Source organism: Rhizobium acidisoli (assembly GCF_002531755.2).
GTDB lineage: Bacteria > Pseudomonadota > Alphaproteobacteria > Rhizobiales > Rhizobiaceae > Rhizobium > Rhizobium acidisoli.
Genome location: NZ_CP034998.1, coordinates 3,825,098 through 4,217,500, shown reverse-complemented (window position 1 = coordinate 4,217,500; position 392,403 = coordinate 3,825,098). Strand labels below are relative to the sequence as shown.

Annotated in this window: 368 protein-coding genes, 2 tRNA genes, 5 pseudogenes and 2 riboswitches (1 of these 377 running past the window's edge); of the genes and pseudogenes, 225 read left to right on the top strand and 150 right to left on the bottom strand. The window is 61.6% G+C overall.

Annotation, left to right across the window (positions count from 1 at the left end; translation table 11 throughout):
* From hrpB to CO657_RS20505, 3 genes are all read left to right on the top strand, one after another.
* Nucleotides 1-2,123, top strand: partial view of an ATP-dependent helicase HrpB gene (gene hrpB / locus CO657_RS20515; RefSeq protein ID WP_054185454.1) — the 3' portion only. It extends 343 nt beyond the left edge of the window; the window shows 2,123 of its 2,466 coding nt (coding positions 344-2,466); the start codon falls outside the window, past its left edge; the stop codon is at nt 2,121-2,123.
* Nucleotides 2,124-2,146: 23 nt separating this feature from the next.
* Nucleotides 2,147-3,457: an ActS/PrrB/RegB family redox-sensitive histidine kinase gene (locus tag CO657_RS20510; protein ID WP_054185455.1), complete on the top strand. Its 1,311-nt coding sequence runs from the start codon at nt 2,147-2,149 to the stop codon at nt 3,455-3,457.
* Between the two features lie 68 nt (nt 3,458-3,525).
* Entirely contained in the window at nt 3,526-4,104 is a 579-nt protein-coding gene (locus tag CO657_RS20505; RefSeq protein WP_012559428.1) for an ActR/PrrA/RegA family redox response regulator transcription factor, read from the top strand.
* Between the two features lie 12 nt (nt 4,105-4,116).
* Here CO657_RS20505 and CO657_RS20500 read toward each other — a convergent pair whose 3' ends face one another.
* Complete coding sequence (locus tag CO657_RS20500; RefSeq protein ID WP_003589465.1) at nt 4,117-4,611, bottom strand: MmcB family DNA repair protein; 495 nt, start codon at nt 4,609-4,611, stop codon at nt 4,117-4,119.
* Nucleotides 4,612-4,791: 180 nt separating this feature from the next.
* On the opposite strand from CO657_RS20500, the gene CO657_RS20495 reads away from it, so the two are divergent.
* The gene (locus CO657_RS20495) at nt 4,792-5,475 is read left to right on the top strand and encodes a L,D-transpeptidase (RefSeq protein ID WP_003571351.1); all 684 of its coding nucleotides are present in this window, start codon (nt 4,792-4,794) and stop codon (nt 5,473-5,475) included.
* Nucleotides 5,476-5,552: 77 nt separating this feature from the next.
* On the opposite strand, the gene CO657_RS20490 is transcribed toward CO657_RS20495, so the two are convergent.
* The 5 genes from CO657_RS20490 to hslV form a co-directional block, all read right to left on the bottom strand.
* Nucleotides 5,553-7,724 carry a malate synthase G gene (locus CO657_RS20490; RefSeq protein ID WP_054185456.1) on the bottom strand — a complete coding sequence of 724 codons (2,172 nt, stop codon included), beginning with the start codon at nt 7,722-7,724 and terminating at the stop codon, nt 5,553-5,555.
* Nucleotides 7,725-7,815: 91 nt separating this feature from the next.
* Entirely contained in the window at nt 7,816-9,222 is a 1,407-nt protein-coding gene (locus CO657_RS20485; protein ID WP_054185457.1) for a cytochrome P450, read from the bottom strand.
* A 48-nt stretch (nt 9,223-9,270) separates the two neighbouring features.
* Nucleotides 9,271-10,218, bottom strand: a complete 948-nt coding sequence (locus CO657_RS20480; RefSeq protein WP_054185458.1) for a DUF1402 family protein — start codon at nt 10,216-10,218, stop codon at nt 9,271-9,273.
* A 188-nt stretch (nt 10,219-10,406) separates the two neighbouring features.
* Entirely contained in the window at nt 10,407-11,714 is a 1,308-nt protein-coding gene (hslU, locus tag CO657_RS20475) for an ATP-dependent protease ATPase subunit HslU (protein ID WP_012559424.1), read from the bottom strand.
* A 90-nt stretch (nt 11,715-11,804) separates the two neighbouring features.
* A complete protein-coding gene (gene hslV, locus CO657_RS20470; RefSeq protein ID WP_012559423.1) occupies nt 11,805-12,332 on the bottom strand; it encodes an ATP-dependent protease subunit HslV in 528 nt (175 codons plus the stop codon).
* 176 nt (nt 12,333-12,508) lie between these two features.
* Between hslV and hisB the strand changes: the two genes are divergently transcribed.
* The 9 genes from hisB to coaA are packed head-to-tail and all read left to right on the top strand — an operon-like array spanning nt 12,509 to nt 17,941.
* The gene (gene hisB / locus CO657_RS20465) at nt 12,509-13,117 is read left to right on the top strand and encodes an imidazoleglycerol-phosphate dehydratase HisB (protein ID WP_054185459.1); all 609 of its coding nucleotides are present in this window, start codon (nt 12,509-12,511) and stop codon (nt 13,115-13,117) included.
* A gap of 22 nt (nt 13,118-13,139) precedes the next feature.
* On the top strand, nt 13,140-13,625 hold the full coding sequence (locus CO657_RS20460) for a DUF2628 domain-containing protein (protein ID WP_054185460.1): 486 nt from the start codon (nt 13,140-13,142) through the stop codon (nt 13,623-13,625).
* Nucleotides 13,626-13,627: 2 nt separating this feature from the next.
* Nucleotides 13,628-14,278 carry an imidazole glycerol phosphate synthase subunit HisH gene (gene hisH / locus CO657_RS20455; RefSeq protein ID WP_054185461.1) on the top strand — a complete coding sequence of 217 codons (651 nt, stop codon included), beginning with the start codon at nt 13,628-13,630 and terminating at the stop codon, nt 14,276-14,278.
* Between the two features lie 52 nt (nt 14,279-14,330).
* Nucleotides 14,331-14,513, top strand: a complete 183-nt coding sequence (locus tag CO657_RS20450; RefSeq protein ID WP_054185462.1) for a hypothetical protein — start codon at nt 14,331-14,333, stop codon at nt 14,511-14,513.
* Nucleotides 14,510-15,067, top strand: a complete 558-nt coding sequence (locus tag CO657_RS20445; RefSeq protein WP_003589478.1) for a hypothetical protein — start codon at nt 14,510-14,512, stop codon at nt 15,065-15,067. The genes CO657_RS20450 and CO657_RS20445 overlap by 4 nt, the downstream gene beginning before the upstream one ends.
* A gap of 6 nt (nt 15,068-15,073) precedes the next feature.
* Nucleotides 15,074-15,820 carry a 1-(5-phosphoribosyl)-5-[(5-phosphoribosylamino)methylideneamino]imidazole-4-carboxamide isomerase gene (gene hisA / locus CO657_RS20440; RefSeq protein WP_012559417.1) on the top strand — a complete coding sequence of 249 codons (747 nt, stop codon included), beginning with the start codon at nt 15,074-15,076 and terminating at the stop codon, nt 15,818-15,820.
* The gene (gene hisF, locus CO657_RS20435) at nt 15,820-16,608 is read left to right on the top strand and encodes an imidazole glycerol phosphate synthase subunit HisF (protein ID WP_054185463.1); all 789 of its coding nucleotides are present in this window, start codon (nt 15,820-15,822) and stop codon (nt 16,606-16,608) included. Before hisA ends, hisF begins: the two co-directional genes overlap by 1 nt.
* Nucleotides 16,609-16,625: 17 nt before the next feature.
* Nucleotides 16,626-16,949: a phosphoribosyl-ATP diphosphatase gene (locus CO657_RS20430; RefSeq protein WP_003589483.1), complete on the top strand. Its 324-nt coding sequence runs from the start codon at nt 16,626-16,628 to the stop codon at nt 16,947-16,949.
* On the top strand, nt 16,946-17,941 hold the full coding sequence (gene coaA, locus CO657_RS20425) for a type I pantothenate kinase (protein WP_003589484.1): 996 nt from the start codon (nt 16,946-16,948) through the stop codon (nt 17,939-17,941). Before CO657_RS20430 ends, coaA begins: the two co-directional genes overlap by 4 nt.
* Before the next feature lie 20 nt (nt 17,942-17,961).
* Here coaA and CO657_RS20420 read toward each other — a convergent pair whose 3' ends face one another.
* The 4 genes from CO657_RS20420 to CO657_RS36820 form a co-directional block, all read right to left on the bottom strand.
* Complete coding sequence (locus CO657_RS20420) at nt 17,962-18,579, bottom strand: alpha-ketoglutarate-dependent dioxygenase AlkB family protein (protein WP_012559415.1); 618 nt, start codon at nt 18,577-18,579, stop codon at nt 17,962-17,964.
* Nucleotide 18,580: 1 nt separating this feature from the next.
* On the bottom strand, nt 18,581-19,021 hold the full coding sequence (arfB, locus tag CO657_RS20415; RefSeq protein WP_003589488.1) for an alternative ribosome rescue aminoacyl-tRNA hydrolase ArfB: 441 nt from the start codon (nt 19,019-19,021) through the stop codon (nt 18,581-18,583).
* A gap of 107 nt (nt 19,022-19,128) precedes the next feature.
* Complete coding sequence (locus CO657_RS20410; RefSeq protein WP_012559414.1) at nt 19,129-20,739, bottom strand: phosphoenolpyruvate carboxykinase; 1,611 nt, start codon at nt 20,737-20,739, stop codon at nt 19,129-19,131.
* A 104-nt stretch (nt 20,740-20,843) separates the two neighbouring features.
* Entirely contained in the window at nt 20,844-20,987 is a 144-nt protein-coding gene (locus tag CO657_RS36820) for a hypothetical protein (RefSeq protein ID WP_156339798.1), read from the bottom strand.
* 89 nt (nt 20,988-21,076) lie between these two features.
* Here CO657_RS36820 and CO657_RS20405 point away from each other — a divergent pair, with 89 nt between their 5' ends.
* The 12 genes from CO657_RS20405 to trxA (CO657_RS20350) all read left to right on the top strand — a co-directional run bounded on the left by CO657_RS20405 (nt 21,077) and on the right by trxA (CO657_RS20350) (nt 38,814).
* Nucleotides 21,077-21,811: a response regulator transcription factor gene (locus CO657_RS20405; protein ID WP_012559413.1), complete on the top strand. Its 735-nt coding sequence runs from the start codon at nt 21,077-21,079 to the stop codon at nt 21,809-21,811.
* A gap of 79 nt (nt 21,812-21,890) precedes the next feature.
* Nucleotides 21,891-23,681: a sensor histidine kinase gene (locus CO657_RS20400; protein ID WP_003589491.1), complete on the top strand. Its 1,791-nt coding sequence runs from the start codon at nt 21,891-21,893 to the stop codon at nt 23,679-23,681.
* A complete protein-coding gene (locus tag CO657_RS20395) occupies nt 23,678-24,127 on the top strand; it encodes an HPr kinase/phosphorylase (RefSeq protein WP_003589492.1) in 450 nt (149 codons plus the stop codon). Before CO657_RS20400 ends, CO657_RS20395 begins: the two co-directional genes overlap by 4 nt.
* 150 nt (nt 24,128-24,277) lie before the next feature.
* Nucleotides 24,278-24,679 (top strand): PTS sugar transporter subunit IIA, encoded by a 402-nt coding sequence (locus CO657_RS20390; protein ID WP_003544139.1) that lies wholly within the window; start codon nt 24,278-24,280, stop codon nt 24,677-24,679.
* A 9-nt stretch (nt 24,680-24,688) separates the two neighbouring features.
* Nucleotides 24,689-24,964 (top strand): HPr family phosphocarrier protein, encoded by a 276-nt coding sequence (locus tag CO657_RS20385; protein ID WP_012559412.1) that lies wholly within the window; start codon nt 24,689-24,691, stop codon nt 24,962-24,964.
* A gap of 273 nt (nt 24,965-25,237) precedes the next feature.
* Nucleotides 25,238-26,638, top strand: a complete 1,401-nt coding sequence (ahcY, locus tag CO657_RS20380) for an adenosylhomocysteinase (protein ID WP_003589494.1) — start codon at nt 25,238-25,240, stop codon at nt 26,636-26,638.
* A gap of 203 nt (nt 26,639-26,841) precedes the next feature.
* On the top strand, nt 26,842-29,427 hold the full coding sequence (locus CO657_RS20375) for a PAS domain-containing sensor histidine kinase (RefSeq protein WP_012559411.1): 2,586 nt from the start codon (nt 26,842-26,844) through the stop codon (nt 29,425-29,427).
* Nucleotides 29,424-30,935 carry a tRNA (adenosine(37)-N6)-threonylcarbamoyltransferase complex ATPase subunit type 1 TsaE gene (gene tsaE, locus CO657_RS20370; protein WP_054185464.1) on the top strand — a complete coding sequence of 504 codons (1,512 nt, stop codon included), beginning with the start codon at nt 29,424-29,426 and terminating at the stop codon, nt 30,933-30,935. The genes CO657_RS20375 and tsaE overlap by 4 nt, the downstream gene beginning before the upstream one ends.
* Before the next feature lie 13 nt (nt 30,936-30,948).
* On the top strand, nt 30,949-31,680 hold the full coding sequence (locus CO657_RS20365) for a nucleotidyltransferase family protein (RefSeq protein WP_054185465.1): 732 nt from the start codon (nt 30,949-30,951) through the stop codon (nt 31,678-31,680).
* Nucleotides 31,681-31,683: 3 nt separating this feature from the next.
* Entirely contained in the window at nt 31,684-34,878 is a 3,195-nt protein-coding gene (gene addB / locus CO657_RS20360) for a double-strand break repair protein AddB (RefSeq protein ID WP_054185466.1), read from the top strand.
* A complete protein-coding gene (gene addA, locus CO657_RS20355; RefSeq protein ID WP_054185467.1) occupies nt 34,871-38,422 on the top strand; it encodes a double-strand break repair helicase AddA in 3,552 nt (1,183 codons plus the stop codon). Before addB ends, addA begins: the two co-directional genes overlap by 8 nt.
* A gap of 71 nt (nt 38,423-38,493) precedes the next feature.
* A complete protein-coding gene (gene trxA, locus CO657_RS20350) occupies nt 38,494-38,814 on the top strand; it encodes a thioredoxin (protein ID WP_003589503.1) in 321 nt (106 codons plus the stop codon).
* Between the two features lie 76 nt (nt 38,815-38,890).
* Here the strand turns inward: trxA (CO657_RS20350) and CO657_RS20345 are convergent, their stop codons facing one another.
* From CO657_RS20345 to CO657_RS20305, 9 genes are all read right to left on the bottom strand, one after another.
* Complete coding sequence (locus tag CO657_RS20345) at nt 38,891-40,243, bottom strand: bifunctional folylpolyglutamate synthase/dihydrofolate synthase (RefSeq protein WP_054185468.1); 1,353 nt, start codon at nt 40,241-40,243, stop codon at nt 38,891-38,893.
* A 27-nt stretch (nt 40,244-40,270) separates the two neighbouring features.
* Nucleotides 40,271-41,176, bottom strand: coding sequence for an acetyl-CoA carboxylase, carboxyltransferase subunit beta (gene accD / locus CO657_RS20340; protein ID WP_003589507.1), 906 nt, complete (start codon nt 41,174-41,176; stop codon nt 40,271-40,273).
* Nucleotides 41,177-41,305: 129 nt separating this feature from the next.
* A complete protein-coding gene (trpA, locus tag CO657_RS20335; RefSeq protein WP_054185469.1) occupies nt 41,306-42,145 on the bottom strand; it encodes a tryptophan synthase subunit alpha in 840 nt (279 codons plus the stop codon).
* Between the two features lie 3 nt (nt 42,146-42,148).
* Nucleotides 42,149-43,369: a tryptophan synthase subunit beta gene (gene trpB, locus CO657_RS20330; protein WP_003589509.1), complete on the bottom strand. Its 1,221-nt coding sequence runs from the start codon at nt 43,367-43,369 to the stop codon at nt 42,149-42,151.
* A 2-nt stretch (nt 43,370-43,371) separates the two neighbouring features.
* A complete protein-coding gene (locus CO657_RS20325; protein WP_054185470.1) occupies nt 43,372-44,040 on the bottom strand; it encodes a phosphoribosylanthranilate isomerase in 669 nt (222 codons plus the stop codon).
* A 75-nt stretch (nt 44,041-44,115) separates the two neighbouring features.
* Nucleotides 44,116-44,874, bottom strand: a complete 759-nt coding sequence (locus CO657_RS20320) for a M48 family metallopeptidase (protein WP_003589511.1) — start codon at nt 44,872-44,874, stop codon at nt 44,116-44,118.
* Nucleotides 44,875-44,961: 87 nt separating this feature from the next.
* Entirely contained in the window at nt 44,962-45,396 is a 435-nt protein-coding gene (locus tag CO657_RS20315) for a DUF2852 domain-containing protein (protein WP_054185471.1), read from the bottom strand.
* Nucleotides 45,397-45,541: 145 nt separating this feature from the next.
* A complete protein-coding gene (locus tag CO657_RS20310; RefSeq protein ID WP_054185495.1) occupies nt 45,542-46,819 on the bottom strand; it encodes a polyhydroxyalkanoate depolymerase in 1,278 nt (425 codons plus the stop codon).
* Between the two features lie 201 nt (nt 46,820-47,020).
* A complete protein-coding gene (locus CO657_RS20305) occupies nt 47,021-47,863 on the bottom strand; it encodes a fumarylacetoacetate hydrolase family protein (RefSeq protein WP_003589513.1) in 843 nt (280 codons plus the stop codon).
* A gap of 256 nt (nt 47,864-48,119) precedes the next feature.
* Between CO657_RS20305 and CO657_RS20300 the strand changes: the two genes are divergently transcribed.
* Together CO657_RS20300 and CO657_RS20295 are read left to right on the top strand one after the other, a co-directional pair.
* On the top strand, nt 48,120-48,404 hold the full coding sequence (locus CO657_RS20300; protein WP_012559399.1) for a DUF2218 domain-containing protein: 285 nt from the start codon (nt 48,120-48,122) through the stop codon (nt 48,402-48,404).
* Between the two features lie 39 nt (nt 48,405-48,443).
* A complete protein-coding gene (locus tag CO657_RS20295) occupies nt 48,444-49,043 on the top strand; it encodes a nitroreductase family protein (protein WP_054185472.1) in 600 nt (199 codons plus the stop codon).
* Nucleotides 49,044-49,109: 66 nt separating this feature from the next.
* Here CO657_RS20295 and gyrB read toward each other — a convergent pair whose 3' ends face one another.
* The 5 genes from gyrB to CO657_RS20270 form a co-directional block, all read right to left on the bottom strand.
* Nucleotides 49,110-51,545, bottom strand: coding sequence for a DNA topoisomerase (ATP-hydrolyzing) subunit B (gene gyrB / locus CO657_RS20290; RefSeq protein ID WP_054185496.1), 2,436 nt, complete (start codon nt 51,543-51,545; stop codon nt 49,110-49,112).
* Between the two features lie 135 nt (nt 51,546-51,680).
* Nucleotides 51,681-52,058: a helix-turn-helix domain-containing protein gene (locus CO657_RS20285; RefSeq protein WP_054185473.1), complete on the bottom strand. Its 378-nt coding sequence runs from the start codon at nt 52,056-52,058 to the stop codon at nt 51,681-51,683.
* Nucleotides 52,055-52,624: a Smr/MutS family protein gene (locus CO657_RS20280; protein ID WP_054185474.1), complete on the bottom strand. Its 570-nt coding sequence runs from the start codon at nt 52,622-52,624 to the stop codon at nt 52,055-52,057. Before CO657_RS20280 ends, CO657_RS20285 begins: the two co-directional genes overlap by 4 nt.
* Nucleotides 52,624-53,742: a murein transglycosylase A gene (mltA, locus tag CO657_RS20275; RefSeq protein ID WP_054185475.1), complete on the bottom strand. Its 1,119-nt coding sequence runs from the start codon at nt 53,740-53,742 to the stop codon at nt 52,624-52,626. The genes CO657_RS20280 and mltA overlap by 1 nt, the downstream gene beginning before the upstream one ends.
* Nucleotides 53,735-54,439 (bottom strand): Tim44/TimA family putative adaptor protein, encoded by a 705-nt coding sequence (locus CO657_RS20270; protein ID WP_003589525.1) that lies wholly within the window; start codon nt 54,437-54,439, stop codon nt 53,735-53,737. Before CO657_RS20270 ends, mltA begins: the two co-directional genes overlap by 8 nt.
* A 131-nt stretch (nt 54,440-54,570) precedes the next feature.
* Here CO657_RS20270 and CO657_RS20265 point away from each other — a divergent pair, with 131 nt between their 5' ends.
* Both CO657_RS20265 and secB read left to right on the top strand, forming a co-directional pair.
* Nucleotides 54,571-55,077 (top strand): FxsA family protein, encoded by a 507-nt coding sequence (locus tag CO657_RS20265; RefSeq protein ID WP_054185476.1) that lies wholly within the window; start codon nt 54,571-54,573, stop codon nt 55,075-55,077.
* 101 nt (nt 55,078-55,178) lie between these two features.
* Nucleotides 55,179-55,661, top strand: a complete 483-nt coding sequence (gene secB, locus CO657_RS20260) for a protein-export chaperone SecB (RefSeq protein ID WP_054185477.1) — start codon at nt 55,179-55,181, stop codon at nt 55,659-55,661.
* A gap of 66 nt (nt 55,662-55,727) precedes the next feature.
* On the opposite strand, the gene dnaQ is transcribed toward secB, so the two are convergent.
* From dnaQ to CO657_RS20235, 5 genes are read right to left on the bottom strand one after another with little or no spacing between them, the layout of a single operon-like run.
* Nucleotides 55,728-56,450, bottom strand: coding sequence for a DNA polymerase III subunit epsilon (gene dnaQ, locus CO657_RS20255; RefSeq protein WP_054185478.1), 723 nt, complete (start codon nt 56,448-56,450; stop codon nt 55,728-55,730).
* Nucleotides 56,443-57,054: a dephospho-CoA kinase gene (gene coaE, locus CO657_RS20250; RefSeq protein ID WP_054185479.1), complete on the bottom strand. Its 612-nt coding sequence runs from the start codon at nt 57,052-57,054 to the stop codon at nt 56,443-56,445. The genes dnaQ and coaE overlap by 8 nt, the downstream gene beginning before the upstream one ends.
* A complete protein-coding gene (locus tag CO657_RS20245; protein ID WP_054185480.1) occupies nt 57,054-57,911 on the bottom strand; it encodes a shikimate dehydrogenase in 858 nt (285 codons plus the stop codon). Before CO657_RS20245 ends, coaE begins: the two co-directional genes overlap by 1 nt.
* Nucleotides 57,904-58,503, bottom strand: coding sequence for a Maf-like protein (locus CO657_RS20240; protein WP_054185481.1), 600 nt, complete (start codon nt 58,501-58,503; stop codon nt 57,904-57,906). Before CO657_RS20240 ends, CO657_RS20245 begins: the two co-directional genes overlap by 8 nt.
* 33 nt (nt 58,504-58,536) lie before the next feature.
* Entirely contained in the window at nt 58,537-59,358 is an 822-nt protein-coding gene (locus CO657_RS20235; RefSeq protein ID WP_003589532.1) for a pyruvate, water dikinase regulatory protein, read from the bottom strand.
* Nucleotides 59,359-59,758: 400 nt separating this feature from the next.
* Between CO657_RS20235 and hemE the strand changes: the two genes are divergently transcribed.
* From hemE to CO657_RS20190, 8 genes are all read left to right on the top strand, one after another.
* Nucleotides 59,759-60,805 carry a uroporphyrinogen decarboxylase gene (hemE, locus tag CO657_RS20225; protein WP_054185482.1) on the top strand — a complete coding sequence of 349 codons (1,047 nt, stop codon included), beginning with the start codon at nt 59,759-59,761 and terminating at the stop codon, nt 60,803-60,805.
* 2 nt (nt 60,806-60,807) lie between these two features.
* Nucleotides 60,808-61,344: a protoporphyrinogen oxidase HemJ gene (gene hemJ / locus CO657_RS20220; RefSeq protein ID WP_054185483.1), complete on the top strand. Its 537-nt coding sequence runs from the start codon at nt 60,808-60,810 to the stop codon at nt 61,342-61,344.
* Nucleotides 61,345-61,543: 199 nt separating this feature from the next.
* Nucleotides 61,544-62,809 (top strand): transcription termination factor Rho, encoded by a 1,266-nt coding sequence (gene rho / locus CO657_RS20215; RefSeq protein WP_003589536.1) that lies wholly within the window; start codon nt 61,544-61,546, stop codon nt 62,807-62,809.
* 102 nt (nt 62,810-62,911) lie between these two features.
* Entirely contained in the window at nt 62,912-64,231 is a 1,320-nt protein-coding gene (gene mnmE, locus CO657_RS20210) for a tRNA uridine-5-carboxymethylaminomethyl(34) synthesis GTPase MnmE (protein WP_054185484.1), read from the top strand.
* 66 nt (nt 64,232-64,297) lie between these two features.
* Nucleotides 64,298-66,175 (top strand): tRNA uridine-5-carboxymethylaminomethyl(34) synthesis enzyme MnmG, encoded by a 1,878-nt coding sequence (mnmG, locus tag CO657_RS20205; protein WP_054185485.1) that lies wholly within the window; start codon nt 64,298-64,300, stop codon nt 66,173-66,175.
* A 22-nt stretch (nt 66,176-66,197) separates the two neighbouring features.
* Nucleotides 66,198-66,815 carry a 16S rRNA (guanine(527)-N(7))-methyltransferase RsmG gene (rsmG, locus tag CO657_RS20200; RefSeq protein WP_054185486.1) on the top strand — a complete coding sequence of 206 codons (618 nt, stop codon included), beginning with the start codon at nt 66,198-66,200 and terminating at the stop codon, nt 66,813-66,815.
* A gap of 19 nt (nt 66,816-66,834) precedes the next feature.
* The gene (locus tag CO657_RS20195; protein ID WP_003589541.1) at nt 66,835-67,629 is read left to right on the top strand and encodes a ParA family protein; all 795 of its coding nucleotides are present in this window, start codon (nt 66,835-66,837) and stop codon (nt 67,627-67,629) included.
* 27 nt (nt 67,630-67,656) lie between these two features.
* On the top strand, nt 67,657-68,538 hold the full coding sequence (locus CO657_RS20190; protein WP_054185487.1) for a ParB/RepB/Spo0J family partition protein: 882 nt from the start codon (nt 67,657-67,659) through the stop codon (nt 68,536-68,538).
* A 60-nt stretch (nt 68,539-68,598) separates the two neighbouring features.
* On the opposite strand, the gene holA is transcribed toward CO657_RS20190, so the two are convergent.
* The 3 genes from holA to leuS are packed head-to-tail and all read right to left on the bottom strand — an operon-like array spanning nt 68,599 to nt 72,791.
* On the bottom strand, nt 68,599-69,639 hold the full coding sequence (holA, locus tag CO657_RS20185; protein WP_054185488.1) for a DNA polymerase III subunit delta: 1,041 nt from the start codon (nt 69,637-69,639) through the stop codon (nt 68,599-68,601).
* A gap of 10 nt (nt 69,640-69,649) precedes the next feature.
* Nucleotides 69,650-70,171, bottom strand: a complete 522-nt coding sequence (gene lptE, locus CO657_RS20180) for an LPS assembly lipoprotein LptE (RefSeq protein WP_054185489.1) — start codon at nt 70,169-70,171, stop codon at nt 69,650-69,652.
* Nucleotides 70,161-72,791 carry a leucine--tRNA ligase gene (gene leuS / locus CO657_RS20175; RefSeq protein WP_054185490.1) on the bottom strand — a complete coding sequence of 877 codons (2,631 nt, stop codon included), beginning with the start codon at nt 72,789-72,791 and terminating at the stop codon, nt 70,161-70,163. The genes lptE and leuS overlap by 11 nt, the downstream gene beginning before the upstream one ends.
* A gap of 202 nt (nt 72,792-72,993) precedes the next feature.
* Here leuS and CO657_RS20170 point away from each other — a divergent pair, with 202 nt between their 5' ends.
* The 3 genes from CO657_RS20170 (at nt 72,994) to CO657_RS20160 (ending at nt 76,838) form a co-directional block, all read left to right on the top strand.
* Nucleotides 72,994-73,653, top strand: a complete 660-nt coding sequence (locus CO657_RS20170) for a YggS family pyridoxal phosphate-dependent enzyme (RefSeq protein ID WP_054185491.1) — start codon at nt 72,994-72,996, stop codon at nt 73,651-73,653.
* Between the two features lie 82 nt (nt 73,654-73,735).
* Nucleotides 73,736-75,646, top strand: a complete 1,911-nt coding sequence (locus CO657_RS20165; protein WP_054185492.1) for a propionyl-CoA synthetase — start codon at nt 73,736-73,738, stop codon at nt 75,644-75,646.
* 256 nt (nt 75,647-75,902) lie between these two features.
* Nucleotides 75,903-76,838, top strand: coding sequence for a flagellin N-terminal helical domain-containing protein (locus tag CO657_RS20160; protein WP_054185493.1), 936 nt, complete (start codon nt 75,903-75,905; stop codon nt 76,836-76,838).
* Between the two features lie 64 nt (nt 76,839-76,902).
* Here the strand turns inward: CO657_RS20160 and CO657_RS20155 are convergent, their stop codons facing one another.
* A complete protein-coding gene (locus CO657_RS20155; protein WP_054185494.1) occupies nt 76,903-77,610 on the bottom strand; it encodes a DUF1013 domain-containing protein in 708 nt (235 codons plus the stop codon).
* A gap of 229 nt (nt 77,611-77,839) precedes the next feature.
* Between CO657_RS20155 and acs the strand changes: the two genes are divergently transcribed.
* Nucleotides 77,840-79,795 (top strand): acetate--CoA ligase, encoded by a 1,956-nt coding sequence (gene acs / locus CO657_RS20150; RefSeq protein ID WP_003589550.1) that lies wholly within the window; start codon nt 77,840-77,842, stop codon nt 79,793-79,795.
* 202 nt (nt 79,796-79,997) lie between these two features.
* Here the strand turns inward: acs and CO657_RS20145 are convergent, their stop codons facing one another.
* Nucleotides 79,998-80,219, bottom strand: coding sequence for a DUF1674 domain-containing protein (locus tag CO657_RS20145; RefSeq protein ID WP_054182275.1), 222 nt, complete (start codon nt 80,217-80,219; stop codon nt 79,998-80,000).
* A 110-nt stretch (nt 80,220-80,329) separates the two neighbouring features.
* Between CO657_RS20145 and htpX the strand changes: the two genes are divergently transcribed.
* The 4 genes from htpX (at nt 80,330) to purH (ending at nt 86,297) form a co-directional block, all read left to right on the top strand.
* Nucleotides 80,330-81,292 (top strand): zinc metalloprotease HtpX, encoded by a 963-nt coding sequence (gene htpX / locus CO657_RS20140; RefSeq protein WP_054182276.1) that lies wholly within the window; start codon nt 80,330-80,332, stop codon nt 81,290-81,292.
* Complete coding sequence (locus tag CO657_RS20135; RefSeq protein WP_054182277.1) at nt 81,283-82,671, top strand: RsmB/NOP family class I SAM-dependent RNA methyltransferase; 1,389 nt, start codon at nt 81,283-81,285, stop codon at nt 82,669-82,671. The genes htpX and CO657_RS20135 overlap by 10 nt, the downstream gene beginning before the upstream one ends.
* Before the next feature lie 184 nt (nt 82,672-82,855).
* Entirely contained in the window at nt 82,856-84,529 is a 1,674-nt protein-coding gene (locus CO657_RS20130) for a heparinase II/III family protein (protein ID WP_037073401.1), read from the top strand.
* A gap of 151 nt (nt 84,530-84,680) precedes the next feature.
* Entirely contained in the window at nt 84,681-86,297 is a 1,617-nt protein-coding gene (gene purH / locus CO657_RS20125) for a bifunctional phosphoribosylaminoimidazolecarboxamide formyltransferase/IMP cyclohydrolase (RefSeq protein ID WP_054182278.1), read from the top strand.
* A 44-nt stretch (nt 86,298-86,341) separates the two neighbouring features.
* Here the strand turns inward: purH and CO657_RS20120 are convergent, their stop codons facing one another.
* Both CO657_RS20120 and CO657_RS20115 read right to left on the bottom strand, forming a co-directional pair.
* Complete coding sequence (locus CO657_RS20120) at nt 86,342-87,730, bottom strand: MFS transporter (protein ID WP_054182279.1); 1,389 nt, start codon at nt 87,728-87,730, stop codon at nt 86,342-86,344.
* A gap of 24 nt (nt 87,731-87,754) precedes the next feature.
* Nucleotides 87,755-92,530, bottom strand: coding sequence for an NAD-glutamate dehydrogenase (locus CO657_RS20115; RefSeq protein WP_054182280.1), 4,776 nt, complete (start codon nt 92,528-92,530; stop codon nt 87,755-87,757).
* A gap of 275 nt (nt 92,531-92,805) precedes the next feature.
* Here CO657_RS20115 and pdxY point away from each other — a divergent pair, with 275 nt between their 5' ends.
* The 3 genes from pdxY (at nt 92,806) to CO657_RS20095 (ending at nt 96,104) form a co-directional block, all read left to right on the top strand.
* Entirely contained in the window at nt 92,806-93,681 is an 876-nt protein-coding gene (gene pdxY / locus CO657_RS20105; protein WP_054182281.1) for a pyridoxal kinase PdxY, read from the top strand.
* A gap of 71 nt (nt 93,682-93,752) precedes the next feature.
* Entirely contained in the window at nt 93,753-94,394 is a 642-nt protein-coding gene (locus CO657_RS20100; protein WP_003589561.1) for a carbonic anhydrase, read from the top strand.
* Between the two features lie 96 nt (nt 94,395-94,490).
* Nucleotides 94,491-96,104, top strand: a complete 1,614-nt coding sequence (locus CO657_RS20095; protein WP_054182282.1) for a GGDEF domain-containing protein — start codon at nt 94,491-94,493, stop codon at nt 96,102-96,104.
* Nucleotides 96,105-96,220: 116 nt separating this feature from the next.
* Here CO657_RS20095 and CO657_RS20090 read toward each other — a convergent pair whose 3' ends face one another.
* The 3 genes from CO657_RS20090 to CO657_RS20080 all read right to left on the bottom strand — a co-directional run bounded on the left by CO657_RS20090 (nt 96,221) and on the right by CO657_RS20080 (nt 98,587).
* Nucleotides 96,221-97,042: a lytic murein transglycosylase gene (locus CO657_RS20090; protein ID WP_054182283.1), complete on the bottom strand. Its 822-nt coding sequence runs from the start codon at nt 97,040-97,042 to the stop codon at nt 96,221-96,223.
* 168 nt (nt 97,043-97,210) lie between these two features.
* The gene (locus CO657_RS20085) at nt 97,211-98,245 is read right to left on the bottom strand and encodes an aspartate-semialdehyde dehydrogenase (protein WP_003589565.1); all 1,035 of its coding nucleotides are present in this window, start codon (nt 98,243-98,245) and stop codon (nt 97,211-97,213) included.
* Nucleotides 98,246-98,356: 111 nt separating this feature from the next.
* Nucleotides 98,357-98,587 carry a hypothetical protein gene (locus tag CO657_RS20080; RefSeq protein ID WP_012559370.1) on the bottom strand — a complete coding sequence of 77 codons (231 nt, stop codon included), beginning with the start codon at nt 98,585-98,587 and terminating at the stop codon, nt 98,357-98,359.
* A gap of 68 nt (nt 98,588-98,655) precedes the next feature.
* Here CO657_RS20080 and CO657_RS20075 point away from each other — a divergent pair, with 68 nt between their 5' ends.
* The 5 genes from CO657_RS20075 (at nt 98,656) to CO657_RS20055 (ending at nt 105,004) form a co-directional block, all read left to right on the top strand.
* On the top strand, nt 98,656-100,410 hold the full coding sequence (locus tag CO657_RS20075) for an alkaline phosphatase (RefSeq protein WP_054182284.1): 1,755 nt from the start codon (nt 98,656-98,658) through the stop codon (nt 100,408-100,410).
* Nucleotides 100,411-100,505: 95 nt separating this feature from the next.
* Entirely contained in the window at nt 100,506-100,973 is a 468-nt protein-coding gene (locus CO657_RS20070) for a hypothetical protein (RefSeq protein WP_054182285.1), read from the top strand.
* Nucleotides 100,974-100,979: 6 nt separating this feature from the next.
* Entirely contained in the window at nt 100,980-101,672 is a 693-nt protein-coding gene (locus CO657_RS20065) for an ABC transporter ATP-binding protein (RefSeq protein WP_054182286.1), read from the top strand.
* On the top strand, nt 101,669-102,931 hold the full coding sequence (locus CO657_RS20060) for an FtsX-like permease family protein (RefSeq protein ID WP_054182287.1): 1,263 nt from the start codon (nt 101,669-101,671) through the stop codon (nt 102,929-102,931). The genes CO657_RS20065 and CO657_RS20060 overlap by 4 nt, the downstream gene beginning before the upstream one ends.
* 186 nt (nt 102,932-103,117) lie before the next feature.
* Nucleotides 103,118-105,004, top strand: a complete 1,887-nt coding sequence (locus tag CO657_RS20055; RefSeq protein WP_054182288.1) for an MFS transporter — start codon at nt 103,118-103,120, stop codon at nt 105,002-105,004.
* A gap of 36 nt (nt 105,005-105,040) precedes the next feature.
* Here the strand turns inward: CO657_RS20055 and lpxE are convergent, their stop codons facing one another.
* Nucleotides 105,041-105,793 (bottom strand): lipid A 1-phosphatase LpxE, encoded by a 753-nt coding sequence (gene lpxE / locus CO657_RS20050; RefSeq protein ID WP_184696426.1) that lies wholly within the window; start codon nt 105,791-105,793, stop codon nt 105,041-105,043.
* Nucleotides 105,794-106,025: 232 nt separating this feature from the next.
* Nucleotides 106,026-107,138, bottom strand: a complete 1,113-nt coding sequence (leuB, locus tag CO657_RS20045) for a 3-isopropylmalate dehydrogenase (RefSeq protein ID WP_012559363.1) — start codon at nt 107,136-107,138, stop codon at nt 106,026-106,028.
* A gap of 169 nt (nt 107,139-107,307) precedes the next feature.
* Here leuB and CO657_RS20040 point away from each other — a divergent pair, with 169 nt between their 5' ends.
* Entirely contained in the window at nt 107,308-108,240 is a 933-nt protein-coding gene (locus CO657_RS20040) for a pyridoxal-phosphate dependent enzyme (protein ID WP_054182289.1), read from the top strand.
* A gap of 59 nt (nt 108,241-108,299) precedes the next feature.
* Here the strand turns inward: CO657_RS20040 and leuD are convergent, their stop codons facing one another.
* From leuD to CO657_RS20025, 3 genes are all read right to left on the bottom strand, one after another.
* Nucleotides 108,300-108,908: a 3-isopropylmalate dehydratase small subunit gene (gene leuD / locus CO657_RS20035; protein ID WP_012559361.1), complete on the bottom strand. Its 609-nt coding sequence runs from the start codon at nt 108,906-108,908 to the stop codon at nt 108,300-108,302.
* 135 nt (nt 108,909-109,043) lie between these two features.
* Nucleotides 109,044-109,463 (bottom strand): VOC family protein, encoded by a 420-nt coding sequence (locus CO657_RS20030; protein WP_003589578.1) that lies wholly within the window; start codon nt 109,461-109,463, stop codon nt 109,044-109,046.
* Between the two features lie 110 nt (nt 109,464-109,573).
* On the bottom strand, nt 109,574-109,807 hold the full coding sequence (locus CO657_RS20025; RefSeq protein ID WP_054182290.1) for a hypothetical protein: 234 nt from the start codon (nt 109,805-109,807) through the stop codon (nt 109,574-109,576).
* Nucleotides 109,808-109,920: 113 nt separating this feature from the next.
* Here CO657_RS20025 and CO657_RS20020 point away from each other — a divergent pair, with 113 nt between their 5' ends.
* On the top strand, nt 109,921-110,826 hold the full coding sequence (locus tag CO657_RS20020) for an HpcH/HpaI aldolase/citrate lyase family protein (protein WP_054182291.1): 906 nt from the start codon (nt 109,921-109,923) through the stop codon (nt 110,824-110,826).
* Complete coding sequence (locus CO657_RS20015) at nt 110,826-111,032, top strand: DUF1737 domain-containing protein (RefSeq protein WP_003589581.1); 207 nt, start codon at nt 110,826-110,828, stop codon at nt 111,030-111,032. The genes CO657_RS20020 and CO657_RS20015 overlap by 1 nt, the downstream gene beginning before the upstream one ends.
* Nucleotides 111,033-111,117: 85 nt before the next feature.
* Here CO657_RS20015 and CO657_RS20010 read toward each other — a convergent pair whose 3' ends face one another.
* A complete protein-coding gene (locus CO657_RS20010) occupies nt 111,118-111,555 on the bottom strand; it encodes a metallopeptidase family protein (protein ID WP_003589582.1) in 438 nt (145 codons plus the stop codon).
* Between the two features lie 160 nt (nt 111,556-111,715).
* On the opposite strand from CO657_RS20010, the gene CO657_RS37320 reads away from it, so the two are divergent.
* From CO657_RS37320 to bfr, 5 genes and pseudogenes are all read left to right on the top strand, one after another.
* On the top strand, nt 111,716-112,660 hold the full coding sequence (locus CO657_RS37320; RefSeq protein ID WP_054182292.1) for an ImuA family protein: 945 nt from the start codon (nt 111,716-111,718) through the stop codon (nt 112,658-112,660).
* A gap of 40 nt (nt 112,661-112,700) precedes the next feature.
* The gene (locus CO657_RS20005) at nt 112,701-114,116 is read left to right on the top strand and encodes a Y-family DNA polymerase (RefSeq protein WP_054182293.1); all 1,416 of its coding nucleotides are present in this window, start codon (nt 112,701-112,703) and stop codon (nt 114,114-114,116) included.
* Nucleotides 114,113-117,576, top strand: a pseudogene (locus CO657_RS20000) (error-prone DNA polymerase). The gene CO657_RS20005 and the pseudogene CO657_RS20000 overlap by 4 nt, the downstream one beginning before the upstream one ends.
* Before the next feature lie 122 nt (nt 117,577-117,698).
* Nucleotides 117,699-118,097 carry a (2Fe-2S)-binding protein gene (locus CO657_RS19995; protein WP_082366254.1) on the top strand — a complete coding sequence of 133 codons (399 nt, stop codon included), beginning with the start codon at nt 117,699-117,701 and terminating at the stop codon, nt 118,095-118,097.
* Nucleotides 118,063-118,548: a bacterioferritin gene (gene bfr, locus CO657_RS19990; protein ID WP_003589587.1), complete on the top strand. Its 486-nt coding sequence runs from the start codon at nt 118,063-118,065 to the stop codon at nt 118,546-118,548. Before CO657_RS19995 ends, bfr begins: the two co-directional genes overlap by 35 nt.
* A gap of 80 nt (nt 118,549-118,628) precedes the next feature.
* Here bfr and CO657_RS19985 read toward each other — a convergent pair whose 3' ends face one another.
* From CO657_RS19985 to rsfS, 6 genes are all read right to left on the bottom strand, one after another.
* Nucleotides 118,629-119,162 carry an RNA pyrophosphohydrolase gene (locus tag CO657_RS19985; protein ID WP_054182294.1) on the bottom strand — a complete coding sequence of 178 codons (534 nt, stop codon included), beginning with the start codon at nt 119,160-119,162 and terminating at the stop codon, nt 118,629-118,631.
* A 38-nt stretch (nt 119,163-119,200) separates the two neighbouring features.
* The gene (locus CO657_RS19980) at nt 119,201-120,394 is read right to left on the bottom strand and encodes a divergent polysaccharide deacetylase family protein (RefSeq protein ID WP_054182295.1); all 1,194 of its coding nucleotides are present in this window, start codon (nt 120,392-120,394) and stop codon (nt 119,201-119,203) included.
* Between the two features lie 75 nt (nt 120,395-120,469).
* On the bottom strand, nt 120,470-121,792 hold the full coding sequence (locus CO657_RS19975) for a S41 family peptidase (RefSeq protein ID WP_003543943.1): 1,323 nt from the start codon (nt 121,790-121,792) through the stop codon (nt 120,470-120,472).
* Nucleotides 121,782-123,179 (bottom strand): murein hydrolase activator EnvC family protein, encoded by a 1,398-nt coding sequence (locus CO657_RS19970; RefSeq protein WP_054182296.1) that lies wholly within the window; start codon nt 123,177-123,179, stop codon nt 121,782-121,784. The genes CO657_RS19975 and CO657_RS19970 overlap by 11 nt, the downstream gene beginning before the upstream one ends.
* Nucleotides 123,180-123,342: 163 nt before the next feature.
* Nucleotides 123,343-123,825, bottom strand: a complete 483-nt coding sequence (gene rlmH / locus CO657_RS19965; RefSeq protein ID WP_054182297.1) for a 23S rRNA (pseudouridine(1915)-N(3))-methyltransferase RlmH — start codon at nt 123,823-123,825, stop codon at nt 123,343-123,345.
* A gap of 115 nt (nt 123,826-123,940) precedes the next feature.
* Nucleotides 123,941-124,384 (bottom strand): ribosome silencing factor, encoded by a 444-nt coding sequence (gene rsfS, locus CO657_RS19960; protein WP_003589592.1) that lies wholly within the window; start codon nt 124,382-124,384, stop codon nt 123,941-123,943.
* 209 nt (nt 124,385-124,593) lie between these two features.
* On the opposite strand from rsfS, the gene CO657_RS19955 reads away from it, so the two are divergent.
* A complete protein-coding gene (locus CO657_RS19955; RefSeq protein WP_003589594.1) occupies nt 124,594-124,953 on the top strand; it encodes a winged helix-turn-helix domain-containing protein in 360 nt (119 codons plus the stop codon).
* A 6-nt stretch (nt 124,954-124,959) separates the two neighbouring features.
* Here the strand turns inward: CO657_RS19955 and modC are convergent, their stop codons facing one another.
* The 8 genes from modC to obgE form a co-directional block, all read right to left on the bottom strand.
* A complete protein-coding gene (gene modC / locus CO657_RS19950; RefSeq protein WP_003589595.1) occupies nt 124,960-126,027 on the bottom strand; it encodes a molybdenum ABC transporter ATP-binding protein in 1,068 nt (355 codons plus the stop codon).
* Nucleotides 126,024-126,725: a molybdate ABC transporter permease subunit gene (modB, locus tag CO657_RS19945; RefSeq protein ID WP_003589596.1), complete on the bottom strand. Its 702-nt coding sequence runs from the start codon at nt 126,723-126,725 to the stop codon at nt 126,024-126,026. The genes modC and modB overlap by 4 nt, the downstream gene beginning before the upstream one ends.
* 272 nt (nt 126,726-126,997) lie before the next feature.
* Complete coding sequence (modA, locus tag CO657_RS19940) at nt 126,998-127,789, bottom strand: molybdate ABC transporter substrate-binding protein (protein WP_003589597.1); 792 nt, start codon at nt 127,787-127,789, stop codon at nt 126,998-127,000.
* A gap of 106 nt (nt 127,790-127,895) precedes the next feature.
* Complete coding sequence (locus CO657_RS19935) at nt 127,896-128,129, bottom strand: hypothetical protein (RefSeq protein ID WP_128715571.1); 234 nt, start codon at nt 128,127-128,129, stop codon at nt 127,896-127,898.
* A 92-nt stretch (nt 128,130-128,221) separates the two neighbouring features.
* The gene (locus tag CO657_RS19930) at nt 128,222-128,821 is read right to left on the bottom strand and encodes a nicotinate-nucleotide adenylyltransferase (RefSeq protein WP_245279828.1); all 600 of its coding nucleotides are present in this window, start codon (nt 128,819-128,821) and stop codon (nt 128,222-128,224) included.
* A gap of 37 nt (nt 128,822-128,858) precedes the next feature.
* Nucleotides 128,859-130,142, bottom strand: a complete 1,284-nt coding sequence (locus CO657_RS19925; protein WP_054182298.1) for a glutamate-5-semialdehyde dehydrogenase — start codon at nt 130,140-130,142, stop codon at nt 128,859-128,861.
* On the bottom strand, nt 130,135-131,304 hold the full coding sequence (gene proB, locus CO657_RS19920; protein WP_003589601.1) for a glutamate 5-kinase: 1,170 nt from the start codon (nt 131,302-131,304) through the stop codon (nt 130,135-130,137). The genes CO657_RS19925 and proB overlap by 8 nt, the downstream gene beginning before the upstream one ends.
* Nucleotides 131,291-132,385 carry a GTPase ObgE gene (obgE, locus tag CO657_RS19915; RefSeq protein ID WP_054182299.1) on the bottom strand — a complete coding sequence of 365 codons (1,095 nt, stop codon included), beginning with the start codon at nt 132,383-132,385 and terminating at the stop codon, nt 131,291-131,293. Before obgE ends, proB begins: the two co-directional genes overlap by 14 nt.
* Before the next feature lie 84 nt (nt 132,386-132,469).
* Between obgE and CO657_RS19910 the strand changes: the two genes are divergently transcribed.
* Nucleotides 132,470-133,336 carry an endonuclease/exonuclease/phosphatase family protein gene (locus tag CO657_RS19910; protein ID WP_054182300.1) on the top strand — a complete coding sequence of 289 codons (867 nt, stop codon included), beginning with the start codon at nt 132,470-132,472 and terminating at the stop codon, nt 133,334-133,336.
* A gap of 92 nt (nt 133,337-133,428) precedes the next feature.
* Here the strand turns inward: CO657_RS19910 and CO657_RS19905 are convergent, their stop codons facing one another.
* From CO657_RS19905 to rplU, 4 genes are all read right to left on the bottom strand, one after another.
* Nucleotides 133,429-134,016, bottom strand: coding sequence for a GNAT family N-acetyltransferase (locus CO657_RS19905; protein ID WP_054182301.1), 588 nt, complete (start codon nt 134,014-134,016; stop codon nt 133,429-133,431).
* Nucleotides 134,013-134,669, bottom strand: a complete 657-nt coding sequence (locus CO657_RS19900; RefSeq protein ID WP_003589606.1) for a GNAT family N-acetyltransferase — start codon at nt 134,667-134,669, stop codon at nt 134,013-134,015. Before CO657_RS19900 ends, CO657_RS19905 begins: the two co-directional genes overlap by 4 nt.
* A gap of 125 nt (nt 134,670-134,794) precedes the next feature.
* Nucleotides 134,795-135,064: a 50S ribosomal protein L27 gene (gene rpmA / locus CO657_RS19895; protein WP_054182302.1), complete on the bottom strand. Its 270-nt coding sequence runs from the start codon at nt 135,062-135,064 to the stop codon at nt 134,795-134,797.
* Between the two features lie 33 nt (nt 135,065-135,097).
* Nucleotides 135,098-135,415, bottom strand: coding sequence for a 50S ribosomal protein L21 (gene rplU / locus CO657_RS19890; RefSeq protein ID WP_003543907.1), 318 nt, complete (start codon nt 135,413-135,415; stop codon nt 135,098-135,100).
* Between the two features lie 304 nt (nt 135,416-135,719).
* Between rplU and CO657_RS19885 the strand changes: the two genes are divergently transcribed.
* The 7 genes from CO657_RS19885 (at nt 135,720) to CO657_RS19855 (ending at nt 141,428) form a co-directional block, all read left to right on the top strand.
* Nucleotides 135,720-135,809, top strand: a tRNA-Ser gene (locus CO657_RS19885).
* 285 nt (nt 135,810-136,094) lie between these two features.
* Nucleotides 136,095-136,316, top strand: a complete 222-nt coding sequence (locus CO657_RS19880) for a helix-turn-helix domain-containing protein (protein ID WP_054182303.1) — start codon at nt 136,095-136,097, stop codon at nt 136,314-136,316.
* A gap of 241 nt (nt 136,317-136,557) precedes the next feature.
* Complete coding sequence (locus CO657_RS19875; protein ID WP_054182304.1) at nt 136,558-139,011, top strand: AAA family ATPase; 2,454 nt, start codon at nt 136,558-136,560, stop codon at nt 139,009-139,011.
* Nucleotides 139,008-139,382, top strand: coding sequence for a hypothetical protein (locus CO657_RS19870; protein ID WP_054182305.1), 375 nt, complete (start codon nt 139,008-139,010; stop codon nt 139,380-139,382). The genes CO657_RS19875 and CO657_RS19870 overlap by 4 nt, the downstream gene beginning before the upstream one ends.
* A complete protein-coding gene (locus tag CO657_RS19865) occupies nt 139,382-139,969 on the top strand; it encodes a hypothetical protein (protein WP_054182306.1) in 588 nt (195 codons plus the stop codon). The genes CO657_RS19870 and CO657_RS19865 overlap by 1 nt, the downstream gene beginning before the upstream one ends.
* The gene (locus CO657_RS19860) at nt 139,969-140,295 is read left to right on the top strand and encodes a hypothetical protein (protein WP_054182307.1); all 327 of its coding nucleotides are present in this window, start codon (nt 139,969-139,971) and stop codon (nt 140,293-140,295) included. Before CO657_RS19865 ends, CO657_RS19860 begins: the two co-directional genes overlap by 1 nt.
* Before the next feature lie 149 nt (nt 140,296-140,444).
* Entirely contained in the window at nt 140,445-141,428 is a 984-nt protein-coding gene (locus CO657_RS19855) for a hypothetical protein (protein ID WP_054182308.1), read from the top strand.
* Between the two features lie 22 nt (nt 141,429-141,450).
* On the opposite strand, the gene CO657_RS19850 is transcribed toward CO657_RS19855, so the two are convergent.
* The gene (locus tag CO657_RS19850) at nt 141,451-142,071 is read right to left on the bottom strand and encodes a recombinase family protein (protein ID WP_054182309.1); all 621 of its coding nucleotides are present in this window, start codon (nt 142,069-142,071) and stop codon (nt 141,451-141,453) included.
* A 110-nt stretch (nt 142,072-142,181) separates the two neighbouring features.
* Complete coding sequence (locus CO657_RS19845) at nt 142,182-142,505, bottom strand: hypothetical protein (RefSeq protein WP_054182310.1); 324 nt, start codon at nt 142,503-142,505, stop codon at nt 142,182-142,184.
* A 485-nt stretch (nt 142,506-142,990) separates the two neighbouring features.
* On the opposite strand from CO657_RS19845, the gene CO657_RS19840 reads away from it, so the two are divergent.
* The 4 genes from CO657_RS19840 to CO657_RS19825 all read left to right on the top strand — a co-directional run bounded on the left by CO657_RS19840 (nt 142,991) and on the right by CO657_RS19825 (nt 147,702).
* On the top strand, nt 142,991-143,563 hold the full coding sequence (locus CO657_RS19840; RefSeq protein ID WP_054182311.1) for a hypothetical protein: 573 nt from the start codon (nt 142,991-142,993) through the stop codon (nt 143,561-143,563).
* Nucleotides 143,560-144,015, top strand: a complete 456-nt coding sequence (locus CO657_RS19835; protein WP_054182312.1) for a hypothetical protein — start codon at nt 143,560-143,562, stop codon at nt 144,013-144,015. The genes CO657_RS19840 and CO657_RS19835 overlap by 4 nt, the downstream gene beginning before the upstream one ends.
* 7 nt (nt 144,016-144,022) lie before the next feature.
* Entirely contained in the window at nt 144,023-146,284 is a 2,262-nt protein-coding gene (locus tag CO657_RS19830; RefSeq protein ID WP_054182313.1) for a hypothetical protein, read from the top strand.
* Nucleotides 146,285-146,427: 143 nt separating this feature from the next.
* Entirely contained in the window at nt 146,428-147,702 is a 1,275-nt protein-coding gene (locus CO657_RS19825; RefSeq protein ID WP_128715570.1) for a hypothetical protein, read from the top strand.
* A 39-nt stretch (nt 147,703-147,741) separates the two neighbouring features.
* Here the strand turns inward: CO657_RS19825 and CO657_RS19820 are convergent, their stop codons facing one another.
* Nucleotides 147,742-148,074, bottom strand: coding sequence for a DUF6804 family protein (locus CO657_RS19820; RefSeq protein WP_054182315.1), 333 nt, complete (start codon nt 148,072-148,074; stop codon nt 147,742-147,744).
* Nucleotides 148,075-148,192: 118 nt separating this feature from the next.
* On the opposite strand from CO657_RS19820, the gene CO657_RS19815 reads away from it, so the two are divergent.
* The 4 genes from CO657_RS19815 (at nt 148,193) to CO657_RS19800 (ending at nt 150,619) form a co-directional block, all read left to right on the top strand.
* Nucleotides 148,193-148,693 carry a thermonuclease family protein gene (locus CO657_RS19815; protein WP_054182316.1) on the top strand — a complete coding sequence of 167 codons (501 nt, stop codon included), beginning with the start codon at nt 148,193-148,195 and terminating at the stop codon, nt 148,691-148,693.
* A 103-nt stretch (nt 148,694-148,796) separates the two neighbouring features.
* The gene (locus CO657_RS19810) at nt 148,797-149,297 is read left to right on the top strand and encodes a Panacea domain-containing protein (RefSeq protein WP_054182317.1); all 501 of its coding nucleotides are present in this window, start codon (nt 148,797-148,799) and stop codon (nt 149,295-149,297) included.
* Complete coding sequence (locus CO657_RS19805) at nt 149,294-149,644, top strand: hypothetical protein (protein WP_054182318.1); 351 nt, start codon at nt 149,294-149,296, stop codon at nt 149,642-149,644. The genes CO657_RS19810 and CO657_RS19805 overlap by 4 nt, the downstream gene beginning before the upstream one ends.
* A 36-nt stretch (nt 149,645-149,680) precedes the next feature.
* Nucleotides 149,681-150,619: a DUF4238 domain-containing protein gene (locus CO657_RS19800; protein ID WP_054182319.1), complete on the top strand. Its 939-nt coding sequence runs from the start codon at nt 149,681-149,683 to the stop codon at nt 150,617-150,619.
* A gap of 75 nt (nt 150,620-150,694) precedes the next feature.
* Here the strand turns inward: CO657_RS19800 and ligD are convergent, their stop codons facing one another.
* The gene (gene ligD / locus CO657_RS19795) at nt 150,695-151,744 is read right to left on the bottom strand and encodes a non-homologous end-joining DNA ligase (protein ID WP_054182320.1); all 1,050 of its coding nucleotides are present in this window, start codon (nt 151,742-151,744) and stop codon (nt 150,695-150,697) included.
* A gap of 265 nt (nt 151,745-152,009) precedes the next feature.
* On the opposite strand from ligD, the gene CO657_RS19790 reads away from it, so the two are divergent.
* The 4 genes from CO657_RS19790 to CO657_RS19775 all read left to right on the top strand — a co-directional run bounded on the left by CO657_RS19790 (nt 152,010) and on the right by CO657_RS19775 (nt 155,055).
* Complete coding sequence (locus tag CO657_RS19790; protein WP_054182321.1) at nt 152,010-152,330, top strand: hypothetical protein; 321 nt, start codon at nt 152,010-152,012, stop codon at nt 152,328-152,330.
* Between the two features lie 322 nt (nt 152,331-152,652).
* On the top strand, nt 152,653-153,405 hold the full coding sequence (locus tag CO657_RS19785) for an SOS response-associated peptidase family protein (RefSeq protein ID WP_054182518.1): 753 nt from the start codon (nt 152,653-152,655) through the stop codon (nt 153,403-153,405).
* A 126-nt stretch (nt 153,406-153,531) separates the two neighbouring features.
* A complete protein-coding gene (locus tag CO657_RS19780; protein WP_054182323.1) occupies nt 153,532-154,230 on the top strand; it encodes a hypothetical protein in 699 nt (232 codons plus the stop codon).
* A gap of 63 nt (nt 154,231-154,293) precedes the next feature.
* Nucleotides 154,294-155,055, top strand: a complete 762-nt coding sequence (locus CO657_RS19775; RefSeq protein WP_128715569.1) for a KIAA2012 family protein — start codon at nt 154,294-154,296, stop codon at nt 155,053-155,055.
* Nucleotides 155,056-155,061: 6 nt separating this feature from the next.
* Here CO657_RS19775 and CO657_RS19770 read toward each other — a convergent pair whose 3' ends face one another.
* The 5 genes from CO657_RS19770 to CO657_RS19750 all read right to left on the bottom strand — a co-directional run bounded on the left by CO657_RS19770 (nt 155,062) and on the right by CO657_RS19750 (nt 160,015).
* The gene (locus tag CO657_RS19770; RefSeq protein ID WP_054182325.1) at nt 155,062-156,084 is read right to left on the bottom strand and encodes a DUF2806 domain-containing protein; all 1,023 of its coding nucleotides are present in this window, start codon (nt 156,082-156,084) and stop codon (nt 155,062-155,064) included.
* Nucleotides 156,085-156,216: 132 nt separating this feature from the next.
* Nucleotides 156,217-156,597 (bottom strand): hypothetical protein, encoded by a 381-nt coding sequence (locus CO657_RS19765; protein WP_054182326.1) that lies wholly within the window; start codon nt 156,595-156,597, stop codon nt 156,217-156,219.
* Nucleotide 156,598: 1 nt separating this feature from the next.
* Nucleotides 156,599-157,807, bottom strand: coding sequence for a tyrosine-type recombinase/integrase (locus CO657_RS19760; RefSeq protein WP_054182327.1), 1,209 nt, complete (start codon nt 157,805-157,807; stop codon nt 156,599-156,601).
* A 210-nt stretch (nt 157,808-158,017) separates the two neighbouring features.
* The gene (locus CO657_RS19755; RefSeq protein ID WP_054182328.1) at nt 158,018-158,548 is read right to left on the bottom strand and encodes a DsbA family protein; all 531 of its coding nucleotides are present in this window, start codon (nt 158,546-158,548) and stop codon (nt 158,018-158,020) included.
* A 36-nt stretch (nt 158,549-158,584) separates the two neighbouring features.
* Complete coding sequence (locus CO657_RS19750; RefSeq protein WP_054182329.1) at nt 158,585-160,015, bottom strand: DUF6880 family protein; 1,431 nt, start codon at nt 160,013-160,015, stop codon at nt 158,585-158,587.
* A 243-nt stretch (nt 160,016-160,258) separates the two neighbouring features.
* Between CO657_RS19750 and CO657_RS19745 the strand changes: the two genes are divergently transcribed.
* Entirely contained in the window at nt 160,259-160,513 is a 255-nt protein-coding gene (locus CO657_RS19745; RefSeq protein WP_003589609.1) for a DUF2934 domain-containing protein, read from the top strand.
* 22 nt (nt 160,514-160,535) lie between these two features.
* Here CO657_RS19745 and CO657_RS19740 read toward each other — a convergent pair whose 3' ends face one another.
* Both CO657_RS19740 and CO657_RS19735 read right to left on the bottom strand, forming a co-directional pair.
* The gene (locus CO657_RS19740; RefSeq protein WP_054182330.1) at nt 160,536-161,102 is read right to left on the bottom strand and encodes a GNAT family N-acetyltransferase; all 567 of its coding nucleotides are present in this window, start codon (nt 161,100-161,102) and stop codon (nt 160,536-160,538) included.
* Between the two features lie 64 nt (nt 161,103-161,166).
* Nucleotides 161,167-161,811, bottom strand: a complete 645-nt coding sequence (locus CO657_RS19735; RefSeq protein ID WP_054182331.1) for a ThuA domain-containing protein — start codon at nt 161,809-161,811, stop codon at nt 161,167-161,169.
* Between the two features lie 225 nt (nt 161,812-162,036).
* Here CO657_RS19735 and galE point away from each other — a divergent pair, with 225 nt between their 5' ends.
* Both galE and CO657_RS19725 read left to right on the top strand, forming a co-directional pair.
* On the top strand, nt 162,037-163,020 hold the full coding sequence (gene galE, locus CO657_RS19730) for a UDP-glucose 4-epimerase GalE (RefSeq protein WP_054182332.1): 984 nt from the start codon (nt 162,037-162,039) through the stop codon (nt 163,018-163,020).
* On the top strand, nt 162,998-164,557 hold the full coding sequence (locus CO657_RS19725; protein WP_054182333.1) for an alkaline phosphatase family protein: 1,560 nt from the start codon (nt 162,998-163,000) through the stop codon (nt 164,555-164,557). The genes galE and CO657_RS19725 overlap by 23 nt, the downstream gene beginning before the upstream one ends.
* A 5-nt stretch (nt 164,558-164,562) precedes the next feature.
* On the opposite strand, the gene CO657_RS19720 is transcribed toward CO657_RS19725, so the two are convergent.
* Nucleotides 164,563-165,060: a DUF1993 domain-containing protein gene (locus CO657_RS19720; protein WP_054182334.1), complete on the bottom strand. Its 498-nt coding sequence runs from the start codon at nt 165,058-165,060 to the stop codon at nt 164,563-164,565.
* 373 nt (nt 165,061-165,433) lie between these two features.
* Here CO657_RS19720 and CO657_RS19715 point away from each other — a divergent pair, with 373 nt between their 5' ends.
* The 13 genes from CO657_RS19715 (at nt 165,434) to CO657_RS19660 (ending at nt 186,668) form a co-directional block, all read left to right on the top strand.
* Nucleotides 165,434-166,363, top strand: coding sequence for a sugar ABC transporter substrate-binding protein (locus CO657_RS19715; protein ID WP_054182335.1), 930 nt, complete (start codon nt 165,434-165,436; stop codon nt 166,361-166,363).
* A gap of 69 nt (nt 166,364-166,432) precedes the next feature.
* On the top strand, nt 166,433-167,974 hold the full coding sequence (locus CO657_RS19710) for a sugar ABC transporter ATP-binding protein (RefSeq protein WP_054182336.1): 1,542 nt from the start codon (nt 166,433-166,435) through the stop codon (nt 167,972-167,974).
* 34 nt (nt 167,975-168,008) lie between these two features.
* The gene (locus tag CO657_RS19705) at nt 168,009-169,034 is read left to right on the top strand and encodes an ABC transporter permease (protein ID WP_054182337.1); all 1,026 of its coding nucleotides are present in this window, start codon (nt 168,009-168,011) and stop codon (nt 169,032-169,034) included.
* 149 nt (nt 169,035-169,183) lie between these two features.
* The gene (locus CO657_RS19700) at nt 169,184-170,242 is read left to right on the top strand and encodes a dipeptidase (protein ID WP_054182338.1); all 1,059 of its coding nucleotides are present in this window, start codon (nt 169,184-169,186) and stop codon (nt 170,240-170,242) included.
* A 100-nt stretch (nt 170,243-170,342) separates the two neighbouring features.
* Nucleotides 170,343-171,986, top strand: coding sequence for an ABC transporter substrate-binding protein (locus CO657_RS19695; RefSeq protein ID WP_003589619.1), 1,644 nt, complete (start codon nt 170,343-170,345; stop codon nt 171,984-171,986).
* Nucleotides 171,987-172,004: 18 nt separating this feature from the next.
* Nucleotides 172,005-173,072: an ABC transporter permease gene (locus CO657_RS19690; RefSeq protein WP_003589620.1), complete on the top strand. Its 1,068-nt coding sequence runs from the start codon at nt 172,005-172,007 to the stop codon at nt 173,070-173,072.
* Nucleotides 173,069-174,004: a nickel transporter permease gene (nikC, locus tag CO657_RS19685; protein ID WP_012559333.1), complete on the top strand. Its 936-nt coding sequence runs from the start codon at nt 173,069-173,071 to the stop codon at nt 174,002-174,004. Before CO657_RS19690 ends, nikC begins: the two co-directional genes overlap by 4 nt.
* Nucleotides 174,001-174,834: an ABC transporter ATP-binding protein gene (locus CO657_RS19680; RefSeq protein ID WP_003589622.1), complete on the top strand. Its 834-nt coding sequence runs from the start codon at nt 174,001-174,003 to the stop codon at nt 174,832-174,834. Before nikC ends, CO657_RS19680 begins: the two co-directional genes overlap by 4 nt.
* On the top strand, nt 174,831-175,580 hold the full coding sequence (locus tag CO657_RS19675; protein WP_054182339.1) for an ABC transporter ATP-binding protein: 750 nt from the start codon (nt 174,831-174,833) through the stop codon (nt 175,578-175,580). Before CO657_RS19680 ends, CO657_RS19675 begins: the two co-directional genes overlap by 4 nt.
* A 162-nt stretch (nt 175,581-175,742) precedes the next feature.
* Nucleotides 175,743-175,931, top strand: coding sequence for a hypothetical protein (locus tag CO657_RS19670; protein WP_054182340.1), 189 nt, complete (start codon nt 175,743-175,745; stop codon nt 175,929-175,931).
* A gap of 158 nt (nt 175,932-176,089) precedes the next feature.
* Nucleotides 176,090-176,254, top strand: coding sequence for a hypothetical protein (locus tag CO657_RS36815; protein WP_164918678.1), 165 nt, complete (start codon nt 176,090-176,092; stop codon nt 176,252-176,254).
* 555 nt (nt 176,255-176,809) lie between these two features.
* A complete protein-coding gene (locus tag CO657_RS19665) occupies nt 176,810-185,329 on the top strand; it encodes a glycoside hydrolase family 94 protein (RefSeq protein WP_054182341.1) in 8,520 nt (2,839 codons plus the stop codon).
* Nucleotides 185,330-185,429: 100 nt separating this feature from the next.
* Nucleotides 185,430-186,668, top strand: a complete 1,239-nt coding sequence (locus tag CO657_RS19660) for an OpgC family protein (RefSeq protein ID WP_054182342.1) — start codon at nt 185,430-185,432, stop codon at nt 186,666-186,668.
* Between the two features lie 51 nt (nt 186,669-186,719).
* On the opposite strand, the gene CO657_RS19655 is transcribed toward CO657_RS19660, so the two are convergent.
* From CO657_RS19655 to CO657_RS19645, 3 genes are all read right to left on the bottom strand, one after another.
* Nucleotides 186,720-187,073: a VOC family protein gene (locus CO657_RS19655; RefSeq protein WP_054182343.1), complete on the bottom strand. Its 354-nt coding sequence runs from the start codon at nt 187,071-187,073 to the stop codon at nt 186,720-186,722.
* A 212-nt stretch (nt 187,074-187,285) separates the two neighbouring features.
* Nucleotides 187,286-187,849, bottom strand: a complete 564-nt coding sequence (locus CO657_RS19650; RefSeq protein ID WP_054182344.1) for a glucose-6-phosphate isomerase family protein — start codon at nt 187,847-187,849, stop codon at nt 187,286-187,288.
* A 306-nt stretch (nt 187,850-188,155) separates the two neighbouring features.
* On the bottom strand, nt 188,156-189,919 hold the full coding sequence (locus CO657_RS19645; RefSeq protein ID WP_003589633.1) for a glucan ABC transporter ATP-binding protein/ permease: 1,764 nt from the start codon (nt 189,917-189,919) through the stop codon (nt 188,156-188,158).
* A gap of 324 nt (nt 189,920-190,243) precedes the next feature.
* Here CO657_RS19645 and CO657_RS19640 point away from each other — a divergent pair, with 324 nt between their 5' ends.
* The 3 genes from CO657_RS19640 to CO657_RS19630 all read left to right on the top strand — a co-directional run bounded on the left by CO657_RS19640 (nt 190,244) and on the right by CO657_RS19630 (nt 195,438).
* Entirely contained in the window at nt 190,244-190,999 is a 756-nt protein-coding gene (locus CO657_RS19640; protein ID WP_012559328.1) for a LuxR family transcriptional regulator, read from the top strand.
* A 216-nt stretch (nt 191,000-191,215) separates the two neighbouring features.
* Nucleotides 191,216-194,680 carry a pyruvate carboxylase gene (gene pyc, locus CO657_RS19635; RefSeq protein ID WP_054182345.1) on the top strand — a complete coding sequence of 1,155 codons (3,465 nt, stop codon included), beginning with the start codon at nt 191,216-191,218 and terminating at the stop codon, nt 194,678-194,680.
* A 185-nt stretch (nt 194,681-194,865) separates the two neighbouring features.
* Nucleotides 194,866-195,438, top strand: coding sequence for an NADPH-dependent FMN reductase (locus CO657_RS19630; RefSeq protein WP_012559326.1), 573 nt, complete (start codon nt 194,866-194,868; stop codon nt 195,436-195,438).
* 44 nt (nt 195,439-195,482) lie between these two features.
* Here CO657_RS19630 and CO657_RS19625 read toward each other — a convergent pair whose 3' ends face one another.
* From CO657_RS19625 to CO657_RS19610, 4 genes are all read right to left on the bottom strand, one after another.
* Nucleotides 195,483-196,244 (bottom strand): amino acid ABC transporter ATP-binding protein, encoded by a 762-nt coding sequence (locus tag CO657_RS19625; RefSeq protein WP_012559325.1) that lies wholly within the window; start codon nt 196,242-196,244, stop codon nt 195,483-195,485.
* Nucleotides 196,241-196,921, bottom strand: coding sequence for an amino acid ABC transporter permease (locus tag CO657_RS19620; protein ID WP_003589639.1), 681 nt, complete (start codon nt 196,919-196,921; stop codon nt 196,241-196,243). The genes CO657_RS19625 and CO657_RS19620 overlap by 4 nt, the downstream gene beginning before the upstream one ends.
* 217 nt (nt 196,922-197,138) lie before the next feature.
* The gene (locus CO657_RS19615) at nt 197,139-197,912 is read right to left on the bottom strand and encodes an amino acid ABC transporter substrate-binding protein (RefSeq protein ID WP_003589640.1); all 774 of its coding nucleotides are present in this window, start codon (nt 197,910-197,912) and stop codon (nt 197,139-197,141) included.
* Between the two features lie 153 nt (nt 197,913-198,065).
* Nucleotides 198,066-198,935: a DMT family transporter gene (locus CO657_RS19610; protein ID WP_054182346.1), complete on the bottom strand. Its 870-nt coding sequence runs from the start codon at nt 198,933-198,935 to the stop codon at nt 198,066-198,068.
* Nucleotides 198,936-199,148: 213 nt separating this feature from the next.
* Between CO657_RS19610 and CO657_RS19605 the strand changes: the two genes are divergently transcribed.
* From CO657_RS19605 to hisC, 4 genes are all read left to right on the top strand, one after another.
* Nucleotides 199,149-199,925, top strand: a complete 777-nt coding sequence (locus tag CO657_RS19605) for a DeoR/GlpR family DNA-binding transcription regulator (protein WP_054182347.1) — start codon at nt 199,149-199,151, stop codon at nt 199,923-199,925.
* Nucleotides 199,926-199,989: 64 nt separating this feature from the next.
* Nucleotides 199,990-201,183 carry an MFS transporter gene (locus CO657_RS19600; protein WP_012559322.1) on the top strand — a complete coding sequence of 398 codons (1,194 nt, stop codon included), beginning with the start codon at nt 199,990-199,992 and terminating at the stop codon, nt 201,181-201,183.
* A 97-nt stretch (nt 201,184-201,280) separates the two neighbouring features.
* Complete coding sequence (ispG, locus tag CO657_RS19595) at nt 201,281-202,531, top strand: flavodoxin-dependent (E)-4-hydroxy-3-methylbut-2-enyl-diphosphate synthase (RefSeq protein ID WP_054182348.1); 1,251 nt, start codon at nt 201,281-201,283, stop codon at nt 202,529-202,531.
* Nucleotides 202,532-202,547: 16 nt separating this feature from the next.
* Nucleotides 202,548-203,609 carry a histidinol-phosphate transaminase gene (gene hisC / locus CO657_RS19590; RefSeq protein ID WP_054182349.1) on the top strand — a complete coding sequence of 354 codons (1,062 nt, stop codon included), beginning with the start codon at nt 202,548-202,550 and terminating at the stop codon, nt 203,607-203,609.
* 8 nt (nt 203,610-203,617) lie between these two features.
* Here the strand turns inward: hisC and CO657_RS19585 are convergent, their stop codons facing one another.
* A complete protein-coding gene (locus CO657_RS19585) occupies nt 203,618-204,532 on the bottom strand; it encodes a polyprenyl synthetase family protein (RefSeq protein WP_012559319.1) in 915 nt (304 codons plus the stop codon).
* Between the two features lie 134 nt (nt 204,533-204,666).
* On the opposite strand from CO657_RS19585, the gene mtgA reads away from it, so the two are divergent.
* The 5 genes from mtgA to CO657_RS19560 all read left to right on the top strand — a co-directional run bounded on the left by mtgA (nt 204,667) and on the right by CO657_RS19560 (nt 207,889).
* A complete protein-coding gene (gene mtgA, locus CO657_RS19580) occupies nt 204,667-205,404 on the top strand; it encodes a monofunctional biosynthetic peptidoglycan transglycosylase (protein ID WP_037073415.1) in 738 nt (245 codons plus the stop codon).
* A 95-nt stretch (nt 205,405-205,499) separates the two neighbouring features.
* Nucleotides 205,500-206,222 (top strand): DUF1868 domain-containing protein, encoded by a 723-nt coding sequence (locus tag CO657_RS19575; RefSeq protein WP_012559317.1) that lies wholly within the window; start codon nt 205,500-205,502, stop codon nt 206,220-206,222.
* 13 nt (nt 206,223-206,235) lie between these two features.
* Nucleotides 206,236-206,883: a glutathione S-transferase family protein gene (locus tag CO657_RS19570; protein WP_012559316.1), complete on the top strand. Its 648-nt coding sequence runs from the start codon at nt 206,236-206,238 to the stop codon at nt 206,881-206,883.
* 156 nt (nt 206,884-207,039) lie between these two features.
* Nucleotides 207,040-207,225: a 50S ribosomal protein L32 gene (gene rpmF / locus CO657_RS19565; RefSeq protein WP_003543812.1), complete on the top strand. Its 186-nt coding sequence runs from the start codon at nt 207,040-207,042 to the stop codon at nt 207,223-207,225.
* Between the two features lie 256 nt (nt 207,226-207,481).
* Entirely contained in the window at nt 207,482-207,889 is a 408-nt protein-coding gene (locus CO657_RS19560) for a hypothetical protein (protein ID WP_003589652.1), read from the top strand.
* Here the strand turns inward: CO657_RS19560 and phaR are convergent.
* On the bottom strand, nt 207,884-208,456 hold the full coding sequence (phaR, locus tag CO657_RS19555) for a polyhydroxyalkanoate synthesis repressor PhaR (RefSeq protein WP_003583046.1): 573 nt from the start codon (nt 208,454-208,456) through the stop codon (nt 207,884-207,886). The genes CO657_RS19560 and phaR overlap by 6 nt on opposite strands.
* Before the next feature lie 238 nt (nt 208,457-208,694).
* Here phaR and CO657_RS19550 point away from each other — a divergent pair, with 238 nt between their 5' ends.
* Both CO657_RS19550 and phbB read left to right on the top strand, forming a co-directional pair.
* Nucleotides 208,695-209,876 carry an acetyl-CoA C-acetyltransferase gene (locus CO657_RS19550; RefSeq protein WP_054182350.1) on the top strand — a complete coding sequence of 394 codons (1,182 nt, stop codon included), beginning with the start codon at nt 208,695-208,697 and terminating at the stop codon, nt 209,874-209,876.
* 69 nt (nt 209,877-209,945) lie between these two features.
* Nucleotides 209,946-210,671 carry a beta-ketoacyl-ACP reductase gene (phbB, locus tag CO657_RS19545; protein ID WP_012559314.1) on the top strand — a complete coding sequence of 242 codons (726 nt, stop codon included), beginning with the start codon at nt 209,946-209,948 and terminating at the stop codon, nt 210,669-210,671.
* Nucleotides 210,672-210,762: 91 nt separating this feature from the next.
* Here the strand turns inward: phbB and CO657_RS36810 are convergent, their stop codons facing one another.
* The 3 genes from CO657_RS36810 to CO657_RS19535 form a co-directional block, all read right to left on the bottom strand.
* The gene (locus CO657_RS36810; RefSeq protein ID WP_003589655.1) at nt 210,763-210,921 is read right to left on the bottom strand and encodes a hypothetical protein; all 159 of its coding nucleotides are present in this window, start codon (nt 210,919-210,921) and stop codon (nt 210,763-210,765) included.
* Between the two features lie 194 nt (nt 210,922-211,115).
* Entirely contained in the window at nt 211,116-211,373 is a 258-nt protein-coding gene (locus CO657_RS19540; protein ID WP_003589657.1) for a YMGG-like glycine zipper-containing protein, read from the bottom strand.
* 27 nt (nt 211,374-211,400) lie between these two features.
* Nucleotides 211,401-211,556, bottom strand: a complete 156-nt coding sequence (locus CO657_RS19535) for a DUF3309 family protein (protein WP_003543790.1) — start codon at nt 211,554-211,556, stop codon at nt 211,401-211,403.
* A gap of 795 nt (nt 211,557-212,351) precedes the next feature.
* On the opposite strand from CO657_RS19535, the gene CO657_RS19530 reads away from it, so the two are divergent.
* The 5 genes from CO657_RS19530 to CO657_RS19510 all read left to right on the top strand — a co-directional run bounded on the left by CO657_RS19530 (nt 212,352) and on the right by CO657_RS19510 (nt 218,763).
* Nucleotides 212,352-215,615, top strand: coding sequence for a helicase-related protein (locus CO657_RS19530; protein WP_054182519.1), 3,264 nt, complete (start codon nt 212,352-212,354; stop codon nt 215,613-215,615).
* 2 nt (nt 215,616-215,617) lie between these two features.
* Nucleotides 215,618-216,022, top strand: coding sequence for an RNA-binding S4 domain-containing protein (locus CO657_RS19525; RefSeq protein ID WP_054182351.1), 405 nt, complete (start codon nt 215,618-215,620; stop codon nt 216,020-216,022).
* Between the two features lie 194 nt (nt 216,023-216,216).
* Nucleotides 216,217-216,555, top strand: a complete 339-nt coding sequence (fdxA, locus tag CO657_RS19520; protein WP_003567552.1) for a ferredoxin FdxA — start codon at nt 216,217-216,219, stop codon at nt 216,553-216,555.
* Between the two features lie 395 nt (nt 216,556-216,950).
* The gene (locus CO657_RS19515; RefSeq protein WP_003543775.1) at nt 216,951-217,523 is read left to right on the top strand and encodes a CarD family transcriptional regulator; all 573 of its coding nucleotides are present in this window, start codon (nt 216,951-216,953) and stop codon (nt 217,521-217,523) included.
* A 376-nt stretch (nt 217,524-217,899) separates the two neighbouring features.
* Nucleotides 217,900-218,763, top strand: a complete 864-nt coding sequence (locus CO657_RS19510; RefSeq protein ID WP_054182352.1) for an RNA polymerase factor sigma-32 — start codon at nt 217,900-217,902, stop codon at nt 218,761-218,763.
* 101 nt (nt 218,764-218,864) lie between these two features.
* On the opposite strand, the gene CO657_RS19505 is transcribed toward CO657_RS19510, so the two are convergent.
* The gene (locus tag CO657_RS19505; RefSeq protein ID WP_003589661.1) at nt 218,865-220,409 is read right to left on the bottom strand and encodes a M48 family metalloprotease; all 1,545 of its coding nucleotides are present in this window, start codon (nt 220,407-220,409) and stop codon (nt 218,865-218,867) included.
* A 383-nt stretch (nt 220,410-220,792) separates the two neighbouring features.
* Nucleotides 220,793-222,331: an MDR family MFS transporter gene (locus CO657_RS19500; protein WP_054182353.1), complete on the bottom strand. Its 1,539-nt coding sequence runs from the start codon at nt 222,329-222,331 to the stop codon at nt 220,793-220,795.
* Nucleotides 222,332-222,446: 115 nt separating this feature from the next.
* Between CO657_RS19500 and CO657_RS19495 the strand changes: the two genes are divergently transcribed.
* The 4 genes from CO657_RS19495 (at nt 222,447) to CO657_RS19480 (ending at nt 226,375) form a co-directional block, all read left to right on the top strand.
* Nucleotides 222,447-222,974: a MarR family winged helix-turn-helix transcriptional regulator gene (locus CO657_RS19495; protein WP_012559309.1), complete on the top strand. Its 528-nt coding sequence runs from the start codon at nt 222,447-222,449 to the stop codon at nt 222,972-222,974.
* Between the two features lie 119 nt (nt 222,975-223,093).
* Complete coding sequence (locus CO657_RS19490; RefSeq protein ID WP_172643261.1) at nt 223,094-223,750, top strand: thiamine diphosphokinase; 657 nt, start codon at nt 223,094-223,096, stop codon at nt 223,748-223,750.
* Nucleotides 223,751-223,753: 3 nt separating this feature from the next.
* Complete coding sequence (locus CO657_RS19485; protein ID WP_054182354.1) at nt 223,754-225,574, top strand: ABC-F family ATP-binding cassette domain-containing protein; 1,821 nt, start codon at nt 223,754-223,756, stop codon at nt 225,572-225,574.
* A 171-nt stretch (nt 225,575-225,745) separates the two neighbouring features.
* A complete protein-coding gene (locus CO657_RS19480; RefSeq protein WP_054182355.1) occupies nt 225,746-226,375 on the top strand; it encodes a hypothetical protein in 630 nt (209 codons plus the stop codon).
* 46 nt (nt 226,376-226,421) lie between these two features.
* Here CO657_RS19480 and CO657_RS19475 read toward each other — a convergent pair whose 3' ends face one another.
* Nucleotides 226,422-228,287, bottom strand: coding sequence for an ABC transporter ATP-binding protein/permease (locus CO657_RS19475; protein ID WP_054182356.1), 1,866 nt, complete (start codon nt 228,285-228,287; stop codon nt 226,422-226,424).
* Between the two features lie 155 nt (nt 228,288-228,442).
* Nucleotides 228,443-228,520: riboswitch (SAM riboswitch) on the top strand.
* A 49-nt stretch (nt 228,521-228,569) separates the two neighbouring features.
* Here CO657_RS19475 and metA point away from each other — a divergent pair.
* From metA to CO657_RS19445, 6 genes are all read left to right on the top strand, one after another.
* Nucleotides 228,570-229,493, top strand: a complete 924-nt coding sequence (gene metA / locus CO657_RS19470; protein ID WP_003589668.1) for a homoserine O-acetyltransferase MetA — start codon at nt 228,570-228,572, stop codon at nt 229,491-229,493.
* Nucleotides 229,494-229,585: 92 nt separating this feature from the next.
* A complete protein-coding gene (locus CO657_RS19465; protein ID WP_054182357.1) occupies nt 229,586-230,608 on the top strand; it encodes an aldose epimerase family protein in 1,023 nt (340 codons plus the stop codon).
* A gap of 148 nt (nt 230,609-230,756) precedes the next feature.
* Entirely contained in the window at nt 230,757-231,530 is a 774-nt protein-coding gene (locus tag CO657_RS19460) for a GntR family transcriptional regulator (RefSeq protein WP_012559303.1), read from the top strand.
* Complete coding sequence (locus CO657_RS19455; protein WP_054182358.1) at nt 231,527-232,558, top strand: SIS domain-containing protein; 1,032 nt, start codon at nt 231,527-231,529, stop codon at nt 232,556-232,558. Before CO657_RS19460 ends, CO657_RS19455 begins: the two co-directional genes overlap by 4 nt.
* On the top strand, nt 232,558-233,709 hold the full coding sequence (gene nagA, locus CO657_RS19450) for an N-acetylglucosamine-6-phosphate deacetylase (RefSeq protein ID WP_054182359.1): 1,152 nt from the start codon (nt 232,558-232,560) through the stop codon (nt 233,707-233,709). Before CO657_RS19455 ends, nagA begins: the two co-directional genes overlap by 1 nt.
* Nucleotides 233,710-233,726: 17 nt before the next feature.
* Nucleotides 233,727-234,455: an SIS domain-containing protein gene (locus tag CO657_RS19445; protein ID WP_054182360.1), complete on the top strand. Its 729-nt coding sequence runs from the start codon at nt 233,727-233,729 to the stop codon at nt 234,453-234,455.
* Nucleotides 234,456-234,609: 154 nt separating this feature from the next.
* On the opposite strand, the gene efp is transcribed toward CO657_RS19445, so the two are convergent.
* Nucleotides 234,610-235,179 (bottom strand): elongation factor P, encoded by a 570-nt coding sequence (gene efp, locus CO657_RS19440; RefSeq protein WP_003589676.1) that lies wholly within the window; start codon nt 235,177-235,179, stop codon nt 234,610-234,612.
* Nucleotides 235,180-235,326: 147 nt separating this feature from the next.
* Here efp and epmA point away from each other — a divergent pair, with 147 nt between their 5' ends.
* The 9 genes from epmA (at nt 235,327) to CO657_RS19395 (ending at nt 248,212) form a co-directional block, all read left to right on the top strand.
* A complete protein-coding gene (epmA, locus tag CO657_RS19435; protein WP_054182361.1) occupies nt 235,327-236,388 on the top strand; it encodes an EF-P lysine aminoacylase EpmA in 1,062 nt (353 codons plus the stop codon).
* Complete coding sequence (locus CO657_RS19430; RefSeq protein ID WP_054182362.1) at nt 236,385-237,437, top strand: lysine-2,3-aminomutase-like protein; 1,053 nt, start codon at nt 236,385-236,387, stop codon at nt 237,435-237,437. Before epmA ends, CO657_RS19430 begins: the two co-directional genes overlap by 4 nt.
* A 262-nt stretch (nt 237,438-237,699) precedes the next feature.
* Nucleotides 237,700-237,951, top strand: coding sequence for an acyl carrier protein (locus CO657_RS19425; protein ID WP_012559298.1), 252 nt, complete (start codon nt 237,700-237,702; stop codon nt 237,949-237,951).
* Nucleotides 237,951-239,132: an acyl-CoA dehydrogenase family protein gene (locus tag CO657_RS19420; protein WP_054182363.1), complete on the top strand. Its 1,182-nt coding sequence runs from the start codon at nt 237,951-237,953 to the stop codon at nt 239,130-239,132. Before CO657_RS19425 ends, CO657_RS19420 begins: the two co-directional genes overlap by 1 nt.
* Nucleotides 239,133-239,136: 4 nt before the next feature.
* On the top strand, nt 239,137-240,045 hold the full coding sequence (locus CO657_RS19415; RefSeq protein WP_012559296.1) for an amino acid--[acyl-carrier-protein] ligase: 909 nt from the start codon (nt 239,137-239,139) through the stop codon (nt 240,043-240,045).
* Nucleotides 240,036-241,016: a DUF1839 family protein gene (locus CO657_RS19410; RefSeq protein WP_197283877.1), complete on the top strand. Its 981-nt coding sequence runs from the start codon at nt 240,036-240,038 to the stop codon at nt 241,014-241,016. Before CO657_RS19415 ends, CO657_RS19410 begins: the two co-directional genes overlap by 10 nt.
* Nucleotides 241,017-241,032: 16 nt before the next feature.
* Complete coding sequence (locus CO657_RS19405) at nt 241,033-243,513, top strand: glycoside hydrolase family 2 protein (RefSeq protein WP_054182364.1); 2,481 nt, start codon at nt 241,033-241,035, stop codon at nt 243,511-243,513.
* Nucleotides 243,514-243,558: 45 nt separating this feature from the next.
* Nucleotides 243,559-244,737 (top strand): glycosyltransferase family 4 protein, encoded by a 1,179-nt coding sequence (locus CO657_RS19400; RefSeq protein ID WP_054182365.1) that lies wholly within the window; start codon nt 243,559-243,561, stop codon nt 244,735-244,737.
* Nucleotides 244,738-244,900: 163 nt separating this feature from the next.
* The gene (locus CO657_RS19395) at nt 244,901-248,212 is read left to right on the top strand and encodes an oligosaccharide flippase family protein (protein ID WP_054182366.1); all 3,312 of its coding nucleotides are present in this window, start codon (nt 244,901-244,903) and stop codon (nt 248,210-248,212) included.
* Between the two features lie 19 nt (nt 248,213-248,231).
* Here the strand turns inward: CO657_RS19395 and CO657_RS19390 are convergent, their stop codons facing one another.
* The 3 genes from CO657_RS19390 to CO657_RS19380 form a co-directional block, all read right to left on the bottom strand.
* Nucleotides 248,232-249,410, bottom strand: coding sequence for a glycosyltransferase family 4 protein (locus tag CO657_RS19390; RefSeq protein ID WP_054182367.1), 1,179 nt, complete (start codon nt 249,408-249,410; stop codon nt 248,232-248,234).
* 144 nt (nt 249,411-249,554) lie between these two features.
* A complete protein-coding gene (locus CO657_RS19385; protein ID WP_003567502.1) occupies nt 249,555-249,791 on the bottom strand; it encodes an Lrp/AsnC ligand binding domain-containing protein in 237 nt (78 codons plus the stop codon).
* A gap of 70 nt (nt 249,792-249,861) precedes the next feature.
* A complete protein-coding gene (locus tag CO657_RS19380; RefSeq protein WP_037073418.1) occupies nt 249,862-250,770 on the bottom strand; it encodes a LysR family transcriptional regulator in 909 nt (302 codons plus the stop codon).
* Nucleotides 250,771-250,854: 84 nt separating this feature from the next.
* Between CO657_RS19380 and hglS the strand changes: the two genes are divergently transcribed.
* From hglS to CO657_RS19350, 6 genes are all read left to right on the top strand, one after another.
* On the top strand, nt 250,855-252,285 hold the full coding sequence (gene hglS, locus CO657_RS19375; RefSeq protein ID WP_054182368.1) for a 2-oxoadipate dioxygenase/decarboxylase HglS: 1,431 nt from the start codon (nt 250,855-250,857) through the stop codon (nt 252,283-252,285).
* Nucleotides 252,286-252,350: 65 nt separating this feature from the next.
* Complete coding sequence (locus CO657_RS19370; protein WP_054182369.1) at nt 252,351-253,634, top strand: NAD(P)/FAD-dependent oxidoreductase; 1,284 nt, start codon at nt 252,351-252,353, stop codon at nt 253,632-253,634.
* A 25-nt stretch (nt 253,635-253,659) separates the two neighbouring features.
* Entirely contained in the window at nt 253,660-255,198 is a 1,539-nt protein-coding gene (gene amaB, locus CO657_RS19365; protein WP_054182370.1) for an L-piperidine-6-carboxylate dehydrogenase, read from the top strand.
* A gap of 319 nt (nt 255,199-255,517) precedes the next feature.
* Entirely contained in the window at nt 255,518-256,540 is a 1,023-nt protein-coding gene (locus tag CO657_RS19360) for an iron ABC transporter substrate-binding protein (RefSeq protein ID WP_054182371.1), read from the top strand.
* 63 nt (nt 256,541-256,603) lie between these two features.
* Nucleotides 256,604-258,271, top strand: a complete 1,668-nt coding sequence (locus CO657_RS19355; RefSeq protein ID WP_054182372.1) for an ABC transporter permease — start codon at nt 256,604-256,606, stop codon at nt 258,269-258,271.
* Nucleotides 258,268-259,305, top strand: coding sequence for an ABC transporter ATP-binding protein (locus CO657_RS19350; protein WP_054182373.1), 1,038 nt, complete (start codon nt 258,268-258,270; stop codon nt 259,303-259,305). Before CO657_RS19355 ends, CO657_RS19350 begins: the two co-directional genes overlap by 4 nt.
* Nucleotides 259,306-259,307: 2 nt before the next feature.
* On the opposite strand, the gene CO657_RS19345 is transcribed toward CO657_RS19350, so the two are convergent.
* The 3 genes from CO657_RS19345 to CO657_RS19335 form a co-directional block, all read right to left on the bottom strand.
* Nucleotides 259,308-260,642, bottom strand: a complete 1,335-nt coding sequence (locus CO657_RS19345; protein WP_054182374.1) for a glucoamylase family protein — start codon at nt 260,640-260,642, stop codon at nt 259,308-259,310.
* A 266-nt stretch (nt 260,643-260,908) separates the two neighbouring features.
* Nucleotides 260,909-262,690: a gamma-glutamyltransferase family protein gene (locus CO657_RS19340; RefSeq protein WP_054182375.1), complete on the bottom strand. Its 1,782-nt coding sequence runs from the start codon at nt 262,688-262,690 to the stop codon at nt 260,909-260,911.
* Between the two features lie 71 nt (nt 262,691-262,761).
* Nucleotides 262,762-264,204, bottom strand: coding sequence for a M81 family metallopeptidase (locus CO657_RS19335; RefSeq protein WP_054182376.1), 1,443 nt, complete (start codon nt 264,202-264,204; stop codon nt 262,762-262,764).
* Between the two features lie 258 nt (nt 264,205-264,462).
* Between CO657_RS19335 and CO657_RS19330 the strand changes: the two are divergent.
* Nucleotides 264,463-265,363: pseudogene (locus CO657_RS19330) on the top strand (HNH endonuclease).
* A 129-nt stretch (nt 265,364-265,492) separates the two neighbouring features.
* Here CO657_RS19330 and CO657_RS19325 read toward each other — a convergent pair.
* Nucleotides 265,493-265,567 (bottom strand) — tRNA-Gly (locus CO657_RS19325).
* Nucleotides 265,568-265,823: 256 nt separating this feature from the next.
* On the opposite strand from CO657_RS19325, the gene CO657_RS19320 reads away from it, so the two are divergent.
* The 4 genes from CO657_RS19320 to CO657_RS19305 all read left to right on the top strand — a co-directional run bounded on the left by CO657_RS19320 (nt 265,824) and on the right by CO657_RS19305 (nt 268,427).
* Nucleotides 265,824-266,333 (top strand): prolyl-tRNA synthetase associated domain-containing protein, encoded by a 510-nt coding sequence (locus CO657_RS19320; RefSeq protein ID WP_054182521.1) that lies wholly within the window; start codon nt 265,824-265,826, stop codon nt 266,331-266,333.
* Between the two features lie 56 nt (nt 266,334-266,389).
* Nucleotides 266,390-267,364: a thioredoxin gene (gene trxA, locus CO657_RS19315; protein ID WP_003589702.1), complete on the top strand. Its 975-nt coding sequence runs from the start codon at nt 266,390-266,392 to the stop codon at nt 267,362-267,364.
* Between the two features lie 178 nt (nt 267,365-267,542).
* Nucleotides 267,543-268,229 (top strand): LON peptidase substrate-binding domain-containing protein, encoded by a 687-nt coding sequence (locus CO657_RS19310; RefSeq protein WP_172643304.1) that lies wholly within the window; start codon nt 267,543-267,545, stop codon nt 268,227-268,229.
* Between the two features lie 9 nt (nt 268,230-268,238).
* On the top strand, nt 268,239-268,427 hold the full coding sequence (locus tag CO657_RS19305; RefSeq protein WP_003567459.1) for a Trm112 family protein: 189 nt from the start codon (nt 268,239-268,241) through the stop codon (nt 268,425-268,427).
* 19 nt (nt 268,428-268,446) lie between these two features.
* On the opposite strand, the gene CO657_RS19300 is transcribed toward CO657_RS19305, so the two are convergent.
* A complete protein-coding gene (locus CO657_RS19300; RefSeq protein ID WP_054182377.1) occupies nt 268,447-269,661 on the bottom strand; it encodes a ubiquinone biosynthesis hydroxylase in 1,215 nt (404 codons plus the stop codon).
* Between the two features lie 84 nt (nt 269,662-269,745).
* On the opposite strand from CO657_RS19300, the gene tesB reads away from it, so the two are divergent.
* The 6 genes from tesB to CO657_RS19270 all read left to right on the top strand — a co-directional run bounded on the left by tesB (nt 269,746) and on the right by CO657_RS19270 (nt 277,357).
* The gene (gene tesB, locus CO657_RS19295) at nt 269,746-270,630 is read left to right on the top strand and encodes an acyl-CoA thioesterase II (RefSeq protein WP_054182378.1); all 885 of its coding nucleotides are present in this window, start codon (nt 269,746-269,748) and stop codon (nt 270,628-270,630) included.
* A 210-nt stretch (nt 270,631-270,840) separates the two neighbouring features.
* Nucleotides 270,841-271,191, top strand: a complete 351-nt coding sequence (locus tag CO657_RS19290; RefSeq protein WP_003543684.1) for a P-II family nitrogen regulator — start codon at nt 270,841-270,843, stop codon at nt 271,189-271,191.
* A 25-nt stretch (nt 271,192-271,216) separates the two neighbouring features.
* Nucleotides 271,217-272,650, top strand: a complete 1,434-nt coding sequence (locus tag CO657_RS19285; protein WP_054182379.1) for an ammonium transporter — start codon at nt 271,217-271,219, stop codon at nt 272,648-272,650.
* A gap of 281 nt (nt 272,651-272,931) precedes the next feature.
* Nucleotides 272,932-275,619 (top strand): FtsK/SpoIIIE family DNA translocase, encoded by a 2,688-nt coding sequence (locus tag CO657_RS19280; protein ID WP_054182380.1) that lies wholly within the window; start codon nt 272,932-272,934, stop codon nt 275,617-275,619.
* Between the two features lie 141 nt (nt 275,620-275,760).
* Nucleotides 275,761-276,429 carry an outer membrane lipoprotein carrier protein LolA gene (locus CO657_RS19275; protein ID WP_003589714.1) on the top strand — a complete coding sequence of 223 codons (669 nt, stop codon included), beginning with the start codon at nt 275,761-275,763 and terminating at the stop codon, nt 276,427-276,429.
* Nucleotides 276,430-276,553: 124 nt separating this feature from the next.
* Complete coding sequence (locus CO657_RS19270) at nt 276,554-277,357, top strand: exodeoxyribonuclease III (protein WP_054182381.1); 804 nt, start codon at nt 276,554-276,556, stop codon at nt 277,355-277,357.
* A gap of 35 nt (nt 277,358-277,392) precedes the next feature.
* Here the strand turns inward: CO657_RS19270 and CO657_RS19265 are convergent, their stop codons facing one another.
* Both CO657_RS19265 and CO657_RS19260 read right to left on the bottom strand, forming a co-directional pair.
* The gene (locus CO657_RS19265) at nt 277,393-277,848 is read right to left on the bottom strand and encodes a cyclic nucleotide-binding domain-containing protein (RefSeq protein WP_054182382.1); all 456 of its coding nucleotides are present in this window, start codon (nt 277,846-277,848) and stop codon (nt 277,393-277,395) included.
* 114 nt (nt 277,849-277,962) lie between these two features.
* Entirely contained in the window at nt 277,963-278,646 is a 684-nt protein-coding gene (locus CO657_RS19260; protein ID WP_003582964.1) for a response regulator transcription factor, read from the bottom strand.
* Between the two features lie 167 nt (nt 278,647-278,813).
* On the opposite strand from CO657_RS19260, the gene CO657_RS19255 reads away from it, so the two are divergent.
* Both CO657_RS19255 and CO657_RS19250 read left to right on the top strand, forming a co-directional pair.
* Entirely contained in the window at nt 278,814-279,335 is a 522-nt protein-coding gene (locus tag CO657_RS19255) for a L,D-transpeptidase family protein (RefSeq protein ID WP_054182383.1), read from the top strand.
* Between the two features lie 129 nt (nt 279,336-279,464).
* Nucleotides 279,465-280,295 (top strand): aldo/keto reductase, encoded by an 831-nt coding sequence (locus CO657_RS19250; RefSeq protein ID WP_054182384.1) that lies wholly within the window; start codon nt 279,465-279,467, stop codon nt 280,293-280,295.
* A 198-nt stretch (nt 280,296-280,493) separates the two neighbouring features.
* Here CO657_RS19250 and CO657_RS19245 read toward each other — a convergent pair whose 3' ends face one another.
* The 12 genes from CO657_RS19245 to CO657_RS37135 all read right to left on the bottom strand — a co-directional run bounded on the left by CO657_RS19245 (nt 280,494) and on the right by CO657_RS37135 (nt 289,422).
* On the bottom strand, nt 280,494-280,847 hold the full coding sequence (locus tag CO657_RS19245; protein ID WP_054182522.1) for a hypothetical protein: 354 nt from the start codon (nt 280,845-280,847) through the stop codon (nt 280,494-280,496).
* Nucleotides 280,848-281,104: 257 nt separating this feature from the next.
* Entirely contained in the window at nt 281,105-282,514 is a 1,410-nt protein-coding gene (gene leuC, locus CO657_RS19240) for a 3-isopropylmalate dehydratase large subunit (protein ID WP_003589724.1), read from the bottom strand.
* Nucleotides 282,515-282,589: 75 nt separating this feature from the next.
* On the bottom strand, nt 282,590-282,754 hold the full coding sequence (locus tag CO657_RS19235; RefSeq protein ID WP_164918664.1) for a hypothetical protein: 165 nt from the start codon (nt 282,752-282,754) through the stop codon (nt 282,590-282,592).
* 34 nt (nt 282,755-282,788) lie between these two features.
* Nucleotides 282,789-283,601 (bottom strand): amino acid ABC transporter permease, encoded by an 813-nt coding sequence (locus tag CO657_RS19230; protein ID WP_054182385.1) that lies wholly within the window; start codon nt 283,599-283,601, stop codon nt 282,789-282,791.
* Nucleotides 283,602-283,617: 16 nt separating this feature from the next.
* Complete coding sequence (locus CO657_RS19225; protein WP_054182523.1) at nt 283,618-284,415, bottom strand: basic amino acid ABC transporter substrate-binding protein; 798 nt, start codon at nt 284,413-284,415, stop codon at nt 283,618-283,620.
* Between the two features lie 181 nt (nt 284,416-284,596).
* Nucleotides 284,597-285,148: a 50S ribosomal protein L19 gene (gene rplS, locus CO657_RS19220; RefSeq protein WP_012559267.1), complete on the bottom strand. Its 552-nt coding sequence runs from the start codon at nt 285,146-285,148 to the stop codon at nt 284,597-284,599.
* Nucleotides 285,149-285,360: 212 nt separating this feature from the next.
* On the bottom strand, nt 285,361-286,062 hold the full coding sequence (gene trmD, locus CO657_RS19215) for a tRNA (guanosine(37)-N1)-methyltransferase TrmD (RefSeq protein WP_054182386.1): 702 nt from the start codon (nt 286,060-286,062) through the stop codon (nt 285,361-285,363).
* Nucleotides 286,062-286,631: a ribosome maturation factor RimM gene (gene rimM, locus CO657_RS19210; RefSeq protein WP_049733506.1), complete on the bottom strand. Its 570-nt coding sequence runs from the start codon at nt 286,629-286,631 to the stop codon at nt 286,062-286,064. Before rimM ends, trmD begins: the two co-directional genes overlap by 1 nt.
* Before the next feature lie 115 nt (nt 286,632-286,746).
* Nucleotides 286,747-287,118, bottom strand: a complete 372-nt coding sequence (gene rpsP, locus CO657_RS19205) for a 30S ribosomal protein S16 (RefSeq protein WP_003589731.1) — start codon at nt 287,116-287,118, stop codon at nt 286,747-286,749.
* A gap of 44 nt (nt 287,119-287,162) precedes the next feature.
* Entirely contained in the window at nt 287,163-287,483 is a 321-nt protein-coding gene (locus CO657_RS19200) for a chorismate mutase (RefSeq protein WP_003543666.1), read from the bottom strand.
* Nucleotides 287,484-287,499: 16 nt separating this feature from the next.
* Nucleotides 287,500-289,083, bottom strand: coding sequence for a signal recognition particle protein (gene ffh, locus CO657_RS19195; RefSeq protein WP_054182387.1), 1,584 nt, complete (start codon nt 289,081-289,083; stop codon nt 287,500-287,502).
* A gap of 159 nt (nt 289,084-289,242) precedes the next feature.
* Nucleotides 289,243-289,422 (bottom strand): hypothetical protein, encoded by a 180-nt coding sequence (locus CO657_RS37135; protein WP_054182388.1) that lies wholly within the window; start codon nt 289,420-289,422, stop codon nt 289,243-289,245.
* Nucleotides 289,423-289,486: 64 nt separating this feature from the next.
* On the opposite strand from CO657_RS37135, the gene CO657_RS19185 reads away from it, so the two are divergent.
* The 6 genes and pseudogenes from CO657_RS19185 (at nt 289,487) to CO657_RS19160 (ending at nt 294,902) form a co-directional block, all read left to right on the top strand.
* Entirely contained in the window at nt 289,487-289,711 is a 225-nt protein-coding gene (locus CO657_RS19185; protein WP_172643263.1) for a hypothetical protein, read from the top strand.
* A 111-nt stretch (nt 289,712-289,822) separates the two neighbouring features.
* Complete coding sequence (gene dapF, locus CO657_RS19180; RefSeq protein ID WP_054182389.1) at nt 289,823-290,728, top strand: diaminopimelate epimerase; 906 nt, start codon at nt 289,823-289,825, stop codon at nt 290,726-290,728.
* Entirely contained in the window at nt 290,725-291,999 is a 1,275-nt protein-coding gene (gene mtaB, locus CO657_RS19175; RefSeq protein ID WP_054182390.1) for a tRNA (N(6)-L-threonylcarbamoyladenosine(37)-C(2))-methylthiotransferase MtaB, read from the top strand. Before dapF ends, mtaB begins: the two co-directional genes overlap by 4 nt.
* Before the next feature lie 16 nt (nt 292,000-292,015).
* Nucleotides 292,016-293,595: pseudogene (gene ftsY / locus CO657_RS19170) on the top strand (signal recognition particle-docking protein FtsY).
* Nucleotides 293,596-293,673: 78 nt separating this feature from the next.
* The gene (locus tag CO657_RS19165) at nt 293,674-294,318 is read left to right on the top strand and encodes a septation protein A (protein ID WP_054182392.1); all 645 of its coding nucleotides are present in this window, start codon (nt 293,674-293,676) and stop codon (nt 294,316-294,318) included.
* Complete coding sequence (locus CO657_RS19160; RefSeq protein WP_054182393.1) at nt 294,315-294,902, top strand: DUF2585 domain-containing protein; 588 nt, start codon at nt 294,315-294,317, stop codon at nt 294,900-294,902. The genes CO657_RS19165 and CO657_RS19160 overlap by 4 nt, the downstream gene beginning before the upstream one ends.
* Nucleotides 294,903-294,921: 19 nt before the next feature.
* On the opposite strand, the gene CO657_RS19155 is transcribed toward CO657_RS19160, so the two are convergent.
* The 5 genes from CO657_RS19155 to ccmA are packed head-to-tail and all read right to left on the bottom strand — an operon-like array spanning nt 294,922 to nt 297,867.
* Nucleotides 294,922-295,530, bottom strand: a complete 609-nt coding sequence (locus CO657_RS19155; protein ID WP_054182394.1) for a DsbE family thiol:disulfide interchange protein — start codon at nt 295,528-295,530, stop codon at nt 294,922-294,924.
* Complete coding sequence (ccmD, locus tag CO657_RS19150; protein ID WP_012559257.1) at nt 295,527-295,694, bottom strand: heme exporter protein CcmD; 168 nt, start codon at nt 295,692-295,694, stop codon at nt 295,527-295,529. Before ccmD ends, CO657_RS19155 begins: the two co-directional genes overlap by 4 nt.
* Before the next feature lie 3 nt (nt 295,695-295,697).
* Nucleotides 295,698-296,459 (bottom strand): heme ABC transporter permease, encoded by a 762-nt coding sequence (locus tag CO657_RS19145; RefSeq protein ID WP_012559256.1) that lies wholly within the window; start codon nt 296,457-296,459, stop codon nt 295,698-295,700.
* A 48-nt stretch (nt 296,460-296,507) separates the two neighbouring features.
* A complete protein-coding gene (ccmB, locus tag CO657_RS19140; RefSeq protein ID WP_003589746.1) occupies nt 296,508-297,167 on the bottom strand; it encodes a heme exporter protein CcmB in 660 nt (219 codons plus the stop codon).
* Nucleotides 297,168-297,219: 52 nt separating this feature from the next.
* On the bottom strand, nt 297,220-297,867 hold the full coding sequence (gene ccmA / locus CO657_RS19135; RefSeq protein WP_054182395.1) for a heme ABC exporter ATP-binding protein CcmA: 648 nt from the start codon (nt 297,865-297,867) through the stop codon (nt 297,220-297,222).
* 262 nt (nt 297,868-298,129) lie between these two features.
* Here ccmA and acnA point away from each other — a divergent pair, with 262 nt between their 5' ends.
* From acnA to CO657_RS19120, 3 genes are all read left to right on the top strand, one after another.
* Complete coding sequence (acnA, locus tag CO657_RS19130; RefSeq protein WP_054182396.1) at nt 298,130-300,820, top strand: aconitate hydratase AcnA; 2,691 nt, start codon at nt 298,130-298,132, stop codon at nt 300,818-300,820.
* A 234-nt stretch (nt 300,821-301,054) separates the two neighbouring features.
* Nucleotides 301,055-301,795: a DUF1223 domain-containing protein gene (locus CO657_RS19125; RefSeq protein ID WP_054182397.1), complete on the top strand. Its 741-nt coding sequence runs from the start codon at nt 301,055-301,057 to the stop codon at nt 301,793-301,795.
* Between the two features lie 349 nt (nt 301,796-302,144).
* Nucleotides 302,145-302,546, top strand: coding sequence for a DUF2794 domain-containing protein (locus CO657_RS19120; protein WP_054182398.1), 402 nt, complete (start codon nt 302,145-302,147; stop codon nt 302,544-302,546).
* Nucleotides 302,547-302,558: 12 nt separating this feature from the next.
* Here CO657_RS19120 and CO657_RS19115 read toward each other — a convergent pair whose 3' ends face one another.
* The 4 genes from CO657_RS19115 to CO657_RS19100 form a co-directional block, all read right to left on the bottom strand.
* Complete coding sequence (locus CO657_RS19115; protein WP_054182399.1) at nt 302,559-303,116, bottom strand: GNAT family N-acetyltransferase; 558 nt, start codon at nt 303,114-303,116, stop codon at nt 302,559-302,561.
* A 109-nt stretch (nt 303,117-303,225) separates the two neighbouring features.
* Nucleotides 303,226-303,954, bottom strand: coding sequence for a Bax inhibitor-1/YccA family protein (locus tag CO657_RS19110; protein ID WP_003589753.1), 729 nt, complete (start codon nt 303,952-303,954; stop codon nt 303,226-303,228).
* 180 nt (nt 303,955-304,134) lie between these two features.
* Nucleotides 304,135-306,678, bottom strand: coding sequence for an ABC transporter permease (locus tag CO657_RS19105; protein ID WP_054182400.1), 2,544 nt, complete (start codon nt 306,676-306,678; stop codon nt 304,135-304,137).
* Nucleotides 306,675-307,382, bottom strand: a complete 708-nt coding sequence (locus CO657_RS19100) for an ABC transporter ATP-binding protein (RefSeq protein WP_054182401.1) — start codon at nt 307,380-307,382, stop codon at nt 306,675-306,677. The genes CO657_RS19105 and CO657_RS19100 overlap by 4 nt, the downstream gene beginning before the upstream one ends.
* Before the next feature lie 72 nt (nt 307,383-307,454).
* Between CO657_RS19100 and CO657_RS19095 the strand changes: the two genes are divergently transcribed.
* Together CO657_RS19095 and thpR are read left to right on the top strand one after the other, a co-directional pair.
* Nucleotides 307,455-308,099 (top strand): arylesterase, encoded by a 645-nt coding sequence (locus CO657_RS19095; RefSeq protein ID WP_054182402.1) that lies wholly within the window; start codon nt 307,455-307,457, stop codon nt 308,097-308,099.
* 67 nt (nt 308,100-308,166) lie between these two features.
* Nucleotides 308,167-308,760: an RNA 2',3'-cyclic phosphodiesterase gene (thpR, locus tag CO657_RS19090; RefSeq protein WP_012559245.1), complete on the top strand. Its 594-nt coding sequence runs from the start codon at nt 308,167-308,169 to the stop codon at nt 308,758-308,760.
* On the opposite strand, the gene CO657_RS19085 is transcribed toward thpR, so the two are convergent.
* Complete coding sequence (locus CO657_RS19085; protein WP_082366256.1) at nt 308,667-309,113, bottom strand: low molecular weight protein-tyrosine-phosphatase; 447 nt, start codon at nt 309,111-309,113, stop codon at nt 308,667-308,669. The genes thpR and CO657_RS19085 overlap by 94 nt on opposite strands.
* Nucleotides 309,114-309,314: 201 nt before the next feature.
* Between CO657_RS19085 and CO657_RS19080 the strand changes: the two genes are divergently transcribed.
* A complete protein-coding gene (locus tag CO657_RS19080; protein ID WP_054182403.1) occupies nt 309,315-309,620 on the top strand; it encodes a 4a-hydroxytetrahydrobiopterin dehydratase in 306 nt (101 codons plus the stop codon).
* A 66-nt stretch (nt 309,621-309,686) separates the two neighbouring features.
* On the top strand, nt 309,687-310,079 hold the full coding sequence (locus CO657_RS19075; protein ID WP_054182404.1) for a YkvA family protein: 393 nt from the start codon (nt 309,687-309,689) through the stop codon (nt 310,077-310,079).
* On the opposite strand, the gene CO657_RS19070 is transcribed toward CO657_RS19075, so the two are convergent.
* A complete protein-coding gene (locus CO657_RS19070) occupies nt 310,076-310,636 on the bottom strand; it encodes a sigma-70 family RNA polymerase sigma factor (protein WP_054182405.1) in 561 nt (186 codons plus the stop codon). The genes CO657_RS19075 and CO657_RS19070 overlap by 4 nt on opposite strands.
* A gap of 336 nt (nt 310,637-310,972) precedes the next feature.
* Here CO657_RS19070 and CO657_RS19065 point away from each other — a divergent pair, with 336 nt between their 5' ends.
* From CO657_RS19065 to CO657_RS19045, 5 genes are all read left to right on the top strand, one after another.
* Nucleotides 310,973-311,482: an invasion associated locus B family protein gene (locus CO657_RS19065; RefSeq protein WP_003589764.1), complete on the top strand. Its 510-nt coding sequence runs from the start codon at nt 310,973-310,975 to the stop codon at nt 311,480-311,482.
* 245 nt (nt 311,483-311,727) lie between these two features.
* Nucleotides 311,728-312,954 carry a dual-specificity RNA methyltransferase RlmN gene (rlmN, locus tag CO657_RS19060; protein ID WP_003589765.1) on the top strand — a complete coding sequence of 409 codons (1,227 nt, stop codon included), beginning with the start codon at nt 311,728-311,730 and terminating at the stop codon, nt 312,952-312,954.
* Between the two features lie 93 nt (nt 312,955-313,047).
* The gene (locus tag CO657_RS19055) at nt 313,048-314,001 is read left to right on the top strand and encodes an ABC transporter substrate-binding protein (protein ID WP_054182406.1); all 954 of its coding nucleotides are present in this window, start codon (nt 313,048-313,050) and stop codon (nt 313,999-314,001) included.
* Between the two features lie 121 nt (nt 314,002-314,122).
* Nucleotides 314,123-315,001: an ABC transporter permease gene (locus CO657_RS19050; protein ID WP_054182407.1), complete on the top strand. Its 879-nt coding sequence runs from the start codon at nt 314,123-314,125 to the stop codon at nt 314,999-315,001.
* The gene (locus tag CO657_RS19045) at nt 314,998-315,792 is read left to right on the top strand and encodes an ABC transporter ATP-binding protein (protein ID WP_054182408.1); all 795 of its coding nucleotides are present in this window, start codon (nt 314,998-315,000) and stop codon (nt 315,790-315,792) included. Before CO657_RS19050 ends, CO657_RS19045 begins: the two co-directional genes overlap by 4 nt.
* 13 nt (nt 315,793-315,805) lie before the next feature.
* Here CO657_RS19045 and CO657_RS19040 read toward each other — a convergent pair whose 3' ends face one another.
* Nucleotides 315,806-316,447: a LysE family translocator gene (locus CO657_RS19040; protein WP_054182409.1), complete on the bottom strand. Its 642-nt coding sequence runs from the start codon at nt 316,445-316,447 to the stop codon at nt 315,806-315,808.
* A gap of 84 nt (nt 316,448-316,531) precedes the next feature.
* A complete protein-coding gene (locus CO657_RS19035; RefSeq protein ID WP_054182524.1) occupies nt 316,532-317,383 on the bottom strand; it encodes an SDR family NAD(P)-dependent oxidoreductase in 852 nt (283 codons plus the stop codon).
* 175 nt (nt 317,384-317,558) lie between these two features.
* Here CO657_RS19035 and CO657_RS19030 point away from each other — a divergent pair, with 175 nt between their 5' ends.
* A complete protein-coding gene (locus CO657_RS19030) occupies nt 317,559-318,782 on the top strand; it encodes an argininosuccinate synthase (RefSeq protein WP_054182410.1) in 1,224 nt (407 codons plus the stop codon).
* Nucleotides 318,783-318,840: 58 nt separating this feature from the next.
* Here CO657_RS19030 and CO657_RS19025 read toward each other — a convergent pair whose 3' ends face one another.
* Both CO657_RS19025 and CO657_RS19020 read right to left on the bottom strand, forming a co-directional pair.
* On the bottom strand, nt 318,841-320,049 hold the full coding sequence (locus CO657_RS19025) for an adenylosuccinate synthetase (RefSeq protein ID WP_054182411.1): 1,209 nt from the start codon (nt 320,047-320,049) through the stop codon (nt 318,841-318,843).
* A gap of 154 nt (nt 320,050-320,203) precedes the next feature.
* Nucleotides 320,204-321,106 carry a hypothetical protein gene (locus tag CO657_RS19020; protein WP_054182412.1) on the bottom strand — a complete coding sequence of 301 codons (903 nt, stop codon included), beginning with the start codon at nt 321,104-321,106 and terminating at the stop codon, nt 320,204-320,206.
* A gap of 172 nt (nt 321,107-321,278) precedes the next feature.
* On the opposite strand from CO657_RS19020, the gene CO657_RS19015 reads away from it, so the two are divergent.
* Complete coding sequence (locus tag CO657_RS19015; RefSeq protein ID WP_054182413.1) at nt 321,279-321,947, top strand: NUDIX hydrolase; 669 nt, start codon at nt 321,279-321,281, stop codon at nt 321,945-321,947.
* Nucleotides 321,948-321,965: 18 nt separating this feature from the next.
* Here the strand turns inward: CO657_RS19015 and CO657_RS19010 are convergent, their stop codons facing one another.
* Nucleotides 321,966-322,934, bottom strand: coding sequence for a DMT family transporter (locus tag CO657_RS19010; RefSeq protein ID WP_054182414.1), 969 nt, complete (start codon nt 322,932-322,934; stop codon nt 321,966-321,968).
* Nucleotides 322,935-323,183: 249 nt separating this feature from the next.
* Here CO657_RS19010 and CO657_RS19005 point away from each other — a divergent pair, with 249 nt between their 5' ends.
* Nucleotides 323,184-323,825 carry a LysE family translocator gene (locus CO657_RS19005; protein WP_054182415.1) on the top strand — a complete coding sequence of 214 codons (642 nt, stop codon included), beginning with the start codon at nt 323,184-323,186 and terminating at the stop codon, nt 323,823-323,825.
* Nucleotides 323,826-323,833: 8 nt separating this feature from the next.
* Here CO657_RS19005 and CO657_RS19000 read toward each other — a convergent pair whose 3' ends face one another.
* Nucleotides 323,834-324,265, bottom strand: a complete 432-nt coding sequence (locus CO657_RS19000) for a hypothetical protein (RefSeq protein ID WP_054182416.1) — start codon at nt 324,263-324,265, stop codon at nt 323,834-323,836.
* A 205-nt stretch (nt 324,266-324,470) separates the two neighbouring features.
* On the opposite strand from CO657_RS19000, the gene CO657_RS18995 reads away from it, so the two are divergent.
* From CO657_RS18995 to ppa, 4 genes are all read left to right on the top strand, one after another.
* Complete coding sequence (locus CO657_RS18995) at nt 324,471-326,558, top strand: M3 family metallopeptidase (RefSeq protein WP_054182417.1); 2,088 nt, start codon at nt 324,471-324,473, stop codon at nt 326,556-326,558.
* A gap of 157 nt (nt 326,559-326,715) precedes the next feature.
* Nucleotides 326,716-328,536, top strand: coding sequence for a translational GTPase TypA (gene typA, locus CO657_RS18990; protein ID WP_054182418.1), 1,821 nt, complete (start codon nt 326,716-326,718; stop codon nt 328,534-328,536).
* 198 nt (nt 328,537-328,734) lie between these two features.
* Nucleotides 328,735-329,241, top strand: a complete 507-nt coding sequence (locus CO657_RS18985) for a GNAT family N-acetyltransferase (RefSeq protein ID WP_003582861.1) — start codon at nt 328,735-328,737, stop codon at nt 329,239-329,241.
* Nucleotides 329,242-329,388: 147 nt separating this feature from the next.
* Complete coding sequence (gene ppa, locus CO657_RS18980) at nt 329,389-329,925, top strand: inorganic diphosphatase (protein WP_012559229.1); 537 nt, start codon at nt 329,389-329,391, stop codon at nt 329,923-329,925.
* 4 nt (nt 329,926-329,929) lie between these two features.
* On the opposite strand, the gene CO657_RS18975 is transcribed toward ppa, so the two are convergent.
* The gene (locus tag CO657_RS18975) at nt 329,930-330,241 is read right to left on the bottom strand and encodes a DUF167 domain-containing protein (RefSeq protein ID WP_054182419.1); all 312 of its coding nucleotides are present in this window, start codon (nt 330,239-330,241) and stop codon (nt 329,930-329,932) included.
* Complete coding sequence (locus CO657_RS18970; RefSeq protein ID WP_054182420.1) at nt 330,238-330,567, bottom strand: YggT family protein; 330 nt, start codon at nt 330,565-330,567, stop codon at nt 330,238-330,240. Before CO657_RS18970 ends, CO657_RS18975 begins: the two co-directional genes overlap by 4 nt.
* A 108-nt stretch (nt 330,568-330,675) precedes the next feature.
* Between CO657_RS18970 and CO657_RS18965 the strand changes: the two genes are divergently transcribed.
* Entirely contained in the window at nt 330,676-331,911 is a 1,236-nt protein-coding gene (locus tag CO657_RS18965) for an MFS transporter (RefSeq protein ID WP_054182421.1), read from the top strand.
* 21 nt (nt 331,912-331,932) lie between these two features.
* Here CO657_RS18965 and CO657_RS18960 read toward each other — a convergent pair whose 3' ends face one another.
* The 6 genes from CO657_RS18960 to hemC all read right to left on the bottom strand — a co-directional run bounded on the left by CO657_RS18960 (nt 331,933) and on the right by hemC (nt 337,810).
* On the bottom strand, nt 331,933-332,706 hold the full coding sequence (locus CO657_RS18960) for a glutamine amidotransferase (RefSeq protein WP_054182422.1): 774 nt from the start codon (nt 332,704-332,706) through the stop codon (nt 331,933-331,935).
* Nucleotides 332,675-333,160 (bottom strand): tellurite resistance TerB family protein, encoded by a 486-nt coding sequence (locus CO657_RS18955; protein WP_003589787.1) that lies wholly within the window; start codon nt 333,158-333,160, stop codon nt 332,675-332,677. The genes CO657_RS18960 and CO657_RS18955 overlap by 32 nt, the downstream gene beginning before the upstream one ends.
* 17 nt (nt 333,161-333,177) lie before the next feature.
* On the bottom strand, nt 333,178-334,788 hold the full coding sequence (locus CO657_RS18950) for a heme biosynthesis protein HemY (protein ID WP_054182423.1): 1,611 nt from the start codon (nt 334,786-334,788) through the stop codon (nt 333,178-333,180).
* Nucleotides 334,789-334,792: 4 nt separating this feature from the next.
* Nucleotides 334,793-336,100, bottom strand: coding sequence for a COG4223 family protein (locus tag CO657_RS18945; RefSeq protein ID WP_197283873.1), 1,308 nt, complete (start codon nt 336,098-336,100; stop codon nt 334,793-334,795).
* A gap of 68 nt (nt 336,101-336,168) precedes the next feature.
* Nucleotides 336,169-336,873 (bottom strand): uroporphyrinogen-III synthase, encoded by a 705-nt coding sequence (locus CO657_RS18940; protein ID WP_003589793.1) that lies wholly within the window; start codon nt 336,871-336,873, stop codon nt 336,169-336,171.
* A 7-nt stretch (nt 336,874-336,880) separates the two neighbouring features.
* Complete coding sequence (hemC, locus tag CO657_RS18935; RefSeq protein WP_054182425.1) at nt 336,881-337,810, bottom strand: hydroxymethylbilane synthase; 930 nt, start codon at nt 337,808-337,810, stop codon at nt 336,881-336,883.
* 72 nt (nt 337,811-337,882) lie between these two features.
* On the opposite strand from hemC, the gene tsaD reads away from it, so the two are divergent.
* From tsaD to CO657_RS18910, 5 genes are read left to right on the top strand one after another with little or no spacing between them, the layout of a single operon-like run.
* Nucleotides 337,883-338,980: a tRNA (adenosine(37)-N6)-threonylcarbamoyltransferase complex transferase subunit TsaD gene (tsaD, locus tag CO657_RS18930; RefSeq protein ID WP_003589797.1), complete on the top strand. Its 1,098-nt coding sequence runs from the start codon at nt 337,883-337,885 to the stop codon at nt 338,978-338,980.
* Nucleotides 338,977-339,960, top strand: a complete 984-nt coding sequence (locus tag CO657_RS18925) for an NAD(P)H-dependent glycerol-3-phosphate dehydrogenase (RefSeq protein WP_054182426.1) — start codon at nt 338,977-338,979, stop codon at nt 339,958-339,960. The genes tsaD and CO657_RS18925 overlap by 4 nt, the downstream gene beginning before the upstream one ends.
* Nucleotides 339,961-339,969: 9 nt before the next feature.
* Nucleotides 339,970-340,263 (top strand): YciI-like protein, encoded by a 294-nt coding sequence (locus tag CO657_RS18920; RefSeq protein ID WP_054182427.1) that lies wholly within the window; start codon nt 339,970-339,972, stop codon nt 340,261-340,263.
* A gap of 3 nt (nt 340,264-340,266) precedes the next feature.
* A complete protein-coding gene (locus tag CO657_RS18915) occupies nt 340,267-340,698 on the top strand; it encodes an EVE domain-containing protein (protein WP_003589801.1) in 432 nt (143 codons plus the stop codon).
* The gene (locus CO657_RS18910) at nt 340,695-341,366 is read left to right on the top strand and encodes a class I SAM-dependent methyltransferase (protein WP_037073425.1); all 672 of its coding nucleotides are present in this window, start codon (nt 340,695-340,697) and stop codon (nt 341,364-341,366) included. The genes CO657_RS18915 and CO657_RS18910 overlap by 4 nt, the downstream gene beginning before the upstream one ends.
* On the opposite strand, the gene CO657_RS18905 is transcribed toward CO657_RS18910, so the two are convergent.
* Nucleotides 341,353-341,877, bottom strand: a complete 525-nt coding sequence (locus tag CO657_RS18905) for a hypothetical protein (protein WP_054182428.1) — start codon at nt 341,875-341,877, stop codon at nt 341,353-341,355. The two genes, CO657_RS18910 and CO657_RS18905, sit on opposite strands and share 14 nt — an antisense overlap.
* A gap of 312 nt (nt 341,878-342,189) precedes the next feature.
* Here CO657_RS18905 and sdhC point away from each other — a divergent pair, with 312 nt between their 5' ends.
* The 20 genes from sdhC (at nt 342,190) to CO657_RS18800 (ending at nt 361,451) form a co-directional block, all read left to right on the top strand.
* On the top strand, nt 342,190-342,585 hold the full coding sequence (sdhC, locus tag CO657_RS18900; RefSeq protein WP_003589805.1) for a succinate dehydrogenase, cytochrome b556 subunit: 396 nt from the start codon (nt 342,190-342,192) through the stop codon (nt 342,583-342,585).
* 10 nt (nt 342,586-342,595) lie between these two features.
* Complete coding sequence (gene sdhD, locus CO657_RS18895) at nt 342,596-342,976, top strand: succinate dehydrogenase, hydrophobic membrane anchor protein (protein WP_003589806.1); 381 nt, start codon at nt 342,596-342,598, stop codon at nt 342,974-342,976.
* A gap of 7 nt (nt 342,977-342,983) precedes the next feature.
* Nucleotides 342,984-344,825: a succinate dehydrogenase flavoprotein subunit gene (gene sdhA / locus CO657_RS18890; protein WP_003589807.1), complete on the top strand. Its 1,842-nt coding sequence runs from the start codon at nt 342,984-342,986 to the stop codon at nt 344,823-344,825.
* Complete coding sequence (locus CO657_RS18885) at nt 344,815-345,168, top strand: succinate dehydrogenase (protein WP_245292949.1); 354 nt, start codon at nt 344,815-344,817, stop codon at nt 345,166-345,168. Before sdhA ends, CO657_RS18885 begins: the two co-directional genes overlap by 11 nt.
* Before the next feature lie 9 nt (nt 345,169-345,177).
* Nucleotides 345,178-345,957 (top strand): succinate dehydrogenase iron-sulfur subunit, encoded by a 780-nt coding sequence (locus CO657_RS18880; RefSeq protein ID WP_049733450.1) that lies wholly within the window; start codon nt 345,178-345,180, stop codon nt 345,955-345,957.
* 331 nt (nt 345,958-346,288) lie between these two features.
* Entirely contained in the window at nt 346,289-346,801 is a 513-nt protein-coding gene (locus tag CO657_RS18870) for a protease inhibitor Inh/omp19 family protein (RefSeq protein WP_012559213.1), read from the top strand.
* An 80-nt stretch (nt 346,802-346,881) separates the two neighbouring features.
* Nucleotides 346,882-348,045 (top strand): cell division protein ZapE, encoded by a 1,164-nt coding sequence (zapE, locus tag CO657_RS18865; protein ID WP_054182430.1) that lies wholly within the window; start codon nt 346,882-346,884, stop codon nt 348,043-348,045.
* Nucleotides 348,046-348,221: 176 nt separating this feature from the next.
* A complete protein-coding gene (gene mdh / locus CO657_RS18860; protein ID WP_054182431.1) occupies nt 348,222-349,184 on the top strand; it encodes a malate dehydrogenase in 963 nt (320 codons plus the stop codon).
* A gap of 34 nt (nt 349,185-349,218) precedes the next feature.
* Entirely contained in the window at nt 349,219-350,412 is a 1,194-nt protein-coding gene (gene sucC / locus CO657_RS18855; protein ID WP_003589811.1) for an ADP-forming succinate--CoA ligase subunit beta, read from the top strand.
* A gap of 8 nt (nt 350,413-350,420) precedes the next feature.
* Nucleotides 350,421-350,912: a DUF1579 family protein gene (locus CO657_RS18850; protein ID WP_054182432.1), complete on the top strand. Its 492-nt coding sequence runs from the start codon at nt 350,421-350,423 to the stop codon at nt 350,910-350,912.
* Between the two features lie 13 nt (nt 350,913-350,925).
* Entirely contained in the window at nt 350,926-351,828 is a 903-nt protein-coding gene (gene sucD / locus CO657_RS18845; RefSeq protein WP_012559209.1) for a succinate--CoA ligase subunit alpha, read from the top strand.
* Between the two features lie 170 nt (nt 351,829-351,998).
* Nucleotides 351,999-354,983 carry a 2-oxoglutarate dehydrogenase E1 component gene (locus CO657_RS18840; RefSeq protein ID WP_054182525.1) on the top strand — a complete coding sequence of 995 codons (2,985 nt, stop codon included), beginning with the start codon at nt 351,999-352,001 and terminating at the stop codon, nt 354,981-354,983.
* Nucleotides 354,984-354,999: 16 nt separating this feature from the next.
* Nucleotides 355,000-355,308 carry a YciI family protein gene (locus CO657_RS18835; RefSeq protein WP_054182433.1) on the top strand — a complete coding sequence of 103 codons (309 nt, stop codon included), beginning with the start codon at nt 355,000-355,002 and terminating at the stop codon, nt 355,306-355,308.
* 40 nt (nt 355,309-355,348) lie between these two features.
* Nucleotides 355,349-356,614 (top strand): 2-oxoglutarate dehydrogenase complex dihydrolipoyllysine-residue succinyltransferase, encoded by a 1,266-nt coding sequence (gene odhB, locus CO657_RS18830; protein ID WP_054182434.1) that lies wholly within the window; start codon nt 355,349-355,351, stop codon nt 356,612-356,614.
* A gap of 12 nt (nt 356,615-356,626) precedes the next feature.
* Entirely contained in the window at nt 356,627-357,376 is a 750-nt protein-coding gene (locus CO657_RS18825) for a DUF4241 domain-containing protein (protein ID WP_054182435.1), read from the top strand.
* Entirely contained in the window at nt 357,373-357,903 is a 531-nt protein-coding gene (locus CO657_RS18820; RefSeq protein WP_054182436.1) for a hypothetical protein, read from the top strand. Before CO657_RS18825 ends, CO657_RS18820 begins: the two co-directional genes overlap by 4 nt.
* The gene (locus tag CO657_RS18815) at nt 357,900-358,652 is read left to right on the top strand and encodes an SDR family oxidoreductase (protein WP_054182437.1); all 753 of its coding nucleotides are present in this window, start codon (nt 357,900-357,902) and stop codon (nt 358,650-358,652) included. The genes CO657_RS18820 and CO657_RS18815 overlap by 4 nt, the downstream gene beginning before the upstream one ends.
* 20 nt (nt 358,653-358,672) lie before the next feature.
* Nucleotides 358,673-359,311 carry a LysE family transporter gene (locus CO657_RS18810; RefSeq protein ID WP_054182438.1) on the top strand — a complete coding sequence of 213 codons (639 nt, stop codon included), beginning with the start codon at nt 358,673-358,675 and terminating at the stop codon, nt 359,309-359,311.
* Nucleotides 359,312-359,337: 26 nt separating this feature from the next.
* Nucleotides 359,338-360,744, top strand: a complete 1,407-nt coding sequence (gene lpdA, locus CO657_RS18805) for a dihydrolipoyl dehydrogenase (RefSeq protein ID WP_054182439.1) — start codon at nt 359,338-359,340, stop codon at nt 360,742-360,744.
* Nucleotides 360,745-360,950: 206 nt separating this feature from the next.
* Nucleotides 360,951-361,451: a cytochrome b gene (locus tag CO657_RS18800; RefSeq protein WP_054182440.1), complete on the top strand. Its 501-nt coding sequence runs from the start codon at nt 360,951-360,953 to the stop codon at nt 361,449-361,451.
* A 10-nt stretch (nt 361,452-361,461) separates the two neighbouring features.
* On the opposite strand, the gene CO657_RS18795 is transcribed toward CO657_RS18800, so the two are convergent.
* The 3 genes from CO657_RS18795 to CO657_RS18785 form a co-directional block, all read right to left on the bottom strand.
* The gene (locus tag CO657_RS18795) at nt 361,462-362,517 is read right to left on the bottom strand and encodes a TraB/GumN family protein (RefSeq protein WP_054182441.1); all 1,056 of its coding nucleotides are present in this window, start codon (nt 362,515-362,517) and stop codon (nt 361,462-361,464) included.
* 199 nt (nt 362,518-362,716) lie between these two features.
* On the bottom strand, nt 362,717-363,790 hold the full coding sequence (locus tag CO657_RS18790; RefSeq protein ID WP_054182442.1) for a TraB/GumN family protein: 1,074 nt from the start codon (nt 363,788-363,790) through the stop codon (nt 362,717-362,719).
* 137 nt (nt 363,791-363,927) lie between these two features.
* Nucleotides 363,928-364,863, bottom strand: a complete 936-nt coding sequence (locus CO657_RS18785) for a tyrosine recombinase XerC (RefSeq protein WP_054182443.1) — start codon at nt 364,861-364,863, stop codon at nt 363,928-363,930.
* A gap of 139 nt (nt 364,864-365,002) precedes the next feature.
* Between CO657_RS18785 and CO657_RS18780 the strand changes: the two genes are divergently transcribed.
* Both CO657_RS18780 and CO657_RS18775 read left to right on the top strand, forming a co-directional pair.
* Entirely contained in the window at nt 365,003-365,953 is a 951-nt protein-coding gene (locus CO657_RS18780) for a GNAT family N-acetyltransferase (protein ID WP_054182444.1), read from the top strand.
* A 10-nt stretch (nt 365,954-365,963) separates the two neighbouring features.
* Nucleotides 365,964-366,446: a GNAT family N-acetyltransferase gene (locus tag CO657_RS18775; RefSeq protein WP_054182445.1), complete on the top strand. Its 483-nt coding sequence runs from the start codon at nt 365,964-365,966 to the stop codon at nt 366,444-366,446.
* Between the two features lie 3 nt (nt 366,447-366,449).
* Here CO657_RS18775 and CO657_RS18770 read toward each other — a convergent pair whose 3' ends face one another.
* Nucleotides 366,450-367,382 (bottom strand): dihydrodipicolinate synthase family protein, encoded by a 933-nt coding sequence (locus CO657_RS18770; protein WP_054182446.1) that lies wholly within the window; start codon nt 367,380-367,382, stop codon nt 366,450-366,452.
* Nucleotides 367,383-367,582: 200 nt separating this feature from the next.
* Here CO657_RS18770 and CO657_RS18765 point away from each other — a divergent pair, with 200 nt between their 5' ends.
* The 8 genes and pseudogenes from CO657_RS18765 to CO657_RS18730 all read left to right on the top strand — a co-directional run bounded on the left by CO657_RS18765 (nt 367,583) and on the right by CO657_RS18730 (nt 375,636).
* Nucleotides 367,583-369,799 carry a primosomal protein N' gene (locus CO657_RS18765; RefSeq protein ID WP_054182447.1) on the top strand — a complete coding sequence of 739 codons (2,217 nt, stop codon included), beginning with the start codon at nt 367,583-367,585 and terminating at the stop codon, nt 369,797-369,799.
* A gap of 80 nt (nt 369,800-369,879) precedes the next feature.
* Nucleotides 369,880-370,269: an AGROH133_08824 family phage infection protein gene (locus CO657_RS18760; protein ID WP_049733471.1), complete on the top strand. Its 390-nt coding sequence runs from the start codon at nt 369,880-369,882 to the stop codon at nt 370,267-370,269.
* Nucleotides 370,270-370,522: 253 nt separating this feature from the next.
* Nucleotides 370,523-371,089 (top strand): F0F1 ATP synthase subunit delta, encoded by a 567-nt coding sequence (locus CO657_RS18755; protein WP_003589849.1) that lies wholly within the window; start codon nt 370,523-370,525, stop codon nt 371,087-371,089.
* Entirely contained in the window at nt 371,089-372,618 is a 1,530-nt protein-coding gene (atpA, locus tag CO657_RS18750; RefSeq protein WP_003589851.1) for a F0F1 ATP synthase subunit alpha, read from the top strand. The genes CO657_RS18755 and atpA overlap by 1 nt, the downstream gene beginning before the upstream one ends.
* A gap of 28 nt (nt 372,619-372,646) precedes the next feature.
* A complete protein-coding gene (locus tag CO657_RS18745) occupies nt 372,647-373,531 on the top strand; it encodes a F0F1 ATP synthase subunit gamma (protein WP_003589852.1) in 885 nt (294 codons plus the stop codon).
* Nucleotides 373,532-373,554: 23 nt separating this feature from the next.
* Complete coding sequence (atpD, locus tag CO657_RS18740) at nt 373,555-374,991, top strand: F0F1 ATP synthase subunit beta (RefSeq protein ID WP_003589853.1); 1,437 nt, start codon at nt 373,555-373,557, stop codon at nt 374,989-374,991.
* A pseudogene (locus CO657_RS18735) lies at nt 374,991-375,229 on the top strand (hypothetical protein). Before atpD ends, CO657_RS18735 begins: the two are co-directional and overlap by 1 nt.
* Nucleotides 375,229-375,636: a F0F1 ATP synthase subunit epsilon gene (locus CO657_RS18730; protein WP_003589854.1), complete on the top strand. Its 408-nt coding sequence runs from the start codon at nt 375,229-375,231 to the stop codon at nt 375,634-375,636. The pseudogene CO657_RS18735 and the gene CO657_RS18730 overlap by 1 nt, the downstream one beginning before the upstream one ends.
* A gap of 149 nt (nt 375,637-375,785) precedes the next feature.
* Here CO657_RS18730 and CO657_RS18725 read toward each other — a convergent pair whose 3' ends face one another.
* From CO657_RS18725 to CO657_RS37925, 6 genes and pseudogenes are all read right to left on the bottom strand, one after another.
* Nucleotides 375,786-376,523, bottom strand: coding sequence for a sugar transferase (locus CO657_RS18725; RefSeq protein WP_003589856.1), 738 nt, complete (start codon nt 376,521-376,523; stop codon nt 375,786-375,788).
* A 167-nt stretch (nt 376,524-376,690) separates the two neighbouring features.
* Nucleotides 376,691-377,911: an acyltransferase family protein gene (locus CO657_RS18720; protein WP_054182448.1), complete on the bottom strand. Its 1,221-nt coding sequence runs from the start codon at nt 377,909-377,911 to the stop codon at nt 376,691-376,693.
* 67 nt (nt 377,912-377,978) lie between these two features.
* Nucleotides 377,979-378,989, bottom strand: coding sequence for an ABC transporter substrate-binding protein (locus tag CO657_RS18715; RefSeq protein ID WP_054182449.1), 1,011 nt, complete (start codon nt 378,987-378,989; stop codon nt 377,979-377,981).
* Between the two features lie 63 nt (nt 378,990-379,052).
* Entirely contained in the window at nt 379,053-379,865 is an 813-nt protein-coding gene (locus CO657_RS18710) for an ABC transporter ATP-binding protein (protein WP_054182450.1), read from the bottom strand.
* On the bottom strand, nt 379,862-380,668 hold the full coding sequence (locus tag CO657_RS18705; protein WP_054182451.1) for an ABC transporter permease: 807 nt from the start codon (nt 380,666-380,668) through the stop codon (nt 379,862-379,864). Before CO657_RS18705 ends, CO657_RS18710 begins: the two co-directional genes overlap by 4 nt.
* An 11-nt stretch (nt 380,669-380,679) precedes the next feature.
* A pseudogene (locus CO657_RS37925) lies at nt 380,680-380,796 on the bottom strand (YkoF family thiamine/hydroxymethylpyrimidine-binding protein); the annotation flags it as partial.
* Nucleotides 380,787-380,900, bottom strand: a riboswitch (TPP riboswitch). (Overlaps the previous pseudogene by 10 nt.)
* A 355-nt stretch (nt 380,901-381,255) precedes the next feature.
* Here CO657_RS37925 and soxR point away from each other — a divergent pair.
* From soxR to CO657_RS18660, 9 genes are all read left to right on the top strand, one after another.
* A complete protein-coding gene (gene soxR / locus CO657_RS18700) occupies nt 381,256-381,732 on the top strand; it encodes a redox-sensitive transcriptional activator SoxR (RefSeq protein ID WP_012559181.1) in 477 nt (158 codons plus the stop codon).
* Between the two features lie 95 nt (nt 381,733-381,827).
* Nucleotides 381,828-382,598 (top strand): SDR family NAD(P)-dependent oxidoreductase, encoded by a 771-nt coding sequence (locus tag CO657_RS18695; RefSeq protein ID WP_054182452.1) that lies wholly within the window; start codon nt 381,828-381,830, stop codon nt 382,596-382,598.
* A gap of 103 nt (nt 382,599-382,701) precedes the next feature.
* Nucleotides 382,702-383,043 carry an ArsR/SmtB family transcription factor gene (locus CO657_RS18690; protein WP_003589868.1) on the top strand — a complete coding sequence of 114 codons (342 nt, stop codon included), beginning with the start codon at nt 382,702-382,704 and terminating at the stop codon, nt 383,041-383,043.
* A gap of 90 nt (nt 383,044-383,133) precedes the next feature.
* Complete coding sequence (locus CO657_RS18685) at nt 383,134-384,027, top strand: LysR family transcriptional regulator (RefSeq protein ID WP_003589869.1); 894 nt, start codon at nt 383,134-383,136, stop codon at nt 384,025-384,027.
* 134 nt (nt 384,028-384,161) lie between these two features.
* A complete protein-coding gene (locus tag CO657_RS18680; protein WP_054182453.1) occupies nt 384,162-384,641 on the top strand; it encodes a formate dehydrogenase subunit gamma in 480 nt (159 codons plus the stop codon).
* Nucleotides 384,638-386,194 carry a formate dehydrogenase beta subunit gene (locus CO657_RS18675; RefSeq protein WP_054182454.1) on the top strand — a complete coding sequence of 519 codons (1,557 nt, stop codon included), beginning with the start codon at nt 384,638-384,640 and terminating at the stop codon, nt 386,192-386,194. Before CO657_RS18680 ends, CO657_RS18675 begins: the two co-directional genes overlap by 4 nt.
* A gap of 162 nt (nt 386,195-386,356) precedes the next feature.
* Entirely contained in the window at nt 386,357-389,236 is a 2,880-nt protein-coding gene (gene fdhF, locus CO657_RS18670) for a formate dehydrogenase subunit alpha (protein WP_054182455.1), read from the top strand.
* 37 nt (nt 389,237-389,273) lie between these two features.
* On the top strand, nt 389,274-390,098 hold the full coding sequence (fdhD, locus tag CO657_RS18665; RefSeq protein WP_054182456.1) for a formate dehydrogenase accessory sulfurtransferase FdhD: 825 nt from the start codon (nt 389,274-389,276) through the stop codon (nt 390,096-390,098).
* Entirely contained in the window at nt 390,088-390,333 is a 246-nt protein-coding gene (locus CO657_RS18660; protein ID WP_003589874.1) for a formate dehydrogenase subunit delta, read from the top strand. The genes fdhD and CO657_RS18660 overlap by 11 nt, the downstream gene beginning before the upstream one ends.
* A gap of 247 nt (nt 390,334-390,580) precedes the next feature.
* On the opposite strand, the gene CO657_RS18655 is transcribed toward CO657_RS18660, so the two are convergent.
* Nucleotides 390,581-392,359 carry a methyl-accepting chemotaxis protein gene (locus CO657_RS18655; protein WP_054182457.1) on the bottom strand — a complete coding sequence of 593 codons (1,779 nt, stop codon included), beginning with the start codon at nt 392,357-392,359 and terminating at the stop codon, nt 390,581-390,583.
* Nucleotides 392,360-392,403: the final 44 nt, after the last annotated feature.

Genomic DNA, 392,403 nt, shown 5'->3' with positions numbered 1-392,403 from the left:
TCCTCGACGATCCGGAACTCGCCGGGGTCTCGGTCGTAATCTTCGACGAATTCCACGAGCGTTCGCTGGATGCCGATTTCGGGCTGGCGCTGGCGCTCGACGTCCAATCGGCGCTGCGCGAGGATTTGCGTATCCTCGTCATGTCGGCGACCCTCGACGTCGAACGTGTGGCGGCCCTGCTCTCCCATCCGCCTGTCATCGAAAGCCTGGGGCGCAGCTTTCCGATCGATACGCGTTACCAGGATCGGCCGGGCGGCGAGCGTATCGAGGATGCGGTCACGCGGGCGATACTTGACGCCCATGCCGATGAAACCGGCTCGATCCTCGCTTTCCTGCCCGGACAGGCGGAAATTACCCGAACCGCGGAACGGCTGCAGGGACGATTCGGAAGCGAAACAGTGATTGCGCCGCTCTATGGCAATCTTGGCCAGAAGGAGCAGGACGCGGCGATCCGACCGGTGCCCAAAGGAATGCGTAAGATCGTGCTGGCGACGTCGATTGCCGAAACCTCGATCACCATCGACGGCGTCAGGATCGTGATCGACAGCGGGCTGCAGCGTCTGCCGGTATTCGAGGCATCGACCGGGATCACGAGGCTGGAAACGGTGCGCGTGTCGCGGGCGTCGGCCGATCAGCGGGCCGGCCGCGCCGGGCGAACGGAACCGGGCATCGCCGTCAGGCTGTGGCACCAGGGACAGACGGCGGCCCTGCCGGCCTTCACACCGCCGCAAATCCTTTCCAGCGATCTTTCCGGGCTGGTGCTCGATCTCGCCCATTGGGGCGTTCAGGATCCCGGATCGCTTGCCTTTGTCGACCAGCCGCCGGAGACGACGCTCAGGGAAGCGCGCGTGCTGCTCGGCCAGCTCGGTGCGCTCGACAAGGATGGAGCGCTGACGGCGCGCGGCAAGGTCATGCGCGATCTCGCCTTGCCGCCGCGGCTTGCCGCCATGGTCGTTTCTGCAGGCGAATCGGGGCACGCCCGGGATGCGGCATTGATTGCCGTGCTTCTGACCGAACAGGGACTGGGCGGGACGAACATCGATATCGAGGAGCGGCTGCGACGCTTCAAAGCCGAGCGCGGCGAAAGAGCGGAGGCCTCGCGGCGGCTGGCAGGACGGCTGGCGAGCGGCCTCGACAGAGTGACCCCCACGGCGCCAGCGCTTGCGGGCCAGCTGCTGCTGCATGCATTCCCGGATCGAATCGCCCTTCAGCGCGGCGGGCGCGGCCGGTTCGTGATGGCGAACGGGCGCGGCGCGGAACTGCCGGAAACCGAGAGACTCGCCGGCAGCCAGATGCTTGTCATCGCCGATCTCACCGGGCGGGCGGCGCAGGCGCGGGTTCTGGCGGCGGCCGAGGTGACACGCGGCGACATTGAAGCCGAGCTGCCCGGCGAGATCAAAACCGGCGATCAGATCTTTTTCGACCGGCAAAGCCGGCAGATACGGGCGCGGCGGGCAACCCGGCTGGGTGCGATCGTCTTCGAAGAGACGCCCTTGCCACGACCTTCCGGAGCCGCGGTCACCCAGGCGCTGGTGGAGGGCGTGCGTGAACTCGGGCTCGATCACCTCGCCTTCTCGAAGGAGGTCGTGCAACTTCGCGAGCGGATCGGATTTCTTCACCGGACGATCGGCGATCCCTGGCCCGATGTCAGCGACGATGCCCTGCTTTCCCGGCTGGACGACTGGTTCGGCCCGTTTCAGACGGAGGCCCGCGGCCTCTCCGAGATTTCCGCAGCCGGGCTTTCGAACGGGCTGATGTCCCTCGTGCCGCACGCGTTGCAGCGCGACCTTAGCCGACTTGCGCCGACCCATTTCGAAGCGCCGACCGGTCAGAGGCATCCGATCCAGTATGAGGGCGAGGAGCCGGTGCTGACGATCCGCGTGCAGGAGCTGTTCGGGCTGAAGCAGCACCCGGCGATAGCCGGAGGCCGTCTGCCGCTGCTGCTTGAACTGACCTCGCCGGCGCATCGGCCGATCCAGACGACCCGCGACCTGCCGGGCTTCTGGGCCGGCTCATGGAAGGATGTGCGCGCCGATATGCGCGGCCGTTATCCTAGGCATCCCTGGCCGGAGCGGCCGGAAGAGGCGTTGCCGACGACACGGGCAAAACCGCGTGGTACATGAGGGCCATTTGAGGAGCCCTCGGCATGATTGACAAGACGGAAAGCCATACGCTGGAAGACCGGCACAGCAGCCGCAGGCTGCGCCTGCAGACGCTGGTGCGGCTGCGCTGGCTTGCGGTCTGCGGACAGGCGCTGACGGTGTTCATCGTGGCCTTCTGGCTGAAATTTCCCTTGCCGCTGATTGCCAGCTCCTCTTTGATCGCCGCCCTTGCCTGGGTGAATTTCTACCTGACGATCCGCTATCCGCCGACACACCGGCTGGGACCGCCGGCCGCCTTTGCGCTGCTCGGCTTCGATCTTCTGCAGCTCTGCGCGCTACTCTTCATCACCGGCGGCCTAGCCAATCCTTTCGCAGCCCTCGTCTGCGTGCCTGTTATCATCTCGTTTGCCTCGCAGCCGATCCGTTACAGCACGGCGCTGATCGGCTTTGCGATGGTCTGCATCACGGTGCTTGCCTTTTCGCCCTTTCCGCTACCGTGGTTCGACGGTGTCGAGATCAACGTCCATAACGTCATGCAGTTCGGCGTCTGGTGCTCGATCGCCTCGACGATGGCCTTCGCCGCCTTCTATGCCTACCGTGTCTCGCTGGAAGCGAGCCAGCTTGCCGATGCGCTGGCTGCGACCGAACTGGTGCTGCAGCGGGAAAAACACCTTTCCCAGCTCGACGGGCTGGCGGCCGCCGCCGCCCACGAGCTCGGCACGCCGCTTGCGACGATCAGCGTCGTCGCCAAGGAAATGGAGCGGGAGCTCAAGGACGACGATCGTTTCCGCGAGGACGTGATGCTGCTGCGCAGCCAGAGCGAGCGCTGCCGCGACATCCTGCGGCGGCTGACCACGTTGTCTTCGGAAGGCGAAGCGCATATGCGCCGCCTGCCGCTTTCCTCGATGATCGAGGAGATCGTAGCGCCCCACCGGGAATTCGGCATCACGCTGGAGCTGATCGAAAAGAGCCCGCGCAAGGACGAGCCTGTGACCGACCGCAACGCCGGCATCATGTACGGGCTCGGCAATCTGATCGAAAACGCCGTCGACTATGCCCGGGAGAAAGTGAGGATCACCGTCGAGCATGATCACGATAAAGTGCTGATAGTCATCGAGGACGACGGCAACGGTTACGCCCCCGATATTCTGACGCGGATCGGCGAACCTTACATGACCAAACGGCAGAAAGAGGATACGGCGGGCGGCCTTGGGCTCGGGCTTTTCATCGCCAAGACGCTGCTGGAGCGCTCAGGCGCATCGCTGATTTTCGAGAATCGCGACCCGGAAAGTGCGGGCGCGCGCATCCGGATCGAATGGCCGCGCATGCTGATCGACGCAAATTCGACAAAGTGACTTTGTCGGCATAAGTAGGATATAAGCGGTTGACGCAGATCGGGCGTTCAAGCGCCAGGGCCAAGACGATGACAGAACAAACTCACGAAAATTTCGCCGCTGGGGATGAAGACCATATCGGTCCCGACGCCAGCCTGCTGATCGTCGACGACGACGGGCCGTTCCTGCGCCGGCTGGCCCGGGCGATGGAGACACGCGGTTTCCAGGTGGAAACGGCCGAATCAGTGGCGGAGGGCGTGGCGAAATCGAAAGGCAGGCCGCCGAAATATGCGGTTGTCGACCTCCGGCTCGGCGACGGCAATGGGCTCGATGTCATCGAAGCGATCCGCCAGCGGCGCGACGACACCAGGATCATCGTGCTGACCGGCTACGGCAATATCGCAACCGCAGTGACCGCCGTAAAACTCGGCGCCGTCGATTACCTGGCAAAGCCCGCGGATGCCGACGACGTCTTTTCGGCGCTGACGCAGAGGCCGGGCGAAAAGGCCGAGCTTCCCGAGAACCCGATGTCGGCCGACCGGGTGCGCTGGGAACATATCCAGCGGGTCTATGAAATGTGCGAGCGCAACGTCTCGGAAACGGCGCGCCGGCTCAACATGCACCGGCGCACGCTGCAGCGCATCCTCGCCAAACGCGCGCCGAAATAGCCAAGACATCCGTCAGACATCATCGACGGTGAAGGGCTTTCCGTTCGCCCATTCGGCCATCATCAGCCGTTGCGCGGCGGCGCGCGAGAAATTGAGCGTGACGGATTTGCGTGTGGCCGGAGCCAAACGGTGTTCCGGCGCTTCGCGAATCATATGGGCGCCATAACCGTCCGAGAGGAAAAGCCCGCACTCCTCGGGAAAGATGTCGAGCGGCACACCTTCGTGAGTCGCAAAGAACAGCCGGTCGCAGTGCAGCCGGTATTCCGGCCATTTGCGATCTACTCTGAAATCCTCGATCGACGTCTTGATTTCGATGATCCAGACCTCGCCCTTTTCCGAAACGGTGATCAAATCGGCACGGCGGCCGCTGGCCAGCGGCAGTTCGGGCAGCACGGCATGGCGCATTTCATGCAGCAAAATCTGCGTTCCGCGCCGCACCATCATGGCTCTGTCCGATTGCCGGCCATCGATTAACGGATTGTTATTGTAAACACTCAAAATCGTCATGGATAACCATAGTGGGGGCTGGCGTGTTGTTGCAAAAAAACCATGCGCTTCTAATTTGCGCCGCAGACGGATTTGTCGCGCTGCAGTAGCCTTGCAATGCGCAAGTTAATCGAAAATAAACCATAATCAACGATGGTCGAAAGACTGTTCTCCCTTGCCCTAAAACTTCAAGAGTCATCTATGCGCATCCGCAATGCATTCCCGGTATTTGGCCTGCTGACGACGCTCGCACTGGCCGGTTGCTCCACAAATTCAGACAGCGCATCCGTCGACGACAAGGGCGCAGGCCCGACCGTACAGACAGCCCAGATTTTCAACGACGCCTATGGCGTGACGAAGGATGCCGGGTACTCTCTGCCGGCGATCCCGATCGACCGGGTCAAGCCGCAGTTCCGCCGCCAGGTCGTCAGCTACCAGACCACCGAGCGCCCGGGTACGATCATCGTCAACACGCGCGAGCGCTTCCTCTATTACATCCTCGCCAACGGCAAGGCGATGCGTTACGGCATCGGCGTCGGCAAGCAGGGCTTCGCATGGGCCGGCACCGCCTACGTCGCCTGGAAGCAGGAATGGCCGACCTGGCACCCGCCGAAGGAAATGGCCGTTCGCCGCCCTGACGTCGCCAAATATGTCGAGGACGGCATGGGCCCGGGCCTCAGCAATCCGCTCGGCGCGCGCGCCATGTATCTCTTCAACGAGGATGGCAAGGACACGCTGTTCCGCCTGCACGGCACGCCGGAATGGGCCTCGATCGGCACCGCCGCTTCCTCTGGCTGCATTCGCCTGATGAACCAGGACGTGATCGATCTTTATAGCCGCGTCCGTCCCGGCAAGGGCACGTCCAAGGTCGTCGTCATCCAGTAAGCTAAATAGCGAATTCGGTATAAAAAAGGCCGCCGGACTGTCGTCTCGGCGGCCTTTTCATATTCAAAACTATACTCTCAACCGGCCTGCTTCGCCTTCAGCTCGAGGCGGCGACGATGAAGCACCGGCTCGGTATAGCCGTTCGGCTGTTCCCTGCCCTTCAGCACGAGGTCGAGGGCGGCCTGGAAGGCGATCGAGCCGTCGAAATTACCGGCCATCGGCTGGTAGAGGGGATCCGCCTCGTTCTGCCGGTCGACGACGGCGGCCATGCGCTTCATGGTTTCGACGATCTGAGCCTCGGTGACGACCTGGTGATGCAGCCAGTTCGCCATGTGCTGGGCCGAGATGCGCAATGTGGCGCGATCCTCCATCAGGCCGACATTGTTGATATCGGGCACCTTCGAGCAGCCGACGCCCTGATCGACCCAGCGTACGACGTAGCCGAGGATGCCCTGGGCATTATTGTCAAGCTCGCGCTGGATTTCCTCCGGCGTCCAGTTCGGCCGTACCGCGACCGGCACGGAGAGAATGTCGGAGAGCTTGGCGCGGGCGCGGTCCTTCAGCCCCTGCTGAACCCTGGCGACATTGACCCGGTGATAATGGGTGGCGTGCAGGGTCGCGGCGGTCGGCGACGGGACCCAGGCGGTGTTGGCGCCGGCCTTCGGATGGGCGATCTTCTGCTCCAGCATCGCCGCCATCAGATCCGGCATTGCCCACATGCCCTTGCCGATCTGGGCGTGGCCGGCGAGGCCGCATTCCAGGCCGATGTCGACGTTCCAGTTCTCATAGGCCGATATCCAGGCTGCCTGGCGCATGTCGCCCTTGCGAATCATCGGGCCTGCTTCCATCGAGGTGTGGATCTCGTCGCCGGTGCGGTCGAGGAAGCCGGTATTGATGAAGACGACCCGCTCGCGGGCAGCACGGATGCATTCCTTGAGATTGACCGTCGTGCGGCGCTCCTCATCCATGAGGCCCATCTTGATGGTGTTGCGCGCCATGCCAAGCGCATCTTCGACCCGCGAAAAGATCTCGACGGCGAAGGCCACCTCTTCCGGTCCATGCATCTTCGGCTTGACCACATACATGGAACCGGTGCGGGAATTCTTCCTCCGGCCGGCCGGGCCGATATCGTAAAGCGCGATCAGGCCGGTGATGACGGCATCCATGATGCCCTCCGGCACTTCGGCACCGTCGCGGTCAAGGATCGCCGGGTTGGTCATGAGGTGGCCGACATTGCGCACCAGCATCAGCGAACGGCGATGCAGTTCGAAGGCAGCGCCATCAGGACCGGTATAGTCCAGATCCGGGTTGAGCTTACGGACGAAGCTCGTTCCGCCCTTTACAACCTCTTCCTGCAGGTCGCCCTTCATCAGGCCGAGCCAGTTGCTGTAGACGACCGTCTTGTCCTCGGCATCGACGGCGGCAATCGAATCCTCGCAGTCCATGATGGTGGTGATCGCCGATTCCAGCCAGACATCGGAAATATGGGCCGGATCGGTCTTGCCGATCGCCGTTGTCGCATCGATGACGATCTCGATATGGATGCCGTTGTTCTTCAGGAGAAGATGCGTCGGGGCGGCAGCATCGCCGCGATAGCCGGCAAAATGCCCGCCATCGACAAGCATGGCCTGCTCGCCATCGATTGATCTGATGGCAAGCACCCCATCCTTGACGGCGAAGCTTGCGACGTTCTTCCAGCTGCTGTCCTGCAAGGCCACCGACATATCGAGGAAATCGCGTACCCAGGCGATGACCTTCTCGCCGCGCTTCGGATTGTACCCTTTGTCCCTTTCCGCGCCGTCGCTCTCCGGAATGGCGTCCGTGCCATAGAGCGCATCATAGAGCGAGCCCCAGCGGGCGTTGGCGGCGTTGAGTGCATAACGGGCATTCATGACGGGAACGACGAGCTGCGGGCCGGCGATCGAGGCGATCTCGGGGTCGACATTTTGGGTCGAAACCTGGAAGTCCGATCCTTCCGGCAGGAGATAACCGATCCCGCGCAGGAAGGATTGGTAGTCGTCCATATCCGCAGGCGCGCCGTGCTGGCGATACCAGTCGTCGATCTTGACCTGCAGCTCGTCGCGTCTTGCCAGCAGGGCGCGATTCCTCGGGGCGAGATCGTGGACGATCGCCGAAAAGTCGGCAAAGAACTTGTCCACATCGATCGCCAGACCCGGCAGAACCTCCTGGACGAGGAAATCATGAAGGACGGCTTCGATGGCAAGACCGTTCTTATCAATGCGGCTCATGCGACATACTCCCTGGCAACGACTTTGATTGCTGCCACTTTGCCCGGCTTTCATTCACAGTCAATTCCGCAATAATTCGAAAGATTTATGCTTATCGGGAAATTATGCGCGGTGTTACCCGCATCGGCAGGCCGTTCTGCGGCTGCGTCGTCAGCTTCTGCACCGGCCAGGGATTGGTCTTATCGGTGGAATCGAAGCGATAGCGATGCATCAGCACGGCAAGCGCGATCACCGCCTCCTGAAGCGCAAAGGTTGCGCCGATGCAGACGCGCGGGCCGGCGCCGAAAGGCAGGAACTGGAAGCGGCCGATAGAGCCGCGATTTTCCGGCAGGAAGCGCTCGGGCATGTAGGCGCGCGGCCTGTCCCAATAAAGTTCATGGCGATGCAGCGTCCAGGGCATGATGAGCACCGTGATCCCGGCCTCGAGCTCGACCCGCTCGCCCTTGGGGCTTGTCCAGGAATCATCCGAGATGGCGGCGCGATTGATCGATGGCGCCGGCGGATAGAGGCGTAAGGTCTCTTCGAAGGCGGCGCGCGTCTGCGGCATCATATCCAGCCATTCCACCGGTTCGGCCCCGGTGGCGAGCACCGCATCGATTTCTGTTTCCATCGCATCGCGGATATGCGGGCTGTTCGAGACGCAATAGAGCGTCCAAGCCAATGCCCGTGCCGTGGTCTCATGCCCCGCGCCGATAAAGGTCAGAATATTGTCTTCGATTTCTTCCTTCGTCAGCCCGTCGGGGCCGGCCTGTTCCAGCAGCAGGGTGAGGAAATCTTCGGGGGCCGTGGCGCGATCGGCCTTCATCTTTGCGGTTCGCATATCCATCGTGTCGCGCACGATGGCACGGAATTTCTCCAGCACTTTCTGACCGCCGATGCGTGTCACACGTGGAACCCAGGAGGGAGCGCGCATCAGATCCATCGGGTCGACGCGGCCCATACGATGCAGGAGAGCATTGACGTCATCGGCGAAATGGCCGCTCGAGGTGACGATTTCACCCGAAAATAACGTGTCGGCGAGAATCGCGAATGTCAGCTCCGTCATGTCCGTGCTGATATCGAAAATTGCCCCCGTCTCGCCCGCGCTCTGATATTTGCCGGCATAGTCTTCCGACTGGCGCAGCATCTGCCCGGCGAATCCTTGGGCATGGCGGGGCGTGAAAACAGGCGCCACCGCCTTGCGTGATCTTTTCCAGACGGAGCCTTCTGCCGTCAGCAGGCCGTCCCGCAAGATCGGGCGCAGCACCAGCTGGCGTATATCGGACATGCGGTAATTGCCAGCAATGTCGACCAGCACATGCTTGATCAAGCCGGGATCGTTGACGATCAGCGTGTGCTGACCGAAGAAGCTCGTCTTGATCCAGGGCAGCGTATAGGACGGCTCACCCCAGAGTTCGAGCGGATTGCGCAGGATGGTGCGGATGATTTCCAGCCGGCTCGGCGGCACGGTGCGCGGCAATGGTGCCGGCGGAACGAAGGGTTCAGGACGCATGTCCATCGGAAAAGCCTTTTGGGGAAGATCAACGCTTCCCGTCAGGCTCTGAAGCTAGAGCAGGCCCTTCAGTTCGTCCAGCTTGTCGTTGATCAGCCAGCCGTAATAATTCTCCTCCGGCCAGACGGTCGCACCCGAAGAGCGGTTCTTCGCAGCGAGTGCGGCGGCGCGCTGACGCGAGTTGCCGACATTATAAAGCGTTGCCGTCAGGCCGGGGTTGCCGGAGATATCCATGCCGGCAATCTCCTTGTAATCGTCGATCGACCGGCGGATCGAGGCGGCGACGAAGGCGAGCGAGACATCGGGATCCATGATCGACTTGTAGACGGCGCCGGCATTCTTCTCGTTCAATTTCGGATAACCGGAGACGCGGGCCACGAGATCGGAGAGCATCAGCGCCGTCAGCGGATTGACCTGGCCGAGGCCGAAGGTTTGTCCGGCGTAGAAGGGCTGAAAGAAGACCGCGCTGAAGCGGTTGTTGGGGAAGCTCTTGCCACCCACGGTCTTGCCTCGGAAATCACTTTCCCAGACATCCTCGCGGCAGGACCACAGCGTGTAGGAATCACTCTTGCCTTTGCATTCGGCAAATTGCGGCCGCGCCACGAATTCATCGACGTTTTCGCCGTCATAGGCGAAGCGGAAGCTTTCTCCGGCGTAGGAAGCAGCCTTGACATAGTAGGATTGCAGCCGGTCGTAAGCGTCGACATTATAGGTGTGTTCGCCGACGATTGCGCCGACGACATGGATGGGATTGATGCCGTAAGCGCTGGAGACCTTGCGGATCTTGGCCATCAGCTCGTGATCGGTCGCCAGCAGCTCGCGGACCTTTTCATACTTCAGATCGAAGCTGCTCTTGGTTCCCTTTGTGCGCCTGACGGAAGCGCCCGGAATATCGGGCTGCTCGGCATGACGATTGCCGGCCGGCACCGTCTGCATGGCGAAGGCAGGCGCCGAATTCACCAGGGCAGCGGCAATCAAAAGGCTTGTCAAAAGGCGTCGCACGATCCGCTATCCCGTCCCGTTCCATCGTCCTGTTTGCGATGCGGCTGACTGGACCAGAATCTTGGCCGAATAAAGCCGGAGCGGAAACAAAACGGGCCTTCACTAAAAAGTAAAAGGCCCGCTGTCGAGAGAGAGTTCGTCACAATCCGGCATTCACATCGGGAAAGACATGGACCGGTGCGCCGATATCACAAAATGAAGCGCGAGAGATCGGTATTCTGCGCGAGATCGCCGACATGTTCGCGCACATAGGCGGCATCGATGGTGACGGCCGTCCCGCCCCGATCGGGGGCGTTATAGGAAATGTCGTCCAGGACCCGCTCCATTACCGTCTGCAGCCTGCGGGCGCCGATATTCTCGACGGAGGAGTTCAGATGGACGGCGACATCGGCCAGCGCATCGATCGCGTCGTCGGTGAATTCGAGGTTCAGGCTTTCGGTCTCCATCAGCGCGCGATACTGGCGGATGAGGCTTGCTTCCGTCTCGGTCAGGATCCGGCGGAAGTCCTCCTTGTTCAGCGGGCGCAATTCGACGCGGATCGGCAAGCGGCCTTGCAGCTCCGGGAGAAGATCGGAGGGTTTGGAGACATGGAAGGCGCCTGAGGCGATGAAGAGGATATGATCCGTCTTCACCGGCCCGTATTTGGTCGAAACCGTCGTGCCTTCGACGAGCGGCAGAAGGTCGCGCTGGACGCCTTCACGCGAAACGCCGGCGCCCATGCCGCCGTCGCGGGCGGCGATCTTGTCGATTTCGTCGAGGAAGACGATCCCGTCATTCTCGGTGGAGCGAACGGCCTCGCGCTGGATCACCTCATTGTCGATCAGCTTGTCGGATTCATCACGGATCAGGTCGGTATAGGAGGCCTTGACGGTCGTGCGGACCTTCTTGGTGCGTCCGCCCATCGCCTTGCCGAACATCTCAGACAGATTGAGCACGCCGATATTGGCGCCCGGCATGCCGGGTATTTCGAATCCTCCCATGCCGGAACCGGCATCGGCCACCTCGATATCGATTTCCTTGTCGTCGAGCTCACCGTCCCGCAGCTTCTTGCGGAAGCTCTCACGGGTGGCGGGCGATGCGGTGGTGCCGACCAGCGCATCGAGAACACGCTCCTCGGCGCTGACATGCGCCTTGGCCTGGACCTCGGTCCGCTTCTTCTCACGCACCAGACCGATGCCGACCTCGACCAGATCGCGGATGATCTGCTCGACATCGCGGCCGACATAACCGACTTCGGTGAATTTGGTGGCCTCAACCTTGATGAACGGCGCGCCGGCGAGTTTGGCCAGGCGGCGGGAAATCTCGGTCTTGCCGACACCGGTCGGACCGATCATCAGGATGTTTTTTGGCATGACTTCATCGCGCAAGCTCGGGTCGAGCTGCTGCCGACGCCAGCGGTTGCGCAAGGCGATCGCAACGGCGCGTTTGGCATCATGCTGGCCGATAATGTAGCGATCGAGTTCGGAAACGATTTCGCGGGGGGAAAAGGTCGTCATTGCGTGTCATTCTCCTGGCGGTCCAGGGCCATCAGCGCCCGGCCGCAATTCGTCTTTGTTCGCCGCGGCAGCGGCCGGAAGGCCTGAGATTCAGCCTTCGACATCCAGCGATTCAACCACGATATTGTGGTTCGTGTAGACGCAGATGTCGGCGGCGATTTCGAGGGCGCGGCGCGCGATCTCTTCGGCCGATTTGTCGGTATCCATAAGCGCGCGGGCGGCGGCGAAGGCAAAATTGCCGCCCGAACCGATCGCCGTCGTGCCATGCTCGGGCTCCAGGACGTCGCCATTGCCGGTGATCGCCAGCGTGATCGACTTGTCGGCGACGAGCATCATGGCTTCGAGATTACGCAGGTATTTGTCGGTGCGCCAGTCCTTGGCGAGCTCGACGGCGGCGCGCATCAGCTGGCCGGGATATTGCTCCAGCTTCTTTTCAAGCCTTTCGAGCAGGGTGAAGGCATCGGCCGTGGCGCCGGCGAAACCGGCGATCACCTCGCCCTTGCCGATGCGGCGCACCTTGCGGGCATTGCCCTTCATGACGGTCTGGCCGAGGCTCACCTGGCCGTCGCCGGCCATTACCACCTTGCCGCCTTTTCGAACTGTAATGATCGTTGTCATAAAACACCTGTCTGCCCACGACGCGGGCTACTATGCTGGGCCGCACACCGGCCCTGTTGAGCCCTATGTAAGTGGGCCGGCGCCGTTTGCAAATGGGCGGGCTTTTCTCTTGCCCGGCTTCTGGATATTTGCCGATCCGCCTGATAAGGAACGGCCTTATTCCGATGGAGGGCCATATGGCCGAGACCGCAGCAAGCCGCACGGGCAGCGTTTCCCGCAAGACCAACGAAACCTCGATTTCCGTCTCCGTCAATCTCGACGGCACCGGCAAATCGAAGATTTCGACCGGCGTCGGCTTCTTCGATCATATGCTCGACCAGCTTTCGCGGCATTCCCTGATCGACATGGAAATCGAATCCCAGGGCGACCTGCACATCGACGACCACCACACGGTCGAGGATACGGGCATCGCCATCGGCCAGGCGATCTCCAAGGCGCTCGGCGACCGGCGCGGCATCACGCGTTACGCCTCGATCGATCTCGCCATGGACGAGACGATGACCAAGGCCGCGGTCGATCTTTCCGGCCGGCCGTTCCTCGTCTGGAACGTCGCCTTCAGCGCGCCGAAGATCGGCACGTTCGATACCGAACTCGTTCGCGAATTCTTCCAGGCACTCGCCCAGAATGCCGGCATCACCTTGCATATTCTCAACCATTATGGCGCCAACAATCACCATATTGCCGAGACATGCTTCAAGGCCGTTGCCCGCGCATTGCGCACGGCGACAGAGATCGATCCGAGACAGGCCGGCCGTGTACCTTCGACGAAGGGCACGCTCGTCTGAGCCCCTCAAGGGAGCGGCGACAATGACATCCAGCTATATTTTCCTGACGCCGCCCAGCGGCACGCGCGCTACGGTCGAAGAGACTCGGACCATCCGTGACGGTTTCACGCTGCTCGGCTTTCTGTTTCCATGGGTTTGGCTGCTCGCACATCGGCTATGGCTGCATGCGGCCGCAGCCTTTCTGCTGCAGGCAATCGGCGGTGCGCTGATGGAGGAGCGGGGTCTCGGGCTGGCGGGAGCGGCGCTCATGCTGGGTGTGAATGTGCTGGTCGGCCTCGAGGGCCAGAATTTCCGCATCCGCAGCCTCGCCGCCAAGGGCTGGACCGAAGATGGGCTCGTTGCAGCCGATACGATCGGCATTGCTGAGGACGTCTATTTCTCGGACAAGGCGGCTGTTGCCGACAGCAACAAGGACACCACACCGGACTGGGAGAACAAGACCCGTCCGAACAATCCGCCTGGCCAGGCCACCTCGCTTGGTCTCTTTGGTTTTGAGGGAGGACGCTGACGATGCGCGTCGCGATTATCGATTATGGTTCCGGCAATCTGCGCTCGGCGACCAAGGCTTTCGAACGGGCCGCCCGTGAAGCGGGCATCGATGCGCATATCGACCTCACCGACAAGGCCGAAAATGTTGCCGCCGCCGATCGTATCGTGCTTCCCGGCGTCGGCGCCTATGCCGATTGCCGGCGCGGGCTCGATGCCGTGCCCGGTATGGCCGAGGTGCTGATCGAAGCTGTCGAGAAAAAGGCGCGGCCCTTCCTCGGCATCTGCGTCGGCATGCAGCTGATGTCCTCGCGCGGACTGGAAAAGACCGTGACCCACGGCTTCGGCTGGATTCCCGGCGACGTCGTCGAGATGACGCCCGGTGATCCGGCGCTGAAGATCCCGCAGATCGGCTGGAACACGCTCGACCTGACGCGCGAACATCCGCTCCTCGACGGCATTCCGACGGGGTCCGAGGGGCTGCATGCCTATTTCGTGCATTCTTATCATCTTGCCGCCGAGAACGCCGAGGATGTCATTGCGACCGTCGATTATGGCGGTGCGATGACGGCTCTGGTCGGGTGCGACAACATGGTCGGCGCCCAGTTTCACCCGGAGAAGAGCCAGAAGCTCGGCCTGGCGCTGATTGCCAATTTCCTGCGCTGGAACCCGTAATACCGCCGCCTTATTTCCCCTTTATGGAAACGGCGGAACAGGAGTGCGCTCGATGCCGGCTTCGCGGAAATCAGGCAAGGTGTTCTATATGCTGAGTCCCTCCAGAGAAGGTCTGCCGCCCTTCTCGGATATCCGGCTTCCCGGCGGAACAATCATCCGCCGTGTCGATGAGGCCATTCACAAAAGAGCGCTTTCCAATGCAGCCAAGGCGTTGAAAGAAAGGCTGGACCGATGATCCACGAATTTCTTGCCGGCAACGAGAATTCGCAGCTGCGCGCCAACGGCATCAACGCCGACGATATCGCTGAGGCCGTGCTGGAATTTTATATCGAAGGCGAGGACGATCTGATCGGCCTGCTGGCCTATGCCCTTTACGAGCGGCAGAAGCGCGATTTCGTCCTCAGCTACCGCAAGCGCAATGCCGGCCGTTCTCCCAACGAGGCCGAGCTTGCCGCGGTCGCCGGCAACTACCTCTCCACCGATCTGCGCAATACGCTGCGCGACCGCGCCTCGCAGATCCTTTCGAGTTATGCCGAAACCTATGTGGAGGCGATGGAGCCGGAAATCCGCCTCGCCGCCGTCAACAGCCAGGCGCTGCGAGAGGTGCGCGACATCGAGAAATCGATGAAGCGGCGTCTCGGCTTCTGGCGCCAGGTTCGGGCCGGCTTCACCGTCACCCTGCTCCTTCTTCTGCTTTTCGGCGCGGCCACCATTGCCGCTGTCTTTTTTCACTCGGATATCGTAGATGCGTGGAATGCGCTGATGGTACCGACCACTCTACGGACGTAAGACGACATGATCCTTTTTCCCGCGATCGATCTGAAGGGCGGCCAATGCGTCCGCCTGAAGCTCGGCGACATGCAACAGGCGACGGTCTACAACACCGATCCGGCCGCCCAGGCGAAATCCTTCGAAGACCAGGGTTTCGAATGGCTGCATGTGGTCGATCTCGACGGTGCCTTTGCGGGACATTCGGCCAATGGCGATGCCGTGGAAGCGATCCTCAAGGCAACGAAAAATCCGGTGCAGCTCGGCGGCGGCATTCGTACGCTCGATCATATCGAAGCATGGCTGTCGCGCGGGCTGCGGCGCGTCATTCTCGGCACCGTCGCGGTCAGAAATCCTGATCTGGTCATCGAAGCCTGCCGGAAGTTTCCTGGTCACGTCGCCGTCGGCATCGATGCCAAGGGCGGCAAGGTGGCCGTCGAGGGCTGGGCTGAAGCTTCCGAGCTCGGTGTCATCGAGCTCGCCCGGAAATTCGAAGGCGCCGGCGTTGCCGCGATCATCTACACCGATATCGACCGTGACGGCATCCTTGCCGGCATCAACTGGACCTCGACGCTGGAACTTGCCGAGGCCGTTTCCATTCCGGTCATCGCCTCCGGCGGCCTTGCCTCTCTCGATGACGTCAGGCGCATGCTGGAGCCGGATGCGCAGAAGCTCGAAGGGGCAATTTCAGGCCGCGCGCTTTACGACGGCCGCATCGACCCCGCGGAAGCACTGGCGCTGATCAAGGCCAGCAGGGCAAAGGAGACTGCGTAATGACCCTCAAGGCCCGTGTCATCCCCTGCCTCGACGTCAAGGACGGCCGCGTCGTCAAGGGCGTCAACTTTCTCAATCTCGTTGATGCCGGCGATCCCGTCGAGGCGGCGAAGGCCTATGATGCGGCCGGCGCCGACGAACTCTGCTTCCTCGACATCACCGCTTCCTCGGACAATCGCGAGACGATCTTCGATGTCGTGTCGCGCACGGCCGACCAATGCTTCATGCCGCTGACGGTCGGCGGCGGGGTGCGCACCATCGCCGATATCCGCAAGCTCCTGCTGTGCGGCGCCGACAAGGTCTCGATCAATTCGGCGGCGGTCAGCAATCCCGACTTCGTCACTGAGGCGGCCGACAAGTTCGGCGACCAGTGCATCGTCGTCTCGATCGACGCCAAGCGCAGACGCACGCAGGCGGTCGGCGGCGACAATCTCAGCGCCTGGGAAATCTATACGCATGGCGGCCGCAATGCGACCGGCATCGACGCCGTCGAATTCGCCCAGAAGATGGTGGAACGCGGCGCCGGCGAGCTGCTGGTGACCTCGATGGACCGCGACGGCACCAAGGTCGGCTACGACCTGGAGCTGACGCGGGCGATTGCCGATGCGGTGCGTGTGCCCGTCATCGCCTCAGGCGGCGTCGGCCACCTCGACGATCTCGTCGCCGGAGTGAAAGAGGGCCATGCCAACGCCGTTCTCGCCGCATCGATCTTCCACTTCGGCACCTATTCCGTCGGAGAAGCGAAGCACTATATGTCGAAGTGCGGCATCGACATGCGTCTCGACTGAACCTTGAAAGCGGACATATGAGCGGATTTTCCCTTTCCGATCTCGAAAGCATCGTCGCAGAGCGCTCGACAGCCTCGCCGGAGCAATCCTGGACAGCGAAGCTTGTCGCCGCCGGCCAGCCGAAAGCGGCCAAGAAGCTCGGTGAAGAGGCGATTGAAGCGGTGATGGCGGCAGTGACCGGCGACCGCGACAATCTGACTTATGAAGCCGCCGATGTGCTCTATCACCTATTGGTCGTATTGAAGATTGCTGAAATACCGTTAGAGAATGTCATGGCCGAGCTCGAGCGCAGAACCGCGCAGTCCGGCCTCAAGGAAAAGGCCGGCCGGCAGAGTTCATGAGTATCGCGACTGAGATTATCGGGGTGCCGGAAACGTTGGATCACTTTCAGTCGGACTCCTATTCGCCCTACCACTTCTTCTCTTCCGAACAATGGGCGAAGTTCCGCGCCGACACGCCGCTGACGCTGACCAGCGACGAGGTCAAGCGGCTGCGTTCGATGGGCGACCCGATCGATCTCGACGAGGTCAGGCGCATCTATCTGTCGCTGTCGCGGCTGCTGTCGGCGCATGTCGAATCCTCGCAGATGCTGTTCGAACAGCGAAACCGCTTCCTCAGCCTCTCCGATGTGACCAAGACGCCTTTCGTCATCGGCATCGCCGGCTCGGTCGCCGTCGGAAAATCGACCACGGCCCGCGTTCTCAAGGAACTACTGGGGCGCTGGCCTTCCAGCCCGAAGGTCGATCTTGTCACCACCGACGGTTTCCTTCATCCGAATGCCGTGCTGCAGCGGGAAAAGCTGATGCAGCGCAAGGGTTTTCCGGAGAGTTACGACACGGCTGCGATCCTGCGCTTTCTCTCGGCGATCAAGGCCGGGCAGCCGGATGTCAAGGCGCCCAGCTATTCGCACCTCGTCTATGACGTGCTGCCCGACGAATACAAGATCGTCGACCGGCCGGACATCCTGATCTTCGAGGGCATCAACGTGCTGCAATCGCGCGACCTGCCGGCCGGCGGCAAGATCGTGCCGATGGTCTCCGACTTCTTCGACTTCTCGATCTATATCGATGCCGCGGAAGATCTGATTCACAACTGGTACGTCGCACGTTTCATGCGGCTGCGCGAAACCGCCTTCCGCGATCCGAATTCCTATTTCCATCGCTACGCTTCGATCAGCGACGCGGAAGCGCTCGAAATCGCCGGGGATCTCTGGGCGAACATCAACTTGAAAAACCTGCGGCAGAACATCCTGCCGACGCGCCCGCGTGCCGATCTCATCCTGAAAAAGGGCAAGGACCATCTGATCGAGCAGGTCGCGCTGCGGAAACTATAGCAGGCGATTCTTGCTGCCCATCAGCCTGGAGGATTGACGCGGCGCAGCGTCAGATTGATGCGGCCACCATTCTTCAAGAGCGTCGACGTCGCCGGATGAATGCGGTCGACGCCGTGGAAACACAGTCTCCCCTCGCCGCCCAGCACGACCAGATCGCCGCTCGAAAGCTTGAAGGATAGCGTGCGATCATTGCGGCTGAGGCCGCCGACGCGGAAGAGGCAGCTGTTGCCGAGCGAGATCGAGACGACAGGCGCCTGCAAATCTCTCTCGTCCTTGTCCTGATGCAGGCCCATGCGGGCGTCGTCGGAGTAGAAATTGATCAGGCAGGCTTCCGGCGGCTTGTCGTAGCCGGCAACGTCATTCCAGATTTCGAGCAATTCCTGCGGCATATAGGGCCAAGGCCTGCCGGTCGCCGGATGCGTCGGCTGGTAGCGATAGCCGCGCTCCTTGTCGGTCACCCAGCCGAGCGGCCCGCAATTGGTCATCCGCACCGACATCGGTTTGCCGGTCCCGGGCATGACGGGCACATAAAGCGGCGCCTCGGCGACAATCGTGCGGATCACCTCGACTAGGGCCTCCTGACGCGCCCGGTCGAGATAGCCGGGGAGATGGCGAATGCCGCTCAAGAGCTCCGGCATGTCATTCACTGCCGCCACCAGGGCGGCCCCGCATCTTCTTGACTTCCGAGCGGCCGGATTTTTCCTTCAGGCGGCGCTCGACCGAACCCTTGGTCGGCTTGGTCTTCTTGCGCGGCGGCGGCGGCGGCTTGGCAGCCTCCAATATCAATTCCTTCAACCGCTCGCGCGCATCCTCGCGGTTGCGGTCCTGGCTGCGAAACCGGCTCGCCTCGATCATCAGCACGCCGTCCTTCGACATTCGCCGGCCGGCGAGCTTGACCGCATTGGTTTTGACACGGTCATTCAGCGACGGTGAATTCGGAATGTTGAAGAACAGCTGGACCGCAGTCGAGACCTTGTTGACATTCTGCCCGCCGGGGCCGCCCGCCAGAACGAACTGTTCCGTCAGCTCCCATCCGGCGATGGTGATCCTGTCGTTGATATAGAGTGCGTCGCTGGCCATGCGCCGTTCTATCTCACATCGGCAGCCCGTTGAAAATATCGGCCGTCAACCGAAAAACCCGGCAATCCTGCGATGCCGGGTTTCACGTGAGTCAAAGATTATTCGTTTTATTCGGCCGCGACCTTCACGCCTGGGGCCGCGTCGCGGACGCCGCCATCGACGTGACCTTCGAATTTCGCGAAGTTGGCGATGAACATCGAGACCAGCTTTTCGGCCTGTGCGTCATAGGCTGCCTTGTCGGCCCAGGTCGAGCGCGGGTCGAGAATGCTGCTGTCGACGCCGTTGACGGAGACCGGCACGGCGAAGCCGAAATTGGTATCCGCACGGAATTCGACCTGGCCGAGTTCGCCGGTCAGGGCGGCTGCGAGCAGCGCGCGTGTCGCTTTGATCGGCATGCGCTTGCCAGTGCCGTAGGCGCCGCCGGTCCAACCGGTATTCACCAGCCAGCATTCGACGCCGTGGCGGCTGATCAGTTCCTTGAGCAGATTGCCGTATTCAGCCGGATGCCGCGGCATGAAAGGCGCGCCGAAGCAGGTGGAGAAGGTTGCTTCCGGCTCGACGACACCCTTTTCGGTGCCGGCCACCTTGGCGGTGTAGCCGGAGAGGAAGTGATACATCGCCTGATCGGGCGTCAAACGGGCGATCGGCGGCATGACGCCGAAGGCATCGGCGGTCAGCATGATGATCGTCTTCGGATGCCCGGCCCGGCCGGTTTCTGAAGCGTTCGGGATGAAATCCATCGGATAGGCGCAGCGGGTGTTCTCGGTCAGCGAGCCGTCATCGAAATTCGGCTCGCGACGCTCGTTCAGCACGACGTTTTCGAGCACGGTGCCGAAGCGCTGGGTCGTCGCATAGATTTCCGGCTCGGCTTCGGCCGACAGGCGGATGGTCTTGGCGTAGCAGCCGCCTTCGAAGTTGAAGATGCCGTTTTCGCTCCAGCCGTGTTCGTCATCGCCGATCAGCGTGCGGGCCGGGTCGGCCGACAGCGTCGTCTTGCCGGTGCCGGAAAGGCCGAAGAACACTGCGGCGTCACCGTTGGGGCCGACATTGGCCGAGCAGTGCATCGGCATCACGCCCTTGGCGGGCAGCAGGTAGTTGAGAACGGTAAAGACCGACTTTTTCATTTCACCGGCATAGGAGGTGCCGCCGATGAGGACGAGACCATTGGTCAGGTCGCAGGCGATCACCGTTTCCGAGCGGCAGCCGTGGCGGGCCGGATCGGCCTTGAAGCTCGGCAGATCGATGATCGTCAGCTTCGGCGCAAAGCTCGGCAGCGCTGCGGCGTCGGGGCGAATCAGCAGATTGCGGATGAACAGCGAGTGCCAGGCAAATTCGGTGACGACACGGGTCGGCAGAGCGTGGCCTTCCTCGGCACCGCCGATGAGATCCTGAACGAACAGGTCTTTCCCCGCAGCGTGCGCCAGCATATCCGCGCGCAGCAGCGCGAAATGTTCCGGCGAAAGCGGCTTGTTGTTGTCCCACCAGATTTCGCCATCGGTATTGCTGTCGCGTACGACGAACTTGTCACGCGGCGAACGGCCGGTGTGCTGGCCGGTGATAGCCCGCAGCGCACCCTGAGCGGTCAGTTCGGCTTCGCCCCGGCGGATCGATTCTTCATAGAGCGCGGCGGCGGAAAAGTTGTAGCGAACGCTGGCTGCGCCGCCCAATCCAACCGTTGCCAGCTCTGTTGCCGGGTTATGAACTCCGAACATTTCCATGGCTAGTTCCCTTCGCTCAGGCTCGTTGCCGTTAAAACTAATCGCGAAAATACGGGGAGAAATTTTAAAACGCAAGAGACGAAACTTGAAAAAATATAGTAATATCAATTATTTAATCGATTTAAATTTAACGCCATAATTTTAAATCGTTTTAAATGGGCGCGTTGAAACATTTTACCGCACCACTCAGGATTGCCTTCGAATTCGACGACAATCTTTCCCTTTATCTTTGCCACAATTTGTTCCACCTTTATCCTCCATAAGCGCATCCGGTCACTGAGACCGCCTGGGGAAAGCAAATCCGGGAGATTGCGCACTGATGACGGAGACGAACACCATGCCGACAATCGCGCTCGTTGATGACGACCGCAACATCCTCACCTCGGTGTCGATCGCACTGGAGGCCGAAGGATATAAGGTCGAGACCTATACGGACGGTGCTTCGGCCCTCGACGGCCTGCTGGCGCGCCCGCCGCAGCTGGCGATCTTCGACATCAAGATGCCGCGCATGGACGGCATGGAATTGCTGCGCCGTCTGCGGCAGAAGTCGGATATTCCCGTCATCTTCCTCACCTCCAAGGATGAGGAGATCGATGAGCTGTTCGGCCTGAAGATGGGCGCCGACGATTTTATCACCAAGCCTTTTTCGCAGCGCCTGCTGGTCGAGCGTGTCCGCGCCGTGCTGCGCCGTGCCTCGAGCCGTGAAGCCGCCGCCGCCGGCACCAGCCCCGTCGGCGCGCCGAAGAACGGCGCCGTGCAGCAGGCCCGCTCGCTGGAACGCGGGCAGCTGGTCATGGATCAGGAACGCCATACCTGCACCTGGAAGGGTGAGGCCGTGACGCTGACGGTCACCGAATTCCTGATCCTGCATTCGCTGGCGCAGCGCCCCGGCGTCGTCAAAAGCCGCGACGCGCTGATGGACGCAGCCTATGACGAACAGGTCTATGTCGACGACCGGACCATCGACAGCCACATCAAGCGGCTGCGCAAGAAATTCAAGATGGTCGACACCGACTTTGATATGATTGAAACACTCTACGGAGTGGGATACCGCTTCCGCGAAGCAGCCTGAGCCCAAACGGCGCAGCGCGAGACATTGTTGAGGGCTGCGGGCCGGTTTATCCGGCCCCGCCCTTCGAAAGGGCCAGTCGTTGGCACAGTTGGTGCAGGAAAGGGATCTCGACGATGCGGAGGGCGTGAGCACCCGTCGCGTCCGAGGCCGCCGTTGGTCGCATCCCTTCACGCTGATCCGCCGCATCTTCGGCAATGCCGTGTTTTCGAGCCTGACGCGACGCATCGTCTTCTTCAATCTCGTCGCACTGCTGGTGCTCGTCGGCGGTATCCTCTACCTCAACCAGTTTCGCGAGGGGCTGATCGACGCCCGCGCCGAGAGCCTTTTGACGCAAGGCGAGATCATCGCCGGCGCCATTTCGGCTTCCGCATCGGTCGATACGAACTCGATCACCATCGATCCGCAGAAGCTGCTCGAGCTGCAGGCCGGCCAGAGCATCACCCCGGTACCGAACGACGAAGACCTCGAATTCCCGATCGATCCCGAGAAGGTCGCGCCGGTGCTGCGCCGGCTGATCTCTCCGACGCGCACGCGCGCCCGCATCTTCGATGCCGATGCCAATCTGCTGCTGGATTCCCGTCATCTTTATTCGCGCGGCCAGGTGCTGCGTTTCGACCTGCCGCCGGTCGAGGAGGAGAAGCAGACCTGGAGCGAATGGTTCGCCACCCTGTTCAACAAGGCGCTGCAGCCGGGCAACCTGCCGCTCTACAAGGAAGCGCCGGGCGGCGACGGCTCGATCTATCCGGAAGTGATGAACGCGCTTACCGGCGTGCGCGGCGCCGTCGTGCGCACGACCGAAAAAGGCGAACTCATCGTTTCGGTCGCCGTGCCGATCCAGCGTTTCCGCGCCGTGCTCGGGGTGCTGCTGCTGTCGACACAGGCTGGAGACATCGACAATATCGTTCATGCCGAGCGGCTTGCGATCATGCGCGTCTTCGGCGTCGCGACGCTCGTCAACGTGCTGCTTTCGCTGGTGCTCTCGTCGACGATCGCCAATCCGCTGCGCCGCCTTTCGGCCGCCGCCATCCGGGTGCGCCGCGGAGCCAAGACACGTGAGCAGATTCCTGACTTCTCCGCCCGCCAGGATGAAATCGGCAATCTTTCCATTGCATTGCGCGAAATGACGACGGCGCTCTACGACCGCATCGATGCGATCGAGAGTTTCGCCGCCGATGTCAGCCACGAACTCAAGAATCCGCTGACGTCGCTGCGTAGCGCCGTCGAAACGCTGCCGCTTGCCCGATCCGACGATTCCAAGAAACGGCTGATGGACGTCATCCAGCACGATGTCCGCCGCCTCGACCGGCTGATCAGCGATATCTCCGACGCCTCGCGCCTCGATGCCGAGCTTGCTCGCGTCGATGCCGGTTCCGTCGACATGGAGGTGCTGTTGCGCGACCTCATCGAGGTTTCGCGCCAGGTCAGGAGCACCAAGAAGCAGGTGGAGATCGAATATGCGATCGACCGCAAGCCGAACGTCAAGACCCGCTTCGTCGTTACCGGCCACGACCTGCGCATCGGCCAGATCATCGCCAACCTGATCGAGAACGCCCGCTCCTTCGTGCCGGAGAAGGGTGGCAAGATTACCGTGCGGCTGGTTCGGACACGGTCGCGCTGCGTCACCACGATCGAAGACAACGGCCCCGGCATCCAGGCGGAAAATATCGACCGCATCTTCGAGCGCTTCTATACCGACCGGCCGGAATCGGAAGGCTTCGGCCAGAATTCGGGCCTCGGCCTGTCGATCAGCCGCCAGATCGCTGAGGCTCATGGCGGCTCGCTGCGAGCGGAGAACATCACCGACGCCGAAGGCGGGCAGGTGCTCGGTGCCCGCTTTATCCTCGCTTTACCAGTCGATGCCGCCGCATGACGGCGGCCCAGAACATCCATGCGACGGCGATCGTCGTCGGCAGGACGGGGCTCCTGTTCAGCGGTCCCTCCGGCTGGGGAAAATCGATGCTCGCCTTCACCTGCATGACCGAGGCGCGCCGGCTCGGGCTGTTTACGGCACTGGTCGCCGACGACCAGGTTCTTCTCTCCGAAGAGACCGGCGCCGTGGTGGCCACATGCCCGCCGTCGATCGCCGGACTGATCGAGCTTCGCGGCACCGGCATCGTCCGACAGGAGCATGTGCCCCAGGCGGCGATGCATTATGCCGTGCTTCCGGGCAGTGCGTCCGGTGAAAACCGCGTGCCGCCGGAGGGTGAAATCGTCAGCCTCGCGCCCGGTCTTTCGCTTCCCGCATTGCGGCTGCTCACAGGCGTCGCTTCACCGCTGGCAATGCTGATGGCGAAAGCGCCCGATATCGGACATTGAGGCCTTCCGGATTGATCAATCTGCCTTATATATTCGCATTTTTATCTTGCACTTCGGCTTTTCATGGCCAAGATGTGCCCCCACCGGTGGACGTAATTGCTGCATTGCGATATTGGGGCCACCGTTGGCGTATATGGGAGCAGTAATATCATGATCGGACTTGTGCTTGTCACTCATGGCAAGCTGGCTGAAGAGTTTCGTCATGCTGTCGAGCACGTCGTCGGTCCTCAAAAATTCATCGAGACGGTCTGTATTGGCCCCGAAGACGACATGGATCAAAGACGGCAGGACATTCTGGAAGCTGTATCCGGTGCCGATGACGGCCATGGCGTCGTCATTCTGACCGACATGTTCGGCGGAACGCCGTCCAATCTTGCCATATCAGTCATGAGCAGCGGCCATACCGAAGTCATTGCCGGCGTCAACCTGCCGATGCTGATCAAGCTCGCCGGCGTGCGTGGCGAGAACAACATGGAGAAGGCGCTGGTGGAGGCTTCCGAAGCCGGGCGGAAATATATCAATGTCGCGAGCCGCGTGCTCAGCGGAAAATAACGGCCCTTCATGACATCGCTCTCCCGGGAACTCCTCATCATCAACAAGCGCGGCCTTCACGCACGCGCCTCCGCAAAATTCGTGCAGATGGTCGAGACTTTCGATGCCGCCATTACCGTTTCCAAGGACGGAATGACGGTCGGCGGCACCTCCATCATGGGCCTGATGATGCTGGCGGCAAGCCCCGGATCGAGCGTCGTCGTCTCGGCAAGCGGCAGCCAGGCCGCCGAAGCGCTCGAGGCCCTGGACCAGCTGATCCAGAACCGGTTCGGCGAAGAGATGTGAGCTCTCCGAGCTCATATAAACATATAAAGACTTCTTTATATCCTTATTGCCTTCCCACCCGAAGCCTGCTAAACGGCGGATATGCCGTGCGCTAAAGCATGTTGCATCGAACTTGCTTCATGCGACACGCTTCAGCTCTCTTTTTTGTGCATGTCGTCATCCCGGAACCGCTGCACACATCCGGGCGACCTGCATCAGGACGCGGCCCATCCATCGCGCGGTCATTTTCGCGCCTGCGCCAATTTTGAGACGTTTTTCAGCCTGGAGGCCTCTATGAGCACTGAAAAAGATTATGTCGTCGCCGATATCGGGCTTGCGGATTTCGGCCGCAAGGAAATTACGATCGCCGAAACCGAAATGCCGGGGCTGATGTCCTGCCGCACCGAATTCGGCCAGGCAAAGCCGCTGAAGGGCGCGCGCATTACCGGCTCGCTGCATATGACCATCCAGACGGCCGTGCTCATCGAAACGCTGGTTGCTCTCGGCGCCGAAGTTCGCTGGGCCTCGTGCAACATCTTCTCGACGCAGGATCACGCCGCTGCCGCGATCGCCGCCGCCGGCGTTCCTGTTTTCGCCATCAAGGGCGAGTCGCTCGAAGATTACTGGGTCTATACCGACAAGATCTTCCAGTGGGCCGATGGCGGCCTTTCCAACATGATCCTCGATGACGGCGGCGACGCCACCATGTACATCCTGCTCGGCGCCCGCGCCGAAGCCGGCGAAGACGTGCTGTCGCATCCGCATTCCGAGGAAGAGGAAATCCTCTTCGCGCAGATCAAGAAGCGCCTCGCCGCTTCGCCTGGCTGGTTCACCAAGCAGCGCGACGCGATCAAGGGCGTCACCGAGGAAACGACGACCGGCGTCAACCGCCTCTACCAGCTCAGCCAGAAGGGCCTGCTGCCTTTCCCTGCGATCAACGTCAACGATTCCGTCACCAAGTCGAAGTTCGACAATAAGTACGGCTGCAAGGAATCGCTGGTCGACGGCATCCGCCGCGGCACCGATGTGATGATGGCCGGCAAGGTTGCCGTCGTCTGCGGCTACGGCGATGTCGGCAAGGGTTCTGCCGCTTCGCTCTCCGGCGCCGGCGCCCGCGTCAAGGTAACCGAAGCCGATCCGATCTGCGCCCTGCAGGCCGCCATGGACGGTTATGAAGTCGTGCTGCTTGAGGACGTCGTTTCCTCGGCAGATATCTTCATCACCACCACCGGCAACAAGGACGTCATCCGCATCGACCACATGCGTCAGATGAAGGACATGGCGATCGTCGGCAATATCGGCCACTTCGACAATGAAATCGAAGTCGCCGCACTTCGCAATCTCAAGTGGACCAACGTCAAGCCGCAGGTCGACCTGATCGAATTCCCCAAGGGCAACCGCATTATCCTTCTTTCCGAAGGCCGCCTGCTCAATCTCGGCAACGCCACCGGCCATCCGTCCTTCGTGATGTCGGCCTCCTTCACCAACCAGACGCTGGCGCAGATCGAACTCTTCACCAAGCCCGATCAATATTCCAACCAGGTCTATATCCTGCCGAAGCACCTCGATGAAAAGGTCGCGCGCCTGCATCTCGACAAGCTCGGCGTGAAGCTGACGCAGCTTTCCGAAGAGCAGGCTGCCTATATCGGCGTCTCGCCGAAGGGCCCTTTCAAGTCAGACCACTACAGATATTGATCTGATCGTTAATATCCACAAGATGTAGAAGCCGCGGCATTGACAAATGCCGCGGCTTATTTTTTGGGCGCTCCCTTCCCGCCGATTCCCATCCGAAGTATTGTTTTAAGACTTGATTCGTGGCGTCGGACCCTGTCCGGCCGCTCCGGAAATGGGATGTCTTGTCGTAATGCGGCACATTGAAGGACGGAGACATACCGCGGATGTCGGAACTGAAACACAGCCTGCCCGGTCAGGCGGATGATGGCGCTCGCGCCGGTCGCCGCCCGCTGATGGCAGGCCAAGAACATCAATCTGCAACGGCACACGAGGCCGCAAAGCAAGAGCATGGATCATTGGCGCGCTTTCTGAAAGCCTGCGCAGCCGGCACGGCGCTTGCCGCGCTGGCGCGGCCGGTTCTGGCACAGACGGAGCAGCAAGCAGCGGCAGCGGCTCACCTCTTCACATCCTCGCAGGTCGTCGGCGTTTCCGTCGTCATCGGCGTGATATCGGCAGCACTGCTTTCGACATTGTGGCTGGTGCGCCAGCGCGGCAATCTGGAAAGCGAGAGCCGGGAAATCCGCTCGGCGCTCTCCGATGCCCAACAGCGCATTTCGCAATACCAGGCGCTGATCGCCGACAAGAACCGGCGGATCGTCATCTGGGACGGCAATGCCCGCCCCGAACTGCTCGGCCAGCTTCCGCCCGAGACCGGCGCGCCGCAGGACGGCGAGTTCCTGGCCTTCGGCCTCTGGCTGAAGTCACGCTCGGCCGCCGATCTGGAAAAGGCCATCGACCGGCTGCGCGACGGGGCACAGAGCTTCGACATGGTGGTCGAAACCATCCGCGATGAAATCCTCGAGGCGCAGGGCCGGGTTTCCGGCGGCCGCGCCTTCGTCCGTTTCGTGGCGCTCAACAATCTGCGCGCCGAGCTTGCGGAACTCAGGATCGAGCGCGACCGGCTGATGACCTCGATCTCGGCCTTCCAGACCATGCTCGACGCGATCGACATGCCGGCCTGGCAGCGCGATCCGGCCGGCCGCCTCACCTGGGTCAACCAGGCTTATGGCGAGGCCGTCGAAGCGCGCTCGCCGCAACAGGCGATCAATGAAGGCCGCGAGATGCTGACCACCGTGGCGCGCGAACGCATTCGCGCGACGGTGACGCCGGAATCGCCCTTCCACGACACGATCTCGACGGTCGTGCACGGCAACCGCACCTTCTTTGACGTCGTCGACGTCAGGCTTCCCGGCGGCTCGGCCGGCATCGCAATCGATGTGTCCGACATCGAGGCGGTGCGCGCCGAGCTGGAACGGACGCTGAAGAGCCATGCCGAAACGCTAGACCATCTGGCCACGCCGGTCGCGATCTTCGACGGCGACCGCCGGCTGCAATTCTACAACCAGGCCTTCGTCGCCCTCTGGGAGCTGGATATCGCCTTTCTCGAAGGCCGGCCGGACAATAGCGAGCTGCTCGAGCGGCTGCGGGCAGCCAAGAAGCTGCCAGACCAGCTCAACTGGAAGAGCTGGAAGGAAGCGGCCCTTTCCGTCTACCGCGCGCTCGACACGCAATCCGATCTCTGGCACCTGCCGAACGGGCAGACATTGCGCGTCTTTGCGACCGCCCATCCGCAGGGCGGCGCCACCTGGGTGTTCGAAAACCTGACCGAGCAGGTCGATCTCGAAACGCGCTACAACACGCTGGTCAAGGTGCAGGGCGAAACGATCGATCATCTTTCCGAAGGTGTGGCGGTGTTCGGCCCGGATGGACGCATCCGTCTGTCGAACCCGGCCTTCCGCGCGCTCTGGGGGATTACCGAAACCGAAGCCAAGCCCGGCACCCATATCCGCGCGCTTGGCGAGGCCTGCGCGCCATCCTATGACCGGCCGGACGGCTGGAAGGCGTTCGCGGAACTGATCACCAGCTTCGACGACGAACGCCGCTCGGGCCAGGGAACGCTGGAACTTTTCTCCGGCCTCGTGCTCGACTATGCGGTCATCCCGCTGCCGAATGCGCAAACCATGCTGACCTTCGTCAACATGACGGACAGCGTGCGGGCCGAGCGGGCGCTGACCGAGAAGAACGAAGCGCTGCGCAAGGCCGACGAGCTGAAGAACGACTTCGTCCAGCACGTCTCCTACGAGCTGCGCTCGCCGCTGACGAATATCATCGGCTTCACCGACCTGCTGCGCACCCAGGGCGTCGGGCCGCTGAACGAACGCCAGGCCGAATATATCGACCATATCTCGACCTCGTCCTCGGTTCTCTTGACGCTCGTCAACGACATTCTCGACCTTGCGACCGTCGATGCCGGCATCATGCGGCTGAACTATGCGGATATCGATCTCAACGACCTGCTCGACGACGTCTCGATGCAGATCGCCGATCGCCTGCATGAAAGCGGCGTCGCGCTCGAAATCACCGCGCCGGCCTATCTCGGCTCGATCGTTGCCGACCCGCAGCGGCTAAAGCAGATCCTGCTGAAGCTGCTTTCCAATGCGGCGAATTTCTCGCCCGAGGGCACCTCGATCTCGCTGGAATGCCATCGCGAAGGCACGGATTTCGTCTTCTCCGTCAGCGATCGCGGCCCCGGCATTTCCCCCGATATGATCGCCACCGTCTTCGACCGTTTTGCGACGGGAGCGAAAAGCGGCAAACGCGGCGGTGCCGGCCTCGGACTGTCGATCGTCGACAGCTTCGTCAGCCTGCATCATGGCGACGTGACGATCGACAGCGAGCCGGGCAAGGGCACGACCGTCGTCTGCCGCATTCCCTCGGTCGATATCCCGCATTCCGCTGCCGCCGAATGACGACCGGCGACACGATCTCGCTTTTCCTGAAGGACGAAGCCGCGACCATCCGCTTCGGCGAAGACCTGGCGCTCGCCTTGAAAGCCGGCGATTGCCTTGCCCTTTCCGGCGATCTCGGCGCCGGCAAATCCTCGCTCGCCCGGGCGATCCTGCGCGCCATGGCCGATGACGAGGGGCTCGAGGTCCCGAGCCCGACCTTCACGCTGGTGCAATCCTATGATCTACGTATTCCCGTTTCGCACTTCGATCTCTACCGGCTCGGCGATCCGGCCGAACTGACGGAACTCGGATTCGACGAGGCCCTGGAGAACGGCATCTGCCTCGTCGAATGGCCCGAGATGGCTGAGGGCGAACTGCCGGCCGATCGTATCGCACTGAGGCTGGACCATGAAGGCGCCGGCCGCCGGGCAACGATCAAAGCCGCAGAGCCGCAGGCTTCACGCATCCGCAGGGTCCTGGCGATCCGCGCCTTCCTCGACGAAGCCGGCTATCCCGATGTCAAACGCCGCTTCCTGACCGGCGATGCTTCGCTGCGCGCCTATGAGGCGATCTATCCGGACGGTGGCCCGCGAAAAATACTGATGGATTGGCGCCCGCATCCCGAGGGACCGCCGGTCTATGACGGCAAGCCCTATCCCAAGGTCGCGCATCTGGCACAAAACGCCTATCCTTTCGTTGCGATTGCCGATGCCTTGCGCGAGCGGGGTTTTGCGGCGCCGGAGATTTATAAGGTCGATTATGAGCAGGGCATCCTGCTGATCGAGGATCTCGGCAGCGAAGGCATGCTCGATGAGGACGGAAGGCCCATCGCCGAACGTTACCGGCAAAGCGTCGCCTGCCTTGCCCATCTTCATTCCATGCAGATCCCGCAGGATATCCCGGTGTCTGCGACGCACACGCATCACATTCCGGACTTCGACCGCACGGCAATGAGGATGGAAGTGCAGCTTGTGCTCGATTGGCATATTGCCTGGAAACGCGGCACACCTCCCACCGATATCGAACGGGCGGAGTATCTGGCGATCTGGGACGCGCTCATCGACGAGCTCACGACCGCCGAGAAGAACCTGCTGCTGCGCGACTTCCATTCGCCTAATATCATCTGGCGCGACGAGAGAAGTGGTATTGGCAAAATCGGCATCATCGACTTCCAGGATGCGATGATCGGCCCGACCGCCTATGACCTCGCCTCCATCGTCCAGGATGCGCGGGTCACGATCGAACCGGCGCTCTTCCGGCAGCTGATGGATGATTATCTCAGCCTTCGCCGCGCCCAGGGCGGCTTTGACGAAGCCGAATTCATGAAGGCCTGGGCGATCATGTCGGCGCAGCGCAATTGCAAGCTTGCCGGTCTCTGGGTGCGGCTGTTGCAGCGCGACGGCAAGCCCGGCTATCTCAAACATATGCCGCGAACGCTTGCCTATCTCCAGGTCGCATTCGAGCACGAAGCGCTTGCCCCCTTGCGCGATTGGTGCGCAAGGGCTGGAATAGGCCAAAGCGAATCATAAGTTCCGGATCAGGATGACCATCAGACAAGCCATGGTACTGGCCGCGGGTCTTGGGACCCGTATGCGCCCGATCACCGACACGATCCCGAAGCCGCTGGTGAAAATCGACGGCAAGCCGATGATCGACTATGCGCTGGATATGCTGGTTGCGGCCGGCGTCGAACGGACCGTCGTCAATGTTCACCACTTTGCCGGCCAGATGCTCAATCATCTCGAGGCCTATCACGGCCTCGACATCATCATCTCCGACGAGCGGGAAGCGCTGATGAATTCCGGCGGCGGGCTGGCGAAGGGTCTGACCCTGCTCGATCGCGACAACGTTTTCGTCATGAATGCCGATCTCTTTTGGATCGGCGAACAGCCGGGACGACCGACGAACTTGCAGCGCTTAGCCGGATTCTTCGATGCCGAACGTATGGACATGGCGCTGCTCTGCGTGAGGATCGAGGATACGACGGGTCACAACGGCAAGAACGATTTCGGCATGGCGGCCGACGGCCGGCTGACGCGGTACCGCGACGATCCATCCAATCCCGTCGTCTATGCCGGCGCGATCGTCATGAACCCGTCGCTGCTAGACGATGCGCCGCAGGATGCCTTCAACCTCAATATCTATTTCGACAAGGCGATCGCGCGCGGGCGGCTTTTCGGCATGGTGCTCGAGGGCCACTGGCTGACGGTGGGAACGCCGGAGGCAATCGGCGAAGCGGAGGAAACGATCCGGCGGCTGCGGGCGTTCGCGTGAGATATGGCGGAGCGGCACCAGCCACGCATTCTGACGATCCCGGCGGGCCTCTCCTTCCTGAAAACGCTGGCGACGACGCTTTGCGACGGCCGGCTGACGCCGCTCTTCCGGCATGAGGCCGATGATCCGCTGTCGCTTTCGAGGGTAACGATCTATCTGCCGACCCGGCGCGCCGTGCGCGTGCTGCGTTCGGAATTCGTCGACCTGCTCGGCGGCCGCTCGGCGATCCTGCCGGTTATTCGTCCCCTCGGCGAAACCGACGACGACAGCGGCTATTTCGACGAGGCGCTGCCGGCAACGATCGATCTCGCCCAGCCGCTGTCGAATACCGCCCGCCTGCTGGAGCTTGCGCGCCTCATTCTCGCCTGGCGAAACAAGCTGCCGGAGATCGTCCGCCACATTCATTCGGACTCACCGCTTGTCGCGCCGGCAAGCCCGGCGGATGCGATCTGGCTCGCCCGCAACCTCGCGGAACTGATCGATTCCATCGAAACCGAAGACCTCGACTGGTCGGAACTGTCGAAACTCGACACCGGCGATTACGCCGCCTGGTGGCAGCTGACTGCGGAATTCCTGCAGATCGCCAGTGCCTTCTGGCCCGAGCGGCTTTCCGAACTCGGCAAATCCTCGCCGGCGCGGCACCGAAACGCCATTCTGCGGGCCGAAGCTTCTAGGCTTTCGGCGACGAAGCCCACCGGGCCGATCATCATTGCCGGTTCGACGGGTTCCGTTCCTGCCACCGCCGATCTGATCGCTGCCGTCACCAATCTGCCCGAGGGCGTGATCGTGCTTCCGGGCCTCGATCTTGCCATGCCTGAAAGGCACTGGCAGATGGTGGCGCCGGAGCTTTCCCCCGGCCAACATGCCAATCCCGCAAGCCGAAGCCACCCGCAATATGGCCTGTCATCGCTGCTCAAGCGGCTGAAGCTCACGCGTGCCGACGTCACCCTCCTCGACAGGCCGGAAGCCGATCTTGACCGGCGCGCCGAAATCCTGTCCCGCGCACTCGTGCCGGCAGAGGCGACCAGCGATTGGGGCGCCTGGAAGAGCGAGCTGCCGGAGGGCGCGTTTTCTTCAGCTTTCGCCGATGTTTCGCTGATCGAAGCCGCCAACGAGCGCGAAGAAGCAACCGCGATTGCCATCGCGCTCCGGCTGGCGTTGGAAAGACCGGGGCAGGACGGCGAAAGCCGGGCGGCGCTCATCACGCCGGACCGCAATCTCGCCCGCCGGGTGATGGCCGAGCTTTCCCGCTTCGGCATCCTCGCCGACGATTCGGCCGGTACTCCGCTTGCGGCCGCGCCGCAGGGCACGCTTCTGCAATTGCTGCTGGAGGCAGCGCTGCGCCCGGGCGATCCGGTAGCGATCGTCTCGCTGCTCAAACATCCGCTGGCCCGCTTCGGCCTCGACCGCGCCGCATTGATTTCCGCCACCGAGACGCTCGAGCTGCTGGCGCTGCGCGGCGGTGTGGCGGAGGTGGATATCAGTAGGCTCGAACCGCTGCTCACCCATCAGCTTGCCGAACAGGCTGGGGACAGGCACGCGCCGCAATGGCGAAAGGCACTTGCGCCCGACGCTGCCGAGGCCGCTTACGACCTTGCCCGCCGGGTCACAAAAGCGACCGAGCCGCTGGCTTCGGCCCTGATGCGGCACCGGCCGGAAGATCGCGGGAGGACGACAAGTTTTACCTTGTCCGAATGGGCGGAACGCACCGGCCGTTCGCTTGAAGCGGTGGCGGCCGATCCGCACGGCAATCTCGCCGATCTCTGGTCGGGCGAAGCCGGCGATGCGCTTGCCGCGCTGCTCGGCGAAGTGATCGACACCAACGGCCAGATGGAGGCCGACGGGCCGCAATGGATCGACATCATGGCAGCCCTTGCCGCCGGTCATGCGGTGAAGCCGCGGGCGCTCAGCCATCCCCGCCTCTTCATCTTCGGCACGCTGGAAGCCCGCCTGCAGAGCGTCGATACGATGATCCTCGGCGGCCTGAACGAGGGCACCTGGCCGGGGCAGACCGCCAACAATCCCTTCATTCCGCGCATGATGAAGACGGAGATCGGCCTCGAGCCGCCGGAACGGCGTATCGGTCAGCTGGCGCATGACTTCGAGATGGCGAACGGCACGCGCCATCTGATCTATTCGCGCGCGCTGCGCCAGGGCTCGACGCCGACGGTCGCCTCGCGCTGGCTGCAGCGGCTGCTGGCGCTTGCCGGAGAGACCTTCGAAGCGGAATTGAAGGGACGCGGCAACCGCTTCCTCCAATGGGCCGGCCTGATCGACCGGGGCGAGGCCCAGGCCCCGGCGCAGCGGCCCTCGCCGAAACCGCCGCTGACGCTGCAGCCGACATCCTACTCTTTCAGCGAAGTCGGACGGCTGCGCCGGGACCCCTATGCCATCTATGCCCGCCGCATTCTGCGGCTCGATCCTGTCGATGCGTTCAACCGCGATCCGGGAGCCGCCGAGCGCGGCACGCTCTACCACACGATCATCGACCGGTTCATTCGCGAAGCCCATGTCGCCGGCACGCCGGATGCGGCAGCGGCGATGGAGCGCATTCTTTCCGAGCTCTTCGACATGGAGCAGCTGCCGCCGCATATCGATGCAGTGTGGCGGCCGCGCTTTCGTGCTGTGGCCGGCGCCTTCCTCGACTGGGAGGCCGGACGGCGGCCCGGCATCCGCAAGACGCTGACGGAGGTGCGGGGCGGCGTCGAACTGGAAACGATCAATATCCGGCTCAACGGTGTTGCCGACCGGATCGACGTCACCGGACCGCATGCCGCCGATATCATCGACTACAAGACAGGCTACAATCCCTCGCCGGCGCAGGCACGGGTGCTTCTCGATCCGCAGCTAGCGCTCGAAGCGGCAGCCTTGCGCGACGGCGCCTTCCGCGATGTCGGCAGCCTCATTCCGCAGGACCTGCTCTATGTACGCCTACGTCCGGGACGCCGCTTTCAGGTCGACACCGTCAACAATGAGAGTTCGGCGCGCAGCGACAAGGCGAAATCGGCGATGGATCTCGCCGAAGAATCGATCGATCAGCTGGTCAAGTTCGTGAGCTTGCTGCAATCCGGCGAGAAGGGCTTCACCTCGCGGCTGATCCCGGCACAGCAATTCGATTTCGGCGGCGATTATGATCACCTCGCCCGCGTCTCCGAATGGTCGACGGCAGAAACCGAAGAAGGCGGCGGCGATGAGTGACGTGACCGCGCTTCCCAATGACGATGATCCGGGCGCCTGGATCGGCTGGACGACGATCCAGCAGGCGATCGCATCCGATCCCGAGCGTTCCGCGTGGGTCTCGGCCAATGCCGGCTCCGGCAAGACGCATGTGCTGACCCAGCGCGTCATCCGTCTTCTGCTTGCGGGTGCGCGGCCTTCCGCCATTTTATGCCTCACCTATACCAAGGCCGCCGCCTCCGAAATGTCGAACCGCGTCTTCGAACGGCTGGCGGACTGGGTGGTGCTTGACGATGAAGACCTTGGCCGGCGGATCACCCAGATCGAGGGGACGGCACCCGACGGAATAAAGCTTGCCGAGGCCCGCCGGCTGTTTGCGAAGGCGCTGGAGACACCGGGTGGCCTGAAGATCCAGACGATCCATGCCTTTTGCGAGGCGCTGCTGCATCAGTTCCCGCTGGAGGCCAATGTCGCCGGACATTTCTCGGTTCTCGACGATCGCGCGGCGGAGGCACTGCTGTCCGATGCGCGCCGGGCACTGCTGACGGCGACCGCGCCGGAGGGAGACGCCGGCCTTGCCGAGGCATTCGCCTATGTGCTCGATCTCGGCGACGAATCCGGCCTGGAAAATCTGCTCGGCGACATCGTCGCCAACCGCAACGCCATCCGTCGTTTTACGGCAACGGCCGAACGGCAGGGCGGCATCGAGATGGTTCTGCGCGAAAGATTGGGCCTTGCCCCGGATGACACGGAGAGCCGGATCGCGGCGCAATATTGGCCGTTGCCGGAGCTTTCCGGCGGTATGCTGGAGCTTTATCTGTCGCTTGCCGATCAGAAGGGCGGCGCGAAGGCGCAGGAAGTTGCCTACGGTCTCAGGCTTGCCGGGCGGGAACGCGATGACGCAAAACGCGCCGAGTTTCTCGAGAAAATCTTTCTGACGGTGAAGGGCGAGCCGAAGGCGGATTCACAATTCACGGTCAAGGCGATGCTTGCCGAAGCGCCGCTGCTGGCGGGCGCCATCGCCGCTGCCCGCGCCCATGTCGCTGCAAGCCGCGACCGGCTGAAACTGATGCGGATGTATGGGGCGACCTATGCCGCGCTGGTGCTGGCAGAGCGGCTCAATCACGACTATGAGGAGCTGAAGAAGCAGCGCAGCCAACTCGATTTCGAGGATCTGATCACCCGCACCGCCGACCTGCTGACGAAAAGCGGCGTCGGCCCCTGGATCCACTACAAGCTCGATCGCGGCATCGATCATATCCTCGTCGACGAAGCGCAGGATACCAGCCCGATCCAGTGGAGCGTCATCCAGTCGCTCGCCGAGGATTTCTTCTCCGGCGAAAGCGCCCGGCCGGTGGTGCGCACGCTCTTTGCCGTCGGCGACGAGAAACAGTCGATCTATTCCTTTCAAGGAGCGCGGCCCGAGCGTTTTTCCGAGGAGAGCGACCGGACGCGGCGGCGCGTCTCAGATAGCGGGCAAAACTTTTCCTCCGTGCGGCTGCCACTCTCCTTCCGCTCGACCGCCGATGTGCTTGAGGCCGTCGACCATATTTTCAGGGAACCCGACAATTCGCGCGGCCTCAGCGCGCTCGGCGAACCGGTCGTGCATCGCTCCAGCCGCATCGGACATCCCGGCGCCGTCGATCTCTGGGAGATGGTCGCGCCGGAAGCGGTGGTCAAGGAAGAGGACTGGACGGCGCCCTTCGATGCAACGCCGGAAAGCGCGCCGGCCGCAATCCTGGCCCGGCGGATCGCCCATTCGATCGGCGCGCTTGTCGGCCGCGAGACGATCGTCGACAAAGGCAAAGAGCGCTTGATCGAAGCCGGCGACATCCTGGTGCTGGTGCGCAAGCGCGACGCCTTCGTCAATGCCTTGACGCGTGCCTTGAAACGCCGCGGCGACATTCCGGTCGCCGGCGCCGACAGGCTGGTGCTGACCAGCCATATCGCCGTGCAGGATCTGCTGGCGCTCGGCCGCTTCCTGCTGCTGCCGGAAGACGATCTTTCGCTCGCCGCCGTGCTCAAGAGCCCGCTTTTCGATCTTTCCGAGGACGACATATTTGCGATTGCCGCGCTACGCGGCGACAATGAGAGCGTCTGGAACCATCTCAGACGCTTCGCCGCCGACGGCACCGAGCGCTTCCGCGCGGCCGTGGAGAGGCTGGAGCTGTTCCTTCGCCAATCCAGAAGCCTGTCGGTTCATGATTTCTATGCGCGTGTGCTGGGCAGCCATGGCGGGCGGCGGCAATTCCTTGCCAGGCTCGGCACCGAGGTCAGCGATATCCTCGACGAATTCCTGACCTTTACCCTCGACCACGAGAGCTCCGGCCTTCCCGGGCTGCAATCCTTCATCTCGACGCTGGAACTCGAAGCTCCGGTGGTCAAGCGCGAGCAGGACAAGGGGCGCAACGAAGTGCGGATCATGACGGTGCATGCCTCCAAGGGTCTCGAGGCACCGATCGTTTTCCTGGTCGACGGCGGTTCCAAGGCCTTCACCCATACCCATCTGCCGAAACTTCGCCTGATCGAGACCGATGCCGACGAACCGCCGATGCCCGTCTGGGTTCCCGTCTCCGATCTCGCCAACTCGCTGACTCAGAACGACGCCGTTCGTATCCAGATGCTGGCGGAGGAAGAATATCGCCGATTGCTCTACGTCGCCATGACGCGTGCCGCCGACCGGCTGGTCGTCTGCGGCTATCGCGGCGTGCGTCTCAACAACGACACCTGGCATATGATGATTTCAACGGCACTGCGCGACGACCATCCGCATGTCGAGGCGACGACATTCTCCAGTCCCGATGGCGAATGGCCGGGTATCAAATGGCGTGTGCCGCGGGTGGAGCGAAGCTTCGAGCGCATCGACCGCAGCCAAGAGCGCGACAGCGAGGAGAGGCTGCCGGACGGCCTGTTGCGGCCATTGCCGCCGCAGGCCGAGCTGCCGCGGCCGCTCAGCCCGTCCGGCGCCGGGACGATCATCGACGAAGACGAGGGCGGCTTGCTTGTCGTTTCGCCGCTGTTCGGCGAGAAGGAGCGCAGCGATCGGTCGCTGGAGAAGGGCCGGCTGATCCATCGCATGCTGCAGGCGCTTCCCGAAATTTCGCCTGCCGAACGGGCTGATGCCGCAAGTCGCTATGCCGAACGGGCGGCGCGGTTCTGGCCGGAAGCCGAACGCCGCAAGCTGGTCGATTCGGTTCTGAAACTATTGGACGAAGAGGGTCTGCAGGCCGTCCTCGGTGACGAGGCCCAGCCCGAAGTCTCGATCATGGGAACATTGACGCTTGAGGACAGGCGCTATGCCGTCTCCGGCCGCATCGACCGGCTTGCCGTCCTTGCCGATCGTGTCGTCATCCTCGATTACAAGACCAATCGGGTGCCGCCGGCGACAGAGGCAGCTATTCCCTTCGCGCACCGGGCGCAGCTGGCCATCTATCGCGAGATCCTGGCGCCGCTCTATCCCGGCAAGCCTATCGAGTGCATGCTCGTCTATACCGAGAACGCCTCGCTCTACACGCTGAGCGAAAAGGCGCTTGGTTTGGCGCTTGCAGCGGTCAAGACAAAGTGAAATACCGGACATTGAAAATTCGGCACCGCACCATCACATGTGGTTCAACACCCGAGGTAAAGGAGCAGCCCATGGCTACCGTGAAAGTCGATATCAACAATTTCCAGTCGGAAGTTCTGGAATCCGCAGAGCCCGTCGTCGTCGATTTCTGGGCTGAATGGTGCGGCCCGTGCAAGATGATTGCGCCGAGCCTTGAAGAAATCTCCGTCGAGATGGAAGGCAAGGTCAAGGTCGCCAAGCTGAATATCGATGAGAACCCGGAACTCGCCGCACAGTTCGGTGTGCGCTCCATTCCGACGCTGGCAATTTTCAAGGGCGGCGAAGTCGCCGATATTTCTGTCGGCGCCAAGGCGAAGACCGCGCTTTCGAACTGGATTTCCAGCGCCGCCTGATATCGCCCGATTCACATTGACGAAAAAGCCCGGCTTCGACCGGGCTTTTTTCATTTCGTATTCTTCATTTCACCGATCACTTCGGAGGCGTGCCGTTGTCGGAAAGCACATCGCCGACGAGATAGAGAGAGCCGCCGACGAGGATACGCGGGGGTAGACCCTCCGGATCAAGGACGGCTTTTATGGCTTCCAACGCATCGCCGACAGTCGACATCGGTTCGGCAACCAGGCCGGCATCGTAGGCGGCGTTCGACAAGATCACCGGGTCGATCATCGCATCGCTGTTGCGGATCGGTACGCAGAAAACCTTCTCGACCAAGCCGGCAAAGGCCTTGAAATAGCCGACCGGGTCCTTGGTGTTGATCATGCCGATGATCAGGAAAAGCGGCCGGGACTGGCGCTCTTCGAAATTGGCCATGGCTTCGGCGATCACCTCGCCGGCACCGGGATTGTGCCCGCCATCGATCCAGATCTCGGCGCCGGCGGGCGCATGTTGCAGCAGCCGGCCTTCGCCGAGGCGCTGCAGCCGGCCCGGCCATTCCACCGAATTCATCGCCTTTTCCATCATCGTCTCGGTGACGGTGAAACCCGCCGCCTTGACGGCGCGGATGGCGGCGGCGGCATTGGCATATTGATGGCGGCCGGGAAGGCGCGGCAGCGGCAGGTCGGCCAGACCGAATTCGTCCTGATAGACGAGCCGGCCATATTCCTCATGCGCCATGAAATCCTGCCCGAAGACGGCACTCGGGCAATGCAGCCGTTCGGCCGTCGACATCAGCACGTCGAGTGCGGCGTCATATTCCTGGTGGCCGATGACGACGGGAAGTCCCGGCTTCATGATGCCGGCCTTTTCGGCGGCGATCAGCTCGACCCTGTCGCCGAGATAGGGCTGGTGATCCAGCGAGATCGGCATGATCACCGAGACGGCCGGGTCGGAAATGACATTGGTGGCATCGAACCGGCCGCCGAGGCCGACTTCGATGATCGCGGCATCGGCCGGCTGTTCGGAAAACAGGATGAAGGTGACCGCCGTCAGGATTTCGAAGACAGTGATGTGCTGTCCGGCATTGGCATCGGCCACACGGCGCAAGGCATCGGCAAAGACGGCGTCATCGACAAGCTGCCCGCGGCCGCCCTTAACGCCGATGCGATAACGCTCGTGCCAATTGACGAGATGCGGCGAGGTGTGAACATGAGCGCTGTAGCCGCCGGCTTCGAGCAAAGCGCGGCAGAAGGCGGTGACCGACCCCTTGCCGTTGGTGCCGGCGACATGGATCACCGGCGGCAGTTTCCGGTGCGGATTGCCGAGTTGATCGAGAAGACGGGTGATGCGATCGAGAGACAGATCAAAACCCTTGGGATGCAATCCCATGAGCTTGTCGATCTCCTGTGCTGCCTCACTCACCGCGGTTTGGCCCCTGGGTATCATTTCGGCACCCCGCCTGCTTATCGGTTATCAGGCGCTCGCCGCCAGGGCGATCGCGCCGCTATTCATGTTGTTCGCCACTGACACCGGCTTCTTCGTCAGGATCTTCAGGACGCGCGCCAGCGTTTCCGGGATATCGTGACGTTTGACGACCATATCGACCATACCATGCTCCAGCAGGTATTCGGAGGTCTGGAAGCCTTCGGGCAGTTTTTCGCGCAAGGTCTGCTCGATGACGCGCTTGCCGGCAAAGCCGATTTCGGCGCCCGGCTCAGCCAGATGAATATCGCCGAGCATAGCATAGGAGGCCGTGACGCCGCCTGTGGTCGGATTGGTCAGGACGACGATATAGGGCTGACCGGATTCCTTCAGCAGGTCGACGGCAACCGTCGTGCGCGGCAGCTGCATCAGCGACAAGATGCCTTCCTGCATGCGCGCGCCGCCGGAAGCGGGGAACATTACCAGCGGGCACTTTTCAGACGTCGCACGCTCGAACGCCTTGACGATGGCCTCGCCGGCAGCCATGCCGAGCGAACCGCCGATGAAGTTGAATTCGTGCACGACCGCGACGAGCTTCAGGCCTTGCACCTTCCCGAGGCCGGCGAGGATGGTATCCTCCTGTTCGGTCTTCAGGCGGCTGTCGCGCAGGCGATCGCTGTATTTCTTCGAATCGCGGAATTTCAGCGGGTCCTGGGCGACCTTCGGCTGCGGCAGCGATTCATAGTCACCATTGTCGAACAGATCGGCCAGGCGGGCCTTAGCCGGCATCTTCATGTGATAGCCGGAGGCCGGAATAACCCATTTGTTGCCTTCAAGATCCTTGTGGAAGACCATCTCGCCGGTTTCCGGGCACTTGATCCAGAGGTTCTCCGGCACTTCGCGACGGCCCAGCATGGAATTGATCCGCGGGCGAACGTAGTTGGTGATCCAGTTCAACTCGAATACTCCTGATTGACTAAAGCGCGTCACGATCTTTCAAGATCGCTTGCCAGCTTTGGATCTTTGTGTTCCCGCTAAACCGCTGCACAGTTTTGCGCGACATGCTTTGACACCAATGTGGGCAAACTATTCGGCAGCAACAAGGCGCGCCGAACGTGTTCCCGTGGAAAGGCCGCGCACCAGCGTGGCAACGGCCTGAACCGTGTCCGCCGTCGCCTTGCCGTCACTCGTCAGGCTCGTCGCGACCTGATTGACGATGGCGGTGCCGACGACGACGCCATCGGCCGAAGCGCCGATGACCTTTGCATGTTCCGCCGTCTTGACGCCGAAGCCGACGCAGACGGGCAGTTGCGTGTGCTGCTTGATGCGTTCGACCGCGCCCGAAACCAACGACGGATCCGGCAGCGCCGAACCGGTGATGCCGTTCATCGAGACATAATAGACGAAGCCGGAGGTGTTCTTCAAAACCTTCGGCAGGCGTTTCTCATCCGTCGTCGGCGTCGCCAGGCGGATGAAATTGATGCCTTTGCGGATCGCCGGAATGCAGAGCTCGTCGTCCATCTCAGGCGGCAGATCGACGACGATCAGGCCGTCGATGCCGGCAGCAATCGCATCGTCGAGGAATGTCTCGACGCCGTAAATATAGATCGGATTGTAGTAGCCCATCATCACGATCGGCGTCGCGTCATCGGATTTGCGGAAATCCGCCGCCAGCTGCAACGTCTTCTTCAGCGTCTGGCCGCCTTTCAGCGCACGCTGGCCGGCGAGCTGGATCGCCGGGCCGTCGGCCATCGGATCGGAAAAGGGCATGCCGAGCTCGATAATGTCGGAGCCGGCCTCCGGCAGCGCTTTCATGATGCCGAGAGAGGTATCGTAATCAGGATCGCCGCCCATGAAATAGGTCACAAGCGCCGGACGGCCCTCGGCCTTCAGCTCGGCAAAGCGTTTGTCCATGCGTGCGGTCATGTCTTACAGTCCCATTCCCAGAATCTTGCCGACGGTGAAGATATCCTTGTCGCCGCGGCCGGAGAGGTTCATCAGGATGATCTCGTCCTTGCCCATCTTCGGCGCGCGCTTGATCACCTCGGCAATCGCGTGCGAGGGCTCGAGCGCCGGGATGATGCCCTCGAGGCGGGTCAGCGTCTGGAAAGCCTCCAGCGCTTCGTGATCCATGATCGGCACATAGTCGACGCGGCCGGTATCGTTCAGCCAGGAATGTTCGGGGCCGATGCCGGGATAATCGAGACCGGCCGAAATCGAATGGCCTTCCTTGATCTGGCCGTCGCCATCCTGCAACAGATAGGTGCGGTTGCCGTGCAGCACACCCGGCGAACCGGCGGTGATCGACGCGCAATGTTCGTCGCCCTGCAGACCCTTGCCGCCGGCTTCGACGCCGACGATCTTCACGGTGGGATCATCGAGGAAAGGATGGAAAATGCCGATCGCATTCGACCCGCCGCCGACGGCAGCGATGACGAGATCCGGCAGGCGGCCTTCGGCTGCCAGCATCTGCTCTTTCGCTTCCGTGCCGATCACCGACTGGAAATCGCGGACCATCTCCGGATAGGGATGCGGACCGGCCGCCGTTCCGATCAGATAGTAGGTATCCTCGACATTGGTGACCCAATCGCGGAGCGCCTCGTTCATGGCGTCCTTCAGCGTGCCGCTGCCGGCCGTCACCGGCTTCACTTCCGCGCCGAGTAGCTTCATGCGGAAAACGTTCGGCGCCTGACGCTCGACGTCGGTCGCGCCCATATAGACGACGCAGGGAAGGCCGAAGCGGGCGGCAACGGTGGCCGAGGCGACGCCGTGCTGGCCGGCGCCGGTTTCGGCGATGATGCGGGTCTTGCCCATGCGCTTGGCGAGCAGGATCTGGCCGATGCAGTTGTTGATCTTGTGCGAGCCGGTGTGGTTCAGCTCCTCGCGCTTGAAATAGATCTTGGCGCCGCCGAGTTCGGCCGTCAGCCGCTCGGCGAAATAGAGCGGGCTCGGGCGGCCGATATAATGGGCGCCGAGATGCTTCAATTCGGCCTGGAATGCCGGATCGTTCTTCGCCTTGTTCCACTCGTCCTGCAGATCGAGGATCAAAGGCATCAATGTTTCGGCAACGAAACGACCGCCATAAATGCCGAAGCGGCCGTCTTCATCAGGCCCGGAACGGAAGGAATTCGGTTTAGGCGTTTCGTTCACTCTCAACTCCCTGAGGCCATGACAGGCGCATCCGCCTCTTCGACCGCATCGAAAAATTCATCGATCATTGTGACGCTCTTCACGCCAGGCGCAGTTTCGACGCCCGAGGAGACGTCGATACCACGTGCCTTGGTCTTCACAAGCGCATCCGCGACATTGTCCTTGTTCAGCCCGCCGGACAGCATGTAGTCGATGCTGCCGTCGAGCCAGCTCAAAAGGCTCCAGTCGAAGGAAATGCCGTTGCCACCCGGCAGTTCCGAACCCTTCGGCGCTTTCGCGTCGAACAGGAAACGGTCGGCGATGCCGATATAGGCTTCGACGCGCTTCAGATCGTCGGCCGTGCGCACGGAAAAGACTTTCATGACCGGCAGGCCATAGAGCGCCTTGATCGTCAGCACATGTTCGGGGCTCTCATTGCCGTGCAGCTGCAGAATATCCGGCTTCAACAGCGAGACGATCTCATCAAGCTCGTCGTTGCTGGGATCGACGACGACGGCGACGATCTTCGCCTTGCCACGCGCGGGCTCGGCCAGTTTACCCGCCAGGTCCGGCTCGATGTAACGAGGGCTCTTTTCGAAGAAGATAAAACCGATATGGGTCGCGCCGCGTTTCAGCGCACGATCGATCGCTTCTGGCGTCTTCAAGCCACAGATCTTGATATCGGGTTTCATGGCAGCGAAGTGACACGAAATGCAGCAAGAGTCGAGCCAATTTGCGTGCTAGGCTGCATTTAGCGCCAACGTCGATCAGTCGAAATCAATGGCGTGCAGCTGGCTTCCGTGCCGCTTCAGCCAGGATTTCGCTTCCTCCATGCCGGGGCAAAGCTTCTTGCAAAGCGCCCAGAAGTGAGGCCCGTGGTTCATCTCCTTGAGATGGGCAACTTCGTGGGCGGCGAGATAGTCGATCACCGAGGGCGGCGCCATGACGATGCGCCAGGAAAAGCTCAGATTTCCTTCCGACGAGCAGGAGCCCCAGCGGCTGCGCGTATCCTTCATCGAGATCGAGCGGATCGGCGCCCGGATCGTTGCGGCGTGCATGGTCGCCAACTTCACCAGTTCGGCGCGCGCCTCCTTCTTGAGAAAGGATGCGATGCGCCGTCCGACATGTTCCTCCATTCCGCTGACCCGCAGCACCGGTCTGCCGTCCACCAAAACCGCCTCCGTCAGCCCACGCAAGCTGCCGGTATGCTGAATGCGATGGGAAACGCCGCGAAAGAGAATTTCGCCGCCGTCGCGCAAGCCGGCATCGGTCGAAAACTTGGCAAGTTTGGTCAGCAGCCAACCCTGGTGCCGATCGAGAAAGGCATTGACCTCGCGTGCAGCAAGACCTTTCGGCACCGTCATCTTCAAGGCCCGGCCGCCCGGCTCGATGCGCAAGGTGATGCGCGTCGCCCGGTCATGCTGCTTGATGGTCAACGGCATCAGCCGGCCGGCCACCTCAAGCGTCCGGGTTTCGGGCGGCGCCGGTTTCCGCGCTTTCGGCCTTGTCTTCAGAAGCGAGAACATGGGTGTTTTCTATCCGATTCGCCGGGGGAACGGACATAGAAAAACCGGCATCGGAAGATGCCGGTCATCAATTCAGCGTTCAGGCCTTCAAGGCGTCTGGTATTCGGCGACCGGGCCATTGTCGTCACGCTTGGCGTTCTTGCGGTCACGCATGAAGCGATCGAACTCTTCCTGGTCCTTGGCGCGGCGAAGTTCGCGCATATAGGCGTCGAATTCCTCGCGCATTTCATCGAGCTTGCGGCGCTCTTCCTCGATCCGGTCGATCTCGGCCTTGCGCCAGTCGTCGAAGGCGACGTTGCCGGTCGAGAAATGCGGGCGGTGACGGCCGTTCGAGCGGCGGCAGGAGGCAAAGAAGCCATCGGTCGCCTGGTTGACGTCACGCTTGAAGCCGCGCAGGCGGTCGCCGAAGATGATGTAGGCAAGCATGGCAAGACCCAGAGGCCAGAAAACCATGAAGCCGATAATCATCAGGGCAATGGTAGCCGGAGTCCAATCCGGTCGAAGCAATGCTGACTGGTTCATCGTGCGGGTATCCCTCGCTTTCCACGCCCGGCAGGATACCGAACGCTGAAATCGATGTGGTTACCGCAATAACGACCTTCAAGACGATTGCCCATAAAATCGGACAAGGCCTTGAATCCGTTTTGCTAATTCAGCTATGCCTGATTTAGGCTGTCCGCCCGCCCTTGATGACACGCGGGACCGGAGGCTTGACGGCAGAACGGGAATGCTGACGGACGAAATCGAGGATGCGCGGCGCGATCTCGCGGCGGAACCGCGAGCCGTTGAATACACCATAATGGCCGACATCCGGCTGCAGGTAATGCATGCGCATATCTTCGGGAATGTTGACGCAGATCGTCTGCGCCGCCTTGGTCTGGCCGACCCCCGAGATATCGTCATTCTCACCTTCGACGGTCAGAAGCGCCACCTTGCGGATCGCTGCCGGATCGACACGTTTGCCGCGATGCATCAGTTCGCCCTTCGGCAGCGAATGCCTGATGAAGACCTGCTCGACCGTCTGCAGGTAGAATTCAGCGGTCAGATCCATGACGGCGAGATATTCGTCATAGAAATCGCGATGTTTTTCCGGTTCGCCGTCGTTCTTCACGAGATGCATGAAGAATTCCTTGTGGGCGACGAGATGCCGGTCGAGATTCATCGACATGAATCCCGAAAGCTGCAGGAATCCCGGATAGACCGGGCGCATGAAGCCCGGCTGCGGCCAGGGCACGTTCATGATGACATTGTCGGAGAACCACTGCAGCGACCGCTCCTGGGCGAGTTTGTTGACCGCCGTCGGGTTGATGCGCGTGTCGATCGGGCCGCCCATCAGCGTCATCGACGCCGGCGACAGCGGATCATTGGCTTCCTCCATCACCGCAGCCGCAGCCAGTACCGGAACGGAAGGCTGACAGACGGCGATGACATGGGTGTCGTGACCGAGGAAATGCAGCATCTCGATGACGTAATCGACATAATCGTCGAAATCGAAGGTGCCTTCCGTCATCGGCACCATGCGGGCGTCGATCCAGTCGGTGATGTAGACATCGGCGCTCGGCAGCAGCGCCTCCACCGTGCCTCGCAGCAGCGTCGCATAATGGCCGGACATCGGCGCGACAATCAGAATGCGCGGATCGTTGCCGCGGGCGGCTGGAACACTGCGGGCGAAATGCAGGAGATTGCAGAAGGGCCGCGACCAGACGATCTCTTCGCGGACGGAAACCATCCGATCGCCGATCGCCGTCTGCTTCAGTCCGAATTCCGGCTTGCCGTAACGGCGCGTCGTGCGTTCGAACATTTCAAGGCTGGCCGCCATCGTCCGGCCGAGCGGCGTATGAGAAAACGGGTTCAGCGGATTGGCATAGGCAAATCGCATGATATCGGCCGCGGCGCGAAACGGCGCCATGGCGGCATGGTTCAATTCATAAAGCTGATAAAACAAAAGCGCCACCTTTCTCTATCGAAAAGATGACACCGATTGAGCGGCATCGACTCTTTTCGTTACGCGGGCACGTAATGCAGACTAACAGTTTTTTGTTGCACAGCAACATGGACGAACCAGACCCGCACAAGAAATGCCGGAGATTTGATCCCCGGCATCATAATCGCCCTGAAAACTTAAGTTTCTCAGCAGGAAGCGTCGTTAACGGTCCGCTACGAAGGTCTGCTTCTGTGTGCCGAGACCTTCGATACCAAGTTCGACCACATCGCCGGCCTTGAGATAACGCGGCGGCTTGAGGCCCATGCCGACGCCCGGAGGCGTGCCGGTTGAGATCACGTCGCCGGGATGCAGCGACATGAACTGGCTGAGGTAGGAGACCAGGAAAGCCACGCCGTAAACCATGGTCTTCGACGAGCCGTTCTGCATCTTCTGGCCGTTGACCGTCAGCCACATGCCGAGGTTCTGCGGTTCCGGAACCTCGTCCTTGGTCACGAGCCATGGGCCGATCGGGCCAAAGGTGTCGCAGGATTTGCCCTTCGTCCATTGCCCGGACCGCTCGGTCTGGAAGGCGCGCTCGGAAACGTCGTTGGAGACGCAATAACCGGCGACATAATCCAGCGCTTCGGCTTCCGTTACATATTTGGCAGTCTTGCCGATGACGACGCCGAGTTCGACTTCCCAATCGGTCTTTTCCGAACCGCGGGGAATGATGACATCGTCGTTCGGCCCGACGATTGCCGATGTTGCTTTCATGAAGATGATCGGCTCGGGCGGAACGGTGGCGCCGGTTTCGGCAGCATGATCCGAATAATTCAAGCCGATGCAGATGAATTTGCCGGTGCCGGCGACACAGGCGCCGATGCGGCCAGGCATAAGTTCCGGAAGGCTCTTCGGATCGATCGCCGCTATCTTTGCCAGACCGGCCGGCGTGATCACCTCGCCGCCGATATCGGCGACATGGCCGGAGAGATCGCGGATCTTGCCATCGGCGTCGAGAAGCGCGGGTTTTTCATTGCCTGCTTGGCCAACACGCATCAGCTTCATGGAATTTCCTCCTCATCGAAAAAAACGGATTTGCAGCCACCTATGAACGAATTATTCACCGGTGTCATTACGGCTTTGGCGCGAAGCGGTACGGCTTTCCTAGAATTCAGTCGGATTTCGGCGATGTTTTGCATGTCGTAAGCCGCTTTTATGACAACGGTCTGTGCACCCGAATTGCGACGATGCTGCGCTTGCCAAGCGGATGAAGCAGGAAATATGACTCCCAACCGATCTAAAGATGACGTGGAGTTCGAATATGCATCTCTCCCAGGCTGTCGTGCGCACGGAACATGCAAGCCGCTATCTGCAGCAGCTTTGCAAACACTGGAGCCATAAATTCAGCGTCGATTTCGATCCGCACAAGGGCCGCGTGCCGTTCAGCGAGACGGCCGAGGTGACATTTACCGCCGACGATGCGGCGCTGACCATGGTGCTTTCCGTCGCCGACCCCGAGCAGCAGGCAAGGATGCAGGGCGTCATCGACGATCATCTGAAGCGCTTCGCCTTTCGCGAGGAACTCGACATCGTCTGGACCGACTGACCCGAACCCCGATCCAAATTTCTGCCCTCAGGAATAAGCATGACCAAGAGCAATAGCCGCGAATCCCAATATCCGATCGATCCGATGTTTCTCGACCGCTGGTCGCCCCGCGCCTTCACCGGCGAAATTATCGAGGAAGCCCAACTGCTCAGCCTGCTCGATGCCGCCCATTGGGCGCCATCTTCGTCCAATCAGCAGCCCTGGCGTTTTATCTATGCGCTCAAGGGGTCGGAACATTGGGAGAAATTCGTCGCATTGCTCGTCGATGCCAATCAGGAGTGGGCCAGGAATGCATCGGCGCTGATCTTTGTCGTATCGCGCAGCTTCACCGGGGCTGCCGGTTCCGGCGAGGAGAAGCCCAGCTACACCCATTCCTTCGATGCCGGCGCGGCATGGGGCCACCTGTCGCTGCAGGCGCGCCTCTCCGGTTTCTACGCCCATGGCATGGGCGGCATCAAACACCCGGAAATCATGAAGAGCTTCGGCATTCCCGAAGGTTACCGGGTGGAAGCCGGCGTCGCGGTCGGCCGTCTGGCCGACAAGAGCGTTCTTTCCGAACGCAACCAGGCGCGCGAATTCCCCAGTCAGCGCAAACCGCTCGCCGAGGTCGCGTTCAACGGCCGTTTCGTCGCGGATTAAGCGCCCGACACGAGCAAAAGCCCCGCCGTCTGGGGACAGCGGGGCTTTTGCTTGTAAAAATGACAATCAGATATCGAGGTTTGCGACGCTCAGCGCGTTGTCCTGGATAAATTCGCGCCGCGGTTCGACTTCGTCACCCATCAACCGAGCGAAGAGACCGTCGGCATCGGTGGCGTCGGGGACCTTGACCTGCAGCAGGGAGCGCACGTTCGGATCGAGCGTCGTTTCCCAGAGCTGTTCGGCATTCATCTCGCCAAGACCCTTATAACGCTGCATGGTGAGGCCCTTGCGGCCGGTCGCGAAGATGGCGTCGAGCAAGGCGCGCGGGCCCGAAATCTCGAGGTCGCCTTCGCGGCGATGCAGCGACGGCGGCGTCTGATAGATTTCCTTGAGCCGTGACGTCAGCTGGTCGATGTGCCGGGCATCGGAGGAGCCGATCAGCGCCATGTCGAGCACGACGATTTCCTTGACGCCGCGGACCATGCGTTCGAGACGCAGACCGCCATCGCTGGTCAGATCGCCCTGCCAGCCACGTTCGGTTTCCTCGGCGATGATGTCGAGGCGACTTGCCACCTCGCTCGTCAATGCCTGGGCTCTTGCCCGGTCGCTGACGCGTTCGGCATTGAGAGCGCCGGCGATCGCCGCCTGTTCGATGGCCGCACGATTGTAACGCGAATGGAGATTGTCGAGCAAAGCGCGCATGCGCAACGCGTCGAGGATAACCTCACGCAGATCCTGGCCGGTGCGGACTTCGCCGCTGCCGAGCTTCAGCGCCGCATCTTCCAGGCCCTGGCTGATGAGGTATTCCTCCAGCGCCTTTTCGTCCTTCAGATACTGCACCGACTTGCCGCGCGAGACCTTATAGAGTGGCGGCTGGGCGATATAGAGATGGCCGCGCTCGATCAGTTCCGGCATCTGGCGGAAGAAAAAGGTCAGCAGCAATGTGCGGATATGGGCGCCGTCGACATCAGCATCCGTCATGATGATGATCTTGTGATAGCGCAGCTTTTCGACGTTGAACTCGTCCTTGCCAATGCCGGTGCCGAGTGCTGTGATCAGCGTGCCGATTTCCTGACTCGACAGCATCTTGTCGAAACGGGCACGCTCGACATTGAGGATCTTGCCGCGCAACGGCAGGATCGCCTGGTTTTCGCGCGAGCGGCCCTGCTTGGCCGAGCCGCCGGCGGAATCGCCCTCGACGAGGAAGACTTCCGATTTTGTCGGATCACGCTCTGAGCAGTCGGCGAGCTTGCCGGGCAGCGAGGCGATATCGAGGGCGCCCTTGCGGCGGGTCAATTCGCGGGCTTTGCGGGCCGCTTCGCGCGCGGCCGCTGCCTCGACGACTTTGCCGACGAGAATCTTGGCTTCGCTCGGATGCTCTTCGAACCAGGTGTTCAGCGCCTCGTTGACGAGACTTTCGACAACCGGACGGACTTCCGAGGAGACAAGCTTATCCTTGGTCTGCGAGGAGAATTTCGGATCGGGCACCTTGACCGAGAGCACCGCCGTCAGGCCTTCGCGGCAATCCTCGCCCTGCAGCGTCACCTTTTCCCTTTTGGTGATGCCGGAACTGTCGGCGTAGGATACGACCTGTCGTGTCAAGGCAGCGCGGAAACCGGCCATATGCGTGCCGCCGTCGCGCTGGGGAATGTTGTTGGTGAAGCAGAGCACGTTCTCGTGGTAGCTGTCGTTCCACCACATCGCCACTTCGACGGTAATGCCGTCCTTTTCGCCGCGGATGGCGACCGGCTTGTCGACGAGCGACTTCTTGGCCCGGTCGAGATAGGCGACGAAAGCCTCGAGGCCGCCGTCATAACGCAGCTCTTCCTGCTTGATATCGGAATGGCGCTTGTCGGTCAGCAGGATGCGCACGCCCGAGTTCAGGAAGGCAAGTTCGCGCAGGCGATGCTCGAGCGTGCCGTAGTCGAACTCCGTCATGGTGAACGTGTCGGTGCTCGGCATGAAGCTCACTTCCGTGCCGGTCTCATTCGGCGCTTCGCCGGTGACCTTGAGCGGCGCATCGGCCACGCCATGGGTGAAGCTCATTTCATGGATCTTGTCGTGGCGGCGGATCTTCAGCTTCAGCCAGACGGACAATGCGTTGACGACGGAGACGCCGACGCCGTGCAGGCCGCCGGAGACCTTATAGGAATTCTGGTCGAACTTGCCGCCGGCATGCAGCTGCGTCATGATGACTTCAGCCGCCGACACACCTTCGCCGGTATGAATGTCCGTCGGGATGCCGCGGCCGTTGTCGGTGACGGTCACCGAGCCATCCGGATTGAGCGTGACGGTGACGATGTCGGCATGGCCGGCAAGCGCTTCGTCGATCGCGTTGTCGACGACTTCATAGACCATGTGATGAAGGCCGGAGCCATCGTCGGTATCGCCGATATACATGCCGGGACGCTTGCGCACGGCATCAAGGCCCTTCAGAACCTTGATGGAATCTGCGCCATATTCGGTGCTTACGCCGTTTTCCGTCGCGGATGTATCGCTCATTCTGTCGAGATTTTCCCTGTTGTCGTAAAGCTGCGGCGCGCCTTGCGAATCACCGGCTTTCTTCACTCTCGTATATAGGTTTTTTGGACACACTTCCCAATGGCAAGTCCCCTGAACAAGGCATAAAACAGGGGATTATGACGCTTTTCCGTCGCCTTTGACGCCATTTTCGAGAAGAGCGGATAGCCGGCCTATCTCTGCACTGTCAAGGCTGCGGATCCGCCGCGCCAATCGGTTGGCAAATTCGGTATATTCCGGCGGCAGGCCTGATGTGTCGATGACGACGCGCGGGTCGGAGGAGCGGGCGAGCAGAAACAGTTCCTCGGCCTCATCCCAGATGATGTTGAAATAGCCGGCGATGCGCTGCAGCAGATCGAATGTCGGCAAACCGCGCTTGCCATGTTCCAGCGCCGAGAGATAGGCGGGAGAGACATTCAGCGCTTCCGCCATTTCCTTCTGCGAGACACCCTTACGCGCTCTCAGCTTGCGAACCGCCTCTCCGAAAGGGGTCATGGCTTTTCCCCATGCCGCCGCGAGAGGCGAATGTAGAGAGCGCCCTCCCCGCCGTGATGCTGTGCGGCCGACTCATAAGACGAGATCAGGTAGCGGAATTCCGGCTTCGAGAACCAGAGCGGCACGGCCCGCTTCAGCGCGCCGTCGCTGCCCATCGAGCTGCCTTTGCCGGTGATGACCAGGACGTGGCGCATGCCGCGCTCGTGGGCGCGCATCAGGAAATCGAGCAGGATGACATGAGCCTCGCTCTGCACCAGCCCATGCAGGTCGATGCGCGCTTCGAGCGCCAGCCGGCCCTTGGCGATCTTGCGCTTGACCGGCTTTTCCAGTGGATGATGCACGCCAGCCGGCGGTTTCGGCGCCGAGGGTGCTGCCGGCTGAGGCGGCAGAGGCGCGGCGGATGTCTGCTTTCCTGCCTTCTCCTGTTCGGCCGCCGCTTCGGCTTCGACAAGAAAAGCATCGAGTTCGGTCAACGCACCCGCCTTACCGGGCATCGGCCGCGTGCTGCGGGCAACCTTGCCCCAGAGGATCCTCTCGTCCGCGCTGAGTTTTCGATCCCTGGCCATCAGGCGAACCGTCCGGCGGCGCCCTGGGGAATAAGGATGGCGAAATCGGCGTCGTTGCGAACGGTGCCGGCCCTTTCTCCCGCCAGATCCCCCGAGCCGGTGAAGATATCGCCGCGCGACGGTCCGACGATCGCCGAGCCGGTATCGAGCGCCAGCATCAGCCGGCGGAAGGGCCGGCCGTGATCGAGATGGGTGAGGCTTTCGGAGCGGATGAAAAAGGGAAAGCCGAAGTTATGGATCACCCGGTCGACGGCAAGCGAGCGTCCGGCAAGAAGCGGCACCTTAGCGGCGGCGATCGGACCGGCCTCGGGATCGGCCACCAGCGCCTCACGAAAGAAGATATAGGAGCGATTATGCCACAGCACCTCGTCGACGTGCTCGGGATTCCGCGCCAGCCAGGCGCGGATCGACTGCATCGAGATGTCGGCGCGAGCGATCTCGCCTCGGTCGATCAGCAGCTTGCCGACCGCCGAGAAAGGATGGCCGGCCTTCGCCGCATAGGTGATGCGGCCGATGCGGCCGTCGCTGTAACGCAAACGGGCCGCACCCTGCACATGCACGAAGAAGACATCGACCTTCGACTTCGCCCAGGCGATTTCGAGACCTCGGCCTTCGAGAAAACCCTGGTCGATGGCGCGGCGATCCGGATAGGCAGCGATATGGCCGTCATGCAGGCGGCCGAAAGCATAGGAACTGTCGAGCTCGGCGGGGCGATTGGCATCGTCGAGATCGATCAGATCGTCCGGGCGCCGGTAGAAAGGAAAACGGAAAACCTCGTCCGGCTGCTCCGACACCTCGATATCAGGTTCGTAAAAGGCGGTGACGAAACCGGGATTGCCATCCTTGCGGCGAATCAGGAAGGGCCGACAATGCGTCTCGAAAAAGGCGCGCGCCGCTGATGGCGATGACGGCGTGAAATCTTCGGCGGCGTGCAGAAGCGGCAGCAGGTCTTCCGAACTCAGGCCAAGCGATCCGGTGCGGTAGGCTTTGACATCGCTGATCTGGCGGCGGCAGCGTCGCATGACTTCAAAAAGGCCGGAGGGATCGTCATCCTTCCAGCCTTCCAGGGTGTCGAAGCTTATGGCCTGCAGGACGAAGTCCGATGCGTGGTCACTCATGTTCCGATTCGGTCGCCACGAGTTTCCAGTTCGGATCGCGCGAGCGGGTGTCGCGGGCGAAGGTCCAGAGGTCGTTGACCTCGGCGACGTTTTCGGCATCGCCTTCGATCAGCACATCCGCTTTGTCGTAAGTCGCCGATATCAGCTGGCTGATGATGCGAACGGTGATCTGCGCTTCGCTGCCCTTCGTCTCCGCATGGGTGATTTCGGCCTTGTCGATGCCGACGAAAGTGGACTTCACTTTCTCGCCCCGGGTTTCGCGCTCGCCGATCGCAGCATCGAAGCCATCATAGACCTCGCGCGACAGCAGGTTCTTCAGGGTTTTCCGGTCACCATCGGCATAAGCCATGACGATCATCTCGTAAGCCATGCGGGCGCCGTTCAAAAATTCCTTCGGGCTGAAGGCCGGATCGGCCTTGTTCAGCGCGCGCAGCGATTCGTTGAGCGGCGTTCCGGGTGCGGCGAAGGCGTCGATGGCGGCGAAACGATCCTCATCCTCCGTCGTCGCATCGCGGCGCGGCAGCGTCACGACTTTGCCGGCATCGGCGGCTTCGGCCGGAGCCGCATCGCGCGGCGTATAGAGATCGCGCGGCGGCTTCTCATTTCCTGTGCGGCGCCCGAGCACGGAGCGGAGCTGAAAGAAAATCAGCACTGCCGCCACCAGGAAGAATAATGTGATGAAGTCGTTCGAACTCATATCGTATCGCAGCCGCCGTTAACATCTCTGATTTGTACTCCCATATAGTCTGCCTATACAGATGATTCAAATGATGGCTGGCATCTTCGCCGGCGCCAAGAGGAGACCGGCAAGTCCGGGACATCACGACCATGCGTTTTTCCATCCTGCCAGCTTTCATTCTGCTGCTGCCGCTCGCCGAAATTGCCGGTTTCGTCGTCGTCGGCCGCGCAATCGGATTGTGGCTGACGCTGGCGCTCGTCATGCTGGGCTTCGTTCTCGGGATGGTTCTGCTGCGCCGGCAGGGCATCGGTATTTTGCGCCGCATGTCGAGCGAAGGACGAAACGGGGTGATGCCGGGCCGCGAGTTGCTGCGGCCGGCGATGAACGTCATCGCCTCGCTGCTGCTCATCATTCCCGGTTTCATCACGGATGTCATCGCAATCCTGATCCTCATTCCGCCGGTGCGTGTTTTCGTCTGGCGGTGGGTCGCCAAACGCTTCGTCACCGTCAACGCCAGGAGCGGCTTTTCCGCTGGGCCGAAACCGGATTTCCGCGACCGCAACCAGAATTCGAAGGTGGTCGATCTCGACGACGAGGACTATCATAGGGAGCCGGACCGTAACTCGCCATGGTCGGGCAAACATCTCGGAGATTGAGGCGCTTCGACCGATCAACGGCGGCAAGCGCTCAGGGTTGTAAGCCCTTCCCTGAAATGTTAGATGGCGGCACCATTCCCATGCCCCTCGAGGAAAAGCCAATGGCAGACGATAACAACAGCAACGGTGCGGCCAGCCCCACCCTTTCGATCCTTGCGCAGTATACCAAGGACCTATCCTTCGAAAATCCGGGTGCGCCGCGTTCGCTGCAGGCCCGCGACAAGGCGCCGACGATCAACATCAATGTGAACGTCAACGCCAACCCGCTTTCGGATACGGATTTCGATGTCGTGCTGTCGCTGAATGCGGAAGCCAAGGACGGCGACAAGACGGTGTTCCATACGGAACTCGCTTATGGCGGCGTCTTCCGCGTTGCCGGTTTCCCGCAGGAACATATGCTGCCGGTTCTCTTCATCGAGTGCCCGCGCATGCTCTTCCCCTTCGCCCGTCAGATCATCGCCGACGTCACCCGCAACGGCGGTTTCCCGCCGCTGATGATCGACCCGATCGACTTCACGCAGATGTTCGCCCAGCGCGTTGCCGAAGAACAGGCCCGCGCCAAGGTTGAAGCCGTTCCGAACTGATCGGATTTTTCGGTTTTGAGATGCGGATGCCCGGGCAAGTCCCGGGCATTTTCAATTGAGGCCGGTTTAGTTCAGGCTGGCATATTTCGCCCAGATGCCTTTTTCACCGAGCTTGGCGACGAGCGCCTCATGCGCCTGCGCCTCGGACTGGCTGAGGCGGGGGGCAAGCGGGCGGGGCCGCTCGAGCACGGATGCAATCACCACATCGTCTTGCTCAGTCGCATCGCCGCGACCGTTCTGCCCTGATGTAGCGGTCATGCTCAGGCCGAAAGCTGCCTGCCTGCCGCCGATCATCTCGATATAGACTTCGGCGAGCAGTTCGGAGTCGAGCAGCGCGCCGTGTTTGGTGCGGTGCGAATTGTCGATGCCGTAACGCCGGCAGAGCGCGTCGAGCGAATTCGGCCCCATCGGATGTTTGCGCCGCGCCATCGACAGGGTGTCAAGCACCCGCTCCGGCAGGATCGGCGGCAAACCGATCCGCGCCAATTCGGCGTTGATGAAGCCCATATCGAAGGTGGCGTTGTGGGCAATCCACTTGGCGTCGCCGAAGAAGGTCAGGATTTCCTCGGCGACCTCGGCGAAGGGTTTCTTGTCCTTCAGGAATTCGTCGGTGATGCCGTGCACGGCGAGCGCATCCGGATGAACCTTCTGATCGCCTGGATTGATGTAGATATGGATCACATTGCCGGTCGGGAAATGATTGAAGAGCTCGATGCCGCCGATTTCGATGATGCGGTCGGCGCGGTTGTCGAGGCCGGTGGTTTCCGTATCGAAGATGATCTCACGCATTCCGGAAATCTCCCTTGTCAATCCGCGTTTTCAGGTCGGCGATAATCTCCAGCACCCGTTCCTTCGTCTCCGCGATACTGCCGCTGCTGTCGATCAGATAATCCGCCCGGCGCCGTTTTTCCGCGTCCGGCGTCTGGCGTGAGAGAATCATTTCGAATTTTTCCTCGGTCATGCCTTCGCGCGCAAGCACCCTGTCGCGTTGAATCTGTGGACCGGCGCTGACGACGACAACGACATCCACTCTTTCCCAGGCGTTGGTTTCGAAGAGCAGCGGAATATCGAGCACGACCATCTCAGTGCCGGCGCGGCGCTGCCGCTTTAAAAATTCCGTCTCGCGTTTGCGCACCAGCGGATGGACGATCGCTTCCAGGCGTTTGAAGCCACCGGGATCAAGCGCCAGCTGACGGCCGAGTTCGTGCCGGTCGACGGCGCCATCCTTCATCGTGCCGGGAAAGGCGGCATCCACCAGGGGTGCGGCCTCGCCGGCATAGAGATCGTGGACCACGGCATCCGAATCGTTCAGCGGGATCCCGGCCTCGGCAAAGAGCTTGCCCGCCGTCGATTTTCCCATACCGATGGAGCCGGTCAGTCCGATCTTCAGCATCAGTGTGCTTCCATATCGGCGATAATCAGCGCGCGCAGTGCTGCGTCGACGACAGGACGCTTGCCGAACCATTTTTCGAATCCCGGCACGGCCTGATGCAACAGCATGCCGAGACCATCGACGATCGGAAATCCCTGCTCTTGCGCCTGCGCCAGGATCGGCGTCTTCAGGGGGATATAGACGATATCGGTGACGACGGCTCCAGCCGCAAGAGGGGTGAAGTCGAGTTGGGGTGCGGCTTCGCCGTCCATGCCGAGCGAGGTGGTATTGATGAAGAGGCCGGCGCCTTTCATGACCTCGACAAGCGCACCCGCCGGATGGGCCTCAACCTTCGGACCAAAGCGATCGGCCAGTTCACGGGCGCGTTCGACGGTGCGGTTGACGACGTGAATCGTCTTGAAACCACGATCACGAACCGCCTGGATGATCGCCCGGCTGGCGCCGCCGGCGCCAAAGACGACCGCCGTGTCCTGGCGGTCCCAGCCCGGATGGCGTTCGTCGAGATTGGCGGTGAAGCCGCGGCCGTCGGTGTTCGTCGCATGCAGCAGGCCATCGTCCAGCCAAAGCGTGTTCGAGGCGCCGAGCTCGTGCGATAGTTCGTCCGGCTTGTCGGCGAGACGGAAAGCCAGTTCCTTGTGGGGAATGGTGACATTGCCGCCGGTAAAGCCGGAACTGCCATCCTTCAGCGAAGCGATGAAATCGGCAAAGGCCTCGGGCGCCACTTCATGGGCGCGATAGCTGCCTGGCAGGCCGAGCGTCTTCAGCCAATATCCGTGGATCAACGGCGAGCGCGAATGCTTGACCGGAAAGCCCGTGACAAACGCTTTCGGCCCGAATGTTTCACGTGAATCACCCATCGATCGCTCCGAGGTCTCGTAATTTTTCCAGAAGCGGCAGCATCGGCAGGCCGAGAATGGTGAAATAATCACCTTCGATTTTCTCGAACAGCTGGATGCCCTCCCCCTCCAATTGATAGGCGCCGACGCTGGAGAGCGCCTTGTTGCCGACCCGGGCCAGGTGCCGGCCAATGAAATCCGCCGTCAGCGGCCGCATGGTCAGATCGGCATGGGCGAGATGTTCCCACACCACAACACCGTTGCGGACGATTGCCACAGCGCTGTTCAACCGGTGGGTTGCTCCCGAAAGAGTCTGAAGGTGATTGGCCGCCTCTACCATATCCGTGGGCTTATGGAAGACGCGATCGCCGAGCGACATCGTCTGATCCGAACCGATGACCAGGCCATCGGGGAAACGGCTGCTGACCTCTTCGGCCTTGGCCCTGGCGAGAACGAGAGCAACGGCATCTGGTTGAGCGCCAGCTTTTTCCAACGGGGCTTCGACCGCCCGTTCATCGATCTGCGCGGCATGCGCCTCGAAGGATAGGCCGGCATTTTCCATCAGCATCCGTCGAAACGGGCTCGACGATGCAAGGATGAGTTTTGTTGTCATAGGCTCCTCGACGTACCGGCTGCCGGTCAGCGCTTAGCGCAGCTTTGGGCGCAGGGCAACGATTGCCGCGGCGGTTTCCTCGATGGAGCGGCGAGTGACGTCGATCAGCGGCCAGTTGTGGCGAGCGCAGAGCGAGCGGGCATATTTCAGCTCCTCGGATATTGCGGCGCGATCGGTGTAGTGTTCACGATCGAAGCCATGCGTCGCGCCGAGGATGCGATTTTCCCGCACCTGGGAGATACGGTCGGTGGTGGCGATCAGGCAGACGATCAGCGGCTTGGTCGTCGTGAACAGGCTCTCCGGCAACGGCACGCCATAAACGATCGGAATGTTCGCCGTCTTGATGCCGCGGTTGGCAAGGTAGATGCTGGTCGGTGTTTTCGACGTGCGGCTGATGCCGATGATGACGACATCGGCGTCATTATAATCGTCCGGCATCTGGCCATCGTCATGATCCATGGTGAAATTCAACGCTTCGATGCGCGCGAAGTATCCGGCATTCATCACATGCTGGGCACCGACCCGACGGCGCGACGGCGCACCGAGATAGATCTGAAACGCATTCATGACCGGCTCCAGCACATTCACCGAGGCGACACCCATCTCGACGCAGCGTTCATCGATCAGGCTCGCAAGCTCCCGGTCGACGATCGTATAGAGCACGATGCCGGGGGCATCATCGATCGCCTGCAGAACCGGCAGCAGCTGCTTGCGGTTACGGATCAGCGGATAGACATGTTCGATCGGCTGCGCGGATCTGAACTGCGCCGATGCGGCGCGCCCGGCGGAGATCAGAGTCTCCCCGGTTGAGTCAGAAATCAGATGCAGATGAAAGAAGTTCGTTCTGTTCTCCACGCTATTTTCCACTGCCTGTTGAAAAGACTGGATGAAACAGAGCTAAGGCGGCGAGGCATCTCCCGGCAAGGGAAAACATGCCCCCTTATCCACATTTCGAATTTTGCAGATCGGTTTCGGCAGGCCCTGTGGACGATGTGGAAGAGGTTGAATTGTCGAGATGAGGTCCACAGCTTATCCACAGCCACGAGAAAAATCATTGATCCGGAAGGATTTGGAATCATTTTCAGATTCGGTTTCTCCCCGAACTTTCGATGAAATGGCGAAATCCTTCCGATATTTTTTGCGAGCACGCGACAAATGGCATCGGCAGTGGATGGATTTTAATCCTTGATAGACACCGACTCTAAGAAATAGAAACCTTTTAAAATATCTTTGATTTTTTATAGGGAAGAAGCGCTTGAGCGACACGCGCCGAAAGATCATGAGGGTTCTCGAAGGTGAAAGCCTCTCCCCTCCTCCTCTCTGGCTGATGAGACAGGCGGGACGTTATCTCCCGGAATATCGGCAGACACGGGCAAAGGCCGGAAGTTTCCTCGATCTCTGTTATACGCCCGATCATGCCGTCGAAGTGACATTGCAGCCGATCCGCCGTTATGGCTTTGACGCCGCCATTCTGTTTTCCGATATCCTGGTTATTCCCGATGCAATGAAGCGGAACGTCCGGTTCACCGAGGGTCATGGCCCTGAGATGGATCCAATCGATGAAGCCGGTATCGGGCGATTGAACGGGGAAGAGGTCGTCGATTATCTCAGACCGGTTCTGGAAACGGTGCGGCGGCTGCGCCAGGAGTTGCCTGATGAGACGACGCTGCTCGGCTTCTGCGGGGCGCCCTGGACGGTTGCGACCTATATGATCGCCGGTCACGGCACGCCGGATCAGGCCCCTGCCCGTCTCTTCGCCTACAAACATCCCCGCGCCTTCGAACAGCTGCTGATGCTGCTTGCGGATGTGTCGGCCGATTATCTCGTCGCCCAGATCGATGCCGGCGCCGATGCCGTGCAGATCTTCGATTCCTGGGCTGGCGTTCTCGGCGAGAGGGAGTTCGAGGCGTTCGCGATCCGGCCGGTTGCGCGAATGATCGCTTCGGTCAAATCGCAGCGGCCGCAGGCGCGCATCATCGCCTTTGCCAAGGGCGCCGGTTACCAGCTGAAGAACTATCGTCAGAAGACGGGCGCCGATGCGATCGGCCTCGACTGGTCGGTGCCTTTGGCCTTTGCCGCCGAACTTCAGAAGGACGGACCGGTGCAGGGCAATCTCGATCCGATGCGCGTCGTTGCCGGCGGGCGGGCGCTCGAAGAGGGTATTGACGATATTCTGCAGCATCTCGGCCATGGCCCGCTGATTTTCAATCTCGGCCACGGCATCACGCCGCAGGCCGACCCCGAGCATGTGCGCCTGCTGGTCGATCGCGTGCGGGGCGGCCAGATGCGAGGCGGGAAGTGACGATGGAAAGGCAGACCGATCGCAGACCCGGCGCCTATGCCCGCCGGCGCGCCCATTTTGCGCTGGTTTTCTTCGCGCTGATGGCGGTCGGGCTTTTCGCCTGGAACCCTGATAATCTCTATCTCTGGATCAAGGCGCTGCACATCATCGCGGTGATTTCCTGGATGGCCGGGTTGTTCTATATGCCGCGGCTGTTCATCTACCACACCGATGCCGAACCGGGCTCGGTGCAATCGGAAACCTTCAAGGTGATGGAGCGCCGGCTGCTTCGGATCATCATGACGCCGGCGATGATGCTGACGTGGATTTTCGGCCTCTATCTCGCCTGGTCCGTCTATGGATTCCAGGGCGGCTGGCTGCATGCCAAGATCGGCCTCGTCGTGCTGCTGACCGGTGTTCATATGTTTTTCAGCCGCGCGGTCCGCGCCTTCGAGCAAGATGAAAATCGCCGCTCCGCGCGCTATTGGCGCTTCATGAACGAAGCGCCGACCTTGCTGATGATCGTGATCGTGATCCTTGTCGTGGTGAAGCCGTTCTGAGGCGAAAATCGCCCTCAGGTTAAATTTGCTTCATTTTAAGCAGCCCTCTTGCGGCGGCGATTGCGAGTCGCTATTTTCCGCGCAACTCATCTACGTGGCATGTGTGTAGAGTTCAGTCGTCTGCGAGCCCTTTCGCGGTACCGAATACGACCCAACATCGCCTTTCCCCTTCAAAATTGAAAAGAGTATTGGTCACTTCATGGCTGAAATGAAGCTTCAGGAACTTAAAAGCAAATCCCCGACGGATCTTCTGGCTTTCGCCGAATCGCTCGAGGTCGAGAATGCCAGCACGATGCGCAAGCAGGAGCTGATGTTTGCGATCCTCAAAATGCTTGCCAGCCAGGATGTCGAAATTATCGGCGAAGGGGTCGTCGAGGTTCTGCAGGATGGTTTCGGTTTTCTGCGTTCGGCCAATGCAAACTACCTGCCGGGTCCGGACGATATCTATATCTCCCCCTCGCAGATTCGCCGGTTCTCGCTCAAAACAGGCGATACGGTCGAAGGGCCGATCCGGGGACCCAAAGAAGGCGAGCGCTATTTCGCGCTGCTGAAAGTCAACACCATCAATTTCGACGATCCGGAAAAGATCCGTCACAAGGTTCATTTCGACAATCTGACGCCGCTCTATCCGAACGAGCGTTTCAAGATGGAACTCGAGATCCCCACTTCCAAGGATCTGTCGCCGCGCGTCATCGACCTGGTGGCGCCGCTCGGCAAGGGCCAGCGCGGACTGATCGTCGCGCCGCCGCGCACCGGTAAGACCGTGCTGCTGCAGAATATCGCCCATTCGATCACGGCAAACCATCCGGAATGCTATCTCATCGTTCTTCTGATCGATGAACGCCCCGAGGAAGTGACCGACATGCAGCGTTCCGTCCGCGGCGAGGTCATCTCCTCGACCTTCGATGAACCGGCCGTGCGCCACGTCCAGGTGGCGGAGATGGTCATCGAAAAGGCGAAGCGCCTTGTCGAGCATGGCCGCGACGTCGTTATCCTGCTCGATTCGATCACCCGTCTCGGTCGTGCCTACAACACCGTCGTTCCCTCCTCAGGCAAGGTCCTGACCGGCGGTGTCGACGCCAACGCCCTGCAGCGGCCGAAGCGTTTCTTCGGTGCTGCCCGCAACATCGAGGAAGGCGGTTCGCTGACGATTATCGCCACCGCGCTGATCGATACCGGCAGCCGCATGGACGAAGTCATCTTCGAAGAGTTCAAGGGTACCGGCAACTCGGAAATCGTCCTCGATCGCAAGGTCGCCGACAAGCGTATCTTCCCGGCGATGGACATTCTGAAGTCCGGCACGCGTAAGGAAGACCTGCTCGTTCCGCGCCAGGATCTGCAGAAGATCTTCGTCCTCCGCCGCATTCTGGCCCCGATGGGCACGACCGATGCGATCGAATTCCTGATCGACAAGCTGAAGCAGACGAAGAACAATTCCGACTTCTTCGACTCGATGAATACATAATCCTTAGCCGGATTCATCCTATAGAAGCTGGAGGCATCCGAACGATGTCGCCAGCTTTTCTGTTTGGCAGGATCGATTCGGGCTCGAACCGAAACAGGCGATATGGCCATGTTGCATGATACGATCTATGCGCTATCGAGCGGTGCCACACCCTCAGGTGTGTCGGTCGTTCGAATCAGCGGCCCGTTGACCAAAGACATATTGGCGAGGCTCGTCGGATCAGTGCCGACAGCCCGATATGCCGTACGGCGAACGATTCGGACTCGTAACAACCAGCCGATCGACAGCGGCCTCGTATTGTTTTTTCCTGGGCCACACTCGTTTACCGGCGAAGACGTCGCCGAACTTCAGCTGCACGGCAGCAAAGCCGTGCTGGCGGCGCTGTTTGAGGCCCTTGGTGAAATGCCAGGCGTTCGGATGGCGGGTGAGGGCGAGTTCTCCCGCCGCGCTTTTGAAAACGGTAAGCTCGATCTCGTCGAAGCCGAAGGCCTGGCCGATCTTATCGGCGCCGAGACCGAGATGCAGCGGCGTCTTGCGGTCGAACAGAGTGCCGGCGGGCTTTCCCTGATTTACGATTCGTGGGCGAAACGATTAACGCGCGCCCGCGCGCTGATCGAGGCGGAACTTGATTTTCCCGACGAGGATGATGTTCCGGGCTCAGTATCCGACATGGTCTGGGCTGAGATGGAAAGGCTACACCATGATATCGGGCAGCACCTGTCGGCAGCCTCGGCGGGAGAGATTATCCGGGACGGCTTCAAGGTGGTCATCGCCGGGGCGCCGAACGCGGGGAAATCCAGCCTGCTGAACGCTCTCGCGCGACGCGACGTGGCGATTGTCACGGATATCGCCGGAACCACCCGCGATGTCCTGCAGGTCGATTTCGATATTGATGGCTACCTGATCAAGCTTTATGACACGGCGGGTCTTCGCGAGGCGGATGACCGGGTCGAGATGGAGGGCGTGCGGCGCGCACGTGTCGCGCTCCGTGATGCCGATCTGGTGCTGCTGCTAGTCGACATGACAAACCCCCTGCTCCCTGACGACTTGGACCAGGCTTCGCCACATGTTACTGTCGGGACGAAGAAGGATCTCGTCGATGTCGTCTCGGGTCATTACGACCTGCAGATCTCGACGACAACGGGTGACGGCTTGTTGGAATTGCGGCAGGTGATCGGCAACAGCGTTGCGACGCGGCTTACCGGCCTGTCCATGGCAATTCCCAGCCGCCAACGGCATAAGGATTCGCTGGCGAAATGTTTGGCGGCGCTTGAGAACGCCATCTCGGCGACGGATGTCAATCTTGAGCTGCGCACCGAACAGCTTCGCATTGCTGCGGACTATTTGGGCAGAATTACCGGCAGAGTGGATGTCGAGCAGCTGCTCGGCGTAATCTTCTCAGAGTTTTGTATCGGCAAGTGATTCACGTGAAACACCGGGGTTTATGCCTCGGTTTCACCTGAAACGACGGGTGAGTTGGAGTATCGGATGTCCGATAATGTCTATGATGTCATTGTGATCGGTGGCGGCCATGCGGGGTCGGAAGCCGCCAGTGCGGCCGCGCGCCTTGGCGCCAAAACCGCTTTGGTGACACATAGACGCGATACGATCGGGGTGATGTCCTGCAATCCGGCAATCGGCGGGCTCGGCAAGGGCCATTTGGTTCGCGAGATCGACGCGATGGACGGGCTCATGGGGCGCGTCGCCGATGTCGCCGGCATCCAGTTCAGGATGCTGAACAAGAAAAAAGGCGCGGCCGTGCGCGGACCGCGGACCCAGGCCGATCGAAAACTTTATCGTTTGGCGATGTTGGCGGCGATCGAGGCCACTGCCGGTCTGGATATCGTCGAAGGCGACGCCTTTGATGTGAAGGTCGTCGATGGCCGCGTGGCCGGGGTGATCATGCAGGACGGCCGCGTGCTTGGAGCGGCGGCCGTTGTACTGACGACCGGGACCTTTCTTCGCGGCCTCATTCATATCGGTTCAGAGAAGACGCCGGCTGGTCGCGTTGGTGAAGCACCGTCGATTGGGCTGTCGGCCACCCTGGCCAGGCTTGGATTGCGGCTGGGACGGTTGAAGACCGGGACACCGGCGCGGTTGGAGGGAAAGACCATCGACTGGCAGGCCGTTGGCCGACAGGGGCCCGACGAGGAGCTTGTCCCCTTTTCGCTGATGACCGATGCAATTACCACTCCGCAGATCGAATGTGGGGTCACCCGGACGACCGAGGCGACACACCGCATCATCGTCGACAACATCATGCGGTCTGCCATGTATTCCGGCCAGATCGAAGGCGTGGGTCCGCGCTATTGTCCGTCGATCGAAGACAAGCTCGTTAAGTTCGGAGAGCGGGACGGACATCAGGTCTTTCTTGAGCCGGAAGGTCTCGACGATGATACCGTCTATCCAAACGGGATCTCGACATCTCTGCCGGCAGAGGTCCAGGCCGAATTCATCAAGACGATTCCCGGGCTTGAGAGGGCGAGAATCATTCAGCCGGGTTACGCGATCGAATATGATCATGTCGATCCGAGAGAGCTGACACCCTCGCTCGAGGTCAAACGGCTGAGCGGCCTTTTTCTCGCGGGTCAGATCAATGGCACGACCGGTTACGAGGAAGCGGCCGCCCAAGGCTTGGCCGCCGGGTTGAATGCTGCATTGCGAAGCAGCGATTCGGATCCGTTTCATTTCAGCCGTACAAATTCCTATATCGGCGTGATGATTGATGATCTGACATCGCGCGGCGTTACGGAACCGTACCGAATGTTTACATCGCGCGCGGAATATCGGCTGACGCTAAGGGCAGACAATGCCGATATGCGGCTAACGCCGTTGGCGATGCAGCTCGGATGTGTGAGCGGCGAACGAAAACAGCGATTCACACGCTATCAGACAGAAATCGAAGCGGGTCGGATGCTTCTGCAGTCATTGACGTTGACGCCGAACGAGGCGCGGCGCGTCGGTTTGAACATCAATCTCGACGGCCAGCGCCGAACGGCTTATGACCTGCTCTCCTATCCGAACTATGATTTTGATATCCTGCGAAAGGTGTGGCCTGAAGAGCTGGGGGCGATTTCCGGGAAAGTCGCGGAGGCATTGCAAATCGAAGCGGGCTATTCGGTCTACCTCGACCGGCAGGCCGCGGCGATCGCCGATCAGCAGCGCGACGAGGACCGGCATATACCGGCTGATTTCGACTATGCGGCGCTGTCCGGCCTTTCGAACGAGCTTAAGGCCAAGCTCGGCGCTGCTCGCCCTTTCAATATTGCCCAGGCCGCAATCGTTGAAGGGATGACTCCGGCGGCCGTCGCGCTGTTGCTCGTGCATCTGCGTCGGCGCAACACCTCCGAGCGATATAGCGCCTAGATACAAGATATTGAGAGTAAGAATGGAATTAAACGGTTTACGTGTTTCACGTGAAACACAGGAACGGCTTCAACACTTCTCGGCGCTCTTTCAGAAATGGGCAAAAACCATCAACCTGGTGGCGCCGTCGACGCTCGACGATCTCTGGAACCGGCACATCGCCGACAGCAGCCAAGTGTTTCAAATCCATCCCAAGCCGGTGATCTGGGCCGACCTCGGAAGCGGCGGCGGTTTTCCCGGCGTCATCACGGCGATCTTCCTGGCCGAACTGAAGGACGGATGGGTGCATCTGGTCGAGAGCAATCACAAGAAGGCCGCTTTCCTCCGAACAGCGCTGCGGGAAACAAATGCCCGCGGCAGCGTGCACAGCAGCCGGATCGAAGATGCCCATGCGGAGATCGGGGAATGCGGGGCGATTTCGGCCCGGGCGCTCGCCGATCTTGACAGACTCCTCGAATATTCTGCTCCCTGGATGCTGGGCGAAAAAGATTGCCGCGGCTTTTTTCATAAAGGCCGGGATTACCTGAGGGAAATCGACAAAGCACGTGGTCGGTGGGAATTCGATCTGTTAGAACATAGTAGCGCCGTCGAGCAGGAATCTGTCATTCTGGAAATATCGAATCTCCGGCGCTTGGTTTAACAGATCGGATATTGCGGCAATGGCTGGCGAACGACATCGGATTATCACCATCGCAAATCAAAAGGGTGGCGTTGGCAAAACGACCACCGCTATCAACCTGGCAACAGCGCTCGCTGCTATTGGCGAGCGTGTCCTGATCGTCGATCTCGATCCGCAGGGCAATGCCAGCACTGGTCTTGGCATCGACCGTCGGGACCGCAAGCTCTCCTCGTACGACCTGATGATCGGCGAGCGTGGAATAACCGAAGTGACGCTCGAAACCGCCGTGCCCAATCTTTTCATCGTTCCTTCGACGATGGATCTGCTCGGTGTCGAGATGGAGATCTCGCAGCAGAGCGATCGGGTATTCAAATTGCGCAAGGCGCTGTCGTCGCCCGAAGCCATGGCATTTTCGTATATTCTCCTGGATTGCCCGCCCTCGTTCAACCTGCTGACGATGAATGCGATGGCGGCAGCCCATTCGGTGCTGGTGCCGCTGCAGTGCGAATTCTTCGCGCTGGAAGGGTTGAGCCAATTGCTCGAGACCGTCAGCCAGGTTCGCAGGACGGTGAACCCGCGTCTGGATATCCAGGGGATCGTCTTGACGATGTTCGATGCGCGCAACAATCTTGCCCAGCAAGTGGTCAATGATGTGCGCACACATCTCGGTGAAAAGGTTTACCACACGTTAATTCCGCGCAACGTACGGGTCTCCGAGGCGCCCTCCTACGGCAAGCCAGCCATTCTCTATGATCTGAAATGCGCGGGCAGTCAGGCCTATCTGCAGCTGGCCTCGGAGGTCATTCAACGCGAGCGCCAGCGGCTGGCAGCGTAACTATCATTGCAGGGGTGAGTTTGGATCATGAATGACGATGTATCGAAAAGGCGATTGGGCCGTGGCCTTGCGGCGCTGATTGGCGAAATGGATCAGCCTGTCCCGGTGGAAGCCGAGCGGGCGATCAGCGCCGACAGAATGATCCCCATCGAGTTCGTCAGCCGCAATCCGCGCAATCCTCGTCGTTTCTTCGATGACACCGAACTGCACGATCTCGCCAGCTCCATTCGCCAGCACGGTATCGTGCAGCCGATCGTCGTGCGGACAATGGATCGCGATCGATACGAGATCATCGCCGGCGAGCGACGCTGGCGTGCCGCCCAATTGGCTGGGTTGATCGAGATCCCCGTGATTGTCCGGGATGTGGATGACAAGACGGCGCTGGAGATCGCCATTGTCGAAAACGTACAGCGCGCCGATCTCAATCCCCTCGAAGAGGCTCTGGGTTACGAGCAGCTGATTGCCGAATATGGTTATACGCAAAACGACCTCGGCGAAATCATCGGCAAGAGCCGCAGCCACGTTGCAAACTCGTTGCGGCTGCTGAAGCTGCCCGATCCGGTTCGCGATCTGCTGGCCGCCGGCAGCTTGTCGGCCGGGCATGCGCGCGCACTGGTTTCGACGCCGGATCCAGCAGGTCTTGCTCGCACCATCGTTGCCAAAGGCATGTCGGTGCGCGATGCGGAAAAGCTGGCGCAAAACAATATCAAAGCTCAATCCGAGCCGCAGCTGGCCGCCTCGCGGCGAGATCAGAAGGATTCAGACACGCTGGCCCTGGAGCGGACGCTGTCCGATGCACTCGGCCTCGATGTTGCAATCAATCACAAGACGAGCGGCGGCCAGATCAAAATTTCCTACAAGTCGCTGGAGCAGCTCGAGGAAATCTGCCGTCTGCTCGAAAGACGTTAATGCAAGTTGCCGGAGCTGCGCAGCAGTTCCGGGATAACGACATGCATTGATGAAACTCGGTCAGGCGGATTTGCGGCCGGATTGAAGGGTCGTGGACAGAAGTGTTTGCATCGCCACGCTATCCTCCAGCACCTGTCGCCGGCGGCTTTGCAGAATGGCGGCCTGCAGGCGGTTGGATTCACGCGCGATGGCTTCCGCGGTCCATTGGCGCAATGCCTGTTCGATGATCGGCTTGCGGCGGAAATGCAAATGACGGCCCATCGTCTGCATGATCTGAGGCGCCTGCAGGTGCTTCTCTTCCATTTCGGCCCGCATGGTATCGAGAAGCTGGAACTGCTTCAGGCATGCCTGCAACACGAGAAAAATCGCGGTTTTGGAGCTGCTGATCTTCTGCATTGCGTGCAGAAAACCGTTGAGATCGCCGCTCAAAATGGCGTCGACGGCATCGTCAACGGATGTCGCACTGGCGTCGCCGATTATTTCGGTAACGTGATGTTCTTCGACCGTCGGAAAGCCGCGGCAATAGAGCGCAAGCTTGCGCACCTCGTTGCGTGAAGCGATGCGGTCGCCCCCGATCAGGGCGATTAGAGCTTGGCGCGCGGCCGGCGTGATGCCGAGCTTTTCTGCGCTCAATTCGGCATCGATCAGAGTGTTCAGGGCGCGGCTGTCATCGGCATAAGACGGGATCGTCATGATCGATCGCGCTGCCTCGGCGGTCTTGCGTAGCAGCGAACCCTTCTTTAAGTCACCGGCTTCGACGATCAGATGGGCGGCTTCGAGTGGCTTTTCGGCCAGCAGCGCCAAGGGGTCGACAAGATATTTTTCGTTGGCGGCGCCGCGGATCCAGATCAGCTTCTCACCACCGAACAGTCCGATAGATTGGGCCTCGTCGACCAACCGTCCGGGATCCTTCTGCAGGTCGCCGATATCGAGTTTGGTCAGTGAGAAGGGATCATCAAGGGCCACACCGGTCTTAGTGGCCAACTGACCGGCCCGCTCGGACACCAGACCGCGGTCGGGTCCGTAAATGACAAAGATCCGATAGTTCCGCGCCGATTTCTGCAGGAATGTTTCGAATTCGTGGGATTTTATCTCCGCCACATCCCCGCCCTCAGCGGCTGAGCGCAGCGGCGATATCGGCCCCGACGAATTCCGCCACCTGATCGGCCGCGCGGTTCTGGGCATCGCGGATTGCCCGCTGCTTGGCGAACTCCTGGTCGGGGAAATCTACCAGTGCTGTGGTCGAGCGGCTGCCGGCCTTGATGACGTGGTTATCGGTTGCCGCGCGCAGCGTGTAGGTAACGCTGACGGTGACACGACCGGCACGCGACGTATCGGCCGAATCCGTCAGCAGCGTATCGGCCACGGATGAAGTGACGTGCAGATCGACCTGATAGTCCGGTTTTTCAGGTTCGCCGGCACCACGCGACGCCATGAAGATCAAATGATTACGGACCTGCTGCTCGATCCGGCTGCCCGCCGGGGAAAAGCCGACCGCGGCCAGCTTTTCGGTGAGACCGGAACTTTCCGAATAAAGCGGCCGGACCTGGCAGGCAGAGAGAAAAGCCGCCGAGGCAAGGATCATGGCGATGCCGGCGTTGCGAGCCAGCTTGCAAGCGATATCAGACGACAATGTTCACAATCCTTTGGGGAACCACGATGATCTTTTTCGGTGCCTGTCCGTTCAGCGCGTTCTTCACCGCATCCAGATCCAGCACGGCGTTGGTGACGGCATTCTGATCTGCGTCGCGAGAAATTGTCAATTCAGCGCGTTTCTTGCCGTTGATCTGGACCGGCAGGACGACATCATTTTCGATAACCAGCGTTTCGTCGTATTGCGGCCAGCCGGTCCGGGCAAGCAGCCCTTCATTGCCGAGAGCGGTCCAGCATTCCTCAGCCAGATGCGGCGTCATCGGCGCGACAAGCTGGATCAGGATCTCGGCGGCATTGCGCACTGCCGCGCGATAGGTGGCATCACCCTCGCCCGCCGCAACTCTCGTCATCGGCGCGGCCAGCGCATTCACCAGCTCATAGATCCTGGCAACGGCCTTGTTGAACCAGAGCTTGTCGTAATCGTTCTCGACAGCCTTCAGGGTCCTGTGGGCGGCCTGGGAGATCGACAGTGCTTCCCCCTCGGTTGCCGGCGCAGGCGCGACGGCGGACAGTGCGTCCGCGGCTTCGGCAATCAGCCGCCACAGACGCTGGGTGAAACGATGGGCGCCTTCGACGCCGGCTTCGGACCAGATGACATCGCGCTCCGGCGGAGAGTCGGACAGAACGAAGAAACGGGCGGTATCGGCGCCATAGGAAGCGATGATGTCGTCGGGATCGACAACGTTCTTCTTCGATTTCGACATCTTCTCGATCGAGCCGATGGCAATTTCCTCACCCGTTGTCAGTAGAAGGGCGCGGCGTTTGCCGTCGATCTCCTCGATGCGGATGTCGGCCGGCGCCACCCACTCACGGCTGCCCCCGGCACCGCGGCTGTAGGTTTCATGCACCACCATGCCCTGGGTGAAGAGACCCTTGAAGGGCTCCGTGGCGGCGACATGGCCGGTCTCGCGCATGGCGCGAGTGAAGAAGCGGGAATAGAGCAGGTGCAGGATCGCATGCTCGATGCCGCCGATATACTGGTCGACCGGCAGCCAACGGTTAGCCGCCTCAGGATCGGTTGGCTTTGCCTCCCAAGGGGCGGTGAAGCGAGTGAAGTACCAGCTCGAATCGACGAAGGTATCCATCGTATCCGTCTCGCGGCGGGCGTCCTTGCCGCAGGTTGGGCAGGAGACATGCCGCCAGGTCGGATGACGGTCGAGCGGATTGCCCGGCTGGTCGAAGGTGACGTCGTCGGGCAGCTTGACCGGGAGGTCCTTCTTCGGCACCGGCACGACGCCGCAATCATCGCAATGGATGACCGGGATCGGGCAGCCCCAATAACGCTGCCGGGAAATGCCCCAGTCGCGCAGACGGAAATTGACCTTGCGCTCACCCTGCGGCGTATTGCCGAGCGAAGCGGCCGACAGCCGGTCGGCAACGATATTGAAGGCTTCCTCAGTCGTCTTGCCGTCGAGGAAGCGCGAATTGATCATGACGCCATCGCCGTCATAGGCGGTATCGCCGACCGAGAAGCTCGCCGCGTCGCCATCTTGGGGCATAACGACGGCCACGACCGGAAGGCCATATTTCCGGGCAAAATCGAGGTCGCGCTGGTCGCCCGAGGGGCAGCCGAAGATCGCGCCGGTGCCGTAATCCATCAGCACGAAATTGGCGACATAGACGGGCAGCTCCCAGGAGGGATCAAGCGGATGGCGGACGCGGATGCCGGTATCCATGCCCTTCTTCTCGGCGGTCTCGAGAGCGGCGAGCGAGGTACCGGCGCGGCGGCACTCCTCGCAGAAAGCCTCGATATCGGCATTCTTTGCGGCGGCATCCTTTGCCAGCGGATGATCGGCGGCAATCGCCAGGAAGGAGGCGCCGAACAGCGTGTCCGGCCGGGTCGTATAGACGGTGATCTCGGTTTCACCGGCCGGTGCCGTTTCCGCTACGATCTCCCAGCGGATCGTCAGGCCTTCCGAGCGGCCGATCCAGTTCTTCTGCATCAGGCGCACTTTTTCCGGCCACTGGTCGAGCGTATCCAGTGCGTCGAGCAGATCCTGGCTGAAATCGGTGATCTTGAAGAACCATTGCGTCAGTTCGCGCTGTTCGACCAGTGCGCCGGAGCGCCAGCCGCGGCCATCGATCACCTGCTCGTTGGCGAGCACGGTATTGTCGACCGGATCCCAGTTGACCTTCGACTGCTTGCGGTAGACCAGGCCCTTTTCCAGGAAATCCAGGAAGAGATGCTGCTGGTGCTGGTAATATTCGACGTCGCAGGTGGCGAATTCGCGGCTCCAGTCCAGCGAAAGCCCCATGGCCTTCAGCTGCGCCTTCATCGAGCCGATATTCTGGTGGGTCCAGGAGGCCGGGTGCACGCCGCGCTCCATGGCGGCGTTCTCCGCCGGCATGCCGAAGGCGTCCCAACCCATCGGATGCAGAACGTTGTAACCGCGGGCGCGCTTGTAGCGGGCGACGACATCGCCCATGGCGTAGTTGCGGACGTGGCCCATATGGATGCGCCCCGACGGATAGGGGAACATTTCGAGGACGTAATATTTTTCGCGCGGATCTGAATTGTCGGTCTCGAAGACCTTGTCTTCGTTCCATTTCTGCTGCCAGCGGGGCTCGGCATCGCGCGGATTATAACGTTCGGTGGCCATGGTATTCGAAATTCCGGAAAATCAGGGGAGGTTGGTCGAGACCTTCACCATGAAACCACGGTAGCGTCAAGTTTTGCAGGCGCTGCAAGCGTCCGATCTTCATCCTGGCTCGAGCGATTTCGCGAGAGCGGGTCTTGGCAAGCACAGATTGGCTGGTTAGTTCATTGCCAATCCTTTCATGCTGGTATGTCGAGGCAGAACGATGGAACTTCAAGAGCGCTTGAACGACGTGCGGTCGCGGATTGCGGCTGGTGAACGCCAGGCAGCCCGCCCTGCGGGTTCCGTTGAGCTCGTCGCGGTGTCGAAGACCTTCGAAGCGGAGGCGATCCGCCCGGCCATCGACGCTGGGCAGCGCGTCTTCGGCGAGAACCGGGTGCAGGAGAGCCAGGGTAAGTGGCCGGCGCTGAAGACCGAGCGGCCGGAAATCGTGCTGCACCTGATCGGACCGCTGCAATCGAACAAGGCGGCCGACGCGGTGGCGCTTTTTGACGTCATCGAGACGGTGGATCGGGAAAAGATCGCCCGCGCGCTTGCCGAGGAGATGAAGCGGCAAGACAAGAGGCCGCGGCTCTACGTCCAGGTCAATACCGGGCTCGAGCCGCAGAAGGCCGGCATCGCGCCTGACGATACGCCTGCCTTCGTCAGCCTTTGCCGCGACGAGCTCGGTCTTTCCATCGAAGGTCTGATGTGTATTCCCCCGGCCGAGGAAAATCCCGGGCCGCATTTCGCCCTGCTGGCGAAGCTCGCGCTCAAATGCGGCGTTGAAAAACTGTCCATGGGCATGTCGGGGGACTACGAGACGGCGATCGCCTTCGGCGCCACCAGCGTGCGCGTGGGATCGGCGATTTTCGGCGCCCGCTGATACTCTGCTTTGGTCGGGCTTCCCGTTCCCGTCACTGCTGCCTAGATTGATATCGAGGTTTGCATATCCTGGGGAGGAGCAGATGCAGAACGGCTATCATCAGGCTTATGCTGCCTGGAAACGGGATCCCGAAGCCTTCTGGCGCGAAGCCGCTGCCGAGATCGACTGGTTCAAACCGCCCGAGCGGGTATTTTCGCCCGAGGAAGGCGTCTATGGCCGCTGGTTCTCAGGGGCTGAAACCAATACCTGCCACAATTGCCTCGATCGGCATGTGACTGCCGGGCGCGGTGGTGAGACGGCTGTTATCTTCGACAGTGCGATGACCGGCGAGAAGCGCCGTTTCACCTACGACGAAGTGCTTCACGAAGTGAAGGCCATCGCCGCGACGCTTGTTGATCTCGGGATCGGTCGGGGCGATCGCGTGATCCTCTATATGCCGATGGTGCCGCAGGCGGTGTTTTCGATGCTCGCCTGCGCCCGCATCGGTGCGGTTCACTCCGTCGTCTTCGGTGGTTTTGCCGCCAGCGAGCTTGCTGCCCGCATCGATGATTGCGGTGCCAAGCTGGTGATCACCGCGAGCTGCGGGCTCGAGCCCGGCCGCATCGTCGCCTATAAGCCCCTGGTCGACCAGGCGCTCACGTTGGCGCGTTCGAAGCCGGAGCGCTGTCTGGTGCTGCAGCGGCCGGAGCTTCGGGCGGATCTCGTCAGCGGCCGCGATCAGGATTTCGAGGCGGCGGTGGCGCAGCATCGCGGCGCCGAGATCGCCTGTGTTCCCGTCAAGGCGACCGATCCGCTCTATATCCTTTATACCTCCGGCACCACCGGCCAGCCGAAGGGCGTCGTGCGCGACAATGGCGGCCATATGGTCGCGCTCAACTGGTCGATGCGGAATATCTACGGCTTGAAGCCGGGTGAGGTCTTTTGGACGGCTTCGGATATCGGCTGGGTCGTCGGGCACTCCTATATTGTCTATGCCCCGCTGATTTCGGGCGTCACCACCCTGATCTTCGAGGGAAAACCGGTCGGGACGCCGGATGCCGGCGCGTTCTGGCGTGTTGTTTCGGAATATCATGTGCGGGTGCTCTTCACCGCGCCGACGGCGTTCCGCGCTATTCGGCGGGAGGACGGCGACGGCGAGCTGCTGCGGCAGTATCCGATGCCGGATCTGCGGGCGCTGTTTCTTGCCGGCGAGAGGGCGGACCCGGAGACGCTGAAATGGGCGGAGCGCATGCTCGCCATACCCGTCATCGATCACTGGTGGCAGACGGAGACCGGCTGGCCGATCGCCGCCAATCCGCTCGGCCTCGGCGCCCTTCCCGTCAAGCACGGTTCGCCGGCGCTGCCGATGCCCGGCTATGACATCGCCGTGCTCGATGATGCCGGCCATCCGATCGAGGCGGGAACGCTCGGCAATATCGTCATAAACCTTCCCTTGCCGCCGGGCTGTCTGCCGACCCTCTGGAATGCGGACGGCCGTTTCCGGTCGGTCTATCTCGACGAGTTTCCCGGCACTTACAAGACCGCCGATGCCGGCTATATCGACGAGGACGGCTATCTCTTCATCATGTCGCGCACCGACGACATCATCAATTGCGCCGGTCACCGGCTCTCCACCGGGGCGATGGAGGAGGTCTGCGCGCGTCATCCCGATGTCGCCGAATGCGCGGTCATCGGCGTGATCGACAGGTTGAAGGGTCAGGTGCCATGTGGATTCCTGGTGCTGAAACGGAATGTTTCGCGCGAGGTGACGGCGATCGAATCAGAGGTGGTGGCGATGATTCGCGATCAGATCGGGCCTGTTGCCGCCTTCAAGATGGCCATCACTGTTAACCGGTTGCCGAAGACACGCTCGGGCAAGATCCTGCGCGGCACGATGCAGAAAATCGCCGACGGTATACCCTGGAAAATGCCCGCAACCATTGATGATCCAACGATTTTGGAGGAAATCGCCGAGGCGCTGCGCCGGCGTGGTTTGGGCTCTCTGCCGATGTGAAATTAAACATTCCGTAAGCCCAATTGAGGAATTGTTAACCATGTGATGCAAGGGTTTGTTAACGGCAATAGCTTGCATAGCAGGCTTTGCATGACGCGATCGCCGTTACCGGCCTGCTGCATAACTCCTCAAATCGGCATCGATTTAAGGGCAAAATTATGCGGCAGTTGAAGTGCTACAGTGTCCTTTGCGCGTCTGAAAGATGCGCGGCGCTGTAGTCCGGAATGCCCTTTCTCCAAAGATTGTGGAACGGATCATGACAAGCATCCTTACCAACAACGCTGCCATGGCAGCGCTGCAGACTTTGCGCGGCGTAAACGACAGCCTCAAAGACACCCAGGGTCGCGTATCCTCGGGTTATCGTGTCGAAAAGGCATCCGACAATGCTGCCTACTGGTCGATTGCTACGACCATGCGCTCGGACAACAAGGCGCTTTCGGCCGTCTCCGATGCGCTCGGGCTTGGCGCGGCCAAGGTCGACACCGCCTATTCGGCCATGGACAGCGCGCTCGACATCGTCAGTGAAATCAAGGCGAAGATCGTTGCCGCCACGGAAAAGGGCGTCGACAAGACGAAGATCCAGCAGGAGCTCGACCAGCTGCAGGAACAGCTGCTCAGCATCGCCCAATCGGCGTCTTTCTCCGGCGAAAACTGGGTCGCCGGCGCCGACGGCACGAAGAGCGTGGTTTCCTCCTTCGTGCGTGATGGCAGCAATGCCGTTTCGGTCAAGACGACGGACTATGTGCTCGATTCGGGCTCGCTTGGAAATGTGCTCTTCGGTATGACGAGCACCGGTGCGATCGAGACGAGCAGCGGGATCATCGGCACGGCCTTCAACGGAACCTATGGCGGTACCTTCATCGTTATGGCGTCGATCTATGATCTCGACATTACCGGTTTCACCCAGGGCCAGCTCGATTCAGCCCTGACCGGCGTCGAACTGGTTTTGGGTGCCATGACGGCCGCCGGTTCGGCGCTCGGCTCGATCTCGACCCGGATCCAGCTGCAGGAAAATTTCGTCAGCGGTCTTCACGATTCGATCGACTCCGGCATCGGCCGCCTGGTCGATGCCGATATGGAAGAGGAATCGAGCAAGCTGTCGGCACTGCAGACGCAGCAGCAGCTCGCCGTCCAGTCGCTGTCGATCGCCAACAGCTCGGCGCAGAACATCCTCACCCTGTTCCGCAGCTAATCCGCAACAAAAACCCCGCCGGTCAGCTCATACCGGCGGGGTTTTTTATGAGATCGTCGATCTCTCAGTACTGATCGTCGTCGTCCTCGTTCTTCGGCGCCGAGCGCAACGAGCTCAGCTTGCGGAAGACGGCGTCGGCGTCGATTTCCTTTTCCTTTTCCTCCTCGCGCTCGTAGCTCGGGGTCAGGCGCTCGGTTTCCTGGGCCGATTGCAGTGTCGCGCCAAGCTCGGCGGCGGTTGGCAGCGGACGGCCCTTGGAGGCCTTTTCCACTTCCATGTCGAGATCGATCTGGCTGCAGAGGCCGAGCGTGACCGGATCCATCGGCGCCAGGTTGGCGGAGTTCCAGTGGGTGCGCTCGCGGATCTGCTCTATGGTGGATTTCGTGGTGCCGACGAGGCGGGAAATCTGCGCGTCCTTCAGCTCCGGATGGTTGCGAACGAGCCAGAGAATGGCGTTCGGACGGTCCTGACGCTTGGAAACTGGGGTATAACGCGGGCCGCGGCGCTTGGATTCCGGCACCCGCACCTTCGGTTCGGAAAGCTTCAGCTTGTGGTTCGGATTGGCTTCGGCGCGGGCGATCTCGTCGCGGGACAGCTGTCCGGTCGAGATCGGGTCGAGGCCCTTGATGCCCTGCGCGGCTTCGCCATCGGCGATCGCCTTGACTTCGAGCGGATGCAGTTTGCAGAACTGCGCGATCTGATCGAAAGACAGTGCCGTGTTGTCGACAAGCCAGATGGCAGTCGCCTTCGGCATGAGCAGTGTTTGAGCCATGGATATAGTCCTTCTATCGTCCGCGCCGGTCGCGGTCCGTGGATTGTCACCACAATGTCCGGGAAATATGGCGCTATATAACCGCACTGTCGCAGAATTGCAATTCTTCCGAAATGAAATGACCTTTGTCTAATTGCCGCCACGATGCGAGCTGCTATGAATTGCCGTGTTTTGAAATCCGGGCCCTAAACTCAGGCGGCCCGTCGCATGTCCCATGAGGAGGAGTTGCATGTCGGAGAAGATCTATCCGGTCACGAAGCCGGTGAAGGCGCGCGCCCTGATCGATAAGGAAAAGTACCTGAAATGGTACGAGGAAAGCGTCGAGAACCCGGACAAATTCTGGGGCAAACACGGCAAGCGGATCGACTGGTTCAAGCCCTATACCAAGGTCAAGAACACGTCCTTTACCGGTAAGGTTTCGATCAAGTGGTTCGAAGACGGTCAGACCAACGTCTCCTATAATTGCATCGATCGCCATTTGAAGACCAACGGCGACCAGGTGGCGATCATCTGGGAGGGCGACAATCCCTATATCGACAAGAAGGTCACCTATAACGAGCTGTACGAACATGTCTGCCGGATGGCGAACGTGTTGAAGAAGCATGGCGTCAAGAAGGGTGATCGCGTTACCATCTATATGCCGATGATCCCGGAAGCGGCTTACGCGATGCTCGCTTGCGCCCGCATCGGCGCGGTGCATTCGGTGGTCTTCGGCGGCTTCTCGCCCGAGGCGCTGGCCGGGCGTATCGTCGACTGTGAATCAACCTTCGTGATCACCTGCGACGAAGGTTTGCGCGGCGGCAAGCCGGTGCCGCTGAAGGACAATACCGATACGGCGATCCATATCGCCGCTCGCCAGCATGTGCATGTCAGCAAGGTGCTGGTGGTGCGCCGCACCGGCGGCAAGACCGGCTGGGCGCCAGGCCGCGATCTCTGGCATCACCAGGAAATCGCCACGGTGAAGCCGGAATGCCCGCCGGTGAAGATGAAGGCGGAAGATCCACTCTTCATTCTTTATACCTCAGGCTCCACAGGCAAGCCGAAGGGTGTGCTGCACACGACCGGCGGTTATCTCGTCTATGCGGCGATGACGCATGAATATGTCTTCGACTACCATGACGGCGACGTCTATTGGTGCACTGCCGATGTCGGCTGGGTCACCGGTCACTCCTATATCGTCTACGGGCCGCTCGCCAATTGCGCGACGACGCTGATGTTCGAGGGCGTGCCGAATTTCCCCGATCAGGGCCGCTTCTGGGAAGTCATCGACAAACACAAGGTCAATATCTTCTATACCGCGCCGACGGCGATCCGCTCGCTGATGGGGGCCGGCGACGATTTCGTCACCCGCTCCTCGCGCTCGTCGCTGCGGCTGCTCGGCACTGTGGGCGAACCGATCAATCCGGAAGCCTGGGAATGGTATTACAATGTGGTTGGCGACAAGCGCTGCCCGGTCATCGATACCTGGTGGCAGACTGAAACCGGCGGCCACATGATCACGCCGCTGCCCGGCGCCATCGATCTGAAACCTGGTTCTGCGACAGTGCCGTTCTTCGGCATCAAGCCTGAACTGGTCGACAATGAAGGCAAGGTGCTGGAAGGGGCCGCCGACGGCAATCTCTGCATTACCGACAGCTGGCCGGGCCAGATGCGCACGGTCTATGGCGATCACGACCGCTTCATCCAGACCTATTTCTCCACCTACAAGGGGAAATATTTCACCGGCGACGGCTGCCGGCGCGATGCGGACGGCTATTACTGGATCACTGGCCGCGTCGACGACGTGCTTAACGTCTCTGGCCACCGGCTCGGCACCGCGGAGGTGGAATCCGCGCTTGTCTCGCACAATCTGGTTTCGGAAGCCGCGGTCGTCGGTTACCCCCACCCGATCAAGGGCCAGGGCATCTATTGCTATGTGACGCTGATGGCCGGACACGAAGGAACGGACACGCTTCGCCAGGACCTGGTGAAACATGTGCGTGCCGAAATCGGCCCGATCGCCGCACCCGACAAGATCCAGTTTGCGCCCGGCCTGCCGAAGACCCGTTCCGGCAAGATCATGCGCCGGATCCTGCGCAAGATCGCCGAGGACGATTTCGGCGCTCTCGGCGATACATCGACGCTCGCCGATCCTGCCGTTGTCGACGATCTGATCGCCAACCGGCAAAACAAGGCGACGGCCTGATATAGAGAGCCGCTCCGGCCCTACCGGGTTCTGGGGCGGCTCAATTTGCTTCCACATTTTGACGCGTGGGAGTGGCCGGCGGTTCCCTCATCTTCCTGTAAGAGAAGACTGCCCGCGCGGTGACATTAGCCGGATTCCTTGGCAACGATCCACCATTCCGTCTGGCACGTTGCGTACCAGTTTCCGATCGAATCAGGAAAACCTAAAAATCAATTGCCCGGCCATTGATCTCGTAATCGCCGAAGCGGGCCGGCTCGGCGCCGCCGCGACCGCCGGTTTCCGGCGGCAGCTCCAGCGGCTTCTGGTTTTTTCGCCGCTCCTCGGCTTCGGCAAGCGCACGTTTGGCAGCCGGGGACAGCATCTTGCGCGGCTGCGATGCCTCGGCCGTCGGCGTTTCGCTATTGTCGTTATCGGCGTCCTGCATGGCATCTCCTGCCCGAAAATATTGAAAATGGCTGGTGAATAACCAAATCATAATGTGCCGGTGCCGGGATGGAAAGCTTGCGCCGGCGAAATCGGAGATGGAGATCCGCAATGAACCTCGTCCGCACTGCCATGTTGCTTGCCTTCATGACGGCGCTTTTCATGTTTGTCGGCTTTCTGATCGGCGGTCGCGCCGGCATGATGATCGCCTTCGTCATCGCCGCCGGCATGAATTTCTTCTCCTATTGGAATTCCGACCGCATGGTGCTTTCGGCCTATCGCGCCCAGCAAGTCGACGAGCGCAATGCGCCCGAGTTCTTTGCGATCGTGCGCGATCTCGCCCGCAATGCTGGCTTGCCGATGCCGAAGGTCTATCTCTACGACAGCCCGCAGCCGAATGCTTTCGCCACCGGGCGCAATCCCGAAAATGCCGCCGTCGCCGCCTCGACCGGCCTGCTCCAGGCATTGTCTCCGGAGGAAGTCGCCGCTGTGATGGCGCATGAGCTCGCCCATATTCAGAACCGCGACACGCTGACGATGACGATCACGGCAACGCTTGCCGGCGCGATCTCAATGCTGGGCAATTTCGCCTTCTTCTTCGGTGGCAACCGGGAAAACAACAACAATCCCCTCGGTTTCGTCGGCGTGCTCGTGGCGATGATCGTGGCGCCGCTTGCCGCCATGCTGGTGCAGATGGCAATCAGCCGGACCCGCGAATATTCGGCCGACCGCCGCGGCGCCGAGATTTGCGGCAATCCGCTCTGGCTTGCTTCCGCCCTCGGCAAGATCGCGCGCGGCGCCGCCCACGTGCCGAACGAGGATGCCGAGCGCAACCCGGCGACCGCGCATATGTTCATCATCAATCCGCTCTCCGGCGAGCGCATGGACAATCTGTTTTCCACCCATCCGAACACGGAAAACCGCATCGCTGCGCTGCAGGACATGGCACAGGGCGGCATGAACGTCTCGACGCCGCCTGTTCGGGCTGCTAATCCGTCGCGCAAATCGCGCTCTGTTCCGGATACGGGTCTTGGTCGCGGTGGTTCGCAACCGCCAAAAGGTCCATGGTCTTGAATTCAGACGGCACGAAGAAACCATTCCGCAAGCACAAGCCCTCCACCGAGCGATCCGCGCCTGTAAAGCCCGGCCTGCAGGCGCGGGCTGCAGCGGCAAAAATTCTCGGCGCTGTCGTCGAGCGCAAACTGCCGCTCGACGGTGCCCTCGATCATGAGCACGGCAATCCGGCCTACAAGGCGCTTGGCGAAAGCGACCGGGCGCTTGTCCGCGCCATTCTGAACACGACGCTGCGTCATCTGCCGCGTATCGATGCCGCGATAAGCTCGCTGCTGGAATCGCCGCTGCCGGAGGGGGCACGGGCGCTGCAGCACGTGCTTGCGATCGGCGTCGCGCAGATCCTCTATCTCGATGTGCCCGACCATTCGGCCGTCGACCTTGCCGTCGAGCAGGCCAATCAGGATCCGCGCAATCGGCGTTTCGCCAAGCTGGTCAATGCCGTTCTTCGCCGGCTCGGCCGCGAGAAGGATGAGGTGCTGGCCGAGATCGGCAAGGTCGCGCCGATGCCGGCCTGGTTCATCGCCAGACTTGAGAAAGCCTATGGCCGGGAGGCGGCGCTGGCGATTTCGGAATCCCAGCTCCAACCGGCCGCAATCGATCTGACCGTCAAGTCGGATGCCGAAGGCTGGGCAAAGCGGCTGAACGGCGTTGTGCTGCCGACCGGCGGCGTGCGGCTCGCCGCCTTCGATGGCGGCATCCCGTCGCTCGAAGGCTTCGATGAGGGCGCCTGGTGGGTGCAGGATGCGGCCGCAAGCATTCCGGCCAAGCTGTTCGGCGACCTCTCCGGCAAACGCGCCGCTGATCTCTGCGCCGCGCCCGGCGGCAAGACGGCGCAGCTCATTCTTGCCGGCGGCGCGGTCACCGCACTCGACCAGTCGGAAAGCCGGCTGAGACGGCTGCGGTCGAATCTCGACCGGCTTAGCCTGACAGCAGAGACGGTCGCGGCGGATCTGACGACATTCGAACCATCCGAGGGTTTCGATGCCATCCTGCTCGATGCGCCCTGCTCTTCGACCGGCACGACACGCCGGCACCCCGACGTGTTGTGGACCAAGGGACCCGAGGATATCGGCAGGCTGGCGGCGCTGCAGGAGCGGCTGCTGCGTCATGCGCTGACATTGCTGAAGCCGGGTGGCACGCTGGTTTTTTCGAATTGTTCGCTGGATCCGGCCGAGGGCGAGGAGGTCGTCGCCCGCGTTCTTGCCGATACGCATGGGATCGAGCGCGTTCGGATCGATGCCGGCGACTGGCCCGGCCTTGAAGCGGCGATCACGCCGCTCGGCGAATTCCGCACGCTTCCGACCATGCTGAAAATGCCCGATGGTATCGCCTCCGGCCTCGACGGCTTTTATGCCGCCATGCTGCGGCGCGTGGCCTGATTGCGGGCTTACGCGCGTCGTGCCACGTCTGCCCACGCAGGACGCTTTACATCCGTGCTCGAACGCGGGTGAAACACGTTAATTTGCGTATATTCGAACATTGTTACGAATTAATTCATTGCGGGCGATGAAATCGGCCGCTTTTCACCTATTCTTAACCACGAGGGTCAATAGACAATAGAATATGCAGTCCGGTCGGCGTTTTGCGAGCATGTATGTTCGGGAGGCTTGGCGGCGCGCCTTGCGCCGCGTCGCGTTGCTGCGCCTAAAGCTCTTCCGCCATTCGATCAACGTGCCCGAGCGTCTGATCGTCGCGCCGACCGATCTTCGCAGCATCGATTCGCATGTGGCCGACGAGATCCTCAACGGACGTTTTCTGCTGGCCGGGCGGATGCTGGAAACGAGCGGAAAGTCACCCTTCACCTTTACCCTGCCCTCGCGCCCCTTCGCGATCCGCCTTCACAGCTTCGGCTGGCTGCGGCATATCCGGGCGAACAAGACGGAGCGCAGTTCGGCCGCTGCCCGCGCGATCGTCGACAGCTGGCTTTCCATCCATGCCGGCCGCATGGAAGGGATTGCATGGGAGATCGACGTCACCGCGCAGCGCGTCATTGCCTGGCTCTCGCATTCGCCGGTGGTGCTGCAGAATGCCGATCGCGGCTTCTATCGCCGCTTCATGAAGTCACTGGCCTTCCAGGTGAGATTCCTGCACCGCATGGCGCCGTATACGCTTGGCGGCCTGGAGCTGTTTCGGCTGCGTATCGCGCTCGCCATGGCCTCCGTCGCCATGCCTGCCCGCGCATCGACGCTCAGACGGGCGGCGCAGGCGCTCGACCGCGAATTCGATAGCCAGATTCTGCCGGATGGCGGCCATATCTCGCGCAATCCGCGCGTCGGCCTGGAACTGCTGCTCGATCTGCTGCCGCTGAGACAAACCTATGTCAATCTCGGTCACGACCTGCCGCAGAAGCTGATCTCCGGCATCGACCGCATCTATCCGGCCCTGCGGTTCTTTCGTCATCAGGACGGGGATCTGGCGCTATTCAACGGGGCGACATCGACGCTGGCAAACGAGCTGATCTCCGTGCTGCGCTATGACGAGACCGCCGGCCAGCCGTTCAAGGCTTTGCCGCAGTCGCGCTATCAGCGGCTTTCCGGCGGAAAAACAGTCATCATTGCCGATGCCGGCACGCCGCCTTCGGGAGGCGCGCTGCGGACCGTGCATGCCGGCAGCCTCTCCTTCGAAATGTCGTCGGGCCGCCACCGCTTCATCGTCAATTCCGGCTCGCCGAAATTTGCCGGGCACCGCTATGTCCAGATGGCGCGCACGACGGCGGCGCATTCGACGGTTATTTTGAACGACACTTCGTCCAGCCGCTTTTCGCCCTCGCCGTTCCTCAATCACGCGATCACCGAACCGGTGAGAACAGTCACCGTCGAGCGCGCGGAAACGGAGGACGGACGTGACGGTATCAAGCTCAGCCATGACGGTTATCTCAGAGCGTTCGGGGTGCTGCACGAACGTGAGCTGACCCTCAATGCCGCAGGCTCGATCGTGACCGGGCGCGACCGGCTCGTCGTCCGGGAAGGGTATGAACACGACGAGCCCTTGAAGGCCGTCGCTCGTTTCCACATCCATCCCTCCATTGTTCTGCAGCAGAGCGACGGGGAGTCCGTGCTGCTGACAGCGCCGGACGGCGAAAGCTGGCTGTTTTCGGCGCCCGGCAACGAAGTGCTGATCACCGAGGACATCTTCTTTGCCGACAGCTCCGGCATTTGCGGCTCGGACCAGATCGAAATCGACTTCGATCTCGCAGAGAAGACGGAAATCCGTTGGTTTTTGTCCCGCAAGGGATAGCACCTGTTTGCGCGGCGGCGAAGCTGTGCTAACGCGGCCTCACAATGCGAGCGTCCTGGAGCAGGATGATCTTAGGCCCGAGCCGGCCTGAAATCCGAATCCTGCTCTAAACCAAGCGGATGTCTCCCGAAGCCCGAACGGAGAAGGTTTGATGGCCGTCATTTCCAAGAAGATCCCCGCCCCCGACAAGGTCGAAATCAAGACCGCCCTCCTCTCCGTCTTCGACAAGACCGGGATCGTCGAACTCGCCCAGACACTGTCGGAACGAGGCGTGCGGCTGCTGTCGACCGGCGGCACTTACAAGGCGATCGCTGCCGCCGGCCTTGCCGTTACCGATGTTTCCGAAATTACCGGCTTTCCCGAGATCATGGACGGGCGGGTCAAGACGCTGCATCCAACGGTGCATGGCGGCCTGCTGGCGATCCGGGACGATAGCGAACACCAGGAAGCGATGAAGACCCACGGCATCGAGGCCATCGACCTCGCCGTCATCAATCTCTATCCCTTCGAAGAAGTGCGCGCCGCCGGCGGCGATTATCCGACGACCGTCGAAAATATCGACATCGGCGGCCCGGCGATGATCCGCGCTTCGGCCAAGAACCATGCCTATGTGACGATCCTGACCGATCCGAACGACTATGCCGAATTCACCGAGCAGCTTTCCGCGGATGGTGGCAAGACCGCCTATGCCTTCCGCCAGCGCATGGCCGCCAAGGCCTATGCCCGCACCGCGGCCTATGATGCGGTGATTTCCAACTGGTTCGCAGAAGCGCTGTCGATCGATACGCCGCGCCACCGCGTCATCGGCGGGGCGCTGAAGGAAGAGATGCGCTACGGCGAAAACCCGCACCAGAAGGCTGCCTTCTATGTGACCGGCGAGAAGCGCCCGGGTGTTTCGACGGCTGCCCTCCTCCAGGGCAAGCAGCTCTCCTACAACAATATCAACGATACCGACGCCGCTTACGAGCTGGTCGCCGAGTTCCTGCCGGAAAAGGCGCCGGCCTGTGCCATCATCAAGCATGCCAATCCCTGCGGCGTCGCCACCGGGTCGAGCCTGGTCGAGGCCTATCGGCGGGCGCTGGCCTGCGACAGCGTTTCCGCCTTCGGCGGCATCATCGCGCTCAATCGGACGCTGGATGCCGAAACGGCCGAGGAGATCGTCAAGCTCTTCACCGAAGTGATCATCGCGCCCGATGTGACCGAGGAAGCGAAGGCGATCATCGCCCGCAAGCCGAACTTGCGGCTGCTGTCGGCCGGCGGCTTGCCCGATCCGCGTGCCGCGGGCCTGACGGCGAAGACCGTTTCCGGCGGCCTGCTGGTCCAGAGCCGCGACAACGGCATGGTCGAGGATCTGGAGCTCAAGGTCGTTACCAAGCGCGCGCCGACGGCGCAGGAGCTTGATGACATGAAGTTCGCCTTCAAGATCGGCAAACACGTGAAATCGAATGCCGTGGTCTATGCCAAGGACGGGCAGACCGCCGGGATCGGCGCCGGCCAGATGAGCCGCGTCGATTCCGCTCGCATCGCCGCGCTGAAGGCGGAAGAGGCCGCCAAGGCGCTCGGTCTTGCGGTGCCGATGACGCATGGGTCGGCAGTCGCCTCCGAAGCCTTCCTGCCGTTTGCCGACGGTCTTCTGTCGATGATCGCCGCAGGGGCGACGGCGGTGATCCAGCCGGGCGGTTCGATGCGCGACCAGGAGGTCATCGATGCTGCCGACGAACACGGCATTGCGATGGTCTTTACCGGCATGCGCCATTTCCGGCACTGAATGAGGATTGCGCCATGCTTCCGTCAGGTCCGACGCGCGTGACCCTACGCGCGATCGGCCGGATAGGGCGTGCGGACGAGCAGCACCAGGCCACCGGCGAGAAACAGGATCAGTGTGGCCATTCCAAGCCGCGGTGACCCGCTCATATAGGTCATCAGCGAGAAGAGCAGGGTCGCCATGAAACTCGTGGCGCGCCCCGAAAGCGCGTAGATGCCGAAGTAGCGGCCGGCTTCTTCAGGGCTGACGCTGCGGGCGAGGTAGGAGCGCGACGAGGCCTGCACCGGCCCGAAGGCGAAGCCGATCAGCAGGCCGTAGAGGATATAGGCTTTTTCCGCCGCAGTGCCGAAGAGGCCGCCGGAATCCGCCGTCGGCAGCGGCAGCAGGCCGAACAGGGTGTAACCCGGCCCTGTCGAGATGATGCCGATGGTGGCGAGAAGCAGCATGGTGAGGCTGATGACGACGGTCACCTTCGACCCGACACCCTTGTCGATGCGGCCGGCGATCAGGCAGCCGAAGATCGCAACGACATTCAGGATGATGCCGTAGATGCCGATCTCGATCGTCGCCCAGCCGAACATGCCGGCGGCGAAAATACCGCCGAGGATCAGCAGGCCGTTGACCCCGTCCTGATAGATCATCCGGGCGATAAGGAATCTCAGGATGCCGCGGCGCTCCTTGAGTTCGCCAAGCGTATTTTTCACTTCCCGCAGGCCGGCACGGACGGCGGTGCCGAACGGAAGACCTCTGCCGACATCCGGCGTGAAGAAGAACATCGGCAGGATGAAGATCAGATACCAGACGGCCGAAATCGGCCCGGTGATGCGTGCATCCTGGCCGGTCCGAGGATCGAGACCGAAGAGCGGATCGAGGCCGAGGATGGTCTTGCCGCTCTCCGGGCTCGCCGCCAAAAGCGTCACGACGGCAATGAGCACGATGATGCCGCCGAGATAACCGAGCCCCCAGGCGGTGTTCGAGAGCTTGCCGACCTCGTGTTTGCCGACCAGCCGCGGCATCATCGAATCGTTGAAGACGATCGAAAACTCGGCCGAGATCGAGGCAAGGATCATGAAAATGACCGGATAAAGAACAGGCGAGCCGGGGGCTGCGAACCACAGGCAGAAAAGACTTGTGATTTTGATGATCGCGAAAAAGCCGATCCAGGGTTTGCGCGCACCCGACTGGTCGGCGATCGAGCCGAGGATGGGCGAAAGCAGGGCGATGATCACCGAGGAGATCGTCGCCATGTTGCTCCACGTCGTCTGCGCGGAAACCGGGTCATCGGTCAGACGGGAAACGAAATAGGGACCGAAGATGAAGGTCGTGACCACGGTAAAGAAGGGCTGGGCTGCCCAATCGAAGAACATCCACCCCCAGATGCCCTTCTCCGTGGCTTTCGGCGGCTGCGTTCCTGTCCAGTCAATGCGATTCAACATCCGCTCCTTTTTCCGCGGACTGTCTCACCTCGCCCGGTCGCGCGCAAGATCGGTCAGGATACCTGCAGCAACGGTAATACGCGCAAGATTGGGATCGCCGCCGTCGCTGAGGCTCGATAGTTCTTCGACGATCCGATTGATGCGGATGCGATCCTGGGCATGCCAGGCCTGAACCGGGAGCTTTTCCTTGCCGTGATCGGACAGCGCCGAGATGACGATGTCGCGTCTTGCGCTGGCGATCTGGTCGATGCTGCGGGCAAGCGCCAGGTTCTCGTAATGGTCGGAGGTGAGGATCCGTCCGCCCGCCGCCAGCAGCCGGGCGATCCGGAAGGTTTGCGACACTGCGAAGTAGTTTTCGGCGGCGCGCACCAGGGGCTCGCCGGTGCGCTCGGCAATCTGCATGATCTCGGGCACCAGCGCGAAGCTCTGGAGATTGGCGATCTCGGCTGCGAGCTTTTCGGGCACGCCCGCCTGGATATATTCGGCCTGGCGCGCCGCGGCATCGCCGGCCGATTGTTCGGCAAAGGCAGGCTTCAGTTTCTTCAGAGCAGCCTGCAGCCGGCCAATCACTTCGGCCATATCCGACTTGGTCATGGCGGTCTTCAACAGCAATCGCGTCAAGACGGTAAAGCTATGGCTGATTTCCTCGTAGATGCGGTTCTGCATCTCGCCCGATATCCGGCCGTCGAGCGCATCCGTTTCGGCCCAGAGCCGGGTCAGGTCGAAACCGTCGCGGGCAACGATCGCCGCGCGCACCACTTCGGGCGCCGAGGCCGCCGTCGCATCCATCATGGCAACGGTGAAACTCGGCCCGCCGCGGTTGATCGCTTCGTTGGCAAGCACGGTCGCGACGATTTCGCGCTTCAGGCGGTGACCGGCGATATCGCCGGCGTTCGACTTCTGCATCTTGACGGGGAAATAATTCAAAAGCGTCGCGGTAAAATAGGGATCATCCGGCAGATCGCTGGCGGCCAGCGCATCGAAGAGCACGATCTTGGCATAGGATACCAGCACGCCGATTTCCGGCCGCGTCAGCGGCTTGCCGGCGGTATAGCGTTCGGCCAGCGTCTGTTCGTCCGGCAGCGTCTCGACCTTGCGGTTCAACTGGCCGGCGGCCTCGAGCACGCTCATGAAACGGCCAAGCTCCAGGCCGTTTGCCGTGCCCTTGCGCTCCGTCAGCGAGATCGCCAGCGATTGCAGATAGTTGTTGCGCAGCACCAGGCTCGCGACTTCGCTGGTCATCGAAGACAGAAGCTGGTCGCGTTTTGCGCGCGTCAGGCGCCCGTCATGCAGAGCGGCCGCCAGGGCGATCTTGATGTTGACCTCGACGTCCGAGGTGTTGACACCGGCCGAGTTGTCGATGGCGTCGGAATTGCAGCGCCCGCCCTTCAGACCATAAGCGATGCGGCCCTTCTGGGTGACGCCGAGGTTTGCGCCCTCGCCGATCACCTTGGCGCGCACTTCCACCGCCGTGACGCGGATCGGGTCGTTGGCGCGGTCGCCGACTTCGGCGTCCGTTTCGGACGGCGCTTTCACATAGGTGCCGATGCCGCCGAACCAGAGCAGGTCAACCGGGCTCTTCAAGATCGCCGTGATGATTTCGAAGGGCGTGGCCACCGCCTTGTCGATGCCGATCGCGGCCACCGCTTCCGGTGTCAGCGTGACTGACTTCGTCGCGCGGGAGATGATCATTGCACCCTTGGAGAGCACGCTTTTATCGAAATCCTGCCAGCTTGACCGCGGCAGATCGAAGAGCCGCTGGCGTTCGGCAAGCGTCTTTTCCATATCGGGATCAGGATCGATAACGATATCGCGGTGGTCGAAGGCGGCAATCAGCCGGATCTTCGGAGAGAGCAGCATGCCGTTGCCGAAAACGTCGCCGGACATGTCGCCGACGCCGGCGACGGTGAAGGGTGTGGTCTGGATGTCGATGTCCATTTCACGGAAATGGCGTTTGACGGTTTCCCAGGCGCCGCGGGCGGTGATGCCCATCTTCTTGTGGTCGTAACCGGCCGAGCCGCCGGAGGCGAAGGCGTCGTCCAGCCAGAAACCGGCTTCCTGCGCCAGCGCATTGGCGGTGTCGGAGAAGGTCGCGGTGCCCTTGTCGGCGGCGACCACGAAATAGGGGTCGTCGCCGTCGAGCCTGACCGTATCCTTCGGCGGCACGATCTCGGCGCCCGATATATTGTCGGTGATCGACAGCAGCGTGCGGATATAGGTCTTGTAAGCCTCGCGGCCGGCATTGAAGATCTCGTCACGGCTGCCGCCGACGGGGAGCTTTTTCGGATAGAAACCGCCCTTGGCGCCGACCGGCACGATGACCGCGTTCTTCACCTGCTGGGCCTTGACGAGGCCCAGCACCTCGGTGCGGTAGTCCTCGGCGCGATCCGACCAGCGCAGGCCGCCGCGCGCTACCTTGCCGAAGCGCAGGTGCACGCCTTCGACTTCGACGCCGTAGACGAACATCTCGCGGAAGGGTTTGGGCTGCGGCAGCCCGTCGACCAGGTGCGGATCGAGCTTGAAGGCCAGCATCGGCTTCGGCGATCCATCGGCATTCTTCTGGAAATAATTGGTGCGCAGCGTCGCATCGACGATATTGACGTAGCGGCGCAGGATACGGTCGTCGTCAAGGCTCGGCACCTCGGCAAGCTCGACCTCGATCGCCTGATGCAGCTCGGCCAGCTTCTTGACGCGGGCCTTTTCGGAAAGCCGGGTGTCGAGCGTGTCGTGGAACAGCCGGAAGATGGCGGCGGCGACGCCGGGATATTTGTCGAGTGTCGTCGCGATATAATCCTGCGAATAGGCGATGCCGGCCTGGCGGAGATAACGGGCATAGGCGCGCAGCACGTTCGTCTCGCGTGCCGAGAGCCCGGCCGAGAGGATCAGCCGGTTGAAACTGTCATTGTCGATGGTGCCGGCGAAGGCAGCGACGAAGGCTTCCTCGAGGGCGGCGCCGTAGCGCTGCAGATCGATGTCGCCGCCGTTGCGGGCCTCGAGCTCCATATCGTGCAGCACGACGAGTTTCGTTTGTCCGTCTGTCGCCGGTACGTCGATGTCGAAGGTGCGTTCGCTGACGACATTGAAGCCGAGATTCTCAAGCAGCGGCACGCGGCGCGACAGCGCCAGCTGGCCGCCGGCGTGGAAGATCTTCAGCGAGAGGGTACGGCTCTGCTCCTCCTGACGATGGTAGAACTCGATGCGAAGCGGCTCGCCGGCGGCGCAGGCGACGATATCGGCGAGATCGGCCACGGTTTCTTCAGGCGTGAAGGAATCCTGAAAGGCCTGGTCGACCGAGATCTTCGGCGCCTTGGGTCCGGCCAGCGCCTCGAAACGGTCGTCCCAGCGGGCGGTGATCTCACGGATCACCTGCTCGAGCTTTGACTGCGGAATGCGCGGCGTCTTGCCGCCGGAGCGGCCGATGATGAAATGCACGCGCGCCACGCCGCCTTCCGGGAAAGCCGGGTAATAGGCGGAGACACGGCCGTCATAGACGGTCTTCAGATAGGTGCCGATCCTTTCGCGAATGATCGAGTCATATTCCTCGCGCGGCACATAGACGATTACCGAGACGAAGCGGTCGAAATGATCGATGCGCGGCAGGACGCGTACGCGCGGCCGGTCGGCCAGGTCGTTGATCTGTTCGGCGAAACTGGCAAGCAGCGTCGTGTCGATCTGGAAAAGGTCATCGCGCGGATAGGATTCCAGCGTGTTGTCGAGCATGCGACCGGAATGGCTCATCGGGTCGAAGCCGAAATGTTCCTTCACCTTCTCGATCTTGGAACGCAGGAGCGGGATTTCCGAGGCGAGCGACGTATAGGCCGTCGAGGTGAAAAGGCCGACGATGCGCAGTTCGCCGGTGACGTTGCCGTCGACGTCGAAACGTTTGACGCCGACATAATCCATATAGGCGCGGCGATGGACGATGGATTTCACATTCGCCTTGGTGACGATCAGGAAGTCGGGACCGTCGAGGAAGGCAAGGATTTCAGGCGTCGTCGTCACGGCATCCTTGCCGGTGCGCAGCACGAGCACATCGGGATTGGAGAGGATGCCGAGGCCGGTACCCTTGTCGCGTTCGACCCTGGCATCGGCACCCTTGCCGGAATAGACATATTCGCGCATCCCGAGGAAGGTGAAATTCTCGTCGCGCAGCCATGTCAGGAAGGCGACGGCTTCATCGCGATCAGCCTTCTTCCGGCTGGCGCCATTGGCTGAAAGCTCGGCGATCACCCCGTCGATCTTGGACAGCATCGGCTTCCAGTCGGACACCGACAGGCGGACCTGCTCAAGCACGGTTTCGATGCGCTTGACGAGATCTGCGGCCTGGGCGGAGTTGAGCGGCGCAATATGGAGCTGGATATGGCTGACGCGGTTGGCCGGGTCGCTCGGATGATCGGCGGAATAGAGCGCAGGCGCCTTGCCCTTCTCCATGACCAGGATGGGATGCACGGCCATGAACAGGTCGCGATAGGTGCTCGTCACCTCACCCATAACCGATTCAAACAGGAAAGGCATGTTCCGGTCGGTGACCGAAAGCACCGAAACGGCAATGCCATCGGGCGTCACATCGGCGATGGTGTCGATGCCGACGCGGGGCGCCTTGCCGTTCCAGGCGGCGAGTTCCTTTGCCGAATGCACGGCGGAGAGCGCCAGCATCTCTGGCGTATAGAGTTCGAGATCGTCATTGCTGGCCCGCCCGAAGAGAATTTCCGGATCGAGATGCGCTTCGCCCGTCGCCTTGGCGACCTTGCGCGCGCTTTCGATCTGTTTTTCCCGTTTCGGATTGTTTCTGGCAGCCATGAATCGCCTCCCGCAATGGACCGGTTTTCTGCAAGCTAGCAGAAGATTTCGCGAAAAAATCTCTAAAATGCGGCCTTGAGAGATCGTTTTGATGCTTTTTTGACGCTGGAGATGGGAAATTGTCAGAGATTTTTCCGATTTCGTGGCCAAAACGAACGGGAGGATCCTCTTTTTGTTTTTCGTTCCGCCGCACATTTCCATGCTCACGTGAAGAATGGTTGACAGCGCGGCGTCAAAAAGATCATCAAACGCGGTCATCATTCGGATCTTGTCTCATGTCGGAAAATGCAGCGGGCGCAGTCATCGTCATCTCCAGTCATGTGGTGCGCGGCTCGGTCGGAAACCGGGCGGCCGTCTTTGCGCTGGAAACGCTTGGTCATCCGGTCTGGGCGCTGCCGACCATCGTGCTGCCCTGGCATCCCGGCCACGGCCGCTCGACGCGGCTGACATTTGCGGAAGCGGATTTCGACGCGGCGATCGACGATCTGATCCGGGCGCCCTGGATCGGCGAAGTCAGGGCAGTGCTTTCGGGCTATTTCGGCAATGCCGCGCAGGCGCGCTCCGTGGCTCGGCTGATCGCCGCGCTCCGGCAAGATAATCCCGAGCTGCTCTATGTCTGCGACCCCGTCATGGGCGATCTCGGCGGTCTCTACGTGCCGGAGGCGACCGCCGAAGCCATTCGCGACCATCTCATCCCGCTCGCCTCGCTGGCGACGCCGAACCGCTACGAACTTGCATGGCTGTCCGGGGCAGCGCTTGACGACAACAGTGCGATCATGGAGGCGGCGCTGGCGCTCGGGCCGTCGCGCATGCTCGTCACCTCGGCCGTGCCGATGATGGCAGGTGGTACCGGCAATCTCTATCTTTCCGGCCGTCACGCGCTTCTTGCCGAGCACCGCGCCGTCGAAAACGCGCCGAATGGTCTCGGCGACCTGCTGGCTGCCGTCTTCCTGTCGCGCCTGCTTTCCGGCCTCGAGGACGAAAAGGCGCTGCAGCTTGCCACGGCCAGCGTCTTCGAGGTGCTGGCGCGCGCCGTCAAACGCGGCAGCAACGAGCTGATGCTGGCAAGCGACGCGTCCAGCCTTTCGACGCCGATGGCCATGGTGCAGATGCGCCGGCTCCTGCATCCGGCGCAACGGCGGAAAAAATGACGCATCCGTCAATGTGCTCATTTTGCAGTGCAGCAGTTGATCTTGTCTTCCGCGCGCGCTAATCCAGAAGCATGCAGCGTTTTCCAAATTCCCTTCTGGACGGTTACCGCAACTTCATGAACGGGCGTTATGCCGATGCCCGCGACAGGTATCGGCTGCTTGCCGAAAACGGTCAGAGTCCGAGCACGCTGGTCATCGCCTGTTCGGATTCACGTGCCGCACCGGAGTTGATCTTCGATGCCGGCCCGGGTGAGCTCTTCGTCATCCGCAACGTCGCCAACATGGTGCCGCCCTACGAGCCGGACGGCCATTTCCATTCGACGTCGGCCGCGCTCGAATTTGCGGTGCAGGCGCTGAAGGTCTCGGATATCGTCGTGATGGGCCATGGCCGCTGCGGCGGCATCCGCGCCGCGCTCGACCCCAATGCCGAGCCGCTGTCGCCGGGCGATTTCATCGGCCGCTGGATGTCGCTGGTCAAGCCTGCCGCCGAGCAGATCCAGAGCAATGACGTGATGACGGCCGCCGAGCGGCAGACGGCGCTGGAGCGCGTCTCGATCCGCAATTCGATCGAAAATCTCAGAAGCTTTCCCGATATCAAGGCACTCGAGGAAGCGGGAAAAATGCATCTCCATGGCGCATGGTTCGATATTTCCACAGGCGAACTCTGGGTGATGGATGCTGAGACACGTGACTTCATTCGTCCCGAAATCTAGGGATCTGCCGCTTTATCAGTTTATTAAGAATTGCTGCTAAGATTGGCGTCAATTGGTCGCGCACGACCGACGTTTTGAGCACCGTGGCGATTGGCGATGAAGTTCGAGACCATCAAAAGGGTTATCCTGGCCGCCATCATGTTGCCCTTCGTCTTCATGCTCATTGAAGGCGTCGTCGTCATACGGGCTTCAGTCAACCAATACAGGGATCTCGAGAAAGACCGGCAGTTCGCCGACGTGCTCGCCCGCGGCGGGTCGATCGCCGCCACGGAGATCCTGAGTGAAATCGGCGCCACTCGCCTTTATCTCGCGCATCCGAGCAGCAAGACCGCTGCTGATATGCAGAAAAGCCGGGTAACGCTCGATGACGAGCGCCTTGCCTTCTATGCCAGCCTGCCTTCCCGCGATACGCTCGACGAAGGGCTTGCGGAAGAATTGTCGATTCTCAGCCTTGCCTACAGCCGCATCGTCGCCGCGCGCAGCGCCGTTGACCAGGGCCGTTATGTCGGCAGCGATCCCGGGTCGATCTACTGGTATGCGGCTCTCAAGCAGCTTGCCGTCGTCGATGCGCTTTCACCCTTGATCAGCGATCCGGTGCTGCTGGAGAAATCCAACCAGCTGATGGGCATCATGCTGACCTATTATGGGGAGAGGCTGATCACCGGCATTGGCGGCCGTTACCTCGACCAGGGCGTGTCCGCCAGATTTCCGGTGGAGCTGTTCGTGCAGGGCAAGGTCATGATCGGCGAGGGCATGGATCACATGGTCTTCCATTCGGCCGCGCCGATCGTGCGCGACATTGTCGCCTATCTCGGTCGCCGCGACCAGGTGAAGGCGAATGCGATCACCGATGCCATCCTCGCCGGATCGCGGCCGACGCCCGCGGTGAGCGACGTCTGGGCGGCTGCGCAGAGCGAGCGCATGACTTTCCTGCAGCAGAAGATGATCGAGGCGGCGAGAGATATTCACGAAACCGGCGAAAACTTTTTGACGCGCTCGCATTTACACCTGACGCGGATCCTGGCGCTGTGCGCCGGCCTGCTCATTCTCGCGACACTGGTGATGGTGCTGGCGGCAAGGGGTCTGCGGCTGATCGACCGGCTGTCGCGGGATCGGGAGACGCTGGTCGGCGAGTTGCGCAACGCCGCGCAGACCGATCTCCTGACCGGTCTTTACAACAGGCGCGGCTTCGAGTTCGCCGCATCGGCCCTTCTCACGCAGGCCGAGCACGGATCGCGCTGGATTTCCGTCGTGCTCTTCGACCTCGATCATTTCAAGAAGATCAACGATATCAATGGCCATGACGCCGGCGATGCCGTTCTCCGGCATGTCGCAGGCGTCGCGCGCCAGAATTTCCGTTCCTTCGATCTGCTGGTCCGTCATGGCGGCGAGGAGTTCCTGGCACTCCTGCCGGATTCGACGCCCGACGATGCGGCAATCGTTGCCGAGCGCGTAAGGTTGGCGATCGAGGCGGCGGAAATCCCCTTGGAGAGCGGCGAGGTTCTCAAGGTGACGGCAAGTTTCGGATGTGCCGGCCGGGCAAATGAAGCCGCCAACCGGAACTTCGAAGATCTGGTCAAACGCGCCGATCTCTCGCTTTATGCCGCGAAGGCCTCCGGCCGCAATTGCGTCGTTTCGGGACCGGTCGTGCCGGCGCAGGAGGAGCGCCGCAAGACGGCCTCCGGCGGCGGCTTTGATTCCCGCATATGAAAAACGCCGCATGTCGCAGCGGCGTTTTCGGGTATGGTTGTCGAAGAAGACTTAAAGCCTTTTGTTTTGTGCATGTCGTTGTCCCGGAACCGCTTCACACTTCCGGGCGACATGCACTATTTGCCGTCGATCTGCTGGCCGATATAGGCGATTGACTGCTGATAGACGCTGGCGGCGTTCCAGCCCTGGATGGCGACGAAATTCGGCTCTCCGGGCTGATAGCCGGCGCCGGCGCGCCAGCCATGGCCCTTGAGGAAATTCGCCGTCGAGGCCAGTGCATCGGCGCGCGAACCCACCATGTCGACGCGGCCGTCGCCATCGCCGTCGGCGCCGAAGCGCACGACATTGCGCGGCAGAAACTGTGTCTGGCCGATTTCACCATGGGCAGCACCCTTGGCCTGCGGGCTCAGATAACCCTCGGAGACGAGCTGGAGCGCGGCGTAGAGCTGGTCGGTGAAATAGTCCGAACGGCGGCAGTCATAGGCGAGCGTCGAAACGGCCGACAGCGTATGCTGGTTGCCCATGTAGCTGCCAAAACCGGTCTCCATGCCCCAGATGGCGATGAGCGGGCCGGCCGGAACGCCGAAACGGCGCTCGATCGAGGCAAAAAGTGCCTGGTTGGCTGCTTTCATGCTGCGGCCGCGGGAGATGACGGCGGCACCGCCGCGCTTCTGCATGAAGGCGTCGAAGGAGAGTTTGAAGCTCTTCTGGCCGCGGTCGGCGGCGATCGTTGGTTTGTTGTAGTTGACGTTGGCGAAGGCGCGGCTCAGAACCGCCTGGCTGACGCCATTGGCTGCCGCCGTCTGCTTGAAATCGGCAACCCAGGCTTCAAAGCCGGCACTGGTATTGCCGCATTGCGGTCCCTGCGCGAACGCCGGTACCGCATGGAGGACGCCCATTGCCGCAGCGGCCGCCAGAAACAACTTTGTCATGCGCATTGAGAAACCCCGCTCTCGATCTGCATAGTTTTTAGGCGGGCAAGAGAATGCCAGCCACTCACGATTTTGTCACGATCACCTTTTAGCGAGCGCTTATACAGTTGATTTGCCCCGGAAAAGCCCCGCTCACCGAGCAGGGCTTTAACATCTTATGGTTTACAAATCGTATCAGGCGGCCTGCTTGCGCGGCTTGACGAGGCCGCGATTGACGAGCAGCTCGGCGATCTGAATGGCGTTCAATGCCGCGCCCTTGCGCAGATTGTCGGAGACCACCCAGATGTTGAGGCCGTTTTCGACTGTCGCGTCCTCGCGGATGCGCGAGATGTAGGTCGCGTCCTCGCCGGCGGATTCATACGGCGTGATGTAGCCGCCGTCCTCACGCTTGTCGATGACGAGGCAGCCCGGTGCATCGCGCAGGATGTCACGGGCCTGGTCGGCGGTGATCTCGTTTTCGAACTCGATGTTGACCGATTCCGAATGGCCGATGAAGACAGGCACGCGCACTGCCGTGCAGGTCACCTTGATCTTCGGGTCGAGCATCTTCTTCGTCTCGGCCAGCACCTTCCACTCTTCCTTGGTGTAGCCGTCTTCCATGAAGACGTCGATGTGCGGGATGACGTTGAAGGCGATACGCTTGGTGAACTTCTTGTTCTCGATCGGATCGGCAACGAAGACGGCGCGCGTCTGATTGAAGAGCTCGTCCATGCCGTCCTTGCCGGCGCCGGAGACCGACTGGTAGGTCGAGATGACGACGCGCTTGATCTTGGCGAAGTCATGCAGCGGCTTCAGCGCCACCACCAGCTGGGCGGTCGAGCAATTCGGATTGGCGATGATGTTGCGCTTGGTGAACTGGCTGATGGCGTCCGGGTTCACTTCCGGTACGATCAGCGGCACGTCGGCGTCGTAACGCCAGGCCGAGGAATTGTCGATGACGATGCAGCCCTGCTGACCGATCTTCGGCGAAAACTTCTTGGAGATTTCGCCGCCGGCCGACATCAGGCAGATATCGGTGTCGGAGAAATCGTAATTCTCCAGATTGGAGACCTTCAGCGTCCGGTCACCATAGGAAACCTCGGTGCCCTGCGAACGCGCGGAGGCGAGCGCCACGACCTCATCGGCGGGGAAGCCGCGTTCGGAGAGAATGTTGAGCATCTCCCGGCCGACATTTCCGGTTGCTCCCGCAATTGCTACTTTGAAACCCATTTCTCAAGCTCTCTTTCTCTTCTCTCCTCTTGTCCGGTGAGGGGAAAGGCGCGACGGATCGCGTCTTCCTGTCCCCAGCCGAGCCGGGGAGAGAGCGGCAGGCCAGAGACGTCAGACGGTTTTCGTCGTCGTTTTGGCCTTGGTTTTGGCAGAAACCGGAACGGCAATATCCACCCCGGCAACCCGTGCCCGGTCATTGCGGTCAGCAATGGCGTGTTCGTCGCGAACCATGGAGATTCCTTTTCCGCTGTTGCTCTTAGAAGGTTTTCCACAGGAGTCAAGGTTTTTGCGCTCGAAGCAGGAGGCGAAAGCGGCGGCCGCGATGCTGCGACGTTTTGTCATGCCGCTGTCATCCTCGGCAGGTATCCCGGCCGGGTTCTCAATGTCTGCAACGAAAACGGGGGTTTTCCATGCGTACGTTTCTTGCCGCTTTTGCGGCCACCACCATGCTTGCGGGCGCCGCTCAGGCGACGACGGTCTATCCGCTCGATCGCGCGACGATCCTTGCCGGTTCGCCGTTCGACTTCAAGGTCGAGCTCAACAAGCAGGTCAAGCCCGAAGACGTGAAGATCACGGTCAACGGCCAGGATTACAAGACCGTCCTCGGCGGCGAGGCGCAGTTCGTCGAGCTGGAAAAGGGCAAAGAGGACAAGGCCCTCGGCTCCGCGCTCCTGCTGCGCGGCCTGAAGATCTCCGCTCCGGGCGCCTATAAGGTCGAGGTCGCCGCCGGCGACGAAACGAAGTCCGTCACCTGGAACGTTTACGAAACCGCTGGCCAGCCGAAAGCCAAGAACATCATCTTCCTGCTCGGTGACGGTCTTTCCGTTGCGCACCGCACCGCTGCCCGCATCATGTCGAAGGGCATGACCGAAGGTAAGGCGAATGGCCGCCTGAACATGGACGATCTCGAGCGTATGGCCTTTATCGGCACCTCGGCGACGAATGCGGTCGATACCGACTCGGCCAACACCATGTCGGCCTTCATGACGGGCCACAAGACGGCCGTCAACGCGATCGGCGTTTACGCCGACCGTACGCCGGCCTCGCTCGATGACCCGCGTGTCGAAACCTTCGGGGAAGCCGTCCGCCGCACGACCAAGAAGTCGATCGGCATCGTCGCGACGGCTGAAGTCGAGGACGCCACGCCGGCTGCCGTCGTTTCCCACACCCGTAACCGCAACGACAAGGCCGATGTCGTCGGCATGCTGCTCGACGTCAAGCCGGAAGTCCTGCTCGGCGGCGGCTCGGCCTATTTCCTCGGCAAAGAGGTCCCCGGTTCCAAGCGCAAGGACAACCAGGACTACATTAAGCTGTTCCAGGATGCCGGCTATAAGCTTGCGACCGACAAGAACGAGCTCGCCGCCAATGCATCGGCCGAAGGCAATCTCCTCGGTCTCTTCCATACCGGCAATATGGACGTCACGCTTGATCGCGAGTTCCTTAAGAAGGGCACCGTCGACAAGTTCCCGAACCAGCCGGGTCTCGTCGCCATGACCAAGGTTGCGCTCGACCGCCTCTCCAAGAATCCGGACGGGTTCTTCCTGATGGTCGAAGGTTCCTCGATCGACAAGATGTCCCATCCGCTCGATTGGGATCGCGCCGTCATCGAAACCATCGAATTCGACCAGGCCATCGGCGTTGCCCGCGAATTCCAGAAGAGCCATCCGGACACGCTGATCGTCGTCACCGGCGACCACACCCACGGTGTATCGATCATCGGCACCGTCGATGACGACAAGCCCGGCACGGAAATGCGCGAAAAGGTCGGCACTTATGCGGAAGCCGGCTTCCCGAACTACAAGGACGAAAACGGTGACGGTTACCCTGACAAGATCGACGTCAGCCGCCGTCTGTTCCTGAGCGCCAACAACGGCCCTGACCACTACGAGACCTTCCGTCCGAAGCTCGACGGTCCGTTCGTTCCGGCTGTCCAGAACGAAAAGAAGGAATATGTCGCCAACGAACAGTACAAGGATGTTCCCGGCGCGGTCTTCGTTCAGGGCAATATTCCGAAGACCGGCGACAGCGGCGTCCATGCGGTCGACGACGTCGTCCTGCAGTCGGCTGGTCCGGGTTCGGAAGAGTTTCATGGCTACATGGAACAGAGCGACGTCTATCGCGTGCTCGCCGACACCTTCGCTCTCGGCGCCAAGCAGACGAACTGATCTGAGGCTGATCCGGCAGGCCGCTTGCCGGCCTTGCCTGTTTCATCGATCATGGTCCCGGCCGTTCAGCGGCCGGGATTTAATTGGAGATCGCCATGGAAAAGCTCCCTTCGCTGCATCTCAGCCGCCGCGGCCTGATCGGCGCCATCGGCACGCTGGCTTTCGTCGCTGCTGCTCGCCCGAGTTTTGCTGCAGGTTCCGTGATGAGCTTCGATGAGCTTTATGGCAAGTTCGGCGTGCTTGGCCTCGAATTCTCCGACAAGGTGAAGCGGCTCGCGGGCCAAGAAATCAGCATGAAGGGCTTCATGGCGCCGCCTTTGAAAGCCGAGGCGCAGTTCTTCGTACTCACCGAGGTGCCGATGTCGCTCTGCCCCTTCTGCTCCTCGGATGCCGACTGGCCTGATAATATCGTCGTCGTCTATCTCTCGGAGAAACAGACCTTCGTGCAGCCGCGCCAGACGATCGAAGTGCGCGGCACGCTGGAATACGGTTCCTGGACGGACCCGGACACCGGCTTCGTCAGCCTGCTGCGGATCCGCCAGGCCGAATATTCCGCCGTCTGAACCGATATGCTCGCTCTCGATATCGAAAACCTTGACGTTACCTTCCCGGGCCTGTCCTCGCCGGCGCTGGCAATCACTAGCCTGTCGATCGATGCCGGAAGCAGGGTCGCCATTACAGGCGCGTCCGGCTCCGGCAAAAGCACCTTCGTCAATATTGTTGCCGGGCTGGAACGGACGCGCCAGGGCCGCATCCGGTGGAACGGCGAGGATATTGCCGGTTTTTCCGAAAGCCGGCGTGACCGGTTCCGTGCTGCCAATATCGGCCTGGTGATGCAGGAATTTCATCTCTTCCCCGGCCTGTCGGCGCTGGAGAACGTGCTTTTGCCGGCGCGGCTTGCGGGTGCCGCCACGGCTGATGTCATCGAGCGGGCGCATGCGCTATTGAGCACGGTCGGTCTTTCGCGCCCCGGCCAGAAGATCGAAACCATGTCGCGCGGCGAGATGCAGCGCGTGGCGATCGGCCGGGCACTGCTGCGCAAGCCCGGTGTCATCATCGCCGACGAACCGACGGCGAGCCTCGATGCCGAAAGCGGCGAGGCTGTCGGCGATCTCATCCTCGATCTCGCCATTGCCGAAGGCAGCACGCTGATCGTCGTTTCGCACGATCAGCGTCTGGCCGGCCGCCTCGACCGGCGCATCACCTTCGGGTCCGGCCGGATCAGCGACGATTCCGCGGCAACGGCGGGAGAGGCTGCATGATCCGCTTTATCCTTTCCGATCTTCGTCGCCTCTGGGCGGGGTCTCTGGTGGTCGTGCTGCTGGTGGCGCTTGCGACCGCGCTCGGCGTTTGCGTCGTGCTGCAGGAGCGGGCGCTTCGTCTCGGCAGTGCGCGCGCCGCCGACAAGTTCGATCTCGTCATCGGCGCCGGCGGCAGCGAGACGCAGCTCGTGCTGTCTTCCGTCTTCCTGCAGCCCTCGCCTTTGCCGCTGATGCCGGGCGACGTGCTGGCCAGGCTTGCCGCCGATCCCCGCGTCGGCTGGGCCGCGCCGATCGGCTTCGGCGATTCCTTCTCCGGCTATCCGATCGTCGGCACGACGGTGACGTTGGCGGAGAATCTGTCCGGCGGCTTTGCCGAGGGCAAGGTTTTCGCCCGTGAGGGAGAAGCGGTGATCGGCTCCGCCGTCAAGCTGCCGCTCGGCGGCGAAGTGAAGCCGATGCATGGGTCGGCGGAAGAAGGCGGCGAGACGCATACCGAACTCGTCTATCACGTCGCCGGCCGCCTCCGGCCGACCGGCACGGCCTGGGATCGGGCCATTCTCGTTCCGATCCAGGCCGTCTGGCATATCCATGGTCTGGGGGCGAAGGCGCATGAAGCCGAGGTCGGACACGATCATGAGCATGAAGGCGCCGGCCACGATGCGCATGAGCATCACGGCGAAATCGACCCGGATGCCGTAATCGACGAGAAATGGGCTGCGGATGCTCCCGGCCTTCCCGCCATCCTTGTCAAACCGAAGACGATCGCCGAGGCCTACAAGCTGCGGCAGGAGTATCGCAGCGGCAATACCGTCGCCGTTTTCCCCGGCGAAGTGCTGACCAATCTCTACGGCACGCTCGGCGACGCCAAACAGATTCTTGTTGCGGTCGCCGCCGGCGCGCAAGCGCTCGTCGCTGCCTCGCTGGTGCTGGTGACGGTCATCCATATCGGCCAACGCCGCCGCCAGATCGGCGCGCTGCGGGCCTTCGGCGCCCCGCGCGGCGCGATTTTCGGCATCGTCTGGCTGGAATTCTTCTTCCTGGTGGCCGTCGGCATCGGGCTCGGATTCACCTTCGGTTATGCTGCGGCGCTGATCTTGTCCGGCATGTTCTCTCAGACGAGCGGGATCGCCATGCCGGTCGGTTTCGCCCGTGAAGACGCCGGGCTTGCGGCGCTGCTGCTTGCCTTCGCCACAATTCTGGCCGCACTGCCGGCGGTGCTCGCCTACCGGCAATCGCCGGCGCAGGCGCTGAGAGCGTAACCAGGCCGGCTGACGACTCGGCTGCCTGCCACGGCGCGTTGCCATTAGACTAAAGTCATAATCCCAAAGCATCTCTCTTTTTGACCTGCCGTTTCTGGCACACTCTCGTCAGGCGTGTCGCGGCCAGGGGTCTGCTTTGAGGAGAGTAGGTCGCGCGCGTGCTCATCACTCTGTGGAGGACAGACAATGGCAAATGTCGCAAGCATCGACGGCGCGAAGGCCGGTCCGATGACCAGCGAAGAGAAGAAGGTGATCTTCGCCTCTTCGCTCGGAACCGTTTTCGAATGGTATGATTTCTATCTCTATGGTTCGCTCGCCACCTATATCGGCGCGACCTATTTCACCCAATATCCCGAGGCGACACGCAACATCTTCACGCTGCTCGCCTTTGCCGCCGGCTTCCTGGTGCGCCCGTTCGGCGCGCTGGTATTCGGCCGTCTCGGCGACCTGGTTGGCCGGAAGTACACCTTCCTGGTGACGATCATGATCATGGGTCTGTCGACCTTCCTCGTCGGCATCCTGCCGGGTGCCGCCACCATCGGCATCGCAGCCCCGATCATCCTGATCGCACTGCGCCTGCTCCAAGGTCTGGCGCTGGGCGGTGAATATGGCGGTGCGGCAACCTATGTCGCCGAACATGCGCCGAACGGGCGCCGCGGCTACTTCACCTCATGGATCCAGACGACGGCGACGCTCGGTCTGTTCCTGTCGCTGATCGTCATCGTCCTGGTTCAATATCTGATGGGCGCGGCTCAGTTCGCCGCCTGGGGCTGGCGCATTCCGTTCCTGGTCTCGGTCGTCCTGCTCGGCATTTCCGTCTGGATCCGCCTGAAGATGAACGAATCACCGGCGTTCCAGCGCATGAAGGCGGAAGGTAAGGGCTCCAAGGCGCCGCTGACCGAAGCCTTCGGCACATGGAGAAACGCCAAGATTGCGATCATCGCGCTTCTCGGCGCCACCATGGGCCAGGCGGTCGTCTGGTACGGCGGCCAGTTCTATGCCCTGTTCTTCCTGCAGAACGTGCTGAAGGTGGACCTGCAGTCGGCCAATATCATGGTCGCCATCGCACTCTTCCTCGCTACGCCGTTCTTCGTCATCTTCGGCGGTCTCTCCGACAAGATCGGTCGCAAGCCGATCATCATGGCAGGCCTTCTTATTGCGGCGGTGACCTATAATCCGCTGTTCAAGGCGATGACCTGGACGGCAAACCCGGCGCTTGCCGAAGCACAGGCCTCGATCCGGGCAACGGTTACGGCCGATCCGGCGGATTGCAAATTCCAGTTCAATCCGACCGGCACGTCGAAGTTCACCAGCTCCTGCGACGTGGCGACGGCGTTCCTGACAAAGAACTCGGTGCCTTATGACGTTGTGCCCGGTCCGGCCGGTCAGCCGGCAACGGTAAAGGTCGGCAACGAGACGATCCCGAGCTTCGACGTCGTTGCCGCCGGCGACAAGGCCAAGGGCATGACCGCCGCCTTCGAAAAGGGCGTCAACATCGCGCTCCACGATGCCGGCTATCCCCTGAAGCGCGCCGCCGCCAAGGTGCCGGATGCCAAGCTCGATGCTTTCATCGCAGCCAATCCGGAACTGTCGCTCAATGCCGATACCGTGCGTGCCGGCGAGAAGGAAACCATGCCGGCGGCCAAGCTGGTCGAGACCAAGCTGCTGACGGCGGATGAGGCCAACGGCGTCACCGACATGGCGGTCTACAACGTCGCCAATGGCGGCACCTTCGCCATGACCGCCGATCCCGCCCGCGTCAACTGGATCGGCACGATCGCAATCCTGTTCGTGCTCGTCCTCTATGTGACGATGGTCTACGGCCCGATCGCCGCTCTGCTGGTCGAGCTCTTCCCGACCCGCATCCGCTATACTGGCATGTCGCTGCCCTATCACATCGGCAACGGCTGGTTCGGTGGCCTGCTGCCGGCAACGGCCTTCGCGATGAGCGCTGCCGCGGGCGATATCTATTACGGTCTCTGGTACCCGATCGTCTTTGCGTCGATCACCCTGGTGATCGGCCTGATCTTCCTGCCGGAAACGAAGAACAGAGATATCCACGCCATGGACTGAGCGGCGCTTCAGCGCTTGAGATAATGGGCCCGGCGCTTACAAGGCGCCGGGCTTTTTGATGTCGGGAAAGAAGTGCTTCGCAATCGGCCAGCCATCCGGCGCCAGTTTGAAGAGCAAGCCGCAGCGGGCAAAGACGATCGCCGTCAGCAGCGAAAACCAGCCGCCGAAGGCAAGGCCGGCAATGACGTCGCTCGGATAGTGGGCGCCGACCATGACACGCGTCATGCCGAGCCAGATGGCACCGGCGATGAAGAGCACGCGGTAGCGCGGAAACAGCAGGGCAAAAGCGGCGAAGAAGGCCCCGACCGTGGTGGAATGGCCAGACGGAAAACTTTCCAAAGCGGCATGGCCTGAAAAAGGCGTAAAGGAAAACATGCCCAAATCGTGAAAATGGTCGGGACGCGCCCTGCCGATTGCCCGTTTCAGCAGATTGGCGAGAAGCCCGGAGAAGACGACCGTGGCAAAGAGATAGGCGCCGATCCAGCTGACATAGAGCGCCTGCGCCTTGGAGCGCGCCGTCTTCACAAGCTTGTAGCCGGCCCGGCCCTGAAAGAACAGCAGGATGCTGGTAAAGATCAGCCAGGCGGAATCGCCGAAACCGGTCATCATCTCGCCGAGATGCTTCACCGGCGCGGGAACTTCGCTGGCGCCGATCGGCGCATCGAAGAGCAGCATGGAGAGGATCACGGCATTGAGCGTGATGAACAGGCAGGCCTGCCAACGCAAAGGCGGCATGCCGACGCCGCTCCGGCGCCAGCGCCTGTCCAGGGAAGCCCAAAATGCCCGCATTGCCATCGTCCGTTCGAATTCGCCCTGAGCGCCGCGCGCCCGAAAGACGCGTCAGGGGCGCGCTTATCACCGGGATAGGCGCTCGCTGAAATCCGGCGCAAAAATACACGAGATTGTGGCCGAGAATAGTCCGTTTCGGAGAATTCGACCGAGCGGGCTGCGGCGCGCGCTCCCTGATAAAAAGCCCTCCGCATATGTCATGCGGAGGGCTGCATGTTTCACGTGAAATATATCAGGCAGAAAGCGTCTTGAACTCGGCAAGGATCGCATCGCCCATCTCGACGGTGCCGACCTGCCTTGCGCCATCGGCCATGATGTCGCCAGTGCGGATGCCCTTGTCGAGCACGTTGGCGATTGCCTTTTCCAGATCGTCGGCTTCCTTCACGAGATTGAAGGAGTAACGCAGGCACATGGCGAAGGAGGCGATCATGGCGATCGGATTGGCGATGCCCTTGCCGGCGATGTCGGGGGCCGAGCCGTGCACCGGCTCGTAGAGCGCCTTGCGCTTGCCGGTCTTGCCGTCAGGCGCGCCGAGCGAGGCCGACGGCAACATGCCGAGCGAGCCGGTCAGCATGGCGGCGACGTCGGAGAGCATGTCGCCGAAGAGATTGTCGGTGACGATGACGTCGAACTGCTTGGGCTGGCGCACCAGCTGCATGCCGCCGGCATCGGCCAGCATATGTTCGAGCTGGACGTCGGAATATTTCGCCTTGTGCGTCTCGGTCACCACCTGGTTCCAGAGCACACCCGACTTCATGACGTTGCGCTTTTCCATGGAGCAGACGCGGTTCTGCCGGGTGCGGGCCATTTCGAAGGCGACGCCGGCGATGCGCTCGATCTCGTAGGTGTCGTAGACCTGGGTGTCGATGCCGCGCTTCTGGCCATTGCCGAGATCGATGATCTCCTTCGGCTCGCCGAAATAGACGCCGCCGGTCAGCTCGCGGATGATCAGGATATCAAGACCTTCGACCAGTTCCGGCTTCAGCGACGAGGCCGAGGCCAGGGCCGGATAGCAGATGGCGGGGCGCAGGTTGGCAAACAGCTGCAGGTCCTTGCGCAGCCGCAAGAGGCCGGCTTCCGGGCGGACTTCGTAGGGAACGCTATCCCATTTCGGACCGCCGACGGCGCCGAAGAGAACGGCATCGGCGGCAAGCGCCTTTACCATGTCGGCTTCGGAGATCGCCGCGCCATGCGCATCATAGGCGGAGCCACCGACAAGGCCTTCGTCGGTGACGAAACCGGCGCCCATCGCCTCGTTCATATAGGCGATGATCTTGCGGACCTCGCCCATGGCCTCGGGACCGATGCCGTCACCCGGCAGCAGGAAAAGATTGCGCACAGTCATGAAACCCTCCTGGGAAAAACAAGTTGCGGTTTCTTAGACCCCGGAAATGGGCATTTCAAGCGAGAGAAGAGCTGAATCGGTACGCTTCGCTCTCGGTCGTGATGATTGCTCCTGCGCCTGCAAACAGGCTAGAACAGCGTCCTACCTTTTATGTCCCCGGATGTTTGCCATGCCTTTCGCACCCCTCCACCTCGACACGCCCCTGGTTCAAACAGCGCCTGGCTACAGCGCCACCGGCAAGCCGCTCTGGCTGAAGCTCGATGCGCTGCAGCCTTCCGGCAGCTTCAAGCTGCGCGGCGTCGGCCGGCTTTGCAAGCACGAGGTGGAGAGGGGCGCGCGCGAAATCTTCTGTGCTTCCGGCGGCAATGCCGGTATTGCCGCGGCCTATGCCGGTCGGGCGCTCGGCGTACCGATCACCATCGTCGTGCCGGAGACGACGGCGGCCGATGTCCGGCAGACGATCGCCGCAACCGGGGCGAATGTCCTCGTTCATGGGTCTGTTTTCGACGAAGCCAATGCCCATGCCGTCGAACTCGCAGAGAGCCGCAAGGCGAGTTACGTGCATCCCTTCGACCATCCGCTTCTGTGGGATGGCCATGCGACACTGATCGACGAGGTGGTAGCGAAGGGTGCAAAATTCGATTGCGTCGTCACCAGTGTCGGCGGCGGCGGGCTGCTTGCCGGCATTGTCGAGGGGTTGAAGCGCAATGGGCTTGCCGATGTGCCGGTGATCGCCGTTGAAACCGAGGGGGCGGCTTCGCTCCATGAAAGCCTCAAGGCAAACGAGCGCATCACCCTGCCCGCCATCACCTCGATTGCCACTTCGCTCGGCGCGCGGCAGGTGGCACAGCATGTCTTCGATCTGCCGAAACAGCATCCGATCGAAAGCGTTCTCGTCAGCGACGCCGATGCGGTTGCCGCCTGCCTGAAATTTGCCGATGCGCAGCGCATTCTGGTCGAGCCGGCCTGCGGTGCAGCACTTGCCGTTGCCGATGTGCATGCGGGGCTGCTTGCCCGCTTCGACAATCCGCTGATCGAAGTCTGCGGCGGCATCGGCGTATCGCTCGAAAAGCTGAGACTCTGGAAAGAGAAGTTTCTCTGACCTGATATCAAAGAAAAAGCCGCGCGAAGGCCCGGCTTGATCGAGAATTTGGAGAGCGCTTAAGCCGCCCAGGGGTGTGAAGCGGCGTTCTTCTTTTCGAAGCTGTCGATCGCCTTGCCCTTTTCCAGCGTCAGGCCGATGTCGTCGAGGCCGTTCAGCAGGCAGTGGCGCTTGAACTCGTCGAGATCGAACTTGATCGAGCCGCCATCGGGACCGGTGATCTCGAGATTCTCAAGATCGACAGTCAGGATGGCGTTAGAGCCGCGCGAGGCGTCGTCCATCAGCTTGTCGAGATTTTCCTGGCTGACCTTGATCGGCAGGATGCCGTTCTTGAAACAGTTGTTGTAGAAAATGTCGGCGAAGCTGGTGGAGATCACGCAGCGGATGCCGAAGTCGAGCAGCGCCCACGGAGCATGTTCGCGCGAGGAGCCGCAGCCGAAATTGTCGCCGGCAACCAGGATCTTGGCATCGCGATAGGCCGGCTTGTTCAGCACGAAATCGGCGTTTTCGGAGCCGTCTTCGTGATAACGGGCCTCGGCGAAAAGGCCGGTGCCGAGGCCGGTGCGCTTGATGGTCTTCAGATAATCCTTCGGAATGATCATGTCGGTGTCGACGTTGACGACCGGCAGCGGCGCGGCAACGCCCGTGAGCTTCACGAATTTATCCATGACCCATGCTCCATTTCAGCAAATCTACTTTCCTGAATTTGCATCTAGTCCAGTTTTCCGCCGAAATGAAGGAGAATCTTTGAAAAATGGCGGCCACGCGACGTTTCGCGCGGCCTGCCCTCTGCGTATGTGCCGTTACTTGGTCGGTGCGTTCAGGCCCCAGAGGACACCAAACGGGTCGCGAAGCTGGCCGTAGCGGTCGCCCCAGAACATCAGTTCGACCGGCATGACAACTTCGGCGCCGGCAGCGACGGCGCGATCCCACCAGAAATCGATATCGTCGATAACCAGCTGGATGGCGAAGCCTTCATGGCCTTTGAAGGGATGGCCGTATTCGGGATAGGCATCCGACAGCATGAGGGAGCTGCCGTTGATGTAGAGATGCACATGCATCGTCCGGCCGCTCTCGTCGACCGGCACGATATAGGCCTCTTCGGCGCCGAAAGCTTTCTTGTAGAATTCCGCGGCTTTCACAGCGCCGCCGACCGTCAGATAGGGCAGCAGGCCATTCTTGACCGGCGGCATCTTGACCGGATTGTTTTCCGTCGCATCCATGCTCGTCCTCCATTCGTTTTGAAGCGCCGGCAGAATGCCCGGCTGCTTCTAAGACGTATGATGGAAGCATGATGCGACAGTGTCAGTCAGGTTTTTTAAGCGTGAGCCGTTCAGAGATCGATGATCGTGCCTCGGCCGTCATTCCAGATGCGCATTTCGCGTTGGCCATTGTTTGCCTTGGCGCGCACCGGAGCGGGCTTCATCTTCATCGTTAGCGCACGTCCGACCATCAGCACGGTCAGGATGCCGCCGACGGCAAGCGTCACCGAGAAGGTGAAAAGCAGCATGGCCACGAAAACGGTGGCGCCGGCAAGCATGAAGAAGATGGAGCGAATGTTCTGCATGGGTTTTAGACCTTTCTTCGGAAAGGAATGTGGTCCTTCTTTTTCCTCTCTGCAAGGCAAGCATGGCTTTTTGTTGTCTTGCCGGGCTTTGCGAAGCTTGGCACTAATGATCGATGAGCCAAATCATCCCTCGCCGTTCGTTAAATCTGCGCCGCTCGGTGCTGAGCGTGCCCGCCATCAATCTCCGGGCGCTCGAAAAAAGCCATTCGCTTGATTGCGATGCGGTTATTTTCGATCTGGAGGATTCCGTTTCGCCCGAGAAGAAGGAGCAAGCGCGGGAAAATCTGCGCGCCTTTTTTGCCGGCCCGCCGCTTGAGGGCAAGGAAAGGATCATCCGCATCAATTCTTTGTCATCCGAATTCGGGCCGGCGGACCTGGATCTGGTCAAGGCGCTTTTGCCCGACGCCGTTCTCCTTCCCAAGATCGACGGACCTCGAGATATCACCGATATGGGCGATCTGCTCGCCGATGCGGATGCGCCGGAGGAATTGCGCATCTGGGCGATGATCGAGACGCCGCGCGGCGTGCTGAATGCCGGAGCGATCGCCGAATCCGGCCGCACGCCGGGCTCGCGGCTCGATTGTCTCGTCGTCGGGCTCAACGATCTGCGCAAGGAAACCGGCGTCCTGCCGCAGCCGGGACGAACCTATCTCGTGCCGTGGCTGATGCAGGTCGTCCTGGCGGTCAGCGCCTACGGGCTCGATGCGATCGACAGCGTCTTCAACGATTTCAGGGACGAGCAGGGTTTCGATGCCGAATGCCTGCAGGGCCGGGCCATGGGCTTTGCCGGCAAGATGCTGATCCATCCGGCGCAGATCGAGGCCGCCAATCGGCATTTCGGCCCGGATCCGGCAGCGATTGCGGAAGCGGAGGCGATCATCGCTGCCTTTGCCGATCCGGCTTCCGACGGGCTGAATGTCATCAATTCAGGCGGGCGGATGATCGAGCGGCTGCATCTTGTCCAAGCCGAAGCTCTGGTTCATAAAGCTCGCCTGATTTCTGCAAGAAAGCCCGCCTGATGAAACTCTACCGCTTCCTGACCGGTCCCGACGATGCTTCCTTCTGCCACAAGGTCACCGCCGCCCTCAACAAGGGCTGGTCGCTGGAGGGCTCGCCGACCTATGCCTTCAATGCCGCAACCGGCGCGATGCAGTGCGGCCAGGCCGTCGTCAAGACGGTCGAAGGCAAGGATTACCATCCGGAGATAAAGCTCTCCGAGCAATAACGCGTGCTGCCGGAAGCACGGCTTCAGCTCTTTGTTCTATGCATGTCGTTATCCCGGAACCGTGCACACTTCCGGGCGACATGCATTAGCGCTCGGCGGCTTCCTCGGCGCTTGCCTCGATCCGCTCCATATCGTCGTCGCTCAGCCCGAAATGGTGGCCGATCTCGTGGATCAGGACGTGGGTGATGATATCGCCGAGCGTCTCGTCGTTCTCGGCCCAGTAATCGAGAATGGGGCGCCGGTAGAGACGGATGCGGTTCGGCATCTCGCCGGTTTCCAGCGTGAAACGTTCGGAAATACCCCTGCCCTCGAAAAGACCGAGAAGATCGAAAGGGGTTTCCAGCGCCATGTCCTCGAAAACGTCGTCATCGGGGAAATCTTCGATCTCGATTGTGAGGTTGGTCGTCAGCTGGCGAAATTCATCCGGCAGATGGCTATAGGCCTCCATGGCCAGCGACTCGAAGGTGCTGATCGTCGGCGCATGGCGGTCCCGCCAATCATCGCTCTGGTCTATGCGGGCCATGAATATTCCTTCCTTTGCGGGCCATATAGAACCTTTCTCGCCGATTTTCGAGTGCGGAATCAAAGGCAGGAATAAATTCATAGAAAATGGCCGTTGACTCTTCATTAGCTCTCCGGAATCTATAAGAACATAACAGGAACAAGACGGATTGGAGAACGCCATGGCGCAGCACGCCCTGGCGCGCGAGCGGCTTTTTGCGCTCCGCGAAACCATCGCCAGACTGGAGGGAAAGCCCGCGCCGGCGCTTGCGGCAGCGGAGCGGGAAGCCTTGGTAGAGGGTGGAAAGACACCCTCGAGACGTAGTCTGCCGCCGCTGGCGTTTGGGGTGGAATGTCTTGATGAGGCGCTGGAAGGCGGCCTGCCGCTCGATGCGATCACCGAATTCCGCTCCGATCTGTCGCGTAATGCCGGTGCGGCAAGCGGGCTGGCGATGGCTGTCGCCGCCCGGTTGCAGAAGCAGGAAGCAGATACCGGCAGGCTTTTGCCGTTGCTCTGGATCGGCGATGCCGTCGGCACGCTGGAGGCCGGTCGTCCCTATGCTCCCGGGCTGCGAGATTTCGGGCTGAGCCCGGAGCGGTTTCTGCATGCGGCGCCGCGCAAGCTGGACGAGGCGCTCTGGCTGGTGGAGACCGCAGTGGAAAGCGCTGCCTTCTCGGCCGTCATCTTCGAAGTGCGCGGCAATCCCGCCCATTTCGGCCTGACCGAAAGCCGCAGGCTCAGTCTTCGGGCGCGGGCTGCCCGCCGTCCGCTCTTTCTTGTCCGCCAGGCCGGGGCGGAGGAGGCAAGCAGCGCGGCTTTCCGCCTGCATGTCGAGCCGGCTCCATCCGCTCTGCGGCCGTTGCCGGGGGAATCGAAGCTTTCCGGCAGTATCGGCAATCCGATTTTCCGTCTCACGCTGGAGAAGGGCCGCAATCCGGCCCCGCTCTGCTTTTTTCTGGAGTGGAACCCCCATGAACGCGAATTTCTCCCTGTCGCCGAGCCAAACCTCGTTCGTCCTCCAGGCGAGCCGTCAGCGTATTCTGGCGCTCAGCTTTCCGCATCTGCCAACGGACCGCATCGCCCGCAGGCGATGGGGGCTCTCCTGGCGTTCGACAGAGCGTCCTGAGGCGCCGCCTATCGTTTGTTCCGGCAAGCTCAACAATGCCATGCGGCTGACCGCGCTGGACGAGTTGGCCGAGCGGCTGGGGCTGAAAAAGGATCAGGGCGTTGCCGAAGCGCGCGCCATGTACCCAACGCTCGAGGTCGCCGAAGAGGATCCGGCAGCCGACCGCCGGCTGCTGGAGGCCATTGCCGACTGGTGCGACCGTTATACGCCGCTGGTGGCGTTCGACGGCAAGGACGGTCTGTTTCTCGACATTAGCGGCTGCGCCCATCTCTTCGGCGGGGAAAAGGCGCTTCTCAAGGATGTGCTGTCGCGGCTTTTTCATATGGGGATCGATGCGCGCGGCGCCATCTCATCCTCACCGGGCCTTTCCTGGGCTGCGTCGCGCTTCGGGCAAGGTGGCGTCATCGAGGATGAGGAGACGGAGCAGGTGCTGATGTCCTTGCCGGTTGCAGCCTTGCGGCTGGAAGGACAAACCGTCGATGCGCTGAGGAAGCTTGGCCTGAAATATGTCGGCGACGTCATCGATGCACCACGCGCGCCGCTGACCCGCCGGTTCGGCCCGGGACTGCTTCTGCGTCTCGACCAGGCGCTGGGACGCGAGGAGGAGCCGGTCTCACCGCGGCGTCCGGTCGCCAGCCTCTCGGCCGAAAGCCGCCTGATCGAGCCCATCGGCACGGAAGAACAGATCCTTGCCGTCACCCGGCAGGTCGCCATGTCGCTGCAGCCGTCGCTGGAGACGCGGGGGGTCGGCGGGCGGGCGTTTGAACTGGTGCTCTTCCGCGTCGATGGCAGGGTCTTTCGTATCGCCGTCGCCGCTTCGCAGCCGCTTCGCGAACCAAAATTCATTGCCGGGCTTTTTTCCGAGCGATTGCAGGCGGTTTATGACGATCTCGATGCCGGCTATGGTTTCGAAATCCTGCGGTTGAATGTGTTGCGGCATGATCCTTTCAACGAGGCACAGGCGGATTTCGAGGGCGACCGTCAGGGCGAGATTTCGCTTTCGGCCTTCGTCGATCGGGTCTCGGCCCGGCTGGGTGCGGATTGCCTGCAAAGCTTCCAGCTGCGTGAGAGCCATGTGCCGGAACGCGCCGTCATCACCGTTCCTGTGATGGATCGTCTTCCCAGGCGGAAGGCGGCGCAGGACATCCAGCTTCCTTTCCGCCAAGAGCGCCCGCTCCGGCTTTTTGCCACGCCGGAGCCGGTTGAGATCATGCTTGCCGAAGTGCCCGATGGTCCGCCGCAGATTTTCCGCTGGCGGCGCTTGCAGCATCAGGTGGCAAGAAGCGAAGGGCCGGAACGGATCGCCATGGAATGGTGGATCGATGGGGATGACGCCGAGGCGCGCGACTATTTCCGCATCGAGGACGAGACCGGACATCGGTTCTGGATCTATCGCCGCGGTTTTTATGGCCGCGAACTCGATCCTCGCTGGTTCATGCATGGTGTGTTTGCATGAAGAGCGGGTCCGCATTTTTCGAGATCGGCGTGAGGACGAATTTTTCGTTTCTCGAAGGCGCCTCCGGTCCGGAAGAGATGGTCGTGCAAGCCGCTCATCTCAGACTCGGCGGTCTCGGCATTGCGGACCGGAATTCGGTTGCCGGCGTGGTCAGGGCGCATGCGCAGGCGCTGCAGCTCGAGGAGAGATACAGGAACAGAGATGCGATCTTGGCCCAGGCGGAGAAGGAAGGGAAACGGGAAGAGATCCTCGATCCCATCCGGATTCAGCCGGGCGCCCGCCTGGTCTTTTCAGATGACACGCCGGATATCCTCGCCTACCCACGCAATCGGCGGGGCTGGGCAAATCTCTGCCGTCTTCTCAGCGCCGGCAATCTGAAGGAAGAAGCGGTCAAGGGGAACTGCATCCTGACGGAAGCGGAACTGATGGAATGGGGGGACGAGATGATGCTCGCACTCGTTCCTGATCGCACCCTTGTCGATCATCAGGAGGGCCAGTCGGCGCTGGAAGATTATCTGGAACGGTTTCGCAGACGGTTCCGCAAGGATTTCTTCATGGCGCTGGCGCCAGCCTATGACGGCCGCGACAGGCAGGTCTTTGCGGTGCTTGCCATGCTTGCGGCGCGCAATCGCGTGCCGCTGATTGCGACCAACCAGCCGCTTTACCACCATCCCGAACGCCGGCCACTTTCGGATGTGGTGATTGCGATCCGGGAGCATGTGCAGATCGCGCAAGCCGGATTCCTGCTGGCGCCAAATGCCGAGCGCTACCTCAAGGATTCACGTGAAATGGTCCGGATCTTCCGGGACTATCCTGGTGCGATCGAAAATACCCAGGTCTTCTTCGGCAGGTTGACCTTTTCGCTGAAGGAGTTGGAGCATAATTATCCGCTTGAAAACGATCCCGGCGAAACGCCGCAGGAGACGCTCGAGAGGCTGACGAGGGCGGGAGCGGCAAGGCGCTATCCCGAGGGTATCCCGGCCAAGGTGGCAAAGCAGATCGATTATGAGCTAAAACTCATCGGCGATAAGAACTATGCCTCCTATTTTCTGACGGTTCACAGGATCATCCATCACGCCCGTTATGACCTCAAGGTCCTGTGCCAAGGGCGCGGATCGGCGGCAAATTCGGTCATCTGCTATTGCCTCGAAATTACGGAAGTCGATCCTCAGAAGAGCACGCTGCTCTTCGACCGCTTCATTTCGATGGACCGTGACGAGCCGCCGGATATCGATGTCGATTTCGAGCATGATCGGCGCGAAGAGGTCATCCAGTTCATCTACAGAAACTACAAGAGAGAACATGCCGGGCTGACGGCTGGGGTGACCACCTACCGCACCCGTTCAGCCGGCCGCGAAGTCGCCAAGGCCTTCGGCTTGTCGGAGGATGTGCAGTCGGCGATCAGCAGCCTCGTCTGGGGCTGGTCGGAGGACAATCTCTCCGAGCGGGATGCAAAGGCGGCTGGTCTCGACATCAAGGATCCGGTCACCAGGAACGTGCTGAAATATGCCTCCGAGCTTCTCGGCTTCCCGCGCCACCTCACCCAGCATGTCGGCGGTTTCGTCATCACGCGGGACCGGCTCGACGAGGTGGTGCCGATCATGAAGACGGCGATGCCGGATCGCTACATGATCGAATGGGACAAGGACGATCTCGACAACGTCAAGATCCTCAAGGTGGATGTGCTGGCGCTCGGCATGCTGACCTGCCTGCGGAAGGGTTTTTCGCTGCTTGAACTGCATTACGGGGTGAAGAAGACGCTCGCAGATCTCGGCAACAGAGAACATGGGGACGAAGGCAGGCCGGTTTACGAGATGATGGGCCGGGCCGATACGCTTGGCGTCTTCCAGATCGAGAGCCGGGCGCAGATGAGCATGCTGCCGCGCCTCAAGCCGAAGCTATTCTACGACCTCGTCATCGAGGTGGCGATCGTTCGGCCGGGACCGATCCAGGGCGATATGGTACATCCCTATCTGAAGCGCCGGGAGCAGCGGGCCAAGAATATCCCGATCGAGTATCCGAGTGAGGAGCTGAAAGCGGTTCTGGAAAGAACCCTCGGCGTGCCGCTGTTTCAGGAACAAGCGATGCAGATCGCCATCACCGCTGCAGGCTTTGCGCCTGCGGAAGCCGACAAGCTTCGCAGGGCGATGGCGACATTCAAGAGAACCGGCACGATCGGCAATTTCGAGACGCGGTTCATCGAGGGAATGACCTCAAAAGGGTATGCTCGGGAATTCGCGCAGCAGTGTTTCAACCAGATCAAAGGCTTCGGTGAATATGGTTTCCCTGAAAGCCATGCCGCCTCCTTTGCGCTGCTCGTCTATGCCTCCTCATGGCTCAAGGCCTATTATCCCGACGTCTTCTGCGCGGCGATGCTGAATTCCCAGCCAATGGGGTTTTATGCGCCGGCGCAGCTGGTGCGGGATGCACGCGAGCACGGGGTCAAAATCCTGCCGGTCGACATCAACGAATCCGATTGGGATTGCGATCTGGAAGAGGCCGCTTTCGATCCGAATGCCGTCGATTTCCGCCACCGTGAGATGCGCGGGATCATCAAGGCCCGGCACGCGGTGCGGCTCGGCTTCCGGCAGATCAAGGGCGTCTCGGATAAGGAGATGGAGCTGCTCGTCAAAAATCGAGGCAAAGGCTACGGTTCCGTTCGGGATCTCTGGCTGCGGTCCGGCCTGCCGAAATCCGTCATCGAGCGACTGGCGGATGCGGATGCGTTCCAATCCCTGAGGCTCTCACGACGCGACGCGCTCTGGGCGGTGCGGGCGTTGGATGTGAAGAGCGCGGCCGAGGAGCTGCCGCTTTTCGAACAGGCCCGTCATGTCGATCTCCAGGCCGAACCGGCAACGAAGCTGCCGGAAATGCTGCCGGGAGAGCAGGTCATCGAGGACTATCGTTATCTCTCGCTGTCGCTGAAGGCGCATCCGGTCTCCTTCCTGCGCGAGGAATTGCGGCATGCGGGTGTGACGCGCAATGTCGATCTGCTGAAGGTTGCAAACGGGCGTAGGGTGACGATCGCCGGCCTTGTGCTGGTGCGCCAGCGGCCGGGGTCGGCCAAAGGTGTGATCTTCATGACCCTTGAGGATGAGACCGGCGTCGCCAATGCGATCGTCTGGCCGAAAATCTTCGACACATACCGCTCGGTCGTGATGGGTGCCCGGCTGGTGAAAATCCGCGGCAGGCTGCAAAGCCAGAGCGGCGTGATCCATACCGTCGTCGAGCATATCGAGGACATGACGCCGGCGCTCGGCATCCTCCAACGCGAGGCCCGGCGTTTCGGCGTCTGCGAGCGGGCAGACGAAGTGCTGAACCCAGGTGTCGATCAGCGGCAGAGAAAGCTTGCGCAGCGCAGGAGAGAGCGGAGCTGAAAAAACGGATGGTGGCCACAGACGGCGATTCCGGCGCAGCGGAAACCGCCGAGGTGATGCCGCGCGGACGCAACTTCCATTAAAATGCGTGGGCACCGATCGGGTCCGTCCTGCCTCCTGCATTTGCCTCATGGCGTCATCACCCTGGAAGCACTGCATAATCCCGGACGACATGCACTGGCTTGTCATTCCGACATAGCGTCCGATGAAGCGGGGCTCGAATTTTTTCTTGACAGCCACCATCTTCTTTAGCAGAAAACACGATAGTCAGTGTCATGTTTGGAATGAAGACGTGCTTGTCTGCAGCTGCAATTATATAACCGACAAGGAAATCCGGGAGGTTATCACCAACCTTCTCGATGAAGACTGTTGGCAGCTTATCGTGCCGGCGAAGGTCTATCACGCTATGGAAAAACGCGGCCGTTGCTGCGGCTGTTTCCCCAACGTCGTCGACATCATTATCCAGACGACCGAGGAATATCACGCCCGTCGCCACTCGACGGAGACGGAAATATTTGATTTCATGTCCCGCTTGAAACAATTCCATGAGGAAAACAGGAGAGCGGACATTGAAAGGCGACAAAAAAGTCATCGAGCGGCTTAACGAGGCGTTGTTCCTCGAGCTCGGGGCAGTCAATCAATATTGGGTTCATTATCGTCTTCTTGAGGACTGGGGTTACACCAAGCTCGCCAAGAAGGAGCGCGCCGAATCGATCGAAGAGATGCATCATGCCGACCGGCTTGTTGCGCGCATCATTTTCCTTGAAGGCCATCCCAATCTGCAGACCCTTGCACCTCTGCGCATCGGCCAGAACGTCAAGGAAGTGCTGGAAGCCGATCTCGCCGGCGAATACGACGCCCGCGCAGCGTACAAGAAGTCGCGCGATATCTGTCACGAAGCCGGCGATTACGTTTCCATGAAGCTCTTCGAAGAGCTGCTGATGGACGAGGAAGGCCATATCGACTTCCTCGAAACGCAGCTCGATCTGCTCGGAAAAATCGGCGAGAGCAAATATGGCCAGCTCAACGCCGATTCCGCCAACGAGGCAGAATAAGCTCTCACGAGATGCCGGCCGCCTTTGGGCGGCCGGCCTCCGGCTTGCCGAGCGCAAACGGAGGCGTCACTCCGGCATGATCAGTCTTCCGATTGCAATGTCGCCAGATGCTGGAATTCGGCAATGACCTGATCGTAGACGCCGCGCTTGAAGGGGACGATCAGGCTGGGCAGTTCCTGCATCGGCTTCCATTCCCACGCATCGAATTCCGGCTCGTGGCCGCCGGGCGGCGGGTTGATGGCGATCTCGCTGTCGTCACCGTCGAAGCGGAAGGCGAACCAGCGTTGCGTCTGGCCGCGGAACTTTCCCTTCAATCCGATACCGATCAGTGCCGGCGGCAGATCGTAATTGGTCCAGTCTCCCGCTTCGGCCAGCAAGGTCACCGTCTTGATGCCGGTCTCCTCGTAGAGTTCGCGATAGGCGGCGTCCAATGGATCCTCGCCCTTGTCGATGCCGCCCTGGGGCATCTGCCAGAGCTGCGGCGAGCCGTCATATTCCGAATTGCCGTCGGGAATGCGCCGCCCGGCCCAGACGAGGCCGTCGCGGTTCAGGATCATCACGCCGACGCAGGGGCGGTAGGGCAGGTCCTCGGCTTTTACGGTCGCCTGGCTCATCTTCTTCTCCGTTCAGGGATCTCCTCAAGAGACTGCTCTCAAGGGTTCCGTGGGTCGTTGGAAAGGGCGGCGACGCCGACGATCTCGATGCCGCGCATCGCGGCCTCCTCGCTCCATTTGGCGATGGCGTCGACGCTCTCATCGAAAGCCGAGGCGACGCCGATCGCCTGGCCGTTCTTGCGGGCGATGCGCTCGAGCTCGTCAAGCTTCTTCAGGACGGCGTTGATATCGAGTTGGCCGTCGAGCTGCAGGTCGGCGAAGGCATAGGGCAGTTCGGTTCCCTTGGCGACATCAGCTGTCTTCGACTGCGCCGACGTGCCGTCGTCGAGGAACAGCAGGCCGCGCTTGCCGATATCGCGCATGACAGGTTCCATGGCGGTGGAATCGGACAGGAAACGGCCGCCGAGATAATTCATGACGCCGGTGTAATTGGTGATCTCGCCCATCGCCTTGTGCAGGTTCTCGATATTGCGGGCCACGGGTTTTGTGGTCAGCAGCGTCTCCGGGCCGGGATCATTCGCCGGGTAATCAAAAGGCTCGAGCGGCACCTGCAGAAGAATCTCGTGGCCGCCTCGGCGGGCTTCCTGCATCCAGCGCTGCAGGCTGTTGCCGCTCGCGGCAAAGGCGAAGGTAATTTCTTCAGGCAATTCAGCGATGGCGCGCTGCGTCCCGGTCTGGCTGAGCCCGAGACCGCTGACGACGATGGCGATGCGGACGCCGCGTGCGCCGGAGGAGGGACGGGCATATTGATCCATCGGGCGCCGGCCATCGGGGCCGACGATCGGCAGCCTGCCGAAAGGGGTGTCTTCGAGCAGCGCTTCATTCGGCTGGGCCGCCATGCGCGGATCCTGGCCGATCTGCATGGCGTCGACCAGCACCGGCCCGCTGCCATCGCGCGGGCGGGGGCTGTATTTGGTGACGACGGAGCCATCACCGGTGACCATCTGTTCGACATTGGCGCCCGAGCGCGGTTCGGCGCGCGGCATGCCATCCGCTGCCTGGTTGGCGGTGGTCGTCGGTGGCTGAGGGGTATTGGAAGGTGGCGTTGCGGCCTGTTCGGCCGGTGGTTTGGTGCGTTCGAGCCCATCGCCGCGAAACGCCGTATAGAGGGAAAAGCCGCCTATCGCGAAAAGACAAAGACTGGCGGCGATGCGGCCGAGGCGCAGAACACCCGGGCGCCGGCGGCCGGCTTTGCGGTTGCGGCCCAAAGGCGCATGCAGGTCCGTTCCCAATTTTTCACCCGCTCCAAAACCGGGAAACAGCAGAAGGGTCAAGGCCAGGCGAGGTGCCCGGCCTTGAGGGGATTATTACTTGGCGACGACGGCCTTGTCGGGGTTCGGCGGGAAGGCCGGATCGGTCTTCTTGCCGCGCAGCAGATCGAGCGCGTAGTTCAGCTGAACGTCGTCCTTCGGATCCGGGGGCACATAGGCAACGGAGCCCGAACCTTCGTCCGTCTCGCTCTGGCCCTTGATATGGCCGCGCAGGCTGGATTCGCCTTCGGTGACCATCTTGCCCTGCAGTTCCTCCGGCAGCGGCTCCTCGACCTTGATGTCGGGAGTAATGCCGGTGCCCTGGATCGAGCGGCCCGACGGCGTGTAGTAGAGCGCCGTGGTCAGGCGCAGCGCGCCGTTTTCGCCGAGCGGGATGATCGTCTGGACGGAGCCTTTGCCGAAGGAGCGCGTGCCGAGAACGGTGGCGCGGCGCAGATCCTGAAGGGCGCCGGCGACGATTTCCGATGCGGAAGCCGAACCGCCGTTGATCAGCACGATAACCGGCTTGCCATCCGTCAGGTCGCCCGGACCGGCATTGAAGCGGCGGGTTTCATCGGGATTGCGGCCGCGGGTCGAGACGACTTCGCCGCGCTGCAAGAGGGCGTCGGAGACGTTGATCGCCTGGTCGAGCAGGCCGCCCGGATTGAGGCGCAGGTCGAGGACATAACCCTTCAGCTTGTCGGCCGGAACGGTGTCCTTGATCTTCTTGATCGCCTTTTCCATGTCGGGATAGGTCTTCTCGGTGAAGGAGATGATGCGGAGATAACCGACATCGTCCTCGACACGCGACTTGACGGCCTGGACGGCGACGACGTCACGGACGATCGTCAGCTCGATCGGCTTGTCGGCGCCCTTGCGGATCAGCGTCAGCTTGATCGGGGTGTTGACGGCGCCGCGCATCTTCTCGACGGCGTCCTCAAGCTTCAGGCCGCGCACGGACTGGCCGTCGATCTCGGAGATATAATCGCCGGCGAGAACACCGGCCTTGGCGGCGGGCGTATCGTCGATCGGGGTGATGACCTTGACCAGTTCGTCTTCCATCGTGACTTCGATGCCGAGGCCGCCGAACTCACCCTTGGTCTGGGTGCGCATATCCTCGGCGTCCTTCGCATTCATATAGCTCGAATGCGGATCCAGCGAGGAGAGCATGCCGTTGATGGCGTTCTCGATCAGCTTGTCCTCGGCCGGCGGCGTCACGTACTGGGCGCGCACACGCTCGAAGACATCGCCGAACACCGAGAGTTCCTTGTACGTGGACGATCCGGCCGCTTCTGCCGGCACACCCGCCGAGTAAATGACGCTCATGGCCGTCGCACCCATCAATGCGCCGACCAGAACAAGAGAAGCCCTACGAATCATTGCGTGCCTTTCCAGTGTCTTTGGCGGTCCACCACGGTCGGGAATCGACCGGTTTACCGTCCTTTCGAAATTCAATGTAAAGCGTTGGCCGGTCCGTTTCCAGCGCCAATGCAGTTGCGCTCGCCACTCTTTTCGCGCCCATCACGGCGAGCGGCTCGCCGGCGAAAACGAATTTTCCCTGACGGGTATTGATCGTCTCCATTCCCGAGAGAACCAAGTGGTAGCCATCGCCGGTGTCGAGGATGATCATCTGGCCGTAACTGCGGAAAGCGCCGGCGAAAACCACCAGGCCATCGGCAGGCGCCGTCACCACCGTCTCCGGATTGGTGGCGACCGTCATTCCCATTGCCTCGTGCCCGGTGCCGTCGGCATCGCCGAACTGGCGCAGGATATCGCCCGCAACGGGCACCTCCAATTTCGCCTTCAATTCTCCGAAGGGATATGCGGGCGCAATGCGGTTTTTATCGGGCACACCGCTGTCGGCCAATGCCTTGGCCTGGGCGCGCTGCTCGTCGGTCATCAGCCTGCGATTCTCCTCCGCCTGGCGGGCGGCTGCAGCCGCATCGCGCACCGAAGCGATCTCGGATTCCATCGAGGCGACGAGGCCCTCAAGGCTGGTCGCCTTGCCCGCCAGTTCCTCGGAGCGTTTCCTCTCGGCCTCGAGTTCGGCGGCATTGCTGCGGCTGAGCTTGTCGTTTTCGGCAAGCAGCAGGTCCATGCGCCGTTCTTCCTCGATCCCATTCGTCATTGTCGCGGTCAGGCCGGCCTTCTCGGCCGCACTTGCGGTCTGCAAAGCGGCGAGGCTTGCAAGGTCTCCGGCAAGCTTGTCGGTCTCCTTGCGGATGCCTGGAACAACGGCGCCGAGCAGAATGGCGCTGCGCACCGAGGCGAGCGCGTCATCGGGGGTGACGAGCAAAGCGGGCGGCGGGTTGCGGCCCATGCGCTGGAGGGCTGCCAGCACCTCGGCCAAAAGGCCGCGGCGCTCGTGCAGGGACCGGCGGATGCCATCTTCCTTGACGCCGAGATCGGCAAGCTTCTTCTCGCTTGCAAGGATCTGCTTGTCGAGCGCCTTGCGGCGGGCGGCGGATTCGATCAGCGCTTGGCGGATGCTTTGCGTGCTCTTGTCCAGATCGGCGATGCTCTGTTGAAGCGCGCTCACCTTGTCGCTGGAAAGACTGATCGTTTTCGACAGGGTTTCCAGTTCGGCACGGGTCTTGTCCCGTTTGGCGGCCAGTTCGGCGGCCGGATCGGGCGGCGGCTCGGCTGCCGGCTGCGGCGCCGATTGTGCCGCTTCAGGCGCGGCATCCTGCGCCCGGACGATGAAGGGATTTGCCGACACGGCAATCACCGCCACACCGACACCGGCCGCGATAGCCGGCAGGATCATGCGGTGTCGCCTGGTTGCTTCTCTCGACATGCGTGTTAGGGCACTTTCTCAAATCGCGCGGAGACTAAGCTGATTTGGCGCGCTTTGCCAGAAAGTTTGACGAGCAATGGCCGGCAGGCGGAACACGGCTGCGTGACCATGCGAATTGGCGAGCGGTGCGGCATCAGACGCGGTGATAGGGGTGGCCGGACAGGATGGTCACGGCGCGATAGAGCTGTTCGGCGATCAGTATGCGCACGAGCTGATGCGGCCAGGTCATCTTGCCCAGGCAAAGCGTGGCGTCGGCACGGTCGTAGAGGGAAGGATCGAGGCCGTCGGCACCGCCGATGGCGATCGTCAGGTCACGTTTGCCCTGGTCGCGATAGGAGCCGAGCAGGCTGGCGAAGGCTTCGCTGTCGGGCGCCTTGCCGCGTTCGTCGAGAAGAATGAGGATGCTGCCATCGGCAAGCGATTTCAGAAGCAGTGCCGCTTCCTCGCGCTTGCGGGTTTCCGCATTGGAGGCGCGGCTTTCGGCAACTTCGGCAACACGGGCAAGTTCGAGACCGACGGCAGGGCCGGCCTTGGCGAAACGGTCGAAATATCGGGCCGCAAGATCCTTTTCGGGGCCGGATTTCAGCCGTCCCACCGCAAAAAGACCAATTCGCATTCATCCGCTCCCGCTGATGCGCCACATCGGGCGCACAAGGCGCCGCCGGCCGGTTTTCATATCTCCGGCCAGCCAATGCCACGTTCAGGCGCCGGACAGAATGCCGGCCTGCCTGTCAGTGCCGTGTTTCTTCATCCATATCCGGAGCCGCCCACATCTTTTCGATGTTGTAGAACTCGCGGATTTCAGGACGGAACACATGCACGATAATGTCACCGGTGTCGATCAGCACCCAATCGCCGCCCTCCTGACCTTCGACGCGGGCCGTGCCGAGGCCGTCGTCCTTCAGGTCGGTGAGCAGGTGATCCGAGATCGCCATGACATGCCTGTTCGAGCGGCCGGAGACGACGATCATGTAGTCTCCCAGCGCCGATTTTCCGGCAATGTCGATGGTGACGATATCTTCAGCTTTGGAGTCCTCGAGGCTGGCGAGGACGGTTTCTAGGGCACGGGCGGCGGCATCGGCGCCACGTTCCGCACTCTTCGGGATAACGGCGAACGTTTTTCCCTTGGCGTGTACTGTTGTCAGTGCTTTCCCTTTCCTGGAATGACAAACCATGCACAACACGAGATCCGATCGAGACCGGATCATGGTTAAGATAGGCATCAAACCATTAATGTTTCAAGACGTGCTAAGATACAGAACGGTCGAAAATCCGATCTGGCGTCCGAATTGAAGAATATTGCCGCGCGGGCTGCTTGTGGGGGCGGTGTACAGTTTCCGTACCGCGGCGTAAAGTGCGGCAAATTTCACGATTTCACGATTCGATGACCGATCCAGCCGCCAAAACACTCGTGCCCGTCCTGCGAATCAGCTTCCCGGATGAGGATCGGCTCGGTCACGGCAAGATGGAGCTCCTGGAGCATATCCGCGCGACCGGGTCGATCTCGGCGGCGGGGCGGGCAATGGACATGTCCTATCGCCGCGCATGGCTGCTGGTCAGCGAGATGAACCGGATGTTTTGCGAACAGGTGGTCGAGCCGCAGCGCGGCGGCCAGAAGGGCGGCGGCGCGGCGCTGACGCCGTTCGGTGAGGAATTGCTGGACCGTTTCCGCCGGATGGAGAAGACGATGCGCGAAAGCCTTGCCGAGGATCTTGCCTGGCTCGAAGCAAAACGCAGTCTGTAGGGAACGTCAGGCCTCCAGAGCAACCGTCTTGATGACGGCGAAGACGGTCTTGCCGGGGCGAAGATCGAGGCGCTCGCAGGACAGCGCGGTGATGCGGGAACGAATGGTGTCGCCGCCGCAGTCGATCCGGATCTCGACCGTTCCGTCCTCGTCCGACGATATGGCTTCGATCCTGCCTTCGAGAATGTTCAACGCGCTGAGGCCCTCGGGCCTGGCGGTCGCCAGCATGACGTCGCGCGACGGAATGCGGATGCGCACTGGTCTGCCGGAAGCGAGCGCCGCACTCGGAATATGCAGCTGCGATGATTTCAAGGCGACAGTCGACAGGCGGTGACGGGCATCGAAGCTTTCGACGGTGCCTTCGAGCAGCGCGCCCGCCTCTTTCCGGTCGGCCGCCGCAGAGGGACGGCTCAATATGTCGACGGCCGGGCCGGTCGCTTCCACCTTGCCGTCGCTGAGGACGACCACCTGGTTTGCCAGCCGCGCCACCTCCGCGATCGAATGGCTGACATAGATGATCGGAATTTCGGTCTGATCGCGCAATCGCTCCAGATAGGGCAGGATCTCGGCCTTGCGCGCCTCGTCGAGGGCCGCCAGCGGCTCGTCCATCAACAGCAGGCGGGGCGCGGAGAGAAGAGCGCGGCCGATGGCGACGCGCTGCTTCTCGCCGCCGGAAAGTTTTGCCGGGCTGCGCTCCAGCAGCGGCTCGATGCCGAGCAGGTCGACGATGCGATCGAAGTTTTCACCGCGTAGGGTTTTCGCCGTGAACCAGCGGCCGTAGGAAAGATTGGCGCGGACGCTGAGATGCGGAAACAGCCGGGCCTCCTGGAAGACATAACCGAAGCGGCGGCGATGTTTCGGGACGAAGGTGCCGGTTTTGGTCTCGGTCAGGATCTCGCCGTCAAGGACGACGCGGCCTTCGTCCGGGCGGGCGAGGCCGGCGATGATGCGGATCATTGAGGTCTTGCCGGAGCCGGAGCGGCCGAACAGCGCGGTGACGCCACGTTCGGAGGTGAAAGCGGCGTCGAGCAAAAAGCCGCCGAGCTTCTGTTTTGCTTCGACGATCAGCGTCATTCCGGATCGATCCTTTGGCCGGCGAGGCGGGCGAGGAATTCGGAGGCGAGCAGTGCGGCCATGGAAATGACGATGGCGACGAGCGTCAGGCGCAGCGCGCCGGCATCGCCGCCCGGCACCTGGGTGAAGGTGTAGATTGCTGCCGACAGCGTCTGGGTTTCGCCGGGAATGTTGGAAACGAAGGTGATCGTCGCGCCGAATTCACCCATCGCCTTGGCGAAGGAAAGGATCATGCCGGTGATGATGCCGGGCAGCGTCAGCGGCAGGGTGATCGTCAGGAAGACCCAGGCGGGACCGGCGCCAAGGGTTCCGGCCGCCTCCTCCAGCTTGCGGTCGACCGCCTCGATCGACAGGCGGATGCTGCGCACCATCAGCGGAAAGGCCATGACGGCGCAGGCAAGCGCTGCGCCCGTCCAGCGGAAGGAAAAGACGATGCCGAAATACTGGTCGAGCAGGCTGCCGACCGGACCGCGACGGCCGAACAGGATGAGAAGAAGGAAACCGGTGACGACGGGCGGCAGGATCAGCGGCAGGTGAACGATGCCGTTCAGCACCGACTTGCCCCAGAAGCGGCCGCGGGCAAGCAGCAAGGCGACGAGGATGCCCAGGGGCAGGCTCGCCAGCATGGCGACAAAGGAGACGCGCAGGCTGAGCAGGATCGCCGTCCATTCCTCGTTGCTCAGGCCCAATATATCCAAATGCAGTTGTCTCCCTGGCAAATCCGGCGTCACCTGATGCCGGTCCCTCATCCGCCTGCCGGCACCTTCTCCCCGCTTGCGGGGAGAAGGGGAATAGCCGCGCCCTCTCCGTCCCCTCCAACTTCTGGCAGGGCACGTCCCCTCCCCCCGTTTTACGGGGAGAGGGTTAAGGTGAGGGGCAGCCATTGAGTGGAACCGGACAGGAGGCTCGCCTAAGTGAGCCTTCACGCTAAGCTGTCACTGTTGATTCCGCAATCATTTGGCCGCTTCAATCACTTGAGGATGGTGAAACCCTGCGCCGTGAAGAAGGCGGCTGCCTTGTCGGACTTCAGGAAGTCGAGATAGGCTGCCGCATCCGGGTTCTTGCTCTCGGCAAGAATTGCGATCGGATAGATGATCGGTGGATGGGAATCGGCCGGGAAGGTGCCGACGACGGCGACACCCTTATCGGCGGCGGCGTCGGTCTGGTAGACGATGCCGTAAGGCGCTTCGCCGCGGGAGACGAGCGCCAGCGCAGCACGCACGCTTTCGGCGCCGGCGACCTTGGTTTCCACCGATTTCCAGACGCCGAGTTTATCGAGTGCGGCCATGCCGTATTTGCCGGCCGGAACCGATTTCGGCTCACCCATGGCCAGCTTGCCGTCACCCAGAAGTCCTGCGAGATCGAAGCCCTGCTTGATCTCGACCGGCTTCGCCTTGGCCTTTTCGGCAACGAGCACGATCCGGTTTCCAAGCAGGTTCGAACGCGTATCGGCCTTGATGAGGTTCTTCTCGGCGACGTAATCCATCCAGGCCAGGTCGGCCGAGATGAAGACATCGGCGGGTGCGGCGTTTTCGATCTGCTTGGCAAGTGCTCCGCTCGCCGCATAGGAGGCGACGGCTTCCTTGCCGCTTTCCTTGGCCCAGGCGGCATTGGCGGCATCGAGCGCATCCTTGAGGCTTGCCGCGGCAAAGACGGTGAGCTTCTCCGCGGCTGCGGCAGGCGTCGGCAGCGCGGCTGCGCCAAGCCAGAGGGCCGCAATTGCGGCGGTTGCCAGTTTCATCCATTGGCGGCGGTTCTGCATGATTTACTCCCCAGGGTTCGAAATATTGCGACGAATATAACGATGCTCGTGGCTTGGCTAGGGATATATCCAACAAAATATAACCGTATCGGCTGGGCACCTGACATCACGTATTCAAAGCGCAGGGGTTTCGGAGAAAAACAGATCCGCGGGAGCGAAACTGGCTGGCTGACCCTGCCGATAAAAATGGCATCGTTCCGCGGTTTGTCATCGACAGGATTGCATCGCTCGCATTGCTGCATTGCACAAAACGATATTCACCTTCCTGCGGAATATGATAAAACATACTCATCGAAACGGCTTTCTCCTCCTCCCATAAGCCGTTCGACAGGGTCGACAACACTCCTCCTCCCAGTTGTCGATCGAGTTTATAAGCCCGACGGATCCTCCCCCGTCGGGCTTTCTCGTTTCTGGGGTTTCCCTAAAATTAGTCTATTCGGAGCCGTCGGGCAGTGAGCCGTTGCGGATTGCCGTCGAGCTCAGGCCGGAGCGCGGCCCGTGGATGAAGGTCCAGGCCGGCGCGGGTTTTTTCCAGAGAATGCGCGCGTCGTCCTCGTCGACACGGGCGAAATCGAAGGTCCTCGTCATTTTCGAGGAGAGGTAGGAGAGCGTTGCGCCCGGCCGGTCGATCACCGCGATCGGAAAGGTGCGGACGATTTCCTGCCATTTCTGCCATTTGTGGAAGGTCTGCAGGCCGTCGGCGCCCATGATCCAGATGAAATGCACATGCGGATTGCGGGCCTTGACCCAGGCGAGCGTATTGGCGGTGTAGCTGACGCCGAGCGACTGTTCGAAGGCGGTGACCTTGACGCGCGGATCGGCGGCGACACGCTCGCTTTCGGCAATGCGCTCGGCAAGCGGTGCCAGCTGGTTGCGGCTCTTCAGCGGATTGCCGGGGGTGACCATCCACCAGAGCTGGTCGAGGCCGAGGCGCTTGATGGCGATCTCGGCGACCAGTGCGTGGCCCTGGTGCGGCGGATTGAACGAACCGCCGAACAGGCCGACGACCATGCCGCGCTCGCTGTGCGGCATGCGGAGATAATACCGGTCCACACTCTCCGCCGTCACGTCAGGGCCGCGTCTGTCCGGCGCCGTGCACCCGATATTTGAAGGAGGTGAGCTGTTCGACGCCGACCGGGCCGCGGGCATGCATCTTACCGGTGGCAATGCCGATTTCCGCGCCCATGCCGAACTCGCCGCCATCGGCGAACTGCGTCGAGGCATTGTGCAGCAGGATCGCCGAATCGACCTCGGTGAAGAACCGCGCGACGACGTCGGGATCCTCGGCGATCACGGCCTCGGTATGGTTCGAGGAATATTTCTGGATATGGGCGATCGCGCCCGATATGCCGTCGACGACGGCGACCGAAATGATCGCGTCGAGATATTCGGTCGACCAATCGTCTTCGGTCGCGGGCTTCAGGCCGGGCGCGACCTTCAGCACCGTTGGCGAAGCGCGGACCTCGCAGCCGGCACTGGTGAGCACCTCGAGCAGCGGCGTCAGATGCGTGCCGATCGCGGCACCATCGACGAGCAGGGTTTCAGCCGCGCCGCAGATACCTGTCCGGCGCATCTTGGCATTGACGACGATCTGCTTGGCCATCTCGATATCGGCCGAGCCATCGACATAGATATGGCAAAGGCCTTCGAGATGGGCAAAGACCGGCACGCGGGCCTCGCTCTGCACGCGGGCGACCAGGCTCTTGCCGCCGCGCGGCACGATGACGTCGACCGCCCCATCCAGGCCGCGCAGCATGGCGCCGACCGCGGCGCGGTCGGTGACCGGGATGAGTTGGATAGCATGCTCTGGAAGCCCTGCCGCCTTCAGACCTTCGACAAGGCAGGCATGGATCGCCTGCGATGAACGGCGCGAATCCGAGCCGCAGCGCAGGATGACGGCATTGCCCGCCTTGAGGCAGAGGGCGCCGGCATCGGCCGTGACGTTCGGCCGGCTTTCGAAGATGACGCCGATAACGCCGAGCGGCGTGCGGACGCGCTCGATCTTCAACCGGTTCGGCCGGTCCCAGGCGGCGATGACTTCGCCGACCGGGTCGGCAAGGGCGGCGATGGCGCGGATTCCCTCGGCCATCTCGGCGACGCGCTTGTCGTTCAATGTCAGCCGGTCGACAAAGGAGGCGAGCATCTCGCTGCCTTCGGTGTCTTTCAGGTCCTTGGCATTCTCGGCAAGAATCTCAACCTTGTTCGCCAGGATCGCATCGGCCATGGCGTTCAACGCCCTGTTCTTGACCTCGGTGGACGCAAAGCTCAGCGGTCGTGCGGCAGCCTTTGCCTTGCGGCCGATGTCGTTCATCAGCGCGTCAATCTCGGGGCTTAGCGCAACGGTATCAAGCATGGGCCGCGTCCTTCTTCTGCCTTTCCGATTTCGATCCGATCTGCGCGGTCATCACCATGTCGTCGCGATGGACCATGGCGGCGCGGCCGGGATAACCGAGAATCGCCTCGATCTCCGCCGACTTGCGGCCGGCAATCCGCCGGGCGTCCTCGGCATCGTAGCTGACAAGGCCGCGGGCGATCTCGCGCCCTTCAGGACCGACGATCGCCACCGTATCACCACGGCTGAACAGGCCGGAAACGCCGCGCACACCGGCGGGAAGCAGGCTCTTGCCGGCCCCGAGGGCAGTGACGGCACCGTCATCGACACGCAATTCGCCGGCCGGCTGCAGCTGTCCGGCGATCCAGGTCTTGCGGGCGGTGACCGGCGTGCCGGACGGCGCGAACCAGGAGGAACGCGCGCCGCTTTCGATCGCCGACAGCGGGCTGTCGGTCTTCCCCGAGGCGATGATCATGGCGCAGCCCGATGTCGTCGCGATCTTGCCGGCATCGATCTTGGTGCGCATGCCGCCGCGCGAGAGTTCGGAGGCCGCGCCCCCTGCCATCGCTTCGATCTCCGGGGTAATTTCGGAAATCGTCTCCAGGAATGTCGCGTTCGGGTCGAGATGCGGCGGTGCGGTGTAGAGCCCGTCGATATCGGAGAGAAGGACGAGCAGGTCGGCGCCGGTCATCGTCGCAACGCGGGCGGCCAGGCGATCATTGTCGCCATAGCGGATTTCGCTGGTGGCGACCGTGTCGTTCTCGTTGATGATCGGCACGGCGCCGATTTTCAGAAGCTGATTGATGGTGGCGCGCGCGTTGAGATAGCGGCGGCGCTCCTCGGTGTCGCCGAGCGTCAGCAGGATCTGGCCGGCGACGATCTCGCCGCGCGACAGACTTTCCGACCAGGCGCGGGCGAGGGCGATCTGGCCGACGGCGGCGGCGGCCTGGCTTTCCTCCAATTTCAACGCGCCGGAGGGCAGGTCGAGCACCGAGCGGCCGAGCGCGATGGCGCCGGAGGACACGACGAGCACATCGATGCCTTTGGCTTTCAGGCCGGCAATATCGGCGCACATGGCGTCGAGCCATGCCTTCTTCAAGCCGGCCTTGCGGTCGACCAGCAGCGCCGAGCCGATCTTGATGACGATGCGGCGGTAGCGTCCAAGCGGCTTACGGCTGGTCATCGGCCCCATCCTCGCCAACGTCCTCGCCCTCATCGGCGACAACAATGTCGCGGTGACGCTGCTTCGGCACCTTAGCCGGCTTTTCCTCGGCATTTTCCTCGACGATGATGTCGCGCAGCGCGCGCAGCACCTCGGTCATGCCCTTGCCGGTGACGGCCGAAATCTGGAACGGCGTCTTGCCGCAGGCCTTGGCCAATTCCTTGGTCTTCTTTTTCAGTTCGGCCTCGTCGAGCACGTCGATCTGCGACAGCGCCACGATCTCCGGCTTGTCCGTCAGCTGGTTGCCATAGGCTTCGAGCTCGTGTTTGACCGTCTTATAGGCTTTGCCGACCTTTTCCTCCTGGGCGGAGACGAGGTGCAGCAGCACGCGGGTGCGCTCGACATGGCCGAGGAACCGGTCGCCGATGCCAACACCCTCATGGGCGCCTTCGATCAGGCCGGGAATGTCGGCAAGGATGAATTCCCGTTCGTCGATGGTGGCGACGCCGAGATTGGGATGCAGCGTGGTGAAGGGGTAGTTGGCGATCTTCGGTCGGGCGCGGGTGACCGATGCCAGGAAGGTCGACTTGCCGGCATTGGGCATGCCGACGAGGCCGGCATCGGCAATCAGCTTCAGCCGCAGCCAGAGGGTCTTTTCCTCGCCGGGCAGGCCCGGATTGGCCCAATCTGGCGCCTGGTTGGTCGAGGTCTTGAAATGAGCGTTGCCGAAGCCGCCATTGCCGCCATGGGCGAGGCAATAACGCTGGCCTTCGACGGTGAGATCGCAGATCAGCGTTTCCCGATCTTCCTCGAAGATCTGGGTTCCCACGGGAACCTTCAGCGTCACGTCGCTGCCATTGGCGCCGGTGCGGTTCCTGCCCATGCCATGGGTGCCGATCGTCGCCTTGAAATGCTGCTGAAAACGGAAATCGATCAGCGTATTGAGGCCGTTGACGGTCTCGACCCAGACGTCGCCGCCGCGTCCGCCATCACCGCCATCGGGGCCGCCGAACTCGATGAATTTCTCGCGCCGGAAGGAAACGCTGCCCCCGCCGCCGTCTCCGGATCGGATATAGACCTTTGCTTCGTCGAGAAATTTCATTTTACTTCCAGTATCCGGTGGCAGTTGGACGGCCCGTCTTGGCCCATTCGATATAGGCGGTTCCGACGGAGGTCAAAGATTATCGTGAATTTTGCGAGCTATAACATACAGTACGGCTTCGGTCTCGACGGCAGATACGATCTCGCGCGCATTGCCCGGAGCCTCGAGGGCGCCGATGTCATCGCGCTGCAGGAGGTGACCCGCGGCTTCTCGCGCAACGGTTTTGCCGACATGGCGGCCGACCTTGCAGCCTGTTTTCCCGACTATTTCTGGGTGTATGGGCCGGCTTGCGATATCCATGTCGAGGCTGATGGCGGCGGCCGTCAGCCGGTGCGGGGCACCCGCTTCCAGTTCGGCAATATGGTGCTGTCGCGCTGGCCGATCCTTTCGACCCGGACGCTGCTTCTGCCGCGCAGCCGCACGATCGGCAAGATCAACCTGCAGCGCGGCGCGACCGAGGCGGTGATCGCGGTACCGGGCGGGGCGATCCGCGTCTATTCCGTTCATCTCGACCATGTCTCTCCCGACGAGCGCGTCCGCCAGCTGCAATTTTTGAACGCGCATATCAACGCTTTCGTCCAAGAGGGCGGGTCGATGACGGGGGGCAGCGAATTCGATCTGCCCGAGCCGCCGCTGCCGGAGGATTACGTCATCATGGGGGATTTCAACATGGAGCCGGAATCGCCGGAATATTGCGCGCTTGCCGGCGCCGGCGGTGGATATTACGGCCGGGTCGCGAGGATCGGCACGCCGGTCGACGCCTTTGCGGCGCTCGAAGCCTATGGGCCGGGCAGCTACAGCTGGATGAATCCCGAAGATCACGGCGAACGCATGCATCTCGATTATTGCTTCGTCAGTTGCGGCCTTGTGAGCCGGTTGCAATCCGCCCGGATCGATACGCAATCCGTCGGCTCCGATCATTTCCCGCTATGGGTCGAGATCGAAAATTGACGGAGACGCCGCCGCGAGCGGCGGCGTCTCCTTTCTAGGTATGAGCATGATGTTGTCCGAAAACCGCTCACACTTTTCGGCATCATGCTCTGTTACGCCACCTTGCGCGGCTGCAGCATGCCCGGCTGCAGCACGGTTTCGATGTGCGAGACCATGGTGTTGCGGGCGAAACAATAGATTTCGCCGCAGCCCACCATGCGGAAACCGAGCTTCTCCTGCAATCTGAGCGATGCCGGATTGTCGGCGAAGACGCCGGAATGGATCGGCGTCTCCGGCATGCGGCGCGAAAAGCGCTCGACAATTCCGGCCACCGCCTCGCTCATATAGCCGCGCCGCCAGTAGTAGCGGTTCAGCCAATAGCCGAGGTGCCAGCGGCCGTGGCGGAGCTCGATCGAGACGTTGCCGATATGGACATCGTCCTTGCCGGTGATCGCCAGCGGCCAATCCGGCAGGGCGCCCGAGGTGACCGGGACCAGCCAGTCCAGCGCATCCTGCCGGTCGAACGGCGCGGGCACGCGGGACAGCATGCGCGTGACGGCGAAATCGGAAAGCGATTCCGCAATCGCTGGCGCATCACTCAGCCTGTGGGGGCGGAGCGTCAGCCGGGCGGTCGAGATGACAGGCGCGGGGCCCGGTATCATCGCCTTGGTTTCCGGCCTTTGCAGCGCGGTCGTGCTCATGCGATGTTCCCCCAGCTTCTGAGCGACATCCAGGTCTTGCGGTCGAGCCTGTACCATTCCACCGGCACGTTGCTGCCGAGCGCCAGCGAGGCGGCGAGGCCCGATCCCTGGAACTGGAAACCGCACTTCTGGATGACGCGGCGCGAGGCGACGTTCATCACCCGGCAGCGGGCGTCGATCTGGTCGACATCCTGGCGGGTTCTGAACACCATATCGACCAGGGCATGGCAGGCCTCGGTCGTATAGCCCTTGTTCCAATAGGGTTCGCCCAGCCAGTAACCGATCTCGACGGTTTTGCCGTCGGCATGCGGCTCCACACCGCAGCAGCCGATAAAGGCGCCGTTTTCGGCTTTGGTGATCGAATAGACGCACTTGCCAATCTCGCCTTTTTTCGTGCGACGCACGAAGTCGGCAGCATCATCGGCGGTATAAGGGTGCGGCATACGCGATACCATGGTGGCGACTTTGGCGTTGTTGGCGAGATGGGCAAGGGCGTCAATGTCTTCTTCGTGAGGCGCGCGCATGACGAGCCTTTCCGATAACAAGACAGGGCAATCGGTCCTTAACCGCTCCGGCCTCAGCCGTTCTTCGGAAGACACCTGGCCTTCCCGGGGCGACCGTGATTGGTCAACCCTTAACAATTCGCCTTGCATGTTCAGTCCTCCTGTTTGGACAAAGAAAAAGGGGAGATGGCGCCCCATCTCCCCTGTTTTCTGGACTGAACCTGATACGGACAGCCGGGTCGATGAGACGCCGGCTGTTTTTGAGCACTACCGGCTTATTCCGCTGCTTCCGCTTTCGGCATGACAGACACGTAGACGCGACCGTTGGCCTTCGTTCGGTAGTTCACATTGCCGGCGGTAAGTGCAAAAATCGTGTGATCCTTGCCGAGGCCGACGTTGGAACCCGGATGCCACTCAGTGCCGCGCTGACGCACGATGATGTTGCCTGCGATGACGGCTTCGCCGCCGAACTTCTTCACGCCAAGGCGCTTGGATTCGGAATCGCGACCGTTGCGCGATGAACCGCCAGCTTTTTTGTGTGCCATTGGAGTTCTCCTTTAAACCCTGTCCCGTTGATCTTACTTGGCAGCCACGATGTCCGTGATACGGACGACCGTGTGATGCTGACGATGGCCGCGCGAACGCTTCGAATTCTGACGGCGGCGCTTCTTGAAGGCGATGACCTTCTTGCCGCGGTTCTGTTCGACGACTTCTGCCTTGACAGAGGCGCCGGTGACGAAGGGCGCACCGATCGCAGCGTCGGCGCCTTCGCCGATCACGAGCACTTCGGTGAATTCAATGGAATCGCCAGCGGTGGCTTCCAGCTTTTCGATGGTCAGCACGTCGTTGGCTGCCACACGGTACTGTTTACCGCCGGTCTTGATGACTGCGAACATTTTTTATCCTTTCATGTTCGTTCCAGCTCTCCCCGCTGTTTCAGCAGGGCGGCCGTCTTTTTATCAGTCTAGGTTAAGCAGGGATTTCAGAGGCTAATCCTCGAATTCGTCCTGCCGGTGAAGCCCCGCGCGAGCGCGGGACGGCTAAGGCACGGATTACTCCGAACCTAGTGCGCAGCCGAGATACGCGAGTGACAAAAAAGTGTCAAGGCAAAAGGATGGAATGCTTCGACTTTTCGGCTTGCCAACCTGTCATAGGCCCGTTATGAGAACGCCCGCGCCGAACAAGCGCCGACCAGACCGCGGAGAGGTGGCAGAGTGGTCGAATGCACCGCACTCGAAATGCGGCATACCTGCAAGGGTATCGTGGGTTCAAATCCCACCCTCTCCGCCATATTTTCCCGATAAGCCTCTGAAAATACTCCTATTTCTTGGCTGCAAAATCGCGCGCCCTAACGATCACCCTAATGCCAAAACAGCCCTAGCGGGCCGCTGATCTGTAACAAAAAGTGATCTCTCTCGGAAAAATCAAGATACTCCAACGGGTTGGCCTATGAGGTAGGGCACTGTGTATGTCACCTGTATGTCACTGTAATTGCTTAATAATATCCCCATTATCTTCCTATGCCACTGTGCTTCAAGTAGGTTCTCCGCATATTCACCTGACAGGAGACCCCAGATGTCGTCGATTACGCCAGCAGCACTCACCATAAACCAGGCGACAGAATATTTAGCCGTATCCCGTGCGCAGATTTACCGGCTTTTCCGGAGTGGCGAGCTCAAGCCGGCCAAGGTTGGCGGCCGCACTTTGATTCGTCGAGTGGACGCTGATGCACTTCTTTCCCGTGCGATCGAGCAGCCCCTGACGGTTGCCGCGGCTGGCAAAGGCATCATGGCGTAAGTGAGCGTCGGCCACTTTACCGCGGTGGCCTGCCAGACATCGCCGCGGCGATCACACGCGGAATGACTTCGACAACGAACCTAATCCCGACAAGCAGCAAGCGAGTTCGTTTCAGAATTAAGCCGGCGCGTACTGGAATACGCCGCCGGCTCGAAAGGAAGTCATGCAACATCAACATATAGACGCGCCGCCGAAAGATCAATCTAGGGGCAGTAGCATAGCCCTAGGCGACCTGCTCGGCATGAAGAACAAACCGATCAAAGAGCTGGCGCCCGATCCTGCCAAGCCTGCCCATATACATCAGCCGGCCGAGCTGAAAGCAGATCTAGGTCAAATCCAACGCTTCCTTGCACTCGCATTCAAGCATTGTGCTTTCGAGCCCGGCAGCGTCGCGTTCCGGGCGTTCGAACACAACCGCGCCAACACCTGTGTCATCAACGAGTGGGCGCCCTTTGACGCCAGCCTTGCGGAACGCGCTGCAGAGGCTGCCGCGAAAGTCGCCCGGCGGCCGGCCGAACAGAGCGCAGTATTCGCGCCGCCAATCGCCCTGTTCAGGAGCGAAACCCGCGCAGACGAGGCAAATGTCTCTTGCTGCCCGGTTCTCTCGGTTGAGATCGACGCGCGGCCCGACGCTACCTTACGCGAACTGGTTGCGGTGTTGGGCCAGCCCACGATCACGATCCACTCGGGCGGCGTTTGGACCTCGCAGGACGGGCGCCAGGAAAACAAGATCCACGCCCATTGGCGCCTTACATATCCTGCAACACGGCCCGATGAACTACGAAAGCTCAAGGCCGTGCGGCGAGCCGCGGCCATGCTGGTCGACGCCGACAAGAGCGCCGCGCCGCTAGTGCATCCAATGCGCTGGCCCGGCAGCTGGCACACGAAAACGACTTCGGCCCGTATGTGCAAGATCGTCGCGGAAGACGATTTCGCGGAAATCGATCTCGACGTCGCAGCCGAAGCGTTGCAGGCGGCGCTCGTCGATCGTGGGCTGCAAACGCCTGTTACCTCCGCGGCGTCGTCGGCGACCGGGTTCAAGACGGAAAAGGCCTGGAGCGAAACGGCTCTTCTCGACGCTGCGAAACTCATTCCGAACAATGATCTTGGTTGGGATGAGTGGAACCGGATCGGAATGATATTTTATGACGCGTCTCATGGCGATGCATCCGGGTTGGAAGCTTTCCTAAGCTGGAGCGAAAAGAGCGCCAAGCACGACGAGACAACCGCTGAAGCCCGGTGGGATCATTATTCATCGTCGCCGCCGAACAACCTTTCGGACCGCACGCTCCTTTACGAAATGCGCAAGGTCGATCCGCTCTACACGCTGCCGGCGGAAAGCAGCGACGTCGACACGTCTGACATTTTCGATATGCGACCAGCGCCGGGGCGACCCGATCGCAGCGGACCGAACCTCAAGTTCGTAAGCAGCCGCATCGATGCGAAAGGCATTCCCGTCCGTGAATGGATCGTCAGCCCTCGCTTGCCCTGTGGTGACGTCGCGCAGTGCGTCGGCGAACCCGGCGTTTCGAAATCCACGCTCATGTTGCGCGATGCCCTAGCGATCGCCAGCGGGCGCGAGGATATCCTGCGCGGCAAAGACGAGCTCGGCAAACCCATCAGCCCCGAACGGCTGCACAAGACCGGCGCCGTGCTCGTCTACAACGCCGAAGACCGTCTCGACGAGATGGAACGGCGCCTGGCCGCTGCGCAACGGCATTTTGGCGTCGAGGACACCCAACATCCTATAATTCTATGGTCCGGCGTCGACGGCCAAAAGCTGACCATCGTGCAGCGTGACAGCGACCGTTCGATATTGAAGCGCGCTGCCGGCGCGGACCTTCTCGAGCAGGTAATCCGAGCGCACGATATCGTGCTGGCGGTTCTCGACACTCAAATCAGCCTATCGGCCGGCAGCCACGAAAACAACAACGATGACCAGGATGTGTTGCTGCAGGAACTGGCAATCATCGCCGCCGGCGCGCGCTGCTCTATCGCCGTCGTCCACCATACGAGCAAACAGACGCGCCAGAACAAGGGCGACATGGGGGCCGGCCGTGGCGGCTTTGCTGCCGTGGGCAAGGTCCGATCGGCTTTCACGCTTGTTAATGTCACGGGCGCCGATGATGAAACGGGATGGGGCGTGTCTCCGGCCGATGGTTTGATCCGCCTCGACTACGCGAAGACCAGCCACGATAGAAAGCCAACCGCACCGATCGTGTTCCGGCGCGTCAGCGTGCCCGTCGGCAACGGCTCGGGCGCCAAGCCGGCTGCGGCGGCAGCGCTCTTCGACGAGAACCCGCGACAGGCGCTGCTGGCGTCCGGCGACTTCGCGCCGGTGCTCGACATCGTGAATGTCGAAACGCTTGCGGCGAACAAGAAGATCACGAACGTCGACAAGGCTAAGGCGGAAGCGATCGCTCGCATCGCCGCCGAGTTCATGGGCGAGCATACCGAAATGCAGTTGCCTGGCCTCTGGGAAGGGATGGGGGTCCGAATGCGGGAAACGGGGGTTATCAGAGCGGAAAAACGAGCATCAGTGACTGGAGAGATAACAGCCGCTCTCGCGGGGGCCGGCTGCGAAATCTTACTGGACGGGCAACCTGTCCTGATTAGGGCGTCAAAAAGATCTCCTTCCAAAACCGCACCGTGGTTTATCGAACGGATTTCGCTTGCCGCGGGTGAGCAATCATGAAGCTTGTCGCTCTTATCGCTAGCTTGTCGGCGACAAGCAAAAAGCGATATAAAATCAATAACTTAATGTCAAAATCGACTTGCTTGTCGCGCTTGTCGCTGGAAATCAAGCGACAAGCTCAAAAAAAACCCAACAAAATCAATGCTTATCGGCTTGTCGCGCTTGTCGCCCCTACGGGGAACGCTGGCGCCGACAAGCGGCGTCCCCCGGGGGTCAGCATGGGAAATTTAAGCCGGATTGAAAAACCAGGAAACAGGAAGGCCATCTGTAAGCCGGACAAATTGTCCGATGACGGCAGACACTTTTCACCGATGATCTCGCGATACCTCATAGGCCTTTTCCTCGGAAAGACCGCAGGAGACGTCTGCTGATGGCAAAGCGCAAAAGGAGATCGCGAGCCGTCAATCTGACGTCCTGGCAAAAGTCCGCCCGGTTTCGACAGATCGGAAGCGAGGCGATCAAGGCTTTCCACGCCATCCGGTATAAGCTGCCCAAATGCACCGCCATTGCGAAGGTATCGCGTGAGCGCTGTGGAAATCTGGCGATGACGAACGGCAAGTGTTGGTGCCACGGCGGGCGCACGCCATCGGGCGACGGTTGGCATAAGCCCGTATGGCCGGCCGACGGCCCCGGCGGCGAGCGCAAGCTCAATCGAAAACTGGCGGCTATTCAGCGGAGCTCGAAACGCCGAGAACGCAAGCTTGCTAAAGCCTCTGCCGAAGAGCGACAGAAATACGACGTCTGGCAAAAGAGCCATCATCCGGGATCGAAAGCGGATCGCGCCAGGAAACGCAAAGAGCGGCAGGACGCGGCGGCTTTTAAGGCTTCGACCGAGGCGTCGGCGAAGCCCCCGTCAAACCCCGAACTGGACGAACTGGAGAGGGAACTTGCCGCCGCGCGCCGGCGCGCTGCCGCTCTCGAAATCAACCTAACAGGCAACAGAGGAATATTCGGCTAATGAAAACGATAAATCGTGAGCAAAAAATGCAGGAAGCCCGTGACGAGGTTTTGGCAGAGCTTCCACAAATCTGCAGGGACATGCTCAAGCTCGTGCGTGATCCCAAGATGCCACCTACCTCGCGCGTCCAGCTCGTCGGCCACTTGTTTCGAGTGGGGGGCCTCTATGAAACGGACGAAAAAGACCGTGAGAAAGAGCCCTACGAGATGACGGCGAAGGAGTTGGCGGCAGCATTGGCAGCGGCCAGGGCCAACGCCGAAGCGCTGGAACAAGGCGCGTTTGATGAAAACCTGGAAACAGATGACGATAGTGACATCCTTGCCTAGACAGCAACGTCGTTTCGAATTCGATCTGTCGCGGTGCCTAGAGTGGACTGAGACGTCTCTTCCTCTGTGGATGAACGTTTAACGTGTCATCCAGCCCATCGTGGACGTGCTAGTTTCCGGTTTCGAACTATGCATAGCGGAGTTAGCAGGTGGAAAATCGGCCGGTCGAGGAATGGCCGCAGATTTCAGAAAAGCACTGGTACGTGCTCGCGATCTGTTTGGTTGTAATCGGTTTATCGTTAGGAGTTATAGCTGCGGCATGGGTGTTCAACAGCGGCGACTTAGCCACTATGAAAACCAGGACCGAAATCGTCATGCCGTTCGGGGGATTGCTCTTGGCGCTAGTCACCTTCTGCACGGTGGCTTGGCGCGGCATGGTGACATCGCGACAGGCCGATCAGCAACGACGCCAGAATGACGCAAATGACGATGCGAATTACGCTAAGTTGCTGCAGGAAGGCGCGAAACTAATAGGCGAGAACAGCAAGACAAGTCATAGCCTCGCGGGCATCTCGTCACTGGAAATTTTGCTCAACGACGACAAGCGCCGCTATGCGATCCAAGCTATGGATCTGATCGCCGATTTTTACATTGCTGAAGGAGAAATGCATCAAAGCAGAGCTGTTGTTGCGGCCCGTCGCGCCTTGGTTAACGGAACCCAGCTTGGCATCACTTCAACGATTCATGCACATTTCAAAACGGACGACAGCGAACTGAAATGGCCGGGCGTAGCCGGCTTCCGCCAGCAAAACTACACCGGTGGGGTCCTCACGCGAGAAGCGTTCTCGGTGATCTCAAAAGATGCATTCTTCGTGGAAAAGGCTAGGATTGTACTTTCCAAGATCGACGCCGATCATGCAACCTTCAGCCGCTGCACATTTGACCGATGCCAAATTCTCCATCTCGACGACTTAGACTTTATGCTTTGGGAGAACAACTTTCAGGCCTGCGAACTGTCTGGATGCGTCTTTGGCGATGACCCCGCAGATCTGGCTGTTAAGTTGCATCTCACTGCTAACGGATGTTGGTATGACGTCGCCAATCCGCCTCGATACAAAGATTTTTCTGAGTGGGATAAGCTGCTTCTGATGAAGCGTCGTGACGAAAAAGGTCTCCTTCGGCCGGTTAGTTGAGGGCCGCTTCCGTGGAATATCTTCATTTGACTAAAGTCCCCTTTTGCCGGCGCACCAATCGACTAAGCGTCGATCGCGAGCAGCCAGTCGCAGCAATGATGTTCGACCAACTCTGGCCGGCCGTCAGCATCTTCAGAATTGCCTCGTTGCGCTTTTTGTCTTCAGGTCTACCGGTATACCGACCCGCCTGTTTCGCTTTTTCGATACCCTGCGCCTGACGGCGGCGCCGGTCGGTATAGTCCTTGGCGGCGACAGCCGCGAGCACGTCCAGCATCATCGCGTTAAGCGCGGAATACATTCGGCTGGTGAATTCGTCAGCCGCGATAGCCTGATGGCTCGTCGGTAGATCGAGGCTGACCACACGTACGCGCCGTCGATCGATCTCGGTTTTGAGTTTGCCCCAATCTTCCGTTGCCAAGCGCGATAGACGATCGACCTGTTCAATTAGCATGACGTCGCCGGCGTTGCTGTCTCGCAGCAGCCGAAAGAGCTCGGGCCGGGCGAACTTAGCGCCCGATTGGTTTTCGGTGTACGTGCCAACGATTTTCAAACCGCGTTCATCGGCGAATTTCCGCAGCTCATTTTCGGCACGTGTCGCGTCCTGTTCGGAAGTGGATGCACGAAGATAAATACGAGTGTCCATTTTGGCCTCGGTTCGTTTTGGGTATTCATACGAAACCGGTTCGCTTTGGAGCTCGAAAGAGCCCCGAAGCGAACCGGATTAGCCAGTTCTCTTAAGGTGTACTCAAAAAGCTACCGGCTCAGCACCGCGCCGATGACGCCTTCGCAGATCTTTCTTACGGACGGGTTGTCGGTGTGGAGACCCAGCACTTCGAGCTCATCTTGCCATTCCGCAATGCCCTCCCTGTCGCCAGTTTCGGTCGATTGAAGAAGAGCGTGAGTGTATTTCAGGGCCAACTGCAATTGGCTGATAGATGACATCTCCAGGCCGTAGAGAGGCCGGATCTCGCATGTGCCGTCTGGCGATTGGTAATTGACCTTTTCGCCGCGGTGGTACGCGTCGCGAAAGACATCGAAGTCGATAAGAGTTTTAGCCTCGTTAGAAGATGCGCGCATTTTTTGTTTCCTCGGTTTGGTTTCGACGAGGGGATAGTCATATGGGTGGTTCGTTAAGTCAACAATATATCCGTGTCTGTCAGGCGCGTTTTAACTACGACGTTGAAATACAATCGAACAAAATGCTTTGTATGCCTTTGCGTATTCGTGTCTTCCGACATCGCACTACTAGCCTACAAATAGTCTTACGCCACCACCCCGGCACCCGACCCCTGGCTATACTCCGCCGGCGCCAACCGAAGCGGCGGCCGACGCCCACACAAAAATTCGCCCGGCCGGAACTTTCGGAAATTCTGTCCGACCCTCACGTTCAACCTATTATTTTACTTGAAAAAACTCCCCAAAAAGCGTAGCTTCCATTCATCCGACATGGGCGGGAACTCGGAAACCCGCATCGCCTCTCTCAGATCTTGAGAGAACGTTCAACGACCTCAACCCAATCACAGAATTTGTGTTGGCTTTGTCGTCCGTTTTGTCGGGTTTCCATGCAAAAACTGCTCACTCCGCCGCCAATAGCCGTCCCGCAAGCCAGGGCCGAAGAAACCTTCTTCGAAGACACCTGCCCGCCCGTTCCGGCTGCCGGGCCGAGCCGCGAAGAAAGCGAGCGAGATTATTGCGTCGACAGGATCGATGACGAGCTGACCTTCGTCACGCGCGACGATGACGTCTGCTATCACGGCTCAAACGCGCTCTCGATTTTGAGCGAGCAGATCCGTCGGCGCGACTTGCTTCCGATCTCCCGCCAGCAGGCTAACCGGCTGCGCGCCCGTCTGCAGCTGGCACGCGACGCGCTCCTGCCATTCTTTTCGGACGAGAACCAGCGACGCATGACCGTCGGCCTTACGTCGGCCGAGAAGTTCGTCGACTGGTGGGCTTTGTCCAAAGAAAGGCGTAAGGCGCAGCCGTCCTATCTCGGCCGCGAACATCGCCTTCGTCTTCGTTGGCTCCAGAACGCGCTTCATAATTTGTGCATCGAGGACGAACTCGCCGAGAGCGCCAGCAGCCGGCAGGCCAACGTGATCGCGTCTCTGAAATCGGGTGCGGGGGCTGCGTCATGAGCCTGTTTGATTACTTCTCTTACCTTACCGAAGCACGTTGCCGCTTCTCACGGATAGCCGGCGGCTGTGATCCAATCGAAAATGCATTCGGCGGGCTCGATGCCGTTCTGCAAGCGGCGGCGGCTGAACCCAAAGCCGATTTACCCGAACAGGTGGAAGAACTGGGCGCCATCATGCTGCGAGTAACGCCGCTCATCGCCGAGGCTGCGGGCGAATGGGTCGCCCGAGAGCTGATGAACATCGGAATGACCGCTGCGATAGCGCTGGTGACCGGCCCCGCGGACGATCCACTCAGATACGATAAGCAGTGCTATGTCGCGCTTTTGCGCTGCGATCTCGGTGCGGCCATCTGCCGGCGGGAAATTGCACGGCGTGGCGATCCGCTGGTCCGCGCTATCGGCGTCCAGCGTGCCTGGTCTGCTTCCGATAACAACGAACATTCGCTGCAGTGAGGTTATGATGGCCGAAGATCAGTGGGCAGTATTCCGCACTGCGCCGGCGACAGCCTCGACGCAGGGCCCGTGGACGAAGTACGCCGCGCCCGCCGCTGCAGGCAACGACCCGTGGGCCGGGTTCCGCACCGCTCCGGCGGCAGGTCCGTGGGCGAAATACGCCGCGCCAGCGCCGGCATCGGACTATGTCCAGCCGGCCCCACCGCCCGGCGAGATCATCCACGGCAAGGACCGGTCGTATATCTCCGATCACCCGGAGATCAACACGACACGCCCCGCTGATGATCCGACAGGTCGCGACACGGCGGTCACGATGGACGCGCTGAAGACGCGCGGCAACAACGCCGATAGCCTAGTCGACAACATTCTTCGCAAGGAAGCACCGCTCGGCCAGGGTTATCTGTTCGGTGGCGCTGATGAACTGACGTCGTTGATTGTCGGCGGCGCCAACAAGCTGATGGGCGGCGACTTCACGGATAGTTTTTCTCGCGCGCAGGAACTGCAGCGCCAGGAGCTCGCGCGCCAGCGCGAAGAGCACCCGATCGGCAGTGTCGCTACGGAGATCGTCGGTGGCCTTGGTTCCGGCATCAGCTTGGCGAAGAACGGCGTCACGGTCGTCGGTCGCATGGCGAACAACGGTCTGCGCAACATTATCCCGCGCATGATCGCCGGCGCCGGCGAAGGGGCCGCTTACGGTGGTATCTCCGGCCTGTTCGGGGCTGACGGCGGGATGCAAAATCGCACCAACCAGGCTATCGAAAATCTTCCGATCGGCGCAGCGCTCGGCGCAGCGGCCGTGCCCGCTACCGATCTGGTCCGCGCGATCTTCGGCCGCGTCGCGCCGATATTCAACCGCAATCCGGACGAGCGTGGCGATACGCTCACGGCGCGCCGCCTCATGCAGGACAATCAGACGCCGGAAATGCTCGCATCGGCCGTCGAAGAGGCGCAGGCCGCCGGGCAGAACGAATACCGTGCCGTCGACGCAGCGGGCCGCAACTCGCAGCGTCTGGTCGCTATGGCCGCAAAAACGCCGGGCGAAGCGCGCAACGGCATCGTCGATGACCTAACCAACCGCCAGGAAGGCCAAGCGGGCCGTATGCGCACGATCGTCACCGACGCGCTCGGCCAGGGAGACAACGCCTTCCAGACCGAACGGTCGATTATTGCCGCCAGGCAGGCCGCCGCACAGCCGCGCTATGACGCGGCCTACGCCAACCCGGCACCGCAAGGCCAGTTCTACACGGACATGCTCGGCCGCCAGTCGGTGCGCGAGGCGTTGCCCGTGCTCGAGCGGACGGCGGCAGAACGGCAGATGCCGATCACCGATCTGTTTACCGAAGTGCCGAGCCCTAACCCGCAGACGCAGGAGGTTCCGACCGGGCTGGTAGACGCGGCCGGCAACCCGATGACGCGCACGGAAACCGTCAATTCGAACGTCCGCATCCCGACGGCACGCGGATGGGATTTCATCAAGCGCGAGCTCGATGCCCGCGTGAACCAGTTGTACAATTCCGGCGACACGACGGCGGCCGAAGCCATCAAGGAGACGCGTAACGCCCTGCGCGAGCAGCTGGCGAACGACGTGCCGGGCTATCGGGAAGCGCTCGCCAATTATTCCGACAACTCGGCCGCGCTCGAGGCCGTGCAGACCGGTCGCGATCTCGTCACGGCAGGCAACGCCGACGAGGCGCGGGCCGCCTATGGCGCGCTGAACGAAGGCCAGCGCGATCTGGCGAAGACGGGCGCGGCCCGCGAGCTGACGCAGAAGATCGACAAACCCGATCTCGGCCGCGACCGGACGCGAATTTTCAACACGCCGGACATGCAGGGCCGCATGGACACGCTTGTCGACGATCCGGTCGTCCGGGCGTTGTTCGGCGATCGGCTCGGCCGCGAGCAGGACATGGCCCGCGCCGCGCGGACGATCACCGGCGGCTCGAGCACTTACGAGAACTTCGCCGATGGCGAGGCCGTCGGTGATGCGGGCAGCGCGATCATAGCGCTGATGACCGGACACCCCATCCGTGCCGCAAGCATGCTAGGCGGCCGGGCGCTGAATACGTTCACGCGAGCTGCGACGGGTATGAATGACCAGGTTGCCGGGCGCATCAGCGACTACCTGATGAGCACCGATCCGGAACAGATCCGCTCTCTGGCCGATCTGTTCACCCGCGCGCAAAACCAGGCTCATGCGCCGTCAATCGCGCCGGCGGTGATCAGCGCTGGCGCCAACGCGCCGCGGTCTGGAAGCGGAGACAAACGGTAATGGCGAAGCTCCCCACGCTGATTTCCTGGCAAAGCCGCGGCGGCACCAATCGATAAGGCACAGGTATTCCGATGGCAAATCCGAACCCTTACACACCGAGCTATTCGTTTTCCGGCTGGCAGACGGCCAATCCGGAGAAGCCGTTGCCGGCCCCGCAGCTCGATAACGAGCTCGCGAACGTCTCGACGTCACTCAATGCCGCGATCACGGGCCTGCAGGACGTCCGGCGCTCCGACGGGCAGCTGAAGAACGGGATCGTCACGGTAGAGAGCCTTTCGCCCTCGCTGAACGTCGGGTTCACGCTGCGGGGCGCGTGGGCCAGCGGTCAGCACTATCTGGCGGCCGACGGCGTGGTCTACAACAGCAATTTCTACCGGGCGCTGGTGGTGCACGACAGCACGAACGCCAACCGGCCGGATTTGAGCCCGACGACCTGGCAGCTGCTGTTCTCGATCGCGTCGATTTCCGGCGCCATGTCTGCCTTCGTCTACGATCCGAACAACCACATGGCTGACGTGTTCGATCGCGCCAACCACACCGGCACGCAGGCCATTTCGACGGTCGTCAATCTGCAATCTTCGCTCGACGCCAAACTTAGCATCGCCAATTTCTCGACGACGCTGACCACGTCGCTGCCCGGCGTGCTGAATGCGGCGACGACGAAGAACGCGCTGGCCGATGCGGACAAGATGCCGCTTTTGGACAGCGCCGACAGTTTCAGCCTGAAGGGCTACACGCTCGCCGATCTGATCAATAGCATATTCACGACGGCCCGGACGATCACGAATGCATGGTTCGCCGCGGCGACGTTCCGGCTGCGGGCGCCGTCAGTGGCCGTCTATCAGCTTTTCGACGCTTCGGCGCTGACCGCCGACCGGACGCTGAAGCTGGCGAACCGGAACACCGATCTTGGCAAGCTCGGTATGGAGCTTCTAGCGGAAACGATCGTTTCGACGCCGGTTGCTGCGGTCGATTTCCCGAATGTGTTGTCCAGCGCTTTCGATCTGTATTTCATCGAGCTGACCGACGTGTCGCCGAGCACGGCAGCGGTCCTATCCATGCGCATGTCGATCGACGGCGGCGCGAACTGGCTGACGTCCGGTTATAACTATGCGTCGGTCGTCTCTCTAGTTTCCGGCGCCAATGGAGCGCAGGTCACAGGCGCGGCGCAGTTCGTCGTTGCCTCCACGAACATGCTTGCGACGAATTCCGCCCTGTGCGCGAGCATGACGATGCACAGAGCCCCAACAAGACGCCATTTCGAACAAAATGCATTCTTCACTAATAGTTCCGGCGACGGAGTCTATTGTGGCATCGGCGGCGTCATCAGCCAGGCAGCCGACAGCATCCGGTTCTTTACGGGCAGCGGCAATATCACTTCCGGGCGCTTCCGGATCTACGGCGTCAGGAAGGGATGACGGGTCAGTAGCGTGCGATGATCAATGAAGCTCGCGCGGTCAATCTGCATTCGTTTCGGTCTTTGTCGCTGCTGCCAATAACCGGGCGCTGTCATGCCACGCATACCAGAACATCCCTGCGGCGACGAGGTCGAGAACAAACCAGCTCCCCCTATCGAGGAAAATCGGCACTACCGGGTTCCACAGTACCGCGACCAAGAGAAAGGCGAGAGCCCATCCTGTCATCTTCGCTGCGTTTCCGGAGTACCTATAAGCGAGATGGAGCGAAAAACCAGCGACAAGCCATCGAAGCAAGATGTAACAGCCGTATGGCAGCGGCAGAAGCGCCAAAAGCAGGGCGCCAACCGGCACAAGCAATAGATTGTTTTTCATGATTTCCCCCCGAGCACACTTCCGGAGTTCATAAAATCGAGCGCGCCAGCAGGCAAGCACTGAACAGCTTGGCCTTCGACTTAGTCGCCCAACAGTAGCAGTACAGGAAACCCGATCTATGAAAATTGGCGCTTTCGCGATCATCATCGTTCTCGCATCGTCTTCCGCTGTCTGCGGAGAGGAGATCACCGGCCGGGCGTCCGTTGTTGACGGCGACACGATCGATATCAACGACACGCGAATTAGGCTGAACGGCATCGACGCGCCGGAGAGTTGGCAGAAGTGCCGGCGTGCGGATGGCGCGGAATATCGGTGCGGCGCCGCGGCGGCTTTCGCACTGGATAACTTCCTGGCGGCGTCGCGCCCGACGCGCTGCGAGCAGATCGACGTCGATCGCTATCACCGCGTCGTCGCCAACTGCTTCCGCGCAGACGGCCAGAACGTCAACGCCTGGCTCGTTCGCACTGGCAATGCCGTCGATTGGATCCGCTACAGCCACGGCGCTTTTGCTGACGAACAAGGGGCAGCAAAATCTGAACGCTTGGGGATCTGGCGAGGCGAGTTCGACCTGCCTTGCGAAGTCCGTGCAAGAAAAATGGGGCATCGACTCACCTGTTAACGGGAGCAGCACAACTCTTTTCCAAGGAGTCAATGTTAAAATTGGCATATTACACGTGAATCGCTTATCTAGATGTCAAGCGTTTGAATGAAGGAGGTGCGTTGTGCCGTATTCTGCAAAGGCAATCGCAAACGCCATCCTCAACAAGGCTGGTGAGGATGGCCAGAAAATCACCCATCTGAAGCTTCAAAAGCTTCTTTATTACGTATGTGGCTACTATGTTGCCGCTACGGGAAAGCCCCTCATCGACCACACCTTCGAGGCGTGGGAGTATGGGCCTGTCGTGCCTGAAATCTATCAAGAGTTCAAAGCTTATGGTGGACAGCCGATCACGTCTTTAGCGACTGAGGTAGATTGGGAACAAGGCACTTGGACCCCGGTGCCGATGCCGACAGAGGACCGAGCTTTGAACAAAGTCCTCGACTTTGTCATGAAGAACTACGGCAAGTACACGGGCGCCCAATTGTCCGACATGACCCACAGGGATGGCAGTCCCTGGGATGTCACCCGGAAGGAGAATCCCGGTATGCGAGGCGTGGATATTCCTCTGGATCTGATAAAAAATCATTTCGCCCCCATGATCCGCGTCAAGGGCAATCAATGAGCGACGATATTGAATTCGAAGTTGAGGAGGCTCCGGCGGGGCCTCTTTCTGCAAGAGCTGAACAAGAAGCGCAGCAATTCCAACGTCAGCCTCCGAAGCCGAATACAGCGATGATTCCGCTTTGGAAGAACGGCCATCTCGCTTTCAATCCTGAAAGCAGCGTTTCAATATTTGCCCTGATCGCACTCGTCCTGCTTCTGCTGACCGTTTTGATATCCACATTCGTCGGAATTTGGGTCGGCGACACCCAATGGATGGCAGCGTTGGCTAATGCCCTCGGGCATGCGGTGACAGGTGTCGTAGGTGCTATCGTCGGTTCATCGGTTGCAAAGAAGAGCAACGATTGAACACCAACGCTCAGTTCATGTTGCAGAAAAAATGCAATGGCCCTGTCCAATAACCCTTCTCACGACCATCATTTTGTCCCGGTGTTTTATCTGGAAAATTGGGCAGACCCGCATACCGGGAAGGTCACAGAGTTCAAGAAGCGGTACAATGGTGTCTTGCCGCGCCTGACCGCGCCGAAAGGAACCGGATATAAGAAGTTCCTCTATGACAGTGACGATGGGTCGGCCGTGAGCTTAGAGGCATCGTTTATGATGCCTGCCGATACGCACGCAGCCGAAGCATCGAGATTGATGTTAGCCAGCAGGGTCAAGATAGACTGGACGCAAAGGCAGAGAAGTGGATGGTCACGCTTCATGATGGGTATGTTGCTGCGACACCCCGAAGATGTTGCAGAACTGGCAAGGTTAGTTGATGACGATTGGACCAACCTATCTCAGACAATGCAGGACAGATATTATCAATATCGGGAGCCCGAAATGCCGAGCACCGCCGAAGAATGGTGGGAGCAAAACCGTTCCGAGTTCCGAGAAAAAGCTCGACTGAAGTGGCACCGTGACCTGATAGATCACAAAGGCATCGGAAGGCGGCTGAACTCGATGAGTTGGAATGTCGCCAATGTCACAGACTCAAAGCATATTCTCCTTACGTCGGATCGACCGGTTATAATCAACGGGGCCATTAGCGATCGCGACGTCTCGATAATGGTTCCTCTGAGCCCGACTAAGCTTTTCATCGCAGTGCGAGATGAAAAAACCCTCGCGCAGATTACAGGTGAAAGCCCCACACAGCTTGTTGCTCGCGTCAACCGGCAGGTTGTCGCCAATGCACGAAGTTTCGTTTTCGGCTCCGACGCTCGTTACGGAGAGTTCATCAAGAAACATTTCGCCACGTCCAACGAGTCAAGCCTTATGCAGAAGCTGGCCGAGAAACGCAGGTTGGAACGATTAGCTAAGCAGCCAACGCCCCCGCGATAATAGTGGTGGCTCGCACCGGGAGCGTCACGGACCTGCCCGAGTGTGAGATGCGGCGGTGCGCCAAAAGGCTTTCGCTCACTCGATCTCATGGATCGATGCTCGGTCAGCCGGATCCCGTAGCCCCTTGTAGCTCGCATGCCGCAGCTTCCCGTCGTGCGTCCAGGCTCGATATTCGATCTCGACAACAAGCTTTGGATTGACAAAGACCGCGCTGCGCTTTCTTCCGGTATCAACAGCGGACTTGCCGATGATCAGCTTGTCCATCTGCTCCCGCAGGTCGCCGGCGGAACGTTCGTTGAACCCGGTTCCGACGCCGCCGACATAGACGAGATCGTTTCCTTTCCGCGCAGCGAGCAGCAGCCGGCCTATTCCGCCGAACGACGCAGTCGACTTTTCATAACCGACGATCACAAAGCTGCCGCTCTGGACACATTTGATCTTCAGCCAATCGCCGAGCCGACCGCTGCGATACGGGCTGGCGCAATCTTTGGCGATGATGCCTTCAAGACCATGATTGCAGGCGATGCGCAGAAGCGTTTCGCCATCCGCTTCAATCTCTTCCGACAGCCTGATCGCTTCCTCGCCGCCGGGCGGCACCAGGTCCTCGAGGAGATGGCGCCGCGAGCTGAGTTCAGTCGCTCTTATGTCGTGGCCGTCGAAATAGAGCAGGTCGAACGCCATCAGGATTGCCTCGCGAGACTGTCTTGCGCCACCTCGCCCGCCGAGAGACTGCTGAAGCATGCCGAAATCGGACCGGCCTTGCGCGTTGAGCACGACGGCCTCGCCATCCAATATCGCGGTGGAGATCGGCAGGCGCTTCGCCTCGGCCGCGATTGCGGGGAAGCGATCGGTCCAGTCATGGCCGCCCCGCGTCAGGATGCGCACGCCTGATGGTTCGATGTGGACGGCAAGCCGATAGCCATCCCATTTAATTTCGAACGTCCACTGCGGCCCCTTCGGCGGCCGTTGCTTCGGCAGCGCCAGGCACGGCTCAATGCGTTCCGGCATGGGATCGAAGGGAAGTTGCGGTTGGGCAGAGTCGCGGCGCCGGCGCGGCCGGCTACGGAGCGGCGCTTCGGTGTCACCGAGCAGCGGCTTGGCAGACTTGCGAGGCGGCTTAGTCATGCCCGCAGTTCATCAGCAACAACTTAAAAAGCAATTGACCAAGATTGATTATTGACTCCAGGGCGACCGAGAACATAATGGGAACATCGGCGAGGCGGCCGCCAATCTGAAAGCTTGAGTATGGAGCACGGATATGCGCAAGCAGCGATCGGAACCCTCCTGAATGACATCCGCCATCTTCGTTGGCAGCTGGTTTTGACAGAAGGCGCGATGGGTCGAGGGATCACGCGGGGGGTGGCGGCCGAGATACGACCGAGACTGAACAATGCCGGAAATGAACTATTCCAAAAAGTTGCGTGGCTGGAGTCTGAGCGATGCGGACGAGGCCGGCCAGCTGCTGGAAGTCACCTGCCAATTTTGCAAAAGAACTTACCGCTTTTTTCCGCGCGACCTTTTGAAGCTGACGCCGAACGTCAGCCTCGACCGGCTGGCAGGCCGGTTCCGTTGCCAGCGCTGTGATCGGGCAGACTATATGGTCCTGAGGGTCGTTCAAATTTGGGGGTCGGAATACCGCAAGTTGACCGTGCGCCGCCTGGTCAAGATCAACACGGTGAAAAAGCCGATATGGGAGGATGGGTTCCTATAAGATGGCCGACCGACGAGATAATCCCCTCGCCCGATGGCTCTTGAATGCCCTTCTGCCCCATCACGTGATCATCTTTTGGGAGAACTATAATTCCGGCGAACATGCTTACCACTTCCGCCAGCGAGGCGAGATAATCAGCTCCGCGCTGGCCATAGACCGGTCTTCCAAATTCTATTCCGCTTCGGTCTGATGGGATCAGTACCTTGTTTTCTGTTTCGGAAGTCGCGAAGCTGCGATGCAATTCAGGGACCGTTGGAACGGTCAATTCATCGACACGGACGAAGTGAGCAGAAAAGGCGTGTGGACGCCGAGGGAGGGTGATGTGTGCAATTTATACCGGATGATGAGCAACCAGCAGGCCATCCGAGCAATCACGCGGGCGATGATCGACAGCACCGGCAATATGGAGCCGCAGCAAGAGATCTGGCCAGACCGGCTGGCGCCGATCGTCCGCAATACGCCGGCGGGCCGAGAACTCGCTAACGTCCGCTGGGGACTGCCAAGCTCTTCGAAGGCTCTATTCGATGCAGCGACCAAACGCGCTGACGGACTGCGCAAGAAGGGGAAGCCTGTCGACTTCGATGAGCTGCTGAAGATGGAGCCGGATGGCGGCACGACGAACGTCCGCAACGTGAGCAGCAAGCACTGGAAGCGCTGGCTTGGCGTCGAGAACCGCTGTGTGGTTCCATTCACGCGCTTTGCCGAGCCGGACCCGGCCAACAAGCCGGATGGCGGCAGGACGCCGAATGCTTGGTTCGGCGCGCCAGGCGAGCCTCTTATGTTCTTCGCTGGGCTGTGGGTGCCGCAGTGGGCGAGCGTGCGGAAGATCAAGGAAGGGTTGATCACGACCGACCTGTTCGGTTTCCTCACCACGGAGCCGAATGCGGTGGTTGCGCCAATCCATCAAAAGGCGATGCCGGTGATCCTTGCCGACCGCGACGAAATCGAGATCTGGCTGTCTGCACCTTGGGAAGAGGCGTGCAAACTGCAGCGCCCGCTGGCAGACGACGGGATCGTCTTGTTGCCGCCAGCCGAACCTCTTGCTTCCGCCTCGGCGCAACTAGCCTTCATTTGACCAGCTGCCAGACGCACGACAATTCCGAAGTGAATAACTCCGGGAAATGCCAAATAAGGTCCAGTGGTGCTATGGACTCCCCTTCTGGTTGATTTCATTGTTCCCTCACTGGTTGGGGGAACCATCATGAAACTGAAGATGACGCTGGCCGTTTTGGCGGCGCTTGCACTGGCGGGATGCGGAACGGTTACGCTGCCGGCCGCAGTCAAGATGAACGACGGCCAGGCGCTGATGGGCACAACGACCGCGGCAATCAGCGGCGGCATATTCCAGGTCTCGACGCCGAATGGCGATATTTCCTGCAGTGGCAATTACGACGCCCTCGACACGCGGCCCATGATCTCGGCGCCGGTGCGTTGCTCCGATGGCCGTTACGGCACCATCAACGTCCTGCGCTCGCCAGACGGCATGAGCGGAACCGGCACCGTGAGCCTGGCCGACGGGTCGAAGGGCAATTTGGCGTTTGGCCGCGCCGCGCCAACAGTGCTGACTTCGGTAAATGACGACTTTCCCGCTGCGCCGGCTTCTTTGGCGTCGGTGTCGCCCGGATCTGGTATGGCGGGCGGATCGGCTACTCCGGCATACGCTGGCTCGAGCGTTTATAGTCCGTCAACGCGCGTCTACACGGGCAACTGCCCGATGCCGGAAAGCCTCGATGCCGCGGGCCGCCGCTGCGGTGCACGCAGCGCAGCTTCTCGACCTGGCGGCTATGATGGATATTCATCGTGGGCCAGGCCGACGCCGAGCTATGGCGGAAGCGTCTATGTGCGCGGCTACTACAGAAAGAACGGGACCTATGTTCGTGGCTACACGCGGCGGCGCTAACGGCATAAAGTTTAGGGGCAATGCATGCAAAGAGATACTGGATTACGGGCGCCGGGGCGCGGCTTGACGCTGAAGATTGCGGGGTGCTTAACGGGAACTCTGTTGATATGCGCGTTCCTACTAGGCTGGTTTGCATATAAGGGCAATTGCCCGGCAGCAGGCACATACTCCTGTATGACAGCCTCTGATTGGGGGACTTTCATAGCCGGCGTGTTCGCTCCAATCGCGTTTACTTGGCTGGTCGCTGCCGTGTGGATACAGTCTCAGGAACTCGCGGAGCAGCGAGAAGAGCTGCGTTTGACCAGGCGCGAATTTGAAGAAAACCGAAAAGTGATGCAGGAGCAAGCCGAAGAGGCGAGGCGCCAAGCTGAGTTCATTGGTCTGCAGACCAACTTGTTAAAGGCGCAAGATGCTGATCGGCGTCGCGAACAGGAGGAGAGAACGCTCGAAAACCATATCCAGACGCTCGCAGACCTGATCAACAACAACTTCAGCAATGTGAACTTTGTCACGGGCTCCGCGAGCGATGGCAGAATTGTCAGTTCGGTCTTTAAGCCTAGGGAAGCATTGCCTCGAGATCGAGCGATAATTCGGTTCGGACAGTTTGCAGCGGCGCCGGAGGCCAACTACGGAATTGCGGAAAAGCTGCATGTTGACCCGGCGGTCAGACCGCTTGTCGAGATCGCCCGCGATTTAACCCGGTTGATAATAGACACCGCCAATGAGCTCGGACCCGAGCATATGATTACGGTCGCACGACTGAAGATCGTAGCGCTAAACGAACATCTCGACAGAAAACTTGGTCTGGCGACCGCCGCAAGCTAAGCGGTTTCAAGGCGGTGCCCATTCGTTGTCCTCGCTTAGTGAATTGTCGTCGTTCCTTTTGAGAACGACAACGTTATCAGAACCAAATATCGGCACCAGAGCAGATGCCAAGCGCTTGACTGCCGAGGCACGATCTTGAGGTATGATCGTTGCAATCGCTCGGCCCGCCCGCGTGAGCGAAAAGACATTTATTCTCAGGTTTCCGTTTTCGACCCTCATGTCATCTATGCTGGCGAACAGCTTGGCGGAAGGTGCTGGAGCGGCTTTGCTGACAGCTACCGACCGTTCCTCATTACCTATTATCCACCAATCGCTCTCGTCACTAGACCTTGTAGTATTACTGAAGGCTACCGACGCGTAGAATTCCTGGTGCAATAGAAGGCCCGCATGTTGCATTTCCTCCACCTCGTGCGCCGACACACCCGCCGTAACTACGGGTACCCACGAGGTAAAGCGATTTTGGCACAATTTCTCAAAAATCCTGCCGATGTCCGGGTCAACCTCGTCGATTATTCGAAGGGTTTGGTGCGAGAATGTCCCCGGAGCCCGTATTTCAGAAGCAAGAACTTTACCCCATTTTTCCCTGACCGCTTCTGAAGTTGCCTCGCCGGCATATCGCCCCCAGCGGTTCACCATTTCGGCATTCATCGTATCAGCTGCTTTGTCGCTCTGATCGCTCAATTCCGGATTATTACGAAGATCCTGGAGTGCGAATTCCAGCGACGCATCGATATTCTCTGCCTCTTTCTCCGCGCGACTGAGAGACATAAGCAGCTTAGCCGCCAATCTCGGATCCTGCTCAACCTGGTTTTCGATCGTCTGGCTCGCGACCTTTATTAGAGACACGTATGAGCCAGTCAGTGCGCTCCCAATGGCGTTCTTACGGTCAAGTGGGTTACTCGATGCAATTAATCTGGTCGCTCCCAGTCGATCCAGTGCAGACATAAATCGGCTCTTGATCTTGGCCTTGAATCCATGAGTGCTCCAGTCGACCGCTAGGCCGATATCTTCATCTTCGTTCTCGGGCATACGACTCAGCTTGTTAAATATTGCGAGGCTGAAATCTTCGATTGTAGATGAAAATTGTCAATCCGGCGGATCGCGCAATCACCGTCGCGGGGACGAACCTATTCTAGGAAGACCGCCGTAGTTTGGTATTTATCAGAATGGCACGTTGTTGCAGGCGCCGCTGCGCTGTGTTGCACGAACTGTCCAGGCATCGGCGCCCGAAGCCTTGCTCTCATTTGTGGTTCGCACCAGCAGCTGGCACTGCGCGGCGCGCGTGACGGCCGGCGTCACGTTCGTCGCCGGCAGCGTCATATAGACCGGCGTGGTTCTGAAGACGAACACCCGGCCATCGCTGACCGGGTACGCATCAGCCGGGGTCATGCCGGTGGCCGACATAAACTCGCTGATAGGCCGGCCGCTGTATTGCGCCAGTCGGCCATCAAGCATCGCGTCGATCTGCGCTTGATGATCGGCGCCAGACTGGCAACCTGCGAGCGCCATCAGGGCTAGCGCGAATATCGGTCGACGATCCATTCTAAGCCCCTGCGCGTCGTTTCAGCGGAATGACATTGCTGGTCTCAGGCTCGCAGTAGTTCGCCCACGCCGTCATCAACCGGCGGCGCTTCTCCAGTGCCGTGCCGCGGCGATAGGCGCGTTCCGTCTCGTCGCCGACGACATGGGCAAGCGCGGCTTCCGCGATCTCTCGAGGAAAGGATGTCTCTTCGCCGCACCAGTCCCGGAACGATGACCGGAAGCCGTGGGTCGTGACGTCAACCTTCAGCCGCCGCAACTGCATTTCCATAGCCGTCGGCGACAACGGCTTTCCGCGCTTCTGGCCGGGGAAGACGTATGCGTCCGGATCTTCTCCGAACAGCGCCATCTCGTCGAGGATCGCCAGGGCGCGTGGGGTAAGCGGAACCTGATGCTCGCGATGAGCCTTCATGCGGCCTTCCGGCACCGTCCAGATCCCGGCTTTCCGGTCGATCTCTTTCCATAGCAGGCCAAAAGTCTCGCCGGATCTCGCCGCCGTGAGGATAGTGAATTCCAGCGCGCGGGCGGCCGTGGCCTTCCGCTGCCGTAATCGGCCGATGAAGGACGGCACTTCGGCATAGGGCAGGGCGGCGTGATGGCCGCGTGCGAGCTTCTTCCGCTTGGGTAGCAGGTTCGACAGGTTGCCGCGCCAAATCGCGGGGTTCTCGCCGGACCGGAACCCTTTGGCCTTGGCGGCGTCTAGTACCCGTTCGACACGGCCACGCGTGCGGGAGGCGGTTTCCGATTTCGTGAGCCAGATCGGCTGCAGCGTTCTCAAGACATCGTCCACAGTGATCTGGTCGACCGGCTTCGGCCGCAGTGGCTTCGCGTATTCACGAAGCGTCATCTTCCATTGCTCGACGTGCTTCTCATTCCGGAATTGCGGCCTCATCACCTCGATAAATTCGTCGGCGAAGTCCCCGAACGTCGGCACCTCGATTGACGAAGCGTTCCGCGCGTCGATGGGGTCGATGCCGGCTTGTAGCTTCAGGCGTGCATCGGCTGCTAGCTCGCGGGCTGCTGCTAGAGAGACGGTATCGATCCCGCCCAAACCCATCTCACGCTGCCGGTCGTTTTTCCGATACATGAAGACCCACCGCTTGCGCCCGTTTTCTTCCACAAAAAGATACAGGTTCCCGCCGTCGCTATGACGACCGGGTTTGGTAATGCTGGCGACGGTGCGCGCCGTTAACTTGTTCAACGAGATTGCCATCTCACCCTAACTTTCACCCTAGCTGTTGGCGGAGATGATAGTGGATAACCTGGAACAAGCCAATATGGGTGGCAAGCTAAGCCATTGATACAAAACGCCAAACTTGCACGGTGTGATACACTGTGAGACGGGGGTATGGCGGACACCCTCTCCGCCATAAGCTTCCGGGGCGCCAGCGATTGCGATTTTAGCCCGTCAACATAGCCGGCGTCAGTGCCCCAGCACCTTCTTCACCCAGGCCGCAACCTCATCGCCGCTGCCCATATCCGATTGCACCAGCCCGTCGATCATAAAGGTCGGCGAGACGTGGATGCCGTTTTGCCGGGCATATTTGCAGTGCCATTTGATCTCCCGGTCGAGATCCGGGATAGCGAAGGCGTCCTTCAGCGACACACCGCTATAGCCTTCCAGGCGCTCGATGATCTGGTTCGGCGTCACATCCATGTTCGGCTCGCCGGCATGGTGCTCGAACTCGAACTCCTCCCGATGCGCGGCGATGGCGGCCATGACCTTCTTTGCCGTCTCCTTGCCGCCTGCCAGCGTCGAGGCCGCGATGATGCAGCGGACGAGGACGCCGGAATACATGTGCCAGGGCTGTGACTGCAGACGGATCTTTATGGTGATCTTGTCTCTGCCGGTTTGATCGAGAAGGGCGTCGAGCTTGCCGAACGCCCTGACCGAGTAAGGGCAGGTCGGCTCGAGGAAGGCCTCGAAGATGCGCGGGCCGTTGCCCCAAGTCAGCGGATCGGCGTGCCTTTTCGTTGGGGGCTGTTCTGCCTAACGCAGCAGGCTCCAGAAGCCATGCTTATTTCCATGTTGGCGCTTCAGCTCGGCAACATAGGCGTCGTGAGGCCGGGCGCTGCCGAAATCGTCGATATGAGGCGCGAGCGATGCGCATTCCGCCAGGTGGCGCGCGGCATGCCTGTAACGGCTGGATCGGCCGTAATCGAGGGCGAAGCCGATCATCGAGCGTAACAGGATTGTTGCCGCGAGCGGGTGTTTCTCCTGCAGCATTTCGGCGCCCGACGTCATCAGTTCGTAGAGATTGCCGTCCAGTTCCGCCTGGCGCTTGAAGATGAGTTTCGCGGCTTCGGCCGATAAGGGCCAGGCAAGGAAAAAGGCAAGGGCTCGATGAACATCCGGAAAGCCGTGCGCGAAGGCGAATGCTTTTTCCTCGGCTTCGATGTCGTCGAAGTCGGCGAGTTTTCGCACGAAAGCGCGAAGGTGCTCCCCGTTCAGCGACTGCTCGAAGCATTGCCATCGATAGGCCTGCGCTTCCTCCCCCCGTCCGAGTGCTTCCAGCGTTTCGGCGCGGGCTTCCTGCCATTCAAAGGGCGTTTCGAACCGGTGATCGACGCCGTCCAAAATCCTCAATGCTTCCTCAGCGCGTCCAGCTAGGAGTAAGCGGTCGGAAATCGCGGTCGCAACCATCGGCGCCCTTAAGGTCTCTTCCGGCTGCTGGGCGATGAAGGCATCGACATCATCCTGGGCATCGGCAATGTCCTGCAGAGCGATGCGCGCCCTTTGTTGCCGATGCCTGGCATAGATCTCGTCCAGGTAGGTCGTTCCGCCGCCGCCCCAGTCGAGAATTTTCCGGTCGGCGTCGGCAGACTCCTCCTCCTCTTCGTTTAACCATTGCACCAGGAGGCCCTTCAAACGTTCCAGGCCGTCCTTACCAAGCACCGGAACCATCTCGGCGATCAGCGGGTCATATTGGCCGTGGTCGTTGTCCTGCAACGCTGTGAAAACCTTGTCGGCGAGGACATCGATACCGATCCCCGCCGACCTGGCGATGACGCCGGCATCGGCGCATGCCTGATGGAACGTCTCGGTGAAGGCGATGTCGTTGCTGTTGGATCGGTGGAATATCGAATCGGCAACGGTAAGGAATTGCCAGATGAGATCGAACGCTTCCTTCGGATCATCGGCGGCCACGACGGTGACGATCGCGGATCGCTGCGTTTCGAGGTCCGCGTTGATCTTCTTCACCTTGTGCCATTCGATGACGGTTCGTGCCCGCGCGATGCTGGCGAGACGCTTGCGGATCTCACGAGCCACTTCCGCACTGCCTTGATCGCCGGCCAGCTCCATGCGAAGCCGCCGTTTGTGGGCAGCGCTGCCCGTGCTGATCTCGATCAGCAGTTCGGCGAGACGCTGCGCGCCGAGGGTTTCCAGGTTTTTCGCGTTGAGAGTTGTCTTTGCTGCCATGGACCGTCGCTATCGTTTCAGACCGACAGTATCTCGGTGCTCACGTCAATCCAAGATGCTAAGCGCGGCGGCGGTAAAGCAGCGCTTCTACCGCGAATTCGTATGACTTTATCGGCGGTTAGTCTCGTCGAATCATGGCTGTTAGCTAAAAAATAACGCTGCCTCGTAACGACTCCTAAAGCCCGCTTTGGCACCTTGTTGCCTATCGATATTTGCTTCCAAATTTTTCGGCTGGGGTTTGTCATGAGTCATAATAAAGACGCCTGGGTCAGCCAGCGCGCCTATTCGCTATGGGAATCGGAAGGCAGGCCGGATGGGCGCGGGGAAAGCCATTGGGCGCAGGCGCTGAGGGAGTTCGAGCAGTTGGAGCTGACGAAGGCCTCGCCCGATGGAAACGATCTCATCGCGAAGCTGAAGGCGGCCGGGCGGCTGATGCGCGTCTATGACGAGGCGGCTCCCGGCGTCGACGACGACCGGCAATTAAAGGCGGCCCGTTAGGCGCCGGCCGCTCCCCGGATATTCAGCGGCATTCCAGGCGGACGATCGGTCTTGTGGGCAGGCGTCTTGCCACTTCGACGAAACCCTCATCAAGAAATATGGCGAGCGTTCCCGGGTAGAGGTCGCCCACTCTTGATGGGCGAATCTGGTCGACGGGGTATGCCTCGAGACATTCGGCGCCGTTTGCCCTTGCAAATTCGACGGCATGTTTCAGGAGAAGGCGCGACAGTCCCTGCCGCCGAAACGGTTTGCGGACGACGAAGCAATTGATCGACCAGACGGGCCTGTCGTCGACCGGGGCAAAGGGTTTCGAGCGGCGCAGCCGGTCGAAGACGATGCGCGGCGCCACGCCGCACCATCCGGCCGGCTCGTTCTCGTGAATGGCGAGAATGCCCGGCGGGCGCGGCTGGGCGACAAGGCCTCGAAACCAGCTGCGATTTCCTTCGCCCCATCCGGCCTTGTAGTCGGCATTCGGAAGATACCAGTAGGCGCAGCGGCAATTGCGGGCGTCGGCGCAATCATCGAAAACCGCTTCGATATCGGCCAGGCGGTCGGCTGTGGCGGGGACGAAAGAGAAACGAGCCTGCATGCCGGCAAATTATGGTGCGGGCGGTCGGTCGGCAAGCGGCCGCCTTTCGCGGCCCTTCCCAAATCTATCGGCGGGCGGCCCAGCTCAGGCCGCGGCGCAGGATGAGGGGCATGTAGGGATGGTCGAATTCGGCGGCGACATGGCCGAGCGCGGAATAGAAGATGCGGCCGGCGCCGAAATGGCGCTTGAAGACGACCGGCATCACGACATTGCGGGCGGCCGGATCGTAAGCGCCGGTAAAGGTGGTGGTCGCCAGGACTTCGACAGTCGGATCATAATGCAGATAATATTGCTCCGACCGGTAGTCGAAGTCGGGAATGCCCTCCATGACCGGATCGTCCTGGCGGGTGACGGCGACGCGGAAGTCGATGATATTGCCGGGATGGGCGACCCAGGTGACGCCGGAGACATAACGGAAAGGTGCGCTTTCCTTGAAAGAGGTGGCGAGCGCGCCGTGATGGCCGGCAAGGCCCAGCCCGCCGCGCACCGCTTCGACCAAGGCGCTCGCATGGGGTTTTTCCAGCGTTTCGCCGGTGATGATCGGCACCAGCAGATCGGCTTTCGCCAGCGTCGGCGATCCGAATATGCCGAGATCGCCGGTGACCTCAACCATGAAGCCGTCCTCGCGCAGGAGGTCGGCGACGATATGAGCGCATTGTTCCGGCTCATGGCCTTGCCAGCCGCCCCAAACGACCAAAGCCTTCCTCATTCGCGCGCTCCCTGGCTGCCACATGGTGGTAAAGCCCCTTAAAACGGGCGGTTATGCAAATCACGCGAATAATTCACCGATCGCCGATCCGGCACAATTCGTAAGCGGCCGGAGCAGTTCGGCGTTTGACGTATTGACCGTTCGCGCCTATCGCAATTCCTTCTTTTTATTGACGTGTATCTCGTCTAGGTTTCTTTCATCTCTCGCTAATAATAAGGGTGGTGCATGGCAGGTGAAACGGTTCTTGTGGTCGGCGGCGCCGGTTATATCGGCTCGCATACGTGTCTCGACCTGGCGAACAAGGGCTACAAGCCTGTCGTCTTCGACAATTTTTCGAACGGCCATCGCGAGTTCGTCAAATGGGGACCGGCCGAGGAAGGCGATATTCGCGACCGCGCTCGGCTGGACGAGGTGCTGGCCAAACACAAGCCGGCGGCGATCCTGCATTTCGCGGCGCTGATCGAGGTCGGCGAATCGGTCAAGGATCCGGTTTCCTTCTATGAGAACAATGTCATCGGCACGTTGACGCTGCTGTCGGCGGCGCAGGCGGCCGGCATCAACGCCTTCGTCTTCTCCTCCACCTGCGCCACTTACGGCTTGCCGCAGAGCGTGCCGCTTGACGAGACGCACCGGCAGGTGCCGATCAACCCCTATGGGCGGACAAAATATATCGTTGAACAGGCGCTCGCCGATTACGACCAGTACAGGAGCCTGCGCTCGGTTGTGCTGCGTTATTTCAATGCGGCGGGTGCTGATTTCCAAGGCCGGATCGGCGAATGGCACCAGCCGGAGACGCATGCGATCCCGCTGGCGATCGACGCGGCACTCGGCCGCCGCCAGGGCTTCAAGGTGTTCGGCAGCGATTACGAGACCCGCGACGGCACCTGCGTGCGCGACTATATCCATGTGCTGGATCTTGCCGATGCGCATGTGCGCGCCGTCGAATATCTGTTGAAGGGCGGCGAGTCCGTCGCGCTCAACCTCGGCACCGGCACCGGCACGACGGTCAAGGAATTGCTCGGGGCGATCGAGGATGTGTCGAACCGGCCTTTCCCGGTCGAGTATATCGGCCGGCGCGAAGGCGATTCGCATACGCTGGTCGCCAATAACGACAAGGCGCGCGATGTGCTCGGCTGGGTGCCGCAGTATGATCTCTCCCAGATCATCCGCTCCGCCTGGGACTGGCATGCAAAATCCAACCAGCATTGAGCCCAGAATTGAGAAGACGCGCCGGCCGAACATTCTGCTGATCACGGCCGATCAGTGGCGCGGCGACTGCCTGTCGGCCATCGGTCATGCTTGTGTGAAAACGCCGAATGTCGATGCCTTGGCGCGCCAGGGAACGCTCTTTCGGCGGCACTATGCCGGGGCAGCCCCCTGCTCGCCGGCGCGGGCCACGCTCTATACCGGCCTCTACCAGATGAACCACCGCGTCTGCCGCAACGGTTCACCGCTCGATGCCCGTTTCGACAATCTGGCGCTGGCGGCCCGGCGGGCGGGATACGACCCGACGCTGTTCGGTTATACCGACACGGCGCCCGATCCGCGCAGCCTGGATGCCAATGATCCGCATCTGACGAGTTATGAAGGCGTGCTGCCGGGCTTTACCGCACGCCAGCTTTTGCCCGAGCATGAAAGACAATGGCTCTCCTGGCTCAGATCCCGCGGCCAGACGGATGCCGTCAGCCGCGACATCCATATTCCCGTCGGCGCGGAAGCCGGCGACATTTCCGATGCGGCGCCGGCCTATTCCAGCGAGGAGACCCAGACGGCTTTCCTGGCCGGCGAGTTCATCCGCTGGCTGGGCGAACAGGACAGGCCGTGGTTCGCGCATGTCTCGTTCCTGCGTCCGCATCCACCCTTTTCCGTGCCGGAGCCGTTCAACCGGATGTTCAGGCAGGGTGAGGGGCCGGCTTTTGCGCGTGCGGCAAACGCCCAAACGGAAGAGGCAAGTCATCCCTATCTCGCCTATGCCATGCCGCGCACCGGCAAGGGCGCCTTCATCCACGGCGCAACGGGACCGCTCAGTGACTGGAACGGCGAGGATTTCGCTGCGATCCGGGCGATCTATTACGGCATGATAGCAGAGGTCGATGCGCAGCTCGGCCGGATCTGGCAGGCCCTGAAGGATGCCGGTGCCTGGGACGATACGCTTATTGTCTTCACCTCCGACCACGCCGAGATGGCCGGCGATCACTGGACACTGGGGAAGGGCGGCTTCTTCGACGGCAGCTATCATATTCCGCTTGTCATTCGCGATCCGGCAAGCGGTGCCGCCGGCGGCATTGTCGATGGTTTCACCAGTGCTGCGGATATTTTTCCGACCCTTTGCGAAAGGCTCGACATCCAAGCGAAGAACGGGCTCGACGGCCGGTCGCTGATGCCCTTCGTCAACGGTGGGAGCGGACGGGGCTGGCGGGACGCGGCATTCTGGGAATTCGATTTCCGCGATATCGCCGGGGGCGAGGCGGAGCGGTATTTCGGGCTCACGTCGAACGAATGCAATCTCGCGGTGATCCGCGATGCGCAGTTCAAATATGTGCATTTTGCCGCCTTGCCGCCGCTGCTCTTCAATCTCAGCGACGATCCGATGGAGCTCGACAATATCGCAGGCGATCCCGCCTATGCGGCGATCCGGCTCGGCTATGCCGAAAGACTGCTGTCGCTGAGGGCGCGGCATCTGGATCAGACGCTTGCCTATACCGAGCTGACGGAAAAAGGGCCGGTGACGCGCCGGCCCTCATAATTCGATCAGCCGAGATAATCGCGCTTGCCGATCGGCGCACCCTGGTTGCGCAGGATGGCGTGAGCTGTCGTCACGTGGAAATAGAAGTTCGGCAGGGCGAAGGTGGTGACATAGTCGGCGCCCGGAAGCACGATGCCGCTCTTGCCCGGCAGGGTGATTTCACGCGTTTCCGTGCCCTCCAGCGCTTCCTCAGAGAAGCCGGCGAGATAGGCTTCTGTCTTTGCCAGGCGCTCGCGCAGCTCGTCGAACGTTTTTTCATTGTCCTCGAACTTCGGGGCGTCGGTGGCGGTCAGCCTGGAGAGGGTGAATTTGGCGCTGTCGCTGGCGCGCTGATACTGGCCGGAGAGCGGCAGCATATCGGGCGCAAGGCGCGCGGCGACCAAGACGGCGGGATCGATATTCTTTTCCTTCGCATAGGCTTCCGCCTTGTCGAGATAGGTTTTCAGGCTGGCGAGGCCGCGCTGAAACATCGGAACGGTGAGGCGATAGATCGAAATGGACATCTGTCCTGTCTCCAAAATCTTTAAATGACCGGCCGCGTCGAGGATATCGAAGACGCCTGCGGCCGCGGCTTTGTCTTCGAGCCCTCCATAGATGGAGGCGGCCTTGGTCTTTCACAACAGAGGCAATGCGGGCGCCGGTCGTGACCTTAGCGGCATTGCGCCTTTATCGCTATCTCGTCGCCGCTAAAGAGGCTTGACGTCGTTCCCAGAAAATGGAATGAATATTCCGAAGAACAAATTTTACGGTTTGTTTGTTCCGTTTTACACGGAGCGCCGCAGGAGAGGCGGCGAGAAAATTGCGGCTTCAGGGCAAATGCCTGGAGCTCCGGCGTGAGGAGGGTGTAGCCGGGCACCATCTGTGGAGGAAGTGAAAATGAAAAAGTTTATCCTGGGCACTGCGATGGCGCTCGTCATGTCGACGGTCGCTCACGCAGAAACCGTCGGCGTTTCGATGGCGAAATTCGACGACAACTTTCTGACCGTTCTGCGCAACGGCATGACCGATTATGCCAAGACGCTGAGCGGCGTCACGCTGCAGGTCGAAGACGCGCAGAACGACGTTTCCAAGCAGCAGAGCCAGATCCAGAATTTCATCGCCTCGAAGGTCGATGCGATCATCGTCAACCCTGTCGATACCGATGCGACGACGGCGATGTCGAAGCTCGCCGCCGATGCCGGCATTCCGCTGGTTTACGTCAACCGCCAGCCGGTCAATGTCGACACGCTGCCGGAGAAGCAGGCTTTCGTCGCATCCAACGAGCAGGAATCCGGCACGCTGGAAACCAAGGAAATCTGCCGCATTCTCGGTGGCAAGGGCAAGGCCGTCGTCATCATGGGCGAGCTGTCGAACCAGGCTGCGCGCATGCGCACCCAGGACGTCCATGACGTCGTCAAGACCGATGAATGCAAGGGCCTGCAGATCGTCGAAGAGCAGACGGCCAACTGGGATCGCACCCAGGGCGCCGACCTGATGACCAACTGGCTCTCCAGCGGCATCGAATTCGACGCCGTGATTTCCAACAACGACGAAATGGCGATCGGCGCCATCCAGGCGCTGAAGGCAGCCGGCAAGGATATGACCAAGGTCGTCGTCGGCGGTGTTGACGCCACGCAGGACGCGCTTGCCGCCATGCAGGCCGGCGACCTCGACGTCACGGTGTTCCAGGATGCCGCCGGCCAGGGCAAGGGCTCGCTCGATACGGCGCTGAAAATCGTCAAGGGCGAAAAGGTCGAGAAGAAGGTCTATATTCCCTTCCAGCTCGTCACGCCTGAAAACGTCAAGGACTTCGTCACCAAGAACTGAGGCGAACGCCAGACGGGATGCGGGCTAAGCCCGCATCCTTTCCGCCTGTCCGTATCCGGAGGAGATGATATGGCCGTCAGCCCGACAACCATGGCCGCCGTGCGTGCGAGCGGCGCAGTTCCGAATGCGGAATATCTGTTGAGCGCCGAAGGCGTTCGCAAGGAATTTCCGGGTGTCGTCGCCCTCGACGACGTGCAGTTCCGGCTGAAGCGCGCCTCGGTGCATGCGCTGATGGGCGAAAACGGCGCCGGCAAATCGACGCTGATGAAGATCCTCGCCGGCATCTACATACCCGACAAAGGCGATATCCGCCTGAAAGGCGTCGAGATCCAGCTGAAATCTCCGCTCGACGCGCTGGAGAACGGCATCGCCATGATCCATCAGGAGCTGAACCTGATGCCGTTCATGACGGTCGCCGAAAACATCTGGATCCGCCGCGAACCGAAGAACCGCTTCGGCTTCGTCGATCACGGCGTGATGCATCGCATGACCGAAGAGCTGTTTGCCCGGCTGAATATCGACATCGATCCCGATATCGAGGTCCGGTACCTGTCGGTCGCCAACCGGCAGATGGTCGAGATCGCCAAGGCGGTTTCCTATAATTCCGACGTGCTGATCATGGACGAGCCGACTTCGGCGCTGACGGAGCGTGAGGTCGAGCACCTCTTCCGCATCATCCGCGACCTGAGGGCGCAGGGCATCGGCATCGTCTACATCACCCACAAGATGAACGAGCTGTTCGAAATCGCCGACGAGTTCTCGGTCTTCCGCGACGGCCGCTATATCGGCACGCATGCCTCGACCGACGTCACCCGCGACGACATCATCCGGATGATGGTCGGGCGCGAGATCACCCAGATGTTCCCGAAGGAAGAGGTGCCGATCGGCGAGGTCATGCTCTCGGTCAAGGATCTCTGCCTCAACGGCGTCTTCAAGAACGTCTCCTTCGAGGTGAGGGCGGGCGAGATCCTCGGCGTGGCCGGCCTTGTGGGGTCCGGGCGGTCGAATGTCGCCGAAACATTGTTCGGCGTGACGCCGGCAAGCTCCGGTTCGATCGAGCTCTACGGCAAGCCGGTGACGATTTCTTCGCCGACCGAGGCCATCCGCCATCAAATGGCCTTCCTGACCGAGGACCGCAAGGACACCGGCTGTCTGCTGATCCTCGATATTCTCGAGAACATGCAGATCGCCGTGCTCCAGGACAGATATGTCAAGGGCGGCTTCGTGCAGCAGGGCGCCATCGAGGCGACCTGCGAAGACATGGCAAAAAAGCTGCGGGTGAAGACGCCCAATCTCTACGAGCGGGTGGAAAATCTCTCGGGCGGCAATCAGCAGAAGGTGCTGATCGGGCGCTGGCTGCTCACCAATCCGCGGATCCTCATCCTCGACGAGCCGACGCGCGGCATCGATGTCGGCGCCAAGGCGGAAATTCACCGGCTGGTCACCGACATGGCGCGAAACGGCGTGGCGGTGATCATGATCTCGTCCGAGATGCCCGAGGTTCTCGGGATGAGCGACCGCATCATGGTCATGCATGAGGGGCGCGTGACCGGTTTCCTCAATCGCGATGAAGCAACGCAGATCAAGGTGATGGAACTGGCTGCGCAGTGATGCGCCGTCGGCGATCGCCCAAGGGAGGTTTGACATGAGTACCAAGGCAGCAGAGGGCGCGGCTCCGCTCGCAACCCGGCAAAGGCGGCGGCGTTTACCGACCGAGCTCAGCATTTTCCTCGTGCTCGTCGGCATAGCACTCATCTATGAAGCACTCGGCTGGATGTTCATCGGCCAAAGCTTCCTGATGAATTCGCAGCGTCTGACGATCATGATCCTGCAGGTTTCCGTCATCGGCATCATCGCCGTCGGCGTCACCCAGGTCATCATCACCGGCGGCATCGATCTTTCCTCGGGCTCGGTCGTCGGCATGACGGCGATGATCGCGACAAGCTTCGCCCAGTCGTCCACTTGGGGACGGGCGGTATTTCCCTCGCTGACCGATTTGCCGGCTGTCGTGCCGATCATGGTCGGCCTGCTGATCGGGGCGGCGGCCGGTCTCGCGAACGGCGCGCTTATCGCCTACACGAAAATCCCGCCCTTCATCGCAACGCTCGGCATGTTCGTTTCGGCCCGCGGTGTGGCGAAGTGGTATACGAAGGGACAGCCGGTTTCCGGGATCACCGAGCAGTTTCACTTCATCGGAACCAAGGCCTGGCCGGTTGTCGTCTTCCTGGTGGTCGCGCTGATCTTTCATATCGCGCTGCGCTACACCCGTTATGGCAAGTTCACCTATGCCATCGGCGCCAACCCGCAGGCAGCCCGCGTCTCCGGCATCAACATCGAGGCGCATCTCGTCAAGGTCTATGTGATTGCCGGATTGCTCGCCGGCCTTGCCGGTATCGTCACGGCGGCACGTGCGGAAACCGCGCAGGCCAGCATGGGCGTCGGATATGAACTCGATGCGATCGCCGCGACCGTCATCGGCGGCACTTCGCTCACCGGCGGCGTCGGGCGCATCACCGGCACCGTCATCGGCACCATCATCCTCGGTGTCATGACCTCGGGCTTTACCTTCCTCAGGATCGACGCCTATTACCAGGAGATCGTCAAAGGTCTGATCATCGTTGCGGCTGTGGTCATCGACGTCTACCGCCAGAAGAAGCGCCGCAAGCACTGATCTCAGGTGGTGCGATCCGAATTGTTTTTGCGGGGGCTTCGGCCCCCGTTCCGTTTTTAGAGCGCGAGAACGGATTTATAAAAAAGAGGTGGCGAATTCCGTCAGCTTTTCTATTCTGGTCTTCCCGCTCGGGCAGCGCAGGAAGACAGATGCAATTCGTATTTGACGGCCACAACGACGTTCTCCTTCGACTCTGGACACATTCAAAAGACGGCAGCGATCCGATCGCGGAATTTGCAGACGGCACGACGGTCGGGCATATCGACGCGCGCCGGGCCAGGGAGGGCGGCCTTTCGGGCGGTCTTTGCGCCATCTATATTCCCTCCGGCGATCTGGTCTTTGCCGATCCGGATGCCGATGGCCGTTATATCACGCCGATGGCGGCGCCTCTCGATCCGCTGCCGTCCCTTGCCATCGCCACTGAAATGGCGGCGATCGCGCTGCGGCTCGACCAGGCTGGCGCCTGGCGGCTATGCCGGACGGTGAAGGATATTCGCGGCGCCATGGCGGACGATATTTTTGCCGCCGTCCTGCATATGGAAGGCTGCGAGGCGATCGGCGCCGATCTTGCGGCGCTCGAAGTCTTCTACGCAGCCGGGCTGCGGTCGCTCGGGCCGGTCTGGAGCCGGCACAACGTTTTCGGTTACGGCGTGCCCTTCGCCTTCCCGATGTCGCCGGACACGGCGCCCGGCCTCACCGATGCCGGTTTCGCGCTGGTCAGGGAATGCAATCGCCTCGGTATCGTGATCGACCTTGCCCACATCACCGAGAAGGGCTTCTGGGACGTGGCGAAGACGACGGACCAGCCGCTGGTCTCCAGCCATTCCAATGCCCATGCGCTGACGCCGGTCGCGCGCAATCTGATCGACAGGCAGCTCGATGCGATCCGCGAAAGCCGCGGGCTCGTCGGCATCAATTATGCCACCGCCATGCTGCGTCCCGACGGCCGCTCGGACAGCGATACGCCGCTTGCCGACATGATCCGCCATATCGACTATCTGGTGAACCGCATCGGCATCGATTGCGTGGGCCTCGGATCGGACTTCGACGGGGCCACAATTCCTGAGGAAATCGGCGATGCCAGCGGCAATCAGAAGCTGATTGCCGCTCTCAGGGAGGTTGGTTATGGTGAAGCCGATCTCACGAAACTTGCCCGTGAAAATTGGCTTCGCATCCTCGCACAAGCCTGGAGGGAGGACGACGCCTAAAACGTTGCGCGCCTCTGGACGCGCCAGGAATGGACAATAGTTTTAATGAGGCAGGACCGACAAAACGCTTCGTAATCAATCAAAACAGGGGGAACTGACCATGATGATAACCAAGCTCAGCCGCAATTTCCGCATGCTTTCCACGGGAGCTGCGCTTTCGCTCCTGATGATGACCGCACCCTCCGCCTTCGCCGAGACGCCCAAGGATACGCTGGTCGAGGGCTTTGCCATCGACGACATCATCACGATGGATCCGGGCGAGGCGTTCGAGCTTTCGACCGCCGAAATCACCAGCAACAGCTACAGCCTGCTTGTCCGTCTCGACATGGACGACACGTCCAAGGTCAAGGGCGATCTGGCCGACAGCTGGAGCGTTTCCGACGACGGTCTGACCTATACGTTCAAGCTGAAGTCGGGCATGAAATTCGCCTCCGGCAACCCGATCACCGCCGAAGATGTCGCCTGGTCGTTCGAGCGCGCCGTCAAGCTCGACAAGAGCCCGGCCTTCATCCTCACCCAGTTCGGCCTGACCGGCGACAACGTCACCGAAAAGGCCAAGGCGGCCGATGCCGGCACCTTCGTCTTCACCGTCGACAAGGCCTATGCGCCGAGCTTCGTTCTCAACTGCCTGACGGCGACGGTTGCCTCCGTCGTCGACAAGAAGCTGGTGATGGACCATGTGAAGGCGGTAACACCAGATGCCGAGCACAAATACGACAATGATTTCGGCAATGAATGGCTGAAGACCGGCTATGCCGGCTCCGGAGCCTTCAAGCTGCGCGAATGGCGCGCCAATGAAGTGGTCGTTCTCGAGCGCAACGACAATTATTACGGCGACAAGGCAAAGCTCAACCGCGTCATCTACCGCTACATGAAGGAAAGCTCGGCCCAGCGGCTGGCGCTCGAAGCCGGCGATATCGATATCGCCCGCAACCTCGAGCCTGGCGACATCGACGCCGTTTCGAAGAATGCCGATCTCGCGACGACGAGTGCGCCGAAGGGCACGATCTATTATGTCAGCCTCAACAACAAGAACGAGAACCTGAAGAAGCCCGAGGTGCAGGAAGCCTTCAAATACCTGGTCGACTATGATGCGATCGGCGCGACCTTGATCAAGGGTATCGGCGAAATCCACCAGACCTTCCTGCCGAAGGGCCAGCTCGGCGCGCTCGACGAAAATCCCTACAAGCTCGATGTCGCCAAGGCCAAGGAACTGCTGGCCAAGGCCGGCGTGCCCGACGGTTTCTCGATCACCATGGACGTGCGCAACAGCCAGCCGGTGACCGGTATCGCCGAATCCATGCAGCAGACGCTGGCGCAGGCCGGCGTGAAGATGGAAATCATCCCGGGTGACGGCAAGCAGACGCTGACCAAATACCGCGCCCGCACACATGATATGTATATCGGCCAGTGGGGTTCGGACTATTTCGATCCGAATTCCAACGCCGATACCTTTACCGGCAATCCCGACAATTCCGATGCCGGCACGGTCAAGACGCTCGCATGGCGCAACACCTGGGAGGCGCCGGAGCTCGACAAGGAAGCCAAGGCAGCTCTTCTCGAACGTGATGCCGCCAAACGCGCCGCCATATATCAGGACATCCAGAAGAAATACCTGGCAAACAGCCCCTTCGTCTTTATCTTCCAGCAGACCGAAGTGGCCGGTTACCGCAAGAACCTCAAGGACTTCAAGTTGGGTCCGAGCTTCGATACCAATTTCGTCGGTCCGATCGCCAAGGAATAGTCCGGCAGGATCGATCGCTTGAGCACCGTCGAAACGACGTCAGAGGCGCGGCCCCGAAAGGGCCGTGCCAGGGCCTTTGCAAAGGCCCTGGGGCGGTTCCTGTTTGCCGCCGTCACCACCTATCTCGGCCTGCTGGCCGTCACCTTCTTCATCGGCCGCGTCGTGCCGATCGATCCCGTGCTCGCCATTCTCGGCGACCGCGCCCCCAACCATGTCGTCGAGCGGGTGCGCCAGGAAATGGGCTTCAACCTGCCGCTCTATCAGCAGTTCTTCATCTATATCAAAGGCATTCTGTCCGGTGATTTCGGCAATTCGGTGCTGACGACCAATCCCGTCATGGTCGATATCCGCCGTGTCCTGCCGGCGACCATCGAGCTTGCGACGCTCGGAACGCTGATCGGCGCTTTCGTCGGCGTGCCGCTCGGCGTTCTCGCCGCCGTGCGCCGCGGCAGCATCGCCGACCAGGTCGTGCGCGTTGTCGGCCTCGTCGGCTATTCGGTGCCGATCTTCTGGCTGGCGCTGATTTCGCTCGTCATCTTCTATGCGCAACTGCGCTGGGTGGCATTTCCCGGCCGCATCGACATCGTCTTCGAATATACGTTCACGCCGATCACCGGCCTGTATCTGCTGGACAGCGCCTGGCAGGGACAATGGGATGTCTTTTACGACGTCTTCCGCCACATCATCCTGCCGGCATCGCTGCTCGGCTATTTCTCGCTCGCCTATATCAGCCGCATGACGCGCAGCTTCATGCTGAACGAGCTTTCCCAGGAATATATCGTTGCCGCGCGCGCCAAGGGGCTTTCGGAAACGCGGGTGATCTGGGGCCATGCGTTGCGCAATGCCGCCGTGCCGCTGGTCACCGTCATCGCGCTTTCCTATGCCGGCCTGCTGGAAGGATCGGTGCTGACCGAGACCGTCTTCTCCTGGCCGGGCATCGGGCTCTATATCACCAATTCGCTGCAGAATGCCGATATGAACGCCGTGCTCGGCGGCACCATCGTCATCGGCACTGTTTTCATCGGCATCAACCTTCTGTCCGATCTTCTCTACCGGACGCTCGACCCGAGGACGCGAAACCGATGACCGCTCCCGCCAGCCCATCTCCTGCGATGAGCCGCCGCGAATGGCTGCTGTCCGACAGGCCGCAATCGCGCCTGCAGGCCCGTCTCGGCCGCGCCTATGTCACCTGGCGGCAGTTCACGGCCAACCGGCTTGCCGTCGTCGGCCTGCTGATCATCATCGCGCTGCTTTTTATCGCCGCCTTCGCCAATCTTATCGCCACCCACGATCCCGTCGTCGGCGATCTGCGCAATGCGCGGCTGCTGCCGCCGGGAACGGCTGAATACCTGCTCGGCACCGACGACCAGGGCCGCGATATCTTTTCGCGGCTGATCTACGGATCGCGTTTGACGCTGCTCGTCATCGTGCTCGTCGCCGTCATCTCGGCGCCGATCGGGCTGATCGTCGGCACGGTTTCCGGCTATGCCGGAGGCTGGGTCGATGCGACGCTGATGCGCATCACCGATATTTTCCTGGCCTTTCCGAAGCTGGTGCTGGCGCTCGCCTTCGTCGCGGCACTCGGCCCCGGCATCCAGAACGCCATCATCGCCATCGCCATCACATCCTGGCCACCCTATGCCCGCATCGCCCGCGCCGAGACGCTGACGGTTCGGCGCTCAGACTATATCTCGGCGGTGAAGCTGATGGGCGCCTCGCCGCTGCGCATCATCGTGCGCCATGTCATGCCGCTCTGCATTTCCTCGCTGATCGTGCGCGTGACGCTCGACATGGCGGGCATCATCCTGACGGCGGCCGGTCTCGGCTTCCTCGGGCTTGGGGCGCAGCCGCCGCTGCCGGAATGGGGCGCGATGATCGCCTCGGGACGGCGCTTCATCCTCGATCAATGGTGGGTCGCGGCGATGCCCGGCATCGCCATCCTCATCGTCAGCCTCGGCTTCAACCTGCTCGGCGACGGCCTGCGTGACGCGCTCGATCCGAAGGAGGCTGGCCAGTGACGACACTTCTGACGGTCGACAATCTCAAGGTCAGCTATCCCACCCGCACCGGCGTGATCGAGGCCGTGCGCGGCGTCTCCTTCACGCTCGGCAAGGAAAGGCTCGGCATCGTCGGCGAATCCGGTTCCGGCAAGTCGCAGACCGGCCGGGCGATCATGGGGCTGACGCCGAAACATGGCATCGTCACCGCCGACAGGCTGGATTTCAACGGCATCGACCTGCTCAAGGCTTCCGCCGGCGAAAGGCGAAGGCTGCGCGGCAAGCGTATCGCCATGATCCTGCAGGATCCGAAATATTCGCTCGATCCGGTGATGACGATCGGGCGGCAGATCTGCGAAACGCTGCGCACGCATGAAAAACTCGGCAAGGCGGAGGCGCGCGAGCGGGCGCTCGCCATGCTGGAGGCGGTGCAGATCCGCGACCCGAAACGTGTCTTCGACCTGCATCCACATGAGGTTTCGGGCGGCATGGGGCAGCGCGCGATGATCGCCATGATGCTGATTGCCGGGCCCGAACTGCTGATCGCCGACGAGCCGACCTCGGCGCTCGACGTGACGGTGCAGCTCGATGTGCTCAGAATCATGGACAGGCTGGTGGCTGACCGCGGCATGGGGCTGATTTTCGTCTCCCATGATCTCAGGCTGGTTTCCTCCTTCTGCGACCGGGTGATCGTCATGTATGCCGGAAAGATCGTCGAGGAGCTCGCGGCCGCCGATCTCAAACATGCGCAGCATCCCTATACGCAAGGGCTGCTGAACTGCATGCCCGAGATCGGCTCGAACCGTCATCCGCTGCCGGTGCTCGACCGCAAGCCGGAGTGGGCGGCATGAGCGCAGCTCTCGAGATCGACAATCTCAGCGTCGTCTACGATGAATTTCATGCGCTGAAGGATGTCAGCCTTGCGGTCGAACGCGGCGAATCCTTTGGCCTCGTCGGTGAATCGGGCTCGGGAAAATCGACCTTGTTGCGGGCTGTCGCCGGCCTTGCGCCGATCAGCAGCGGGGCGATCCGCATCGATGGCGAAGCGCTGAAGGGTTCGAAGCGCAGCAAAATCTTCTATCGCCGCGTGCAGATGGTCTTCCAGGATCCCTATGGTTCGCTGCATCCGCGCCAGACCATCGACCGGCTTCTGCTCGAACCGCTTGTAATTCACGGCATTGCCGATGGCGAGAGGCGCATCGAACGCGCGCTCGACGAGGTCGGCCTCGGCAATGGTTTCCGTTTCCGCTATCCGCACCAGCTGTCCGGCGGCCAGCGGCAGCGTGTGGCAATCGCCCGGGCGTTGATCGTCGAGCCGTCGATCCTGCTGCTCGACGAGCCGACCTCGGCGCTCGACGCCTCGGTGCAGGCCGAGGTGCTGAACCTGCTGGAGCAGATCCGGCGCGACCGCAAGCTCACCTTCGTGATGGTGAGCCATGACCTCGGCGTCGTCACCCACATGTGCGAAAGGCTGGCGGTGATGCGCAACGGCGCCGTCGTCGAGCGGCTGAGCTCCCGGGAACTGGCGGAAGGTGCGGTTCATGAGGACTACACGAGAAATTTGATGATCGCCAGCAAGGGGTTCGTCAAACCCTGAAAGCCTGTCTTTTCAACCCGTTGAAAAGAAAAGACCAGCGGCGGCGTTAAGGATAAGATTTCCCTAAAAGACGACCATTCAACTAGACTATTGACAGCTGCCCCGCTTCTGTCATGATCCTGTTAACGATTGTTAGCTTTCGTGATCGATGGAGGTTGAGGCATGTTCTTTCTCGGTGGGATGACCATGGGCTACCTCGATCCTCCCGTTAAAGCCGATCGCCGGGTACAGGTTTCGGCCTCCATTCTTGCGGAAAAGGATCGTCGCTTGATCGAGATCCCCGCCAACCCCTCTCAGGCCGAGGACAGCGTCGAGCGTTCGTGGATCTGGGCATGGCGCACGCTCTGCTAAAGAGTGGGCTGCTAAGAAAGCGAGCTGCTAAAAGGGCTGGTTGAATTTTCTCTTTCGTTCGCTCTGGACGGAAATTTATCTCTACCTACTTGATAGAGAATATAAGAATATCAACGCGAGCCGCACAACCGGCCGCTTAAAAACAACGGAGGCGACATATGGCAGATCTGGGTATTTCGCATGCTCACGTGAACCAGTACGGTTCCGTAGGGGCCAAGAAGCCGCTGACCACACGCCATAGGCTTCAAACTGTGCTCCATGGAGCAATCTTCACGGCGGCATTCCTGTTCGTCGTGGCCATGGTTTGCGGCGTCGTCGGCTGATCGACGAACATTAGACGCCGGCAAGTGCCGGCGTTGCGGCGGTTTTCGCCTGGTTGATCGGCATCCGATCGCTTCTTCGTTCTTCTGTACGTTTTCATTTCATCACGAGCGACCGCATCGAACTTCCTAGTGCGGCGCATTTCCGATCTGTGTTTGCATGTCGGCGTTTTCGAACCGATGATGCCATCCGAGATCGCGCGTCTCCTCCCAAAATCGCAGAGCCTTTACATCGCCGGAACCGGGGCGGGCATTGTGGCGTTCATGCACGTCCCAAGCTCGCCAGGCGCGCCGCTCATGCCTCTTGACTTGAATTATCCGGATGGTGTCCAATTTTCGACATGGCTTTCGCGGAGAGGGTATCGATGGTCTTGATCGCTCGTCGGGCCGCGCCCCGGACCGGGGCTTAACCCGTTCGCATCGCTTGGCCCAAGCGTCATTTATCCCGGCTTCATCGATCTTCGAAGAAACGGGCTCCGTTCATGTAGCAGTCATGATAAGCAGTGCAAAAGGCTGAGCAAAACAGCCATAACTTCGTTTGGATCCAGAACCGAACCCATGTCTATTTCAAATCTTTCTCCGAGCCTTCCGCGCGAACCTGAGACCAAGCAGATCGATCACAACGATTCGATCCGCTCCACCTATCTTGCCATCGAGGACATCAAGGCGATCGGCAATACGGTCGCCCGCGGCGACGTCGACCGGCTGCCGGCTTTCGCCCCCTTCGATTTCTTCGCGCGACACAAGGAAAACGAGAAGGAAATTCTGCGCGTCTACCGGACCACGGCGACCGACGTCGAAGCCGGCGAGACGATCACGCCGGCGGCGGAATGGCTGCTGGACAATCATTATATCGTCGAAGAGGCGATCCAGGAGGTACGGCGCGACTTCCCCCGCCGCTTCTATCGCGAATTGCCGACCATGGTAGTCGGCGGTGTCGAGGTGCCGCGCACCCTCGTGCTGGCCTGGCTCTATGTCGCTCACACCCATAGCACGATCTCGCAGGAAAGCCTGACGGCGCTGGTCGACGGTTTTCAGGCCAGTGAGACGCTGAGGATCGGCGAACTCTGGGCGTTGCCTTCGCTTGTGCGTTACGTGCTGGTGGAAAATCTTCGCCGCATTTCCAGCCGCGTCGAAGCCAGCCGCCGCCTGCGCCGCCGCGCCAACGAGGCGGCCGACGAACTGGTGCGCCTGACCGATCCGGCCGCGGCCGCCGCCTATCTGAAGACGCTGGAACCGCTTGCCGAGGACAATACTTTCTCGACGCAGTTCCTCTATCGCATGCGTGACGGCTCGCAGACGTCGAGTCTGGCGATCACCTGGCTCGACGAGCGGCTGGAAGAGCTTGGCCGCAACACCGAAGAGGCGACGACGGCCGAACATAGCCGTCTCTCTTCCGGCAACGTGACGATGGGCAACATCATCCGCAGCCTGCGCGAGATCGACGATGCCGAATGGTCGGTCTGGGTCGAGCAGGTCAGCCATGTCGACAAGTTGCTCTGGGAGCATTCGGATTACGGCATTCTCGATTCCGGCTCGCGCAACAAATACCGCAAACAGATCGAAAAGCTGGCCAAACGCTCGCCGCTGACGGAAATGGAAATCGCCCAGCTGGCGCTCGACATGACGGATGCCGCCAAGGCCTCCGACGAGCCGCAGCCGCATGAACCGAATGTCGGCGGATTCCTGTCCGGCGCCCAGCGGCCGAAGCTCGAGGCGCGGGCGAACTATCGCCCGACCATCACCCAGCATTTCGTGCGCGCGGTGCGCCGGTTCAACTGGCTGGCAATTGCCGTGCCCGTCATGCTTTTGACGGTCATCGCCATGGCGATCGTCGGCCGGTTCATGGCCAATGCCGGCATGGGGCCGATCGAAATCGCCCTGCTGCTGATCATGTTCTCGCTGCCGGCCTCGGAGGGGGCGACGGGCCTCTTCAATACCGTGCTTTCCTTCTTCGTGACGCCGGCGCGCCTTGTCGGCTACGAGTTCAAGGAAGGCATTCCGGAGGATGCGCGCACACTGCTCGTCGTTCCCTGCCTGATCTCGAACCGCGACAGCGTCGACGACCACGTGCGCAATCTCGAGGTTCATTATCTCGCCAATCCGCGCGGCGAACTCTATTTCGCGCTGCTCAGCGATTGGCCGGACAGCGAGGCCGAGGAATCGCCCGCCGATCTCGAGGTTCTCGACTATGCCAGGCGCGAGATCGCCAATCTTTCCGCCCGCTATGCCTATGATGGCAAGACGCGGTTCTATCTGCTGCATCGCCGCCGCCTCTACAATCCCTCCGAAGGTGTGTGGATGGGCTGGGAGCGCAAACGTGGCAAGCTGCACGAGCTGAACATGCTGCTGCGCGGCGACCGCGACACGACCTATCTGCCGGGTGCCAACACCGTGCCGGCCAATGTGCAATATGTCATGACGCTCGATGCCGATACGCGCCTGATGCGCGACGCCGTCACCAAGCTCGTCGGCAAGCTCTATCATCCGATCAACCGCCCGGTGATCAATCCGAAAACCGGCCGTGTCGAAAGCGGCTACGGCGTGCTGCAGCCGCGCGTCACCCCGTCGCTGACGACGGGCAAGGACGCCTCGGTCTTCCAGCGCGTCTTTTCGATCAATCGCGGCCTCGACCCCTACGTCTTCACCGTGTCCGACGTCTATCAGGATCTTGCCGGCGAAGGCACCTTCACCGGCAAGGGCCTTTATCATGTCGATGCCTTCGAAGCTTCGCTGAAGGGCCGGATCGACGAAAACTCCGTGCTCAGCCACGATCTTCTCGAAGGCTCGATGGCGCGCTGCGCGCTGGTCACCGATCTCGAACTGGTGGAGGATTTCCCGATCCGCTACGAGGTCGAGACCTCGCGCCAGCATCGCTGGGCGCGTGGCGACTGGCAGCTGCTGCCGTATATGTTCAATCCGAAATACGGCGTCACGGCACTCGGCCGCTGGAAGATGTTCGACAATCTGCGCCGCTCGCTGACGCCGATCGCCTGGTTCTTCGCCTCCGTGCTCGGCTGGTATTTCATGGGCCCGCTCGGCGCGCTGATCTGGCAGATCCTGCTGATCTTCTGCCTCTTCGTCGCGCCGACGCTGTCGCTGATCAACGGCATCATTCCGCGCACCAGCGATATCGTCGCCCGCGCCCATCTCTATACCGTCTGGTCCGATATCACGGCCGCCAATGCCCAGGTTGCTCTGCGGATCGTCTTCATCGCCGATTCCGCCGCGATGATGGCCGATGCGATCGGCCGGTCGCTCTACCGCCTGTTCGTCAGCCGCAAGCTGATGCTGCAGTGGCGGACCGCCGCCAGCGTTCAGGCCGGCGGCCAGGGCACGCTGATCGCCTATTACAAGGCGATGTGGCATGCGCCGGTGCTGGCGCTGCTGGCCCTTGGTTTTGCAGCCCTGCCCGGCGGCAGCGCCTTCGTCGTCGGCATACCCTTCGCGCTGTTGTGGATCCTGTCGCCTGTCGTCGCCTGGTATGTCAGCCAGTCGGCGGAGACCGAGGACCGGCTCGAGGTCGCCGATTCGGTGTCGAGCGAACTGCGCAAGATCGCCCGGCGGACCTGGCGTTATTTCGAGACCTTCACCACGGCCGAGCAGAATTATCTGCCGCCTGATAATATCCAGGAAACGCCGCATGTGATTGTCGCGGCGCGCACCTCGCCGACCAATATCGGCGTCTATCTGCTCTCCGTCGTCTCCGGCCGGCAATTCGGCTGGTTCTCCTTCGAGGAGACGCTCGATCGGCTGGAGCAGACGATTTCGACGATCGACAGAATGGAGAAATTCCGCGGCCATCTGTTCAACTGGTATCACACCGATACGCTGCAGACGCTCGGGCCGCGTTATGTCTCGGCCGTCGACAGCGGCAATCTCGCTGGTCATCTGATCGCCATTTCGTCGGCCTGCCGCAACTGGGCCGAGGCGCCGTCCGCCCATATGCAGGGCAATCTCGACGGTGTCGGCGACACGGCCGGCATTCTCGGTGAAGTGCTGGCTGACCTGCCGGATGACCGCAAGACCGTGCGGCCGCTGCGCCGGCGCCTGGAGGAACGCATCGTCGGTTTCCAGAACGCGCTTGCCGCCGTCAAGCGCGAGCATGAATTCGCCTCGATCCGCATCATCAACCTCGCCGTTCTCGCCCGCGACATCGAGAAGCTTGCCGCCAATCTCGACCATGAGGTCAAGTCGAAGCAGAGCGAAGAGGTCACCCAATGGGCGGCATCCCTGGTGAAGGTCTGCGAGGCGCATATTTCAGACAGCACTTTCGACCTCTCCAAGGTCGATGCGCTGAGGCCGCGACTGGTGGCGCTGCGCGACAAGGCCCGCGATCTGGCTTTCTCGATGGATTTCGGCTTCCTGTTCCGGCCGGAGCGGCGCCTGCTGTCGATCGGATACCGCGTCGAAAGCGGTGAACTCGACCAGGCCTGCTACGACCTTCTCGCGTCCGAATGCCGCCTGACCAGCCTGTTCGGCATCGCCAAGGGCGATCTGCCGACGGAGCACTGGTACCGTCTCGGCCGCCAGGTCGTGCCTGTGGGATCGCGCGGCGCGCTGGTCTCCTGGTCCGGCTCGATGTTCGAATATCTGATGCCGCCGCTCGTCATGCAGGAGCGCGGCGGGGGCATTCTCAACCAGACCAACAATCTGGTCGTCGTCGAACAGATGAATTACGCCCGCAAGCTCGGCATTCCGTGGGGCATTTCGGAAGCGGCCTTCAATGCCCGCGACCATAATCTCAACTATCAGTACACGAATTTCGGCGTGCCGACGCTCGGCCTGAAGCGCGGCCTCGGCCACAATGCCGTCATCGCGCCCTATGCCTCGCTGCTCGCCAGCCAGTATGACCCGCCGGGCGCGCTCGAAAATCTGCAGAGGCTGCGCAAGGTCGGTGCGCTCGGCAAATTCGGCTTCCACGATGCCGTCGACTTCACGCCGACGCGCGTGCCGGAAGGCAAGAAATGCGCGGTGGTCTACAATTATTATGCCCACCATCACGGCATGTCGATCGCAGCCGTCGCCAACGTCGCCTTCAACGGTCATCTGCGCGAACTCTTCCACGCCGATCCGGTCATCGAGGCAGCGGAGCTTCTGCTGCAGGAAAAGGCGCCGCGCGACATTCCGGTGATGAGCGGCAAGCATGAATCCGACACACCTGCCAGCATCCAGGAAGATCTGCTGCGGCCGGAGATCAGGAAGATCAGCGATCCGGCATCGCGCGACCGCGAACTGGTATTCCTGTCCAACGGCCATTATTCGCTGATGCTGACGGCGACAGGCGCCGGTTATTCCCGCTGGAACGGTCTTTCCGTTTCCCGCTGGAAAGCCGATCCGACCGAAGACCGCTGGGGCAGCTTCATCTTCCTGCGCGATACCGCCACGAACGAATGGTGGTCGACGACATCGGAGCCGAAGGGTGTTGAAGGCGAAACGATCAAGGTGGAATTCGCCGACGAGAAGGCGCAGTTCACCAAGACGGTCGGCGACCTGACGAGCGAGGTGGAATGCATCATCGCCACCGAGCATGATGCCGAGGCCCGCCGCGTCACCCTGCTCAACATGGGTACGGAAGATCGGTTCATCGAAGTCACCTCCTATCTCGAACCGGTGATCACCTCCGACGATACCGACAATGCCCATCCCGCCTTCGCCCGCATGTTCGTCAAGACCGAGATCGGCAAACGCGGTGACGTCATCCGCGCCGAACGCAACAAGCGCGATCCGAACGAGCCGAACATCGGCATCGCCCATCTGATCGTCGACAATGCCGGCGACACGCGTCATACCGAATTCGAGACCGACCGGCGCAAGTTCATCGGCCGTGGCCGCAGCCTTGCCGATGCGGCGGCTTTCGATCCGGGGGCGACGCTTTCCGGCAGCGACGGCTTCGTGCTCGACGCGGTAATGTCGCTGCGCCGCACCGTCCGCGTGCCGGCCGGCAAGAAAGTCAGCGTGATCTTCTGGACGATCGCAGCGCCGAGCCGCGACGAAGTCGACAAGGCGGTCAATCGCTACCGTCATCCCGACGCCTTCACCCACGAGCTGGTCCAGGCCTGGACGCGCACGCAGGTGCAGATGCGCCATGTCGGCGTCACCTCGCAGCAGGCGGCGGCCTTCCAGCATCTCGGCCGCTATCTCGTCTATCCCGACATGCAGCTGCGCAAGGACGAGGCGACCGTCGAGGCCGGCCTGCAGTCGCAATCGGCGCTGTGGCCGCTGGCGATCTCCGGCGACTTCCCGATCTTCACATTGCGCATCAACGACGACATGGATCTCGAAATCGCCCGCGAGGCACTGCTGGCGCAGGAATATCTGCGCTCGCGCGGCGTCACCGCCGATCTCGTCATCATGAATGAACGCGCCTCTTCCTATGCGCAGGACATGCAGCATGCGCTCGACGCCATGTGCGAAAACGTGCGCCGCATGGGCCAGGCCGACGGCTTGCGCCAGCATATCTTTGCGGTTCGCAAGGACCTGATGGAGGAGAGCACCTATCACGCGCTGATCGCGGCTTCCCGCGTCACGCTGCATACGAAGAACGGCAAGGTGGTCGACCAGATCAACCGCGCCGTCGCCCTGTTCGCCCCCTCCAAGGAGGAGCTGCAGGAGATGGAACGGGCCGAGCGCAACAAGGTCCCGGTCAAGCGCGTCGCGCCGGTGCCGCCACCCGCCGTGCCCGCCGTCGTCATCGAGGAAGAGGGTGATCTCGACTTCTGGAACGGCATCGGCGGCTTTGCCCGCGACGGGCGCGAATATGTCGTTCGCCTGCCCGGCGGCCACGCGACGCCGCAGCCCTGGATCAATGTCATCTCCAATGACAGGTTCGGCTTCCACGTGTCGGCCGAGGGCGCGGGCTTCACCTGGAGCGCCAATTCGCGCGACTATCAGCTGACTTCCTGGTCGAACGATGCGGTGATCAACCGGTCGGGTGAGGCGTTCTATCTCGCCGATCTCGACAGCGGTGCGGTGATGACACCGTTCGCAGCGCTTTCTCGCCGGCCGGACATCCGTTTCGAAGCCCGCCACGGGCTCGGCTATTCCGTTTTCTCCAGCGTTCAGCACGATATTGCGCTGGAGCTGACGCAGACGATCGACCGCGAAAGGCCGGTGAAACTGCAGCGCCTGCGCCTGCGCAACACCGGTTCGACCAACCGCAGGCTGCGTCTCTACGGTTACGTCGAGTGGATCCTCGGCAGCAATGCGGCACGCACCGCGCCCTTCATCCTGTCGAAACACGACGAGGAGACGGGGGCGCTGTTTGCCACAAATCCCTACAGCATCGATTATTCCAACCGCACCGCCTTCTTCGCGGCGAGCGAGGCGCTTTCGAGCTTCTCGGCAAGCCGGCGCGAATTCGTCGGCAAGGCGGGAACGATCCAGGCGCCGCAGGCCGTGATCTCTGCCGCCTCGCTTTCCGGCACGGCCGACCTCGACGGGGATCCGGCCGCAGCCCTTGCGATCGACGTCGAGCTTGCCGCCGGCGAGGAGCGCGACTTCACCTTCTTCCTCGGCGATACGCCGACGGAGGACGAAGCGCGCAGCATCATCGCCGATATCCGCAAGGTTTCGTTCGACGATGCCGTCCAGACGAACCAGGCCTTCTGGCGGGACTTTACCGGCAGGCTGCAGATATCGACGCCGGATCGCGGGATGAACAATCTCGTCAACACCTGGCTGCCCTATCAGAGCCTCGGCTGCCGCATCATGGCCCGCACCGCCTTTTACCAGGCAAGCGGCGCCTTCGGCTTCCGCGATCAGCTGCAGGACACGCTGGCCTTCGTGCTGCACGAACCCTCGCTTGCCCGCGGGCAGATCCTGAACGCCGCGTCGCGCCAATTCCGCGAAGGCGACGTGCAGCATTGGTGGCTGCCGGGAACCGGTGCGGGCGTGCGCACATTGATCTCGGACGACGTCGTCTGGCTCGCTTACGCGATCCATCATTATTGCACCGTCACCGGCGATAGAACCGTGCTCGACGAGGAGATCGCCTTCCTGGAAGGGCCGGCTCTGCTCGAAGGCCAGCACGATTCCTTCTACAGGCCGGAGATTTCCGAGGACAAGGCGAGCGTCTACGAACACGCGGCGCTGGCGCTCGATCTCGCCATCGCCCGCAAGGGAGCAAACGGCCTGCCGCTGTTCCTCGGCGGCGACTGGAACGACGGCATGAACCGCGTCGGCATCGGTGGGCGCGGCACCAGCGTCTGGCTCGGCTGGTTCCTGGCAGGCGCCTTGCGCTCCTTCATTCCCTATGCCGAAGAGCGCGGCGACACGGCCCGCACAGAGCGCTGGTCGGCGAATCTGACCGAGCTGAAGAAGGCGCTCGAAACTGCGGCCTGGGATGGCGGCTACTATCGCCGCGGCACGTTCGACGATGGCGCGCTGCTCGGCTCCAGGGAAAGCCCGGAATGCCGGATCGATTCGATTGCGCAGTCATGGAGCGTGCTGTCGGGTGAGGGTGATCCGGCCCGCGCCGTAAAGGCGATGGAGGCTGTGCTCGACCAGCTGGTTGACGAGGATGCCCGCATCATCCGGCTGTTCACACCGCCTTTCGTCAATTCCGCCAGGGATCCCGGCTATATCAAGGCCTACCCGCCGGGGGTACGCGAAAATGGCGGGCAATATACCCACGCCGCGACCTGGGTGGTGATGGCGCTGGCCGAGCTGCGGCGGGGCGATGACGCGTTGCGCTGCTTCCAGATCCTCAACCCGATTACCCATGCGCTCGACAAGGCTTCGGCGGAGCAATACCGCGTCGAACCCTATGTCGTGGCGGCCGACGTCTACGGTCATGAGCCCTATACGTCGCGCGGCGGCTGGACCTGGTATACCGGCTCCGCCGGCTGGCTCTATCGCGCCGCCGTCGAGGGCATCCTCGGCATCCGGCTGAAGGGCGGGAAGCTTTATGTGCGGCCGTCGCTCCCCTCGGAATGGGACGGTTTTGCGGCAGAGGTGGAACAGGGCGGCGGCAAATACCGCATTTCGGTCTCAAAAGCGTCCAATGACAGCGGATACACTCTGTCTATCAACGGCTGCGAAGTCACCGATCCCGAAGAGGGATATCCGCTCGGATAACAGCGTTCTCCACGCTGAAAAACACGGCGATTCGCGACGGCCAAAAGGGAACCCTTTTGGCCGTCGTCGCGTTTGCAAATCGGATGACAAGGAGAGACCCATGGCAAGCACGCCGACCGAAGCCATCGTCACCGGGCGCAGTCCCCTATCCACAGCTGCACCAATGCGTGACACTAGGCTAGACGTCTTGCGCGGCGTGGCGCTGATCATGATCTTCATCAATCATGTTCCCGGACAGATCTTCGAATATGTGACGACGAAGAATTTCGGCTTCTCCGATGCTGCCGAGGCCTTCGTGCTGATCTCGGGCATCGCCGTCGGCCTTGCCTATGGATCCGGATTCCGGCCGGGCAACCGGCTCAAGATGGCGATCAAGGCGACGAAGCGCGCCTTCACGCTTTATCTCGCTCATATGATCACCACCTTCATGACGCTGGCGCTGTTCATCTGCGGCGCATGGCTGTTTCACCGGCCGGGCTTGCTTGTTGAAATCAACATCCTGGCGGTGCTGATGAACCTGAAGGAAGGTATTCCGGCGCTGCTGCTGCTCGGCCATCAGATCGGCTACAACAATATCCTGCCGATGTACGGCGCGTTGATGCTGATGGTGCCGATCATCCTGCTCTTGAATGCGCGCAGCCCGCTGCTGGCGCTCGGCGTCTCCGGCACGGTCTGGCTGCTTGCGGGCATCTATCAGGTGGCGCCGCACAACATGCTGATCGAGAGCTACTGGTTCCTCAATCCGCTTTCCTGGCAGTTCTTGTTTACGATCGGCATCGTTTCGATGCTGCATATCAAGCGGGGCGGCACGATCCCCCAGCATCCGCTGCTGTTTGCGGCCGCTGCCGGTTACGTCGCGCTGTCCTTCGTCTGGGTGACCGGCCATCTCTGGGCCTTCGGCAATTCGCTGGCAGCCCTTGGTCTGCCGCCTGTCATCACCGGTTTCGACAAGACCTTCCTGTCGCTGCCGCGGTTGCTGCATGTGCTGGCGCTGACCTATCTCGTCATCAGCATTCCGGCGTTCTCGCGCATTCTGCGCCGGCCTGCGGACCATCCGCTGACCATTCTCGGCCGCCATTCGCTGAACATCTTCGTTGCCGGCACGATCCTCGCCATGATCGGCCAGGTGGTGCTCTATATCACCAACAAGGACCCGCTGGTCGGTCCGCTCTTCGTGGTCGCCGGCATCGCGACGCAATTCGCCTATGCCTATTATCTCGAACGCAAGCGCCAGCAGGGCAAGGTCAAGGGGAAACTCGTCACCCAGCCCGGCAGCATCCCGGTGCCGGTCCGCATCGGCGGAACGGCCAACGCCTATCGCCGCAACGATCGGAAATAAGTTTCCGACGCGTCTGTGAGATGAAGGAGCCGGTGGCCGATGGCCGCCGGCTCAATTTTTATGGACGAGAATGTTCACCAGCTTGCCTAAGGGATCGCGGACATAAAAGCGCCTGACGCCCCAGGGCTCGTCGGTCGGCCCATACTCGATCGCAAAACCGGCAGCCGACATCGCCTCGAACACGGCATCGAGATCATCAACTTCGATCGAAAGATCGGGCACCGGCGTTCCGGAACCGCCCTCGCTGGCGATGCTCAGCTGAACGTTCATCGGCCTCGCGGCGCCGAAGGTCGTGATCCAGCCGTGATCCATGACGACGTCGAGATCGAGGATGTCCTGATAGAAGCGCCGGGCAAGCGTGATGTCAGGAGCCTGGATATTGGCGATGATGCGCAGGACGGTCATGAGTTTGCTCCTGATGCTTGGTGACAAGGCGGAAGGTAGGAACATGGGCACGGTGGTCAATCGGGGTTGGCTTGAAATGGCGATGTGCGATCCACCATCAAACGGCCTGACCGGACGCTTACCTCTTTTGGTCTCATCGATCAGTGCAAGGTCCTTCACGGGTATCTCAACCTCAGACATTTCTCACCACCGACAAAAGACGTCTAAGCATCTCACGACGAGTAGTGTGGATTGTTCATGATGGTGTCCTTGCCGTCCCTGTCGACGACGATTTTACGCATCCCGTGTTTGAGAATATCGCCGTAATCATGTCCCGCGTCGACATTGCACACCCACACGAACACGAGCTTTTCACTGCCGACATTGATTGATCGGTGAGCCCAGTCCGGTGGAATGAAGGCGCAAACGCCCGGGTCCATCCGGACCACTTTTGTCTCTCCTTTGCGGGACTCGAGCAAAAGGACCCCGTGGCCACTCTGTGTATAATAGACCTCACCCATATCGCGGCGCTGGTGAAAATGGCCGCGCGTCATAAAGAACTCACCGCTGACCTTGCCGGGTTCCATCGTCGTGGTGCCGAAAAAGAGGTCGCTGCCCTCCTTCCTATATTCGATGACCTCGTAGACAACGGGATCGCCCTCGACTTCCACTAGCCTGTCAAGCTCGGTCTGGTCCTGGAATATCTCACGCAGCTCGCTAAGACGTTTCGTGTATTTCCCGGTCCCAGGCGAGACTTCGCCGGTTAAGCCGTTGATGAGCACGCCTTCAGGCAACATGGTTTGATCCTTTCAACGGTGTTGGCGACATCGCGCCAGTCATCACCGCGACCGCATCCGACATCATTCCTTGAGAGTAACCATCCCCCGGCAAGCCGGAGGCTTTCGTGATAAGAGCCGCTCAAAGCGGCTCTTAGGGGCACTACCCGTTCAGGGGCTCATCATCGACATCATGATCCGGAAGGTGGGTTCAAAACACCGCCTACGGTTACTGTGTCTCGTAGGAATTGGACTGGCCTTATCCAGCCCACGAAAAAGGCCGGAAGGGAGCTACCCTTCCGGCCTTTGTCTTGAAACCCGAAGCGATCAGGCGGCTTCGGTGGCGTGGGCCTTGCGGACCTCTTCGTCCGTCAGGATACCGCTGGCGCGCAGCAGGGCGGCGAAGCGGCCGTTGCTGTGGCTGAGTTCGTCGAAGCTGCCCTGTTCGACGACGCGGCCGTCATCCAGGAAGAGCACCATATCGGCTTCGCGGACCGTCGACAGGCGGTGGGCGATGATGAAGGTGGTGCGATTCTCACGCAGATTGTCGATCGCCGCCTTGACGCGGTTCTCGGTCTCGACGTCGAGCGCCGAGGTCGCCTCGTCGAGCACCAGGATCGGCGCGTCCTTGAGGATGGCGCGGGCAATCGCGATGCGCTGGCGCTCGCCGCCGGAGAGCTTGTTGCCGCGTTCACCGACATGCGTATCGTAGCGATCCTCACGGGTCTCGATGAAGTCGGCGGCGGCGGCGGCTTCGGCCGCACGGCGCATTTCCTCTTCGCTCGCACCCTCGCGGCCGAGGCGGATATTCTCGCTGATCGAGCGGTTCAGCAGGCCTGCGTCCTGGAAGACCGTGGCGATGTGGCGACGCAGCGACTTGCGGGTCACCTTGGTGATATCGGTGCCGTCGACGAGGATCTGGCCGCCCTGGGCGTCGTAGACGCGCTGCAGCAGGTTGACGAGCGTCGTCTTGCCGGCGCCGGTCGGGCCGACGATCGCAACCGTCTGGCCTGCCTTCACCGAGAAGGAGACATTGTGCAGGCCCTGCGAGCTGTTGCCGAAGCCGAAGGAGACGTCGCGGAATTCGACCTCACCCTTGACGTCCTTGATCTCGCCATTGCCGGCCGGTTCTTCGCGTTCACGCACCGAGTCTTCGAGAGCATAGAATTCCTCGAGCTTGGAACGGGCTTCGAAAATCTGGGTGGCGAACTGGCGCATCAGGTCGAGGCGGCCGATCAGCAGGTTGGCAAAGCCGATGAAGGCGATGACGTCGCCGACGCGCAGCTGGCCGGCCTGGACGAGCATGGTGCCGATGATCAGAACCACCATCATCGCAATGGTCGAGGCCATGCGGTTCAGCGCGCTGGCGATCGCCCACCAGTCGAGCACCGGATACTGGGCTTCGAGCAGGCGGTCGGCAAAGGATTTCAGCGCCCGGGTTTCAGCCTCGATGCGGTTGTAGCTGTGCAGGACCGAAACGTTGCTGATCGAGTCGCTGACATGCGAGAAGACCGTGTGATAATGGTTTTCGACCGAAGCCTGACCGTCCTTGGTGCGGCTCATGACGACGCGGCCGATCAGCCAGTAGGCGACGGCGAGCACCATCAGCACTGCGGAAAGACGCAGGTCCATCGCCATTGCGGTCGGGATCAGAAGGGCAAGCGCGATGACCGTCGACAGGTGATTGCGCATGAATTCCAGCCAGAGGCCGAACAGCGTTTCGCAGGCCCGCAGCAATGTATGCAGCGCGTTGGAGGTGCCGCGCTGATGGTGCCAGCCAAGCGGCATGGAAATGATCCGGCCGAAGGCTTCCGTCAGCAGCGTCGCTCGCCGGCCATGGGCCAGCCGGTCAGCCTCGCGGGCGACCAGGACGAAGGCGACAGTGTTGAAGACCGCGAAAGTCGCCCACATGAAAAGGATGGGCTTGACCTCACCCTTGCCGGAAATCGCATCGATAATGCGACCGAACAGGATCGGCTCCGCGATGGTAATCGTCGCCAGAACAATGTTTGCCACCACGACCAGGGATACGCGCAGCTTGTAGGCGCCAAGATAGCGCAGAGCTCTTGCATAGACCTTGAATAGCGTCACGTCGAACCTCTTGTGCATCTGCGAAAACGGGATGATGCCATGCTACAAAAGGCTACCTGAACCGGCGATTAACGGAGTATTCAGGGTTCAATCCAGGCGACGATTCACCCGATCGTACTATCGCAGGATGCGACGAGATAGGCTATGGCGCTGAAATTGTTACTCGGCTATATCCGCGCAACAATTTGCGCTTGCATTTTAATAAATTTTTAGCGCAGCATTGAAATTAGAGACTGCATTTTTTGAGAAGACCGTTTCGCGACCCATTTGACAAGCCGCCGACGGCCTCGGATGCGGGCGTCACGTCCGGGCAAGGGGCATTTTGTGAATATTAATTTGTTAATTCAATTGCTTATAGTTCTGGAAGAATCGCCGAACGCTCGGGCATTGGTGACCGAGTTCGAACGGGTGATCGACGATTGCGGCTTCGAATATTACGGCCTGCTGCGCCATTTGCCGCAAAATCCGGCGCAGCGCCATCCGGAACCCCGGGCCGCGGCGCTTGCCGATCGCTGGCCGGAACAATGGCCGCAAATCTATTCCGCGAAAAAATATGTCATGATCGATCCGATGGTGCGCTATCTCGCCCATGCGCAGCGGCCTTTCCGCTGGCGGGAAAGCCTGGCGGCCTTCGGCAAGGATGCGCAGCGCCGCCGCATGGAGCAGATGATGGTCGATGCCTTCGGTCACGGACTGGAAGACGGTTATATCTTTCCCGTCCACGGACGGAACGGCATTCTCGGCAGCCTGAGTCTCGCCGGCAAACCTGTCGAGCTGTCGCCGGTGGAGATCGCCCTGTTTGAGGCGGTGGCACGCAAGAGCTTCTGGCGAATGCTCGAACTGAAGGACGAGGCGCAGGCGCTGGAAACCGTGCTGCCGGCCGACACGCCCCTGACGCGACGTGAAATGGAGATCCTGCATTATCTCGCCGAAGGCATGACCTCGATGGAAATCGGCAAGGTGCTGAAGATCTCAAACCACACCGTCGACTGGTATATGAACGGCTTGCAGAACAAGCTGAAGGCGAAAAACCGGCAACAGGCGGTGGCGCTTGCCTTCCGTCACCGGCTGATAAGCTAAAGCATCATGCTGGCAACATAAGCGATTTCTATAATACCTCTTTGATTTCCATAAGGATTCTGATCCAGGTCGAGCCGATCTGGCATTATTCGTATCCAGAATGGCGAGAAATTGCATTTCGCAGTCGCAAGAGAAATTGAACTTCCTGTGACAAGAAGTTAAGAATTTCCTTCGCGGGTGCAGCATGCCCGCGTCTGAACGTCTGAGGAGACCGTTTTGCCCATTTCCAAGATTCTCGTTGCCAATCGCTCCGAAATTGCCATTCGCGTGTTCCGCGCGGCCAACGAGCTTGGAATAAAAACCGTGGCGATCTGGGCAGAAGAGGACAAGCTGGCGCTGCATCGCTTCAAGGCGGACGAAAGCTACCAGGTCGGCCGCGGTCCGCATCTTGCGCGTGATCTCGGACCGATCGAAAGCTATCTGTCGATCGACGAGGTGATCCGCGTCGCCAAGCTCTCGGGCGCCGACGCCATTCACCCGGGTTACGGCCTGCTGTCGGAAAGCCCCGAATTCGTCGATGCCTGCAACAAGGCCGGTATCATCTTCATCGGCCCGAGGGCCGATACGATGCGCCAGCTCGGCAACAAGGTCGCGGCCCGCAATCTGGCGATCTCGGTCGGCGTGCCTGTCGTGCCGGCGACCGAGCCGCTGCCCGACGATATGGCCGTGGTGGCGAAGATGGCGAAAGACATCGGTTATCCCGTCATGCTGAAGGCCTCCTGGGGCGGCGGCGGGCGCGGCATGCGCGCCATCCGCGACCCGAAGGATCTCGCCCGTGAGGTGACCGAGGCCAAGCGCGAGGCGATGGCCGCCTTCGGCAAGGACGAGGTCTATCTGGAAAAGCTGGTCGAACGCGCCCGCCACGTCGAAAGCCAGGTTCTCGGCGATACGCACGGCAATGTCGTGCATCTGTTCGAGCGTGACTGCTCCATCCAGCGCCGCAACCAGAAGGTCGTCGAGCGGGCGCCGGCCCCCTATCTTTCCGAGGCGCAGCGCCAGGAGCTCGCCGCCTATTCGCTGAAGATCGCAGCGGCGACCAATTATGTCGGCGCCGGCACCGTCGAATATCTGATGGATGCCGATACCGGCAAATTCTACTTCATCGAGGTCAATCCGCGCATCCAGGTCGAGCACACGGTGACCGAAGTCGTTACCGGCATCGACATCGTCAAGGCGCAGATCCACATCCTTGACGGCGCCGCGATCGGCACGCCGGAATCCGGCGTTCCCGCTCAAGCCGATATCCGTCTCAACGGCCATGCGCTGCAGTGCCGCATCACCACCGAGGATCCGGAACACAACTTCATTCCGGATTACGGCCGCATCACCGCCTATCGCTCGGCTTCCGGTTTCGGCATCCGCCTCGACGGCGGCACCTCCTATTCCGGTGCCATCATCACCCGCTTTTACGATCCGCTGCTCGTCAAGGTCACGGCCTGGGCGCCGAACCCCTCCGAAGCGATTTCCCGCATGGACCGGGCGCTGCGCGAATTCCGTATTCGCGGCGTCGCCACCAACCTGACCTTCCTCGAAGCGATCATCGGCCATCCGAAATTCCGCGACAACAGCTACACCACGCGCTTCATCGACACGACGCCGGAACTCTTCCAGCAGGTTAAGCGCCAGGACCGCGCGACGAAGCTGCTGACCTATCTCGCCGACGTCACCGTCAACGGTCATCCGGAAGCCAAGGATAGGCCAAGGCCGCTTGATAACGCCGCCCAGCCGGTGGTGCCCTATGGCAACGGCAATGGCGTCAAGGACGGCACCAAGCAGCTTCTCGACACCCTCGGCCCGAAGAAATTCGGCGAATGGATGCGCAACGAAAAGCGCGTGCTTCTGACCGACACGACGATGCGCGACGGCCACCAGTCGCTGCTCGCCACCCGCATGCGTACCTATGACATCGCCCGCATCGCCGGCACCTATGCGCATGCGCTGCCGAACCTGCTCTCGCTGGAATGTTGGGGCGGCGCCACTTTCGACGTCTCGATGCGCTTCCTGACGGAAGATCCGTGGGAGCGCCTGGCGCTGATCCGCGAGGGCGCGCCGAACCTGCTCTTACAGATGCTGCTGCGCGGCGCCAACGGTGTCGGCTACACCAACTATCCCGACAATGTCGTCAAATACTTCGTCCGCCAGGCGGCCCGCGGCGGCATCGATCTCTTCCGCGTCTTCGACTGCCTGAACTGGGTCGAGAACATGCGCGTCTCGATGGATGCCATCGCCGAAGAGAACAAGCTCTGCGAGGCGGCGATCTGCTATACCGGCGATATTCTCAATTCGGCCCGCCCGAAATATGACCTGAAATATTATACCGACCTTGCGGTCGAGCTGGAAAAGGCCGGCGCCCATATCATCGCGCTCAAGGACATGGCGGGCCTGCTCAAGCCTGCGGCGGCGAAGGTTCTGTTCAAGGCGCTGCGCGAGGCGACCAGCCTGCCGATCCATTTCCACACGCATGACACATCGGGCATTGCCGCGGCGACCGTTCTTGCCGCGGTCGACGCCGGCGTCGATGCCGTCGATGCGGCCATGGATGCGCTGTCCGGCAATACGTCGCAGCCCTGTCTCGGCTCGATCGTCGAGGCGCTGCGCGGTACGGAGCGCGATCCGGGTCTCGATCCGGAATGGATCCGCCGCGTCTCCTTCTATTGGGAAGCGGTGCGCAACCAATATGCCGCCTTCGAAAGCGATCTGAAGGGGCCGGCATCGGAAGTCTATCTGCATGAAATGCCGGGCGGTCAGTTCACCAACCTCAAGGAACAGGCCCGCTCGCTGGGTCTGGAGACCCGCTGGCATCGGGTGGCGCAGGCTTATGCCGACGCCAACCAGATGTTCGGCGACATCGTCAAGGTGACGCCGTCCTCCAAGGTGGTCGGCGACATGGCGCTGATGATGGTGAGCCAGGACCTGACGGTCGCCGACGTCGTCAGCCCCGAGCGCGAAGTCTCCTTCCCGGAATCGGTGGTGTCGATGCTGAAGGGCGATCTCGGCCAGCCGCCGTCGGGATGGCCGGAAGCGCTGCAGAAGAAGGCGCTGAAGGGCGACAAGCCCTACACGGTGCGTCCCGGCTCGCTGCTGAAGGAAGCCGATCTCGATGCCGAACGTAAGGTCATCGAGACAAAGCTGGAGCGCGAGGTCAGCGATTTCGAGTTCGCCTCCTATCTGATGTATCCGAAGGTCTTTACCGACTTCGCGCTCGCCTCCGATACCTACGGCCCGGTTTCGGTGCTGCCGACGCCTGCCTATTTCTACGGGCTTGGGGATGGCGAAGAGCTGTTTGCCGATATCGAACGCGGCAAGACGCTTGTCATCGTCAACCAGGCGATGAGCGCCACCGACAGCCAGGGCATGGTCACCATCTTCTTCGAACTCAACGGCCAGCCGCGCCGTATCAAGGTGCCGGACCGGGCCCATGGGGCGACGGGGGCGGCGGTCCGCCGCAAGGCCGAACCGGGCAATGCCGTCCATGTCGGTGCGCCGATGCCGGGCGTCATCTCACGCGTCTTCGTCTCTTCTGGCCAAGCGGTCAGTGCCGGCGACGTGCTCGTTTCGATCGAGGCGATGAAGATGGAAACGGCGCTGCATGCGGAGAAGGACGGCACCATCGCCGAAGTGCTGGTCAAGGCGGGCGATCAGATCGACGCCAAGGACCTGCTCGTCGTCTATGGCGGTTAAGCAATGGGCGGCTGTTCTGCTACCGGCGGTCTGTAGCCAATCACCCGATTGTGTATGATCGGGCTGCCCAAAAGCTGATTTTTTTGAAGAATTAGCCGCCTCCTCGCCTTGCCCGGCGAGGAGGCTTTCTCATAGACTTGCGCTCCCGCCATCCGCCCCCCAAGACCAATCAGGAAATCATCCCCATGAGCAAGCTGAAGATTGCCGTCATTGTCGGCAGCACGCGTATTGGCCGTTTTGCCGAACATCCGGCCAAGTGGATCGCCGATCTCACCGGCCAGCGCCCCGATCTGGAAGTCGAGGTTCTCGATCTTCTCGACTATCCCATGCATTTCTTCGGCGAAGCCCGCGCCACGACGGCCGAAAGCGATGCCGCCGAGCGTTGGAAGAAGAAGCTGCGTGAATTCGACGGCTTCATCTTCACCGTCGCCGAATACAATCATGCGCCGACGGCCGTTCTGAAGAACGCGATCGATCTCGGCGAATTCATCCAGAAGCCGGTCGGTTTCGTCGGTTACGGCGGCGTTGGCGGCGCCCGTGCGGTCGAGCAGCTGCGTCTGATCTTCGTGGAAATGAGCGCTGCTTCCGTCAAAACAGGCGTCCATATCGCATTCAGCGAATATCTTGCCGTTCTCAAGGAGGGCAAGAGCCTTGGCGATTACGCCCATCTCAACGAGGCTGCCAAGAACCTGCTCGATCAGATCACCTGGTGGGGCAATGCGCTGAAGGCTGCGCGCTCCGTCGTCACGGCCTCCTGATTGGCGTTCCAGCAATGCCGGGGTGCCCGCATCCCGGCATTGCTTCAGATATCGTAAGTATGGGCGGCGTTGATCGTCGAGATGAAGCGCTTGGTGCGTTCGCGCTCCGGTGCCGTGAAGATCGCCCTGGCGCTGCCCGTTTCCACAACGCTGCCGGCTTCCAGGAAGACGACGTCATTGGCGATCTTCGAGGCGAGTCGAAGATCGTGGGTCGCCATCACCATTGTCGTGCCTTCTTTGGCGAGACGACCGAGCACATCGACCACTTCGGCCGAAAGTTCCGGATCGAGCGCCGAAGTCGGCTCGTCGCAGAGAAGCACGCGCGGCGACGGCGCCAAGGCGCGAGCGATCGCCACACGCTGTTGCTGGCCGCCTGAGAGCGTCGACGGCCAGGCGTCGGCCTTCTGGGTCATGCCGACCTTGGTCAACAGCTCCATGGCGCGTTCACGCGCCTTTTCCCGCGGCCATTTCAGCACCGTCACCAGGCCCTCCATGACATTCTCGATCGCGGTCTGATGCGGGAAAAGCTGAAAATTCTGGAAGACCATGCCGGTCTGGCGGCGGATCTTCTGGATCGCCTGCCAGCTCGTTCGTTTGCCCGGTGCAAAGGACAGTGTTTCCTCTCCGAGGCGGATCGCCCCGGCCGTCGGGATTTCGAGCAGGTTGATACAGCGCAGCAGCGTGCTCTTGCCGCCGCCTGAGGGGCCGACCAGCGCGGTGACGCTGCCTTCGGGAATGCGGATGCTGATATCCTTCAGGATGACGGCGTCGCCGAAGCGCTTTTCGATGTTGGAAAGCTCGATCATGCATTGGCCTCCAGCATGCCGCCATAACGCGCGAAACGGCGTTCCAGCCGCACCTGCAGCTGCGAGAGGACGGAGCTCAGCACGAGATAGAGCAGCGCCGCCTCGATATAGAGGATCAGCGGCTCATAGGTGGTGGCGACGATGCGCTGCGCCGCCTGGAAGAGTTCCGGCACGGTGATGGCGGCGGCAAGCGAGGTATCCTTGACCAGCGAGATGAAGGTGTTCGACAGCGGCGGCACGGCGACGCGGGCGGCCTGCGGCAGGATGGTGCGGCTCATCGCCTGGCGCCAGCTCATGCCGATCGAATAGGCGGCCTCCCACTGGCCCTTGGGCACCGAGGAGATGACGGCGCGGATGATCTCGGAGCTGTAGGCGCCGATATTCAGGGTGAAACCGATGAGGGCGGCGGGAAAGGCATCGAGCAGGATACCGATGCTCGGCAGGCCGTAGAAAATCACGAAGAGCTGGACGAGCAGCGGCGTGCCGCGGATGACCCAGACATAGAAACGAGCGATAGCCGCGACTGGCCCCGGACCGAACAGGCGGGCAATCGCGGTGATCAGCCCGAGGATCAGGCCGAAGGCGAAGGACAGCAGCGTGAGGGGGATGGTGAAGATCAGTCCCGCCCAGAGAAGCGAGGGGAGCGATTCCGCCATCAGTTGAAGCCAGTGCGGCAAGGGTCTTCCCTCTCATGGATTGAGCAGTGATACTTCGGAATACCCCTCCCCAACCCCTCCCCACAAGGGGGAGGGACTTAATCCGGCTCCCGCGTGGCATGAACGAGCGACCGAACTGCAAGTCGAAACGTCTATTTTGAGATGAGGCGATGCCCCGGCCAAAGCCCCTCCCCCTTGTGGGGAGGGGTTGGGGAGGGGACTTTTTCCCGAGTGGAGCTTACTTCGAGACGTCCTGGCCGAAATACTTGTCGGCGATCTTCTTGTAGGTGCCGTCGGCCTTGATGTCGGCGAGCGCCTTGTTGATTTCGGCAAGAAGCTCCGGTTCGTTCTTGCGGATGATGACGCCGGAATAATCGGCATTTTCCTGCTCGGCGGCGATCTTCACCGGCGCGTCCGGCTTGTGCTTCTTGAAATCGAGGAAGGAGAGGCTGTCGTTGATCGTCGCGTCGGCGCGCTTGGTCAGCACAAGCTGGATCGACTGGTCGAAACCGTCGGTGCCGACGAGTTCGGCGCCGGCTTCGGTTGCGATCTTGCCGAAGTTGCTGGTCAGCGACTGGGCGGATTTCTTGCCCTTCAAGTCGGCGAAGGTCTTGATGCTGTCGTCGCCGTCGCGGACGATCAGCACGGCCTTGGAGGCGATATAGGGTTCGGAGAAATCATATTTCTGCTTGCGGGCCTCGGTGATGCCGACCTGGTTGATGACGGTGTCGTAGCGCTTGGCGTCGAGGCCGGCGATCAGGCCATCCCACTTGCCTTCGACGAACTCGGCCTTGACGCCGAGCTTGGCAGCGATCGCTTCGCCGATCTCGACGTCGAAGCCGACGAGCTTGCCGCTTTCGTCATGATAGGTGAAGGGCGCATAGGTGCCTTCGGTGCCGATCTTGAAGACGCCGGCCGATTTGATGGCGGCGAGGTTTTCGCCGGCATGGGCGGGCAGGAGGGCAGCAGCCTGAATGAGGGCGGCAGCGGCGACGGTTTTCAACCAGTTCATTGTTTTATCCATCCTTGGGAGGTTGTCATCGGATGAGGGATAGTTCGCAGAAATTTAGGGCGCCGGAAGCGTAAAAAACTGCGAATAAAAGCAGCAACTGCAAATATTTTTCTCAAGCGGCCGTCTCAGCCGTGAATCCTGCAGAAACAGGCATCACGCCGCGATGCGGCGGCGCAGCTTTTCGCTGACGATGATAATCAGTCCGGCGGCGAGGATCATGGCCGCGCCGAAGACGACATTGGGCGTGGGGATATCGGCCCATATCAGATAACCCAGGAGGAAGGCCCAGACGAGGGATGTATATTCGAATGGCGCAAGCACGGAGACCGGCGCCTGCCGCATGCCCTCGAAGAGCGCGAACTGCGCGCCGCCGGCGACGACGCCGGTGGCAATGAGAAGCAACAGCTGCGTCATATCGGGGGTCTTCCAGGTGTAGAGAACGGCAATGCCGGTCATCACAAGGAAAAAGACGTTGGAGACGGTAAGCTGGATGATGGTCTTCTCGTGCAGCGAGGTCTTGCGCAGCAGCACCATGGCTGAGGCCCAGAGAACGGCTGCCTGCAGTGCCAGGTAGACCGGCCAAGAAATGGTGAGGCCGATGGGGTTGCAGGCAATCAGCACGCCGACGAAGCCGACGCCGACGGCAAGCCGGCGCGCAGGCGTGACCTCTTCCTTCAGGATGAGCCATGCAAGCACGGTGCCGACGATCGGTGCTGCGTAATAGAGCGTCGTCACTTCGGCCAGCTGCAGGCGGCTTGCGGCGGAATAATAGGAAAGCCAGGCACAGAGAAGAAGGATGCTGCGGGCGATCATCGGCTTGATGATCGGCGATCGCATCGTCTGGCGGACGAGCTTGCCGCGGCCAAAGGCGAGACAGCCGGTAAGGATGGTGAGACTGCGGAAAAACAGGATCTGCCAGACCGGAATGCTTGAGGTCAGGATCTTGATGATCGCATCATGGAAGGTGAACGCCATATAGGCGAGGCTCGTGAGCAGGATGCCCAGGCTGACGGAGTTTTTCACGGGAGCGCACCAGTTGGCAGAAAGCCGGCGGGGAAGTGGGGAATGGTCGATCGATATTCCCGGCCTCTTGACCGGTCAATAGGCGATCTTTCGCTCTGATTTGTGGAGCTTTGTTTCACAGCGTCAGGAAATGTGTGTTTGTGCATATTGTGCGCCGGATCATAAGCGTTTATGCACGTTTCTAGTTTCTAAGGTTTTCAATCCGGTAAAAACATGCAGGATTTCTTGTTGCGCGAGCGCCAGGGTGTGATTTCCGACAGGCTGCGGCTGAATGGCCGCGTGCTGGCGACGGAACTTGCGCTCGAATTCGGCGTCTCCGAAGATACGGTGCGGCGCGATCTGCGCGAGATGGCCGCGGCAGGGCTCTGCGAGCGGGTTTACGGCGGCGCATTGCCGATCTCGCCGGCGCGTGGAAGCCTGACGCAGCGGATCGGTTTTGCCGTGGACCGGAAACAGGCGCTGGCGCGCGCTGCAACACAGCAGATTGCCGCCGGTTCGACCGTATTCTTCGATGCTGGCAGCACCAATCTGGCGATTGCCAATGCACTGCCGGATGAACTTGCGCTGACGGCTGCGACAAATGCGCCGGCGATCGCCGCAGCGCTGATCGACAAGCCTTCCGTCAACGTCATCCTGATCGGCGGAATGGTGGACCGGCAGACGGGCGGCTCGCTCGGTGCCAAAGCCTTGCGGGATATGGAGCAGATTTCGCCCGATCTCTGCATTCTCGGCGCCTGCGGCGTCGATCTTGAGGCCGGCATCACTGTATTCGGTTTCGAAGATGCCGAGTTCAAGCGCTATGCGGCGTCGCGAAGCAAAAAGGTATTGGTGGCGGCAACCTCGGAGAAATTCGGCACTGCAGCCCCCCATGGCATTCTGCCGGTTGCCCATTGCGAATGCCTGGTCGTCGAGCACGATGCCGATCCGGCCATTCTCGCCGATTACCGCGCGCGCGGATGCAGGACTGTCGTCGCCGAGAAAACGAACTGAGACTCTCGTCATCGAGTTTAGGGAAGCCGGGCGTGCAAGCCCGGCAATGAGGAAAGACCGAGAAATGGATAGTCATGTGAATGCGCCGCCGTCAGCTCGAAGCGGCTTCATCACCCGAAGCAGGGCGGCGGTTTCCCTGCTCTTTCTCATGAACGGCTTCGTCGTCGGCTGCTGGGCACCGAAGATCCCGGATTTTGCCGAGCGGCTGGCACTCTCCAAGTTCGAGCTTGGGCTGATGATCCTTGTCTTCGGCGTCGGCTCGCTGGTGATGATGCCGATCGCCGGGGCGCAGATTGCCAAACACGGCTCGCGTATCGTCGTCCAGTTGCTGGCTGTCTGCGTGTTGCCGCTGCTCTTGGCATTGACGCTCGCGCCGAATGTGATCACCGGGGCAATCTCGCTCTTCCTGTTCGGCGGTTTTATCGGCGCCATGGATGTGGCGATGAATGCCAATGCGGTGTCGGTCGAAAAATCCATGCGCCGCTCCATCATGTCGTCCTGCCACGCTTTCTGGAGCCTTGGCGGACTGATCGGCTCGGGTCTCGGCGGCATCGTGATTTCCAAGCTCGGCATTCTCGGCCATGCCGAACTGGCGACGGTGCTGGCGGCCATCTTCCTCGCGATCGCCTGGCCGATGATCCTGGCCGATCCGCCGCATCCCGATGCCAAGAAGGAAAAGACCAGGCTGCCGATGGTGCCGCTGCCGTGGCTGCTCGGATTGATGGCCTTATTCTCCATGGTGCCTGAGGGTGCGGTTCTGGACTGGGGCGCACTCTATCTCCGCCAGGAAATGGATGCCTCCGTGGCGCTCTCCGGCCTTGGTTTTGCAGCCTTTTCAGCGACGATGGCCATCATGCGTTTTGCCGGCGACCTGGTGCGCGATCGTCTCGGCGGCGTCAAAACGCTGCGGATCTGCACGGTGTTTGCCATCGTCGGCATGCTGCTTGCAGGTCTGGCGCCCAATGCCGAGATCGCCATTCTGGGCTTTGCCTTTTGCGGCATCGGCATTTCCAACATGGTGCCGATCGCCTTCTCGGCGGCGGGTAACATTCCCGGTCTCAAGCCCGGCATCGGCATCTCGGTCGTCACCACCATGGGCTATTCCGGCATGCTGGTTGCGCCATCGCTGATCGGCTTCGTCGCCGAGCATGTCGGCTTTGCGGCGGTCTTCATGGCGCTGCCGGCGCTGCTGCTCGTGGTTTTGCTGTTCTCCAAACTGGCCCGTTATGCCGATGGAGTCTCCGGCGGCGGCCATTAAGCCGCCTCCCAACAAAAGTGATATCGGGAGCGGTTGACAAGAAAGCAGTCATGATCCACCTGAAAGGCACTGTTTTCAGGGGTGCAGGAAACTCTTAATGTCTCCAACTGCCGATTTTGATCCGAAACCGCGCCGCGCGTCCGTTGCCGTCGATGTCGGCGGCGTCATCGTCGGCGGCGGGGCGCCGGTGGTCGTGCAATCGATGACGAACACTGACACGGCCGATATCGATTCGACCGTCGCCCAGGTCGCCGCTCTCCACCGGGCGGGCTCGGAGCTGGTACGCATCACCGTCGACCGTGACGAGAGTGCGGCCGCCGTGCCCAAGATCCGCGAGCGGCTGTTGCGGCTCGGCATGGACGTGCCATTGATCGGCGACTTCCATTATATCGGCCACAAACTGCTTGCCGATCACCCTGATTGTGCCGCAGCGCTCGCGAAATACCGCATCAATCCCGGCAATGTCGGCTTCAAGGACAAGAAGGACAAGCAGTTCGCCGAGATCATCGAGATGGCGATCCGCTACGACAAGCCGGTGCGCATCGGCGTCAACTGGGGTTCGCTCGATCAGGATCTCTTGACGGCGCTGATGGATGAGAATGCTAGAGCCGGTTCGCCGCTTTCGGCCCGGCAGGTAACACGCGAGGCGATCGTGCAATCGGCGCTCCTTTCGGCAGCCCTTGCCGAAGAGATCGGCCTGCCGCGCAACCGCATCATCCTGTCGGCCAAGGTCAGCCAGGTCCAGGACCTGATCGCCGTCAATTCCATGCTTGCCGAACGCTCCAATCATGCGCTTCATCTCGGCCTGACCGAAGCCGGCATGGGCACCAAGGGCATCGTCGCCTCATCGGCGGCGATGGGTTTCGTGCTCCAGCACGGCATCGGCGATACGATCCGCGTATCGCTGACGCCGGAGCCGAACGGCGACCGCACGCGCGAAGTTCAGGTAGCGCAGGAAATCCTGCAGGTCATGGGCTTCCGCCAGTTCATTCCTGTCGTTGCCGCCTGTCCTGGCTGCGGACGCACGACGTCGACAGTGTTCCAGGAGCTTGCCCAGAACATCCAGAACGACATCCGCAAGAACATGCCGGTCTGGCGCGAGAAATATCCGGGCGTCGAGGCGCTGAATGTTGCCGTCATGGGCTGCATCGTCAACGGACCGGGCGAAAGCAAACATGCCGATATCGGCATTTCGCTTCCCGGCACCGGCGAGACGCCGGCAGCCCCGGTCTTCATCGACGGGAAGAAGGCGCTGACATTGCGCGGTCCCAATATCGCTGCCGACTTCGAGGCGCTCGTCGTCGACTATATCGAGAAGCGTTTCGGCCAGCGGACGGCGGCGGAATGAAGGTCGGCGAATTCGCATGAGCCGCTACTGGTCTGATATCGTCAGCAAGCTCCGACCCTATGTCGCCGGGGAGCAACCCCGTATCCCCGGTCTGGTCAAGCTCAACACCAACGAGAACCCCTACGGCCCGTCTCCAGCGGCGCTGGAAGCGATCGGCCAAGCGGCGGATGATCGTCTGCGGCTCTATCCCGATCCGGCGGCGACGGAATTGCGCGAGACGATCGCTGCCCGTCACGGCCTGACGGCGGATGAAGTCTTCGTCGGCAACGGCTCAGACGAGGTCCTCGCCCATGCGTTTCAGGCGCTGCTGAAACATGAACTGCCGCTTCTCTATCCCGACATAAGCTACAGCTTCTATCCGACTTATAGCCTGCTATACGACATCGAAGCGATCGAAGCGCCGGTCGATGATACGTTCCAGATCCGGCTGGCGGATTACGACAGGCCGTGCGGGGCGATCATCATCCCCAATCCGAATGCGCCGACCGGCATCGGCTTGCCGCTTGCCGACATAGAGGCGCTTGTCGCCACCCATCCGGACGCGGTCGTGGTGATCGACGAGGCCTATGTCGATTTCGGCGGTGACAGTGCCATCCCGCTCATTTCCAAATATCCCAACCTGCTTGTCGTTCAGACCTTGTCGAAATCCCGCTCCTTTGCCGGCCTGCGCGTCGGTTTCGCGCTTGGGCAGCGGGAGCTGATCGAGGCGCTGGTGCGCGTCAAGGACAGCTTCAATTCCTATCCGCTCGATCGCCTGGCGCAGGTTGCCGCAACGGCGGCGATCAAGGACGAGGCGTGGTTCGAGGCATGCCGGACGAAGCTCATCGCCAGCCGGGACGGTCTCGTCCGGGACCTCGAAGCGCTGGAATTCGAAGTGCTGCCGTCTCAGGCGAATTTCGTTTTCGCACGGCATGAAAGCCGGTCGGGTGCCGCGCTGCAAGCCGCTCTGCGGGAGCGAGGTGTTCTCGTTCGGCATTTCGCCAAGCCGCGCATTTCGGATTTCCTGCGCATCAGCATCGGCACGAACGAGGAGTGCGCCCGTCTGGTTTCCGCTCTCAAGGAAATACTGGCAGCCTGAGTGACGCTTCAGCTCTTCCGGTCGGCGATGAAATGCGCCGCGGCGATCAGGGTCGAGGCGCGGGCGCCGTAGGGGGCCAGCAGCGCCTCGGCATCGCGGACATGCTGGCGGAGCTGCTCCTCGGCCCATTCGATGCCATGCAGCGCCACGAGCGTTCCCTTACCGCGGGCCGCATCCTTGCCGGTCGCCTTGCCCATGGTTGCAGTGTCCGAGGTCAGGTCGAGAATGTCGTCGGCGAGCTGAAAGGCAAGGCCGATCTTTTCGCCGAAAGCACGCAGGCGGCGCCGATCTTCCGGCGGGCTTGCCGCGATGAGGGCGCCGGCTTCGCAGGCGAAGCGGATCAGCGCGCCGGTTTTCATCGCCTGCAGGCGGATGATGCCGGCCTCATCAGGAGCCTGCTTCTCCGCCGCGAGATCGAGCGCTTGGCCGCCGGCCATGCCGCCGAGACCGGCGGCGCGGGCAAGCGCCAGCACCAGCGATGCCTTGCTCGTGTCGGCAAGCGCCGTTTCCGGCGCGGCGATGATGTCGAAGGCGTAGGTCAGCAGGCTGTCGCCGGCGAGGATCGCGGTGGCTTCATCGAACTTGATATGAACAGTCGGTTTGCCGCGGCGGAGATCATCGTCGTCCATGGCGGGCAGATCGTCATGCACGAGCGAATAACAGTGGACGCATTCGAGTGCGGCGCCGACGCGGCGTGCGGCCTCGTCATCGCCGCCGAGAAGGGCGGCGCTTTCGACCACCAGGAACGGGCGCAGCCGCTTGCCGCCGTTCAGCACGGCATAGTGCATGGCGCTGCGCAGCGTCTCGGGCCTGGCGATTTCGTCGGAAAGGGCGTTCGGTAAAAGCAATGCATCGAGCAGCGCCTCGATCTCGCGGGCGTTGTTCTTCAGCCTCGTCTCGAAAGTGTCCCGGTTCGCATCCATGGGCGCTGTTTGGCATGAGCGCCCCCGGGCTTGCAACGGAATTGTCGATGGCGCGGCAAGATTCGCCACGCACTCTGGCATAAGCGGCCTACAGGCGTTATGAGAACGACAGGAGCGAAATCGGGTTGGGGACTTTGGATATAGCGCCGGAGAGAGAGGACATCGCCGACATGCCGGCTCGTCGGCAATGGTTCGGAGACCGGCGCGTGTTGAAACGCATCGTGCTTGCCGTGCTGGCGCTGGTGATCCTTCCTTACGCGCTGATCTTTTTCTACGTGCTGCCTTTCATTCACCCGGTCTCGACGCTGATGCTGCGCGATCTCGTACTGCTGCGCGGTTATGACCGCAGATGGGTGTCGCTTGACGAGATCGCACCGGTTCTGGTGCAGTCGGTGATGATGTCCGAAGACGGGCAATATTGTTTTCACGGCGGTGTCGACTGGGCGGAAATGCGCATGCTGGTCGAAGATACGCTGAAGGGCCAGGCAACGCGCGGCGGCAGCACCATCCCGATGCAGACGGCGAAGAACCTCTTTCTCTGGAACAGCCGCTCCTTCGTGCGCAAGGCGATGGAGCTTCCGCTCGCCGTTTCCACGGATTTCGTCCTGTCGAAACGGCGGCTGATGGAAATCTATCTCAACATCGCCGAATGGGGTCCGGGCATTTACGGCATCGAGGCGGCGGCGCAGCATCATTTCAAGGTGCCGGCCTCGAAGCTGACGCGGCGCCAGGCATCGCTGCTTGCTGTGTCGCTGCCGAACCCGATCGACCGCAATGCCGGCAAACCAGGCCGCGGCCTTCGCCGGCTTGCCGGCGTAATCGAGAGACGGGCACAGGGTTCCGGCGATTACATCAAATGCATCTATGAGTGAGATCAGAACTTCTCGTTAGAAGGACCAGGCGTCATCTGACATTCTTGGTTCTGCCATATGGGCGGTGCAGTCCAATCAGAACCCTCGAGTCGCCCATGACCGCTACGATGTTTTCTCCCGAGCTTCTCCTCTATTCGAAGACGCACAATCCGAACCCGCCCACCCATCTCGGCAGCCGTTATCACAAGGTTGGCGGCTTTTTGCCCGAGGCCGGCAACACCATCGTCTGCCATGCCGAGAAGGGGTCGCGGACGCAGACGGTGCTGATCGAGGCACGGGAGAAATATCTGGCGATGCCGGAGGTCCAGCAGTTCCTCTTCACGCCGATATCAAGCCTTCACATGACGCTTTTCGAAGGCGTCATCGAGACCAGGCGCCGGCAAGATTGCTGGCCGGGCGATCTTCCGATCGAGACGCCGATCGGCGACATGACCGAACTGATGGCGGCGCGGCTCGAAGGTTTTTCGATGGCTGACCCCTTCCATGTCGCCGTGGTCGAAGCGCGCCCGTCAGGCCTGCTCCTCGACGGGGCGACGGAGAACGACCGTAAGGTCATGCGCGCCTGGCGCGACGCCTTTGCCGATCTCCTCGGCTACCGCCAGCCGAACCATGACGACTACAAGTTTCACATGACCTTTGCCTATGCGATCGAGCGGCTGGAGGACGAAGCCTTGCCGCGCTGGCAGGCGATGCTTGATCACGTTGCCGAGGATATCCGCCGCAAGGCCCCTGTTTTCGAGCTGACGCCACCGGCATTCTGCGTCTTCGAGGACATGAACCATTTCCACGAAGTGCTGATTTTCCATTTCGACACCTGAACGGGAGAAGCCCATGGATAGGCTGACGCTCTATATCGCCAACAAAAACTATTCCTCCTGGTCTTTCCGGCCCTGGATGGCGCTGACGGGCGTCGGCATCGATTTCGAGGAGGTCCTGATCCCCTTCGACGACGCGGCCGGCAATCCCAATATCAAGGCCGTATCGCCGACCGGGCGAGTGCCGCTTCTGCAGCATGGCGCGTTGAAGATCTGGGAATCGCTGGCGATCATCGAATATGCCGCCGAGCTTTATCCGGACGCCGGTCTTCTGCCTGCCGATCGCGCTGAGCGCTCGCTCGCCCGGTCGGTTTCGATGGAAATGCTCTCGAGCTTCCGGGCTCTGCGCAGCGCCTGCCCGATGAATATCCGCCGGCCGAAGGCCAGGATCGCGCTGCCGGATGGTGTCGATACCGATATCAGCCGCATCGAGACGATCTGGCGGGATCTCCTGCAGCAATCCGGCGGGCCGTTTCTCTTCGGCGCGTTCGGGGCCGCGGATGCGATGTTTGCGCCCGTCGTCAACCGGTTCGAGATCTATGATCTGGTCGACAGAAGCGATACGCTCGCCTATATGCAGACCATGAAGGCGCATCCGGCCTGGCGCAAGTGGGAAGAGGCGGCGCGCGTCGAGCCTTGGGTCGTGCCGGAAGACGAAGTCTGAGGTGGGAATCATCGGCGTGTCAAAAAATATGCATGGGGACTGGTCAAGCCCGCCCCTTGCATGTATAAGCGCGCAAAATTTCCGAAATCGCGACATGTCCGTTTCGGCCGCCAGTCTGGCCGTGGGAATGTTTTGCCCGCAAGTGGAGTAAGAGAAATGGCTGTACCGAAGAGAAAAACAAGCCCGTCCAAGCGCGGCATGCGCCGTTCGGCTGATGCGCTGAAGGCTCCGACCTATGTCGAAGACAAGAACTCCGGCGAACTGCGCCGCCCGCATCACATCGACCTGAAGACCGGCATGTATCGCGGCCGCCAGGTTCTGACGCCGAAGGAAAGCGCATAATTTCCGATTCGGCTTGTCCGATCGAAAGTTTTAAGGCCGGCGTCACGCCGGCCTTTTCATATTCGGCGATATAATATTTGCTATGTCTTGCGGTGGGGCAATGCTTTGCGGCAGTATTCTTCCAGCCGCTAGAACAGGATGATTTTAGGCCCGGTTGGCCTAAAATATGAATCCTGTTCTAAATTAAAGAGTTAGAGCATGATGTCGCCCGAAAACCGCTCACACTTTTCGGCATCATGCTCTAAGGAGATTGCCGATGATAGCCGCAATGCCGCTGATGATTATCCCGTTCGTTCTCTACAATCTGGCGATGCTCGGCCTGATGGGCGAGGGCGGTATCCCGGCGCTGCAGCATGACGTCATCGTATTGTCGATGATATCAGGCGCCATCTGGAGCATGGCGCTCGGCGATCTGTTCATCGTCATAGCGCTTGTCGTGCTGTTCTTCGAAATCCTGAAAGCGACCAGAACGGGTCCCGGCAACCTCATCAACCACATATTGTCGATGCTGGTTTTCATCGCCTTCCTGGTCGAGTTTCTGCTCGTCCGGGATGCTGCGACGCAGGTCTTCTTCATTTTGATGACGATCGCTCTGATCGATGTGATCGGCGGGTTTGCCGTGTCGATCCGGAGCGCCGGGCGGGATGTCTCGATCGGATTATAGGTTGTCGAGCTTGTTCTGAAGGGCGCGGAGCTGTTCCTTCAGCTCATCGATATCCTTGGCCTCGGCCTTGCGGCTTTCCTTGGCCGGCGGCGTCATGAAGGGCGAGAACATCTGCATCGCCTGCTGAAACAGCTCGGTGTTGCGGCGAACCTGGTCCTCGACCATCTGCATCGGCAGTTGCAGGTTCTTGCCGAGCGGTGTTTCGCCGAAGGCGCGGTTCACCTGCTCTCGCATCTGGGACTGCTGTTCGCTGAAGGCGCGCATCGAATGTTCGAGAAAGCTCGGCACGACCATCTGCATCTGGTCGCCGTAATAGGTGATGAGCTGGCGCAGGAAGGAGATCGGGAGAAGCGTGTTGCCGGTCTTCGATTCCTGCTCGAAGATGATCTGGGTCAGCACCGAATGAGTGATGTCATCTCCGCTTTTTGCATCCTGGACGGTAAATTCCTCGCCCTTCTTCACCATCTCCGCCAGGTCTTCCAGCGTGACGTAGGTGCTGGTGCCCGTATTGTATAGCCGGCGATTGGCGTATTTCTTGATGACTATCTGACCCTCATGCTTCGCCATATCAGTCTCCTGGACCCCCGTCTGAACTATGGATATTCCTCCACTTCAGACTGTAAACGCAAAAGAAGGCCGGTGACAATCTCTTTGTGCGATGCGGCAAACCTTTCACAGAGCAGATGAATTCGGGCTTTCGCGTTCGTGCCGAAAAATGACCGTGACCGGTCTTCGCGTTTGACTTGCGCTCCAAGCTTTGCCAGTTTCCTCTTATGTAAGTGAGACGAAAACGAGGAGCGTCACCATGAGCAGTTCATCCATCGTCATCGCCAGTGCAGGTCGAACGGCCGTCGGCTCGTTCAACGGCGCTTTCGCAACGGTTCCCGCGCATGAGCTCGGCGCGGCCGTGATCAAGGGTGCGCTCGCGCGCGCCGGCGTCGATGCCGGCGAAGTGGATGAGGTGATCCTCGGTCAGGTGCTCTCTGCCGGCGAGGGCCAGAACCCGGCGCGCCAGGCGGCGATAAAAGCCGGCATTCCGAAGGAGGCGACGGCCTGGGGCGTCAACCAGCTCTGCGGTTCGGGTCTGCGCGCCGTCGCGCTCGGCATGCAGCAGATCGCCACCGGCGACGCCAAGATCATCGTTGCCGGCGGCCAGGAATCCATGTCGATGGCGCCGCATGCCATGCACCTGCGCGGCGGCGTCAAGATGGGCGACGCCAAGATGGTCGACACGATGATCAAGGACGGCCTGACCGATGCCTTCCACGGCTACCACATGGGCATCACCGCCGAGAATATCGCCCGTCAGTGGCAGCTTTCGCGCGACGAGCAGGATCAGTTCGCCGTCGCCTCGCAGAACAAGGCGGAGGCGGCGCAGAAGGCCGGCCGCTTTGCCGACGAGATCATCCCCTACATCATCCAGACGCGTAAGGGCGACGTTACGGTCGATGCCGACGAATATATCCGCCACGGCGCCACGCTGGAGGCGATGGGCAAGCTGCGCCCGGCCTTCGATAAGGAGGGCACGGTGACGGCCGCGAATGCCTCCGGCCTCAACGACGGTGCCGCTGCTGCGGTGCTGATGAGCGAAGCAGAAGCCGTCCGGCGCGGCATCCAGCCGCTCGCCCGCATCGTTTCCTGGGCAACGGCGGGCGTCGATCCGCAGATCATGGGGACCGGCCCGATCCCGGCATCCCGCAAGGCGCTCGAAAGGGCCGGCTGGTCGGTCGGCGATCTCGATCTCGTCGAAGCCAACGAGGCTTTTGCGGCGCAGGCCTGCGCCGTCACCAAGGATCTCGGATGGGATCCGGCGATCGTCAACGTCAACGGCGGGGCGATCGCGATCGGCCATCCGATCGGCGCTTCCGGCGCGCGCGTTCTCAACACGCTGTTGTTCGAAATGAAGCGCCGCGGCGCCAAGAAGGGGCTTGCTACGCTTTGCATCGGCGGCGGCATGGGTGTCGCCATGTGCTTCGAAGCACTTTAAACAGCATACGATCCGTCATTGATTGAAAAATCCCGCCACGGCGGGGCGAAAACAAAAGGGGAGCGGAACATGAGCAGAGTGGCTGTGGTCACCGGGGGTACGCGCGGCATTGGTGCGGCCATATCCGTGGCGCTGAAAAACGCCGGTTACAGGGTTGCCGCCAATTATGCCGGCAACGACGAGAAGGCCAAAGCCTTCCACGACGCCACCGGCGTGCCGGTATTCAAATGGGATGTTTCGGATTACGCCGCCTGCGGCGAGGGGATCGCCCGGATCGAGAGTGAGATCGGGCCGGTCGAAGTGCTCGTCAACAATGCCGGCATCACCCGCGACGCCATGTTCCACAAGATGACGCCGCAGCAATGGCACGAGGTGATCAATACCAACCTCACCGGCCTGTTCAACATGACGCATCAGGTCTGGACCGGTATGCGCGACCGCAGCTTCGGCCGCATTGTCAATATCTCGTCGATCAACGGCCAGAAGGGCCAGATGGGTCAGGCGAACTATTCGGCGGCAAAAGCCGGCGATCTCGGCTTCACCAAGGCGCTGGCCCAGGAAGGGGCGGCGAAGAACATCACCGTCAACGCCATTTGCCCCGGTTACATCGGAACCGAGATGGTGCTTGCCGTGCCGGAGAAGGTGCTGAACGAACGCATCATTCCGCAGATTCCCGTCGGTCGTCTCGGCGAGCCTGAGGAAATCGCGCGTTGCGTTACCTTCCTCGCCTCTGACGATGCCGGCTTCATCACCGGTTCGACGCTAACCGCCAATGGCGGGCAGTTCTTCGTCTAACCTGCCCCGATAATTGCAATCGACTTGAAAGCGATAGCGCGTCCCGCGGGACGCGCTATCGCTTTTTGTATGGATGCTCTCCGTGCGGGCATCAGGAACGGTCGCCGGCCTTTTGGTGACGCCGTGGCGGAATCTTGACCGGCACGCGCTGCGGCGAGCGATCCTCGCCGCGAAGCGCTGAGATCGCGGTTGTCAGGAAAGCCAAGCCGATGAGAATGGCGACGGCGGAATTCAGGAAAATCTGACCCATGGAAGCGTTCCTTTCAGATGCGCCGGGCGGCTTCGCCTGCCCACTGCGCTCATGAAGGAAATATGCGCCTGCCTGATGAAGGCTGGTAGGTTTGGCTTTGGCGACCGATCGTCAACGCCGCGTTGACGGAGGCGGGAGCAAAGAAAAACGGGCGCCGAAGCGCCCGTTGGGAAGTCCGATATGTTTCTCGCCGATTAGCGGCAACGAGCCTCGTAGCGGCGGCCGTAGCGGTCGCGATAGACGCAGTAGCCGCGGCGCTCGACCGACTGGCCGATGAGAGCGCCGGTCAGACCACCGGCAACGGCGCCGACGGCGGCACCACCCCAGCTGTTGGTGACCACACCGCCGATGACCGCACCGGTGCCGGCGCCGATCGCCGTGCCTTGCTCGGTCGCTGTGCAGGATGCCAGAGCGCCGACGAGCGCACCAATAAGAACAATCTTCTTCATCATGTCGTAACTCCCCAGGTTTGTTGGCCTTTAGATGCGGCCCATGAGTACAAGGATAATGATAATCACGAGAACTAGCCCCAAACCGCCAGAAGGTCCATAGCCCCAGCCACGGCTATAACCCCAATTCGGCAAGGCTCCGATCAAGAGCAGAATGAGGATAACAAGAAGTATTGTGCCAAGCATGGTGTGTTTCCTTCATTTCATCCGCAATTTGAATGGACCAGAAACACGCATTGGCGATTTTTGTTCCCGGTTAAGCCAGGAAATGTGACGCGCCCGGACCCCCGCCCTATCGGAAACCTGCCCGTATGGTTAAAAAGGCGTTTAAATACAATATGTTGCGGTGAACAAAGCGAGAAGGTCCCGATGTCGCCGATTCGTCAGCGATTCGTTCCGTATTTGATCGGCGCGCCGCCAGCGACCATCCCGGCTTAACGGGATATGAATCCGGCTTCCGAAAGATTAATGCCGATGGGACAAGGCGGAACGGGCAAGCCGGTCGACGATCCGCATCTAGCGCATGGACCGAGTTTCGCCACCAGATGTGGCCGTGAACGAAAGGCGAAAACGATGCGGTCAGCGATTCGTCGCCGATTCGTTCCGGCTTTGGTCGACAGGTTAATTTCGGGCGCAATTTTCGATTGTTCGCCACTTGCCGGATTCGCTGATGGCGGCGACGAAAATGCCAGGCGGAGGGAGTCCGTCGATTCAGCATCTAGTGGGAAAAAGTGATTCAAAATCAATACTTAGCCGTGAACAAAAGCTGAATCACCGGGAGTCAGCGATTCGTCGCTGATTCGTTCTCACGCTGTTCCGAATCGCAGATGCGGGCGTCCCACGTGACTCGCAAAGGTCGTAATCCCGGCAGCATTTTGAAATCTGCCCTTGCGTTTGCGGCGGCGGCTGTCCATGTGTTCTCTGGCTTCCGTCGCGGAAGCACTGTTTTCCTGGGGGCTGCCCGCCTCATTTGCATGGACCATGACTCTGACTTCGCAGCCGATGATTCTGAGCGGGCGCGGTGTGACCGCGGTGCTTGGGCCGACCAATACCGGTAAGACCCATTATGCCATCGAGCGCATGGTCGCGCACGGGACCGGCGTGATCGGCCTGCCGCTTCGGCTGCTGGCGCGCGAGGTCTATACGCGGGTGGTGGAGAAGGTGGGCGCGCAGAATGTGGCGCTGGTCACCGGCGAGGAAAAGATTTCGCCGCCCAATGCGCGTTTTTCGGTCTGCACCGTCGAGGCGATGCCGCGTGAAACCAAGGCCGCCTTCGTCGCCATCGACGAGGTGCAGCTCGCCGGCGATCTCGAGCGCGGCCATATCTTCACCGACCGCATCCTGCATCTTCGCGGCCGTGAGGAAACGCTGCTGCTTGGCGCGGCGACCATGCAGCCGATCCTGCAGCAGCTCCTGCCCGGCATCACGATCGTCGAGCGGCCGCGGCTTTCGCATCTTTTCTATGCCGGGCAGAAGAAGATCACCCGGCTGCCGCAGCGCTCGGCCATCGTCGCCTTCTCGGCCGACGAGGTCTATGCCATCGCCGAGCTCATCCGCCGGCAGCGCGGCGGCGCGGCTGTCGTGCTCGGCGCGCTCAGCCCGCGCACCCGCAACGCGCAGGTGGCGCTTTATCAGGCGGGCGATGTCGAATATCTGGTGGCGACCGATGCGATCGGCATGGGCCTCAACCTCGATGTCGATCACGTCGCCTTCGCCCAGGACCGGAAATTTGACGGCTACCAGTTCCGCAATCTCAATCCGGGCGAACTCGGCCAGATCGCCGGGCGCGCCGGGCGGCACGTCCGCGACGGTACCTTCGGCGTCACCGGGCAGGTTTCGCCCTTCGACGAGGAACTGGTGCAGCGCATCGAGAGCCACCAATTCGACAACGTCAAGGTTTTGCAGTGGCGCACCACCGAGATGGACTTCTCCTCGATCCAAGCGTTGCGCGCCAGCCTCGAGGCGGGACCGCGCGTGGCGGGGTTGACGCGGGCGCTGCCTGCGGTCGACCAGCAGGCGCTGGAACAGCTTTCGCGTTATCCCGAGGTGATCAACCTTGCCGACAGGCCGGCCCGGGTCGAAAAACTCTGGGAGGCTTGCGCGCTTCCCGACTATCGGCGTATCACCCCGGCACAACATGCCGATCTTATCTCGACCCTCTTTTCCGATCTCGTGCGCTATGGCACGGTGAACGAGCAGTTTCTCGCGGAACAGGTTCATCGCTCCGATCGGACAGATGGGGAAATTGACACGCTTTCGGCGCGAATCGCGCAGATAAGAACCTGGACCTATGTTTCGAATCGGCCTGGTTGGCTTGCCGATCCGACACACTGGCAGGAAAAGACGCGGGAAATCGAAGATCGATTGTCCGACGCGTTACATGAAAGGTTGACGAAACGCTTTGTTGATCGCAGGACATCTGTGCTCATGAAGCGCCTGAGAGAGAATGCGATGCTGGAAGCTGAAATCAGTGTGAATGGCGATGTCTTCGTTGAAGGACATCATGTAGGGCAATTGAGCGGATTCCGTTTCACGCCGGTGGCGGGAACGGACGGACCGGATGCCAAGGCGGTTCAGGCTGCGTCGCAGAAAGCGCTCGCGCTCGAATTCGAGGCCCGCGCGGCGCGAATCCATGCCGCCGGCAACAGCGACCTGGCGATCGGTTCGGATGGGTTGATCCGTTGGATCGGCGACCCGGTGGCGCGGCTTTCGGGCAGCGATCACATCATGCGTCCGCGGGTGATTCTGCTGGCCGACGAACAGTTGACGGGCAATGCCCGCGATCATGTCGCCGCCCGTGTCGAACGCTTCGTCAATCATCATATCAGCACGGTGCTGAAGCCGCTCGATGATCTGTCGCGCGCCGAAGACCTGCAGGGACTGGCCAAGGGGCTGGCCTTCCAGCTCGTCGAGAATCTCGGCGTGCTGTTTCGCCGCGACGTGACCGAGGAGGTCAAGTCGCTCGACCAGGAGGCCCGCGCCTCGATGCGCCGCTACGGCGTGCGTTTCGGCGCTTACCATATTTTCGTTCCGGCACTTCTGAAACCGGCGCCGGCCGAGCTCATCACGCTGCTCTGGGCGCTGAAGAACGACGGTTTGGACAAGCCGGGCTACGGCGATCTCATTCCGGTGCTTGCCGCCGGCCGCACCTCGGTCGTTACCGACCCGAGTTTCGAGCGGATGTTCTACAAGCTCGCCGGCTTCCGATTCCTCGGCAAGCGTGCCGTGCGCATCGACATCCTCGAACGGCTTGCCGATATCATCCGGCCGCTGCTGCAGTGGAAGCCCGGTCAGAGCAACCGCCCGGAGGGTGCCTATGACGGCCGCCGCTTCACGACGACGACGGCGATGCTGTCGATCCTCGGGGCGACGCTCGAGGACATGGAAGAAATCCTCAAGGGCCTCGGCTATCGCGCCGATGCCGTGAAGGCGGAAGAGGCATCGGCACATCTTGCGACGCAGGATGCGGCCTCAGTGCCGGCAACGGCTACGGAAACGCCTGCCGACGAGACGGCCGAAAAGGCTGATCACGACGATGCCGACGGCGCGACGGAAGAAACTGCCGCCGAGCCATCTGCGACCGAGGCGGCTTCTGCTGATGTCGACACGCCGGTGGCGGAAGCGGTGGAAACCGCCGCTCCTGATGAAGCGGTCGAGACATCTGCTCCTGATGAGGCTTCTGCTCCCGTTGAAGCGGCGTCTGCGCCTGAGGAAGCAGCATCCGCTGAGGAAGCAGTGTCCGCTTCCCATGAAGCCGGCGAGCCGGTGGAACCGAAGCCGGTTCTTCTGTGGCGTCTCGGCGGCCGCAACGACAACCAGCGCCAGGCGCGCGGCGGGCATGGCGAACGCCGTGGCGGCCAGGGCCAGGAGCGCGGTCAGAACCAGGAACGCGGCGACCGCAATCGCCGGCCGGGCGGCGGTGAAGGCGGCGAAGGCAATCGCGGCGGCGAAGGCCGCGACAATAATCGCCAAAACCGCGGCAAGGACGGCGGCAGCCGCGATGGCGGCCGGCCGCAGCAGGCAAGAGGCGACCGCAACAACCAGCCGCGAGGCGACCAGCCGCGCGGCGACCGGCAGGACCGCAAGGATCGCGGCGAGCGCAATGACCGCAACGATCGCAACAACAACCGCGGCGGTTCGCAGCCGCTGCGCTTCGAGGCCAAGCCGCCGCGCAAGGAGAAGCCGATCGATCCGGATTCACCTTTCGCCAAGCTCGCGGCTCTCAAGGAGCAGATGAAGAAGTAATCATGAGCGGGGAGACACAGCCGACAAGCGGTTCGCGCCAGCGCATCGACAAGTGGCTGTTCTTCGCGCGCATGGTGAAGTCACGCTCGCTGGCGCAGAGCCATGTCCAATCGGGCCATGTGCGCGTCAACGGCGAGCGCTGCAATCATCCAAGCCAGATGGTCAAGCCGGGTGACCGCATCGAGCTGACGCTGGAGCGGCGCGACGTCGTTCTCGTCATCCGCCTCGTCGGCGAGCGGCGGGGGCCTTACGAGGAGGCCCGGCTGCTCTACGAGGACCTGTCGCCGCCGCCCGATGAGGCAAAACGCCTCACCCCCTTCGAGCAGGCGATCCGGGCGACCGGCACCGGCCGTCCGACCAAAAAGGAACGACGCGCAATCGACAGGCTGATGTCGGACGAGGATTAGAAAACTCTGCCCGCGGCGGCGGCTTTTGCAGATCGTTTATCCTTGAAATCCGGCGTTAAAGCCGATACGTCACTGACAACCTGCCGGAAGCGTGCTTGCCTCCCAAGCCTGCCCACGCTTTTCCTCCGGCACGGGGATAGGCGCGACGTTCCAGGTTGCCCGGCCCCCATCAGCATGGAATCCTGGAGTTCTTCATGACCTATGTCGTGACCGACAATTGCATCAAGTGCAAATACACCGATTGCGTGGAAGTCTGCCCCGTCGACTGCTTCTACGAGGGCGAGAATTTCCTCGTCATCCATCCCGACGAATGCATCGATTGCGGCGTCTGCGAACCTGAATGTCCCGCCGAGGCGATCAAGCCGGATACCGAGCCGGGCCTCGACAAATGGCTGAAGATCAACACCGAATATGCCACCATCTGGCCGAATATCACGGTGAAGAAGGATCCGTTGCCGGAGGCCAAGGAGATGGATGGCGAGACCGGAAAGTTCGAGAAGTATTTCTCGGAAAAACCCGGTTCCGGCGATTGAGACGGCGGCCATAATCGGCCGCCGGATTGGGGCGGCCGTGGGGTAAAACGTTTTAAAAGCTGCGTGAGGAATATGGGTGACATGTGTTGCCCGCATGACTCAAGCGAAGCAAATTATTGATTTCCTCATATTTTTATGATAGGTTTCGTCTACTGTTCCATTTGTGGCATGACGCATGCCCAAAACCATCACGAAAGCAAAACCAAATCCGTACGCGGTTTCCGTGACATATCAACGCTTTGAGCGCTGGGTCCCAAGATCGTGCGCAAGAAGTTCTTTGCTTTTGCCCGATGGGACCAGAGTGAAGTCACCCGACGGATTCTACCGTCTCACCCGGGCCTGACTGACCCGGCTCCGGCCGCCGCCGGAAGCGTAACAGGGAGTTTTTGAATAGAATGACGACTCAGCAGAAAAAGCCTTCCACAGCACGCCATGGCTTCAAGACCGGTGAATCGATCGTCTACCCCGCTCACGGCGTCGGTACCATCACCGCTATCGAAGAGCAAGAAGTTGCCGGCATGAAGCTCGAACTTTTCGTTATCGATTTCGAAAAGGACAAGATGCGGCTGAAGGTTCCGGTCGCGAAGGCGATGAGCATCGGCATGCGCAAGCTTTCGGAAACGGATTTCGTCGAGCGTGCATTGAAGGTCGTGCAGGGCAAGGCCCGCGTCAAGCGCACCATGTGGTCCCGCCGCGCCCAGGAATATGATGCCAAGATCAATTCCGGCGACCTGATTTCCATCGCTGAAGTCGTGCGCGATCTCTATCGTGCCGAAAACCAGCCTGAACAGTCCTATTCCGAGCGTCAGCTTTATGAGGCTGCACTCGACCGCATGGCGCGCGAAATCGCCGCCGTCAACAAGATGTCGGAAACCGAAGCCGTCCGCCTCGTCGAGACCAATCTCAACAAGGGTCCGAAGCGCGGCAAGGCGATTGAAGAAGACGATTCGCAGGACGAAGCCGCCTAAGGCGATCCTGTTTTTCCTATCAAAAAACCCGGCGCAAGCCGGGTTTTTTATTGGAACTTTTTCACGGCTGCCGCGTTTAACACACGTAATTGCGGACTGCTCGTCGGGCAATGTGCCTCGACGGGCGAACTGCTATTCCGTCAATGTTCGATGAGGAGCGGATCATGCCTTTTCAATATTGCCCATCCGGCAACGTGAAGAAACAGGTCCAGCCCGGCCGTCTCAACGGCACATCATGAGAAATAGGGCCTCCCCCTGAAAAGTCCAGGGGCGAGGCCTTTATGCATTCAGAACCCCATTCAGTCCGGACAGCGATGTTCCGGAAGGTGTGTTTTATTGTTCATTTAGGGCGAGAGGCCTGTTTCAGGAGATCGAAATGAAGAACATGTCTGCAGACCGGCGCATGATCAAGATCGCGATGGCCGCCCCCTATCTCGCCCGCCAGGAAGAGCACGATCTCGCCATCCGCTGGAAGGATCACGACGACCGCGGCGCGCGCAACCAGATCGCCATGGCCCATATGCGGCTCGTCATATCGATGGCGGGCAAGTTCCGCAATTTCGGCCTGCCGATGAGCGATCTCGTGCAGGAGGGCTATGTCGGCCTGCTGGAGGCCGCCGCCCGCTTCGAGCCGGAACGGGACGTGCGCTTTTCGACCTATGCAAGCTGGTGGATCAGGGCTTCGATCCAGGATTATATCCTGCGCAACTGGTCGATCGTGCGCGGCGGCACGAGCTCGGCGCAAAAGGCGCTGTTCTTCAATCTTCGTCGTCTGCGCGCCAAGCTCGCCAAGGGCGACACACAGCTGACGCTGCAATCCATTCACCAGGAAATCGCCGCGGCGCTCGGCGTCAGCCTCGCCGATGTGCAGACGATGGATGTCAGGCTTTCCGGCAACGACGCCTCGCTGCAGGCGCCTTCGGTCTCCGGCGATGCCGAGAGTGCGGAGAAGATGGACTTCCTCGTCAGCGACGATCCCCTGCCGGACGAGCAGGTTTCCAACATGATCGATGGCGAGCGCCGCCGCGTCTGGCTCGCCTCGGCGCTGAAACATCTCAACGAACGCGAGATGAAAATCATCAGCGCCCGGCGTCTGGCGGAAGACGGTGCCACGCTCGAAGAACTCGGCGCCGATCTCGGTATTTCCAAGGAGCGTGTGCGGCAGATCGAAAGCCGGGCGATGGAGAAGCTCCGCAGCGCGCTGGTGAGCGCCGATCCGCATATGGCGGCCTATGCTTAGATTTAAAGTTCTACTGCGTCCCGAGGGCGTCGAAAGACGCCCGGCGCGGTAACTTCGTTCCCTCCAGCAGCACTGACTCGCCCGGCGTAAGCCGGGTTTTTTTATTCAGCGATGATCTTGACGCGATCGCCGGGTGAAACGGCTGCACCCGTGGGCAAGGCATTGATAAGTTTGAAGAGATCGAGCTTGCGGTCGGTGCCCATCATGCGGGCGGCGAGCGTCGAGATGTTTTCACCCGGCCGGACGGTGACGACACGGATGCGCAGCGGCTTCAGGGAGGCTGCCTCGGCCGGCGTCATGCGCCGGAAACTTGCGCGCAGGACATTGGCGGTCGGCTCGAGGGCGTCGCTGCCTTTCGGCACGGCGGTCAGGAAACGGAAGATCTGCGAATTGTTGCGGATCACGGTGACATCGAAATCCCAGCGATCCGCACTTGCGCGTGCTGTGGCTGCTTCCATGCCGTTGATGGTAACCGGCTGGATGGTCGACGGGTCGAGGCCGGTCACCCAGCCGCTGGAAATATAGTTGGTGAGGCTCTGGTTCTGATTGTCGGCGACGCCGTCGAAGCGGACGGCGATGTCGTTCGGGCCCGTGGCCATCACGGCTTCGACCTTGTTGTCGATGTGGAAGTCCGGCGGCACGTCGAAGCGGATGCCGAGGCCTCCATGCAGGAAGGTCTGGCCGCGCACATAGCCTTCCTCAGGGCTATCGCCGTAGAGCAGACCGTCTATGCCGTCGAGATAATAGTCGCGGCCCTTGTCGCCGACTGACCCTTCCTGGCCGAAGGCCCGCGCATGGGTGCGGGCAAGCTCGATGCGCTGGGCGGAATTCGGATGGCTCGACAGGAAGTCGAGGCTCTGGTCGGCTTCGGGATCGACCGACATGAAGCGGCTGTACGCCGCCATGGAATCGAGAAAGCGGGCAGCGGAATAGGGGTCGTAGCCGGCTTCGCCGAGCATCCGTACGCCGATGACATCGGCCTGTAGTTCCTGCTGGCGGGAGAAGGCGGCAAGGCGCAGTTTGCCGCGGGCCAGTGCCTGCTTGCCGGCGATATCGCTGGAAAGGACCTCGGCGACGACGCGGCTGGCGATGACCTCAGCCTCTTCGCGCTTCTGCCGCTCGATGCCGTGGTTTGCCGTCACATGGCCCATCTCGTGCGACAGCACGGCGGCGACTTCGGAGGCGTCGTTGGCAAGGGCGAGCAGGCCGCGGGTGACGTAGAGATAACCACCTGGCAGCGCGAAGGCGTTGATCGCCGGTGAATTCAGGATGGTGATGCGGTAGGACTGGCTCGGATTCTCAGACACCGCCGTCAGCGCGCCGGCGATGCGGGCGACGAGGCGCTCGGTCTTGGCGTCCTTGTATTCGCCGCCGTAGCTTGCGACGATGCGCGGATGTTCGCGGGCGCCCATCGCCGCGCGCGGGTCGTTCTTCTGCACCTCGTCGACGATCTGCGGATTGGAAGAAGGCGAGACGCTCGGCTGATAGGATTGCTCGATCAGCGTTTGACAGCCATTAAGCGTCAGTGCGACGGCCGAAAGCAGCATCAGGCGACGCGCGAAGCGCCGGGGCGCGAAGAGGGCATCACTGGAAAGCGCGGGCGATTTCCACGTCGTCAAGCTCTCCAGTCTGTTTCTCCGCATCATGTCGCTATTTTGCCGGTTCGCCGCAGATTGGCACCGACCGTGGCAAGGGGAATTCAACAGGTGCCCACCCCTGATCTCGCGCTGCACAATCGGCCGATACAAGTCCTTGCTGTAGCTGATTTACGCATCGGTTGCATAGCGAGACTCTGCTTAAATGTGGCGGCGTTGCATTTTGGCAAGCCTCGGGCGTTGAGGCCTCCCTTCGCTCGGATGAAATTATGGCGAAAGTTCCGTCAGAAAGCGCAGATTCGTCGGCTGCGCAGAAAAAGAACGGCCCGATTGAAGCAATCGAGCCGATGACGGAGGCTAAACGAGAAAATTGCAATCTTTGATAGTTGTGACCCAAAAGAAACGCCTTCTGATGGGGTATCGGCCCCGATTCGTTATTCCGCGGCTTCGGCCGTCGTCGGTTGTGGTCTTAAAGTCTCGCCGGCGCGGGGTAGTTGCACCGGCTTCAGCATGAGAGCGGCCACAAGGCCGATCAGCGCAATGGCGCAGGCGGTCATGAAGAGCGGCGAGAAGGCGGCGGCATAGAGATCGGCGACAGACTGGCGGCTTGCTTCGGGAAGGGAAGCCATCATCTTCGGCGTCAGCTGCTCGATATCGGCGACACCGGGAATGGACACGCCGACCTTGTTAAGCTGAGAGGCGATGATGGCGCCATAGATGGAGATAGCGATCGACGCGCCTCCCATGCGCGACAGCGTCACCGACCCGGTGGCGGCGCCGACGTCGCGGGCCGGTGCTGCATTCTGCACGCCGATGACGGGAACCTGCTGGGCAAGGCCGATGCCGATGCCATGCAGCATCATAATCGCGCCGATGAAGGCGATCGGCGTTCCCGCATGGATCTGCGACATCAATGCGAAGGCGATGGCGCTGCAGGTCAGGCTTGCAACGGCGAAGGGCTTGTAGCGGCCCGTTTTTGAGATAATGCGGCCTGCGGACAGCGACCCGCAGACGAGGCCGCCCGTCAGAAGGATGAAGAGAAGGCCGGCGGCAGAGGGCGAAAGGCCGGTGGTGGTCTGCAGAAAGAGCGCGAGGTAATTGACCATGCCGATGGCGATGGCGCCGCCCATGATCGAGATCACCAGGAGCAGGTTGAAGGTCGAATTACGAAAGAGCTCCAGCGGTACGATCGGCTCCGGCGCGCGGCGCTCGACGAATACCCAGGTGACGGCGCAGACGACGCCGAAGGCGACGATGCCGATACTCTGCGGCGAGACCAATGCGCCGAACAGTTCGCTGCTGTCGGTGGCAAGCACGATACTGGTCGTCGTCAGGGCGAGCAGCAGCGCACCGGCATAATCGATCCTCGGGCGGCGATGCGGCTTGCGATAGGGCAACATCACGGCAAGGCCGGCAAGCGCGATCAGGCCGATCGGCACGTTGACGAGGAAAATCGAACGCCAGCCGAAAAGGTCGCTCATCGTGCCGCCGAGCACCGGACCGATCGCGCCCGACGCCATCAGCACGAGGCTGGAATAACTCTGGTAACGCGCCCGCTCGCGCGGCTCGAACAGATCGGCATTGACGGCGAAGATCGACACCATGATGCCGCCGCCGCCGAGACCCTGCAGCACACGGGCGGCGATCAGCGTGTTCATCGAGACCGCGAGGCCGCAGACCGCCGAGCCGACGGTGAAAATCATGATCGCCGTCATCATCACATATTTGCGACCGAAGAGATCGCCGAGCTTGCCATAGAGCGGCATGACGGCGCTGAGCGCCAGGAGATAGGCCGAGCCGATCCAGCCGAAACGCTCGAGATGGCCGAATTCGCCGACGATCGTCGGCAGCGCCGTCGAAACGATCTGATTATCGAGCGTCGCCATGAACATGGCTGTCATCAGGAAGAAGAAGAGGATAAGCCGGCGACGAGGATCCGTCACGAGCGGCTGAGGCGCGAGTTGCATGTCCATGGGAGCATCATTCCGGGTTGGTCGCCTTTTATGTGCTGACAGCATATATTTGTCAATGGCACATTAATGACATCGGCATATTCAAAATCGGAAACGGCTCTGATATGGTCCGATCATGAATGACGTGCTGACCAAGACCAATTCCCCGGAACCGGCTGCGCCGGATGAGAAAAACGTCCCGCGCATCGGCCGGAGCATGGGGCGCATGCGGTTGATGACCGGGCGGCGGTTGATCGGCCGGCTGGCGATCCAGAGTGCCGCGCCGGGCCTCGAACTTTCGCATCTCGATGTGCTCGATGCCGTGCGCAGGGCGCAGCCTGCCGGCGAAGTCACGGTCGGCATGATCGCGGAGATGCTGCGCATCGATCCGTCACGGGCCAGCCGGGTGGTGGCCGACATGGTTGGGCGCAACGTGCTGCGCCGCGAGGCTTCACAGGCCGATGCCCGGCGCATTGTCGTCGTCATGACCGAGGTCGGCCAGAAACTGCTTGCCGAGATCGTCGCGCAGAAACTCGCGATCATCTCCGAGATCGTCTCCGACTGGCCTGAGGAGGATGTCGATCGCTTCGCTATATTGTTCGAACGTTTCATCGGCGGCTACGAGGCGGTCTTTCAGTCGCGCGACAAGGAGACGCCGGGCTAGCCTCATTTCACATCAGCGAGCGCCTGGGGCGCGTCCTGTTGGATGCGCGGCGCTCGACGGCAAATGGGGCCGATCCAGCCGCGCCCCTTCCCCTCGACCCCTCGTTTGCGCTAAGGGCAATGCCCATGAGCCAATCCACCTTCACCATTCTCCTTGGCGGCGAACTCAGCCTGACGGAGCGCCTCCGCCATGCCGTCGGCGGCAGCCGTTTCATCGCGGCCGATGGCGGTATGCGGCATGCGGCGGCACTCGGCATTACGCCGGAGATCTGGGTCGGCGATTTCGATTCGACCCCGGCCGATCTCGAAGGCGCCTTTCCCGATGTGCCGAAACAGCCCTATCCCGCGGCCAAGGCGGCGACGGACGGCGAAATCGCCGTGTCGGAAGCGATCGCGCGGGGTGCGCGGCGGCTGATTCTTGCGGGTGCGCTTGGCGGCGAACGCTCGGACCACGCGCTTCAGCATCTGCTGTCGGCCGTCAGTCTGGCTAAACAGGGTTTCGACCTGCTGCTGACCTCGGGCAAGGAGGAGGCGGTGCCGCTGCTTGCCGGTATGATCGAGTTGGATCTTCCCAAGGCCAGCCTGTTTTCCGTGCTCGGGTTCAGCGAGCTGACCGGGCTTTGCATCGACAATGCGCGTTATCCACTGGCCGATTTCCATCTGCCTTTCGGCTCTTCGCGCACCATTTCCAATGTCGCGGAAGGCACGGTTCGCTTTTCGCTTCGCAGCGGCCGGGCGATTGTGCTCGCCAGGCCCTATGATCTTTCCGGAGTCTGATTTTTGGCCCCTCCCATTCTGAAACTCGACGATATCTTTCTGAGCTTCGGCGGCGCGCCGCTTCTGGCTGGTGCCAGCCTGCAGATCGAGCCCGGTGACAAAATCTGTCTCGTCGGGCGCAACGGCTCGGGAAAATCGACGCTTCTGAAGATCGCCGCCGGCCTGGTCGAGGCGCAATCCGGCGAGGTCTTCCGTCATCCGTCCTCGACGGTGCGTTATCTCGAACAGGCGCCCGATTTTGCTGGTTTCAACACTGTCCAGGCCTATGCCGAGGCCGGCCTCGGGCCGGGCGACGACCCGTATCGCGTCACCTATCTGCTGTCCCATCTCGGGCTGACCGGCGAGGAAGATCCGAGCACCCTTTCCGGCGGCGAATCGCGCCGCGCAGCACTTGCCCGCGTGCTGGCGCCGGAGCCCGACATTCTCCTGCTCGACGAGCCGACCAACCATCTCGACCTTCCCACAATCGAATGGCTGGAAGGCGAGCTGCAGAAGACGCGCAGCGCCCTGGTGCTGATCTCGCACGACCGGCGTTTCCTCGAAAAGGTTTCGACGGCAACCGTCTGGCTCGACCGCGGCACCTCACGCCGGCTCGACAGGGGATTTTCGCATTTCGAAGCCTGGCGCGACCAGGTGCTCGAGGCCGAAGAACTGGAGCAGCACAAACTCGGCAAGGCGATCGAGCGCGAGGAGCACTGGCTGCGTTACGGCGTCACGGCGCGGCGCAAGCGCAACATGCGCCGTCTCGGCGAGTTGCAGACGATGCGCTCGCAGTATCGCGGCCACAAGGGGCCGCAGGGCACGGTGCAGGCGACGGCTTCGGACGCGCAGGAATCCGGCAAGCTGGTGATCGAGGCCGACAAGATCACCAAGAGCTTCGGCGACCGGCCGATCGTCACGCCCTTCTCGATCCGCGTGCATCGCGGCGATTGCATCGGTCTGGTCGGGCCGAACGGCGCCGGCAAGACGACGCTGCTGAAGATGCTGACCGGGCAGCTTTTACCGGATAGCGGCACGATAAAGCTCGGCACCAATCTGGAGATCGCGACACTCGACCAGAAGCGCGAGGATCTCGATCCCGAAGATACGCTCGCCAATTACCTGACGGACGGGCGCGGCGAAAACCTGCTCGTCAACGGCGAGCAGCGTCATGTCACCGGGTATATGAAGGAATTCCTGTTCCAGCCGGAGCAAGCACGCACGCCGATCAGAAGCCTCTCCGGCGGCGAGCGCGCGAGGCTGATGCTGGCGCGTATTCTCTCGCGCCCGGCGAACCTGTTGATCCTCGACGAACCGACCAACGATCTCGATATCGAAACACTCGATCTGCTGCAGGAGATCGTCGCCGGTTTTCCCGGCACCGTCATTCTCGTCAGCCACGACCGTGATTTCCTCGACCGCACCGTGACCTCGACGATTGCACCCGCCGTGCCGGACGCCCCGGATGGCCGCTGGATCGAATATGCCGGCGGCTATTCCGACATGCTTGCGCAGCGCAAGGGCGCGATCGACGAGCGCAAGCGGGCCGAGAAGGCTGCGGAGAAGCCGAAGACCCAGGAGGCGGCACCTTCCGGCGGAGGCTCGAAGAGCAAGCTCTCCTTCAAGCAGAAATTCGCGTTGGACAATTTGCCGAAGGAGATGGCGAAAGCCGAAGCCGAGATCGCCAAACGCGAACAGGTCATGGCCGATCCCAACCTCTTTACGCGCGATGCCGCTGCCTTCAACCGGCTTGCCAGCGAAATGGAGAAGCTGCGGGCCAGCCTCACCAAAATGGAAGAGGAGTGGCTGGAGCTCGAAATGCTGCGGGAAGAGTTGGAAGGCTGAGGCTTTCCAACTCCACCCGCCTCACCTTTCCTTGATTGGCCAGTCTGCCGTTGCGCGGCATAAGGTGCCGTCCGGCAGAACATCCAAGTGTTGCAGCCTCCGTTGTGCGTCTGAAAAGACGCGCGGCGCTGTAGGGATATGCCGATCGCAATGGCGACAAGGAAAACTCATATGTCCCGCAAGCCTCATTCCAGAATTTTCACGCTACTTGCCGCCGGCGGCCTCGCCGCGCTTGCCGCATCGCAGGCCGCACGGGCACAGGATGGCAACCGCATTCGGGTTCGCGGTGCCATTGAAAGCTTCGGCGGCGATAGTCTCGTCGTCAAGACGCGCGAAGGCGGCGATGCGACGATCACGCTGAAAGCCGGCTGGAAAGTCGGCGGCATCAAAAAAGCGTCGGTCGAGGATATCAAGCCCGGCGATTTCGTCGGTGTTGCCTCGCTCCCGAAAGGCAGCGGCTCGGATGGGGCGATCGAGGTGCTGATCTTTCCGGTGTCGATGAAGGGAACCGGCGAGGGCAACCGCCCCTGGGGTGCGCAGCCGAACAGCCAGATGACCAACGCGACTGTCAGCAACGCCGTCAAATCCGTCGACGGCCATACGATCACGCTGGCCTATCAGGGCAAGGAAAAGACGATCACCATCGCCGATACGACACCGATCGTGACCTTGGCGCCGGCGACCAAGGACGATCTGAAGGCTGGCGCCGGCGTCATCGTCACCGGCGAGAAAGCGGCGGACGGCAGCATTTCGGCCAGCCAAGTGGCCGTCGGCCTCAACGGAATCACGCCGCCGATGTGACCATACGTGAAATTCGAAGGGAAGTAGCGTCTGTCGGCGCGGCGCTCTACAGCGCCGGCGCGGGCATGGCGGCGGCACCCGTGGCGGCGCTGGCGCCGGTACGGGTTACTTGCTGCTGTTGCTGCTGCGGTTCCTCGGATTTTGCCGGCAGCGCCTGCAGATGCAGCACGCGCGGCTTCAATGCCTCGAGATAGGCCTCGGAACGGCCGATATAGATCATGCCGCTTTCCGGCATGGAGGTGAGCAGTCCGGCCATCGTTTCCTGCCATTCCGGCTCCATGCCCTCAAGCACTTCGTCGAAAATGATCCAGCGCGGACGGGCGAGAAGCAGGCGGGCGAAGCCGATTGCCTTCTGTTCGTCGCTGTCGAGCAGTTTGTCCCAGCGGGCGCGGGTATCGAGCCTTGATATCAGCGAATGCAGGCCGGCCTTGTCGAGGGCTGCGTCGACGGCGGCTTTCTCATAGGCATCGGGGCTTTCGGGGAAGGCCAGCGCCTCACGCAGCGTGCCGCCGGGAATATAGGCGATCTGTGGGACGAACAGCATGTCGTCGACCGGCGGCAGGCCCATTGTGCCGCTGCCGCACGGCCAGAGGCCGGCCATCGCCTGGAAGAGCAGCTTGCGGTTGACGCTGTGATCGCCGTTGATCATGATCTTTTCGCCTGATTTGATCACGACATCGGTTTCGCGCAGGCGGAAGCCGCCGCATTCGTCGATCTCTTCACCGATCTTGGCGACGATCACCACATCCTTCAAAGTCAACGTGTCGGGCGCGGTGTTTTCATAGGCGATGCCGTCCTTCAGGGCGAATTCCTCTTCCATGTCGAGCAGCGCCTGGCGGAAATCGGTGACGCGCATCAGCGTGGCGCGCCATTCGGCGATCGGACCGAAATTGGCGACATACCAGCGTAGCGCGGTGTTGACCTGGTTGAAGGCGCCGACCGACATCATCAGCTGACCAAGCGTGAGGCCGCCGGAGAAATAGGCGGGCGCGGCGACGATGATCGGAATGACGATGACCAGCCAGCCGTAGCCGGCCGAAACCCAGGTGAGGTTGGTATTGGCCATGGCGAGCCGCTTGACGACCCTCAGCACCGAGCTGATGTCGGTGTTGATGCGCCGGCGTTCGTTCTCCTCGCCGCGGGCAACGGTGATTGCCGGCATGTTCTCGTTGGCATGCATCAGCGTGAAGCGAAGCTCAGCCTCCTTCGAGAAGCGGTCCGCATTGAGCTTCACCAGCTTGCGGCCGACGACCTGGCTTAGCACCGAGGCGGAGGCGGCGTAGAAAATCGCCGCCCAGACCATGTAGCCGGGAATGGAGAAGCTGTGGCCGCTGATGTGGAAGATGAAGCCGCTGGAAAGCTCCCAGAGCACGCCGATGAAGCTTACAAGAAGAATGGTCGACTGCAGCAGGCCGAGAACGAGCCCTGTCGTGCTTTCGGCGAGATTGCGGGAATCCTCGTGCAGGCGCTGGTCCGGATTGACGCCGATCAGGCCGCTGGAGGCGAGCCGCAGCGCCCGCTTGCGCTTCAGCCACTGATCGACGAGGTCGCGCGACAGGCCCTCGCGCATATAGAGCGCGGTCATCTGATTCAGCCATGCCTGCAGCACGTTGAGCAGCAGCAGCGTACCGGCGATCATCGCGAAGATTTCGAGCTGGTGGAAGAATTCACCGAGGTCGCGGCGCTCCAGCGAATCGTAGAAGGGAGCATTCCACTTATTGAGGATGACCTGGCCGTAGGACGTCGCCAGGATGACGAGGATCAGCACGGTCGCCAGAAACAGCACCTTGCCACGCACTTGCGAATTCCAGAATGCTGAGAACATCACCCCGAGGCGGTCAGTCAGGCTGAGATCATAGCCTACCCTATCCTGCCTTCGGATGCCCGGCCTCCCCTCGGTCTTATCTGCCATCACGCTTTTCCAACATCGCCCATGCTTACCATTATTAACATGGTGGCGTTACCGGTCTATCAACAGATTCTATCAGTCATTAAACTGTGATGATGCTTGCATGAGTCGCTCCCGCATGCATTCGGCAGTTGATTCGTGGCTCGACTGGGTCTATTTAAGCGTTCCGTGGTGATTTGGCCGGCCGGCTTGCAGCCACGTTAAAAAATTCGCTAAAGGGCCGCGTGCGGACCGGTAGCGATTTTTTTCGCCGCCGGTTTTTTGCTTTTTGATCGAGTGACCGCAATGCCCATCAAGATTCCCGACACGCTGCCCGCCTTTGAAACCCTCGTTCAAGAGGGTGTGCGGGTGATGACCGAAACGCTGGCGATTCGTCAGGATATCCGTCCGCTGCAGATCGGGCTGCTCAACTTGATGCCGAACAAGATCAAGACCGAATTGCAGATGGCCCGCCTTGTCGGCGCCTCGCCGCTGCAGGTCGAGCTGTCGCTGATCCGCATCGGCGGCCACAAGGCGAAGAATACCTCCGAAGATCACCTGCTTGCCTTCTACCAGACCTGGGAGGAGGTGAAGCACCGCAAATTCGACGGCTTCATCATCACCGGGGCGCCGATCGAGTTATTGCCCTACGAGGACGTGACCTATTGGCCGGAGATGCAGGAAATTCTCGACTGGACGGAAACGAATGTGCATTCGACGATGAACGTCTGCTGGGGCGCGATGGCGGCGATCTATCATTTCCACGGCGTGCCGAAATACGAGCTGAAGGAGAAGGCGTTCGGCGTCTATCGCCACCGCAACCTGAAGCCCTCGTCCATCTATCTCAACGGCTTTTCCGACAATTTCGAGGTGCCGGTGTCGCGCTGGACCGAGGTGCGCCGCGACGATATCGAGAAATCGGACAAGCTGGAGATCCTGATGGAATCCAGCGAGATGGGCGTCTGCCTCGTGCACGAGAAGCGGGGCCGGCGGCTCTATATGTTCAACCACGTCGAATATGATTCCACCTCGCTGTCCGACGAGTATTTCCGCGACGTCAATACCGGCGTGCCGATCAAGATGCCGCACAATTATTTCCCGCATAATGATCCGGCGCTTGCGCCGCAGAACCGCTGGCGCAGCCATGCGCATCTTTTGTTCGGCAACTGGATCAACGAGATCTACCAGACGACGCCGTTTGATGTAGAGGAGATCGGAATGGATCTGTGAGGGCACCCCTTTCTGATCTTGGCCGGTTGCGGTTTGGAACAAATGCGGGCAGGTTCCGGTCGGGATGCTAGATATCAAACGGACGGTCGATCATGTCGGATAAGTTGGAACGGGAAGTTTTCGGGCAGACCAAGGCGGGCGAGACCGTTTATCGCGTCGTCATCAGGGGCGGCGGGCTGACGGCCAAGATCATTAGCTGGGGCGCGGTCATCCAGGATCTGCGCCTGGAAGGGCATGACGCGCCGCTGCAGCTCGGCTTTGAGGATTTTGACAGCTACCCGCTCTATTCGGCTTATTTCGGCGCGACGCCCGGCCGCTGTGCCAACCGTGTCGGCGGCGGCGCCTTTACGCTCGACGGCAAGGACCACCAGCTCGAGCTGAACGAAAACGGCGTGACGCATCTGCATGGCGGCAGCGACAATATCGCCAAACGCAACTGGACGATCGTCGAGCATGATGTCGACCGCGTGGTGCTGAAGATCGTCGATCCCGATGGTCGTGCCGGCTATCCCGGCAATTGCACCATCCAGGCAACCTTCTGGGTGCACGGCAACGGCGAACTGTCGGTGACCTACGAATCCACAAGCGACCAGCCGACGCTCGCCAATGTCTGCCAGCATGCCTATTTCAATCTCGATGGCCGCGAGGATGCGCTCGGCCACGACATCATGATCGCTGCCGATCACTATCTGCCGACCGACGAGAAACAGGTGCCGACCGGCGAGATCCGGTCTGTCGCCGGCACGGAATTCGATTTCCGCGAGATGGCGCCGATGAAGCGTTTCGCCGGCAGCGAACAGATGCTGTACGACCATAATTTCTGCCTGTCCGGCGAACGCACCGCCAAGCGTAGCGTCGCGCTCGCCCGCAGCCTCTATTCCGGCGTGTCGCTTGAGGTGCGCAGCACCGAGCCGGGTGTGCAGTTCTATGCCGGCTTCAAGCTGAATACCGATGCTCCCGGCCTTGGCGGGCGCAAATACGGTCCCTTCGCCGGCTTCTGCCTGGAGACGCAGGTCTGGCCGGATGCCATCAATCACCAGGGTTTCCCGAATGCGGTGCTGCGCCCCGGCGAAGTGCTGCGTCAGGAAACGGATTATATCTTCACCAAGAGCTGAGCGTCTTTTTCGAGACGCGGCGCCGGACCTACGGCTGTCAAATTCTATCGCTATGAAAACCTCTTCGGCCCGCGCCGGGGAGGTTTTTTCTCGCTTGCCGGTAATTCTATCTTGCCGATTGGTTCTAAATAGGTTCTATTGTGTGTCCATGGATAGAACCAGTCTGATAGCGGAGCTCAACGGCCGCGGCCTGCGCGATGCGGCGCTGACCGGGCCGCTCTACAAGCGGCTGGCGCAGACGCTGACCGGCCTTATTCAGGAAGGATTGCTGAAGCCCGGCACGGCGCTGCCGGGGGAGCGCGACCTTGCCGAGGCCTTGAAGCTCGGCCGCGTCACCGTACGCACCGCCTATCGCGATCTGATGGCATCCGGCGCACTGGAATCGCGCCACGGAAGCGGTACTTTCGTATCGAGCAAGGTGGAGCGCATGGAGCAGTCGCTCTGGCGGCTTTCCTCCTTCTCCGCCGACATGCGCTCGCGCGGGCGTCAACCGGCTGCAAAGATCTTGTCACGGACGGTCAATACGCCGTCGCCGGACGAATCCTTCCTGCTCGGGCTTGGCGGCGACGAGCCGGTGCTCAGGCTCGACCGGCTGCGTCTCGCCGACGGCCTGCCGCTGGCGATCGAACGCGCCGTGGTGCCGATCAAGTTTTTAGGCGACGATGCCGGCGGCGAGGGATCGCTCTATGATGCGCTGACCGCCAACGGCCACAGGCCGGTGCGGGCGCTGCAGCGGCTGACCGCGGTGACGCTTGACCCGTCCTCCGCGGCGATCCTGAACGTCGATGCCGGCGCGCCAGCTCTGCTGATCGAACGCGTCTCGCGCCTGGAAGACCAGCGCGTCGTTGAATACACCCGCTCGCATTATCGCGGCGATGCCTATGATTTCGTTGCCGAATTGAGAATCGGAGATGACCTATGAGTGAGAACCAGTCGCTGATGCTTCAAGAAGCGGGCCAATCGCCGGAGGTGGTGGCCACGCTTCTCGAAAAGGAAAAACCGGTCTTTGCCGAGATCGCCCGGCTGTTTTCGTCCGCCCGCCCGAGCGTGGTGACGACGGCGGCGCGCGGCTCCTCGGACCACGCCGCCACCTTCTTCAAATATCTTTTCGAGATCACCTGCGGCGTCCCGGTCGCATCGGTCGGCCCGTCGATCGCTTCGGTCTACGGCGCTGCTCTCCATCTGAAGGGCGGCGTTCATTTCACCGTCTCGCAGTCGGGCGCCAGCCCGGATATCGTCGCATTGCAGGATGCGGCCAAGAAGGGTGGGGCGACGACGATCGCCGTCGTCAACGTCACCGACAGCCCGCTGGCGAAACAGGCCGATATCGTTCTCGGCCTCAATGCCGGTGCGGAAAAGAGCGTCGCGGCGACGAAATCCTTCATCGCTTCGGTCGCCGCGCTTTCCGGGGTGACGGCTGCGATCGGCGGCGCGTCCGAGCTGCAGGCCGCACTCGGCAAACTGCCGGAAGCGCTTTCGGCCACCGCCGGGATCGACACGGCGGCAGCCGAAGAGGTGCTCTTCAACGCGACCTCGCTCTATACCGCCGGCCGCGGCCCGGCCTTCGCGATCGCGCTCGAAGCGGCGCTGAAGGCCAAGGAAACGTCCGGCCTGCATGCCGAAGCCTTCTCGCTGGCGGAACTGATGCACGGTCCGATGCGGCTGGTGCAGCCGGGCTTTCCGATCGTCGCCTTTGCGCCCGACGATGCGGCCTTCGCCAATAACGGCCAGGCGCTGGAGCGTCTGCAGAAGCTCGGCGCCACCACTGTCGGTTTCTCTACGCAGCCGCTTTCCGGCGTCAATCTGCGCGTGCCGACGACCGGCAACGGCCTGGTCGATCCCCTGGTGTCGCTGCTCGTCTATTACCGGCTGATCGAGTCGGTCACGCGCCGCAAGGGCTTCGATCCCGACAGGCCGGCAAACCTGCTCAAGGTGACGGAGACGGTCTGATGGCCCGCAAGATCTTCGTCGGCGCGCGCATCTTCGATGGCGAGCGTTTCCATGACGACAAGGCGCTCATCGTTGCCGATGGACGGGTCGAAGCGATCGCTGCTGGAAACGATCTGCCGGATGGCGAGAGGGTGACGCTTTCCGGCGGCGTGCTGTCGGCCGGCTTCATCGATGCGCAGGTCAACGGCGGCGCAGGGCGGATGCTGAACGACGAACCTTCAGCCGCCTCGATGGCGATCATCGCCGGCGGGCACCGGCCCTATGGCACGACATCGCTGCTGCCGACGCTGATCACCGATACATCGGAGGCATCCACTGCCGCGATCGAGGCGGCGACAGAAGCGGTCAAGGCGAACCGCGGCGTCGCCGGCCTGCATCTCGAAGGCCCGCATCTGGCGCCGGCCCGCAAGGGCGCGCATCTGGCCGAGCTGATGCGGCCGGTCGAGGACCGCGACGTCAAGGCCTTCATCCGGGCGCGCGAGGCGATCGGCACGCTGCTCGTCACCATGGCGGCCGAGCAGGTAACGGTTGCCCAGGTGCGCGAACTTGCGGAAGGCGGCGTCACCGTCAGCATCGGCCATTCCGATTGCTCGAGCGAGGCGGCGGAGGAACGTTTCGATGCCGGCGCGCGTGGCGTCACGCATCTTTTCAACGCGATGAGTCAGATGGGGCACCGTGCGCCCGGCCTCGTCGGCGCGGCGATCGACCATCCCTCGACCTGGTGCGGCATCATCGCCGACGGTCACCACGTCGATCCGAAGGCGCTGCGCACGGCGCTGCGCGCCAAGCGCGGCGAAGGCAAGCTGTTCTTCGTCACCGATGCGATGTCGCTCGTCGGGTCTGAGAAGGATTCCTTCACGCTGAACGGGCGCACCGTCCGGCGCGAAAGAGGCGGCTTCTGCTCGAAGCTGGTGCTGTCCGACGGCACGCTGGCCGGTTCCGACGTCGACATGATCTCGACGATCCGCTACGGCGTCACCTATCTCGACCTGACGCTCGCCGAAGCCCTGCGCATGGCGACGCTTTACCCCGCCCGTTTCCTCAGGCTTGCCGATCGCGGCTACCTCTCGCCCGGCGCGCGCGCCGATCTCGTGCATCTCACCGATGCGCTTACCGTCACCGCCACCTGGCTTGCCGGCGAAACGGTGTGACCTCAAGGAGACGTGGGATGACCGATATTACCGATGCCTACTTCTCCAATCTGATCGGCCGGCTGGAAGAATTGAAGCAGACGCTTGCCGAGCCGATGGCGCAGGCGGCTGATGTCATTCTCGATGCTGCCCGCGGCGACAAGCGCGTCTATGTCTTCGGCACCGGCCATTCGCATATGCTGGCGGAAGAGGTGCATTATCGGGCCGGCGGCCTCGCCTTCACCGTGCCGGTGCTCGTCGGCTCGGCCATGCTGCATGAGGGGGCGGTCATCAGTTCGGTCTATGAGCGCACGCAGGGCCTGGTGCGGCCGATGTTGGAGCGATACGGCATGCAGCCGGGCGATGTCATTATTATCGCCTCCAATTCGGGCGTGAACGCCGCGCCGATCGAGGCTGCCGACTATGCGCGCGAAATCGGCGCAAAGGTGATTGCCATCACGTCGATCGCCTATTCCTCAGCGATCGCCAATGGTCGCCGGCGGCTTGCCGACGCGGCCGATGTGGTGCTCGACAACGGGCTGCCGCCAGGGGATGCCGTTCTCGATCTGGAAGGCACGGGGCTTCGGGTGGGGCCGGTCTCGACGGCGGTCGGGGTGACGGTCATCAATGCGATCTTCGCCGAAGTCGCCTCGGAGCTTTCGAAATCCGGCGATGCGCCGGTTTATCTCAGCGCCAACATGCCAGGTGCCGCCGAGATCAATCAGAAGCTCGTGCGGAAATACCGGCCGCGCAACCCACATCTCTAAAAGCGCGTCGCATCGAATTTGATTCATGCAACGCGCTTCGTTTTTGTTCTTATGCATGTCGTTATCCCGGACCGCTGCACACTTCCGGGCGACATGCAGCGGACATAAAAAAGGCCGGTCGAAACCGGCCTTTTGCGTGAAGTGAGAGCCAGGATCAGTCCTTGGCGCGTTCGACGTAGGAATTGTCTTCCGTTGCGATGACGACGCGGGTGCCGGCATTGATGTGCGGCGGCACCATGGTGCGCACGCCGTTCGACAGCATGGCCGGCTTGTAGGAAGACGATGCCGTCTGACCCTTGACGACCGGCTCGGTCTCGGTGATTTCGAGCGTCACGTGGCGCGGCAGTTCGAGCGCGAGCGGAATGCCTTCATGGATCGACAGGATGCAGGACATGCCTTCCTGCAGATAGGCCTTCTGATCGCCCATGGTTTCGACATCGACCACGACCTGATCGTAGTTGCCCGGGTTCATGAAGTGGAAGCCTTCGCCGTCTTCATAGAGATACTGGAAGGAGACGTCCTCGACGAAGGCGCGCTCGACCTGTTCGGTGGTGCGCCAGCGCTCGGAGACCTTCACGCCGTCGACGATGCGGCGCATGTCGACCTGGGTGACCGGCGTGCCCTTGCCCGGGTGAAAGTTCTGGGCGGTGAGAACGACGTAGAGCTTGCCGTCGACATCGAGAACGTTGCCCTTGCGGACCGAAGAGGCGATGACCTTGACCATAAGACTTCCTTGTAACTCGGCTTTCGGCGTCGTAGATGACTGTCGAGACGCCTCTGAGACGCAAATATTTTTCTTTGGGGCGCAACTAACCTAAAATCCGGGAAATAGCCATCCCCATACCGGCTTCTCCGGCGAAGAAAGCTTGGAATGAACTCTTCGGCGAAAGCGTCCCCCTGGTGGACCCCGTCCGTGCATGCCGACCGCCGCCCGTTCCTGATCGGGCGCAATGCGATCCAGGCGGCGCTGCGCGGCTTTTTCGCGCGCGAAGATTTCCTCGAGGTGGATACGGCGGTGCTGCAAATCTCGCCGGGCAACGAGGCGCATCTGCATGCCTTCGCCACGGAAGCGCTGACGACGGACGGGCAAAAGGCGCCGTTCTATCTGCACACCTCGCCGGAATTCGCCTGCAAGAAGCTGCTTGCGGCGGGTGAAGAACGTATCTCGTGTTTTGCCCATGTCTATCGCAACCGCGAGCGCGGGCCGCTGCACCATCCCGAATTCACCATGCTCGAATGGTACCGGGCCGGCGAAAGCTATGAGAGCCTGATGATGGATTGTGTGCGGATCCTGGCGCTGGCGGCCGAAACGGTGAAGACCGAAAAGCTTGCCTATCGCGGCGGCGCGAGTGATCCTTTTGCCGGTCCGGAGCGGATCAGCGTTGCCGAAGCCTTTGAGCGCCATGCCGGTATCGATCTTCTCTCTTCAGTCGCCGCCGGCGGTTCGACCGATCGCGATCATCTCGCGGCCGAGATGAAGCGTGTCGGTATGCGTGTTGCCGATGACGACGGCTGGGCCGATTTGTTCAGCCGGGTGCTGGTCGAAAAGATCGAGCCGCATCTCGGCTTCGGCCGCATCACCATCCTCGACGAATATCCGGTCTCGGAGGCAGCGCTCGCGCGCCCTTCGGCCCGCGACCCGAGGGTTGCCGAGCGTTTCGAGCTCTATGCCTGCGGCGTCGAACTTGCCAACGGCTTCGGCGAACTGACCAACGCTGCCGAGCAGCGCCGGCGGTTCGAGATCGAGATGGCCGAGAAGGCGCGTATCTATGGCGAGACCTATCCGATCGACGAGGATTTCCTCGCCGCACTTTCGCTGATGCCCGAGGCAAGCGGCATCGCGCTCGGCTTCGACCGGCTGGTGATGTTGGCGACGGGAGCGTCGCGCATCGATCAGGTGCTCTGGGCGCCGGTCGCGGAGTATGGACGATGAATGTCGTCAAGCCGCTCAAGAGCGTCGACGATCTGGTGATGGCGGGGCTGGTCGCGCCGGCCGATCGCAGAGCGCTCGAGGAGGTTGCCGCGCGTTATGCGATTGCCCTGACGCCCGACATGACCAGGCTGATCGATCGCGCCGATCCCGATGATCCGATCGCGCGTCAGTTCGTGCCCGATGCCGCCGAACTGACGGTCTTGCCCGAAGAACGCGCCGATCCGATTGGCGATCAAGCCCATAGCCCGGTCGAAGGCATCGTTCACCGCTATCCCGATCGCGTGCTGCTGAAGGCCGTGCATGTCTGCCCGGTCTATTGCCGCTTCTGCTTCCGGCGCGAAATGGTTGGGCCGCAGGGTCTCGGCACGCTCGATGCGGCGGCGATGCAGGCAGCCTTCGATTATATCAGAGGCCACGAGGAGATCTGGGAGGTCATCCTCACCGGTGGCGATCCGTTGGTGCTGTCTCCGCGCCGCCTTCGCGACATCATGGAGGCCTTGGCGGACATTGCGCATGTGAAGATCGTGCGTTTCCACACGCGTGTTCCCGTCGTCGATCCCGACAAGGTCGACGCGGCGCTGGTCGACGCGCTAAAGGCGAGCGGCAAGACGGTCTATGTGGCGCTGCATGCCAATCATGTCAGGGAACTGACGGCGGAAGCGCGTGCGGCCTGCGCCCGTCTCATCGACGCCGGCATCGCCATGGTCAGCCAGTCGGTGCTGCTCAAAGGCGTCAACGACGATCCCGGCGTGCTTGCGGCGCTGATGAAGGCTTTCGTCGAAATCCGCGTCAAACCCTATTACCTGCATCACCCGGATCTGGCGCCGGGCACCGGCCATTTCAGATTGACGATCGAAGAGGGGCAAAGGATCGTCGCGGCGTTGCGCGGACGGATTTCCGGGCTCTGCCAGCCGACCTACATCCTCGATATTCCGGGCGGTTACGGCAAGACCGTCGTCAGCGGCAGCACCGTGCAGGCCAGGGGTGATGGATGTTATTCCGTCTCGGATTATCGCGGTGACGAGCATTCCTACCCACCCGCTGAATGACGTGAAACGGCGATTTCCGTGTCATTTCTGTACTCGCTGCGGCGAAAATTGCGTCGAGCGCCGTCGACGAAATCAGCGTAAGACGTTGATTTAAAATCGATATTGTAACTCCGGCCACGGCAATCGCTAAAATCCTAACTGTGAGCCTTAGTCATATTTAACGCTATAAATTAGCGGAATTTTCTGTTTTCCGCACTAAAAGAACGCTCATGACAAGGCGATGAACGCCGGTTCGGGATCATGAGAATCTTGGAGTGATGGGATGAATAAGACAATCCGCGACCTCGTAGCCAAATTCGGCAAACTTCCGGCATCGATCGACCAGGTCGCCGACGATGCCGATCTTTATGCGGCAGGTCTGACGTCCTTTGCTTCGGTGCAACTGATGCTTGGCATCGAAGAAGCCTTCGACATCGAATTTCCCGACAATCTCCTGAACCGCAAATCCTTCGCGAGCATCTCGGCGATCGCCAGGACGGTCGATCTCATTCGGGACAGCCGGAAGGTCGCCTGATGAATTTCCCCGTCAAGATCATGCAGGACGGTCTTGTCGCAAGGGTCGCCCGCGTCGCCGAAATCGCGGCGAAACACGCCGATGCGGTCGACGTCGAAGCCCGCTTCCCCAGAGAAGCCGTGGATGCCATGAAGGCCGAAAGGCTGCTCGGCATCCAGGTGCCGCGCCAATTCGGCGGCGAATCCGCCTCGATCACCGAGATCGCCGAATTGTGCTCGATGCTCGGCCAGGCCTGCGCTGCAAGCGCCATGGTCTTCGCGATGCATCACATCAAGCTGTCGAGCCTCGTCGAACATGGCGCCGACAGCGAATGGCATAGCGACTTCATGCGTCGCATTGCCGCCGAGCAGCTGCTGATCGCATCGGCCACTACCGAGGGCGGTATCGGCGGAAACCTGCGCAACAGCATTTGCGCTGTCGAAGTCGACGGCGATACCTGCCGCCTGGAAAAGGATGCGACCGTCATTTCCTACGGTTCGCACGCCGACGCCATCCTCATCACCTCGCGTGCCCATGCGCAGGCGGCTTCCTCAGACCAAGTGCTGACGGCCTTCCTCAAGGACCAGTACACGCTCGAGAAGACGCACGCCTGGAATACGCTCGGCATGCGCGGCACCTGCTCCGACGGTTTCCTCTTCAAGGGCGAAGCGCCGGCGCGTCAGATCCTGCCGAAGCCTTTCGCCGAGATCGCGGCACAATCGATGCTCGCCTCGTCGCACCTGTTGTGGAGCGGCGTCTGGTACGGTATCGCGGTCGATGCCGTCGCACGCGCCCAGGCTTTTGTGCGCGCCGCTGCCCGCAAGGCGCCCGATACTCAGCCGCCCGGCGCGCTGCGCCTGGCCGAAGTCTCGAGCCTGTTGCAGATGGTCAAATCCAACGTGGTTGCCGGGCTCAAGGCCTATGAGGATGCGAAGGCCGATGTCGACAGGCTGTCCTCGATGGGCTTTGCCGTGGCGATGAACAACGTCAAGATCGCCTCTTCCGAGACGATCCTGGAGATCGTCAACCATGCCATGCTGATCTGCGGCATCATGGGCTACAAGAACGGCACGCCCTTCAGCCTCGGACGCCATCTGCGCGACGCACATTCCGCACAGCTCATGATTTCGAACGACCGTATCCTCGGCAATACGTCGAGCATGCTTCTCGTCCACAAGCAGGACACTAGCCTACTGGGGTAAAGCCATGGATATGCAGACCTCGTTTCTCGACCGGCTCTTCGAGTCCGGCCTGCTGATCGATACCGGCGTTGATGGTCTCTATGGCCGCAGCGGCCAGTTCGAAGATGTCATTACCGCTTTCGAACGGCTGATCGACACGTTCGGCGGCGCCGACGGCGCCGAGGCGATGCGTTTCCCGCCCGGCATGAACGTCGCGCTCTTCGAAAAGAGCGGTTACATGAAGAGCTTCCCGCAGCTCGCCGGCACGGTGCACAGCTTCTGCGGCAGCGAGCTCGATCATATGAGCCTGCTGCAGTGCATGGAAGTCGGCGACGACTGGACCAAGGACCAGAAGGCGACCGATATCGTGCTGACGCCGGCTGCCTGCTACCCGCTCTATCCGACGGTCGCCAAGCGCGGCAACCTGCCGAAGACGGGCGGCCTGTTCGATCTGCAGTCCTATTGCTTCCGCCACGAGCCTTCGAAGGATCCCGCCCGCCAGCAGCTGTTCCGCATGCGTGAATATGTCTGCATGGGCACGGAGCAGCACGTCACCGATTTCCGTCAGACATGGATGGATCGCGGTGTCGAAATGATGAAGCAGCTCGGCCTCGATGTGACCATCGACGTTGCCAACGACCCGTTCTTCGGCCGTGCCGGCAAGATGATGGTCAACAATCAGCGCGACCAGAACCTGAAGTTCGAGCTGCTGATCCCGATCACCTCGACTGCCAATCCGACCGCCTGCATGAGCTTCAACTACCATCAGGATTCATTTGGCCTGAAGTGGGGTCTGAACCTCGAAGACGGCAGCGTGGCGCACACCGCCTGCGTCGGCTTCGGCCTGGAGCGCATCGCGCTTGCCCTCTTCCACCATCACGGGCTCGACGTGAAGGAATGGCCGGCCAACGTGCGGAAAGCGCTGTGGGGCTGAGCCGGTCGATGACATCGGTATTTTCGGGGATCGACCCGGAAACCTACCGTCAGCACGCGCTGCATTCCAGCGAGCGTGCCTGGCCGGAAACCAATTGCTACGTCGATCTCTGGATCGAAGTGCTGGCGACCTCGGGTGTAGCGCCCGAGGCGATGCTCGGTTTCACCCTGACGCAGGATTTCGAGGGCGATCAGTTCACCTTCTTCAAGGTGCCGCTCGAGGATCTCGACGCGCTCTACGGCATTCGCGCGACCGAGCTTGCCATCTACGACCGTGTCGAACGCCATGTCGACGTCCAGATCGCGCGGGGCCGTCTCTGCCTGGTCGAGATGGATTCCTTCTACATGCCGGATACGCGCGGCACCGCTTACCGGCAGGAGCACGGCAAGACGACGGTTGCGATCAACCGGCTGGACGTTGCGGCCAAGCGCGTCGATTATTTCCACAATGCCGGCTATTTCCGCCTCGAAGGCGAGGATTTCGATGGGCTGTTCCAGCTGCAGCTGACGGAGAACGAGCCGCCGTTCCTGCCCTATACGGAATTTGCACGGTTCCCGGAAAAGCCCGCTGACGAAGCGCATCTGCGCCAGACCGCCCGGCGGCTTGCCGGCGTTCATTTCAACAGGCGTCCCCGCGAAAATCCGATCCGCGCCTTTGCAGCCGTCTTTCCGCAGCAGGTCGAGGCGGTGGCGGAGCGGTCGTTCGGCTTCTTCCATAAATATGCCTTCAATACGCTTCGCCAGGTCGGCGCCAACTTCGAGCTGGCGGCCGATCATCTGGCCTGGCTTTCTGCTGATGAATTCGCCGTCGCCGCCGAGCATGCAAGGCGCATTTCGGATACGGCGAAATCGGTGCAGTTCCAGCTTGCCCGCGCCATCGCCCGCCGGAAGTTCGAGCCGCTGCAGGTAGCCCTTGATCCGGCCGCCGATGCATGGGATTCCATGATGACATCGCTTGCGGAGCGAATCTGAGGCCGGAGATCTGACCATGCGGGGGCGTTTGGCAAGCATCGGTGCCGAGGAAAGCCTGCTTTCCGAAGGCTGGAATCTGATCCTGACGGAGCCGGGCGCCTGCGCCGTGCCGCATGACATTCCGCTTTCCGCGCAGTTCATTCCCGCCCCCGTTCCCGGCACCGTTGCTGCAGCACTTGAAAAGGCCGGACTGTTCGACCGGGAAAATCCAGAGCCGTTGAACACCAGGGATGCCTGGTATCTCTGCCGGCTGTTCGATGCCGAGCCGGGTGAAGCTATCCTGCGTTTCGCGGGACTTGCCACGCTTTGCCATGTCTTCCTCAACGGCCAGGAAATCCTGTTTTCCGAGAGCATGTTCACGGCCCATGAAATTCCGGTAACGCTTGTCGGCGGCGACGAGCTGGCGCTGTGTTTCCGGGCGCTTGGCCCCCGCCTGTCGGAGCCTGGCCCGCGTGCACGCTGGCGGCCGCAGATGATCACGCCGGCGGGTCTCAAAAATTTCCGCACGACGCTGCTCGGCCATATGCCGGGCTGGTGCCCCGATATCCATGCGGTCGGGCCATGGCGGCCGATCTCGCTGGTGCGGCGCAACCCCGTCTCGATCGACAATGTCTCCGTCCGCGCCGTGTTGGACGAGAATGGCGTCGGCCGTCTCAGCGTTTCCCTGCACAGCAATGCCGAGGATCCGGCAATGCTGTTGCGCTGCGGCGGCATGGAGCAGCCTTTCGAGAAGATCGGCGACAGTCATTACTCGGCTATCCTCAAGCTTGCCGACATCGAGCCCTGGTGGCCGCACACCCATGGCCTCCCGCGTCTTTACGATTTAGCGCTGGTTTCCGACGGTGTGGAATATTCCCTCGGCACGACCGGCTTCCGGCGGATCGAGGTCGAGCGTGGCGCCGATGGCGACGACTTCGCGCTCCTTATCAACGGCGAACGCATCTTTTGCCGCGGCGCGGTGTGGACGACAGCCGATATCGTCCGTCTGCCGGGAACGCGGGCGGATTATGAGCCGTTCCTGCGGCTGGCGGCGCAAGCCGGCATGAACATGATCCGCATCGGCGGTACCATGGCCTATGAGACACCGGATTTCTTCGCGCTTTGCGACGAACTCGGCCTGCTGGTGTGGCAGGATTTCATGTTCGCCAATTTCGATTATCCGCGCAACGACAAGGCGTTTCTCGGCCACGTGCATGCGGAGGTCGAGGAATTCCTGCACGGCGTCCAGGCGTCGCCATCGCTGGCGGTGCTCTGCGGCGGCAGCGAAATCCATCAGCAGGCGGCGATGCTGGGTCTGCCCGTGGAATTCTGGAGCGGGCCGGTCACCGATGAAATCATCCCGGCCATCGTCACGCGCATGCGTCCCGACGTGCCCTATGTTCCGAATTCGCCCTATGGCGGGGCGATGCCGTTTTCACCGAATGCCGGTATCGCCCATTATTACGGTGTCGGCGCCTATATGCAGCCGATTGCCGATGCGCGCCGTGCGGATGTGCGTTTTGCCTCCGAAAGTCTTGCGTTTGCGCATGTGCCGCAGCAAAGGACGCTGCATCGTCATCTCGACGTGCCCTCAGTCCACAGCCCGCTCTGGAAGGCTCGCGTGCCGCGCGACCGCAGCGCATCCTGGGATTTCGAGGACGTTCGCGATTTCTATCTGGAGCTTCTCTATGGTTTCGATCCGGCCCGGCTGCGGCGCGAAGACCAGCAACTTTATCTCGATTTCTCCCGCGCCGTCACCGGCGAGGTGATCGAGCAGACCTTTGCCGAATGGCGGCGCAAGGGTTCGGCTTGCAACGGCGCGCTCGTCTGGACGCTGCAGGACCTGCTGCCCGGGCCCGGCTGGGGGGCGATCGATTCCACCGGCGAGCCGAAGCCGGTCTGGTATGCGATGCGCCGTGCCTTCCGGCCGGTGCAGACGGTGTTCACCGACGAGGGAACCAACGGCCTCGACGTGCATGTCGTCAACGAGACGGATGCGGACCTCGACGTCGAGCTCGAGGTCGTCTGCCTGCGCGACGGAAAGCAGCAGGTCGTCAGCGGCAGCAGAGCCTTCAAGCTGGCGGCAAGGGACACGGAGCGTCTTGCCGCGACCGCGCTGTTCGGCGCCTTCTTCGATACGACCTATGCCTTCCGTTTCGGACCGCCGTCGCATGATGTCAGTGTGGCGCGCCTGCGTTCGCTGGCGGATGGCGCCATTTTGGCGGAAAGCTTCCACTTTCCCTGCGGACGGGACAAGGCGCTGCATGAAGCAGGCATCGAGGCATCGCTCGGAAGAGACGGCGACGACTGGTTCGTCGATCTCAGGACCGACCGGCTGGCGCAATCGGTGCATATCGACGTCGACGGCTACCGGCCCGATGACGACTGGTTCCATCTCGCCCCCGGCGCGATGCGGCGCGTGAAACTCCACGCGCTGCCGGGCACCGAGAGCGATATTGCGCCTGCAGGCGAGATCAGAAGTCTAGGCAGTTCGCATCGTGTCGTGCTCTCGGGCTGACGCTCTCCGCGAAAACGATGCCCATCCATTGAGAAAGACCGTGATTTGAGAACGACATACCGCTTTTTGCGTGCCCATGTCCTGCAGCGGCTGATCCCGCGATCGCGTCTTGCCTTCAATCCGCGCCGGCCAGTGGAAATCGTCGGCTATCTCTCGATGGCTGTCGGCGTCGGCGAATCGGCAAGGCTTTGCGCCGGTGCTTTGTCGGAGGCGGGAAGGGCAATTTCGCTCTCCGACGTCAGCACGCATCCGGACGAGACGTCCTTCCCCGGATGGACGTCGTCGCGTCTTTCTACCGAGCCGCCGGGAAGTCGGATCTGGCACCTCAATCCGCCGATGCTGCCGCGCGCCATCCTGAAGAAGGGTGTCGGCAATTTCACCCGCGCCTTCAATATCGGCTATTTCGCCTGGGAACTCGAAGTGGTGCCGGCGGAATGGCGCAATGCCATGCACTATATGAACGCCGTCTTCGTGCCGTCGGAATTCACCCGGCGGGCGATTGCGCCACTCACCAAGGCACCGGTCATCGTCGTTCCGCATCCGGTGATCGAGGCGCCGGCGACCGAAGGCATGCGGGAGAGGTTCGGCATTGCGAAGGACGCCTTTCTCGTCAGCTTCATCTTCAGCGCAGGCTCGTCGATCAACCGGAAAAATCCGCAGGCCGTCATCGAGGCTTTCAGGATATTTGCCGCCGACGCCCCAAGCGCCTTCCTGTTGATGAAGGCCAGCGGCGATGTGAACAAGGATGAAGCCCTGAGCGCGCTGGTCGCTTCGGTTGCGGGCGACGCCCGGATCAGGATCGTCACCGACAGGCTGTCGAACGCCGATATCAACGGCATCATCCGCACTTCCGACGCCTATCTTTCGCTGCATCGTTCCGAGGGTTTCGGGCTGACGGTCGCCGAGGCGATCATGCAGGGCACACCCGTTATCTCCACGGCCTGGTCGGGCACAGCGGATTTCTGCGACCCCGGCAATAGCTGGCTGGTCGCTTCTCCTCTGATCCCCGTCGTCGATACCCATCCCGAATTTGCCGGGCTTGAGGGCGCGGTCTGGGCGGATCCTTCTCCGCAAGCCGCGGCCGCACATCTGACCGACATCTTCCGCGCGCCCGAGCTCGCGCTGGGGAAGGCCGAGAAAGCGCGGGAGTTCCTACGGCACTATCTCGCTGAGAACAGCTATGAGAGGGCGCTCCAGGCGCTGGCGGCGATGCAATCCAGCTAAGGTGAGGTCGTCACTCCGCTTTATTTTAACATTTTCGCATTAGAGATGACGGGTATGCGGCTTTAGAGCATGGCGCGCAAAAGTGTGCGGCGGTTTGCGATAACGGCATGCGTAAAAACAAAGAGCTACAGCGCGCTTTAGGCCGATGCCGGCGGATGGACAGATGTCGAAGGGTATTATCGCAAATTCGGTGATGAATGCGGCAGCAGGCATGCTGCTGTTGCTGACGGGATTCGTTTCGTCGATCATAACCGCGCGGTTGCTCGGGCCGGAGGCCAACGGCATCGTCGCCTTCTCGCTGTGGCTGGTGGTCACGGGCGCCTCGATCGCCGAGCTCGGTTCCAGCATCACGCTTCTGAAGACCCTGCCGCAGCTTTCGGCGGAAGGTTACGACATGCGCCGGCGGCGGGGTTTTGCCGCCATCCTCGTCAGCTTCATGATGTTTTCGACCGTCGTGCTGCTGGCGCTCTACGCGCTGTTCTTCCTGACGTCGGAGGAGATGCACTGGGCCGATACCGCGCCGTCCGTCGCTTTGGTCACCGGCGTGCTGTTTTTCGTCCAGGCGATCGGATCCTTCGTCAAATTCTACCTGATCGGCGAAAAGAAACTGGGCGCCTTCTTCCGGCTGACGGTTGCCGTCTCGATCGTGCAGCTTGCCGGCGTTGCCGCCGGTGCCGTTTTTTATGGGGTCGAGGGTGTGCTCGTCGGTTATGCGTTCGGCCAGCTCGTCCTGTTTTTCGCCACGCTGCCGATCCTGCTTGCGCGGCGCGACTGGTGCGGGGTCTCGCTGAAAGCTCTCGCCTCCTCCTCCGTCATCCTGTCGATCCAGTTCATCATCGATTCGATCTTCCTCAACCGGCTCGAGCTGCTCTTCCTGCAGCAGTTCTGGTCGGTGGAGATGGTCGGCTACTACGCCGTCGGTCTGTCGATCGCCAATATCGCGCTGCAACTGCCGATCCAGATGACCGGCAGCCTGCTGCCCTATTATTCCGAGCGGCGGCACAACAGCGACGATTCGACCTTGCCGGTCGAGGTCTTCGCCGCCGTCACCCGCAGCATGGCCTATATCGTATTGCCGATGAGCCTCGGGCTGGCGGCGATCTCCAGCGAACTGGTGCTCGTGGTGTTCGGCGAAGCGTTCCGCCGCAGCGGCACGGTGGTGGCGCTGCTTGCGCTGGTTGCGCCCGCCTATACCTTCATGCAGATCCTCAGCCTCTACCTCTTGTCGATGGACAGGGCCCGCTCCCGCCTGAACATCAGTGTGATAGGTGGCCTTCTGATGGTAGTCGGTTGTTTACTGATCATACCTAGGCTTGCAGCCGAGGGTGCCGCACTCGTGCGCATCCTCGTCTTCGTTGCGATGTCGGTGATGATGATCAGACAGACAGGATTCGGATCCCAGCTTTCGGGCCTCTACACAAGCCTGACGAAGGTGATGCTTGCCGCCGTGCTCTGTGCTTGCGGGGCGCTCTCTGTGCTGGAATTCATCCAGGGTCCGGTCGGTCTGGTCGCCGCGATCCTTGCCGGCACATTCTGCTATCTCGTGGCACTCCGCCTGCTGCGCGTCATGCCGGCCGAAGATGTCGAGGTCATGCGCTCCATTCTCGCCAAGATGCCGCGCGTGCTGCAGCGCCCTGTGGGCTATGCGATCAATTTCATTGCGCCGCGGCTTCCGGGCGAGCCCGACCGCGCCAAGGTCGCGCCCGGGGAATTTTCGCTCGAACCGGCCGAGGGCGCCGGCCGCAACGCTGCCCTGCCTGTCGTCTTCGACGGCACGATCGGGCTGTTCATGCCTGAAAACCCGCTAGCGAAGAAGCGTTCGGCCGCCGTGCTCTTCGTCAGCCCCTGGGGTTTCGAGGAAATGTGCAGCCGCAAATTCTTCCGTGTGGCCGCCGAGCATTTCTCGGATATCGGCGTGGCGAGCCTGCGTTTCGACTATCGCGGCACAGGCGATGCGCTCGATTTCGGCGCTCTGCCGGCAAGGCTGGAAACCTGGGAAAATTCGATCCGCGCGGCGGCCGCCAAGCTCAAATTACTGAGCGGCTGCGACCATATCATCCTCATCGGACAGGGGCTCGGCGCAACGCTTGCCCATCGCATCGGCGCCTCGATCGAAGGCGTCGACAGCCTCGTCATGCTGGCGCCGGTTTTGAGCGGCCGAGCCTATCTGCGCGAACTCAACATGTGGTCCAAGATCATCGATGCCGATCTCGGCCTCGGCAAGGAGCATGTCCAGACCGCGAAGGTGCAGATCGCCGGGCTCGTCATGCCCGAAGAGATCGCCGCCGAGCTCGGTAAGCTCAACATCGCGGCGCCGCAGGGGCTTGCGGCGTCGCGTTATCTGATCCTCGAGCGTCCCGCCAAGGCCGACGATACCGGTTTTGCCGATGCGCTGAAGGCGCTCGGCGCCGATGTCGAACAGACGGTTTTCGAAGGCTATGACGAGCTCGCCACCAATCCGCTGTTTGCCAAGACGCCGGCTGAGGTCGTCGAGTTGCTGAAGACGTGGCTGGAGAGGGTGACGACGGAGACATCCGCGGCCCATTCGCCGGCTGTGATCGACAACCTGCCGCTTGCCGGCGAGGGTTTTGTCGAAACACCGGTGCGTTTTGGCAGCCACGACCATCTGGTCGGCGTCGTCAGCCGGCCGCTCGGCGAGATCAAGGGCAATGCCGTGCTCTTCCTGTCGACGGCCTATGACCGGCATGCCGGCTGGGGACGGACGACAGTGGATATGGCGCGTGAGCTCGCCCGCCAGGGCGTCGTTTCGCTGCGCTTCGATTCCGCCAATGTCGGAGACAGCCCGCCGCGGCCGGATGCACCGGAGCAGGTGCTTTATTCCAGCACGCAGACCGAGGATGCGGTTGCCGCGCTCGATCTGCTCGAAAGCGTCGTTGCGGGTCCGGTCATGGTGGCCGGCAGATGCAGCGGCGGTTACGTCGCCTTCCGCGCCGGCGTCGCCGACGAGCGGTTGAAAGCTGTCGTCTCGATCAATCCCTTCGTCTATTACTGGGATCCCGAGGTGCCGGTGCGCCGGGAGCATGTCGTTTCCGTCCCCCGCAGCCTCGATGATTACGGTCAGCGCTTGGCGCGGGTGGACACGCTGAAGCGGCTGCTCAGCGGCCAGGTGGACGTGGTGTCGGCGCTGCAGAATATTGTCATCGCCGGCGGCCGGCGTCTGTCGCCCTTTATCGCGCCGCTGCTCGAGCTGCTTCCCGACCGGCGCCATATTGCCCGCGAGGTCCGGCATTCCTTCGCGCAGTTCGGCAAGCGCAAGGTGCCGCTGACGCTGATCTACAGCGAGGGCGATGTCGGGCTCGACCATGTCTATTTCCATTTCGGGCCGCGCGGCACCAAGCTTTCCCGCTATCCGAACGTGCGGCTGCTGATGCTGCCGGATGCCGACCACAATCTGACGCCGCCGCAATCGCGCAAATTCGTGCTCGACGAGATCATCCGGCTGGCGAGGGCGTGAGGAATTTCAGGCAGGTGATCTAGATGTTGTCTACGGTGGCGACGTTCAGCGACCGATAGAGATCGATATAACGCCCGGCGACGATGTCCCAGGAGTAACCGCGCGCGGCGTCGAGAAGCCCGGCGCGGACGGCGTCCGGCTGGCGTGCGAGCGTTTCATAAGCCGCTTCGATCCCGGTCGCGGCGGTCTCCGGATTGGTGAAATCGGTAAGCGTGATGACGGGATGCCGGCCGGCAAGTGTCGTAAAGGCGTCGTTGGCGTTCAGCACCGGCAGCAGGCCGGCGCTCATCGCCTCCAGCGCCACCAGGCCGAAACCTTCATATTCCGAAGCGGAGGCGAAGAGCGAGGCCTCGGCGATGATGCGCCGGATGGCACCGTTATCGGGCGAGACGTGCAGGGTGACGCGGCCGGACAGGTCGCGGCCTTCGATTGCGGCTTCGACGTCGGCCCGGTTCAGGTCGGATTCGGCCCCGACGATGTCGAGATGCCATTCCGCATTGCGGGTCTTCAGCACGGCCATCGCATCGAGCAAATGGTCCAGGCGCTTGTTCACCGAGAACCGGCCGATGGTGACGATGCGGCGTCTTGCCCGGCGCGACGCGATGTCGGCGAATTTGCCGATATCGGCGCCGTTTTCGATCAGCAGGCTATCGGGCGCGATTTCGGAAAACTGCTTGAGGTCGGAGGCGCTGCAGCAAACGACGCGCCGGTAGGCCAGTGCCGAAGCACGGGTCAGCGTCCGGAACCAGATTTTCTTGATCGCCGCGTATTTCCTGGTGTGGAAGAAGCCGCCATGGGTGGTGACGATCATCGGCTTGCGGTGCAGCAGCCGGCCCCAGGCGAGCGCGTCGAAGAAGAAGTCGATGGCATGGACATGCACGAGATCGGCATCGCCGAGATGGCGAAAGACCTCGGGCGCCAGCGGATAACGGCTGCTGCCGGACCAGGGAATGCGCACCACCTCGATACCGTCGATATCCTCGCGCGGCGGCAGCTTGTCTTCAGGCGCAGTGAACAGCGAGTCGAGGGTGACGACGCGGACGCGATAACCGCGGCGAACGGTCTGGCGGGCGAGATTGGCGACGACGTCTTCCAGCCCGCCGCGGTTGGGCAGGAACTGACGCACGACATGGACGATTAGCGGCGCCGTTTCCGGCTGCGGCCTCTCGCGCATCCTGTCTGCCTCGACGATCGCCATTTTCCACCTATCGCTGCACATGCCGCCTCATGTCGAGACGTAATTCTTATAGCAACGACCAGATATCTCAGGCGTTAAGCCGTGGTTTAAGCGGCATCCCGAGAGGCGATTCTTCGTAAAAAGGTTAACCGGGTCTGACGGAAGTTAGAAGGCCTTGAAAGTCAGGGTCGTCAGCGAGCGGACGATGCCGGGGATATTGGCGATGTTGTCATTGATGAACTTGCCGATATCCTGGCCTTCCTCGATGTAGACCTTCAGCAACAGGTCGTAGTCGCCGCTCGTAGAATAGAGCTCCGAGACCAGTTCGGTCTGGTAGATGGCGTCGGCGACCTCATAGGTCTTGCCGGGGGCGCATTGGAGCTGGACGAAGATCGGCTTCATGGGGATTTCCTGCAAAGGGTTGTTTGGCTGATATAATGGTCGAAAGCGCCATGCCGATGCAAGCCGTTCGTCACGCCGCCGGCTCGGCGGCCGCTTCCGCGACGATCCAGTCGCGGAAGGCGGCAAGCGGCGCATAGTCGGCGCGCTCGGGCGGAAAGGCGAGATAATAGCGCTCGCGGCTTTCCATTTCGCGGTCGACAGCGGCGACCAGATCGCCGCGCCGCAGCTCTTCCTGCATCAGAAATGTCGGCAAGAGAGCGATGCCGAGACCGGCGATCGCCGCTTGCGCGGCGGTGGCGAACTGGTCGAAGAGCATGCCGTGCACGCTTTCGAAAGACACGCCGTTGCCGGCGAACCATTGCTCCCAGGCATCGGGCCGCGTCGTCAGATGCAGCAGCGGAACGGAGAGCAGATCCTGCGGCCCAGAGATCGTGTATCGCTTGAGAAAATCCGGGCTGCAGGCCGGCACTGTGCGCTCCGACATCAGAAAGGCGAGTTCGGCGCCCGGCCAGTGCGGATGGCCGAAATGGATGGCGGCGTCGATCGAATCGAGGCGGAAATCGAAAGGCGAAAGCCGGGTCACCAGATTGATCGTCACGCCCGGATTGGCAGCGAGGAAGCGCCCGAGGCGCGGCGCCAGCCAGCGCGTGCCGAAGGTCGGCAGAATGGCGAGATTGAGCGTGCCGCCATGCGGATTGGCGCGCAGGTTTAAGGAGGCGCTCGATATGCGCCGCAGCGCCTCGCGGATCTCGCGGGCATAACTGTCGCCGGCCGGCGTCAGCCGCATGGTCTGACGTTCGCGCAGGAAGAGTTCGACGCCAAGCTGCTCCTCCAGCGCGCTCACCTGGCGGCTGACGGCGCTCTGCGTCAGATCGAGTTCGCGGGCGGCGGCCGTGACGCTGCCGGTGCGGGCAACGGCTTCGAAGGCGGCGAGATGTGAAATCGACGGCAGAAAACGTCTTGAAGCGAGCATGTTCATTCCATTTCAGAATGAGCTATTTCCAAAATGTCGATATTTCCGCCTTTCTGGTCGTTGTAAAGAGGCTCGTCCTGCAAAAACGGAATGAGCCGGAGTTTTCAAATGCCGCACGCCTTCGTTTCCACTGACCGTATCCGCTCGCTCTTCACCGAAGCGATGTCGCAGATGTATCGGGCGGAGGTGCCGCAATATGGCACGCTGATCGAACTGGTGGCGGATGTGAATGCCGGCTGCCTCAAAAACAATCCCGAACTGCGCGAGCGGCTTGCCGGCGCCGGCGAACTGGAGCGCATCGATGTCGAGCGCCACGGCGCCATCCGGCTCGGTACGGCGGAAGAGCTTTTCACCATCCGCCGGCTGTTTGCGGTCATGGGCATGCAGTCGGTCGGCTATTACGATCTCTCGGTCGCGGGCGTGCCTGTTCATTCCACCTGTTTCCGGCCGATCGACGAGGCCGCACTCAACATCAATCCGTTCCGCGTCTTCACCTCGCTGCTGCGATTGGAGTTGATCGAGGACGAAGGGCTGCGCAGCGAAGCCGAAGCTATCCTGGCAAAGCGGCGCATCTATACGCCGCGCGCCGTCGCGCTGATCGAGCGCCACGAGCAGAATGGCGGCCTGACGGAGGCGGAGGCGACGGAGTTCGTCGCCGAGGCGCTTGAAACCTTCCGCTGGCATGGCGAGGCGACGGTCAGCGCCGAAACCTACAAGCGCCTGCATGATGCGCACCGGTTGATCGCCGACGTCGTCAGCTTCAAGGGGCCGCATATCAACCATCTGACGCCGCGCACGCTCGATATCGACGTGGTCCAGGCCCGCATGCCGGAACGCGGCATCACGCCGAAGGCCGTCATCGAAGGCCCGCCGCGTCGCCATTGCGATATTCTGCTGCGGCAGACGAGCTTCAAGGCGCTGGAGGAAACGATCGTCTTTGCCGGTGACGCGGACGCGGTTCAAGGAACGCACACCGCCCGTTTCGGCGAGATCGAACAGCGCGGCGTGGCGCTGACGGCCAAGGGCCGGGCGCTCTATGACCGGCTGCTTGCCTCGGTTCGCGGCGAAGTGCAGGTCGGCGCCGGCGGCGCCAAGGCCGGCGCCTACGACCAGGAACTCGCCGAGCGCTTCAAGGCGCTGCCGGACAGCTGGGACGAACTGCGCAGGCAAGGTCTCGCCTTCTTCCGCTATTGCGCGACGCCTGCGGGCATTGCCGCCGCGGTCAACGGCACGCTAACCAAGGATCCGGAAGCGCTGATCGCCAAGGGTTACCTTGCCTTCTCGCCGATCGTCTACGAAGACTTCCTGCCAGTCAGCGCCGCCGGCATCTTTCAATCGAACCTCGGCACCGACCAGCAGCAGAATTATGCGACGCATTCGAACCGCGACGCCTTCGAGGCGGCGCTCGGCGCCACCGTTCAGGACGAGCTGGCGCTTTATGCCGAGCGCCAAGCCGCCTCGCTGGATGCGGCGATGGGAGCGCTGGGCCTCGCCCCGCTGCAGCTGAAGACCGTCGCGTAAAATGGCCTTCAACACTTCATCATATGCGTTAGAGTACCGCGATTTCGTTCCGATCGGACTAGACCATGCTGAATGATCCGCGCTCCCACGGCCTCTGGGAAAAGACCGCAGCCGAGCCGCCGGCCACCTCGCCTCTCGAAGGCGCAGTGTCGGCCGATGTCGTTATCGTCGGTGGCGGTTATACCGGTCTCTCCTCCGCCCTGCATCTTGCCGAAGCCGGGTCGAAGGTGGTGCTCTTGGAGGCGAAGGAGATCGGTTTTGGCGGCGCGGGGCGCAATGTCGGCCTAGTCAATGCCGGCATGTGGGTGATGCCTGACGATCTGCCCGGCGTGCTTGGCCCGGTGCATGGTGAACGTCTGCTCGAGCTGCTCGGCAATGCGCCGAAGCTCGTCATGGAACTGATCGACAGGCACGGGATTGCCTGCGAACTCGAGCGCAACGGCACGCTGCATTGCGCTGTCGGCGCCGACGGGCTGAAGGAGATCGAGGATCGCGCGACGCAATGGGCCGCGCGCGGCGCGCCCGTGAAACTGCTCGATGCGGCGGAGACGGCCAGACGCATCGGCAGCGATGCCTATACCGGTTCGCTGCTCGACATGCGCGCCGGCACGCTGCAGCCGCTGGCCTATGCGCGCGGCCTTGCCCATGCCGCCGTCAAATCGGGCGTCGCCATCCATACGGCAAGCCCGGTCGTCGCAACGGAGCAAAACGACAGCCGCTGGACGGTGAGGACCGCAAAGGGCGAGGTCAGCGCGGACTGGATCATCGTCGCAACCGATGCCTACAGCACCGGCCCCTTCGAGCAGGTGCGCAACGAGCAGGTCTATCTGCCCTATTTCAACTTCGCCACTGTGCCGCTCGGTCACAATCTGCGCCAGTCGATCCTGCCGGGGCGGGAAGGCGCATGGGATACCAAGGAAATCCTTTCCTCCTTCCGCATGGACCAGGCCGGGCGTCTCGTTTTCGGCAGTGTCGGAGCGCTGCGCAATACAGGGCTTGCCGTGCACAAAGGCTGGGCCAAACGCGCCCTGAAGCGGCTCTTCCCTATTATCGGCGATGTCGAATTCGAGTGCGAATGGTATGGCCAGATCGGCATGACCGACAATGCGCTGCCACGCTTTCATAAATTCGCGCCCGGTGTCATCGGCTTTTCGGGTTACAATGGCCGCGGCATTGCCCCCGGCACGGTGTTCGGCCGGACGCTGGCCGAGCATATCCTCGGCCGGCTGACCGAAGCCGATCTGCCGCTGCCTTTGACATCACCGACCGAGCCGAGCTTCCGTGCGCTCAAGGAATTATGGTACGAAGCCGGCGCTCAGGTCGCCCATTTCGCCGATGCCCGCTTCTGAGAACAATAAGATTGGAACCACGACAATGACTATCGCCGTCCTCGATCTCGCCACCGAAACCGCCAAGCTGCTTGCCGAACTCGGCGTTGACGCCGGCCGCTATCACGGCGGCACGCTTTCCGTCGCCTCGCCGGTGACGGGCAAGGAAATCGGTAAACTCAGGGAGCACACCGTCTCCGAGACGAAGACGGCGATCGAAGAGGCGCATAGGGCCTTCCTCGAATGGCGTTCCGTGCCGGCGCCGAAGCGCGGCGAACTGGTCCGCCTGCTCGGCGAGGAACTGCGTGCGGCAAAGACGGCGCTCGGCCGTCTCGTCTCGATCGAGGTCGGCAAGATCACCTCGGAAGGTCTCGGCGAAGTGCAGGAGATGATCGATATCTGCGATTTCGCCGTCGGCCTTTCCCGCCAGCTCTACGGCCTGACGATCGCCACCGAGCGCTCCGAGCATCGGATGATGGAAAGCTGGCATCCGCTCGGCGTGGTCGGCATCATTTCCGCCTTCAACTTCCCGGTCGCCGTCTGGTCGTGGAATGCAGCACTTGCGATGGTCTGCGGCAATTCCACCGTCTGGAAGCCCTCGGAAAAGACGCCGTTGACCCCACTTGCCGTGCAGGCGCTGTTCGAAAAGGCGCTGAAGCGTTTCATCGCCGAGGGCGGCGCGGCGCCGGCCAATCTGTCGACGCTGATCATCGGCGGCCGCGAGGTTGGCGAAGTGCTCGTCGACCATCCGCAGATCCCGCTCGTCTCCGCCACCGGCTCGACCGCCATGGGGCGTGCCGTCGGTCCGCGCCTGTCGCAGCGTTTTGCCCGCGGCATTCTCGAACTCGGCGGCAACAATGCGGCGATCGTCTGCCCGAGCGCCGATCTCGACCTGACGCTGCGCGGCGTTGCCTTCTCTGCCATGGGCACGGCCGGCCAGCGCTGCACGACGCTGCGCCGTCTCTTCGTGCATGAAAGCGTCTACGACCAGCTGGTGCCACGGCTGCAGAAGGCCTATGGCTCCGTCACCATCGGCAATCCGCTCGAAACAGGCACGCTTGTCGGACCGCTGATCGACGGCCAAGCTTTCGAGAAGATGCAGGCAGCACTCGGCGAGGCGGCATCGGCCGGTGGCAAGGTGACCGGCGGCGATCGCGTCGGCAATGGTTTGACCGATGCCTTCTACGTTCGCCCGGCGCTCGTCGAAATGCCTGCGCAGACCGGCCCCGTTGAGCACGAGACCTTCGCGCCGATCCTCTATGTGATGAAATACAGCGATTTCGATGCGGTGCTGGCCCTGCACAATGCCGTGCCGCAGGGACTGTCGTCGTCGATCTTCACCAACGACATGCGCGAAGCCGAAACCTTCGTTTCCGCCCGCGGCTCGGATTGCGGCATTGCCAACGTCAATCTCGGCCCATCGGGCGCGGAAATCGGCGGCGCCTTCGGTGGCGAGAAGGAGACCGGCGGCGGCCGCGAATCCGGCTCCGATGCCTGGAAAGCCTATATGCGCCGCTCCACCAACACGATCAATTACGGCAGAACGCTGCCGCTCGCCCAGGGCGTCAAGTTCGACGTCGAATAATCCGGCTTGCAGAAAAGCTCGAAAATGGAAGGCGGCACCCCCTAAAGCGCGTCGCACGCAATTCGATTCATGCGACGCGCTTTAGCTCTTCTTTTGATGCATGTCGTTGTCCCGGAACCGCTGCACACTTCCGGGCGACATGCATAGAATGCCGCCTTTTTCGACTGATCGAGATTTATTCCCTTTTAATATGAAATATTTAGTCAAGATATTGTGATGACTTTTCCTTGCAGGCCAAACTTGAAATCGGCAGTCAGGAAAAATATACGCCTCTGATCGCCCTTGCCGCAGCTCGGGCGGCATTGCCACGGAGGCCATCATGAACTTTGCTCTCAACCGTTTTTCCCAGGCGCTTGCGCTTGCCGCTTCGTTTCTCTCCGCCACTGCGCTCGCCGGCAGCGCCCATGCGCAGGACGAAGGTCTCGTTGTCTACAATGCCCAGCACGAAAGCCTCGGTCGCGAATGGATCGACGCCTTCACCAAGGAGACCGGCATCAAGGTCACCATGCGCCAGGGCGGCGACATGCAATTCGCCAACCAGATCATCCAGGAAGGCGACGCCTCACCGGCTGACGTATTCCTGACCGAGAATTCGCCGGCGATGACGCTGGTCGATGGCGCGGGCCTCTTCGCCCCCGTCGAAAAGGACACGCTGGATCAGGTGCCGGATCAGTATCGCCCGGCCGACGGCATGTGGACCGGCATTGCTGCGCGCACCACGGTTTTTGCCTATGACAAGACGAAGCTCACCGAAGACAAGCTGCCGAAGTCGATGCTCGACCTCGCAGACCCGGCCTGGAAGGGCCGCTGGGGCGCGGCGCCTGCTGGCGCCGACTTCCAGGCCATTGTCGCTTCCCTGCTGCAGCTGAAGGGTGAAGACGCCACCAAGGCATGGCTGAAGGGTCTCAAGGACAACGCCACGCCGTACAAAGGCAACAGTGTCGCCATGAAGGCGGTCAATGCAGGCGAAGTCGAAGGGGCTGTTATCTATCACTATTACTGGTTCGGCGATCAGGCGAAAACCGGCGAGAACAGCAAGAATGTCGGCCTGCACTATTTCAAGAACCAGGATCCAGGCGCCTTCGTCAGCGTTTCGGGTGGCGGTATCCTGAAGTCCACCCAGCACATGAAGCAAGCCCAGGCTTTCCTCAAGTTCGTCACCAGTAAGGCGGGCCAGGCCGTTCTGAAGGACGGCACGTCCTATGAATATGCCGTCGGTAAGGATGCTGTCTCCAACGACAAGCTCACGCCGCTTGCCGATCTCAACGCTCCGAAGGTCGAAGCTTCGACGCTGGACAGCAAGAAGGTCGTCGAGCTGATGACGGCTGCCGGCCTGATCTGACACTTCTGCCGCAGGCTTGCCACGGCCAAAACTATTGCTTTTGGCTCAAGAAAACCTTAGGGCATGACGATATCCGGCAACCGCTCCTCAAAGGCGGTTGCCTTCCTTTTTCGGCGTATGAAGGCATCGGCCTTGCTGCAGGACAACAGATTGCTCGCATCCGGCAACGAGGCGCCGGTCGCGCCGAAGGCCGCGCGCATGGGTTTGCCGCGCGCGCGCATGCCGCACGCCTCCGTGCTCCTGCTTGCCACCATCGTCGCGATCTTCAGTCTGGTGCCGCTCGGCTTCATCGGCTGGGTTACCTACGACGTCGGCTGGGACACGGTGAAGGCTTTGGTCTTCCGGCCGCGCGTCGGCGAACTGCTCGTCAATACGGTCCTGCTTGAGACGATCACCATTCCGCTGTCGATCGCGCTTGCCGTAACGCTTGCCTGGCTGACCGAGCGCACCGACATTCCTTTTGCGAGGCTCTGGGCCTGGCTTGCCATCGCCCCACTCGCCGTGCCCGCCTTCGTGCACAGCTATGCCTGGGTCAGCCTCCTCCCCGGCATGCGCGGCCTGCAGAGCGGTGTCTTCATCTCGGTGATTGCCTATTATCCCTTCCTCTACCTGCCGGTCGCCGCAGCCCTGCGCCGTCTCGATCCAGTGATCGAAGATGCCGCGGCTTCGCTCGGCCTTAATCCCTGGCGGGTGTTCTTCCGGGCCGTGCTGCCACAGCTCCGGCTCGCTATCTGCGGCGGCTCGCTGCTGATCGGGCTGCATCTGCTGTCGGAATACGGCCTGTTCGTGATGATCCGCTTCGACACCTTCGCGACGGCGATCGTCGACCAGTTCCAGTCCTCCTACAACAGCCCTGCCTCCAACATGCTCGGCGGCGTGCTCGTCGCCTGCTGTCTTTTTCTGCTCGGCTTCGAGGTGCTGGTGCGCGGCAACGAACGGTATGCCCGCGTCGGCACCGGCTCGCCGCGTCCCACGGATCGCCGGCGGCTCGGCTGGTTCATGCTGCCGGCGATTTTGCTGCCCGTCGCCTTGGCGGTGCTGACGCTCGGCGTGCCGCTGGTGACGCTTGGCCGCTGGCTTTATCTCGGCGGCGCCGAGATCTGGCGCATCGAGGTCGGCAGCGCCTTCCTGCAGACGATCGTGCTTGCCATTGTCGGTGGCGTGCTGGCGACGATTGCCGCGGCCCCGATGGCCTGGCTTTCCGTGCGTGCGCCCGGACGCTTCCAGCGCGTGCTCGAAGCCTGCCATTATTACGTCGGCTCGCTGCCGGGTGTCGTCGTGGCGCTGGCGCTGGTGACGATCACTGTGCGTCTGGTGCTGCCGCTCTATCAGACCTTCGCAACGCTGCTCGTCGCCTATGTGATGCTTTTCCTGCCGCGGGCCATGGTCGGGCTGCGCGCCAGCATCGCCCAGGCGCCGGTGGAGCTGGAGCGCGCCGCGATGGGGCTTGGCCGCACGCCCGGCCAGGCGGTGCGGCAGATCACCATGCGGCTTGCCGCACCCGGCGCGGCCGCCAGCGTGGCGCTGGCCGCCCTCGGCATCACCAACGAACTGACGGCGACGCTGATGCTGTCGCCCAACGGCGTCGATACGCTGGCGACGAAATTCTGGTCGCTGACCAGCGAGATCGATTATGTCTCGGCGGCACCCTATGCTTTCATGATGGTCGTTCTGTCGCTGCCGCTCACCCTTATGCTCTATACCCAATCGAAACGGACCGCCGGCCAATGACGCTGCTTACGATCGAAAACATCAGCAAGCGCTATGGTCCCGTGCAGGCGCTGAAGGATATTTCGCTCGAGGTCCAGGCGGGCAGCCGCACCGCCGTCGTCGGCCCCTCCGGTTCCGGCAAGACGACGCTACTCCGCATCATCGCCGGCTTCGAACAGCCCGATATCGGCCGGGTGACGCTAAATGACGAGGTGCTCGCCGACGGGCCCGCGACGGTGCCGGCCCACAAACGCGGCATCGGCATCGTCTCGCAGGATGGGGCGCTGTTTCCGCACTTAAGCGTTGCCGAGAATATCGGCTTCGGCTTCGAGCGGGGGGCTGTGGATCGCGACAAGCGCATCGTCGAGCTGCTCGATATGGTCGAGCTCGACCGCGGCATGCTGGCGCGGCGCCCGCATCAGCTCTCCGGCGGTCAGCAGCAGCGCGTGGCGCTGGCGCGCGCGCTCGGCCGCAAGCCGCGGCTGATGCTGCTCGACGAGCCTTTCTCGGCCCTCGATACCGGGCTGCGCGAGAATATGCGCAAGGCGGTTGCGCGCGTTCTCAAGGCGGCCGGCATCACCGCCATTCTCGTCACCCATGATCAGGAAGAGGCGCTGACCTTTGCCGATCAGGTGGCGGTGCTGCGGGAAGGGCAACTGATCCAGGCAGGGTCGCCGCAATCCCTCTATCTGCATCCGAGGGACCGCGAGACGGCGCTGTTCCTCGGCGATGCCGTGCTGCTTCCCGCCATCATCCGGAATGGTATGGCCGACTGCGCGCTTGGTAGCGTCGCCGTCGAAGGCAATCGGCAGGGCAAGGCGGAGATCATGCTGCGGCCCGAGCAGATTCGCGTCGTTGCCGATGAAGGCGATCGTCGTTACGGCGGGCGTGTCGTCGAGGTGGAGTTCGGCGGCGCGGTTTGCACCGTTGCCGTTTCGCTCGACGGCGTCGCCCTGCCGCCGATCCTGATCAAGACCTCGAGTGTCGCGCTTCCCTCACGAGGCGATCTCGTTCGCTTGGATATCGCCGGCAAGGCGCATGTTTTCGAAAGCTAAATTCAGCCGAACTTGCGCACCACTTCTTCCGGCTCGATGCCGTCCAGCCAGCCGCCGGTGAAGCCGGCGCGCTCGAGCCCGAGGCGGATGGCCGGCGATTGCCGCATCAGCTTCCAGATGAAGTCGGAGCGCTCGTTCTCGATGGTCATGACCACAAGACCCTGGTCGATGCCGACGGTGCGGTCGTCGACCCAGCCTTCCGGCCGCTTGGTCTTGACCGTCGGGTTGAAGCCGCCGGGAAAGCCGCCTTCCAGGAGCAGGTTCGGATAGCTGGTCAGCAGCGCCTTGGTGCCGTCGAGAGCCGCCTGCCGGTCATAGGGCAGGCAGGCAAGGGCCGCCCAGGGCGCGATCGTGCCGTCATCCGGGCCGAGCGGCGCGCCGCGGGCGGCATAACCCAGAACCTTCGGCTGGCGGCCGCCGCGCATGCGCCGTGTCGGCGGCGGACCGTCGCAGGCGGAAAAGCCCCAGATATTTCTGTTATAGCCGACGAACTGGCCGGGATTGCGCTCGGCATAATCACGCTGGACGTTGATGACGACCTGCGTGTTGCGGAAATAATCCCAGTTCCGCTCGGCCATCGGTTTGTCCCGAATGCCGCGGAAATCGATCCAGGCATGGGAGAAGAGATGGATGAACAGCGGCCCGGCATAGAGATAGGGCTGTTCGCCGTGCATCATCCAGGAATAGCTCGATGTAAAGGCGTCATAGCACGATTGCGGGATGGGGTGTGTCGGCGAGGCAAGCGCCAGCGCATAGAGGATGATCGCCTCGTCGAAGCCGTGATAGCGCCAGCGCAGGAAGCCGGAAGAGGGCTTCCAGCCCATGGCAATGGTATCGCCCTTGTTCAGGGCCCAGCGCCAGTCGACACGCTCGTAGATGAAGGTCGCGAGCTCGCGGATTTCCGTTTCCGTCTCGTCGTCTTCGCGATCGAAATACTGCGCTGCCGTCAGGATGCCGGCGACGAGCAGCGCTGTGTCGATGGTCGAAAGCTCGCTGTTCCAGGCGCGATTGCCGGTATCCATGTGCAGGAAGTGGTAGAAGAAGCCGCGATACCCTGTGGCGTGGCGTTCCTCGCCCTGGCGCGCCTCGGCGAAGAAACGCAGCGTATTGACTACGCGTTCGGCGGCTTCCGTGCGGGTGATCCAGCAACGCTCGACACCGACGGGATAGGAGGAAAGAGCAAAGCCGACGGCTGCGATGCTTGCCGGCACGCCGCCGATCGAGGTATCGGCCACCAGGCCATTTTCGGGATTGGAATATTTCAGGAAATACTTGAATGCCGAATGCTGCAGCCTGTCGATGAGTGCTGCATCAATGTCTTCAATCCGTTGCAGCATAGGCTCCTACCCAACTGTTGCATCGCCCCATGCTTGAACATGGCGGCCGTCCCCGGGCAAATCAAACCTTTTTGATTCGCAAGGATAAGAGAACACAAATGGGCGGAAGTGGTCGTTAATAATTATTGGTGAAATAATATCTAGCAGAACTCATATAAGCGGTGCAGCAAAAACGGCGCGTCGCGCGCCACCGGGCCGGGTTATTTTCCCGTAATACTTGTTGCCTCCACCGCTCTTGGAAGCGGTCGACGACGCGCGCTCAGGCGCTATCGTCCGACCGCATAGGCCTGCATGAGGCGCGGGGTGGCCGCGGCGCGCAGCAGTCCGTCGGCCTCGCGCCGCGCTGCGGTCAGCCGGCCGATGGTCCAGGGATCGGTGACCGTCAGCTTGTGGCCCTTGCGGGTGAGCGCATCGAGCACAACGGGGCCGAAATTCGCTTCGGCCATCAGGCTGCCGGGTTCGCGGGTGCGCGGATAGAAGGAACTCGGAAAATGGGCGGTGTGAAAGAGCGGCTGATCGATTGCTGCCTGCAGGTTCAGCTTGTGATTGACATGGCGCAGGAAGAAGGACAGCTGCCATTGTTCCTGCTGGTCGCCGCCCGGCGTGCCGAAAGCCAGGGTCGGGCGGCCCTGGTAAAGGCCGAGCGAAGGCGTCAGCGTCGTGCGCGGCCGCTTTCCCGGCGCCAGCGAGGTCGGCAGTCCCGGCTTCAGCCAGAACATCTGGGCGCGGGAATTGAGGCAGAAGCCGAGGCCGGGAACGGTCGGTGAAGACTGCAGCCAGCCGCCGGAGGGGGTGACGGAGACCATGTTGCCGTCGCGGTCGATCACGTCGATATGCACGGTGTCGCCGCGTTTTTCCAGATGCGCCATGGTCGGCTCGTAGACGGCGCCGGTCTTGGACGCGGCGCCGAGCATCGTCATCGTCAGATCATGCTGCGCCTCGAAACCCGGAACGATGCCGGGGCGAAGATCGAAGGAGGCGTCGGCGCCGATCAGCTTGCGGCGCTCGCTCGCATAGGCATCCGACAGCAGATGCGCGACCGGGACCTCGGAAAAATCGGGATCGCCGTAATAGACCTCGCGGTCGGCGAAGGCGAGCTTCATCGCCTCGGTAACGGTATGGACGAAATCGGCGCCGACAGGGTCCATCGCGGCGAGATCGAAACCCTTGAGGATCGACAGGGCCTGCAGGAAGACCGGACCCTGGCCCCAGGGACCGGTCTTGGCGATGGTCCAGCCGTGATAATCATAGGTCAGCGGCTCCTCGATCGTTGCCGACCAGGTCGCCATGTCGTTGGCGGTCAGCACGCCTTTGTGGCGGCTGCCGCTCGTATCCATCACTTCGGCAGTCTTCAGATAGGTGTCGATCTTTTCGGCGATGAAGCCGCGGTAGAAGGCGTCGCGCGCCGCCTCCACCTGTGCCTCCCGGCCGCTTTTTGCCTCGGCTTCGGCAATGACGCGTTTCCAGGTTTCGGCTAGCACCGGGTTCCTGAAATTCGCTTGCGCCGCGGGGACGCTGCCGCCGGGCAGCCAGGTTGCGTAGGAGGTCGGCCATTCCTTTTCGAAGAAGGCGGCAAGCCCCTTGATGGTCGCGGAGACGCGCGGCAGCAGGGGATGGCCGTGCTCGGCGTAATAGATCGCCGGCTCCAGCACGTCGCGCAGGCTCATCGTGCCGTAGTCCCTCAGCATCAGCATCCAGCCGTCGAAGGCGCCGGGGATGACCGTTGCAAGCAGGCCGTCGCCGGGGATCAGCGTCAGGCCTTCGCTGCTATAATGCTCGATCGTCGCGCCGGCGGGTGCCGGCCCCTGGGCCGAGATGACCTCGACCTTGTCCTTCCTCTTCGAATAGATCACCGCGGGCAGGTCGCCGCCCGGGCCGCAGAGATGCGGCTCGACGATCTGCAGTACGAATCCGGTCGCTACCGCGGCATCGAAGGCATTGCCGCCCTTTTCGAGAATGCTCATGCCGACCGCCGAGCCAATCCAGTGCGTCGAGGTAACGACACCGAAGGTGCCGAGGATTTCGGGACGGGTCGTGAATTCGGTCATTCGGGATGCCCTTCTGGCCTGATGTCTTTTCTGGCCGAATGTCTTTTCTCGGAAGTCGGATGGCTCGAAGCTCAGGCGTGCGCCGAGCGCGCGGAGAGGAAGACCTGCGGCTCGAAGGCAAAATCCTTGTCGAAGGGGTAGGTCGGATGCTGTTTGCGCAGCCGCGGCAGGCGCTCGACGAACTGGTCGACGACACCGGTCGACAGCGCCATCAGGTTCGGATTGGCGATCGGCGCCAACTCGGGCGACAGATAACCCGATTTGACGACGATGATCCTGGCGCCGTGCGGATCAAGCCCGAGCCGGGTGAAATCGACGATGTTGTGATAGGGCCGGCGTTTGGCGGAGAGCACGAGATCGATGCCGCCGGTCGAAACCACCGCCTGGCGGTCGGCCGGATCCGACGTTTCGTGCAGGAATTTCACGGTGAAGCGGGCCGTGACCGGTTGGCTGCCCTTGGTGTCGAGTGAGGCGCCGACGCTGAGATTGAGTTCTGCGCCGATGCCGCCGGCATAACAGGCCTCGGTCGCCGCCTTGTCGGCAATGCCGGCGAAGACGACGCCCGTCGCACCCTTGGTGATCAGCTCGGCCAGCACGTCGGCCCGGTCACCGACGCCACCGCCTGTGGGGTTGTCGCCGGATTCGGCGAGAACGACCGGAGCGGTCGGGCTTGCGATGGCTTTCGCAACACATTCTTCGACCGAGCCGGTCTCGCAGCCGAAGACGAAATCCTCGCGCGCATCCCAATAGGCGCTCGCGAGGCGTTTGGCTTCACGCTCCAGCACGGCGCGATCAGTGCCGGTCATGATGGCGGCGGCCGTGGCGCGCGGTTCGTCGGCCCAGACGTAGCCGACCATCAAGGATGCATCCCAGACGCCGTCGATCGCGTCGATGCCGGGCAGCATGTCGTAGAGGCTTTTAGCCGGCTCATCGACGGTGCTGGTGCGCTCGCCGGGCAGCACGACCGGGATCGGCGACCAGAGAACGGTGGGCCTCACGCCGGTTGTCAGGCTCCTCACCAGCATGGCGACCGAACGGCGCATCGTCTCCTCAACATCGATATGCGGCGCGGTGCGATAGGTGGAATAGATGTCGAGCGCATCGATGATGCGCTGGGTGACGTTGCCGTGCAGGTCGTAGCTTGCCGAAACCGTGCAATCCTTGCCGACCAGCGCAAGGGCAGCACCAATCCAGTCGCCTTCGGCATCCTCCATGCCCTCGACATACATGGCGCCATGCATGGCGAGATAGAGACCGTCGAGCGGCAGCATCGGCTTCAGCCGCTCGAGGAATTCGCTTTTGAAAGCCTCATAAGTGGCGCGTGAAACCGGGCCGCCGGCAATGGCGCGGGCATGCATGGTCGGCAGGAATTCGGCGTCATAATCCTTCAGGAAGGCGAAGTAGGGGGATTCCAGCAGGGCTTGGCCGCGCAGCACCCGAAAATCCTTCTCCTCGTTCAGCACGGGATTGTATGTGCTGCACTCGATATGAATGCCACCGACAGCAATGCGCATGAAAAACCTCAGCTGATGTTTGGGAGCGATCAGGATTTTATGGGTAATGTCGGCGCCGATGCGTCAGGGTAGGAGAGGCGGCGGCAGAAGGGGCTGAACTGAACATGGGGGTCTCGATCCGAAGACGTGTTCACTTTGCCTCGACAATAAGTTTACAGACGAAGCAATCAACCAAAATAAATTACAAACTTGATCAAGCTTCGGTGCCGCCCCAGCCAGCGCCCTATGCAGCCAAAGCGGATATGTTATACGACGACCATGGGATTCGGGGTCTTCATCCACCGCCCAGATTCGATTTATGATGACAGCCCGGCTGAGCGATATCAGTTTCCAAGCCAGTATCTCCGGCGTGTCCAGGCATGCCTCGGCGACTGGATCATCTATTACGAACCTCGAAAGGTGACAGAGACCCGAGGTTATTTCGCTGTGGCGAGGGTTGAGCAGGTCGTTCCTGATCCCACTGCGCCAGGCGTGTATCTGGCATTGATTGAACCCGGAAGTTATCTCGACTTCGTCAACCTTGTTCCATTCAGCGGAGCCGATGGTGTAGTCGAGCGTAGCGTGCTGAACGCGCAAGGCCGGATTTCCGGCCGTGCGCAGTCGGCTGTTCGCGCGATTTCGTCGAACGACTTCAGCAGGATCATTGCGTTGGGCCTCGATAACAGCGAGCCACTGCTTCCGCGCGTCGACGCCAACGCATCCCCCTCGGGCTTTGAGGAAGAGCAGGCACCGTTTCAATTCGAGCAGAGCCGCGATCGTGTGAGTTTTATCGCGTCACGGATCGTTCGAGACCGAGTGTTCCGCCAGGTCGTCTTGCGCGCCTATGACAAGCGTTGCGCAATTACCGGGCTCAAACTTATCAACGGTGGAGGCCGGGCGGAGGTCGATGCAGCGCATATCCGACCGGTCGAGGCGAGCGGTCCCGATATCGTCAGCAACGGAATTGCCCTATCCGGCACGGCCCATTGGATGTTCGATCGAGGATTGATCGGTCTGTCTGATGATGTGGAGATTCTCATCTCGCGACACGTTAATGATCCCGAAGCGGTACGGGGCCTGATCAACAAGACCGGCCGCGCGATAATGCCCCGGCGCGCATTCGAACGACCGCATGTGCATTTTTCTGCAATGGCATCGCGAACATTGCTTCAAGCAGTAAATGCGTCGGCTATTTATTTTCTCGGGGATTGCAGAACGATAGCTAACCGCGCGGTAGCGCACACGACGCCGTCACCCTATCTCGGCTACGTCCCGTACCCATGCCGTCGGTATGAACAAGAGAGAAAACTGGAGCGGGCGAAGGGATTCGAACCCTCGACCCCAACCTTGGCAAGGTTGTGCTCTACCCCTGAGCTACACCCGCTCAATCCGCATCGGTCCGGGGTAGTTGTTGGACCGTGGGCGCCGCCTCGTGGCGACGGGCGCTATATGGCCTAACGGATTTTCAAATGCAACAGGGAAATGACGAAGAGGCGAAGAAAAATTCGCAAGGTCGCAGGAGGCAGGCGGAAAGGCCGCAAATGCGGGGGTAGAGCGTCGGTGGCGAAGATTGCCAAATGCTGGGGACGGATTTAATCAGGACGCCTCGACTTTGTCCCTCCTGCGCAATGGATTATCCGATGTCCGAAAATACCCCCAAGACCAGAGAAGATCTGTTCGCTTTCCTCGACGGGCTCGGCATTGCTCATAAGACGGTCGATCACGCGCCGGTTTTCACCGTCGCCGAATCGGTTGCGCTGCGCGATGAGATCCCCGGCGGCCACACCAAGAATCTCTTCATCAAGGACAAGAAGGACAGGTATTTTCTGCTGACCGTCGAGGAAAATGCCGAGGTCGACCTCAAGCAGGTGCATAATTTGATCGGCGGGTCCGGACGGGTCTCCTTCGGCAGGGCGGAGAAGCTGATGGACTATCTCGGCGTCATCCCCGGCGCGGTCACCGCCTTCGGCGCGATCAACGATACGGCGGGGAATGTCACTTTCGTGCTCGATGCCGATCTGATGCGCGAGGAGATCCTCAACTGCCATCCGCTCTCCAACGATGCGACGACATCGATTGCAAGCAGCGATCTCGTCCGTTTCATGGAGGCGACCGGACATAAGCCGCTTGTCTTGAAAGTGACGTCCTGACATACGATTTTAGCGCTACAATGAGGCCGGCAGGATCGGCACGGCGGGAGATACCTATGAGCGGCAGCGACAACCCCTACAACGGTTCCTTCGGAAATCAGATGACGGCGACGACAAGCTTCGGCGCTCAGCCGGCAACCGCCGCTGCGGCAGGCAGCTATATCACCGATACGACGACCGCGAATTTCGGCAAGGACGTCATCGAGGAATCGCGCAATCAGCCGGTGCTGGTCGATTTCTGGGCGCCCTGGTGCGGGCCGTGCAAACAGCTGACGCCTGTTTTGGAGAAGGTGGTCAACGAAGCCAAGGGCCGCGTCCGGCTGGTCAAGATGAATATCGACGACCATCCCTCGATCGCCGGACAGCTCGGCATCCAGTCTATCCCCGCCGTCATCGCCTTCGTCAACGGCCGCCCCGCCGACGGTTTCATGGGCGCGGTGCCGGAAAGCCAGATCCAGCAATTCATCGACCGCATCGCCGGTCCGGCCGGCGCCGACGAGGCGGCCGAGATCGAGGCCGTGCTCACCGAAGCGGCAGAATTGCTGGCCGCCGGCAATATCAATGAGGCAGCCCAGCTCTACGCCGCGGTGATGCAGGCCGATCCCGAAAATGCCAAGGCGGTTGCCGGAATGGCCGAATGCATGATCGCCGCAAACCAGCATGAGCGGGCGCGCCAAACTTTGACGGATCTGCCGGAAGAGCTGGCGAAAGACGCCGGCATCCAGGCGGTGCTGAAAAAGCTCGAACAGATCGAGGAAGCCCGCAAGCTCGGCGATCCCGTTGCGCTCGAACGTGATCTTGCCGCCAATCCCGACGACCACGAGGCGCGGCTGAAGCTTGCCAAGATCCTCAATGTCGAAGGCCGGCGCGACGAAGCGGCCGAGCACCTGCTGCTGATCATGCGCAAGGACCGCGCCTTTGACGATGACGGCGCCCGCCGCCAGCTGCTGCAGTTCTTCGAGGTCTGGGGCTTCAAGGATCCGGCGACGGTTTCGGCCCGGCGCAAGCTTTCGGCGATGCTGTTCTCCTAGGGTGTTGCTGCTGCGTCCATAGGGCGCGGCAAGGCGCTGTGCCGCTTTGAAGCCGCGTCCGATCCTGTTGAAAGTCGATTCCGATTTTCGGGGTATGCACTAAGTTTCGCGCATCTGCCCTTGCGTTTTCGGACGCGGGCACCACATTCTCGTCAGGACGGGCATGCCCGTTACAAGAATGCGGGACGGTTTCATGCAAGTCGGGAATGCCAGATACCTGAAGCCGGGCGATCTGCCTGATACAATCGCCGTCTTCCCCCTGACCGGTGCCCTCCTTCTGCCGGCCGGGCAGCTTCCGCTCAACATTTTCGAGCCGCGTTATCTGGCGATGCTCGATGCAGCACTGACGGGAAACCGACTGATCGGCATGGTCCAGCCGGCGCTCGGCGAACACGAGGACAAGGGCGGCGATCCCAACCTTGCCGCTGTCGGCTGCCTCGGCCGCATTACCTCCTTCGCCGAAACCGGCGACGGGCGCTATATCGTATCGCTGACCGGCGTCTGCCGCTTTCGGCTGCTGGAGGAGAAAACCACCAGCGATCCCTTCCGGACCTTCCGTATCGCCCCGTTCATCGCCGATCTCTCGGCCGCGAACGAGGAGGAGGCGGTCGACCGCGCGGCGCTTCTGACCGCCTTCAAGGCCTATCTCGATGCCAACAAGCTGGAAGCCGATTGGGAGAGCGTCGAGCGGGCGAGCAATCTGACGCTCGTCAATTCGCTGGCGATGATGTCGCCGTTCGGGCCGGCGGAAAAGCAGGCGCTCTTAGAGGCGCCCGATCTGAAGACGCGGGCCGAAACGCTGATCGCCATTACCGAGATCGTGCTGGCGCGCGTCTTCGGTGACTCCGACACGGTTCTGCAGTAAACTTCAGCCATGGACGAAAAACTCAGCCGCGTCGATCCAAAGCTGCTCGAACTCCTGGTCTGCCCGCTCTCCAAGGGGCGGCTTTCCTATGATCGCGAACACAATGAGCTTGTCTCGGAAAAGGCGCAACTCGCCTATCCGATCCGCGACGGCATCCCGATCATGCTGGTCTCCGAAGCCCGTCGCCTCGACGAATAACGCTTCTGCAAATCGGGTTTTAGATCGCTTGGCCGGCCAGTAGCCGCGGATTGTCCTTTGCCGTCGTTCCGGCCGCCTGGCCGATGAAGAAGGATTTGAGGCGCGGCAGCCGGTCGACGAGGCCAAGGCCGATGTCGCGGGCGATGCGGATCGGCGTTGCGTCGTTGGAGAATAGCCGGTTCAGCACGTCTGTCGTCATTCCCATCCGGAAGGTGTCGAAGCGCCGCCAGGTCTGGTAGCGCTCGAGAATGTTGATCGAGCCGATATCGAGGCCGAGGCGATCGGCCTCGACGATCGTTTCGGCAAGGGCAGCCACATCCTTGAAACCGAGATTCAGGCCCTGTCCCGAAATCGGGTGAATGCCATGGGCGGCGTCGCCGGCCAGCGCAAAACGCGGTGCGACGAAGGCGCGCGCCAGCGTCAGGCCGAGCGGAAAGGCGCGTTTGTCGCCGATGACCTTCAGCGCCCCGAGCTTGTGGCCGAAGCGGCGCTCCAATTCCTCCTCGAAGACCAGATCGTCGGCGGCAATCAGCCGGTCCGCATCATGCGTCCGCTCCGTCCAGACCAGAGAGGAGCGGTTGTTTCGGAGCGGCAGGATCGCAAAGGGTCCGGCCGGCAGGAAATGCTCTTCGGCGCAGCCCTCATGCGGCCGCTCATGTTCGACCGTCGCGACAATGCCGGACTGGCCGTAGTCCCAGGTGACGGTCTTGATGCCGGCGAGGTCGCGCAGTTTCGAGCGCACGCCGTCGCAAGCCACCAGCAGCCGGCTCTCCAACGTGCTGCCGTCCGACAGCGTGACGGTGACATGGCTGTCTTCGGTCTTCAGCTCGGTGGCGCCGAGCCCGTGGCGGATGTCGATGCCGAGGCGTTCGCAGACGCCGCGCAGGGCTGCGACCATCGCCACATTCGGGATCATGTGGGCGAAAGGCCGGCCTTCGGCCACTTCGCCGTCGAAGGTGAGAAAAACCGGGCGGACCGGATCGGAGGTTTTGGAATCGGTGACGATCATCTTGGTGATCGGCTGAGCCTCCGGCTCGATCTCGTTCCAGATACCGAAGATTTCGAGCATCTTCGCCGCCGCCGCGATGACGGCGGAAGCGCGCGTGTCGTTTTTCCAGACATGCTCGGGGGCTGCCTCGACGACCGCGACGTTGAGATGCGGTGCTGCCTGCTTGACCGCGACAGCGGCGGAAAGGCCGACATAACCCCCGCCCACAACCAGCATATCCAGCATCGCGCCGCTCCCTTACCTTGTGCCTCAGATGTGACCTATATAGATCATCGCAACTTCACTTCCTACCGCCGGGAGGCATGCAAAATGACGCGCGAGACATCAGGGCCTTCGGCGATGGAGACGCTGCTTTCGACGCTCGACCTGGAGCCGATCGAGGTCGATATCTTCCGCGGGCGCAGCCCGCAGGCCGGCTGGCAGCGGGTCTTCGGCGGCCAGGTGATCGGCCAGGCGCTGATGGCGGCGCAGCGCACCATCGAGGGCGAGCGTTTCGTCCATTCGCTGCATGCTTATTTCATGCGTCCGGGCGATCCCTCGGTGCCGATCATCTATCAGGCGGAGCGGATCCGCGACGGATCGAGCTTCAATACCCGGCGCGTCGTCGCCATCCAGCACGGCAAGGCGATCTTCACGCTGTCGGCTTCCTTCCAGGTGGAAGAGCCGGGCTTCGACCACCAGATCGCCATGCCCGAGGTCGAAATGCCGGAAGCGCTGCTCGGCGAACAGCAGATCAAGGATCAGTATCTGACGCATGCGCCGGAGGCGATCCGAAAATACTGGCAGCGCGAGCGGCCGATCGAGATCCGTCCCGTCTCGCTGACGCATTATTTTTCCGACAAGAAGCTCGACCCCAAACAGGATGTCTGGGTGCGCGCCACCGGCCCGGTTCCCGACGACCGGCTCTATCAGGCGGCGGTTCTTGCCTATCTCTCGGACATGACGCTGCTTGATACGTCGCTCTATGCACACGGCACCTCCATCTTCGACCAGAGCCTGCAGGTGGCGAGCCTCGATCATTCCATGTGGTTCCACAGACCCTGCAAGCTCGACGACTGGCTGCTCTATACGCAGGACAGCCCCTCGGCTTCGAGCGCCAGAGGGCTGACCCGGGGCAGCCTCTTTACCCGATCGGGTGCGCTGATCGCCTCCGTCGCGCAGGAAGGTCTGATTCGGAAAAAGGCAAATGAATAAATAATATGCATCTTTGAAAATTTGCGCATTATTTGTGCGCTTATTGGCCGATCATTTGCCTGTTTATTGGCTCTCCATATTATAATTGTTATTTTTCAATAAGTTATATCGCGCTTCGAATCTGGCACGTCCCTTGAATGTATATAGCCGGTCGCTGTTCAGGAACGTCAGCGGCAAGGAGAGTCGGCTCCGTGCCGAGGATAACGAAGGATGGGAAACCAGATGAAAATTGTGATGGCTATTATCAAGCCGTTCAAGCTCGATGAGGTCCGCGAAGCTCTTACGGCGATCGGCATTCAGGGGCTGACCGTGACCGAAGTGAAGGGCTACGGGCGCCAGAAGGGGCATACCGAAATCTATCGCGGCACCGAATATGCAGTCAGCTTCCTGCCGAAGCTCAAGATCGAAATCGCCGTTGCATCCGAACTCGTCGACAGGGCGGTCGAAGCCATCGCGGCGTCGGCCAAGACCGGTCAGATCGGCGACGGCAAGATTTTCGTCTATTCGATCGACCATGCCGTGCGCATCCGTACGGGCGAAACCGATTCAGAAGCGCTGTAAGCGGCAGACCAAGGAGCTTTTTTCAATGTCGATTTCGAAGTTTTCTTCCCCCTTTGCGCTGATCTGCGCAACGTCGGCCGCGCTTCTGGCGCCGGTTGTCGCTTTCGCGCAGGAAGCTGCGCCCGCCGCCGCTACCACCGCTACTGCCGCTCCTGCCTTCACCATGGACAAGGGTGACAATGCCTGGATGCTGATCTCCTCGGCACTCGTCCTGCTGATGACCATCCCCGGCCTTGCGCTGTTCTACGGCGGCCTCGTGCGCGCCAAGAACATGCTCTCCGTGCTGATGCAGGTGTTCATGATCACCGCCGTCGTGGCGCTGCTCTGGGTCACCTACGGCTATTCGCTCGCCTTCACCGACGGCGGCTCGCTGAACAGCTTCGTCGGCGGCTTCTCCAAGGCGTTCCTCGCCGGCGTCAACACCTCGTCGCTCGCCGAAACCTTCTCGAAGGGCGTCGCCATTCCGGAATACACCTTCATCGTCTTCCAGATGACCTTCGCCTGCATCACGCCCGGCCTGATCGTCGGCGCATTCGCCGAGCGTATCAAGTTCTCGGCCGTCATGCTCTTCGTCGTGCTCTGGGTCACCTTCATCTACTTCCCGATGGCGCACATGGTCTGGTTCTGGGGCGGTCCGAGCTCCTACACCTCGCCGGCCGGCCTGATCTTCTCCTATGGCGCAATCGACTTTGCCGGCGGCACGGTCGTCCACATCAATGCCGGTATCGCCGGCCTGGTCGGCGCCATCATGCTCGGCAAGCGCACCGGCTATAAGAAGGAAATCATGGCTCCGCATTCGATGACCCTGACCATGGTCGGCGCATCGCTGCTCTGGGTCGGCTGGTTCGGCTTCAACGCCGGCTCCAACCTCGAAGCCAATGGCTACGCCTCGCTTGCCTTTATCAACACCTTCGTCGCGACGGCTGCTGCCGCCGTCTCCTGGTGCATCGTCGAAAGCCTGACCCGCGGCAAGGCTTCGATGCTGGGCGGCGCTTCCGGTGCGGTTGCCGGTCTCGTCGCCATCACCCCGGCTGCCGGTTTTGCCGGCCCGATGGGCTCGATCGTTCTCGGCCTGATCGTCTCGCCGGTCTGCTACTTCTTCGTCGACGTCGTCAAGAACAAGTTCAACTACGACGACAGCCTCGACGTCTTCGGCGTGCATTGCGTCGGCGGTATCCTCGGCGCACTCGGCACCGGTATCCTCGTCAACCCGGCGCTCGGCGGTGCAGGCATCGTCGATTATTCGACGGCCGATTTCGCTGCCTCCTATGCCGGCACGGCAACCCAGGTCTTGGCCCAGGCCAAGGGCGTGCTGACGACGCTTCTGTGGTCGGGCATCGGTTCGGCGATCCTCTACAAGATCGTCGACGTCGTCATCGGCCTGCGCGTGAGCGTCGAAGCCGAGCGCGAAGGTCTCGACCTTTCGACCCACGGCGAAGCCGCCTACCACGCCTCTTGATCGCAGCCTTTGCGGCGCCCGACACAAGGGCGCCGCTTCACGGCCCGTCGCGGCCTATCTAGAGCTTTTCCGGGTTAGACCCGGAAAAGCTGTCATAGACCGCATTTGGCCCGAACCTTTCGAGGTTCGGGCTTTTTTTGATTTCCATGCCCGGAATGCCCGGCCAGGCATGCATGGTTAACATCGCTTTAACCCGGCTCTGATTAGGTGGAGCGGACGCATTTTGGCATGGCGAAGCTTCGGTGATTCGCATGCCCTCAGGCATTGGACGGGTTAGACACATGGCAAGAAGCACGTCGCCGGCGATGGATGGCCGTCCGGATCGGTTCTCCTTCTCGGCATTCATGCTGCGGCAGATCCAGGCGCTCATCGGCTTTGCGATCTTTCTGCTGCTGGCACTCTGCGTCGCGGCGCTGGCGACATGGAACGTCGCGGATCCGAGCTATTCCTATGCCACGGCCAACCTGCCGACGAATATCCTCGGTTACAGCGGCGCCGCCTTTGCCGATATCGTCATGCAGTTCCTCGGCCTTGCCAGCGTCGTTTCGATGCTGCCGATCGTCGCCTGGGCGCTGACGCTGATCTCGGGCCGCCGCTTCAGCCGCATTCCCGCCCGTGCCGGCGCCTGGCTTGCCGGGACGGTGCTGTCCTGCGCCGTGATCGGCTGCTTTCCGCCGCCGCTCACCTGGCCGATCCCGAACGGCATCGGCGGCGTCGTCGGCGACATGATCCTGCGTTTTCCCGCACTCTTCGTCGGCGCTTATCCCACCGGCACCTTCGCCATGGTCGTCGGCTGCATCTTTGCCGCGCCGACCGCCTGGATGATGCTCTTTGCCTCAGGCCTCGTCGGCCGCAGTGAGGCCGAGGAGGAAATCGAGGAAGATTACGTCGGGACGACAAGCAAGGCCCGCGTCGTCGGAGACGAAGACGAAGAGGACGAGTCGCGCTGGGTCGCCCTCAGCGGCGCGGTGACGCATGCCTGGTATATGAGCCAGGGGCGGCTGCGCCGGCTCTTCGGCATGGGGCCGCGCAAGCGCCGCCAGGGCGATTTCGAATCGCCCTATGATTTCAACGATGACGAGTTCGGCACGCTGAACGAACCGGTTCGCGCCAAGGCGCCGGTTGCGCGCGGCGAGCGGATGGAGCCTTCGATGGAGCCATCGATGGGAGCAAGGTCGGCTTCGCCGCGCCGCATCGTCGCGGCGCCATCGCTTTCGATCGATGACGAGGATGACGACGACGATCTGCCTTTCGACCCCGACATGCCGCCGCGCCCGGCCGATATCCTGCCCGACGACGATGATGACGACTGGATGATCCGCGCGCCGGCGAAAGCCGCCGGAAAGCCGGAGCCGCGCGTCGTTCCCGCCGTCACGCGTCCGAAGCCCGGCGCCCGCGTCGAGCGGGAGGCGCAGGGCTCGTTCATTCGTCCCGAAGGTTTCCAGCTTCCTTCGATGCATCTGCTTGCAGAACCGAAGAATGTCGTGCGCGATTCCACGCTTTCGGCCGATGCGCTGGAGCAGAATGCCCGCATGCTCGAAGGCGTGCTCGAAGATTTCGGCGTCAAGGGCGAGATCATCCATGTCCGCCCCGGTCCGGTCGTCACGCTCTATGAATTGGAGCCGGCGCCCGGCATCAAGTCGTCGCGGGTCATCGGTCTTGCCGACGATATCGCCCGCTCGATGAGCGCCATTGCCGCTCGTGTTGCCGTCGTGCCCGGCCGCAATGCGATCGGCATCGAATTGCCGAACCAGACGCGCGAGACCGTTTATCTCCGCGAACTGATCGCTTCCCGCGATTTCGACGGCAGCAAGGCCAAGCTCGCCATGGCGCTCGGCAAGACGATCGGCGGCGAAGCCGTCATCGCCGACCTCGCCAAGATGCCGCATCTGCTCGTCGCCGGCACCACCGGCTCCGGCAAGTCGGTCGCCATCAACACGATGATCCTGTCGCTGCTCTACCGCATGACGCCGGAACAGTGCCGGCTGATCATGATCGACCCGAAGATGCTCGAACTTTCCGTCTATGACGGCATCCCGCATCTGCTTTCGCCCGTTGTCACCGATCCGAAGAAGGCGGTCGTCGCGCTGAAATGGACGGTGCGCGAGATGGAAGAGCGCTACAAGAAGATGTCGAAGATCGGTGTCCGCAACATCGACGGCTTCAACACCCGCGTCGAGCAGGCCTTGTCGAAGGGCGAGGCGATCTCGCGCACGGTGCAGACCGGCTTCGACCGCCACACCGGCGAGGCAATGTACGAGACGGAGGAATTCGATCTCAGGCCGATGCCCTATATCGTCGTCATCATCGACGAGATGGCCGACCTGATGATGGTCGCCGGCAAGGATATCGAAGGCGCCGTCCAGCGCCTGGCGCAAATGGCGCGCGCCGCCGGCATCCACGTGATCATGGCGACGCAGCGCCCGTCGGTCGACGTCATCACCGGCACGATCAAGGCGAACTTCCCGACCCGCATCTCCTTCCAGGTGACCTCGAAGATCGACAGCCGCACCATTCTCGGTGAGCAGGGTGCCGAGCAGCTGCTCGGCATGGGCGACATGCTCTACATGGCGGGCGGCGGACGCATCCAGCGTGTGCACGGCCCGTTCGTCTCGGATGTCGAGGTGGAAGAGATCGTCTCCTACCTGAAGACCCAGGGCTCGCCGCAATATCTCGACGCGATCACTGCCGATGACGACGAGGATGGCGATTATGGCGGCGGTGGCGGCGGCCCGGCCGGTACCTCGAACCTCTCGGATTCGGAAGATCCTTACGATCAGGCCGTCGCCATCGTGCTGCGGGATGGCAAGGCCTCGACCTCCTACGTCCAGCGCCGGCTCGGCATCGGCTATAATCGGGCCGCTTCGCTCATCGAGCGAATGGAGAAGGAAGGCATCATCGGGCCGGCCAACCATGCGGGCAAACGCGAAATTCTTGTTCCGACCGAAGGCGACATCCTCGACCGCTGAAATAATCGGCATATATTTCCGATGGGGACCGCTTTTGCGGAAACCTGACGGCAGCCAAGCCGTTACCTCACGCGGGCCCGATCGCAACGCCTTGAAGACGCCGCCTTTCGGCAGCATGCAGATCGCATAAAGGAGATTTAGATGAGTAACTCCGACACCTTCCTCTCCGGCCTGACGGTAACGCGCCGCGATCTTCTCGGCGCCTTTGCGGTCGCTGCGATGGCAAGCGCCATTCCATTCGGCGCGCATGCGCAGGCGGCGGCTCCCGCCTCCGGCACGGCGCAGGCGATCGCCGACCATTTCTCCGGCGTCACGACGATGCAGGGCGAATTCGTGCAGTTCGGCCCGCGCGGTGAGCAGACCGGCGGCAAGTTCTTCATTCAGCGCCCCGGCAAACTGCGCTTCAACTATGACGACCCGTCGCCGATGCGGGTGATCGCCGACGGCAAAAACGTCGCCATCGGCAATACCAAGCTGAAGACCTGGGATCTCTATCCGCTCTCCAAGACGCCGCTCAGCCTGCTGCTTGCGCAGCATATCGACCTGTCGGCCGGCATGGTGAAGCGCGTGAAGGAAGAGTCCGATCTGACGACGATCGCGCTCGGCAACAATACGGTGTTCGGCAATTCGACGATCACCATGATGTTCGACCCGAAGACCTACGACCTGCGTCAGTGGACGATCACCGACAACCAGGGCAAGGACACGTCGGTGATGATCTTCAACGTCAAAACAGGCATGCAGTTCGACGATCGCGTGTTCCGCGTGCCTTACGAGAGCATTCCGGGCACGGCAGCCTCACGCGACTGAGGGTTTTCGGTTGATCGCCCGCGGCTTTTACACGCGGCCGGTTCCCTCCTGTCCACCTTTGTTCTAAAGCCCTTTCATGAAAGCACGCCGTCTCAACACCCGGCGTGCGGGAAAGGGCGTGGGCATGGGCTTTTCGATCACCACCTGGAACATCAATTCGGTGCGGCTGCGCATGCCGATCGTCGAGCAGCTCGTTCTCAAGCATCGGCCGGATATTCTCTGCCTGCAGGAAACCAAGGTGACGAACGAGCTCTTTCCGGCGGCGCCGCTGCGGGCGATGGGCTACGGCCACATCATCATCCACGGCCAGAAAGGCTATCACGGCGTGGCGATCGCCTCGCGCATTCCGCTGACGGAGGATCACCGGCAGGATTATTGCGGGGTCGGCGACGCCCGCCACATCTCGGCGATCTTCGAGCACGGCAACCGCCGGATACGGCTGCACAATTTCTACGTCCCGGCCGGCGGCGACGAGCCGGATCGCACGATCAATCCGAAATTCGGCCACAAGCTCGATTTCATCGAGGAGATGAAGCTCTTGAAAGCCAATGGCGAAGCCAACACCTCGGCCATTCTGGTCGGCGACCTCAACATCGCGCCGCTGGAGCACGATGTCTGGTCGCACAAGCAGCTGCTGAAGATTGTCAGCCATACGCCCGTCGAAACCGACGGGCTGCTCGAGGTGATGAAGCGCGGCAACTGGCTCGACCTGATGCGCCAGCATGTGCCGGAAAGCGAGAAGCTCTATACATGGTGGAGCTACCGCGCCAAGGACTGGGAGGCGGCCGACCGCGGCCGCCGTCTCGACCATATATGGTCGTCATCGGATCTCGGGCCGCATCTCAAGCGCATCGAGATCCTGAAAGAGGCGCGCGGCTGGGACCGGCCCTCGGACCATGTGCCGGTCACGGCGCATTTCGATTTCTAGTATTTTGTGGATGCGCAGAACCGCTCCAACAGTGCTCAGCTGAAGCGGTAGAACTGGCTTGCCGCCTTTGCGGCAAGTTCGGCGAGATTGTCACGGATGCGGTTCTCGATCAGCCGGGCTGCGTCCGGATATTCTTCGATCAGCCGGTGGAAAAGGGCGCGGGTGATGCGGATGATGCTGGTGTCCTCGCGCGCGACCGCGGTGAATTTGCGTTCCACCAGCGTGACCAGCGCCAGCTCGGACACCAGCGTTCCCGGACCGGCGATCCCCTCTGTCTTCTGTATGCCGTCGCTGCTCGTCGCGCTCAGCTCCAAGCTGCCGCTGATGATCACATAGGCGCTCTCGGCGGGCGAGCCCTGGCGAAACAGCATCTGGCCGGCGGCGATCAAGCGCCGGTCGGCGCCGAAGGCGATCAGCCGCAGCTGATCCTCGTTCATATCCTTGAACAAAGGAAGCTGCGCGAGCATGCGGATGTCGTCGGTCAGCGCCATACGGGCTTTTCGCCTTAGAGCAATCCCAGCAAAACTGCGTCGCGGTCTTGCTTCCGGAATCGCGTGAAAACAAAGAGATAGAGCATTTTCGTATTCTGTGAAAACGGAAATGCCCTAGGGTATGATCTTGTAGCCGCCGTTTTCCGTCACCAGGATTTCCGCATTCGAGGGATCGCGTTCGATCTTCTGGCGCAGGCGGTAGACATGGGTTTCCAGCGTATGCGTCGTCACGCCGGAGTTATAGCCCCAGACCTCTTCGAGCAGCACGTCGCGGGTCACGACCTTCTGTTCGGCGCGGTAGAGGTAGCGGATGATCGCCGCTTCCTTTTCCGTCAGGCGGATCTTCTGGCCGTTGTCGGTGGTCAGTAGCTTCTGGCTCGGCTTGAAGAGGTAGGGGCCGACGGTGAAGGTGGCGTCCTCGCTCTGCTCGTGCTGGCGCAGCTGCACGCGGATGCGCGCGAGCAGCACGGCGAAGCGGAAAGGCTTGGTAACATAGTCGTTGGCGCCGGCTTCGAGGCCGAGGATCGTATCCGAATCGGTATCGTGGCCGGTCAGCATGATGATCGGCGCCTTGAAGCCGCCTTTGCGCAGCAGCTTGACCGCCTCGCGCCCGTCCATATCGGGCAGGCCGACATCCATGATCAACAGATCGACCGGTGTCGAGCGGGCGGTTGCGACACCCTTGCCGGCGTTGGCTTCCTGCAGAACCGAAAATTCCTCATACAGCGACAATTGCTCCGTCAGCGTCTGACGAAGGTCATCGTCATCATCCACCAGAAGAATGGTGCGTGCGGTCATGCCCTTGCTTTCCTCATGTTAAGTCCCCTAGTCCTACGCCAAATTCCTGGTTTGGCAAGGATGGGGCGGCGGGCTGTTGCCGCGCAGGTTTTGATATGATTTCAATTGGAGCCCCAGACAATGCAAGACATGCGAGAAAAATGGAAAAAACAAGGCGGGAGCCGGGGATGAAGCCGTCGACGATCGTGGTGCGGCCGGCGCCGGGGCGCAAAAGCCGGGCGATCGTCCAGCTCGGGGCGATCACCGTCCCCGCCGCGATCGGCCGCTCCGGCCGCACCGCGATCAAACGCGAGGGCGACGGCGCCACACCGATCGCCTCGATGCGGCTGATATCAGGCTTCCGGCGCGGTGAGCGGAACGGCCGGCTCGCCACTCCGCTTCCCATCCGCCGCATCCGCGGCGACATGCTCTGGTGCGATCAGCCCGGCGACGCCAGTTATAACCGCCTTGTCCGGGCGCCGTTCGGCGCAAGCCATGAGGAGATGCGGCGTAGCGACAGGCTCTACGATATCTGCCTGGTGATGGATTGGAACATCTCCTCGCGAGCGCGCAATCGCGGCTCGGCGATCTTCTTCCATCTCATCCGGCCGGGCTACGAGCCGACGGCCGGCTGCGTGGCGGTAAGCCTCGCCGACATGCGCCGGCTTCTGCCGCACCTTCGGAAGGGCACGATTGTCCGGGTCCTCTGATTGTCTTCCGGATGCGGCCGCCTATATGTTTCCGGTGACCGGACGCTCCGGCTGAAATGCGTCCCGGGACGCCCAAGTGCGGGCGCAATCCATGCCGCGTCCAATTCTTCAAACTCCCGGAGATATATTGTGGCCGCTCAACCCATCATCACTTTCCATGACGGACATTCCATTCCTCAGGTCGGGCTCGGCGTCTGGCAGACGCCGCAGGAGATTGCCGCTCCGACGGTGCGTACCGCGATCGCCGCCGGCTACCGCCATATCGATACGGCGTCCGGCTACGACAATGAAGAGGGTGTCGGCGAAGGCATTCGCTCGTCCGGCCTCGACCGCAAGGACATCTTCGTCACCACCAAGCTCAAAAACACCGATCAGGGCTATGACAATACGCTACGCGCCTTCGACGGCAGCCTGAAGAAGCTCGGTTCCGACTATGTCGACCTCTATCTCGTTCACTGGCCGTCGCCGCATCGCGGCCTCTATACCGAGACCTGGAAGGCTTTCGTGCGCATCCGCGAAGAGGGCCGCGCCCGCTCGATCGGCGTGTCGAATTTCTGCCCCGAACATCTGGAGCGCATCATCGGCGAGACCGGTGTCGTTCCCGTCATCAACCAGATCGAGCTGCATCCCGACTTCCAGCAGAAGGCGGCGCAGGAGGCTCACAAGAAATTGAACATCGCCACCGAATCCTGGAGCCCGCTCGGCCAGGGCAAGTTCATCTCGAACCCTGTTATCGGGGAGGTCGCTCGGAAACATCGCAAGACGCCGGCCCAGGTCATCATCCGCTGGCATATCGACACGGGCCTCGTCGTCATTCCGAAGTCGGTGACGCCGTCGCGCATCGAGGAAAATTTCCAGGTGTTCGATTTCAAGCTCGATGCCGACGATATGGCGGCGATCGCCAGGCTCGACAGCGCCGGCGCCCGCATGGGACCGGATCCGATGACGGCAACCTTCTGATCGCCGTTGCGATCATCGCTAAAGCGCGTCGCATTAGACGGGATTCATGCGACGCGCTTTAGCTCTTTGGTTTGATGCATGTCGTTATCCCGGAACCGCTGCACACTTCCGGGCGACATGCATTAAAACAATTGTGGGCGGCGGTCTCGAGGGAGGCACCTGCGACGACCGCCGCATGGCTGGGCACGCAGGCTTCGGTCAATAATTGCAGTTCGACGATCCGTTTGTCGGGGCAAAGCCGAAGTCGCAGCTATTGCGCATGCGCTGCGGCCGTCCGATCGAGCCGGTATATTCGTCCGAAGCGTTGAAAGCCCGCGCGGGATACCAATAGCCGTTGGAGCTCTTGCTATAGCCGGGCCGGGCGCTGCCATAGCCGCGATAGCCGTTGAGGGACGGGATCTTGTTTTGCGCAACCTGCTGCAGCAGGCCAGACGCGGTCATGACCGGCATCGCCGGATGCATTGTCCCGGCGCCGGCGGCGTCGACCGAACTCAGAGATGCAAAGACGATCAGGCTGGCTTGCAGTAAACTCCGTACCATTTTCTGCCTCATGGCCATTCCCTCGATGGCGCGTGTTTGCCGAAGCCGGAACGGTATCTGTCGCGTATCGCGCCCCATATAAATGAGGCCACAGGCGCTCCTGGATGTCGATTGCCCGAACGGATGAAATCGGGACGACGGGCGATGCACAAACGGGCTTACCCGTTGAATGACAGCGGGATGGGGAAGCACCGCCGCCATGAAAAGCAAAACCGCCCGATGCGCAGAGCGCATCGGGCGGTTTTCATTCTCTTCCGTCGGACGACGGATCAGTTCCACTCGCGGATGTCGACGAAGTGACCGGCGATCGCTGCGGCCGCCGCCATTGCCGGCGAGACCAGGTGCGTGCGGCCCTTGAAGCCCTGACGGCCTTCGAAGTTGCGGTTCGAGGTCGAAGCGCAGCGCTCGCCCGGCTTCAGGCGGTCGTCGTTCATCGCAAGGCACATGGAGCAGCCCGGCTCGCGCCAGTCGAAACCGGCGGCCTTGAAGATCTTGTCGAGGCCTTCGGCTTCCGCCTGTTCCTTGACGAGGCCGGAGCCCGGAACGATCATCGCATCGACGGTTGAAGCAACCGTCTTGCCTTCGACCACCTTGGCGACTTCGCGCAGGTCCTCGATGCGGCCGTTGGTGCAGGAGCCGATGAAGACGCGGTCAAGCGTGATGTCGGTCATCTTGGTGCCGGGCTTCAGACCCATATAGTCGAGCGCGCGCCATTTGGAGGTGCGCTTGGTCTCGTCCTGGATGTCGTCGGGATTCGGCACGATGCCCTGAACGGAGATGACGTCCTCGGGCGAGGAGCCCCAGGAGACGATCGGCGGCAGGCTGGCGGCATCGAGCACGACGACGCGGTCGTAATGCGCGCCCTCGTCGGTCTGCAGCGTCTTCCAGTAGGCGATCGCCTGTTCCAGCGCTTCGCCCTTCGGCGCGCGCGGCTTGCCCTTGATGTATTCGAAGGTCTTTTCGTCAGGGGCGATCAGGCCGGCGCGGGCGCCGCCTTCGATCGTCATGTTGCAGATGGTCATGCGGCCTTCCATCGACAGCGAGCGGATCGCTTCGCCGGCAAATTCGATGACGTGGCCGGTGCCGCCGGCGGTGCCGATTTCGCCGATGATGGCGAGGATGATGTCCTTAGCGGTGACGTGCGGCGGCAGCAGGCCGTCGACACGCACCAGCATGTTCTTCGCCTTCTTCTGGATCAGCGTCTGGGTCGCCAGCACATGCTCGACCTCGGAGGTGCCGATGCCGTGCGCCAGCGCGCCGAAGGCGCCGTGCGTCGAGGTGTGGCTGTCACCGCAGACGATGGTCATGCCGGGCAGGGTGAAACCCTGTTCCGGGCCGACGATGTGAACGATGCCCTGGCGCTTGTCGCTTGCCGAATAATATTCGACGCCGAATTCGGCGGCGTTGGTCGCCAGCGCTTCCACCTGGATGCGGCTTTCCTCGTTCTTGATGCCGAGATGGCGGTCGGGCGAGGTCGGAACGTTATGGTCGACAACGGCAAGCGTCTTTTCCGGGGCGCGAACCTTGCGGCCGGTCATCCGCAGGCCTTCGAACGCCTGCGGCGAGGTGACTTCGTGGACCAGGTGGCGGTCGATGTAGAGAAGACAGGTGCCGTCCGGCTGTTCGTCGACCAGGTGATCATCCCAGATCTTGTCGTAGAGGGTACGCGGTGCGCTCATGGCGTTAAGTCCGTTTTTGGATGCTTTTGGGAAATCGAGTAAAAAGCGGATCAAGCTCCGCCGGCCGTCATTCGATCAACGAAGTCGGCTGTTGAGCGCACCGGACACGCATGCAAAGAACCGCGCCGGCAGGCGATAATGGTCCTGCAGCACGAAAATATGCGCGCCTGTGCATCTGAACTTGGATTCCATTGCCTGCATATAACGATTTTTCGCGGCGGCTTCAATTTGAATCATCAACAGCCCGTCCGCCGCCTGCTCAGCGTGCCACCCTTTACCGCGACTTCATCCATTTCTCCGTCCGCCGCAGCGCCAGCGACAGGCCGATCGTCAGGATCAGGTAGATGTAGGTGACGATGGAATAGGTCTCGAAGAAGCGGAAGGAGCCGGCGGCATAGACCTTGCCCATCTGGGTAATGTCGGCGACGCCGAGCACGGAGACGAGCGACGAATCCTTCACCATCGAAACGAAATCGTTGGAAAGCGGCGGGAAGATCACCCGGATCGCCTGCGGGAAGACGACGGAGCGGAAGCGCCGGTAGCGGGAAAGGCCGAGCGCCTTGGCGGCCTCGATCTGGCCGAGGTCGACCGACTGGAAACCGGCCCGGAAGATTTCGGCGATGAAGGAGGAATAACCGATCGTCAGCGCGATGATCGCCCGCCACATCAGCGAGAGATCGCGCACCAGGATGGGCTCGGCTATGCCTGAACTCACCAGCGGCGAAATCAGAAAATTATAGCCGGCAACCAGGGCCGGGGCGCCGACGAAGGCGACGTAGAACAAGAGCACGAGGATCGGGATGCCGCGGATGATCTCGATATAGAAACGCGCGATCTGCCGCGCGATCTGGCTGTCGGCCATGCCGAGCAGGCAGATGCCGAGGCCGAGCACGGTGGCGAGCACGAAGGCGACCAGCGTCACGAAGACGGTGATGCCGACGCCGTTGACGACGGTGCGGAAAACCTGGGCGTAGATATCGTTGGTGACGATGACGGCGGCAAGGATGACGCCGATCGCGACGAGCGCGACCAGCCACCAGGGATAGTCGTCCTTGACGTGTCTGTCGGGAGATGGTCGCAAAGCCATCAGCAATGGCTCGGCGTCATTCGCCCATCTTGTAGTCGAGGAACCACTTCTTGTTCAGCGCATCCAGCGTGCCGTCGGCCTTGAGAGCTGAAATGGCGGCGTTGACGGGAGCGACGAGATCGGAACCCTTCGGGAAGATGAAGCCGAAATCCTCGGTGCCGAGCGGCTCGCCGATCAGCTTCAGGGCGCCGTTCGAGGCGTCGACATAACCTTTGCCGGCGGTACCGTCGGTCAGCACCACGTCGACGTCGCCGGCCTTCAGCGCCTGGACGGTGGCGCCGAAGGTTTCGAAGAGCTTGATGCGCGGGTTCTGCTCGTTGCCGTCAAGCACTTCATAGACAGCGGTATAGAAGGGCGTGGTGCCGGGCTGGGCGCCGACCAGGCCATCCTTGAATGCGCCGAAGGACTTTCCATCGGTGAAACGTTTCTCGTCGCCGCGCACCAGCATGAACTGCTGCGAGCGCATATAGGGGTCGGAGAAATCCACCTTCTGCTTGCGGTCTTCCTTGATGGTGATGCCGGTCATGCCGATATTGTACTGGCCGTCGGAGACCGCCTGGATCATCGCGTCCCAGCTGGTATTCTGATATTCGACCTTGAAATTCAGCCGTTTGGCGATCTCGTTCATCGCATCATATTCCCAGCCGATCGGCTTGCCGGATTTCGGATCGACGAACTGCAGCGGTGGATAGGCATTCTCGGTGACGACGACGACGCTCTTGCCGCCGAGATCGGGCAACTCGGCCGCCGATGCGGTCAAGGGTGCAAGCGCAAGGGCGGCAAAGCCCGCAAGGACGGTACGACGAAACAGCATGGAACGGCTCCCGGATTGAACGGCGAAAACTGTCATGGAAGACCTGCCGAAGGCAAGGCCGCCGGCTGCGTGCCGAAGCAAAAAAGAGAAAAGGCGACCCCAAGGCCGCCTTTCCAAGCGAAAGAATTTTGCTCCAAGCGAAGAATTTTGCTTCAAGCAAAGATTTTGTGTGACGCAGATCTTATTCTGCTGCCGGTTCCGCGGCTGCGGCTGCTTCAGCGGCGGCCTTTTCAGCCGCTGCCTTCGCTTCGGCAGCCTCTGCTGCTGCCTTCTCGGCGGCGAGCGCCTGGGCTGCTGCAACCTTTTCAGCTTCGATGCGGGCCTTTTCCTCGGCGATGGCGGCGCGCTCGGCGTCGTTGAGCTTGCGGGCGCGGACGCCGGTGTCTTCAACGATACGGGCAGACTTGCCGCGACGGTCGCGCAGGTAATAGAGCTTGGCGCGACGGACCTTACCGCGGCGCACGACGTCGACGCTTTCGATCATCGGCGAGTAGACCGGGAATACGCGCTCGACGCCTTCGCCGTAGGAGATCTTGCGGACCGTGAAGTTTTCCTGCAGGCCGCCGCCGGAGCGGGCGATGCAGACGCCTTCATAGGCCTGAACGCGGGTACGGTTGCCTTCCGTGACCTTCACGTTGACGCGGACGGTATCGCCCGGGGAAAATTCGGGAAGCGTGCGCTTGGCTTCGATCTTGGCGGCCTGTTCGGCCTCAAGCTGCTGAATGATGTTCATCGTCTTAACCTTTGGTTCTTCTGAAACAGCCAGAGCGCTCGACACTGATCCTTTGGAACTGGCCTCAGGACTTTGCCCTTCAGGGCGGGAGCGGGTTCGCCATTCTTTGTTTGCTGGCAGACGGGGATAACCCCATTTCCGCGTGCGCCAATACACGAAAGGCCGGGGCTTGTCATCCCTCGCACGACATTTTTGTGAAGGGGAGGCTGGAATCAGCCGTTTTTCTCGGTTTTCACCTTTTCCAGGAGATCCGGCCGCCGTTCCCGCGTCAGCCGCACCGCCTCCTGGTGCCGCCACTTTTCGATGGCGCCGTGATTGCCGGAGGTCAGGATCGCGGGAATTTCCCAGCCTTCCCACGCCTGCGGCCTGGTATAATGCGGATGTTCCAGCAGCCCGCCTTCGAAGCTTTCATGCAGGCCGGAAAGATCGTTGCCCATGACACCGGGCAGGATGCGGATGATCGCGTCGAGCACGATCAGCGCCGCCGGCTCGCCGCCTGACAGCACGTAGTCGCCGATCGAAACCTCTTCCAGGCCGCGCGCCTCGATCACCCGCTGATCGACGCCCTCGAAGCGACCGCAGACGATGATGACGCCGTCGCCTGAAGCAAGCTCGCGTACGCGCTCCTGTGTCAGCGGCCGGCCGCGCGGGCTCATCAGCAGGCGCGGGCGGCTGTCGTTTTCCGCGGTGCTGTCGATCGCACGGGCGAGAACGTCGGGTTTCAGCACCATGCCGGCGCCGCCGCCGGCCGGGGTGTCGTCGACGGTGCGGTGCTTGTCGGTGGCGAAATCGCGGATCTGCACCGCATCCAGCGACCATTGCCCGCGCTCCATTGCCTTGCCGGCGAGCGAGAAGCCCAGATGCCCCGGAAACATTTCCGGATAGAGTGTCAGCACGCTCGCCCGGAAAGCCATCACTTCTTCTTTTTCGGCTTGTCCGCGGTGAATTTCGAAAGCTCTTCGGGATCGTCGACCAGCCCTGCCGCCAGCGGGTCGATCAGCAGCGTTCCGGCCTCGAGGTCGATCTCCAGCACCGAGGCTTCGGAGAAGGGGATCAGCACCGGGCGCTTGCCCGGACCTTTGAGTTCCAGCAAATCGCCGGCGCCGAAATCGAAGACGCCGGTGACGGTGCCATAGCTGGCACCCTTGTCGTCGCGTGCTTCGAGACCTTCGAGATCAGCATAGTAGAACTCGTCATCTTCAAGCTCCTCGTCGGGCAGGTTGTCGCGCTCGATATAGAGCTCGAGCCCGTTCAGCGCCTCGGCGGCATTGCGGTCGTTGACGCCGCGGAACCGAACGACGACGACATTCTTCGTCTCGCGGATTTCGAGGACTTCGAAGCTGCGGCCGTCCATGCTGTGCAGGTGGCCATAATCGCCAAGGGCGCTCGGATCGGCCGTGTAGGCCTTGGCGCGCACCTCTCCCCGGAGGCCTTGCGCGCCGCCGATCGTCGCCATCAGAACGGGGTTTTCAAGCTTTGTCATGGGTTCCTTCATGTGAAGCCGAAAGACAGGTTTCTCATAAACGAAGTGCGGGTAATTGGAAACGAAAACGGGCGGCATGTCGCCATGCCGCCCGTTAAACAAGGGATTGTCCCGATTATTCCGCGGCGTCGGCAGCAGCAGCGGCGGCGTCAGCCACCTTCTGAGCCTTTTCGGCGGCGCGTTCCTGGGCACGCTTGCCAGGCTTTGCCTTGACCGGGTTGTTCTTGGCTTCGCGCTTGGCAACGCCGGCTTCATCGAGGAAGCGCAGAACGCGGTCGGTCGGCTGGGCGCCGTTTTCGATCCAGTGCTTGATGCGCTCGGCGTTCAGCTGAACGCGCTTCTCGTCGTCCTTGGCGAGCATCGGGTTCCAGGAACCGAGGTTTTCGAGGAAGCGGCCGTCACGCGGGCTGCGCGCATCGGCGAGAACGACGTGGTAGTACGGGCGCTTCTTGGAGCCACCGCGGGCGAGACGAATTTTCAGTGCCATGTTCTTTACTCCTTAGGCTTTTCTTGATCGCCTGATCAGGCGGGTTATCGGGCTGCGGCGCTTTGTTCAGCGTGATCCGCAGCGATCTGCTCATGATGCCGGATGACTTCCTTGATGACGAAGTTCAGGAACTTCTCGGCGAAATCCGGGTCCAGATTGGCGGCTTTCGCCAGCTGGCGAAGGCGTTCGATCTGGTATTCCTCGCGCGCCGGATCGGCCGGCGGCAGATTGTATTTGGCCTTCAGCACGCCGACCTCTTTGGTGCAGCGGAAGCGTTCGGCCAGCATGTGCACGAGAGCGGCATCGATATTGTCGATCGACTGACGATAGCTCGCGAGCTGGGCTTTGACGTTTGGATCAATCATGGGGCAAGCGATCCTTTCACTTCTTCTTCGGCAATCCGGGCAATCCCGGGAAACCTCCACCGAGGCCCGGCAGCTTTGCGCCGCCAAGACCGGGCAATCCGCCCGGCAAGCCTCCGCCTAGACCGGGCATACCCCCACCCGGTTTTCCCAAACCCGCGGCTTCCGCCTGCTTCTGCAGCGCTTCAAGCTGCTTCGGGTCCATATTCGAGAGATCGGGCATGCCGCCCATGCCGCCGAGGCCGCCAAGTCCCATCTTGCCGGCAAGGCCGCCCATCATCTGCTTCATCATGCCGCCTTTGCCCTTGCCGCCCATCATCTTCATCATGTCGGCCATCTGGCGGTGCATCTTCAGAAGCTTGTTGATGGCGGCGGCATCGGTGCCGGAGCCGGCGGCGATGCGCTTCTTGCGCGAATGCTTGAGCAGGTCGGGATTGGCGCGCTCGGCCTTGGTCATCGACTGGATGATGGCGATCTGACGCCCGAAAAGCCTGTCGTCGAGGCCGGCTGCGGCCATCTTGTCCTTCATGCCGGCCATGCCGGGCATCATCCCCATGATGCCGCCCATGCCGCCCATCTTCTGCATCTGGCGCAGCTGGTCGGCGAGGTCGTCGAGGTCGAACTTGCCCTTGGCCATCTTGGCGGCCATGGCGGCCGCCTTTTCGGCGTCGATGTTCTCGGCCGCACGCTCGACGAGCGAGACGATGTCGCCCATGCCGAGGATGCGGTCGGCGATGCGGCGGGGATGGAACTCCTCGAGCTCGCTCATCTTCTCGCCGACACCGATCAGCTTGATCGGCTTGCCGGTGACGGCGCGCATCGAAAGGGCGGCACCGCCGCGGCCATCGCCGTCCATGCGGGTCAACACCAGACCGGTGATGCCGACGCGTTCGTCGAAGTTGCGGGCGAGGTTGACGGCGTCCTGACCGGTCAAGCTGTCGGCGACCAGCAGGATTTCATGCGGGTTCGAGCGCTTCTTGATGTCGGCCATCTCGACCATCAAGGGCTCGTCGATATGGGTGCGGCCGGCGGTGTCGAGGATGACGACGTCATGGCCGCCAAGTCTTGCCGCCTGCACGGCGCGGGCGGCGATATCGGTCGGCGACTGGCCAGCGATGATCGGCAGAGTATCGATGCTGGCCTGGGCGCCGAGCTGGCGAAGCTGCTCCTGGGCTGCCGGACGGCGCGTGTCGAGCGACGCCATCAGCACTTTCTTCTTATCGCGCGTCGACAGGCGATGGGCGATCTTGGCTGACGTCGTCGTCTTGCCGGAGCCCTGCAGGCCGACCATCATAACGACGACGGGGGCGGGCGCATGCAGGTCGATGCCGACGCCCTCACCGCCCAGCATTTCGATCAGCTCGTCATGGACGATCTTGACGACCATCTGGCCGGGCTTGATCGACTTCAGGATCTCGGCGCCGACGGCCTTTTCACGCACGCGGTCGGTGAAGGAACGCACGACGTCGAGCGCGACGTCGGCCTCCAGCAGCGCACGGCGAACCTCGCGCAGCGCTGCGGAAACATCGGCTTCCGAAAGCGCGCCACGGCCTGTCAGTCCATTCAGAATGGATCCAAGACGGTCCTGGAGGTTTTCAAACATCGGCTCTTCCTTGATACGTTTCGGGCGGGTTCGATCTGCCCGGAAACGTCGTGCTTTTCCTTGACGAAAACAAGACGCAAAGCCAAAAAGCACCCGAGGGCGCATCGCGCTGTCGGGTGTTGACCTCCGGGATCTCAGGTCCCGGTCGGCGGCTCGGAGTCATGCGGCTCGTCGCGGATTGGGCGCGGTAAACAGGAAAGCCGCGCGAAAGTCAAGGCGAAAGCGTGGAATGACCGCATGGCCGGCGTTTGGGATGCCGATGCCGCAGAAAGCGATCAGGTAAAAATTCCCGGCCGGCGGCCCGAATTCCCAATAGTGGCCAGTTGCAAAATATTCCACTTATGATTCTACTTTCTACTTAAGTGCGTCCTGTAAAATGATTCGTAAATATCCTTGATGCCGGATGATCCGGCGGAGATATCGAATGATAAGTCCTGATATTGAAAGCTGGGCACTGGCACGGGCCCATCATATTGTCCTGAACGAAGGCCTTAATCTTGCAAAAGCGGCACAGGATCTGGATCGCAAGCGATCCCGCTCGCTGGTCTACGAGCTGAGAAAGGTCATCACCGCCGCCATCGTCGAAGCGCATGCGGCGTCTTTTGCTTCCGACGGTGTTGAGCGGTAAGCCGGACTACCTCGAAAGGGCGGCCGGCGGCAATGGCTGCGCGGCACTCACCCACTGGTAATTCCTTCGCATTTCCGCCATATACAGCGGAAACACGGACGGAATGATACTATGAGCGCAACGGTCGAATTCGCGAGGATGAACGGGCTTGGCAACAAGATCCTGGTCGTCGACATGCGCGGCCGGCCCGATAAGGTGACGCCGGCCGCGGCGGTCGCGCTCAATGCCGATCCGCAGACGGAGTTCGACCAGATCATGGCGATCCATGACCCGAAGGCCGACGGCACCGACGCCTTTATCGACATCCTGAATTCCGACGGCTCGAAGGCGCAGGCCTGCGGCAACGGCACGCGCTGCGTCGTGCAGGCACTTGCCGCCGAGACCGGCCGCAAGGCCTTCACCTTCCAGACGGTCGCCGGCATCCTCAACGCCGTCGAGCACGAGGACGGAACGATCTCCGTCGATATGGGCCGGCCGGTCTTCGATTGGAACAGGATCCCGCTGGCGGAAGAATTTCACGATACCAGCCGCATCGAATTGCAGATCGGTCCGATCGACAATCCGGTGCTGCATTCGCCGTCTGCGATGTCGATGGGCAATCCGCATGCGATCTTCTGGGTCGACAGGGACGTGATGTCCTATGATCTCGCCCGCTTCGGGCCGCTGCTCGAAAACCATCCGATGTTTCCCGAACGCGCCAATATCACCCTGGCGCAGGTGACCTCGCCGACATCGGTGACGACGCGCACCTGGGAGCGCGGCGCGGGGCTGACGCTTGCCTGCGGCTCAGCTGCCTGTTCCGCCGCCGTCAGTGCGGCGCGCACCGGCCGCACCGGCCGCAAGGTGACGATCAACGTGGCGAGCGCCAAGCCGCCGGCCACGCTTTCGATCGAATGGCGCGAGCGCGACGATCACGTGATCATGACCGGCCCGGCCGAATGGGAATGGTCGGGCAGTCTCGATCCCTCGACCGGCCTCTGGTCGCGCGATGATACCCAAGAGGCGGGGGCGCGGTGAGCGGCGTCGACGTCATTACCTTCGGCTGCCGCCTCAACACCTATGAATCCGAAGTGATGAAGGCGCAGGCTGAAAAGGCCGGGCTCAACAATGCCATCCTGGTCAACACCTGCGCCGTGACCGGCGAGGCCGTGCGTCAGGCGCGCCAGGCGATCCGTCGGGCACGGCGCGACAATCCGCATGCCCGCATCATCGTCACCGGCTGCGCCGCACAGACGGAAAAACAAACCTTCGCTGAAATGGCGGAGGTCGATGCCGTGCTCGGCAACGAGGAGAAGCTTGCGAGCGCCTCCTATCGCAGCCTGCCGGATTTCGGCGTTTCGGCCGAAGAGAAGCTCCGCGTCAACGATATCATGAGCGTCAAGGCGACGGCGCCGCAGATGGTCAGGCATATCGACGGGCATGTGCGCGCCTTCATTCAGGTGCAGAACGGCTGCGACCATCGCTGCACCTTCTGCATCATCCCCTATGGCCGCGGCAATTCCCGCTCGGTGCCGATGGGCGCGGTCGTCGACCAGGCCCGCAAGCTCGCCGACAGCGGCTATCGCGAGATCGTGCTGACCGGGGTAGACGCCACAAGTTATGGCGGCGACCTGCCGGGTGCACCGACGCTCGGGCTTCTGGCGAAGACGCTGCTGAAGCAGCTCCCTGATATCCGCCGCCTCAGGCTTTCCTCGATCGACAGCATCGAGGCCGATGCCCATCTGATGGATCTGATCGCCGACGAGCCGCGTTTCATGCCGCATCTGCATCTGTCGCTGCAGCATGGCGACGACATGATCCTGAAGCGGATGAAGCGCCGGCACTCCCGCGCCGATGCGCTGCGTTTCATCGAGGACGTACGCCGGCTTCGCCCCGAGATGAGCTTCGGCGCCGATATGATCGCCGGCTTCCCGACGGAGACGGAAGAGATGTTCGGCAATGCCGTGCGGCTCGCCGAAGAGGCCGGCATCGCGCATCTGCATGTTTTTCCCTACAGCCCGCGTCCCAGCACGCCGGCCGCCCGCATGCCGCAGCTCGACCGGTCTCTGGTCAAGGATCGCGCCGCCAGGCTGCGCGCCACTGGACACAGGCTGCATCAGTCCCATCTCGACAGCATGGTCGGAACCCGGCAATGGCTGCTTGTCGAAAACAACGGCCTGGCGCATACGGAAAACTTCGCGCTGGTGGCAGCACCCGGCCTTCGTCCCGGTGAACTTGTGCCGGCCACGATCACCGGCCACAATGGCAAACATCTCGACATGCAATTGACGGCCGCAGCCGCGGCCTGACTTTCACGGAATCCCCATGGCGCTCAGTTTCATCAAAAAGGTCTTCACCTTCGGCAAGGACAAGCCGGCGGAAGAGCCCGTGCCTGAAGCCGTGGCAAGGGAGCTCGAGCCGCGCTCGCGCGCCGAAGATCTGCCGGTCGCCGCTGATCCGGTCCTTCCCGAAGAAATGGATACGGCCGGCGGGCCGGCGGGTGATGTCGGCGAGGGCAAGGAATCGGACATCCTCGATGAGGCCTTGCCTTTGCCTCCCGCAGATCAGATGAGCGATTTCGGCTTGGTGCCGCTTTCACTGCTGGAGATCGAGGCCGAAGCAGAGACGCAGGCGAGTGACGAGAGCGAGGCGGAAGCACCCCCCTCTGTCCCTTCGGGACATCTCCCCCACAAGGGGGAGATCGTTCGGAGGCTGACGCGCCGGCTTCGGTCGAGGAGACCGCGGAAGTCGCAGAAGCGCTCTCAGAGGAAATTCCTGCTGAGATCGATGTAGAAGAAGACATTTCCATCCAGCCGATCTCCCCCCTTGTGGGGGAGATGCCCGGCAGGGCAGAGGGGGGTATCACACCCACCGCGCCTTCCGACACGACTGCGGAACAGCCGAAGCCGGAATCTCCTGTCCTCCCTAAAGGCTTCGCCACCGGCCCGGCAATCGTCGAACAGCAACTCATTGCCCCGCAACCAAAACTCAGCTGGTTCCAGCGCCTGCGCAACGGCCTTGCGCGCACCTCCTCGCAGCTGACCGGCCAGATCACCGCGCTGTTCACCAAGCGCAAGCTTGATGACGAGACGCTGCAGGATCTCGAAGACCTGCTGATCCAGGCCGATCTCGGCGTCGAGACCGCACTGCGCGTTACCGATACGCTGGCGTCCGAGCGTTATGGCAAGGATGTGACCGGCGAGGATGTCAGCCGGATCATGGCGTCTGAAATTGCCAAAGTTCTCAAGCCGGTCGCCAGGCCGCTGCAGCTCGACCTCTCGCACAAGCCGCATGTCATTCTCGTCGTCGGCGTCAACGGCACCGGCAAAACGACGACGATCGGCAAGCTTGCAGCAAAACTTTCGGGCGCCGGGCTGAAGGTGATGCTGGCCGCCGGCGATACCTTCCGTGCCGCGGCGATCGAGCAGCTGAAGATCTGGGCCGAGCGAACGAATTCCGAATTCATCGGCACCAAGCTTGGTGCCGATGCCGCCGGCCTTGTCTATGACGCCTTCGAACAGGCGAAAGCCCGGAAATGCGACGTGCTGATCGTCGATACCGCCGGCCGGCTGCAGAACAAGGCCGAGCTGATGGCCGAGCTCGAGAAGATCGTGCGCGTGCTCGGCAAGCTCGATCCCGATGCGCCGCACACGGTGCTGCAGACGCTCGATGCGACGACGGGGCAGAATGCGCTGAGCCAGGTCGAGATCTTCCGCAACGTCGCCGGCGTCAACGGCCTCATCATGACCAAGCTCGACGGCACGGCACGCGGCGGCATCCTCGTCGCCATTTCCGCCAAGCACAAGCTGCCGGTCTATTTCATCGGGGTCGGCGAGGGTGTCGAGGATCTGGAGCCGTTCGAGGCCGAGGATTTCGCGCACGCCATTGCCGGACTTCCCCAATGATGCCACAGATATGCCGCCGAAAGCCTGCAAGGCACGGGCGGCAACCAGGTTTTCAGGAATAGCAGGTTTGAAGAACGCATGACCACCGAAAGCGATATCACCCCGACCCCGGCCGACCGTCATCACCCGTTGCTGAAGCTGGCGCTGGAACTCGGGCCGCTGTTGATCTTCTTCTTTGCCAATCTGCGCGGCCAGTGGCTGGTGGAAAGGTTTCCTGCCCTTTCCGAGCTTGGCGGGCCGCTGTTCGTCGCAACCGGGCTCTTCATGGCGGCGACGATCCTTTCGCTGGTCGTTTCGAAGATCGTACTCGGCCATCTGCCGATCATGCCCTTTGTCTCCGGCATCGTCGTCGTCATCTTCGGCTCGCTGTCGATCTGGCTGCAGAACGAGACCTTCATCAAGATGAAGCCGACCATCGTCAACGCGCTCTTCGGCGTCGCGCTGCTCGGCGGACTTGCCTTCGGCCGATCGCTGCTCGGCTACGTCTTCAACGCCGCCTTCCAGCTCGATGCCGAAGGCTGGCGCAAGCTCACCATCCGCTGGGGCATCTTCTTTCTGTTCCTCGCCGTGTTGAACGAAGTCGTCTGGCGTAATTTTTCGGATGATACCTGGGTCGCCTTCAAGGTCTGGGGTACGATGCCGATCACCATCATCTTCACGCTGGCGCAGATGCCGCTGGTGATCAAACATAGCATCAACCTGGAAACGGACGGCGAAAAGTGAGCGCTGCAGACGCCGAATATCGTGTCAGACACCAGAGCTTCTGGTTCGTTGCCTGCCTTGCGGTGCTGGTCGCACAGATCGTCACCGAATATCTGATGGGCCGCGTGCCGATCTGCGCCTGCGGTTATGTCAAGCTGTGGGAGGGCGGGGTCAATACCAGCGGCAATTCACAGCATCTGTCGGACTGGTACACGCCGTCGCACATCATCCACGGCTTCCTGTTCTACGGGCTCGGCCATCTCGTCCTGCGCCGCAAGCCGCTGGCGGCAAAGCTGCTGCTGGCGCTGTTCATCGAATCCGGCTGGGAACTGCTGGAGAATTCGCCTCTGATCATCGATCGCTACCGCACGGCGACGATCGCGCTCGACTATTATGGAGACAGCATTCTGAATTCGGCGATGGACACCGTCTTCATGTGCGTCGGCTTCTTCTTCGCATCGCGGGCGCCGGTGGCGGCGACGGTTGCGATCGCGATCTTCTTCGAGATTTTCACCGGTTATGTGATCCGCGATAATCTGACGTTGAACGTGGTGATGCTGATCTGGCCGGTGGAGGCGATCAAGGTCTGGCAGGGCGGCGTTTAAGCCCCACGTCTTTCTTGATTTACGAAACCGGCTTCCCCAGCGCCTTTTCCATCGCCGGAAACAGCCCTTCCTTCAGGCTGATATCGTCGAAGGGGCCGACGCGCTTGTAGAGGATCGTGCCGTCGGGGCCGACGAGATAGCTTTCCGGAATGCCGTAGACGCCCCAGTCGATCGCCGCCTTGCCGTTGGGATCAATGCCGATCGCCTGATAGGGATTGCCGAGCTCGCCGAGGAAACGCAGGGCGTTGTCGCTCTTATCCTTGTAATTGATGGCGACGATGTTCAGCCGTGGGTCCTTGGCCAGTTCTTTCAAAATAGGATGTTCGTCCCGGCAGGGGATGCACCACGAGGCGAAGACGTTGACGAGGGTCAGCTTGCCCTTGATTGCCGCGTCGGTCAGCGCCGGGAGGTTGGCGCCATCGAGCGGCGGCAGGTTCAGCGCCGGCGCCTTGGTGCCGATCAGGGCGGAGGGGATTTCGGCAATGTTCTTGCCGTGGAAATCCTGGTCGTAGAGCATCTTTGCGGCCGTTGCCGCGATACCGCCGAAGACGATCAGCGGCAGAAGCGCCAGTGCATAACGGCCAAGGCCGCGCGGCTTGGTGGTTCCGGTGTCGGGCGTCTCGCTCATTCGCTATCCCTTTTGCGGGCCGAACGGCGGCGGATGCCGGCGGCTTCGAGCGCTGCGAGTTCCCGGCGGCGGGCCCGGCCGTCGGCCCAAGTCCAGAGCGTGACGGCGACCGTCATGAATGCTGCAAAGCCGTAGGAGGCGTAGACATAGAAGGCATGCGTCACCGGCTATTCCTCCCGGCTCGCCATGCGGGCGGCAAGACGGCGCTGTGCGGCGATGCGGCGGCGCCAGATCTCGTTGCGCATCGCCATGATATGCAGCGTGAAGAACAGCAGGGTGAAGGCAATCGCCATGACGAAGAGCGGCCGCAGGAATTCCGGATCGATCGCCGGGCCATCGAGGCGCATCACGCTTGCCGATTGATGCAGCGTATTCCACCACTCGACCGAGAATTTGATGATCGGGATGTTGATGAAGCCGACGAGGATGAGGACGGCGGAAACGCGCGCGGCCTTCGACGGATCGTCGATGGCGCGGCTGAGCGCAATCAGGCCAAGATACATCAGGAAGAGAACGAAAACGGAGGTCAGCCGCGCATCCCAAACCCACCAGGTGCCCCACATCGGCTTGCCCCAGAGCGAACCGGTGACGAGCGCGAGCAGGGTGAAGGCGGCGCCGAGCGGGGCTGCGGCCTTGGCGGAGACGTCGGCCAGCGGATGGCGCCAGACCAGCGTGCCGATCGCCGAGATACTCATGATCGTATAGCACATCATCGACAGCCAGGCCGCGGGTACGTGGACATACATGATGCGCACGGTCTCGCCCTGCTGGTAATCGCCCTCCGTGGAGAAGCTGAGATAGAGGCCGATCAGAAAACAGAGGGCGGTGATGCCGGCCAGCCACGGAATGACGCGTGCCGCCAGCGCCAGAAACCGCGTCGGGTTGGCGAGATCGCTGAATTTGCTGATGGCAAGGCTCGTTTGGCTCATATCCGCTTCCTTACCTTGATCCGGCTTTTCCCGCAATCGAATGGCTGGTCAATCCGCCGTGTTTCGCAGCGCCAGCGCGGCGGCAGCCGGGCCGATGACGGCAAAGAACAGCGTCAGCGCGATGAGGATGAGGAAAGGCGGCAGGAACGGGGCGGGATCCTCGACCGCGGCATAGGCGGCGCTGACGCCGAAGATCAGCACCGGGATGGTCAGCGGCAGCACCAGGATCGAGACGAGTAGGCCGCCGCGCGGCAGCGCCACGGCGACGGCGGCGCCGACGGCGCCGATGAAGGTGATGGCGGGCGAGCCGACCAGAAGCGTCAGCGCGGTGGCGCCGATCGCCGTCTCGTCCATATTCATGAACAGGCCGAGCAGCGGCGAGGCGATGACCAGCGGCAGGCTGGTCGCCGTCCAGTGGGCGAAGCATTTGACGAGGACGGTGAGGACGAGCGGCGTGTCCTGCATCAGCATCAGGTCGAGCGATCCGTCGTCGCGCTCGGCCTGGAACAGCCGGTCGAGGCCGAGAAGCGCTGCCAGCAGCGCGCCGATCCAGACGATGGCGGGGCCGATGCGCGACAGCAGCTTGAGATCGGGACCGACGCCGAAGGGGATGACGGCGACGATCGTGAGGAAGAACAGCACCCCGACCAGCGCGCCGCCGCCGGCGCGGATCGAGAGTTTGAGATCGCGGAGGAAGAGGGCGGTCATGCGGGGCAGCTCTCAACATGTGTGGTGGACGGGGCAGCGACACGGTAAACCATCACCCCCACACTCCCGCATCCACACCGGCAAAGCCCGTCATCTTCAATTCCTGCGCATTCTTCAATCCCAGCGGCTGATGTGTCGCCGCCAGCACGATGCCGCCGTTTGTCAGATGCGCTTCGATCAATCCGGCAAACAGCCGGTCGGCGCTGGCATCGAGTGCGGCGGTGGGTTCGTCGAGGATCCAGATGGGGCGGTGGGCGACGAGTAGCTTGGCGAAGGCGAAACGGCGCTGCTGGCCGGCGGAGAGGTAACCGAAGGGAAGGTGGGCAATACCCGGAAGGCCGACGGACTCGGTGGCGTCCTCGACGGAGAGGCCGGCAGAGCTGCCGGTGCCGCCGAGAAAACGACGCCAGAAATCCAGATTCTCTGCAACGGTAAGTTCATTCTTCATCGCATTTCGATGGCCGAGGTAGTGGCTGAACTCGCCAGGATGTCCGTCTTCCCGGCCCGCTCCGTCGCGGACGATGACAGTGCCTTTTTCCGGCTTGAGCAGGCCGGCAACAACGCGCAGTAAAGTGGACTTTCCCGATCCATTTCTGCCTGTCAGGATGAGCGCCTCGCCGGCTGCCAAGTGAAAGGAAATGTTAACGAAAATCAGATCCTCACCGCGCCTTGCGGCCAGATTTTCGGCGGTGAGATGCATGCGTCGGCTCTTTCTTCGTTTCGGCTTCCGGAGGGCTTAAAAAATCTCCGATTTTGACCTTGCTCGGGTATGGCAAGTTTTTAGGAAATTATCTATAAGACCGGCAACCACGCCAGCGGTCGGCGTGAATTTCATCCTTGTGCCGAACTTGGAGCATTCGTTCCACGTGCGGACAGCGGAAATGGCCGTACCCGCATCCTGATGTGCATTAAGTGCATAGGCGTTCGCACGACTGTGTTGGCTATCAGAAACGGGGTCTCTCGTGTCTAAATCTCTTGACAGTTTCAATTGTCGTTCCACGCTTTCCGTTGGTGGAAAGGACTATGTCTATTACAGCCTGCCCAAGGCTGAGGCAAACGGTCTGCCCGGCGTCTCGAAGCTTCCCTATTCGATGAAAGTGCTGCTCGAAAACCTGCTGCGTTTCGAAGACGGCCAGTCGGTCACCAAGGAGCACATCCTCGCCGTTGCCGAATGGCTGAACAACAAGGGCGCAGTTGAAAACGAGATCGCCTATCGCCCGGCGCGCGTGCTGATGCAGGACTTCACCGGCGTTCCCGCCGTCGTCGATCTTGCCGCGATGCGCGACGCGATGGTGTCCCTCGGCGGCGATCCCGAGAAGATCAACCCGCTCGTTCCCGTCGATCTTGTCATCGACCACTCGGTCATCGTCGACGAATTCGGCACGCCGCAGGCTTTCGCCAAAAACGTCGAGCTCGAATACCAGCGCAACGGCGAGCGCTACCGCTTCCTGAAGTGGGGCCAGCAGGCCTTCAAGAACTTCCGCGTCGTGCCTCCCGGCACCGGCATCTGTCACCAGGTCAATCTCGAATATCTCGGTCAGACCGTCTGGACCAAGGAAGAGGACGGCGAAACGATCGCCTATCCGGATACCTGCGTCGGCACCGACAGCCACACGACGATGATCAACGGTCTCGGCGTTCTCGGCTGGGGCGTGGGCGGTATCGAAGCTGAAGCGGCGATGCTCGGCCAGCCGGTCTCGATGCTGCTGCCCGAAGTCATCGGCTTCAAGCTGACCGGCAAGCTCAAGGAAGGCGTCACCGCGACCGATCTCGTTCTGACCGTCGTGCAGATGCTGCGCAAAAAGGGCGTCGTTTCGAAGTTCGTCGAATTCTTCGGCCCCGGCATGGACAATATGCCGCTCGCCGACCGCGCGACGATCGGCAATATGGGTCCGGAATACGGCGCGACCTGCGGCTTCTTCCCGGTCGATGGCGAAACCATCAATTACCTCACCATGTCCGGCCGCACGCATGACCGGATCGCCCTCGTCGAAGCCTATTCGAAGGCTCAGGGCATGTGGCGCGACGGCGATGGTTCCGATCTCGTCTTCACCGACACGCTGGAACTCGACCTCGGCGACGTCGTGCCGTCGATGGCCGGCCCCAAGCGTCCGGAAGGCCGCATCGCGCTCGAAAACATCGCTACCGGTTTCGCCGGCTCGATGGATGCCGACTACAAGAAGCCCGGCCAGCTCAATAACCGTTATGCGGTCGAAGGCACGGATTTCGATCTTGGCCATGGCGACGTGGCGATTGCCGCCATCACCTCCTGCACCAATACCTCCAACCCGTCGGTGCTGATCGCTGCCGGCCTTCTCGCCCGCAACGCCGTTGCCAAGGGCCTGAAGACCAAGCCGTGGGTCAAGACCTCGCTGGCACCGGGATCGCAGGTCGTCGGCGAATATCTCGCCAAATCAGGCCTGCAGGCCGACCTCGACAAGCTCGGCTTCAACCTCGTCGGCTTCGGCTGCACCACCTGCATCGGCAATTCCGGCCCGCTGCCGGCGCCGATCTCGAAGACGATCAACGACAAGGGCCTGATCGTATCCGGCGTTCTTTCCGGCAACCGTAACTTCGAAGGCCGCATTTCGCCCGACGTGCAGGCGAATTATCTGGCTTCGCCGCCGCTCGTCGTCGCCTATGCGCTCGCCGGCACGGTGCAGAAGGACCTCACCAAGGAGCCGATCGGCGAGGATCAGAACGGCAACCCCGTCTACCTCAAGGATATCTGGCCGACTTCGCACGAGGTGCAGGAATTCATCCAGAAATACGTCACCCGCGAACTGTACGAAAGCAAATATGCCGACGTCTTCAAGGGCGACGTCAACTGGCAGGCCGTTCAGGTTCCGCCGGGCCAGACCTATGCCTGGGATGACAATTCGACCTATGTCCAGAACCCGCCTTACTTCGTCGGCATGGGCAAGAAGGGCACCGGCGTCTCCGACATCAAGGGCGCGCGTGTCCTCGGCCTGTTCGGCGACAAGATCACCACCGACCACATTTCGCCGGCCGGTTCGATCAAGGCCGCGTCACCGGCCGGTGCTTACCTTATCGACCACGAGGTCGCCGTTGCCGACTTCAACCAGTACGGCACGCGCCGCGGCAATCATGAAGTGATGATGCGCGGCACCTTCGCCAATATCCGCATCCGCAACCATATGCTGGGCCCGAACGGCAAGGAAGGTGGTTACACCATCCACTACCCGTCGAAGGAAGAGACTTCGATCTACGACGCCGCCATGCAGTACAAGGCCGAAGGCGTGCCGCTCGTCATCTTCGCCGGTGTCGAATACGGCAACGGCTCCTCACGCGATTGGGCTGCCAAGGGCACCAACCTGCTCGGCGTCAAGGCTGTCGTCGCCCAGTCCTTCGAGCGTATCCATCGCTCGAACCTGGTCGGCATGGGTGTGATCCCCTTCGTCTTCGAAGAGGGCACGACCTGGCAGAGCCTCGGCCTGAAGGGCGACGAACTCGTCACCATTGAAGGCCTCGACAAGATCAAGCCGCGTGAGAAGAAGATCGCCAAGATCACCTATGGCGACGGCACTGTGAAGGAAGTTCCGCTGCTGTCGCGCGTCGATACGCTCGACGAGGTGGTCTACCTCAACAATGGCGGCATCCTGCAGACGGTTCTGCGCGACCTCGCTGCCTGATTGTTAATAGCCTCGTATGATAATGGCCGCCGGAAAGCAGTTTCCGGCGGCCTTTTCTTTGCGGCGACAAGATTTACGGGGGCTCACGATGATTTGTTTTCTACGGGTTCCGGTTGCGCTGCGTCTCACCCGTTCGTGACTTTTCGTTTGGACCCGGAAGGATTATTCGTACGTTCATACGTCAGGGTCCTCGGTTCGAGCCCGCCGTCGGCGCTGAAAAAGAGGTGCAGGTGAATGTCCCCCCGTTTCTTGATTCCGCTGATCGTCGGTGTTGTTCTCTCAGGCCCGCTGCAGGCCGAAGACGGCACGCCGAAAGGTGTCGTCGAACTTTTCACGGCCCAGGGCTGCTCTTCCTGTCCTCCTGCTGACGCCGCTTTCCGCAAGCTGGTGAGCCAGGGCGATGTCATCGCACTCGCCTATCATGTCGATTACTGGAATTATCTCGGCTGGGCCGATACGCTGAGCTCCAAGGAAAACACCGAGCGGCAGTATGGCTATGCGAGGACAATGGGCCGCAGCAACGTCTATACGCCGCAGGCGATCGTCAACGGGCGCGGCCATCTGGCCGGCGCAGATCTCAATGGCATCAACAGCAAGATCGACACCTATAGCGGCGAAGGCAACGGGCTGACCGTGCCCATCAGCGCGGCAATGCGCGGCGACGAGCTGGAGATCAAGATCGGCGCGGGGCAGGGCAAAGCCAATGTGGTGATGGTCTATTTCGACAAGGAAAAGACGATCGAGGTCGAAAAAGGCGAGAACAGCGGAAAGAAGCTGTCCTATCTGCACAGCGTCACCAATGTCGAAACGGTCGGCATGTGGGACGGCAAAGCGACCAGTCTGACGCTGCCGGCCAGTGTGCTGCAGCGGCCGCAGCTCGAGGGCTGCGCGATTCTGCTGCAATCGGCGAACGACAACGGCGATCCTGCGGCGATCCTGGGCGCGACCGTGGTAATGGCTGGCAAAAATATCTGAGATTTCATCCGCTTGCGGGTGAAGTACCGGGCGGCCCGGCTGAGCGTATTCGGGGCTGGGGTTAAGGTCGATACGCTCCGCCGGGCCCTTTGGCGCGCTGGCGCCAAACCGGGATTCATAAATCTCCTGCAAATGAGGCGCTGTTTTGACTGAAATGCGGCGCTGCCGAGAAAGCGACAGCGCTGTCATGCGCATCTGACGATGCGCCTATTCAAAGTGCTACGGCGTCCTTACGCGCTGACGCGCGGCGCTGTAGTGCGGCCGAATGTGACGGCCGGCGCTCTTGCAATTTGCGGCGGCTCGGGCACACTGTCACCCACCTGTCACATGCAGAGGCCTTGGAGACTGAATGACAGATCAGCCGGATTTGCGACACGGCGAAGGCCGTTCCGTCGACAATAGTTCCTCAGTCGTCGTCGATCTCAGGGAATACAAGCAGAGCAAGGACCCGCTTCCGGTGACCTTTCACCGGCGCGAACTGGACGCGATCCTCTGGATCTACGGTCGTATGGTCGGTGACGGCGAATGGCGCGACTACGCCATCGATCACCTGAAGGACAAGGCGGTGTTCTCCGTCTTCAAGCGCTCCGGCGAAATGCCGCTCTTCCGCATCGAGAAAAATCCCAAGCTCGCCGCCAAACAGGGCGCCTATTCGGTGATCAACGTCCACGGCACGATCCTGAAGCGCGGGCACGAGCTGAACCAGGTGCTGAAGGTGTTCGACAAGGCGCTGAAGCTAGTCGACAAGTAGGCCGTATTTTTTTCAGCCGGCAAACAGCGTGCCGGGATAGGCGGAGGGATCCGGATCGGTCGTCATGCCCTCGCCGAGGACGCGCTGCATGAGCATCGTATCCAGCCAGCGGCCGTGTTTGTAGCCGGCGCCCCGCATCAGACCGACCTCCACGAAGCCCGCCTTGAGATGAAGCGCGATCGAGGCGGGGCTGGCGCCGCCGATGACGGCGATCATCTGACGAAAACCGAGACTTGTGCAGCGGTCGATCAGCTCCGCCATCAGCGCTTTGCCGATGCCGAGGCCACGGGCTTCGGGCGCCAGATAGATCGAATCCTCGACCATCCATCGATAGGCCGGGCGGACGCGAAAGGCCGAGGCATAGGCATAGCCGAGCAGGCATCCATCCGCACCGGCTGCGGCGATATAGGGATATTGCTGGCCGACGATCGCCGCAAAACGCTGCGCCATTTCGGCCTCGGAGGGCGGGGTGATCTCGTAGCTCGAGGTGCCGTTCAGAACGGATTCCCGGTAGATACCGGTAATGGCGGGAATATCGGCTGCAGAGCCATCGCGCAGGAGAAATGACATTTCGACGGCGGATCCATCAAGAGGGCAAGGCCTTCCTAAAATCACTCCTCCGAAACCGGCGCAACAAAAAAGGCGGCCGAAGCCGCCTTTTCGATCTCAGTGTGTCTGCTTATTTGCGGTTGCCCATGAACTGCAGCAGGAACATGAAGAGGTTGATGAAGTCGAGATAGAGCGTCAGCGCACCCATGATCGCCTTGCGGCCGGCCACGGCAACGTCATCGGCTTCCAGGTACAATTCTTTGATCCGCTGCGTGTCGTAGGCGGTGAGGCCTGCGAAGATCAGCACGCCGATCACCGAGATCGCGAACTGCATGGCGGACGAAGCCAGGAAGACGTTGACGATCGAAGCGATGATCAGGCCGAAAAGACCCATGATCAGGAACGAGCCCATCGCCGACAGGTCACGCTTCGTCGTGTAGCCGTAAAGCGACAGCGCGCCGAAGGAGGCGGCGGTGACGAAGAAGGTCTGAACGACGCTCTGGCCGGTGTAGACCAGGAAGATCGACGAGAGCGACAGGCCGACCAGTCCGGCATAGACCCAGAAGGTCGTCTGCGCGGCGGCCACGCTCATGCTATTGATGCGGAAGCTCAGGAAGAAGACGGCCGCAAGAGGCGCAAGGATCACGACCCAGCGCAAGGGCGACTGGAACAGGAGCACGCCGAACTGGGTGAGCTGGCCGTCCTGAACAGCGAAGTTGAATCCGAGATATGCGGCCACACCGGTGATCGCCAGGCCCAGCGCCATCAGGTTGTAAACCTTGAGCATATAGGCGCGCAGGCCTTGATCAATCATCTCGCCGGTCTGAGCGCGGCTTTGATAGTTACGAAGGTCAGCCATAGTTTCCTCTTACAAGCTCCGATGGAGATACGGTGTCGGGGTTTTCGACCCGGGCGCCGCTGCGGAGCTCCAGCATGCCTGCAGACAATATGAGGCTTTCGCCCTTCGCAAACAAGAGGGTTGCAAAGGCCCGGCCGGTTAAATCGCCGTAAGGTGAAGGGTTTGAGGCGCCTTAGCCGGTCAAAGCTCGCGCAGGACGGGTGCCGCCTTCTGCCCGAGGATGCGCCAGGTGCCGATGAGGCCGATGCCGACGGTCAGCACGAGCGCGGTGACCAGCGTCAGCCCCGCCACATCGGGCAGGAAGGTCGAGGGCAGGCGCATGATGCGAGCGACGATGAACCAGGCGGCAACGCTGCCGGCCGTCAGCGCGAAGATCGCGGTTGCCAGCCCAAGGATCAGATATTCGTAGCTGAAGGCGCGAATGAGCATGGCGCGGGTGGCGCCGAGCGTCTTCAGCACCACCGCGTCGTGGGTGCGTGCCCGGTTTCCGGCGGCAAGCGCCCCGGCCAGGACAAGGATCGAGGCGATAAGGGCGACGGAGGCTGCGGCGCGGATTGCGGTTGCTAGCTGGGCCACCAGCTGGTTGACGATGTCGATCGCGTCCTTGACGCGGACGCTGGTGATCGTCGGATAGGTGTTGGTGACGGATTTCAGGATCGCCGCATCTTCGGCCGGTGTCGAGGCGGGATCGGTCAGGGTCGCCAGCCATGCGTGCGGGGCGCCGCGGAAAGTGTTCGGCGAGAAGACCATGACGAAATTGATCGACAGCGATTCCCATTGGACGCGGCGCAGATTGGCGATCTTCGCGGTGATGTTGCGGCCGAGCACGTTGACTGTGACCTTGTCGCCGATCTTCAGGCCCAGTTCGTGCGCCTCTTCCGAGGAAAAGGAGACGAGCGGCTCGCCGCTGTAATCCTTGTCCCACCAGCTGCCTTCGGTCAGGGCGGCATTTTCCGGCAGGGCGTCGGCGTAGGTGATGCCGCGATCGCCGTTCAGCACCCAGCGGCCGGCGGCAGGCACGTTCATCTTGCTGACGTCCTCGCCGTTGAAGGCGATGATGCGGCCGCGCAGCATCGGCACTTCCATCAGCTTGCCCTTCGGCGCCTGTGCCTGGACGAGAGCACGGAAAGCATCGACCTCGGCGCTCTGGATATCGACGAAGAAGAAGTTCGGCGCGCCCTCGTTCATGCGGCCGGTCAGCTGCTGGCGCAGGTTTCCGTCGATCAGGGTCAGCGTCACCAGCAATGCCAGGCCGAGGCCGAGCGAGAGCACGACCGAAGGCGTCAATGCGCCGGGGCGGTGGATATTGCCGATCGCAAGCCGCAATGCCGGCGAGTTGACCCGCGGGCTGCGGCGCGCAAGCCAGGCGATCGCTGCTGCGACCAGGCGTAGCACGACGAAGGCGAAGACGATCGCACCGACGAACACGACGGCGATGAAGCGGTCATAGGCGGTGAGGATGGCAAGGCCGGCAAGGGCGGCCATGAAGAGCGCGGCCAGCAGGATATAGGGCCAGGAGGGCAGGTGGCGGGCCTCGAAGCCCTGCTCGCGGAAGAGCGCGGTCGCCGGCACTTCGCGGGCATGGCCGAGCGGCAGGATGGCGAAGGCGAGCGTCGTCAGGATGCCGAAGAGCGTCGCCAGCAGCAAGGCGCCGGGATAAAGCGTCGGCGCCGTCGAGACCGGCAGGAACTGCGCCAGAAACTGAGCGGCGAAGATCGGCGACAGCGCGCCGATGAGAAGGCCGATCAGGATGCCGCCAAGCGCGATGATGGCGATCTGGAAGAGATAGATCAGAACGACAACCTGCGCCGGCGCACCGAGGCATTTGAAGGTTGCGATGGTGGTGCGCTTGGAATCGAGGAAGGCGCGCACGGCATTGGCGACGCCGACGCCGCCGACTATCAGCGCGGTGAGGCCGACCAGCGTCAGGAACTGCGAGAAGCGGGTGATGTTTTCGGTGAGCGAGGGGGCGGCGCGGTCGCTGGTCCGAACGGCCCAGCCGGCGGAGGGAAATTCCTTGGCGGCGCGCGCCTGGATGCCCGGCATTGCGCCCTTGTCTTCCAGCCGGATCTTGTAGGCATGCTCGACCAGGCTTCCCGTCTGGATCAGCCCGGAGGCTTCGAGCGCCCGGCGGCTGACTAGCAGACGTGGCGCAAAACCGAAACCCTCCGACAGCGCATCCGGCTCGGTTTTGACGGTGCCGGTGATGCTGAGCTTGACATTACCGAGCAGCAATTCATCCCCGACCGCGAGCCCGAGCCGATCGAGAAGCAGCGGCGCTGCGACGGCGCCATAGGTGCCGCCCTGGCCCGAAAGCAGAGCTGCCAGCGGATAGTCCGGCTCGGCCACGAAACTGCCGTAGAGCGGGTAGGCGTCGTCGACCGCCTTGACCTCGACCAGCGCCTGGTCGGAACCGTCAGGCTTGCGGGCCATCGAGCGCAGACCGGTCGACACCGAAACGGTGCCGAGGCCGTCGAGGAAAGCCATTTCCTCAGGCGTCGCTTCGCGGTTGTTGAGTTCGAAACGGACGTCGCCGGCCAGCAGCTCCTGCCCCTGCGAGGCGATCGTATCGGTGATCGATTGCGAGACGGAATTGACGGCGGCAATCGCCCCGGTGCCGAGCGCGATGCAGGCGAGGAAGATGTAGAAGCCGCGAATGCCGCCGCGCAGCTCGCGGAGCGCCAGGCGAAAAGCGAGCGAAACGCGCGGCGTGACGATGCTCATGCGATTGCCGCCTCGCTGCGGCGGGCGGCGCTGTCGCCTTCGATCCGGCCGGAACGGACGCGGATCTGGCGCGAGCAGCGGTTGGCCAGCGAGACGTCGTGGGTAACGAGAAGCAGGGTCATGCCGCGTTCGGCCTGCTTGGAAAACAAGAGGTCGGCGATCTGTCGGCCGGTCTCGGTGTCGAGATTGCCGGTGGGCTCATCGGCGATCAAGAGGGCGGGCGAGGGGGCGAGCGCCCTGGCGATCGCCACGCGCTGCTGTTCGCCGCCGGAAAGCTGGCCGGGATAGTGGTTCAGCCGTTCACCGAGGCCGACCGATTTCAACTCGCGATGGGCGATCTCGAAGGCGTTGCCGACATTGGCGAGTTCCAGCGGCACGGCGACGTTTTCCAGCGCCGTCATATTGGCGATCAGATGGAAGGACTGGAAGACGATGCCGATGTTGCGGCCGCGGAAATCGGCCACCTGGTCCTCGCTCAGCGCGTGGAGCGGCGTATCGTTGATATTGATTTCGCCGCTGTCGAGCTTTTCCAAGCCGGCAAGCACCATCAGCAGGGTGGATTTGCCGGAACCGGACGGACCGACGATGCCGACGGATTCGCCTGACGCGATATCGAGATCGATGCCCTTCAGCACATGCACGGAAGCGGCAGCACTGCCAAGCGTCAGATCGGCGCCCTTCAACTCGATGATGGTTTTAGCCAACAGAAATCGCCCTATATAAATCCATAACGAAACAGCCGCATAACGGCACTTCGCCAATCTAGGGAAGCCAGAATGAGATTTAAAGTTGCCGCGCTTCAATTCACCGTCATTGCGGTCTCTCTGATCTTTGCCGCTGCCGCCGATGCCCGGACGATCAATCTCGTCGGTTTTGGGGACAGTTTGATGGCGGGCTATCAGCTCCCGCCCGGCGACGGCTTTCCGGAAAAGCTGCAGGCGGCGTTGAAGGCGAAGGGGCTCGACGTCACTATTGCCAATGCCGGGGTCTCCGGCGACACGACGACAGGGGGGCTTGCGCGGATCGACTGGTCGATACCCGACGGTACCGACGGCGTCATTCTGGAGCTCGGCGCCAACGATGCGTTGCGCGGCATTCCGCCTGAGGAAAGCGAGAAGAACCTCGATCAGATGATTGCCCGGCTGAAAGAGCGCGGCATCGCCGTGCTGCTCGTCGGCATGATGGCGCCGCCCAATATGGGCGCGGATTATGCGGAACGCTTCAATCCGATTTATCGGAAACTTTCGGAGAAACACGGAGTTAAGCTCTATGCCTTCTTTCTCGACGGCGTGGCGCTCGATGCGGGGCTTAAACTCGACGACGGCATGCATCCGAATGCGAAGGGTGTGGATGTCATGGTTCAGAAGATGGAAGCCGATGTCACAAATTTCGTCGGGACGATTTCTTCTGTGAAGAAATAGGGGCTTGCGCGGTCATTGATTGCATGATTCCGTGTAAGCACTGCAAAAGATTCGGGGAGTGCTCGTTATGCCGAGACTGTTTACCGCCCTCGAAATTCCGCGCAATGCGGCGATGAGCCTTTCATTGCTGCGCGGTGGCCTCCCCGGAGCACGATGGATCGATGTGGAGAATTACCACATCACCCTGCGCTTCATCGGTGATGTCGACGGCCGCACGGCCGATGAAATCGTAGAACGCCTTGACCGGATCGACCGGCCGGAATTCCAGTTCCGGCTCGAAGGCATCGGTTCCTTCGGCTCGAAGAAGCCGCATTCGGTCTGGGCCGGCGTTTCGCAATCGCCGGAGATGTACGCCCTCCAGGGCGAGATCGAGCGGATCTGCCAGCGCATCGGCCTGCCGCCGGATCCGCGCAAATTCATGCCGCATGTGACGCTGGCGCGGCTCAAATCGTCGCGGCTCGACGATGTCGTGCAATATCTGGCCGGACGCGGCAACTTTCACACGTCGACCTTCACGGCGCCGCGCTTCGTGCTGCTGTCGTCGCGCGAATCGGTCGGCGGCGGCCCCTATCTCACCGAGGAAGTGTTCCCGCTGCACGAGGCGCGCTCGGCGCCCAGCGCTTCGAGCAGGCTGCTACAGCCGGTCAAGAGCCTGGTGTAGACCAGCTCGAAACCTGCCGGGCCTCCATAATAAGGATCGGGAATATCCTCTCCCGTTCTAAGCGCGATATCGCCGAACAGGCGGATGCTCGCCTCAGGCGGCGCGATCGTTTCGAGCGCCGCCACATTGTCGCGGTCCATGGCCAGGATCAGATCGAAATCCCTGAAATCGCTGGAGCGGATTCGACGGGCGTGTTGCCCGGATATGTCGATACCATGGCCTTTCGCTGTGGCGATCGACCGGCGATCGGGCGGCTCGCCTTCATGCCAACCGCCGGTGCCGGCGGAATCGATCGTGAAACGGCCGGTCAAACCTGCCTCGGCGACAAGATGACGAAAAATTCCCTCGGCCAGAGCATGATGCCGAAAAGTGTAAGCGGTTTTCGGACGACATCATGCTCTAACTCTTTAATGCAGAACAGGATTCAGATTTTAGGCCGACCCGGCCTAAAATCATCCTGTTCTAGCGGAGAACGGCATATATTGCCCATGCAAACGAAGAGGACGCTGATGTGTTTCATCGGTAGGCCTGTCGACAGATGAGAGGACCATGGCATGAAAATGGAAAGACTGGAACGGGCTACGATCGAGGCTGAAATGGCTGGGCTTGCAGGCTGGGCGCTCAACGATGCGGCCTCCTCGATATCGAAGACGTTCAAGTTTGCAAACTTTGTCGAGGCTTTCGGCTTCATGACCGAGGCAGCGATCACGGCCGAAAAACTCAACCACCATCCCGAATGGTTCAACGTCTATTCCAGGGTGGACGTAACGCTGAACACACATGATGCCGGCGGACTGACGGAGCTGGATTTCAAGCTCGCCAAGGCGATGGAAAAGGCGGCGGCTCGACGCGGCCTTTGAAAGCGGGGCCGATTGAATGCGTGGGCGCCATCACCATATGTTCGCAGGGACGAAAGGATGGAAGGGATGGACGAAGTCAAGTTCGGGGAAATTCTATTGCCGGGCGACGAGGACACCCAGAGCCGCCGGGAGAAGACGGTCAGGCAGAAATTCTGGCCGACCTTCCGGCGGGCGGTGCGGCAGATTCCGTTCTCGCGCGATGTCGTTGCCGGGTTTTACTGTGCGCTCGATCCGCAGACGCCGACGAAGGTGCGCGGCGTGCTGCTCGCAGCGCTTGCCTATTTCGTCATGCCGATCGACATGATCCCGGATGTTTTCGCCGTCATCGGCTTTTCCGACGACATCGCCGTGCTCTCGGCCGCCTTCGCCATGGTGCGCGGCCATATCCGTCCCGGCCACTACGAGGCAGCCGACCGCGTTCTGGCCGACCGGACCGAAGAAACGATGAAAACCATTTAGGCGGTTTCGCGCTCCAGCACCTTGCGGAGCTTGCCGAAGGCAAGCCGGATCCGCGATTTCACCGTGCCGAGCGGCAGTCCGGTCGCTTCGGCGATCTCCGAATGCGATTGACCCAGGAAGAATGCGGCACGCAGCATGTCGCGCTGCTCCTCCGGCAATTGGCCGACGGCGGCGCGGATCCTGGCGTCGCGATCGTCATTGGCGATGATTTCGTCCGCGCCGATCTCGGCCGGCGGCTGCAGGGCCGGATCGGTCTCGTCGAAGATGCGGGTATTGGCACGGCGCTGCTGGTCGATGCGGCGGTTGCGGGCGATGCGGAAAAGCCAGGTCGAAAGGGACGATCGCGTGGCATCGTAGAGATCCGCCTTGTGCCAGAGCACGATCATGATCTCCTGCACCAGTTCCTCGGCCTCGGCTGATGTCATCTTCTGGCGCATCAGCCAGGCTTTCAGCCGCGGTGCGAAATAGTCGAACAGGATGGAAAAGGCCTGCTGGTCGCGATCCCTGGCGACGGCCTTCGCGAGGGCAGCGAAACGCTGTCTTTGCTCGGCATCCATGTCCCCTCACGCGCCCCCTGCGGCAATAATTTCGTATCGGATTTCCAAGTCTTACTGAGGTACAACGGATTTTGGAAAGGTCAAACTCTTGCCTGAATCTTTGTGTCTTAAATTCAGCCGAACGGACGGCCAGTGCCATCGGGGCACCATGTCGCGGCCGATACCGTCAAAGGGGCGAAAATTGATACCCGAGCTGAAATGACACAGGCAGATACAAATCGCAGCTATTGTTGACCATTTGGTAACCTGAATTAAGTCAAAATAAAGCAGATCGTGATTATGCGGCGCCCGCTATGATCGCTTCGGGCCTTGAATCGCAAGAACCGGCAGGAATCCATGTTTGTAAAAAGTATCGTATCCGCTCTCGCACTCACCCTTGCCATGGCCGGAGTTGCGGCAGCGCAGCAGGCCGCGCCGAACCGCATCCAGCAGTTCCAGGCATGGGGCGCCTACTCCTACAAGTCGGGCGCCAGCACCGTCTGCTACGTGCTGTCGGTTCCGACGGCAAAGCAGCCGGCAAGCGTCGACCACGGCGACAACTTCTTCATTGTCTCGCAGCGTCCGGGCCAGAACATCTCCTACGAGCCGCAGGCGATGATGGGCTACACGGTGAAGGAAAATTCGAAGATCAACGTCGTCATCGACAACAAGACCTTCGTGATGTTCACCAAGGACAAAGCCGGCTGGGTCGAGAATGCCGCCCAGGAACCGGCCCTCGTCGCGGCGATGAAGACCGGTCATTCGATGACGGTGAATGCCGTTTCGCGCAAGGGCACCGGCACGTCCTACAGCTATTCGCTCTCGGGCATCTCGGCAGCGCTGAAACAGATCGAAAGCTGCAAGTAAGCGGTCTCCCAACCGCAGAGTTTCGACGGGGCCGGCCTTGCGCCGGCCCTTGCCGTTTCTATCTCTAGTGACGCGCGGGCAAAATGATGCTAAAGGGCGCGCCAACAGCGGATAGATCGCGATCAGCGCCGTTCCGCCATTCAATTTTTGCCGATCTGCCGTCATGCGTCCGCAAGTCTTCCGGTTCACCCTGAAGCATGCGGGCTCGCAGGGGCAGGACATGTTTGAATTCGGGATGAATGCCTATGTCCGTCATGGATGCGATCGTTGTTAGCAAGCCGCAGGCGCACACGTCCGCCAGCTTGGAAAAGCCGTCTTTGATCGGGTTGTCGCGCGAGGAGATGGGGGCGGCACTCCGGGAAAGGGGCGTGGCCGAGAAGCAGATCAAGATGCGCGTCGCGCAGCTGTGGAACTGGATCTATGTGCGCGGGGTCTCCGATTTCGACCATATGACGAATGTCGCCAAGGACATGCGGGAAATGCTGAAGCAGCATTTCACCATTGCGCGTCCGGAGATCGTCGAGGAGCAGGTCTCGAACGACGGCACGCGCAAATGGCTGCTGCGTTTTCCCCCGCGCGGTGCCGGGCGCCCCGTCGAAATCGAAGCCGTCTATATTCCGGAAGAGGGCCGCGGCACGCTCTGCATCTCCAGCCAGGTCGGCTGCACGCTCACCTGTTCCTTCTGTCATACGGGCACGCAGCGTCTGGTGCGCAACCTGACGGCGGAGGAAATTCTGTCGCAGCTGCTGCTTGCCCGCGACCGGCTCGGCGATTTCCCGGATCGTGAAGCGCCGCAGGGCACGATCATGCCTGCCGAGGGCCGCAAGGTCAGCAACATCGTGATGATGGGCATGGGCGAGCCGCTCTATAATTTCGACGCCGTCAAGCAGGCATTGCTGATCGCCACGGATGGCGACGGCCTGTCGCTCTCCAGGCGTCGCGTGACGCTGTCCACCTCGGGCGTCGTGCCGGAAATCTTCCGCACCGGCGAGGAGATCGGTGTCATGCTGGCGATCTCGCTGCATGCGGTGCGCGACGACCTGCGCGACATTCTCGTGCCGATCAACAAGAAGTATCCGTTGAAGGAGCTGATCGAGGCGTGCAAGGCCTATCCCGGTCTCTCCAATGCGCGGCGCATCACCTTCGAATATGTGATGCTGAAGGATGTCAACGACAGCCTTGAAGACGCCAAGGGGCTGATCAAGCTGCTGAAAGGCGTGCCGGCGAAGATCAATCTCATTCCGTTCAATCCCTGGCCCGGCACCAATTACCAGTGTTCGGACTGGGAGCAGATCGAGAAGTTCGCCGATTTCATCAATTCGGCCGGTTACGCATCGCCGATCCGCACGCCGCGCGGCCGCGACATTCTTGCTGCCTGCGGCCAGCTGAAATCGGAGTCCGAACGCATGCGCAAGACCGAGCGCCTGGCCTTCGAGGCGATGATGATCGCCAATCACGGCGCCGACGACTGATCAGCAAGTTTGATCCTCGCTACAATTCTCCTGCATTGATTTAAGCATGCGCATTTCCTAATAGTGCCGCCAAAATCAATCAGGAGGATACAAATGCGCCCGATTCTGCTCGCTCTTGCCGCCAGTTTGGCCCTTTCCCTGCCCGCAAAGGCTGACAACGTCACGGTCGCCGTGACGGCGATCGTCGAGCATCCGGCGCTGGATGCTGCCCGCAAGGGCGTTCTCGATGCGCTGACCGCCGCCGGCTACAAGGAAGGTGAGAACCTGAAATTCGTGTTCGAATCGGCGCAGGGCAATCCGGCGACGGCCGCCCAGATCGCCCGCCAGTTCGCCGGCGACGAGCCGAATGTCATCGTGCCGATCTCGACGCCCTCGGCCCAGGCGGTCGTCTCGTCAACGCGCGACATTCCGGTCGTCTTCACCGCCGTCTCCGATCCGCTCGGCGCCCAGCTCGTCAAGAACATGGACAAACCAGGCGGCAACGTCACCGGCCTTTCCGACATGTCGCCGGTCGCCGAGCATCTGGCGCTGATCAAGGAAATCCTGCCCGATGTGAAAACCATCGGCTATCTCTACAATTCAGGCGAGGCCAATTCCGTTTCGCTGCTTGCCGTGCTGAAGGTCGAAGCCGAAAAGGCCGGCCTGAAGGTCCTGGAATCGGCAGCCACCAAGTCGGCCGAGGTCCAGGGTGCAGCCCGCGCCCTCGTCGGCCGCGCCGATGCGATCTATATCCCGACCGACAACACGATCATCTCGGCACTCGAAGGCGCGGTCGCGGTTGCCGAAGAAAGCAAGCTGCCGCTCTTCACCGCCGATACGGATTCGGTTTCGCGCGGTTCGGTCGCCGCCCTCGGCTTCAATTATTACGATGTCGGCAAGCAAACGGGCGAGATCGTCGTGCGGGTGCTGAAGGGCGAAAACCCGGGCGATATCGCGGTCAAGACTGCCGCCGGCAGCGATCTCGTCGTCAACAAGGCGGCTGCCGCCAAGATGGGGGTCACCCTGCCCGAGAGCGTGCTTTCCCGCGCCAACAAGGTCATCGAATAATCGGCCGTCGTTCCATCGACCATTCACATTCAGCCGCTCCCGTTTGCACGGGGGCGGCTGAAGTATTAAAAAGCTGCGGTTTCGCGACGGGCGGAACGGTAACAAAAAGGGGCTGAAAGCCTTGAGCCAAATCGCATTTTGGGGGGCCGTCGAGCTCGGTCTGGTCTATTCCTTCGTCGCTCTCGGCGTCTATCTCGCCTTCCGTATTCTCGACTTTCCCGATCTGACGGTCGACGGCTCGTTTCCGCTCGGCGCGGCGGTGACCGCGGTGCTGATCATTGCCGGCGTCAATGCCTGGCTTGCGGCAGTGGTCGCGATGGCGGCCGGTGCCGGCGCGGGCATGGTGACGGCGCTGCTCAACGTGCGCTTCAAGATCCTCAATCTGCTCGCCTCGATCCTGACGATGATCGCGCTGTTTTCCGTCAATCTGCGCGTGATGGGCAAACCCAACGTCGCCCTCATCAATGCCGATACCATGATCAGCCCGTTCTTCGGCCATGGCCTTCGCGATTTCTACGTGCGGCCGCTCTTCGTCGGCGTTCTTGTGATCGTCGCCCTCGTCCTGGTCTGGCGTTTCCTCGAAAGCGATGCCGGGCTTGCCATGCGCGCGACCGGCGCCAATGCGCGGATGGCCCGCGCTCAGGGCGTCGATACCAGCCGGCAGATCTATCTCGGCATGGCGATCTCGAATGCGCTGGTGGCGTTCGGCGGTGCGCTGTTTGCCCAGACCAACGGCTTTGCCGACGTCACCTCGGGTGTCGGCACCATCGTCGTCGGTCTCGCCGCCGTCATCATCGGCGAGACGCTGCTCGGTCGCCGCGGCTTGTTGATCGCGTTGATCGGCTGCGTGCTCGGCTCGATCCTCTATCGCATCGCGATCCAGTTGGCGCTTTCGAGCGATGTCATCGGCCTGCAGGCCTCCGACCTCAATTTCGTGACGGCGGTGCTGGTCACCGTAGCACTCATCCTTCCCCGTCTTCGCGGAGGTGCCGCATCATGATCAGCGTCAAGGATATCAAGGTCGTTTTCGGCCGCGGCACGCCGCTGCAGAAGCAGGCGCTGAACGGCGTCAGCCTGACCATCGAGCAGGGCTCCTTCGTCACCGTCATCGGCTCCAACGGCGCCGGCAAATCGACGCTGCTCGGCGTGCTCGCCGGCGACGTCCTGCCGAGCGAGGGGCAGGTGCTGATCGGCAAGAACGAGGTGACGCGTAAGTCGACGGCATCACGCGCCGGTCTGGTGGCGCGGGTCTTCCAGGATCCGCTGACGGGAAGCTGCGGTTCGCTGTCGATCGAGGAAAATCTTGCTCTGGCCGCCCGCCGCGGCGAGAAGCGCGGGCTTGCGCCGGCGCTCGGCGGCAACAGGCGCGATTATTTCCGGGAGCGAATTGCCGAGCTCAATCTCGGGCTGGAAAACCGGCTGAAGGACCGTATGGATCTGCTCTCGGGCGGGCAGCGCCAGGCGGTTTCGCTTGTCATGGCAACGCTGGCCGGCTCCGAAGTGCTGCTGCTCGACGAACATACGGCAGCACTCGATCCCGGGATGGCGGAGTTCGTGATGAACCTCACGCAGAAGATCGTTGCCGAGCGCAAGCTGACGACGATGATGGTGACGCATTCCATGCGCCAGGCGCTGGATTACGGCCACCGCACGATCATGCTGCACGGCGGCGAGATCGTTCTCGACGTGGCGGGCGACAACAGGAAGAATCTGCAGGTCGAGGATCTGATCGCGATGTTCCGCAAGATGCGCGGCCAGACGCTCGACGACGATGCTTTGCTGATTGGCTGAGCCAACAGCGTGATCATCTGGCCTGCGTGAGCAGGATCTTCGCGGCGAAGATCGAGAAGACGCCGGCGAAGGTATAGTCGATCCCGCGCAACACCTTCCTGTTGTTCTGCAGCCAGGAGGCCAGCCAGTCGGCGGCAAGGATTACGCCGGCATTGACCGGCATGCCGATCAGGATGAAGCAAAAGCCGAGGAAAAGCAGCTTCTGTGTGACGGCGGGATCGCCGGCGCTGACGAACTGCGGCAGGAAGGTCATGAAGAAGATGATGACCTTCGGGTTCAGAAGATTGACCCAGAAACCCGACGAGATGTTCGCAAGCGCCGTGCCCTTCTGCGCCTCGACCTTGGCGACGGTGAGCTTCGAGCCGAAGCGGATCGCCTGCACCGCCAGCCAGAGCAGATAAGCGGCGCCGCCGGTCTTCAGGATCAGGAAAGCGGTCGGCGAGGCGGTGATCAGCGCCGAAATGCCGAAGGCCACCAGCATGGTGTGAACGACGATGCCGAGGCTGGTGCCGACAACGACGAAGAGCGCGGCATTCTTGCCTTGGGCGAGCGAGCGGCTGATCGACAGCGTCATGTCGGGACCGGGGGTTGCCGCGAGCAACAGCGTGGCGGCGGCAAAGCCGAGCAGCGTCGGCAGGCTGGGCAGGAAATCCATGGCATACTCCGAAAGCCGGAAAGACCTGACGATCTCTTATCCGGCTCCCAGAAAATTACCAATCAAACCTTGGAATAGTAACGATCACTTCTGTTCCAGGAACGCTTTGAACTTGTCGCCGTAGTCCTTGTGCCAGCGTGACAGCGGCGGGCGATTCTCGATGATGTCGCCGGCAGCCCAGGCCATGCGGCGTTCATCGACCGGCCGGGCCACGTCGTTGTCGGGGCAGAGGATATAGAAGTCGCCGCGCTCCAGACTTTCGACCATGAAATCGACGGTCTGCTCCGGTGTCCAGGCGCCGGCCGGCTTTTCCGCGCGGTCGCCCTTGGTGAGGCCGGTGAAGACGAATCCGGGGATCAGCAGATGTGCGGAGATCTTTCCGCCGTCGATGTTGCGAAGCTCATGCTCGAGCGCTTCGGTAAAGACCTTCACCCCCGATTTGGAGATATTGTAGGCGGGATTGCCGGGCGGCGTGGTGATGCCCTGCTTCGAGCCGGTGTTGATGATGAGGCCGGGCTCGCCGTGCGACAGCATCTTCGGGCCGAAGGTGCGCGTGCCGTTGATGACGCCCATCAGGTTGACGGCGAAGATATGGTCCCAGTTCGCCTGCGGGCTGAAGATCGAGGTTTCCGGGCCGATGCCGGCATTGTTCATCAGCACGTGCACGCGGCCGAAACGCTGGAGCACGGCGCGTTCGAGCGCCTCCAGCGAGTCCCTGGCTGCGACGTCGGTTTCGACGGCCATCACATTTTCTTCGCCGGCAATGGCCTTGAGTTCGTCGGCGGCCTCGGCCAGCCGATCGCCGCCGAGATCGGCGATGGCGACGCTCATGCCGCGCCCGGCGAAATATTTCGCCGCCGCCAGGCCGATGCCGGAGGCGCCGCCGGTGACGACCGCAACATTGGATTTCTTGAAAATGTCTTGAATATTGGTCACGGGGAGCCCCTCCTCGATCATTGCTAGGACGTTGGCGAATATGGGCTCCGCTTTGGTGCTGTCAACGCTATCGCGCCGGCGGCATGGCACTTGCCCTTGCGTCACGCGCCAATCTCGCTAAAAGTGCCGCGATACCGGGTTTTCGCCGGCCTTTTATGCAACGGACCTCATCATCATGGCATCATACAAAGACGTGAAGAAAGTCGTTCTCGCCTATTCCGGCGGTCTCGACACCTCGATCATCCTGAAGTGGCTGCAGACCGAGCTCGGCGCCGAAGTCGTCACCTTCACCGCCGATCTCGGCCAGGGCGAAGAGCTGGAGCCGGCGCGCAAGAAGGCCGAGATGCTCGGCATCAAGGAGATCTACATCGAGGATGTGCGCGAGGAATTCGTGCGCGATTTCGTCTTCCCGATGTTCCGTGCCAATGCCGTCTATGAGGGCGTTTATCTGCTCGGCACTTCGATCGCCCGGCCGCTGATTTCCAAGCATCTGATCGATATCGCCCGCAAGACGGGCGCCGATGCGATCGCCCATGGCGCCACCGGCAAGGGCAACGACCAGGTTCGTTTCGAACTCTCAGCCTATGCTTTGAACCCCGACATCAAGATCATCGCGCCATGGCGCGACTGGGCGTTCAAGAGCCGCACCGACCTGCTCGCTTTCGCCGAGCAGCATCAGATCCCGGTTGCCAAGGACAAGAAGGGCGAGGCGCCGTTCTCCGTCGACGCCAACCTTCTGCATTCCTCCTCCGAGGGCAAGGTCCTGGAAGACCCCGCCCAGGAGGCGCCGGAATATGTGCATATGCGCACGATCTCGCCTGAGGCCGCGCCCGACAAGGCAACGGTGATCAAGGTCGGCTTCCGCAAGGGCGATGCCGTCTCGATCAACGGCGTCGAAATGTCGCCGGCAACGCTGCTCGCCACACTCAACACCTATGGCCGCGACAACGGCATCGGTCGTCTCGACCTCGTCGAGAACCGCTTCGTCGGTATGAAGTCGCGTGGCGTCTATGAAACGCCCGGCGGCACGATCCTGCTCTCGGCGCACCGCGCCATCGAATCGATCACACTTGACCGGGGTGCTGCCCATCTCAAGGATGAGATCATGCCGCGTTACGCGGAGCTGATCTATTACGGCTTCTGGTTCTCGCCGGAGCGCGAGATGCTGCAGGCGCTGATCGACAAGAGCCAGGAGCATGTCGAAGGCGAAGTGACGCTGAAGCTCTACAAGGGCAATGTCATGGTCACCGGCCGCGAAAGCGAGAAGTCGCTCTATTCCGACAAGCTCGTCACCTTCGAGGACGACCAGGGCGCCTACGACCAGAAGGACGCGGCCGGCTTTATCAAGCTCAACGCGCTGCGCCTGCGCACACTCGGCAAGCGCAACCTCGCGAAATAATCCCGGTCGTCTTCGCACCGGATATGAGCCCGCCGGCATTTGCCGCGCGGGCTCTCTTTTACGCGGCGGCATCGACACGTAGTCTGACGTCACCGCGACGCGGCCCCCAGCTTTCGGCCCAGAGCGGCAGGCCGACAAGATCGGCTATCTCGGACGCCGCTTTGGCAGGATCAAGCGGCATCACCTCTCCGCAGTCCGTCACCGCAAAACCATCCTCCGCCTGATCGAGGCAAGTCACCGCCAGTCCGGCTCTGACGGCGATACCGCCGCGGTCCAAGCTCAGGTCGCGTGTTGTGGCTTCACGCAATAGGCCGAGATCGAGCGGGGCGAGCCTCAGGCGCCCCTGCCATTCGTTCGGCGCGTTGGTGGGGTCGACGACATTGACGCCGGGAAGTGCGGGAACTTCCCCCTTGAGGGGCCCTGCGCCGTGCCGGGTGGTGTAGCAGCGCGTCGCATATGTTGCGTCGAGCTCGGTGATGCCGGCCTCGGCGGCGATAGCAAGCATGTTGGCAAGCCCGGTATTCGAACGGGTGACGTGGGGAAAGGCACCACGGTCCTGATCAAGCCCGAGGCCCTGCGCCGCTTCGAAGATGACGGTGCCGCGTTCGCACAGCCGTCGGTCGGGCCAGAGCGTGACGCGGTCGAGATAGGCGGCGCAATCGGCCTCGAAGCGGGCGATGGTGGTGTCGTCAGCCAGCGCGGTGGCCAGTTCTGCGGGCAAGGCGGTGATGCCGAGCGCTGCCAGCCGGATCGGTACCCAGGCATCGCGGATAAAAACAAGGCGGGTGTGCAGATCGGGGCGGAACAGATCCTTGGTCGAAAGGGCGAATTCCGGGTGCAGATTGCGCTCGATGGTCTCGCCGAAGCCGAGGCCGCAGCTGCCATGACGGGCAGCGCCACGCGCCAGCTCCAAGGCCTGGTTGATGATAACATCGAACGGCGTGGTGACCGGCGCACGCGGGTCGCTGCTGATCTCGGGCTTTACACCGAGCTGGCTAAGGGCGGCCGATTCGTCGAGCAGCAGCATCGGATGGGCGACGAAAAAGCGGCTGAAATGCGTGGCGGCCCCGGCAAAGCTGCCCGAGCCGATGTGGTGGAAGACATGGCGGCGTCCGGCGGGACCGACCACGGTGTGGCCGGCCTGAGCGCCGCCATTGCTGCGAACCACCACGGCCCCCGGCGCGGCTGCGGCAAGGCGGTCGACCATCAGCCCCTTGCCTTCGTCGCCATAAAGCGCGCCGATCACGGCCTGTGCTCGAGTGCTCATCTTCTGCTCCTTAAAATGGTTCCCAGCGTGCGCCGGGGCTTTTGTTCTGCAAGATACGGGGTCGGAGCGGTTCAGCTTTTTATGGGAGCTCAGAACCGCTCCAACCTTTTGCTTTTTAAATCCCCGGGGAAAGCGCCTGGCACCTTTTCCTGGCTTAGAAGAACGGCAGCAGGCGCCGCTTGGGGCGTTCGCCGATGGCCTTGGCGACGACTGCAGCCGCTGCACCCGACCAACTGGCGGCTACGTCGCCGGCATCCCGGCCCTCGGTGATCTCGATGATCGAGACCACCAGTTCGGCAATGCGCCTGTGGTCATCGAGCACGAAGGCCCGGCCCGGCAGCAAGGGCTGCCAGCTCGCGAGCACCCGGTCGAGCCGCGCCGCTGCATAGCCCTCGCGGATGACGATGTGGAAGACCTCGTAGGATCTCTGCGCCATCGCAAGGCATTCCCGGGCGCTCAGACCGCGCGGCGGTTCGATGCCGAAGATGCGGGCGATCTGGTCGGCAGCCAGGCCATTGTGGACCGGCTCGTCGCCGATGGTGAAGAGATAGCCTTTGCGGCCGCGCCTTTCGAAGGCATCGGTCGAGGTTTTGAGCGCTGCCAGAAGGTGGGCGGCGCTGTAGCTCTCGCCGTCATTGCCGCCGCCATTGCCTTCCAGCCACAAGGCGCGGATCTGGCTGGCAAGCGAGATGTCGGCCTCGAACTGGGTGGCCTGCAGCGGCGCCGTATCGGTGTACGCATCTCCTACCGCCGCCACCATGATATGCGGATCGGATACCGGCCGGCGGTCATAGATCTCCGATGTCAGGGTGATGAGCCCGCCGCGCATGAGCTCGTGGGCGATCATGCCCATCGAGCCGGTCACATCCGAGGCGAGAATAATCGGCGTTGACTGCGGATTATAAGCGCTGTCGCGGCTCTCGCGCGTCGCAAAGCGCGCCGGATCGAACCGGGGGTCGATGCCGGTGGCGCCGAATACTTCGGACCGGCTGCGGCCATCTACATGGCGTGCATTGTAGGCCGCCCAGTCGGTTGTGCTGAAACGTCCCATACCCATGGCATCACTCCTTTGCTGTTGCCTTGGCGATCAGGCTGGCGGGTTCTGCCCGCTGCCGTCGTTACCAATCATATAAACTTGCAAAGTGCACTTTGCAAGTTGCTATTTGCAAATTGTGTTTTTTTCGATTGGCCGATATGAAACGTCTGGAACGCTCACTAGGAAGGCATCGATGGCAGAGGCTGAATTCGCACGGCCGATCGTAACAGTCGATATCGTTTTGCTGACGCTACACGAAGGCCGACTATGCGTGGCTTTGCTGGAGCGGTCCGCCCAGCCGTTTGTCGGCGTTCCGGCGCTGATTGGTGGCTATCTGCACACGGATGAGGATGGCGATGCGGAGGCGGCAGTGCGGCGCATCCTCAAGGCTAAGGCAGGGCTTGAGGGCATCTTTTTCGAACAGCTTGCGACCTTCGCTTCGGCGCGGCGCGATCCTCGCGACTGGTCGGTATCGATCGCGTATTTTGCGCTGGTCCCTGAGGGAGCGTTGGAGGGTGCCGCCAGCCCTCTGGAATTGCGGCCGGTCGATTCCGCCGGCGAACTGCCCTTCGACCATCATGAAATCGTCACTGCCGCGCTGGCGCGGCTGCGCGGCAAGGGCGCCTACTCGACCATTCCGGCAAGGCTGCTACCAGAGGTCTTCACGATGTCGGAACTGCAGGCAATCTATGAAACGGTGATGGGCGAGCGGCTGGACCAAAGTGCCTTTCGCCGCAAGGTCAATGATCTCGATCTGCTCGAAGTGGTCGAGGGCGAAAAACGACAGACCGAGCGGGCCCGGCGGCCGACGACGCTCTATCGGCTGAAGACGCCGGTCGCTGTGTTCGATCGAAGAATTTGAGTGGCCGGCGTCCAGAGATCACTCCTGCGCAAGCAATGTCTTTCCCGGGGCAAATTGGCGAGCGTAGAAAATCCGCACTGACAGAACAACGCCGGCAATCAGGACAACCACCCCAGCGACTTCGATCGGAGTTGGCCAACGTGCATGCACGATAAGTCCGCCGATGACACCGAAGGCTGTTTCCGAAACGATCAGCTGCGCAGCCAGGGCAACGGGCAGGCTCCGTGAGGCAATGTTCCAGGCCCAGACGCCGCCGACGGTTGCCAGAAGCGCGAAAGATGCGCCCCAAACATATAAGTTGCCGGCGGCACTCCAGCCGAATCCAAGTGCTGGAAGCTGGAAGAGGTCCATCGCGGCACCGACGGGATAGAAGGCCAGCATCAAGACGCCACCCCCGACTAGTATCAGGGCCGACCACACAGCGGAGGGCATTTCCGGTCGGGCGGCGAGGGCTGCCTGATTGGCAAGAGCGAACCAGACCCAAAGCCCAACGGCAGCGAGCGCCAGCGGCACGCCAACCCACAAGGATCCGACGGAGTTCAATCCCTCAGCCGTGAATGCCGTGCCATTGACGAGGATAAGACCGACCAGCACCAGCGCCAAAGGCATCATAAGGGATCGCCACGGCAATGATCCCTGACGCTGATTGCCAATGACCATCAATACGATCGGCACCAGACCGAGAAAGGCCGGAGCGATGACGGGGCCGGCAAAGACGGCTGCTCCCGTCACCGTCAGGAAGTAACCGACATATCCGATGAAGGCGAGCCAGATGGCCTGTAAACAGTTCCGAAGCGTGAGATGGTGCATGATGCGCTTCTCCGAAAACGGAATGTACAGCCCGACCAGACCCGAGACGACATGACGGATGAGGGCGAAATCAAAGGTGGAATAGTCACCGATGATGAAGGGCACAACAAAGTTGAGCGAAAAGGCAAAGGCCGCAAACAGAGCGGCTGACACGCCGACATAGAAGAGTTTGTCCATGATGTTCACCCTCTTGACGTCGCGTCACCAGGCCTTCGACCTCGGTAACGCCGGCAGTCGGTTGGCAATCAAGGGAAAGCCTTGATCGAATGGGTGAAATTTACGTGCCGAAAGTCTTGGCCGGTACCCGGTGAAAATGAGAACCATCCTCTCGCGGCCCATCCATGCTGCTTTTCATCGGCATTCAACCGCCCCTTGACGGATGCCGGGGATGGCTTACTCTGCCAAATCATCCTCCGGAGCATCTCCATGACGCAGTCCCTGGTCTTCGGCGCCTTCCTGGCGGCGCTCTTCTACGTGCTCATTCCGGGACCCGCCTTTCTGCAGCTGCTCGGCATCGGTGCCGGGCAGGGACGCAAGGCCGGCGCTTTTTTCATGATGGGACATCTGGTCGGAGATCTCATCTGGTCGTCGCTGGCGCTGATCGCGATCGTCGGCGCGAAGACGATCGGAACCTTCGTCTTCGACCTGCTCGGCCTTGCGTGCGGCTTCTACCTCGCCTGGATCGGCTGGAGCGCCGTCAATGCCAAGCCGAAAGCCGAGGGACAGGCTCTCGTGGTGGTCGAGCGGCCGTTTCGCCGTGGGCTGATCTTCGGCGTCACCAATCCAAAGGGCTATCCCGTGGCGCTTGCCACCTTCACCGCACTGGTTGCGGGCTCGGCCGGGGCGCTGGATTTCGAGGCCTTGCCGATGCTTCTCGGCGTGTCCTTCGTCGGTTTCGTGACGGCCGACATCATTTTGATCGGCGTCATCGGCGCCGGCGCGGTGCGCCGCTTCTATCGCGCGCATGAGCGGCTGATCGTGCGCTGCTCCGGCGTCCTCTTCATGGGGTTTGCCGCCCAGGCACTCTGGCACGCCACGCCCGGTCTCATCGGCTGGCGCAGGGCCTGATTTAGAGCCTAGCTATCCAGGAAATTGACGATCGATTTCAGCGTCTGGACTTCATCGGGACCGCCGATCGACATGGCGATCTGCAACTGATTTTTGTAATAATCGAGAAAATTGAAGCTGGTGCCGTCGGTGACACTGGAGAGATCGATGACGTTGCCGAGCGGATCGATCGCATGCATCGGCAGCGGCTCTGAGATTGCAGCGTAGGTGCTCTGATCGATCAGGCCGCTGTCGAAACTCTGACGCGCGTAATTGCGCAATTCGCCAGGGCTGACAGCGGTGAAATCCGGACCTTCATCACTATTATCGTCGATCTGGAACGAGGCCGGGGCGGGAGCTCTGGTCTCGATTTCAATATGAGAGGTCTTCGAACTTTTTGCGTTATTAGGATTGTTTTTAAATAGCAAACTCTGAGAAGACCGCACAGAAAAAATTTCCATGGCGCATGTCCCCGTACAGGAAGAAACATGGGGAAACTAGCGCTCGCCCGTGATTCGCGTCAATCGTTAACGATTGGTTAATTCTAGCGCGTCAATTTTTGTCCACCAGATTTTGCAGGCGAGGCAAAAGGTCCTTCCCGCATACCAATTCTACGACAGCTCTCCTATATTGACGAACCCGTGCATGCCAAAAAGGAATTCTCCGATGCCTTCTCCCCATGATTTCAATCCGGCGCTGGTGACTTGGGACGGCCTTCACGGCCTGCCGCGTTTCGATGCTGTCGATGACGGCGATTTCGCAGCCGCCTTCGAAGCGGCGCTTGCCGCCCATGAACGTGAGATCGACGAGATCGCCGGAAATGCCGAGGCGCCGACATTCGACAATACGGTCACGGCGCTGGAAATAGCCGGCGATGCATTGTCGCGCGTTTCGGCGCTGTTCTGGAACAAGGCGGGCGCCCATACCAATGATGTGATCCAGGCGCTGGAGCGGGAGATCTCGCCGAAGATGTCCCGCCACTATTCGAAAATCGGCATGAATGCCGCGCTCTTTTCCCGCATCGACACGCTTTGGGAGAAACGCGAAAGCCTCGGCCTGACGCTCGAGCAGAAACGCGTGCTGGAGCGCCACTGGAAAGGCTTCGTCAAGTCGGGCGCCAAGCTCGAGAAGGCCGAGCAGGAGAAACTGGCAGCGATCAATGAAAAGCTTGCCGGTCTCGCCACGCAATTCGGCCAGAACGTGCTCGCCGACGAGAAGGCCTGGGCACTCACGCTTTCTTCTGGAGCCGAGCTCGACGGCCTGCCGGAATTCCTGCGTGACGCCATGGCCGCCGCAGCACGCGAACGCGGCGAAGAGGGCAAGTATGCGGTGACGCTGTCACGCTCGATCATCGAGCCGTTCCTGACCTTTTCGGAGCGCCGCGACCTGCGCGAGCAGGCATTCAAGGCGTGGGTGGCGCGCGGCGAAAATGACGGCGAGACGGACAATCGCGCCGTGATCCGAGAAACGCTGGCGCTGCGCCATCAGGTGGCGAGCCTGCTTGGTTACGGCAATTTCGCCGAGCTGAAGCTCGACAATACGATGGCAAAGACGGCGGAGGCGGTGAACGACCTGCTCAAAGCAGTCTGGGCGCGGGCGGTGAAACGCGCTGGCGAGGAGGAGGCCGATATCGCGGCGCTGATCGCCGAGGAAGGCCGCAACCACGAGGTGATGCCTTGGGACTGGCGCCACTACGCCGAAAAGATCCGGGCGCGGAAATTCGATTTTTCCGAGGCCGAGCTCAAGCCCTATCTGCAGCTCGAGAAGATCGTCGAAGCCTGCTTCGACGTGGCCGGCCGGCTCTTCGGCATCCGCGCCGTCGAGAAGAAGGGCGTGGCCGCCTATCATCCGGATGTCAGGGTGTTCGAAATCAGGGATCGCGAAGATCGGCTGGTCGCGCTTTTCCTTGGCGATTATTTCGCCCGCGGCTCGAAACGATCAGGCGCCTGGATGAGCTCGCTGCAATCGCAGCATAGGCTGGAGCTGAAGAACGGCCGCCACGGCGAGCTGCCGATCATCTACAATGTCTGCAATTTCGCCAAGCCGGCCGAGGGCAAGCCGGCGCTGCTGTCGCTCGATGATGCGCGCACGCTGTTCCACGAATTCGGCCACGCGCTGCACGGCATGCTTTCTGATGTCACCTATCCCTCGGTCTCCGGCACCGGCGTTTCGCGCGATTTCGTCGAGCTGCCGTCGCAGCTCTACGAGCACTGGCTGACGGTGCCCGCTATTCTGAAGCGCTATGCCGTGCATGTCGAAACCGGCGAGCCGATGCCGCAGGCTCTGCTCGACAAGGTGCTGGCGGCGCGCACCTTCAATGCCGGCTTCAACACCGTCGAGTTCACCTCGTCGGCGCTTGTTGATATGGCCTTTCACACGCGGGAGGCGGTTGCGGATCCGATGGCGGTGCAGGCCGAGGTGCTTGCCGAGATCGGCATGCCGAAATCGATCGTCATGCGCCACGCGACGCCGCACTTCCAGCACATCTTCTCCGGCGGTTATTCGGCCGGCTATTACTCCTATATGTGGTCGGAGGTGCTCGACGCCGACGCCTTTGCCGCCTTCGAGGAGACGGGAGACGCCTTCAATGGCGAGATGGCGCGCAAGCTCAAGGAAAACATCTATTCCGTCGGCGGCTCGGTCGATCCGGAGGATGCCTACAAGGCTTTCCGCGGCAAGCTGCCGAGCCCGGATGCGATGCTGGTCAAAAAGGGACTTTCGACCTTCGAGGAATTGACAGGCAGCGACGCCTAAGACAATTTGATGACACGCTTCGATGCGGCATGGCGGCAGCCATGCCGCAGCTTTTGCGCGTTCCCCTCTTTCGCAAACGCAAAAAAAACTGTATGGACGCCCCAAACCAATAGGCGCGTCCTCAAGAGCGTGCGCCGCAGCCTCAGAGATTTCACATATGGCACTTCGCAATATCGCGATCATCGCGCACGTTGACCATGGCAAGACGACCCTGGTGGATGAGCTTCTCAAGCAGTCCGGCTCGTTCCGCGAAAATCAGCGTGTCGCTGAACGCGTGATGGACTCGAACGATCTCGAAAAAGAACGCGGCATCACCATTCTCGCCAAGGCAACCTCGGTCGAGTGGAAGGGTGTCCGTATCAATATCGTCGATACCCCCGGCCACGCCGACTTCGGCGGTGAAGTCGAGCGCATTCTCTCGATGGTGGATGGCGCGATCGTTCTCGTCGACGCGTCCGAAGGCCCGATGCCACAGACCAAGTTCGTCGTCGGCAAGGCGCTGAAGGTCGGCCTTCGCCCGATCGTCGCCATCAACAAGATCGACCGTCCGGACGGCCGCCACGAAGAAGTCATCAACGAAGTCTTCGATCTTTTCGCCAATCTCGACGCGACCGACGAGCAGCTCGACTTCCCGATCCTCTACGGTTCGGGCCGCGACGGCTGGATGAACGTCAATCCGGAAGGGCCGAAGGATGAGGGCCTTGCACCGCTTCTCGACCTGGTGCTCAAGCATGTTCCTGAGCCGACCGTCGAAGAAGGCCCGTTCCGGATGATCGGCACCATCCTCGAAGCCAACCCCTTCCTCGGCCGTATCATCACCGGCCGTATCGCGTCGGGCTCGATCAAGCCGAACCAGGCCGTCAAGGTTCTCGGCCAGGACGGCAAGCTGATCGAAACCGGCCGCATCTCCAAGATCCTCGCCTTCCGCGGCATTGAGCGCACGGCGATCGACGAAGCCCATGCGGGCGACATCGTGGCGATCGCCGGCCTTTCCAAGGGTACTGTCGCCGATACGTTCTGCGACCCTTCCGTCTCGGAAGCCATGAAGGCGCAGCCGATCGACCCGCCGACGGTGACCATGTCCTTCATCGTCAACGACAGCCCGCTGGCGGGCACCGAAGGCGACAAGGTGACCTCACGCGTCATCCGCGACCGTCTCTTCAAGGAAGCTGAAGGCAACGTCGCCCTGAAGATCGAAGAAGCCGAAGGCAAGGATTCGTTCTACGTGTCCGGCCGCGGCGAACTTCAGCTCGCCGTGCTCATCGAAACCATGCGTCGCGAAGGCTTCGAGCTTGCCGTGTCGCGTCCGCGCGTCGTCATGCACAAGGATGAAAGCGGCCAGCTTCTCGAGCCGATCGAAGAAGTCGTCGTCGACGTCGACGAAGAACATTCCGGCGTCGTCGTTCAGAAGATGTCCGAGCGCAAGGCCGAAATGGTCGAGCTGCGTCCGTCGGGCGGCAATCGTCTTCGCCTGCGTTTCTATGCACCGACCCGCGGCCTGATCGGCTACCAGTCGGAACTGCTGACGGATACGCGCGGCACGGCGATCATGAACCGCCTGTTCCACGACTACCAGCCCTACAAGGGCGTGATCGGTGGCCGCGTCAACGGCGTGCTGCTCGCCAATGCTCCCGGCGAAGCCGTCGCCTATGCGATGTTCAACCTGGAAGACCGCGGTCCGATGATCATCGAGCCGGGTGAAAAGGTCTATGCCGGCATGATCATCGGCATCCACACGCGCGATAACGATCTTGAAGTGAATGTCCTGAAGGGCAAGCAGCTGACCAACATCCGCGCCGCCGGCAAGGACGAAGCCGTCAAGCTGACGCCGCCGATCCGCATGACGCTTGATCGTGCGCTTTCCTGGATCCAGGAAGACGAGCTGATGGAAGTGACACCGAAGAATATTCGTCTGCGCAAGATGTATCTCGACGCAAACGACCGCAAGCGTTTCGAAAAGTCGAAAGCGGCTCTCTGAGAGCTTCAAAGCACCCTTGGAAACCCCGGCCTTCGTGCCGGGGTTTTTTATTGTGCGCCGCGCTGATTCCGACTTGTGACAATCGTTAAAAAAGCGTTAAATTTTATCTGTCGTCCACATATCAAGTCTGTGGGCAATCGATCACGATGCGCTGGCTGCATATGGTTAATTGCCTTCGGCGGGACCAGAGTAAACGTTATGAAGACGTTGTCGATCGATGTTCGGCGGGCCGAACCACACGATGCCCGAGCCATATCGGAAACGCACAGGCTTGCCTGGCAGCACACATACGCAGGCATTATTCCGCATCGGGCGCTGACGCAGATGATCGAGCGGCGCGGTGAAAACTGGTGGCGCAAAGCGACGCGCGGACCGGCGACGCTCCTGGTTCTCGATGTTGCCGGAACGGTTGCCGGCTACGCAACGCTCGGCCTCAACCGCGCCCGCGCTTTGCCGCAGGAAGGCGAAATCTACGAGCTCTATCTTCGGCCGGAATATCAGGGCATCGGCCTCGGCCGGATGCTGTTCGGCGAGGCGCGCCGGCTGCTGAAGTCGCTCGGCTGCAACGGGCTGGTCGTCTGGTGCCTCGAGGAAAACGAGACCGCCGGCCGGTTCTACCGCCATCACGGCGGTGTCGATTTCTGCGAAGGCATGGAAAATTTCGACCACAAGCAGTTGAAGAAGATCGGCTTCATCTGGAATTGACCGGCTCGGTCGGCAATCGCCTGTTTCCTATTCGAAAGTTTCGAGCTCTTTGCGCCGATGCCATCACGCATTGGTGATCTCAAATGTTGCGTTGCGAGATGAAACTGATTATCTGGCTGCGATAAATTCAACCCCGCGGGAGTTCCTATGCGCATCGACGCCATTTCCATCGGTAATAATCCACCTGAGGACGTCAACGTTATCGTCGAGGTTCCGGTCGGCGGCCATCCCATCAAGTATGAAATGGACAAGGAAGCCGGCACGCTGGTCGTCGATCGTTTCCTCTACACGCCGATGACCTATCCGGGCAATTATGGTTTCGTGCCGCACACGCTGTCTGAGGACGGCGACCCGATCGACGTGCTGATCGCCAGCACCCGCCCGCTGGTTCCGGGCTGCGTCATCAATGTGCGCCCGATCGGCGTCCTGAAGATGGAAGACAATTCCGGCAAGGACGAGAAGATCATCGCCGTGCCGTCGCCGAAGCTGACGCTGCGCTATGAGAAGGTGAAGGACTACACCGATCTTCCCGAGATCACGCTGAAGCAGATCGAGCACTTTTTCGAGCACTACAAGGATCTGGAGCCCGGCAAGTGGGTGAAGATCTTCGGCTGGGGCGATTCCAAGGAAGCCGGCCAGCTTATCCTCGAAGCCGTCGAGCGCGCCAAGAAGACCAAAGGCTGATTATTCAGCCTAAAAGCGTTTCGAGCTTTTTTCCCAAATCCTCCGGGTCACCGTCGATCCGGAGGATTTTTTTGCGTGCGGTATCGCCGGAGACGAGGCTGACGGAAGACTTGGCGATACCGAGGGATTTGGCGATCAGCAGGATGAGAGCCTTGTTGGCCTTGCCTTTCTCGGGCACAGTCGTGACGCGCGTCTTTAGATAGGCCTCGCCTTCGCCGTCGGTTTTGGCGCCGTCGATCGCGTCACGCCCGCCATTCGGCGTCAGCCGTATGGCGAGGCGGACATGATCGTCGGATTTCTTCCAGGGACGGTTCACATGCGGACGCCAAAAAGCGGCGCGACGGTGGTCGCGAGAAGCATGCGAATGAAAAAGATGATCAGCAGCAGAATGATCGGCGAAATATCGATCCCCCCGAGATTGGGCAGTAGGCGGCGGATCGGACGTAGAACAGGCTCGGTTACATTGTACAGGAACATGCCGACCTGATTGACGAACTGGTTGTTGGAATTGATGACGTTGAATGCGAAGAGCCACGAGAAAATAGCGCTGGCAACCAAAATCCAAATATAAATTTGCAAAGCTAAATCAATGGTTGCGAACAGCGCATACATCGTCATCTCCAATTCGTTGTTGACAGACATGTAGACATTGGCGACTAAACGAGCAAGTGCCGTGTGGGAACGCGCGGTGAATCATGTTTAACGGGCGGCCTTGCAGCTATTCCCGCGCCCGTCTCCTCGGAAAACTCCATGTCGTTTTCGCCCACCGGAGACCGTTTTGCCGCGTTCCGGCATTCGTCCTACACGCGGTTCTTTTTCGCGCGCTTCCTGCTGTCCTTCTCGCAGCAGATCGTCAGCGTCGCCGTCGGCTGGCAGATGTACGACCAGACGGGCAAGGCGATCTATCTCGGGCTGATCGGTCTCGTGCAGTTCCTGCCGTCGCTGCTGCTCATGCTGGTCACCGGTTCGGTGGCCGACCGGTATAATCGCCGGGCAATTGCGGCACTCTGCTCGCTGGTCAGCGCGCTCTGCACACTGGCGCTGCTGGTCATGACTGTCATGGTGACCTTCACGCCCCTGCCGGTTTTCGCCGTGCTTCTGATCTTCGGCATCGAACGCGCCTTCATGTCGCCGGCGGTGCAGTCTCTCGCGCCCAATCTCGTGCCGGAGCATGCGCTGTCGAATGCGATCGCCTGGAATTCGTCGTCCTGGCAGCTCGCGGCGATCACCGGGCCGGTGATCGGCGGCCTGCTCTACGGCGTCAGCGCGACGACCGCCTATACGGTGGCGGTGATCTTTTCCATCCTCGGCGCGGCCCTTCTGTACATGATCCCGAAGCCGGAACAGAAGACGACGGGCGAGGCCAAGAGCTGGGCGATGATCCTCGGCGGCTTCAGTTTCATCCGCGCCGAAAAGGTGGTGCTCGGGGCGATCTCGCTCGATCTGTTTGCCGTGCTGCTCGGCGGCGCGACGGCACTGATGCCGATCTTCGCCCGCGATATCCTGACGCTCGGCCCCTGGGGGCTTGGCCTGCTGCGCGCGGCACCGGGGCTCGGCGCCATCGTCATGGCGATCTTCCTTGCCGCCTATCCGCTCAAACACCGCGCCGGCGTTTACATGTTCATCGGTGTTGCCCTGTTCGGCCTGGGAACCATCGTCTTCGGCATGTCGACCAACACCGAAGTCTCGATCGCCGCACTTGCGCTGATGGGGGCGGCCGACATGGTGTCGGTCTATGTGCGCGAGAGCCTGATTGCGCTCTGGACGCCGGATCAGCTGCGCGGCCGCGTCAATGCGGTCAACATGGTCTTCGTCGGCGCTTCGAACGAACTCGGCGAATTCAGGGCGGGCACCATGGCATCGATCTTCGGCGCGGTGCCGGCGGTCGTTATCGGCGGAATAGGGACTTTGGCGGTGGCGGCGATCTGGGCTTCGAGTTTTCCCAAATTGCGCAGGATCGATACGCTCGACGCGCCCAGCACGTGAGATAGCGCGGATACGCGTTCTCTACGCGGGAAGTGTGATCGAAGAGGCGGCTTTCGCCGGTTTGCCCTCGAAGACGATATCGAGGAATTCGGTCAGCCAGGCTTTCAGCGGCGCGTCGAACAGCATGCGGCCTTCGAGATGCTCGCGGCCCTGCTGGGCGTTTGGCAGGATGAAGCGGTGCGCGCCATGCACCACCCAGCGATGCATCATCACCCGGGTCAGTTCGGCATGGAACTGCAGGCCCCAGGCGTTGCCGTCATAGCGGAAGGCCTGGTTCGGATAGGTATCGCCTTCGGCCAGCAGATCGGCGCCGTGCGGCAGGTCGAAGCCTTCGCGGTGGAAATGATAGACCATCTTCGGCCAATGCATCAGCAGGCGGCCCTTCTCGGTCGGGTGCAGCGGATACCAGCCGATCTCCGTCGAGCCGTCGGCATTCGACTGGACCTTGCCGCCGAGATGACGCACCAGCATCTGCGCGCCGAGGCAGATACCGAGATAGGGGCGTTTTTCCCGCAAGGGAATGTCGATCCAGCCGATCTCTTTCTTGACGAAGTCGTCGGGATCATTGGCGCTCATCGGCCCGCCGAAGACGACGGCGCCGGCATGCTCTTTAAGCGTCGTCGGCAGCGGTTCGCCGAGAACCGGGCGTCGAATATCGAGGCGATAGCCCTTTTCGACGAGCAATTGGCCGACACGGCCGGGGCTCGACCGTTCCTGATGCAGGACGATGAGGATCGGGCGCCCGTCGCGGTTCGACTTTTGCTCAGTCGCTATCATCTTGCGCAACCCGAACATCCGTCACCCTGGCGGCCGCCTCCTGCCGCTTCTGGATGCGCTCGCGCGAGGAGACGCCGAGCAGATCGGCGATACGCCAGATCACATGGTCCTCCATTTCGCTGCGTTCGCCATCGGCATAGACGATGTCCCAGAGAATGCCGATCAGTTCCAGCCGTTGCTCGGTATTGAGGTGGCGTTTGAGGTCGGCGGTGAAGCGATAATAATCGACGGCAGTGCTTTCGGCCTCGAGGCCGGCCGCCATCAGGGCATCCAGCTGCTTGCCGTCGAGCGCATATTGCTCCTTCAACAGCTTGCGCAGCCGCTTCTTCTCGCTGGCCTTGATCTGACCGTCGGCTTCCATGACCTGCATACAGAGGGCGGCCACTGCGATGCGCGGATCATCAGGGGCAAAACCTTTCTTGGGGTGGTCGGCGGTGAGCTTCTGGAAGAATGCCTGAAAGCGTTCGAACATGCGGTTTTCGTTCCATTTCAGAAAAGGCGGAGCCGCGTCTTGGGTTCCGGGTCCACCCTGGGGTCGCGAACGCCGGGATCATCCGGCAGGCCGCCAAAGAAAGGTTTCGCTTCGCCCGGTGCAGGCGCTTTGCCGCTGGCGGGTTCGACGGGCTTCGATTTTGCCGGCGCCGGCGCCGGCGTCGGGCGCACAGCCTCGGCGATCGTCGCGGCGCGTTCCAGTTCGATGATCCGATGGTCATTGACCGGGCTTTCCGGCCTGACGTCGCGCAGCGGCGGCAAGGTCTTCAGAGCGGTTTCGATGGGCGGCACTGAGCCGTCTTCGAGCGGACCCTCGATCTGGCCGAAGGGCGCCTTCCATTCGAAGGCGTCGAGGCGGCCGGTTACCGGTGATACCGGCAGCCATTTGTCCGACACGAAACCATCCGCCACCCAGGCCGGATCGCGCGGGGCTTTCAGCGCCTGGGCCAGCCAGTGGCGCACGCGGCCCTGATCTCCGGTCTCGGCTTCCTCGATGTCGGCCAAAAGCAGGAAGGCGGCTTCACGCGGCTGCATGCGGGCGGCCGCTTCCGCCTTGGCGCGGGCCTTGGCGAATTCCTGCGCGTCGAGTGCGGCCTGGGCGACGACGAGAAGGGATTCGACGTTGTTCGGGCGCAGCCCCTCAAGCCGTTCGGCGCGCTTCAGCCGGTCGAGCGTGGAATCGCCGCTGCGGGCCCGGACAAAGGCCTGGCCGATCTCGGGATGCGGCGCCGATTTCCAGGCCTGTTCGAGGATCGAGGCGGCCTTGCGCACCCCGCCTTCGCGAAACAGCGCCTTTGCGGCAATGAGGGCTGCCGGAATGAAATCGGCGGCGAGCTTCAGCGCCTGTTGCGCGTCGTCGCGGGCGCCGGTCGGGTTGCCTTCCAGCTTCTCGCCGGCGCGCGCCGTCAACAGGACCGCGTGCAGACGGTTGGCGTCGGCCTTTTCGACGACACGGGCGGCCTTTTGCTGTTCGAGCAGGCGGATCGCATCGTCCCAGCGGCCGGCCTGGCTGCGATATTCGAGGGTCGCCTGTGCGGCCCAGGGCAGATAAGGCGCATTGTCGGCAGCCTTCTCGGCATATTGCCGGGCGGCCTCGTTGGCGCCGAGCCGGCGGGCCTCCAGATAGAGGCCGCGCAGACCGAGTTCGCGTGTCTCGGGATCGTTGGCCATGGCCTCGAACTTGGCGCGCGCCTCATCGTAGCGGCCTTCGATTAGAGCGGCCTGGGCCTCGAGCAGGCTGATCAGCGGCTCCTGATCGGCGCGGATGAGGCCGCGCGAGCGGGCGGCCATCTTGCGGGCGAGAGCCGCATTGCCGGCGCCGGCGGCGATCAGGCCGGTCGACAGCGCCTGATAACCGCGGTCTCGCTTGCGGGCACGGAAATACCGCGTCACCGAATGCGGCGAGGTCCAGACCAGGCGGACGAACCACCAGGCGATCATCACGGCGGCGATGAGAGCGATGATCGCGCTGGCGGCGACGATCAGTTTCGTCTGGTAGATCTGGCCCTCCCAGATCAGCGAGAGGTCGCCGGGACGATCGGCGAGCCAGGAGAAGCCATAGGCGAGAAGCAGCACGAAGAGGGCGAAGGCTACAAGGCGGATCAGCATGGTCTCATCCCTCCTTGCCGGTGCCGGAAACCGCTTTCGACAGCGCCCCTCCGACCAGTTCCTCGACGCGGATACGCGCTTCGAGCGATTGTTTGAAGGCGGCGGACGCCTGCTTGCCGGGAGCCGGCAGGTTGTTCCATTCGGCGGAAGCAGCCGGCAGATCGCCGCTCTTCACCTTGTCCTCCATGCGGGCGGCGATAGCTTCGACGCTGTCGCCCTCGATATTGCCGACGGGACGGACCGATACCAGCGACTTGGCGCTCGACATCAACCGGTCCGACCAGCTCTCGTTCGGATCCGGCTGGTTGACGGCTTCGACGATCGCGGTGGCGACATCGGGAACCTGACGCATGAGTTCGGCGCGCGAGGGAATGCCGGTTTCGGCAAAGGCTCGGAGGTCGGCAACGGCGGGATCGTCGGGGGCGACGCCGGCGAAAGTATCGAGTTCGGCCAGGAACGGCCCGCCGCGATCAATCGCCGCCTTGAGGGCGGCCGCCGCGATCGCCCGGGCGACGGCGACATCCTCTCGCGGCTCGTTCAGCTTCTTTTCGGCCTCGTCGAGACGCTTGGCGATATCGGCGCCGCTCGTCGTCTGCTGCTCGGAAGACTGGGCCAGGGTGGCACGCAGCTGGTCGACCTGGCCGGTCAGCTCGGCAATCTTCTGGTTGAGTGCCTCGACATTTGCCGAATCGGCCGGTGCGGCGGCCGCTGGCGCCTTGGCTGTCGTTTCCAGCGCGGCGATGCGCTTTTCAAGCGCACCGTCATCTGTACTCGCCGGATTGGCGGCAAGATTGGCGACGGTCTGTTTCAGGCCATCGATCTCGCCGGAAAGATCGGCGATGTCAGGCGATGTCGCCTGCGGCGCGGAGGAACCCGGGAGATAGCCGGCATATTGAATGGCGCCGGCGCCAAGCAGCGCCACCAGGCCGCCGAAGATGCCGGCGGCGATGAGACCGGAGGTGGCGGCGCGCCGCGGCTGTTCGGGAGGCGGCGCGAAGGCGGGCCCCGGGGCTGCCGGCTCCTCCTCCGGTGCGTCCGTTGCAGGCTGGTCCTCGTGTTCGGCTGGTTCGTGTTCGGTTTGCTCCTGCTCGGCACGTGCCTGTTCGAACTGCGGCGCAGCCTCGGTTTCGGGCGTCACGCCGGCATCGGCGGCGCTGTTGTCGACGCTGCCGACATCCTTCTCAACCGGCTTTTCGGTATCGGCTGCAGAGGCGAAATCCTGTGCTTCGAGGTCGATCGTGACCGGCTCGTCGGCGCTCTTCGAATGGCGTGGCGGGTTTCCCGATACCATGAGGTCCTCTTTATCCTGCATTGCAACGAAACTAGACAGTGATGCCAATTAAGGGAAGAGGTTAGATCAAATTTGGGCGGCTAAAGCATTCAAAGCAGCGACAAAAGACTTTTCTCATCCGGCATCGGCGCAATCGCCGCATTTTTTTTCAAAGCCGCCGGGATGGCTTGCGCCACCGCCTCGCTGAGGCAGAGAAGGCGGATTCCGCTTTGCTCCGACAGGGCCAAGCGAAGTTCCGTCACGCCAAAAAAATCCTCGGCCGTCTGCCGGGAGTAGAAGAGAACCGCGTCCAGCCGCCCGCCGGCAAAAATCGCTTCGATCTCGGCCGGGCCGGGGGCAATCGGCTGCATGCGATAACATTCAGCGACGGAAAAGCGGATGCCGAGCTCACGCAATCCTGCTTCGAAGGTTTCCGCACGCGGCGTGCCGGCAAGGTAGAGCAAGTCCTCTATGTGCGCGCCGACGAGCTCGGCCAGATCGCTGCCATTGCCGTTAGATGAAGCAACCGAACGGAAGCCGAGGGTGCGCGCTGCCTCCGCTGTCGTCTCACCGACCGCGAAAAGCGGGCGGGCAAGATGCGGATGAAGTTGCTCACCGAGAGCAGAGAGGACCCTGACGGCTTCGGCGCTGGTCACGGCGATCGCGCCGCTGGTTCTTGCAAGCGCGGCCGCGGCGGCAGTGCTGTCGTGCACCGGCTGGCGCAACGGCAGCAGCAGCGGCTCGTGGCCCATGTCGCGCAGACGTTGTGCGGTTTTTTCAGCCGAATGCGCGGGGCGGGTGACGAGCACGCGCATGGCCGCGTCACTGCCAGTCGTCGAAAAAGGCGCTGCCGGCCCTTGCGCGCACGTCCTGCCCGGCGCGGGTGCCGAGTGCGGCCGCATCGCGGCGGTGGCCGTCGGTCGTCACCGCATGCTGGCTGCGGCCGTCGGGGGTGATGATGAGGCCGGAGAAGCGGATCAGATCGCCTTCGCAGACGGCATAACCGCCGATCGGCGTGCGGCAGGAGCCGTCCAGCGCGGCGAGGAAGGCGCGTTCGCAGGAGACGGTGTCGAAGGTCGCGGCATCGTTGACCGGTGCCAGCAGATCGTCGATCTGAGTATCGCCGATGCGGCTTTCGAGGCAGATCGCCGCCTGCGCCGGCGCCGGCGGGAAGGTGTCGGGGTCGAGAATATCTGTGAGAACCTCGACCTTGCCCAGCCGTTTCAGGCCGGCAAGGGCCAGCAAGGTGGCGTCGACCTGGCCTTCTTCGAGCTTGCGCAGGCGCGTTTCCACCAGGCCGCGGAAGGTCACGACATTGATATCGGGCCGCATGCGGCGGATCAGTGCCTGGCGGCGCAGCGACGAGGAGCCGACGGTGGCGCCATGCGGCAGGTCGATCAGTTTGGGCGCGGTGCGGCCGATGACGGCGTCGCGGATATCCTCGCGCGGCAGATAGGCGGAGAGATGGAGCCCGTCGGGCAGCTTCGTCGGCATGTCCTTGGCGGAGTGCACGGCGAAATCCAGCTCGCCGGATACAAGCTGCTGTTCGAGCTCCTCGGTGAAGAGGCCCTTGCCGCCGATCTCAGCCAGCGACCGGTCGGTGATGCGATCGCCCTTGGTCGACAGCACGACGATCTCGAACATCTCTTCGGGCAGATGATGCGCCGCCATCAGCCTGTCGCGGGCCTCATGCGCCTGGGCAAGCGCCAGCGGGCTGCCCCGCGTGCCGATCCGGAAAGGTTTTGTTTGCATCCGCTCAGTTCCGTTGTTACCGGAGTTCTCGTAAACGGGTTTCCATCCCATCGCAATCAACGAACAGGCCTCATGGTTCCCTTTCTGCGTATCCTTGGCATCGAAACGAGCTGCGACGAGACCGCGGCCGCCGTCGTCGAGCGCGATGCGGAGGGAAATGCCAGAGTGCTCTCCGATGTGGTGCTGTCCCAGCTCGACGAGCATAGCGCCTATGGCGGCGTGGTGCCGGAGATCGCGGCACGCGCCCATGTCGAGGCGCTGGACGAGCTGATCGAGGAGGCGCTGAACCGCGCCAATGTGTCGCTTGATGAGGTCGACGCCATCGCCGCGACGTCCGGGCCGGGGTTGATCGGCGGCCTGCTGGTGGGGTTGATGACCGGCAAGGCGATCGCGAGGGCCGCCGGCAAACCGCTCTATGCGGTCAACCATCTCGAAGGCCATGCGCTGACGGCGCGGCTGACCGACGGGCTTGCCTTTCCCTATCTGATGCTGCTCGTTTCCGGCGGCCATACCCAGCTGATCCTGGTGCGCGGCGTCGGCGAGTATCAGCGCTGGGGCACGACGATCGACGATGCGCTCGGCGAGGCTTTCGACAAGACGGCAAAGCTGCTCGGTCTGCCCTACCCCGGCGGCCCGGCGGTGGAACGGATGGCGCGGGACGGCAATCCCGATCGCTTCGCGTTTCCGCGGCCGCTGGTCGGCGAGGCGCGGCTGGACTTCTCCTTCTCCGGCCTGAAGACGGCGGTGCGGCAGGCGGCACAGGATATCGCGCCGATCAGCGATCAGGACGTGGCCGATATCTGCGCCTCGTTCCAGAAAGCGATTTCGCGGACGCTGAAGGACCGCATTGGCCGCGGCCTGCAGCGGTTCAAGACGGAATTTGCCGCGACCGATGAGAAGCCGGCCCTCGTCGTTGCCGGCGGTGTTGCCGCCAATCTCGAACTGCGCGGCACGCTGCAGGCGCTCTGCGATAAAAACGGCTTCCGCTTCATCGCACCGCCGCTGCACCTCTGCACCGACAATGCGGTGATGATCGCCTGGGCGGGACTTGAGCGTATGGCGACGGGCGCTGCGCCGGATCCGCTCGACGTCCAGCCGCGTTCGCGCTGGCCGCTCGATTCCAATGCGGAAACGCTGATCGGTTTCGGCAAGAGGGGGGCCAAGGCATGAGCGAAAACATCGCCGTCATCGGATCGGGAGCTTTCGGAACGGCGCTCGCCGCCGTCATCGCCCTTGCCGGCCGCAGCGCGGTGACGCTTGTCGGGCGCAATCCGTCGCTGATTTCAGATCTGAAGGCCGAACGGCTGCATGATGCAGCACTGCCCGGCATATACCTGCCCGATACGCTGGAATTTGCCGCCGAGCCGGAGGCGATCGCCGGCGCCTCCATCGTGCTTTTTGCCATGCCGTCGCAGGCGCAGGCCGATGCCGCCCGGCAGTACGGCCTCTATCTTTCAAAGGATGCTATTGTCGTCACCTGCGCCAAGGGCATCGAGCGGGCGACCGGCAATCTTTTGACCGACATGCTGGAACGGGAACTGCCGGACCATTCCGTCGCCGTGCTTTCCGGCCCGGGTTTTGCCGCCGATATCGCCAAGGGCCTGCCGACGGCGATGGCGATTGCGGCTGATGATATGGAGGTCGCCGAGCGGCTCGCCCAGGCGATATCAGGCCGGACCTTCCGGCTTTATGCCTCCAGCGACCGCATCGGCGTGCAGCTCGGCGGCGCATTGAAGAATGTGCTGGCGATCGCCTGCGGCATTGTCGAAGGCGGCGGCATCGGCGATTCCGCCCGTGCGGCGCTGATTGCGCGCGGGCTTGCGGAAATGTCGCGTTTCGTCGTCGCCAAGGGCGGCCAGGCCGATACGGTGCGCGGGCTTTCCGGTCTCGGCGATCTGGTGCTGACGGCAACCAGCCATCAATCGCGCAACCTGCGCTTCGGCATCGCGCTCGGACGCGGCGAAAAGGTCGATCCGCTGCAGGGCGCGCTGGTGGAAGGTGCGCTTGCCGCCTCCGTCGCCTCGCGGCTTGCCGCAGAGCTTGCAGTCAGTATGCCGATCACCGACGCCGTTTCCGCCATCATCGACGGCAGGCTCGATATAGCAGAAGCGATCGAACAGCTGATGACGCGCCCCATTACCACCGAATAGGAGACAGACATGCTTTTCGCCCTTCTCTGCAAGGACAAGCCGGGCCATCTGAATGTGCGCATGGAAACCAGGCCGACGCATCTTGAGTATCTGAACGGGCTGAACGCCGAGGGCACGCTGAAGATCGCCGGCCCGTTTCTCGATGATGAGGGCAAGGCCTGCGGCAGCCTGATTATCGTCGAAGCGGAGACGAAGGAGGCGGCGCGGGCGCTTACCGATGCCGATCCTTATGCCAAGGCCGGCTTGTTCGAAAGCGTCGACGTCAAGGCCTACAACTGGGTCTTCAACAAGCCGGAGGCGTGAGGCATGGCGCACTGGCTCTATAAATCGGAACCTGCCTCCTGGTCCTGGGAGCAGCAGAAAGCCGCCGGCGAAAAGGGCACGGAATGGACCGGCGTTCGCAACTATCTGGCGCGCAACAATATGCGGGCGATGCAGCTCGGCGACAAGGGCTTCTTCTACCATTCCAACGACGGGCTGGAGATCGTCGGCATTGTCGAAGTCTCAGCCCTGTCGCAGCCCGATTCCACCGCCAAGGGCGATCCGAAGTGGGATTGCGTCCACATTCGCGCGGTCATGGACATGCCGAAGCCGGTGACGCTGAAGGACGTCAAGGCGAGCGAAAAGCTCGCCAAGATGTCGCTCGTCACCTCCATGCGCCTTTCCGTGCAGCCGGTAACGGATGACGAATGGGCCGAAGTCTGCCGCATGGGCGGGCTGGACAATCCGCCGCGTTGAAAACCGATCCGGAAGCCTTTATCCGCGCCAATACCAGCGTGATGGCGCCGCCGCATGTGCCGGAGATCTCTCTCCATCTGGCCAGCGAAGCGCATGAACTCTGGCTGAAGACGGAGGAGGAGCTGGAGGCGATCGGCCTGCCGCCGCCCTTCTGGGCTTTTGCCTGGGCGGGCGGCCAGGGACTGGCGCGCTACATCCTCGATCATCCGGAGATGGTGCACGGCCGGCGCGTGCTGGATTTCGCCAGCGGCTCCGGCCTCGTCGGCATAGCGGCTGCGATGGCCGGCGCCCTTGAGGTGACGGCCGCCGATATCGATCCCTGGACGGAGAGCGCGATCCGGCTGAATGCCGAGGCCAATGGCGTTGCGCTCGGGTTTGCCGGCGCCGATCTGATCGGCAAACCCGTCGATGCGGATATCGTGCTTGCCGGCGACGTCTTCTACGACCGCGCGTTTGCCGACGCGCTCATTCCCTGGTTCTCGAGGTTGGCGGAGGAGGGTATGCCGGTGCTGGTCGGCGATCCCGGCCGCAGCTACCTGCCTCGGGATCGGCTGGAATTCTGCGCGGTTTACGAGGTGCCGGTGACGCGGGCGCTCGAAGACAGCGAAATCAAGAAGACGACAGTGTGGCGGTTCGGTCCCGGCTCATCCTGTTCTAAGGCCGGATGACGCAGACATTAGCCTCGTAGGTGCAGGGGTCGTCCTGCACGGCGACGTCGATGACCTTCGCCTTCGGGGCCTGCGGCTCGGGCCGTGGCGCTGGATAATATCCGTATCCATTGCCGCCGACATAAGTCCCGCCGTCGACCTGATAGGCATAAGAGCCGGCATAGGTGTCGCCGCTGTCGCCACCCGGCGGCTGGGGTGCGATGATGATCAGGCCGCCGCGAGCGACGCGATCTGTTGCCGCCGACGAAAACTGCTTCAAGAACGGCATCCGCTCTCTGCCGTGCCGGCGGCCATAGCTGTTGTCGAAACGGATGCCGCGATCGCGCCAGTTTACCCGTTCGCCGAGAAACAATCCGTTGTGAAGGGCAAGGAAGCGTTGATCGGGGAAGCGTTGATCGGGAAAGCGACGGTCGCTGAAGCGATGATCAACACGGCGCTCGCCGGCGGTGGCAGGCAGTGCTGCAAGCGCGGCGAGCGCAAGCAGGGTGACTGCGCATAGACTGCGAAACATGGACGCCGGCCTCCGGGATTCCGATCGTTAACAAATCGTTAACGCCAGATTGCGCCAAAAGCGGCAGCTTGTCCATGCGGCTGACGAGAACGGCCCAATTATTGAGCCGAAAACACCAGTTTCGTTAGCCTGCAAATTTCGTGGTAACCCCAATCGATTAAATTAAGGCAAGACAGCGATTGTGCTTGTCGTCGGCGTTTCCGGTGATTAAACGTCGCAATTGATGCAACGCACACAGAGAATACGTCATCGTGTGGTTGACTGAGCATGCTCCGAAATCCGGGAGCGCAGAGAAGCCGCCGCGAGGTTCTGATGGCGAACGTGACAAATAACCGGCCCCTGTCGCCGCATTTGCAAATTTACAAACCTATTCCCACCATGGTCATGTCCATCGTCCACCGCATTACCGGTGGCGCGCTCTATGTCGGGACGATGCTCGTCGCCTGGTGGCTGATCGCGGCGGCAAGCGGCCAGGGCTCCTACGACTGGGCCAACTGGGTGCTCGGCAGCCTCCTCGGCAAGCTCGTGCTGCTCGGCTATACCTGGGCGCTGCTGCACCATATGCTCGGCGGCTTCCGCCACTTCATGTGGGACCTCGGCTACGGCTTCGGGAAGGAATTCTCGACCAAGCTCGCCATCGCCAACATCATCGGGTCGCTCTGTCTGACCGTGCTGGTCTGGGTGATCGGCTTCCTCATTCGCTTCTGAAGGTCCTCTCATGGATATGCGCACCCCCCTCGGCAAGGTTCGCGGGCTCGGCTCCGCCAAGGACGGCACGGACCATTTCTGGCGCCAGCGTCTGACGGCCGTCGCCAATGTTCCGCTCATCCTTTTCTTTCTCTTCTTCTTGATCACCTATGCCGGCGCACCCTATGCGGATGTGGTGCGTGCGCTGTCGAACCCTTTCGTCGCGGTCGTCATGGGGCTGATGGTGATATCAGGAGTCATCCACATGAAGCTCGGCATGCAGGTGATCATCGAGGATTACGTGCACGGCGAGTTCGGCAAGATCGCTCTCTTAATGCTGAACACCTTCTTTGCGATCCTGATCGCCGGCCTCTGTCTCTTCGCCATTCTGAAAATCGCATTCGTAGGATAAGCTCGATATGGCACCGACTTCACCCGCCCAGAACGGCAAGGCCTACAAATATGTCGATCATTCCTACGACGTGATCGTTGTCGGCGCCGGCGGCGCCGGCTTGCGCGCCACGCTGGGCATGGCCGAGCAGGGTTTTCGCACGGCCTGCATCACCAAGGTATTCCCGACCCGCTCGCATACGGTGGCCGCGCAAGGCGGCATTGCCGCCTCGCTGCGCAACATGACGCCCGACAGCTGGCAGTGGCATCTCTACGACACCGTCAAGGGCTCCGACTGGCTCGGCGACGTCGACGCCATGCAATATCTCACCATGGAAGCGCCGAAGGCGGTCTATGAGCTCGAGCATTACGGTGTGCCTTTCTCGCGCAACGAGGAAGGCAAGATCTACCAGCGCCCGTTCGGCGGCCATATGCAGAATTACGGCGAAGGCCCGCCGGTGCAGCGCACCTGCGCCGTTGCCGACCGCACCGGCCACGCCATCCTGCACACGCTTTACGGCCAGTCGCTGCGCCACAACGCCGAATTCTTCATCGAGTATTTCGCGCTCGATCTGATCATGTCGGAAGACGGCAGCCGCTGCACCGGCGTCGTCGCCTGGTGCCTCGACGACGGCACGATCCATCGCTTCGCCGCCAAGATGGTGGTGCTGGCGACCGGCGGCTACGGCCGCGCCTATTTCTCGGCAACCTCAGCCCACACCTGCACCGGCGACGGTGGCGGCATGGTGGCGCGCGCCGGCCTGCCGCTGCAGGACATGGAATTCGTCCAGTTCCACCCGACCGGCATCTATGGTTCGGGCTGTCTGATCACCGAAGGCGCGCGCGGCGAAGGCGGCTACCTCGTCAACTCCGAGGGCGAGCGCTTCATGGAGCGTTACGCGCCGTCGGCCAAGGACCTTGCTTCGCGTGACGTCGTTTCGCGCTGCATGACGCTGGAGATCCGCGAAGGCCGCGGCGTCGGCAAGAACAAGGACCACATCTTCCTGCATCTCGACCATCTCGATCCGGCGGTGCTGCACGAGCGGCTGCCGGGCATTTCCGAGAGCGCCAAGATCTTCGCCGGCGTCGACGTCACCCGCGAGCCGATCCCGGTTCTGCCGACCGTTCATTACAATATGGGCGGCATTCCGACGAATTATTGGGGCGAAGTGCTGAACGCCGACGGCGCCAATCCGGAACGGATCATCCCAGGCCTGATGGCCGTGGGTGAAGCCGGCTGCGCCTCGGTGCACGGCGCCAACCGCCTCGGCTCCAACTCGCTGATCGACCTCGTGGTCTTCGGCCGGGCCGCTGCGATCCGCGCCGGCGAAGTCATCGACCGCGCAGCGCCGATCCCGCATCTGAATGTCTCGGCCTGCGACAAGATCATGGACCGCTTCGACGGCCTGCGTCACGCCAGCGGTAGCACCCCGACGGCGGAACTGCGCGAGAAGATGCAGCGCGCCATGCAGGAAGACGCCGCCGTCTTTCGCACGCAGGAATCGCTGGAATCCGGCTGCCGGCGCATCTCGGCGATCTGGCAGGAAATGCGTGATATCAAGGTTACAGACCGCTCGATGATCTGGAACTCGGATCTTGTCGAGACGCTGGAGCTGCAGAACCTGATGGCCAACGCCATCACGACGATCTACGGCGCCGAGGCCCGCAAGGAGAGCCGCGGTTCGCATGCCCGCGAGGACTATACCGAGGGCGCATTTGCCGGCCGCGACGACGTCAACTGGCGCAAGCATACGCTTGCCTGGGTCAGCGAGGCAGGCGACGTCAAACTCGATTACCGGCCCGTTCACACCGACCTGATCGCGGAAGGCATCGACCCGCACAAGATCGAGCCGAAAGCGCGTGTCTATTAAGATGAGAAACGCTGTCTTTCTTTCAATTGTCGCGGTTACCTTGACGGTGTCGTTCTCTGTCTCGGCGGCCGATCGCTACAAGTTGCGGGCTCCGGGTGGCGTCGGTGCCGCCGTCAGCAACGACGTCGGGGTGTGGAATTCGGCCAAAGCGGCTGCAGCCGCCCACAATTCCCTGGTTGCCGGCAACCAGTTCATGTCCAAAAACCTTGCTTGCATCGTCAAGCCCGGGACTAAAGCAGAAGTTTTGGAACGTTCTGGTGAAGTGGCCTTCGTTCGCGCCAGCAACGCTGCGTTCGGTGGTTGCAAGGGTTATGTGAAGACAGAATTCCTGTCGGCAAACTAGGATCTTACTATGGTTGAACTCGCTCTTCCCAAGAATTCTCAGATGCGCGAAGGCAAGGTCTGGCCGAAGCCGGCGGGTGCGACGAACACCCGCGAATTCCGCGTCTACCGCTGGAGCCCGGATGACGGGCAGAACCCGTCGATCGATACGTTCTACATCGATGTCGACGATTGCGGCCCGATGGTGCTCGACGGCCTGCTCTATATCAAGAACAAGATCGACCCGACGCTGACGCTGCGCCGCTCCTGTCGCGAGGGCATCTGCGGCTCCTGCGCGATGAATATCGACGGCACGAACACGCTCGCCTGCACCAAGGGCCTCGACGATATAACCGGCGCGGTGAAGATCTATCCGCTGCCGCATTTGCCCGTCGTCAAGGATCTGGTGCCGGATCTCACCAATTTCTACGCCCAGCATCGCTCGATCGAGCCCTGGCTGAAGACGGTGTCGCCGGCGCCCGCCAAGGAGTGGAAGCAGAGCCATGAGGACCGGCAGAAGCTCGACGGCCTTTACGAATGCATCCTCTGCGCCTGCTGCTCGACCTCCTGTCCGAGCTATTGGTGGAACGGCGACCGCTATCTTGGTCCGGCCGTCCTGCTGCAGGCCTATCGCTGGCTGATCGATTCCAGAGACGAGGCAACCGGCGAACGTCTCGACAATCTTGAGGACCCGTTCCGCCTGTATCGCTGCCACACGATCATGAATTGCGCGCAGACCTGCCCGAAGGGCCTCAACCCGGCCAAGGCAATCGCCGAGATCAAGAAGATGATGGTCGAGCGCCGGGTCTGATCAACACATGCATGCCGATGGCGGAATAGACGGCTTCGATCCAGAAGCCGTTTCGCAGGTGAGGTCGGGCGGCGCGCGTTGAAGCGGTATTTTCAGACATTGCGGGAGTTCGACCGGGATCCGGATAGAGATCAGCACGCCCAACACCTTGCTGACAAATTCTATGTGCAGGAAGTTTTGCAGCGGGACAGTTGAACTGTATCGTTTTTCGGTTAGTTGTTGTCACGGGCAATTTATGCCGTCCGACTTGATTAACCAAAGCGAGTTACGATAATCGGACTTGTCTCACGCCCGTTTCTCTGCGGCGCTAGCCGAAATCAGGAGTATGATGATGCAGTTGCGATATGCGATGACAGGTCTGGTGGTGGCTCTCGCTCTAGCCGGTTGTCAGCGTACGGCATATGATTACAACTCCAGCCCGAATGCCGGGCCGGCGCCGTTGACGGCGCAGCCGGTTCCCTCGGTTCAGGGTGGGCAGCTTCCGCCGGTCAACAACTCGCAGTTCCCCGCGGCGCCGGCATCGACGGCACCGATGCCGGGCGCGCAGTCCGGCGCCATGGCTGCGAATGCGCTCGATGTCACCAAGGAATCGATGGTCGGAAGCTGGCGCGTCAATGGCAGCTGCGACATGTTCCTGACGCTCACCAATCTCGGCAGCGGTTCGCGCGGCGGCACACGTGGCTGCGTCGGCGAGCTGACGGCGATGGGCTCCTGGGAGGTTGCCGGCAAGCAGGTGCTGCTCAAGGACCGCTCGGGCAATCAGCTCGGCAGCGTTTACAAGACGGCCGACAACCGCTTCGAGGGCCAGACCAGCACGGGCCAGCAGATCAGCCTCAGCCGGTAACAAGTACCGGCGCGGTAAAAGTGCCGGCGCGGTAACGATCCGGCGGGCCCCGCCGATGACTGACAGGCGGATATGCCCTCATGCAGCCAATGCCAGATTATGCGCTCAGCGTCTGCGAACAGCTTAAATCGCTGACGCTTTCCGGTGCGCTGCAGGTCGATTCCGCCCAGATGGATGTGGCCAAAAGCCTGGATCGGGTGCTTGCCGGGCTGAAGCAGCAACGGCCGGCGGCAAAATCGAGCGCGCTTGGCTGGCTGTTTGCCGCCAAGAAGAAATCCGCCGCCGGCATCAAAGGGCTTTATATCCACGGCAGCGTCGGACGCGGCAAGACCATGCTGATGGACATGTTCTTCTCGATGGCGCCCTCCAAGAAGAAGCGGCGGGCGCATTTCCACGAATTCATGGCGGATGTGCACAACCGCATCGCAGCGCACCGGCTGAAGCTCAAGAACGGCGAGACGAAGCAGGCCGACCCGATGCCGCCGGTTGCCGCCGCGCTCTACGAGGAAGCGGAACTGCTCTGCTTCGACGAATTCACGGTCACCGATATCGCCGATGCAATGATCCTGTCGCGGCTGTTCTCCGAGCTTTTCGCGCGCGGGTGCGTGCTGGTCGCGACATCGAATGTCGAGCCCGACAATCTCTACCCGGATGGCCTGAACCGCGGCCTCTTCCTGCCCTTCGTCGCCCTTCTCAAGCAGCATGTCGACGTCGTCACCCTGGATTCGCCGACCGATTACCGGATGGAGAAGCTGAGCAGCCAGCCGGTCTATCTGGTGCCGATCAACGACCATAACGACATGGCGATGGATGCGTCCTGGACGCAGGCGCTGCACGGGCGCAAGGCGCAGCCGCTGGATATTCCGATGAAGGGGCGCCACATCCACGTGCCGCTCGCCGTCGAGCGCATGGCGCGGTTTTCCTTCACCGATCTGTGCGACAAGCCGCTTGGGGCGGTCGACTTCCTGGCGATCGCCGAGCGCTTCGACACGGTCTTCCTCGATCACGTTCCCTTGCTCGGGCCGGAAAAACGGAACCAGATCAAACGCTTCATCATTATGGTCGATACATTCTACGACCATGCCGTGCGGCTCTACATTTCCGCGGCGGCGATGCCGGAGGAACTTTTGCTGCACCGCCGGGGCACCGAGGGGTTTGAATTCGACCGCACGGCATCCCGGCTGTTTGAGATGCGCAGTGCCGAATATCTTGCGCTGCACCATGAAAAGCGCGCCGCCGAGTAACAATTCGGTGACAGAATATCTTACGTTTACGTAAGAATTTTTGTATCTAAACGATTGAAAATGCTGCATCAAAAATAATGGATTGCCATTTTTAGGCTTTCGGTCTATGCGATTGCGTCATTGGGCGGTGCCTCGACGCGTCGTTCACCGAATTTGATCGCAAAGGAAACAGCGAAATGGCGCGTAACAAGATCGCACTCATTGGTTCTGGCATGATTGGTGGCACGCTGGCGCACCTCGCCGGCCTGAAGGAACTGGGCGACATCGTCCTCTTCGACATTGCGGACGGCATTCCCCAGGGCAAGGGTCTCGATATCTCCCAGTCTTCGCCGGTCGAAGGCTTCGACGTCAACCTGACAGGCGCCAGCGACTATTCCGCGATCGAAGGCGCTGACGTCTGCATCGTCACCGCCGGCGTTGCCCGCAAGCCCGGCATGAGCCGCGACGATCTTCTCGGCATCAACCTCAAGGTCATGGAGCAGGTCGGCGCCGGCATCAAGAAATATGCCCCGGACGCTTTCGTGATCTGCATCACCAACCCGCTCGACGCCATGGTCTGGGCGCTGCAGAAGTTTTCCGGCCTTCCGGCCAACAAGGTCGTCGGCATGGCCGGCGTTCTCGACTCCTCGCGCTTCCGTCTTTTCCTCGCCAAGGAATTCAACGTCTCCGTCCAGGACGTCACCGCCTTCGTGCTCGGCGGCCACGGCGACACGATGGTGCCGCTCGCCCGCTACTCGACGGTCGGCGGCATTCCGCTCACCGACCTCGTCACCATGGGCTGGGTCACCAAGGAGCGCCTCGAAGAGATCATCCAGCGCACGCGTGACGGCGGCGCCGAAATCGTCGGCCTGCTGAAGACCGGCTCGGCCTATTACGCGCCGGCCGCCTCGGCGATCGAGATGGCCGAATCCTACCTCAAGGACAAGAAGCGCGTTCTGCCCTGCGCGGCTCACCTGAGCGGCCAGTACGGCGTCAAGGACATGTATGTCGGCGTTCCCACCGTCATCGGCGCCGGCGGTGTCGAGCGCATCATCGAGATCGATCTCAACAAGACCGAGAAGGAAGCCTTCGACAAGTCCGTCGGCGCCGTCGCCGGTCTCTGCGAAGCCTGCATCAATATCGCGCCTGCCCTCAAGTAATTGGCGCTGAACTAATCCAAACAGGGATAGACCCATGAACATTCATGAATATCAAGCCAAGGCTCTACTGAAGGGCTATGGCGCGCCGGTTGCCGAGGGTGTGGCTATTCTCAAGGTCGAAGAGGCCGCGGCTGCCGCCAAATCGCTTCCCGGTCCGCTTTACGTGGTCAAGAGCCAGATCCATGCCGGCGGCCGCGGCAAGGGCAAGTTCAAGGAACTGGGCCCCGATGCCAAGGGCGGCGTGCGTCTCGCCAAGTCGATCGACGAAGTGGTTGCCCACGCCAAGGAAATGCTTGGGCATACGCTGGTGACGGCACAGACCGGCGACGCCGGCAAGCAGGTCAACCGTCTCTACATCGAAGATGGCGCCGACATCGCTCGCGAGCTCTATTGCTCGATCCTTGTCGACCGTTCGGTCGGCCGCGTGGCTTTCGTGGTTTCCACAGAAGGCGGCATGGACATCGAGGCTGTCGCCCATGACACGCCGGAGAAGATCCAGACAATCGCCATCGATCCGGAAGCCGGCGTGACGGCTGCCGACGTGGCTGCGATCTCCAAGGCTCTGCAGCTCGACGGTGCGGCCGCCGAAGATGCGAAGTCGCTCTTCCCGGCGCTCTACAAGGCCTTCAACGAAAAGGACATGGCGCTGCTCGAGGTCAATCCGCTGATCGTCATGAAGGACGGTCACCTGCGGGTTCTCGACGCCAAGATGTCCTTCGACGGCAATGCGCTCTTCCGTCACGACGACGTCAAGACGCTGCGCGACGAAACCGAAGAAGACGCCAAGGAAATCGAGGCCTCGAAGTGGGACCTCGCCTATGTTGCGCTCGACGGCAATATCGGCTGCATGGTCAACGGCGCCGGGCTTGCCATGGCGACGATGGATATCATCAAGCTCTACGGCAAGGAGCCGGCTAACTTCTGCGACGTCGGCGGCGGCGCCGGCAAGGAGAAGGTTGCTGCGGCTTTCAAGATCATCACCGCGGACCCCAAGGTCGAAGGCATTCTCGTCAACATCTTCGGCGGCATCATGAAGTGCGATGTCATCGCCGAGGGCGTCATTGCCGCGGTCAAGGAAGTCGGTCTCAAGGTTCCGCTCGTCGTGCGCCTTGAAGGCACCAATGTCGAGCTCGGCAAGAAGATCCTGAACGAGTCGGGTCTGGCGATCACGGCGGCTGACGACTTGGACGATGCGGCCAAGAAGATCGTCGCGGCGATCAACGGCTGAGAGCGATCATGGCCTTCCAGTCCACGCCATCTGCTGCTCATATCCGCCTCAACGCCTTTTCCGGCGTATGGGAAGGGGAGGAGCGTGTCGCAGGGTCGGCGTGGACGACTGAAGGTAAGGCCAATGCCAGACTTTCCGGCGAGGTGCTGTTCGGTGGCTTCTTCCTTGAGCAGTGCTATCGGCAGACGCGCGATGGGGCTGTTTCGTTCGAGGCCCGCAATGTCTTCGGCTTCGATGCTTCGGATCAGACCTACAAGCTGTACCAGTTCGACAGTGCGGGTTTTGCGCCGCCCTCGCCAGCTTCCGGCGAATGGAACGGCAAGGAACTCGTGCTGATGAAGGCTTCGCCGCGCGGCAGACAGCGCACTACATTCACATTTGAAAATGAAGACTGCTACCGGATGGGCGTCAGCTTTTCGCCTGCAGGCAGCGATACTTGGCAGGAGGTCGTCAGCGGCATCTATCGTCGCTCGTCCCCCACGTCTTCCAACCTCTCCTAGACAAAGGCCTCGCATGTCTATTCTCGTCAATAAAGACACCAAGATCCTCGTGCAGGGTCTGACCGGCAAGACCGGCACGTTCCACACCGAACAGGCGCTTGCCTACTACGGCACGCAGATGGTCGGCGGTATCCACCCGAAGAAGGGCGGCGAAACCTGGTCCGGCGCCAAGGGCGAAAGCCTGCCGATCTTCGCAACCGTTGCCGAGGGCAAGGAAAAGACCGGCGCCGACGCGACGGTCATCTATGTTCCGCCGGCCGGTGCTGCCGATGCGATCATCGAGGCGATCGACGCCGAGATCCCGTTCATCACCTGCATCACCGAGGGCATCCCGGTCATGGACATGGTGCGCGTCAAGGCTCGCCTCGACCGCTCCAAGTCGCGGCTGCTCGGCCCGAACTGCCCGGGCATCCTGACGCCGGAAGAATGCAAGATCGGCATCATGCCGGGCTCGATCTTCCGCAAGGGTTCGGTCGGCATCGTGTCCCGCTCGGGCACGCTGACCTATGAAGCCGTGTTCCAGACCTCCAATGAAGGCCTCGGACAGACGACGGCCGTCGGCATCGGCGGCGACCCGGTCAAGGGCACCGAGTTCATCGACGTGCTGGAAATGTTCCTGGCCGATGAAGCCACGACCTCCATCATCATGATCGGCGAAATCGGCGGCTCGGCTGAGGAAGACGCGGCGCAGTTCCTCAAGGACGAGGCCAAGAAGGGCCGCAAGAAGCCGATGGCCGGCTTCATCGCCGGCCGTACCGCACCGAAGGGCCGCACCATGGGCCATGCCGGTGCTGTGGTTTCCGGCGGCAAGGGCGACGCGGAATCGAAGATCGCGGCGATGGAATCGGCAGGAATCAAGGTGTCGCCGTCTCCGGCCCGCCTCGGCAAGACGCTGGTTGAAGTCCTCAAGGGCTAAGCCAACTTAATACCCGGGCGGAGGAACGGCATCTCAGCCTTCCGCCCGGTCTGACGGCACGAGACATGCAGATGCGCCGCGGACAGGCGGCAATCGGAATGCGGCAGTCGGCGATCGCGCCGGCAAAATCATCAAAGTCAGGAGGCGGACGGAAGCGTCCGCATATCACCATGGCACGGCAAGAAGCCAACGAGCAGTTTCAGATCACCTCGTTTCTGGATGGCGCCAACGCTGCCTATATCGAGCAGCTTCATGCGCGGTACGAAGAGGACCCGGCATCGGTCGACGATCAGTGGCGGACCTTCTTCAAGGCGCTGGAGGAAGATCCCAGCGATGTGAAGAGGGCGGCCAAGGGGGCTTCCTGGCGCAAGAAGAACTGGCCGCTGGTCGCCGGCGGCGATCTGGTGTCGGCTCTCGATGGCGATTGGGGCATCGTCGAGAAGGTCATCGAAACCAAGGTCAAGGCCAAGGCCGAAGCGCAGGGCAAGCCCGCCGACGGCGCCGACGTGCTGCAGGCGACGCGCGATTCCGTGCGCGCCATCATGATGATCCGCGCCTACCGCATGCGCGGCCACCTGCATGCCAAGCTCGACCCGCTCGGCATCGCCGCTTCCGTCGACGACTATCGCGAACTGTCTCCTGAGAATTACGGCTTCACATCAGCCGATTACGATCGCAGGATCTTCATCGACAACGTGCTCGGCCTGGAATACGCGTCCATCCGCGAGATGATCGATATCCTCGAGCGCACCTACTGCTCGACGCTCGGCGTCGAATTCATGCATATCTCCAATCCGGAAGAGAAAGCCTGGATCCAGGAGCGCATCGAAGGCCCGGACAAGGGTGTCGCCTTCTCGGCTGAAGGCAAGAAGGCGATCCTCGCCAAGCTGGTCGAAGCCGAAGGCTACGAGCAGTTCCTCGACGTCAAGTTCAAGGGCACCAAGCGTTTCGGCCTCGACGGCGGCGAGTCGCTGATTCCGGCTTTGGAGCAGATCCTCAAGCGCGGCGGCCACCTCGGCCTCAAGGAAGCCGTCTTCGGCATGGCCCATCGCGGCCGCCTCAACGTGCTGTCCCAGGTCATGGGCAAGCCGCACCGGGCGATCTTCCACGAGTTCAAGGGCGGCTCCTACGCACCCGACGAAGTCGAAGGTTCGGGCGACGTCAAGTACCATCTCGGCGCCTCTTCCGACCGCGAATTCGACGGCAACAAGGTGCATGTGTCGCTGACCGCAAACCCCTCGCATCTGGAAATCGTCGACCCTGTCGTCATGGGCAAGGTCCGCGCCAAGCAGGACATGAATGCTACCGTCTGGGACGGCGACATCATTCCGCTTTCCGAACGCGCCAAGGTTCTGCCGCTGCTGATCCACGGCGACGCAGCTTTTGCCGGCCAGGGCGTCATTGCCGAAATCCTCGGCCTTTCCGGCCTGCGCGGCCACCGCGTCGCCGGCACCATGCACGTCATCATCAACAACCAGATCGGTTTCACCACGAACCCGGCCTTCTCGCGTTCGTCGCCCTATCCGTCCGACGTCGCCAAGATGATCGAGGCGCCGATCTTCCACGTCAACGGCGACGATCCGGAAGCGGTGGTCTATGCGGCCAAGGTCGCGACCGAATTCCGCATGAAGTTCCACAAGCCCGTCGTGGTCGACCTGTTCTGCTACCGCCGCTACGGCCACAATGAAGGCGACGAACCGTCCTTCACGCAGCCGAAGATGTACAAGGTGATCCGCGGCCACAAGACCGTGCTGCAGCTCTATGCGGCCCGCCTCGTCGCCGAGGGATTGCTCACCGAAGGCGAAGTCGAGAAGATGAAGGCCGACTGGCGCGCCCATCTCGAGCAGGAGTTCGAGGCCGGCCAGCACTACAAGCCTAATAAGGCCGACTGGCTGGATGGCGAGTGGTCGGGCCTGCGCGCGGCCGACAATGCCGACGAGCAGCGCCGCGGCAAGACCGCCGTGCCGATGAAGACGCTGAAGGAGATCGGCCGCAAGCTGTCTGAGATCCCGGCGGGTTTCAATGCGCACCGCACGATCCAGCGCTTCATGGAAAACCGCGCCAATATGATCGCCACCGGCGAGGGTATCGACTGGGCGATGGCCGAAGCTCTCTCCTTCGGGGCGCTCTGCGTCGAAGGCAGCAAGATCCGCCTGTCCGGTCAGGATTGTGAACGCGGCACCTTCTCGCAGCGCCACTCGGTTCTCTACGATCAGGAAACCGAGGAACGCTACATTCCGCTCGCCAATCTTTCGCCGACGCAGGGGCGCTACGAAGTCATCAATTCGATGCTTTCGGAAGAGGCCGTGCTCGGTTTCGAATATGGCTATTCGCTGGCCCGCCCGAATGCGCTGACGCTCTGGGAAGCGCAGTTCGGCGATTTCGCCAACGGCGCGCAGGTGGTGTTCGACCAGTTCATCTCGTCGGGCGAACGCAAATGGCTGCGCATGTCGGGCCTCGTCTGCCTGCTGCCGCATGGCTATGAGGGCCAGGGTCCGGAACACTCCTCGGCCCGCCTCGAGCGTTTCCTGCAGCTTTGCGCCGAGGACAACATGCAGGTCGCCAACGTCACGACGCCGGCGAACTACTTCCACATCCTGCGCCGGCAGCTGAAGCGCGACTTCCGCAAGCCGCTGATCCTGATGACGCCGAAGTCGCTGCTGCGCCACAAGCGGGCGGTCTCGACGCTTGCCGAAATGGCCGGCGAGTCCGCCTTCCATCGCCTGCTCTGGGACGATGCCGAGGTGATCAAGGACGGCCCGATCAAGCTGCAGAAGGACAACAAGATCCGCCGTGTCGTCATGTGCTCCGGCAAGGTCTATTACGACCTTCTCGAAGAGCGTGAAAAGCGCGGCATCGACGACATCTATCTCCTGCGTGTCGAGCAGCTCTATCCGTTCCCGGCAAAGGCGCTGATCAACGAGCTGTCGCGCTTCCGCAATGCCGAGATGGTCTGGTGCCAGGAAGAGCCGAAGAACATGGGCGCATGGTCGTTCATCGATCCCTTCCTCGAATGGGTACTCGCCCATATCGATGCAAAATACCAGCGCGTCCGTTATACCGGCCGTCCGGCCGCCGCCTCGCCGGCGACGGGCCTGATGTCCAAGCATCTGTCGCAGCTCGCCGCATTCCTCGAGGATGCACTGGGCGGCTAATACAAGGGGGGGCGCAATGGCTTATTTCTTTCTGAGACTGCTGCCGCCGCGCCCCACTTTCCCGCATGACGGGACCGGAGAGGAAATGGCGGCGATGAAGCGCCATGTCGAATACTGGCACCGGCACGCCCTTGCGGGATCGGCGATCGTCGTCGGCCCCGTCTTCGAGGGGGAAGGCGCCTTCGGCATGGCGATCGTCGAAGTCGAGGATCAGGCGGCGGCGCAGGCTCTTGCCGACGGCGACCCGATCATCGCTTCCGGTTTCGGTTTCCGTTTCGATATCCTGCCGATGCCCTCGATCATCTTGCGGCCGCCCGCCGTCTGAAACGCTTAAAACGAACACACACGAAATCAGGATCTGAACAATGGCCACAGAAATCCGCGTTCCAACTCTCGGTGAATCCGTCAGCGAGGCAACCGTCGGCACCTGGTTCAAGAAGGTCGGCGACGCCATCAAGGCCGACGAGCCGATTCTCGAGCTTGAAACCGACAAGGTGACCATCGAAGTTCCGGCACCCGCCTCCGGCACACTTTCGGAAATCGTTGTCGCCGCCGGCGAGACCGTCGGCCTCGGCGCACTGCTCGGCCAGATCGCCGAAGGTGCCGTCGCTGCTGCTGCACCGGCTGCTGCTGCCCCGGCCGCCGCGCCTGCCCAGCCGGCCGCTGCTGCTCCCGCTCAACCGGCGCCGGTTGCCGCTGCTGCCGCAGCGTCGTCGAGCGCTTCCGTCTCCACCATGCCGCCGGCACCGGCGGCTTCGAAGATGCTTGCCGAAAGCAACCTTTCGGCCGATCAGATCGACGGCAGCGGCAAGCGCGGCCAGGTGCTGAAGGGCGATGTCATTGCTGCCGTCGCCAAGGGCATTTCCGCTCCGGCTGCAGCCCCCGCCGCCGCTCCTGCCGCTGCGCGCGGCCCGTCGACGGTCGAGGATGCCTCGCGTGAAGAGCGCGTGAAGATGACGCGCCTGCGCCAGACGATCGCCAAGCGCCTGAAGGACGCGCAGAACACCGCCGCCATGCTCACCACCTATAATGAGGTGGACATGAAGGCGGTCATGGATCTGCGCAACAAGTACAAGGACATTTTCGAGAAGAAGCACGGCGTCAAGCTCGGCTTCATGGGCTTCTTCACCAAGGCGGTCACGCATGCGCTGAAGGAACTGCCGGCGGTCAATGCCGAGATCGACGGCACCGACGTCATCTACAAGAATTACTGCCATGTCGGCATGGCCGTCGGCACCGACAAGGGTCTCGTCGTTCCCGTCATCCGCGATGCCGACCAGATGTCGATCGCCGAAGTCGAGAAGGAACTCGGCCGTCTTGCCAAGGCAGCCCGTGACGGCTCGCTCTCCATGGCCGACATGCAGGGCGGCACCTTCACCATCACCAATGGCGGCGTCTACGGCTCGCTGATGTCCTCGCCGATCCTGAATGCGCCGCAGTCCGGCATTCTCGGCATGCACAAGATCCAGGAGCGGCCAGTGGCGATCGGGGGCCAGGTGGTTATCCGTCCGATGATGTATCTGGCGCTGTCCTACGATCACCGCATCGTCGACGGCAAGGAAGCGGTCACCTTCCTCGTGCGGGTCAAGGAAAGCCTGGAAGATCCGGAACGTCTGGTTCTCGATCTTTAAGGGAGTTATTCCATGCGAAACCGGATCATGCGAGCGGCGCGCCTTCTTCTCTGCGCTGCCGCCGCGCATGTCCCGGTTTCAGCAGCGGCGGCCGGCTGGGATATCAGCAAGGCAAGCAGCAATTTCGAGCTGGTGGCGCTCAGCGACGCCGAACTCTCCGGCCGGTCGATCAACGCGATCCACATGGGCAATGTCGAGCTGACCTCCGGGCGCATCGTCGCGGCCGATCCGCTCGCCCAGCCCGATCGTCCGGCGCTGGCAAGAACGGTTGCGCCGGGCGAATATCCGGTGACGCTCTACCAGGCCTTCGGGCGCATCGCTGCCGCCAGCATGCGGTTTGCCGAGGGCAAGCCGGATCATTGGGAGCTTGCCGTCCTGCCCGGCCAGGACGTCGCGACGCTGAAGGACGGCGAGATTTTCGGCTACCCGGTCGATGCCGGCCTCGGCTGTTACATGGATGCCGATACGCTTGAGCTGATCGGAGAGCGTGAAGCGCAGGCGCAGGCGCAAAAACCTGACGCCGATGTCAATTATTACGACGATGTGCTGGCCGCGGATCTCGATGCCAACAAGGGCCATTATGCGTTGCACCGGCCGGTCGCCGGCAAGAGAGGCAATGTCGCGGTGTTCTGGAGCGGCTGGGGCGACGGTTTCTATCCGGTTTTCTGGGGGCTCGACCGGGATGGCCGGGCGCTGGTGCTGCTGACGGATTTCAACGTTGTCGAGAATGCCGACGGGCGGAAGGAACCGAAGCTGCAATGAGCGGGAGTGTCGGGATCACGGCGAAGCGGAAAGGTGTGGCTGCAATTGCAGCCGCAGCGTTTTGCGCCGTTCCGGTGTCCTTGCTCGGGGCGGAATGCAAGCAGGAACGGGCCGTCTATGTCGATCGCGATGGCGCCTATGAACTGCGCTTTGCCCCGCTGAATTCCGCCTCGGCCGCCGCCAGCAACCAGTTCAAAGTCCATGCCCTCAAAACGCCGGTCGTGATGGAAGGCTATGTGATGCCATCCGAAGATCCGGTGCGCGCCATCGGCATTCTGATGTTCAATTGCCCCGAGGGTGATGCGACCGGCGCCGATCTCGATGCCTGCACGGTCTGGCAGGGCGCCGTCTATGGCGTGGACGCCAAGGGCGAGATGGACAATCTGCAGCCGGAAGGGGCGGCGGCGGCCGAAAGGCTGGTGCTTCCCGGCCTTGGTCCTGCCATCCGCGAATCCAGCGCCTGGGGCGAGGGCAAGGCTTCCGTGGCGCCATGGGATGTGCTGACATTCAAGGAGTGTGCGACATGAGCGATACCCCTGTTGTTCTCGTGACCGGTGGAAGCCGGGGCATCGGCGCCGCGGTCTGCCGCCTCGCCGCGCGCCAGGGCTGGCGTGTCGCGGTGAATTACGCCTCCAACCGCAAGGCCGCGGATGCTGTCGTGGCATCGATCGTCGAGCATGGCGGCGAGGCGGTGGCGATCGAGGGTGATGTCGGCAAGGCTGCGGATATCGCTGCGATGTTTGCGGCGGTCGACGGCCATTTCGGCCGGCTAGACGGTCTCGTCAACAATGCCGGCATCGTCGACTATCCGCAGCGGGTCGATGAGATGTCGGCAGAGCGGATCGAGCGCATGCTGTGCGTCAATGTGACCGGCTCCATGCTCTGCGCCGCAGAGGCGATACGCCGCATGTCGAGCCGGCACGGCGGTCAGGGCGGGGCGATCGTCAACGTCTCGTCGATGGCGGCGATCCTCGGCGCGGCGACGCAATATGTCGATTATGCCGCCTCGAAGGCGGCGATCGATGCGTTCACGGTCGGGCTTTCGCGCGAGCTCGCTGTCGAGGGCATTCGCGTGAATGCGGTCAGGCCCGGCATCATCGAAACCGACCTCCATGCTTCGGGCGGGCTGCCGGATCGGGCGCGGGAAATGGCGCCGTCGGTCCCGATGCAGCGGGCCGGCACGGCCGAGGAGGTGGCGGATGCGATCCTCTATCTTCTTTCCCCTTCGGCTTCCTATATAACCGGCGCGATCCTCAATGTGAGCGGCGGCCGCTAGAAGACAGGGCGAAAAACAGCATGCAGTATATTCTCGAATTTCTCGCCCTGATGGCGGTTTTCTCGATCTTCATCGTCGTGCCGGGGGCCGATTTCGCCGTCATCCTGCGCCAGAGCATCGTGCATGGGCGCCGCGCCGCTGTTATGACCGGGCTCGGCATGGGCTTCTCGCTGCTCTTCCATATCAGCTACACCATCCTCGGCCTCGGCCTGATCGTGTCGAAATCGCTGATGCTGTTTGCGATGATCAAATGGGCGGGTGTCGCCTATCTCGTCTATCTCGGCATCAAGTCGTTCCGCGAGCCGGGCTTCAAGGTGCAGGAGATCGAAGTGACGGCCGAGGACCGCAAGCCGGTCTCGATGCTGAAATGCCTCGGCATGGGTTTCATCACCAATGCGCTGAACCCGAAGCCGGTGCTGTTCTTCCTGTCGCTGTTTTCGACGCTGGTGCATCACGACACGCCGGCGCTGATCCAGTTCTCCTACGGCATCGGCATGGCGACGGCGCTGGTCGCCTGGTTTGCCGGTGTCTCCTATTTCTTCACGGTCAAGGCGATCCGTGACCGCTTCATCGCCAGCGGCAAATGGTTCAACCGCATTACCGGAGCGGCGCTCGTCGGCTTCGGCTTCCGCCTCGCGCTGTCGCGCGCGGCCGACTAATTGAAAAATCCAAAGGGAAAGAAGCAATGTCTTACGATGTGATCATTATCGGAACCGGCCCGGGCGGCTATGTCTGCGCCGTCAAGGCAGCCCAGCTCGGCCTCAAGGTCGCCGTCGTCGAAAAGCGCGCGACCTATGGCGGCACCTGCCTGAACGTCGGCTGCATTCCGTCGAAGGCGCTGCTGCATGCCTCCGAAATGTTCCATCAGGCCGGCCACGGCATGAGCGCGCTGGGGATCGACATTGCGGCGCCGACGCTCAACCTCGGCAATATGATGGCCCATAAGGACGCCACGGTGAAGTCGAATGTCGACGGCGTCGCCTTCCTCTTCAAGAAGAACAAGATCGATGCTTTCCAGGGCAGCGGCAAGATCGTCTCGGCCGGCAAGGTTGCCGTCACCGCCGAAGATGGCACGGTGCAGGAGATCGAAGGCAAGAACATCGTCATCGCCACCGGCTCCGACGTCGCCGGCATCCCCGGCGTGCAGGTCGAGATCGATGAAAAGACCATCATCTCATCCACCGGCGGTATTGCCCTGGAGAAGGTGCCGGAAACGCTGATCGTCGTCGGCGGCGGCGTCATCGGCCTCGAGCTCGGCTCTGTCTGGTCGCGCCTCGGCGCCAAGGTCACCGTCGTCGAATATCTCGACACCATCCTCGGCGGCATGGACGGCGAAGTCTCCAAGCAGTTCCAGCGCATGCTCGCCAAGCAGGGCATCGATTTCCATCTCGGCGCCAAGGTCACCGGCGTCGAAAAGGGTGACAAGGGCGCCAAGGTCACGTTCGAGCCGGTCAAGGGCGGCGACAAGGTGACGCTCGATGCCGAAGTCGTGCTGATCGCCACCGGCCGCAAGCCCTACACGGCGGGGCTCGGCCTCGAGGAGGCCGGTGTTGCGCTCGACAATCGCGGCCGCGTCGAGATCGACGGTCACTTCAAGACCAATGTCGCCGGCATCTATGCGATCGGCGACGTGGTCAAGGGCCCGATGCTGGCGCACAAGGCGGAAGACGAGGGCGTGGCGCTTGCTGAAATCCTCGCCGGCCAGCATGGCCACGTCAATTATGACGTCATTCCAAGCGTCGTTTATACGCAGCCGGAGATCGCCTCGGTCGGCAAGACCGAGGAAGAGCTGAAGGCGGCGGGTATCGCCTACAAGGTCGGCAAGTTTCCGTTCACCGCGAACGGCCGTGCCCGCGCGATGCTGGCGACCGATGGTTTCGTCAAGATCCTTGCCGACAAGGAAACCGACCGGGTGCTCGGCGGCCATATCGTCGGCTTCGGCGCCGGCGAGATGATCCACGAGATCACCGTGCTGATGGAGTTCGGCGGTTCGTCGGAAGATCTCGGCCGCACGTGCCATGCGCATCCGACGATGTCGGAAGCGGTGAAGGAAGCCGCTCTTGCGACCTTCTTCAAGCCGATCCATATGTAATCTTACATATTCGTAACAAAGCATTCAGCCGCTTGCCGCAAGGCAGGCGGCTGTTTTAATTGTGGCGTATCATAAAGCGCGTCGCGTCAAACTTGATTCATGCGACGCGCTTTAGCTCTTTGTTTTTATGCATGTCGTTATCCCGGAACCGCTGCACACTTCCGGGCGACATGCATTAGAATTCAGCATGTGACGAAGGTTAGAAAATGCAACAGCCGTCCGCCACGGGTTACAGCCTAAGCCAGCGTTTGCTTCATTGGACGATCGCGCTGTTGATCTTCTTCAATCTGCTGTTTCCCGACGGCATGAATGTCTGGCATCGGCTGATGCGCAGAGGCGAAGTGCCGACGCCGGAGCAGATTGCGTCGGCGAATATCCATGCCTATGTCGGCATCGCCATTCTGCTGCTTGCGATCATACGGCTCGGACTGCGTTTTACCAAAGGCGTGCCGGACGAGGTGGCGGAGGAGCCGGCGATCTTCCGTCTTGCGGCAAAGCTTGCCCATGCCGGTCTGTACATTCTGATCTTCGCCATGCCGCTTACCGGCATCGCCGCCTACTATTTCGGCATCAATCCCGCCGGGTCGTTCCACGCGGAGGTCCTGAAGATCGTTCTCTGGGCGCTGATCGCGGCGCATGTTGCGGGCGCGCTCGTCCATCAGTTCTATTGGAAAACCAATGTGCTGCGCCGCATGACGCTCGGCTGAGCCTGGTCGTTCAGTTTACAGCGGTGACGGTAAAACCCTGCCGGCGCAGCAGTTCAACCAAACCGTCGTCGCCGGGCAGATGCGCCGCTCCGACGGCGATCATGGTGCGCCCTTTGTCGAGATAGGGCTTTGCCCGTTCAGCCATGACCTTGTTTCGATCCGTTATCACACGGTTTTCAAATGCTTTTGCAGCAGCTTGATCTGTCGAAACGAACTCCATTAATGAGTAGATCATTCCGACGTCGCCGTGATCGTATAAGTCGATCATCGTCTCGGATATGTCATCCATACCATTGGGAAGTGCCAGAAATTCCCGCAGGTTTTGAAGCATGAGATTGTCCGGGACATCCGACATGGCTTCAAGTTGTTCGACCGGCGTTTCCAGGCCGACCAGATCGATGCCATCATTGAGCGCGTCGAGAGCAAGAGACTGGTCCAGTACTTTAAAGCCCTTTGCGCTGCGCCTGACGTCGCAACCGCGTGTCTGCAGCCCCATGTAGATGAACCATGGCCGCATCTTCGCCATCAGGTTCATACTGATTCCCTTTTTCTTCAAACCGGCAGCTACGTCGCTGGTTGCATCGGAGGGCAGGATATGATCGAGCGTCTTGTCGCCTTGAAGCGTCGTAAGTTCGGGATGCTTCAAGATTTCCATCGCAAGTTTTTCTGGCTGCGCGACCTCCGCTAACTCGACGGTCAGAGTGTCGATAGTCTCATAGGCCTCGTAAAATCCTTCCGGCATATCCAAAACACGGGGGTCGTTCACATGCATTGTGCCGAGCAACCAGGAAGGCTCAAGACCTGATTTTTCGATTTTCCAGAAGATTACTTTGCCGTTCGGTATCGTCTCGGCTCGCTCAACTGCTTTTTTGAAACGAACGGGATCTTCCTTCTGCAACTGGGTGAAAAGGTTCTGACCTGGGCAGGCCAACTCGTCATCCGCCAAGGCATGCGAAAAGGAAAATATCGTCAACACCGCCGCCATGATGAGCAATGCACCGTTTCCGAACGTGGAAAGACCTGTCGAGGCTGCTCTCGAGGTGAAAGCCATATTGTGGCTGAGCATTGAAGACTCTCTTGGCGAAAGGGTCATAAATGCCGCCATGTGACGTATGCAAACTGAGGTTGTCAATCTCGATGAGACTAACGATCGGGTTTGGACCTGACCCATGTCGCGCAAAAGTGCGCAGCGGTTCTGCGGCAACGACATGCGTAGACAAAAGAGCTGAAGCGCAATGAGCGAATCTGAAAGATCGCGGCGCGCTTTAGTTCACCGCGGTGACGGTAAAACCCTGCTGGCGCAGCAGTTCGATGACGCCGGCCTTGCCGGGCAGGTGCAGGGCGCCGACCGCCATGAAGACGTTGCCGCCGTCGAGAATGGGGGCGGCGCGCTCGGCCATCACCTTGTTGCGGTCGAGGATGACGCGCTGTTCGAAGGCGGCGTAGTCGCTGTCTTCGCCTTCCGTTTGCGGCGTCACGGTCTTCAGCATCGGCATGGTCAGGCCGATATCGCCGGAGAGATAGAGGTCGGTCATCGTCTCGACGACGTCACTCATCTTGTCGCCGAGTTCCAGCGTCTCGATCAGCGATTTCAGATGGAATTCGATCGGCAGGTCGGCCATGGCCTGGATCTGCTCGGCAAGGGTCTCCAGCCCCTTGACCTGCTTGCCCTGAGCAGCGGCATCGGCGGCGATTTTCTGATCGAGGAACTGCACGCCTTTGGCCTTGCGGGCGATCTCGCAGGCCGGTAGGGCGACGGCGCTCGAGATCATCCAGGGCCGCATGCGGGAGACGGCACCGAGCGGAATGCCGCGCTGCTTCAGACCGACTTCAAGGCGCTTGTAATCCTCGGGAGAGAGCAGCTTGTCGATCGTCGTGCCGTCGGTGAACATCGTCAGCTCCGGCTTTGCGAGCAGGGCGGCGGTCGCCTTCCGCTCATCGAGGATCTCGTCGGATTCGATGATGATCGTATTGGCTGCATCGTGAGCGGCCTTTGCGCGCGGCGGCAGGGCCAGCACGCGCGGATCGGTGACATGCATGCTGCCAAGCAGCCATGAAGGCTGGAGTCCTGCTTTTTCGATCTTCCAGAAGATGCCCTTGCCGTTTGGCGTCGCGTCGGCTTCCTTCAGCGCCTCGGCATAGCGGGCGGGATCGTTCTGCTGCAGCTCGACCATCAGGTTGCGGCCGGTGCAGGCCGCGTCTTCGGCCGCCGCCGGTCTGGCCGCCAGGAAGGCCAAAAACAGGGCCGCAAGAAGCAGCATGTGAAAGGCCGCAATCAGCCAGAGCAGCAGATTGCCGGATGCTGCGAGAAAAGTCCGGCGGCCGATGGATGTCGTCATGATGATGTTCCGGTCACATGCCTTGTGGTTTCATGCTCTACGCCCGGCTTGCGCATAATCCTTTAAGAGAATGCGTTAACGAAAGCTTAGAGTCTTTCTTGCTTCGGCAGAATGTTTCGATCCGACCGGAAAAGGCTCTACGCGCGCGGATGAGCGCGATCATATACCTCAAGCAGCCGCGACGCATCGACGCCGGTATAGACCTGTGTCGTGGACAGGCTGGCATGGCCGAGCAGCTCCTGGATGGTGCGCAGATCGCCGCCGCCGGCAAGCAGGTGGGTGGCGAAGGAGTGGCGCAGCGCATGGGGCGTTGCCGTCTCCGGCAGGCCAAAGGCGCTGCGCAGCTTCTGCATGGCGCGCTGGATGATCGCCGCCTGCAGCTTGCCGCCGCGGGCGCCGCGAAACAGCGGCTCGCCGGGCTCGAGATCATAGGGGCAGAGCGTGCGGTATTTCTCGACCGCGTCGAACACCACGGACAGCAGCGGCACCAGCCGCGTCTTGTTGCCCTTGCCGGTGATGCGCAGCGTTGTGGCGCCCTTCTTAAGGTCTGAGGGAAGGAGATCCAGCGCTTCGGAGATGCGCAGGCCGCAACCGTAAAGCAGCGTCATGACAGCCGCATCGCGGGCGGCGATCCAGGGTTCGTCGTGCAACTGGGCTTCGTTGCTGACGACGGTGATCGCCTGCGCGTCCGACAGCGGCTTCGGCAGCGATTTCGGCTGTTTCGGCGAGCGGATCGCGCCGGCGCCGGCGGCATTGACCAGGCCCTTCTTTTCGAGGTGGCGCAGCAGCGAACGAAGGCCGGCGAGATTGCGGCCGAGCGAGCGAGCGCCGGAGCCTTGCTTGCGCCGCGCAGCCAGGAAGGCGCGGAAATCGGCGGGACGCAACTCCCTGATATCGCCAAGCGTCGCCGGGCCGGCGAGATGGCCGGTCAGGAAGGTCAGGAATTGACGGGTGTCGCGCTCATAGGCATCGAGTGTATGCTCGGAAAGACGACGCTCGCGGGCGAGATTTTCGAGCCATGCGGCCCGTTCCGCCATCAGGCGCGGATCGGCGATAACAAGCAGTTCGTTCACGTCGCTGGCCTTGAATTTGCCTTCAAGTCCGCCAATTTGAAACAGGAACGGTTATGGAATTGCTAATGCCCGCCAAGCCTTTGTCATCCTTAGATCATATTCCACTGCGATAGCTTATAGCCCATAGACAGGATCTTTCATGGCACGGCGCGACTCCATGACGGCTTTCGGACAGCTCGCGGAAGCGATCGCTCTCGTTTCACAGGGAAAGCCGGGTCATATCGTCGATACGCTGATTGCCGAACGTGGCCAGAGGATCGTAAAAAATCCGCTCTGGCCGGTCATGCGGCCGTTCCTCTACACGCTGCTGCGCTACAACAAGGCGATCGAATTCGCCAATGCCGTTGCCAAGATGCCGGGCTTCCAGTCGTTCGAATATCTGAGCGACGTGCTGAAACTCGATATCGGCATCACCAACGGCGAACGCATCCCCGATGCCGGCGGCTTCATCCTGGTCAGCAACCATCCCACCGGCATCGCCGACGGTGTCGCCGTGTTCGATCTCCTGAAGACGCGCCGGCCGGATATGATGTTCTTCGCCAACCGCGATGCGATCCGCGTCAATCCGCGGTTTGCCGAGATGATCATTCCCGTCGAATGGCGGGAGGAGCACAAGAGCAAGCTCAAGGCGCGTGAAACGCTGCAATTGACCAACCACGCGGTCAGGGAAGGCAAGGCGACGGTGCTCTTCCCCTCAGGCCGCATCGCCTATTGGGCCAACGGCCGGCTGAACGAACGCCCGTGGAAGACCTCGGCCGTCGGGCTGGCGCGCAAATACAATCTGCCGATCCTTCCCGTCCACATGACGGCGCGCAATTCCGGCCTGTTCTATTGGCTGGCGAAGTGGTCGACCGAGCTCCGCGACATGACGGTCTTTCACGAGCTGTTGAACAAGCGCGGCGACCGTTTCGATTTCGTGATCGGCAACCTCATTCCGGCCGAACATCTGGACGGTGATCTCAACGATGTGACTAAGGCGCTGGAGAAACATACGGTGCACGATATGGCGGCGGATGGCGACGCGGCCTTCGTGCCGGTCAGCCTTCCGGCTGCATCAACGCCTCGCGAGCTTGCCGTTCCTGCAGTCTAAAGGTCCTGCCATGTCGGTCGACATCCGCGTGATCCGCGATCGATTGCCGCCGGAGATCGCCGACCTCGAAAGCGAGGCCCGGCGGGAGGGCCATCTCCATATCGCCCGCCTTATCGACGAATGGTCGGCTGGCGAGATCAGGTTCGAGCGTGGCGGCGAGAGGCTGCTTGGCGCCTATGTCGGGGAGGCGCTTGCCGGCGTCGGGGGCATGACCGTCGAACTCGCCCTATCCCAAGCATTGCGGATGCGGCGTTTCTACGTCCGCCCCGAAATGCGCGGGCACGGCATCGGCCGGCTGCTGGCCCTGGCGCTGCTCAATCATGCGCGGGATTTCTGCAGTGTCGTCACCGTTCATCCGGGCAATCCCGGTGCAGCCAAATTCTGGGAGGCTCTCGGGTTTCGGCCTCACGCGCCGGACGGCGATATACTTTGTCTCGAAATTGCCCACATCCCCTCCGGTCGGGATGTTTCAGGCTCGTTCTTCACGGTTTAAGCTTCAGGCCCCGATCTCTTTGAGGCGGATGGCCTGACGGGCCAGCAGCCGCTCGACATCGGCAATATCGAGCGCCGAAAGCTTGGCGCCCGGCTTGCGCAAGGTGGCGGATTTGATGACGCCGCGCTTGGCAAGCACATATTTGCGGGAGGCAAGGCCGATGCCCTGCTGCTGTTCGTAGCGGGCGAGCGGCAGATAGGCGTCGAAGATCTCGTGGGCGCGATCCGGATTTCCGGCTGCATAGGCCGCGACGACACCGACCATCATCTCAGGATAACAGAAGCCGGTCATCGCGCCATCGGCGCCCCGGCCCATCTCTTCTGGCAGAAAAAGCCCGCCATTGCCGCAAAGGATGGAGATGCGCCGCATGGTGCCCTTGTCGCTGGCGGCGCGGAGCGCGGTGATTTTTGAAAGGCCCGGCCAGTCCTCGTGCTTGAGCATGACGCAATTTTGCACCTCGTTGACGATGCGCTCGATAACCTTGGGCGCAATCGTCACATTGGTGGTGAGCGGATAATCCTGCAGCACGAAGGGCGTATCGCCGAGGGCCTCGCCGACCGACTGGTAAAAGGCGAAAGCCTGGTCGTCGGTCTTGACGGTCCAGGGCGGCGCGACCATGACGCCGGCGGCACCTTCGCCCATGACGGCTTCGGCAAGTTCGCGCATCGGCGCAAGCCCCGGTGCCGACACGCCGACGACGACGGGCAAGCGCCCGTCGAGACGCTTCAGCACACGCTCGACCACGATCCGCGATTCCTCGGCGGTCAGCTTCGGGGCCTCGCCGAGCTGGCCAAGCACCGTCAGGCCGGTGACGCCGGCGCCTTCGTAGAAATCGACCATGCTGTCGATGCTGTCGAGATCGAGCGCACCGTCATCGGTGAACGGGGTTACGGCGATCACATAGACGCCCTTGGCATCTTCGGTCAGTCTGGCCATCGGTGCTCTCCAATTCAGCGGCCGAAGAGCAAAGGCTCCGGCATTTCGAACAATCCTTCCGGCAATCTATGCGGCCAATCGCTCGCCCGGCAAGCTTTTCGTAAGGGCACGGGGGATCTCCAAAGCCACATTCCTTGCCCGATACCCAGCCTTGTCTTTGCGGTTCCAATTGCATCGATTTGCGGGCATGGTCTCGCCCGATGAGCACAGATTCGTCCGATCTCTTTGGCGCGCTTTTCGAGGCACCGCCCGCGAACCGAACGGTTCCCGTGCTGGTGCCGATGCCGGCGCCCAAACCCTATTCCTATTCGGTGCCGGATGGCATGGCGGTCGAACCCGGCTCGGTCGTGCAGGTGCCGCTCGGCCCGCGGCAGGTGATCGGCGTCGTCTGGGACGGCGGCGAGGATGGCGTGGATCCGAAGAAGCTCCGGCCGATCAGCCATGTCTTCGACTGCCCGCCGATGACCCGGGAGATGCGCGATTTCATCGATTGGGTCGCGGCCTATACGCTCTCGCCGCCCGGCCTCGTCGCTCGGATGGCGCTGAGGGCGCCGAACGCCTTCGAGCCGGAACCGATGGTGGAGGGGCTGAAATTCGTCGGCGGCGAACCGGAGCGGATGACGCCGGCGCGCGCCCGGGTGCTGGACACGGCCTCCGACGGTTTGTCCTGGACACGCAGCGGCCTGGCCCATGCGGCGGGTGTTTCGACAAGCGTCGTCGACGGGCTGATCACGCTCGGCATTTTTGAGACGATATTCCTGCCGCCGCCGCCGGTGGCGTCGTTGCCCGATCCGGAATTTACGGCCGCACGTCTCGAAGGGCCGCAAAAGCAAGCGGCCGCGGAGATCGTTTCCGATGTCCGCAAGGGTGATTTTTCCGTGTCTCTGATCGACGGGGTGACGGGATCCGGCAAGACCGAGGTCTATTTCGAGGCGATCGCCGAGACGCTGAAACGCGGCAAGCAGGTGCTGATCCTGCTGCCGGAGATCGCGCTGACGGCAAGTTTCCTGGAGCGTTTTCAGGACCGCTTCGGCGCAAAGCCGGCCGAATGGCATTCCGATCTCGCGCCGCGCATGCGCGAAAAGGTCTGGCGGCAGGCAGTGACCGGCGAGGTCCGCGTCGTGGCCGGCGCCCGCTCGGCGCTCTTCCTGCCCTTCGAGGATCTCGGCCTCATCATCGTCGACGAAGAGCATGATCCGGCCTACAAGCAGGAAGATCGCGTCTTCTACAATGCCCGCGACATGGCTGTGGTGCGCGGCCGCATCGGCGATTTTCCCGTCATTCTGGTGTCGGCGACGCCGTCGGTCGAAAGCCAGGTCAACGGGCAGAGCGGGCGCTACAGCACCGTCCACCTGCCGACGCGTTTCGGCGACGCGGCGCTGCCGGACCTGCATCTGATCGATATGCGCCGGCATGCGCCGGAGCGCGGCGGTTTTCTGTCCCCGGTCTTGATCCGGGCGATCGGCAAGACGGTGGAGAAGCGCGAACAGGCGCTGCTCTTTCTCAACCGCCGCGGTTATGCGCCGCTGACGCTCTGCCGCGTCTGCGGCCATCGCTTCCAATGCCCGCAATGTTCGAGCTGGCTGGTCGAGCATCGCTTTCGTAAACAGCTGCAATGCCATCAATGCGGCCATGCCGAGCGCACGCCGGAGGCATGCCCGGAATGCGGCACGCTCGACCATCTGGTTGCGTGCGGCCCGGGCGTCGAACGTATTGCCGAGGAGGTGGAGCGGCATTTCCCGGAGGCGCGGACGATCGTTCTCTCCTCGGATATCATGGGCGGGGTGAAGCGGCTGCGGCTGGAGCTGGAGGCGATCGCCAAGGGTGAGGCCGATATCGTCATCGGCACCCAGCTCGTCGCCAAGGGCCATAATTTTCCGCTGATGACGCTGGTCGGCATCGTCGACGCCGATCTCGGCCTTGCCAATGGCGATCCGCGCGCCGCTGAACGCACCTTCCAGCTTCTGTCGCAGGTGACGGGCCGGGCCGGGCGCACCGGCCTCAAGAGCCATGGGCTGCTGCAGACCTATCAGCCGCAGCATCCAGTCATGCAGGCGATCGTCTCAGGCGATTCCGACGCCTTTTATGAGCGCGAGATCACCGAACGCGAACGCGCCATATTGCCGCCCTTCGGCAGGCTCGCCTCGATCATCGTCTCGGCCGAAACCCGCCATGACGCCGAAAACCATGCGCGCGGCATGCGCAACGCGGCACCGCAGGTATCCGGCATCTCGGTGCTCGGCCCGGCGGAAGCGCCGCTGGCGCTGGTGCGCGGCCGCCACCGCTTCCGTCTTTTGGTACACGGCCGGCGCAACTCCGACATGCAGGGCTTTTTGCGGGCGATGCTGTCGCAATCGCCGAAGGAGCGCGGATCGGTGCAGGTGCAGCTCGACATCGATCCGCAGAGCTTTCTGTAGATCGTTCCGCGCGCTGCGTTTCCGGATGCGGCCGATCATGGCATAAACGCAGAATCAGCGGATGGATTTGGGGTCGAGGCATGGAGTTTGAATTTCCGACGGAATTTGGTGAGCAGCTTGCCTTCGGCGCAGCCGCCTTCACAGCCTTTGCCGGCTTCGTCATCATGTTTGCGCCCGGTCTTGCGATGAGGGTCTTCGGCCTGGCGCCGCGCGGCGAGCGGCGTGAAGGTTTCAGCGAGGTCCGATCGATGGGCGGTTTCTATCTCGGTCTTGGCCTCGGTGCTGTCATGCTGGCTCAGACGTTAATTTATACCGTCTTCGGCGCAGCATTCGCCATGGCCGCGTTTGCCCGCATCGTCTCCATTCTGTCAGATAAGGGGAGTACGTACCTCAACTATTTACTTCTGGTTGTGCAGGCGATTATCGCGGCATTGCCGCTGCTGTATGTTTTCGGCTTCTTCCAGACATAATTTCGCCGCCGGCGGCGGCTTGCGCGGCTCGCTTTCAGGCCGTTGCGCAATTTTGCGAACAGAAATTCATGTGAAAGGCGTATTCGGGCATTACGCGTGTTGCGAGTCCGAACATCCTATGTTAGACGGACCCCGAATTTCGGAAGAAGCAAGAGGCTTCTCTTGTGGTTTCTGGGGGAAATCAAAACGAATTCAAGATCATAGGTGCGGCGTCCGCCGAGAGCCGGATTTTGGGTTGAAATCAGGGAAATTTGTGCCCGTGGCAGACACGTCCCAGCTTACATCTGGTGTTGCCGAGCGCTATGCCTCGTCGCTTTTCGATCTGGCGCTCGAGCAGGGCGCCGTTGACAGCGTAACCGCCGATCTTGACCGTTTCCAGGCAATGCTGGATGAGAGCGCCGATCTGAAGCGCTTCGTCGCAAGCCCGGTTTTCTCTGCCGAGGACCAGCTGAAGGCAATCGTCGCCATCAGCGAGAAGGCCGGAATCAGCGGCTTCTTCGCCAATTTCCTGAAGGTCGTGGCGCGCAATCGCCGCCTGTTCGCCCTGCCGGGCATGATCAAGGCCTTCCGCATCATCGCCGCGAACCATCGCGGTGAAATCTCCGCCGAGGTCACCTCGGCGCATGCGCTTTCGCAAGCGCAGGAAACCGAATTGAAGGTGGCACTCAAGAGCGTTACCGGCAAAGACGTGACGATTGCCGTCACGGTTGATCCGTCAATTCTTGGTGGTCTGATCGTTAAGGTCGGGTCCCGCCAGATTGATACGTCTCTTCGTACCAAACTCTCCACTCTTAAGCTCGCATTGAAAGAGGTTGGCTGATGGATATCCGCGCCGCGGAAATTTCCGCAATTCTCAAAGACCAGATCAAAAATTTCGGCAAAGAGGCAGAAGTCTCGGAAGTCGGCCAGGTTCTCTCCGTCGGTGACGGTATCGCCCGCGTCTACGGTCTGGACAATGTCCAGGCCGGTGAAATGGTCGAGTTCCCCGGCGGCATCCGCGGTATGGCTTTGAATCTCGAATCCGACAATGTCGGCGTCGTCATCTTCGGCTCCGACCGCGACATCAAGGAAGGCGACACCGTCAAGCGGACCGGCGCCATCGTCGACGTTCCGGTCGGTCCGGAACTGCTCGGCCGCGTCGTCGACGCGCTCGGCAACCCGATCGACGGCAAGGGCCCGATCAACGCAACGCGCCGCTCGCGCGTCGACGTCAAGGCGCCTGGCATCATTCCACGCAAGTCGGTTCATGAGCCGATGTCGACCGGCCTCAAGGCCATCGATGCGCTGATCCCGGTCGGCCGCGGCCAGCGCGAGCTGGTCATCGGCGACCGCCAGACCGGCAAGACCGCCATTCTTCTCGATGCCTTCCTCAACCAGAAGGCCATTCACGACAACGGCCCGGAAGGCGAAAAGCTTTACTGCGTCTACGTCGCCGTCGGCCAGAAGCGCTCGACCGTTGCCCAGTTCGTCAAGGTGCTCGAAGAGCGCGGCGCACTGAAGTATTCGATCATCGTTGCCGCCACCGCTTCCGACCCGGCCCCGATGCAGTTCCTGGCTCCGTTTGCCGGCTGCGCCATGGGCGAATATTTCCGCGACAACGGCATGCATGCGCTGATCGGTTATGACGACCTGTCGAAGCAGGCCGTGTCCTACCGCCAGATGTCGCTGCTGCTGCGCCGCCCGCCGGGCCGCGAAGCCTATCCGGGCGATGTTTTCTACCTGCACTCGCGTCTGCTCGAGCGCGCTGCGAAGATGAACGACGACAAGGGCGCCGGTTCGCTGACCGCTCTGCCGGTTATCGAAACGCAGGGCAACGACGTGTCGGCCTTCATTCCGACCAACGTGATCTCGATCACCGACGGCCAGATCTTCCTTGAAACCGACCTGTTCTACCAGGGTATCCGCCCGGCCGTGAACGTCGGTCTGTCGGTTTCCCGCGTCGGTTCGTCGGCGCAGATCAAGGCGATGAAGCAGGTTGCCGGCTCGATCAAGGGTGAACTTGCCCAGTATCGCGAAATGGCCGCCTTCGCCCAGTTCGGTTCGGACCTCGACGCTGCGACGCAGCGCCTGCTGAACCGTGGTGCACGCCTGACCGAACTCCTGAAGCAGCCGCAGTTCTCGCCGCTGAAGACGGAAGAGCAGGTCGCGGTGATCTTCGCCGGCGTCAACGGCTATCTCGACAAGCTGCCGGTCGCTTCGGTCGGCAAGTTCGAGCAGGGCTTCCTCTCCTATTTGCGTTCGGAAGGCTCCGCCATCCTCGACGCGATCCGCACGGAAAAGGCAATCAGCGACGATACCAAGGGCAAGCTCACCGCTGCTCTCGATAGCTTCGCAAAGTCTTTCTCGTAATCAGGCCCTAAGTTAGGACGGATCACGGATGCCTTCACTTAAGGATCTGAAAAACCGGATCGCCTCCGTCAAGGCGACGCAGAAGATCACCAAGGCGATGAAAATGGTCGCCGCGGCGAAGCTTCGGCGTGCGCAGGAGGCGGCCGAGGCCGCCCGGCCTTATTCGCAGCGCATGGGTGCGGTTCTGGCGAACATCGCCAAGGCCGTCACCGATGCGGACGGCGCGCCGACACTGATGACCGGGACCGGCAAGGACCAGGTTCATCTGCTGGTGGTCTGCACGGCCGAACGCGGTCTTTGCGGCGGCTTCAACTCGCAGATCGCCCGCTTTGCGCGTGATCATGTGCGCAAGCTGGTTGCCGAGGGCAAGACGGTGAAGATCTTCACCGTCGGCAAGAAGGGTTACGACATCCTTCGCCGCGAATATGCTTCGCTGATCATCGAGCGCAAGGAATTGCGCGACGTCAAGCGCATCGGCTTCGAGAATGCGGACCAGATCGGCAAGCGCATCATCGATATGTACGCGGCAGGCGAATTCGATGTCTGCACGCTGTTCTATTCCGAGTTCAAGTCGGTGATCAGCCAGATCCCGACGGCGCAGCAGCTCATCCCGGCTTCGACGGGCGCAGTGCAGGCCGAAGATGCGGCACATGCCGGCGCAGTCTACGAATATGAGCCGGATCCGGCTTCGATCCTCGAAGACCTGATCCCGCGCAACATCTCCGTCCAGATCTTCCGCGCGCTCCTTGAGAACGTCGCCGGCGAAATGGGCGCGAAGATGAGCGCCATGGACAATGCGACGCGTAATGCCGGTGAGATGATCAACAAACTGACGCTGAGCTACAACCGCCAGCGTCAGGCGCAGATCACCAAGGAACTCATTGAAATCATTTCGGGCGCGGAAGCGCTCTGAGGCTAGGAAAAGAGGGTCAGAAAATGGCTGAGGCAGCTACCCCCAAGATCGGCTCTGTCGGCAGGGTCACACAGGTTATCGGCGCCGTCGTCGACGTTGCTTTCGAAGGCGAACTGCCGAAGATCCTGAACGCGCTGGAAACCACCAACAACGGCGTCCGTCTGGTTCTCGAAGTTGCGCAGCACCTTGGCGAGAACGAAGTCCGGACGATCGCGATGGACTCGAGCGAAGGTCTCGTGCGCGGCCAGGAAGTCAGCGATACCGGTGCTCCGATCATGGTTCCGGTCGGCAACGAGACGCTCGGCCGCATCATGAACGTCATCGGCGAGCCGGTCGACGAAGCAGGCCCGCTGGTCACCGCGCACAAGCGCGCCATCCACCAGGATGCGCCGTCCTATGTCGAGCAGTCGACGGAAGCGCAGATCCTCGTCACCGGCATCAAGGTCGTCGACCTTCTGGCGCCCTACGCACGCGGCGGCAAGATCGGCCTGTTCGGCGGCGCCGGCGTCGGCAAGACCGTTCTGATCATGGAACTGATCAACAACGTCGCCAAGGCGCATGGTGGTTACTCGGTTTTTGCGGGCGTCGGTGAACGCACCCGCGAAGGCAACGACCTTTACCATGAAATGATCGAATCGAACGTCAACAAGCATGGTGGCGGCGAAGGCTCCAAGGCCGCGCTGGTTTACGGCCAGATGAACGAACCGCCGGGTGCGCGCGCCCGCGTCGCTCTGACCGGCCTGACGGTCGCCGAACATTTCCGCGACCAGGGCCAGGACGTTCTGTTCTTCGTCGACAACATCTTCCGCTTCACCCAGGCAGGTTCCGAAGTGTCGGCTCTGCTCGGCCGCATCCCGTCGGCCGTCGGTTATCAGCCGACGCTCGCAACCGACATGGGCCAGATGCAGGAGCGCATCACCACGACGACGACCGGCTCGATCACCTCGGTCCAGGCCATTTACGTTCCGGCCGACGACTTGACCGACCCGGCGCCGGCAACCTCGTTCGCGCATCTTGACGCGACGACGGTTCTGTCGCGCTCGATCGCTGAAAAGGGCATCTACCCGGCCGTCGACCCGCTCGACTCGACCTCGCGCATGCTCGACCCGATGGTCGTCGGCGAAGAGCATTACGAAGTCGCCCGTAAGGTCCAGTCGACGCTGCAGCGCTACAAGGCCCTGCAGGACATCATCGCCATCCTGGGCATGGACGAACTGTCCGAAGAAGACAAGATTGCCGTTGCCCGCGCCCGCAAGATCGAGCGCTTCCTGTCGCAGCCGTTCTTCGTTGCCGAAGTCTTCACCGGCTCGCCGGGCAAGCTGGTTGCTCTCGAAGACACGATCAAGGGCTTCAAGGGCCTGGTCAACGGCGAATACGATCACCTGCCGGAAGCTGCCTTCTACATGGTCGGCTCGATGGAAGAAGCGATCGAAAAGGCCAAGAAGCTCGCAGCGGCTTGATGAGCGACGCGCTAGACGAGATATTCTGCTGCGATTCCTTGAAAGGGGTCGTGGCGGATCTTCCGGAACCAGCCGCGCCCACCATCTATCGTGCCGATAACGGCGTGCGATGATGGTGGTCGGTCTGGTCCAGAGCGAGGAAGGCCTCGGTTATCTCGACCAAGCGATAATGCACTGCCCGTTCTGCGGGACCCAATTGCAAGATGCGAAAGCCATAGCCGAGAAGGTAAGTCACTGATGGCTGACAATTTCAACTTTGAGCTCGTTTCGCCGGAGCGTCTGCTGCTGTCGGAGATGGTGACCGAGGTCGTCATTCCCGCGACGGAAGGCGAAATGACCGTCATGGCGCACCATGCGCCGACGATGACGACGATCAAGCCGGGTGTCGTGAGCGTGCGTTCGGCCTCCGGCAAGAAGCAGGACTATGTCGTGTTCGGCGGTTTTGCCGATATCCTGCCGACCGGCTGCACATTGCTTGCCGAATCCGCGGTACCGGTCGAGGAACTCCACAAGGACGAGCTGACCCGCCGCATCGAGGCTGCCCGCAAGGAACTCGAGGATACCGAGCTGCACGAGCACAAGTCGAAGCTCGAACACTTCATCATGGAACTGACGCATCTGCGCGGCGTCGTCCAGCAGGATTGATCGCAATCGATTTTCAATGAATGAAAGGCGGCCCAACAGCCGCCTTTTTTGTATCTGCTCATCTCCCGGGATCCGGCGGGCAATGTCCGCCGGCAGATTCAAACGAAGAAGCGGCCGCTATGGCCGCTTTGCCGACGTGCCGGATTGTCTCAGAAGCCGGTGCCGCCACGCAGCTCGATGACGAGCGTCTTCAGCAGAATCTTCAAGTCGAGCAACAGGCTGAAATTCCTGACATAGTAGATATCGCAGGCGATGCGGGCGCGGGCTTGCAACGGTCGCGCCGTCGGGCCCCGCCAGCCGCGTGTCTGCGCCAGGCCGGTGATGCCGGGACGCATGATGTGGCGTTGGTGGTAGTCCGGCACCAGTTCCTCGTAGAGCCTGCCGGCCGCACGCATATTGATTGCATGGCAGCGCGGACCGACCAAAGACATCTCGCCCATGAGGACATTGAAAAGCTGCGGCAGCTCGTCGATGTTGGTCCGTCGGAGCAGTGCGCCGATACCGGTCATTCGGCTGTCACCTTTGACGGTCTGCTGAACGCCGCTCGGATCACAATCTTCGGCGCGCATCGAGCGGAACTTGAAGACCATGATCTTCCGGCCGTTCAGTCCCCAGCGGATCTGCCGAAAGAAGACCGGGCCGCCATCATCGAGTTTGATGAAGAGAGCGATCGCCAGAAAAAACGGCGCCAGGACGATGAGGGCGCTGAGTGAGGCGACGATATCGAACAGCCGCTTCACGCCCAGACGCACAGCCATCTTTCTTTCGACAGGTGAAAAGCTATCCGGCTGGCGAATGTTGGAGTTCGCGATAACCAGGGTCTTGGTTTTGTCCTGACGCTGAGACGGATCGAAGCGTGAATTCGTCTTCGAAGTAAAAGCATTCATTACGCAAGGTCCACAAGTTTAGATGCGATACTGAACTACCGGGAGACAGATACATGGTCACGTAACGTTTGTCATGGGTATAAAAAAGAAATTCGTAACCCTAAAGAAGCCAAAAATGGGAGTATTTCGCGTTAACCTTAACGCCTGTAGTTGCGCCGATTCAAAGATTATACTTTGAAAGGAGTAGCCCGATTGGGTTGGCGGGATGTCAGCCGGTTGCCGAGGTCGATCGCCGGTTTCTCCAGCAGGTGGTAGCTGAGGCTGGCGACGAGAAGGACGAGCGCTGCCGCCAGTCCGCAGGACTGCAGCCAGCCGGTGACGACAATTTCCGAGGAGACGCCGAACGAACCAGGATCGAGCCTCTGGATCGATATCAGGATGATCTCCTGCCAGACATAGATGCCGAAGGAGATCTTTGCGATATAGCGGACGGGCGCATTGTCGAGCAGCCTGCCCAGGCGCTGCGAATGGCAGAGCGAAACGAGCGCCGTTGCGATTGCCAGCGGAAAGACCGGGAAGCCATAGGGGATATCGAGCCAGCCGTAAGCTTCAGGGGTGCCGCCCGGCGATATGACGAGGCGGTAGCCGGCAACGGCGAGGGTGAGCAGCGCTGCGGCATCGAACCAGAAGGAGGACCGCCTTCTCAGCATGATCTCGATGCCGGCGGCCAGCGCGCCGAGGGCGAAGATGGCAAAGAAGCCGATCGGATTATATCTCGGCATCCACTCCTTTGCCCCGCCCTGGAGGCCGTACTGCCAGCCGCGTCCGATGTCGTCGAGCGGAAAGACGGTGAGGATCAGCAGATGGGCGAGGAGGACGCCTGCGATGACGCACAGCCAGGCGAAGCGGGCAAGCAGCGGGCGCTGCCTGAGGCGGGGCAAGCGAAACAGCAGGAAAAAGCAGACCGGCAGGAGCACATAGCTGGTGACCTCGAAGGGAATGGACCAGAGGGGTCCGTCGGCTTCGACCGGAAAAAACGTGCGCCAATGCCACTGGCTCATGAACAGCAGCCCGGAGACGTAGCGAAGTGTAAGCTCCGGCGTCAGCGGCAGGGCAAGCAGCGTCAGGCTGAGGACGAAACTGACGGTGGCGGCCACCCAGAAGCCCGGCGCGATGCGCGCCGCCCTGCGGATCGTGTAATGGCGGAGGCTCGGCATCTCGCCGCCGCCGTCGAGCTCGCGCCAGAAGGGATGAGCAAGAAGAAAGCCGCTGAGCACGAAGAAGATGGCAACGCCGAAATTGCCGAAGCGGAGGATCTGCGCAGCCGTTCCCAGTTCGTCGGGAATTCTGCGCATATCCAGCCGGAGCGCGAGATGGTGGGCAAGCACCAGCAGACAAGCCGTCGCGCGCAGAAAGTCCGCTCCGGCCAATCTCTCCTGCTGTCGCATCCTGTCCCTCGCCTTATAGCTCAAGACTTTGCCGCGGAACACCGCGGCGGGCAAGGCCAGGGCTGGCTCAGGCCAGCAGGTCGTTGGTATAATAGGTGGAAAAGTCCGGCTTCTCCTTGAGTGCGGCGCCATTCGCATCGACCAGAATGCCGTTCTCGACCAGGAAGCCGCCGATAGCATCGGCCTTGGCCGGATCGAGGGTGCCGATCACACCGGCCTCGGATTTCAGGAAGTGTCCTTCGATCAATGCCTTCTGCGAAGCTTTCACCAATTCGGCGTTCATCAGCGCGCCGTTGCTCTCTGTTATCAGCAGCGCGCAGGCTTCGTCGGGATGATCGACGGAATAGGCATAACCCTTCCGCGTCGCCTGAATGAAAGCGCGGGCATTGTCCCGATTGGCCGAAAGATAGGTGTCGCTGGAGACGATGACCGTGGTCTGCTCGTCGGGAATGCCATAGTCGGAATAGTGGAAGCGGGCGATTTTCCGGTTTTCCAGTTCGGCGGCGACGCCTTCCCAGGTATAGATCTCCAGGGTGAAATCGATCGAGCCATTGTCCAGCGCCTCGTAGGCGGAGGTGCCGAGCGTGACGGTCTTGACCTCGCCTTTGCCGCCATCATTGCGGATCATCGCGGAAATCAGCGCGCTCTCCCAGGTGCCGCCGAAGCCGCCATAGGTCTTGCCGTCGAGATCCCTCGGGCTCTTGATGTCGTCGCGTCCACCCTTGAAGATCAAGCGCGCTGTTTCGGTCTGAACGACGCCGTAGACCATCTTCACGTCACCACCGCCGGCGCGCTGCGTGATGGCCTCGATCTCGCTGCTGATGCCGAAGTCGGCGACGCCGTTCGAAACCAGCGTTCCGGCACTGGTATCGGCATAGGGTAGAATGTCGACATCGAGGCCCGCGGCGGCATAAAAACCCTTCGCCTTGGCGACATAGATACCGATATGGTTGGTGTTGGGCGTCCAGTCGAGCGCGATGCGAGCCTTTGCGGGCGCCGACTGGGCGAAAGCCGGGCGGCCGGCAAGGCCTGCCGCGATGGCGGCGAGAATCGTCTGGCGACGGGTGAGAAGCAGCATGATGACCTCCTCAGGTCTCTAGAGCATGGTGCCGAAAGTGTGCGCGGTTTTCGACGTCATGCTCTAACTTTTTAAATCAGAACAGGATTCAGATTTTAGGCCGACCGGCCTGAGATCATCCTGTTCTAGCGGATGAAGCAGGGTTTGCAGGATTTCGGTTTCGATCGCCTGGGCCGCCGGCGAGCCGAGATCGGCAAGGCTTCGCGGGCGGGGCAGGTCAACGTGGAATTCGCGGATGATACGCGCCGGGCGGGCCGAAAGCACATAGATGCGGTCGGAGAGGAACACGGCCTCGCGGACATCATGGGTGATCAGCAGCGCCGTCCAGCGGTGTTCGGTCCACATGCCCTGCAGCCATTCCTGGATCTGCGTGCGCGTCAGCGCGTCGAGCGCGCCGAACGGCTCGTCGAGCAGCAGCATGTCCTGGGTCTGGACGACGGTGCGCAGCAGGGCGGCGCGCTGGCGCATGCCGCCTGATAGTTCGGAGGGATAATGATGTTCGAAACCGGCAAGGCCGAAGCGCTCGAACAGCGGCGCCACGGCGGCGCGGGCCGCCCGGCGGCTCATGCCCCGCACCTCGAGGCCGAGTGCCGCATTGTCGATGATCCGGCGCCAGGGCATCAGCGCATCGCGTTGCGGCATGAAGGCGAAGGCATGCGGCGCCCCTTCCAGCGACGCGCCCTTGAAAAGCACGGTGCCGGCATCGGGTCGAAGCGCCTGTGTCAGCAATCGCAGCACCGTCGATTTCCCGGAGCCGGACGGGCCGACGATCGAAACGAACTCGCCGTTTGCGACGCTGAGCGAAATATCGCCGAGCACCTTCATGCCGTCGAAGGACTTGGAGATATTGCGCAGTTCAACCATCTTGTCGCTCATCGACGCCGCTCCGCGGTTGGCTGCCAGGGCATGAGGAGGCGCTGGATGACGAGCGTCAGGCCGAACAGGCAGAGGGTCAGTACGGCGCTGACGACGACGGCGGCGAGCACGAGATCAGGACGGAAATTGTTCTTGGCGTTGAGGATATAGATCCCGAGGCCGCTTGCGGCGCCGGCATATTCGGCAAAGATCGCGCCGACGACGGCATAGGTGATCGAGATCCTCAGGCCGGCGAAAAAATAGGGCAGCGCCGAGGGAAGCCGTGCCAGGCGGAAGATGCGCCAGCGGCTCGCCTTCATCGAATGCAGCAATTCGGCGATGTCGCGGTCGGTCGATTCATAGCCTTGCAGCAGGGCGACGAGCAGCGGGAAGAAGGTGACGAGCGCCACCAGCAGGATCTTCGGCAAAAGGCCGAAACCGAACCATAAGACGACGAGCGGCGCGATCGCTACCAGCGGCAGGGTCTGGCTGGCGATGAAGATCGGCAGCAATGCCCGGCGCATGAAAGGCATGAAATCCATGAGGATCGACGCGGTGAAGGCGAAGGCAAGCGACAGCGCGAAACCGCCGAGTGTCGCACCAAGCGTCGGCCAGGTGTTTGATATCAGCGCCTCACGGTTCAGCCAGCCCTGGATGACGATGCGCGAAGGAGCCGGCAGGATGGAAGGCTTGATGCCGGAAAGATCGACATAGAGTTCCCATGCCGCCAAAAAGGCGCAGCCCGCGAGCAAGGCGGGGAGCCCCCGGTAGAGAGCGGTGCGGAGCGCGGCAAGGCGCGAATCCGATGGTTGCGGCGATGTCATCAGCGTTTGATTTCGGTCTCGATGTCCAGCCGGTCGCGATAGGGATCGAGCGCCTTGACGGCATCGCGAATAATGCCGACGACATTGCCGGACATCGGATAGAGTGACACTTTTGCGCCTGAGAACATTTGAACCTCGCTCCGCTGGCATTACCCAGATCAGCTTTGAAGGGTCCAGAGGCTTGCGCCTCACATCTCAGCCCCGGCAATACGGAGCTCCCCTGTTATTTCGGCGGAAACTATCACCCGGGTTTTCTTCCCGCAACCGCAAATTTGCGAACCCGTCCGCACGGTCGGAATAGCTCTAGAACAGGATGATTTTAGGCCCGGTTGGCCTAAAATCTGAATCCTGTTCTCAATTAAAGAGTTAGAGCATGATGTCGCCCGAAAACCGCGCACACTTTTCGGCATCATGCTCTAATGTGAGGGAAACATCCGAGCGGGATCCCGCTCGGATGTTCCTCGGTGGGCCCGTACCTGCCGGGAACGGGACCGCAGCTTGCTGCCTCAGGCGGCAATATCGATCGGGCTTTACGACCGCAGAAGCAAAGGGTATAAAACCTCAAGCAATATTGAGGTCAAGAGGCGATGGATGGGATTTCGGCAACCCCGCTCGGCAAGCTGCTGACTGTCGGCGAAGTGGCGGAGCGCAGTGGTCTTGCCGTCTCGGCGCTGCATTTTTACGAGACCAAGGGTTTGATCTCGAGCATCCGCTCCCGCGGCAACCAGCGCCGCTATGGGCGCGATGTGCTTCGCCGCCTCGGCATCATCAAGGTGGCACAGCGTGTCGGCATTCCGCTTTCGGAAATCCAGGCGGCGTTCCAGTCCCTGCCGCAGGGGCGCACGCCGACGGTCGCCGATTGGCAGACGCTGTCGGCGCGATGGAAGGACGATCTCGACGCACGAATCAATCGGCTCAGTCTGCTGCGCGACCGCCTGACCGGCTGCATCGGCTGCGGCTGCCTGTCGATCGAAAGCTGCCCGCTGCGCAATCCCTGCGACCGGCTCGGCAAGGAAGGGCCGGGTGCGCGGCTTCTGGAGAGCGAAAACGAGCTGGTTGTTTAGCCCTGGCTTTCCCCGGAAAGATCGATGCCTGCCTTTCTTTCGGTCGGTGTGCTCATATGTTAAGGGCAAGTGACGCAACCGAGGAGGACGGCTTCGTGTTTCATCCCAGACTGTTCGAAAATCGCAATGTCGTCGTCACCGGCGCCGGCCGCGGTATCGGCCTCGAAGTCGCTCGGCAGTTTCTGGATTGCGGCGCCAAGGTGATCGTCCATACCGGGCGCAAGCCGGGGCGGGACCTGCCGGATTTCCTGCTGACGGCTGAATCGGAAAGACGGGCGATGCTGCTGCATGCCGATTTTTCCGCCGCCGGCGGTGCGGCGCAATTTGCCGACGATGTTCTCGCTTTCTTCGACAGGGTGCATGTGCTCGTCAACAATGCCGGCACCATGCTCGGCCGTTTTCCCGCTGCGACGCTGACCGATGCCGAATATGAGGCGGTCATACGGTTGAACCAGACCTCGGTGGTGGCGCTGACGCGCGCATTGCTGCCGGCATTGAAGGCGGCCGAGGGTGCCGCCGTCGTCAACACCGTTTCGATCTCGGCGCTCACCGGCGGCAGCCCCGGCTCCTCGATCTATTCGGCCTCGAAAGCCTTCGTTGCGACCTATTCCAAGGCGCTTGCCCGCGAACTTGCCCCGGATGGCATCCGCGTCAACTGCGTCTCGCCGGGAACGATCGAGACGGATTTCCACGAGCGCTATTCCTCCAGAGAAAAGCTGGAGCAGACCCGGAAATCCATCCCCCTGCAGCGGCTCGGCACGGCCGAGGATTGCGCTCCCGCCTATCTGTTTCTGGCGGCTCCCTTACTCTCGGGATACATTACCGGCCAGGTGATCGAGATCAATGGCGGACAGCTTATCTGCTGATTTACTTGGACCTTTTTTGGCATTTCATCACTATTGACCAATTCGTTTGTGCGAATATGCTATTGTGCTGATCTACCAAATCGCCTCCCTTCCGAGATATCGAATGCCGTTGCCTAAACCGGAGCCGGGGATGACCGGCCAGGACTTGCACATACTCGCTGGAAAAGCCCATGAAGCGAGCGATCTGCTGAAAGCTTTGGCGCATCACACCCGATTGCTGATCCTCTGTATCCTGGCGAAACAGGAGCGGACGGTCGGTGAAATCGAAAATATTCTCGGCATTCAGCAGGCGATGGTTTCGCAGCAGCTTGCGCGTTTGAGGCTCGAAGGCCTGGTCAACACGCGCCGTCAGGGCAGGCTGGTTTATTACAGTATCGGCAATGTCAGCGTGCTTGCCTTCCTCGAATCGCTGTTCGATCTTTTTCCCGCTGCGGAAAACTGTTAAAGCGCGTCGCCTTAACTTGATTCATTCCCTTGCGGAGCACGGTTGCTGTGTCGAAGATGAGGCCGGACGCGAAATGTCGCGGGAGACCGGATGATCGACAAGCTGGAATTCTTCATCGCCCTTGCCAATGAAAAGCATTTCGGCCGCGCTGCGGAGGAGTGCGGGATCTCGCAGCCGACGCTTTCGGCCGCGATCCGCCAGCTCGAGGATCAGCTCGGGGTCATGCTGGTGCAGCGCGGTTCGCGTTTTCAAGGGCTGACGCCGGAGGGGCAGCGCGTGCTCGAATGGGCCCGGCGCATCGTCGGCGACGCCCGCACCATGCGCGAGGAAATGCGCGCCGCCCGCCGCGGTCTTTCCGGCCACATTCGCCTTGCCGCCATTCCGACGGCGCTCGCTATGCTTTCGCGCATCACCACGCCCTTTCAGGAGCGGCATCCCGGCGTCACCTTCTCGATCGTCTCGCGCAACTCGCTGCAGGTGCTGAGCATGCTCGAAAACCTCGAAATCGATGCCGGCATCACCTATCTCGAAAACGAGCCGCTCGGCCGTGTCACCAGTGTTCCGCTCTATGCCGAGCGCTATCATCTGATCACGGCTGCCGGCAGCCCGCTCTCCGATCGCGACAATGTGACCTGGAAGGAAGTCGGCGATCTTCGGCTTTGTCTATTGACCGCCGACATGCAGAACCGCCGAATCATCAATCGGCACCTGACGGAAGCCGGTGCCACGGTGCATCCGACGCTCGAATCCAACTCGATGATCGTGCTGTTCTCGCATGTTCGAACCGGCCGCTGGGCGAGCATCATGCCGCGCAATGTCGCCAAATCTTTTGGTTTTCCGGTGGAAATCCGGATGATTCCGATCGTCGAGCCGGAGGCGCATCACCTGGTCGGGCTTGTGGCGCCCTATCGTGAGCCCTTCACGCCGCTCGTCTCGGCCTTGCTGCATGAGGCGAGAGTGCTCGTGCAGGATGAGGAACTTTGATAGGAAAAACCTATCAACCGACGTGATAGCTTTATTGATCGCCAGCGGCTTCCTTGAGATGCTGTCGGCGGAATAGCACTCGGGCTGGAGGAGGCCGCCATTCCGCAACGAGCAAGCCGTCGGGAGGGCTGCCTATGACCATTCATATCGCCGAAGGCGATATTGCCGCGCGCACTCGTGCCATCATTGCCGATCTTCGCTTCCTCGAAGGGCCGCTGCTTCCCATTCTGCACGAGGTTCAGGACGAATTCGGTTATGTGCCGCAGGAAGCCGTGCCAGTGATCGCGGAGGAACTGAACCTCTCCCGCGCCGAGGTGCATGGCGTCGTGACCTTCTATCACGATTACCGCGACCACCCCGCAGGCCGGCATGTGCTGAAGCTCTGTCGCGCCGAGGCCTGTCAGTCGATGGGCGGCGATGCGGTCGCCGCGCGCGTCAAGACGCTGCTCGGCATCGATTTTCACCAGACGACGCTCGACGGCAGCGTGACGCTGGAGCCGGTCTATTGTCTCGGGCTCTGCGCCTGCGCCCCATCGGCGATGCTCGACGGCGAGGTCTATGGCCGGGTTGACGATCAGCTGGCGGCGGAACTCGTTGCGGAGGCGCGCCGATGAGCATCAAGATTTATGTTCCGCGCGATGCCGCTGCGCTGGCGCTCGGGGCCGAAAAGGTGGCAAAGGCGATTGCCCAGGAGATCGCCGCCCGCGGCCTCGATGCCGAGATCGTGCGCAACGGCTCGCGCGGAATGTTCTGGCTGGAACCGCTTGTCGAGATCGAGGTCGCCGGCAAACGCATCGGCTACGGACCGGTGAAAGCAAGGGATGTGCCGGCATTGTTCGACGCCGGGATGATGACCGGCGGCGATCACCCGCTCTGTCTCGGGGAGGTTGAAGACCTCCCGTTCCTGAAGGAACAGACTCGCCTGACCTTCGCCCGCTGCGGCATCACCGATCCGCTGTCGCTGGTCGACTACGAATCGCATGGTGGTCTAGCCGGCCTTCGCCGGGCCGTTTCGATGACATCCGCCGAAGTCGTCAAGGAAGTCACTGATTCCGGCCTGCGCGGGCGCGGCGGCGCCGGCTTTCCCACTGGGATCAAGTGGAAGACTGTTCTCGATGCTGCCGGGGACCGCAAATATATCGTCTGCAATGCCGATGAGGGCGACAGCGGCACCTTTGCCGACCGGATGATCATGGAGGGTGATCCCTTCGTGCTGATCGAGGGGATGGCGATATCAGGACTTGCCACCGGCGCGACGAAGGGCTTCGTCTACACGCGTTCGGAATATCCGCATGCCATCGCGGCAATGACTGCGGCCGTCGGCATCGCGCGGCAGGCCGGGATACTCGGCCTATCGGTGCTCGGCTCGGGCCGCGCCTTCGATATCGAGGTGCGCACCGGCGCCGGCGCCTATGTCTGCGGCGAGGAGACGGCGCTGCTGAACAGCCTCGAAGGCAAGCGCGGCGTCGTGCGCGCCAAGCCGCCGCTGCCGGCGCATAAAGGGCTGTTTGACTGTCCGACCGTCATCAACAATGTGATCTCGCTCGCCTCCGTGCCTGTCATCATGGAGAAGGGTGCGGCCTTCTATCGCGATTTCGGCATGGGCCGCTCGCGCGGCACCATCCCGCTGCAGGTCGCCGGCAATGTCAGATATGGCGGTCTTTACGAAACCGCCTTCGGTCTTTCGCTCGGCGATATCGTCGACAGGATCGGCGGCGGCACGGCGACAGGACGGCCGATCAAGGCCGTGCAGGTTGGCGGACCGCTCGGGGCCTATTTCCCGCGGGCGCTGTTCGACACGCCGTTCGACTACGAAGCCTTCGCCGCCAGGGACGGACTGATCGGCCATGCCGGCATCGTCGTCTTCGATGATACCGCCGACATGCTGAAGCAGGCGCGTTTCGCCATGGAATTCTGCGCCGTCGAAAGCTGCGGCAAGTGCACGCCCTGCCGCATCGGCTCGACGCGCGGCGTCGAGACGGCCGACAAGATCGCCCATGGCATCGAGCCGGAGAAGAACCGGGCGCTGCTCACCGATCTCTGCAACACGATGAAATTCGGCTCGCTCTGCGCGCTCGGCGGTTTCACGCCCTATCCCGTGATGAGCGCCATGACGCATTTCCCGGAAGATTTTTCGCCGGCGCCGATCGCGGAGGCGGCTGAGTGATGGTTTTTTATTCGAAGTTGCCCCTCACCCTAACCCTCTCCCCGCTTGCGGGGGTCCGAAGGACGAGTCGAGACGCGTGGCTCGACCCCGGGCGGTGCCGGCAGGCGGATGAGGGGCATCCCTCGACACAACCGACACAGAAATCTATCGGAGGAGCAAGCCATGTCTCTCATCCATGAAATCGACTACGGCACTCCTGCTTCGACATCCGAGGTGATGGTGACACTCACCATCGACGGGCAGCAGATCAGCGTGCCGGAGGGCACGTCGATCATGCGCGCTTCGATGGAGGCCGGCATCACGGTGCCGAAGCTCTGCGCCACCGACATGATCGATGCCTTCGGTTCCTGCCGGCTCTGTCTTGTCGAGATCGAGGGCCGCAATGGTACGCCTGCCTCCTGCACGACGCCGGTGGCGGCCAACATGGTGGTGCACACGCAGACGGGACGGCTGAAGGATATTCGCCGCGGCGTGATGGAGCTTTATATTTCCGACCACCCGCTCGACTGTCTGACCTGTGCGGCCAACGGTGATTGCGAATTGCAGGACATGGCGGGCGCCGTCGGCTTGCGCGACGTGCGCTATGGCTATGACGGCGACAATCATGTCAGGGCGCGCAACAATGGCGAGATCAATCTGAAATGGACGCCGAAGGACGAGTCCAATCCCTATTTCACCTTTGATCCCTCCAAGTGCATCGTCTGTTCGCGCTGCGTGCGCGCCTGCGAAGAGGTGCAAGGCACCTTCGCGCTGACGATCGAGGGGCGCGGTTTCGGCTCCAAGGTTTCCTCGGGTGCGCATGAAGCCTTCATCGATTCCGAATGTGTCTCCTGCGGCGCCTGCGTCCAGGCCTGCCCGACGGCGACGCTGACGGAGAAGTCGGTGATCGAGATCGGCCAGCCCGAGCATTCGGCCATTACCACCTGCGCCTATTGCGGCGTCGGCTGTTCCTTCAAGGCGGAGATGCGCGGCGAGGAGCTGGTGCGCATGGTGCCGTGGAAGGATGGCCAGGCCAATCGCGGCCATTCCTGCGTCAAGGGCCGCTTTGCTTACGGCTATTCCTCCCATAAGGACCGCATCCTCAACCCGATGATCCGCGAAAAGGTCAGCGATCCCTGGCGGGAGGTGAGCTGGGACAAAGCCTTCGCACATGTGGCGTCGGAGTTCCGCCGCATTCAGTATCAGTATGGCCGCGAGTCGATCGGCGGCATCACCTCGTCGCGCTGCACCAATGAGGAAACCTATCTGGTGCAGAAGCTGGTCCGGGCCGGCTTCGGTAACAATAATGTCGATACCTGCGCCCGCGTCTGCCATTCGCCGACCGGCTACGGTCTCGGCCAGGCCTTCGGCACCTCGGCCGGCACGCAGAATTTCGACAGCGTCGAACAGTCCGATGTTGTCGTCATCATCGGCGCCAATCCGACGGACGGGCATCCGGTGTTCGCCTCGCGGCTGAAGAAGCGGCTGCGCCAGGGCGCCAAGCTGATCGTCATCGATCCGCGCCGCACCGATATCGTCCGGTCGCCGCATATCGAGGCTTCTTACCACCTGCCGCTGAAGCCGGGCACCAATGTCGCCGTCATGACGGCGCTGGCGCATGTGATCGTCACCGAAGGGCTCTATGACGAGGCGTTTATCCGCGAGCGCTGCGACTGGTCGGAATTCGAGGACTGGGCTGGTTTCGTCGCCGAACCGGCGCACAGCCCCGAAGAGACCGAGATCTTCACCGGCGTGCCGGCTGCGGATCTGCGCGGCGCGGCAAGGCTCTATGCCAAGGGCGGCAACGGCGCGATCTATTACGGTCTCGGCGTCACCGAACACAGCCAGGGTTCGACCACCGTCATCGCGATCGCCAATCTGGCGATGGCGACCGGCAATATCGGCCGTCCAGGCGTCGGCGTGAACCCGTTGCGCGGCCAGAACAATGTGCAGGGTTCCTGCGACATGGGCTCCTTCCCGCACGAGCTGCCGGGCTACCGGCACATTTCCGACGATGCGACGCGCGATATCTTCGAAAAGCTCTGGGGCGTGAAGATCAACAACGAGCCGGGTCTGCGCATTCCGAACATGCTGGACGCGGCGGTCGACGGTTCCTTCAAGGGTCTCTACGTCCAGGGTGAGGACATTCTCCAGTCCGATCCCGATACGAAACATGTCGCGGCCGGGCTTGCGGCGATGGAATGCGTCGTCGTCCAGGACCTGTTCCTCAACGAGACCGCCAATTACGCCCATGTCTTCCTGCCGGGCTCGACCTTCCTCGAGAAGGACGGCACCTTCACCAATGCCGAGCGCCGCATCAACCGGGTGCGCAAAGTGATGACGCCGCGCAACGGCTATGGTGACTGGGAGGTGACCCAGAAGCTTGCTCAGGCGATGGGGCTCGACTGGAATTACGCCCATCCGTCGGAGATCATGGACGAAATTGCCGCTACGACGCCGAGTTTCGCCCTGGTGTCCTACGATTACCTCGAGAAGATGGGCTCGGTGCAGTGGCCCTGCAACGAGAAGAACCCGCTCGGCTCGCCGATCATGCATGTCAATGGCTTCGTGCGCGGCAAGGGCAAGTTCATCCGCACCGAATATGTGGCCACCGACGAGCGCACCGGCCCACGCTTCCCGTTGCTGCTCACCACCGGCCGCATCCTCAGCCAGTACAATGTCGGGGCGCAGACGCGGCGGACCGAGAATGTCGTCTGGCATGCGGAAGACCGGCTGGAAATCCATCCGCATGATGCCGAGCAGCGCGGCATTCGCGATGGCGATTGGGTGAAGCTCGTCAGCCGGTCCGGCGACACCACGCTGAGATCGCTGATTACCGATCGTGTTGCACCTGGTGTCGTCTATACGACCTTCCATCATCCCAATACGCAGGCGAACGTCATCACCACCGACTTTTCCGACTGGGCGACGAATTGCCCTGAGTATAAGGTGACGGCGGTGCAGGTTTCGCCCTCCAACGGGCCGAGCGACTGGCAGATGGAATATAACGAGCAGGCACGGCAATCGCGCCGCATCGCCGGCAAGCTCGAGGCAGCGGAGTGAAAATGCGGGGGTGGTTTGGCAAGAAGGGATTTGCATCATGACCTTCCAGACCACCGCCCGTGCTCCCGAAACCGCCCGCCGCAACGGCCTCATGCACTCCGGCTCCCGCATCGTGCCGGAAGAAGTGCCGATTGCCTTTTCCTATGGCGGCAGCTCGCATGCGGTGATGATGGCGACGCCCGATGATCTCGAGGATTTCGCCGTCGGTTTCAGCCTGACCGAAGGGATTATCACTGAACGCACCGAGATAGCGGCCATCGAGATCGTCGAAGGCGAGCAGGGGATCGATGTGCAGGTGAGCCTTGTCGACGACGTTGCCGATCGGTTGCGGGCACGACGCCGCAGCATGGCGGGGCCGGTCGGCTGCGGGCTCTGCGGCATCGAATCGATCGAGCAGGCGGTGCGGCCGGTGCCGGATGTCTCGGCATCGCCGCTGGCGCTGTCGCATGCCGATATCGTACGCGCCGTCTCGCTGCTGAACGAGGCGCAGCCGCTGCATCGGGAGACCCGGGCGGTGCACGGCGCCGGCTTCTATCTTCCCGGCCAGGGACTGGTTGCCGTGCGCGAAGATGTCGGCCGGCATAATGCGCTCGACAAGCTCTGCGGTGCCGTCATCGACGCCGGCGAAAACGGCCGGAACGGCGCCGTCGCCGTGACCAGCCGGCTCTCGGTCGAGATGGTGCAGAAGGCGGCGATCCTCGGTTCTCCCGTGCTCATCGCCATTTCAGCGCCGACAGCGCTTGCCATCCGCACGGCCGAAGAGGCCGGCATGACGCTCGTCGCCCTGGTGCGCGGCGAGGATTTCGAGATTTTCACCCACCCGCACCGCATCTCGCCCGGAAGCATCGCCGATGTCGCATGATACCAAGACCAAGCTCGTCTATATGGCAAACCAGATTGCCACCTTCTTCAAGAGCCAGCCGGCAAGCGAGGCCGTAGAAGGGGTCGCCAATCATATCAACAAATTCTGGGAGCCGCGCATGCGGCGGCAATTGTTTGAGATTCTCGACAAGGAGGAAAACGGCCTGGATGCCCTCGTGCTGCAGGCCGCTCCCTTGATCCGCAAACCGGAGCCGCAGGTAAACCAAGCCCAGTAATCCAAAAATGGCGCATGCGGGAGAGGGGCCAGCACCACGTTGCAAGCGAAGTCGGCGGACGTTAAAGCCGGGCCGACTGGTTCCTTCTGCACGTTCACGGGCGGACTGGACGCCACGGCGATGCCCGGTAACGCTGAAGGCGACCTTCGCGCTCTTCGGGTGAGATATCAAAGCGCGCCGCATGGACCTCATGCGGCGCGCTTCTTCCTCGCTACGCAGAAACAATCGCGAGCTATGGGGGCGTGGCTCAGAACTCTTCCCAGCTCTGCACCGTTGCAGCGGCAGCGCCGTAGGCCTTGCCGACGCGGGAAACGAGATGCAGCGCTGGCGAGCCTGTCTGTCTTGCTTCCGGCCTGCCGGCGGTCTGAGGCCCGGTCTGGGTGCGGGTCTGACCGGGCAGGCGGAACCGTGCCAGCAGGGCCCGCAGCGTTTCGGCTTCCTTTGCCAGGCTATGGCTGGCAGCGGTGCTCTCCTCGACCATGGCGGCATTCTGTTGGGTTGCCTGGTCGAGCGAATTGACTGCCTGGTTGATTTCCTTGAGGCCGGTTGCCTGTTCCCGTGAGGCTTCGACGATGGCGACGACGTTGCCGTTGATATCGCCGACCTGGGTGACGATCTCCTCGAGCGCCTTGCCGGTCTGGCCGACGAGGCCGACGCCGTTCTTGACGAGGTCGCTCGACGTATTGATCAGCGCCTTGATCTCCTTGGCCGCCTTGGCGGAGCGCTGGGCGAGCTCGCGGACTTCCTGGGCCACCACAGCGAAACCCTTGCCGGCTTCGCCGGCGCGGGCGGCTTCGACGCCGGCATTCAGCGCCAGGAGATTGGTCTGGAAGGCGATATCGTCGATGACGCCGATGATATTGGTGATTTCGCGCGAGGACTGCTCGATCTGGTCCATGGCGGCGACGGCGTTGCGGACCACGACGCCCGATTGCTCGGCGCCCTGCTTGGTCACGGCGACAAGGCGGCCCGCCTCATCGGCGCGGCGACTGGAATCGTTGACGGTGGTGGTGATCTCCTCCAGCGCGGCTGCGGTTTCTTCGATCGACGCGGCCTGCTGTTCCGTCCGCTTGGAAAAGGAGTCCGCCGATGTACCGATCTCGCTCGACCCGGCGGCGATCGCAACGGCATTCTCGCCGATGGTCTTCATCGTATCGGCAAGACCTTTGACCGCAGTGTTGAAGTCGTGGCGCAGCTGCTCCATCGAGGGGACGAAGGGTGTGTCCACCGTCATCGTCAGATCACCTTCGGAAAGCTGGCGCAGCGCGCCGCCGAGCTGGGAAATCGCGCTCATCCGCTGGGTGACGTCGGTCGCGAACTTCACGACTTTATAGACTTTGCCGTCGGCATCGACGATCGGGTTATAAGCTGCCTGGATCCAGATTTCGCGGCCGCCCTTGCCGAAGCGGACGAATTCGTTGGCGATGAATTCGCCATTGGCAAGACGCCGCCAGAAGCTGCTGTATTCCTCGGTGCGGGTATGGGCCGGGTCGCAGAAGATGCTGTGATGTTTGCCGGCGATTTCGGCCAGCGAATATCCCATGGCCTGGCAGAAATTCTCGTTCGCAGTCAGGATGTCGCCCTTCGGGGTGAATTCGATCACTGCCTGCGAGCGCGAGATCGCTTCCAGTTTGCCGGAATCTTCGACCGCCTGCTTTTTCGCCGCTGTGATGTCGGCGGCGAATTTCACCACCTTGAACGGCTTTCCGCCTTTGGAAACGGGATTATAGGACGCCTGGATCCATATCTCCCTGTTGCCCTTGGCAAGACGCTTATAGGCGCCGGCATCATATTCGCCGCGTCCGAGCCGCGCCCAGAAGGCGCGATATTCGGGCGTCGCCGTGTAGGCCGGTTCGCAGAACATGCTGTGATGCTTGCCGACGATCTCGTTGAGGCGATAACCCAGGGCGTTGCAGAAATTCTCGTTCGCCGTGAGAATATTGCCGTTGAGATCGAATTCGATGATCGCCTGCGATTTGGAGATGGCGTCAAGAATGTATTTCGAATCGGAGGCTAGACCAAACATTCTTGTCCCTTTGAGATGCACAGCTTGCGCTGTTTCGGCTGGAG

Excerpts from the sequence above, each read along its gene's own strand:
- CO657_RS20510 (WP_054185455.1), top strand. The coding sequence starts at position 2,147 with ATGATTGACAAGACGGAAAGCCATACGCTGGAAGACCGGCACAGCAGC.
- CO657_RS20505 (WP_012559428.1), top strand. The coding sequence starts at position 3,526 with ATGACAGAACAAACTCACGAAAATTTCGCCGCTGGGGATGAAGACCAT.
- CO657_RS20500 (WP_003589465.1), bottom strand. The coding sequence starts at position 4,611 with ATGACGATTTTGAGTGTTTACAATAACAATCCGTTAATCGATGGCCGG.
- CO657_RS20495 (WP_003571351.1), top strand. The coding sequence starts at position 4,792 with ATGCGCATCCGCAATGCATTCCCGGTATTTGGCCTGCTGACGACGCTC.
- CO657_RS20490 (WP_054185456.1), bottom strand. The coding sequence starts at position 7,724 with ATGAGCCGCATTGATAAGAACGGTCTTGCCATCGAAGCCGTCCTTCAT.
- CO657_RS20485 (WP_054185457.1), bottom strand. The coding sequence starts at position 9,222 with ATGGACATGCGTCCTGAACCCTTCGTTCCGCCGGCACCATTGCCGCGC.
- hslU (WP_012559424.1), bottom strand. The coding sequence starts at position 11,714 with ATGACGACCTTTTCCCCCCGCGAAATCGTTTCCGAACTCGATCGCTAC.
- hslV (WP_012559423.1), bottom strand. The coding sequence starts at position 12,332 with ATGACAACGATCATTACAGTTCGAAAAGGCGGCAAGGTGGTAATGGCC.
- hisB (WP_054185459.1), top strand. The coding sequence starts at position 12,509 with ATGGCCGAGACCGCAGCAAGCCGCACGGGCAGCGTTTCCCGCAAGACC.
- CO657_RS20460 (WP_054185460.1), top strand. The coding sequence starts at position 13,140 with ATGACATCCAGCTATATTTTCCTGACGCCGCCCAGCGGCACGCGCGCT.
- hisH (WP_054185461.1), top strand. The coding sequence starts at position 13,628 with ATGCGCGTCGCGATTATCGATTATGGTTCCGGCAATCTGCGCTCGGCG.
- CO657_RS20450 (WP_054185462.1), top strand. The coding sequence starts at position 14,331 with ATGCCGGCTTCGCGGAAATCAGGCAAGGTGTTCTATATGCTGAGTCCC.
- CO657_RS20445 (WP_003589478.1), top strand. The coding sequence starts at position 14,510 with ATGATCCACGAATTTCTTGCCGGCAACGAGAATTCGCAGCTGCGCGCC.
- hisA (WP_012559417.1), top strand. The coding sequence starts at position 15,074 with ATGATCCTTTTTCCCGCGATCGATCTGAAGGGCGGCCAATGCGTCCGC.
- hisF (WP_054185463.1), top strand. The coding sequence starts at position 15,820 with ATGACCCTCAAGGCCCGTGTCATCCCCTGCCTCGACGTCAAGGACGGC.
- CO657_RS20430 (WP_003589483.1), top strand. The coding sequence starts at position 16,626 with ATGAGCGGATTTTCCCTTTCCGATCTCGAAAGCATCGTCGCAGAGCGC.
- coaA (WP_003589484.1), top strand. The coding sequence starts at position 16,946 with ATGAGTATCGCGACTGAGATTATCGGGGTGCCGGAAACGTTGGATCAC.
- CO657_RS20420 (WP_012559415.1), bottom strand. The coding sequence starts at position 18,579 with ATGCCGGAGCTCTTGAGCGGCATTCGCCATCTCCCCGGCTATCTCGAC.
- arfB (WP_003589488.1), bottom strand. The coding sequence starts at position 19,021 with ATGGCCAGCGACGCACTCTATATCAACGACAGGATCACCATCGCCGGA.
- CO657_RS20410 (WP_012559414.1), bottom strand. The coding sequence starts at position 20,739 with ATGGAAATGTTCGGAGTTCATAACCCGGCAACAGAGCTGGCAACGGTT.
- CO657_RS20405 (WP_012559413.1), top strand. The coding sequence starts at position 21,077 with ATGCCGACAATCGCGCTCGTTGATGACGACCGCAACATCCTCACCTCG.
- CO657_RS20395 (WP_003589492.1), top strand. The coding sequence starts at position 23,678 with ATGACGGCGGCCCAGAACATCCATGCGACGGCGATCGTCGTCGGCAGG.
- CO657_RS20390 (WP_003544139.1), top strand. The coding sequence starts at position 24,278 with ATGATCGGACTTGTGCTTGTCACTCATGGCAAGCTGGCTGAAGAGTTT.
- CO657_RS20385 (WP_012559412.1), top strand. The coding sequence starts at position 24,689 with ATGACATCGCTCTCCCGGGAACTCCTCATCATCAACAAGCGCGGCCTT.
- ahcY (WP_003589494.1), top strand. The coding sequence starts at position 25,238 with ATGAGCACTGAAAAAGATTATGTCGTCGCCGATATCGGGCTTGCGGAT.
- CO657_RS20375 (WP_012559411.1), top strand. The coding sequence starts at position 26,842 with ATGTCGGAACTGAAACACAGCCTGCCCGGTCAGGCGGATGATGGCGCT.
- tsaE (WP_054185464.1), top strand. The coding sequence starts at position 29,424 with ATGACGACCGGCGACACGATCTCGCTTTTCCTGAAGGACGAAGCCGCG.
- CO657_RS20365 (WP_054185465.1), top strand. The coding sequence starts at position 30,949 with ATGACCATCAGACAAGCCATGGTACTGGCCGCGGGTCTTGGGACCCGT.
- addB (WP_054185466.1), top strand. The coding sequence starts at position 31,684 with ATGGCGGAGCGGCACCAGCCACGCATTCTGACGATCCCGGCGGGCCTC.
- addA (WP_054185467.1), top strand. The coding sequence starts at position 34,871 with ATGAGTGACGTGACCGCGCTTCCCAATGACGATGATCCGGGCGCCTGG.
- trxA (WP_003589503.1), top strand. The coding sequence starts at position 38,494 with ATGGCTACCGTGAAAGTCGATATCAACAATTTCCAGTCGGAAGTTCTG.
- CO657_RS20345 (WP_054185468.1), bottom strand. The coding sequence starts at position 40,243 with ATGATACCCAGGGGCCAAACCGCGGTGAGTGAGGCAGCACAGGAGATC.
- trpA (WP_054185469.1), bottom strand. The coding sequence starts at position 42,145 with ATGACCGCACGCATGGACAAACGCTTTGCCGAGCTGAAGGCCGAGGGC.
- CO657_RS20325 (WP_054185470.1), bottom strand. The coding sequence starts at position 44,040 with ATGAAACCCGATATCAAGATCTGTGGCTTGAAGACGCCAGAAGCGATC.
- CO657_RS20320 (WP_003589511.1), bottom strand. The coding sequence starts at position 44,874 with ATGTTCTCGCTTCTGAAGACAAGGCCGAAAGCGCGGAAACCGGCGCCG.
- CO657_RS20315 (WP_054185471.1), bottom strand. The coding sequence starts at position 45,396 with ATGAACCAGTCAGCATTGCTTCGACCGGATTGGACTCCGGCTACCATT.
- CO657_RS20305 (WP_003589513.1), bottom strand. The coding sequence starts at position 47,863 with ATGAAGCTGATGCGTGTTGGCCAAGCAGGCAATGAAAAACCCGCGCTT.
- CO657_RS20300 (WP_012559399.1), top strand. The coding sequence starts at position 48,120 with ATGCATCTCTCCCAGGCTGTCGTGCGCACGGAACATGCAAGCCGCTAT.
- CO657_RS20295 (WP_054185472.1), top strand. The coding sequence starts at position 48,444 with ATGACCAAGAGCAATAGCCGCGAATCCCAATATCCGATCGATCCGATG.
- gyrB (WP_054185496.1), bottom strand. The coding sequence starts at position 51,545 with ATGAGCGATACATCCGCGACGGAAAACGGCGTAAGCACCGAATATGGC.
- CO657_RS20285 (WP_054185473.1), bottom strand. The coding sequence starts at position 52,058 with ATGACCCCTTTCGGAGAGGCGGTTCGCAAGCTGAGAGCGCGTAAGGGT.
- CO657_RS20280 (WP_054185474.1), bottom strand. The coding sequence starts at position 52,624 with ATGGCCAGGGATCGAAAACTCAGCGCGGACGAGAGGATCCTCTGGGGC.
- mltA (WP_054185475.1), bottom strand. The coding sequence starts at position 53,742 with ATGAGTGACCACGCATCGGACTTCGTCCTGCAGGCCATAAGCTTCGAC.
- CO657_RS20270 (WP_003589525.1), bottom strand. The coding sequence starts at position 54,439 with ATGAGTTCGAACGACTTCATCACATTATTCTTCCTGGTGGCGGCAGTG.
- CO657_RS20265 (WP_054185476.1), top strand. The coding sequence starts at position 54,571 with ATGCGTTTTTCCATCCTGCCAGCTTTCATTCTGCTGCTGCCGCTCGCC.
- secB (WP_054185477.1), top strand. The coding sequence starts at position 55,179 with ATGGCAGACGATAACAACAGCAACGGTGCGGCCAGCCCCACCCTTTCG.
- dnaQ (WP_054185478.1), bottom strand. The coding sequence starts at position 56,450 with ATGCGTGAGATCATCTTCGATACGGAAACCACCGGCCTCGACAACCGC.
- coaE (WP_054185479.1), bottom strand. The coding sequence starts at position 57,054 with ATGCTGAAGATCGGACTGACCGGCTCCATCGGTATGGGAAAATCGACG.
- CO657_RS20245 (WP_054185480.1), bottom strand. The coding sequence starts at position 57,911 with ATGGGTGATTCACGTGAAACATTCGGGCCGAAAGCGTTTGTCACGGGC.
- CO657_RS20240 (WP_054185481.1), bottom strand. The coding sequence starts at position 58,503 with ATGACAACAAAACTCATCCTTGCATCGTCGAGCCCGTTTCGACGGATG.
- hemJ (WP_054185483.1), top strand. The coding sequence starts at position 60,808 with ATGGAAAGGCAGACCGATCGCAGACCCGGCGCCTATGCCCGCCGGCGC.
- rho (WP_003589536.1), top strand. The coding sequence starts at position 61,544 with ATGGCTGAAATGAAGCTTCAGGAACTTAAAAGCAAATCCCCGACGGAT.
- mnmE (WP_054185484.1), top strand. The coding sequence starts at position 62,912 with ATGGCCATGTTGCATGATACGATCTATGCGCTATCGAGCGGTGCCACA.
- mnmG (WP_054185485.1), top strand. The coding sequence starts at position 64,298 with ATGTCCGATAATGTCTATGATGTCATTGTGATCGGTGGCGGCCATGCG.
- rsmG (WP_054185486.1), top strand. The coding sequence starts at position 66,198 with ATGGAATTAAACGGTTTACGTGTTTCACGTGAAACACAGGAACGGCTT.
- CO657_RS20195 (WP_003589541.1), top strand. The coding sequence starts at position 66,835 with ATGGCTGGCGAACGACATCGGATTATCACCATCGCAAATCAAAAGGGT.
- CO657_RS20190 (WP_054185487.1), top strand. The coding sequence starts at position 67,657 with ATGAATGACGATGTATCGAAAAGGCGATTGGGCCGTGGCCTTGCGGCG.
- leuS (WP_054185490.1), bottom strand. The coding sequence starts at position 72,791 with ATGGCCACCGAACGTTATAATCCGCGCGATGCCGAGCCCCGCTGGCAG.
- CO657_RS20170 (WP_054185491.1), top strand. The coding sequence starts at position 72,994 with ATGGAACTTCAAGAGCGCTTGAACGACGTGCGGTCGCGGATTGCGGCT.
- CO657_RS20165 (WP_054185492.1), top strand. The coding sequence starts at position 73,736 with ATGCAGAACGGCTATCATCAGGCTTATGCTGCCTGGAAACGGGATCCC.
- CO657_RS20160 (WP_054185493.1), top strand. The coding sequence starts at position 75,903 with ATGACAAGCATCCTTACCAACAACGCTGCCATGGCAGCGCTGCAGACT.
- CO657_RS20155 (WP_054185494.1), bottom strand. The coding sequence starts at position 77,610 with ATGGCTCAAACACTGCTCATGCCGAAGGCGACTGCCATCTGGCTTGTC.
- acs (WP_003589550.1), top strand. The coding sequence starts at position 77,840 with ATGTCGGAGAAGATCTATCCGGTCACGAAGCCGGTGAAGGCGCGCGCC.
- CO657_RS20145 (WP_054182275.1), bottom strand. The coding sequence starts at position 80,219 with ATGCAGGACGCCGATAACGACAATAGCGAAACGCCGACGGCCGAGGCA.
- htpX (WP_054182276.1), top strand. The coding sequence starts at position 80,330 with ATGAACCTCGTCCGCACTGCCATGTTGCTTGCCTTCATGACGGCGCTT.
- CO657_RS20135 (WP_054182277.1), top strand. The coding sequence starts at position 81,283 with ATGGTCTTGAATTCAGACGGCACGAAGAAACCATTCCGCAAGCACAAG.
- CO657_RS20130 (WP_037073401.1), top strand. The coding sequence starts at position 82,856 with ATGCAGTCCGGTCGGCGTTTTGCGAGCATGTATGTTCGGGAGGCTTGG.
- purH (WP_054182278.1), top strand. The coding sequence starts at position 84,681 with ATGGCCGTCATTTCCAAGAAGATCCCCGCCCCCGACAAGGTCGAAATC.
- CO657_RS20120 (WP_054182279.1), bottom strand. The coding sequence starts at position 87,730 with ATGTTGAATCGCATTGACTGGACAGGAACGCAGCCGCCGAAAGCCACG.
- CO657_RS20115 (WP_054182280.1), bottom strand. The coding sequence starts at position 92,530 with ATGGCTGCCAGAAACAATCCGAAACGGGAAAAACAGATCGAAAGCGCG.
- pdxY (WP_054182281.1), top strand. The coding sequence starts at position 92,806 with ATGTCGGAAAATGCAGCGGGCGCAGTCATCGTCATCTCCAGTCATGTG.
- CO657_RS20100 (WP_003589561.1), top strand. The coding sequence starts at position 93,753 with ATGCAGCGTTTTCCAAATTCCCTTCTGGACGGTTACCGCAACTTCATG.
- CO657_RS20095 (WP_054182282.1), top strand. The coding sequence starts at position 94,491 with ATGAAGTTCGAGACCATCAAAAGGGTTATCCTGGCCGCCATCATGTTG.
- CO657_RS20090 (WP_054182283.1), bottom strand. The coding sequence starts at position 97,042 with ATGCGCATGACAAAGTTGTTTCTGGCGGCCGCTGCGGCAATGGGCGTC.
- CO657_RS20085 (WP_003589565.1), bottom strand. The coding sequence starts at position 98,245 with ATGGGTTTCAAAGTAGCAATTGCGGGAGCAACCGGAAATGTCGGCCGG.
- CO657_RS20080 (WP_012559370.1), bottom strand. The coding sequence starts at position 98,587 with ATGACAAAACGTCGCAGCATCGCGGCCGCCGCTTTCGCCTCCTGCTTC.
- CO657_RS20075 (WP_054182284.1), top strand. The coding sequence starts at position 98,656 with ATGCGTACGTTTCTTGCCGCTTTTGCGGCCACCACCATGCTTGCGGGC.
- CO657_RS20070 (WP_054182285.1), top strand. The coding sequence starts at position 100,506 with ATGGAAAAGCTCCCTTCGCTGCATCTCAGCCGCCGCGGCCTGATCGGC.
- CO657_RS20065 (WP_054182286.1), top strand. The coding sequence starts at position 100,980 with ATGCTCGCTCTCGATATCGAAAACCTTGACGTTACCTTCCCGGGCCTG.
- CO657_RS20060 (WP_054182287.1), top strand. The coding sequence starts at position 101,669 with ATGATCCGCTTTATCCTTTCCGATCTTCGTCGCCTCTGGGCGGGGTCT.
- CO657_RS20055 (WP_054182288.1), top strand. The coding sequence starts at position 103,118 with ATGGCAAATGTCGCAAGCATCGACGGCGCGAAGGCCGGTCCGATGACC.
- lpxE (WP_184696426.1), bottom strand. The coding sequence starts at position 105,793 with ATGCGGGCATTTTGGGCTTCCCTGGACAGGCGCTGGCGCCGGAGCGGC.
- leuB (WP_012559363.1), bottom strand. The coding sequence starts at position 107,138 with ATGACTGTGCGCAATCTTTTCCTGCTGCCGGGTGACGGCATCGGTCCC.
- CO657_RS20040 (WP_054182289.1), top strand. The coding sequence starts at position 107,308 with ATGCCTTTCGCACCCCTCCACCTCGACACGCCCCTGGTTCAAACAGCG.
- leuD (WP_012559361.1), bottom strand. The coding sequence starts at position 108,908 with ATGGATAAATTCGTGAAGCTCACGGGCGTTGCCGCGCCGCTGCCGGTC.
- CO657_RS20030 (WP_003589578.1), bottom strand. The coding sequence starts at position 109,463 with ATGGATGCGACGGAAAACAATCCGGTCAAGATGCCGCCGGTCAAGAAT.
- CO657_RS20025 (WP_054182290.1), bottom strand. The coding sequence starts at position 109,807 with ATGCAGAACATTCGCTCCATCTTCTTCATGCTTGCCGGCGCCACCGTT.
- CO657_RS20020 (WP_054182291.1), top strand. The coding sequence starts at position 109,921 with ATGAGCCAAATCATCCCTCGCCGTTCGTTAAATCTGCGCCGCTCGGTG.
- CO657_RS20015 (WP_003589581.1), top strand. The coding sequence starts at position 110,826 with ATGAAACTCTACCGCTTCCTGACCGGTCCCGACGATGCTTCCTTCTGC.
- CO657_RS20010 (WP_003589582.1), bottom strand. The coding sequence starts at position 111,555 with ATGGCCCGCATAGACCAGAGCGATGATTGGCGGGACCGCCATGCGCCG.
- CO657_RS37320 (WP_054182292.1), top strand. The coding sequence starts at position 111,716 with ATGGCGCAGCACGCCCTGGCGCGCGAGCGGCTTTTTGCGCTCCGCGAA.
- CO657_RS20005 (WP_054182293.1), top strand. The coding sequence starts at position 112,701 with ATGCGGCTGACCGCGCTGGACGAGTTGGCCGAGCGGCTGGGGCTGAAA.
- CO657_RS19995 (WP_082366254.1), top strand. The coding sequence starts at position 117,699 with ATGAAGCGGGGCTCGAATTTTTTCTTGACAGCCACCATCTTCTTTAGC.
- CO657_RS19985 (WP_054182294.1), bottom strand. The coding sequence starts at position 119,162 with ATGAGCCAGGCGACCGTAAAAGCCGAGGACCTGCCCTACCGCCCCTGC.
- CO657_RS19975 (WP_003543943.1), bottom strand. The coding sequence starts at position 121,792 with ATGATTCGTAGGGCTTCTCTTGTTCTGGTCGGCGCATTGATGGGTGCG.
- CO657_RS19970 (WP_054182296.1), bottom strand. The coding sequence starts at position 123,179 with ATGATCCTGCCGGCTATCGCGGCCGGTGTCGGTGTGGCGGTGATTGCC.
- rlmH (WP_054182297.1), bottom strand. The coding sequence starts at position 123,825 with ATGCGAATTGGTCTTTTTGCGGTGGGACGGCTGAAATCCGGCCCCGAA.
- rsfS (WP_003589592.1), bottom strand. The coding sequence starts at position 124,384 with ATGGTTTGTCATTCCAGGAAAGGGAAAGCACTGACAACAGTACACGCC.
- CO657_RS19955 (WP_003589594.1), top strand. The coding sequence starts at position 124,594 with ATGACCGATCCAGCCGCCAAAACACTCGTGCCCGTCCTGCGAATCAGC.
- modC (WP_003589595.1), bottom strand. The coding sequence starts at position 126,027 with ATGACGCTGATCGTCGAAGCAAAACAGAAGCTCGGCGGCTTTTTGCTC.
- modA (WP_003589597.1), bottom strand. The coding sequence starts at position 127,789 with ATGCAGAACCGCCGCCAATGGATGAAACTGGCAACCGCCGCAATTGCG.
- CO657_RS19930 (WP_245279828.1), bottom strand. The coding sequence starts at position 128,821 with ATGCCGCACAGCGAGCGCGGCATGGTCGTCGGCCTGTTCGGCGGTTCG.
- CO657_RS19925 (WP_054182298.1), bottom strand. The coding sequence starts at position 130,142 with ATGCTTGATACCGTTGCGCTAAGCCCCGAGATTGACGCGCTGATGAAC.
- proB (WP_003589601.1), bottom strand. The coding sequence starts at position 131,304 with ATGACCAGCCGTAAGCCGCTTGGACGCTACCGCCGCATCGTCATCAAG.
- obgE (WP_054182299.1), bottom strand. The coding sequence starts at position 132,385 with ATGAAATTTCTCGACGAAGCAAAGGTCTATATCCGATCCGGAGACGGC.
- CO657_RS19905 (WP_054182301.1), bottom strand. The coding sequence starts at position 134,016 with ATGAGCACGACCGCGCTGCAAAGGCCGGAAACCAAGGCGATGATACCG.
- CO657_RS19900 (WP_003589606.1), bottom strand. The coding sequence starts at position 134,669 with ATGCAAGGCGAATTGTTAAGGGTTGACCAATCACGGTCGCCCCGGGAA.
- rpmA (WP_054182302.1), bottom strand. The coding sequence starts at position 135,064 with ATGGCACACAAAAAAGCTGGCGGTTCATCGCGCAACGGTCGCGATTCC.
- rplU (WP_003543907.1), bottom strand. The coding sequence starts at position 135,415 with ATGTTCGCAGTCATCAAGACCGGCGGTAAACAGTACCGTGTGGCAGCC.
- CO657_RS19880 (WP_054182303.1), top strand. The coding sequence starts at position 136,095 with ATGTCGTCGATTACGCCAGCAGCACTCACCATAAACCAGGCGACAGAA.
- CO657_RS19875 (WP_054182304.1), top strand. The coding sequence starts at position 136,558 with ATGAAGAACAAACCGATCAAAGAGCTGGCGCCCGATCCTGCCAAGCCT.
- CO657_RS19870 (WP_054182305.1), top strand. The coding sequence starts at position 139,008 with ATGAAGCTTGTCGCTCTTATCGCTAGCTTGTCGGCGACAAGCAAAAAG.
- CO657_RS19865 (WP_054182306.1), top strand. The coding sequence starts at position 139,382 with ATGGCAAAGCGCAAAAGGAGATCGCGAGCCGTCAATCTGACGTCCTGG.
- CO657_RS19860 (WP_054182307.1), top strand. The coding sequence starts at position 139,969 with ATGAAAACGATAAATCGTGAGCAAAAAATGCAGGAAGCCCGTGACGAG.
- CO657_RS19850 (WP_054182309.1), bottom strand. The coding sequence starts at position 142,071 with ATGGACACTCGTATTTATCTTCGTGCATCCACTTCCGAACAGGACGCG.
- CO657_RS19845 (WP_054182310.1), bottom strand. The coding sequence starts at position 142,505 with ATGCGCGCATCTTCTAACGAGGCTAAAACTCTTATCGACTTCGATGTC.
- CO657_RS19840 (WP_054182311.1), top strand. The coding sequence starts at position 142,991 with ATGCAAAAACTGCTCACTCCGCCGCCAATAGCCGTCCCGCAAGCCAGG.
- CO657_RS19835 (WP_054182312.1), top strand. The coding sequence starts at position 143,560 with ATGAGCCTGTTTGATTACTTCTCTTACCTTACCGAAGCACGTTGCCGC.
- CO657_RS19830 (WP_054182313.1), top strand. The coding sequence starts at position 144,023 with ATGGCCGAAGATCAGTGGGCAGTATTCCGCACTGCGCCGGCGACAGCC.
- CO657_RS19820 (WP_054182315.1), bottom strand. The coding sequence starts at position 148,074 with ATGAAAAACAATCTATTGCTTGTGCCGGTTGGCGCCCTGCTTTTGGCG.
- CO657_RS19815 (WP_054182316.1), top strand. The coding sequence starts at position 148,193 with ATGAAAATTGGCGCTTTCGCGATCATCATCGTTCTCGCATCGTCTTCC.
- CO657_RS19805 (WP_054182318.1), top strand. The coding sequence starts at position 149,294 with ATGAGCGACGATATTGAATTCGAAGTTGAGGAGGCTCCGGCGGGGCCT.
- CO657_RS19800 (WP_054182319.1), top strand. The coding sequence starts at position 149,681 with ATGGCCCTGTCCAATAACCCTTCTCACGACCATCATTTTGTCCCGGTG.
- ligD (WP_054182320.1), bottom strand. The coding sequence starts at position 151,744 with ATGACTAAGCCGCCTCGCAAGTCTGCCAAGCCGCTGCTCGGTGACACC.
- CO657_RS19790 (WP_054182321.1), top strand. The coding sequence starts at position 152,010 with ATGCCGGAAATGAACTATTCCAAAAAGTTGCGTGGCTGGAGTCTGAGC.
- CO657_RS19780 (WP_054182323.1), top strand. The coding sequence starts at position 153,532 with ATGAAACTGAAGATGACGCTGGCCGTTTTGGCGGCGCTTGCACTGGCG.
- CO657_RS19770 (WP_054182325.1), bottom strand. The coding sequence starts at position 156,084 with ATGCCCGAGAACGAAGATGAAGATATCGGCCTAGCGGTCGACTGGAGC.
- CO657_RS19765 (WP_054182326.1), bottom strand. The coding sequence starts at position 156,597 with ATGGATCGTCGACCGATATTCGCGCTAGCCCTGATGGCGCTCGCAGGT.
- CO657_RS19760 (WP_054182327.1), bottom strand. The coding sequence starts at position 157,807 with ATGGCAATCTCGTTGAACAAGTTAACGGCGCGCACCGTCGCCAGCATT.
- CO657_RS19750 (WP_054182329.1), bottom strand. The coding sequence starts at position 160,015 with ATGGCAGCAAAGACAACTCTCAACGCGAAAAACCTGGAAACCCTCGGC.
- CO657_RS19745 (WP_003589609.1), top strand. The coding sequence starts at position 160,259 with ATGAGTCATAATAAAGACGCCTGGGTCAGCCAGCGCGCCTATTCGCTA.
- CO657_RS19740 (WP_054182330.1), bottom strand. The coding sequence starts at position 161,102 with ATGCAGGCTCGTTTCTCTTTCGTCCCCGCCACAGCCGACCGCCTGGCC.
- CO657_RS19735 (WP_054182331.1), bottom strand. The coding sequence starts at position 161,811 with ATGAGGAAGGCTTTGGTCGTTTGGGGCGGCTGGCAAGGCCATGAGCCG.
- galE (WP_054182332.1), top strand. The coding sequence starts at position 162,037 with ATGGCAGGTGAAACGGTTCTTGTGGTCGGCGGCGCCGGTTATATCGGC.
- CO657_RS19725 (WP_054182333.1), top strand. The coding sequence starts at position 162,998 with ATGCAAAATCCAACCAGCATTGAGCCCAGAATTGAGAAGACGCGCCGG.
- CO657_RS19720 (WP_054182334.1), bottom strand. The coding sequence starts at position 165,060 with ATGTCCATTTCGATCTATCGCCTCACCGTTCCGATGTTTCAGCGCGGC.
- CO657_RS19715 (WP_054182335.1), top strand. The coding sequence starts at position 165,434 with ATGAAAAAGTTTATCCTGGGCACTGCGATGGCGCTCGTCATGTCGACG.
- CO657_RS19710 (WP_054182336.1), top strand. The coding sequence starts at position 166,433 with ATGGCCGTCAGCCCGACAACCATGGCCGCCGTGCGTGCGAGCGGCGCA.
- CO657_RS19705 (WP_054182337.1), top strand. The coding sequence starts at position 168,009 with ATGAGTACCAAGGCAGCAGAGGGCGCGGCTCCGCTCGCAACCCGGCAA.
- CO657_RS19700 (WP_054182338.1), top strand. The coding sequence starts at position 169,184 with ATGCAATTCGTATTTGACGGCCACAACGACGTTCTCCTTCGACTCTGG.
- CO657_RS19695 (WP_003589619.1), top strand. The coding sequence starts at position 170,343 with ATGATGATAACCAAGCTCAGCCGCAATTTCCGCATGCTTTCCACGGGA.
- nikC (WP_012559333.1), top strand. The coding sequence starts at position 173,069 with ATGACCGCTCCCGCCAGCCCATCTCCTGCGATGAGCCGCCGCGAATGG.
- CO657_RS19675 (WP_054182339.1), top strand. The coding sequence starts at position 174,831 with ATGAGCGCAGCTCTCGAGATCGACAATCTCAGCGTCGTCTACGATGAA.
- CO657_RS19670 (WP_054182340.1), top strand. The coding sequence starts at position 175,743 with ATGTTCTTTCTCGGTGGGATGACCATGGGCTACCTCGATCCTCCCGTT.
- CO657_RS36815 (WP_164918678.1), top strand. The coding sequence starts at position 176,090 with ATGGCAGATCTGGGTATTTCGCATGCTCACGTGAACCAGTACGGTTCC.
- CO657_RS19665 (WP_054182341.1), top strand. The coding sequence starts at position 176,810 with ATGTCTATTTCAAATCTTTCTCCGAGCCTTCCGCGCGAACCTGAGACC.
- CO657_RS19660 (WP_054182342.1), top strand. The coding sequence starts at position 185,430 with ATGGCAAGCACGCCGACCGAAGCCATCGTCACCGGGCGCAGTCCCCTA.
- CO657_RS19655 (WP_054182343.1), bottom strand. The coding sequence starts at position 187,073 with ATGACCGTCCTGCGCATCATCGCCAATATCCAGGCTCCTGACATCACG.
- CO657_RS19650 (WP_054182344.1), bottom strand. The coding sequence starts at position 187,849 with ATGTTGCCTGAAGGCGTGCTCATCAACGGCTTAACCGGCGAAGTCTCG.
- CO657_RS19630 (WP_012559326.1), top strand. The coding sequence starts at position 194,866 with ATGAGCAAGCTGAAGATTGCCGTCATTGTCGGCAGCACGCGTATTGGC.
- CO657_RS19625 (WP_012559325.1), bottom strand. The coding sequence starts at position 196,244 with ATGATCGAGCTTTCCAACATCGAAAAGCGCTTCGGCGACGCCGTCATC.
- CO657_RS19615 (WP_003589640.1), bottom strand. The coding sequence starts at position 197,912 with ATGAACTGGTTGAAAACCGTCGCCGCTGCCGCCCTCATTCAGGCTGCT.
- CO657_RS19605 (WP_054182347.1), top strand. The coding sequence starts at position 199,149 with ATGCAGGATTTCTTGTTGCGCGAGCGCCAGGGTGTGATTTCCGACAGG.
- CO657_RS19600 (WP_012559322.1), top strand. The coding sequence starts at position 199,990 with ATGGATAGTCATGTGAATGCGCCGCCGTCAGCTCGAAGCGGCTTCATC.
- ispG (WP_054182348.1), top strand. The coding sequence starts at position 201,281 with ATGTCTCCAACTGCCGATTTTGATCCGAAACCGCGCCGCGCGTCCGTT.
- hisC (WP_054182349.1), top strand. The coding sequence starts at position 202,548 with ATGAGCCGCTACTGGTCTGATATCGTCAGCAAGCTCCGACCCTATGTC.
- CO657_RS19585 (WP_012559319.1), bottom strand. The coding sequence starts at position 204,532 with ATGGATGCGAACCGGGACACTTTCGAGACGAGGCTGAAGAACAACGCC.
- CO657_RS19575 (WP_012559317.1), top strand. The coding sequence starts at position 205,500 with ATGACCGCTACGATGTTTTCTCCCGAGCTTCTCCTCTATTCGAAGACG.
- CO657_RS19570 (WP_012559316.1), top strand. The coding sequence starts at position 206,236 with ATGGATAGGCTGACGCTCTATATCGCCAACAAAAACTATTCCTCCTGG.
- rpmF (WP_003543812.1), top strand. The coding sequence starts at position 207,040 with ATGGCTGTACCGAAGAGAAAAACAAGCCCGTCCAAGCGCGGCATGCGC.
- CO657_RS19560 (WP_003589652.1), top strand. The coding sequence starts at position 207,482 with ATGATAGCCGCAATGCCGCTGATGATTATCCCGTTCGTTCTCTACAAT.
- phaR (WP_003583046.1), bottom strand. The coding sequence starts at position 208,456 with ATGGCGAAGCATGAGGGTCAGATAGTCATCAAGAAATACGCCAATCGC.
- CO657_RS19550 (WP_054182350.1), top strand. The coding sequence starts at position 208,695 with ATGAGCAGTTCATCCATCGTCATCGCCAGTGCAGGTCGAACGGCCGTC.
- phbB (WP_012559314.1), top strand. The coding sequence starts at position 209,946 with ATGAGCAGAGTGGCTGTGGTCACCGGGGGTACGCGCGGCATTGGTGCG.
- CO657_RS36810 (WP_003589655.1), bottom strand. The coding sequence starts at position 210,921 with ATGGGTCAGATTTTCCTGAATTCCGCCGTCGCCATTCTCATCGGCTTG.
- CO657_RS19540 (WP_003589657.1), bottom strand. The coding sequence starts at position 211,373 with ATGATGAAGAAGATTGTTCTTATTGGTGCGCTCGTCGGCGCTCTGGCA.
- CO657_RS19535 (WP_003543790.1), bottom strand. The coding sequence starts at position 211,556 with ATGCTTGGCACAATACTTCTTGTTATCCTCATTCTGCTCTTGATCGGA.
- CO657_RS19530 (WP_054182519.1), top strand. The coding sequence starts at position 212,352 with ATGACTCTGACTTCGCAGCCGATGATTCTGAGCGGGCGCGGTGTGACC.
- CO657_RS19525 (WP_054182351.1), top strand. The coding sequence starts at position 215,618 with ATGAGCGGGGAGACACAGCCGACAAGCGGTTCGCGCCAGCGCATCGAC.
- fdxA (WP_003567552.1), top strand. The coding sequence starts at position 216,217 with ATGACCTATGTCGTGACCGACAATTGCATCAAGTGCAAATACACCGAT.
- CO657_RS19515 (WP_003543775.1), top strand. The coding sequence starts at position 216,951 with ATGACGACTCAGCAGAAAAAGCCTTCCACAGCACGCCATGGCTTCAAG.
- CO657_RS19510 (WP_054182352.1), top strand. The coding sequence starts at position 217,900 with ATGAAGAACATGTCTGCAGACCGGCGCATGATCAAGATCGCGATGGCC.
- CO657_RS19505 (WP_003589661.1), bottom strand. The coding sequence starts at position 220,409 with ATGATGCGGAGAAACAGACTGGAGAGCTTGACGACGTGGAAATCGCCC.
- CO657_RS19500 (WP_054182353.1), bottom strand. The coding sequence starts at position 222,331 with ATGGACATGCAACTCGCGCCTCAGCCGCTCGTGACGGATCCTCGTCGC.
- CO657_RS19495 (WP_012559309.1), top strand. The coding sequence starts at position 222,447 with ATGAATGACGTGCTGACCAAGACCAATTCCCCGGAACCGGCTGCGCCG.
- CO657_RS19490 (WP_172643261.1), top strand. The coding sequence starts at position 223,094 with ATGCCCATGAGCCAATCCACCTTCACCATTCTCCTTGGCGGCGAACTC.
- CO657_RS19480 (WP_054182355.1), top strand. The coding sequence starts at position 225,746 with ATGTCCCGCAAGCCTCATTCCAGAATTTTCACGCTACTTGCCGCCGGC.
- CO657_RS19475 (WP_054182356.1), bottom strand. The coding sequence starts at position 228,287 with ATGGCAGATAAGACCGAGGGGAGGCCGGGCATCCGAAGGCAGGATAGG.
- metA (WP_003589668.1), top strand. The coding sequence starts at position 228,570 with ATGCCCATCAAGATTCCCGACACGCTGCCCGCCTTTGAAACCCTCGTT.
- CO657_RS19465 (WP_054182357.1), top strand. The coding sequence starts at position 229,586 with ATGTCGGATAAGTTGGAACGGGAAGTTTTCGGGCAGACCAAGGCGGGC.
- CO657_RS19460 (WP_012559303.1), top strand. The coding sequence starts at position 230,757 with ATGGATAGAACCAGTCTGATAGCGGAGCTCAACGGCCGCGGCCTGCGC.
- CO657_RS19455 (WP_054182358.1), top strand. The coding sequence starts at position 231,527 with ATGAGTGAGAACCAGTCGCTGATGCTTCAAGAAGCGGGCCAATCGCCG.
- nagA (WP_054182359.1), top strand. The coding sequence starts at position 232,558 with ATGGCCCGCAAGATCTTCGTCGGCGCGCGCATCTTCGATGGCGAGCGT.
- CO657_RS19445 (WP_054182360.1), top strand. The coding sequence starts at position 233,727 with ATGACCGATATTACCGATGCCTACTTCTCCAATCTGATCGGCCGGCTG.
- efp (WP_003589676.1), bottom strand. The coding sequence starts at position 235,179 with ATGGTCAAGGTCATCGCCTCTTCGGTCCGCAAGGGCAACGTTCTCGAT.
- epmA (WP_054182361.1), top strand. The coding sequence starts at position 235,327 with ATGAACTCTTCGGCGAAAGCGTCCCCCTGGTGGACCCCGTCCGTGCAT.
- CO657_RS19430 (WP_054182362.1), top strand. The coding sequence starts at position 236,385 with ATGAATGTCGTCAAGCCGCTCAAGAGCGTCGACGATCTGGTGATGGCG.
- CO657_RS19425 (WP_012559298.1), top strand. The coding sequence starts at position 237,700 with ATGAATAAGACAATCCGCGACCTCGTAGCCAAATTCGGCAAACTTCCG.
- CO657_RS19420 (WP_054182363.1), top strand. The coding sequence starts at position 237,951 with ATGAATTTCCCCGTCAAGATCATGCAGGACGGTCTTGTCGCAAGGGTC.
- CO657_RS19415 (WP_012559296.1), top strand. The coding sequence starts at position 239,137 with ATGGATATGCAGACCTCGTTTCTCGACCGGCTCTTCGAGTCCGGCCTG.
- CO657_RS19405 (WP_054182364.1), top strand. The coding sequence starts at position 241,033 with ATGCGGGGGCGTTTGGCAAGCATCGGTGCCGAGGAAAGCCTGCTTTCC.
- CO657_RS19395 (WP_054182366.1), top strand. The coding sequence starts at position 244,901 with ATGTCGAAGGGTATTATCGCAAATTCGGTGATGAATGCGGCAGCAGGC.
- CO657_RS19390 (WP_054182367.1), bottom strand. The coding sequence starts at position 249,410 with ATGGCGATCGTCGAGGCAGACAGGATGCGCGAGAGGCCGCAGCCGGAA.
- CO657_RS19385 (WP_003567502.1), bottom strand. The coding sequence starts at position 249,791 with ATGAAGCCGATCTTCGTCCAGCTCCAATGCGCCCCCGGCAAGACCTAT.
- CO657_RS19380 (WP_037073418.1), bottom strand. The coding sequence starts at position 250,770 with ATGAACATGCTCGCTTCAAGACGTTTTCTGCCGTCGATTTCACATCTC.
- hglS (WP_054182368.1), top strand. The coding sequence starts at position 250,855 with ATGAGCCGGAGTTTTCAAATGCCGCACGCCTTCGTTTCCACTGACCGT.
- CO657_RS19370 (WP_054182369.1), top strand. The coding sequence starts at position 252,351 with ATGCTGAATGATCCGCGCTCCCACGGCCTCTGGGAAAAGACCGCAGCC.
- amaB (WP_054182370.1), top strand. The coding sequence starts at position 253,660 with ATGACTATCGCCGTCCTCGATCTCGCCACCGAAACCGCCAAGCTGCTT.
- CO657_RS19360 (WP_054182371.1), top strand. The coding sequence starts at position 255,518 with ATGAACTTTGCTCTCAACCGTTTTTCCCAGGCGCTTGCGCTTGCCGCT.
- CO657_RS19355 (WP_054182372.1), top strand. The coding sequence starts at position 256,604 with ATGACGATATCCGGCAACCGCTCCTCAAAGGCGGTTGCCTTCCTTTTT.
- CO657_RS19350 (WP_054182373.1), top strand. The coding sequence starts at position 258,268 with ATGACGCTGCTTACGATCGAAAACATCAGCAAGCGCTATGGTCCCGTG.
- CO657_RS19345 (WP_054182374.1), bottom strand. The coding sequence starts at position 260,642 with ATGCTGCAACGGATTGAAGACATTGATGCAGCACTCATCGACAGGCTG.
- CO657_RS19340 (WP_054182375.1), bottom strand. The coding sequence starts at position 262,690 with ATGACCGAATTCACGACCCGTCCCGAAATCCTCGGCACCTTCGGTGTC.
- CO657_RS19335 (WP_054182376.1), bottom strand. The coding sequence starts at position 264,204 with ATGCGCATTGCTGTCGGTGGCATTCATATCGAGTGCAGCACATACAAT.
- CO657_RS19320 (WP_054182521.1), top strand. The coding sequence starts at position 265,824 with ATGTCCGAAAATACCCCCAAGACCAGAGAAGATCTGTTCGCTTTCCTC.
- trxA (WP_003589702.1), top strand. The coding sequence starts at position 266,390 with ATGAGCGGCAGCGACAACCCCTACAACGGTTCCTTCGGAAATCAGATG.
- CO657_RS19310 (WP_172643304.1), top strand. The coding sequence starts at position 267,543 with ATGCGGGACGGTTTCATGCAAGTCGGGAATGCCAGATACCTGAAGCCG.
- CO657_RS19305 (WP_003567459.1), top strand. The coding sequence starts at position 268,239 with ATGGACGAAAAACTCAGCCGCGTCGATCCAAAGCTGCTCGAACTCCTG.
- CO657_RS19300 (WP_054182377.1), bottom strand. The coding sequence starts at position 269,661 with ATGCTGGATATGCTGGTTGTGGGCGGGGGTTATGTCGGCCTTTCCGCC.
- tesB (WP_054182378.1), top strand. The coding sequence starts at position 269,746 with ATGACGCGCGAGACATCAGGGCCTTCGGCGATGGAGACGCTGCTTTCG.
- CO657_RS19290 (WP_003543684.1), top strand. The coding sequence starts at position 270,841 with ATGGGAAACCAGATGAAAATTGTGATGGCTATTATCAAGCCGTTCAAG.
- CO657_RS19285 (WP_054182379.1), top strand. The coding sequence starts at position 271,217 with ATGTCGATTTCGAAGTTTTCTTCCCCCTTTGCGCTGATCTGCGCAACG.
- CO657_RS19280 (WP_054182380.1), top strand. The coding sequence starts at position 272,932 with ATGGCAAGAAGCACGTCGCCGGCGATGGATGGCCGTCCGGATCGGTTC.
- CO657_RS19275 (WP_003589714.1), top strand. The coding sequence starts at position 275,761 with ATGAGTAACTCCGACACCTTCCTCTCCGGCCTGACGGTAACGCGCCGC.
- CO657_RS19270 (WP_054182381.1), top strand. The coding sequence starts at position 276,554 with ATGGGCTTTTCGATCACCACCTGGAACATCAATTCGGTGCGGCTGCGC.
- CO657_RS19265 (WP_054182382.1), bottom strand. The coding sequence starts at position 277,848 with ATGGCGCTGACCGACGACATCCGCATGCTCGCGCAGCTTCCTTTGTTC.
- CO657_RS19260 (WP_003582964.1), bottom strand. The coding sequence starts at position 278,646 with ATGACCGCACGCACCATTCTTCTGGTGGATGATGACGATGACCTTCGT.
- CO657_RS19255 (WP_054182383.1), top strand. The coding sequence starts at position 278,814 with ATGAAGCCGTCGACGATCGTGGTGCGGCCGGCGCCGGGGCGCAAAAGC.
- CO657_RS19245 (WP_054182522.1), bottom strand. The coding sequence starts at position 280,847 with ATGAGGCAGAAAATGGTACGGAGTTTACTGCAAGCCAGCCTGATCGTC.
- leuC (WP_003589724.1), bottom strand. The coding sequence starts at position 282,514 with ATGAGCGCACCGCGTACCCTCTACGACAAGATCTGGGATGATCACCTG.
- CO657_RS19230 (WP_054182385.1), bottom strand. The coding sequence starts at position 283,601 with ATGGCTTTGCGACCATCTCCCGACAGACACGTCAAGGACGACTATCCC.
- CO657_RS19225 (WP_054182523.1), bottom strand. The coding sequence starts at position 284,415 with ATGCTGTTTCGTCGTACCGTCCTTGCGGGCTTTGCCGCCCTTGCGCTT.
- rplS (WP_012559267.1), bottom strand. The coding sequence starts at position 285,148 with ATGAACATCATTCAGCAGCTTGAGGCCGAACAGGCCGCCAAGATCGAA.
- trmD (WP_054182386.1), bottom strand. The coding sequence starts at position 286,062 with ATGGCTTTCCGGGCGAGCGTGCTGACACTCTATCCGGAAATGTTTCCG.
- rimM (WP_049733506.1), bottom strand. The coding sequence starts at position 286,631 with ATGACAAAGCTTGAAAACCCCGTTCTGATGGCGACGATCGGCGGCGCG.
- rpsP (WP_003589731.1), bottom strand. The coding sequence starts at position 287,118 with ATGGCACTGAAAATTCGTCTCGCCCGCGGTGGCTCCAAGAAGCGCCCG.
- CO657_RS19200 (WP_003543666.1), bottom strand. The coding sequence starts at position 287,483 with ATGATTGATCCAAACGTCAAAGCCCAGCTCGCGAGCTATCGTCAGTCG.
- ffh (WP_054182387.1), bottom strand. The coding sequence starts at position 289,083 with ATGTTTGAAAACCTCCAGGACCGTCTTGGATCCATTCTGAATGGACTG.
- CO657_RS19185 (WP_172643263.1), top strand. The coding sequence starts at position 289,487 with ATGATCCGGCGGAGATATCGAATGATAAGTCCTGATATTGAAAGCTGG.
- dapF (WP_054182389.1), top strand. The coding sequence starts at position 289,823 with ATGAGCGCAACGGTCGAATTCGCGAGGATGAACGGGCTTGGCAACAAG.
- CO657_RS19165 (WP_054182392.1), top strand. The coding sequence starts at position 293,674 with ATGACCACCGAAAGCGATATCACCCCGACCCCGGCCGACCGTCATCAC.
- CO657_RS19155 (WP_054182394.1), bottom strand. The coding sequence starts at position 295,530 with ATGAGCGAGACGCCCGACACCGGAACCACCAAGCCGCGCGGCCTTGGC.
- CO657_RS19145 (WP_012559256.1), bottom strand. The coding sequence starts at position 296,459 with ATGAGCCAAACGAGCCTTGCCATCAGCAAATTCAGCGATCTCGCCAAC.
- ccmB (WP_003589746.1), bottom strand. The coding sequence starts at position 297,167 with ATGACCGCCCTCTTCCTCCGCGATCTCAAACTCTCGATCCGCGCCGGC.
- ccmA (WP_054182395.1), bottom strand. The coding sequence starts at position 297,867 with ATGCATCTCACCGCCGAAAATCTGGCCGCAAGGCGCGGTGAGGATCTG.
- CO657_RS19125 (WP_054182397.1), top strand. The coding sequence starts at position 301,055 with ATGTCCCCCCGTTTCTTGATTCCGCTGATCGTCGGTGTTGTTCTCTCA.
- CO657_RS19120 (WP_054182398.1), top strand. The coding sequence starts at position 302,145 with ATGACAGATCAGCCGGATTTGCGACACGGCGAAGGCCGTTCCGTCGAC.
- CO657_RS19115 (WP_054182399.1), bottom strand. The coding sequence starts at position 303,116 with ATGTCATTTCTCCTGCGCGATGGCTCTGCAGCCGATATTCCCGCCATT.
- CO657_RS19110 (WP_003589753.1), bottom strand. The coding sequence starts at position 303,954 with ATGGCTGACCTTCGTAACTATCAAAGCCGCGCTCAGACCGGCGAGATG.
- CO657_RS19105 (WP_054182400.1), bottom strand. The coding sequence starts at position 306,678 with ATGAGCATCGTCACGCCGCGCGTTTCGCTCGCTTTTCGCCTGGCGCTC.
- CO657_RS19095 (WP_054182402.1), top strand. The coding sequence starts at position 307,455 with ATGAGATTTAAAGTTGCCGCGCTTCAATTCACCGTCATTGCGGTCTCT.
- thpR (WP_012559245.1), top strand. The coding sequence starts at position 308,167 with ATGCCGAGACTGTTTACCGCCCTCGAAATTCCGCGCAATGCGGCGATG.
- CO657_RS19080 (WP_054182403.1), top strand. The coding sequence starts at position 309,315 with ATGAAAATGGAAAGACTGGAACGGGCTACGATCGAGGCTGAAATGGCT.
- CO657_RS19075 (WP_054182404.1), top strand. The coding sequence starts at position 309,687 with ATGGACGAAGTCAAGTTCGGGGAAATTCTATTGCCGGGCGACGAGGAC.
- CO657_RS19070 (WP_054182405.1), bottom strand. The coding sequence starts at position 310,636 with ATGGATGCCGAGCAAAGACAGCGTTTCGCTGCCCTCGCGAAGGCCGTC.
- CO657_RS19065 (WP_003589764.1), top strand. The coding sequence starts at position 310,973 with ATGTTTGTAAAAAGTATCGTATCCGCTCTCGCACTCACCCTTGCCATG.
- rlmN (WP_003589765.1), top strand. The coding sequence starts at position 311,728 with ATGTCCGTCATGGATGCGATCGTTGTTAGCAAGCCGCAGGCGCACACG.
- CO657_RS19055 (WP_054182406.1), top strand. The coding sequence starts at position 313,048 with ATGCGCCCGATTCTGCTCGCTCTTGCCGCCAGTTTGGCCCTTTCCCTG.
- CO657_RS19045 (WP_054182408.1), top strand. The coding sequence starts at position 314,998 with ATGATCAGCGTCAAGGATATCAAGGTCGTTTTCGGCCGCGGCACGCCG.
- CO657_RS19040 (WP_054182409.1), bottom strand. The coding sequence starts at position 316,447 with ATGGATTTCCTGCCCAGCCTGCCGACGCTGCTCGGCTTTGCCGCCGCC.
- CO657_RS19030 (WP_054182410.1), top strand. The coding sequence starts at position 317,559 with ATGGCATCATACAAAGACGTGAAGAAAGTCGTTCTCGCCTATTCCGGC.
- CO657_RS19025 (WP_054182411.1), bottom strand. The coding sequence starts at position 320,049 with ATGAGCACTCGAGCACAGGCCGTGATCGGCGCGCTTTATGGCGACGAA.
- CO657_RS19020 (WP_054182412.1), bottom strand. The coding sequence starts at position 321,106 with ATGGGTATGGGACGTTTCAGCACAACCGACTGGGCGGCCTACAATGCA.
- CO657_RS19015 (WP_054182413.1), top strand. The coding sequence starts at position 321,279 with ATGGCAGAGGCTGAATTCGCACGGCCGATCGTAACAGTCGATATCGTT.
- CO657_RS19010 (WP_054182414.1), bottom strand. The coding sequence starts at position 322,934 with ATGGACAAACTCTTCTATGTCGGCGTGTCAGCCGCTCTGTTTGCGGCC.
- CO657_RS19005 (WP_054182415.1), top strand. The coding sequence starts at position 323,184 with ATGACGCAGTCCCTGGTCTTCGGCGCCTTCCTGGCGGCGCTCTTCTAC.
- CO657_RS19000 (WP_054182416.1), bottom strand. The coding sequence starts at position 324,265 with ATGGAAATTTTTTCTGTGCGGTCTTCTCAGAGTTTGCTATTTAAAAAC.
- CO657_RS18995 (WP_054182417.1), top strand. The coding sequence starts at position 324,471 with ATGCCTTCTCCCCATGATTTCAATCCGGCGCTGGTGACTTGGGACGGC.
- typA (WP_054182418.1), top strand. The coding sequence starts at position 326,716 with ATGGCACTTCGCAATATCGCGATCATCGCGCACGTTGACCATGGCAAG.
- CO657_RS18985 (WP_003582861.1), top strand. The coding sequence starts at position 328,735 with ATGAAGACGTTGTCGATCGATGTTCGGCGGGCCGAACCACACGATGCC.
- ppa (WP_012559229.1), top strand. The coding sequence starts at position 329,389 with ATGCGCATCGACGCCATTTCCATCGGTAATAATCCACCTGAGGACGTC.
- CO657_RS18970 (WP_054182420.1), bottom strand. The coding sequence starts at position 330,567 with ATGTCTGTCAACAACGAATTGGAGATGACGATGTATGCGCTGTTCGCA.
- CO657_RS18965 (WP_054182421.1), top strand. The coding sequence starts at position 330,676 with ATGTCGTTTTCGCCCACCGGAGACCGTTTTGCCGCGTTCCGGCATTCG.
- CO657_RS18960 (WP_054182422.1), bottom strand. The coding sequence starts at position 332,706 with ATGTTCGGGTTGCGCAAGATGATAGCGACTGAGCAAAAGTCGAACCGC.
- CO657_RS18955 (WP_003589787.1), bottom strand. The coding sequence starts at position 333,160 with ATGTTCGAACGCTTTCAGGCATTCTTCCAGAAGCTCACCGCCGACCAC.
- CO657_RS18950 (WP_054182423.1), bottom strand. The coding sequence starts at position 334,788 with ATGCTGATCCGCCTTGTAGCCTTCGCCCTCTTCGTGCTGCTTCTCGCC.
- CO657_RS18945 (WP_197283873.1), bottom strand. The coding sequence starts at position 336,100 with ATGCAGGATAAAGAGGACCTCATGGTATCGGGAAACCCGCCACGCCAT.
- CO657_RS18940 (WP_003589793.1), bottom strand. The coding sequence starts at position 336,873 with ATGCGCGTGCTCGTCACCCGCCCCGCGCATTCGGCTGAAAAAACCGCA.
- hemC (WP_054182425.1), bottom strand. The coding sequence starts at position 337,810 with ATGCAAACAAAACCTTTCCGGATCGGCACGCGGGGCAGCCCGCTGGCG.
- tsaD (WP_003589797.1), top strand. The coding sequence starts at position 337,883 with ATGGTTCCCTTTCTGCGTATCCTTGGCATCGAAACGAGCTGCGACGAG.
- CO657_RS18925 (WP_054182426.1), top strand. The coding sequence starts at position 338,977 with ATGAGCGAAAACATCGCCGTCATCGGATCGGGAGCTTTCGGAACGGCG.
- CO657_RS18920 (WP_054182427.1), top strand. The coding sequence starts at position 339,970 with ATGCTTTTCGCCCTTCTCTGCAAGGACAAGCCGGGCCATCTGAATGTG.
- CO657_RS18915 (WP_003589801.1), top strand. The coding sequence starts at position 340,267 with ATGGCGCACTGGCTCTATAAATCGGAACCTGCCTCCTGGTCCTGGGAG.
- CO657_RS18905 (WP_054182428.1), bottom strand. The coding sequence starts at position 341,877 with ATGTTTCGCAGTCTATGCGCAGTCACCCTGCTTGCGCTCGCCGCGCTT.
- sdhC (WP_003589805.1), top strand. The coding sequence starts at position 342,190 with ATGGCGAACGTGACAAATAACCGGCCCCTGTCGCCGCATTTGCAAATT.
- sdhD (WP_003589806.1), top strand. The coding sequence starts at position 342,596 with ATGGATATGCGCACCCCCCTCGGCAAGGTTCGCGGGCTCGGCTCCGCC.
- sdhA (WP_003589807.1), top strand. The coding sequence starts at position 342,984 with ATGGCACCGACTTCACCCGCCCAGAACGGCAAGGCCTACAAATATGTC.
- CO657_RS18880 (WP_049733450.1), top strand. The coding sequence starts at position 345,178 with ATGGTTGAACTCGCTCTTCCCAAGAATTCTCAGATGCGCGAAGGCAAG.
- CO657_RS18870 (WP_012559213.1), top strand. The coding sequence starts at position 346,289 with ATGCAGTTGCGATATGCGATGACAGGTCTGGTGGTGGCTCTCGCTCTA.
- zapE (WP_054182430.1), top strand. The coding sequence starts at position 346,882 with ATGCAGCCAATGCCAGATTATGCGCTCAGCGTCTGCGAACAGCTTAAA.
- mdh (WP_054182431.1), top strand. The coding sequence starts at position 348,222 with ATGGCGCGTAACAAGATCGCACTCATTGGTTCTGGCATGATTGGTGGC.
- sucC (WP_003589811.1), top strand. The coding sequence starts at position 349,219 with ATGAACATTCATGAATATCAAGCCAAGGCTCTACTGAAGGGCTATGGC.
- CO657_RS18850 (WP_054182432.1), top strand. The coding sequence starts at position 350,421 with ATGGCCTTCCAGTCCACGCCATCTGCTGCTCATATCCGCCTCAACGCC.
- sucD (WP_012559209.1), top strand. The coding sequence starts at position 350,926 with ATGTCTATTCTCGTCAATAAAGACACCAAGATCCTCGTGCAGGGTCTG.
- CO657_RS18840 (WP_054182525.1), top strand. The coding sequence starts at position 351,999 with ATGGCACGGCAAGAAGCCAACGAGCAGTTTCAGATCACCTCGTTTCTG.
- CO657_RS18835 (WP_054182433.1), top strand. The coding sequence starts at position 355,000 with ATGGCTTATTTCTTTCTGAGACTGCTGCCGCCGCGCCCCACTTTCCCG.
- odhB (WP_054182434.1), top strand. The coding sequence starts at position 355,349 with ATGGCCACAGAAATCCGCGTTCCAACTCTCGGTGAATCCGTCAGCGAG.
- CO657_RS18825 (WP_054182435.1), top strand. The coding sequence starts at position 356,627 with ATGCGAAACCGGATCATGCGAGCGGCGCGCCTTCTTCTCTGCGCTGCC.
- CO657_RS18820 (WP_054182436.1), top strand. The coding sequence starts at position 357,373 with ATGAGCGGGAGTGTCGGGATCACGGCGAAGCGGAAAGGTGTGGCTGCA.
- CO657_RS18815 (WP_054182437.1), top strand. The coding sequence starts at position 357,900 with ATGAGCGATACCCCTGTTGTTCTCGTGACCGGTGGAAGCCGGGGCATC.
- CO657_RS18810 (WP_054182438.1), top strand. The coding sequence starts at position 358,673 with ATGCAGTATATTCTCGAATTTCTCGCCCTGATGGCGGTTTTCTCGATC.
- lpdA (WP_054182439.1), top strand. The coding sequence starts at position 359,338 with ATGTCTTACGATGTGATCATTATCGGAACCGGCCCGGGCGGCTATGTC.
- CO657_RS18800 (WP_054182440.1), top strand. The coding sequence starts at position 360,951 with ATGCAACAGCCGTCCGCCACGGGTTACAGCCTAAGCCAGCGTTTGCTT.
- CO657_RS18795 (WP_054182441.1), bottom strand. The coding sequence starts at position 362,517 with ATGCTCAGCCACAATATGGCTTTCACCTCGAGAGCAGCCTCGACAGGT.
- CO657_RS18790 (WP_054182442.1), bottom strand. The coding sequence starts at position 363,790 with ATGACGACATCCATCGGCCGCCGGACTTTTCTCGCAGCATCCGGCAAT.
- CO657_RS18780 (WP_054182444.1), top strand. The coding sequence starts at position 365,003 with ATGGCACGGCGCGACTCCATGACGGCTTTCGGACAGCTCGCGGAAGCG.
- CO657_RS18775 (WP_054182445.1), top strand. The coding sequence starts at position 365,964 with ATGTCGGTCGACATCCGCGTGATCCGCGATCGATTGCCGCCGGAGATC.
- CO657_RS18770 (WP_054182446.1), bottom strand. The coding sequence starts at position 367,382 with ATGGCCAGACTGACCGAAGATGCCAAGGGCGTCTATGTGATCGCCGTA.
- CO657_RS18765 (WP_054182447.1), top strand. The coding sequence starts at position 367,583 with ATGAGCACAGATTCGTCCGATCTCTTTGGCGCGCTTTTCGAGGCACCG.
- CO657_RS18760 (WP_049733471.1), top strand. The coding sequence starts at position 369,880 with ATGGAGTTTGAATTTCCGACGGAATTTGGTGAGCAGCTTGCCTTCGGC.
- atpA (WP_003589851.1), top strand. The coding sequence starts at position 371,089 with ATGGATATCCGCGCCGCGGAAATTTCCGCAATTCTCAAAGACCAGATC.
- CO657_RS18745 (WP_003589852.1), top strand. The coding sequence starts at position 372,647 with ATGCCTTCACTTAAGGATCTGAAAAACCGGATCGCCTCCGTCAAGGCG.
- atpD (WP_003589853.1), top strand. The coding sequence starts at position 373,555 with ATGGCTGAGGCAGCTACCCCCAAGATCGGCTCTGTCGGCAGGGTCACA.
- CO657_RS18730 (WP_003589854.1), top strand. The coding sequence starts at position 375,229 with ATGGCTGACAATTTCAACTTTGAGCTCGTTTCGCCGGAGCGTCTGCTG.
- CO657_RS18725 (WP_003589856.1), bottom strand. The coding sequence starts at position 376,523 with ATGAATGCTTTTACTTCGAAGACGAATTCACGCTTCGATCCGTCTCAG.
- CO657_RS18720 (WP_054182448.1), bottom strand. The coding sequence starts at position 377,911 with ATGCGACAGCAGGAGAGATTGGCCGGAGCGGACTTTCTGCGCGCGACG.
- CO657_RS18715 (WP_054182449.1), bottom strand. The coding sequence starts at position 378,989 with ATGCTGCTTCTCACCCGTCGCCAGACGATTCTCGCCGCCATCGCGGCA.
- CO657_RS18710 (WP_054182450.1), bottom strand. The coding sequence starts at position 379,865 with ATGAGCGACAAGATGGTTGAACTGCGCAATATCTCCAAGTCCTTCGAC.
- CO657_RS18705 (WP_054182451.1), bottom strand. The coding sequence starts at position 380,668 with ATGACATCGCCGCAACCATCGGATTCGCGCCTTGCCGCGCTCCGCACC.
- soxR (WP_012559181.1), top strand. The coding sequence starts at position 381,256 with ATGGATGGGATTTCGGCAACCCCGCTCGGCAAGCTGCTGACTGTCGGC.
- CO657_RS18690 (WP_003589868.1), top strand. The coding sequence starts at position 382,702 with ATGCCGTTGCCTAAACCGGAGCCGGGGATGACCGGCCAGGACTTGCAC.
- CO657_RS18685 (WP_003589869.1), top strand. The coding sequence starts at position 383,134 with ATGATCGACAAGCTGGAATTCTTCATCGCCCTTGCCAATGAAAAGCAT.
- CO657_RS18680 (WP_054182453.1), top strand. The coding sequence starts at position 384,162 with ATGACCATTCATATCGCCGAAGGCGATATTGCCGCGCGCACTCGTGCC.
- CO657_RS18675 (WP_054182454.1), top strand. The coding sequence starts at position 384,638 with ATGAGCATCAAGATTTATGTTCCGCGCGATGCCGCTGCGCTGGCGCTC.
- fdhF (WP_054182455.1), top strand. The coding sequence starts at position 386,357 with ATGTCTCTCATCCATGAAATCGACTACGGCACTCCTGCTTCGACATCC.
- fdhD (WP_054182456.1), top strand. The coding sequence starts at position 389,274 with ATGACCTTCCAGACCACCGCCCGTGCTCCCGAAACCGCCCGCCGCAAC.
- CO657_RS18660 (WP_003589874.1), top strand. The coding sequence starts at position 390,088 with ATGTCGCATGATACCAAGACCAAGCTCGTCTATATGGCAAACCAGATT.
- CO657_RS18655 (WP_054182457.1), bottom strand. The coding sequence starts at position 392,359 with ATGTTTGGTCTAGCCTCCGATTCGAAATACATTCTTGACGCCATCTCC.